Origin of the sequence: Pedobacter sp. Bi126, from assembly GCF_918698245.1 — a bacterium.
Lineage (GTDB): Bacteria > Bacteroidota > Bacteroidia > Sphingobacteriales > Sphingobacteriaceae > Pedobacter.
This window is the reverse complement of sequence record NZ_CAKKMS010000003.1, coordinates 749,730-1,097,689: the sequence shown is the minus strand read 5'-3', so window position 1 is coordinate 1,097,689 and position 347,960 is coordinate 749,730. Positions and strand designations below refer to the sequence as shown.

299 protein-coding genes, 1 tRNA gene and 1 riboswitch (1 of these 301 only partly in view) are annotated in these 347,960 nt (G+C 38.5%); of the genes, 132 read left to right on the top strand and 168 right to left on the bottom strand.

Going from position 1 to position 347,960, the window contains the following annotated elements; all coding sequences use genetic code 11:
• Nucleotides 1-727: 727 nt before the first annotated feature.
• Complete coding sequence (locus LQ201_RS14850) at nt 728-1,426, top strand: ComF family protein (RefSeq protein WP_230143441.1); 699 nt, start codon at nt 728-730, stop codon at nt 1,424-1,426.
• 60 nt (nt 1,427-1,486) lie between these two features.
• Entirely contained in the window at nt 1,487-2,860 is a 1,374-nt protein-coding gene (locus LQ201_RS14845; protein WP_230143439.1) for a hypothetical protein, read from the top strand.
• Between the two features lie 395 nt (nt 2,861-3,255).
• Here the strand turns inward: LQ201_RS14845 and glmS are convergent, their stop codons facing one another.
• From glmS to LQ201_RS14830, 3 genes are all read right to left on the bottom strand, one after another.
• Nucleotides 3,256-5,094 (bottom strand): glutamine--fructose-6-phosphate transaminase (isomerizing), encoded by a 1,839-nt coding sequence (gene glmS / locus LQ201_RS14840; protein WP_230143437.1) that lies wholly within the window; start codon nt 5,092-5,094, stop codon nt 3,256-3,258.
• A gap of 147 nt (nt 5,095-5,241) precedes the next feature.
• On the bottom strand, nt 5,242-6,513 hold the full coding sequence (gene glyA, locus LQ201_RS14835; RefSeq protein ID WP_230143467.1) for a serine hydroxymethyltransferase: 1,272 nt from the start codon (nt 6,511-6,513) through the stop codon (nt 5,242-5,244).
• Between the two features lie 62 nt (nt 6,514-6,575).
• Entirely contained in the window at nt 6,576-7,319 is a 744-nt protein-coding gene (locus LQ201_RS14830) for a ScpA family protein (RefSeq protein ID WP_230143435.1), read from the bottom strand.
• A 466-nt stretch (nt 7,320-7,785) separates the two neighbouring features.
• Between LQ201_RS14830 and dxs the strand changes: the two genes are divergently transcribed.
• On the top strand, nt 7,786-9,714 hold the full coding sequence (gene dxs / locus LQ201_RS14825; protein ID WP_230143434.1) for a 1-deoxy-D-xylulose-5-phosphate synthase: 1,929 nt from the start codon (nt 7,786-7,788) through the stop codon (nt 9,712-9,714).
• A 158-nt stretch (nt 9,715-9,872) separates the two neighbouring features.
• Here the strand turns inward: dxs and LQ201_RS14820 are convergent, their stop codons facing one another.
• From LQ201_RS14820 to LQ201_RS14665, 32 genes are all read right to left on the bottom strand, one after another.
• Entirely contained in the window at nt 9,873-11,501 is a 1,629-nt protein-coding gene (locus LQ201_RS14820) for a gliding motility protein RemB (protein WP_230143431.1), read from the bottom strand.
• A gap of 100 nt (nt 11,502-11,601) precedes the next feature.
• Nucleotides 11,602-12,537 carry a sugar phosphate nucleotidyltransferase gene (locus LQ201_RS14815; protein ID WP_230143430.1) on the bottom strand — a complete coding sequence of 312 codons (936 nt, stop codon included), beginning with the start codon at nt 12,535-12,537 and terminating at the stop codon, nt 11,602-11,604.
• Between the two features lie 11 nt (nt 12,538-12,548).
• On the bottom strand, nt 12,549-13,883 hold the full coding sequence (locus LQ201_RS14810) for an undecaprenyl-phosphate glucose phosphotransferase (RefSeq protein WP_230143428.1): 1,335 nt from the start codon (nt 13,881-13,883) through the stop codon (nt 12,549-12,551).
• 335 nt (nt 13,884-14,218) lie between these two features.
• Nucleotides 14,219-15,193, bottom strand: coding sequence for an NAD(P)-dependent oxidoreductase (locus LQ201_RS14805; RefSeq protein WP_230143427.1), 975 nt, complete (start codon nt 15,191-15,193; stop codon nt 14,219-14,221).
• Nucleotides 15,190-16,119: a glycosyltransferase family 2 protein gene (locus LQ201_RS14800; protein WP_230143425.1), complete on the bottom strand. Its 930-nt coding sequence runs from the start codon at nt 16,117-16,119 to the stop codon at nt 15,190-15,192. Before LQ201_RS14800 ends, LQ201_RS14805 begins: the two co-directional genes overlap by 4 nt.
• A gap of 2 nt (nt 16,120-16,121) precedes the next feature.
• Nucleotides 16,122-16,982: a glycosyltransferase gene (locus LQ201_RS14795; RefSeq protein ID WP_230143423.1), complete on the bottom strand. Its 861-nt coding sequence runs from the start codon at nt 16,980-16,982 to the stop codon at nt 16,122-16,124.
• Nucleotides 16,969-18,126, bottom strand: coding sequence for an O-antigen polymerase (locus LQ201_RS14790; RefSeq protein WP_230143422.1), 1,158 nt, complete (start codon nt 18,124-18,126; stop codon nt 16,969-16,971). Before LQ201_RS14790 ends, LQ201_RS14795 begins: the two co-directional genes overlap by 14 nt.
• A gap of 11 nt (nt 18,127-18,137) precedes the next feature.
• The gene (locus LQ201_RS14785; RefSeq protein WP_230143420.1) at nt 18,138-19,382 is read right to left on the bottom strand and encodes a hypothetical protein; all 1,245 of its coding nucleotides are present in this window, start codon (nt 19,380-19,382) and stop codon (nt 18,138-18,140) included.
• Nucleotides 19,375-20,628, bottom strand: a complete 1,254-nt coding sequence (locus LQ201_RS14780; RefSeq protein ID WP_230143418.1) for an O-antigen translocase — start codon at nt 20,626-20,628, stop codon at nt 19,375-19,377. Before LQ201_RS14780 ends, LQ201_RS14785 begins: the two co-directional genes overlap by 8 nt.
• A gap of 4 nt (nt 20,629-20,632) precedes the next feature.
• Entirely contained in the window at nt 20,633-21,733 is a 1,101-nt protein-coding gene (locus LQ201_RS14775; RefSeq protein ID WP_230143416.1) for a DegT/DnrJ/EryC1/StrS aminotransferase family protein, read from the bottom strand.
• Nucleotides 21,730-22,281, bottom strand: a complete 552-nt coding sequence (locus LQ201_RS14770) for an acyltransferase (protein ID WP_230143415.1) — start codon at nt 22,279-22,281, stop codon at nt 21,730-21,732. Before LQ201_RS14770 ends, LQ201_RS14775 begins: the two co-directional genes overlap by 4 nt.
• A complete protein-coding gene (locus LQ201_RS14765; protein WP_230143413.1) occupies nt 22,271-22,690 on the bottom strand; it encodes an FdtA/QdtA family cupin domain-containing protein in 420 nt (139 codons plus the stop codon). The genes LQ201_RS14770 and LQ201_RS14765 overlap by 11 nt, the downstream gene beginning before the upstream one ends.
• Complete coding sequence (locus LQ201_RS14760) at nt 22,683-23,093, bottom strand: FdtA/QdtA family cupin domain-containing protein (RefSeq protein ID WP_230143411.1); 411 nt, start codon at nt 23,091-23,093, stop codon at nt 22,683-22,685. Before LQ201_RS14760 ends, LQ201_RS14765 begins: the two co-directional genes overlap by 8 nt.
• 1 nt (nt 23,094) lies before the next feature.
• Entirely contained in the window at nt 23,095-25,446 is a 2,352-nt protein-coding gene (locus LQ201_RS14755; RefSeq protein WP_230143409.1) for a tyrosine-protein kinase, read from the bottom strand.
• A gap of 26 nt (nt 25,447-25,472) precedes the next feature.
• The gene (locus tag LQ201_RS14750; RefSeq protein ID WP_230143408.1) at nt 25,473-26,282 is read right to left on the bottom strand and encodes a polysaccharide biosynthesis/export family protein; all 810 of its coding nucleotides are present in this window, start codon (nt 26,280-26,282) and stop codon (nt 25,473-25,475) included.
• 161 nt (nt 26,283-26,443) lie between these two features.
• Nucleotides 26,444-27,184 (bottom strand): tyrosine-protein phosphatase, encoded by a 741-nt coding sequence (locus tag LQ201_RS14745; RefSeq protein WP_230143406.1) that lies wholly within the window; start codon nt 27,182-27,184, stop codon nt 26,444-26,446.
• Nucleotides 27,185-27,531: 347 nt separating this feature from the next.
• Entirely contained in the window at nt 27,532-28,668 is a 1,137-nt protein-coding gene (gmd, locus tag LQ201_RS14740) for a GDP-mannose 4,6-dehydratase (protein ID WP_230143404.1), read from the bottom strand.
• Between the two features lie 1,578 nt (nt 28,669-30,246).
• Nucleotides 30,247-31,524: a nucleotide sugar dehydrogenase gene (locus LQ201_RS14735; RefSeq protein WP_230143403.1), complete on the bottom strand. Its 1,278-nt coding sequence runs from the start codon at nt 31,522-31,524 to the stop codon at nt 30,247-30,249.
• A gap of 131 nt (nt 31,525-31,655) precedes the next feature.
• The gene (locus LQ201_RS14730; protein ID WP_230143402.1) at nt 31,656-32,657 is read right to left on the bottom strand and encodes a hypothetical protein; all 1,002 of its coding nucleotides are present in this window, start codon (nt 32,655-32,657) and stop codon (nt 31,656-31,658) included.
• A 2-nt stretch (nt 32,658-32,659) separates the two neighbouring features.
• Nucleotides 32,660-34,102, bottom strand: a complete 1,443-nt coding sequence (locus tag LQ201_RS14725) for an MBOAT family protein (protein WP_230146649.1) — start codon at nt 34,100-34,102, stop codon at nt 32,660-32,662.
• An 84-nt stretch (nt 34,103-34,186) separates the two neighbouring features.
• Nucleotides 34,187-35,047, bottom strand: a complete 861-nt coding sequence (gene rfbA, locus LQ201_RS14720) for a glucose-1-phosphate thymidylyltransferase RfbA (RefSeq protein ID WP_230143400.1) — start codon at nt 35,045-35,047, stop codon at nt 34,187-34,189.
• Between the two features lie 72 nt (nt 35,048-35,119).
• Nucleotides 35,120-35,977, bottom strand: coding sequence for a dTDP-4-dehydrorhamnose reductase (rfbD, locus tag LQ201_RS14715; protein ID WP_230143399.1), 858 nt, complete (start codon nt 35,975-35,977; stop codon nt 35,120-35,122).
• Nucleotides 35,974-36,522, bottom strand: a complete 549-nt coding sequence (gene rfbC, locus LQ201_RS14710; RefSeq protein WP_230143398.1) for a dTDP-4-dehydrorhamnose 3,5-epimerase — start codon at nt 36,520-36,522, stop codon at nt 35,974-35,976. Before rfbC ends, rfbD begins: the two co-directional genes overlap by 4 nt.
• Nucleotides 36,522-37,574 (bottom strand): dTDP-glucose 4,6-dehydratase, encoded by a 1,053-nt coding sequence (gene rfbB / locus LQ201_RS14705; protein ID WP_230143397.1) that lies wholly within the window; start codon nt 37,572-37,574, stop codon nt 36,522-36,524. The genes rfbC and rfbB overlap by 1 nt, the downstream gene beginning before the upstream one ends.
• 244 nt (nt 37,575-37,818) lie before the next feature.
• Nucleotides 37,819-38,382 carry a DUF3109 family protein gene (locus LQ201_RS14700; protein ID WP_131029599.1) on the bottom strand — a complete coding sequence of 188 codons (564 nt, stop codon included), beginning with the start codon at nt 38,380-38,382 and terminating at the stop codon, nt 37,819-37,821.
• A 2-nt stretch (nt 38,383-38,384) separates the two neighbouring features.
• Nucleotides 38,385-39,158 carry a DUF3108 domain-containing protein gene (locus LQ201_RS14695; protein WP_230143465.1) on the bottom strand — a complete coding sequence of 258 codons (774 nt, stop codon included), beginning with the start codon at nt 39,156-39,158 and terminating at the stop codon, nt 38,385-38,387.
• Nucleotides 39,159-39,261: 103 nt separating this feature from the next.
• Nucleotides 39,262-39,777, bottom strand: coding sequence for a DUF2480 family protein (locus LQ201_RS14690; RefSeq protein WP_230143396.1), 516 nt, complete (start codon nt 39,775-39,777; stop codon nt 39,262-39,264).
• 66 nt (nt 39,778-39,843) lie between these two features.
• Nucleotides 39,844-41,928, bottom strand: coding sequence for a SurA N-terminal domain-containing protein (locus tag LQ201_RS14685; protein WP_230143395.1), 2,085 nt, complete (start codon nt 41,926-41,928; stop codon nt 39,844-39,846).
• A 240-nt stretch (nt 41,929-42,168) separates the two neighbouring features.
• Complete coding sequence (locus tag LQ201_RS14680; RefSeq protein ID WP_230143393.1) at nt 42,169-42,741, bottom strand: hypothetical protein; 573 nt, start codon at nt 42,739-42,741, stop codon at nt 42,169-42,171.
• Nucleotides 42,741-44,054 carry an OmpP1/FadL family transporter gene (locus LQ201_RS14675; RefSeq protein ID WP_230146648.1) on the bottom strand — a complete coding sequence of 438 codons (1,314 nt, stop codon included), beginning with the start codon at nt 44,052-44,054 and terminating at the stop codon, nt 42,741-42,743. Before LQ201_RS14675 ends, LQ201_RS14680 begins: the two co-directional genes overlap by 1 nt.
• On the bottom strand, nt 44,035-44,769 hold the full coding sequence (locus tag LQ201_RS14670) for a type III pantothenate kinase (protein ID WP_230143390.1): 735 nt from the start codon (nt 44,767-44,769) through the stop codon (nt 44,035-44,037). The genes LQ201_RS14675 and LQ201_RS14670 overlap by 20 nt, the downstream gene beginning before the upstream one ends.
• A gap of 155 nt (nt 44,770-44,924) precedes the next feature.
• Entirely contained in the window at nt 44,925-45,860 is a 936-nt protein-coding gene (locus LQ201_RS14665) for a DUF6427 family protein (RefSeq protein ID WP_230146647.1), read from the bottom strand.
• 242 nt (nt 45,861-46,102) lie between these two features.
• On the opposite strand from LQ201_RS14665, the gene LQ201_RS14660 reads away from it, so the two are divergent.
• Nucleotides 46,103-52,390, top strand: a complete 6,288-nt coding sequence (locus LQ201_RS14660) for an IPT/TIG domain-containing protein (protein ID WP_230143388.1) — start codon at nt 46,103-46,105, stop codon at nt 52,388-52,390.
• Nucleotides 52,390-53,127, top strand: coding sequence for a hypothetical protein (locus tag LQ201_RS14655; RefSeq protein ID WP_230143387.1), 738 nt, complete (start codon nt 52,390-52,392; stop codon nt 53,125-53,127). The genes LQ201_RS14660 and LQ201_RS14655 overlap by 1 nt, the downstream gene beginning before the upstream one ends.
• 34 nt (nt 53,128-53,161) lie before the next feature.
• Here the strand turns inward: LQ201_RS14655 and LQ201_RS14650 are convergent, their stop codons facing one another.
• The 3 genes from LQ201_RS14650 to LQ201_RS14640 all read right to left on the bottom strand — a co-directional run bounded on the left by LQ201_RS14650 (nt 53,162) and on the right by LQ201_RS14640 (nt 58,473).
• Nucleotides 53,162-54,151, bottom strand: coding sequence for a glycosyltransferase family protein (locus LQ201_RS14650; protein ID WP_230143386.1), 990 nt, complete (start codon nt 54,149-54,151; stop codon nt 53,162-53,164).
• A gap of 20 nt (nt 54,152-54,171) precedes the next feature.
• A complete protein-coding gene (locus tag LQ201_RS14645; protein WP_230143385.1) occupies nt 54,172-55,026 on the bottom strand; it encodes a UDP-2,3-diacylglucosamine diphosphatase in 855 nt (284 codons plus the stop codon).
• Between the two features lie 951 nt (nt 55,027-55,977).
• On the bottom strand, nt 55,978-58,473 hold the full coding sequence (locus tag LQ201_RS14640; RefSeq protein WP_230143384.1) for a YfhO family protein: 2,496 nt from the start codon (nt 58,471-58,473) through the stop codon (nt 55,978-55,980).
• Nucleotides 58,474-58,602: 129 nt separating this feature from the next.
• Between LQ201_RS14640 and LQ201_RS14635 the strand changes: the two genes are divergently transcribed.
• From LQ201_RS14635 to LQ201_RS14620, 4 genes are all read left to right on the top strand, one after another.
• Complete coding sequence (locus LQ201_RS14635; RefSeq protein ID WP_230143383.1) at nt 58,603-59,688, top strand: alginate lyase family protein; 1,086 nt, start codon at nt 58,603-58,605, stop codon at nt 59,686-59,688.
• Between the two features lie 30 nt (nt 59,689-59,718).
• Entirely contained in the window at nt 59,719-60,225 is a 507-nt protein-coding gene (locus tag LQ201_RS14630; protein ID WP_230143381.1) for a GbsR/MarR family transcriptional regulator, read from the top strand.
• A 231-nt stretch (nt 60,226-60,456) separates the two neighbouring features.
• Complete coding sequence (locus tag LQ201_RS14625) at nt 60,457-60,654, top strand: hypothetical protein (protein ID WP_230143380.1); 198 nt, start codon at nt 60,457-60,459, stop codon at nt 60,652-60,654.
• A gap of 17 nt (nt 60,655-60,671) precedes the next feature.
• On the top strand, nt 60,672-60,905 hold the full coding sequence (locus tag LQ201_RS14620; protein ID WP_230143379.1) for a hypothetical protein: 234 nt from the start codon (nt 60,672-60,674) through the stop codon (nt 60,903-60,905).
• A gap of 6 nt (nt 60,906-60,911) precedes the next feature.
• On the opposite strand, the gene LQ201_RS14615 is transcribed toward LQ201_RS14620, so the two are convergent.
• The 7 genes from LQ201_RS14615 to LQ201_RS14585 form a co-directional block, all read right to left on the bottom strand.
• Nucleotides 60,912-61,361: a nuclear transport factor 2 family protein gene (locus LQ201_RS14615; RefSeq protein WP_230143378.1), complete on the bottom strand. Its 450-nt coding sequence runs from the start codon at nt 61,359-61,361 to the stop codon at nt 60,912-60,914.
• A gap of 425 nt (nt 61,362-61,786) precedes the next feature.
• Entirely contained in the window at nt 61,787-62,035 is a 249-nt protein-coding gene (locus LQ201_RS14610) for a DUF4834 family protein (protein WP_230143377.1), read from the bottom strand.
• Nucleotides 62,036-62,162: 127 nt separating this feature from the next.
• Nucleotides 62,163-62,360, bottom strand: coding sequence for a YwbE family protein (locus LQ201_RS14605; protein WP_086548157.1), 198 nt, complete (start codon nt 62,358-62,360; stop codon nt 62,163-62,165).
• Between the two features lie 55 nt (nt 62,361-62,415).
• Nucleotides 62,416-63,708 carry a DUF3472 domain-containing protein gene (locus LQ201_RS14600; protein ID WP_230143376.1) on the bottom strand — a complete coding sequence of 431 codons (1,293 nt, stop codon included), beginning with the start codon at nt 63,706-63,708 and terminating at the stop codon, nt 62,416-62,418.
• Nucleotides 63,709-63,784: 76 nt separating this feature from the next.
• A complete protein-coding gene (gene uvrB / locus LQ201_RS14595; RefSeq protein WP_305800048.1) occupies nt 63,785-65,827 on the bottom strand; it encodes an excinuclease ABC subunit UvrB in 2,043 nt (680 codons plus the stop codon).
• A 305-nt stretch (nt 65,828-66,132) separates the two neighbouring features.
• A complete protein-coding gene (locus LQ201_RS14590) occupies nt 66,133-68,505 on the bottom strand; it encodes a M1 family metallopeptidase (RefSeq protein WP_230143375.1) in 2,373 nt (790 codons plus the stop codon).
• An 11-nt stretch (nt 68,506-68,516) separates the two neighbouring features.
• Complete coding sequence (locus LQ201_RS14585) at nt 68,517-69,101, bottom strand: HupE/UreJ family protein (protein WP_230143373.1); 585 nt, start codon at nt 69,099-69,101, stop codon at nt 68,517-68,519.
• Between the two features lie 256 nt (nt 69,102-69,357).
• Between LQ201_RS14585 and LQ201_RS14580 the strand changes: the two genes are divergently transcribed.
• The 14 genes from LQ201_RS14580 (at nt 69,358) to LQ201_RS14515 (ending at nt 80,298) form a co-directional block, all read left to right on the top strand.
• Nucleotides 69,358-70,023, top strand: a complete 666-nt coding sequence (locus tag LQ201_RS14580) for a class I SAM-dependent methyltransferase (RefSeq protein ID WP_230143371.1) — start codon at nt 69,358-69,360, stop codon at nt 70,021-70,023.
• Between the two features lie 72 nt (nt 70,024-70,095).
• Nucleotides 70,096-70,578, top strand: a complete 483-nt coding sequence (locus tag LQ201_RS14575; protein ID WP_230146646.1) for a DUF6702 family protein — start codon at nt 70,096-70,098, stop codon at nt 70,576-70,578.
• A 135-nt stretch (nt 70,579-70,713) separates the two neighbouring features.
• Nucleotides 70,714-71,982, top strand: a complete 1,269-nt coding sequence (locus LQ201_RS14570) for a hypothetical protein (protein ID WP_230143367.1) — start codon at nt 70,714-70,716, stop codon at nt 71,980-71,982.
• 88 nt (nt 71,983-72,070) lie between these two features.
• A complete protein-coding gene (upp, locus tag LQ201_RS14565; RefSeq protein ID WP_230143461.1) occupies nt 72,071-72,715 on the top strand; it encodes a uracil phosphoribosyltransferase in 645 nt (214 codons plus the stop codon).
• 38 nt (nt 72,716-72,753) lie between these two features.
• On the top strand, nt 72,754-73,071 hold the full coding sequence (locus LQ201_RS14560; RefSeq protein ID WP_230143365.1) for a low molecular weight protein tyrosine phosphatase family protein: 318 nt from the start codon (nt 72,754-72,756) through the stop codon (nt 73,069-73,071).
• Nucleotides 73,072-73,195: 124 nt separating this feature from the next.
• Entirely contained in the window at nt 73,196-73,885 is a 690-nt protein-coding gene (locus tag LQ201_RS14555; protein WP_230143363.1) for a YjjG family noncanonical pyrimidine nucleotidase, read from the top strand.
• Nucleotides 73,886-73,962: 77 nt separating this feature from the next.
• Nucleotides 73,963-74,667, top strand: coding sequence for a DUF4476 domain-containing protein (locus tag LQ201_RS14550; RefSeq protein ID WP_230143361.1), 705 nt, complete (start codon nt 73,963-73,965; stop codon nt 74,665-74,667).
• Between the two features lie 19 nt (nt 74,668-74,686).
• Nucleotides 74,687-75,199, top strand: coding sequence for a DUF1569 domain-containing protein (locus tag LQ201_RS14545; protein ID WP_230143359.1), 513 nt, complete (start codon nt 74,687-74,689; stop codon nt 75,197-75,199).
• A gap of 45 nt (nt 75,200-75,244) precedes the next feature.
• On the top strand, nt 75,245-75,862 hold the full coding sequence (locus tag LQ201_RS14540) for a hypothetical protein (protein ID WP_230143357.1): 618 nt from the start codon (nt 75,245-75,247) through the stop codon (nt 75,860-75,862).
• Nucleotides 75,863-75,940: 78 nt separating this feature from the next.
• Nucleotides 75,941-77,266 (top strand): flippase, encoded by a 1,326-nt coding sequence (locus LQ201_RS14535; RefSeq protein WP_230143356.1) that lies wholly within the window; start codon nt 75,941-75,943, stop codon nt 77,264-77,266.
• A complete protein-coding gene (locus tag LQ201_RS14530; protein ID WP_230143355.1) occupies nt 77,263-77,910 on the top strand; it encodes a class I SAM-dependent methyltransferase in 648 nt (215 codons plus the stop codon). The genes LQ201_RS14535 and LQ201_RS14530 overlap by 4 nt, the downstream gene beginning before the upstream one ends.
• 13 nt (nt 77,911-77,923) lie before the next feature.
• Nucleotides 77,924-78,685: a class I SAM-dependent methyltransferase gene (locus tag LQ201_RS14525; RefSeq protein ID WP_230143353.1), complete on the top strand. Its 762-nt coding sequence runs from the start codon at nt 77,924-77,926 to the stop codon at nt 78,683-78,685.
• A gap of 135 nt (nt 78,686-78,820) precedes the next feature.
• Nucleotides 78,821-79,738: a glycosyltransferase gene (locus LQ201_RS14520; protein ID WP_230143351.1), complete on the top strand. Its 918-nt coding sequence runs from the start codon at nt 78,821-78,823 to the stop codon at nt 79,736-79,738.
• A gap of 104 nt (nt 79,739-79,842) precedes the next feature.
• A complete protein-coding gene (locus LQ201_RS14515) occupies nt 79,843-80,298 on the top strand; it encodes a PA2169 family four-helix-bundle protein (protein ID WP_131029501.1) in 456 nt (151 codons plus the stop codon).
• Nucleotides 80,299-80,500: 202 nt separating this feature from the next.
• Here the strand turns inward: LQ201_RS14515 and cphA are convergent, their stop codons facing one another.
• Nucleotides 80,501-83,116, bottom strand: coding sequence for a cyanophycin synthetase (gene cphA, locus LQ201_RS14510; RefSeq protein WP_230143350.1), 2,616 nt, complete (start codon nt 83,114-83,116; stop codon nt 80,501-80,503).
• A 293-nt stretch (nt 83,117-83,409) separates the two neighbouring features.
• On the opposite strand from cphA, the gene LQ201_RS14505 reads away from it, so the two are divergent.
• The 4 genes from LQ201_RS14505 (at nt 83,410) to LQ201_RS14490 (ending at nt 88,370) form a co-directional block, all read left to right on the top strand.
• Nucleotides 83,410-84,285: a cyanophycinase gene (locus LQ201_RS14505; RefSeq protein WP_131029499.1), complete on the top strand. Its 876-nt coding sequence runs from the start codon at nt 83,410-83,412 to the stop codon at nt 84,283-84,285.
• Between the two features lie 88 nt (nt 84,286-84,373).
• Nucleotides 84,374-85,216, top strand: coding sequence for an isoaspartyl peptidase/L-asparaginase (locus LQ201_RS14500; protein WP_230143349.1), 843 nt, complete (start codon nt 84,374-84,376; stop codon nt 85,214-85,216).
• 29 nt (nt 85,217-85,245) lie between these two features.
• Nucleotides 85,246-85,935: a hypothetical protein gene (locus tag LQ201_RS14495; RefSeq protein ID WP_230143348.1), complete on the top strand. Its 690-nt coding sequence runs from the start codon at nt 85,246-85,248 to the stop codon at nt 85,933-85,935.
• 269 nt (nt 85,936-86,204) lie between these two features.
• Nucleotides 86,205-88,370, top strand: a complete 2,166-nt coding sequence (locus LQ201_RS14490; RefSeq protein ID WP_230143347.1) for a carboxy terminal-processing peptidase — start codon at nt 86,205-86,207, stop codon at nt 88,368-88,370.
• A 234-nt stretch (nt 88,371-88,604) separates the two neighbouring features.
• Here the strand turns inward: LQ201_RS14490 and LQ201_RS14485 are convergent, their stop codons facing one another.
• On the bottom strand, nt 88,605-89,546 hold the full coding sequence (locus LQ201_RS14485) for an SPFH domain-containing protein (RefSeq protein WP_116252141.1): 942 nt from the start codon (nt 89,544-89,546) through the stop codon (nt 88,605-88,607).
• A gap of 89 nt (nt 89,547-89,635) precedes the next feature.
• Between LQ201_RS14485 and LQ201_RS14480 the strand changes: the two genes are divergently transcribed.
• Nucleotides 89,636-91,678 carry a M13 family metallopeptidase gene (locus tag LQ201_RS14480; protein WP_230143346.1) on the top strand — a complete coding sequence of 681 codons (2,043 nt, stop codon included), beginning with the start codon at nt 89,636-89,638 and terminating at the stop codon, nt 91,676-91,678.
• 113 nt (nt 91,679-91,791) lie between these two features.
• Nucleotides 91,792-91,977 carry a hypothetical protein gene (locus LQ201_RS14475; protein WP_029274977.1) on the top strand — a complete coding sequence of 62 codons (186 nt, stop codon included), beginning with the start codon at nt 91,792-91,794 and terminating at the stop codon, nt 91,975-91,977.
• A gap of 120 nt (nt 91,978-92,097) precedes the next feature.
• Here the strand turns inward: LQ201_RS14475 and LQ201_RS14470 are convergent, their stop codons facing one another.
• The 3 genes from LQ201_RS14470 to LQ201_RS14460 all read right to left on the bottom strand — a co-directional run bounded on the left by LQ201_RS14470 (nt 92,098) and on the right by LQ201_RS14460 (nt 94,138).
• Nucleotides 92,098-92,280 carry a hypothetical protein gene (locus LQ201_RS14470; protein ID WP_086548182.1) on the bottom strand — a complete coding sequence of 61 codons (183 nt, stop codon included), beginning with the start codon at nt 92,278-92,280 and terminating at the stop codon, nt 92,098-92,100.
• A gap of 106 nt (nt 92,281-92,386) precedes the next feature.
• A complete protein-coding gene (locus tag LQ201_RS14465; RefSeq protein WP_230143345.1) occupies nt 92,387-93,484 on the bottom strand; it encodes a CapA family protein in 1,098 nt (365 codons plus the stop codon).
• A 96-nt stretch (nt 93,485-93,580) separates the two neighbouring features.
• On the bottom strand, nt 93,581-94,138 hold the full coding sequence (locus tag LQ201_RS14460; RefSeq protein ID WP_131029491.1) for a C40 family peptidase: 558 nt from the start codon (nt 94,136-94,138) through the stop codon (nt 93,581-93,583).
• Between the two features lie 496 nt (nt 94,139-94,634).
• On the opposite strand from LQ201_RS14460, the gene pdhA reads away from it, so the two are divergent.
• From pdhA to LQ201_RS14420, 8 genes are all read left to right on the top strand, one after another.
• Complete coding sequence (gene pdhA / locus LQ201_RS14455) at nt 94,635-95,630, top strand: pyruvate dehydrogenase (acetyl-transferring) E1 component subunit alpha (protein ID WP_029274973.1); 996 nt, start codon at nt 94,635-94,637, stop codon at nt 95,628-95,630.
• 30 nt (nt 95,631-95,660) lie between these two features.
• Nucleotides 95,661-97,337, top strand: a complete 1,677-nt coding sequence (locus LQ201_RS14450) for a dihydrolipoamide acetyltransferase family protein (RefSeq protein ID WP_230143344.1) — start codon at nt 95,661-95,663, stop codon at nt 97,335-97,337.
• 146 nt (nt 97,338-97,483) lie between these two features.
• On the top strand, nt 97,484-99,262 hold the full coding sequence (locus LQ201_RS14445) for a DUF885 family protein (protein WP_230143343.1): 1,779 nt from the start codon (nt 97,484-97,486) through the stop codon (nt 99,260-99,262).
• A gap of 138 nt (nt 99,263-99,400) precedes the next feature.
• Complete coding sequence (locus tag LQ201_RS14440) at nt 99,401-99,952, top strand: cupin domain-containing protein (RefSeq protein WP_029274968.1); 552 nt, start codon at nt 99,401-99,403, stop codon at nt 99,950-99,952.
• Nucleotides 99,953-100,020: 68 nt separating this feature from the next.
• Nucleotides 100,021-101,253 carry a serine hydrolase gene (locus tag LQ201_RS14435; protein ID WP_230143341.1) on the top strand — a complete coding sequence of 411 codons (1,233 nt, stop codon included), beginning with the start codon at nt 100,021-100,023 and terminating at the stop codon, nt 101,251-101,253.
• A 5-nt stretch (nt 101,254-101,258) separates the two neighbouring features.
• Nucleotides 101,259-102,242, top strand: a complete 984-nt coding sequence (locus LQ201_RS14430) for a hypothetical protein (protein WP_230143339.1) — start codon at nt 101,259-101,261, stop codon at nt 102,240-102,242.
• 23 nt (nt 102,243-102,265) lie between these two features.
• Nucleotides 102,266-102,571: a YbaB/EbfC family nucleoid-associated protein gene (locus LQ201_RS14425; protein ID WP_230143337.1), complete on the top strand. Its 306-nt coding sequence runs from the start codon at nt 102,266-102,268 to the stop codon at nt 102,569-102,571.
• A gap of 78 nt (nt 102,572-102,649) precedes the next feature.
• On the top strand, nt 102,650-103,327 hold the full coding sequence (locus LQ201_RS14420) for a metal-dependent hydrolase (RefSeq protein WP_230143336.1): 678 nt from the start codon (nt 102,650-102,652) through the stop codon (nt 103,325-103,327).
• A 266-nt stretch (nt 103,328-103,593) separates the two neighbouring features.
• Here LQ201_RS14420 and LQ201_RS14415 read toward each other — a convergent pair whose 3' ends face one another.
• From LQ201_RS14415 to polA, 3 genes are all read right to left on the bottom strand, one after another.
• Complete coding sequence (locus tag LQ201_RS14415) at nt 103,594-103,938, bottom strand: hypothetical protein (RefSeq protein ID WP_230143334.1); 345 nt, start codon at nt 103,936-103,938, stop codon at nt 103,594-103,596.
• A gap of 104 nt (nt 103,939-104,042) precedes the next feature.
• Nucleotides 104,043-104,912 (bottom strand): energy transducer TonB, encoded by an 870-nt coding sequence (locus LQ201_RS14410; protein ID WP_230143332.1) that lies wholly within the window; start codon nt 104,910-104,912, stop codon nt 104,043-104,045.
• Between the two features lie 20 nt (nt 104,913-104,932).
• Nucleotides 104,933-107,740: a DNA polymerase I gene (gene polA, locus LQ201_RS14405; RefSeq protein WP_230143330.1), complete on the bottom strand. Its 2,808-nt coding sequence runs from the start codon at nt 107,738-107,740 to the stop codon at nt 104,933-104,935.
• A 158-nt stretch (nt 107,741-107,898) separates the two neighbouring features.
• Between polA and LQ201_RS14400 the strand changes: the two genes are divergently transcribed.
• Together LQ201_RS14400 and LQ201_RS14395 are read left to right on the top strand one after the other, a co-directional pair.
• Nucleotides 107,899-108,387: a hypothetical protein gene (locus LQ201_RS14400; RefSeq protein ID WP_230143329.1), complete on the top strand. Its 489-nt coding sequence runs from the start codon at nt 107,899-107,901 to the stop codon at nt 108,385-108,387.
• Between the two features lie 235 nt (nt 108,388-108,622).
• Nucleotides 108,623-109,303, top strand: a complete 681-nt coding sequence (locus LQ201_RS14395; protein ID WP_230143327.1) for a hypothetical protein — start codon at nt 108,623-108,625, stop codon at nt 109,301-109,303.
• 93 nt (nt 109,304-109,396) lie between these two features.
• Here LQ201_RS14395 and LQ201_RS14390 read toward each other — a convergent pair whose 3' ends face one another.
• From LQ201_RS14390 to LQ201_RS14380, 3 genes are all read right to left on the bottom strand, one after another.
• A complete protein-coding gene (locus LQ201_RS14390; protein ID WP_230143325.1) occupies nt 109,397-109,987 on the bottom strand; it encodes a DNA-3-methyladenine glycosylase I in 591 nt (196 codons plus the stop codon).
• Nucleotides 109,988-110,027: 40 nt separating this feature from the next.
• Nucleotides 110,028-110,402 carry a four helix bundle protein gene (locus LQ201_RS14385; RefSeq protein WP_230143324.1) on the bottom strand — a complete coding sequence of 125 codons (375 nt, stop codon included), beginning with the start codon at nt 110,400-110,402 and terminating at the stop codon, nt 110,028-110,030.
• Between the two features lie 105 nt (nt 110,403-110,507).
• Complete coding sequence (locus LQ201_RS14380) at nt 110,508-110,861, bottom strand: carboxymuconolactone decarboxylase family protein (protein WP_230143321.1); 354 nt, start codon at nt 110,859-110,861, stop codon at nt 110,508-110,510.
• 51 nt (nt 110,862-110,912) lie between these two features.
• Between LQ201_RS14380 and LQ201_RS14375 the strand changes: the two genes are divergently transcribed.
• Entirely contained in the window at nt 110,913-111,272 is a 360-nt protein-coding gene (locus tag LQ201_RS14375; protein WP_230143319.1) for a hypothetical protein, read from the top strand.
• On the opposite strand, the gene LQ201_RS14370 is transcribed toward LQ201_RS14375, so the two are convergent.
• Together LQ201_RS14370 and trmB are read right to left on the bottom strand one after the other, a co-directional pair.
• Nucleotides 111,262-111,594 carry an MGMT family protein gene (locus LQ201_RS14370; RefSeq protein WP_230143318.1) on the bottom strand — a complete coding sequence of 111 codons (333 nt, stop codon included), beginning with the start codon at nt 111,592-111,594 and terminating at the stop codon, nt 111,262-111,264. The two genes, LQ201_RS14375 and LQ201_RS14370, sit on opposite strands and share 11 nt — an antisense overlap.
• Nucleotides 111,594-112,244: a tRNA (guanosine(46)-N7)-methyltransferase TrmB gene (trmB, locus tag LQ201_RS14365; protein WP_230143459.1), complete on the bottom strand. Its 651-nt coding sequence runs from the start codon at nt 112,242-112,244 to the stop codon at nt 111,594-111,596. The genes LQ201_RS14370 and trmB overlap by 1 nt, the downstream gene beginning before the upstream one ends.
• A gap of 114 nt (nt 112,245-112,358) precedes the next feature.
• Here trmB and LQ201_RS14360 point away from each other — a divergent pair, with 114 nt between their 5' ends.
• A complete protein-coding gene (locus LQ201_RS14360; RefSeq protein ID WP_256449200.1) occupies nt 112,359-113,285 on the top strand; it encodes a GDP-L-fucose synthase in 927 nt (308 codons plus the stop codon).
• Between the two features lie 53 nt (nt 113,286-113,338).
• On the opposite strand, the gene LQ201_RS14355 is transcribed toward LQ201_RS14360, so the two are convergent.
• A complete protein-coding gene (locus LQ201_RS14355; protein WP_230143316.1) occupies nt 113,339-114,466 on the bottom strand; it encodes a glycoside hydrolase family 130 protein in 1,128 nt (375 codons plus the stop codon).
• 232 nt (nt 114,467-114,698) lie between these two features.
• Between LQ201_RS14355 and LQ201_RS14350 the strand changes: the two genes are divergently transcribed.
• A complete protein-coding gene (locus tag LQ201_RS14350) occupies nt 114,699-115,631 on the top strand; it encodes a hydrogen peroxide-inducible genes activator (protein WP_230143314.1) in 933 nt (310 codons plus the stop codon).
• 273 nt (nt 115,632-115,904) lie between these two features.
• Here the strand turns inward: LQ201_RS14350 and LQ201_RS14345 are convergent, their stop codons facing one another.
• The 5 genes from LQ201_RS14345 to LQ201_RS14325 all read right to left on the bottom strand — a co-directional run bounded on the left by LQ201_RS14345 (nt 115,905) and on the right by LQ201_RS14325 (nt 118,698).
• The gene (locus LQ201_RS14345; protein ID WP_230143312.1) at nt 115,905-116,144 is read right to left on the bottom strand and encodes a hypothetical protein; all 240 of its coding nucleotides are present in this window, start codon (nt 116,142-116,144) and stop codon (nt 115,905-115,907) included.
• Between the two features lie 39 nt (nt 116,145-116,183).
• Entirely contained in the window at nt 116,184-116,645 is a 462-nt protein-coding gene (locus LQ201_RS14340; protein WP_230143310.1) for a hypothetical protein, read from the bottom strand.
• Between the two features lie 97 nt (nt 116,646-116,742).
• Nucleotides 116,743-117,351 (bottom strand): superoxide dismutase, encoded by a 609-nt coding sequence (locus LQ201_RS14335; RefSeq protein WP_230143309.1) that lies wholly within the window; start codon nt 117,349-117,351, stop codon nt 116,743-116,745.
• A 251-nt stretch (nt 117,352-117,602) separates the two neighbouring features.
• On the bottom strand, nt 117,603-118,070 hold the full coding sequence (locus LQ201_RS14330) for a nucleoside deaminase (RefSeq protein ID WP_230143308.1): 468 nt from the start codon (nt 118,068-118,070) through the stop codon (nt 117,603-117,605).
• Between the two features lie 292 nt (nt 118,071-118,362).
• Nucleotides 118,363-118,698, bottom strand: coding sequence for a tRNA-binding protein (locus LQ201_RS14325; protein ID WP_057930747.1), 336 nt, complete (start codon nt 118,696-118,698; stop codon nt 118,363-118,365).
• 191 nt (nt 118,699-118,889) lie between these two features.
• On the opposite strand from LQ201_RS14325, the gene LQ201_RS14320 reads away from it, so the two are divergent.
• From LQ201_RS14320 to LQ201_RS14310, 3 genes are all read left to right on the top strand, one after another.
• Nucleotides 118,890-120,374, top strand: coding sequence for a xylulokinase (locus LQ201_RS14320; RefSeq protein ID WP_230143307.1), 1,485 nt, complete (start codon nt 118,890-118,892; stop codon nt 120,372-120,374).
• Nucleotides 120,375-120,445: 71 nt separating this feature from the next.
• Nucleotides 120,446-121,777: a xylose isomerase gene (gene xylA / locus LQ201_RS14315; RefSeq protein ID WP_230143305.1), complete on the top strand. Its 1,332-nt coding sequence runs from the start codon at nt 120,446-120,448 to the stop codon at nt 121,775-121,777.
• A gap of 285 nt (nt 121,778-122,062) precedes the next feature.
• On the top strand, nt 122,063-123,739 hold the full coding sequence (locus LQ201_RS14310; protein ID WP_230143303.1) for a sodium/sugar symporter: 1,677 nt from the start codon (nt 122,063-122,065) through the stop codon (nt 123,737-123,739).
• Nucleotides 123,740-124,288: 549 nt separating this feature from the next.
• Here the strand turns inward: LQ201_RS14310 and LQ201_RS14305 are convergent.
• From LQ201_RS14305 to LQ201_RS14275, 7 genes are all read right to left on the bottom strand, one after another.
• Nucleotides 124,289-124,669 (bottom strand): hypothetical protein, encoded by a 381-nt coding sequence (locus LQ201_RS14305; protein WP_131029427.1) that lies wholly within the window; start codon nt 124,667-124,669, stop codon nt 124,289-124,291.
• Nucleotide 124,670: 1 nt separating this feature from the next.
• On the bottom strand, nt 124,671-125,906 hold the full coding sequence (locus LQ201_RS14300) for an ABC transporter permease (RefSeq protein ID WP_230143302.1): 1,236 nt from the start codon (nt 125,904-125,906) through the stop codon (nt 124,671-124,673).
• An 88-nt stretch (nt 125,907-125,994) separates the two neighbouring features.
• A complete protein-coding gene (locus tag LQ201_RS14295; protein WP_230143301.1) occupies nt 125,995-126,633 on the bottom strand; it encodes an MBL fold metallo-hydrolase in 639 nt (212 codons plus the stop codon).
• Nucleotides 126,634-126,684: 51 nt separating this feature from the next.
• Nucleotides 126,685-127,272 carry a gliding motility lipoprotein GldD gene (locus LQ201_RS14290; protein ID WP_230143300.1) on the bottom strand — a complete coding sequence of 196 codons (588 nt, stop codon included), beginning with the start codon at nt 127,270-127,272 and terminating at the stop codon, nt 126,685-126,687.
• Nucleotides 127,273-127,326: 54 nt separating this feature from the next.
• Nucleotides 127,327-128,070 carry a shikimate dehydrogenase gene (locus tag LQ201_RS14285; RefSeq protein WP_230143299.1) on the bottom strand — a complete coding sequence of 248 codons (744 nt, stop codon included), beginning with the start codon at nt 128,068-128,070 and terminating at the stop codon, nt 127,327-127,329.
• Nucleotides 128,071-128,153: 83 nt separating this feature from the next.
• Nucleotides 128,154-128,921: a phosphosulfolactate synthase gene (locus tag LQ201_RS14280; RefSeq protein ID WP_230143298.1), complete on the bottom strand. Its 768-nt coding sequence runs from the start codon at nt 128,919-128,921 to the stop codon at nt 128,154-128,156.
• Between the two features lie 60 nt (nt 128,922-128,981).
• Nucleotides 128,982-130,385: a tetratricopeptide repeat protein gene (locus LQ201_RS14275; protein WP_116252178.1), complete on the bottom strand. Its 1,404-nt coding sequence runs from the start codon at nt 130,383-130,385 to the stop codon at nt 128,982-128,984.
• Between the two features lie 250 nt (nt 130,386-130,635).
• On the opposite strand from LQ201_RS14275, the gene LQ201_RS14270 reads away from it, so the two are divergent.
• Nucleotides 130,636-131,094, top strand: coding sequence for a nuclear transport factor 2 family protein (locus tag LQ201_RS14270; protein ID WP_230143297.1), 459 nt, complete (start codon nt 130,636-130,638; stop codon nt 131,092-131,094).
• Between the two features lie 95 nt (nt 131,095-131,189).
• On the opposite strand, the gene LQ201_RS14265 is transcribed toward LQ201_RS14270, so the two are convergent.
• Nucleotides 131,190-133,700 carry a M1 family metallopeptidase gene (locus tag LQ201_RS14265; RefSeq protein ID WP_230143296.1) on the bottom strand — a complete coding sequence of 837 codons (2,511 nt, stop codon included), beginning with the start codon at nt 133,698-133,700 and terminating at the stop codon, nt 131,190-131,192.
• Nucleotides 133,701-133,807: 107 nt separating this feature from the next.
• Entirely contained in the window at nt 133,808-134,686 is an 879-nt protein-coding gene (locus tag LQ201_RS14260; RefSeq protein ID WP_230143295.1) for a TraB/GumN family protein, read from the bottom strand.
• 212 nt (nt 134,687-134,898) lie between these two features.
• Between LQ201_RS14260 and LQ201_RS14255 the strand changes: the two genes are divergently transcribed.
• On the top strand, nt 134,899-136,440 hold the full coding sequence (locus LQ201_RS14255) for an aldehyde dehydrogenase family protein (RefSeq protein WP_230143294.1): 1,542 nt from the start codon (nt 134,899-134,901) through the stop codon (nt 136,438-136,440).
• 179 nt (nt 136,441-136,619) lie between these two features.
• Here the strand turns inward: LQ201_RS14255 and LQ201_RS14250 are convergent, their stop codons facing one another.
• The gene (locus LQ201_RS14250) at nt 136,620-137,261 is read right to left on the bottom strand and encodes a GIN domain-containing protein (protein ID WP_230143293.1); all 642 of its coding nucleotides are present in this window, start codon (nt 137,259-137,261) and stop codon (nt 136,620-136,622) included.
• Between the two features lie 294 nt (nt 137,262-137,555).
• Between LQ201_RS14250 and LQ201_RS14245 the strand changes: the two genes are divergently transcribed.
• The 4 genes from LQ201_RS14245 to LQ201_RS14230 all read left to right on the top strand — a co-directional run bounded on the left by LQ201_RS14245 (nt 137,556) and on the right by LQ201_RS14230 (nt 142,550).
• Nucleotides 137,556-140,360 carry an outer membrane beta-barrel family protein gene (locus LQ201_RS14245; RefSeq protein ID WP_230143292.1) on the top strand — a complete coding sequence of 935 codons (2,805 nt, stop codon included), beginning with the start codon at nt 137,556-137,558 and terminating at the stop codon, nt 140,358-140,360.
• A gap of 5 nt (nt 140,361-140,365) precedes the next feature.
• Entirely contained in the window at nt 140,366-141,148 is a 783-nt protein-coding gene (locus LQ201_RS14240) for a GLPGLI family protein (protein ID WP_230143291.1), read from the top strand.
• Between the two features lie 55 nt (nt 141,149-141,203).
• Nucleotides 141,204-141,773 (top strand): Crp/Fnr family transcriptional regulator, encoded by a 570-nt coding sequence (locus LQ201_RS14235; RefSeq protein ID WP_230143290.1) that lies wholly within the window; start codon nt 141,204-141,206, stop codon nt 141,771-141,773.
• Between the two features lie 342 nt (nt 141,774-142,115).
• Entirely contained in the window at nt 142,116-142,550 is a 435-nt protein-coding gene (locus tag LQ201_RS14230) for a carboxymuconolactone decarboxylase family protein (RefSeq protein ID WP_131029441.1), read from the top strand.
• Nucleotides 142,551-142,661: 111 nt separating this feature from the next.
• Here the strand turns inward: LQ201_RS14230 and LQ201_RS14225 are convergent, their stop codons facing one another.
• Nucleotides 142,662-143,846 carry a class I SAM-dependent rRNA methyltransferase gene (locus tag LQ201_RS14225; protein ID WP_230143289.1) on the bottom strand — a complete coding sequence of 395 codons (1,185 nt, stop codon included), beginning with the start codon at nt 143,844-143,846 and terminating at the stop codon, nt 142,662-142,664.
• A gap of 153 nt (nt 143,847-143,999) precedes the next feature.
• Nucleotides 144,000-145,010, bottom strand: coding sequence for a LacI family DNA-binding transcriptional regulator (locus LQ201_RS14220; protein ID WP_230143288.1), 1,011 nt, complete (start codon nt 145,008-145,010; stop codon nt 144,000-144,002).
• 268 nt (nt 145,011-145,278) lie between these two features.
• Between LQ201_RS14220 and LQ201_RS14215 the strand changes: the two genes are divergently transcribed.
• From LQ201_RS14215 to LQ201_RS14195, 5 genes are all read left to right on the top strand, one after another.
• Nucleotides 145,279-148,509, top strand: coding sequence for a TonB-dependent receptor (locus tag LQ201_RS14215; protein ID WP_230143287.1), 3,231 nt, complete (start codon nt 145,279-145,281; stop codon nt 148,507-148,509).
• A gap of 17 nt (nt 148,510-148,526) precedes the next feature.
• Entirely contained in the window at nt 148,527-150,371 is a 1,845-nt protein-coding gene (locus LQ201_RS14210; RefSeq protein WP_230143286.1) for a RagB/SusD family nutrient uptake outer membrane protein, read from the top strand.
• Nucleotides 150,372-150,384: 13 nt separating this feature from the next.
• Nucleotides 150,385-152,031: a DUF4957 domain-containing protein gene (locus LQ201_RS14205; protein WP_230143285.1), complete on the top strand. Its 1,647-nt coding sequence runs from the start codon at nt 150,385-150,387 to the stop codon at nt 152,029-152,031.
• 71 nt (nt 152,032-152,102) lie between these two features.
• Complete coding sequence (locus tag LQ201_RS14200; protein ID WP_230143284.1) at nt 152,103-153,122, top strand: pectinesterase family protein; 1,020 nt, start codon at nt 152,103-152,105, stop codon at nt 153,120-153,122.
• A 16-nt stretch (nt 153,123-153,138) separates the two neighbouring features.
• Nucleotides 153,139-153,879 (top strand): rhamnogalacturonan acetylesterase, encoded by a 741-nt coding sequence (locus tag LQ201_RS14195; RefSeq protein ID WP_230143282.1) that lies wholly within the window; start codon nt 153,139-153,141, stop codon nt 153,877-153,879.
• A gap of 376 nt (nt 153,880-154,255) precedes the next feature.
• On the opposite strand, the gene LQ201_RS14190 is transcribed toward LQ201_RS14195, so the two are convergent.
• The 11 genes from LQ201_RS14190 to LQ201_RS14140 form a co-directional block, all read right to left on the bottom strand.
• On the bottom strand, nt 154,256-155,881 hold the full coding sequence (locus tag LQ201_RS14190; protein ID WP_057930772.1) for an NADP-dependent glyceraldehyde-3-phosphate dehydrogenase: 1,626 nt from the start codon (nt 155,879-155,881) through the stop codon (nt 154,256-154,258).
• A 116-nt stretch (nt 155,882-155,997) separates the two neighbouring features.
• Nucleotides 155,998-157,437 (bottom strand): MFS transporter, encoded by a 1,440-nt coding sequence (locus tag LQ201_RS14185; protein ID WP_230143280.1) that lies wholly within the window; start codon nt 157,435-157,437, stop codon nt 155,998-156,000.
• A gap of 20 nt (nt 157,438-157,457) precedes the next feature.
• Entirely contained in the window at nt 157,458-158,120 is a 663-nt protein-coding gene (locus LQ201_RS14180; protein WP_230143278.1) for a bifunctional 4-hydroxy-2-oxoglutarate aldolase/2-dehydro-3-deoxy-phosphogluconate aldolase, read from the bottom strand.
• The gene (locus tag LQ201_RS14175; RefSeq protein ID WP_230143277.1) at nt 158,113-159,168 is read right to left on the bottom strand and encodes a sugar kinase; all 1,056 of its coding nucleotides are present in this window, start codon (nt 159,166-159,168) and stop codon (nt 158,113-158,115) included. The genes LQ201_RS14180 and LQ201_RS14175 overlap by 8 nt, the downstream gene beginning before the upstream one ends.
• 114 nt (nt 159,169-159,282) lie before the next feature.
• A complete protein-coding gene (gene uxaC / locus LQ201_RS14170) occupies nt 159,283-160,683 on the bottom strand; it encodes a glucuronate isomerase (protein ID WP_230143276.1) in 1,401 nt (466 codons plus the stop codon).
• Nucleotides 160,684-160,873: 190 nt separating this feature from the next.
• Nucleotides 160,874-162,520, bottom strand: a complete 1,647-nt coding sequence (locus tag LQ201_RS14165) for a UxaA family hydrolase (RefSeq protein WP_230143275.1) — start codon at nt 162,518-162,520, stop codon at nt 160,874-160,876.
• A gap of 1 nt (nt 162,521) precedes the next feature.
• Nucleotides 162,522-164,033 carry a tagaturonate reductase gene (locus LQ201_RS14160; protein ID WP_230143274.1) on the bottom strand — a complete coding sequence of 504 codons (1,512 nt, stop codon included), beginning with the start codon at nt 164,031-164,033 and terminating at the stop codon, nt 162,522-162,524.
• Between the two features lie 55 nt (nt 164,034-164,088).
• Nucleotides 164,089-165,102, bottom strand: a complete 1,014-nt coding sequence (gene pelA, locus LQ201_RS14155; protein ID WP_230143273.1) for a pectate lyase — start codon at nt 165,100-165,102, stop codon at nt 164,089-164,091.
• A 233-nt stretch (nt 165,103-165,335) separates the two neighbouring features.
• Entirely contained in the window at nt 165,336-167,267 is a 1,932-nt protein-coding gene (locus tag LQ201_RS14150) for a glycoside hydrolase family 88 protein (protein WP_230143272.1), read from the bottom strand.
• A gap of 5 nt (nt 167,268-167,272) precedes the next feature.
• Nucleotides 167,273-168,946, bottom strand: coding sequence for a glycoside hydrolase family 28 protein (locus tag LQ201_RS14145; protein ID WP_230143271.1), 1,674 nt, complete (start codon nt 168,944-168,946; stop codon nt 167,273-167,275).
• Between the two features lie 158 nt (nt 168,947-169,104).
• On the bottom strand, nt 169,105-170,061 hold the full coding sequence (locus tag LQ201_RS14140; protein ID WP_230143268.1) for a pectinesterase family protein: 957 nt from the start codon (nt 170,059-170,061) through the stop codon (nt 169,105-169,107).
• 360 nt (nt 170,062-170,421) lie between these two features.
• Here LQ201_RS14140 and LQ201_RS14135 point away from each other — a divergent pair, with 360 nt between their 5' ends.
• Nucleotides 170,422-172,062, top strand: coding sequence for a glycoside hydrolase 43 family protein (locus LQ201_RS14135; protein ID WP_230143267.1), 1,641 nt, complete (start codon nt 170,422-170,424; stop codon nt 172,060-172,062).
• Between the two features lie 4 nt (nt 172,063-172,066).
• A complete protein-coding gene (locus tag LQ201_RS14130) occupies nt 172,067-172,858 on the top strand; it encodes a rhamnogalacturonan acetylesterase (protein ID WP_230143264.1) in 792 nt (263 codons plus the stop codon).
• 31 nt (nt 172,859-172,889) lie between these two features.
• Here the strand turns inward: LQ201_RS14130 and LQ201_RS14125 are convergent, their stop codons facing one another.
• On the bottom strand, nt 172,890-173,141 hold the full coding sequence (locus LQ201_RS14125) for a DUF6814 family protein (RefSeq protein WP_215165650.1): 252 nt from the start codon (nt 173,139-173,141) through the stop codon (nt 172,890-172,892).
• Nucleotides 173,142-173,152: 11 nt separating this feature from the next.
• Nucleotides 173,153-174,676, bottom strand: a complete 1,524-nt coding sequence (locus tag LQ201_RS14120; protein ID WP_230143262.1) for an MFS transporter — start codon at nt 174,674-174,676, stop codon at nt 173,153-173,155.
• A 151-nt stretch (nt 174,677-174,827) separates the two neighbouring features.
• Between LQ201_RS14120 and LQ201_RS14115 the strand changes: the two genes are divergently transcribed.
• On the top strand, nt 174,828-175,718 hold the full coding sequence (locus tag LQ201_RS14115) for a bestrophin family protein (RefSeq protein ID WP_230143261.1): 891 nt from the start codon (nt 174,828-174,830) through the stop codon (nt 175,716-175,718).
• 173 nt (nt 175,719-175,891) lie between these two features.
• On the opposite strand, the gene LQ201_RS14110 is transcribed toward LQ201_RS14115, so the two are convergent.
• From LQ201_RS14110 to LQ201_RS14095, 4 genes are all read right to left on the bottom strand, one after another.
• Nucleotides 175,892-176,434, bottom strand: coding sequence for a TlpA disulfide reductase family protein (locus tag LQ201_RS14110; RefSeq protein WP_230143258.1), 543 nt, complete (start codon nt 176,432-176,434; stop codon nt 175,892-175,894).
• A gap of 68 nt (nt 176,435-176,502) precedes the next feature.
• A complete protein-coding gene (locus LQ201_RS14105) occupies nt 176,503-177,792 on the bottom strand; it encodes a hypothetical protein (protein WP_230143257.1) in 1,290 nt (429 codons plus the stop codon).
• A gap of 160 nt (nt 177,793-177,952) precedes the next feature.
• Nucleotides 177,953-178,480 carry a hypothetical protein gene (locus tag LQ201_RS14100; protein ID WP_230143255.1) on the bottom strand — a complete coding sequence of 176 codons (528 nt, stop codon included), beginning with the start codon at nt 178,478-178,480 and terminating at the stop codon, nt 177,953-177,955.
• Nucleotides 178,473-178,982 (bottom strand): RNA polymerase sigma factor, encoded by a 510-nt coding sequence (locus tag LQ201_RS14095; protein ID WP_051691810.1) that lies wholly within the window; start codon nt 178,980-178,982, stop codon nt 178,473-178,475. Before LQ201_RS14095 ends, LQ201_RS14100 begins: the two co-directional genes overlap by 8 nt.
• A 1,077-nt stretch (nt 178,983-180,059) precedes the next feature.
• Here LQ201_RS14095 and LQ201_RS14090 point away from each other — a divergent pair.
• The 7 genes from LQ201_RS14090 to aspS all read left to right on the top strand — a co-directional run bounded on the left by LQ201_RS14090 (nt 180,060) and on the right by aspS (nt 184,684).
• Nucleotides 180,060-180,464 (top strand): hypothetical protein, encoded by a 405-nt coding sequence (locus LQ201_RS14090; protein ID WP_230143253.1) that lies wholly within the window; start codon nt 180,060-180,062, stop codon nt 180,462-180,464.
• Nucleotides 180,464-180,931: a DUF4265 domain-containing protein gene (locus tag LQ201_RS14085; RefSeq protein WP_230143251.1), complete on the top strand. Its 468-nt coding sequence runs from the start codon at nt 180,464-180,466 to the stop codon at nt 180,929-180,931. Before LQ201_RS14090 ends, LQ201_RS14085 begins: the two co-directional genes overlap by 1 nt.
• Nucleotides 180,928-181,197, top strand: coding sequence for a hypothetical protein (locus tag LQ201_RS14080; RefSeq protein ID WP_230143249.1), 270 nt, complete (start codon nt 180,928-180,930; stop codon nt 181,195-181,197). The genes LQ201_RS14085 and LQ201_RS14080 overlap by 4 nt, the downstream gene beginning before the upstream one ends.
• 88 nt (nt 181,198-181,285) lie before the next feature.
• Entirely contained in the window at nt 181,286-181,510 is a 225-nt protein-coding gene (locus tag LQ201_RS14075) for a DUF2798 domain-containing protein (protein WP_057930794.1), read from the top strand.
• Nucleotides 181,511-181,541: 31 nt separating this feature from the next.
• Entirely contained in the window at nt 181,542-182,111 is a 570-nt protein-coding gene (locus LQ201_RS14070; protein ID WP_230143247.1) for a Crp/Fnr family transcriptional regulator, read from the top strand.
• A gap of 38 nt (nt 182,112-182,149) precedes the next feature.
• Nucleotides 182,150-182,785, top strand: a complete 636-nt coding sequence (locus LQ201_RS14065) for a DUF4272 domain-containing protein (RefSeq protein ID WP_230143244.1) — start codon at nt 182,150-182,152, stop codon at nt 182,783-182,785.
• Nucleotides 182,786-182,938: 153 nt separating this feature from the next.
• Nucleotides 182,939-184,684 carry an aspartate--tRNA ligase gene (gene aspS, locus LQ201_RS14060; RefSeq protein ID WP_230143242.1) on the top strand — a complete coding sequence of 582 codons (1,746 nt, stop codon included), beginning with the start codon at nt 182,939-182,941 and terminating at the stop codon, nt 184,682-184,684.
• Between the two features lie 185 nt (nt 184,685-184,869).
• Here aspS and LQ201_RS14055 read toward each other — a convergent pair whose 3' ends face one another.
• From LQ201_RS14055 to LQ201_RS14025, 7 genes are all read right to left on the bottom strand, one after another.
• Nucleotides 184,870-185,307 carry a hypothetical protein gene (locus LQ201_RS14055; RefSeq protein WP_230143240.1) on the bottom strand — a complete coding sequence of 146 codons (438 nt, stop codon included), beginning with the start codon at nt 185,305-185,307 and terminating at the stop codon, nt 184,870-184,872.
• A complete protein-coding gene (locus LQ201_RS14050) occupies nt 185,294-185,671 on the bottom strand; it encodes a phage holin family protein (RefSeq protein ID WP_215165634.1) in 378 nt (125 codons plus the stop codon). The genes LQ201_RS14055 and LQ201_RS14050 overlap by 14 nt, the downstream gene beginning before the upstream one ends.
• A gap of 52 nt (nt 185,672-185,723) precedes the next feature.
• Nucleotides 185,724-185,990 carry a YtxH domain-containing protein gene (locus LQ201_RS14045; protein WP_025142262.1) on the bottom strand — a complete coding sequence of 89 codons (267 nt, stop codon included), beginning with the start codon at nt 185,988-185,990 and terminating at the stop codon, nt 185,724-185,726.
• A 72-nt stretch (nt 185,991-186,062) separates the two neighbouring features.
• Nucleotides 186,063-187,112 (bottom strand): AI-2E family transporter, encoded by a 1,050-nt coding sequence (locus LQ201_RS14040; RefSeq protein ID WP_057930801.1) that lies wholly within the window; start codon nt 187,110-187,112, stop codon nt 186,063-186,065.
• Between the two features lie 65 nt (nt 187,113-187,177).
• Nucleotides 187,178-188,593, bottom strand: a complete 1,416-nt coding sequence (locus LQ201_RS14035; RefSeq protein WP_230143238.1) for a sigma-54 dependent transcriptional regulator — start codon at nt 188,591-188,593, stop codon at nt 187,178-187,180.
• Between the two features lie 150 nt (nt 188,594-188,743).
• Complete coding sequence (locus LQ201_RS14030; protein WP_230143236.1) at nt 188,744-189,523, bottom strand: enoyl-CoA hydratase/isomerase family protein; 780 nt, start codon at nt 189,521-189,523, stop codon at nt 188,744-188,746.
• 3 nt (nt 189,524-189,526) lie between these two features.
• Nucleotides 189,527-189,946 carry a cobalamin B12-binding domain-containing protein gene (locus LQ201_RS14025; protein ID WP_230143234.1) on the bottom strand — a complete coding sequence of 140 codons (420 nt, stop codon included), beginning with the start codon at nt 189,944-189,946 and terminating at the stop codon, nt 189,527-189,529.
• A 316-nt stretch (nt 189,947-190,262) separates the two neighbouring features.
• On the opposite strand from LQ201_RS14025, the gene LQ201_RS14020 reads away from it, so the two are divergent.
• Nucleotides 190,263-191,918, top strand: a complete 1,656-nt coding sequence (locus LQ201_RS14020; RefSeq protein WP_230143232.1) for a glutamine--tRNA ligase/YqeY domain fusion protein — start codon at nt 190,263-190,265, stop codon at nt 191,916-191,918.
• Nucleotides 191,919-192,136: 218 nt separating this feature from the next.
• On the opposite strand, the gene LQ201_RS14015 is transcribed toward LQ201_RS14020, so the two are convergent.
• Nucleotides 192,137-192,973 (bottom strand): N-acetylmuramoyl-L-alanine amidase, encoded by an 837-nt coding sequence (locus tag LQ201_RS14015; protein ID WP_230143231.1) that lies wholly within the window; start codon nt 192,971-192,973, stop codon nt 192,137-192,139.
• A gap of 113 nt (nt 192,974-193,086) precedes the next feature.
• On the opposite strand from LQ201_RS14015, the gene LQ201_RS14010 reads away from it, so the two are divergent.
• Nucleotides 193,087-194,766, top strand: coding sequence for a Zn-dependent hydrolase (locus LQ201_RS14010; protein WP_230143230.1), 1,680 nt, complete (start codon nt 193,087-193,089; stop codon nt 194,764-194,766).
• Nucleotides 194,767-194,891: 125 nt separating this feature from the next.
• On the opposite strand, the gene LQ201_RS14005 is transcribed toward LQ201_RS14010, so the two are convergent.
• Both LQ201_RS14005 and LQ201_RS14000 read right to left on the bottom strand, forming a co-directional pair.
• Nucleotides 194,892-195,638 carry a LytTR family DNA-binding domain-containing protein gene (locus LQ201_RS14005; protein ID WP_230143229.1) on the bottom strand — a complete coding sequence of 249 codons (747 nt, stop codon included), beginning with the start codon at nt 195,636-195,638 and terminating at the stop codon, nt 194,892-194,894.
• A 7-nt stretch (nt 195,639-195,645) separates the two neighbouring features.
• Nucleotides 195,646-197,265, bottom strand: a complete 1,620-nt coding sequence (locus LQ201_RS14000) for a sensor histidine kinase (protein WP_230143228.1) — start codon at nt 197,263-197,265, stop codon at nt 195,646-195,648.
• Nucleotides 197,266-197,586: 321 nt separating this feature from the next.
• Here LQ201_RS14000 and LQ201_RS13995 point away from each other — a divergent pair, with 321 nt between their 5' ends.
• Together LQ201_RS13995 and LQ201_RS13990 are read left to right on the top strand one after the other, a co-directional pair.
• Nucleotides 197,587-200,028, top strand: coding sequence for a TonB-dependent receptor (locus tag LQ201_RS13995; protein WP_230143227.1), 2,442 nt, complete (start codon nt 197,587-197,589; stop codon nt 200,026-200,028).
• Between the two features lie 90 nt (nt 200,029-200,118).
• Entirely contained in the window at nt 200,119-200,871 is a 753-nt protein-coding gene (locus LQ201_RS13990; RefSeq protein ID WP_230143226.1) for a DNA alkylation repair protein, read from the top strand.
• Here LQ201_RS13990 and LQ201_RS13985 read toward each other — a convergent pair.
• The 6 genes from LQ201_RS13985 to LQ201_RS13960 form a co-directional block, all read right to left on the bottom strand.
• Entirely contained in the window at nt 200,868-201,362 is a 495-nt protein-coding gene (locus LQ201_RS13985) for a GNAT family N-acetyltransferase (RefSeq protein WP_230143225.1), read from the bottom strand. The two genes, LQ201_RS13990 and LQ201_RS13985, sit on opposite strands and share 4 nt — an antisense overlap.
• Nucleotides 201,359-201,919: a thiamine pyrophosphokinase gene (locus LQ201_RS13980; RefSeq protein ID WP_230143223.1), complete on the bottom strand. Its 561-nt coding sequence runs from the start codon at nt 201,917-201,919 to the stop codon at nt 201,359-201,361. The genes LQ201_RS13985 and LQ201_RS13980 overlap by 4 nt, the downstream gene beginning before the upstream one ends.
• A 64-nt stretch (nt 201,920-201,983) precedes the next feature.
• Nucleotides 201,984-203,270, bottom strand: a complete 1,287-nt coding sequence (locus LQ201_RS13975; RefSeq protein ID WP_230143221.1) for a hypothetical protein — start codon at nt 203,268-203,270, stop codon at nt 201,984-201,986.
• 58 nt (nt 203,271-203,328) lie between these two features.
• Nucleotides 203,329-203,973, bottom strand: a complete 645-nt coding sequence (locus tag LQ201_RS13970; protein WP_230143219.1) for a thiamine phosphate synthase — start codon at nt 203,971-203,973, stop codon at nt 203,329-203,331.
• Between the two features lie 119 nt (nt 203,974-204,092).
• The gene (locus LQ201_RS13965; protein WP_371823049.1) at nt 204,093-206,537 is read right to left on the bottom strand and encodes a TonB-dependent receptor; all 2,445 of its coding nucleotides are present in this window, start codon (nt 206,535-206,537) and stop codon (nt 204,093-204,095) included.
• A gap of 899 nt (nt 206,538-207,436) precedes the next feature.
• Complete coding sequence (locus tag LQ201_RS13960; RefSeq protein WP_230143217.1) at nt 207,437-207,967, bottom strand: AAA family ATPase; 531 nt, start codon at nt 207,965-207,967, stop codon at nt 207,437-207,439.
• 435 nt (nt 207,968-208,402) lie between these two features.
• On the opposite strand from LQ201_RS13960, the gene LQ201_RS13955 reads away from it, so the two are divergent.
• Both LQ201_RS13955 and carB read left to right on the top strand, forming a co-directional pair.
• Nucleotides 208,403-208,720 (top strand): carboxypeptidase-like regulatory domain-containing protein, encoded by a 318-nt coding sequence (locus tag LQ201_RS13955; protein WP_230143215.1) that lies wholly within the window; start codon nt 208,403-208,405, stop codon nt 208,718-208,720.
• A gap of 210 nt (nt 208,721-208,930) precedes the next feature.
• A complete protein-coding gene (gene carB / locus LQ201_RS13950; RefSeq protein WP_230143214.1) occupies nt 208,931-211,768 on the top strand; it encodes a carbamoyl-phosphate synthase large subunit in 2,838 nt (945 codons plus the stop codon).
• A 172-nt stretch (nt 211,769-211,940) separates the two neighbouring features.
• Here the strand turns inward: carB and LQ201_RS13945 are convergent, their stop codons facing one another.
• From LQ201_RS13945 to LQ201_RS13935, 3 genes are all read right to left on the bottom strand, one after another.
• A complete protein-coding gene (locus tag LQ201_RS13945) occupies nt 211,941-213,248 on the bottom strand; it encodes a M20/M25/M40 family metallo-hydrolase (RefSeq protein WP_230143212.1) in 1,308 nt (435 codons plus the stop codon).
• 10 nt (nt 213,249-213,258) lie between these two features.
• The gene (locus LQ201_RS13940) at nt 213,259-215,100 is read right to left on the bottom strand and encodes a M61 family metallopeptidase (protein ID WP_230143210.1); all 1,842 of its coding nucleotides are present in this window, start codon (nt 215,098-215,100) and stop codon (nt 213,259-213,261) included.
• Nucleotides 215,101-215,290: 190 nt separating this feature from the next.
• Nucleotides 215,291-216,418, bottom strand: coding sequence for a DUF4407 domain-containing protein (locus LQ201_RS13935; protein WP_230143208.1), 1,128 nt, complete (start codon nt 216,416-216,418; stop codon nt 215,291-215,293).
• Between the two features lie 128 nt (nt 216,419-216,546).
• Between LQ201_RS13935 and LQ201_RS13930 the strand changes: the two genes are divergently transcribed.
• Both LQ201_RS13930 and LQ201_RS13925 read left to right on the top strand, forming a co-directional pair.
• Entirely contained in the window at nt 216,547-216,864 is a 318-nt protein-coding gene (locus LQ201_RS13930) for a rhodanese-like domain-containing protein (RefSeq protein WP_215165554.1), read from the top strand.
• Between the two features lie 136 nt (nt 216,865-217,000).
• A complete protein-coding gene (locus LQ201_RS13925) occupies nt 217,001-217,198 on the top strand; it encodes a DUF6358 family protein (RefSeq protein WP_230143207.1) in 198 nt (65 codons plus the stop codon).
• A 115-nt stretch (nt 217,199-217,313) separates the two neighbouring features.
• Here the strand turns inward: LQ201_RS13925 and LQ201_RS13920 are convergent, their stop codons facing one another.
• Complete coding sequence (locus LQ201_RS13920) at nt 217,314-218,345, bottom strand: dipeptide epimerase (RefSeq protein WP_230143205.1); 1,032 nt, start codon at nt 218,343-218,345, stop codon at nt 217,314-217,316.
• 80 nt (nt 218,346-218,425) lie between these two features.
• On the opposite strand from LQ201_RS13920, the gene LQ201_RS13915 reads away from it, so the two are divergent.
• A complete protein-coding gene (locus LQ201_RS13915) occupies nt 218,426-219,562 on the top strand; it encodes a hypothetical protein (protein WP_230143203.1) in 1,137 nt (378 codons plus the stop codon).
• A 161-nt stretch (nt 219,563-219,723) separates the two neighbouring features.
• Nucleotides 219,724-220,707, top strand: a complete 984-nt coding sequence (locus tag LQ201_RS13910) for a hypothetical protein (protein ID WP_230143201.1) — start codon at nt 219,724-219,726, stop codon at nt 220,705-220,707.
• Nucleotides 220,708-220,821: 114 nt separating this feature from the next.
• Here the strand turns inward: LQ201_RS13910 and LQ201_RS13905 are convergent, their stop codons facing one another.
• The 3 genes from LQ201_RS13905 to LQ201_RS13895 are packed head-to-tail and all read right to left on the bottom strand — an operon-like array spanning nt 220,822 to nt 223,943.
• Nucleotides 220,822-221,436, bottom strand: a complete 615-nt coding sequence (locus tag LQ201_RS13905) for a rhomboid family intramembrane serine protease (protein ID WP_230143199.1) — start codon at nt 221,434-221,436, stop codon at nt 220,822-220,824.
• Entirely contained in the window at nt 221,400-223,181 is a 1,782-nt protein-coding gene (locus LQ201_RS13900) for a M14 family zinc carboxypeptidase (RefSeq protein ID WP_230143197.1), read from the bottom strand. Before LQ201_RS13900 ends, LQ201_RS13905 begins: the two co-directional genes overlap by 37 nt.
• Before the next feature lie 30 nt (nt 223,182-223,211).
• Nucleotides 223,212-223,943 (bottom strand): hypothetical protein, encoded by a 732-nt coding sequence (locus tag LQ201_RS13895; RefSeq protein ID WP_230143195.1) that lies wholly within the window; start codon nt 223,941-223,943, stop codon nt 223,212-223,214.
• Nucleotides 223,944-224,002: 59 nt separating this feature from the next.
• Here LQ201_RS13895 and pepT point away from each other — a divergent pair, with 59 nt between their 5' ends.
• Nucleotides 224,003-225,256 (top strand): peptidase T, encoded by a 1,254-nt coding sequence (gene pepT, locus LQ201_RS13890; RefSeq protein ID WP_230143193.1) that lies wholly within the window; start codon nt 224,003-224,005, stop codon nt 225,254-225,256.
• Between the two features lie 76 nt (nt 225,257-225,332).
• Here the strand turns inward: pepT and LQ201_RS13885 are convergent, their stop codons facing one another.
• Nucleotides 225,333-225,662: a hypothetical protein gene (locus LQ201_RS13885; protein WP_029277971.1), complete on the bottom strand. Its 330-nt coding sequence runs from the start codon at nt 225,660-225,662 to the stop codon at nt 225,333-225,335.
• A 152-nt stretch (nt 225,663-225,814) separates the two neighbouring features.
• Between LQ201_RS13885 and LQ201_RS13880 the strand changes: the two genes are divergently transcribed.
• Together LQ201_RS13880 and LQ201_RS13875 are read left to right on the top strand one after the other, a co-directional pair.
• Nucleotides 225,815-226,681, top strand: coding sequence for an aldose 1-epimerase family protein (locus LQ201_RS13880; protein ID WP_230143191.1), 867 nt, complete (start codon nt 225,815-225,817; stop codon nt 226,679-226,681).
• Nucleotides 226,682-227,436: 755 nt separating this feature from the next.
• Nucleotides 227,437-227,862: a VOC family protein gene (locus LQ201_RS13875; RefSeq protein WP_230143189.1), complete on the top strand. Its 426-nt coding sequence runs from the start codon at nt 227,437-227,439 to the stop codon at nt 227,860-227,862.
• Nucleotides 227,863-227,895: 33 nt separating this feature from the next.
• Here LQ201_RS13875 and LQ201_RS13870 read toward each other — a convergent pair whose 3' ends face one another.
• Complete coding sequence (locus LQ201_RS13870; RefSeq protein ID WP_057934914.1) at nt 227,896-228,462, bottom strand: Crp/Fnr family transcriptional regulator; 567 nt, start codon at nt 228,460-228,462, stop codon at nt 227,896-227,898.
• 162 nt (nt 228,463-228,624) lie between these two features.
• On the opposite strand from LQ201_RS13870, the gene LQ201_RS13865 reads away from it, so the two are divergent.
• A complete protein-coding gene (locus LQ201_RS13865) occupies nt 228,625-229,287 on the top strand; it encodes a DUF1349 domain-containing protein (protein ID WP_230143186.1) in 663 nt (220 codons plus the stop codon).
• Nucleotides 229,288-229,458: 171 nt separating this feature from the next.
• On the opposite strand, the gene LQ201_RS13860 is transcribed toward LQ201_RS13865, so the two are convergent.
• Together LQ201_RS13860 and abc-f are read right to left on the bottom strand one after the other, a co-directional pair.
• Nucleotides 229,459-230,766: a leucine-rich repeat-containing protein kinase family protein gene (locus LQ201_RS13860; RefSeq protein ID WP_230143184.1), complete on the bottom strand. Its 1,308-nt coding sequence runs from the start codon at nt 230,764-230,766 to the stop codon at nt 229,459-229,461.
• 51 nt (nt 230,767-230,817) lie between these two features.
• Nucleotides 230,818-232,404 (bottom strand): ribosomal protection-like ABC-F family protein, encoded by a 1,587-nt coding sequence (gene abc-f / locus LQ201_RS13855; RefSeq protein ID WP_230143182.1) that lies wholly within the window; start codon nt 232,402-232,404, stop codon nt 230,818-230,820.
• A 406-nt stretch (nt 232,405-232,810) separates the two neighbouring features.
• A riboswitch (TPP riboswitch) is annotated at nt 232,811-232,899 on the top strand.
• Between the two features lie 64 nt (nt 232,900-232,963).
• Between abc-f and thiS the strand changes: the two genes are divergently transcribed.
• The 7 genes from thiS to moeB all read left to right on the top strand — a co-directional run bounded on the left by thiS (nt 232,964) and on the right by moeB (nt 239,368).
• Nucleotides 232,964-233,167: a sulfur carrier protein ThiS gene (gene thiS, locus LQ201_RS13850; protein WP_230143180.1), complete on the top strand. Its 204-nt coding sequence runs from the start codon at nt 232,964-232,966 to the stop codon at nt 233,165-233,167.
• 135 nt (nt 233,168-233,302) lie between these two features.
• Nucleotides 233,303-235,186 (top strand): phosphomethylpyrimidine synthase ThiC, encoded by a 1,884-nt coding sequence (thiC, locus tag LQ201_RS13845; protein ID WP_230143178.1) that lies wholly within the window; start codon nt 233,303-233,305, stop codon nt 235,184-235,186.
• Nucleotides 235,187-235,192: 6 nt separating this feature from the next.
• Nucleotides 235,193-235,798: a thiamine phosphate synthase gene (locus LQ201_RS13840; RefSeq protein WP_230143176.1), complete on the top strand. Its 606-nt coding sequence runs from the start codon at nt 235,193-235,195 to the stop codon at nt 235,796-235,798.
• A 10-nt stretch (nt 235,799-235,808) separates the two neighbouring features.
• Nucleotides 235,809-236,444: a thiamine phosphate synthase gene (locus tag LQ201_RS13835; protein WP_230143174.1), complete on the top strand. Its 636-nt coding sequence runs from the start codon at nt 235,809-235,811 to the stop codon at nt 236,442-236,444.
• A gap of 11 nt (nt 236,445-236,455) precedes the next feature.
• On the top strand, nt 236,456-237,226 hold the full coding sequence (locus LQ201_RS13830; RefSeq protein WP_230143172.1) for a thiazole synthase: 771 nt from the start codon (nt 236,456-236,458) through the stop codon (nt 237,224-237,226).
• Complete coding sequence (gene thiH, locus LQ201_RS13825; RefSeq protein WP_230143170.1) at nt 237,213-238,337, top strand: 2-iminoacetate synthase ThiH; 1,125 nt, start codon at nt 237,213-237,215, stop codon at nt 238,335-238,337. Before LQ201_RS13830 ends, thiH begins: the two co-directional genes overlap by 14 nt.
• Complete coding sequence (gene moeB / locus LQ201_RS13820) at nt 238,331-239,368, top strand: HesA/MoeB/ThiF family protein (RefSeq protein WP_230143168.1); 1,038 nt, start codon at nt 238,331-238,333, stop codon at nt 239,366-239,368. Before thiH ends, moeB begins: the two co-directional genes overlap by 7 nt.
• A gap of 317 nt (nt 239,369-239,685) precedes the next feature.
• Here the strand turns inward: moeB and LQ201_RS13815 are convergent, their stop codons facing one another.
• Nucleotides 239,686-240,708 (bottom strand): hypothetical protein, encoded by a 1,023-nt coding sequence (locus tag LQ201_RS13815; protein ID WP_230143166.1) that lies wholly within the window; start codon nt 240,706-240,708, stop codon nt 239,686-239,688.
• Nucleotides 240,705-241,061, bottom strand: a complete 357-nt coding sequence (locus tag LQ201_RS13810) for a hypothetical protein (protein WP_230143165.1) — start codon at nt 241,059-241,061, stop codon at nt 240,705-240,707. The genes LQ201_RS13815 and LQ201_RS13810 overlap by 4 nt, the downstream gene beginning before the upstream one ends.
• Before the next feature lie 614 nt (nt 241,062-241,675).
• Here LQ201_RS13810 and LQ201_RS13805 point away from each other — a divergent pair.
• Nucleotides 241,676-242,227 carry a hypothetical protein gene (locus tag LQ201_RS13805; RefSeq protein ID WP_230143162.1) on the top strand — a complete coding sequence of 184 codons (552 nt, stop codon included), beginning with the start codon at nt 241,676-241,678 and terminating at the stop codon, nt 242,225-242,227.
• A 91-nt stretch (nt 242,228-242,318) separates the two neighbouring features.
• Here the strand turns inward: LQ201_RS13805 and LQ201_RS13800 are convergent, their stop codons facing one another.
• Together LQ201_RS13800 and LQ201_RS13795 are read right to left on the bottom strand one after the other, a co-directional pair.
• Nucleotides 242,319-242,633, bottom strand: a complete 315-nt coding sequence (locus LQ201_RS13800; protein WP_230143160.1) for a hypothetical protein — start codon at nt 242,631-242,633, stop codon at nt 242,319-242,321.
• A gap of 27 nt (nt 242,634-242,660) precedes the next feature.
• Nucleotides 242,661-243,344 carry a hypothetical protein gene (locus LQ201_RS13795; protein ID WP_230143159.1) on the bottom strand — a complete coding sequence of 228 codons (684 nt, stop codon included), beginning with the start codon at nt 243,342-243,344 and terminating at the stop codon, nt 242,661-242,663.
• A gap of 365 nt (nt 243,345-243,709) precedes the next feature.
• On the opposite strand from LQ201_RS13795, the gene LQ201_RS13790 reads away from it, so the two are divergent.
• The 10 genes from LQ201_RS13790 to LQ201_RS13745 all read left to right on the top strand — a co-directional run bounded on the left by LQ201_RS13790 (nt 243,710) and on the right by LQ201_RS13745 (nt 253,539).
• Complete coding sequence (locus LQ201_RS13790) at nt 243,710-243,919, top strand: hypothetical protein (RefSeq protein WP_230143157.1); 210 nt, start codon at nt 243,710-243,712, stop codon at nt 243,917-243,919.
• A gap of 124 nt (nt 243,920-244,043) precedes the next feature.
• Nucleotides 244,044-245,711, top strand: a complete 1,668-nt coding sequence (locus LQ201_RS13785) for an ATP-binding protein (RefSeq protein ID WP_230143155.1) — start codon at nt 244,044-244,046, stop codon at nt 245,709-245,711.
• 10 nt (nt 245,712-245,721) lie between these two features.
• Complete coding sequence (locus LQ201_RS13780; RefSeq protein ID WP_230143153.1) at nt 245,722-246,387, top strand: response regulator; 666 nt, start codon at nt 245,722-245,724, stop codon at nt 246,385-246,387.
• Between the two features lie 224 nt (nt 246,388-246,611).
• Nucleotides 246,612-246,944: a YegP family protein gene (locus LQ201_RS13775; RefSeq protein ID WP_230143151.1), complete on the top strand. Its 333-nt coding sequence runs from the start codon at nt 246,612-246,614 to the stop codon at nt 246,942-246,944.
• A gap of 11 nt (nt 246,945-246,955) precedes the next feature.
• Nucleotides 246,956-248,020, top strand: coding sequence for a type I restriction endonuclease (locus LQ201_RS13770; protein ID WP_230143149.1), 1,065 nt, complete (start codon nt 246,956-246,958; stop codon nt 248,018-248,020).
• A 169-nt stretch (nt 248,021-248,189) separates the two neighbouring features.
• The gene (locus LQ201_RS13765; RefSeq protein WP_230143148.1) at nt 248,190-248,528 is read left to right on the top strand and encodes a hypothetical protein; all 339 of its coding nucleotides are present in this window, start codon (nt 248,190-248,192) and stop codon (nt 248,526-248,528) included.
• Nucleotides 248,529-248,700: 172 nt separating this feature from the next.
• On the top strand, nt 248,701-249,813 hold the full coding sequence (locus LQ201_RS13760) for a DUF4236 domain-containing protein (protein ID WP_230143146.1): 1,113 nt from the start codon (nt 248,701-248,703) through the stop codon (nt 249,811-249,813).
• 53 nt (nt 249,814-249,866) lie between these two features.
• Nucleotides 249,867-251,861, top strand: a complete 1,995-nt coding sequence (locus LQ201_RS13755; protein WP_230143144.1) for a phospholipase D-like domain-containing protein — start codon at nt 249,867-249,869, stop codon at nt 251,859-251,861.
• Nucleotides 251,861-252,799 (top strand): hypothetical protein, encoded by a 939-nt coding sequence (locus LQ201_RS13750; RefSeq protein ID WP_230143141.1) that lies wholly within the window; start codon nt 251,861-251,863, stop codon nt 252,797-252,799. The genes LQ201_RS13755 and LQ201_RS13750 overlap by 1 nt, the downstream gene beginning before the upstream one ends.
• A 212-nt stretch (nt 252,800-253,011) precedes the next feature.
• A complete protein-coding gene (locus LQ201_RS13745) occupies nt 253,012-253,539 on the top strand; it encodes a thermonuclease family protein (RefSeq protein WP_230143139.1) in 528 nt (175 codons plus the stop codon).
• Nucleotides 253,540-254,577: 1,038 nt separating this feature from the next.
• Here the strand turns inward: LQ201_RS13745 and LQ201_RS13740 are convergent.
• Nucleotides 254,578-255,189 carry a GIN domain-containing protein gene (locus LQ201_RS13740; RefSeq protein WP_230143138.1) on the bottom strand — a complete coding sequence of 204 codons (612 nt, stop codon included), beginning with the start codon at nt 255,187-255,189 and terminating at the stop codon, nt 254,578-254,580.
• A 372-nt stretch (nt 255,190-255,561) separates the two neighbouring features.
• On the opposite strand from LQ201_RS13740, the gene LQ201_RS13735 reads away from it, so the two are divergent.
• Genes LQ201_RS13735 through LQ201_RS13725 form a run of 3 tightly spaced genes read left to right on the top strand, consistent with a single transcriptional unit; the run spans nt 255,562 to nt 258,430 of the window.
• On the top strand, nt 255,562-256,419 hold the full coding sequence (locus LQ201_RS13735) for an NEW3 domain-containing protein (protein ID WP_230143137.1): 858 nt from the start codon (nt 255,562-255,564) through the stop codon (nt 256,417-256,419).
• A 24-nt stretch (nt 256,420-256,443) separates the two neighbouring features.
• Entirely contained in the window at nt 256,444-257,457 is a 1,014-nt protein-coding gene (locus LQ201_RS13730; protein ID WP_230143136.1) for an ABC transporter ATP-binding protein, read from the top strand.
• On the top strand, nt 257,402-258,430 hold the full coding sequence (locus LQ201_RS13725) for an ABC transporter permease (protein ID WP_230143135.1): 1,029 nt from the start codon (nt 257,402-257,404) through the stop codon (nt 258,428-258,430). The genes LQ201_RS13730 and LQ201_RS13725 overlap by 56 nt, the downstream gene beginning before the upstream one ends.
• A gap of 319 nt (nt 258,431-258,749) precedes the next feature.
• Here the strand turns inward: LQ201_RS13725 and LQ201_RS13720 are convergent, their stop codons facing one another.
• Complete coding sequence (locus tag LQ201_RS13720; protein ID WP_230143134.1) at nt 258,750-259,361, bottom strand: GIN domain-containing protein; 612 nt, start codon at nt 259,359-259,361, stop codon at nt 258,750-258,752.
• 140 nt (nt 259,362-259,501) lie between these two features.
• On the opposite strand from LQ201_RS13720, the gene LQ201_RS13715 reads away from it, so the two are divergent.
• Together LQ201_RS13715 and LQ201_RS13710 are read left to right on the top strand one after the other, a co-directional pair.
• Nucleotides 259,502-261,307, top strand: coding sequence for a sulfatase-like hydrolase/transferase (locus tag LQ201_RS13715; RefSeq protein ID WP_230143133.1), 1,806 nt, complete (start codon nt 259,502-259,504; stop codon nt 261,305-261,307).
• Nucleotides 261,308-261,638: 331 nt separating this feature from the next.
• Nucleotides 261,639-262,490 carry a hypothetical protein gene (locus LQ201_RS13710; protein WP_230143132.1) on the top strand — a complete coding sequence of 284 codons (852 nt, stop codon included), beginning with the start codon at nt 261,639-261,641 and terminating at the stop codon, nt 262,488-262,490.
• Between the two features lie 313 nt (nt 262,491-262,803).
• On the opposite strand, the gene LQ201_RS13705 is transcribed toward LQ201_RS13710, so the two are convergent.
• The 3 genes from LQ201_RS13705 to metG form a co-directional block, all read right to left on the bottom strand.
• On the bottom strand, nt 262,804-263,490 hold the full coding sequence (locus LQ201_RS13705) for a hypothetical protein (protein ID WP_230143131.1): 687 nt from the start codon (nt 263,488-263,490) through the stop codon (nt 262,804-262,806).
• Nucleotides 263,491-263,578: 88 nt separating this feature from the next.
• A tRNA-Arg gene (locus LQ201_RS13700) sits at nt 263,579-263,650 on the bottom strand.
• Between the two features lie 193 nt (nt 263,651-263,843).
• Entirely contained in the window at nt 263,844-265,952 is a 2,109-nt protein-coding gene (gene metG, locus LQ201_RS13695) for a methionine--tRNA ligase (RefSeq protein ID WP_230143129.1), read from the bottom strand.
• Nucleotides 265,953-265,992: 40 nt separating this feature from the next.
• Here metG and LQ201_RS13690 point away from each other — a divergent pair, with 40 nt between their 5' ends.
• Both LQ201_RS13690 and LQ201_RS13685 read left to right on the top strand, forming a co-directional pair.
• Nucleotides 265,993-266,892, top strand: coding sequence for an LD-carboxypeptidase (locus LQ201_RS13690; RefSeq protein WP_230143127.1), 900 nt, complete (start codon nt 265,993-265,995; stop codon nt 266,890-266,892).
• Nucleotides 266,893-267,300, top strand: coding sequence for a DoxX family protein (locus LQ201_RS13685; RefSeq protein ID WP_029274842.1), 408 nt, complete (start codon nt 266,893-266,895; stop codon nt 267,298-267,300).
• 66 nt (nt 267,301-267,366) lie between these two features.
• On the opposite strand, the gene LQ201_RS13680 is transcribed toward LQ201_RS13685, so the two are convergent.
• The 3 genes from LQ201_RS13680 to LQ201_RS13670 are packed head-to-tail and all read right to left on the bottom strand — an operon-like array spanning nt 267,367 to nt 272,447.
• A complete protein-coding gene (locus LQ201_RS13680; RefSeq protein WP_230143125.1) occupies nt 267,367-267,816 on the bottom strand; it encodes a hypothetical protein in 450 nt (149 codons plus the stop codon).
• Between the two features lie 8 nt (nt 267,817-267,824).
• Nucleotides 267,825-269,300 carry a SusD/RagB family nutrient-binding outer membrane lipoprotein gene (locus tag LQ201_RS13675; protein ID WP_230143123.1) on the bottom strand — a complete coding sequence of 492 codons (1,476 nt, stop codon included), beginning with the start codon at nt 269,298-269,300 and terminating at the stop codon, nt 267,825-267,827.
• 18 nt (nt 269,301-269,318) lie between these two features.
• Nucleotides 269,319-272,447, bottom strand: coding sequence for a SusC/RagA family TonB-linked outer membrane protein (locus tag LQ201_RS13670; protein ID WP_230143121.1), 3,129 nt, complete (start codon nt 272,445-272,447; stop codon nt 269,319-269,321).
• Between the two features lie 336 nt (nt 272,448-272,783).
• Here LQ201_RS13670 and LQ201_RS13665 point away from each other — a divergent pair, with 336 nt between their 5' ends.
• Entirely contained in the window at nt 272,784-273,461 is a 678-nt protein-coding gene (locus LQ201_RS13665) for a hypothetical protein (RefSeq protein ID WP_230143119.1), read from the top strand.
• Between the two features lie 90 nt (nt 273,462-273,551).
• Here the strand turns inward: LQ201_RS13665 and LQ201_RS13660 are convergent, their stop codons facing one another.
• The 10 genes from LQ201_RS13660 to LQ201_RS13615 all read right to left on the bottom strand — a co-directional run bounded on the left by LQ201_RS13660 (nt 273,552) and on the right by LQ201_RS13615 (nt 297,155).
• Nucleotides 273,552-275,048: a RagB/SusD family nutrient uptake outer membrane protein gene (locus LQ201_RS13660; RefSeq protein WP_230143118.1), complete on the bottom strand. Its 1,497-nt coding sequence runs from the start codon at nt 275,046-275,048 to the stop codon at nt 273,552-273,554.
• Nucleotides 275,049-275,066: 18 nt separating this feature from the next.
• Complete coding sequence (locus LQ201_RS13655) at nt 275,067-278,228, bottom strand: TonB-dependent receptor (RefSeq protein WP_230143116.1); 3,162 nt, start codon at nt 278,226-278,228, stop codon at nt 275,067-275,069.
• A gap of 633 nt (nt 278,229-278,861) precedes the next feature.
• Nucleotides 278,862-280,346, bottom strand: coding sequence for a RagB/SusD family nutrient uptake outer membrane protein (locus tag LQ201_RS13650; RefSeq protein WP_230143115.1), 1,485 nt, complete (start codon nt 280,344-280,346; stop codon nt 278,862-278,864).
• A 17-nt stretch (nt 280,347-280,363) separates the two neighbouring features.
• Complete coding sequence (locus tag LQ201_RS13645; protein ID WP_230143113.1) at nt 280,364-283,297, bottom strand: TonB-dependent receptor; 2,934 nt, start codon at nt 283,295-283,297, stop codon at nt 280,364-280,366.
• Nucleotides 283,298-283,875: 578 nt separating this feature from the next.
• Nucleotides 283,876-284,751 carry a hypothetical protein gene (locus LQ201_RS13640; protein WP_230143111.1) on the bottom strand — a complete coding sequence of 292 codons (876 nt, stop codon included), beginning with the start codon at nt 284,749-284,751 and terminating at the stop codon, nt 283,876-283,878.
• A 22-nt stretch (nt 284,752-284,773) separates the two neighbouring features.
• Nucleotides 284,774-286,444, bottom strand: a complete 1,671-nt coding sequence (locus LQ201_RS13635) for a SusD/RagB family nutrient-binding outer membrane lipoprotein (RefSeq protein WP_230143109.1) — start codon at nt 286,442-286,444, stop codon at nt 284,774-284,776.
• A 16-nt stretch (nt 286,445-286,460) separates the two neighbouring features.
• Nucleotides 286,461-289,631, bottom strand: a complete 3,171-nt coding sequence (locus LQ201_RS13630; protein WP_230143107.1) for a SusC/RagA family TonB-linked outer membrane protein — start codon at nt 289,629-289,631, stop codon at nt 286,461-286,463.
• A 359-nt stretch (nt 289,632-289,990) separates the two neighbouring features.
• Complete coding sequence (locus LQ201_RS13625) at nt 289,991-292,480, bottom strand: M14 family metallopeptidase (protein WP_230143105.1); 2,490 nt, start codon at nt 292,478-292,480, stop codon at nt 289,991-289,993.
• 185 nt (nt 292,481-292,665) lie between these two features.
• Nucleotides 292,666-294,096, bottom strand: coding sequence for a SusD/RagB family nutrient-binding outer membrane lipoprotein (locus tag LQ201_RS13620; RefSeq protein WP_230143103.1), 1,431 nt, complete (start codon nt 294,094-294,096; stop codon nt 292,666-292,668).
• An 11-nt stretch (nt 294,097-294,107) separates the two neighbouring features.
• On the bottom strand, nt 294,108-297,155 hold the full coding sequence (locus tag LQ201_RS13615) for a SusC/RagA family TonB-linked outer membrane protein (RefSeq protein ID WP_230143101.1): 3,048 nt from the start codon (nt 297,153-297,155) through the stop codon (nt 294,108-294,110).
• A 181-nt stretch (nt 297,156-297,336) separates the two neighbouring features.
• Between LQ201_RS13615 and murF the strand changes: the two genes are divergently transcribed.
• The gene (gene murF, locus LQ201_RS13610) at nt 297,337-298,638 is read left to right on the top strand and encodes a UDP-N-acetylmuramoyl-tripeptide--D-alanyl-D-alanine ligase (protein WP_230143099.1); all 1,302 of its coding nucleotides are present in this window, start codon (nt 297,337-297,339) and stop codon (nt 298,636-298,638) included.
• Between the two features lie 213 nt (nt 298,639-298,851).
• Here the strand turns inward: murF and LQ201_RS13605 are convergent, their stop codons facing one another.
• The 4 genes from LQ201_RS13605 to LQ201_RS13590 form a co-directional block, all read right to left on the bottom strand.
• The gene (locus tag LQ201_RS13605; RefSeq protein ID WP_230143097.1) at nt 298,852-301,710 is read right to left on the bottom strand and encodes a TonB-dependent receptor; all 2,859 of its coding nucleotides are present in this window, start codon (nt 301,708-301,710) and stop codon (nt 298,852-298,854) included.
• Nucleotides 301,711-301,865: 155 nt separating this feature from the next.
• Entirely contained in the window at nt 301,866-302,357 is a 492-nt protein-coding gene (locus LQ201_RS13600) for a gliding motility lipoprotein GldH (protein WP_230143095.1), read from the bottom strand.
• A complete protein-coding gene (locus tag LQ201_RS13595) occupies nt 302,326-303,846 on the bottom strand; it encodes a regulatory iron-sulfur-containing complex subunit RicT (RefSeq protein ID WP_230143093.1) in 1,521 nt (506 codons plus the stop codon). The genes LQ201_RS13600 and LQ201_RS13595 overlap by 32 nt, the downstream gene beginning before the upstream one ends.
• Before the next feature lies 1 nt (nt 303,847).
• Nucleotides 303,848-304,996: an ATP-binding protein gene (locus tag LQ201_RS13590; RefSeq protein WP_230143091.1), complete on the bottom strand. Its 1,149-nt coding sequence runs from the start codon at nt 304,994-304,996 to the stop codon at nt 303,848-303,850.
• 594 nt (nt 304,997-305,590) lie between these two features.
• On the opposite strand from LQ201_RS13590, the gene ruvX reads away from it, so the two are divergent.
• From ruvX to LQ201_RS13555, 7 genes are all read left to right on the top strand, one after another.
• Nucleotides 305,591-306,007, top strand: a complete 417-nt coding sequence (ruvX, locus tag LQ201_RS13585) for a Holliday junction resolvase RuvX (RefSeq protein WP_025141594.1) — start codon at nt 305,591-305,593, stop codon at nt 306,005-306,007.
• Between the two features lie 7 nt (nt 306,008-306,014).
• Nucleotides 306,015-306,650: an O-methyltransferase gene (locus LQ201_RS13580; RefSeq protein ID WP_230143090.1), complete on the top strand. Its 636-nt coding sequence runs from the start codon at nt 306,015-306,017 to the stop codon at nt 306,648-306,650.
• Nucleotides 306,651-306,732: 82 nt separating this feature from the next.
• Nucleotides 306,733-307,407, top strand: a complete 675-nt coding sequence (locus LQ201_RS13575) for a glucosaminidase domain-containing protein (RefSeq protein WP_230143088.1) — start codon at nt 306,733-306,735, stop codon at nt 307,405-307,407.
• Between the two features lie 84 nt (nt 307,408-307,491).
• On the top strand, nt 307,492-308,334 hold the full coding sequence (locus LQ201_RS13570; protein ID WP_230143086.1) for a glucosaminidase domain-containing protein: 843 nt from the start codon (nt 307,492-307,494) through the stop codon (nt 308,332-308,334).
• A 48-nt stretch (nt 308,335-308,382) separates the two neighbouring features.
• On the top strand, nt 308,383-309,135 hold the full coding sequence (locus LQ201_RS13565) for a hypothetical protein (RefSeq protein ID WP_230143084.1): 753 nt from the start codon (nt 308,383-308,385) through the stop codon (nt 309,133-309,135).
• A 41-nt stretch (nt 309,136-309,176) separates the two neighbouring features.
• Complete coding sequence (locus tag LQ201_RS13560) at nt 309,177-309,455, top strand: hypothetical protein (RefSeq protein ID WP_230143082.1); 279 nt, start codon at nt 309,177-309,179, stop codon at nt 309,453-309,455.
• Between the two features lie 94 nt (nt 309,456-309,549).
• Nucleotides 309,550-310,554: a DUF3078 domain-containing protein gene (locus tag LQ201_RS13555; protein WP_230143080.1), complete on the top strand. Its 1,005-nt coding sequence runs from the start codon at nt 309,550-309,552 to the stop codon at nt 310,552-310,554.
• 2 nt (nt 310,555-310,556) lie between these two features.
• On the opposite strand, the gene LQ201_RS13550 is transcribed toward LQ201_RS13555, so the two are convergent.
• Complete coding sequence (locus LQ201_RS13550; protein ID WP_230143078.1) at nt 310,557-311,288, bottom strand: hypothetical protein; 732 nt, start codon at nt 311,286-311,288, stop codon at nt 310,557-310,559.
• Nucleotides 311,289-311,384: 96 nt separating this feature from the next.
• Here LQ201_RS13550 and LQ201_RS13545 point away from each other — a divergent pair, with 96 nt between their 5' ends.
• Complete coding sequence (locus LQ201_RS13545) at nt 311,385-312,374, top strand: helix-turn-helix transcriptional regulator (protein ID WP_230143076.1); 990 nt, start codon at nt 311,385-311,387, stop codon at nt 312,372-312,374.
• Between the two features lie 64 nt (nt 312,375-312,438).
• Here the strand turns inward: LQ201_RS13545 and LQ201_RS13540 are convergent, their stop codons facing one another.
• Entirely contained in the window at nt 312,439-314,862 is a 2,424-nt protein-coding gene (locus tag LQ201_RS13540; RefSeq protein WP_230143075.1) for a DUF5916 domain-containing protein, read from the bottom strand.
• A gap of 192 nt (nt 314,863-315,054) precedes the next feature.
• Here LQ201_RS13540 and ffh point away from each other — a divergent pair, with 192 nt between their 5' ends.
• Nucleotides 315,055-316,392: a signal recognition particle protein gene (ffh, locus tag LQ201_RS13535; protein WP_230143074.1), complete on the top strand. Its 1,338-nt coding sequence runs from the start codon at nt 315,055-315,057 to the stop codon at nt 316,390-316,392.
• A 240-nt stretch (nt 316,393-316,632) separates the two neighbouring features.
• Here ffh and LQ201_RS13530 read toward each other — a convergent pair whose 3' ends face one another.
• Nucleotides 316,633-317,061, bottom strand: coding sequence for an energy transducer TonB (locus tag LQ201_RS13530; protein WP_230143073.1), 429 nt, complete (start codon nt 317,059-317,061; stop codon nt 316,633-316,635).
• 104 nt (nt 317,062-317,165) lie between these two features.
• Here LQ201_RS13530 and LQ201_RS13525 point away from each other — a divergent pair, with 104 nt between their 5' ends.
• The 6 genes from LQ201_RS13525 to LQ201_RS13500 all read left to right on the top strand — a co-directional run bounded on the left by LQ201_RS13525 (nt 317,166) and on the right by LQ201_RS13500 (nt 322,291).
• A complete protein-coding gene (locus tag LQ201_RS13525) occupies nt 317,166-318,704 on the top strand; it encodes a YifB family Mg chelatase-like AAA ATPase (RefSeq protein ID WP_230143072.1) in 1,539 nt (512 codons plus the stop codon).
• 118 nt (nt 318,705-318,822) lie between these two features.
• Nucleotides 318,823-319,464, top strand: a complete 642-nt coding sequence (locus tag LQ201_RS13520) for a hypothetical protein (RefSeq protein WP_230143071.1) — start codon at nt 318,823-318,825, stop codon at nt 319,462-319,464.
• Nucleotides 319,465-320,121, top strand: a complete 657-nt coding sequence (locus LQ201_RS13515; protein ID WP_230143070.1) for a vancomycin high temperature exclusion protein — start codon at nt 319,465-319,467, stop codon at nt 320,119-320,121. It begins immediately after the preceding gene.
• A 344-nt stretch (nt 320,122-320,465) separates the two neighbouring features.
• The gene (locus tag LQ201_RS13510) at nt 320,466-320,840 is read left to right on the top strand and encodes a hypothetical protein (RefSeq protein WP_230143069.1); all 375 of its coding nucleotides are present in this window, start codon (nt 320,466-320,468) and stop codon (nt 320,838-320,840) included.
• A 115-nt stretch (nt 320,841-320,955) separates the two neighbouring features.
• Nucleotides 320,956-321,525 carry a Crp/Fnr family transcriptional regulator gene (locus tag LQ201_RS13505; RefSeq protein ID WP_230143067.1) on the top strand — a complete coding sequence of 190 codons (570 nt, stop codon included), beginning with the start codon at nt 320,956-320,958 and terminating at the stop codon, nt 321,523-321,525.
• An 85-nt stretch (nt 321,526-321,610) separates the two neighbouring features.
• Nucleotides 321,611-322,291, top strand: coding sequence for a type 1 glutamine amidotransferase domain-containing protein (locus tag LQ201_RS13500; RefSeq protein ID WP_230143065.1), 681 nt, complete (start codon nt 321,611-321,613; stop codon nt 322,289-322,291).
• Between the two features lie 53 nt (nt 322,292-322,344).
• On the opposite strand, the gene LQ201_RS13495 is transcribed toward LQ201_RS13500, so the two are convergent.
• A complete protein-coding gene (locus tag LQ201_RS13495; RefSeq protein WP_230143063.1) occupies nt 322,345-322,596 on the bottom strand; it encodes a hypothetical protein in 252 nt (83 codons plus the stop codon).
• Between the two features lie 93 nt (nt 322,597-322,689).
• Here LQ201_RS13495 and LQ201_RS13490 point away from each other — a divergent pair, with 93 nt between their 5' ends.
• Entirely contained in the window at nt 322,690-323,037 is a 348-nt protein-coding gene (locus LQ201_RS13490) for a hypothetical protein (protein ID WP_230143062.1), read from the top strand.
• Between the two features lie 85 nt (nt 323,038-323,122).
• Nucleotides 323,123-324,505 (top strand): MBL fold metallo-hydrolase RNA specificity domain-containing protein, encoded by a 1,383-nt coding sequence (locus LQ201_RS13485; RefSeq protein ID WP_230143061.1) that lies wholly within the window; start codon nt 323,123-323,125, stop codon nt 324,503-324,505.
• A gap of 142 nt (nt 324,506-324,647) precedes the next feature.
• Here LQ201_RS13485 and LQ201_RS13480 read toward each other — a convergent pair whose 3' ends face one another.
• Nucleotides 324,648-325,895: a glutamate-5-semialdehyde dehydrogenase gene (locus tag LQ201_RS13480; protein WP_230143060.1), complete on the bottom strand. Its 1,248-nt coding sequence runs from the start codon at nt 325,893-325,895 to the stop codon at nt 324,648-324,650.
• Nucleotides 325,896-326,008: 113 nt separating this feature from the next.
• Nucleotides 326,009-327,088, bottom strand: coding sequence for a glutamate 5-kinase (gene proB / locus LQ201_RS13475; RefSeq protein ID WP_230143059.1), 1,080 nt, complete (start codon nt 327,086-327,088; stop codon nt 326,009-326,011).
• A gap of 353 nt (nt 327,089-327,441) precedes the next feature.
• On the opposite strand from proB, the gene LQ201_RS13470 reads away from it, so the two are divergent.
• The 5 genes from LQ201_RS13470 (at nt 327,442) to LQ201_RS13450 (ending at nt 332,751) form a co-directional block, all read left to right on the top strand.
• Nucleotides 327,442-329,592, top strand: coding sequence for a S9 family peptidase (locus LQ201_RS13470; RefSeq protein ID WP_230143058.1), 2,151 nt, complete (start codon nt 327,442-327,444; stop codon nt 329,590-329,592).
• A 182-nt stretch (nt 329,593-329,774) separates the two neighbouring features.
• Complete coding sequence (locus LQ201_RS13465; RefSeq protein WP_230143057.1) at nt 329,775-330,227, top strand: hypothetical protein; 453 nt, start codon at nt 329,775-329,777, stop codon at nt 330,225-330,227.
• 26 nt (nt 330,228-330,253) lie between these two features.
• Entirely contained in the window at nt 330,254-331,486 is a 1,233-nt protein-coding gene (locus LQ201_RS13460; RefSeq protein WP_230143056.1) for a pitrilysin family protein, read from the top strand.
• A 187-nt stretch (nt 331,487-331,673) separates the two neighbouring features.
• Entirely contained in the window at nt 331,674-332,234 is a 561-nt protein-coding gene (gene def, locus LQ201_RS13455; RefSeq protein ID WP_230143055.1) for a peptide deformylase, read from the top strand.
• 4 nt (nt 332,235-332,238) lie between these two features.
• Nucleotides 332,239-332,751, top strand: a complete 513-nt coding sequence (locus tag LQ201_RS13450) for a hypothetical protein (protein WP_230143053.1) — start codon at nt 332,239-332,241, stop codon at nt 332,749-332,751.
• Nucleotides 332,752-332,854: 103 nt separating this feature from the next.
• Here the strand turns inward: LQ201_RS13450 and LQ201_RS13445 are convergent, their stop codons facing one another.
• From LQ201_RS13445 to LQ201_RS13435, 3 genes are read right to left on the bottom strand one after another with little or no spacing between them, the layout of a single operon-like run.
• Nucleotides 332,855-333,490 (bottom strand): hypothetical protein, encoded by a 636-nt coding sequence (locus LQ201_RS13445; protein WP_230143051.1) that lies wholly within the window; start codon nt 333,488-333,490, stop codon nt 332,855-332,857.
• Nucleotides 333,491-333,543: 53 nt separating this feature from the next.
• Nucleotides 333,544-333,789, bottom strand: coding sequence for a NifU family protein (locus LQ201_RS13440; RefSeq protein WP_029274884.1), 246 nt, complete (start codon nt 333,787-333,789; stop codon nt 333,544-333,546).
• Between the two features lie 34 nt (nt 333,790-333,823).
• Nucleotides 333,824-334,900, bottom strand: coding sequence for an Mrp/NBP35 family ATP-binding protein (locus tag LQ201_RS13435; protein WP_230143049.1), 1,077 nt, complete (start codon nt 334,898-334,900; stop codon nt 333,824-333,826).
• A gap of 131 nt (nt 334,901-335,031) precedes the next feature.
• On the opposite strand from LQ201_RS13435, the gene LQ201_RS13430 reads away from it, so the two are divergent.
• The 3 genes from LQ201_RS13430 (at nt 335,032) to LQ201_RS13420 (ending at nt 338,662) form a co-directional block, all read left to right on the top strand.
• Complete coding sequence (locus LQ201_RS13430; protein WP_230143047.1) at nt 335,032-337,188, top strand: transglycosylase domain-containing protein; 2,157 nt, start codon at nt 335,032-335,034, stop codon at nt 337,186-337,188.
• A 216-nt stretch (nt 337,189-337,404) separates the two neighbouring features.
• Complete coding sequence (hpt, locus tag LQ201_RS13425) at nt 337,405-337,947, top strand: hypoxanthine phosphoribosyltransferase (protein ID WP_230143045.1); 543 nt, start codon at nt 337,405-337,407, stop codon at nt 337,945-337,947.
• A 55-nt stretch (nt 337,948-338,002) separates the two neighbouring features.
• Complete coding sequence (locus LQ201_RS13420; RefSeq protein WP_230143043.1) at nt 338,003-338,662, top strand: phosphatidylserine decarboxylase family protein; 660 nt, start codon at nt 338,003-338,005, stop codon at nt 338,660-338,662.
• A 101-nt stretch (nt 338,663-338,763) separates the two neighbouring features.
• Here LQ201_RS13420 and LQ201_RS13415 read toward each other — a convergent pair whose 3' ends face one another.
• The 13 genes from LQ201_RS13415 to LQ201_RS13355 all read right to left on the bottom strand — a co-directional run.
• On the bottom strand, nt 338,764-339,939 hold the full coding sequence (locus tag LQ201_RS13415) for a mechanosensitive ion channel family protein (RefSeq protein WP_230143041.1): 1,176 nt from the start codon (nt 339,937-339,939) through the stop codon (nt 338,764-338,766).
• A gap of 70 nt (nt 339,940-340,009) precedes the next feature.
• On the bottom strand, nt 340,010-340,357 hold the full coding sequence (gene rplS, locus LQ201_RS13410) for a 50S ribosomal protein L19 (RefSeq protein WP_029274890.1): 348 nt from the start codon (nt 340,355-340,357) through the stop codon (nt 340,010-340,012).
• A 232-nt stretch (nt 340,358-340,589) separates the two neighbouring features.
• Nucleotides 340,590-341,078, bottom strand: coding sequence for a hypothetical protein (locus LQ201_RS13405; protein ID WP_230143039.1), 489 nt, complete (start codon nt 341,076-341,078; stop codon nt 340,590-340,592).
• A gap of 39 nt (nt 341,079-341,117) precedes the next feature.
• A complete protein-coding gene (locus LQ201_RS13400; RefSeq protein WP_230143038.1) occupies nt 341,118-341,591 on the bottom strand; it encodes a hypothetical protein in 474 nt (157 codons plus the stop codon).
• 11 nt (nt 341,592-341,602) lie between these two features.
• Nucleotides 341,603-342,451 carry a WG repeat-containing protein gene (locus LQ201_RS13395; RefSeq protein WP_230143037.1) on the bottom strand — a complete coding sequence of 283 codons (849 nt, stop codon included), beginning with the start codon at nt 342,449-342,451 and terminating at the stop codon, nt 341,603-341,605.
• A gap of 121 nt (nt 342,452-342,572) precedes the next feature.
• Nucleotides 342,573-344,354 (bottom strand): 7TM diverse intracellular signaling domain-containing protein, encoded by a 1,782-nt coding sequence (locus LQ201_RS13390; RefSeq protein ID WP_230143035.1) that lies wholly within the window; start codon nt 344,352-344,354, stop codon nt 342,573-342,575.
• Nucleotides 344,332-344,967: a response regulator transcription factor gene (locus LQ201_RS13385; protein WP_230143033.1), complete on the bottom strand. Its 636-nt coding sequence runs from the start codon at nt 344,965-344,967 to the stop codon at nt 344,332-344,334. Before LQ201_RS13385 ends, LQ201_RS13390 begins: the two co-directional genes overlap by 23 nt.
• A 64-nt stretch (nt 344,968-345,031) precedes the next feature.
• Entirely contained in the window at nt 345,032-345,706 is a 675-nt protein-coding gene (trmD, locus tag LQ201_RS13380) for a tRNA (guanosine(37)-N1)-methyltransferase TrmD (protein ID WP_230143032.1), read from the bottom strand.
• Nucleotides 345,707-345,808: 102 nt separating this feature from the next.
• Entirely contained in the window at nt 345,809-346,243 is a 435-nt protein-coding gene (locus LQ201_RS13375; RefSeq protein WP_230143031.1) for a DUF4488 domain-containing protein, read from the bottom strand.
• A 59-nt stretch (nt 346,244-346,302) separates the two neighbouring features.
• Entirely contained in the window at nt 346,303-346,503 is a 201-nt protein-coding gene (locus LQ201_RS13370; protein ID WP_305800047.1) for a helix-turn-helix transcriptional regulator, read from the bottom strand.
• The gene (locus tag LQ201_RS13365) at nt 346,493-346,957 is read right to left on the bottom strand and encodes a hypothetical protein (protein WP_230143030.1); all 465 of its coding nucleotides are present in this window, start codon (nt 346,955-346,957) and stop codon (nt 346,493-346,495) included. The genes LQ201_RS13370 and LQ201_RS13365 overlap by 11 nt, the downstream gene beginning before the upstream one ends.
• A gap of 130 nt (nt 346,958-347,087) precedes the next feature.
• Complete coding sequence (gene rimM, locus LQ201_RS13360; RefSeq protein WP_121285403.1) at nt 347,088-347,615, bottom strand: ribosome maturation factor RimM; 528 nt, start codon at nt 347,613-347,615, stop codon at nt 347,088-347,090.
• Nucleotides 347,616-347,755: 140 nt separating this feature from the next.
• Nucleotides 347,756-347,960, bottom strand: the 3' end of a protein-coding gene (locus LQ201_RS13355; RefSeq protein ID WP_029274896.1) for a 30S ribosomal protein S16. Its footprint extends 368 nt past the window's final position; only the last 205 of its 573 coding nucleotides appear in the window; its start codon lies off the right edge, out of view; the stop codon is at nt 347,756-347,758.

The window sequence follows — 347,960 nt, the reverse complement described above, 5'->3', positions numbered from 1 at the left end:
AAAGGTAGCAATCTTTTCCGCTCCCGCAATATTTATTTTAAAATAAACATGCCCTCCATCTCGCTCTGCCATCTTTTCAATCAAACCCTTCCTCCGAAGCGGGATGCAAAAGTAAGGATTTTTAATGAATATCCAAAGGTTTTACCCCGAATATCTGAAGGTTTGGGATAACAACATGGTTTTCAGACAGAAAAAATACACCGCAGGGCAAAACTTTTTAGGGGAACAGCTGTTTGTAGCTGTCTAGTCTCTTCAGACTTACCGGGTTTTCTCCTCCGCCCGGCCGTTTAAAACTCCGGAAGACCCTGCCAGCTAAACCCGACAGCAGCGGCAGCCCCCGGTTTTTCTACCAGGGCTACAGCGTATGGCGGGAACATACCTGTATAGTAGCACCGAACCTGCTTTGCTAAAAAAACAAAGGCACTCTTAATATATAGTGTAGCATTAAACCCAGCGTGGCCTGAAGAGACTTCCGAAGTTTTCCCCTGCACACAGCCGTTTAAAACTTAGGAAGACCCTGCAGAATAAACCCGACAGAAGTGGAAAACCCGATGGTGAGGAACGAACCAAGGCTTTGTAACGGATGGCGGGACAACACCTACATAGTAACACTGAACCAGCTTTCCTAAAAATCATAAAGAATATATCACTAGGCAAACTTCCGAAGTTTTCCAACCTCTCTGCCTTTTAAACTTCGGAAGTCAAAAATATTTTATAAATTAGTTAAATGCATCTGGTAAAACAATGGACTTCGGACTTATTTGGATTGCTATTCCCAAATTTATGCAATGCATGCGGCAATTCTTTGTTTCGCCACGAACAGTTGATTTGTTTAAAATGCTTATACGATCTCCCTTTTACCGATTATCACCAACATGCAGATAATAGGGTTGCCAAGCAGTTATGGGGCCGCTTACCACTTAATGCTGCAATGGCCATGTTGTATTTTAGAAAAGGAGCGAAGGTTCAAAACTTAATCCACAACTTAAAATATAATGGCAGAACCGATGTTGGGGTATTATTAGGCAATATGCTAGGCGAGCGGCTAAAAAGCGGAATTCTTTACCAAGATATCAACATGGTTATCCCAGTTCCTTTGCATCGTAAAAAATATAAGATTAGGGGTTATAACCAAAGTAGCTTTATTGCAGAAGGAATTGCATCACAAATGGGAATAGATATTAGTGAAGATCACCTTATCCGGACTACTTCAACGGAGAGTCAAACTAAAAAAAGCAGGTATAACCGGTATGAAAACATGAAAGATGTTTTTCAGGTAAATTCTGCTGAAGAAATCATCGGTAAACATATTTTACTGGTTGACGATGTAATAACCACCGGGGCAACACTTGAAGCCTGTGCCAATACACTCTTAACTATTGGGGCGGCAAAAGTGAGCATTGCAGCCCTTGCCTTTGCAGAATAATTACGGTTACACGGTTTAAGCGCTATTGTAAGTGGCCAAACATTTTTCTAAGTTTGATTTATGCGTTTAAATATTGGTTTAGTGCTTTTAATTTTATTCTTTGGTTCAGCTTGCCGGAAAGGGGAGCGTATAACCACAGATCCGAACGCCAAACTAAACATCTCTAATAAAGAAGTATTATTTGATACCATTTTTACTTCAGTAGGATCAATAACCAAAAGAATAAAGATCGTTAACTGGAACAATGATGCGGTTAAAGTTTCCGAAATCAGATTATCAGGTGGCAATACTTCGGCTTTTAGCATTAACATTAACGGGGAGCAAACGCAGAGCAAAAATGATCTCATTATAAACGGCAGGGATTCTATAAACCTTTTTGTCAAAGTTTCGATCAACCCAAATTCAACTAACCTGCCCTTTCTTGTTCAAGATTCTATCATATTAAATACAAATGGGAATAAACAGGTGATTCAGCTTTTAGCTTATGGGCAGAATGCTGTATTTGTTAACGAATCGACGATTAATGCCAATACCATCTGGACAAAAGCTTTACCCTACATTATTAATGGATCGTTAACCGTTAAGAACGGAGGGTCACTAACCATCCAGCCTGGAACTAAAATTTATTTTCACAAGGATGCAAATTTAAATATAGAAGGGAATCTAGTGGTTAATGGCAGCCTTACTGAACCTGTACTATTTTGTAGCGACAGGCTGGAATACATATATAGCGATGAGCCCGGACAATGGAAAGGGATTTTCTTAAAACGAACCGGATGTGGGCTTATTAAAAATGCGATTATTAAAAATGCATCTGTTGGCATTACCTCCGATTCTTTGTCCGTGAACAACAACCCCAAATTAATTTTAAGCAATAGTACTATTAAAAATATGCAGGTGGCGGCTTACATTGGCTACCACTCGGAACTGCTTGCATTTAATAATGTAATGTATAACTGCGGCAATTACTTAATATATGCAGTAGGGGGAGGGAATTACAACTTAAAACAGAATACTTTTGCTGGTTACAACTCAAATTTCCCACGTAAAACTGCCGCTCTGAGTTTTTCGGATTATTTATCGGCAAATGCTTATAACAAACTTCAGGTAGATTTAACCAATAATATCATATGGGGGAATTTAACGAATGAACTGGATATCCAAAAGAAAACGGCTGCAATAGTGCAGTTCAATTTATGGAGCAATTTAATCCGGTCTAACAACAGTGCTTACAGTAACAATGGCAACATTTTAAATACCGATCCTCTTTTCATTAATCAAGATCTAGAAGATTTTCGGGTATCTTCCGGTAGCATCGTCAGAAAAAAGGGAACTGATTTAAGTACTGATCCGTATTTCTTTGATTACCTCAATCATGATGCTAAAGGAAATGCAAGAATTTCTCCCTCAACCTTAGGTAGTTACGAGAAATAACTTATTTTTTTCATTTTCTCAAAACAAAATGGCGATAATTTCCGTTTATATATTCGAGAGCGTTAATTTAGATGGTAAGGGTCGATATTTCTTCTAAAGAATATCGGCCCTTTACTTTTTACAAGATTAAGATTAGGATTGCCACTCCATTTTCAGGCTATTTTTTAATACCGCTTCAATCTCCAACAAGATTTATTTCTTTAGAATTTAGCATTTGTGCCTATGGCAGCCCGCTTTTCCTCCTGCCGTTTTAATTCATCAATATCAAAATATATAGATTAAAACGGCATCCGTTCAATCTGGCTTAGTTAACAAAGTCAGTATTTAAATACTCCCCTAACAAAAAAGCAGCTACAAATTAATGCAAAGTCCTATTTATTTGTTTTGTTATAAAATTATTCTACTGTTACAGATTTAGCTAAGTTTCTAGGCTGATCTACATTACAACCACGCATCACCGCAATATGATACGACAATAACTGAAGCGGAATAGTTGCTATAAGTGGTAAAAAGGCTTCATTGGCATCAGGAATTTCGATACAGTAATCGGCCATTTTCTTCACCTCCGAGTCTCCCTGGGTTACAATCGCAATCACTTTACCTTTTCTTGCTTTTACTTCTTGTATATTGCTGATTACTTTTTCGTATGATGAATTCTGCGTAGCAATAAAAACCACCGGCATTTCTTCATCAATTAAAGCGATAGGCCCATGTTTCATTTCCGCTGCAGGATAACCCTCTGCGTGGATATAAGAAATTTCCTTAAGTTTTAAGGCACCTTCTAAGGCCACAGGAAAACCACTACCTCTTCCCAAGAACAAACAGTTGGTAGAATCTTTGATCTTTTCTGCAACTTCTTTGATCAGATCGTTCGATTCTAAAGCAACCTGGATCTTTTCTGGGATATGATCCAGTTCGGTTAAAAGCTCGATTAATTTTGAGGTGGTAATGGTCCCTTTTTGTTGCGCCATATAAAAGGCCATCAAGGTTAGAACCGTTACCTGGGCAGTAAATGCTTTTGTTGAGGCTACGCCAATTTCTGGACCCGCATGGGTGTAAACCCCGGCATGGGTTAAACGCGGGATGGAAGCCCCAGCAACATTACAGATCCCAAAAATAGTTGCTCCACGTTCTTTAGCCATCTCGATGGCCGCCATGGTATCGGCAGTTTCGCCGGATTGTGAAATGGCAATTACTACATCTTTTTCGGTGATAATTGGATTTCTATACCTAAATTCTGAAGCATACTCCACCTCTACAGGTATACGGGCATATTCTTCGATCAGGTATTCGCCAACCAAACCTGCATGCCACGATGTTCCGCAGGCCACAATAATGATCCGGTCTATATTTTTTAATTTCTCTGCGAATTCTTTGATCCCGCCAAGCTGAACTTTTCCTTCTTCAGGATAAATCCGTCCACGCATACAATCTTTAATTGAACGTGGCTGCTCATAAATTTCTTTAAGCATAAAGTGATCAAAGCCACCTTTCTCCAGCATCTCAAGTTTTAACTGTAACTCTTGAATTAAGGGGGTTTGCACTACGTTATCCAATTGTTTAACTAAAAGGTCATTTTTGGTAATCAGGGCGATTTCGCCATCCTTTAAATAAATTACGGTTTTAGTATACTCAATAATCGGGGTCGCATCAGAGGCAATAAAATATTCTCCTGCTCCAACACCAATTACCATCGGACTTCCTTTCCTCGCCACAATTAAACGATCAGGGTGTTCTTTATCCATAATCACGATGGCGTAGGCACCGTTCACTTCCTGCAAAGCCAAACGAACTGCTTCTAAAAGATCAATATTTTCAATTTCCTGGATTTCTTCAATCAGGTGGATCAATACCTCTGTATCGGTGTCGCTTTTAAACTCGTGGCCACGACTAGTCAATTCTTCTTTTAAGGTGGCGTAGTTTTCGATAATTCCATTATGGATAATAGACAGCTTACCGCCATTTGATGTGTGGGGATGAGAGTTTCTATCGGAAGGCACGCCATGAGTTGCCCATCGCGTATGTCCCATACCAATTGTACCAGACTTATCTTTGTCTTCGGCATATTCTTCTAAAACAGCTACTTTTCCAGCCTTTTTATAAATATGCTGACCACTATCGTTCATCAGTGCAATACCAGCACTATCATAACCCCGGTATTCTAATCTTTTAAGACCTTTCAATACAATCGGCCAGGCTTCTCTGTAGCCAATATAGCCTACTATTCCACACATAAGTTACATCATTTTATTGGTCAAATATATAAAACAAACGTTTGTTTTACATCATTAAGGCGAAAAACTTACTTCACAAAAAAAAGCAGTTACAAATTAATGTAACTGCTTGTGTCATTGTCACTCTAGCCGAGTGAATGTATAATCTTATTTATATAGTGGGAAGGCACTTACCAACTTAATCACCTCAGCTTTTACACTATTCAGGTTAGCTTCATCTTCCGGATTGGTTAAAACCTGGTCGATTAAATCTACAATCTTCTGCATTTCAGTCTCTTTTAAACCTCGTGTAGTAATTGCGGCAGTACCTACACGGATACCTGAAGTTACAAACGGCGATTTATCATCGAAAGGAACCATGTTTTTGTTCACTGTAATTTCAGCTTTCTCTAAAGCATTTTCAGCTACTTTACCAGTAATATTTTTATTTCGAAGATCGATCAGCATCAAGTGGTTATCTGTACCTCCAGAAATAATGCCATATCCTTTAGCTACAAATGCTTTGGCCATTGCCTGTGCATTAGCGGCAACTTGTTTAATATATGTTCCGTACTCCTCGCTTAAAGCTTCGCCAAAAGCAATTGCTTTAGCTGCAATAATATGCTCTAACGGACCACCTTGTGTACCAGGGAAAACCGCCATATCGAGCAGGTTACTCATTAAACGGATTTCGCCTTTAGGTGTTTTTAATCCCCATGGATTTTCGAAATCCTGCCCCATCATAATCATACCTCCACGTGGACCACGTAAAGTTTTGTGGGTGGTAGTGGTTACAATATGGCAATGTGGAAGCGGATTGGCCAATAATCCTTTTGCGATTAAACCTGCAGGGTGAGAAATATCAGCTAAAACCAAAGCACCGATTTTATCAGCTACTGCACGGATAAAAGCGTAATCCCACTCGCGGGAATAAGCAGATGCACCGCAGATAATTAATTTAGGTTTTTCGGCTAAAGCAACTTCTTCTAATTTTTTATAGTCAATTAATCCTGTTTCTTTTACAACGCCATAAAATAAAGGCTGGTATAGTTTACCCGAAAAGTTAACAGGCGAGCCATGGGTTAAGTGGCCTCCATGAGAAAGATCAAATCCTAATATTTTATCGCCTGGCTGCAAAACGGCAAGCATTACTGCTGCGTTAGCTTGTGCGCCAGAGTGTGGCTGAACGTTTACCCATGCTGCGCCGAACAACTCTTTTGCCCTATCGATAGCAATCTGCTCTACTACATCCACTACCTGGCAACCGCCATAGTAACGTTTTCCTGGTAAGCCTTCAGCATATTTGTTGGTTAGTACCGATCCGGCAGCTTCCATCACTTGCTTGCTTACAAAGTTTTCTGATGCAATAAGCTCTAAACCATGCTCTTGGCGGTTTAACTCCTTATCAATAAGTTCAAAAATTTGGTTGTCGCGTGTCATCATTATATGAGGTTTGTATTTTTTTGGCAAAAGTAAGAAATTCAAATTTAATTTAGGCCGTATTAGGATAATGCTTTCACATTAAAGTTGTTAAAGCCGCTCCCAATGGTTATCTCTACGATTTGTTGCTGCAACATTTCTAAAATAGCCAGGAAATTATAAACGAAATGCACTTTATTCTCCGAATTTTTAAGCACTAAGGCAAAATCGATCTGTTTATTGATATCGAGCAGATTCGCAATAAAGTGTTTTTGTTGCTCGATAGTGTAAGGATATTGTACCACGGTGTGTTTAACCTCTTCGCTGCGCAGCTCATACTTCTGCATCGTTCGGTGGTAAACGGTTAAAAGTTTATAGAGATCCAATGATAAAAGTTCATCCTGGTGACTGGAAGATGCGGCGGCCAGGGTTAAATCATATGCAATATTACCCCGTTGATCTTGTTTAAGCCGTTCCTCTTCAAAAACTTTCATTTCTTCTGCTGCAGATTTAAACTGCTTATAGGCGATAAGCCTTGCGATCAGGTCTTGTTCAGCATTAATTTCATTTCCGGCTTCATCAACCTCAATCCTTGGCAAAAGCATTTTAGATTTAATGCGCATCAAGGTTGCGGCCACTAAGATAAATTCGCTGGCAACTTCTACATTTAAAGCAAGGAGCTGATGGATGTAGGCCAAAAAGTCGTTGGTGATTTTGGCAATCTCCACATCCTGGATATTGAGTTCATCCCGCTCTATAAAGAACAGCAACAAATCGAAGGGGCCTTCGAATACCGGAAGTTTAATTTCAAAATTCTCTGCCTGCATGTGAAGAGACAAACATAACGAAAAATTTTAGCCCTTAATAATATAAACCCTAGCCTATTAACCACTAAACCCTAAAGTTAATGTCATTAATTTTAGATTTTTACCACAGATAAACACAGATCTATATTTATAGCTGTGTTTATCTACGGTTAATTTTGTTTTTAAACCCAAAACGGTTTTCCTTAACCTTATCCGCTATCTCATAAACACAACTAAACGCCCATAACCCAATTGTCAATAACTAAAGCCATTTTACCACAAATACAAATAGAACTGAGGTTTATCTGTGTGTATCCATTTTATCTGTGGTTAATATTCCTTTTGACTTAAACCTAAACCCTTAATCTGCACCCGCTAAGCCCTCAACGCCAACCGCTTAACGCTCAATAATAAACCACTATTTTTCTCTTCTATATTAAAACAAATTTGCCTTACTTTGTATCTTGTTTTTTACCATAAATTTCGAATGCAAGTAAAAGCTGGCCCCCTATTATCTAAAATCAACTATCCCGCTGATTTAAAGCAATATAGCGAATCTGACTTAGAACAAATAAGCCAGGAATTACGACAGTATATCATTGATGTAGTTAGTGTTAACGGTGGCCATTTTGGAGCCAGTTTAGGTGTTGTTGAATTAACAGTGGCCTTACACTATGCATTAAATACCCCTTACGACAAGTTGGTTTGGGACGTAGGCCATCAGGCATACGGACATAAAATATTAACCGGGCGTAGGGATTTATTCCATACCAACCGTGTATACGGTGGTATTAGCGGTTTCCCGAAGATTTCAGAAAGTGAATATGATACCTTTGGTGTAGGCCATTCTTCTACTTCAATTTCGGCCGCTTTAGGGATGGCGGTGGCTTCGCAGTTAAAAGGTGAAACCGATCGGCAACACGTTGCCGTTATCGGCGATGGCGCCATGACAGCTGGTTTAGCATTTGAGGGATTAAACCATGCCGGGATCGAAAACAGTAATGTACTTGTGATCCTGAACGATAACTGCATGTCTATCGATCCGAATGTGGGTGCACTTAAGGAATATTTAACCAGCATCACCATTTCAAAATCGTACAACCGTTTCCGTGATGATATTTCTCATGTACTCACAGGGCTTTCTAAACTAGGCCCTAATGCACATAAGTATGTTAAGAAAATTGAGAAAAGCATTAAAGGAACCTTACTTAAACAAAGTAATTTATTCGAAGCCTTAAATTTTAGATACTTCGGCCCCGTTGACGGGCACGATGTAAAACGTTTAGCACAGACCATAAAAGATTTATCTGCTATTCCCGGTCCTAAACTTTTACACTGCGTTACTGTAAAAGGTAAAGGTTTTGCATTGGCAGAAAAAGATCAGACCAAGTGGCATGCACCAGGTCTTTTCGATAAGATTACCGGTGAAATCAAAAAAAGCACTCCCGATAAGCCGCAACCGCCAAAATACCAGGATGTTTTCGGGCATACCATGGTTGAGCTGGCAGAGGCGAATGATAAAATTGTAGGTATTACACCTGCTATGCCATCAGGATCATCGTTGAATATTATGATGAAAGCGATGCCAAAACGTGCATTCGATGTGGGTATTGCAGAGCAACATGCCGTGACTTTCTCGGCTGGTTTAGCGACACAAGGATTAGTTCCCTTTTGTAACATCTATTCAAGCTTTATGCAAAGGGCATACGATCAGGTGATCCATGATGTAGCCATTCAAAAGCTAAACGTAGTGTTTTGTTTGGATAGGGCGGGCTTAGCAGGTGCTGATGGTGCAACACACCATGGTGCATATGATATTGCTTACATGCGCTGTATCCCGAATTTAGTGATCTCTTCGCCAATGAACGAAGAAGAATTGCGTAACCTGATGTTTACTGCTCAACAAGAAAATGTGGGGCCATTTGTAATCCGTTACCCACGTGGTAATGGTGTTATGCCCGATTGGAAGCGACCATTCAAAGCATTAGAAATTGGCAAAGGACGTAAGATCTGTGATGGAGAGGATGTAGCCTTATTAACTATTGGCCACGTAGGTAACTTTGCCGTTGAGGCACGAGCCGAATTAAACAGCGAAGGTTTTTATCCAGCACATTACGATTTACGTTTTGTGAAGCCATTGGATGAGCAGCTACTACATGAAGTATTTGCTAAATATAAATATGTAATCACCGTAGAAGATGGCTCTTTGCCAGGTGGAGTGGGTTCAGCAGTACTGGAGTTTATGGCCGATCATGGTTATAGTGCCAATGTGATCCGTTTAGGTATTCCAGATCAGTTTATCGAACATGGAGAACAGGCCGAGCTTTGGGCCGAATGCGGTTATGATAAAAATGCAATTATAGCGGCAGTAAGAAAAGTGGCTGTAAAAAGAACAACAAATAGCATGGCAGGGTAGGCTACCATCATTCTTGTAATGATTGTCATTCTAAGCGCAGCGAAGAGTCTCAATTTTGCAAGTAAAGATCCTTCCTATCGTCAGGATGACGGATAATTAATAAAACATAAAGCCTCAGCTATATAAATAACTGAGGCTTTATCATATCATAAGCTTAACTAAAAATCAGAGTATAAATTTCTAAACGAACTCCGTAAGCCGAAAGTAATTAATCCGGTTGTATTTTTACCTAAATTGTTACTTTCTCTCCTAACCACACCGCCTAGTTCTAAGCGCAGGTTGTATTTCGGGTTAACCACGTATGCAACTTTTCCTTCAGCGTAAAAAAGATTGGTACGGATCCCTTGTGTAGTATAATTCCCTGTAGTTTGCACCGCATCAGTATAAGGCTCGAAAATGTTCTTACCATAGTTCTGTCCAGAGATATCAAGGCCGTACTTAGCATACATCAGTTCGCCGCTAAAATCAAAACGTTTATAAGAATAGTTTAACAAACCAATCAACTCTCTAAAGTTTGCACCCAGCGGATGTGCCAAAGGCTCCCCATATTGCGCATAATTTAGGATAGGTTTACGCGAAGAAAAAGTATAAGGTTTAGCCGTGTTGTATTCTAATAAATAATTTAGGCCTTCAACTTTAAAAACATCCGCACCTCTAAATCCCAGTTGCCATGCATATTTATTTCTTGAACTACCTTCTGAAGAGAAAAACTCCTTTGCCTGAAATTCATCTAAAGAAAACTGGCCGTATGCAACCAGTTCCTTTGCAAATTTATATTTTCCTGTAAACCCTATTAAGGCGTTGTCTGGAGAGCCGCTTGAAGCTTCAATTGGTCTTAAGAAAATAATTGGATTCGCATAACCCCAGTCAAAACCTCTTCTGTTCCCTGCGTCATCTGTTTGCGCCCATACAATTGAATCAAAGAATCCGATCGACAACCTATTATTCACGTTCCAATCTAAATAGTGGAATATCCCACCCTTTTTTCTAAAACCAGCTTCATAAGACAACCGTGGTGCACTTGGATCCTGCATCGCTGCCCACATCACCATATATTGTACATTACCTAAGTTCCCTGTTAATTTTAAGAATGGATAAGGAGATGCATAATCAGATAATAATAAGGACCGGTAACCATCTCCCACAAAGTTTTTATCATACCCAGCAGTAACATTCAAATATTTTATGGGCGTATATGATACGGTAGCGGTTACATAAGACCAATCTGCAGTTAAAGGATTAATGTCGGGATTATAACCCTGACCGTATTTACCACCAACACGGTTATAAGATTGGCCAGGAACAACTCCAGTTTGATCGATATAATTTCTATAATAATCTGCAAAGCGGCCCTGATTTTCGAACCCACTGGTATAAAAAGAAAATTTCTTTCCTATTGTACCGCCAACCTGGTAACCACGGGTATTTAAATAAGTATTTTTTTTTCCTGAAAAATCTCTCCCGATCTGGAAGTCAGGCAAAAAATCGGCATAAACCGTAAAATCTTCTTTTTGAATATCAAATAAATGCTCTTGAAACAACTTTCTGGCCGCCCATGATTTTCTCGTTGAATCTGCGCCAATACTTAACAATATGCTACTCTTATCGCGCAGCAAACTATCATCAATAAAAAAAGGCTTTAAAGAGCTGTGAATCCGTGTATTTGGATTATAAATCTCACTACTCAGTTTCTGGTAAAATTGATAAGAGTAAGGTTGATAAACAGCCTGGGCTTTAACCTCGTAAATGGAAACGACTAAAAATAGGAGGACTAAGATTTTCTTCATCTGATAAATTTTAATTCAAACGGCAAAGAACGTTATTAATTATCAATTTAACGCCTTCACCAAAGTTCAATAAAAGAAAAGCCCTTACGGGCTCCAAAAACTATAATTGTGTTATCGGAGTACTTACATCCCAAATATCAACAGGATAGGTTTGTGCGTTAGAAAGTTTTAAAAGTTCTTCTTTTACCATGGCTGCATCTTCCTTAAAGGTAACCCCAAACCACTTGGCATCCGTAGCAATAACTTTGATACGGGCTTCACCACTTTTGATCAATTGATCGGCAACTTCCGGTATAAGAAACTCCGCCTTAAGCTCGCCCTTATTTGCAGATAAGAATGCATAATACTTATCCTCCATCCAATCAATAAAAGCAGGTGTAAAACAAAAAAAGTTCATGCTCACCTGCGTATCCACAGCCAAGATCTGCTGTTGGTCTTTTTCAAAGCTAACAATTTGCCCATCTTTTAAAATAATCTCTCTTCGTTCATTAATCGAAACAATTTCATCTGCTGCATTGGTTTTGATTTCTCCCCTGGTAACTGCGCCAAACTCACTTACCGTATTCTTTAATTTATATCCAAGACAGGCAAATAAATCATCCTGAATCTCTCGGGTTAAAAATGTATAGGCTTTATTAAAGGCATCTAAACCATAAAAGTCATCGGCATTAATTACTGCAAAAGGCTCACTCACCTTACCCTTGCAACAAAGTAGCGCATGTGCAGTACCAAAAGGTTTTGTTCTTTCTTTCGAAAACTCAATATCATTGCTAAAGCTTTCCAGCGATTGATAAGCATAATCAATTTCAATTTTACCGCTTAATTTGTGCTCAATTTGCGCAGCAAAGGCTTCAGCAAATTCTTTTCGGATAATAAAAACCACCTTGCCAAAACCCGCCCTGATGGCGTCATAAATAGAATATTCCATGATGGTTTCACCACTAGGACCGAACGATTCTGTTTGTTTGTTCCCCCCATATCGGCTGGCCATTCCAGCCGCAAGGATAATTAAGGTAGGTTTCTTATTGTTATTCATTAATTACCAAATTAAAAAGCATTCTCCTCACCTTTAGCCATATTAATTACGGTCATAAAGATAATCTTCACATCCAGCATGGCACTCCAATTCTCTAAATACCAGATATCGTGTTCCACTCGTTTTACCATTTTATAATCTTCTTTAGTTTCGCCACGGTAGCCGTTTACCTGTGCCCAGCCAGTTATTCCCGGTTTTAAAAAATGGCGAACCATAAACTGATCTACGATACCTTTATATTGTTCGGTATGGCTTAACATATGCGGACGGGGACCGACTACACTCATGTGCCCCATGAACACATTAAAAAACTGAGGCAACTCATCTAAGCTTGACCTTCTAAGAAATTTACCTATCGGTGTAATCCGGTCATCATTTTTGCTCGCTTGTCTTTTATCACTATCGGCATTCATGCGCATGCTTCTAAATTTAAAACACCAGAAAGCTTCGTCATCACGTCCACTCCTTAATTGCTTGAACAGGACAGGACCTTTACTCTGCATTTTTATTAATAGCGCAATAATTGGATACAACCAGCTTAATACGAAAAGAATTACTAAACCACTAAATACAACGTCAATAGCGCGTTTTTTAAAGCGATTATGTATCTTCTCCAGTGGTTCAGAACGTAAAGAAATCACAGGGAATTCGTTTCCCAGATAACTCACTGTATAAGGGGACAATAAGGCCCCGCTAATATCGGGGATAAATTTCAAACGCACACATTGACGTTCTGCCTCTTCTGTAAGCAAGGTCATATCTGCCATCCGCTCTGGTGCAATGGTAACATAAATATCTTTAATCCCTTTGTCAACAGCCATTTTAAACTGGCGGCCAACCATATCGGAAATCTGACCATTGCGATCCAAATAATCCTCAGGTACATCGCCTATAAAACCATGAAATTCAATATAACGCTGCTTTTCAAAATAACTGGCCAATTGTAAACCAGTTGCGTTGTTACCCATAATAGCAACTGATTTAACGCCTCGTAAATGATTAAATAATAAAAACTGAAAAGAGGTACCAATAAAGCGGTTCACCAAAAACAAAATGGCCAACATGCCATAAAAAATCACCAGAAAAGATCTGGAGAAATCATTTTGTTTAGAGAAGAAAAGGTAAATTGAAAACAACACAGCATGTAAAACCACACTTTTCCAGGTCCCACGATAGATTCGCTCAATCCTACGCGACCCATATTCACTATAAAGTCCAAAGCTTGTAGTGCTCACAATCCAGATCAGATTACAAACTACAATGTAATGCCACTGCAATTCAGAACTCACCGCCTTACCCATATAAGCGGTAAATTCGTATGCAAAAAAGTACACAATATTGACCATGATTAGGTCAGTTATGGGTAGTATGTATTTAAGTATAAATAAGTAACGTGTTTGCATAGGCTTAAAGGGAAAACTTAAACATTTATTTCTTGTTTTTGTTTTGAATGAATCATAATGAACAAAATTGATGCCCAAATTCTGAATTCAAAGTTAAAAAATCATTATCAAAATAAAAATCGATAATAATGACGCAATATATAGGTAATATAACTTTCTATGAAAACGAGTATCTATGAAACCTAAAATAGTAGATAAATGCCTTAATTAGGTAGATACAAAAAAAGCCTACAACAGCTGTAAGCTTTTTTTGTATCTAAAGAAATAAAAATACTCTGCTAGTACAATCCTACACTTTCACAATCATTGTACCAATCAGTTAATGCTGCCATTAATGAAAATTGCAATTTATAGGGTGATTGACTAAGCTTTTCTCCTGAAATATTTGTCGATATCATTAACTTCTTTACTCGATCAGGATGAATACCACTAATATTTTTACCTAATACCCTGGCGCCAAAATAAGCCGAGCCTGCCGCGGTCTTTAATGCCCAACCTGGCACCAATATTTTCGGTGCTTTAATATGAGTAGCCTTTGCCATGGTGATACAGATTTCCTCAATTGTAGGCGCAGGAAAATATGTTAAATTAAAAGTAATGTGCCCCGGTTTTTCCTTTTGTCCTGCTTCATATAATATCCTTGCAACATCCTTTACATAAACACATGCTTTGATCGTATCCTTTCTCCCCGGGTAAAAGAAAAAGCCCTTCTTAAGTGAATTATATAATCTGGTAAAATTACCACCTTCTTCCTTACCGAAAACCACTCCAGGTCTAACGATTATAAGTTTTCGGTTTTCAGGGTCTTCTGATTGCCAAAGTTTATGAATATATTCTGCCGTTAGTTTAGAGATGCCATATGGCGTATTGGGCATTGGTAAAGTTTCTTCTGTCTTATAATCTTCAGAAGCGCCATAGGGAGCAATTGAACTGGTAAAAACAATGGTATTAATATTATTCTTTCTAGCGAAATCACATACATTCTGTGCTCCAAATATATTGGTCTCAAAATATTCATGGTCAGGATGACCTGGCGTGGTATGCACGGCAGCTAGATTATAAATTACACTATTATTAACACCATCTAATTTCAAATTTATACGTTGTCTAATATCTAGTATTGTAAAATCTTCGCTAACCTTTTTCTTAATATCATAGCTGTAGACAGGATCAGCAAGAGATAGCGTTTTGGAAATATAATCTTTTAGATGGGTCCCTATAAACCCAGAACCTCCGAATATTAAATGATTCATTTATTTTTTTCTAATTTATCCCAGTATTTACTATGCATTGAGAATATTTTCTTTTGCTTTAGCGACAATTTTTCGTGTAGCATACCTAATTTATAACCTAAAAATTTAGCTGCTATAGACATAGCCATTTTAGGCAAAACTAGAGGATTATTTTTAATTACGTACTTTAGTTCTGATTTTAAATATTTAAAACCCTCTCCACCTGCGGATCCAAATTCATTTAACAACCAAATGTTTGTTGAATGAAAAACTCCGATATCGAAATACCTTTTAAACTCCTCTTTTATAGTATAGTCATGTGAGTGATAAGCCTCAGAATCTGCTACATATGCAATTTGCCAGCCTTTAATTAAAATTTGCCCACCAACAATTACATCTTCAGCGAAAATTGTATGGCTTGGGAATCCGCCAACATCACGTAATGCTGTATTTCTATATGCGGCAAAAGAGTTTGAACATGATGCTGTTTTTATTCCAAATTTATCTTTATCTGAAAGTTTTTTAACGACAGAAGTAGATGGATAATTAAACAAGCGCGCATGAGATTCAAGTGTTTTAGCGCCTATATGAGGCAATTGTCTGCCATAAGCAATACCGACTTTCTGTTGTGCAAAAGCATCAACCAGATGCTTAATCGAAGCTTCATTCTTGAGAATACAATCTTGAGTAAGATAAATAAAAATATCACAGTCACTAGCTGCTTCTGAAAGCAATTGTCTAACATAGCCATGATCAAAATCAACTTGCTTTATGGTTAATGTTTCAAAACCATATTTTTTAGCAAGGCACACTGTCTCATCAGATGATTCTGAATCCATTATAATTTTTCGATCTACAGTTAAGCTCTGAATAGATATACTTTTCAAAACATTTTCAAACTCAGGTCCAGCGTTGTAAGTTGGAATTAATAATGATGTTCTAAACATATTTATTTAATAATATAGCCCTCTGAATGTGCTTTAGCAAATTTAAGAGAATCCTTAAATTCAAAAGAATTGATAAAGAGGCTTAAAAACAATTTCAAAAAAGAGAAATAATACTTATAAGCGGGAACGCCATTAGGATTTTTGGCTAAAACATTAATTTTTACCCTCTTTGTTATACTTTCAGGGCTTTCATTATGACTATGTTTAACATTTAAATCAGGGAAATAATAAATTCCATCAAACTTTGCACTTACTTCTTCCGCAAATATTTGATCTTCACTAGCCACAACATCTTCAAAACCAATTTCTTTCCATTGTTTTCTAGAAATTACAGACCCTGCATTGGAAAAATGAAATCCTTTCTTTAGCAAAACAGGAGACTGTCCATTATACCTCGGAAAATAATACTTTAAAAATGTACTGTCATAGATTGAATATCCTAAATATTCATTAACAATTTGTCTGAAGTAGCCAGAAAATTCGCCGATTTGTTCAAATAATTTAAAAATCCTTTGAAAAAAGCAATCCTCTTCTAGTATAACATGTCCTGAAAAAAAAACATTTAACTCTGAATCAGACAGACTCATCATAAGGTTGCAAGAATCACCGAATGAAAACTCGCTTGAATGTATAGAATATAAATCGCAGTTTAAATTTTGTAGTATTGATACAGTGTCATCGCTACTTCCGCTATCCAAGAATATTAAATGAATAGATTCAAACATTTTCTGTTTTTTTAATGAATCAATAAATCGAGGAAGTTCACTAGCTTCATTTTTTACCCGCACACACACTGCGATCCGTTCATCTCTGCTCAGCCCTGATTGCGACCTTAGCTTCAAAAGCGTTCTATAATTTTTCATCTTTAACTATTAGCGATATCCAAAATAACTGAAAAATTATAGGCAGGTAGAAAAAGTGATTATAAAATATGCTCAATATTAAACATTGCGCAATTACAGCACGAAAGAGTACTCGTTTATTTCCTTTTGACCACCATGCTAAAAAACTAATAATACCAATAGTGAATGAGAATATAGCAATACCATAGTATCCCATATCTAAATAAGGTGAGGTAAATGCAGAACTCACATTAAAAGCTTCGCTAATTAATGCTCCAGAGGTATTAGAAACTGTATTATCTCCATAGAAAAAATTCCTAATTAAACTAGGAAGTAAAAGACTTGTAGTATTAGGAAATGATGGGTCGTAATTTGTAATTGGAACACTAAAATTAAATAGTAAATTGTTAAATGGAGTAGCAAGATAAATATACACCCATAAAAACCCTGATGGCAACCAAGATATCCAATTTTGCGATGGCATAGCCAATTCGTAAAATTTATCCTGACCTGTCCTTAAATCGCCAACCACACCGAAAAGTATAATAAAGAACAAACCAAAAAAAGAAAGATTTCGAACTAACTTTAACTGAGATTTACTAAAAATAAAGTAAATATAGAATATCTCTATGATTTGTGTAACGATTAGCTGTCTGGAGATTACAACAATCTGCCATATAAACGTAAATAAACATATATATAAATATTTCTTTTTACCAGTTTTGATGTATAAAAAAAAACTAATAATCCCAAGCGAAGTCTGCAAGGCATTTAACAACCCGTGTAATGACGGTAAACCAAAGTCGAAGTACGTCTTTTCACTTCCTTGAATAATCCAAAGTAAAGGAACCCCTTTCGAGAAAATAACCTCAATAATTGTAAAAAAAATCCAAAACTTAAAAAACGGAATAATCCGTTTTTCTATATTTTTAATAGTTGAATCTGTATAAACAAATGGTTTTTCCACGACACGCCCTCTTAATAAAAAGACAAAGAAATAACCTAAACAAAATGAAAAAGTTGCTATAAAAAAGAACTTAAATCCAGCAGAGGCTTCAAACCAAATCAGCTCGCTCAATCTCATGCTATATAGGAAAAACACTAATAACCAAACCACTATAAAAATTAATATTGGCTTGAATAATGTAATTATTTTTGTGTTCATATTAACGAGAATTATTTTTTCTTGAAAACCTCATATAAGTTCCTTATTAAACTTTTTTTAAAAATTGACTTTGGGAAGTCTGTGATCTTCAAATTTGATTCCTCTGTTGCAAGAATCAATTTCTCGACAACCCCATCAATAGAGTGGTTATCTAGAAAATAATCTAATGTTTTGTTGGAAATATCACTATAATTATGAAACGATTCTAAAATAATCTGTTTTAGGCTATTCCCATCACGATCAAAGTCTTTCGATGATATATTATGTCCTAGATCAAAATCTTCTGTATTATAAAGCCACCGATATTTATAATTATCAACGATTTTAGCATATGAAAAGTCTAAAACAATAGTAGGTAGTGCGAATTTAGCTCCTTCTAAAGCTGATGTCCCCATCGCAGTTAGAATATCCACTTCATTTATCAAAATATCATCTAATTTTTCACTACTGACAGCTCCAAGCATCTCCAATTCAAAAAACTCGTTATTCAAATCCAATTTATCTATTTCAAATCGGAAAGGACCATCGCCAATTATCTTATACTTGATTTTGATTTTTAACTCTTTGGATATTATTGTGAGCCTATCAATTGTGTATAATAATATGTGGATTTTAAAATCACAAAGTCTACCAACCCAGCAAAATGTAAGGTCGCTATTATCTTTATGATTAATTCTTTTATCCGAATTTAAAGCAGGTACAGGTAAAAAATCGTTATTTAAAATATCCAAAAAAAGATATTGAGCTGTTTTATTCCTATTAACGCTGTCCATAAATAATAGCGCATTTTTTTGCAAACAAATTGAAGCAAAGGTTTTCACTTGCCCAATGGTTCTTTTAAAGAACATCTTCCCAATTTTTTCATATAAATTGAATGATGAAAATTGGATATTCCTTAAACCTGGAAATGGAATTAATACGGGCACCAGATTATCGGGATGAAGATTCCAAAACACAATTTTAGACGTTGCCGGAATTACCAATTCAGATGGGAATCTGTAAGGAAGCATAGCCTGAGTAATGAAGGTCACATCATCGGGTATATACACTGATTTTCCGAAATTAAATGGGATCAATTCTATTTTACTTTGCCCCTTAATACTTTCGGCAATGTACCCATCAACAAAATCAACTACATATACTTTTTTAACTGATGCCCTTCTGGATAAAGCTAAAGCTATTCTTGAGAAAAGAACTGGTACACCACTAACTCCACGGCTAGGAAAGTAAAAGCAAAATACACCTACATTATTCATTTTTCGAGAGTTTTTTTCTGAAAATGATTACCATAGCTAATAGGTATAAAAAATAATTTATTGCAAATGCGATACTCGTACCCAATATCCCCCATTTAATAACACAAAAATAGGTTATTATAATATAAGATAACCCAAAAATAATTTCTGTAATTACGAATAACTTAGTCATTGCTTTTGCTAACATCAAATAAGCTAAAACCCAAGCTAAGATTTTAAATATATCACCCAATAATTGCCAAATGAACAATTTTTCCATTGAAATGAAATCGGATGTATAAAGAATATTTATAATAAAAAATCGCAACAAAAAAATTAACAAACAGCTAGTTATTACAGCCGGTATTATTACTTTATAACCGTTATAAATTTCAGTCTTGAGCTCTCTATTTGTTTTTAGCGAAGAAAGTTTGGGCAAATAATATGTACTTAAAGATGTTGTTATTAGCATCAAATATCCATCTGATATTCTCATCATGCCTTGCCAATATCCAGAGTCATTAATTCCCAATTTAGAAATTAAAAAATTCCTTATTATAATCTGAGCTAATGGCATTGTTAAAGCACTAATTATTGCCATAAAGCTAAATTTACTCAAGTTAACTGCAATCTGTTTATCTATGGGCTCGATATTAAAAAAAAGCCTAAAAATATTTTTCTTTCTAAGAAGGAATACAGTAACAAGTAGTATAAGTGATTGTGAAAAAACCAAAGCATATAATGCTCCAATCACATTATAAAAAAACACAAGAATAATAGTAAAAATCAGACTTATTATACTTCCTGATGCATTCACAAAAGTATATAGTTTAATTTCGCCTAAGCCATTTAATACAGAAAGGATTAATGTATTAATCGAAGTTAAAACTATAGTTAGCCCTAATAATCTGATTGGATTTATATACAACTCATTCATAAATACTATGGAAGATATAAATCCACTAAAAAGGATCAGAAATATTCCACTTATTATTGAGCTATAAATTGTTATCTTAAGGGAGGTACTAATTAGGCTCTTTAATTTTATTGAATCATTGTTGTACTCTGATGCATACTTTATAACCCCATTATTTATTGCCCCATTCGCAAAAGTCTGCGATATTGTTATAAAATTCGTAAAGGCTCCTACAACAGCAACCCCAGCAGGTCCAGCACTTATTGCCACGATTTTACTTGCAACAAAGGTTGAAGCAATCTTGACAAAAGTTATAATTCCTGAAAAAATTGTTGTTTTTAATAGCTTCAAGATATTAGTAGTTATTTACAACCTCAATAACACGGCTAATTTCCTCATCTAACATAACCTGACTTATTGGCAAGCTTAGCACCTCCCGGTGAATTTTTTCCGAAATAGGTAAAGATACATCATTAAGCTCTTCGTACGCCTTCTGTTTGTGAGGAGGAATAGGATAATGTATCACTGTTTGTATACCTTGGCTAGTCAGATATTGTTGCAATTCGGTGCGATTTTCCGTTCTTATTACAAATAAGTGCCAAACATGGCTTTCTTGAAAATCAACAACAGGAAGATTAATCTTCGGATTCTTAATTTCTGTTAAATACCGATTTGCCACTTTTCTTCTTAATTCTGTTTCATCATCAAGGCTTGCCAGTTTTACCTCAAGTAAACTTGCTTGGAGTTCATCAAGCCTGCTGTTTACACCTTTATATATATTCTCATATTTTACCTGAGAGCCATAATTCAGTAATGCGCGAATAGTTTCTGCTAAATTGTCATCATTCGTAGTAATAGCGCCAGCATCTCCCAATGCTCCTAAATTTTTTCCTGGGTAAAAACTAAAGCCAGCGGCATCACCAAAATTTCCTGCAGAACGCCCATTTGGCGACTTTGCCCCATGAGATTGAGCACAATCTTCAATTACCTTGAGTCCGTACTTAGCACCTATAGCACAAATCTTGTCCATATCGCATAATTGGCCATATAAATGAACTGGTAAGATTGCAACAGTATTTTCCGTAATTTTTGATTCTATTAAACCATAGTCAAGATTATATGTTTCTAAAATAGGTTCAACAAGAATAGGCTTTAAATTATTAGCGGATATAGCCAATATACTGGCTATGTAAGTATTTGATGGAACAATAATTTCATCACCATCTTTAAAAATACCCAATTCTTTATAAGCTCTAATAATTAAGATTAAAGCATCTAATCCATTTGCCACACCGATTGTGTGTTTCGCGCCCGTATACTTACTGAATTTTTGTTCAAAATTTCTTAACTCAGATCCCATAATATACCATCCTGATTCTAATACGCGTTCAAATGCGTCTTGAAGATTCTTTTTATGAAGCTGATTAATCTTATATAAGTCTAAAAATTTTATCATAATTTAATTGGTTTAAACCCATCAAGCACAAACTGCTCTCCTGTTTCTTTATCCTGTAACTGAAGATCCAATATCTTCAGATCTTCTGTTAAATATCCCCTTAATTTTGCCGGATTTCCATACCAAAGAGTATGAGGTGGTACATTCTTTGTTAACACACTTCCAGCGCCAATTAAGCTGTACTCGCCAATTTCGATTCCGGCAACTATTGTAGAATTTGCTCCAATTGAACAACCTTTTTTTAGAATTGTTTTTTTAAATTCTGTTGGATATTGTTTTGAGCGTGGTAACAAATCATTAGTAAAAGTTACATTAGGTCCAATAAAAACGTCATTTTCAATTTTAATACCATCCCAGATTTGTACTCCAGACTTTACAGTTACATTATCACCTATAACAACATCATTTTCTATAAAACAATTCGCATTGATGTTACAATTTTTTCCTATCACTGCACCCGCTAATACTACGGTAAACTGCCAAATAAAGGTCAGTTCCCCAATAGAGTCGGTTTGAACATCAGCTAAATGATGTACACTAATTCCCATTTGAATAAATTAAGAAGTCATTATAGTCTCTAATATAATCCGATTCATTATAATGGCTTGATGCAAAAACCAAGCATATAGATCCTGATGAGAAATTGATTTCAGAAGCCCAGATTCCTGGTGGAATATGTAAACCAACATTAGGCCTATTTAATTGAACAATTCTTTTTGTCTTTCCATCATCCAAGAAAACTTCAAAGCTACCACTTGCAGCAACTAAAAATTGATGACATTCCCTGTGGGCGTGAGCGCCTCGTGATTCGCCACCTGGTATATCATATAAATAAAATATTCTTCTTATAGAAAAGGGTATTTCTATATCATTATGAACAGGCGTTATATTGCCAGCCCTATCTTTTATTTTTGGAAGTTCAAAAACAGAACAGTCATAGGTTGTAATTTTACGCATTGTTTTTGGACAGTTTAAATTTATCAAGATCTCTTTCATAATCAGTTTCATCATAATCGGTGGAAGAAACTATCAGCGCTACAGAGTTTGTAGAAAAATTTTCCATATGCCGCCATATACCACTTGGCACATACATCCCATAGTACGAGCGATTTAGTGAAAACGTTTTGCCCTCAATTCCATCATTAATTACAACATCAAAGCTTCCAGATAAAGCGATTATAAGCTCTTCATTTCTATAATAACTATGCCCCCCACGAATTTCACCTCCAGGTACATCGTAAATCCAATAAGTACGCTTAATATCAAAGGGCAACTGGTTTCCTTCTTCAAGAAAAGAAAGATTTCCACGCTCATCAAGTATTTTAGGTAGCTGTATAATTTTAACTTTATCAATTCCCATTTTATTTCATTCTTTTAAAAATACTAGAGTACCACTTTTGATTTTCACTCTGACCATAGTTACCGTAACCGTAACCATAACCGTAATATTTGCTACTAATATCATTAACCACAATCCCCATGTTCTTCATTTTGCCAGAGCTGTAAAGTTCCTCAACAATATTTAATTGATCCTTTTTGGTAAATTTCTGCCTCACAAGATATAATGTAACATCTGCATATTTCGCTAAAAGTTGTGCGTCTGCAATAATGCCTATTGGTGGTGCATCCATAATAATATAATCGAACTCTTTCTTTAGTTCAGCAATTAAGCCAGGGGTATATTCACTCATTATTGTTTCGGCAGGATTAGGAGGTAATGGGCCTGAAGAAACGATATACATATTTTTGTTAATTGTGAGTTGCTTAACAATATTGGCAGGCTTTAAAGAAGAATCAATGGTAAAATTACTAAAACCTATATCATTGGAGACACCTAGTTTTACAGAAAGACCAGGCTTTCTTAAATCTAATTCCATTAATAAAACTTTCTTACCAGCTAAGGCTAAAATATTACCCAAATTTATTGCAGTAAAAGATTTCCCTTCACCACTCATGCTTGAAGTGAGCAAAATAACTTTGTCGTTCTCGTTTTTCAAATAAAACGATAAATTAGTTCGCAAAGCTCTGAACTGTTCTGAAATGGCAGATCTTCCCTTATTCGCGACTATTAAATTATCATCCGACTCATTATGACTTATCTCCCCAATAACTGGCACAGAAGTACGGTTAGTTACATCATCCTTAGTTCCAATACCAGTATTCATTATATCAACAACAAAAACAACTGTTATAGGAACGATTAAACCGATAAATAAGCCTATTAAGTAAACTATATTTTTTTTGGGACTAACCGGCAGGACGGCAGCTTTGGGTGGGTCGATTGTTTTAGCAATAGAAATATTTGAAGTTTTAGAAATTGCTGTTTCTTCTGCCTTTTGCATTAAAAATATGTACAATTCTTGCTTTATCTGTTGATTTCTAGCAAGTTTTAAGTAGTCTTTTTCAATTTGAGGCACATTACTTATCTTACCTTCCGATTGATTCAATTGAGACATTAATTTATCTCTCGTTACAACAAATGTATTCTTCGTGCTTTGAATATTTGATAAAATCCCTTTCCTCATTTCAGAAATTTGAGTGTCCAAATTTTTAATAAATGGGCTTTCTTCGGTAACACTTAATAATTGTTTGTCTCTTTCGATAAGCAAAGTGTTATACTGATTCATTAGGCCAGAAAAAACCATATCTTGTGGCAATAAAGATGTAGGGAAAACCCTTTGATTTTTACCAGTATCTTTCAAATACTTTTCAAGGTCATTTAATATTGAAACTTGTGTTTCTGCTTTAGCGAGTTCAGAAGTAATTTCACCAGAGCTCTGAACCAATAATCTTCCCTGCTCGCTCATATCAGCAAGCTTATTATTAGTTTTAAAACTTTGAACTTTATTCTCAACATCACCTAATTCACTAGCAATTAAACTCAATCTTTTTTGAATAAATTTAGTTGTACTATCAGCAATTACGTTTTTATCATTCAGGTTAGATTGAGTATACTGTTTTATCAATGCATTCAGGATATCTTCTCCTTTTTTAGGCACAGGATATGAAAAGCCTAAATCAATAATAGTAACTTGTTTATTATAAACGCCTACACTAAGTTGCTTCATTAACGTAGCAACTCTTTCATCAATAGAACTAATCGACACATAGTAAATTCCTTTATTTGGTCCCACTAAATCTTCTTTTGATATCGAAAGCTTTCCAATCCCTTTTATTTCAAAGATTTGCCCCCAATTTACTTCTAAATCAATATCCTTACCGGAAATACTTATTTTATTGTTTTTTTCTAAATCAATCTTTAATTTCGTAAAACTAATTGTATCAACCTCTTGAATTAAATTAATCTTGAATGGTGATTCATATACCTCCCGATTAGTTAAACTTCCTTTCTTAGTGTAGACAATATTCAATTTCATTTGCCTAACAACCTGATCCATTAAAGATCTTGTTTTTAAAATTTCGGCTTCATTATCAACAGAATTTTTTCCACCAAGAATACCTCCCAAATCCATAAGTGCACCAGCTTGTTTGCCAATACCTCCTCCTTTTTCATCATCGTTTACTAATACTCTGGCATTAATTTGATAAATTGGGGGAGTATACCTTATGTATAAAAAAGATATAAATAAACAAAAAATGACACTGATAAAGAACCAAGACCATTTGTCTTTGATTTTTAGAAAAATTTGTTTTATATCAATGCTATCACCTTCTAAATTTTGAAGGTTTTTTTTCTCAGAATAGGTATTCATTTATAATTTCGCTAGTATATTTTGGTTTATTTAAAATTGCTTATAGCTAAAACTATAACAGATATAACAGAAGCAATTACACCAATCGTTTGAATTTGAGCTGAATTTGAGGCTGAAACTTTACGTTTATTTGGTTCAACATATACTACATCATTTTGCTTTAAATAGTAGTATGGACTATTAAAAATATCCGATGAATTGAGATCTAAACGGCCGAATTCTTTTTTCCCATTTGTCTCTCTAATTACCAAAACATTTTCTCTTTTGCCATAAATGGTCAAATCTCCAGCCAAACTTAAAGCATCTAAAACAGATACCTTCTCATTTGGTAAGGTATATGCAGAAGGGGCATTTACTTCACCTAGCACACTAACTTTGAAGTTAGCAAATCTTAGTTGAACATTTGGTTCTTTATATACTACAGCAGCCTTTTCGCGAATTAACTCACGTGCATTGTATGTTGTTAAACCACTAACTTTTACTTTTCCTATGAGTGACAATTCTACCTCACCGTTACGATCTACCAAAAAGCCATTTACTTGTTGGGAAGCAAGTGCCGTATTAGCCCCTCCTCCCAAAACAGTATTAGCTGCAGCTTGATTAACTATAGCACCACTTTGTGGATTTAAAGTAAATATATTGATACTCAAAATATCATCTGTTTGTATAATTGGCTCAATAAAGGCAATTGAATTTTCTAATTTGGCCTGATTAACAGTTTGAATGTCTTGAAAGTAAGCGATTTTCTTATTGCTAACACAGGAAGAACTTAAGGCGATTACGAATATTAGGCTAGTAATTTGTAGCCGTTTATACACATTTATTTTTTTATTCATAGTATAGATCCCATTTAAAATGAAATTTGACCATTTTAAACAGTTTGCAAACTTAAACATTTAATTGTAATATCTGAAAATCTTTAATTTCAGATTTAAACATTTCAGATTTTGATGGAAAATTGAACATTAGTTTATGGGAAAGATTAGTTGATTAAGTACTAAACCAAAATTGAGCTGAATAATTCTTGATTTTTGAAACTATAACTACCAATAATATCATAAAGCTTTCCAGAAAGAATAGATTCTTTTAAAACATTTAAGTGCTTATCATGGTGAAGATCTGTGCCTGCTAGGTCATACATTTTTTCCTTCAATAGAACTTCGGCTAATTGTTTGACATCTTTTCCATAGTACCCCAAAACTGATAATAAATTTAACTGTAATAAACATCCTTTTTCTTTAAATCTCTTTAACCTGGTTATGTCTCTGAAATAAAATGTATAACGTTCAGGGTGAGCTAAAATTGGCTTATATCCTTTTATTTCGATGTCAAATATTGTTTGGCTTATACTCGGGCTTTCATTCAAGTAAGACATTTCAATCAATAGATGCTTCTGATCTAAAGGACATAACTCATTTTGTAAACTAAAATCCTGATCAATCATGTACTCTGCACCAGCACCCAATTTAAATAATATATTTTCCTTGTCCAACGCTTCCTGAAGAGCTGCTTTAGCAGCAGAGATTGTTTCAACGGTATTCGGATAAAGTTCCCTATAAATATGAGGGGTGCAAATTAATTGATCAAAACCTAATTCTTGAAGACTTTTTACAAAGCGCAATGAAGTAGCTACATCAGGTGATCCATCATCAATCCCTGGTAATATATGCGAATGCATGTCCACTCCGAGCCAAGAGATATCCGTAACTTTATTTTTCCTATTAAAAAAGCTTAACATACAAACTTATATAATACTAAATGTTAAAATAAAAACTTAAACTGACAGCCCTTAAACAAGGCTAAACCATTAAGCGCAACAAATTTAATTTACAGTATAACCGTAAACTAATGTTTTTATTGCGCAATATGCAATAATCTATCTACATCACAAATAAAGATCGTAAGATACAGATCAAAAGTAGAGGAAATGAGACAAAAAGTAGATACTTTTGCAAACTTTTAACAAAAAAACAATTTCATAAGCCTGATAGGCATAAATTAGCAATGTTTTTTTTATTTTTTAACGTGCTCATAACAAATAGTTAACACATAAACATCAAATCTGTCAAAATTAAGACAGAGTCATTATTCAAAATAGTTAAGTGTCTTAAATCCGCCCGATTTTAAGTATTCATCCTTTTTCATTAAATGAAGGTCAGAAATGACCATATCTTTAACTAAAGCCGCTAAGTCATATTTAGGTTCCCAGCCCAATTGCGTTTTAGATTTTGTTGGATCTCCCAATAATAAATCTACTTCCGTTGGCCTGAAATATTTAGGATCTACTTTTACTACTGTGCTACCTAAAAACAGTTTTTCAGGATCTAGGCCTAAACGGCTAACCACCTCAACATCTAACCCTATAATTACACCTTTTTCATTTTCGTCTTTCCCCGAAAACTCGATATCTATGCCCAATTCGGCAAAACTCATGCGTACAAAATCGCGAACTGTTGTCGTAATACCGGTAGCAATCACGAAATCTTCTGGTTTTTCTTGCTGCAAAATTAACCACATGGCCTCGATGTAATCTTTGGCATGGCCCCAATCTCTTTGGGCAGAAAGATTACCTAAATAAAGGCATTTCTGCAAGCCTAATGCAATTTTAGCTGCAGCACGGGTAATTTTACGCGTAACGAAAGTTTCGCCCCTTAAAGGGCTCTCATGATTAAACAAAATGCCGTTACAGGCAAACATACTATAAGCCTCTCTGTAATTTACGGTGATCCAATAGGCATACATCTTGGCTACTGCATATGGTGACCGCGGGTAAAAGGGTGTAGTTTCACTTTGTGGAACAGCTTGAACTAAACCATATAACTCTGAAGTACTGGCTTGGTAGACTCTAGTTTTCTTCGTTAAACCCAAAATACGTACGGCCTCTAAAAGTCTCAGGGTCCCAATACCATCTGCATTGGCAGTATACTCAGGCATCTCAAAACTTACATGCACATGGCTCATTGCCGCGAGATTATAAATTTCATCAGGTTGTATTTCCTGAATAATACGGATCAGGTTGGTCGAATCAGTTAAATCGCCGTAATGCAATTTAAAATGTACATTCTGCTCATGTTGGTCCTGATAAAGGTGATCAATACGATCGGTATTAAATGATGACGAACGTCGCTTTAATCCATGAACAAAGTAATCCTTTTTCAGTAAAAATTCTGCTAAATAAGCACCATCCTGTCCTGTAACACCTGTAATTAAAGCAACTTTCATATCAATCAATAATTTGTAGGCTACAAACATACAGAATAATTTATTTGATTGATGAGTGTTTTTAAATGGTAATTTAATCTTATTTCCCTATCAAACACGATCAAATGACTGCTTATGTTCGTACTTTTGAAGCTTGCGCTCATCGAATTTTATGTCTTTTACTTGCAATGATAATGTACCTTGTTTACTTTTTAACCGGGATTCGTTAATCAGCATGCAAAATTTGATTTACGGATGCTTTTGGTAATTAATAGTCGGTTTTTAGGAAAGAATGAATAAGCAATCAAACCAACGATCATATTCGAAATGAAGTTGACAAACGACCTATACCTTGAATGTTCCACTGGAGTTTTACTAATCCATTGGTCTCGATACATAAATCCGTTACATCAGGCTATAACTGCTGTAGGGTATGCTGGTGTTAAATTCAAAACCTTTAAGCAAAATAGCCTTATCAATCAATTTTTTATCACCTGCATGTTCTGGCTGGACGATTTTAAAGATGCGAATAACAAGCTTATTTAGACGATTGGGAAATAGCCATAAGCATAAAGTTTACCGGCATGACAAATGCTTTTCTGATGTAAGCCGCATTTCTACTGACTGTACCAAATACGGACTACTTTCCCTACAGGTTCCTATTAGTGGGCGGCTTTTTTCTTACCATATCCTGATTACCGCATTTGTAAAAAAAGGCGGCCAAGTTGCCCGTTAATTTTGATTATTTCATTCCGGATCACTATAATTTAGTATATTAGGTTAAACAAAAGGGATGATCACCCAATTCAATAAATCTGATTAAAATCCAAAAAAAATATCCCGAATCCCACCTTTACGGCACGTTTACTCCGACTTCCGGCCAGGCTTGCCTATGCCTTGCTGTACACCTACTTGCCTTCTGCTTCGGACTTGCTTTGGTTGAAACAGAACCATGTTGAAGATCAGCGATATCAAAGATTTGCGTCGCTTTAGGTTAGCTGGTTAACAATAGCTAAATAAAAGGTGAAGGGAAACTTAGCTAGGATTATTTTGGGTCACAGCTGTGTCGGTATTGGGGATAGACAACGCGGGAAAAGCAAAATACAAAAAGCCCGAATATATTAGCCGCTCATGCGTTTAGTTCCCACCTGCGCGAGAATGAAGACTGTATAAATAATAGCCTAAAAAACAGCATTAATCACAAAGGCAACAAGAACACAAAGCTATTAATATTTATTAAGCGCTTCTTTAAGAAACTAAACCTGAATGAATGCTCGTGATTTTTTCTATCGGGGCAAAAGGAAAGCGGAACTAGCAGAACCGATGCACACAAAACCTGCTTTCCAAACCCTTGATAACACTAAAAATACCGGCTAACACAAGCAATCTTCGCATCTTTGTGACTTGGTGGTAAAAACATCAATGAACCTCTCTATGAAGATTACTTTACCGACAAAATGGGTACAGGCTAGCTCGCTCAATTCCGGCTTCCATCCAATAACCATCGGATTATTGCCATTAAGATTCCCGCCTGCGAGAGAATGACGCACGGTGTTAATGGTCCTACTCATGCCAATCAGCATGTTGGAAGCGAAGTGCCTATAACCTGGCATCCACCAAATTTCTGTCGATAAAAGATTTGGTATCAAAAATGAGTGCCCCTTTTTCTTTAATACTGCGATAATCAATGTCTAAAAACTGCTGGTGCGCCACAGCAAGGATAACAGCATCGTAATGTTTAAACTGACCATCATTAATCATTTCGATGCCATACTCCGCTTTCACTTCATCCCTATTAGCCCATGGATCATATATATCAACATCCATACTAAAAGCTTTCAGTTCCTTGTAAATATCAATTACCCTTGTATTCCTGATATCAGGGCAATTTTCTTTAAAAGCGAAACCTAAGATTAGGGCTTTAGCGCCATTAATTACTTTTTCTTTGGCCACCAGCATTTTGATCACTTTATTGGCCACAAACATCCCCATATTATCATTTACCCTTCTGCCGGAGAGGATTACTTCAGGTTTATAGCCCAAAGCCTCCGATTTATGCGCCAGGTAATATGGATCTACGCCAATACAATGGCCGCCAACCAGGCCGGGTTTATAGTTTAGAAAATTCCATTTGGTTGCAGCAGCCGCCAGCACATCAGCTGTGTCGATTCCCATGCGATCGAAAATTAATGCCAGTTCGTTTACAAAAGAAATATTCACATCACGTTGTGCATTTTCTATGGCTTTTGAAGCTTCTGCTACTTTAATGCTGGGTGCCAAATGCGTACCGGCAGTAATAATAGAAGCATAAAGTTCATCAATTTCAGCAGCAATCGCAGGCGTAGAGCCAGAGGTTACCTTTTTAATTTTGGTAAGGGTATTAATTTTATCTCCAGGATTAATCCGTTCTGGAGAATAGCCACAGAAAAAATCAATATTGTATTTTAACCCTGAAATTTTTTCTAGAACAGGTACGCAATCTTCTTCGGTACAGCCAGGGTAAACAGTCGATTCATAAATGACGATATCACCTGCTTTTAATACGATACCTAACATTTTGCTGGCTGCAAGTAAAGGTTGCAGATCTGGCCGTTTGAGTTGGTCGATAGGAGTAGGTACCGTAACGATATAGACGGTGCATGTGGCCAGGTCGGCTAAATTGGCGCTGAGGGTTAATCCCATCTCCGACGCAGCAATTACAGTTTTCAGATCTTCCAAATTTGCTTCATTTGTTCGATCCTTTAATTGATTTAACTCAGCTACCCGTTCCTCATTCGTGTCAAAACCAATTACTTTATATTTCTTAGCAAATTCGATAGCAAGTGGTAGTCCAACATAACCTAAACCAATAATGGCAATTTGCTTTTCTGTATTCATTTTTTCTGGTGGTTTTGCAAAGATATAATTATCAAAAGCGCTATTTCAAGTAAAAAGCTTGCTTTCCAAATGATAATCTCCTAGCTAATAATTTAAAATAAGCTATCGCTCCCATCCCAAATTAAAATAAATTATTTATAAATAATATTTAAGATACTATCGCCCACTATTGGCCTATAATGACTTATTTCATAATAATTTGTGACTTTTTCTGAGAAAATACTTTTCCCAGAAAAATCATACACATTTTCTCCAAATAAATTATGTAATTTTTTCAAATCTTTTGGATTAAACTTAATCTGCTCATAAAGGGGGCTCAATACTATTTTGTAATTAGTTTTATGTTTAACCAAAATCCTTTTAATTTCATTTAGCATGTAATCGAATTCTTTGTTAATTTCAACAACGCTGTCTACTTGTTCTTTGTCCCTTTTATAAAATAGTTTATTTCTAACCTCGTAGTATCTTTTAGTCTGATTTGTAATTTCCTCTTCTTGATCAATTATTGTTATTGCATTATTAACAGGATCAAACCTTATCCTTCTATTTTCTATATAGCCTGCCATAAATGGCTTATATTTTTTTGTATTCAAATAAACATAGTAACTAAAAAGAAATTTTGGATTGAGGTAGGCTTTAAAAAAAGTTGCCTGAAAATCAAATTCACTCTCTCCAGAAGTTAAAGGATCTTTGATAAATAAATGACCCTGATGATTAGTCTTATTTAAAAAAGAAACATCTCTACACAGAATAATTAAGGCATTTTTTATATTGATATTTCTAGAATCAAGAAACTTTAACTTAGTGTATATGCCATATATAGATTCTGCAGATGCATCAAACATAAAGACCTTATCCTTTTCATCTAATTTCTTCACCCAAGAATTTGGTCTATAAGCCAAAGTTCTTGAGCTGCCAAAAATAAATGAATTATAGTGATACTTAGGATAATTCTTCACAAGCATTTCTGTCGAGATAAAGTCTCTGTTAGGTATGACAAAAGGATAAGAATAATCGCTATACTTTTTAAGAACTTTGAATGGATCATTTATACAGTAGCTTAGTATAAATATTAGCATAACTCCAAATCCACAAAGTGCAAAAATAAATAATTGTTTTAAGAAAGATTTCATTGTTAGAATTGAAAGTAAATAAACTGCTGTTCGCCACCAGATGAATATAAAATTGCAAATACTAAAATATAATAAGCACTCCACCTTAAAGGCCTAGACCAACTTAATCCAATTTTTTCAATAGCATAATTTTGCTCTCTGCCAATCCATTCTATGATAAAAAAACACATGGTTACAAAAAGCACTCCCAATGCCGATGATATCCCGACAAATTTGGGCAAAGTAAAAAGCGAACTAGAAAATATCTTTACAAGATACTCAAAAGCAGAATGTATACTGGGCGACCTAAAGAAAATCCAAGCGATAACGGTTAGAAAAAAAGTGAGGCTTATAGATAAAACTTCCTTAAGGGTTGGGTAACGCTTGCCATGTGCAACAATATCCATGTTCACTCTATTTTTATTGAAAACAATTGATGGCATTATATAGAGTGCATTTAAAAATCCCCAAGCAATGAATGTCCAATTAGCTCCATGCCAAAATCCACTTACTAAAAATATTATGAACGTATTTCTTACTTTAACAAGCGTTCCACCTTTGCTACCTCCCAAAGGAATATATAAATAATCCTTAAACCATGAGGATAAAGAGATATGCCAACGTCTCCAAAATTCAGCTATATCTCTGGAGAAATATGGAAAGTTAAAGTTTTTGAGCAAATCAACGCCGAATAATCTTGCAGTACCAAGTGCTATATCTGAGTAGCCTGAAAAATCACCATATATTTGAAAGGTAAAGAATAAAGCTCCAAGCAATAAGGTGCTACCGGAATAATTTTCAGAATTATTAAATATTAAATTAGCATAATTAGCGCATTGGTCTGCAATAACAACCTTCTTAAATAGTCCCCATAAAATCTGCCTTAAACCATCTATGGCATTTGCATAGTCAAATTCCCTTTTTTTCTTTATCTGCGGTAAAAGGTGAGTTGCTCTTTCAATAGGCCCTGCAACAAGTAAGGGGAAAAAACTAACGAAAAGAGAATAGTCTACAAAATTTCGCTCAGCGGGAATTCTTTTTTTATAGATGTCTATTACGTAGGAAAGACCATGAAAAGTATAAAAGGAAATTCCAACGGGTAGGATAATAGTTAGTACCCATGGATTAACATGGTATCCCAAATGGGATACTGATTCGGCAAAAGAATCAGCAAAAAAATTAAAGTATTTAAATACAGCTAAAAACCCTAGGTTAATACCTATACTAAGCCAAAACCAGAATTTTCTAACCTTGTTATCTGTTTCAGCCATCTTGATTCCTGTGTAGTAATCCAATAATGTTGAGAAAACTAGCAAGAACAAAAACCTCCAATCCCAACAAGCATAAAAAAAATAACTTGCTACTAAAAGAAGGATATTTTGGGATTGCTTCTTCTTACAGAAAAACCAATGTAGAATAAAAACTACAGGCAAAAATATTGCAAAGCTCAGGGAATTAAAAAGCATCGAATAAAATTTGAAACTTAAAAATATGTACGTTTAGCTCATTTTTGGATCAATAGACCACAATAATCTCACATAGGAATTAAATTATTTAATTTGCTTCAACAGGTAACTGCCATAGCCACTTTTAACCAATGGCGTAGCAATAGCCTTAAGCTGTCCTGCATCGATAAAGCTCATACGGTAAGCGATTTCTTCAATGCAGCCTATCTTTAAGCCTTGTCTTTCTTCTATGATCTGAACAAATTGTCCGGCCTGCATTAATGAGGTGAATGTTCCTGTATCTAACCAGGCTGTACCGCGGCTCAATACGCCTACTTTTAATTTACCCCGTTCCAGATAGATTCGGTTTACATCGGTAATCTCATATTCACCTCGGGGAGAAGGTTTAATATTTTTGGCAATCTCGACAACCTCATTATCATAAAAATACAATCCTGGCACTGCATAATCAGATTTTGGGCTAACAGGCTTCTCTTCAATCGAAATAGCCTTTTTATTTTCATCAAATTCTACCACACCGTAACGTTCAGGATCTGAAACCTGATAAGCAAATACCACACCGCCATCGGGATCAGCACTGGCCTGTAAGAGTTTGGCCATACCATCACCATGGAAGATATTGTCGCCCAATACTAAGGCCACTTTATCTTTACCTATAAAGTCTTCACCAATCACAAAAGCCTGTGCTAAACCATTCGGCTCGGCCTGTACAGCATAGCTAAACTTACAGCCCAAAGAAGCACCATCGCCCAATAATTTCTCAAAATTTGGCAGATCGTGTGGCGTAGAAATAATTAGAATTTCTTTTATACCAGCCAACATTAAGGTCGATAGTGGATAATAGATCATCGGCTTATCGTAAACCGGCATCATCTGTTTACTACAAGCCAAAGTTAAAGGGTGCAAACGGGTTCCGCTGCCACCAGCTAAGATTATACCTTTCATATTAGGATTAGATTTGAGATTTGAGACATTAGATTTGAGACGAATGGCTCTATCTCAACATCTGTATTACTTCTATTTATTAATTTGTTTTATACACGCTACCAAACTATCTCTCCAGTAAGGAATTTCAATATTAAATGTTTCTTTGATTTTAGATTTATCCATCACCGAAAATGCTGGCCGGATTGCTTTAGTTGGGTAAGCAGAACCTGGAATAGGATTTACTTTTACCTTAGTTTGGCTGATATCAAAAATCGCATTTGCAAAATCGAACCATGAGGTTACGCCCTCATTGCTATAATGGTAAACGCCATAAGTGGCGGATGAAGAACTTATAATATCAAAAATGGCATTTGCCAGATCAATGGCATAGGTTGGTGTACCCACCTGATCGGCAATGATATTCAGTTCATCACGCTCGGCACCGAGTTTAAGCATGGTTTTTGCAAAGTTGTTGGCATACTCAGAATACAACCAGCTGGTGCGGATAATGAAGTGAGCAGGCAGTGTTGAAACAACTGCTTTTTCTCCATCTAATTTGGTTACACCATAAACATTGATCGGTTTAGCCTCGTCGTCTTCCTTTAGTAATTTTACTTCATTCCCTTCGAAAACGAAATCGGTAGAAACATGTATTAGTGTTGCCCCATTTACAAAACAAGCTGAGGCTAAGTATCCTGCACCTGTTTCATTAATGGCTTTAGCCAGCTCAACTTCATCCTCTGCTTTATCTACAGCAGTATAAGCGGCACAATTAATCACAAAAGCAGGTTTCTCTGCAGCTAGCAGATCATTCAAACCAAACTCATTCAGGATATTTGCATCCTGCTCGGCTGGAAAAACAATTTCTGTAATTGCTCTTCGCTCCGCAACCACCTTCAAACACTGGCCTAACTGTCCGCCGGCACCAATTACTAGTATTTTACTCATATGTGCTTTAAAGCTGAAAATGGTTTTAAAAGTAGATCTTTATCAGATACCGCCAGATCTTTCTCCGGAATTAACCAATCAATATTCAGGTCCGCATCATTATAAATTACCCCAGTTTCTGAAGCTTTATTAAAAAAATTATCACATTTATATAAAAATTCTGCCGTTTCGCTCAATACCGAAAAGCCATGTATAAAACCTCTTGGTATATAAAGCTGTAATTTATTCTCTGCACTTAAGCGTATGGCAAAATGTTTACCATAGGTTGGTGAGCTTGGACGTACATCTACCGCAACATCCAATACTTCTCCCTTGGTTACACGCACTAATTTGGCTTGCGCAAATTCTCCGGTTTGGGCATGTAAACCTCTAACTACACCGTAAGAAGAATAAGATTCGTTATCCTGAACAAACCTGCCTGATAAACCCGTTTTTTCTTCGAATGTATTTTGGTTAAAACTTTCAAAAAAATATCCTCTGGGATCTTCGAACACCCTTGGCTTAATAATCAGACAGTCTTTTAATCCCGTTTGTTCAATTTCCATTATTTACTGCTGTACTGTTGTTCGTAGTAAGACTGATAATTGCCTGAGGTTACGTTGTTTAACCATTCTTCGTTTTGTAAATACCAGTCTACCGTTTTGGCTAAACCTTCTTCAAATTGTAAGCTTGGTACCCAATCTAATTGATTTTGTAATTTACTCGAATCAATGGCATAACGTAAATCGTGCCCTGCGCGGTCGGTTACATAGGTAATCAGTTTAGCCGATTCTCCTGCTTCGCGACCTAATTTTTGATCCATAATTGTACAAAGCAAATTGATCAGATCAATATTTTTCCACTCATTATGTCCACCAATGTTGTACGTATCTCCTGTTTTCGAATTGTGGAAAATTACATCAATTGCTCTCGCATGGTCTTCTACCCATAACCAATCGCGTACATTTTCACCTTTACCATATACCGGTACAGGTTTGTTATTTTTGATATTATTAATGGCCAGTGGGATCAATTTCTCAGGGAAATGATGAGAACCATAGTTGTTAGAGCAATTAGAAATTACACAGTCCATGCCATAAGTATCGTGATAGGCCCTTACAAAGTGATCTGAACTCGCTTTTGATGCCGAATAAGGACTATGAGGGTCGTATGCCGTAGTTTCGGTAAACATACCTGTTTCACCTAAGGCGCCATAAACCTCATCGGTACTTACATGATAGAAACGTTTTTTGTCATAATCACCTTTCCAATATTCGCGGGCTGCATTTAATAAATTTACGGTGCCAATTACATTGGTAATGACGAAAGCTGTTGGATCAGAAATAGAACGATCTACATGGCTCTCTGCGGCTAAGTGAATAACTGCATCGAAGTTTTCTGTTTTAAACAGATCGAACATCGCGTTAGCATCGGTAATATCTTCCTTTATAAATCTATAATTTGGCTTATTTTCAATATCGGTTAAATTAGCCAGATTACCTGCATAGGTAAGTTTATCTAAATTTACGATCTCGTATTGAGGATAGTTGTTAACAAAACGGCGAACTACATGAGAGCCAATAAAGCCCGCACCACCAGTGATTAAGATTTTTTTCACAGTTATTATATGATTTTCAATTCTGCTAAAGTAAGATAGATTTCGGCAAAAAACAACTTAATTTTGACATAAGCTGAAAACCGAACGAAATAATTCAGAAGCAATTAGTCAATTTCTATGAGCATCTTCTGCATAAATAGATAAGCTTGCAGTTGCAATAGAGAAACGCAAGGAAACTATAGATGACGCTTACATTTGACTTTACTATTGCGCCAATAACCATGAAAAATTTAAGGAAGACAAACTACATCGCCGCCACAGAACTTTCCAATTCTTTATACCACTCTTCTCCATATTTACGGATAAGCGGTCCTTTTAAAAAGCTATAAACTGGAACCTTTAATTCACGGCCAAAGGTACAGGCATCGTGGCAGATGTGCCAGCGGTCGTAATTTAGCACTTCGAATTCTGGATATTTCGTTATCCGGATAGGATAAAGGTGACAAGAAATCGGCTTCTGCCAATCTACAATACCTTGCTCATACGCTTTTTCAATGGCACACTTCGTAATACCACCCTCAAAAAGCACGTAAGCGCATTCTTTATTTTTATCTACACAAGGGGTGGTTAAATCGCCATCTTCATCAACTACATAAACGCCTTGTTCCTCAATAGCTTTAATGCCCTTTTCATTCAACAGGTGTTTAATTTTCGGATATATCTCTTCCAAAATGGCTTTTTCGTCATTATCCAATGGTGCACCCGAATCGCCTTCTACACAACAGATTCCTTTACATTTGCTTAAATTACAAACAAAGTTTTCCTTCAATACATCCTCGTGCACTAGCACCTGTTCAACTTCTATCATCATTATTCTTTTGCTAAAGCATATTTCAGGCCACTGGCCGATTTTAATTCCATCGTAACTGCCCCCACCAATATCTCTACCTGGGCCTTTACCGGTACGCGGTTTCCATCATCGGTTACCCAAAGGTATAACCGGCTATCTTTTTTAAAGATCCTTCCCGGTTTAATGGATGGACTAAATTTTAAGCAGCGGATGTTCCCCAATTTACTTTTAATCGTTTCTTTTCCTATATATTCAACCTCTAAGGCTGAGATTTCATCACCCAAGAAATAGTTCAGTTTAAACTTATCACCAATTTTGATTTTACTGATATCCAGGCTCCGGGCAAAATAATAAGCCGAAACCAGATCAAAAGTCTGAGTAGTTGGCGTTGTAAAAGTTCCTCTGTTCGAAACTACTTTCTTTGCATCCTGCGTAAAACGTGCCTTATCCTGGCGTCTATAACTGGCCTCACGGATATTCTCCTGATAGAAGTAAGGTAAAAGGTCAGTTTTATCGATATACGAATCGTAGTGATCTCTTATCTTATAAAACACATCAAAAGTTCCGGAAGTCTGCGCATCAACCGTAAGTTTATAAGTAGGCCTGTTATCAAACTTTAAATCAGAATTGGCTACCTTAATCGTAGCTTCTGCCGCCGTTATAAATCCGTACCTTAATTTATATTGCAAAACTTCACCTTCCTGAAATACGGCCTCTTTCTTCAGGGGAAGTTGCTGCGCCGTTGCCAAAAGACTGCATAAGCCAGCCGTGACGGTTATAAATAATTTCTTCATTGCTTTTGTACTCATTTGTGTGTTGTTGGGAAAGAACTGTTTCCTAAAAAAAATGCGGTTAAATTCTTTCTCCCATGAAGATATACAAAAAGCAAACCAAAATTTAATCTTTTCTTTTATATACAGGAACTGTAGAGCAGGGTTCGCCAAACATAATGCTTTTAACTACTGGCGTAAGCAGGTTGGTTACCTCAACATAGGCTGAAACCGGAACATCGATATCGCCACATCCTTTTACCACCACACGCTCGTTGGCATAATCTTGGGGATTAATTTTAGCCAGTGCCTTGGTAAATAAAACAGCTTCCAATGTATTTAAATCGCCAAATACTACTTCATTGGCATAAGGTTTTAATCTATTCGCCAGCAGCATATAAGCCCAGGTAGGTACAATTGCATCGGCCGAGCAGATAATGGCTACATTCTTATCCTGATATTGCGCCCAGTCGTGATTTTTGATAAATTCTCTAAAATCCTTTTCTCTTAGTATTAAACCAGAAAAAAGATTGTCTACAATATCATAAACCACTCTTTCACCTTTATGATAAAAATCTTCGAGATTTAAAGTTATTAAACCGCTATTGGCTACTTTATTAATAATGTTTTCCTGAATTTCCATGGCCTTAAATAAAAAAAACCGTTCCGACTAATCATCGGAACGGTTACAAAATTACGTATTTTCTATTTAATAGAATTTCACACGATTGTCTTTTATCTTGGCATTTTCCTGTAAAGCCTGGAAAGCCGATCCTAATGAACGCTGTCCTAAACTTAACATCATGCTTTCTTTTTGTTTAAACATATTTGCAATTGGTGCAGGATTTGTAAATCCATCAACTGAAAATACATAAACACCACGTTCACCCTGAACAGGAGCAGATACTTTACCTGGCTGTGAACCAAAAACGCTTCCTACTAAAGCATTTTCCTGTGCTACACCCGGGATTACCGGATTGGCAAATACCACGTTCTGTACTGGATTAACCGGACGTGCAACTTTAGCTGCAACCTGGTCGATACTTCCTTTACCTGCGTTGGCCAATTTTTCTTTTAATTGTTTTGCTTTGACTGCATTAATTACCATTGGCTCAATTTCTTTCTTCACATCAGCTAATGATAAAATACCTTTAGGGCTGATTGTAGTTAAACGGGCCACAACATAAGCATTGCTCATGGTATAAATTTCTGGTAATACATCACCTTTGTCTGCTGCGTAAGCATCCTGAATTAATTTACGTGGGTTATCCAATCCAGCTGCAAATCCTTGTGTTGATGCAACCTTATCAGCAACAGTAACTTTTAATCCTTTTTGTGCAGCAAATTTGCTAAAGTCGTTACCTTTCACCTCAGTTAAGAAATTGCTTGCTGCTTTGTAGGCAGCCGCCTGGGTTTTGCTACTTGCATTTAATGCTTTTTCTACGTAAGCTAATTTAGCTACTTTAGATGACCCGATCTGTTTTTCGATTTTAAGCACATGGTAGCCAAATTGAGACTTTACTACTTTAAGATCTCCTGTCTTTCCATCAAAGGCTGCATTCTCAAACTCAGGAACCATAGCGCCACGGGCAAAAGCTGGCATTTCACCACCTTTATCTTTCGAACCGTCTACACTATAGTTTTTAGCCAGTTCTGCAAAATTAGCGCCTTTTAAAATTAATGCGTTTAATGAATCAGCTAACTTAAGTGCTTTATCTTCGCCACCAACTTTAGCCGGATCGATTAAGATGTGGCTTGCTTTTACTGAATCAGGAGAAATACGGGTAGATACTACCTTTACAATTTTGTATGAGTTACCTGTTAATTTTGGGCCGTAAAAACTACCTGCTGGTAAAGCGAATACTGCTGAATCAACCGCAGGATCCAATTTACCTTTTGTGATATAAGTAAACGGAACTTTTACGTCTGAATTGATTGCAGCGAAAAGTGAATCGTTTTTAGCCACCTGGAAATCAGCAGCAATTTTGTCTACCTGAGCTTTGATTGCCAATGAATCTGCTTTGGTTGGACTGATACTGAAACTGACGTACTCAAAAGCACGTGTTTCTTGTGGATTGTTGAAACGTGCTTTGTTCTGCTCATAATATTCTGAGTAGTCGTTGTCTGTTAATTTAACAGCAGCATCGGGAATAGAAGTATAATCTAAACTTACATATTTAAAATTAGCCAGTTTATTGCGGTTAGTATATTCATCAGTAGCTTCCAAAGAAGTTACATAAACCGAATTACGGATCAGGTTAGAATATTTTGTCTGCAGGGCCTGGTTTTTAATTTCTTCCTGTAACATATTAGATTGCTGCAAAGCCTGAGGTTCTTTCGATTTTAGAAAGTTCATCAAGGTAGCACGGTCTAACTGTCCTGTCTGAGGATTAGAGAAATATTGTTTAATTAGGGGGCTAGGGTTTTGACCTTGCAATAAATCTACCAGTTCATCTTCAGAAACTGTTAAACCTAAACGATCGTACTCTTTAGTTAACAAAACTTTTGCCAACTCTGCATTCCATGCCTGATCTACAGCCATAGCAGTCATCTGTGCATTTGCACTGCCGCCATATTGTTGTTTCATCTGGTTTACACCCTGATCAACCTTTGGTCCGAATTCATCAATACTGATATCCTTACCATCAATTGATCCTACAACTTTTTGATCTGCTGCCCAAAAAGGTTTACCCACGTTAATTGCATCACCTACTAAAAATGCAACAATTGCAAAACCGATGGCAAAAACTAGAATATAGCCTGCACGGTTACGCAAAAATGTCATTAATCCCATATTGTAATTATAAATTTATTTAGTTCTTTTTTAAGAGGGCGCAAGATACAAATTTGCCTCAAAAAAGAAAACACAAAATTTTATTTATCAAGTGTTTAATTTTTAAGCAAATACAGGCCCTGTTTTAATGATTGAAATGACAGAATTTTGAGTGATTGAATGATGGAGCTATCGAAGGATAATTTGAATAAATCCATTAACATTCAATAATTCACTCATTCCATCATTTGTACATTGCAACTAAGGCGCTACGCCTTCCTTCATGTTCAGCTCGCCGTTTCCACTATCCATTTCATAGGTACTAAAATCCTGCGGAGCTTTGAAGTTGATGCCTTCGCCTATGCTTCCATCTACTCCTTTCACATATACCCGTTGATTGGAATAAAAAATCTTTTTCGACTCATCCCAGATCAGTTCCTGTGAAGAGAAAGTATCGCCCTTACTGTTTTTTACGACTACATTTTTCCTAAATTCGGTTTTAAGCTCATTATCCTTCCTAATGGCGTAATCGCAAACCAGGTTTCCATCAATGGTTCCGTTAGGGTTATAAAAATCGATATTTACGCCCTTAATCATTTCCTGATAAGCGCTTCCGTTCGAAGGCGTAACCTTATCCATTATTGGGGCATAACCTTTAGCCTTAATTCTGGCCGAATCGCTGTAAGTGATATCGACACCAATGGTCCGATCCCTGGACAGGATTACTTTATTTGGTGAGACTGAATTGGCATTTTTTAGATCGTCGTCTCCACAGGAAGCCAGAAAAAAAGGCAACACCAGAAACAGACCGTATAAAAATGTCTTTAAATTCATTAGTCTACACGGTACTTACGGAACCAGGTATCGTTCAAGGTAAAGCCTAAGTGGAAATTAATAAACTTCTCTTTAACAAGATTATCGGTTAATGTTCCTCTTTGTCCGAACTCGGTTGTAAAGTTGATTTTATAAAATGCTGAACCACCGTTAGCAGTAGGCAACGGGAAGCCAAAACCCAACGATGCACCCATTTGTTTGATATCCTGATTACCGATTTTGATATAAGTTTTATCGTAATTAAAACCAAGACGGTAATCTACACGTTTCATATAACTATTGTAAGAAAATGCGTCTGGTGTCCACTGGCCACCCAAAGAAGCACCCCAGCTATCTTGCAAACCTTGATTTACATTATTGATACTTGTTGCAGACCATTTACTCATCCTAAAATCGGCACCGATCATCCACTTATCATTCTGCTGGATAGAGATCCCAAAATTATGCGTTAATGGCAAGGTAAGATTAGATTTCCCGTTATTCGCGATGTTTAATGTATCGGCAGCAGGGTTTTCATTACCGCTTTGATCTCTTGTGTAGAACGTAGCAAAGGAAGTTTGCGTCGAATTTATTTTTCCAGAAGTGCTTCCAGAATAACCCAGGGTCATAATTGTTTTCTTACCGATATTAAAATCGTACTGGATGCCATAAGAGTAATTTATACCACCAACACTATTTTTATTTTGAAGTTTAGCATTATAAGCCCCAACTGATTGGAATTCGGTAGCGCGGGTAGTTTGGAGGTTACCAAAAATATATTCTAAGTTACCGCCAATTCTTAAATGATCGCCAAAACGATAACCATAACCTATATAAGCCTTTGATAAGCCGCCTTCGCCTTCATAAAGCTGGTCTAAAGTGGTTGTATCAACTTTGGTCGTGTTTCTGTAAGAATAACCCAAATCTGAGTAAGGCAAAATACCAAAACTCAAGGCCGATCTTTTGGTAACCGGAGCGGCAAATGCCAAATGACTAAAAGTAGAATTGAAACTTGTTTCGCTTAAATTGTTTCGCGAAAGATTGGTTAAACCAGCACTCATTCCCACATCAATGGTGGTTAAAGTTATTCCGGCATAAGATGCAGGGTTTTGCATATTAATGTAATTGAACCCTGTTACTTTACCTACTGCGGTAGAAATTCCACCCATTGCTCTAAGCTGGGGCAACAAAGAGCCCTTTATATTTCCAAGTCCATATCTTGAATATGGTGATGAAGTGGTAACCTGTGCCTGAGCACTTAAACCACAAACTAGAACGAGTATGGCTGCAATATAATTTATTCTTTTGTACATTTTAATCTGCAATAGCTTCATTTAATCCTTTTAATACTAAGTAAGGATCTTTTATAATTTGAGGCGCAAAGATGCTGTTTTGTAATTGTTTATACAAAAAATTAGCATCACCCCCCGTTATAATTACCTTCAGAGCACTTTCTTTTTTATTATTTAGGGCAATAAAGCCTTCAATTTCGTTTATTATTCCTTGTAAAACGCCGTTCTTGATTGCCGATTGGGTATCAGTGCCTTCCACAATAGCCTCATTTGCATCCCACTCCACCAAAGGCAAACGGCCGGTAAATTCGTGTACAGCCTTAAAACGCATTTTAATACCTGGGCTTATACTTCCGCCAAAATATTCCTTCGTGCTACTTAAAACATCATAAGTAATACAGGTACCCGCATCAACCACTAAACTTGCGTTTGTTGGATGTAAGCCATTTGCACCCAAAATAGCAGCCCATCTATCTAATCCTAAAGTAACTGGCGTTTTATATCTATTTTGTACGCCGTTCGTCAACATGGTTGAAAAACGGATATACTCAGTATGCTTTTTTAAAAATACTTCTAATGGTCCAACTTCCTGATTAACACTACTGATGATGGATTTCGATGGCGAAAACTTCTCAATCAATTGAGCCAGATCAAGTATCCCAATTTTATTGAAACGCTGATGGTGAATAATTTCCTTATTTGCAAAAACAGCAACTTTCACAGCAGAATTTCCAATATCAATGCTTAGTCTACGCATTTAAAATCTCCCACTGCAAATAACATGTTCTTAGAAATTCCAATGACTCCATTTTTTATCTATCTTGATCAAAACTAAAAAAGCTTTAATTCTAAAATCATGCACAAAGCTATTAATCTTTGTCAAGTTTCGCTCTAGTTATTTGTTAAAAAAGGTTAAACAAACAGAAAATACTGTATCGAAAGCACAAATAAAACGAACAATGTTTCGTAAAACCAACGTTTTTTAGCATTGCTGAAATAATAGGCCAACAGTACCGATCCTGGCGGTACACAAAGCAAAAAATGCCAGGTCCTGAAATCCGGTTTGAGGTAAAAACTTGCTGCAGAAATAATAAACATGAAAAACAACAGCTGAAAACTTTTCCGTGTACTGATAAAACTCCTGAAGAAATTTTCCCGGAGCTGTAGTGATGCCAGTATGATAATTACCGTTACCGGGATTAGCACCAGGTAATCGTTATAGTTAATTTTAAAAACCGAAGGAAACTTATTGCCTAATGGTTTCCATATCTGATAGAACGAGCTTAAATTATCATTCCAATAATAAAATACGGCCAGAAAAAAGAAAACTGTAATAAAGCCAATCAAGCCAGCTACCCATTCGCGCCAATTAAATGATCTAAAAAGCAATAGTGCTAAAAAGATCATAAGCAACATGGCCATAAACGGAAAATAGATCAATGTTCCTACCCCAATAATCATCCCGATATCGAACACAGTGGTAATAGAGTTCGCACTTTTACCCAGTTTTAAAAATTTATCTATAATCCAAATCAACAGAAAGTTACACAACAATGCCGGACTTAGGATCATAAAAGGCATAAACAAACTTGTTCCTGTTATAAACATCAGCCCTGGCAGGAAACTGGGTTTGGCCAATAAATTATGATTGTTTACAACTCGATTGAAAATTAAAGCCTGTACATAAACCAAAAGTGCCGCGATAAAAATATTGGTATATGGCGTAAAGGCATTGTCTAAATCTATATTGATCAATAACCGGGCAAATGGTTCCAAAAAATCAAAATTCAGCTTATCGTGTGTTTCATGAAAAATGGCAATACGCAAAAAGAATGTGTATGCCAGCAAGAATACGAGGTTAATAGGATTTAGCTTTCTAAACTGATTAATCATACCTTTTTTAAGAGTAGGCAAAGTAAAGAAAATAATTTAAGAGTAGGGGAAGAAAGATAAAAGGGGAGAGACGAAAGGTTAAAGGGGAAACTTCTACTGTCTAACAAAATGTTGGTTTATATCCAAATCCAGCTTCAGCTTGGTAATGGATATCAATAATCCATTATTTTTTATATTTTTATTAAAATTATTGCTCCGTGAATATCAAATTACTTTTTATCCTATCTCTTTTTTTTTCAGTCTTATCATTCAATTCATATTCCCAATTAAAACAGGTATATAAGGATACTGATGAGGAAAATGAACTTCGTAAAATCTCCCTGTACAGTAAATCCGAAGGATACATTACCTTCAAGAACTGGATTGGCTATACCACTGATGGCGGGGCCAGTTACCAAAAAAGAGAAATAACTCCATCCAATGTAAATTTTAATGGTTTTCAGGCTAATCTGACATTTGGATTTGCACTTACTGGCACCATTGCATTTGATAAAAACAACCTGATCGTTTATGGCGACTACGGATTGGTCCCCTCAATATTATCTTCCAGCGATGGGGGAACAACCTTTAAACTTGTTTATCATGCTCAAGTATCCGATACCAAGTTTTCCTATATCGTGGATATGATTTTTCCTGAAAACGGTTCAACCGGCTATGCCATTGACAAGGACCGCATATTTAAGACAACAAATAAGGGACAAACCTGGACTACTGTTTACACAGCAATAGATAGCTATTTTAAGCGGATACAGTCTTCCGGCGCCTCTTTTTTAGCCGTTACCGGACAGAACGGAATCCTCAGATCTACCAATCTGGGCAATAATTGGGACCAGATGAACGTGCCTAATGGCCTGGCCAATAACTCTGTTCAGAGTTCGAGTTTTCTAAGTCCAACAAAGTGTTGGGTAAATTTCGCCGGAAGCATTTTCTCGACCAGCGATGCGGGTAATAATTGGACCCTCAAGAACAATCCTCAATATGATCCGACTAATTTCAGCAAAATGGAATTCTTGGATGATAATATTGGATTTGGACTGGGAGGCGCCTACAACGTATACAAAACGACCAATGGAGGGAAAATTTGGGAAGCGCTACCAAGAGAGACGGCTTTTACTTACCTGGGCTATCAGCACTATACCTTTAACTTTTGGAACAGCAACGAATTTTTAGTAGGTGGCGGCTATGGTCTCCTTGAATCTACCACTAATGGTGGCGGAACACCAATACCCAAAGCAGTTTTTAGTGTAGATAAATCGAAATTGCCAACCGCTGGCACGATAAACCTTACAAACTACTCCAGAACAGACTACAGTTATAAATGGTTTAAAAACGATGTCCTCTTTGCTACTACTTATAACGCTTCTTATCCAAGAACATCGAGTACAAAAGACATCATTAGGTTAGAAGTTAATAATGGCAACCGGAGCGAGAGTACTACTCAGGAGATTACCCTTTCGCCTCTTCCAAATATTAGCTCGTTTTTGCCTCAATCTGCTAGTATTGGAGGAAAGGTCACCTTAGAAGGAACAAACTTTTCTGGCGTAACAAAGGTAACCGTAGGTGGAGTCAGTTCCTCCTTTGTCATTAGCTCAGCAACCAAGTTAGTTATAACCATATCCAATGGGGCCTCCGGCGACATCTCGCTATTCACCGCTGACGGCATAGCCAGGGCAAGCGGTTTTACATTCATACCCCCACCAGTGATAACCTCCTTTAATCCACTTACAGCTCATCCAAATAGCGAAATCATTATTACAGGGAGTAATTTTGAGAATGTAAAAGAGGTTCGGTTTGGTGGTACATTGGCCAGCGCTTTCAGGGTAGACTCTCCCACAAGCATTACTGCAACAGTGGGTGCCGGAACCTCAGGAAAAGTATCAGTAACCGCAGCCGGTGGTAGCGCAGAATTAGTGGGGTTTATTCTTCAGCCGGTAATATCATCTTTCTTTCCAAAGAGTGGCACCATTAACGAAGTGCTTACCATTAATGGAGCCGGCTTTGAGGGAATAACAGCCGTTTCGATAGGCGGTACACCAGTAAAGTCCTTTCAAATCAAATCCCCAACATTAATCACTGCGGTAATCGGAGCATCAGCGAACGGAAACCTTATGGTATCCAAAGCAGGTGGTTCTTCTTCAATGGGTAGCTTTACCTTTTATTTTACACCCGTTATTACCTCTTTTTCTCCTCAACTAGCCTCCGTTGGAGGAGAGATTAAAATCAACGGAAACAACTTCAGTTTGGTTCCTGCAGAGAACATAGTCTACTTTGGAGGGGTAAAGGCGGTGGTTAATTCAAGTACTTCAACACAGCTTAGCGTAACCGTACCAGTAGGAGCTGGGTATGGAAGTATTTCAGTAAGCTACCATCAACTCACGGCCTATTCGGCTAAACCCTTTTCTCCTCTACTTTCAGGAAATAACGTTATTGCAAACACTCCCTTTAAAGAAAGCGATACCGAGTATGGAACTTATCTGAATTATGGCGTTGCCATTGGGGATTTTGACAGCGATGGAAAACTCGACTGCGCTATACCCAATATCACCAATTTAGGCAAATCGGGCTTTAGCATCCTTAAAGGTAATGGTACCCAGGGACAGATCAATTTTCAGGACAGCGAAATTTTCGGGATTGGCAGATTTTATCATTACATGGCGAGTGCTGATATGGATGGAGACGGAAAGCTAGATGTGATTGCAGGCGCACAGGATAACAGCGAGATATCCGTTTTTAGAAATACTTCGAACGTTGGTGGGGTAAGCTTTGACGCTCCAATCAAAATATCCGGCATCAGCGTATTATCCTTGATCATCAGCGACCTCGATAGTGATGGCAAGCCAGATATTATCAGCGGTAATACCATAATTAAGAATTCATCATCAGTGGGTGCCATTTCGTTTTTTGATAAAACAAATGTTTCAGCAGAGGGCAGCTGTACTAAGGTTGCGGATCTTGATAATGATGGTAAAATGGATCTTTGTTTCGTGAGTTTCTTTACTGGTAAGTTCGCCATTTTACGCAATATTAGTACAGTAGGAACGATTGCTTTTGAAGCAAAAAAGGAATTTTTAGAAAAAAATATAAGAACCATGAACTGCGGGGATATTGATAATGATGGCAAGTTAGATATCATCTCGGTATTGGCCGATAATAACGCGCTTATCTTTTACAAAAACAACTCCATTGCCGGACAGATCAATTTTAACAGGGAGGCCAGGGATTACTCTACTCGTTCCTTTCCTACAGAAATAGGCATTACCGATCTTGATGGGGATGGGAAAATCGATATTGTCGTCAACTCGAGAGAAAAAACGATCAGTGTTTTTAAGAATACTTCTAATGCCGGATCTATTAGCCTGGCTGACCGGATAGATCAGGTGTTATCAACAGATATCATTGGGTTGAGCATCGCAGATCTGGATGGCGATGGTAAAAGTGATATTATTGGAGGAGCATCGGCTCAAACCAAATACAAAACGCTCCGCAACCTAATTTCACCCTCTCCTTTTATAAATTCATTCTCGCCAACAGTAGCTGTAGAAGGCACCGAAGTAACCATTACTGGCTATAATTTCAGCGGTGTAGCTACTGTTCGTTTTGGAGATATTGATGCACAATCTTTCACTCTTAAAAGCCCTACCGAAATAGTGGCCAAGGTTGCCAAGGGATCTTCGGGTACCATTAGTGTAACCACATCCATCGGTACGGGCTCCAAACCTGGTTTTTCATTTGGCATTGCCCCGAAAATCACTTCTTTTAACCCTAAAAGCGGCCCATCGGGCACTGTGGTTAGCATCGCAGGGCTTAACTTTGACCCGGTTGCCGAAAATAACGTCGTTTACTTTGGCGATGTGCCTGCAAAGGTAATCAGTGCTACTGCACTGAGCCTGGTTGTTGAAGCACCAAAGGGTAGCAAACAGACCAATATCTCGGTTACATCAAATAACCTTACTGCTTATACGGCTATGCCCTACATTAATACCTACCCCGGAGCCGCTGCAAGCTTCGATAAAAATGCTTATGCAGAGTTACAGAAATTTACACAGTATGCTAACATTGCTTCGCTGACTGATGTTGACGGGGATGGGATACTCGATGTGGTAACCGAGCAGGATGCTAGCTTCAGTATTTTAAGAAATGCAGGGGTTAAGGGTTCGGTTAGCTTTGATCAGGTAAAGACATTTAAACACGATCAAGCATCGCAGAAAATAGCTATAGCAGATTTTGATGGGGATGGAAAGCAAGACTTTTTATTAAACAACTCCCTTTATAGCAATACCAGCAATAGTTTAACGATTTTTAGAAACACAAGTATCACCGGACAGGTTTCGCTGGCCGATAAAATAGAAGTGAATGCCAGCGGTATTTACTTCTTAACTTCGGACATAGACCTTGATGGAAGACCAGATATCGTGATCAGGGGTACCGAGCAGGTCGCAGTACTTAGGAACATCAGTAAACCCGGAGAGATTAAATTTGAAAAAGCCTTTTATTATTATGGTCCGGGTTCTCCATCAGGCTTTATTACAACCGATCTTGATAATGACGGCAGAATGGACCTTGTGATGATCTCTTCGGGTGGTGGTTTTATGACCCAGATGCGTAATACTTCACTTCCGGGCAATATCTCTTTTACCAAAGTAGCGGGAATTGCAATATCATCAACTACCCATCAGCTACGAGCGGAAGATTTGGATGGCGATGGAAATATAGATTTGGTTACCAGGGATCATGTTTTAAATACGTTCGATATTTTTAAGAATACGGGTGGATTGCTTGCTACATCACCAACTTTAAGCTTTAACACTGCAGAACGTTGGTACGATTTCACCATTGCAGATCTGGATGGTGATGGCAAAATGGATATTCTTGGCGAGGGAGTAGGTATTTTCAAGAATTCGAGTAGTAGTGGAACCATTTCCTTTCAACCAGAAGCAGCTTATCAGAATACCGAAGCAGGTTCATCAACGATCGGTGATCTGGACGGGGACGATAGGCCCGACATCTTGCTTTCTGGTTATCCAATGCGGATTTACACCAATCAGATTGGAAAACCCATCCCACAGATCACCTCATTTACACCTAAAAAAGCGACTTTGGATCAGACCATCACGATCTCTGGAAGTAATTTTACGGGAGCCACACATGTACAAATCGGTGATTTCCAAGCTAAATCATTCGTAATTAACTCTTCTAGCAGCATTACGGCAACTTTGGGAGATGGAGGATCAGGAAGAATTGCAGTTACTACCCCGAGTGGAATTGGCTCGGCAGAAGACTTTGAGTATATCCCTCAACCACTTATCAGTTATGTAGAGCCAATGATATCGTCAGAAAACTATTCCTTCACCATTAGGGGAGGTGATTTTACGGGAACTACTGCTGTAAAGTTTGGAGGTGTACCAGCGAAATCATTTAGTGTTACGAGTGCTAACGAGATTTACGGCATCATCGGAAAAGCCGCTTCCGGACTTGTTGAAGTAACCACACCAATTGGCACGGCTAAAAAAGAGGGGTACTTTTACGTACCAAAAGTAGTTATTGTGCCCGGTGGCTCTACTACACTTTCGCCGGGAGCTAGTGTAATGTTAAATATAAATACCATTAATGATGTTAAATACCAATGGTACCGTAATGGGATCTTAATAACCGGGGCAACCAGTGGTACTATCCAGGCTGGCGAAAGCGGCAATTATACCGTATCCAGCACCTATAATAATTTTGGCATTTGGTCTGATCCGATCATGATCACTGCCCTTGCCAGCTTACCCAATACCAACCTAAAAATAAAAGTAGTAAACGAATCGTGTAAAAAGAATGATGACGGCTTGATAGAGGTAATCGCAGTACAGGCTCTAAAATATACGGCTAGGCTTTATTCCAATGGCGACCTGATTAAAACAACTACATTCACCCAAAGTACAAACTTTAATAACCTTGGTTCTGGCAGTTATACTGTATGCGTAACCCATGAAGATGATGCCAACTACAACAAATGTTTTACTGTTGCCATTACCGAACCGAAAGACGTAGTGCTTACCTCTTCTACTATCAATCCCGACCAAAGCGTAACCCTTATGATGGCAGGGGCGGATTTATATTTCATTTCGTTAAACGGAAAGTCTTATCAAAGCAACACTGGTGAGATTACACTACCGCTTTCGGCAGGAAGCAATGATCTGAAGATATCAACGGCAACTGCTTGTCAGGGTATAATTGAAAAAAAGATCATACTCGAAGGAAACATCAAGGCGTACCCTAACCCTTTCGAAACCGAATTAAACATAGAGTTACCAATAGATCCCAAAGTGCCAAACATTACGATACAGGTGTACGATCAGGCTGGAAAAAAGGTGTACGAAAAAGTAGTAACGAATTCAGGTAGCTACTTACGCCTTAATCTGGCTTCGCTTCCTCCCGGAATATTTGTTTTGAGAACACTAAACGGACAGAATATTTTAAAAACCAAGATTATAAAGAAATAATGAAAATAAAAATAATATTGGGAATAGCTTTGTTGACTTTGGCTTTGGCCTGCGGAAAGAAGAGCCCCCCTGCTCCAGAACCAACACCACCTGCTCCTCCTGTTGTGCCTCCTCCTGCAAACGGAACAACTACCAAGGCAACCTTGCTGCTTCCCACCAAAAACGAGGTTTGTTATGCTGGCGTTGTGCAATCGTCTACTGCCAGTAAGGTAACCTTTAAATGGACTGAAGGACAGAGCGTGGAAAGTTATACAATCACAGTTAAAAATTTAAACACCGGCAATTCATTTATTCAAACACCATTAATCACTAACCAAACCGAAATGTCGCTTGAGAGAAATACGCCTTACTCCTGGTTTGTACAAACCAAATCAAAGAACAATAATGGCGAGGTATTCGAGAGTGAAGTATGGAAATTCTACAATGCGGGCGAAGGAATAACAAGGTATGCCCCTTATCCTGCAGAACTAATATCTCCAACAAAAAAACAATCTATTGCTTCATCAGCTGGCAAAATTACGCTATCCTGGAGAACGGACGACCCTGATGGAAACGTAGTGAATTACGATATATATCTGGGCACTACGACTACCCCAGCGCTTATACTATCTAAATCCGGATCAAACACCTACCCTGCAACAGTAAGTTCTGGGGTTAAATACTATTGGAAAATTGTATCTAGGGATTCATACGGTTATACTTCGGAATCAGACATGTATGAGTTTACGGTACTTTAATATAACTTTCTATTTTTAGCTAATTATCCTATGATTAAACCCTCGCGTATTTCTTCACCATATCGTCAATGATCTGGGCCGTTTCATCTGGGAAATTAAACTCATGCTGTTGAGGGTTTTCTATCCAGTTTTTGATAATCGGCAACCAGTTTCTGGTACTTCCCCAAATTACAGGCAAACCAAACTGTTTTAAGGCGTAGGCATTACATTGTTGTTCAAACTGGAAACGCATAGGCGCCACCAGCAGTTTTTTCTTTAGGTAAAGTGCTTCAGCAGGTCCTTCGAAACCACCACCGGTAAACAAGCCTTCGCAGGTGGCCAGGCTTTTATTAAATTTTTCATTGTTAACAGGTTCTACAAAAACATTCCCTTCCTGATAGGCAACTTTACTGTGTTTAGAAAAAACCTGCCATGTAACCTCAGGAAGCTGTGTAAAAAGCTTTACCAAACGTTTATCGTCAATGGCTGGAAGATATACCGTATAATGTCCTAAATTTTCACTTTTCAGATTTCGGATCTCTGCCCTGATTACCGGGGTATGGATAAAAGTATCGTAACGGTCGAAATGAAAGCCAATGTGGTATTTGGTGGGTGCATAACGGCTCAAAATCAGTTTCCCCCAATCTAAAGTTCTAGGACGCGGTACTTTTTTAGATTTAAATGCAGCCTGATGGCTCAATGATACACATTCTATGCCCTGCAGTTTACAGGCCCAGGCGCTTACAGGTTCAAAATCGTTAACAATTAAGTTGTACTCTTTCAGTGGCAGCTGCTTCATATCTTTTCTAAAACGGAAGAGATTCATGTTCAGCCATGTTTTAAAATGGTCTACACCACCTTTTTTTCCAAAGATAAAACTGAAGCCATGCAATTGATATTTTACAGGCTGACTGAGTTTTACATCCGCCTGTGTTCCACTTACTAAAATATCCAATTCGCCATACTGCTGAAGCAAAGGAATAATTTCCCTTGCCCTACTGATATGACCATTACCTGTTCCCTGTATTGCGTAAAGTATCTTCATTTATGCCCGAATATCTAAAATTATTGGGCAATTTCATATTTTATATTCTGTAAAAGAATATTTATGTCCAGTTTACTTTTTAAATCTTCGGCATCAGAAAGGATTCCTTCATCCAATTCGTCCTTCGTAAAATGTTGATGTTCGTACTTAAAAACCGTCCAGTTTTTATTTTCATACTCTAAAGCGGTTAAACTTTCTACCCAATCGCCACTGTTCAGGTAAAGCACTTTTCCATCTTCTGTGGCGATTTCGCGTTGCTCGGCCTGGTGGATATGACCACAAACTACATATTGATAACCTTTTTCGATAGCCAGTTCTGCCGCAGTTTGCTCAAAACTATTGATGAACTTAACGGCATCTTTAAATTTAGCTTTGATCTTTTTCGAAAAGCTCATCTTCTCCCGCCCAAATGCGGTAAGTACCCAGTTTACAAAACTATTAATGAGGATCAGTGTATCGTAGCCAACCGCACCAAGTTTAGCCAGCCATTTAGAGTGCTGCATGGTAACATCAAAAACATCACCATGAAAAAACCATGCCTTTTTACCGTCCAGCTCTAAAATTAATTTATTCTGGAGATGGAAAGTGCCCATTTCCATGCCATCAAATTTGCGGAGCATCTCATCATGATTTCCCGTCAGGTAGTGAACCTGAACACCCTCCGATACGAATTTCATCAGTTTACGGATTACCTTCATGTGCGATTCGGGCCAATAACTTTTGCTAAACTGCCAGATATCGATGATATCGCCATTTAAGATCAGTGTTTTGGGTTTTATGCTCTTAAGATATTTTAGAAGTTCTTTTGCATGGCAACCATAGGTACCTAAATGTACATCGGATATTACGACTACATCGACATTTCTTTTATCCATAAACGGGAAATTTTAGGGGGAAGAGTGTTATTACCGCTCGATTAAAGCAGTTCAGAGATAAATTAGCTGTGTTACCACTCTTCTTCCTCATCGAGTTTTACCTCAAAGGGGCTAAAGAAATAAAGTACAACAATTAATAAACATACGGCAAAGAATGATTCTAACATATCATCTGATTTACATTACAAAGGTAAGACTCTGTATATCAAACAAATGTTACGACATTGTTAAATTATTATTCTACTTGATAAAGATTGTTAAAATGACATCGGAAGGGGCTGTTTGGTTCAATATTTCATTAGTCGTTGGTTCATTACCCACCGTCATCATCGCTGGGATGATCCGCAAAGCGGAATACATTAAGATATTAGTGTATGTTAGCAAAAGGCCTAAAATGGTATTTCTTAAGCACAGTTGCTATTTCCATTCTTCATAGCCATCCCGTAAGGCCAAAGCACTGTTTTCCGTTTCGCTTTTAAACCGGCATGGTCAATTTTTTGGCAGGCACAGTTCAGGCCTACTCACTGGCTTTAATAAAAAAATTGCGAGCTGGTAGTTTTGTTTCTTTTGCTATCAAAAGAAAGAAGGCCCCGCGGCTAGCGGTTAAGCAAAATCCACCATCACCTATTTTACATTTTCTCTAATTAAAAGATCCTTCGAATACGCTCAGGATGACACGTGGTGTGAAATCGACTTTGGATTATTGAATAAAGACTCAAGGCTGATTGCATTTTATAGATCCTAAGTTCAGGAGGACGATCGCAAGTGTGAATACTCAGAATCTCAAGGTGTGCAATGAATTCATTTTAAATGCCCTTCGACTATGCTCACGTTGACAAACCGAGGGAGGTATCCTGTGTTTCCGTGGCAAGAAATCGTTGCAAAAATTCTGGCAACAAAAAACCCCGCAAGATTTTAATCTTACGGGGCATAAATGTATTTAAAGATATATTAAGCTTTAACTGCTTTCTTTTTCTTCTTTTCTTCTGAATAAAACCCAAAACCTAATCCGGCCAACAATAAGATAGATCCAGCTAAAGAGATTTTCTCTCCGGTATAATACGATGTTGGGTGGAAAATAAACTCAAGTTTATGGTTGCCTGCTTCTAATTGTGCCGCACGTAAAACATAATCAGCCCTGAAGTATGGCTTTTCAACACCATCGATATACATCTTCCAGCCCTTATCATAATAAATCTCTGAAAACACTGCAATTACATCTTTAGCGGTTGAGTACTCATAAGTTAAATGATCAGGGTTATAGTTGGTTAATTTAATAAAACCTTCCTGACCAGTTCCTAAACGTTTGGTATCAATCGAATTTTTGAAACTTTCATCAACAATGGCTTCTTTTTTAGCATCAAAACTGCTAATGGCCTTCATTTCTTCATCACCGTTTTTGGCAAACTGAACACTTTGTACAAACCAGGCATTACCCGCTGCCGTTGCGTTACGCTGCATTTTATACGATCCATTCTGAGGATCTTGTGTAATAATGTACTTGGTATTTAACATATCCAACACATCCTGGTTAACGCTTTTTGTTAATTGGTTATCCACCAACTCCTGAAAACGTTTTAACCTCGCGGAGTGGAAACCACCAACGGTTTTATGGAAATAAGAAGTTTCGGCACTTTTAAACGGATCGCCCAACGATAAATCGAAAACCCTAAAGTTTGGATCTTTATCAGCCGCTATAAAATTATCTACATCCCTGGGTTGATAATGGTTATCTAAATCGGATTTACTTACAAAATTCTGGTTGTTTAAATAACGGCGGTCTACCTGCCACAAATCAATTAAAACAAATAATGCCAATAAACCAAAAGCCAATTGCATGTTCAGTTTTTTGGTAATGAAGGCCCAGGTAATTCCAAAACCGATGGCTACGAACAATAAAGAACGTAAAGCATCAGCACGTGCTAAAGCCACACGGTCGGCAACAATGCCATTTAAAATTTCCATTGCAGCACCTCGGTTATTCTGCAAGGTTTGTGTTAAAGCATCTAAAACCTGTGCCTGGTTGGCCTGCGTAAAGCTGAAGAACACCGTAGGGATCACGGCAATAATTAAAGCAAAACCACCGGTAATACCTGCTGACCAGGTTAATCTCTGCACTAAATATTTTTGATCGTATTTTCCTTCTTGTGCTTCTTTAATGGCCAGTATAGCCAGCAAGGGTACCAATAAACCTACAACGGCCAATATCGATTCTACCGCCCTGAATTTATTATAGCCCGGCAAGTAATCGAAGAATATATCTGAAATAAACGGTAAGTTATTTCCAAAGGAAAGGAACAGCAATAAGATACTTGATCCTAAGATCCACCATTTCCAGCGGTGTTTTACTATAAACAGTCCGAAAACAAATAAGAAACAGATAATGGCTCCAAAATAATACGGCCCGGAAGTACCCGGTTTATTGCCCCAATACTGGTTGGTGCCCAAATTTTGCGCCACATAACCAATGGCCTGCTTTGGATCAACGCCCTGAAGATTTTTTTCAACTGCTTTATAAGTATTGCTTTCAGGCTTAATAATTTCGTCAATACTGCTTGCACCACCATAAATATTCGGAATCAGAAATGAGAAACTCTCTCCAACACCCTGGCTCCATTGGTAGGCATATTCTTTATCCAAACCATTTGCAGGCTCGGCTTTATCGGTAGTTAAATTCGATTTACCACGGATGGTTTCTTTGCCATACTCGTAGGTTGTCCACAGGGTACCTGCATTTACCAGAACCGACAGGAAAATACCCGCAGCTATATAAGCAACAGCTTTACCAAATGCCGGAAGCTGTTTTGCTTTAAAGGCATGGTAAAGTTCTATACAGCCTAGAATAAATAACGCTATAAATAAATAGTAGGTCATTTGGATGTGGTTCGAGCGGATCTCTAGCGCCATAAACAACGCCAGCAAACTGCCTCCTACCAGATACCTGCCCCTTAGAATGAGAATAATGGCAGCCAAAATAGGAGCAAAAAAGCCAATTGCTAATGCCTTATTGCTATGCCCCGCAGCAATAATGATAAAATTATACGAGGTAAATGCAAAAGCGATTGCCCCGGCAGCAGCAAGCCATGGGTTTATTTTTAATACACAAAATAATAGGTATGCGCCTAAAAGGTATAACAAAACTGTTCCAACAGGATCTGGGAAAATACCTTTTATTACATCGATACCATACGTTGTAATATTGAGGGGATACTGTACCCAAATTTGGTAAGCTGGCATACCACCGAACATCTGGTTGGTCCAAAGTGGGCCTTTACCATCTTTCGCCTTAATATCCATAATTTCTTTCTGCATGGCCTTAGCCTGCAAAACATCGCCCTGCTGTGGCGCTTTACCCTGCAAAACAGGACTGAAGTAGGCAAAAGTGATGACTACAAAAAACGCAATAATGGCTAAGTGAATGCCATTTTTATTAAACCAGTTATTCATTAAGGTTTGTTTAAGTTTAAACGAACGTCAAAAATAAAAAATTGAGCGGTATAAAAAAGTAATAAATTAAATGCATGCTGAATAAAAAATTAGATTTGTAGGAAAGAATAAAAATTCAACCTATTTATTATGAGAAAGTTTGTCGTTACAATCGCTCTTGCTTTATTATCTTTTTCTTCGTTTTCGCAAATTGTAAGTTTAAATAACAATGAAATTAAAAAGCTGAAAACCCAGATCAAAAATGATGAGGAAACCAAAAAACTATACCTGGGCTTTGAAAAATCGGCATTAAATTATCTAAGCGAAAACCCGAATCCAATAGATACCATCAGGACTGAAGGATTATTAAAGGGAAATCCCAAAAAAGAGAAAACCAGATTAGCCCTGGCAGATATGAACAAAATGTTTGCACTGGCCTTACAATATCGGATTACCAATGATCGAAAATATTTAAACAAATGTGTAGAATTTCTTAGTGCATGGGCCAAAATCAATAAACCAAATGGCGATCCTATTGACGATACCAACCTGGATAAAGCAATTGAAGCTTATGACCTGATTAAAAAAGATATCCCAACAGCTGATAAAAAACAGATTGAACAATGGCTTACTGAAACGGCTTTAGCAGAAATTAACAGTAAACGGATGAAAGCGGGCAGAGCTACCGCCATTAATAACTGGAATGCTCATCGGCTAAAAGAAGTTGGCGAAATCGGTTACACCTTAAACAATCAGCATTTTATTAAATGGACCATCGACAATTTAAAAAGCCACATCAATATCAATCTATATGCTGACGGAACAAGTTTGGATTTTAAGGAGCGCGATGCCATGCATTACCACATTTACGACCTGGAACCGATGTTAAAGTTGGCCATTATGATCGACAGGGCGAAAGGCACCAATTTTTATACTTATGAGTCGCCTAAAGGATCTTCGATCAAAAAATCTGTAGAATGGATGATCCCATACATTAATGGTGAAAAACAGCACGAAGAATATGTGAATACAACCGTTAAATTCGACCGTGACCGTGCAAAGAACAATGAACCTGGATTTGCTCCCGGGACGATGTTTAAACCAGATCTGGCTTTACCGGTATTAAAACTATCTGTTTATTTCGATAGGGCACAGGCTGATCTGTTAAAAAAAGTAAATAACAACGATACCAGCTGGCAGATGGTATTGGATAAACTACAACGGGAAAGCAAATAGCTTCCAAAACAAATAAATTTATATTTGTGCATGGAATTAGCAGCAGCAAAATTAAAATTTATAGAAGCTTGGGGCAAATTAGGCTCCGAATGGGGAATTAACCGGACCATGGCCCAGGTACATGCGTTATTACTCATTTCTCCTGAAGCGCTTACCACTGAAGAAATTATGGAGGCGTTGAGTATCTCCAGGGGAAACGCCAACATGACCCTGCGCGATTTAATTGGATGGGGTTTAATTGAAAAACAGCACAAAGCAGGCGAGCGCAAAGAATACTTTTTTGCCGATAAGGATGTTTGGAATATTTCTCGTCAGGTAGCTAAAGAGCGTAAAAAAAGAGAGCTAGAACCTGTTTTAAAAGTTTTAAATGAACTGTCAACGGTAGTGGGCGATGAAAAAGATCCTGAGTTTAAAACCTTTAAAAAATCGGTAAACGATATTAACAAACTTGCCCTCAATGTAGATAAAACTCTAGAAACAATGCTTAAAGCAGAAGAAAGTTGGTTCTGGGGCTCGGTATTGAAAGTTTTTAAATAGATATGAAGAGGAGATTTGAGATATGAGAGAAGTATCAAGTAGTAAGTATTGAGTAGCAAGACATATTCACCCTAAACGCTAACCACCAAGCGCTAAACCCTAACCCCTAAAAAGCCTTACCCTTAAGTTCGGCTTATTTCCCATCCAAAACTTTCATTTTTTACTAAGAACAATAGGGTTAATCGAACAGATTTAAGCAGAAAGCATAGAAAAACGACCAAAGTTAAGTGTATGCCCACAATTATCTTAAAAACATCGATTAATGCGCCGATTGAACGCTGTTTCGATCTGGCTATAAGTATCGACCTTCATGTACAGTCGATGCAAAGTTCTGGTGAGAAAGCCATCGCTGGGAAGAGAGCCGGATTGATCGGTTTACATGAATCCGTTATCTGGCGAGCCAGGCATTTGGCATTCTGTTCGAAATGACGAATAAGATTAGTACAATGGAATACCCAACACGCTTTGTCGATGAGATGGTTAAAGGCCCCTTTAAAAAACTCCACCACCAACACCTGTTTAAAATAATAGATTCTCAGACAGAAATGACTGATGTTTTTGATTTTCAGGCACCATTTGGCTTATTAGGCCGGCTTGTAGAAAAAATATTTCTTAAAAATTATATGCTTAAACTAATTGAGAAAAGAAATGAGGTAATCAAATTTCAAGCTGAATGGTAATATGCGCTATTTGTGCCTCGCACTATCATTAAATTGCCAGAGCACATTAATAATCTTCCAGACCCCATTCAATTTAACAAGGTGCATATAATCGATCCATTCATCTGCAATTAATTTAACTGAGGCAGTTTTCTCTGAAACATCAAGCATTTTAACTTCCTTTTTAGGAACAGCGGGGAATTTATCTTTTTTGCGGTTATAACTTTCAGCCAGGATAACCATTGATTCTGCAGAGGTTTCACGAACATAATCTTTGTTGGTTTCCTTATCCGTCCAAAATGTGCGTTTAACCAGCCTTGGGTGCAAAGCCTGCTCCATTTGTTTAGGATTTGGGGTATGCTGCGATTCTATATAATCAAGGACTGCACGTTTGATTGCTAAGCTATCCTGTTTTGTCTGGCTAAAGCATTTCGCACTTACCATCCACAAGGAGATAAAAACAATAAAATATTTCATAGTTGCCGGTATAGTTTTGGTTTTCGGGTTGAAGGTTAAAACATTAAACTTAAACTATATATTTTAAATTATTGCTTTTTGAATTCACACAAAAAAAAGTCTGTATCTAAATATAGGATTGTCATACTGAGGGGCCAGTTTTCTAGCAAAAAAACAAAGAAGTTAAGTAACAGGTAAGATAAATCGTCATCTCGACCGCAGTGGAGAACCCGAAGGCTCTGCGAAGCAAAATCTTTGAGATTTGATTTCAATAACTTGGTACAAAGATCTCTCTCCCGAAAGTTCGGGACTGCGCTACAGTCGAGATGACGCTAGTTTTTAAAATACGTCAATGGCAGCTTGTCGAAGGACCTGTTTTAAATGTCTTACAAGGCGTTTCGACAGGCTTTAAACAAAAAAACCCTGAACAAGTTCAGGGTTTAGTTTTATTTCACTTCTTCGTAATCTACGAAGTCGCCGAGTTTATCTGTTTTACTTTGATCAGGCTTTGGAGGCATATAATCTATCGAAATAGCGCCTTCAGGTTTTGACCGTTTTTGTTGTTGCTGTCCTGTAGCCTGACTCTGCATTTTGCTGGCCAGGTTATTAAACAGCATTGGCAGTATTAACCTAATCAACATTCTGATCAGCCAAAGTACCAATATTGTGATGAAAATGAATTTTACTAATGCCATTTTTTAAATTACTGTTGTTACAAATATAGACGTCATAAAATTTATTTTGTTACTTATTGTGCCTTTAATTGCATTTTGATTACAAATATAATACGTAAATAAGCCTATAAAGGTTTTAATATCCGCATTAATCTTCAATAATTTCAGCTACGCGGCCTACCTGACCATCTTCGAGCCTCACTTTTATCCCTCTGGAATGAAATGCCGATGACGTGAGCAGATCTTTCACCACGCCGTAAGTGATATTTCCCGACCGCTGATCTTTTTTCAAGATAATTCCGACTTCTAATCCCGGATAAATGTCTTTTCTGTTTTGCCCGTCCATTTGTGCTGTATATAATCATGATTAAAGCCTCAAAATTCCATAATTATTTTGAGTGTTACGGTAATTTACTGAAATCTATTTCAGGTTTTTTACCTGTAGTGCTTCTGGTAAATATTTTTCTTGGTGTGGTGTAATCGTTAAAAAAGCCCCCGTTCTTTAAATAAAAGGCACCATTATCTACTCCTCCCTGATAATCCATCCGATATCCTTTTGCTCCTGTGTTGTCAGTCGTAAAGCGGGCAGATTTTAATTCAGTCCATGTTCCCTTATCATCGCAGATCCATTGGTTATCAAACAAAACCTTCCGCGATAAGTCGCCCTGTACAGGTGAAAAGTTTTCTAAAAAGGAATGGAAGCGTTTTAAATAGGTTTTAGTCTGCGGCCTGGTAAAACTGGCTATCAATTGCCATTTATTGATTTCGGGAGCAAAGAAATAAGCAGTGTAAGTAGTTAGGCTATCTTTTCCAGGCACACCATGCAACAAAAATTTATAGGTATTTCCTGCTTTCCACATGTAGTTTAGGTAGCTCTGACCGCCAGCACCTTCATTACCAAATTCTCCCGTATGTACGTTTTCTCCTTTCTTTAGCATTTTTATTTTGTGCGATTCCGGGATACTTTTAGGATCGTCGGTATTGAAAGGGCTCCATACCGAAAATAAGATATGCCGTTCGGTTGGACTATTTACCTGCATCCCGAAATAGCCTTCACTAAATCCGTTAGCCATAAAATAAGAGCCTAAAATATCTTCACCCTTTGGCACAGTTACTTCGTTATAATACCACGCTGCATTTACATTTTCAGGTTGTTGATAGTTGAGGTGAACCGATGGCCCACGTCTGCCCCAATGAAAAAAGTTGCCTTCGTTGTTTTTAACATAAGCCGTTTTGCCTTCAGTTGCTGTTCCACTAATGGATAAGGCTTGTATTGAAGGAAATTTCGTTCCAGTTTTGCTTATTCCTTTAATGGTTAAGGCAACGTAGCCCGTATCTTTAATGGTCCACTCGCCAATCTTGCCGTCAAATGATTTGGTTTCATCGAAACCTACCTTTTTAGATTGATTGTTGATGGCGAATTCCAGAACTGATTGCCCATCTACAGTAGGTTTATCGCTTAATGATACCGTTATGGTACCAGGTTTAGAAACCCGAAAATAAGCTGTAAAATATTCTTTTGGGTTAGACCAGTTTACGATTCCCCTGTTGGATAATGTTCTTTCTGAATCCTGGTGTAAAGAACTGTAGGCATTACCTCCAAGTGGAAGGGAAATTGCTGTAGCATTTTGGGCATAACTTTTTAGCCCCATGACACCGAGTACGATCAGTGTTATTAGTTTAAAAGATTTCATTGAATGATTTTTAGATAACTTGTTTAAAGCAATTGTAGGCTAAATTATCTAAAAATCATGCTATAAAACCAAATCGTTACTTACCGAATTTTTCGTTAAACATTTTTTCTAGGGCAAACATTTCGTCACGCAGCTTTGCCGCCTGCAAAAAGTCCATATCTTTTGCTGCTTTCTGCATATCTTTACGCGTAGTATCAATTGCTCTTTGCAGTTCTGCTTTACCCATATATTGTACAATGGGATCGGCGGCAATGCTGATTTCGGCATTTTCTACATAAGCCCTGGCTTTGTTATCGCTTGCTTTCTGAGAGAAATCAAGGACAGATGTTTGCTCTAAAATTGCTTCCCTTGATTTACCAACAGTTTTAGGCGTAATGCCATGTTCAAGGTTATAAGCAATCTGTATATCCCTACGTCTGTTCGTTTCTGAGATGGTTTTCTCCATGCTATCCGTAATGTTATCAGCATACATAATTACACGGCCCTTATCGTTACGGGCCGCACGGCCTATGGTTTGGATCAGTGATTTTTCAGACCTTAAGAAACCTTCTTTATCCGCATCTAAAATAGCAACCAAAGTAACCTCTGGCAAATCCAAACCTTCACGCAAAAGGTTAATTCCAACCAACACATCAAATTCTCCTAAACGTAAACCACGAAGAATCTCTACACGTTCGAGGGTTTTAATTTCAGAATGAATGTACCTGGTCTTGATATTTAAGCGATCAAGATATTTAGTTAATTCTTCAGCCATACGTTTGGTTAATGTGGTAACCAAAATACGTCCCCCTTCTTTTATGGTAATATCTATTTCATCAAGAAGATCGTCGACCTGGTTAATGGCAGGTCTAATCTCAATAACAGGATCTAACAAACCTGTAGGTCGAATTACCTGCTCTACTACCACACCTTCTGATTTTTCCAATTCATATTCAGCCGGAGTTGCACTTACATAAATGGTTTGCGGGGCAAGCGCTTCGAATTCGTTAAAGTTTAAAGGTCTGTTATCCAGTGCAGCTGGCAAACGGAAACCATATTCAACTAAAGATAATTTCCTCGATCTATCGCCACCGTACATGGCTCTGATCTGCGGAACGGTAACATGGCTTTCATCAATTACCATTAAATAATCTTCAGGAAAATAATCCAACAGACAGAAAGGACGCATACCGGGCTGCCTTCCATCGAAGAAACGAGAGTAGTTTTCGATACCGGAACAATAACCCAATTCTTTCATCATTTCGATATCGAAATTGGTACGTTCTTCCAACCGTTTTGCTTCCAGCAAATGTCGATCTGCAATTAACTGGTTCTTACGGATTTCGAGCTCCTCCTGAATTCCCCAGATCGAAGAATTGAATCTATCTTTCGGAGTAACGAAAAGATTGGCCGGATAAATGGCCATGTCTTCTAATTTCTCTATAGTTTTCCCGGAAACCGGATCAATTGCAGAAAGTTCTTCAATATCATCACCGAAAAAAGAGATGCGGTAAGCATGATCAAGATAAGCTGGAAAAATATCAACGGTATCACCTTTAACCCTAAAGGTTCCGCGTTTAAAGTCTGTTGTAGTTCTGGAATATAAAATCTCAACCAAGCTATGTAAAAATGCATTCCTCGAAATCCTTAAGCCCACGCCAAAACGGAAAACCATTCGGGAAAAATCTTCGGGATTACCCATACCATAAATACAGGAGATGGATGATACCACGATAATATCTCGTCTGCCGCTCATTAACGAAGAGGTAGTGCGTAACCGGAGTTTTTCAATCTCTTCGTTTATACTCAGATCTTTTTCGATATAAGTATTGCTTGATGCGATAAAAGCTTCTGGCTGATAGTAATCGTAGTAAGAGACAAAATAATTCACCGAGTTTTCAGGGAAGAAATTTTTGAACTCGCCGTAAAGCTGCGCTGCCAAAGTTTTATTGTGACTCAAAATCAGTGTAGGTTTTTGCGTCTGCTCGATCACATTGGCTACCGTAAATGTTTTTCCCGATCCCGTAACGCCTAGTAAAGTTTGATAATGTTCATTGGCATTTACGCCATCTACCAATTGTTTTATCGCATTCGGTTGGTCTCCGGTGGGTTGATATTCTGAGGTGATTTTAAATTTCATGAGTATATCAAATATACGATTTCGGGACTAAAGAGTAAAACAGGCGAAAGTCAGGAAAATAAAATCCCTGTTGAAAAAATTCAACAGGGATTTCTCGCGTGCACAATCCTTTCGAAAAGCTACGATTGACAGATTCCAAGAGCGGTCGTCATTCTCGCGCAGGCGGGAATCTAATGCAACCTACAAACCCCACCAAGGCAGTACGATTATTCATAAGCTTTCTTCTCTTCAAAGGCATTCATGAGCACTATGTGGTTCCCAATCAAGTTGGGAATGACGATCTTCCGGCATGAAGGTTAGTATTACTATTTACCCGCTGCGGCCTGCATTGGGTTTTTACCAACCGATTGGCCTCTTACTGCTCCGCCAGCTTTGGTTTTATATACTTTAAATTTGCTTTCTTTTGCTCTGCCGCCCCAGGTATTGTTTGAGGTATCAATATCTGCAGTTTCGCGTAATGGATCCACTAAAATAGAGGCTACTTCTTTATTTTTAACATAAAATTTAGCTGTTTTCAATTCATTATGCCTCCAGATCTGAGCTGGAATACGGTCTATTTCTTTTGTTCCATCTTTATAAGTAAACTCAACAATGATAGGCATTACCAAGCCTCCTTTATTGCTAAAGCTCAGTTCGTAAAGAAATTTGTTACCATATTTGTCCTGCTCTGCTGAAGGAACAGCTTCTAGTGCTGCGGCGGTTTCTGTTTTAGTAGCAACAGTGGTATCAATAGTAACCATTCCTCTATCGTATTTATAGTAGAAATCTTGTGCTGCAGGAGTTTTATCTATATAAAAATTAATTTTCTTATCCTCACGGTTTCTGGTTTTCGAAATATCTTCAAAAGCATTAACGGCAGGCTTATCAATTTTAACCATTTTCGATTTGGCTTCTGGTAAATCTTTAGGGAAATCGGCTTTTGCAAATTTCACGCTATCTAAAGATATATCGCATGGATCGGTTCCATAAAACCAACCTCTCCAAAACCAATCTAAATCTTCGCCGCTGGCATCTTCCATGGTACGGAAAAGATCTGCAGGTTCAGGATGTTTAAAAGCCCATCTTCTCGAATATTCTTTAAATGCATAATCGAAAAGTTCCCGTCCCATGATGGTTTCGCGAAGGATATTTAAACCGGTAGCAGGTTTCGAATACGCATTCGGACCGAAACGGGTAATGTTTTCAGAGTTGGTCATAATTGGCTCCAGTTCATCCTTTGGTAGTTTCATGTAATCAACAATGGTATATGCCGGTCCTTTTTTACTTGGAAATTTGTTGTCCCAAAGCTCTTCTGTTAAATATTCAACAAAAGAATTTAGTCCTTCATCCATCCAGGTCCATTGGCGTTCATCACTATTTACAATCATTGGGAAGAAGTTGTGTCCAACCTCGTGAATAATTACACCTAACATCCCATTTTTAGTGCTTTCGCTGTATGTTCCGTCAGTATCTGTACGGCCATAGTTAAAACAGATCATTGGATATTCCATTCCATTTGCAGCTTCGATACTTTGTGCAACAGGGTAAGGATAAGGGATAGTAAAATCTGAATAGGTTTTAATGGTATGTGCTACTGCACGGGTAGAAAACTTACTGTATAGGTTATATGCTTCTTTCCCATAAAAACTCATACACATTACGGTATTGTTATTGGCCTGAATTTTTTGAGGCATGGCATCCCAGATAAACTTACGTGAAGATGTCCAGGCAAAATCGCGGACATTGTTCGCATTAAAAACCCAAGTTTTTTTTGCTGTAGATTTTTTGGTTTCTGCCAGTTTAGCTTCAGCCAAAGTTTGTATTTCTACAGGCGCAGCAGCAGTTTTAGCAGCATTATACCTACTTAATTGAGTTGGATTTAAAACAGCGCTATAATTGATACACTCTCCCGTTGAACCTACCAGGTGATCAGCCGGCACAGTCATCTGAACTTTAAAATCGCCAAAGGTTAAGGCAAACTCACCTCTGCCTGTAAACTGATGGTTCTGCCATCCCTGAAAATCGCTATATACACATAAGCGTGGGTACCACTGGGTCATGGTAAACAGGTAGTTTCCATCGGTTGGGAAAAACTCATACCCTCCACGGCCGCCAACACTCATCCGGTCAGAAATTTTATAGTTCCAATCAATATTGAAGATAAGTTTTTGTCCACTTCTCAACGCTACAGGCAAATCTATCCTCATCATGGTTTTATTAACCGTATAGGGCAAGTTTTTACCGGTTGCATCGGTTAATTTGGTAATATTTATTCCATAACCGTTGTTTCCTGTTGCGCTTAACTGATCTAAATTTTTAGTATTTCCTGTTGCAGGCATTTTAGTCGCATCCTGGTAATTCGCATTGCGATCCGTGCTATGCTCATTTTCATCAAGCTGCAACCAGATATAAGTTAGTGGATCAGGAGAATTATTGGTGTAAGTGATCGTTTCAGATCCGGTTAACAACAGATTTTTTTCATCCAGCTCGCATTTGATGTTATAATCGGCACGTTGCTGCCAGTATTTAACACCAGGCGCTCCGCTGGCTGTACGTTGTTCATTAGGTGTTGGTAAAATGGTGCCCAACTGCTCAAACTTATTCCCATGGTTACTCCCTGGGTTATTCTGCGTATTTTGGGCCATAGCCAGGCTACCAGAAAAGAATAACAGGCCGGTTAAAGTAAATAGTTTATTCATGATATGGTTTATTAAAAAGGAATTCGTTCTAAAGCCATTTTTAAAGCCAGGCTAAATACGGCTGCTGATATAAATAAAACCCAGTTCATACGCTTTATGCGGGTATAATTAAAAATTAAAAAGGTAATTAAAAGAATGATGATCACCATAAAAACCTGTCCGGCTTCCAAGCCTACATTAAAACCAAATAGGCCCCAGCCAATATTCTGATCTTTGGCCAGCATTATCCGGATGGAGTTTGCAAAGCCCATTCCATGAATAAGACCAAAACCAAGTGCCAAAAAATAATTGATCTTAATCGATTTTAAGGAGAAATTCTTTCTAAACAAATTGCTGATTGCGGTAATTACAATGGTACAGGGAATTAAAAATTCTACCCACTTGCTATCAAACCGGATAATATCCAATACGCTTAAAAGTAAGGTAAAGGAATGGCCAATGGTAAAAGCCGTAACCAATATGAGCACCTGTTTTAAATTGATATAACTGTAAATAGCAACCAGTGCCAAAATAAACAGCTGGTGGTCTAAAGCATCGGCACTGATGATATGCGCCCAACCCAATTTAAAATAAAAGATAAAATCTTGTAACGGCATGAATAATAAGCTAACTATTGAGAATGAAATAGTTTACAATAGCTAAAATTATATTTTTAATTACAAAAACCCCAAATATCTTGTAAACAAAAGCCTAAATACCAAATTTGTTACTATTCTTTAAGTGATTTAGTGCTTTTTTTCGAAGTTTTATCGCAAACAACTGGGTTTACAGTTGTAAACAAAACTGTTGTTTAATATACATAGCCAATACGGTACCTTGGTACTTATAACTATTAGTCTTCTATTCAACATTATGCTTTGGCTTAAATATCACTTACAAAAACCAGGAAAAGGTTTCGATCCTGTTCCAAAAGCTTTTGCAGAACAATATGCTGCAAACGAATACAAAAAAATAGACAGTAAAATTATAGATATTATAAAAAGTCACTTAGGCAGTTTCGAAAACAAAACTTTACTTGATCTGGGGGCCGGTCCGGGACAATATAGTATCGAATTTGCCAAAAGGGGCGCGAAAGTTACCTGGCACGATATCAGCCAGAATTATTTAACAATAGCAAGAACAAAAGCTAGCGACCAAAACATAACAGTAAATTTTTCATTGGGCTATTTAGAAGAAGCCCATGGTAAGTTCGATATTATTTTTAACCGCATATGCTGGTATTATTGCATTAACGATTACCGTTTTGCAAAATGTATCTACAACTTGATTGGAGAAAACGGCTACGGTTTTATTGTGGTTAACAATGAGAAATTTCTTCAGCAGGAACTTGCAAAAGAATCGGGTTTTAGAAAATTGGCCATTAAAATGAGCTATTGGCTCAATGAAAATTTTAATATTAAGCTTACACATGTTCATCCATCCCATAAGAAACTAAGTAAAATATTTGCCCGCTTAAATTTCAGGAACTTACATTTAGAACAATGTGGGCATAACACCTTAATTACATTTAACAAGTAGAAGATTATGTGTTAACTTTGCCCCTCTAAGGAAGGATTTAATATGTTGATGCATAAATTAAAATATAGTTTTTTGCTTTTATTTTTTGCTTTTTTTTCTGTTGGAGCAGGAATAAAACACCCTTTGCATGTAAGCACAACTGAAGTAAACTTTAATGCCAAGGACAAAACCTTAGAAGTAAGCTGTAAAATCTTTTCTGACGACTTTGAGGCAATTTTAGCCAGATTATACAAACAGAAAACCGATCTGAGCAATCCGAATATGAAGAAAGCAATGGATGAGTTGGTGAAAAAATATCTGCTTTCTCATTTACAGCTAAAAGCCAATGGCAAAGCGGCTTCAATGAACTACATCGGATTTGAGATCGATCATGAAGCTACTAATATTTATCTTGAGGTAGAGAAAATTCCGTCCGTAAAATCGGTTGAGGTGAGCAACACAATTTTATATGATATGTTTGATGATCAGATGAGCATTGTACATATTGTAAAAGGCCCTAACCGTAAAAGCACAAAAATCCTTTACCCTGAAAAAAAGTTCACAGCAAACTTTTAATTGTAATTTTTGTATTAAATTACGGCTCAATGTTAAATTACCGTTAATTTTAGAAGGCAATATTATTTAAGTTAATATCTGCTGAGAAATATTTCTTGTAATCTTTTTTTAAATACCGTGTTGTTAAAATAAGTTATGCATCTAATCATCTTCTCCAATATATTAACGCCTCGGATAAAATATATCTTTAATTTTATTTTTAAAGATATTCTTAAAACAGAATTGGAATTTACAGGCAATAGTCAATATTTTCTACAGAGCGAGCACGTCAAAATCAGTTATGGCGAAGAGCCATTGGGCGAGGAACTTTTTTTTAAGCGTACCACTTTACTCTTCTCCAACAAATTAGAAGAAATTAAGCCAAAAACTATTCCTTTTGGCGAATATCAGGCCCCTTTTCCGGTTGCACAATCTGCCTTGCCATTTGATGTTTTTGCTGCCTCATTTTTTATATTAAGCCGGTATGAGGAATATTTTTATCCCAAAAAAAATGAAGAAGAATTTAGGCCATCAAAAAGCCATCAGCATAAATGGAATATTTTAGATAAACCGGTTATTGATGAATGGGCATTGATCATTAAAAGTTTGATCAAAAAAAAACATCCACATTTTAAGTTCCACGAAAAGAATTTTCAGCACCAGCCAACCGTTCACTTCAATATTTTGCCCAACCTACCCGAGGGATTGTTAAATAGGACCAAATTTATTTTCAGTGCTATCTTTAAAAAAGATAACAATTACCTGAGCTCGAAATTTGATAGGTTAACAGGGGTAGGGATTAATAATGAGCAGGTTTTAGATGAGGTAAACCAGCTATTTTCTTCAAAAAAAAGTAATCCTCTTTATTTTGTCGATTTTCCTGACGTGCCCATAAATTACATTAGGATAAATGGCGTTTCAAAAATACTCAGCAATCAATCAGTTGGACTATTAAGGCCTTGTGCCAGCGATAAGCAAAAAATGCTCGAGATTAAAGAGGGCCTTGTTAAGCTCAAAAAAATCAATCCAAACCCTGCACCCGTAAGTAGTCAGCAGTTAGAAGTATTAAAATTCCCCATTTGCTATTTAAATATTCTTAATTCCGGTATTACTTCCGATTATTCTATGGGTTATAGCAATGTACCGGGCTTTAGGGCCGGAACCTGTACGCCATTTAACTGGTATGATCTTCAACTCGAAAAAGTAACCCCCTTAATCGTTAACTCTTACTGCCTCACAGATTATATTCTTCAGTTTTTAACACATGAGGCAGCCACTAAAACAATACACCAATATATAGGTGCGGTGAAGGTTGTAAACGGCACCTTTTATAGCAGCTGGAGCCTAAAAAGTCTGTCTTCAAATGCAAAATACAAAAAACTAAAATCGCTTTTTAAAGAACTGCTCGATTACGCGGGAAATTGATTTTAATTTAACTTATCCGGCTTAAAATTGCTAATTTCAGTAATTAAACGTCCCAAGGAATAAACCTGTAAGATACCGGAACATTATGATGATTTTTGATGTAAGCAAGACAAAATCTATCGCCAATACCTTTATTGCCGAACTTCGGGATGAGAACATCCAGAAAGATTCAATGCGTTTCCGCAAAAACATGGAAAGACTTGGTGAATTCTTTGCCTACGAAATCAGCAAATCATTGGAATATACCAGTCAAGAAATCGTAACCCCTTTGGGTGTATCGCCCTGTGAGGTTTTAACTCAGCAGCCTGTTTTAGCTACCATACTCCGAGCCGGGTTGCCACTTCAACAAGGTTTGCTTAACATCTTCGACAAAGCCGAATGCTGTTTTATTTCTGCTTACCGAAAAGTAAAGAAGAGCGGCGATTTTGTGATCCAGATGGATTATATTTCTACCCCGGATCTAGAAGGAAAAGTTTTGATTATGGCCGATCCGATGTTGGCAACCGGACAAAGCATGGTGATGTGCTGTAAAGAACTGATTAACCGCTACAAAATTGCAGAACTTCATATCGTTGCCGCAATAGCCAGTACAGAAGGTGTTGCACATGTACGCGCTAATCTGCCTAAAGCAAAACTTTGGCTGGGAGCAATCGACGAAGAAATGACCAGTAAATCTTATATCGTACCTGGACTTGGCGATGCAGGCGATCTGGCCTACGGAGAAAAGGTTTAGTTTTTAGTCCAAAGTCCTTAGTCTTAAGTCCAGAGCCAGTGAAGATTCTCTTTGTCTGCAGTAGAAACAAATGGCGTAGTGCCACTGCCGAAACCATATATCAAAATCATCCCGATCATCAGGTAAGGTCAGCGGGAACAGCGCCATCGGCCAGGATTAAAATCAATGAAAAACTTGTCATCTGGGCCGATCTCATCTTTGTGATGGAGAAAAAGCATAAGCAAAGAATTACTGAACGTTTCCCTGAAGAAACCTACGATAAGGAAATTATTACGCTTCATATCCCAGATGATTATCAGTATATGGATGAAGAACTTATTGAAGAGCTAGATGCAAAAGTTGCGGATTATTTATAAATCAAAAATCATTAGGCTACCTTTGTGAAAATCATTACTCATGAAACCATCATGATTTTTCAAATCACGTAGGGATTAGAAAAATCTGATAGCTTCATCACCGTTGCAGCTAATATATATACTCATGAAAAAGCACATTTTCTTCGACCTTGACCACACCATTTGGGATTTTGACCGTAATGCCGAAGAAACATTAAATGAGCTCTTCCAAACCTATAAACTAGAGGAGCTTGGCTTAAAATCGTGTGCCGACTTTATTACAACATATACCGAAAACAACCATCAGCTCTGGGCCGATTACCATTTGGGAAAAATTACCAAAGATTTTTTAAGATCGGAAAGGTTTAACAAAACATTCATTCAATTAGGTATTCACCCTGATGCGGTACCTCATCAATTTGAGGACGATTATGTAAGTATCTCACCCACCAAAACCAATTTGTTCGATGGGGCAGAAAATGTTTTGGGCTACCTACAGCAAAAATATACCCTACATATTATTTCTAATGGCTTTAAGGAAACAACCTTAACCAAAATGAACCTCTCTAATCTTAATCCTTATTTCGAAAACGTAATTATCTCAGAAGATGTGGGCGTAAACAAACCTAACCCTATTATTTTCGAATATGCATTGGATAAAGCAAAGGCTTTAAAAGAAGAAAGTATCATGATTGGCGATAGTCTGGAAGCTGATATTTATGGGGCTTTGAATTTTGGTATGGAGGCTATATTTTTCAACCCTTTACAGAAAGAAAAACCTGGTGATGTGCAGAAAGAAATTGCGCATCTCGAAGAATTATTGAAACTTTTTTAGTTTTACCTCTTTTTTGTTTGGTTTTGGCATTCGTTTGGCATTAGCTTAAACACACACAAATGAAAACCTTAATTTAAATGAAGAGAACCATCTTTTTAGGATTGGCAATGCTTTTTGCTACCCTAAGTTTCGCTCAAAACTACCACAGTGCAGCCGAAGTATTCTTACAAATCGTTAGCCCAGGCAAGTATAATGTATATTTAGATGAAGAACTAGTTGGATCGGCCAATGGCAGGTTCCGTTTTTACGATGTATACAATACCACACCAATGCTATCCATTATTCAGGGCAATACTGTAATCCTGAAACAGAGAATAAGGGTTATCCCACAACAACGGCTTGTTTTAAGTTTGGAGGATAAGCGACTAATTACCTTAAAACAGCTAACGATCTATCGGAATAGCCAGTACGCGCTAAACGATTTTGATGGTTATACGAGAGATTACGATACTGGCATTATTCCACCTCCACCGGCATTGCCCGAGTTGAACTATAGATTGTTATCTGATGAAGCTTTTCAGGCTTTTTTAACACAATATAGAAGGGAAAGTTTTGATGATGGCAGGTTGAGGATGATAAATGTGGTGAGCAAAAATTCGTCCTTACTGAGTGCTCAGGTAAGGGTACTCTTAAAATCTTTCTCCTTTGATGATGAGCGTTTGAAGGTAGCCCGGAACCTTTACAAAAACGTTGCCGATCCGCAGAACTATTTTACCTTATCCGATATTTTTGTTTTCCCATCTAACAAGGACGACTTCTTAAAATATTTGGAGAAACAGTAATTCAGCTTATCTTTATTAAATGACGGCTGCAAAAATAAAGGCATCGATAAATAAAATTGTCGATGCCTATAAATCGAAATTATCTCACTATTCTGAGGATATTTTTCAAACCACGCCACCCATTTCCGGATGGAGTTACAGCGAAGTATATTCGCATATTTTCGATTCAAGCCTGCTCTCGTTAATTGCGCTCGAACGTGCAGCAAGTGGTAAAGGCGAAAACAAACCCACACATTTTATTGTAAAACTGATTTTGGTTTTAGGCACTTTACCACCGGCAAAGCAGTATAAAGTTCCGAAAAGACTGGCCGAGCGTGTTAAAAAAATCAGCAAAACAGAAGCCCTCGATTTTATTTTAGAGTTTGAAAAAGGTCTTGATGATAATTATCCTGTAATTGCCCATGCAAAAGCCAATTGTAAAACAAAACACCCACGATTAGGTTATCTAAATGCCAAACAATGGCTAAGGTTTATCGAAATTCATTTAAAACATCACCTCAAGCAGCTAGAAAGAATAGAAAAGAGCTTTTAGACGTAAATTAATTTCGCCATATTTGAGTAAATTAATCTCAGTCCCATGAAAAACGCTTTTTACCTGTTAGCCATTGCTGTTCTTTGTGCATGCAATAGCGAAAAGAAAGAAACTACTCAAGCAGTTATCCCAACACCTACGGGAATACAAGGACTTCAAAAAAGCAATACTGCGCAGCCCGCAGCGCAAAGTGCCAAAACTAACCTAATTTTCAATCCGCCACATGGCGATGCCGGCCATACCTGTGCTTTAGCAGTTGGCGCACCATTACACCAAACAGCCGCCGTTCAACCACAAAAAAGCGCTACTCCACAACCGGTAACTGTTCCGGTGCCACCTATAGTAAATACATCAGGTAAAAAACTTAATCCTAAACACGGAGAGCCTGGTCATAGATGTGACATAGCTATTGGGGCACCGCTGGATAGTAAACCAACACAAGTAGTCACCACACAGCCTGCTGTAGTGAAACAAACTGTAGCAATAAAAACAGGAAAGGGTTTGAACCCACCTCACGGCCAGCCCAACCATCGCTGCGATATTGCTGTAGGTGCACCTTTAAACAGCAAACCTGCCCCGGTGGCAAATAGTGTTCCTGTATCAACACCTGAAACCAAAACAACCGAAACAAAGGCGCTGGAGACAAAAAGTGAAGGGAAATAATAGTAGATATATGGTGTACTTAATATTTTGAATTTTCAGCACCTAACTTAACGCACATTTTTTTACATCTTTGCGTTAATGAAATTACCCGCCATAAAAGGTTTTGACCAAGAAGCACTAATAAAGTATTTTAAAAATACAGGAATGCTTTTGATCGGGAAAGTTGGCAGTTTAGGAATAAAAATGCTAACAAATATCGCGGTTGCAAACTATTTGCTGTCGTATGGTAATGGTATTCTCACTACATCAATCGCTTATGTTTTTTTATTCGCAGCATTGGCGGGCCTCGGCTTAGATCAGTTTATTGTAAAAGAACTTCACCAGTTTCCGCAGAAAAGGGATCAGATCTTAGGCACAGCATTTGGGTTGAAAGCTTTTGCAGGTTTTATGTGCATTCCTTTAATTTCACTTGCATGGCTCATTTATCCACTTGAGGACATCCAATATCAATTCATATTATTGCTTTCGTTTGTCGGTGTATTTCAGTCTTTTACTGTAATTGATTCTTATTTCCAATCAGAAGTAAAATCCAAATACATTATGCAGGTGCAGATTATTGGGAATCTAGTTTCTGCTGCAATAAAAATTATTTTAATCTATACTCATTCGCCAATCAGCTATTTCTTTTTTGCTTTTCTTTTTGATACCATTTTACTTTCCATTGGCTATATTATTACTTATAGCAGAAAAAATAGAAGTATCCTGAAGTGGAGATTTGAAAAAACATTGGCTAAAAAACTCTTCTCGCTTTCATGGCCACTGATCATTTCCGGCATAATGGTTTCAGTTTATATGAAAATTGATCAGATTATGCTTAAACAGATTTTAGGCACCAAAGGGACAGCCGAAGCAGGTGCTTATGCAACCGTGGTCAACTTTAGCGAGGCCTTAAACTTCGTCCCTGTTGCTATCGTTTCATCACTCTTTCCTGCAATTTTAAATGCGAGGAGAGATGATAAGGAACGTTATCAGAAGAGACTTCAGAATTTATATGATTTAATGGTTTGGTTAAGCTTAAGTTTTGCCATTTTTATAACTTTTGCCTCCCCGCTCATTTATAGTTATTTTAACCCAGAATTTGCAGATGCCGCACCTGTTTTGTCTGTCCATGTTTGGGGTTCTGCTTTCATATTTCTTGGTGTAGCAAGCGGACAGTATTTAATAGCAGAAAATTTTGGCCGCCTAACTTTTATCCGAACAGGAATAGGGGCGGTTGTAAACATCATTTTAAACATTATCCTTATCCCAAGAATGGGAATGATGGGTACAGCAATAGCTACAGTAATAGCATACTTTGTTTCAGCCTTTTTTATACTATTTATCCCTAAACTTCGTCAACAAGGTATAATGATGTTAAAATCATTATTTTTGGTCACCGCATTTCAAAAAATATTTAAACGTTGAGTACTCTTAAAGCATTAACCACATTAATTGCAAAGCCAAGCAGGCTTAAGGCATTATTATCATACGGACATAAAGGCTACCTGAATAGCATTGGCTGGTTTACGGCTTTTGATAAAAAACAGGCCGTAGACGGGCAAGGAAAAGCATTGCCATGGGTAACCTATTCGTTTATCGATTTTATTAAAGAACGCATAAACAAAACACAGCATATTTTCGAATATGGCTCTGGCAGCTCTACTATTTTTTATGCCGAAAGAGCTGGCTCGGTAACTTCTGTGGAGCATGATAAAGGCTGGTTTGATAAAGTAAAAAATACAAGTCCGGCCAATGCTGAGATGATATTCTGCCATTTGGAAAAAGACGGGGAGTATGCCAAAAAAGCAACCTTGCTCGATAAAAAATTCGACATTATTATAGTTGATGGTCGCGACCGTGTAAACTGTTGTAAGTATAGCGTTGATGCACTATCAGAAAGCGGAGTATTAGTTTTGGATGACAGTGAACGTGAAGTATATCATCCTGCCCGTGTGCTTTTAAAGGCCTGGGGGTTCAAAGAAATCAGCTTCAGTGGGATTTCACCAGGCCTTTTTTACGAAAAAGCAACCTCAGTTTTTTATAAACAGGATAATTGTTTAGGTATTTAAAGCAGTAAGCATCATGTTAAGCGAAGAAGTAAAAACGGCCTACGATAATTTTTATACCAATAGCGATGTAGCATGGAGAATGCTTGGCGCAAAATATAAAGCACAGAACATTGTTGATGTTTGCAAAGGGTTAAAGCCTAAAAAAGTGCTCGAAGTTGGCGCCGGAGATGGTAGTATTTTACATTTTTTAAATGAATGGAACTTCGCACCAGAACTGTATGCTTTAGAAATTGCACAAAGTGGTGTCGACATTATAAAAGACCGTAACCTCGCTAGTTTAAAAGAAGCACAAACTTTTGATGGGTATAAAATCCCTTACGGGGATGATGCATTTGATCTGATTATTCTTGCGCACGTTTTAGAACACGTAGAACACGAAAGGATCCTGATCCGTGAATTGAAAAGGGTAGCAAAATATATTGTAGTTGAAGTACCTAAAGATTATCGCTTTGGTGTAGACCAAAGAATGAAACATTTTCTGGATTATGGGCACATTAACATGTACACCCCAACTTCCTTGAGGTTCTTGCTGCAGAGCGAAGGTTTAGAAATTCTAGAAGATAAAGTTTCTATGACTGCACCAGAAACGGTAAAGTTTAATGAGTTTATCAATAGAAAAGCACCTAAAACTTTTTCTAAAAACTTAAAAATCGAGTTAGAATACCGAATCAAAAAAACATTAGGTAACTTGTTCGGGAAGAAAAAGCAAGAACAGTTTGCCAATGCCTATACAGTGTTAACCAAAAAGTCTGACAATAATCTACATATATTTTAGGGGTCGGGCGATCGTCATTCGAGCGAAGTGCAACGAAGCCGAGAAATCTATTTCGATAGATCTCTCCATTCCACTGCGTTTCAGTCGAGATGACGGACCCTTCAATTGAAAATCGGTAATTGATAAAAAACAAAAATGCAAAACCTTGCCCCAATAGCGCTTTTCGTATACAATCGCCCGCAGCACACCGAGCGTACGTTACAATTCCTGCAACAAAATGAATTGGCAGCACAAAGCCATTTGTATATCTTTTCCGATGGTGCCAAAACAGATCAGGATAAAGAAAAAGTTGCTGAAGTAAGAAAAATCATCAAAAAAGCAGAAGGTTTTAAATCGGTTAAAGTAATCGAAAGCAAGGTAAATGCAGGTTTAGCCAATTCGGTAATTGCAGGTGTAACTCAATTAATAGTAGAATACGATCAGGTAATTGTTTTTGAAGATGACCTGGTTACCTCTCCCCATACTTTAGCCTATTTCAACAATGCTTTAAACCATTACCGCGAAGAGGAAAGAGTAATGCATATAGGAGCCTATATGTATCCCTTAAAATCAGATCAACTTTCGCAATCGTTTTTCTACAGGGCGGCCACAAGTTGGGGTTGGGCCACATGGGGAAGGGCATGGAAAAACTTCGAACCAGATATTAACATCCTTATAAAACAGTTTGATAAAAAGAAAAGAGCTGCATTTTCCATCGACAATAAAATGAACTTCTGGAAACAGATGTTGGAGTTTAAAAAAGGAAAAAACAACAGCTGGGCCATTAGATGGTATGCTTCAATCTTTTTAAAAGGAGGCATCACACTTAACCCATCGCAATCACTTGTTAACAATATTGGCCATGATGGCACTGGCGTGCACTCAGGAATAAACGATATTTATAACGTTATTATCAACCCTAAGCCCATTGTTGAGTTTCCGACCACAATAGCCGAAGACCCCATCGCATACAAAGCCATCAAAAGCTTTTTGATTAAACGGAAAGGCAATATGGTAACTCGTGTTAGGCGTTTTGTTAAAGAAAAGCTGGCACAATACTTTTCAAAGAAATAATTAAACTGATATAGCTCACTGTTGTAGACAATTAAAAAAAATGACAAACCTTTTTTTAATTGTTCATGTTGCTTTTATACATCGAAACTATAAAAATAAAAGATATGAAAACGACAACAGCAACAGCAGAGGTATTAAACGATCTGGTTCAAATTAATAACGATCGTATTGAAGGCTATGAAAAAGCACGTCAGGAATTAAAGGATGGAGATGCCGATCTGAAAACGCTATTTTTAAATATGATTGCCGAAAGTCAAAAATATAAAATGGCTTTGGCTGCAGAAGTAGCTGCATTGGGTGAGGATATCGAAACCGGAACAACAAACTCAGGAAAAATTTACAGGGCATGGATGGATGTTAAGGCATTATTTACCGGCCACGACCGTAAAACTGTTTTAAACAATTGTGAGTTTGGAGAGGATGCAGCACAAAATGCATATAAAATGGCATTAGAAGAAGAAGATCTTCCATCAAATATCAGAGATTTAATCTCTGACCAAAAAGCATCGTTAAGAGTATCGCATGATGAAATTAAAAGATTACGTGATGCTCAGGCATAAGTGACAGAGATAAAATAGAAAAACCTCCTTCGATTTATTATCGGAGGAGGTTTTTTTTTAACTTTCCGTCATGCTGAACTTGTTTTACAAATAGATTAGCATTTTTAATTGTCTTGTAGCTACTACGTGGTCAGCACCTTTTTTTAAAGACCCTGAAATAAATTCAGGGCGACGATCTTTTAGGAACTAAATCAGTTAAGAATTACGACTCTAATTCCCGATCTAAATGTTCGGTAACGCGTTGGATTGTATTGTCGATCGTGTTACTTAGAATCGTTAAATAAGAACCTTTTTTAGCAGTTTCGATCGCGATCTGCAAACATTCTGTGCTTTTATTGTTAATGATGATCTCTTTATCTGGATCAACTTCCTTGATGCCTTTTACCAGCAGGTCAACCAGTTCTTGTTGTTGTCTGCCACGGAGATATTTCTCCTGACAAACATAAATTTTATCAAACATCTGAGCCGAAATGCGGGCAGTTTCGATAATATCCTCATCTCTTCTATCACCTGTTGCCGAAATAATACCTACATGTTCGGTAGCCTCTACACCCTGCAAGAAACCTTTTATGCCGTTAAATCCGTCAGGATTATGCGCAAAATCGACCAGTACTTTAAATTCTTTGAACCTGAAAATATTCATCCTTCCTGGGGTATGCGCCGCAGAAGGAATAAATGTTTCCAGCGATAAACGGATATCTTCAGGTTTATAGCCCCATAAATAGGTTGCCAGTGTTGCTGCAAGCACATTCTGGATCATAAAATTCACGGAACCACCAAAAGTTAATGGAATGTGCGTGGCTTTATCTACCCTTAATTTCCAGTCGCCTGTTTTAATGGTAATGTATCCGTTTTCATAAATGGCGGCAATTCCACCTTTTCTACAATGTTCTTTAATCACCGGATTATTTTCATCCATGCTAAAATAAGCAACATTACAGCGCGCATCCTTGCCAATGCGAACGCAATAACCATTATCTGCATTTAATACTGCCCAACCTTTGCGACGCACTGCCCCGATCACAACCGCTTTGACACGTGTCAGATCGTCAAGATTATGGATATCAGAAATACCAAGGTGATCTTCCTGGATATTGGTTACTACGCCAATATCACATGCATTAAATCCCAGTCCAGCTCTTAAAATTCCCCCACGGGCGGTTTCTAGTACCGCAAATTCAACTGTTGGATCTTTTAAAATGAACTCAGCACTTACCGGTCCGGTGGTATCACCTTTCATTAGCATCGTGTTGTGCACATACACACCGTCACTGGTGGTAAAACCTACACGTTTACCATTACTTCTGATAATGTGCGCAATTAATCGTGTAGTAGTGGTTTTTCCGTTTGTTCCGGTTACAGCAATAATCGGAATCTGTGACAATTTTCCCTGTGGATACAGCATGTCAATAACCGATGCAGCCACATTTCTAGGCAAGCCTTCACTTGGTGCAAGGTGCATCCTGAATCCTGGTGCTGCATTAACTTCCAAAACCACACCTCCGTTTTCGTTTAATGGCCGGGTAAGGTCTTGCGCCATAATATCGATACCGCAGATATCCAATCCGATTACCCTCGAAATCCTTTCACATATAAAAATATTCTGTGGATGTACAATGTCAGTTACATCGATAGATGTCCCGCCTGTACTTAAATTTGCAGTAGATTTTAAATAAACCACTTCTCCCTTTTCGGGAATAGTTTCTAAGGTATATTCTTTTTTTGCCAGCAGATCCAAAGTATCCCGGTCAACAGCAATTTCAGTTAGCACATTTTCGTGACCATAACCACGGCGTGGATCTTCATTCTCCTTATCGATCAATTCTTGGATCGTATGAATTCCATTGCCCTTAACATGTGCCGGATCACGTTGTGCGGCAGCAATAACTTTGTGATCGATTACCAGTACCCTAAAATCGAAACCAGTAATAAATTTCTCTATAATTACCTTTCGCGAATACGTTTTGGCGTATTCGAAAGCGGCAACCGCATCTTCCATCGTTTTCACATTAATGGTTGCGCCCTTGCCATGGTTGCCATCAAGTGGTTTAAAAACGAGTGGAAACCCAACCTTTTTAACAGATGCTTCCAGATCATCAGGATTTGAAATGGTTACCCCCGATGCCACTGGAATGGCAGCTTCGGTAAGCAAACGTTTTGTCTCTTCCTTGTTGCTGGCAATATCTACAGCGATGCTACTGGTTTTTTCGGTCATGGTTGCCCTAAAACGAACCTGATTTTTACCATAGCCCAACTGCACCAACGAACTTTTATTCAGCCTGATCCAAGGAATACTTCTGCTCACCGCCTCTTCTACAATAGAACCTGTACTTGGTCCTAATGCTTCCAGCTCACGGATTTCCTTCATCCTACGGATGTCGTGCTCCAAATCGTACTCTTCGTTATTAATCAGGGCTTCGGCAATTTTAACTGCAGCTTCAGCCGCGTAAACACCAACCTTTTCTTCCAGATAACTGAATACCACATTATAAATGCCTTCAGTTTTAGTTTGGCGGGTTCTGCCGAAACCGGTTTCCATGCCTGCCAAAGTTTGAATTTCCAAGGCAATATGTTCAATTACATGCCCCATCCATGTCCCTTCTTTTACCCGGGTGAAAAAGCCACCTTCAACTCCCTTAGAACACCGGTGTGTAAACATGCTAGGCAAGAGTTTCTCAATCCTTTCGCTAAATCCTTCTATTACGTTGGTTGGTTTTTGCTCTAAATCTTCCAGATCTAAACGCATCTGGATCAATTTTTTTCGGCTAATTGACCATATGTTCGGCCCTCTTAATACTTGTATGTTTGATATCTTCATGTAATATTTTGTTCGTTTTTTATTTAAACAAGCGTTTGGGACAGCCTTTTTAACTCAATTTTTAGAATAAAATTGATGATGGTAAATTATGCATTTATTTTGAAATTAGACGTTCCATTAGCTAAATCAATTTTAAGGCGTATTTGTTTTATTTTCAAGCACAATCCTGTTAATTTTAGGTTATAATATTTTAACGTTTGTTAATAAATTGAATATTCTTGACAAAAAAAGTCGTGTTTTTTATCATAAGCCTATATATTTGGGTTTTTTGATACAATTATAATACACAAAGAATGGTTCCGAAAGGTAAACTCATCATCATTGGTGGCGCAATAAACACAGGTAGCTTCGCAGAAACGCAATTTGGACTGCCTGAGAATATGAATTTTTTTGAGCGTGGAATTTTAAAACGGATTACTACAGAATCATTAAGAGATACTCAATCTCGCTTCGAGATTATCACTACAGCATCATTAATGCCCGAAAAGGTTGGTGAAGAATATATCAAGGCTTATGCACAATTAGATGTGCACAATGTTGGTGTGCTTAATATTACCAACCGTGAAGAAGCCAATTCTGATGAAAATTATGAGCGTATCAAAGCAGCGGAGGTAATTATTTTTACCGGTGGCGATCAGCTCCGTCTTTCATCTATTTTTGGTGGAACAAAAATCCATCAAATCTTACTGGAGAAATACAGAAATGAACCTGTAGTAATTGCCGGTACTTCTGCAGGGGCGGCCGCAAGCTCTAAAAATATGATTTATCAGGGTAGCAGCAAAGATGCTTTACTTAAGGGAGAGGTTAAAATTACCGGCGGATTAGGCTTTATTGATGATGTTATTGTTGATACACATTTTGTTCAACGCGGAAGAATCGGCCGCTTGTTATATGCTGCTGCCAGCAATCCTGGTATATTAGGGATTGGTCTTGGTGAAGATACGGGGCTTTTCATCTCTGATGGTCATACGATGGAAGCAATCGGCTCTGGCATGGTAATTTTAGTAGATGGCCGCAATATGGCCGATACCAATTTAACAGATGTAGAGATGGGCCAGCCGGTTTCAATTAAAAACATGGTGGTACATGTAATGTGCGATGGCGACGTTTATGATTTAACAGACCATAGCTTGGTGATCCATCATCCAAAGGTTGTTCCTATAGGGTAATTCAGCTGGCAATAAACAGTAGGCGATTTTCAGTTAGGACTTGCCCAATCTTGATACTTGCTACTCAATACTCCAATACTCCAAAAAAATGAAATTAATCATACATGGCGGCTTCTTCAGCGAATCGTCTACCAATCAGGAAACGAAAAAGGCTAAACAAGATGCTTTGGCCTCGATTGTTACGCTCGGATACGAATATCTAAAAACACATACTGCTTTAGAAACCGTGGCTTATACTGTTGCACTATTAGAAGATAACGAGCTGTTTAACGCTGGTATCGGTTCGCAGATTCAAAGCGATGGAAAAGTGAGGTTGAGCGCAGCCCTAATGGATGGTAAAACAGAAAAATTTAGTGGTGTAATTAATGTAGAAGATGTTAAAAATCCTATACAGATTGCGCACAACCTATTAACATATGATGACCGGGTACTTAGTGGTGATGGTGCCCGGCAATTTGCCAGAACAAATGGATTTGAATATTTCAATCCGATTACCCCACAGCGCCAATCAGAATACGAGGCTAAGCTAAACCAAAAAGAAAATAAAGGAACGGTAGGCTGTGTAGCACTCGATGCAGATGGAAATTTAGCAGCAGCAACCTCCACTGGGGGAAAAGGATTCGAAATTCCTTGCCGTGTGAGTGACTCTGCAACCGTGGCAGGCAACTATGCCAATCAATATGCAGGTATTTCTTGTACCGGAGTAGGTGAAGATATTGTAAGCGGTGCCTTAGCCGCAAAAATTGTAACCCGTGTTACCGATGGTTTTTCTTTAAAGGAAGCATCAGATAAATCTTTTGCCGAACTTAAAGCTTTTGATGGCTTTGCGGGCGTTGTAGGCATTTCTGCAGCGGGTGAAGTGTACCATTGCGACTCGCATCCATATATGGTTTGGGCATCTTTTGATGTTAATTTACAGGTATTTAGCTGAAATTAGATTTAAAGTATTATTTTTGTTGCATGACCAAGATTGTATTGGCTTTATTAGGCCTTTTTGCATCATTACAACTACAAGCTCAAAATATAGATAAATCTGAGATCCAAGAACCTAACGGTAGTGCTATAAATATAGCAGTATCTAAATTTGACCTGGAAGACGGCAATTCTTTTTTTGAGGAAGCAGAAGATTTAGAGCGAAAAGGCGATTACAACGAAGCCCTCACCTTATTTGGCAAAGCCGCTTTCGAATATAATGCCGTAAAAAACTTCAACAGGTACGGACAGGCCGTTATCAAGATGAGCAGTATGCATTATCAACTTGGCCGTTTCACTGATGCTGAGCAGATTCTTTTAAATGTGGCGTTAAAAAATTATTCTAAAACCGGAAACAGAGCAGGAGTAATGAACACCTATAACCTTTTAGGCAAAGTTTATCTGGCAAATACCAAGTATACCCAATCAATGTGGTTTTACACCCAACAGGGTATATTGGCAAAACAGCTAAAAAGCAACAATTCATATATCGAATCTATTTTAGGCATTGTTCAGGTTAAAATCAAAAAGAAAGATTTTACGCTTGCACTGAGAGATCTGAAATCGGCCGAATGGCTTGCCAACTCGATCAAAACCACCCAGTACAAAACGCAAATCAAAGATGCCAGGGAAATGATCGCCAGCAAAACCACCAGTAAAAAGGTAAACCCAAGCTAGTTTGGATACTTATTTTTCTTTAAATCTTCCTACATCACAAACAATATAGCCCTTAAAGGTCTGTAATTGGTCAAATTTGAGTATCGATCAAAACAAAAAATAACGCTCAACGTTCTACATAAGAAATTGTTAAATAAAAAGCTTTTAGTTAGATTTGATAAAGTTTTAACAAGAGACGGTAATAATGCTGTCTCTTTTTTGTTTTTTTGCTAAAATGGTATCATATTGGCTATATAGAATTGGAAATGGATTTTAAATCATTTAAAGAGATGTTAAAGAGAATATTTTTTGTAATTTTTACTGCGGCAGTACTTGCTTGTCATGCTGCACCTAAAACTCAGCCAATGGTTGAGGGTGTTACCAATGTAAAACCTGATGAGCAGCAACAACTTGTTATAAAAGAGGTTGTAAATTTGATTGAGAGTTATAATTATAAAAAAATTCAGATCAACGATTCTATATCTTCAATCATTTTAGATAAGTATATCAAGTCTTTAGATCAGGGCAAAAATTACTTTTTGGCTTCGGATATTAAGGAATTTGAAAAATACAGATATACTTTGGATGATGATTTCAAAAATGGCGATCTAAGCGGCCCATTTTTCATCTATAACGTTTATGCCAAAAGGTTGAACGAATATTTTACCTATTCTTTAGCACAGATTAAAACCAAATACGATTTTAACCAAACCGACAGTTATGTATACGACAGGGAGAAGCAACCTTGGGCAACTTCTTCTGCAGCATTAAACGATACCTGGAAAAAACGTGTTAAATACGAACTGATCAATTTAAATTTAGCTGGAACAGCTGAAGCAAAAAATGTAGAAACATTAACTAAACGTTATCAGAACCTACAGTCTCAGACTTCAAAAACCAATAACCAGGATGTATTCCAGATTTTGATGGATGCTTTTACCGAATCTATTGATCCACATACCAATTATTTTAATCCAACCAACGCAGCAGCATTTAACGAAGATATGTCCCGTTCTTTCGAAGGTATTGGCGCCCGTTTACAATTAGAAAACGAGGTAGTTAAAATCTCCGAAATTATTGCTGGCGGACCTGCATTTAAAGGGAAACAACTAAGTGCTGGCGATCGTATTATTGCTGTAGCACAGGGTGATGGAGAATTTGTTGACGTAGTGGGTTGGAGATTGGACAACACCGTATCGAAAATTAAAGGTCCGAAAGGAACCAAGGTGCGTTTAAAAGTTATACCTGTTGGAAAAGAAATGTCTTCTAAACCGGTTATTATCGAATTGGTTCGCGATAAAATTGTTTTGGAAGAAACATCTGCCAAGAAAAAAGTTAAAACCATTAACAGTAATGGTAAAGATTATAAAATCGGGATTATTACCCTACCAGCGTTCTATGCTGATTTTAAAGCAGCAAATGCAGGTGATAAAAACTACAAAAGTACTACCCGCGATGTTAGAAAACTAATCGATTCGTTAAAAACATATGATAAGGTAAATGCAATCGTAATGGATTTACGTGGAAACGGTGGAGGCTCATTAGTTGAAGCCATCTCATTAACCGGTTTATTTATAGATAGAGGCCCTGTAGTTCAGGTGAAAGATTTACGCGGTAAAATTGAAGTGGATGAGGATGAAAATAGCGGTGTAACCTGGGATGGGCCTTTTGGTGTAATCGTAGACCGTTTAAGCGCATCTGCATCAGAAATTTTCGCTGGTGCAATACAGGATTACGGCCGTGGTATTATTATGGGTAGCCAAACTTATGGTAAAGGTACCGTTCAATCTTCTATCGATTTAAACAAATTGGTAAACCCAAGTATGTTGCAAAGGGTAGCGGGATTAATTTCTAAAGATAAAACCGTTGGCACATCGCCAAGCGGAGCAAGCCCGGCTGATATTAACTTAGGTCAGATTAACCTAACCATGGCTAAATTTTACCGTGTAGCAGGAAGCAGCACGCAGCATAAAGGCGTAACACCTGATGTTGTTTTCCCTTCAGTTTATCCGATGGATAAAATTGGAGAAGATACTGAATCATCTGCCTTACCATGGGACGTTATTCCAAGCTCTAGCTTTAAAGCAGTTGCGAATCTGACCCCTGTAAAAGCACAGTTGGTTAAAAACAGCGAGCAGCGTATCGCAAACTCATTGGATTTTAAATACCTGAAACAAGATATTGCCGATCTTAAAAAACGCGACAATGAAGTTTCTGTAACCTTAAATGAGGCTAAACTTAAAGCTGAGCGCGATGCACAAGAAGCTAAAACACTTGCCAGACAGAATGAATTAAGGGCATTAAGAGGATTACCTGCCATTAAAAAAGGAGATAAAATTACCAAGCAAGATGCTTTCGATTTTATTGAAGATGAATCGTTAAAAGTAATGGGCGATTTTATGCAACAATCTGGCAACTACGTGATGAACTTAGGCGTGATGCCAAAGAATAACTAACAAGAAATATATTTCAATGGAAAAGGCCACTTTAGTTTTGCTAAAGTGGCCTTTTTTGTAATTGGATTTCAGAGTTGTCAACTTTAATAACCAATTCGCAAGAAAGTTGACAACTCTAAAGGTATAATAGAGATTTGGAATTTATGGTGTCGGATATTCCTATCCGACACTAAACAATATTTATCTTTAATCTATTAACTGTCAGACGGTAACATCTGACAGCACTATAAATCGCTACCCTTTCTTCGCTGTTGGCTCAGTTTGTTTATTCAACTGCATCGCCATCATCTCTTTCATAGTTTTATTCATGCCATCGGCACTGCCATCAAGGAAAATAACGTTTCCGTCTCCGTTTTCTGCAAAATGTTTAATCGATTCAGTCCACATGGTAAATAAGATTACAGAAATATCCAGATTGGCCTGCTCCATTTCCTGAGCGGCTTTACTCATACCATGGGCCACTTCTGCACGGAATAAAGCGATACCCTGCCCGCGTAACTGTGCAGCCTCACGCTCGGCTGTAGCTGCAATTTTAATTGCATTACCATCGGCTTCAGCAGCTTTGGTTTTGGTAATTAATAATGCCTGCCCCTCATTCTCAGCCGCTGCTTTTAAGTTGTTTGACGCTACTACCCGACTCATTGACCGCATAATTTCCTCATCAAAGGTAATATCGTTCAATTGAAGATCCTGAAGATGATAACCCCATCCATCTAAAACCTGATCGATCTGTTCTTTAACATGAAGCACAATTTCATTGCGTTGGGCCAATACGTTTGCCTGCTTTTGCGTAGCCACGTAAGCCCTGATCGAACCTTCAATGGTCCTGATTAGCGCCTGCATTAAGTTGGTTGCATCTACAAACTTAAAAGCTACATTTTTGATCGTTTCTTCATCCTGGTTTACCACAGAATACAATAGCATCGCCTTAAAATATACATTGGCCTGATCTTGTGTTACCGCTTGAAACGACAGCTCTACAGAGCGGTTTTGAATGGAAATACGAGAATAAATCTGCTCTATTAATGGAATTTTAAAATTTAAGCCCGGCCTTAACTGGCGACGGTACTTGCCGAAAACGGTTACCACCGCAATGGTTCCCTGTTTAACGGTAACAAACGAGCTGAGTAGGATAATGAATGCTACGACGGCTACAATGTAAATGGTGTATTGCATAATTAGATTTTTTTATGAAGTTATAAAAAATTCATACAAACTACATGAGGCATTTTGTAGCTTTAAGTTTTCTAACTAACTTATATACGATGAAAATTAAATTAATTCTTCCGGCGGCCGGCGTATTGCTTTTTGCTGCCTGCCAGAATAAAAGCCATCAAGATGCCGATGTGGCGAATGCACGCACCGAATTTTTCGATAAAGCCGGCATGGATACCACTGTAAAACCTGGTGATAACTTTTTCCTGTATGCCAATGGGAAATGGATGAAAAACACCGAAATTCCAAAAACCGAAACAGGCTGGGGTTCTTTTTATACGCTATATAACGATAACCTGAAAAATCTGAACAGTATTCTTGAAAATGCTGCCAAAGCTAATGCAGCCAAAGGAAGCACCGAACAAAAAGTTGGCGATTTCTATACCAGTGGAATGGATACCCTTACCATCGAAAAGTTGGGCATCGAACCAATAAAGCCGCTCTTAAGTAAAATAGATGGGATTAAAAATGATAAGGATTTAATCAATTTTGTTGCCGACGGCTATAAAGATGGTGAGGGAGATTTATTGGGCTTTGGTGTAGAACCAGATGATAAATTAAGCACTAAAAATGCTTTATCATTTTCGCAGGCCGGCCTTACCCTGCCTGATCGCAGTTATTATTTAGAACAGGATGATAAGGCAAAAAAAATCAGAGCCGAGTACATCAAATACATCACAAAAATTTTTAGCCTGGCAGGCGATTCTGCTAATGCAGCTAAATATGCCGACAATATTTTAAAACTGGAAACGGCGATTGCGCAGTCGCATTCTACTCCTGTTCAACTGCGCGATCCACAGAAAAATTATAACAAAATGACCGTGGCCGACTTTCAAAAACAGACGCCAAACATTGAGTGGAAATCTGTTTTAAGTAAATTGGGGGCAAGTACGGATACCGTTATTGTGAGGCAGCCAAAATATTATCAAACCTTATCTGCCCTGGTAAAAAGCCAGCCTATCGAAATCTGGAAAGAGAAATTAAAATTTGATGCTTTAAACAGATCAGCTAACGCCTTTACCAAAAAATTCAGAGATGCTAAATTCGATTTTTTCTCGAAAACGCTATATGGTCAACAGGCACCAACAGAAAGATGGAAAGCCATTGTAAATGCTACCGATCGTAATTTAGGCGAGCTTTTAGGTCAGTTATATGCCGAAAAGTATTTTAAGCCTGAGGCTAAAGAGCGTATGTTAACCCTGGTAAACAATTTACAGAAAGTATATGCAGAAAGAATTCAGAAGGTAGATTGGATGACACCTGAAACCAAAAAGAAAGCTTTAGAAAAACTAAACGCATTTATCAAAAAAATCGGCTACCCTGATAAATGGAAAAAGTACGATGATGTTGAGGTTTCGAAAAACACCTATTATGCAAACCTTCAATCGGCGAGTAAACATGCCTACAAAGAAATGATGGATAAACTCGGCAAAAATGTTGATAAAACTGAGTGGGGAATGACTCCTCCGACGGTTAATGCCTATTACAATCCGTCTTTCAACGAAATTGTTTTCCCAGCAGGGATTTTACAGTTCCCGTTCTTTGATTTTGCTGCAGATGATGCCATTAACTATGGTGCAATAGGTGCTGTAATTGGTCACGAAATGACGCACGGTTTTGACGATCAAGGTCGCCAGTACGATGCAGTAGGCAATTTAAAAGAATGGTGGACAAAAGCCGATGCCGATCAATTTAAAGCCAAGGCGGGTAAAGTAGAAACATTTTACAACAACTTCTCGCTGTTGGATAATCAGCATGTAAACGGTTCTTTAACGCTGGGCGAAAACCTGGCCGATATTGGTGGATTAAACATTGCATACGATGCCTTTAAATTAACTGAGCAGGGGAAAGGCGATAAAAAGATTGATGGTTTTACCCCTGATCAACGTTTCTTTTTAAGCTTTGCCCAGGTGTGGAGAATCAAAACCCGCGATGAAAGTATGCGTGTAAGGTTAAAAACAGATCCGCATAGCCCGGAGATGTTCCGTGTAAACGGCCCCGTTTATAATATGGAAGCATTTTACAAGGCATTCAATATTCCTGCAACAGCAAAAATGTATATCGCTCCAACAAACCGGTTAGGCGTGTGGTAAACGATCCTTTCAGCTAATAAAAGAAGCCCATTTCAGTTCGTGAGATGGGCTTCTTTATTTGTTTAAAACAAAAACTGCAATATTTTGTCTTAATCTTATTAATAGATAACCATATGAATGTAAAACGCACTTTTGGAACCATATTGACCGTACTGGGCATAATTGGATTGATCTACGCTGGCTATGGCTTTGTAAGCCACAGTGAAAATACAAGGGGATTAATGGTTTATGGCATTATCGGACTTATATTTTTTGTATCGGGAATTGGCCTGGTAAAGAATACAAAGGACGAAAGCTAAACCAGGATTTTATCCTAAAACTTAACAATAGTACGACCGTTACGCAGATGGCTAACCAAGGTAGATTCGGTCTTAACAGCATTTAGTCCTAATAGCATGTTTTGCATAACAGCAACCATGCTATTGCTTCTTTTTGTGTTTAATGATCTGGTACTGGCTAAAAGCAACCAGGCAACCCGCCAGGATAATTATTCCAGCAGACAACAGGTTATCAGGATTTTGATTGATGTAGTAGGCTGCCGCCAATACTAAAATTGCAGCTGCAATACCTATGATATAGTGAAGTATTAATCCTTTTTTCATCGTATAATTATTATTTATTGCTCATAGTTTCCATATGGTTTGAAAACTGAAGGCGGTTTAATGCAACAAATATTCTGAAATAAATTGAGATTGATGTCGCAGAAGATTAATCTTTTAAACTGATCCTGTTATCAGCGAATTTTAGCTGATGGCCAATAAAATCAATATCTGTCAATTCTTTAATCCGTTTAAAGGCACCATGATTATCATCTAGGGTCAAACGGTTAATCTTATCCTGTTTAACTGATACAATATCTGCATATAGAAAATCGCCCTTCGCATTTATTTTTAGCTGAAGCAAGGGCGAAATACCATTATTGCCTTTTAAGCTAAACATACCATAAGTACAAAAATTACCTAAACTGTAAGCGATGAATTTATTTTTATAAACTTCAACAGCCCGGGTTACATGCGGGCCATGCCCCAGCACTACATCGGCACCGGCATCAATAACAGCATGTGCAAAGGCATAAACATTACCTCTGTTCTCTTTATAAAAAATTTCGTTTTTACGGGGAACATGTTCAAACCTTGCGCCTTCACCGCCACCATGAAAAGAAACAATCACAATATCGGCCATCAATTTTAAACGGGCAACCAAAGCCTTGGCACTGTCGATTTTATTAATCGATACCGTATTCTCGTTTGGCGCAAAGGCACAAAATGCATACTTTACACTATCTTTTTCAAAAACTTCAAAAGGTTTGTTTACCTGCCCGGCATAATGGATCTGCAGTGAATCTAAAATCCTTGCCGTATTTTTTCTTCCCCTGGCATCAAAATCACCAACATGGTTATTGGCGATGCTTAAAACATTAAATCCTGCATCCTTGTATATCCCGGCATAGCGCTCTGGCATTCTAAAAGCATAGCAGTTATTCGGGTTAATGCCGTTACATTTGTTCGAATTGCCTGAGTTGAGAAAACAGCCCTCCAAGTTCCCAAAAACAATATCTCCTTTTAATAAACTATCAACCGCCTGGAAACTGTTTACAGCATCATCGGGAGGGAGGTTGGTTTTAGATGGAAAAGCGGAGCCGAGCATAATATCGCCTACAGCAATAATGGAGATGGTATCCTTTATTTTTCTGATTAACGTATCTTGCCTGGCTACAGGCGTTGTAATCTGTGCATTGTTGCTCGTGCAGCTAATTAAAATAACTATTGCTACGAAAGAAAGGATTAAGGTATTGAAAAACTTCATTCTTGATTTTATGGTATAAAAAAATCCTCCAAAATTTCTTTAGGAGGATTGTATATCTTTTTACTGTCAACCGAAAATGGCTAACTGTTAACTGAACTATTCTACTGTAAATTCTTTCTTAAAAGATTCTAAAACGCGACCGCCTTTGTAAAAATAGCGGCTGTAATAAGGCTCATTCAGGTTGCTGATTACTACACCACGAGAACTTGATGCATGTGCAAATCTGTTATCGCCCAGGTAAATACCAACATGTGAAATACTTCTGCTTTTAATCTTAAAGAAAACTAAATCGCCCTCTTTTAAATCTTCTTTAGACAGTGGATCCACCATACTAAAAATATCGCGCGAATTTCTTCTGATGGTAGTGTTGAAAACTTTATCGTAAATCGCTTTAGTGAAAGCCGAACAATCGATCCCTCTTTTGGTGTTTCCACCATAACTATAAGGTGTTCCGATCCATTCGTAAATAAACTTGTACAGTTTTAAGTTCGAAGTTGCATCTACCGCAACACCCATAACCTGCGAAAAATATTGTGATGCAAGGTTGTCGGGATCATTTAATTCTTTACCAGATTCTTTTGTTTTTGTTTGCGCAAATGCGGCTGAGAGCGTACAAATAGCAATTAGAGTAGAAAACAAAATTTTTTTAATCATGTTATACAGTTATGTTTGGGTATTCACTTACACATTAACGTACACCACATGGGCTTATTGTTGGTTACCAAAAGTATTAATTATACAAATGTTATCCAAATGTTAGACGTTAAAAAACGAAAGTTATTAACATTTTTGTTTTCCATTCATCATTTTTTGTGATAAACGCCTCCTAAAAAATTCATCTTTTCTCAAAAAACGATTTACATCAGTACGCTAAACAGGAATAATTCGATTTTATTTTAAATTACGAGAATAAGCGTATATACAGAATTAAATTTCAGAATAAATTGATTCCATATTATGATAAAGGGTGTTGATTTAATTATAAGAAATCGCTGTTAAATCGATATCGGCGGCCGGGCTTTATATTTAATTGTAAAACAACTGTTAAATCTGATTACAACCCTAATACTATGATGTTTTTACACTAAAAAGTGCCAAAAATTACAATAAAAAAATTAGATTTGCTGTCGCAAAAAACAAATACCCTAAAATGAGTGCAGTAGAAATAAATAAAGATACCTGGTTAAAGTGGTTTGAGTCGATGTTGCTTATGCGCAAATTCGAAGAAAAAACTGGCCAGTTATACGGACAACAAAAAATACGTGGCTTTTGTCATTTATACATTGGACAAGAAGCTGTAGTTGCAGGTGCAATATCTGCAATGCAAAAAGGTGATTCAATGATTACAACATACCGTGATCATGCTCATGCCTTAGCTTTAGGAGTTAGTGCTGATAGTATTATGGCAGAAATGTACGGTAAAGCTACAGGTTGCTCTAAAGGTAAAGGTGGTTCAATGCACATGTTCAGTAAAGAGCATAACTTCTACGGTGGTCATGCAATTGTTGGCGGTCAGATTCCGTTAGGTGCTGGCGTTGCTTTTGCAGAAAAATACAAAGGAACTGACAATGTTAACATTTGTTATATGGGCGATGGTGCTGTGCGCCAGGGTGCACTAAACGAAACTTTTAACATGGCCATGCTTTGGAAATTGCCTGTTATTTTTGTTTGCGAAAACAACGGTTATGCAATGGGTACCTCAGTACAACGTACCACTAACATGACCGATATTTATAAAATAGGTTTAGGTTTTGATATGCCATGTGCGCCAGTTGATGGTATGGATCCGGTTGCTGTTCACAATGCAATGGACGAAGCGATCCAACGTGCACGTAAAGGTGAAGGACCTACTTTCTTGGAAATGAGAACTTATCGTTACCGTGGTCACTCGATGTCAGATCCGGCAAAATACCGTACCAAAGAAGAATTAGAAGATTATAAAGCAAAAGATCCAGTTGAGCATGCAAGAGAAACGATTCTTAAAGAAAAGTATGCAGACCAAGCCTGGATTGAAGAAGTAGAAGCTAAAGTAAAGGCAATTGTAGATCAGGCAGTAAAATTTGCCGAAGAATCTCCTTGGCCTGATGCATCTGAATTATACAAAGATGTATATATGCAACAGGACTACCCTTACGTAATGGACTAATATTAATAAGATTTCAATTAATTAGATATAATGGCTGATGTAATTAAAATGCCCAAAATGAGCGACACCATGACCGAAGGGGTTTTGGCGAAGTGGCATAAAAAAGTGGGCGATAAAGTGAAAAGCGGCGATGTTTTAGCAGAAGTAGAAACTGACAAAGCAACAATGGATATGGAATCTTATTGGGATGGGACTCTTTTATACGTAGGTGTAGAAGAAGGAACAGCTGTTCCCGTTGATGCAATCATGGCCGTTATTGGTAAAGAAGGCGAAGATTATAAAGCAGCATTAGAGGCAGAAAAAGGTGCAGAAGCCCCAAAAGTAGAAAGCACTGAAGCCCCAAAAGCTGAAGAGAAAAAAGAAGAGGCAGCACCAGCTCAGGGTGGCGGCTTAAGCGAAGAAGAATTAGCCGCAAAAGGTGTTACGGTTATCCGCATGCCTTTATTAAGCGATACCATGACTGAAGGCGTTATTGCTGAATGGCATAAAAAAGTTGGCGATAAAGTAAAAGATGATGATGTTCTTGCTGATGTAGAAACCGATAAGGCAACTATGGAAGTAATGGGCTATGCAACCGGAACTTTATTACACATTGGTGTAGAGAAAGGTGCTGCTGCAAAAGTGAACGGAATTATCGCTATCGTTGGTCCTGAAGGAACTGATGTGAGTGGAATTTTAGCGGGCGGCTCAGCTCCGGCTCCAAAAGCCGAAAGTGCTGAAGCACCTAAAGAAGAAAAATCTGCAAATGTTGCAGAAATTGAAACACCAAGAACCTCATCATGTGGTACAACTGCAGACAACGCCGATAGCCGCGTTAAAGCATCTCCTTTAGCTAAGAAAATTGCTAAAGATAAAGGGATCGATTTAGCACAGGTTGCGGGTAGTGCAGAAGGTGGACGTATCATTAAAAAAGATATCGAAAACTTTAAACCAAGTGCAGCGCCAGCAAAATCAGAATCTGCATCAGCTCCGGCTGCAGAGAAAGCTGCTGCACCAGCACCAGTTATTCCTCAATTTGTTGGTGAAGTTAAATTTACAGAAGCTCCGGTTTCGCAGATGCGTAAAGTAATTGCAAAGCGTTTGGCAGAAAGTTTATTTACTGCTCCACACTTCTACTTAACCATCAGCATTGATATGGACAATGCAATGGCTGCCCGTACGGCAATCAACGCTGTTGCTCCGGTTAAGGTTTCTTTCAACGATATCGTAATTAAAGCGGTTGCTGTTGCATTGAAAAAACACCCGGCTGTTAACTCATCATGGGGTGGCGATAAAATCAGATTTAACGAACATACCAACATTGGTGTAGCGATGGCTGTTGAAGATGGTTTATTGGTGCCAGTAGTGCGTTTTGCTGATGGCAAATCTTTATCACACATCTCTGCAGAAGTAAAAGATTTTGGTGGTAAAGCAAAAGCTAAAAAATTACAACCAGCAGATTGGGAAGGCTCTACTTTCACCGTATCTAACTTAGGTATGTTTGGTATTGATGAGTTTACTTCAATCATCAATTCTCCTGATGGTGCAATTTTATCAGTAGGTGCTATACAACAGGTTCCTGTTGTTAAAAACGGCGCTGTTGTTCCTGGTAACGTAATGAAATTGACTTTAGGTTGCGATCACCGTGTGGTGGATGGCGCAACCGGAGCACAGTTCTTACAAACATTAAAAGGTTTATTAGAAGAGCCAATCAGGTTATTAGCCTAATCAATTAGCAATTCGCAGTTTTCAGTTTAGTACTGATTATATATTAAAGCCATCCTTAAAAAGGGATGGCTTTTTTGCGTTAAGGGGAGCCACTCGTAAATGGCTAATAATTTGCTATTTTTGATTAGAACCTTAACCCAAAATAGATGAAAAAGATATTTCTTTTTGCTGCCTGTATTACAGTGTTTACTGCCTGTAAACAAAAAAGCAGTTCAGACAATACTACCGAAAACAAAGCTTTTGCAGCCCTGTGCGAACAATACTACCAGGAAGGATTAAAACTGAACCCCATTAACGCCACCTATATTGGCGACGAGCGTTATAACGACCTTTTAGCCAACGATGGGTCACAAGCCTATATAAAAGAATTTAAAAGCTATAGCGAACGTTATTTAGATAGCCTTGGCAAATACGATAGAGAAAGCCTAAGTGCAAACGACAAATTATCTTTCGATTATTTAAAAGATCAGTTGGATATCAATATCGAAGGACTTAAATATCACTTCGAATACCTGCCGTTTAACCAGATGTTTGCTTTGCCTTTAACCATTGGTCAGTTTGGCGCTGGTACGGGTATCCAGCCTTTTAAAACAGTAAAAAATTATGAAGATTGGTTAAAACGTATTGGTGCATTTTCGGTATGGGCCGATACTGCCATTGGCAATTTTAAAAAAGGTGCTGCCGCCGGCATTGTATTGCCAAAAGCATTGGTGATTAAAATGATCCCTCAAATGCAGAGTATGGTTGTAGCCACACCGGAAGAAAGTCTGTTTTACGGGCCAATCAAATTAATGCCTGCAAGTTTTTCTGCGGCAGATAAACAAAAGTTAACAGAAGCTTACCGCAATTCGATCACTAAAGTAATTATCCCTACCTATAAAAAACTGGGCGATTACCTGCAGAACGAATATCTACCAAAAACAAGAACTACCTCAGGCTATTCTGCCATGCCGGGTGGTTTGGCCTGGTACACTTACCTGGTTAAACAACAAACTACCACCAATAAAACGCCCGAGGAGATCTATCAAACGGGCTTAAAAGAAGTTGCCAGGATTAAAGGCCAAATGGATAGCATCAAAAACTTTGTTGGCTTTAAGGGCGATTTGAAAGCTTTTTTCGAGTACATGAAAACAGACAAAAAATTCATGCCTTATAAAACACCAAAAGAAGTTTTAGCTGCTTTTGAAAACATCCACCAGCGCATGAAACCCAATCTGAAAAAAATGTTTGATGTTGAACCTAAAACACCTTTCGAAATCCGCCAAACAGAGGCTTTCAGAGCAGCATCGGCCAGTGCAGAGTATAATCCAGGTTCGGCTGACGGGTCTCGTCCAGGGATCTTTTATGTACCAATTTTGGACGCTAAAACATTTAACACCACTTCGGGCATGGAATCTCTTTTTCTTCACGAGGCAATTCCAGGTCACCATTACCAGATTTCTTTAACACAAGAAAATAAATCACTTCCTAATTTCCGCCGTTTTGGTGGACATAATGCTTATGTAGAGGGTTGGGCATTGTATTGCGAATCGTTGGGTAAAGAACTAGGCTTGTATCAAGATCCTTACCAGCATATGGGCGCTTTGGGCGATGAAATGCATAGGGCAATCCGTTTAGTGGTTGATGTGGCCATCCATACCAAAAACATGAGCAGAGAAGAAGCTATAAAATACATGACAGACAATGAGGCCATCAGCACTGAAGGTGCAACAGCAGAAATTGAACGTTATATGGGCATACCTGCACAAGCTTTAGGCTATAAAACCGGAGCAATGAAAATAAGAGAGTTGAGAACCAAATATGAAAAAGAATTAGGTCCGAAATTTAAACTGGCAGCTTTCCATACTGCAGTTTTAAAAGATGGATCGTTCCCTTTATCTGTTTTTGAAGCGAAGATGGATAGCTGGGCAGAAAGCCAGAAGTAGAACAGTCTGTCATTGCAGGGAGGAACGAAAAAAGCCTTCTCGCAATGACGACCATTTATATAAATCTGCGGGAGAAAAGATCGCGATCTGTAAACCCTTTGCCCATTACTTTGTTAACTATTAAAACACCCCCAAATCATGGACAAAGAAAAATTGATACAAGAAGCCTACCTGGTTGCACATAAAATAGAGGAAAATGGCAATTTCCCGAACAATCCCACTTTACCGTTAATGATTTACAAAGGTACGTTCAGGTTGCATCCTGATGATACCGAAGAAGTAATCAAGAAAGTTTTCGCGCAGAACGGGTATACCAATGCCTGGGTTGATGGTATTTTTGATTACCACCACTACCATAGCAATACGCACGAAGTAATGGGTGTATTTTGTGGCAAGGCCGATGTACAGTTTGGAGGCGATCATGGTGTTTGTATAGAACTGGATAAAGGTGATGTAATTATTATTCCTGCAGGTGTAGCACATAAAAAACTGAACTCAACCGACGACTTCACTGTTGTTGGTGCATACCCGAATGGCTCAGACTACGATATTAAATATGGCAAAGCCGAAGAACGGCCCGAGGCAGATGAAACCATCGCCAAAGTGAAAAATCCAGACAGCGACCCCGTTTATGGAAGTAAAGGTCACTTATTTGAATGCTGGTACAATCAAAATTGCGAAAATGTGTAAAACTCTTTCGTTTTAACCGTCTAAAATTCTTTAATTTTCGGGTTTTAAATACACTATCCCTATTATAAATGAATTTTCGATATATATGTTCAGCATTAGCCCTCTCTGTAACTTTACTAACTGCATGTTCAAGCAAAAAATCTGAAGAGAAAAAGGCCGCTGAAAAAAAAATCCGCACCAAAGACGACGACAAAGCTGATAGCCTTCTATTGGTTTATAATCCACAAAAAGGTGATAAATGGGTAGCTGATTTTGTAGATAACCTACACCGGAAATTCAATTTTAACGGAAATATGCTGGTAGCCAAAGATGGAAAAATTCTTTACGAAAAAGCCGTTGGATGGGCCGACTATCTGCACCGCGATAGCTTAACCATCAACTCAGAGTTTGAGCTGGCTTCAATTACCAAAACCTTTACCGGCACAGCCATCATGCAATTGGTAGAAGCTGGAAAACTTTCATTGAACGATAATGTAAAAAAATTCTATCCTAATTTCCCATACGAGGGCATAACGGTGAAATTATTGCTTTCTCACCGCAGCGGCATGATGAACTATGTTTATTTCATTGACGATATCTGGCGCAAGGAAAAACGCAACATGAAAAAAGGCGTAACCAATCAGGAAGTAATGAATGTTATTGCCGAGCGGAAACCAAACCCTTATACTAAACCCGATAACCGTTTTCACTACAACAACTCAAACTTTATGGTTTTGGGTGCCATTATAGAAAAGGTTACCGGACAACGTTACTCGCAGTATATGATGGAACATGTGTTTAAACCAGCAGGATTAAAGCACACGCATGTGTACAGCACCACTGAATATGAAAAAATTCCGGTAGATGTGGTTGGTCATGATCGAAATAGTTTCAGATATTCTGTTGCGCAGAATTTTTTAGACGGTCCTGTTGGAGATAAAGGCATTTATAGCACGGTACACGATTTGGTATTATTTGATAAATACTTAAAAAACGGAAGATTACTAACCAAAAAGAGCCTGGATTCGGCGTATGTAGGTCGCAATAAACCTATTAACGGCCATTTTAACTATGGTTATGGCTGGAGAATATTCGATGGCGAGAAGATGGACAAAGTAGTTTATCATACGGGTTGGTGGCATGGTTTCCGTCATATTTATGTGCGAGATTTAGACAAAAACATTGTAATTATATTTTTAGGCAATCTTACTAACGGAAGTTTGATGCATCTTGACGAACTTTATAAACACTTCAATATGCCGGTTATCCGTAAAGGGGCTTACCATGGCAACGGAAGTTTGCCGGGTTCTGACGAAGATTAATTTTTATGGCAAAAACTAAATGGATTATTGAGCCAAGCAAGTTGATTATCTATCCGAAAAGAAATTTAAGGATAGTTGGGCTTATATTTTTTGTATTAATTGCGGCCATTATTTTCTTTTTATCGAGATCGGAAAAGGACTATTCTACCGGCCTCACGCTTGGATATTATGGCGTCCTGTTATTAATTCCGTTACTACTGATTTTTATTGCTGAAACAAAAGTAATTTTTGATGGCAACAGCAGGGTTCTATATAAGAAGATTGGTTTTTTGCCAACAGGTTCAATCCCCTTTGACGATATTGCTTCGGTACAGGCTTACGAAATCATGGGTAGTGGATATAATTACAGGCTGTTTAAAAAAAGTAACCGGCATGGCAAGGGTATAATCGTCTCCAGCGGTTATAGCAAAGCCACCAATCCGAATCTGATTCAATTTCAACAGGAAGTTCTTCCAAAAATCGATGAACTTGTTTTTGCAAATGCACCAGTAATTCCTAAACAAACTATTTACGACTTTCAGTTTTTTAAAGAAGAGGGTGGCGTGTACCTATTGCACGATAATAAGATAGGCAGCTTAATCATTGGATTGATTTTGATAGGAGTTACCGTTTCGATATTGCTTAACCCAGATTTTTTAACAAACGAAGGTTCTTTTCAAAAAATATTACTCACCTATTTTCCAGCGATTATTGGTTTAGCACTTCTTTTTGCAGCAACCTCCAACATCCGTTTTGATAAAAGCCAACGGAAAATTATCCGCTCCACTTTTGCTGGCCGTGTGTTAAAAGAATATCCATTTGATGACCTGATCCGTTTCCAGATTATCCGCAAAACAACCAATCTTATTTATTCTGGTACCGAAGTTAGGGCAGAGATTTTATTGCCTGCCAAAAACAAAACAACCACTTTAATCCTTAAAAGCTTTATAGGCACTAAAAAGATTGAGCGCTTTCTTGATGAAGCCAATACGATTTTAGGCCGGATTTAATTTTATAATAAAAACAACAAGTTATGTTCGATAAATTATTTGCGGCTCAACAAAAAGCCGAGGAAATTAAAAAACGCCTTGATACGATCTCAGTATTTGGCGAAGTTGAAAATGGTGCCATAAAAATCACCGCTACAGCAAACAAGACCATCACCGGAATTTCCATTGATGAGGCGTTTTTGAAAAATGCCGATAAGGAAGAATTAGAAGAACTTCTATTAACAGCTATTAATAAAGCTATGACAAGTGCTGAACAGGTTAGTGCAGCCGAAATGCAGGCGTCAGCGCAAGATATGCTTGGGGGCTTAGGCGGTATGTTTGGGCAATAAAACCATTAGTTAACTTAACTGTTTATCCTAAGAAGAATCGATCTTGCTACTTGAGACTCAAATCTTGATCCTATTATTATGAAATACACTTATTACGGCCAATCTTGCTTCCTATTAGAGGCAGCCGGCAAAAAATTACTATTCGATCCGTTTATATCACATAATCCGTTAGCTAAAAATATAGATATTAAAGCTATTGAGGCTGATTATATCCTGGTAAGTCATGGGCATAGCGATCACGTGGCTGATCTGATAACACTAGCAAAGCAAACGCAAGCGACCGTTATTGCCATGCCAGAAGTAGTAGATTGGGCAAGTAAACAAGGCGTAGAAAAAGTACACGGAATGAATTTTGGCAAATTCACTTTCGATTGGGGAACTGTACGCATGGTGCCTGCAACCCACTCATCGGGTTTGCCAGATGGAAGTTATGGAGGAAACCCGGCAGGCTTTGTACTTGAAGTAGATGGCAAACAGATTTACTTTGCAGGAGATACAGGTTTAACCATTGAGATGAAAGTTTTGGCTGATATTTACAACCTGGATTATGCCATTTTACCTATCGGCGGAAATTATACCATGGATGTTGATGATGCTTTGGTTGCGACTAAATATTTCGACTGTGACAATGTAATCGGCGTACACTACAATACCTTTCCGGTAATCGAAATTGATACTCAGGCTGCGTTAGATAAATTTAAACGCGAAAACAAAACTTTATTGTTGCCAGAAATTGGTGAGACGATAAACTTATAGTTTCAGCGAACCGTCATTTCGAGAGATAATTTATTTCACAAGATCAATATGAATGACAGGGGAATTTAAGAGAATATACCGTCATTTCGACTGAAGCTTACCGATTCTTCATCGGTAGCGTAATGGAGAAATCTTTAAACTTTTAGGTAACACAGTTCAAAGATCTCTCCACTTCGCTTTGCTTCGGTCGAGATGACGACTGAGCGCATAAAACAAAAAAGGGCCTCCGATTTTCATTGGAGACCCTTCAAATTATAAACCTGAACCTAATTCTTTTTAGCAGCAGCAGCTTTATTTGCTTTGTAACGCATATCAGCTGTTCCGTCTTTTTTAGTTGGACCGGCAACTTTAGTTACCACTTTTGCTTTATTTTCTTTAAAACGCATGTCTGGCGTACCATCTGCTTTTACTTTAGCAGCTGTAGTAGTTGTTTTAGTTTCTACTTTTTTAGCCTCTTGTTTTACGCCTGCTTTAACAGGTGCTGTCGTTGTTTTTACTTCTTTTTTAGCAACTGTTTTAGCTTTAGCTGCAGGAGCCGTAGCCGGCGTTTGAGCAAATGCTGTTGTTAAACCAAATGCTGCGATTGCGATTAAACTCAATAACTTTTTCATAATTTTCGATTTTTGTTTTACTCGTTTATTTGTTGATATAAAATTGATTAATCGGGATGAAGTTTTAATGAAGATAACGAATATTTTTATTTTTTGTAATACAACTACCTTAAAGTAAAATTAATATTGATGTTGTACGATACAGCTATGGGATTACCAAATAATGTACCTGGAATCCAATTTGGTGATTGCTGCGTAACCCTGATTGCCTCTTCACTTAAACTTGCACTAGGTGACGAAATAATTTTAATATCTTCTATTGTGCCAGTTTTATTTACTGTGAATGATAAATAAACTTTCCCTTGGGTTTTAACCCGATGATCTTCTACAGGATACCTGATATTTCTGCTCAGATATACATAAAATTGCTTCATGCCTCCCGGAAAAAACGGCTCCGTGCTAACATCGGCTTTGGCTACAGGTTTACCGTCGATAGCTAGATATGCACTATCGGTTACTTTATTTTTACTATCGTACGCTTCTTTAAGTGCCAGGTTGCCGTTCTCGTAAAGAATCTTCCATTCGCCCAATTTCTTTCCATTGCTATAATTGCCGCTTATTTTTGTAGCACCATTTTTCCAATAGGTGGTATATGCTCCATTGAGCTTATCTTCTTGATATACTTTCGATTCTTTTGGCTTACCATCAAGGTCAAAGCTCGTCCACAAACCTGTTTTTTTATTGTCGAGATAAAAACCCTTCAATGAAACTTTTTCATTGTTGTACTCTTCATATTCGCCGTTTAGCGTTTTAAGTTTTTTATCGGTGAAAGTTTCCGTTTTAACAATAGTGTGTTTGGCATTAAAGGTTGTTTTGATCCAAACACTATCCTTTCTGTAAACTTTATAAGTTTCACCTGTTTTGGCTACCGTTTTAGCATAATCACCAAAGCTATAGGTTATTAAGGTGTCGCTTTTCTGTGCAAATACATTAAGCGAAATAAAACTGAAAACGATGATTAAGGTTCTTTTCATCACATGTATTTCATTATCCCTTAATGCGCAGCCAGCCAATTATCTCCCTCACCAATTTCTACCACAATGGGTACCGTGAGTTTAATGGCATTGGCCATTTTATCCTGAATAATTGCTTTCATCGTTTCTTTTTCTGATCTCAGTACATCAAACACCAACTCATCATGTACCTGCATGGTCATGGTTGACTGTAAATTCTGTGCTTTCATTTCTTTATGGATATTGATCATGGCAATCTTAATCATATCGGCTGCAGAACCTTGAATGGGTGCATTAATGGCATTTCGTTCTGCAAAACCTCTTACGGTTTGGTTGGCAGAGTTAATATCTCTTAAATAACGTCTTCTGCCCATTATCGTTTCTACAAATCCGTTCTCGCGTGCAAAGTTCATGGTATCGCTCATGTAACGTTTAATACCTGGGTATTGCGCAAAATATTGTTCTATAATTTCTGCTGCTTCTTTGCGTGGAATACCTAAATTTTGTGATAAACCAAAAGCAGACTGACCATAAATAATTCCGAAGTTAACGGCTTTGGCATTTCTGCGCTGTGTTCCATCTACTTCTTCGATGCTTACGCCATACACTTTAGCTGCTGTTGCCGTGTGGATATCGATCCCCTTGTTAAACGCATCGAGCATATTCTCTTCCTTGCTGATTTCGGCTATAATGCGCAATTCTATCTGCGAATAATCGGCCGATAACAAAATGTGGTTTTCATCCCTTGCAATAAAGGCTTTGCGCACCTCTCTGCCACGCTCGGTACGGATCGGAATATTCTGTAAATTCGGGTTATTGGAGCTTAATCTTCCTGTTGCCGCAACAGCCTGATTGTAGGATGTATGCACTCTACCTGTTTTAGGGTTAACCATTAAAGGCAGTGCATCAACATAGGTAGATTTAAGTTTCTGTAACTGGCGGAAGTCTAAAATATCCTGTACAATATCACTTTTGCTGGCTAAGGCCATTAAAACGTCTTCTCCGGTTTGGTACTGACCGGTTTTCGTTTTTTTAGCTTTCGGATCTAACTGAAGTTTATCAAATAAAACCTCTCCCAATTGCTTTGGCGAAGCAAGATTAAATTTAATTCCTGCTTTATCGTAAACATTCTGTTCGAACTTGATAATTTCAGTTTCGAGCTCTTTGGAATAAGCTTTTAAGGTTTCGATATCAATGCGAACACCTTCTTTCTCTATGTCTGCCAGAACATAAACTAAAGGGTTCTCAATTTCTTCGGCTAGTTTGGCCGCATTTAGTTCTTTTAATTTTGGTTCGAAGATGTGCGCTAATTGTAAGGTCACATCGGCATCTTCGGCAGCGTAATCTACCACATCTATTACTGGCACATCACGCATGGTGCCTTGGTTTTTGCCTTTTGCACCAATCAATTTGGTAATAGAAATTGGTGAATAACCAAGGTAGTTTTCTGATAATACATCCATACCATGGCGGGTATCAGGGTCGATTAAATAGTGGGCAAGCATGGTATCAAAAAGTTTACCTTTCACCTGAACACCATACCATTTCAACACTAAAATATCGTATTTGGTATTCTGACCAATTTTTTCAATTTCTTCATTTTCCAATACGACTCTAAATTCGTCGACGATAACCTGAGCTTCTTCTCTCACTGCCGGAACCGGAATGTAATAACCTGTGCCTGGTTTTATGGAGAAAGATAAACCAACTAAATCGGCCATGTTTGCATCGGTACCGGTAGTTTCCGTATCAAATGAGATGCGTTTTTCGGCAAGCAATGACTTAATTAGATCTGCACGTTGCTCAGCAGTGTCAACCAACTGGTAATCGTGTTCTGTATTTTCTATGGTTTTAGCCGGAAGCTTTTCTACTGGTTCCTCTTCAAGTGTATTGGTATATTGAATGGCTTCACCTGCTTGGTTTCCAAATAAATCTGTCTGCGTACCTTCCTGAAAGCGTGCTGTCGTAACGGAAAATTCATCGCCAAATACCCTGCGACCTAAAGTTCTGAACTCTAATTCGGTAAATAGCGGTTCTAATAAATCGCGGCTCGGATCGCAGAGTTCCAAACTTGCTTCATCCAATTCAACAGGAACATCCAATAAAATAGTAGCCAGTTTTTTTGAGATTAAACCTTGCTCTGCAAAATTTTCTACGTTTTCGCGCTGTTTACCTTTTAGTTCGTGCGAATTTGCAATAATGTTCTCCATAGAGCCATATTGTTTGATCAAAGCTTTCGCTGTTTTCTCGCCTATGCCTGGGATGCCCGGGATATTATCTACCGCATCGCCCCATAAACCTAAAATATCGATTACCTGTAATACATTTTCGATCTCCCATTTGGCCAATACTTCCTTTACGCCCAATATTTCCATATCGTTACCCATACGGGAAGGTTTGTAAATAAAAATATTTTCAGAAACCAATTGTGCAAAATCCTTATCTGGCGTCATGCAGTAAACCTGATAGCCTTTTTGTTCTGCCTTTTTAGCCAGTGTACCAATAATATCATCGGCCTCGTAACCATCAGAGGTGATTACTGGAATATTAAAACCCGTAATTAATTTGATCACATAAGGCATTGCCGCAGCCAGATCTTCCGGCATAGCCTGACGATGTGCTTTATACGCTTCGAAAGAAGTATGCCTTTCAGTCGGCGCCTCGGTATCGAAAACAACTGCAATGTGTGTTGGTTTTTCTTTCTTCAAAACATCTAACAAAGTATTGGTAAAGCCCATTACTGCCGATGTATTAATGCCTGTTGAGGTGAAACGAGGGTTTTTACTTAATGCAAAATGCGCCCTGTACATCAGCGCCATACCATCTAGGAGAAAGAGTTTTTTATTCATGTGATTACACCTATTTTATGATTATACCGACAAACAGATTTATCGGATGATAAAAGTAACCAAAGTTAGTCATATCACTAAAATGCTTTATCAACAAAAAAAATAAATTATTTATTGAAATCTCTTACTTTAAGCATCATTTATAAAAAAACGCTTTTATGAAAACTTTCTTTACCTTAATTTTTTGCATGACGGCCTGCTTAACCAAGGCTCAGTTCCCATCCGATACCTTGATTACCTATATCACTTTCGAAAACCTAAAAGGACCCGATGATGGTTATGGCGCGTCAATCGATCGGCCAATAGGCAGTGGTGCCTTTAAAAACATATCCGATCGGGATAATTTAAGAGTAAGAATGGCCAAACTCGAAAATTCTTACCGCTGGCCTGATGGATCAAAAATCGACTTTACTAAAAGAAATAGTCAACATTCAAATACAGGTATTGTAGATCGTTATACTTTGATAAATCCAACTACAAAAGATACGCTATTTCTCTTTGTTGATCCCTATAAAACCGATTCTACATTTTATATTCCAAAGGGAATGGTTGTTGTTAACAAAGAAGTTTTGGCAAAAGAAATTGCCGTACAGCTAAAATCAATCGAGGATATTAACGCCGCTAAAGATGTTTTTGCCAATGAATAGGAAAACATTAATAAGATTGCCAACTATATTGCCATTAATATCGGACTGGTTAATTTTATTGATCGGGAAAGTCTGCGTAAAGTGATGACTGATACTCAAGCTGATCCAGAGCTAAAGAATCATTTATTAATTTTCAAAAAGAACATCCTGATGTAGCGACTGGAAATATCAAAATTAATCTGAATTAGTATGTTTTGGAATTAAGTTCCGTTATTTGTGAAAAGCAATTAAGCATATGAAATTTCTATTATCTGTTTTTCTTTTCTTACTTACGCTAAATCAACTTTCAGCCCAGGATTTTATTGTTAAAAACAACGATGATGTCATCCGTGGAACGATAAAGGGCACTGATTATTTTTCGGTTTTTATTAGCGCCAATGATGAAGCCGATGTGATTTTGCCTGCAAAGGATGTTAAGAACTTCTTTTGGAACGGTGATAGCTTTTTGAGCAAGGGTTTTGCAAATGGGCGCAATTTCGAATACCGTTTTGTTAAGATAATCGAAATGGGTACAGTTAATCTTTATTCTTTTGGCGGAGGTACCTTAGTTCCCGCAGTAAAAGAGAAAAAAGTAAAATTCAGACCGTCAATTGGTATTGGAACAGGAACCGGTGGTTATGGTGGCATGGGTATGGGTGGAGGCATTAGCATCGGCAGTGGCCGTAATGCTGCACCAGAGAGACCAGCATGTGCGCCTGTTGTTCGTTACTTTATTGAAAAACCAGGTGCTGGTCCTTTACAGGAAGTACCTATGAAGGCGATAACCGAAGACACTAAAAAAACTGAAATTAAAAATATTTTATTGCAAAAAATAGGCGACCAACCTACTTTAAAAGCTAAAGTTGAAGCTGGGACAGATTTTAATAGCAGAGATGTAATTGAATGGGTTAAGGAATATAACGCCACAAAGAAGTAGCGCTAGGATTCCGGGTTGATTATAGGATTGCAAGATCCTCTTGCATAAAATATTTAAACAAACTGGCTCCTGGTCGCTGCAAAAAAGTAAACATTATCTTGCACAACAGTTTAATAAATGGTCATTAACCATGCCGGTTGCCTGCATATGTGCATAACAGATGTTGGTGCCGAAAAATTTGAAGCCACGTTTTTTCATGTCTTTACTAATCTGATCGGAAAGTTCGGTTCTTGGCGGAACATCACTCATTTTTTCGATCTGATTTTGGATCGGTTTACCATCAGGAACAAAACTCCACATGTACTTAGAAAAGCTTCCAAATTCCTTCTGGATTTCGATGAACAATTTAGCGTTGGTAATGGCTCCTTTAACTTTTAAACGATTGCGGATAATACCTTCATCGTTCATCAGCCGCTCTACATCTTTTTCAGTAAAAGCCGCTACTTTGTTCACCTCAAAATCGGCGAAAGCTTTACGGTAGTTCTCCCGTCTTCTGAGAATAGTAATCCAGCTTAAGCCAGCCTGCGCACCTTCGAGGATCAGGAATTCGAATAAAATTTTATCATCATAAACAGGCTTTCCCCATTCTTCATCGTGATATTTGATATAGAGTGGATCGGAGCCTGCCCAGGCACAGCGGGTTATTGAGTTTGGAGTTTGGGGTTGGGAGTTTTGAGTCGGCATAGGGCTAAGATTGGAGCTTGGAGTCATCCAAAGCAACGTATTAAAACAATTTGATTAAGAACTTTTCCGGGTTTTTCATCATGTATACCAATAACTTTGCAACTTCTTCTGCTTGATTATTTAACATATTAAACTCATCCTCAAAAATGTAGCTACAGGCCAGAGCGAATTCCAGCCAGGTTTGAGTTTCACCGTTTTCAGTATCAGCATCAGAAAGCTTACTAACAAAATGGTTTGGGTATTTTCTTTTTCTATAAGCCTCTGCCAAGTTCGCGCAAACACTTCTTGAGCATCTTCTGATCTGATCTGTTAGACTATATTTTTCTTCTGATGGAAACCGTTTAGAGATATGGAATATTTCCATTGAAAGTTTAAATCCTTTTTGATAAGCCAATAAATCCTTAATTGTTCCCATAAACTAAATATAAAAATATTCAATGGCATTATTTAGTGCATTTTTAAGAACTCTACTCTAAAATCTAACAGCCCCAGTCTGGGACATGCAAGGAAACTCCCAACTCTAAACTCCTGACTCCAAACTTAGCTCATCCCAATACTCCACCGCTCTCCTGTAATGTGGAATTACAATACTGCCACCCACAAGATTGGCGATCATGAAAATTTCGTTCATCTCATCATGGTTTACACCAGCATCGAAACACTTGCCCAAATGGTATTTAATGCAATCATCACAACGCAAAACCATTGAGGCTACAAGGCCTAACATCTCTTTCGTTTTAACATCTAAGGCTCCATCAGCATAGGAGGTGGTATCGAGTGCAAAAAATCGTTTAATATTTGTATTCGCCGTCTCCATAATTCTATCGTTCATTTTTTCACGATAGCCATTAAATTCTTCTACAAGCTTTCCCATATTTTAAAATCTTTTTTAACTGTTATTTGTTAGGGATATAAACATTTGATTATGAAAATGATATCTCCAAAATTTCATGCCGTTTTAGATTACCTATTGGTAATGCTTTTGTTGGCTTCGCCAGATATTTTTGGCCTTTCTAAAACCGCTTCAACACTGGCTTACACATTGGGCGTCATTCATTTTTTATTAACGATAACCACCAATTTCAGCGGGGGTATTTTTAAAATCATTAATCTTAAACTCCACGGCCTTATCGAGTTTTTCGTTAGTATTGTTCTAGTAATTTTAGCATTTACGCTTTTTAAAGGAAATTTAACCGACGAAATCTTCTATGCCTGCTTAGGTTTATTGATTCTGATTATTTTTACCCTTACCGATTATAAACGAAGTTTGCCTGTTATACTGTAATTTCTTCGAGCGGATTCCAGAATACTTTTTTAAAGTTTACCACCTTATCGTCCTTCACTTCAACGCCTTCTTTCTTTAACAGTTCCTCCATTAGTTCGGGCGGTTTGAAATGAAACTTTCCGGTTAGCAAACCACTACTGTTTACCACCCTATGGGCAGGCACAACAGGATGGGCTGTTCCGGCATAAAGCATGGCATGTCCAACCATTCTTGATGATTTTGCTGCACCTAAACTTTTCGCGATAGCTCCATAAGATGTAACCCTCCCTTTCGGAATTAACCGGGCAATCTCATAAACCTGTTCGTAAAAGTTAGTATCCATTATTCAAAAGAAAATTGAATATAATTAATATTTTTATCGTGTAACAAGTATTTTTTCTCGTAATAGGTTTTGATCGACAATACTTCATCAACCAGTTCAGAAGTATACAGATGATCGGTATTTTTATGTACAGGCAATCCTAATTCTGCAACCTTTTCGCACGTATAAGCATACAATTGGTCGTTATCCGTTTTCAAATTAACATTGCCACCTGGTTTTAAAACAAGTTTATAGCGGTTCAGGAATGCGGGGAAAGTCAAACGTTTTTTTTCACGGCTATCTTGTAGTTGCGGATCGGGAAAGGTGATCCAGATCTCGTCAATTTCTCCTTCGTTGAAATAATCCAATAAATTTTCAATCTGGATTCTTAAAAAAGCAACGTTGTTAATTCCATCTTCAATAGCTGTTTTTGCGCCTCTCCAAATGCGGTTACCCTTATAATCAACACCTATAAAGTTTTTTTCAGGAAACAACCTGGCTAAGTTTACCGAATATTCGCCTTTTCCACATGCCAGTTCGAGCACAATGGGATTCGTATTTTTAAAATGTGCTGAAGCCCAGTTTCCCTTTAAAGTTTTTCCTTGTTCTAATTGATATACGTTTGCAAATGTTTCAATTTCTGCAAAACGCCTAAGTTTATCTTTACCCAAAAGTTTTTTTTTCTGCAAAAATACAATTAAATCAATAATCGAAGTTTCTTTTGCCAGAAAGATTAATGTCATTCTTATTTAGGAATCGTATTTTTGTAACCTATAAAAAATACCGTGGAAAAAAACGCTAAAATATATGTTGCAGGTCATCGTGGTATGGTGGGTTCGGCCATTTACCGCAAACTGCAAAAAGAGGGTTACGAGAATATTATAACCAAAACTTCGAGCGAGCTAGATTTACGCAACCAACAGGCGGTTACCGATTTCTTTGCAGCAGAAAAACCAGATTACGTATTTCTTGCCGCAGCAAAGGTAGGTGGCATTGTAGCTAACAATACATACAGGGCCGATTTTCTCTATGAGAATTTAGCCATACAAAATAATGTGATCCATAATGCTTATGTAAATGGCGTTAAGAAACTCATGTTTTTGGGGTCGAGCTGTATCTACCCTAAAATGGCCCCACAGCCTTTAAAAGAAGATTACCTTTTAACCGGAACTTTAGAGCACACCAATGAGCCTTATGCAATTGCAAAAATTGCAGGGATTAAAATGTGCGATGCCTACCGCGATCAATATGGCTGTAATTTCATCTCTGTAATGCCAACAAATTTATATGGCTTTAATGACAACTATCACCCTCAAAATTCACATGTTCTACCTGCTTTGATCCGTAAGGTACACGAGGCAAAAGCAAATAACGAAAAAGAGATTGTGGTTTGGGGATCCGGTTCGCCGATGCGCGAATTTTTGTTTGCAGATGATCTGGCAGACGCCTGTTATTTCCTGATGCAAAACTACAACGAACCGCATTTGATCAATGTTGGTACCGGGCACGACTTAACCATCAAAGACCTGGCTTTATTAATCAAAGACGTATTGGGCTTTGAAGGCGAATTGGTATTCGATGCAAGCAAACCCGATGGAACACCGCGTAAATTGATGGACGTAAGCAAACTTCATAATTTAGGCTGGAAACATCAAATAGAACTTCGCGAAGGTATTGCGCTGGCTTATCAGGATTTTGAAAGCCGTTACTAAATGAGTTTTACAAGGGTGCGCAGGATGTTATTCTGCGCAATTTTATTTATGGCTTATTTTTTAGCGGCAGGATCATAAATGGCTACTGCTACCCGGCTGTCGGCACAGCCATAATATAAAAACCATTTCTCTTTGAAATAAACCAGCCCCTCGATAAAAACTGTACCTGACGGGTATTGCCCGCTTTTTTCGAAAGGCGCAGTAGGTACGAAAAAAGGTTGATCAAGCCGCGCGATCACTTTTGAAGGATGCTTCAGGTCGAACAACACCTGCCCGGCCGAATAGGTATTGGCTACATAATTGGTATCTCTTTCTGTATCGCTCCTGTTTTTACCATTATATAAAACTAAAATACCCTTATCGGTTACAATTGCCGGCGGACCGCACTCGGTCAGGTCACTATCGAAATATTTTTTCCTGGGTTTCACAATTAAATCTAAATCTCCTTTTGCATTTAAAGCTGGCTCCCAATTGATAAGATCGACTGAGGTAGCAATATTCATGAAACGTTCACCCCAGTACATCGTATATTTGCCATTTATTTTGGCGATCACTTGTTTTCCATTTTCCACCTTGGTTACAATCGAACCAGATTTGCATTTGAGATTTTGAAATTTTCCATTGTAGGCCCTACTAAACGCAGGGCCGTGTTTGGTCCAGTGTTTTAAATCTTTGGAAGTGGCTACAGCCAGACGGAATATATTTCTGTTCCATTGGGTATACAGCATTACGTACATACCCTCTGCGGTAACCGCAATTCGCGGATCTTCGCAGCCACCCGGCCATTCGTACGCTTTTTGATTATCTTCATCAGGGTAGAGCACAGGCGCTGGATTGCGCTTCATTGTAATGCCATTGGTACTTTCAGCAATACCTATTCTGGAAGTACGCATGCCAATTCCATTACCTGACCTATCTTCTCCGCGATAGAGCAGATATACCTTATTTTTGTATACAGTAGCAGCAGGATTAAATACATCGCCCGCTTCCCACGCTATTTTTTGTTTACTCATCGGGTCGAAGAAAACACTTTCAGCTTTTGGCGAAATAATGGGATTAACATTTTCCGGGCGTATAAATGGCCCTAACGCCCAATCGGAAAATTGGTTTTGGGCATTTGCCGCAAAGGCCAGCGGAAGAGAAATAACAAGAAGGACAAAGCGTAAAGCAATTCTGTTCATAAAACTAAAATACCTAATTAATCTCGAAAACCGGTGATGATTTGGATTATCGCTAATTAAATCAATCCTACATAAATATTTTATTCAACCTTTTGTTTAAATGTCTCATTTTAACGGAGAATCTTATTCATCCAAATCATTCACAACTCAATTACCCATCCATCAGTGCCTCAAATATTTTTTATTATAGTCAAAATTGATATATTTGGAATTATAAATAAATTTTAACTATATGACTTTAGTTCAGCTAGAATATATTGTTGCTGTAGATACTTACAGAAGTTTTGTTACTGCAGCGGATAAATGTTTTGTAACGCAGCCTACCTTAAGTATGCAGGTACAAAAGCTGGAGGAACTGATCAGCGTTAAAATTTTCGACAGGAGCAAACAACCAGTAAGTCCGACCGAAATTGGTGCCCAGATTATTGCCCAGGCCAGGATTATTTTACAGGAAAGCGGAAAAATAAAAGAACTGATCAGCAGTCAGCAGCAGGATGTTCTAGGGGAATTAAGAATAGGTGTTATCCCAACTGTTGCACCGTACCTGCTTCCCGAAGTAATTTCTGCCATGCTGGATAAATATCCTGAATTAAAACTTTTAATCTGGGAATATACCACCGAAGATATTATTCACCACCTCAAAACAGGTGTACTGGATTGTGGTATTTTAGCCACGCCACTTACCGATCCAAACATTACCGAAATCCCGTTATACTACGAAAACTTTGTGAGCTATATCAGCAAAAATAGCAAGCTTTATAAAAAGAAGGCCGTTGATGCCGAAGATTTGAATGATGAAAACATCTGGCTTTTAAACGAAGGTCATTGTATGCGCAATCAGGTATTGAACATTTGTCGCTCTACAAAAAACAATAGATTACAGGGACTGGAATACAATACAGGCAGCGTAGAAACGCTGGTTAGAATGGTCGATTTAAACGGTGGCGCAACATTATTGCCCGAGCTGGCCATAGCAGAATTAAATGCAAAACAGACTAGTAAAATCCGTCATTTTAAATCGCCCGAACCTGTGCGGGAGATCAGCCTGGTAACCCATAAAAACTTTATTAAAAAACGGATGCTTAATGCTTTAAAAGATGAGATTTTAGAAATTATCCCAAAAGCCATGAAGCAAAAGAAGAAAAAAGATATTGTTGGGATTTAGTTCTTCTTGCGAAGTTTAAAAGGGCGAAGCGATGGAAAAGCTTCGAAAGCTTTTAAATGTGATCGTCATTGCGAGAAGGCTTTTTCAGCCGACGAAGCAATCTTACAACGATCGCTAGTAGCGTGTGCACTAAGATTATTCATTTTTGCAGCTGTTTTTAAAGGTATTCATGAACTCAATCGTTCGGTTATCTTCGTATCTCGCAATGACGGCTTTAGAGCTGTATTTTAATGATAATCATTAAGAGCCCTAAATCAATAAAAGAAGAATCATTTAAACTTCGTGAATTAGCTCACGGTCTTTATCTACATGATCGGCCAACTTATAGCCTGATGTAGCGGGGTTTTTATCCTCCAAAAAGATCAAAACAATTAATGAAACGATAGGAATTAAAAAGGAAATAAAAAACCAGAACCAGAAATTCCGGCCTGTGCGCTTAGCCAAAAAACCTGCAAGTAACTGTGGCGACAATAGTAGTCCGAGTACAATAGTGCCTACGATTATCTCTGGCATTTGTTATTGAATTAATCGATTGCAAAAGTGCTAGCTTGCTTAAAGATCTTGTTTTTGTGCCGGAGGTGCAGATAACAATCCTTTAATATCGCTCTCCACTTCTTCCTCTTCGCCTTTTTTCTTTTTCTTGTTTTTTGCTTTAAGCCCTTTACCGCTTAAACGCTCTTCGATAATTTTATCATATTCCGTTTGTTGCTCTGGCCTTAAAACATTGCGGATATTTTTTGAGGTTTCGTTCTGTAGCTTATAAAATTTATCTACATCCTCTTCACGTGAGTTGCCTGCCTGTTGCCTTTTGATTAAATCTGCCTGTTCTTTCGCTTGGTTATAGGTAAAGCTGTAAATTACGCTTTTTTGGGTTCCATTTAATTTTAATCGCTTATCCAGATCCTCCACATTCTTCTGTGCAATTTCCCCTGGAGTAGGTACTTTATTTTGCTGTGCACGCACCAATCCATTTACACCAACAATAACTAAAAATAAAATTACAAGCCTTTTCATTTCGAACATTTTATATCTGCGAAGTTACTTAATTATCTTAAAACAAGAAAGTCCCGATTTGCATCGGGACTTTCTTAAATTTTATTGAATGTTTAGCTTATAAAGCTTTTTTGTAAAGCTCAGCAACTGCATCCCAGTTAATTACATTCCAAATTGCCGCTAAATAATCAGGGCGTTTGTTCTGGTATTTTAAATAGTATGCATGCTCCCAAACATCGATACCTAAAATTGGTGCTCCTTTAACTTCAGCAACATCCATTAAAGGGTTATCCTGGTTTGGCGTAGAAGAAACCTGAAGTTTTTTATCAGCACCAACTGATAACCAAGCCCAGCCAGAACCAAAGCGGGTAGCACCAGCTTCTTGTAATTTAGTTTTAAGATCAGCAAACGAACCAAAAGTTTCGTTAATTGCTTTAGCTAAATCGCCAGCTGGCTCACCACCTTTATTTGGACCTAAAATGTTCCAGAACAAAGAGTGATTATAGTGACCTCCACCGTTGTTTCTCACAGCAGCTGGGAATTTTGAAATGTTTTTTACAATTTCCTCGATACTAGAAGTCGCTTCTGGCTTACCTTCTAAAGCTTTGTTTAGGTTGGTAACGTAAGCCTGATGGTGTTTATCATGGTGGATTTCCATGGTAGTTTTATCAATATGCGGTTCTAATGCATCGGTTGCGTAATGTAACGCAGGTAATTCAAAAGCCATAATGTTTTATGTTTAAAGATTTAAAAATGTTTCTTGTAGCAAATATAACATTAGAACGTTAAGATTTGTTCATGTTATTATCATCAAATCGTTTTCTGCGCTGTTGTTGTAAAGTTGGAAAGGTTTAAAAGCTGTAAGCTTCAGGACAATAGCCAACAGTTTTAATGAAAAATTAACTTTTTAGTCGATAGTTGATGGTCGATAGCAAAATAGCCCGTTTCCCTATGAACTACAAACCATGAGCCATTAACTCATCTTTTCTTTGCAAAAAAGTCCCTCATCAATATTGCACATTCCTCTGCCATTATCCCTCCTTTTAACACCGTTTTTGGATGGAGCAGATTCGCGTTTTTGGAGATAAAGCCTCTTTTTTCTTCTCTGGCACCATATACAATGCGGCCAATCTGTGTCCAATAACTTGCACCGGCACACATTACACAAGGCTCGATGGTTACATATAGGGTACAATCCCTTAAATATTTCCCGCCTATCGTTTGCGCTGCAGAGGTAAACGCCTGCATTTCTGCATGTGCAGTAACATCATTAAAGCGTTCGGTTAAATTGTAGCCACGGCCAATAATCCTGTTTTTACTAACCACTATTGCGCCGATTGGAATTTCATCTTCAGCTAAAGCTTTTTTTGCTTCTTCCAAAGCCAATTTCATGTAATGGATATCCTCTTTTTCAGGGTCGGTATTTTCGAAGTTGTAAAAACTCATGTGACAAATATAGGGTAAGACTTCCTAAGTTTCCAAAGGTAACAGTCAGGCGAAACTTTGGAAGTCTATAGGTAAACTTTTTCTGATTAGGTTTTTGGAGCGCAGTTACAGTGCTAATCCGTTACCTCAGTCCTGCTTTTCGTTACAAGTCCTCATTCGTACCTCACTCCGGTCTTTTCACTCCAATCAGGGCTATTGAACAAAAGCCTGTGCTAATAGTAAGCAAATAAAGTGCAGACTTCAGAAGTTCCCAAGGGCAGAGGGCCAGAAAAACTTCGGAAGTCTACAAGCGTTACACCAGTTTACTCCCATTAGGAACTTTACTTTGTACTGCAGTCAATACGATATCACCGTTTTCGTCGGCAAAACCGGTTACCAAAAATTCGGACATAAATTTTCCGATCTGTTTTTTAGGGAAGTTGATTACCCCTACAATCTGTTTCCCTGGTAATTCGTCTAAAGAATAATGTTTGGTAATCTGCGCACTACTCATTTTAATGCCGAATTCGCCAAAGTCTACCTTAACTTTATAGGCAGGCCGCCGGGCTTCAGGAAATTCGAAAGCCTCTAAAATGGTGCCTACCCTCAGTTCTACTTTTTCGAAATCATTCCAGGTAATCTCTTCCATAACTTAATTTTAATGTAACGGCAAAAATATAAATTATTAAAATAATTCGATTGCAGTTTAAATTAGGAAGAATGTTCAATTCAACCGATTGCACAAAATGGAATAAATGTTACAAAAATTTGCGTTTTATATTTTAAGCACTATCTTTATGCAACCGTTTGCATAGCCAAATATTAAAATAATTTAAAACCATGTATTTATTAGGGATTGATTTAGGAACCTCATCTATAAAAGTTGCAGTTGTTGATGTAGCTTCACAGAAAAACATTGCGACAGCACAATACCCGGAAGAGGAAACAGCAATTAAATCTTTGCAATCGGGCTGGGCAGAGCAATCGCCTAATGATTGGTGGCAAAATGTTCAGCAAGCAATTCTCAAATTAAATTCGACAGGCTTATTTAATCCTAAAGAAATTAAAGCAATTGGCATTGCGTACCAAATGCATGGTCTGGTTGTAGTAGATAAAGACCAAAACGTACTGCGTGATAGTATTATTTGGTGCGACAGCAGGGCAGTTGAGTTAGGCAATGGTGCTTTTGAGGCCATTGGAGAGGAAAAGTCGTTAAAACACCTCCTAAACTCTCCGGGAAACTTTACAGCTTCAAAGCTGGCCTGGGTAAAAGCAAATGAGCCAGAGATCTATAACCACATCGATAAAATAATGCTGCCGGGCGATTTCATCTCAATGAAATTAACAGGAGAAATTACAACAAGTATTTCTGCATTATCTGAAGGCATTTTCTGGGATTTTGAAAATCATGAAATTTCCAAAGATGTAATGGATTATTATGGAATCCCAGGCAACGTTATTCCGCAGGTGAAAGCTTTATTTTCCGAACACGGTTATTTAAAAGCTGATGTTGCAGCGTCTTTAGGCCTGTCAGCCGGTATCCCTGTAGCTTATAAATCCGGCGATCAGCCTAACAACGCGCTTTCTTTAAATGTATTGAAGCCTGGAGAAGTTGCTGCAACAGCAGGAACATCAGGTGTAATTTACGGGGTAAGCAACGATCTTACCTACGATAAACAATCGAGGGTAAATACCTTTGCCCACGTAACCTATTCGGAGGAGAAAAAACACACCGGCGTTTTACTTTGTATCAATGGCACTGGCAGCATGTACCGTTGGGCAAAATACAATTTCGCACCACAGTCTACATATGCTGAACTGAATAACCTGGCGTTAAAAGCACCAATAGGTAGCAATGGCTTAAAAGTACTTCCCTTTGGAAACGGTGCCGAGCGGATGTTAAACAACAAATATACTGGCGCCCAGCTGTTAGGTATCGACTTAAATCTCCACAATCAATCGGATATTTTTAGGGCAGTACAAGAAGGAATTGCCTTTTCTTTCCGCTATGGACTGGATATTATGAGAGAAAACGGCATGAAACCTAAAGTAATCCGTGCCGGGAGGGCCAACCTCTTTTTAAGTGACGTATTTGCACAAACTTTTGTTGACGTTACAGGCATTCCGGTAGAACTTTACGAAAACGACGGTAGTGTTGGCGCAGCCTTAGGTGCCGGGATAGGTGCGGGGATTTTTAAAAGCGCAGAAGAAGCTTTTAACAACCACGAAGTAATTAAAACTTTAATCCCACAACATTCGGCAACATACGAACCCATTTATCAGGATTGGAAAAAAATATTAGAGAAACAATTAGCAATTGGTTAATGATTGACAGTCCATAGCGAGACCGACTATGAACTATTGACCAACAGACCACAACCAAAAAACAAAATAACATGACAAAAGTAGTAACAGGAGCAAAAGAATTTTTTAAGGGCATTGAGCAGATCAAGTTTGAAGGCCTGGGCAGTGACAATCCATTAGCATTTAGATGGTATGATGCCAACAAAGTTGTAGCGGGCAAAACCATGAACGAGCATTTTAAATTTGCCTGCGCCTATTGGCATTCATTTAACGGCAATGGTGCAGATCCGTTTGGTGGCGCAACGCACATTTTCCCCTGGGATGAAAAAAAAGATGCAGTAGAAAGGGCAAAAGATAAAATGGATGCGGCATTTGAATTTATCACTAAAATGCAGATTCCTTATTACTGTTTCCATGATGTGGATGTGGTAGATTATAGCGACGATGTTGCCGAAAACGAGCGCAGATTACAGGCCCTTGTTGAGTATGCCAAGCAAAAACAAGCAGATAGCGGGGTAAAATTACTTTGGGGAACAGCGAATTTATTCAGCCATAAGCGCTACATGAATGGCGCATCTACCAATCCCGATTTCCATGTGCTGGCACACGGAGCTGCACAGGTTAAAGCAGCTTTAGATGCTACCATTGCGCTTGGTGGCGAAAATTATGTGTTCTGGGGAGGAAGAGAAGGCTATATGAGTTTATTGAATACCAACATGAAACGTGAGCAGGAACACTTGGCAAAATTCTTACATACCGCTAAAGATTATGCACGCAAACAGGGTTTTAAAGGAACATTCTTCATCGAACCGAAACCATGTGAGCCTTCTAAACATCAATATGATTACGATGCGGCTACAGTAAAAGGCTTTTTACAACAATACGATCTATTGGCCGATTTCAAATTAAATTTAGAAGTTAACCACGCTACCTTGGCCGGCCATACTTTCCAGCACGAATTACAAGTTGCAGTAGATAATGGCTTATTAGGTTCTATCGATGCAAACCGTGGAGATTATCAAAATGGCTGGGATACCGATCAGTTCCCGAACGATATTAATGAACTAACGGAAACCATGTTGATCATCTTAGAAGGTGGTGGCTTGCAGGGTGGAGGTGTAAACTTCGATGCGAAAATCCGCCGTAACTCTACAGATCCAAAAGACCTGTTCTATGCACACGTTGGTGGCATGGATATCTTTGCAAGGGCATTAATCACTGCAGATGCCATTCTTCAAAAATCTGATTACAAAAAAATAAGAACCGACCGCTACGCTTCATTTGATAGTGGAAAGGGTGCCGAATTTGAACAAGGTAAGCTAAGTTTAGAAGATTTGAGAAATTATGCTGCAGAAAACGGCGAACCAGAGGTACGCAGCGGAAAGCAAGAATACCTGGAAAACTTAATCAACAGGTATATTTAATTTATTTTATATAAAATATAATCTCCGTGGTCTGTGTCTTCACAGACCACGGGCATTTGATTTAATTAGCATGGTCTACGGAGACACAGACCATGGATGAGAAGCGGGACGACCTCCATTAATTTACCCATCCCAGTAGCGTGTGGAAAGTAGAATAGCTGTTGATTTTTAGCAGCCCAAATTAATAAACGTTACTTTAACATTTTTTAATTCAAAAAAAAGCAGAGATTAATTTATGATTTTACTACATTTAGATTTCTAAACCAAATAACCACTATTATATTAATGAAAAACAATTTATTGGACACGAAGGATTACATTGTATTTGCGGTGTACTTCGTTATTGTGGCTGCTTACGGTCTGTACATCTACAATAAGAAAAAATCCGCATCCACAGGCTCAAAAGATTATTTCTTAGCTGAAGGTTCACTTACATGGTGGGCAATCGGTGCATCATTAATTGCATCGAATATTTCTGCGGAACAATTTATCGGCATGAGCGGATCGGGCTTTAAGATGGGATTGGCAATTGCAACTTACGAGTGGATGGCTGCCCTTACCCTGGTTATTGTTGCTGTTTTTTTTATTCCGGTTTACCTGAAAAACAAGATCGCCACAATGCCGCAGTTTTTACACCAACGCTACAACGGAACCGTTGCCATGATTATGGCTGTGTTCTGGTTATTGTTGTACGTAGTGGTAAACTTAACATCAATTCTTTATTTAGGTGCTTTAGCTGTTAGCAGTATCTCTGGATTCGATTTAACTTTCTGTATGTACGCCATTGCGGCTTTTGCCATCGTAATTACACTTGGCGGAATGAAAGTAATCGGTTATACCGATGTTATCCAGGTATTTTTCTTAATTCTGGGTGGTTTGGCCACAACATACCTGGCATTAAACCTGGTTTCTACCCATTACGGAACCTCAGGCATTTTTGAAGGTTATAGCCTTATGACCTCAAAAGCATCAGAACACTTCCACATGATCTTAAAACCTGACAATGAGAATTACATTGATTTACCGGGATTAAGCGTATTGGTAGGTGGTATGTGGATTGTAAACCTTAACTATTGGGGCTGTAATCAATACATCACACAACGTGCTTTAGGTGCAGATTTAAAAACTGCGCGTGGAGGTATTTTATTTGCTGCATTCTTAAAGTTATTAATGCCAATTATTGTGGTATTGCCAGGTATTGCGGCTTACGTACTGTATAAAGACGGGGCTTTTCAATCGGAAATGCTGCAGGACGGAACTGTTAATCCAGACCGTGCTTATCCGGTATTGTTAAACTTATTACCTGCGGGATTAAAAGGTTTATCGTTTGCAGCATTAACTGCAGCCGTTGTAGCCTCATTAGCAGGTAAAGCAAACAGTATTGCAACCATTTTCACATTAGATATTTACAAAAAAGTATTAAAAACCGATGCTTCTGAAAAAAACCTTGTTTTTACAGGCAAAATTGCGGTAGTTGTAGCCATGGCATTGGGCGTTATTATTGCACCACACTTGGGTATCGATAAAAAAGGTGGATTCCAATATATCCAGGAGTATACAGGCTTTGTTTCTCCAGGTATATTTGCCATGTTCATTCTCGGTTTCTTCTGGAAAAGAGCCACTTCAAATGCAGCACTTTTTGCAACGATTGGTGGTTTCGGATTATCGTTATTGTTAAAGGTTCTTCCTACATGGACCGATCTTTCCTGGTTATCGGGAGTAGGCTTCTCGGTTAAAAATGCAACAGGTATTTATGAAATCCCTTTCTTAGATAGAATGGGTATTGTATTCGTATTCTGTATTATCGGTATGGTAATTATCAGCTTGTTTGAGAACAAAAACGGTGTTAATCCAAAAGGACTGGAAATTGATTCGAAAATGTTCAAAACCACAACAGGTTTCGCTGTTGGTTCACTAATTATTATCGGTTTATTGGTAGCCCTTTACAGTATCTACTGGTAGGAGATATTCTTTTATTATAATTTCTAAAGCTTTTCTGGAAACAGGAAAGCTTTTTTGTTTAGGCAAGTTTGGTTAGCGTGTGCATAAAATGGAAAATTGTTAGCTTTCTGGAAAGCAGGTGCAGCAGCATCAATTAATGACAGTCCTGCTCTCCGTTACTTCCGGAGAAAAACCGGAACCACTTCGATCAGGTTTAGGTGACAGAAAAGGTGCAACTATTTACGGTTGCAGGGCGTAGCGAATTGCGCCTATCCTACTAAACCATTAATAGCCGCAAAAGCGCTTAAAATTAGCCCTGATTGAAGTGTAAAGCCCGGAACCCGATCCTTCATCGGGTGAGGACTTGTAACGGAAAGCAGGAATGCCGTAACCGATTAGCATTGCAATTGCGCTTCAAGAAAAAAACTATCTTAAAACGCTAGGCTTTCAATCTAACAATTGTCTAAGCTATTTATCTATACCATTGGTTTAGTTCGTGGAGACACGAACCAAGGCGTTTGATCCCGAAGATCCGGATCAGCATGACGATCTCTGTTGGTTTTCGATGAATTACTGTGAACAAGGCCCGTCAGGGATTTCTTTACTGATTTTAAGCACTTTCATCACCACCAGGGTAGAATCGAAATCAGGTGAAACCGTAGCGGTATCAGACTTCGCGAAATAACCTTCTAATTCTACATATACTGGCTCGTAAGGCTTTTCGAACCCCAGGTTACTGTAAGAGAGCTCTAAATTTTTTACACTGTCTTTAACCCAATACTCACGCCCATCCTCACATAAGGTAAAAGACTTCATTTCAGGGCCAAAACTATACAAACCTTTAACCGTTTTCAGGTTACTTTTTTCTCCCTCGGCTTTATCGTTTCTACAAGCTGTAGCGGCTACGCCAAGGAGCACAACAAATACAATTGCTTGTTTAAATAACTTCATTTTATATAGTTTGATTAATTTGATCTATCTTTTTAACACTTAAATTGGATGACAAAGCAGATGCCAAAAATGAGAAGATGCCTACTGTAACAAAAACTAAAACAAAATCCTTCCATTTTAATCCGATTGGATAAGAACTTACCAGCGTTTTATTTACTTCATCACCCATTTTGATAAAACCATAAGTGTGCTGAAAATAATAAAATATGAGGCCGATAATTAAACCCAGCACACAGCCAGACATGGTGATCATCATTCCTTCAAATAAAAATATACGTTTGATTAATTTCTTGCCTGCGCCTAAACTGCTCAGAATGGCTACATCCTTCACTTTATCGATTACTAACATGGTTAACGACCCTATGATATTAAATATAGCAATAATCAGGATAAAAGTAAGAATAATATATACCGCCCATTTTTCGGTATTTAAAATGTGGTAGAGTGATTTATTTTGCTCGGCCTGATTTCTGACTTCATAATCCTTCCCAGCTTTTTCGATTACCTCTTTTTGAAAATCGTCTACATCAACACCGGGCTGGAGATTGATCTCTATTGCAGACACATTTTTCTCTTCGCCTAAAAGTTCGCGGGCAAAATTTAATGGTACAATAATGCCATTGTCGAAATCTTGTTGTACTTCAAAAACACCACTTACCCGAATGTTCTTTACCACAAAATCGTCGGCAGGGTTTAAGCTATTTGCAGCGATATCTTTCTTTGGCGAATAGATTTCCAGCTCTGTAAAGGGATCGACAGTATTTACGGCCAAATAACTCTGCAGGGCAGAACCAATTACCGCATTATCACCGCTTCTGTTGTGCAGTATAAAATGGCCTTCTTTTATGGTACTATCTAATTTAGTGTTCTTCAAATAATCTAAACTTACACCTTTAACCATTCCAACAGCTTGTTTGTTGTTGTATTTTAATAAAGCATTTTCTTGTAGCACCTCGGTAAAAGCGGCAACATCTTTATTTTTTCTGAGCTGATTGAAATAGCCTGTGTTCGGATCAAAAGTTTTCCCCTTAGCCGGTGTAATGGCAATTTGTGGGGTAATGGTATCGAACATATTCAATACTACTGTTTCTAAACCGTTAAATACCGAAAGGATAATAATCAATGCAGCGCTACCCACCATTACACCAACCATCGATATACCAGATATCAGGTTAATGGCATTGGTAGATTTTTTAGCAAAAAGATACCTTTTGGCAATATAAAACGATGTATTCACAGCGGCAAAGATAAATAAAAGGTTGAGGGTTTTAAGGTAAAAGGCTTCAGGTTATAAAGCCTTTAACAATTATGAACCTTTAATCCTGCTAAAAAAATGGGTTATGTTGTTTTTCAAAACCAATGTTTGTGGCTGGTCCATGACCAGGATAAACTTTGGTTTCATCAGGTAAGACAAAAAGTTTATCGGAAATGTTTTGGATTAATTGCTGATGATTACCTCCAGGCAGGTCGGTACGGCCAATACTCCCATAAAAAAGTACATCACCACCTATTAAAATATGATCGGGTGCACTGTAAAAACACAGGTGTGCCGGCGAATGCCCCGGAGCAAAAATTAAGGTCAGTGTACTGTTACCAAAAGAAATAGTCCCTGTTTCGGGCAAAAAGGTATCGGGCAGAGGAGATACATCATAACGGGTAAAACCCATTGATGGTGCATAACTAGGAACTGCATTTAAAATTGGCAGTTCGCCTGCATGAAACTGCGGTTTTAAGCCGTAGGTTTCGAACACAAATTTATTGCCGAAAACATGATCGAGATGACAATGTGTATTGAGTAATAAGACCGGTTTTAACCCTTCATTTTTAATGAAAGCCGCCAATTCATTTTGCTCAAAACCTTCGTACATGCCCGGATCGATAATGACACATTCTTTGGTTTCATCAAAAAGTACATAGGTATTTTCGCTGTAGGCATTAAATGCGAAGGTTTTTATTGTAATCATAAAAATTTTAAAAAAATCCTGTTTCCAAAAGCAGGATGACAAAATAATAAATCAATTTTTCCACCTAAAGGTAGAAATCAAGGTATCGATATCCTTTTTAATAAATTTAACAACGGGTTCAATAGAGTCGTATTGTGGGCGTTCATTAAAATATAAAGCTCCTCTGAAATAATGTTTGGCACTATCGGTTAAAAAAAACTGAACTGATGATGCGGTATTTCCCTCTATGGCGTAATAAATACCGTAAACTTTATGATCGGGATAATTGATGAGTTTTTGATCAATCGCACTGGCTTTTATGGTATGTTTAAAAGCCAGTTTTCGGGCATCTTCTACCATTTCATCATACTCGCCTTTACCCGAAATATCGTAATACGTTAAATGCAAAAAGCCGTTAAACTGCTTAAAGTGTAAATTGTACCAGTTTTTTTGGGCATCGCGGCTTTGATCTTGTTCTACCGCAGCATAAGTTGGGTATTTAAAAGTAAAAGGTACAGGCTTGGTAAATACAGTATAATCTTTTTTAGGGAATACGATCCTATAGTAAGCTTTCGGCTTTGGGCTATAATCGTGGTTCTGACAAGCTGTTAGAAACAAAAGCAGTACAAAGGGAAGGCAGATCAGTTGTTTTAGTTTCATAACATTTTATCAAAGATTGCGTCGTCGTTCCTCCTTGCTATGACGATAAATTAATTATTTATTCCAAATTGCCCAAGCTTTTTCGGCTTGTTTGTACAGCATTTCCAAACCGTTTTTAATCGCTGCACCGCGCGCTGCAGCTTTAGCCAAAAATGCTGTCTCCAGCGGATTGTATACTAAATCGTAAGCTAAATACCCTGGCCCAACTAAACTGTAATCAATTTCAGGAAAGGTATCCACATTTGGCGACATCCCTAGGGGTGTAGTATTGATCAATAACTGGTGTGAGGCTAAAATCTCTGGCGTAACTTCCGAATATAGAACAGCACCGGGAACAGCCGTTCGCACCACAACCTGATATTGGATATTTAATTTCTCTAACACGTACTTTACCGCTTTCGCCGCCCCACCATCGCCAAAAACCAGTGCTTTGGTATGTTGCGGCCCCAACAAGGGTTTTAGCGATTCTTCAAAGCCATATGCATCGGTGTTATAGCCTTTTAAATAGGTCGCACCTTCAAAACTTTTGATCGAAATACAATTTACGGCCCCAATTTTTTCCGCAGCTTCATCTACTTCGTTTAAATAGCAAAGCACGTTAACTTTATGCGGAATCGTAACATTAAGCCCACAAAGTGATGGATTTTCAGTCAGCAGATCGGGCAGTGATTTAATATCGGCAATAGGAAAAAGCTCATATTGATGATCGGCTATGCCCTCATTTTGAAATTTTTCTGTGAAATATTTTTTCGAGAAAGAATGAGAAAGTGGGTATCCGATTAAGCCGTATGTTTTCATTATTTATATAAAAAAGCAAACCTTACAGGTTTTTGAAACCTGCAAGGTTTATTTAACTATGCACTCCGCAACAGCGGGTTGAGTTATTTAGTTTGGTTCAGGAAATAATCAAAAGTATCTCCACGTAAACCTAAACGAATGGTTTCTAAAGGAATAACTTCTGCCGGGGCAATATTACCAAGGTTTACATTGCTACCAATTAATTTAATAAACCAAACTTGCTGTTCTTTTTGAGGTGCTTCCCAAATAATGGTTTCTTCAGGAATCTGGGTTAAAATTTCATCAACCAATCCTTCGCGTACTTCACCGCTTCCACGGTAAATACCTACATTACCACCTTCGCGGGCTTCGGCAATTACCTTCCACGATCCCGCCTCGATTTCGGCTTGCATTAATTTAATCCACTTATATGGGGCAAATATTTTAGCGGCATCTTTACTTCCAACCTCCGAAATTACGGTTACCTGTTTAGAAAGTTCGCGGATAAACTCACATTTTTTATCGTGCTCAATTTCAATAGAACCATCAGAAACTTCTGCAAATTCCATCCCGTACTGATCTAGAACACGTTGATAATCTGAAAACTGGTCGCGGATGATAAAGGCCTCAAATAACGTTCCTCCGAAATAGGTAGGAATGCCTGCACTTTTATATAAAGCTAATTTTTCTTTAAGGTTTGGTGTTACGTGTGATGTTGCCCAACCTAATTTTACGATATCTGTATGTACGCCGGCAACTTCAATAAAATCTTCAACCTGGCGTAGGCTCAATCCCTTATCCATAACCATTGTTAAGCCTTTTTGGCGTGGTTTAGCTGGACGTTCGGGAACGTTTAATAATGGATAATTCATATGCGTACAAAAGTGAAAAAAATTTTGAGATTTATTTGTTAAATTTTTCTCACAAGGTCGTTACCTAATATATCTGTTTATAACGTTCAAAATGGCACTATTATCCTGCAATTGTGGCAAATATTCAAATAAAATATAGTGTTTATCGGGGTCAGTTGTTAAAGCCGTTTCCAAATATCCCAGTGCATCGCTATAATTCCCCTGGGCAAAAAGATAGGCTACCATCCGGTAATACAGTTCTGCTGCTTCCGGATTATTTTTAATCGCCTCTGCCATCGTTTCCGATGCTTCCAGCAATTTCCCCTGCTCGTAAAGCACAGTACTAAAATCTAACCAAGCTTCGATATCCAAAGGATTAAACTCCAATACCTTTTCGTAAGCTTCGATTGATTCGTCAATCTGGCCTAATTTATAATAAGCATCGGCCATGGCAAACCAGAAATCAGGGTTTTCGGCCTCTAAATCGATTGCTTTTTTGTAAAAGTGAAGCGATTCGAAATAACGTTCTTCAAAATTCAGCGTAACACCGATCCCGAACCAGGCATCTGCCATTTTGGGATCCATTTTTACCGATTTTTTGTAGTAAGAACGGGCTTCGTCCATTTTCTCCAGTTTCTCGTAACATTCGCCAATGGCACAATAAGTATCGGCATTAGGCTGCTCGTATTCGAAAGTCTGTTTATAAACATCTATCGCCTCGTCATATTTATCGAGCTGAACCAGCGCATTACCTTTATTGAAATAGGCAGAGCTAAAATCTTCTTTGATCAGGATCGCGTAATCGTAAGCATCGATCGCTTTTTCGAAAAGATTCAACTTATGGAAACTGTTGCCCAAATTATACCATGCCGCATAAGAATACGGATCGGTATCGATGTATTGTTGATAAAACTTGATACTTTCTTCTTGTTTATCTAACACATCGTAACAGAAAGCCAGCTCATATAAACCATCCTGGTTCTCCATATTCTGCTCTAAACTAAGCTTAATATAGGTAATGGCGCTTTCATAATCACTCATGCTCTGATAAACATAAGCCATTTGTAATAAAATCTCATCAGTACTCTCGGCCAACCCTAAAGCTTTTTCATAATTTTCCAAAGCCTCGTCAAAACGTTCGGTATTTTGAAAAATATTACCGCGGAGCAAATAAATATCTGGTTCTGACGGTTCTAAAAGCTCGGCTTTTTGCAAGGCAATAAAAGCCTTTTCGTTGTTGTTGGTTAAAATGTAAAGATGGGCTTGTTTGATTAAAAACACTGTTGCATAAGGGTGCTGACTGATTGCAAAATCAACAACCTGCAAAGCTTTGACCGGATCATTTTTCTCAATGTAGAAATCTACAATGTATTCGAATGCCCCTGCATCGAAGAAATACTGATCCTGGTTGCGGAGCATTTCTTCGTAACGTTCTACCGAGCGTTGTGCATCTTCGTTGGATTCAAAAAAGAATTCTTCTTCCATATATTATACTATTAAAGAACCGTGCCAATTAGCAGAAAAACACATTATAAGTTTACAAGTTTTAATTATCCGTTTTTAAAATAATTATTAACATCAATCGGTTAAAACAGCGTAAATAGCTGACTACAAAGCGTATTGACTGTGATTAAGATGTGTGGATAATCTATAGATTCTTTGCAACATCGCGGTTCCTTTTCCCTTCTTTGACAAAAATACTATAAATTTATGGCATATACGTAATTAAGAAGTCATGAAAGGATTAGTCATTTTTGCCCTGTTTTTACTAGGTTTTGCTACAAATACCTTTGCGCAAAGCGATGAAGAAAGTGATATCAAAAAAACTATAAATAACCTTTTTACCGGTATGAAGACTGGAGACAGCACTTTAACCCGAACTGCGTTTGCACCAGCAGCAATTATGCAAACCATTACGAACAAAGAAGGTAAAACGGGTATACGTACAGAATCTGTTAACGACTTTATCAAATTTATCGGCACTCCACACCAGGAAAAATATGATGAGCGTATTGTGTTTACCAAAATATTAATCGATGGTCCTTTGGCTTCTGTTTGGACAGACTATAAATTTTACCTGGGCGAAAAATTTAGTCATTGTGGGGTTAATTCCTTTCAGTTGGTAAAAGGAGATAAGGGCTGGCAAATTGTTTATATTATCGATACAAGGAGAAAAGAGGGATGTAATCCTTAAAGGACAAATAGCCAGCTTTGGCAGATTGTGAAAAGAACGATCGTCATTCCCAACTTGATTGGGAATGACGCATCGACACCTAACTATGTTAATTATTATTCTTTTTCCAGATCAGCTGCGCCTTTTTTAAATAATTCGGCCTGTTTGCTCAGCTTTGTTTTAGCCTCTCCGCTTATTGCGGCAGCCTGTTGTGTTTTAGCCTGCGCAGCTGCAGTATAAGCACCCGCAAGTTGCTTGTTTAAATAGGTCTGTAATTTTAATCTTTCAATGGCGCCACCAATGTTCGCAATACCTTTTTCGGTAACTACAGGATTATTGTTGGCCCTCAGGTACTGAAAATACTGGCCAACTACTGCAAAAACACTATTCCTGTCGCCTGTAAGCATAATGTTATCATAAAATGCCTGATACTCATCTTTTGGTTCATTGATATATAATGTTGCAATAGAAGGTGCTATATGTGCTTTCGTATCTTCATCTAACGATGCTAAAGCTGTGATACTTTCTTGTGGAGCCAGTTTGGCCAAACCATCAATACCGGCAGCAATTACCTTGTACGACCTATCCTTTAAGCTTTCTAACACTAAAGTTTTATAAGCCTGATCGCCAGTTTCAGCTAATTTCACAATTGCAGCTGATCTTGCTTCGGTATTTTTATCTGTTTTGGCAATCTGAAGTAAAACCGGTAAAACTGCTGCTTTAATCTGAGCATCTTCTAAGTTAATCCCATCAATGCTTAAAGCGCGTAAATCTGCAGATTTATCCTTTAAACCTTCTAGCAACACCAGCTGGCCGCTTTTGGCTTTGCTCTGCATAATAAATTGCAGGGCTTCGATTCTATTGGCATAACTAGGCGCATTTTTGTATTGGAAATAATAGTTTTCAGCGGTTTTATTGTCGTTGGTTTCTCCAACTAAAATTTTATCTACATCAAAATCGATTAAATCGGGTTTAGTACTTACGTCGAAACTAAAGTTCTGCTCACGGCTATTGATCAGGATTTCTTTTCTGATTTTTTTACCTCCTGCATAAATGTCAATCTTGATCGGCAATGTAAAGGTCTGCACGCTTGCATCTTGTGTTTGTTTAACTTTAATTGTTGCCTTGCCGTTTTCGTAACCATAATCGATACTTAAAACCGGATGGCCACCATTGTAATACCACTGATTAAAATAAGGGCTCCAGTCTTTTCCGGTAATCTCTTCCATAGCCAAACGCAATTGATGTGTTTCGCCATTTTTAAAGGCATTGGTGGTGAGGTAGCGGTTAAGTGATTTGTAAAAAGCGGCATCGCCCATTTGATTTTTTAGGGCATATAAAATAATCGATCCTTTAGCATAGCTGATGTTATCGAACATATCTTCCTTGTCGCCATAATAAAAGCGGGCCAAAACAGGGCTTTCTCCTTTTTTGGTCGATCCTAAGTAAGATTGTAATTTATCGTAACGTGATTTGTCTTCTGCATCTTGCCCGGCATCATGTCCATGCCAGATCACTTCGCCAAAGGTGGCAAAAGATTCGTTCATGGTTAAGTTAGACCACGACTCTGCGGTCACATAATCGCCAAACCATTGGTGAAAAAGTTCATGTGCAATGGTTCCTTCTTCATTTTCATCCAATAACTCGCGATCTGTTTTTTGTACCTGCTCGCCATGTAAAGTAGCCGTAGTATTTTCCATTGCGCCCGAAACGTAATCTCTGGCTACCACCTGCGCATATTTGTTCCATGGATAATCTACCCCTAACAAATTGCTGTAAAACTGGATCATATTAGGTGTTTTACCAAAAATCTGCTTGGCATAGGGCGCAAATTTCGGTTCGAGGTAATAACTTACTTCCTTCCCTTTATAGGTATCTTTTGTGATTTTGAATTCGCCCACCGCCATCATAAATAAATATGGCGAATGTGGCAGATCCATCTTCCAGGTATCGGTCCTTGTTCCATCTGCATTGGCTTTCTGGCTCATCAATTTTCCGTTAGAAAGTGTTGTGTATTTCGATTTTACCGTCATCGAAATCTCTTCGGTAGTTTTCTGATCAGGTTTATCGATAGTTGGAAACCATGCCGAAGACGATTCTGTTTCACCCTGGGTCCAGATCTGTGTTGGTTTATTTTTATCGGCACCATCTGGGTTAATAAAATATAAACCTTTAGCATCGGTTATGGCCGCACTTCCCTTTACTTTCAATTCATCGGGTTTAGCGGTGTAAGCAATATACACCGTGTACTTTTCGCTATTGGTGTACTTTTTATTCAGGGTGATATAAAGCTTATTATCTTTATAAACATATTTAAGCGGGGTATTTCCTTTTGCGCCAACCAATGCAATGGTTTTAATATCCATTCCCTGCGCATCAAGGGTTAAAGAATCGGTAGGATAAAAATGAGGCTTTAAAGTAACCCATTCTTTACCGTATAGGTATCGCTTTGCATAATCAAAAGATACATCAAGTTTGGTATGCACCAGATCGTTAACTTTAGTTGCAGTTACACGGTAAACATTTAAGTTGTTCGATTTTTCTACAGGCTGTTCCTGTGCAAAAAGTGGATTAGCCAAAAAAGCAGAAACCAGCATCACACCACAGGCAATAATTTTTTTATTCATTTTTATGTTTTTACAAATTAGTTTTACTTTAAACACAGCTATTAGTGCTAAAGTAAAAACGCAAATGTAGCTCCCTTTCTTTTGTTTTTCACAAACACATTGAAATATTAATTAGTTGCTACGGGCTTTAAAATGTATCCTTTTACCTGCAACCCTTTTATCAAGCCTTCGGCACCCAGTAAATGCCCCGCTCCAACCGCAATAAATAACGATTGCTTCTGCATTAGAGCCGGCAGCTGATCTAACCATCTTTTATTTCGGTTTTTTAAGAGCTCAGTCATAAATTCTTTTGATTCTTCGTCCTGATTTTTAAAGAGTTCAGTTAATTTATCCATATCCTGAGTGATGTAATAAGTTTTCAGTTCTTCCATTTTTTGTTTGCTTTTATCCACTTCCCGGATCGATTTTAGCAATGCATTCTTTTGTTTTTGCAGATCACTGTCAAATAAAAGTGCACCCTGATATTCGGCTGTTTCCAAACCATATAATGATTTTCCATTTTTTTTGGCATACTTCTGAAAGCTATCATCCATACCTTCACCTATATCTTTTAACATATCTGGGCTTTCAAAAAGCATCATCATTATTGCTACCATTGCGGGCTTGAAATTGTTCAGTTGCTTTAATTCAAAACCTGGTTGTTTGCTTTTAAAATAATCTTTTACTTCCTTGTATTCTGATTTTGTTAATAAACTATCCAGCGTATTATTTTTCATTACTAAAAACGGGGCCATTTTAGTTTGCGTAGTACTGTCCATTACAATCTCGCCCACTACTGCATCGGTAGATTTAAACTTTTCCTGCAGAACCTTCATCGTATCTACAAATTTAGCCCCTATTAAATGATGGGTGCCAAATAGATAGGAAGGCTTTTTTAATCCATTACCAGAAATTTCCCACAACAGCGAGTTAGTTGCCTTTTTTGTTTGTGCCGAAAGGGAAATACTGAACCCTAAAAAAGCAATGAGCAATAATTTTATTTTCATTTTTCTATTTATAACGACTGAAGTCTAATTTGATATCATTATTCTTTTGGCAAACTACGCTATTTATATTGCAAAGCAAAAAGCACAATTTATAGCCTTATTTACACCTGATTATGCTTAAAGGGAGATATTGATTATGGAAATAATTTAAAGACCAGAATTTGACCTCCGTTCTGTTAATTTTTTGTTTTTTTGTGTAAATCGTTAGATATATGACTACAGATATTCAATCCATTTTAAATAAACTGGGCATTAATGCAAGTAATGCCGCTTATAGTACGGGCAGCAATTGGGGCGGTGAACTTAATACAAATACATTAGAAAGTTTTTCTCCCGTTGATGGCAAACTGATTGCTTCGGCAAAAGTTGCAAGTGCTGCTGATTATGATGCTGTTGTACATCAAGCGCAGGAAGCATTTACAGCATGGCGTACGGTTCCGGCTCCAAAAAGAGGAGAAATTGTGCGCCAGTTTGGTGATGCCTTACGTGAAAACAAAGATGCGTTAGGCACCCTGGTTTCTTACGAGATGGGGAAAAGTTTGCAGGAGGGTTTTGGTGAAGTGCAGGAAATGATCGATATCTGCGATTTTGCAGTAGGTTTATCCAGGCAGCTTTACGGTTTAACCATGCACAGCGAACGCCCAAGCCACCGCATGTACGAACAATGGCATCCGTTAGGGATTGTAGGTATTATTTCTGCATTTAATTTTCCTGTAGCGGTTTGGAGCTGGAATACCGCTTTGGCATTGGTTTGTGGTAATGTTTGCATCTGGAAACCATCAGAAAAAACACCGCTAACCGCAATCGCCTGTCAACAAATTATTGCAAAGGTTTTTAAAGATAACAATATCGCTGAAGGGGTTTGCAACTTGGTTTTAGGCGATAGGGAAGTTGGCGAACTCATGACAAATGATGGCCGCATTCCTTTAATTTCTGCTACCGGATCGACGCGCATGGGTAAGGCAGTCGGTGCTGCAGTAGGCGCAAGGTTAGGAAAAAGCTTACTTGAACTTGGTGGTAATAATGCCATTATCATTTCAGAACATGCTGATTTAGATATGAGTTTAATCGGTGCGGTATTCGGTGCTGTTGGTACCGCGGGGCAGCGTTGTACCTCTACCAGGAGGCTAATTATCCACGAAAGTGTATATGATGCTTTTACCGCTAAACTGGTTAAAGCTTACGGACAGTTGCGTATTGGAGATCCCTTAGATCAAAATAACCATGTGGGACCACTGATTGATACCGAAGCGGTTGCAGCATACTTAGATTCGATTGCAAAATGCAAGGAAGAGGGCGGCAATTTTGTGGTAGATGGCGGCGTTTTATCGGGCGATGCCTATACAAGCGGGTGTTACGTAAAACCATGTATTGCCGAAGTTCAGAATGATTTTAAGATTGTTCAGCACGAAACATTTGCGCCGATTTTATACCTGATTAAGTATAAAACATTAGACGAGGCCATTGCTTTGCAAAACGCCGTTCCTCAAGGATTATCATCGGCCATTATGACTTTGAATTTAAGAGAGGCAGAGCAATTCTTATCGGCTAAAGGCTCTGACTGTGGCATAGCCAATGTAAATATTGGTACTTCAGGCGCAGAAATTGGCGGTGCTTTTGGCGGTGAAAAAGAAACAGGCGGTGGCAGGGAAAGCGGGTCTGATGCCTGGAGGGCTTATATGCGCAGACAAACCAATACCATCAATTATTCGAACACGCTGCCTTTAGCACAGGGGATAAAATTTGATTTGTAAAATTGTCCCCGTTTGTAACGAGGATGCAGGAGAAAAGCGATTTTATCGCAATCAGATTTCTTACCTGCATTACAAATGCAGACCTCGTAGATCCTCGTTACAAACGAGGACCATCTTTTAAAATAAAAAAGGCGCTGAACTTAAATTCAGCGCCTTTTTGGTAAAATATATGATGGGGATTAGAATAGCCTTTCTAATAAATCTACCTGAAGATCATCATAGCGTGATTTATTGTTGTTTGCTAAAATTGGTTTATCTGCTACTTTAATTGTGCTTTCCTGGGCAGTAAAATCGTCCATTTTAATTTCAGAACCCGATCCAATTAATGCTGAATGTATTTCAGAAGAACCTGTTAACTTTAATGATGCAGTATCTTTAACCGTAGTAGATAGGTTAACAATATTGGCTGTTATATCTGCTGATGCTTTGTCGTTTAAAACAACATTTAAGTTTATCAGGTAAAAGTTCCCTGCTGTATTTACCGTTGCTGTGTTCGATGCTTCAATAACAGTTAAATTATTTACGTGGGCAATTACAATTAAGGTCTTTTTATCAAAAGAGGTGATTCTAAGTTCATCTCCCTGCTGTTGTACCAAAGCATTTTTGGTATAATATTGATCATAAACTTCAACGCTTTCTTTGGCATCCTGAACAAGGATCAATTTAACATTTCCGGATACTACAATTTTACCGATATTTTTAACCTGAGTTATAGCGGTATAATTTGCGTTGTTTTCTGTAGCGTTTGCTACTACTGTTGCGCTACTAAAAGTAACCGTTACTAATGCAGCTGCGAATAAATTTTTAATAAAAGTTCTCATGACTTTAATATTTTTATGTTGTGATAAATACTTTGTTTTAAACACCTAACTATCAGGTGGTTTTGTAATTAAGACTGCGGTTTATCAAAAACGTTTCAGCGAGTTACCGGCTATTATACCATGAGCTTGTATTTATAGACGAACGGCTAATTAACCTATATGAAAAACGATTTGTTGTAAAACCTGAAAGATTAAAATGAATTGAATATTAGGCAATAATGTTAAAAAAGGTTAAAGCATTATGCACAACTAACATATTAGTTTATATTCGGCAAACAAAACCAAATCTTATCTATGAAACGCCTATTACTCTCGTTGTGCCTTTTCGTTTTTATCTCCACTTATTCGAAAGCACAAAGCCTCCATACCATTAAAGGCCGAACGATTGATACTGCATCGACAACGCTTTTATCTGGAACCTCCATCGCAGTTTTAAATGCAAAAGATTCTACATTGGTAAAATATACAAGGGCAGCAGAAAATGGCTCATTCGAGCTTAGCGGAATTAAAAACGGGAAGTTTATCTTATTGGTTTCTTACCCTAAGTATGCAGATTTTGTAGATCATTTTACGCTCGATTCTACCACTCAGGTTAAGGATTATGGAAAAATTAATCTTACAGGGATGGCCAAAATTCTTGCCGATGTAATTATTAAAGGAAACAGAACAGCCATAAAAATTAAAGGTGATACTACAGAGTTTGATCCCAAAGCATATAATATCGAACCGAATTCAAAGGTTGAGGACCTCATAAAACAGTTTCCTGGCTTTCAGGTAGATAAAGATGGAAAAATTACGGCCCAGGGCAAAACAGTACCGAAGGTGTTGGTAGATGGTGAAGAATTTTTTGGCGACGACCCAACACTGGTAACCAAAAACCTGAGGGCAGATATGGTAGAGTCTGTTCAACTTTATGATAAAGCCAGCGATCAGGCTAGCTTTACAGGTATTGATGATGGCGAAAAAACCAAAACACTTAACATTAAACTTAAAGAAGATAAAAAGAACGGCTACTTTGGCAAAGTGCAGGGTGGTTATGGAACAAAAGATTTTTATCAGGGGCAGGGAATGTTTAATAAATTCTGGGGCAAAAAGAAATTTTCTGCCTATGGCATTTTAGGCAACAACGGAACGGTAGGTTTAGGCTGGGATGACCGGGATAAATACGGCGCTTCAGGTGGGCTGACGATGACTGATGACGGTGGAATGTATTTTAGTAGTGGGGGCGATGATTTTGATAGTTATGACGGGCGATATAATGGCCAGGGTTTACCCGTAGCGAGAACTGGCGGTTTGCATTTCGATAACAAATGGAATAAAGATAAAGAATCGTTAAACACAAATTATAAAATTGGATCAATCAGGGTTCAGGGTGATAAAAATTCAATAAATCAAAACAATTTAGAATCGGGAGTACAGAATAACACCTCTGATGAATCTTTCGATAATGACATGTTCAGACAAAAACTGGATGCCATGTATGAGCTTAAAATCGACACCACCCTGACCATGAAAGTTAATGTTGATGGGGCATTGAAAAAAAGCAATACCTCAAACCATTTTATTACCTCAACTTATGGTGAAAATGATAAATTCCTAAATTCATCCGACAGATTGTTAACTAACGAGGTTGATGATCAAAGTTTTAACATGAACGTTTTATTCACTAAAAAATTAAAAAAGAAAGGTCGTACATTATCATTAAACTTAAATCAATCGATCAACAAAAGCAATAGTGAAGGGTACTTAAACTCGCTTAACAAGCGGTCAAATGAGGCTGGAACAGGAACAATAGATAGTCTTACCAACCAATTAAAGACCAACAATATTACTAATAGTGCCTTTAAGTTAAATGCCGCATATACCGAGCCTCTTTCAAAAACATTGACCGTAATTATTAACTATGGACTGACTTTAATGAATGGAAAATCGGATCGGTTATCCTTTAATCAATCCGGAAGTGGCAGATATGATATTTTGGATACCCTTTACAGTAACAACTTTGAACTGAACCAGACCATTAATCAGGCTGGTGCAATTTTCAACTATAAAAAAGGTAAAACCGTTATCAATTTTGGATCGAAGTTTAGTGGTGTAAATTTTAAGCAGGATGATATTTATCACAATAAAACCTATGTAAGAAACTTTATTAATTACATGCCACAAGCATCTTATCAATATCGTTTTTCTCAGCAAAAATCATTACGGATCAACTATAATGGTAATACCAACCAGCCCTCACTCGATCAACTCCAGCCAGTTAGGATAAATAATGATCCATTTAATGTTGTGGAGGGAAATCAAGATTTAAGACCGTCGTTTAGGAGCAATGTCAGCGCTAGTTATAATTCTTACAAAGTTTTAACCAACCAATCGGTTTGGTTAAGTGGTTCCTACAGCTTTACGGCAAATCCAATTATTAGTGATGTAACCACCAATAGTGTTGGTAAAAGCACCTACCGCTACATTAATTACAATGATAAAATGCAGACCAATTTTTATTTATACGGGCAGATAAGCAGAAAAATAAATGCTCTTGGCGAAATAAACGTAGGTTTAAATGTAGACGCAGATGGAAATTCTTCTTATAATTTTATTACCACTGATTTAGGCAGGACCTTAAATAATACTAAAAACTATAGCTACGGCGGTGGTATTAATATCTCGAAATACAAGGATAAAAGTTATAGTTTTTATACCCGATTTGGTCCCTCCTATAATATGGCAAGGGCAAGTATTGGCAGGAATAGTGATGGGTGGGGATGGACTGGTTATGCATCTGGCAATGTGCAATTACCAGGAAAATTTGAAATATCAACTGATGCAGAATACCAGTATAATGGAAAAACCCAGGTGTTAACCGAAAGCTTTGAACGTCTGATCTGGAATGCATCGGTAAGCAAAAAATTCTTTAAAGCAGAAAACTTAAGATTCTCAGCAACTGTAAATGATATTCTAAATCAGAATATAGGTTTTAATCGTTCGGCATCTAATACCACGATTAGCCAGAGCAGTTATACAACCATTAGAAGATATTTAATGTTCTCTGTATCGTGGGATTTCAATAAAATGGGCGGCGGTATTAAAACACAAAAATAATAATCATGAAAACTCAACTACAATATATCATCCTATTTGCTGTTATTTTCATCAGCAATGGTCTTTTTGCCCAGAACATACACTTCGTACAAAATGGCATGATCGAATTTGAGAAAAGATCTAATATGTATGCTTTGATTAAAAAGAAAATCAATAAGGATAATGAAAGCTATATGACTCCTGCTTTTGAACAGTATAAAAAGAACAATCCTCAATTTAAGGTTGCTAAAAGTACCTTAAGCTTTACTAAGGATAAAAGCTTATATAAATGGCCAGCGGTAGAAGAAACGGCAAATTCAAACTGGGCCGCAAGGGATGCCCTTGTTGATCTAAAAAATACGATAGCTACTGATTATAATAGCCAGGCAAGTATTTCTCAGAAGTCGGTTTACGAAGATACTTATCTTGTTAAGGATACGCTGCGTAAGATCAATTGGAAAATTACCGACGAAACAAGGGAAATTGCGGGTTACGAATGCCGTAGAGCCAACGCCATCATTATGGATTCGATTTACGTAGTGGCTTATTATTCAAACCAGATTGCCGTTTCGGGTGGCCCGGAATCTTTTACAGGATTGCCTGGAATGATTTTAGGTTTAGCCCTACCCCACGAAAATATAACCTGGTTTGCCACTAAAGTAACAGAAGTAAACGTTCCTGAAAAAGACTTAACCCCACCAACCAAAGGAAAACCAACCGATAATAAAGGATTAACGGATAAAATAACTTCAGCACTAAAAAACTACGGTACTGAAGCGCTGTCAGAACTAAAAGCCTTTTCGCTTTAAGCTATTGATTTCATTTTTATAATTATACCTATTTTAGCTAATCATTAGTATAGCTATGTATAGTGCACTTTATAACCACATTAATAGATTTATAGATTTGAGTAGCGATGAGCAGGAAACCCTTGCATCGCTACTCAAATCTTTTTCCGTTAAAAAGAAAGCTTTTTTATTAGAAGAAGGGCAAACCTGCAGGGCGAATTATTTTGTAGTAAAAGGCTGCCTGAGGCTCTATTTCATTGATATAAAGGGTGCTGAGCAAACCACACAGTTTGCCATCGAAAACTGGTGGATTACCGATCTAACCAGCTTTCTATTTCATGAGCAATCTGAATTTTATATCCAGGCAGCAGAAACCACCGAGGTGATAGCCATCGAACATCACCATTATGATGAAATGTTCCATAAACTCCCCAAGCTGGAAAGGTACTTCAGATTGATCTTGCAAAAAAACCATCAGGCTTCACAACGGAGGATAAAATTCCTGTACAGCCAAACAGCAGAGGAAAGATACCGTCATTTCAATCAATTATTCCCCGAATTTGTACAGCGTGTACCACAGTATATGCTGGCTTCTTACCTCGGCTTTACTCCAGAATTTCTGAGTAAAATCAGGGCTAAGAAATAATCGTTTGTTAACCGCAAAGCACGCAGAGTTGGGCTTATTGAATTTCGTCATTTCGACTGGAGCGAAGCGGAAAGGAGAAATCTGTAAGTTCTGTTATGAAATAAATTACCCATAGATTTCTCCTCCGAAGGAGTTCCTTTGGAACACTGCGGTCGAAATGACGAATCGCATACATTTATCGAGTAATATTAAATGGCGAACTAACAGGACTTTAACGCTACTTAGCGCACTTTGCAAAAGCCTTTGTGCCCTTTGCGGTTAGAAAATTCATTTCTTAAACTACATTAAGTTTTTTGCTCGATAAGTTGCAGAACTTTACATCGTAATCAAAAAACAAATAAAATGGAAAGTAGAATTGATATCCCAAAAGTAGAACCCGCAGCTTACCAAGCCATGTACGGTTTAGAGAAATATTTATCAACCAGCAAACTAGATCCAATTCTTTTAGAACTGATTAAAATGCGTGCATCGCAAATTAACGGCTGTGCATTTTGCTTAAATATGCACTCAACCGATGCCCGCAAAATAGGAGAAACCGAACAACGTTTGTACTTATTAAATGCCTGGAGGGAAACAACCTTATTTACGGCACAAGAAGAAGCTGTTTTGGCTTTAACAGAAGAAGTAACGTTAATTAGCCACCATGTTTCTGATGCAACTTATCAGAAAGCTGCAAGCTTTTTTAATGAGCAGGAATTAGCACAGATTATTATGGCTATAGTTACCATTAATGCCTGGAACAGACTGGCTATTACAGCTAAAGTAATGGTTGGCTAACCAGATGCTGATTTCAGCCTAGCACAAGGACACAATAACACTTGGTTAATTTTCAAAATACCTTGGTGCTTTGTGTCTTTGTACTTTATTGTAGATCGGTAAGGGATAAATTTATAGCACCCTTAACAACAATCCCTTTAAGTATTCTCCTTCCGGAAAAGAAATCCGGACCGGATGGTCTTCTGGCTGGCAGAATTGTTTAATAATCTGAACTTCTTTGCCAGCATCAAGTGCCGCCCAGGCAATAATCTGTTTAAAGGTTTCGATATCAACCGCTCCCGAGCAAGAGAAAGTAGCCAATAAGCCCGCTTTTTCTAGCAATAACATGCCTAAACGGTTTAAATCTTTATAAGCTCTTGCCGCACGGTCTAATGCCGAACGCGATGGCGCGTATTTAGGTGGATCGAGCACAATTACATCAAATAATTCGCCCGATTCTTTGAAAGCCCGCAGTTGTTTATTTACATCCGATTGTATGGCTGTTACTTTATCCGCATCGAATTGGTTTAGGGCTACGTTTTGTTTTAATGTTTCTATAGCCAAAGCCGAACTATCAACACTGGTAATGCTTGCAGCACCATTAGCTAAACTATTTAAGCTAAATCCACCGCTGTAACTAAAACAGTCTAAAACTTTTTTACCTTTTGTATAACTGGCTAAAATGTGTCTATTATCTCGCTGATCGCAGTAAAATCCTGATTTTTGTCCTTCTGCAATATTGATGTGGTAAATAATTCCATTTTCTTTTACCTCCAAAAATTCTGGTGGGTTTTCGCCCCAGAGTAATCCGTTTTCGATGGGTAAACCTTCGTGGGTACGCGCAGTAGCGTCACTTTTATCAAAGATTCCTTTTGGATTTAGTTCAGTTTTTAAAATTTCTACGATTTCTGCTTTCACTTTTTCGATTCCAGAACTTAAAATCTGAAGAGAAAGAAAATCAGCATATTGATCAACAATTAAACCTGGAAGGAAATCAGCTTCGCTAAAAACCAGTCGGCAGGTATTGGTCTGTTCGCCTAACATAAACTGACGTGAAGCAATAGCCTGCCTTAAGCGGTTCTGGTACCAGCTGTTATCAATGGTTTGAGTTTCATCCCATTCCAAAAGACGAACGGCAACACGCGAATTGCTGTTGTAATAACCATAAGCTAGAAATTCATTGTCGAAAGCAAAAACTTTTACTACATCACCATCTTCAGGTTTTCCCTTAACTTTTTCCAATGCTCCGGAAAATACCCATGGATGTCTTTGTAATGCCGCTTTTTCTTTGCCCTTTTTTAATGTGATTTCTACCATGCTGCAAAGGTAATAATTTGTAGGGAGTTTGGTGTAGCGCGTTTGGCGCTAACGATGGATGATAAGTTTGGAGTTGAGGGTTGGAAGTTTAGCGTGCCGTGCATCAGCCGTATACCGCTAAACACCTTGCACAAATCGCCAACCGCCTGGCGCTCACCGCTTCTTCACCAATTCGGTATCCAAAACCTTTGTTTCGAATTCAGTTACGGGCCTTTTGGCTTCGATCATCGAGATTAACAGTTCGGTGGCTACCTGCCCCATTTCGAATGCGGGCTGTTTAACCGAGGTTAGAGATGGTGAAAATAATTCGACCAGGTTAGAATTAGTAAAACCTGCAATCGCAATTTTATGTGCCACTTCAGGATTGGTTTTCTTCAGCGCCATAATGCAGCCGGTAGTTAAGCGGTCGCTCGAAATAAAAATCCCATCTGGCTGTAACGGCAAAAGTTCTTTAACCGCCTGTTCCAGCTCTGCACTGTGCATACCGCCATGCTGGCAATATTTAACCAGCTCAGGTCTAAATTCGATATGGTATTTAACCAAGGCTGCCTTGTAACCTTCGAGTCTTTCTTTAGTTATCGAAAGGTTTTCGGAATTGGTTAAATGGGCAATGGTTCTTTTTCCAGATAAAATAAGATGTTCTGTGGCATCAAAAGAACCTTTAAAATTATTCGCGATTACCTTATGGGTTTCAAAATCTTTAGGCACACGGTCGAAAAAAACAATTGGTAAGCCCTTGGCATATAAACTCCGCAGGTAATCGATATCCTGCGTTTCAGAGGATAGCGCGATCAACAAGCCATCAATAGAACGTGACGCAAGGTGCTCAACATTCAGTTTCTCCTGCTTATAAGATTCGTGACTTTGAGAGATGATAACGTGATAATCTTTATCATAAGCGATGGATTCAATACCATTTATCACCTGAGAAAAAAAGTTGTTGGCAATTTCGCTCACAATAATGCCGATAGAATAGCTACGGCGCTCCTTTAAACTTCTGGCGATAGGATTAGCGCGGTAATTAACCTTTTCAGCATAAGCCAAAACCAGTTTTTTAGTTTCCTCACTAATTTCGTAACGGTCTCTTAAAGCCCTGGAGACTGTTGAAGTTGACAATCCCAACGCTTTAGCAATATCCTTTATGGTAGATGTTTCAAATCTCATTTTCGTAATGCGTACAAGTTACAAAAAATATCTCTTTAAGGGGATTGGATAAGCAACATTAATAAACGTCATATCTACGTTTTTGGGAACGTTTGCACAGTTTTTTAGTTAAATCTGGTTTCAATTGCTTTTTAGTTTGTAAAATTGTTACATCAACGTAACCAAATATAAACTAACTATAACATCCCGAAATAGAATTATATTCTATCTGCAAGCGATTGCAGCATCATAAAAAACCAAATTACTTCAAATAAATAAATAAATAACTATGAGCAGAGTTTTACTCTTTTTAGCACTTCTCTCTTTTTTTGGATTATCTGTCGCTCAAGCACAAAACAGACAATTAACAGGAACTGTAAAGGATAAATCTGATGGGCAGCCACTAATAGGCGTGAGTGTATCGATAAAGGATTCGAAAATTGGAGCCAGTACTGATGCGAATGGAGTTTACAAAATTTCCATTCCGGCCAAAGGCACTACCCTAATTTTTACCTATGTAGGTTATAAAACAAAAAGTGTTGCTGTAGGCGAGCAAAACAAGATAGACGTAACACTTGAAGAAGATGCCAACACTTTACAAGAGGTTACCGTAAACATCGGTTACGGATCTGTGCGTAAAGAAGCCTTAACGGGCTCAGTATCTTCCATTACCGGAAAAGATATTGATCAGTTCCCGGTAAGCACCGCAGCCCAGGCTTTAGCGGGTAAACTGGCAGGTGTATCGGTTACCACAACAGAAGGAAGCCCGGGCGCCGAAATTGTAATTAAAGTACGTGGTGGCAGTTCACTTACGGGTGATAATTCTCCATTGTACATTGTAGATGGAATCCAGGTTGAAAATGCATTATCCATTTTATCGCCGAACGAAATCCAGTCTATCGATGTTTTAAAAGATGTGGCATCAACATCAATTTATGGTAGTAGAGGCGCTAATGGAGTAGTGATCATTACCACAAAAAGTGGAAAGAAAGGAAGGCCGATTGTCTCGTTTGATGCTTATGCGGGTGCGCGGCAGATTGTAAACGAGCTGGATGTAATGAATCCTTATGAGTTTATCAAATATCAATATGAACTCTATAACAACAACACCAACCAGGAGGTAAAAGATACTTTTACCAAAAAGTATGGCACGTTCGAAGATCTTGACATTTACAAAAATATTCCAAATATCGATTGGCAGGACAAAGTTTTCGGCCGTCAGGCATGGAGCAATACCGAAGTTTTAAATCTGTCAGGCGGTACTTCTAAAACCACTTACAATGTTTCGGTAAACAATACCAAGGAAGACGGTATTATGCTTAACTCTGGCTATAGAAGAACTTTTGCTTCGATGCGTTTAGACCATAAATTTTCTGATAAATTCAGGGTTGGCCTAAATGCCCGTTACAGCGGTCAGCGTATTGATGGGGTTGGAACAACCTCTACAGGTTCGCAAGGTACGAACCGTTTAAGAAATTCTGTACGTTACCAGCCTTATTCGGGTGGTGGCGATTCTGGCGATTTATTCGACGCAGACTATTTAACTACCGGATTAACCAATCCAATTACTTTGGCCAACCAGGAATTGAAATATGATTATCGCAACGATTTAATTTCGAGCGGTTATGTACAATATTCGATTCTTAAAAACTTAACGATAAAGAGTACAGTTGGTTACAACCGAACCAACAGACATGTTAATACCTTTAATGGCCCGGTAAGTAACGTAGCCAGGAACAATGCGGGTTTACCTGCCATCCAACTGGACACGGTAGCCCAAAAATCTTTTATCAATACCAACACCATTAACTATAAACCAAATCTGGGTAAAGACCATAGTTTAGATTTATTGGTTGGCCAGGAAATCAACATGGTCGATATAGATTCGAGAACAACGGTACTTAAATTTTTACCCGTAAATATCTCTCCCGATGATGCTTTTGTGAGCAGCGCTCCGGCAAATACCATTCAGGACAGGCCAACTTCACTAATTTCTGGCACCAGGCAGTTTTCGGTGTTTAGCAGGGCCTCTTACGGTTTTAAAAATAAATACCTGGCCACTGTAAATTTTAGAACAGATGCTTCTTCGTTATTTGCGGAAGGGAAACAATGGGGTTATTTCCCATCTGCGCAAGTAGCCTGGAGGGTAACGGAAGAGAAATTTGTAAAAGATCTGAACCTCGATTGGTTAGATAACTTTAAAGTTAGGTTTAGTTATGGTGCAGCAGGGAACAACCGCATCGGTCAGGATTTATTTAGAACATTGTTTTACCTAAGTTCTACCACCGGTGGTTATGCCGATACAGATGGCTCAGTATCAACCGGTTTAATTTCAGGTACTGCTACAGGAAATATTTTATCTAACCCTAACATCACCTGGGAAACCAATATCTCTAAAAACCTGGGTATTGATATCGATTTATTTAAAAACAAGTTATCGCTTAATTTAGATTATTACGATAATAGAACAAAAAACCTACTTTTAAATGCAAATGTGCCACAAACTACGGGGTATGCTACACAACAGCAAAACGTGGGTAAAACGCAAAATAGAGGTTTCGAACTGCAATTAAACTATCAGGCCGTTAAAACCAAAAACTTCAGCTACAATACCAGTTTCAACATTTCATTCAACAAGAACAAAATTGTCGAATTGCAAAATGGCGTAAATTCATACATCACACAATCAGGCTGGGTAAACAGCTTAGGCGATTTTAAAGTTGAAGTAGGCCAACCGGTTGGCCAGTTTTACGGTTTCGTTTCGGATGGGCGATATACTGTTGATGATTTCACCTATGTCCAAAACGCAACTACTGGTGCCTATACCTATACACTTAAGCCAACAGTTGCAAATAGCAGGGTATTATTGGGCAACCGTGATCCTCAGCCAGGCGACATGAAGGTTCAAAAGCTATCGTCTTCATCAAGTATGATGATCGGGGATGACGACAGAACGGTTTTAGGTACAGCGCAGCCGAAATTCACCGGTGGTTTTAACAACCAGTTTGCCTATAAAAACTTCGATTTGACCGTATTTGTAAACTTTAGCTACGGAAGCAAGGTGTACAACGCCAACAAAATAGAGTTTACCTCGCAATACAACGTAAAAGACAACAATTTACTTGCGGTGATGAACGATCGCTGGCAGAATTTTGATGCCAATGGTGTAAAGTTAACAGATCCGGCATTATTGACTGCCATGAATGCCAATACTTCCTTATGGACACCAACAGGAGGGAACTATGCCTTAACCTCTTACGCTATTGAAAGTGGCTCATTTTTAAGAATCAGCAACCTGACATTAGGTTATTCCTTACCACAGGCTTTGATCAGAAAAACAGGTTTCATTTCAAAATTAAGGGTATATGGAACAGTTAATAACTTATATACGATAACGGGCTATACTGGTTATGATCCTGAAGCAAACACCCGCCGATCGAATCCACTTACGCCAGGTATAGATTATGCTGCTTATCCGCGCAGCAGATATATCCTTGCTGGTATTAACATGGTATTTTAACCTCAACATTAAAGAAAATGAACAATAAATTTATAAAATCGGCTTTAATGGTAATTGCTGTTGGAGCATTGAGCATAACTACTTCCTGTAAAAAATATTTAGATGTACAATCGCCATCTACTTCCAGTCCGGATGTTGTTTTTGAAAGTACAGCAAACACCAATGCGGCAATTATTGCGGTTTACAACCGCCTTTGCGGTGATAATGGTTACGGAAGCCGCATATCTACACTATTCGGTTTAACCGCCGATGATTTTAAAACCTCGGGAAGTTACAGTTCTTCCGATCGCAGGGGGATTAGCATGTATGGTGCGAGTTCAGACAATACCGATCTGATCAACCCATTTTTACAATTATATGCAGGCGTAGAGCGGGCAAACATCTGCATCAAATTTATCCCGGCCTCTAGTCTTTATACCAATGGTTCTGAGGCCGACAAAACGATTATGAAGCGCTATTATGGTGAAGCTTTAACATTAAGAGCACAGTTTCTTTATGAATTGATCCGTAACTGGGGTGATGTTCCTGCGTCTTTCGTGCCTTCTGCAGATGCCGAAACATTGTACGGTCCTAATGTAGACCGCAATAAAACCTATGATCGGATCATCGCGGATTTAAAAATGGCTGAGGACCTGGTGCCATGGAGAAGTGGAATTACCGAATATGGCAGTTTCCGTTATACAAAAGGGGCAATTAAAGGTTTAAGGGCCCGTATCGCCTTAGCCAGAGGTGGTTATTCTTTAAGATCGGCCAACCATACTATGGAACGCAGTGCTGATTATTTAACTTATTATAAAATTGCTTTTGATGAGTGTTTGGACATTATGAACCACCGTTCGGAGCATAACCTGAATCCTGTTTATGAAAATGTGTTTAAGACCTTGCATACCACAACCCGCTACGATGATGCCCACGAGCTGATGTTTGAAGTGGCTGCTTTTGGTGGCAATGCTTCTACCGATAGCAAATTAGGTTATTATAACGGTATCCGCTTTAACTCTGCATCTACTTTTGGTTCAGGCGGCGGCGGGATGAATGCTATCCCTACTTACTTTTACGAATTTGATGTAACAAAAGACTGCCGCAGGGATGTAACCATCGGCGTTTTCGAAATTACCGCAACATCAAAAAAAATCATCAATACCCTGTCTAACATGACCGATGGAAAATTCCGCAAATCATGGACAACTTTTAACAACTCTTCTGCTGCTCAAACTTTCGGGGTAAACTGGCCAATGTTACGTTTTGCCGATATACTGTTAATGTATGCAGAGGCTGATAATGAAATTAACGGAGCACCATCAGCCACAGCAGTTAATGCCTTGCAGGAAGTACAAAAACGTGCCTATGCTGGTTTTGAAGGCCAGATCCCGGTAACACCAATGGATAAAAACGGCTTTTTTACTGCTATCGTGAAAGAAAGGTTGTTGGAATTTGGAGGGGAGGGCATCCGTAAATATGATTTAATCCGTTGGAATTTATTAGGCAGTAAATTTGATGAAACACGCACTAAAATACGTGCTTTGATTGCAGGAACAGGCGATTATACCAGTGTACCGAATTATGTTTATGCCAAAGAGGGGAATTACCTGTTGGGAACAAGCGTAAACGAAGTAGCTACACTCGATCTCTATGGTGGTGTACCAAATAATGTGTTTGCCTCACCAGGATTAAACACTTCAACAGCCCCGAGCGGATATACCACTAAAAACTGGAGAAAGGCTGTTACAGAAGAAAACGCCATAACCAGCACTTCTACGGGAATTGCTTTTTACTTCGAAGCAAATAAAAAGGAACTTTTCCCATATCCTAAAACAACATTGATCGAAAATCCGAGTATGGCTCAAAACTTTGGTTATTAATTAGATATTAATTATGAAAACATTTATAAATCAATTACGGTTTAAATTCGCCATTTTATTATTGATGGTTGCGGCAATTTCTTCTTGTAAAAAGGAAGACGATGTTCCGACAGACCCAGCACGGATATTCAAGCCAAGCGATGTAAAAATTACCGCTGGCGAAACCTCGGCTAAATTAACCTGGACAGTTCCTTTAATGTCGACTGGAAAAACCTTTAAATACAGTATCGATTTCTCTACGGATTCGCTATTTGCTACAGTAAATTACACCACGACAGCTGATACAGCCGGTGTAACGGTAACTGAAGAGAATTTAGCGGTAAGAACCAAGTATTATGCAAGGGTTAAAGCCAACGCAACTGAAAGCCAGCCAGAATCGAAATATATACGTAGCAGTGCTTTTCAGTTAACCGGGATTCAACTTTTTGCAGCCATCAGAGATAATGAAATTAAAGAAAATAACATTACACTGCGTTATACCCCAACTGTTGGTTTAACATCCATCGTTTTAACCCCTGAAAGCGGAACGGCAACCACGATCACCCTGAGTACCACTGATGCCTCGGCAGGATTAAAAGCCATAACAGGATTAACAGCAGGGACAAAATATACCGCCGAACTATTTGCAGGAACGAAAAGCAAAGGAATTGCCACTTTTACTACCCTTGCGCCAACTACATATACGGTAAAATTAAATCCTGGTGATGACCTGGCTGCTGCGATTGCCAGTGCGACAAATGGTGCAATTATTGGTTTAAACCCAGGCACTTATACCTTGTCGGCAACCACTTTCATCACCCAAAAAACCATTACCATAAAATCAACATCGGGCAACCCAACCGATACAAAGATAAATTATAGGGAAATTGATTTAGAGGGTACTGGGGCAGGTGTAACGCTTTCGGGTATTGAATTTGATGGAACAGCAAGTGCATCGCTTTATTTCCTTAATTTTATTGGTACACAGGCAGCCAATGGCGCAGCAGCAACTTTTACCAATGTAGTGGTAGATAACTGTATTGCACATGGCTCTGTAACGTCGTTTTTAAGAGGTGATAGAGGCACGGCCGCCCGCGATTTTAAAATCACAGGCATTACGGTTAATAACTCGATTGTTTACGACATGGGCTTAAATGGTGCATCCGCATATTATACTTTTCACCTAAATAAAATGCAGTTCAATACCCTTACGATATCTAAATCTACTTTTTACAATGCAGGCCCTGGCCTGGTTACAGCAAGCACCACTTATACAGGGGATGTTATCCCGACAGTTGCGATCACCAATTCGACCTTTAATGGTTTTGGTGGCAATGCCAAGTACGCCCTGTTAGATGCAAATGCAAACCCGATCAATTTTACCATTTTGAACAGCATTTTTGCAAATACACCAAAATCGGGTACGGTTAACGCTGCTGCCATTAGGGGCACAGGTGCAGGAAGTACATTGAAGATTTCGAACAGTAATTACTTCAACCTGTTCAGCGCCCTAACCGGCGGAACATCACTAACCTTTGGAACAGCAACTTTAGCAAGTAATCAATCTATCAATACCGGCTGGACAGCCACAACAACTGATTTTACTATAGCTGTTGGTTCGCCTTTAAGAAGTGCTGGAAGCAACGGAGGTCCGATCGGCGATCCGAGGTGGACATACTAATAAAAATTATAGGGCAGGTTTTAATCTGCCCTTTTTTAATGAACTTTATCCTGTAGATTTAATCGAAGAGAATGACAAGAATAGCCTATCAGAAATTTATTGCAATACTTGTTTTAATTACCGCTCCCTTTCTTTATCTCCATGCCCAGGATCCCAAATATCCTTCAGAAATAATTGTTGCGCAGGACGGCAGTGGAAATTACAAAACCATTCAGGAGGCTGTTAATTCGGTGAGGGATTTAGGCGAGAAAGCAGTTAAAATTCATGTTAAAAACGGAACCTATAAGGAGAAGCTGATTATTCCGTCCTGGAAGATCAAAATCTCTATAATTGGAGAGGATATTGAAAATACCATCATCACCTTTGATGATTATTCAGGGAAATCCAATGCATCAGGTAAGGATGTTTTTGGCAATGCTAAATTCAGCACTTATACCTCATTCACTGTACTGGTTCAGGGAAATGATACCCAGCTGGAAAATTTAACCATTATCAATTCATCTGGAAGAGTTGGACAGGCGGTAGCCTTACATGTAGAAGGCGATCGTTTTAAAGCAAAAAACTGCAGATTTTTGGGCAATCAGGATACGCTGTATGCCGCGATCGAAAATAGCCGGCAATACTATCAGGAGTGTTATATTGAAGGCACAACCGATTTTATTTTCGGCAAGGCTACGGCAGTCTTTCAAAATTGTACAATCAAAAATCTAAGCGATTCTTATATTACCGCAGCTTCAACTTCAGCGACGCAAAAGTTTGGATTTGTTTTTATAAATTGTATGCTTATTGCAGATGATACTGTAACGAAAGCTTATCTCGGCAGACCATGGAGGCCTTATGCAAAAACAGTATTCATCAGCTGCGATCTGGGGAAACATATTTTACCCGAAGGTTGGAATCCATGGAAAGGTGATCTGATGTTCCCTAACAAGGAATTGACCGTTTTTTATGCAGAATATAAAAGTAAGGGCGATGGTGCGTCACCTAAAACGAGGTTGGCCTGGACAAAACAGTTAACAGATAAAGAGGCAAAAAACTACACTTTAAAAAATATACTAGGTGGAACGGATCAGTGGAATCCAGCTAAATAAAATAACTGATAAAAACATGAACAAGAATTTCTTTAAAATTTTGGCGGCAGGAACAATAGCCGTTTTATTTTCTTTTACATTCATCCCAAAGAAAACAAAACTCTATATCATTGGCGACTCTACCGCAGCAAATAAAGAAGAAAAAGCGTATCCGGAAACAGGCTGGGGCATGGCATTACAGTCTTATTTTAAGGCTGATGTTACCGTTGATAACCGGGCTTTAAACGGAAGGAGTACAAAATCTTTCAGGGCAGAGAAACGCTGGGACCCGATATTGGCCGAGTTAAACCCAGGCGATTATGTTTTTATCGAATTCGGGCATAACGATGAGAAAGTTGATAAACCAGCTGTCGGTGTATCCTTAGCAGATTTCAAGATCAATCTGGTTAATTATGTAAAAGAAACCAGAAGTAAAAAAGCTTTCCCTGTTTTATTGACGCCAATCTCCCGCAGAAGTTTCAAGAATGGGGTTTTACTAGATTCTCATGGAGATTACCCTCGCATAACCCGCCAGGTTGCCGATTCTTTAGGTGTTCCTTTAATTGATATGCTGGTTAAGACCGAAAGTTTACTAAACCGCCTAGGTGAAGAGCCATCCATTAAATTATTTAACTATGTTGATTCGGGCAATGTGAACTACCCCAATGGCAAGAAAGACAATACACATTTAAGTCCTGAGGGGGCTAAACAAATTGCCGGTTTAGTGGTGAAAGGGATTAAAGAGTTAAAGCTAAGTTTGGTAAAGAGCTTGAAGTAAATAATCGTTTTCAAATGAATTTTACCACAGATGCACACTGATAAACACAGATGTTTTATTGTACACGCTTTTTGCCACGGAAACACAGAACACACGGAATTGGGTGTTTTAAAAATCGTCCTCGTTTGTAACGAGGATGCATGAGAAAGGCGATTGTATCGCCGATAAATAGCGCATTACCCGCATTACAAATGCGGATCTCGCAAATCCTCGTTACAAACGAGGACTATATAAAACTATTTAAAATGTCATTGCGAAAAGGCTTTTCAGCCGAGAGCCTGACCAGACCTTTCGGGGAAGCAATCTTCTAGAATCGACAATTAATTCTTCGTGTTAAGATTGCTTAGTCGTTCCTCTTCGCAATGACGATTATCCTTTAAAAAATATACTTCGTACTTAAAAAGTTCGAATCATCTCCTTTAACAATTTCGTTCAACAACTTTTTATTATCGTCTGTAAATTTGGTTGCTACCAAAGAACGGATCGAGAACGAACGCAATGCATCCACTACAGAAAGCGTTCCTTCAGCACTGTCTTTACGACCGGTAAAAGGGAAAGCATCTGGTCCGCGTTGACATTGGCAGTTGATATTTACACGACTTACCTGGTTAACCAAAGGATCGATCAACGAAGAAATTACCGCAGCGTTGTTGCTAAAAATACTCACCTGCTGGCCATGTGGCGAACCAATTAAATATTCGATAGGTTCTTCCAGATCATCAAACGGAACAACTGGAACGATCGGACCAAACTGCTCTTCGCGGTATAGTTTCATATTGCTGTTTACCGGATACATAATAGCTGGATAAACGAAAGTTTCTAAAGTTTGTCCGCCATTTTTATTGATCACTTTAGCGCCGTGCGAAACTGCATCATCAATACATTCTTTTAAGTATTCAGGTTTGTTCAGCTCGGGCAGCGGTGTGAGGTTTACGCCTTTCTCCCATGGCATACCAAATTTCAGTTTCTCTACTTCTGCAGATAAACGTTTTAAAAACTCCTGTGCTAAACTGCGGTGAACATAAACGATTTTAATCGCGGTACAACGCTGTCCGTTAAAAGAAAGCGAACCCAGAACCGTTTCAGAAACCGCTAAATCCAGATTGGCATCTTTAGTAATGATTGCAGCGTTTTTAGCATCCAAACCTAAAATTGCCCTTAAACGGTTTACTTTAGGATGCAGTTTTTTCAGTTCGTTGGCTACTTTACTCGATCCGATTAAGGTAAGTACATTAATTTTTCCAGATTTCATTAGTCCTGGCACAATGGTATTGCCACGGCCATAAATGGTATTTACAACACCTTTAGGGAAGCTGGAACGGAAAGCCTCTAATAAAGGATAGTGCAATAAGGTCCCATGCTTAGGTGGTTTGAATAAAAGCGTATTGCCCATAATCAAAGCTGGAATAAGCGTCGTAAAAGTCTCGTTTAACGGATAGTTGAACGGCCCCATACAAAGCACCACACCCAGTGGAGAACGACGAACCTGTGCCACAATTCCCTGCTCTATTTCGAAACGTGACGATTGCCTGTCGATATCTTTCAGTGCATCAATGGTGGCATAGATGTACTCAACCGTGCGGTCGAATTCTTTAACCGAATCGGCGTAGGATTTACCGATCTCCCACATAATCAATTTCGCAACTATTTCTTTTTGCTCAATCATTTTATGAGTGAAGTTTTCTACGCAGCTAATCCGATCAGCAACGCTCATGGTTGGCCATTGTCCGCGGCCATTATCATAAGCGGCTACAGCTGCATCTAAAGCTTCTGTCGACTCTTTTTCTGTACAAACAGGAAAACTACCTATACGCTTTCGTTTTAAGCCTTCGGGGGTTTTTACGCATACCGGAGAAAACACTTCATTAAATGGTCCATTCCATGGTTTCATCTCTCCATTTGAAAGAAACTCTTTTTGATTGATTTCTTCCTTGAGCCTAAATTCATCTGGAATCTGGCTCTCTTCAACGAAAATACTTTCGAGGTTTAGCGATGTACTCAATTTGGGTTGTTGTTAGGGTTAAATTAATGTTAAGTCTATAGTTTAAGTATAGATTTATTGTTGTAAAAAGGCCGGGTATCAGGATTCTTTATGCTCCTTAAGCCCCAGCCTTTAAATTATTTTAGTTCGATTACTTTATATTTTGGGACTAAGGTTTTCATTACAGTCCAACCGATAAGATAACATACCGCACAGATAGAGAAAATAATAAAATAACCTGCTTCCTCACCTTTAAAACCCATAAAAACAATCTGATTTTTGCCTGTATAATCAAACAATAAACCAGAGCCTTTATTGATAATGAAAGAGCCTAATCCGCCTGCCATACCGCCAATACCCGTAATGGTGGCAATTGCCTTTTTAGGAAACATATCGCCTACGGTTGAAAATATATTTGCCGACCATGCCTGGTGAGCCGCACCTGCAATGCCAATAATGATTACCGGAATCCAATAGGTAATGTGCCCAAGAGGTTGTGCCGCTAAGGCTAAAAGCGGGAAAAATGCAAAAATCAGCATTGCCCTCATTCTACCTTCATACGGGTTCATGCCTTTTTTATCAACGAAATAGGTTGGTAACCATCCGCCGATAATAGACAGTAAGGTAATCATATAAAGTACAAATAAAGGAAGTGCACTTTGCGTAGAATCCATTCCATAAACAGATTTTAAATAGGCAGGTGTCCAGAATAAAAAGAACCACCACACCCCATCTGTCATAAATTTACCAAAAGCAAAAGCCCAGGTTTGTTTATATTTAAAACAGTCGATAAACGAAACTTTTTCTTTAGTCTCTTCTACATAATCAGCCATTTTACGATCATTGATCACATCCTGCTGAATATAAGCCAACTCTTCAGGACTAACTCTTTTATGCAACTCTGGTTTGTTATATACAAACACCCATAGCCCCATCCATACAAAACCAAGTGCACCGATAATAATGAACGACATTTCCCATCCGTAAGCTTTTGCAATAAAAGGGATGGTAATCGGTGCAGCTAACGCACCTACCGTAGCTCCTGCATTAAAAATACTGGTAGCAAACGCCCTGTCTTTTTTAGGAAAGTACTCTGCAGTAGCTTTAATCGCAGCAGGAAAATTTCCCGCCTCTCCAACAGCCAATACAAAACGGGCAAAAATAAACAGGGTAACACTTACCGAAACAATTAATCCGGTATCGTTAACACGTGCAATAACTTCTTTAGCACCCTCAAATCCTACAAACCAGTTTCCATTGATGATCCCGGCAGTTGCAATGCCACAGAAGGCATGTAGACAGGCTCCAACAGACCAAACGCCTATTGCCCATAAAAAGCCTTTTTTGGTATCCAGTTTATCAACCAAACGACCTGCAAAAAGCATCGATATTGCATAGAAAATAGAGAACAGTGCAGTTATATTTCCATAATCATTATTATCCCAATGAAATTCTGGTTTAATAAAATCTGTCCAGGTTAACGAAAGTACCTGCCTGTCTAAATAATTTATGGTTGTAGCTAGAAATAACAGCAAACATATGGTCCATCTGTATTTGCTTGTTTTGGATTGGTTCATTTGGTTAGGGTGTGTTAAATTTATTTACTCTGCTGAATTAAGTCAAGCGCTAATTTTGTATTGTCGAATAACTCCTCATAAAGACCTTTGCTCATCACATCTTTACTGATTAATTTGCTGCCCATACCTACGGCACAAACGCCTGATTTAAACCAGGTTTTTAGGTTGTCGGCATTAATTTCTACGCCACCAGTTGGCATAAACAGCTGTCCGGCGAAAAGATCTTTAATTGATGAAATAAATTCAGGGCCTAAAATATTGGCAGGGAAAATTTTGATCAGCATGGCTTTGTGCTCTTGAGCGACACTGATTTCAGTCGGCGTCATACATCCAGGGATCCAAAGCATACCAATTTTGTTTGCAATTTCGGCAACTGCCGGATTTACGATTGGTGCCACAATAAAATCTGTTCCGGCTTCGATAAATGCATTTGCATCTGCAGGCGTTTTAACGGTTCCGATACCCAAATAAAGATCAGGCATTTCGGCATCCCGGATTTCTTTTAACTTTTTAAAGTTCGGCAGGGCCGATTTACCCCGGTTGGTATATTCGAAAACACGAACGCCAGCTTTATACAAAGTGCGTAATATTTCTACGCTACCCGATTCGCTATCCTGGTAAAAAAGGGGTAACATGCCCTGCTCTAAAATGGCATCTAAAATTTTGTGCTTGTTGCTAATCATTGCGTATTATTCTTTTTTCTATATCGGCTACAGTACTGGTTGTAGCATCGCTTGGAATGTATAATTTATCGTATGCCGCTGCGGTGGCAAAATTCAAGGTTTCTTTGGCCGACAACTGGTTGTAAAAGCCATAAATCAGGCCCGCCATAAAACAATCGCCACTACCCACCTTATCTAAAATTTCTTCTGAAACATATTCTTCAGAAACCGTTAATTCATCAGCGGTATAAATGGAAGTATAATACCGGATGCCTTTACCATGATCGAACCTGAATGTATTTGCAACGGCCTTGCAAGCCGGAAACAAACTTAATATTTCTTTAGAAGTATCTGTTGCCTGTTGCAGTAACGTTTCCTTTGCATAACCCTCTGTTGGTGTTAAATCTTCGTGAAGTGCAGTGCCCAACATTTTATTGGCGGCCCACACATTGCCCATAATCAGGGTGCAATATTGAGCCAGTTCTGGTAACACATCAATCGGATCTTTACCATACTTCCAAAGCTTGGCGCGATAGTTTAAATCGAGTGAAATGGTAATATTTTTCCCACTGGCCGCTTTTAAAGCTTCTAAGCAAACATCAGCAATAGATTGATTTATCGCCGGACATATTGCGCTGAAATGAAACCAGCTCACACCTTCAAAAACTTCATCCCAGTTAATCTGGCCAACTTTTAAATCTGCATAGGCAGAATTTGCCCTGTCGTAAATTACACCTGCATTTTTAAGGTCTTTCCCTTTTGGAAGATAGTATAAGCCCAAACGTTCGCCATGGTAAACCATTGGTGTGGTATCAATGTTCCGTGCATCCAGATAATCTACAATCTCTCTGGTTACCGAATTATCAGGCACAGCCGATAAGTAAGTTGAAGGAACATTCCAAAGTGCCAGCGCTGTTGCTACATTGAGCTCCGCACCGCCCACATAAAATGGTAGTTTATTTTCTTTTAACCACTGGCCGTCCATATCGGGACAGATGCGCAAAAGTATTTCACCAAAGCTTAAAACTTTTTCTCCTTTTTTTGATGAAGCGAATATTTGGGTGCTCATTTTTGTATCTAATCGGCGTATTTCATGCTGTTTTCTGCAACGCTATGAAAATGGAAGGAAAACGATTGAAATGATTTGATTCCAACGAAATACCTCTTTAAAGCCCTATTTTGGTTAAAATTTAAAGTAATTTTTTGCGTTAAAGTACGAAATATCCTGAACAATTTTGCCAACCCACTCCAAGTCGTTAGGTAATTCGCCGTTCTCAATGTCTTCTCCAAAGAGGTTACAAACGATCCTTCTGAAATATTCGTGACGGGGAAAAGAGAGGAAACTGCGCGAATCGGTAAGCATACCCACCAAACGGCTTAGCAGACCCATGTTTGATAATGCATTTAATTGTTTGATCATGCCATCTTTCTGATCCAAAAACCACCATGCCGAACCAAATTGCACTTTACCCGCAACCGAACCATCGTTAAAGTTTCCGATCATCGTTGCAATTAATTCATTATCAGCTGGATTAAGATTATAAATAATGGTTTTTGCCAGTTTATCCTGGTTATCTAAACGGTTTAAGAATTTAGAAAGCATTCGGGCCTGACTAAAATCGCCAATAGAATCCCAGCCGGTATCAGGTCCTAATTGCCTTAACATCCGGGCATTATTGTTTCGCAATGCACCCAGGTGATATTGTTGCACCCAGCCTTTTTCGTGATCCCATTCTGCAAAATAAATCAGCATGGCCGATTTAAATTTAAGGTTCTCCTCGTAAGAAATATGTTGTTTACTGCGGATTTTATCAAAGATTGCTGAAATTTCTGCTTCTGTATAATCTTCAGCATAAATCTGCTCTAAACCATGGTCAGAAACTGAACAGCCATTTGCCGCAAAGTAATCGTGACGGCTTTTCAACGCATCGATATAATCCTGAAAGCTACTGATTGTTTTATCTACAACACTTTCCAGTTTGTCAATATATTCATTTAAACCTTCAATATCGTCGCTGTTCATCGCTTTATCCGGGCGGAAGGCCGGCAACATTTTAAGGTTTGCGCCTTCTCTTGCCAATTGCTGGTGGTAGTTTAAACTATCCAAAGGATCATCGGTAGTACAAACGGCTTCTACATTCATTTTGGCCAGCAAACCGCGTACAGAATATTCAGGTGTTTGTAATTTTGCAGAACATTCGTCGAAAATTTTCTGTGCCGTTTTACCAGAAAGTAAATCAGTTATACCAAAATAGCGTTGAAGTTCCAGATGTGTCCAGTGGTATAAAGGATTGCGTAAAGTATAGGGAACGGTTTCTGCCCATTTCTCAAATTTTTCATAATCTGATCCTACACCTGTAATGTATTTTTCATCAACACCGTTGGCACGCATGGCTCTCCATTTGTAATGATCGCCGGCAAGCCAAACCTGACTGATGTTGGCAAACTGAGTGTTATTGGCAATCTGCTCTGGAATAAGGTGATTATGGTAGTCGATAATCGGCAATGATTTTGCAAAATTGTGATAAAGCTTTTCAGCAGTTTTGCTTTGCAAAAGAAAATTTTCGTCTAAAAAAGGTTTCATGCTATGTGATTTGAGATAAGAGATTTGAGATGATCAAACCGCTTATCTATTCATTTTTTATTTATCCCCGGTCTGTGTCCTCACAGATCAGAACTCAATTTATGTTTTATTCCCTTGGTGGTCTGTGAGGACACAGACCACGGAATATGGTTCCAAGACTCACGACTTGGGACTTATGACTCCAGACTCACTAAAGACTAACTCCCCGTTTCCATGGAATAAAATCATCCTGATTAAGCAATACCGCTTTAGGAATTACTTCGCCGCTGGCTGCTTTAATGCAATACTCCAGTATATCTTCTCCCATTTGTTCGATGGTTTTTTCGCCTTCGATTACCGGGCCGCAGTTGATATCGATAATATCGCCCATACGTTTGGTTAATGCATTATTGGTTGAAACCTTAATGGTTGGACAAACCGGGTTTCCGGTTGGTGTGCCCAAACCTGTAGTAAACAAGATTAATGTTGCTCCAGATGCTGCTTTTCCAGTAGTAGCCTCCACATCATTTCCAGGAGTACAAACTAAATTTAATCCTGGTTTTGTAGCAGGCTCAGTATAATCTAAAACATCTTCCACTGGCGATGTTCCGCCTTTTTTGGCTGCACCGGTACTCTTAATCGCATCGGTAATCAAACCATCTTTTATATTTCCAGGCGATGGATTCATGAAAAATCCTGAGCCTACATTTTCTGCAGATTGATTGTAAGCAGTCATCAATTGGATGAATTTACGTGCTGCGGTTTCATCTTTTGTACGGTCGATTAACTGTTGTTCTGCGCCGCAAAGTTCAGGGAACTCGGCAAGAAGTACAGTGCCACCTAAAGCCACCAGCAAATCAGACGTATAACCTACTGCCGGATTAGCGCTAATTCCGCTAAAACCGTCGCTACCGCCACATTTAACACCTAAAACCAGTTTGCTTAAAGGCGCTGGCTGACGTTCGATTTTATTAATTTCAGTTAAACCAATAAAAGTTTTTCTAATGGCTTCTTTAACCAGTTGTTCTTCGCTTTGCGATTGCTGTTGTTCAAAAATGAATAAAGGTTTATCGAAATTTGGACTACGGTGTTTTAAATCGTCCATAAAATCTTTAACCTGTAGGTTCTGGCACCCTAAGCTCAATACGGTAACGCCCGCAACGTTAGGATGATCGGCATAAGCAGCCAATAATTTACTTAATACAGCAGCATCCTGACGGGTACCACCGCAACCACCCTGGTGATTTAAGAATTTAATGCCATCAACATTTTTAAAAACACGGTTGGCTGATGGATTTGCAATTCCAATTGAACTTGGATCAGCTTCTTCCAGGATTTCGCCGTTTTTATAAGCCTCAACCAGTTCATGGGCATAAGATTTGTATTTATCGGTTACGGCATAACCCAATTCATTGTGCAAGGCTTCACGGATCACATCCAGGTTGCGGTTTTCGCAGAAAACGGTCGGAATAAACAACCAATAATTTGCAGTTCCCACGCGGCCATCACTACGAATATAACCATTAAAGGTTCTGCCTTCAAATTTAGAAACATCAGGTGCATGCCATTCGTAATGATACGGGCGAAACTCGTAAGGATCTGATGCGTGTTTAGTGTTTTCAGTATCCATTAAGCCGCCTTTTAGGATGAAATGCTGCGCTTTCCCCACCAGTACGCCATACATAATAATGTGATCACCTGCATTCATATCCTGCATAAAAAACTTATGCTTTGCCTGGATATCATCCTGTAAAATATATTCCTGTCCATCGTAAATAACGGTTTCGCCTTTTGCCAGGTTTTGCAGGGCAACAAGTACGTTATCGTTGGGATGGATTTTTAAAATTCTAGTAACCATTTTAAATTGTTCTTTCTGAATGCAAGTTACTTAAAGTTTCTTTTGCACCCTTGTTCTGTAATAAATCAACGTAAGATTTTACGGCCGCGTTAAAGCCAGGATAGTTATTCAAGTTTTTATCCCAAAGACGTCTGTCGCCAAGGGTATTATCTACAACCGTTTCAGGGTTTTTCCAGTATTCGTATAAAATTTCTGCAAATTCATCCTGTATCGGAAAGGTTTTTCCGTTTGCGCTGGCCGTGTAAGTATCACCATCTTTATTCACATTCATAAAAAGGATATATGCTGCCACACCTAAAGCGGTAAGTTGAGGTACTTCATTTTTTAAAGCGTAATACCTTCTGATTAACGGCATGTTACGCATCTGCATTTTTGAGGTGAAGTTTAGCGTTATGGCTTGCCACTGGTGTTCTAAGGACGGATTGCTAAAACGGTCGATTACGCTTTCTGCAAAGGCAATCGCTTCGTCATAGGTAATATCTTCATTTACTACAACAGGGGCAATTTCATCTTTCATCAGTTTTAACACATTGGCTGAAAAATCTTCATTCGCCATAGCCTCTTTTACGGTATTAAAGCCAGCTAAAATGGCCAATCCACAGCTAATGGTGTGCGTACCGTTAAGTAAACGGAGTTTTAGCTCTTTAAATTTATCGATCGATGGAACAATAAAAACCCCCTTATCAGCCTTTTCAAAAGATAAAATTTCCTTCACTTTTTCGCTTGACGATTCGATGGCCCAAAGCCTGAAAGGTTCGGCCATAATCATGAGTTCATCTTCATAACCCAGTTCACGTTCAATCGCTTTTTGTTCGGCTTCAGGAAGTTTTCCCGGAACAATCCGATCAACCAAAGTTTTGCAGAAATGATTGGCCGTTTTTAACCAGTTTTCGAAATCCCATCCCAATTTATTCTGGATGGCCAGATCTAATAAAATTTCTTTCAATTTATCAGCATTATCACTGATTAATTCCGTTGGAACAATCACCATTCCACTTTCGGCCGAACCATTAAAAGCAGTGTATCTCTCGTGCAGGAATGCAAGTAATTTTCCTGGATAAGATTGTGGTGGATTATCAGTTATTTTATCTTCGCTTTTAACAATCCCAACTTCAGTTGTATTCGAAATTACAACCTGCATTTCTGGCTGGTGGGCCGCTTTTAAAATTTCGGCCCAATCTTGCGAAGCCGACAGCACTCGGCTAATAGAAGAGTTGATTGAATTTTCTTCAACATTAACACCATCTTCGATACCCTTTACACAAAGCGTGTATAAATTATCCTGTTTCGAAAATGCATCTGCCCCGCCTTTTGAAGTAGATTTAACCACTAAAATACGTCCGTTAAAAATACCTTTCTGGTTGGCCTTATCAATAAAATAATCAGGCAGACCACGTAATAAAACGCCTGTTCCAAACTGAATTACTTTTTCCGGTAAAGCCAAAATTTCGGCGCTTGGTTTAGTAACCTTGTCGCCGTTAATGTTTGCTAAATTTTCTTTGTTTAAAATCATATCCTTGCGATTTCCGTCATTGCTTTATTCCTAGCAATCACGATTTATATTTTATTTATTTCCCATTCGTGCTTAACCACTTCGGGTATTCCTTTTCAATTAATTTTTGCCCCCAGTTGCCATACCAGGCATAACCGTTTCGCCGCTCAGGACTTAACTCTTCCAATTTTGTTTTAATCGTATTGTCGCGGTCGCCGAAAATCGGGGTGTTTTTCTCTATATCGTAAAAACGGGCCCAAGCCATGCTGGTGTTATCGGCAACCAAAGCCGAAATATTTTTGTTCCGATCAAAACGGTAGCCGGCAATTTTATAGGTATCGAACCATTTCACCGCTGCTGCAACTGCATTTTTCACTTCTGGTGAAGGGTTTTTAAGCCTCATCAGGAAACGGACAATGCCTGCCGATTCACTTGTGCTTAACGAAGCCGGCTCAAATGCTCTTGCTTTTGCAGGTAACATCGAGTCTTTATCGTATTGCGCAGCCCAAATGGTTAGCACTCCGTTCTGCTTTACTTGTGTTTTAATAATGCAATCGATACCTTTTATAATGGCTTTTTCGGCTTTTTTGATGTAAGCTGGATTCACGACCTCAAAATCATTTTTCTGTGTAACAATATCTTGTAGGATATTTAACACATTGATCATTGCATCATCATTATACGTAATTTCCGAACGGTACAAAGTTTTATCCGGATAATACTGAGGCCAGCCGCCATTTGCATATTGGGCAGCTAAAATATAATCCAATCCTTTTTCAGCTGCAGTTAAATAAGCCTTATTCTGCGTTTTTTTATAGGCTTGAACGAGGTATACCACTTCTCTGCTGGTGGCCCTATTATCGAATGTAGCATGCAGATCTTTTGTGGCTTTTATCCTGGCCAAAAGCTCAGGTGTTAAGGTTGCACCATAGTTAACCACACTTTTATCTTCCAACTGCTTAGGCCAACCGCCATTGCCGAGTTGATATACAAGCATTTTTTCTGCGGTAGAATCGGTAGGCTGCTGCGCATAACACGATAGTATTAAGCTTGTACAGATCAGGGTTAACAATATTTTTATTTTCATCATTTTGTTTGTTAGTTTTTTGCAAGTGCAAACACTGATTATCTTATTTTTTGCCACGGAAGCACGGACTAACACGAAGTATTTTTCTCTCTTTTATCCATGGTCTGTGTCCCCACAGACCATTAGCTATTTCTGTGTCTCTGTGTTTTGTGACCAATATTATTTATCTGTGCTAATCCTGCTTATCTGTGGTTAAATTCTTTTCCGTGCTGTGGCTAACATTAATTTATGTATGCCTACTTTTTACTCGGCACCTGTTTAATCAACCAGTTTACTAGATCGTTCGTTGCCTTAAAGTTTTCAAAATCTGCGGGCAATTTTCTGCCATCGATATATTCATTATAAAACCACGGATCACCTACCGCGAAAACGGTTCCCTTACCATATTTTGCTGTTGCAATAAGCACATCACCATTATCTTTTAAAGCCGAAACGGCAGGGCTTTTTGCCACAATAGTGGAAATCTCTTTGATATAAACTTTCTTAGCTGTTTTAAAAATTGAATTTCCGTCGGGGATTTTCACTGCGCCCTGTTCAAAGTTCGAACCTTGAACCTTGTTGCGGCTATCCTCGTTAAAATGAATACCAAATGTTTCTGGTAATACGTTAAATTTCGAAATTTCACAATTGCCAGCATCGTTTAATAGCAATACCAATACGCCACCCGCTTTAACCCATTCGCTAACCTGCTTGGCATGTGCGGTATTCATAAAATTTGGGTTTGCAGTTTCTTTTTCCGTATCAGGATCTACAATAATGTAAATGTTACTTCCTTTCAAGTTTGCTGTTGTTGGTGCAGTTTTAAGGGTAGCGGTTTTAACGCCTGCATCATTAAATACTTTACCAAATAATGAAAAACCGTTATTATCATCTTCTTCCCATATGTAATGGAAAGGGATTTTATCTCCGGTTGGGCCGGTCATATACTCGTTATTGAAAAAACTATCAACTGTAACGGTTAAACCTTTACCTGTTTTAGGGAGTGCAGCAATTTCCATTTCTGAAGCGGCGCAGATAAACGCCCCTACACCTTTCGGATCGTTGGTGATTACTTTTTCGCTAATGTAATAGTCGAAACTTCCATCGCGGTATTTTGGTTTTCCGCCCAATCCCGATACCGAAACGGTTTTGGTCAGATTAATTCTTTCTGCTCCTGCTTGTTCAACAAATTCTTTCTTTAAGCCTGCGTAACCTTTATTTGCAGCAGCCATAAATGATGGTGCCAACCAACCTTTGCGCACCCCTTTGGCCAAGCCATATACAAACATGCTCGATGCCGAGCTTTCCAGGTAATTTCCTTTTCTGGTTGGCATATCTAAAATATCGAACCAAACACCCGATTTCGCATCCTGGTATTTTACGGTAGCAGTTGCTGTACGGTTTAAAATGGCGATTAATTCTTTCCGTTGTGGATGATTGGCCGGAAAATTATCCAGCACATCTACCAATGCCATAATGTACCAACCCATTGCCCTTCCCCAGAAATTTGCTGAGCGACCTGTTTTTTTATCGGCCCATTGCTCTGCTCTGCTCTCATCATATCCGTGATAAAGTAATCCTGTTTTAGCATCTCGGGCATTTTTCTCCATCAGGATAAACTGCTTTGCAATGTCGTCGAAAGCGGCATCTTTTTTCATCAGCTTGGCATACTCCGCGTAAAACGGTTCGCCCATGTATAAACCATCCAACCACATTTGATTGGGATAAATTTTCTTGTGCCAAAAGCCACCTTCTTGGGTACGCGGCTGTTTTTGTAGCTGATCGTATAATTTGGTTGCCGCTAACAGGTATTTCTGTTGTCCGGTAACTTTGTATAACAATAATAACGAACGTCCATTTTTAATGTTGTCGATATTAAAATCATCAGGTTTATACGTATTGATATTTCCTTCCTTATCCAAATAGGCATCCATTGAGCTTTGGATGTACTTGAAATATTTCCCATCGCCGGTATTCCGCCAAACCGCTGCAGCACCTTCCAGTACCACACCCATGTCGTAGGTCCATTTAGGGCCTTTGGCACCTTTTAACAGTGTAGTATCCTGAAACAGTTTTTCCATCGCTGTTAGGGTTAACTGTTCTGACAATTTCTTTTGGGCAAATCCACTTTGTGTTAAAATAGAAAAACCGATGAGCGCAGCTGCTGTATATAGAATTGATCTCTTCATGTTTGTTATTTTGAAATTTCCAGTGCTTTTTTATCTACCTCTATACCTAAAAGTGAAGCCATTTTTGCTTTAGAAACATCTGTTCCGCTAATTTTTACACCTTTTGTTTTTTCTCCCGACACGTCAAACAAAACCTTGCTGTTATCAGGGTATTTTAAGTTACTGATATTGATGTTCGAACTGTTCTGGATCATTACAACCGGACTGGTGTCTTTGGTAATTACGTTTATGTTTTTCAGAAAAATTCCAGAAGCTTCAATAATTTCAATGCCTTTTTTCGCTTTTATGGTTACGTTTTCCAGGTGGATATCTTTGATGTTCATTTCTGGCAATCCCCTGAAAAATATGGCTTTCTCAGCGCCATTGGCTACCACATCTTTAATGTAAAAGTTTCTGAACTGAGGGGTAGCTTCGGTTACCGGAACCGTTACCGTTTTAATGGCTTCGCGTTTTTCGCCTGCCAAAGGAACCGGATCAACCGCAGCATAATACATATCGAACAGAATCGCTTCACCCGGAATATCGATCATGTTGATGTTGTTGATATAAATATTTTCTACAACGCCGCCTCGGCCACGGGTAGTTTTAAAACGCAGGCCAATATCGGTGCCAATAAAAGAACAGTCGTATACCCAGATATTTTTCGCACCACCACTCATCTCGCTCCCGATTACAAAACCGCCATGGGCATGGTAAACCACATTATTCCGAACAATTACATTTTCTGTAGGTACGCCACGTTTGCGGCCCGCTTCGTCTCTTCCCGATTTAATACAGATCCCATCATCACCCACATCAAAAGTGCTGCCTTCAATCAATACGTTTTTGCACGATTCTACGTCAACTCCATCACCATTTTGTGCAAACCAGGGGTTTTTTACCTGTAGGTTTCTTAGGGTTAAATCCTCGCAAAGCAAAGGGTGTAAATTCCATGCCGGTGAATTTTGAAAGGTAACACCTTCTAAAAGAATTTTTTTACAACCCGTTAACACCAGCAGATTCGGGCGAAGGAAATCTTTGATATCTTCATAATCGGCTGCTGTTTTACCAGCCTCAATTACGCCGGCATTTTTGGTATTCGAACCTTTAACGGTTTTCTCAGATGGGTACCACATTTTTCCATCGGCCCTCACTACGCCGCCAGATGCCACCAAGGTTTTCCACTGTGTTTCGGTCAGTTTATCTTTTTTAACCATACGCCAGGCTCCACCGTTCCCGTCGATAATCCCGGTTCCGGTAATGGCTATATTTTCGAGGTTGACACCAGAAATCGGACTCTGGTTTCTCCACGCTGGCTGGCCTTCCCAATTTCCCTGTACCAATCTGTATTGGTTAAAGTCGTCGGTAAACTGAAGAATTGCATCGCGTTTAAGGTGTAGGTTTACATTACTTTTTAACTCAATAGGACCAGTTAACCACAAGCCTGATGGAATTAAAACCACACCACCACCTTTTTGGCTTACACTGGCTATGGTTTTATTGATGCTTTGCGTATTTAAGGTAATCCCATCGCCCTTTGCGCCAAAACTGATAATACTTGTGGTATCTTTTTTAAATTTAACCTGCTGAATAACGGGTAGGCTTTGCTGTTGTTGCGCTATGGCAGCACTTGCAGAAGATAAAATTAAGCATGCCAGCGCTATTTTAATACGGCATAAACGACCAGAAATATGTTTCATTATTTGTGCTGTTAAATTATACTTGGTTATTGTAATAACAAGTGTACGTTGTTTGCACTTAAAATAGAAGAGAAATCTATGCAATCGTTACCGGAAAACGACACAAAAAATAGTTTTCAAACAGCTTATTAACATCTGTATATCAATTATTTAACAACTTATTTTGCCTCCGGATTCCAACCACGGAAAACGTTTTCCAAAATGTAACTTTTATACGCTTCGTCTGTTAATTGATGCGACCAATTTACCCGGCTTTTTGGATCGGCTCCTTTTCCAGTGCTTTTATATTCAGCGTAATAGGCTGTTTTCTCGTTGCTTTCCTTGCCCCAGTTGTTCCAACCCTCAGGGCGGATAAAATCTGGCAGTTCGCAGTTGAGGTAGGCAACCTTTGCGTAAGGCCTCCATGGGCGACCCAAATAAAAGCTATTGGCCGGTGCATCTCCCTTGATTTTGCATTTATTAATTACATAACCAAATTTTGTAGTATCAGCAGTTGATGCCGCGGTGATATAACCCGCCTTTTTGCAGAAAATGGTGCAGCTTTCAAACCACGCTGTAGAAGCGCCGAAAATAAAATCGACCGTCCCTTCGATGTAACAGTTTTTATAATACTGGCGGTTGTTGCCTCCGTAAGTATAAAGTGTATCCTGAAAGCCTAAAAACCTACAGTTGGTAAAAATTAATTTATCACCGCCTGCCCAAACCGCAACGGCTTGCCCCACCGGACCTGATGAATTTTCGAAGGTGATGTTTTCTGCAGAAAAGCCTTCGCCATAAATATAAAAGCTGGAAGAACCTGAAGTGCCTTTTTCTTCTCCAAAAGCATTCTTCTTTTGCGCATAATCATCATACGTTAAAATGGTTTCGTTAAGACTTTCCCCAATAAATTTCACATTCTTTTTAGAGGCCGCCAAGATTAGCTTTTCTTTGTAAATACCTTTTTTGATAAAAATTATGGTTGTTTTGTTCCTGAAATCGGGCACAGCGTGTATCGCTTCCTGTACCGTTTTAAAGTTTCCGCTTCCATCGGCAGCTACCACAAAATCTGGCTTAATGTCTAGAGCATAAACTACTGATGAAACGGTTATCAGAAAAAATAGGATGATTGCTTTCATATCAATTTGGTTAGACTTAAATTAAAATCGGCCACGTAAAAGTATAAACTTTGTAACGCAGCCGTGTTTTTAAAATATATGATGAACAATTTTAAACATTAATATTCATCAGAAAGAAGTTTTTTCAAGATTAAACACTGCAAACGATGTCGGGAACGATTGCACAATAACAACTTGCCTAAAAATAAAAAAAGACTTAACCTTGTTAGTAGGCTAATTTGATAAAATAGACTCGTCGTCATTCCCAACTTGATTGGGAATCTTAATGCCAATCACAAGCCGCATTAAGATCCCCGCCTGTGCGGGAATGACGTAACGCTAGATAAATAACTGACCAAATATTAAAAACATCATTGTATAATGAAACATCTATTTAGTTTAATCCTTGTTTTGAGCTTTAGCATAAATACCTTTGCCCAACCTGCTCCAAAAAGTGGGTACATATCTAAAGTTTGGGTTTCTGATCTAGGTAACGGAACCTATAAAAATCCGGTTATCAACGCCGATTATTCTGATCCCGATGCTATCCGGGTGGGAGATGACTTTTATATGATCGCCTCCAGTTTTGACGCCATCCCGGGCTTGCCGATCCTGCACTCGAGAGATTTGGTGAATTGGAAAATAATCGGCCATGCCTTAAAACGCCAGCCTCCATTTGAGCATTTCGAAAAAACACAGCATGGCAATGGTGTTTGGGCACCTTCCATCCGCTACCGCAATGGCGAATTTTATATTTATTATCCTGATCCTGACTTTGGGATTTATTTAACCAAAGCTAAAACCATAACCGGCGCCTGGTCTGTGCCAAAATTGGTCGCCGCAGGTAAAGGATTGATTGATCCCTGTCCGTTTTGGGATGAAGATGGCAAGGCCTACCTCGCTTACGCCTACGCAGGCAGCCGTGCGGGCATAAAAAGTGTTTTGGCCATTATGCCATTAAGCAGCGACGGATCAGCAGCTACAGAAACCGGCAGAATTGTATACGATGGCCACGAACTCGACCCTACCATTGAGGGTCCAAAAGTTTATAAACGCAACGGCTATTATTATTTGTTCGCACCAGCAGGGGGCGTTTCTACAGGCTGGCAATTAATTTTGAGAAGTAAAAACATCTTCGGCCCATATGAAAGGAAAGTAGCCATAGATCAAGGGAAATCTTCGGTAAATGGTCCTCATCAGGGCGCCTGGGTAAATACGCAAACAGGCGAAGATTGGTTTCTTCATTTTCAGGATAAAGATGCTTATGGTCGCGTTGTTCACCTGCAGCCTATGAAATGGATCAATAACTGGCCTGTTATCGGGCTTGACGCAGATGGCGACGGCAAAGGCGAACCGGTTATCACCTATAAAAAACCAAATGTGGGCAAGGTTTATCCGGTTGAAACACCTGAAGAAAGTGATGAATTTACCACACCAAAACTAGGCCTACAATGGCAATGGCAGGCCAATCCGCAACCAACCTGGTTATTTACTGATGCAGGCAGTGGTTTATTAAAGTTATATACTTCGAAAATTCCTGATGATGCCAAAAACCTTTGGGATGTTCCGAACCTGTTGATGCAGAAATTTCCTGCTGATGAATTTATGGCAACAACAAAACTCTTATTTAAACCTAACCCAAAATTGGAAAACGAAAAAACAGGTTTGGTAGTAATGGGGAGAAGTTATGCGCAGATTAGCATTAAAAGCAAAAAAGACGGATTATATCTTATATACGGTGTTTGTCAAAGTGCCGACAAGGGAAAAGCCGAAAATGAAAAGGAAATTACCAAACTAAAATCGGGCTTGGTATATTTCAGGGTTAAAGTTACTAATGGTGCAAAATGCCGGTTTAGTTACAGTGAAGATGGAACCCGTTTTACGGATGTAGGAGATGAGTTCCAGGCCACGGCGGGCCAATGGATCGGCGCAAAAATGGGAATATTTGCCGCCAGAGATACCCAAACCAATGATTCAGGAATTGCCGAATACGATTGGTTCCGTGTACAAGCATTAAAATAACAAGATGAAAAAACATAAATACCTTATCGCAGCTCTTGGCACCGTTTTCTTAATGTCTTTCATTGTAAAACCCAAACCTGTTAAGGTTTATTTAATCGGCGATTCTACCGTGGCAGATTATACCCTAGATGAAGGTTATCTGCAGAAAAAGTATCCCATTACAGGCTGGGGGCAGGTTTTTCAGCAATTCTTAAAAAAAGACAGTTTAAAAAAATTAAACAGACTAATTAAAAGCGACAGCGCTTTGGTTATTGATAAAGCAAAAGGGGGAAGAAGTACCAGAAGTTTTTTTGAAGAGGGAAGGTGGAAAGAAGTTTTATCAACCCTGGAAAAGAACGACCTGGTGTTGATCCAGTTTGGGCATAATGATGCCGCTAAAGATAAACCTGAACGTTATGTTGATATTCCGGGCTATAAAGATTTTTTAAGGATGTACGTGAAAGAAACAAGAGCAAAAGGTGCTTTACCGATCCTGATCACACCGGTTACCCGCAATTACCCCTGGAAAGATGGTAAACTGGGTAGTGCACATGGCGAATATCCACAAGCAGTGAAAGATGTGGCCAAAGAGTTAAATACACCCGTTATAGATCTAACCTCACTTTCAGCGAGTTTTTTCACAACAAAAGGCAATGAATTTGTAAGCAAACATTACTTTATGAATTTAGACTCAGCCAAATATGAGGCTTATCCAAAAGGACAAAAAGATAATACGCACTTCCAGCCAGGAGGAGCCAAAGCAGTTGCGCAGTTGGTTTATAATGAATTAAAAAACATCAACCGCAAGACCAATTAAGGAAAAGATATTAACGAACAGCGTATATAAATTACAATTCCTCCGAACTTTCCGGCAAGCGATCATACTCTCCCTTCCAGGCATAAAAGCCAAATATCATCAATCCCAAACTGATCGGGAGGAAAATAAACAGGATAATTGCCCATTGCAGAATGGTATTGGTACGTTCGATATCCGAATGGGTCAAGCCCACTTTGTCTATTGCCTGGATAAACAAAAATGTCATTGTTAATGGCCCTAAAACCATCCAAACCAAGCCTAAAAATTTCTTTAACGTATTCATCTTCTTCGTATCTAGTCGTTAATATTTTCGTCTCTTTTATTCGATAAATAAATTGTGCCAATAACCAGGCTCAATGCTGCTATACCTATCGGATACCATAGACCTGATAATGGCGTAGAACCTGAAAAGCTTGCAATTAGTGTTGCTATAAATGGCACAAGCCCTCCAAAAACACCGTTGCCGATATGATAAGGCAGCGACATAGAGGTGTACCTGATTTTAGTAGGGAATAGCTCGACAAGGAAAGCCGCAATTGGCCCATAAACCATCGTTACCAGCAAAATCTGGAAGAAGATTAAACCGACAAATTTCCAGAATATTGGCGTAGGCAAAACTTTATCTTTTATTACTTCTTTACCTAAGAGAATCCCTTTGGTTGCAGAAACCGTATCGGTTTGCACCTTATTAAAGGATGCACCATTTTTAAGCATTATTTTAGTAGAAACCGTTCGCAAGCTATCAGTTGAGTTCGCAATTAAAACAGAAGTTACCGGAGCTGGGCTGGCAGATAAAATATCAGTCTGTTCAATTTTTGTATAGTCGGTATCATCTAAAAACATTTGATAGATTGGGCGATAGAAAAGAATACCCAAAAGCATACCGCTCAGCATAATCCATTTCCGGCCAACCTTATCACTCCAGGCACCAAAAACCACAAAGAATGGCGTGGCAAAAGCGATTCCCCAAAGTAAAATATACCTCGAGTCGTTAAAATCTAATCTACAGGTATTCTCTAAAAATGATTGTGCATAAAATTGACCTGTATACCAGATTACCCCTTGTCCCATGGTAGCACCAAATAAAGCCAGCAGTACCATTTTAAAATTCGCTTTGTTGTTAAAACTTTCTTTTAAAGGGTTTTTTGAAATATTTCCTTCAGCTTTCAATTTAGAAAACATTGGCGATTCGTGCATTTTCATGCGAATATAAATCGACACCACAACAAGCACAATGGATAGCAGGAAAGGAATTCTCCAGCCCCAATCGCCAAAAGTTTCGGCACCTAAAATGTTTTTCGTGATTACGATAATCCCTAATGAAAGGAACAGTCCTAAGGTTGCTGTAGTTTGAATCCAGCTGGTAAAAAAGCCCCGTTTATCTTTAGGTGCGTGTTCTGCAACGTAAGTTGCAGCTCCACCATACTCTCCGCCAAGGGCTAATCCCTGAATCAGCCTTAGTATTAAAACCAAAATTGGTGCGGCATAACCAATGCTTTTGTAGGATGGGATTAAGCCGATAAAAAATGTCGACCCACCCATCAGCACCAACGTGAGCAAAAAAGTATATTTTCTGCCGATTAAATCGCCAAGCCTGCCAAAAACCAATGCGCCAAAGGGACGAACGATAAAGCCTGCCGCGAAAATTGCCAAAGTGTTGATCAGGGCAGATGCCCCTGCATCTTCTGGAAACAATTGATGGCCAATGATAACTGCAAGGCTACCAAAAATGTAAAAATCGTACCATTCAATCAGCGTACCTAAAGAAGATGCGCCGATTACTTTAAAAATATTGTTCTTGGGTAAAGTGTCGCTCATAAGAAATAAGAATATTTGGTTTCCCAAGATAAACATTTGCATGACAATCGGCAACCTGTACTGTCTGTCATTTAATTTGTTACATTGCCAAACATTTTGGCTTTAGTTTTGTATTTTCATCCGTAACGAATTTATTTCCCATTCAGATTATATGCTTTTAATACAAAACATCAGGTTAAGTAGAATTTTAAGAAATACGTGGCACGTTGATCTGATCATGATTGCCTCCTGCACTGCGGCTTACTTTGTACGCGAGTATTTAATTGCGCATCATTTTTCCATTCCATCCATTATTCCAACGGTTTTAGGTACTGCTATCGCCTTTTTTATCGGTTTTAACAACAACCAGGCTTACGATAGGTGGTGGGAAGCCCGAAAAATATGGGGTGCTTTGGTAAACGATTCCCGCTCTTTTGCAAGGGCATTGATTAATTATGTTGATGAGGATGAGAAAAGCGTAAAACGGATGATTTGCAGGCACATTGCGTTTTTATATGCTTTAAAGGCAAGTTTGAGGGGAACGGTAGACGAAATTTACACCAAATATTTATCCGAAGCTGATTTAAATGAAATAAAAAAACATAACAATGTGCATAATGCGCTTTTAAATATACAATCAAGAGATTTACAGAAATTATCAAAAGCCAATGCCATTGATGGTTTCCGTTTTATTGAGATCAATGAGATGCTTACACGATTTTCCGATTCTATGGGCATGAGTGAACGCATTAAAAACACCATATTTCCTACTACCTATTCCTACCTTACTAAAGTATTTATCTGGTTATTTGTGGTAACATTTACTTTGGTAATCAGTCAGGATGCAGGGCCTGCAGCCATATTTTTGGGTTGGTTAATAGGTTTCGTATTTGTATCTACACAGATTAATGGAATGAGCCTGGTTAATCCTTTCGAGAACAATTCAGCAGGTGTTCCGCTTAACCAGATTACGAGAACGATAGAGATTAATCTATTGCAGATGCTCGAAGAAGACGAGATCCCGGAACCAGTTAAGCCGATTAATGACGAATATGTGCTCTAAGCTGTTAACAGCTTGAGGGAATCCGTCATTTCGACCGTAGTGGAGAAATCTTTGAACTTTTATATCGAAGAGGGCAAAGATCTCTCCATTCCGTTGCACTTCAGTCGAGATGACGACCGCTCTAGAATATTGCACTCCCTTCAACCCACGATTTGTAACCTTACATATTCTGACTAATTGTTTAATGCAAATTTTAACTTCTCCTCAAAAAGTACCGATTTTGCTTTAAACTGTGGGTCAGAAAAGGAAATATTAGCAGTAGCATAAATAATCTTTCCATCTTTTCCCACCAAAATATTTGAAGGAAAGCCGTGATTAATATTCAGTTTTCGGATCTCATCTTTGCTTAATGATACAATTTCATATTTGTAACCGTTCCGTTTCTGAAATCGCCTGGCACTGGCGGGGCTATCATGGGTAATCCCGATAAACCTTACAGCTTTTTTGCCATATTTAGCCACCAGATTATTTAATTCTGGCATTTCGGCTATACAAGGCGGGCATTTTTCGAACCAAAAGTTAATTACCACTACCTCGTTTTTTAAATCGGTATTGGAAAGTTGTTTTTTATTGATGGTTAAACCGTTAAAGGGAGGTAAATTTTTACCTATTAAATCTTCGAAGAAAGTTTCCTGCGTAGCCCATTTAACAGGAGCATCTTGAGCTAATGTTGTGAAAGAAAAAAAAGAGATCAGTAGAATAAGGTAAATTTTCATCAGCGCTAAATATAAAAAAAGTCCTACCAATATGGCAGGACTTCAAGATTTGTTTGGTTTAGAAAATCTTATTTAAAGGTAACCGAACCGTATTCTGTTTTAATGGAAACGTTTGCAGCACCGCCACTACCAATTTTACCAGCATATTTTTTGGTTTCATCATCTTTACTTACCAGGTTTGATGTTACATTTGAGCCATATTTAAAGCCGGCATACGAAGTAGAAACATTAAAATTGGCATTATAACGGTCGGCAAAGCCCAATCCAACGCTTACATATTCACCACCAAAGCTGAAGTTTTTACAAGCTGGAGTAATTTCGTTTACGCTAAGGCGGTTGTAATCCATGTTGATGTTGGCATCACCATTTAACGCACCCAAAGTAACGTTGGAATATTCTGCATTTACTGCAATTTTACCAGCTGATGCAATATTTAAATCACCATAAGCCTGTTTAACAACCGTATTACCTTTAACCGTATTGATGTTTACTTTGGCATATTCTGCATTTAAAAGTAGATTGCCGCCAATAGTGCCGATGGTTAAACCTTTACCATATTCTACCTTAATATCGGCTGATCTCCTGATGGTATTGATGTTTACCGCAACATACTCGGCATCAAGTTGTAAAGTACCCACAGCCCCAATGGTTACCGGGCCATTATATTCATGTTTTACCACTGCAGCATTCAGATCCTGGATATCGCATTTACCATATTGAACATTGATGTAGTTATTTACATTGCTTAAATTGCCAGCAACCAGATTGCCATATTCTACCTTTAAAGAAGTTGGACCAGAAAAATTACCCAATTCTACGTTGCCATATTCTTGTGAAACCGTTAATGGGTTTACTGCTGGCATATACACCACGTAATTTACTTTCACTTCCCTCCGCCAGGTGGTTACTCCATTTTTCATCCCACGGCCATAACGTCCGTTTCTATCGCCCATGTTCGTTCTGAAAGTAACTACATCACCGTTTTTATTCGCATCAATACTTATCCCATCAATCAGTTTTTGCGCATCATTATCCGAACTGCTATAAGCTTTAATATCTACATCAACACGTACTTCTTTTTTATCCCAGGTTTTAATGGTCATCGATCCATATTGATTGTTTAAATTAATTTTGTCGTTATTATCTACACTAAAACTCTTGCTAAAAGATTTAGAACGTTCGGCATCACTTCCTGTTTGATTGTGTTTTACGTGATTTACGACCATCGCCAGTGTTGAAGATTTCGCTGCACTTTCGACAATTACCTGCTCTGATGGACTATTTACCGCAACTTCTTGCGCATTGGTTTTTACGGCGATTAAAGCCATAAAGGCTAAAAATATTTTTATTGTTTTCATGTTGTTAATTGTTAAACATTTAATAGCTCAAAACCTGCCGGCCGGCAATAAGCAATTTAATGTGGTGAGCGTTCCCTAATTTGTATAAAGTATGTTGAATCAGGTATCAAGACCGATTGACTACTATTTATTGTGCTTTTAGGCGTTAATTTCTCCTAAATTAAATCTGGTTAACCCTTTTGTAATCGTCAACCTGGTTAATAATTAATAATTGTTGTTTTAATAACTGCAGTTGTATTTCGCGGTTTTTAACCATGGCCTTTACCACAAAAGTTTGGTTGGGCGAGGTTGGCAGCTCTGCTTTTAATCTTTCGTAATCTTCATCAAGCTTTTTCAGATCGGCCGTAAATTTTTTATACAACTCTGGATTCGCAGAAGCGAAAATGGCCAAACTATCTTTTTTTTCGGTAATCAAACCTGCGAAGTGGACTTCTTTTTTGGCATATGAAGCACTAACGTCGGCTATTTCTAAATCTTTGTTTTGTAATTTTCCTACGTATAACCAGGCTAAACCGAAAACCACCACGATAGCTGCTGCTGCACTCATCCATAAATACAGCTTTACCGGCTTTTTTTTCTTCTTGTTATCTAATTCTTGTTCAATCTTTGCCCAAAGTCCTGCCGATGGCTCCATTACATCGAAAGCTTTACGGTTTTCCTTTACAAAGGTTTCTAATCTGTTATTCATCTCTCATCCCTTTCTGTTCTAAAATACTTTTTAACTTCTTTTTCGCCCTCATGTACTGTGTGCGGCTTGTATTTTCACTTATTTTTAAAATGTGTGCAATTTCCTCATGGTCGTAACCCTCTAAAAGGTATAAACTCAATACCACTCTATAGCCATCTGGCAATTCGGTAATGGCTGTTCTAATTTCATCAGCTTGCAACCGTACTTCACTGTCATCAAAACTATCCTCATCAGGCACTTCCGATAGCTCATCGGTACTTACAAACTCCATTTTACGTTTACGTAAATAATTGATGGATTTGTTGATCACGATCTGCTTTAACCAAAGTCCGAAAGTGGTTTCCTGCCTAAAATCTACAATTCTGGTAAAAGCATCTAAAAATGCTTCCTGTAAAACATCTTCTGCCTCTTCTTCGTAATTTAAAATGCGCAGCGCCACATTATACATGGCCTTTGCATACAGCTTGTACAATTCAAACTGTGCTGCGCGGCTGCCCTGCATGCATTTTTTTACTAGCTCTAGGTTCTTATCGATGTATACGGCTTCCAAAATTTCGAATATTCTGATTATAAGACATAAGGGATTTTAAAACGTTGCATCAAGGTAGAAAAAAAGTTTAGAAATATGTTAATACAGTATTAAGATAGAATTAAATGCACTGTTATGCTCAGGAGCAAAGCACAAAATGACTTCTTCATTCCGGTAAAAAATGTTTTATATTTAATAGGAAACGGTTGGTTCTGTGCTTTTGGCATTTTCAGTCCCGCTTTTTGGTACGAGTTCCGATGAAGGATCGGAAGCTCTTCCCGACAATCGGGTTTATTTAACAAAGTTTGGCGCCCAGAAGCAAACCACTGTACCTAAACCCGACAGCAGCGAACACGCAGTGCAACGAAGTAAAGCGGATGGCGGGGCTACAGCACCCAATGAAATGCTGCCCTTTCGTTTCCAAAATGTAAAAGTCTTGAATAATATTAGGAAATGAGCGGTTCTGTGCTTTTGGCATTTTCAGTCCCGCTTTCTGGTACGAGTTCCGATGAAGGATCAGAAGCTCTTCCTGGCAATCGGGTTTACTTCACTTAGGCCGGTGCCTGGAAAACAAACCGCTGTTAACTAAACCCGACAGCAGCGAACACGTAGTGCAACGAAGTAAAGCGAATGGCGGGGCTACAGCACCTATGAAATGCTAACCTTTCATTTTCTAAAAAGAAAAAACATTTATAATTAATGGGAAATGAGCAGCTCTGAGCTTTTTGCAATTTCAGTACCGCTTTCTGGTACGAGTTCCGATGAAGGATCGGAAGCTCTTCCCGACAATCGGGTTTATTTCACTTAGGCCAGTGCTTGAAAAACAAACCGCTGTACCTAAACCCGACAGCAGCGAACACGTAGTGCAACGAAGTAAAGCGAATGGCGGGGCTACAGTACCTATGGAATACTAACCTTTCATTTCCAAAACCTAAAAGCCTTTTATAAACATTAGGAAATGATTACTTCTATACCCTTGGTATTGTGGAAAATCATTTATAGAATCATCATAAATTTGAAATCCCTGATACAAACAATTAACTTCATGCCATGGAAACCGATTTGATCATTTCAGCAATAAACGAGATACACAAAAAAGCAGATCAGGCTTTAGAAAGTAAGGATGTAACTGCCTATACTGCGATGTTTGATGATAGCTTAACTTATACCCCTGCAGAAGGTATAGCGCTTAATAAACGCGATTATACAATCGATTTAAAAGAGTATTTTGGTCATATTAAAGAAATCCATACCAGTTATTACCGCATTAAATCTTCTTTTGAAAACGAAGTTTTTACCGAAAAAATAGCCCGAAAATCAGTCATTTTAAAGCCGAATTTGCTTATTTTTTCTAAAAAACAAACTATCCAAACTGAGGAAATTTACCATTGGAAAAACATTAAAGGCGGATGGAAAGTAATCGCTATTGAAATTGTGCTAGAAGAGAAATACTAATGACTGAAGATAAACTGGTAAAAGTCCTCTTTGCTTTTCATAGCGATGCCCTGGAGGAATGGACAATAGAAACCATGTGGTGCGAAACTGTAGATCAGGAAAAAGGCCATTATAAGCTCGAAAACATTCCTTTTTATGCACCCTTTGCCTATAACGACCTCGTATTTGCAGAATATGATGAAGATGAAGGGATGTTAACCTATCGCGAAACTATTGCTTATTCCGGCCATTCTACTATCCAGGTGGTGTTAATGGACAGCGCAAATTCAACAAATGAAATTATTACCATGCTCGAAACTTTAGGGGTTAAAATCGAAAAATTTAAGGATGGTTATTTCGTAATCGATATCCCGCCCAGCCTAAATTACAAACCCATAAATAATGAATTAAAGAATTTGGCAGAAAAAGAGATTATTGATTACGCCGAAAGCTGCTTAGACGATAAGCATCAATTTCAAATAACATGAAATTAAAAAGAATAGCATATTACATCATTTTAATGATGGCAATAACCGGTATCTTCTTATTTCCTTATGGAATACTAAATACCATGGTAAGCCTGAAATATGAAACGGACAAGGCTGGCGACTGTATTTCAGTAATTTCGGGAGATAATCTTTGTGAAAGTATCAGCAATATGAAAGTTTACTTTATTATTGCTGTAATCCTTATGGCAATTCTCATAATTTTTAAAAGAAGAATATTGATACAAAAAACACCATCTCCTAAATAATTAGCCTCATTCCTTTTTGACCTACATCAAAGTTTAAGATTTTTAATGGCTGCACCTTTGTAACATTATAAATTAAACAGATCAAAAAATGAAAAAAGAACATTTCAAATACATCAACACACTTTTCGTGGTTATCCCTATGACATTAATTATGGCCTTTGTGGGGTTAATGCGCAACTATGGTTTTGGCGAAGATTGGTTTATCAAATTCTTAAAAGCATGGAGTATTATGTTACCTGTAGCCTATTTTGCGGCTTTTATCATTATTCCCAACGCACGGAAACTGGCCGAAAAGATCACGTCTAAAGCCTAAACATTATTACATTTGGTTAAGACTAAATTAAATGCACGAACAGCTTTCCAGTTATATCAGAGAAAAAATTACCATCAGTGATGAGGATCTGGCGCAGGTATTGTCTTTTTTCAAGGCGATGCAGGTAAAGAAAAACGAATTCATGATCAGCCCTGGCGAAACGAGTCAACGCATTTATTTTGTTGACAAAGGCTGCTTACGGATTTTTTTCCTAACAGAAGGTGGGACTGAAGCTACCAGGCATTTTGCTTTCGAAAAGCAGTTCGCCACGGCTTTGGTCAGTTTTATTACCAACGAAATTTCAAAGGAGTTTGTGCAGGCTATAGAAGATACCGACCTGTATTACATTTCGCAAAAGGACTTCTATCATCTGCTTAAAATCATCCCCCAGTGGGAGAAACTTTACCGCCATTATTTGGAATATGCCTACGTAACCAATACCAATCGCTTGATGTCGTTTATAACGCTTGATGCCACAGAGCGTTACCGCCAGTTGCTTGCGCAAAATCCAGGCGTGGTCATGCGCATGCCGAACAAAATGGTTGCCTCTTATTTAAATATCTCACAAGAAACTTTAAGCAGATTAAAGTCAAAAGCATAAATTTAGGATGTAATTCTAAATTATATTATCATTAAAATATGACCGCTCAACAACGTAAGGACCAAACTGAAATAATTTTAAAGGAAAATAACATCCCCATAAATCTATATTTGCCACTAATAGAAGAGGAACGTGAAGCTGTAATTAGAACTGCGGCAGATATTGCTAAACGTATATTGATTCTTGCCTATTTATATACAACAATTCATAATGACGATGATAAGCAGGACATCATCGCTTATCTTAAAACAGAAAAATTATGGGGCCATGTTTCTAGAAGAGAGCAGGCTCTTTTTAATAAAGAGACATTAAGTGAGAAAGAAGCAAGGAATCTCTCCTGGCGTGTTGAATGTATCAAGGTTTTGCTATGGTCAATAAACAAAATAGATGATCTGGGGCTACCTATTGATGAAGCTTCTGAAATATTCAATTTGATCCCCGGATATATGGAGTCAAGTGAAGAGTTTATAAATGGAGCGGTGATCAGGGATACTACCGAAATCCTTGATGCTTCTGATTTAATTTATAGAATACATTGGGCAGTAAAACAAGCCAGAATAGATAATACAGAAATTCCAAATATTAATCCTGATGTTGTTCAGGAATGGCATCAGGCAATTAATTGGATTACATTTTACGAAGATAGGTGGGACGACATCACAACAGACACCTAAGAAGGTCTAAGGGTGTCCATCATTTCTCTTTGTGTGCTTAGCGTATTTGTGGTCTAAAACAACAAATTAGGAAGCACAAAATTTCCTTAAATCTACTACGCTAAACTTTAAAACAAAATCGGTATTTTTGCCGCTCAATTTAGATTACAATATATGTTAAGAACAGTAACTTGTGGTGCATTAAACCTAAATAACTTAGGCGAAAGTGTTACGCTATGTGGTTGGGTACAAAAATCAAGAGATTTAGGCGGTATGACTTTTATCGACATCCGAGATCGTTATGGTATTACTCAGTTGGTTTTTAACATGGACGATAATCGTGAACTTTGCGAAGCAGCACGTTCATTAGGCCGCGAATTTGTAATTAAAGCAATTGGTACCGTTGTAGAAAGAAGCAACAAAAACCCAAAAATGGCAACTGGTGATGTGGAGATTAAAATTTCTGCTTTGGAAATTTTAAATGCAGCAAAATTACCTCCATTCATGATCGATGACGAAACTGATGGTGGCGATGAGTTGCGCATGAAATACCGCTATTTAGATTTACGCCGTAATCCGGTTCGTAATAACCTGGTTTTGCGTCATAAAATGGCACAATCGGTTCGCCGTTATTTAGATGCTTTAGATTTTATCGAGGTAGAAACACCTGTTTTAATTAAATCTACACCAGAAGGTGCAAGAGATTTCGTGGTGCCTAGCCGCATGAACGAAGGCGAGTTTTATGCTTTGCCTCAATCGCCGCAAACCTTCAAACAATTGTTGATGGTTTCGGGCTTCGACCGTTATTTCCAGATTGTAAAATGTTTTAGAGATGAAGATTTAAGAGCCGACCGTCAGCCTGAGTTTACCCAGATTGATTGCGAAATGTCTTTCATCGAACAAGAAGATATATTAAATACTTTTGAAGGTCTGATCCGTACTTTATTTAAAGAAGTACGCAATTACGACTTACCGGAAGTACCGCGTATGCAATATGCAGATGCGATGCGTTTATACGGTTCTGATAAACCTGACACCCGTTTTGCGATGCAGTTTGTAGAGCTTAACCACTTGGTAAAAGGTAAGGGCTTCCCGGTTTTTGATAATGCAGAATTGGTAGTAGGTATCAATGCAAAAGGCGCAGCAGGCTATACACGTAAGCAGTTAGATGAATTAACAGATTTTATCAAACGCCCGCAGATTGGTGCTACAGGTTTGATTTATGCGCGTCATAACGAAGATGGAACCATTAAATCTTCAGTAGATAAATTCTTCAACGAAGAAGACCTTAAACAATGGAGCGAGGTTTTTGAAACAGAAAAAGGCGATTTATTATTGATTTTAGCTGGCTCTACCGATAAAGTGCGCAAACAGTTAAATGAGCTTCGTTTAGAAATGGGTAACCGCTTAGGTTTACGCGATAAAAACACATTTTCTGCCCTATGGGTATTGGATTTTCCATTGTTGGAGTGGGATGAGGAAACAGAGCGTTACCACGCCATGCACCACCCCTTCACTTCGCCGAAACCTGAAGATATTGCCTTATTGGATACCGATCCTAAAAACGTACGTGCCAATGCTTACGATATGGTAATCAACGGAACTGAAGTTGGTGGCGGATCGATCCGTATTCACGACAGAGCATTACAGGCTTTAATGTTCAAACATTTAGGTTTTAGTGCAGAAGAAGCACAAAAACAATTTGGTTTCTTAATGGATGCCTTCGAGTTTGGCGCACCACCTCATGGCGGTATTGCCTTTGGTTTCGATCGTTTAACTTCAATTTTCGCAGGTTTAGATTCAATCCGTGATGTGATTGCTTTCCCTAAAAATAACTCAGGCAGAGATGTAATGATCGATAGTCCAAGCACTATTGACGAGAAGCAATTGAAAGAATTAAAGATTAAAACAGATTTATAGGTTCATTAGTTCACTGGTCATTGGTTCATTGGGCTGGGAGCAGAAATAGCATCGTCATAAAACAAGGCTTACAACGGCTGAGTTTTTAATCAAGAAAGCCTCAGAATTTAGCATCCTGAGGCTTTCGATTTAATATCATTTTGGCAATTGCACACTAATGAACAAATGACTGATGACCCATTTAACTAGTAAGTTTCGCTATCGGGCGGGATGCCGTAGTCCACAAATTTCTTTTCTTTTTTCTCTTTCTTTTTTCCCAACCAGCTCTTCACAGAATTAAAAATTGCCGACAAATGTTCCGCATCAAGCGATTTACCGATTTTTCCTGAAACCAGACCTACAGCCGCTTTGGTTAAAAAACCAGCACCTCTAAATAGGGTTTTATTCATAAACATCGGCAAAAGCAACGACATGGCGGTTCCACTAATATTTAATTTTTCGTCAGCTTTAAACAGGTTACTTGGTGTAGCGTACCGCTTTATTAGCGCGCCTAAGGTAAATTGTTTAAAATAAGCTCTCGTATCCGATTTAAGCATATTCTGCTTAAGGGTGTACTCAACCTTAAGTTCTAATTTTCTAGCCTGCAGGTCTTCTAGGTTACGGATGTCTTTATACCTTTTCATCTTCCTCCTTATCTGCAAGTTTATCAAAGTATCTTCTGATGGCTACATTAATAATTGCCTTTTCGATATACTTATCTTTAGTTAAATAAACACCCAGTGCCAATAGAATATAGAACAAGGAAACGCAACCAAAGCCTCCGGCATAGCTACCCAAAAGATCAGACAGATAAAGCGCCAAAGTTACCGAGCCAAATAAAAAGGCCAATATAAAACAAACAATAACTACCGTACTGGTTACTAAATCGGCAAAAACTTTAGAGACTTTTTCTACCAGGTAAAGTCTTGTATACTCAACCCTGGCCTCTAAAAACCCTTTGGCATCGTCTACAAGATCTTCAATGCTTTTATCTTTATTTTCCTGCATAATTCAGATTGATATTTAACCGGGCTTTGCCCGGCTATGCAATATTTATTTATTACGCGTGCTCTACGTCGTCACTATATTCTTCTTCTACGCTTCTTAATTTCGTTTTGATGGAGCTTACCACTTTATCCTTTAAGCTGGCAAGGTTGTTAATTTCATCAGCAGCTTTATCTTTGATAGAATCGCCGAGGTCTTTTAGAGACTGGCTTAATTTATCGCGGGTTTCATCACCTTTATCTGGTGCGAATAAAATTCCTAGCGCCGCACCAGCAGCTAATCCTGCTAAAAGCGCAACTACAACTTTTGAGTTATCATTCATAATTAATGTATTTAAGGGTTTAACAATTATGTACAATATAAAACTACTACATTATTTATTGTTAAGCTATATTTATAACTCCGTATGCTCGTTATTTGTTTTAATTCTTTCCAATCTTTCTGATGCAAGCGTACTGGTTTCGTAAATCTTAACGAGCAATATAAAATAAGATAACAGTAGCGGGCCAAAAACAAGGCCCAATATTCCAAATAAAGGGATACCAATAATTACGCCAATTACTGTAATTATGGGGTGAATATTGCCAACTTTTTTTGCAATGATAAACCTCAGCACATTATCGATATTGATAATGACTACAAAACCAAAAATAAGCATGGCCCAGCCAGCAAAATTATTCCCGTTCGCAATCTGCAAAATCGCAGCTGGAACAAAAACAACTGGTGGCCCCAAAACGGGCACAAAAGAAATAAATGTTGTAATTACCCCCCAAAATACAGGATCTTTATAACCCAAAACATAAAAAGAAAGACTTAAAAGCGAACCTTGAACGAGGCAGATCAGCCCTTGTCCTAATACATTTGCATAGGTTGTATTTCGCATTTCATCTCCAAAACGAAGTGCATTCTGTTCTCTGAAAGGTGCATATTTAATCAATGAAAATTCGAATTTTCTTCGCTCTATTAACATAAAGTAGAGTAAAAAGTACATCACCAATAAACTTAATATAATATTTACTGCACTCGATATTAAGGATGGGAAAAGCTGAGTGGCCCAATTCCCTAAGCGGTTTAATCCTTCCTGGATAAGATCCTGATTAATTTTAACCGGAATAAGATGCTGTAATTTAACCAGCAGATTCCTGAAAAACACTTCATTGTTCTTCAATTCCGAAATTTTACTGATAACCATACTACTTAATGCATAAAAAGGCATTACAATGAGTATGATGCTGATGGTGATCAGGAAAATAGCCGTTACTCTTTTATTCCAGCCCTTATTTTCTGCCAAATGAATATACGCCGGCCGCATTATCGTGTAAAGCACCAAAGTACTTAAAATAGCACTAAAAATACTTTGTAAAGAATACGCAATTAACACCCCAAGCGCAATAATAATGACCAGGTTAATGTTATTGCGTTGCTTATAAGAGAATACTGACATATTTAGATCATAAGGGTATTCTTTAAATGCTAAAATGGCTGATTTTGTTTTTCTAGATTTAAAATTTATATCTCATCATCAACCTCAATGAATTTGATTTTATTGTAAAGTGTTTTTCTGTCGATATTTAATATTTTTGCCGCCTTGGTCTTGTTGAAATTAACCGCTTTTAGCACTTCTAAAATAGCCGTATATTCGGCTTCCTTAGCAGTATTTCGCAAATTAAGTGATTTATCATCATTTAATTTTAGCGGCAAAAGAAGCGCTTTTTTTTCGTGCTGTGTCTTAGGATAATCAGTCATTCTAAGCTCCAATGGTAAAACATGAGTTTCTATGCGATCACCATCGGTTAATAAAGCAATCCGCCTGATAACATTCTTCAGCTCACGTACATTACCTGGCCAATTGTATGCTAATAAACATTTCATCACTTCATCAGAAAAGCCTTTAATCTTTTTGTTCAATTCTTTGTTTACTGCGGCCAGAAAACGTTCAGCAAAGATAAGGATATCATTGTCCCGGTGTTTCAATGATGGAACATGTATCGAAAATTCATTAAAGCGGTGATATAAATCTTCCCTGAATACCCCCTTTTGAATCCCTTCTAGTAAATTTTCATTTGTAGCTACAATAAGCCGCACATCCAGATCAATCTCCTTCGTACTTCCAATCCGCTTAATTTTCCGTTCTTGAACGGCCCTGAGTAAAGTTGCCTGGATCTCATAGGATAAATTACCAATCTCATCAAGAAATAATGTACCGCCATTAGCTTGCTCAAAGTGACCGATTTTAGTGAAGGCTGCTCCAGTAAATGCCCCTTTCTCGTGTCCAAAAAATTCACTGGCGGCTAATTCTTTTGTTAAAGAACCACAATCCATGGCGATGAAAGGTTCTCTGCTACGCGAACTATTTTGGTGAATGGTTTTAGCAACACATTCTTTCCCTGTTCCACTTTGCCCCGTTAAAATGACGGTGTACCCTGTTCGTGCTATGAGTTGGATTTGTTTCAGTAAAAGTGCTGAAGCATCGCTTTCCCCATTTATATATTCCGGATCATTTAGAAAACCGGAAATAACATTATGATCAGCGCGTTCAAAATTTTTAGGTGATTTTAAAGCCTCTTGCGTTTCAAGGGCTTTATTTATGGTATTTAAAATTTCATCTGGGTAGAGCGGTTTAACAATATAATCGTAAGCCCCTAGTTTTATCAATTCTACGGCAAGCTTAATATCCGAATAACCTGTAATAATAATCACACTGGTAGCCGGATAGTTTTCCTTAACGTGAATTAAAATCTCCTTCCCATCTGTATCATCCAAACGATAATCGCATAATACCAAATCGAATCTCTCTTTTTCAAGAATTTGTAAAACCGTTCTACCAGTTGTTACATTCGAAACTTCAAATCCATTTTTAGTTAAAAACTTGCAGAGCAATAAACCGATGCTAATTTCATCGTCAACAATGAGTATCTTTTTCATGAGTAGCGTTATTATTATAAAAACCCATATGTAGTGTTAAACACACGAGGGTTAATAATTAATTAACATAATTACTCAAAATAAATTGCATTGAAAATTTTTGCAACACTTTCGTTACACCATACATCAGATTAATACTACACAGTCATGCTATTTTCCAGAAAAATTTGCTTTTCTCTTTTCAACAAATGCAGTCACTCCCTCTTTAAAATCGGCAGTTTCGAAACATTTGCCAAATTCTTCAATTTCGATAGCGTAGCCATTGCTGTTATTTACGGCTGCAATTACAGATTTTATTGCTGCCGAAACAGCTAGCGGTGCGCGTTGCTTAATAACATTCAGCAGCTCTTCAGCCTTGCTAATTAGATCTGGCTGTGGAACAACATAGTTTACTAGTCCTATTTTTTCTGCATCCGAAGCTGTAATCATATTAGCAGTAGTAATCATTTCTATTGCTTTACCTTTTCCAACCAACTGTGTAAGGCGCTGGGTACCGCCATAACCGGGAATTAAACCTAACGTAACTTCAGGTAAACCTAATTTCGCATGATCTGATGCGATGCGTATGTGGCAGGCCATGGCCAACTCCAGTCCTCCACCCAAAGCAAATCCATTAATTGCTGCAATAAATGGCTTTGAAGAATTTTCAATGGCATTAAAGACCAGATCATGACCACGTTTTGCTAATTCTTCTCCCTGTTTACCACTATAATCAGAAAACTCTTTAATGTCAGCTCCTGCAACAAAGGCTTTTTCGCCTGCTCCTGTTAAGATAACACCTCTTACTTCATCGGTTTTGCCTGCGAAAGCAATTACATCCGCTAGTTCAGCCAAAGTATCTTTGTTTAAAGCATTCAGCGCTTTTTCACGGTTGATGGTAACGTATAAAATGTTTTCTTTTATCTCTGAGATTAAATTCTGGTATGCCATAACTTAAAAATTTCTATTTTCTGTAACCCAATTCTGAATATATTCTACAATACTTGCCATTGTTGTACCTGGAGGAAATAGCTCCCCAACACCCATATCTGCTAGTTTTAACCGATCAGCTTCCGGGATAATCCCTCCGCCGGTTAATAACACATCATCTAACTGTTTTTCTTTCATAAAATGAATAACCTTTGGAAAAACCGTCATGTGTGCGCCCGATAGGATGGAAATTCCGATGGCATCAACATCCTCCTGGAGCGCTGTGTTTACCACCATTTCTGGTGTTTGGCGTAAGCCGGTATAAATTACTTCCATGCCAGCATCCCGTAAGGAAGTTGCGATTACTTTGGCCCCTCTGTCGTGGCCATCCAATCCAACTTTAGCTACTAAAACGCGGATAGGCCGATTTAATACTTTGCTCATAAATGAATATTAAGTTGACGTAAATGTATAGAATTTATTAAGTAATGTAAGTAATAGTTGATGGAACATGTAATGAGCCTGCCTTTGCTAATTAATGCAAAGTATTGATATTAGCCACAGCTATTTTTACTGAATGAGCCAATTCTTCCATTCAATAATTCAGTCATTTTACTATTCAATCACTGTTTATCTGTATTTTAATCGTAATTAATGCAGGCTTAAGCTATCGGCTATCAACTATGGGCTAATAAACCTATAATCATTGTATAAATCCGCTCAATCTTTTTACATTTGCATTCCTAATTTACAGGTTTTTATGAGTGAAGAGAAGTCATTGAACTTTATTGAAGAAATTGTTGAGAACGACTTAAATAGTGGTAAGTATGAAACTTTGGTTACGCGTTTCCCGCCCGAACCTAATGGTTATTTACACATCGGCCACGCGAAAGCAATATGCTTAAATTTCGGACTAACACAAAAATACGGCGGCTATACCAATCTGCGTTTTGATGATACCAATCCGGTAACAGAAAAAACAGAATATGTAAACAGTCAGCAAGAAGATATCAGATGGTTGGGTTTTAACTGGAAAAATGAATTATATGCCTCAGATTATTTTGATGAGCTGTATGGTTTTGCTGTTAAACTGATCGAAAAAGGTTTGGCTTATGTTGACGAGAGCTCTGCAGATGAAATTGCAGCTTTAAAAGGCACGCCAACAGAACCAGGACAGGATAGCCCATACCGTAACCGCAGCATTGAAGAAAATTTAGACATTTTCACGAAAATGAAAAATGGCGAATTTGCCGATGGCGCTTATATTTTGAGAGCAAAAATCGACATGGCCAGTCCGAATATGTTAATGCGCGATCCGATTATCTATCGCATCAAACATGCCGAACATCACCGTACCGGTAACAAATGGTGCATTTATCCGATGTACGATTTTGCTCACGGCCAAAGCGACAGTATCGAAAACATCACGCACTCTATCTGTACATTGGAATATGTTTCGCACCGTGAACTGTACGATTGGTTTATCGAAAAACTAGAGATTTTTCCTTCGAAACAATATGAATTTGCCCGTTTAAACCTTACCAGTACGGTAATGAGTAAACGTAAGTTACTTCAACTGGTTAACGAAAACTTAGTAAATGGATGGGACGATCCGCGCATGCCTACAATTAGTGGTTTGCGTAGGAGAGGTTTTACACCGAAGAGCGTACGCGAATTTTGCGAACGTATTGGTATTGCCAAACGCGAAAATTTAATTGAGCTAAGTTTATTGGAATTTTGCATCCGCGAAGATTTAAATAAAACGGCTAACCGTGTAATGGCGGTTTTAGATCCGATTAAACTGGTGATTACTAATTACGAAAAAGGAACAGAAGATTTAACCGGCGAAAACAATCCAGAGGCTGAAGATGGTGGTGGCACACGTGTGATCCCTTTCAGCAACGAACTTTGGATAGAACGTGACGATTTTATGGAAGTACCCGCAAAAAAATGGTTCCGCCTGGCGCCCGGTGCAATGGTACGCTTAAAATTCGCTTACATTGTTAAATGCGAAGATTTTGTGAAAGATGAAAATGGAAACGTTACTGAAATTCATTGTACTTACATCCCGGAATCGAAAAGTGGAAATGATACCAGCGGCATAAATGTTAAAGGAACTATCCATTGGGTAAGTGCTCCGCATGCCAAAACTGCAGAAATCCGTTTGTACGACCGGTTGTTTACTTCTGAAACACCAGATGCTGAGGAAGGAGATTTTAAAGATTACCTAAACCCTGAAAGCCTAACGGTGTTACCTAATGTTTATATCGAGCCAGCCCTGGCAGATGCAGATCTTGAAAGCCGTTATCAGTTTATCCGTAAAGGTTATTTCTGTTTAGATAGAGATTCTACTGCAGATAAATTGGTTTTTAACCGTACAGTTACACTAAAAGATACGTTTAAGAAGCCAAATTAATTAGCTTTTTTAAACCACAGATAAACACGGATGAACACAGATTTATCCGTGTTTTTTTTGCTAGAATTTGGATTCCAATGCCTGGCGGAGAGAATATGGGCTAGCAAATATTAGCATTTGTTTTTTGCGCCATAAACTTCGGGCTTATTCCACTTTTAAAGATCCTGAAACCAGTTCAGGATGACGGCATGAGTGTAATCTACGCCAAATCCCTTCACTTAATACTTCGTATACACATTATACAGAACCAATATGTCTACCGGTGTTAAAGTTGGTGTAATATCACTCTGAATAAAATGGATTTTAAAAGCGGTGATTGCTGCAGGGAGGTTACTGGTATCGTAACCAATATATTTTAAGGCCATTTCGGTATTAAAATCTACGGGAGGGTTTTTCAGCACATCATCATACCAATAGCCAAAGCCTTTATCTGCCAGTTTTTTCCAGGGGAAATTTTTAGGGTCATTTTTCCGTTTAGGTGCTATATCGGCATGACCGATAAAATTCGCTGTCGGGATTCCATAGGTTTTCTTTAGAGTGGCCAACAGCTTTAGCAAGCTATTCATCTGAGCATCAGGCCATGGATCAGTTAGTCCATTGTTATCCAATTCAATTCCTATCGATGAAGAGTTTAAGTCGGTATCTTTTCCCCATTTACTCACACCAGCATGGTTTGCGCGTAAATAGTCATTTACCATATGTACTACTTTACCATCGCGGCCGATCACATAATGGGCACTTGTACCTGCCTTAGTGGAGAAAAATGTTTTTATGGTCTGTGCCAAACTATCTTGTGCAGTATGATGGATCACCACAAAATTTGGTTTACGTATCCCAAAATTTACAGAACCAATCCATTCCTGGTTTGTTGCTCCTAATGAATCGTAAAGTTGACCAACAGGTGGCGTGGTATTGATTATTTTCGAAAAATCCTTTGCCTTTTCCTTATAGATTTTTTCTGTTGCAGCATATTTGCTGCTTCCGCAGGCAGATAAAATAAGTACAAGAGAAAAAGCGGAAATAGATAATGATTTTGATGACTTTGAAAATAACATGGTATGAATTGTTAGCAGGTTGAAGTTACAAAGTTATCTTAAACTTCACCCAATGCATCAAACTTTATACAAAGCTTTTAAAATTTACTAATTTAGCAGCCATATACTTTAATATGAAGAATTTATACAAATCAACCCTGTTTTTATCGGCAGTAGCTGTTTCTATAGGCGCCTTATCGTCTTGTACCGGCAATAATAAATCTAAAGATGAAAAGGCTGTGGTAGTACAAAAAGATAGCCTGACCAATTATGTTGCACAACGGCTGCCTATTTACGAAAGGGTAAAATTAACCACCAATATAAATGAGTTAAGTGTTAACGACCGTAAAATTTTGCCTTTATTAATTCAGGCAGCAGAAATTATGGATCAATTATATTGGAAACAAGCCTATCCACAAAGAGATAGCTTGCTGGCAACTATTAAAGATGAAAAAACACGCGATTTTGTTAACATCAATTATGGCCCTTGGGACAGATTAAATAATGATAAACCTTTTGTTGAAGGTGTTGGTACCAAACCAGAGGGCGCATCTTTTTATCCATACGGTATTACAAAAGAAGCCATCGAGAAATCGGATCTTGCTGATAAGTTTGGTGCATATTCGGTTATTCAAAAAGATAGTACAGGCAAATTATCAACTGTACCTTATCATGTGTTATTTGCTTCAGAATTACAAAAAGCAAGTTCGTTACTAAAACAGGCCGCTTTAATTGCTGAAGATGCCGGTTTAAAAAAATATTTAAACTTAAGGGCCGATGCTTTGGTAACGGATAATTTTACCGCAAGTGATTATGCCTGGTTAGATATGAAAACCAATGGTTTGGATATTATTATCGGCCCGATCGAAAATTACGAGGATAAACTGTTTAATGCCCGTACCAGTTACGAAGCTTATGTTTTAATCAAAGATAAAGAGTGGAGCAAGCGTTTGGCGAAGTACGTAAAAATGCTTCCTGAATTACAGAAAAACTTACCTGTTGCGGCGAAATACAAAACCGAAACACCTGGAACCGACTCTGAGTTAAATGCATATGATGTGGTTTATTATGCAGGAGACTGTAATGCCGGATCTAAAACCATTGCGGTTAATCTTCCGAACGATGAAAAAATCCAACAGGAAAAAGGAACACGCCGTTCGCAGCTGAAAAATGCAATGCAAGCGAAATTTGATAGGATTCTGGTACCGATTTCAAAAGAATTAATTGAAGCCGATCAGCAACAATACATTAAGTTTGATGCTTTTTTTGCAAACGTCATGTTTCACGAGGTAGCTCATGGTTTAGGCATAAAAAAAACCATTACCGGAAAAGGCTTTGTACGCGCAGCATTGAAAGAACAGTATAGCTGGTTAGAAGAAGGCAAAGCCGATATTTTAGGCTTGTATATGGTAACAGGCTTACTTAAAAAAGGTGAGCTGAAAGGTGACATAAAAGATTATTACACCACATTTATGGCTGGTATTTTACGTTCTGTTCGCTTCGGCGTTTCTGAGGCGCATGGAAAAGCCAATATGCAATGCTTTAATTATTTTCAGGAGAAAGGTGCTTTTGAGCGTACCGCTAAAGGAACTTATAAAGTAAACTTCGAAAAATTTGCAACTGCCATGAACGATTTAAGCGCATTCATTCTCACCCTTCAGGGTAACGGCGACAAAGCTGCAGTAGAAAAAGCACAAAAAGATAAAGCGATTATCCATACCGAACTTCAAACAGATCTGGATCGATTAACCAAAAAGAATATTCCGGTTGATGTTGTTTTTGAACAAGGTGTTGACGTACTTGGGGTAAAATAAAAGATTTCTTTACCCAGGAATTAAAGGCCATAGATATGCAGGCGTAAGCTTGTCTGTCTGTGGCCTTTTTGTTTATAAATTAGGTTTACTATTGAAACTGGTTAATAATAAAGGCTTTTATTCTCCTAGAGCTGTTGCAAGGCTTGTTTTACAGTGTCTTTGTTGGGCTTAGAAACGGGTATCTTTTCTCCAGAGGTTAAGAGTAAGATACCGCCGTCTTCCTTTAACCAGCTTTTTACATATTTTGGATTTACTAAATGGCTTTGGTGAGTTCTTAAAAATCCGCTGGGGCGCAGTAAATCTGCATATTCTTTAAGTGATTTAGAAACCAATATTTTTTCATTACTTGAAAGGAAGAACCGGGTATAAGTATTGTCTGCCTCGCAACGTATAATTTCTGATAAAGCTACATACCTTATTTCGCTTTGCATCTGTAGGGCAATCTTGCTAATATTGGTTTCGGGCTTTTTTAGTTGCTGCAGTAAAAAATCAAGCTGTAGATTTTGTATTTGTGTTGCCAGTTTATGTTCGGCTTTATTTACTGCGTTTATTAATTCTTCAATATCAATGGGTTTTAAAAGATAATCTAAGGCTGCAAATTTTACTGCTTGTATCCCATATTGATCGTATGCGGTAACAAAAATAACTTCGAAATTACGAGTTGGAAGCAGCTTTAGTACATCGAAACCTGTTTGCTCGCCCATTTGAATATCCAGAAACACTAAATCAGGTGAATATTTTTCAATAATATCAACCGCATCATTAATATTTTGCGCTGTTGCCATTATACTTACCTGCGGACAGTGCTTTTCTAACAAAGTCCGCAGGTTTTCTAAGTTGGAAATTTCGTCATCTATTAAAATTGCCTTCATTATAATATTATAGCCAATCGGTTAATGTTAAGCTTATTTTTGTGCCGTTAGTACTTGGTTGTATGGCTAAAGTAAAGCGATTTTCTTTATAAATACTATTTAAGAGTGCTATTCTACTGGCACTTAATTGAAGACCTAAGCCATTGTTCTTTTTTTCTGTGTCAAATCCGTTTCCATTATCGCTAATAGTTAACACTAAATCATTTGCCTGCTTAGTAAATGTGATTACAATTTTTCCGTTAGTAGCTTTTTTCGATATGCCGTGCTTCACCGCATTTTCTACAAAAGGTTGTAGCAGCATGCTGGGTATTTCTACGTTATCCAAATCTAAGTTTTCGGAACGGTTAATCTCGTACTTAAATCCAAACCGCAATTGCTCCATTTGCAGGTAATCGTCTAGTAAAGTTTTTTCTTGCGATAAACTAATCAGTTCTTTATCATCAAGCACATTACGGGTTAAGCGGGCAAACTTAGACAGGTATTTATTGGCATTGTCTATTTCGTTTTTGTTCATTAAATTTTGAATGCCAGAGAGTGCATTAAATAGAAAATGAGGGTTTAATTGCGCACGGATGGAGTTAAGTTGAAGCTTTGCCGTGTTTTTTTGCTGCTCTTGTTCTACAACCTTTTTTTTATTTCTTTTTTTTATAGCGTGAAGTATAAGCAAAAAATTTAAACCAATAACAAATGCTGCCATTAAAGCATAACTGTAAAGTTCTTTTTTGGTGTAGCTTTCTTCGGCTAAAGTGATAACAAGCGTATGTCTGGTTATGTATTTTTCGGTTTCTTTTGGTGAAATATCACAATCAAGGCAATTGGTCCATTTAATCGAGGGCTGAATAATAATTTCATACTCCCCCGACTTTTTGAAAATATTTTTATCAATATTTATACTAGGTAAAGCCTCGTGATCCTCACTTATTATGCCGCCATAATCCCAAGTAGTTGATTTGAAGATTATTTTATTCGTTTTTTTGTCTTTTATTGATGTATAGTAGAGATAATCAATATCTGATTTGTCTTTCACAATGGTTAGCTCATCTTCTTTTTCAGTTAAAGCAATTCTTGTTCTGTCTTTTATATCGGTAATCCACTTGTAATCAACACCTTGATTAGTTTTGAAACGCTTTCTAAAAGATAAGATCTTTGCTCTTGGAATAGGCTTTACGTAAAAAACAGCCTTATCGATATCTTGCGGTTTGTCTATGCTATAAATAAGTGTTGTAATGATTTTGCCTTTTACAGGAAAAATGCCAAGTGTTGTCGAACTGAATATTTCTTCATCCCCTCCTGCATGGGTATCTTTCAGTTGCGTCATGTCGATCGGCTTATTTAGCACGATTGGTTTACTATCTATTAAAATAGTGTACCGATAGTGCCGTATATTGATATTCTTTCTAAAATTAATCGAGATACTTAAATTGTTTACTTCAGGTAAATAACTTAGGGTTGTGCGGGGCTGATTGGGAAAGCCAATTGCATAAAAAACATTTTTAGCTGAACTATCTACACACATGAGCAGTTTTCCTCCCGCAGCATATATGTGATTAAAATTGATGCCTTTTTGTGCATTAACGGTAGATACTGCAACAATGAGACTGAGAAATATAAAGATGATCTTTTTCATAAGGTTAAGTTTAATTTTCATCAAACTTGTAGCAATAATAGCAAAACTAAAACCATAAAACAGGAAAGGTAGTGTTTGAAATAGTAGATGTATTGTTTTGTGCAGTATTCGAATGTTCACAGTGGAGAATAACCCGACTCGGAACTTTTTCACTTTCCCTGTAACCTTTTTAAAAAACGGTCGTCTTACCTATAACTAAACAAGCGGAAACCTTTCGTTTCCGGGCTAAACTTTAAAATAAGCAAGCAATTAAATTGAAAGCGCATGCACATGCGGTATAGAAATCTTTTTGCCTATTTTTTTAAGAATAAATACCTAAAAATGAAAACATTATACAGAATATCACTTATCGTTACTTTCCTTTTTACCGTTACAGTTGCTTTTGCGCAAACAAATCCAAAACCGAACATTAGCGGGGTAATTTTAGATGAAACCAAAAAACCTGCAGATTATATTACTGTTGTGCTCTTTAAAGCATCCGATTCGAGTGTGGTTAAAACGGCATTTACTGATCCAAACGGAGCATTTAATTTTAATGTTTCGGGCAAGGGGAGTTATTTTTATAAAGCCAGTAACATGGGTTACAAAACACTTAAAAGTAAAACCATCGTTTTAACAGAAGATAATCAAAAGGTAGATTTCGGAACGGCGCAGCTCACCGCAAACGCTCAAAACTTAAAAGAAGTGAATGTAGCTGTAACTAAACCATTAATTGAAAGAAAAATGGATAAGATTGTGATGAATGTTTCCAATAGCTCGGTTATGACAGGTTCTACTGCGCTGGAGGTTTTGCAAAAAGCACCAGGCGTAACGGTAGATCAGAATGATAAGATCTCGATGATGGGGAAACAAGGTGTACTGATTCAACTGGATGGAAAACAGACCTACATGAGCAGTGCTGATGTGGCGAACCTACTGCGTAACATGCAGAGCTCGGAGATTGAGAGCATTGAACTGATTACCAATCCGTCTTCAAAATACGATGCCTCCGGCAACTCGGGAATTATCAACATCAAAACGAAGAAAAACAAAAATGGCGGAAGCAATGGCAGTGTAAGCGGAACAGCCGGTTATGGCAAAAACTTTAGGGGAAATGCCGGTTTAAACCTAAACCATAGAACACAAAAACTGAACCTTTTCGGAAACTACAATTATGGAAGAAATGAGCGCGACAACCTTATTGCCATCGACCGTATTTCGAACGGAACACCAGATACTTATTTTATGCAGGTGGGTACCAGTCATAGAAAGCAACAGAACAATAACTTTAAAGCAGGTATAGATTACTTTATTGATAAGAAGAATACGATTGGTTTATTGGTAAACGGCTACTTTAACCATGGAAATGAAACTGCGGTAAACAATACTTTAATTGGCCCATCTTTTAACCAGGTAGATTCTAGCCTGATAACCAACTCATTGCAGGCAAACAAATACAATAATGTTTCTTATAACTTAAATTATAAATCTGTTCTGGATACCGCGGGTTCAGAAATCTCTGCAGATGTGGATTATTCCAAGTACAAAGGAAACGATGGTTCTAATTATGAGAACGATTACCGGTTCCAAAATGGAGATAGAATCCGTCCTATCAGGTATACCCGGAACAATACTCCATCGATAATTGATATTAAAGCATTTAAAGTCGACTATAATGTTTCACTAAACAAAACCGTTAAACTCGAAGCCGGGGTTAAAAGCAGCTGGGTTAAAACCGACAATGATTTGCAGGCAGAAATGTTGGTGAACAATACCTGGCAGAACGATGTTAAACGAAGCAATCAATTTGTATACGATGAAAATGTAAATGCGGCTTATACCAATATAAACAAGCAGTTTAAAAATACCAGTGTACAGATCGGCTTAAGGGTTGAGCAAACCAATTCGAAAGGAAATCTGATTACCAAAAATACTGTTGTAGAACGAAATTACTGGGATTTTTTTCCAACGTTATTTGTTCAGCAAACGCTTTCAAAAAACAATCAGTTAGGTTTTTCTTATAGCAGAAGAATAGACCGCCCAAGTTACGATGCTTTAAATCCCTTTATTTATTACTTAGACGAATTTACCTATAGCAAAGGAAATCCATTTTTAAATCCACAGTATACACACAATTTTGAGCTTAGTTATACACTATTGCAAAAATATATGCTCTCAATTGGCTATAGCAGGGTTAACGATGTAATTGCAGAGGTAATTTTGCCAGATGCAGCGAATCAATCGTTATATCAAACGAATGCAAATATTGCCACCAACATTAGCTACAATGCCAATTTAAACGTACCTGTTCAAATTACGAAATGGTGGCAGACCAATAATAACTTAAATGTTTTTTACCTCAGTTTCAAATCGCCAGATTTAGCCGGGAGCGCTTTAAAAACCGGAAAAACATCTTTCCAGTTTAAATCGCAACAAACCTTTACCATTACGGATGGTTTTACAGCAGAAATAAATGGCAGTTACGAATCTCCGCTTGATTATGGAACCCTAAGTTTAAAAGCCCGTTATTATGTCGATGCTGGTTTGAGCAAATCACTGTTCAACAAAAAAGCAAGTTTGAAGCTCGCCTTATCAGATGTATTTAATATATCTGAAAACAATTTATCAAGTGCATATCCTGGTTTAACTTACTCCGTACATCAAAAAAATGAAACTCAAATTGGTAGAATCAGTTTTACCTACCGCTTCGGTAAAAACGAAATTAAACCCGCCCGCCGCCGTGCAACGGGTACCGAAGCAGAACAAGGCCGTATGAAAAATTAACACTCACCCATTCAATTGTGAAAACCCGATCAACGTTATGCTGGTCGGGTTTTCTGTTTTTTGTATATTTAAACTGGAAACCTGAACAAAATGTCTGTCGAGAAAATCTCTAAACGAACCACAAATTTAACAGCTGCTGCTTTTATTGAAAAATTAGGCACCTACCAATCTAACGCAGAACTGGAAAAGATTACCCGTTATTTTAAAACTGAGGAAGGTGATTACGGGGCGGGAGACCGCTTTGTTGGCGTTCGGATGGGGCAGGTTTTCGAAGTGGCCAAGGCTTTTGTGGCCATGCCTGTTCAGGAAATAGAAAAGCTTTTAGAAAGTCCGGTTCATGAACACCGGGCAGGCGCGGTAAGCATAATGGATTTTAGGGCAAGGGATAAAAAAACACCTGAAGATGTAAAGAAAGCCCTTTTTGAACTTTACCTTAACCGGCACGACCGGATTAACAATTGGGACCTGGTAGACCGTGCCGCATGTTTTGTAGTGGGCAGTTATTTATTTGATAAACCAAGGGATATTTTATATCAATTAGCCGTTTCTGAAAATATGTGGCAGCGCCGGACATCAATAGTGAGCACCTCTTATTTTATCCGTAAAGGCGATTTGACCGACACTTTTGGCATTGCACAAATCCTTTTAAATGATCGAGAAGACTTGATCCATAAAGCAGTTGGCGGCTGGATCAGGCAGGCAGGTACAAAAAATAAACCTCAGCTAATGGCTTTCTTGGCAAAACATGCTGCAACAATGCCCCGTACCATGCTGCGCTACGCCATAGAACATTTTGAAAAGAACGAACGCGAATATTATTTGAACCTTAAAAGAATAGATTAGAATTTATATTCCATTACATAATCGTCCATAAAGTAACCTTCACCTATATCAAGTTTTACCGATTCTTTAATGGTAAAACCTCCTTTTAAGTAAAAATCTTTGGCTTTATTATGTTTGTTCACATTCAATTGTAAAGCACTTCCCCCGGCATCTTTTACCTGGTTAAAAACCTCATTAATTAAGATTTTCCCAACACCTTTGCCATGTGCAGAGGGCAGCACATAAAGCTTGTGCAGTTTGTAAATACGCGCTTCGTGTCCAACAATAGAATATCCTGCAAAACCGAACTGATTTTCGCCTTCCTCTGCAATCAGGAAAATATGCCCTTCCATAAATTGCTTCAGGAGTTCTCCTTTATTGTACATTTTATCCAACATGTAATCAATCTGTTCCTGCCCGATAATATCGAGGTACGTTGATGGCCAGGTTGCCGCGGCAATAGCCCTGATAATTTCTATATCTTCTTCTTTTGCTTTTCTGAGGGTAATCATATTGGTTCGCTAATAAAAATTGGTTGTCCTGAAAAAGTAAATTCTACAAAGCCATCTTTAACTACAGTAAAAATTTCTTCTTCATTCTGCACCAGGTTAGTTACTTCGATATATCGGTTGCCATGAATCAGGAATTCACCTCCTGCAGGTTTCCAAACAGAAAAACCTGATTTTATTGCATAATGTTTTGCCCTTTCGGTAAATACCACCAGATTAATTTTGTCTTCAAATCCGGCAAACTTCTCCAGATCAAATTTCTTCGCAATTACATTTACCGCGGGATATTTCTCTTCGTACAGATAATTTACCGCCACCATTAAAGCATCAACAGGGCCTTGAATAACTTTTGTATCCTCTTGTGTTTCCTGTCCACTCCCGTTTACAAGCACATCTACCTTTAAACCTAAAGAAAAAATTTTATCGTAATTTTCTCCGTTAACCAAAAGCGTAGGGCTCCATTCGAGCAGTTGCCCCAAAAGCTCTTCATTAAAATTCCCAAGCTCATCGATGTATAAAGCCGGCTCTTGTTTTTCTTTTACAATATGGTGTGAAGACATATTGCGAATATAGAAATTTCGCTTTAAGTACGGTATAGGAAGAATCAGTTAGGGGTAAAAATGATTAACGATTGTACGGATATTCACTCACCCAATGGAAGCCCCTGTTGATGAGCTTAAAATCTTTAAGATCTTTTCGCTTAAAACTTACCGATATGGAATCTTTGTCTGTTAAGCCTGAAAGAATCAGTCTATCTTTTCCAATAACATTATAGTTTAAAACATATTTAGTGGAGTCTTTATCTGTTGATTTTAGCAACAATTCTTTTTTCTTCTGATCAAAAGCAGTAGTGAAATTAGCGGAACTATCGTTCATCTTCTTTATCCTTACATACCCTGAATAATTAATAATCATCTGTTTCCATCGCGTACTATCGGTAGTTAAAGGTGCTAAGGTTTCACCTTTAACTTTCATACTTTCAACATTATAAATACCATACATAAATGGTTTGGGTGCACCATCGCCGTAAGTTTTATATCGCGTCATTAATGACGGGAATAAGAAAAGCATTGAAGCAGCTATATACAGATATTTACATATATATACCAAAATAAAGTGCCATCGTTTTTTATACCTTGGACGATACATTCTTTCGAGCTGCTGGCTTTCATATTTAACAAAAAATTTATATAACTTAAAAAAATGGGGGGCTAAAATAAACAGGCACATCACCACCAGTGCTGTAGACAGCAGTTTTACCGGAACATCGAAAAAATAGTTCATTGACATTACGTGTGCTGTCGCAGCCAGCGCCAGAAATGCGCCAACAATTACCGTTCTGCGGAATAACAATAAAATTGCAGAAATTTCGATAACCCCCATAAAAATATTGTAACCTTTAGAAAATCCGAGAAATCTCCAGGCCAGCCCCATTGGCGAGGCATCACCAAAAGGAGTGAGCAACCTATCTAAAGATGAATCGTAAAACTGGAGCTTAATCACTTTAATAGCCCCATACATTACAAGCGTAAAAGCCAGATAAAAGCGTACCAGAACGATAAGCCAGTAATAGGCAGCATTGTAACTCTTGCGTTTACGGTCGAAAACCGACCAAAGGATGCAGCCCACTACCGATACCAAAAACATAAAGAGCAACAACGCCCATTTATAGGAAGTATCGCCACTTCCGCTCGCATGAATTTTTAAATCGCTTTGAAAAATATGCTCAGATAACCATGGGATTAAACTTTCTAGCATCATGGCTGGGTAATGCATTACATAGTAGAAAAATGGAAAAGCGCCATTGTTATACAGGATGATGAAAAGAGACAGGAAGAGGAAAAAGAACCTGAAAGAGATTTTTTTATAAATGTTCCAAGATGCATTGGTTTGAAGAGCGTTTTCAGACATATTAGCTGGGTTTTATCCAAAACTAAAAATTATCCTATGGGCTTCAAATTATAAAATGTTAATTAACAGCGCTTTCTTTAACAACTGTGTAAAAATCCTGATAGGCTTCAATAAAATCATCTGCAAAATTAATAGCGCCGGAGACGGCTATACCATAAATACCGGTTTGCATTAAAGCTTCTACATCGTAGGTTTTTATTCCACCCACAGCCAATACCGGAATGTTGACGGATTGAGTCTTTAATTCTTTTATTATCTGTTGATAGCCTTCTGTACCTAGAAGTGCATAATTATTGGGCTTGGTTTCAGTTTCTGCAAATGGACCATAACCAACATAATCGGCTCCTTCCTGGGCAAGTCTGATTAAATTTTCTATTGTATTTGCCGATCCCCCAAGGGTAATATCATTGCCAACCAATTTGCGCAGGGCAATAAAATTGGCATCCATATTTTCTATATGAAAACCCTGTATATCGGCCTTTCCATTTAAATGAACATGATCGGTAACGATTAAGGTGGTGCCCCAATCATCACAGATTTCGGCTATCGCATTAATATCCTGTAAGAGTTCTTCATCACTTTTGCTCAGGCAACGGTATTGGACCCATTTTGCCCCGGCCTCACAAGCCTGTTGCACCTGTTCGATATGGCTTAAATGGGGAATATCGTGCGTAATATAATGAAGCTTCTCTATGTATTTCATACTTGGTGAACAGGATTTTAAGCTGATTTGATTTTAAGATCAGGAGGGCAATATAAACAAAATCGCCATTGCAAGTATATTCCGCAATGACGATCCTGTTTTTTGAATGTTAAGCTTTTCTAAAACTTAACGTTCAGGCTTAACAAAAAGTTAGTTCCCGCTTGTGGGTAAAAGAAGTTTTCGGTTACCCTGCTACCACCTGCCTGGTAGCCATAGGTATAACCATTGCTTTCATATTTCTTATCGAAAATATTGTTAACCAATAAACCAAGGTTTACGTTTTTAACACCTGCAAATTTAAAGTCGTAGCCCAAACGTGCATTGCTTACCCAATAACCGTTAATGGTCCTATCGTTGTTTTGCGTGTTATCCAGGTATTGTTTGCTTACATATTTGCTCTGTAAGGCTACAGCAAAACCACTAACAGGTTTGTAAACCAACTCCCCAAAAAGAACAGCATTTGGAGAATAGGAGATGTCGGTTAATTTGTAGTTGTTTACCACCTGTCCACCGTTATCATAGTCATCATAATATTCGGTAAAGTTCTTGATTTTGTTTCTGCTCAATGCGGCATTGGCGTTTAATACAAATTGGGAAGAGATGTTATATGAACCGTCTACCTCAATCCCTAAACGGTAGCTTCTATCTACATTCTGACGGAAATTTCCGCCAACATCATTTATTTTCCCAGTAACTACCAGTTGGTTTTTATAAAACATGCCATAAGCATTTGCACCGACATTAAATTTATCGTTTTTAAAACGGTAACCTAACTCTACGTCATTCAAACGCTCAGGTTTTGGAGAAATACCTACAGCAGCATCTGTATAGTCATCACGGTTGGGCTCTTTGTTGGCCACACTAAATGAGACATAAACATTGCTCTGTGGATTGATAAAATAAGTTGCACCAAATTTCGGGTTAAAGAAATTCAAGGTTTCGTTAACGGCCAAAGTGTTTAGTTTGTTTTCCGTTCCGGCAACATCGAAATATACCCGGCGGTACTGTAAGTCGGCAAATAAGCTTAACGATTCTACCGGGCTATAATTTACTTTACCATAAACGTTAAAATCGGTTTTGAAACCATCGTTATCATAATAATGCCTGTCTATATTTCCATTTGAAGCATATTGGGCCCAAATTACCTGCCCGAAGTGGGCGCCTTTATATTCATTATATGCACCGCCCAAAGTAAAATTTAAATTCTTTTGAGGCACGTAGTTAAAGGCATAGGTAACGCCATAAAAATCGTTATCTAACCACCGTCTACGGATTAAGTCCGTTTCGGTAACTGGTGCTCCTCCCGGAATAACAACCGGATTTAATCCATAATTTTTAAGTTCATCCTGTGCCCTGTATTCTTCATAATAGCCTTCGCCTTTAGTGTAGTGTAAAGCGCCGTTAAAAGAAAACTGATCAGAAAACTGTCTGGCATAAATTAACTGATAATGGTTCTGTGTATAGTTATCCGTTTGGTTATTGTACAAGAAACTGTTATAAGTTCTTCCAGAGTTTAAAAGATTAGCGGCGTCATCTGCACCCAATCCGTTTCTGTCAATATAGGCATTCATTCCAACCACATCATTTTCTAAGCGTGATTGTGGAATACCGTTCCATGATTGATAGGTTTTCTCATTCCCTGAAAAAACATTTACGCGCAACAGGTCTTTATTGCCGTGGTAAGCACCTGAGAGAAAATATGATTTAAGCAGTGATGAACCACGGTCTACATAACCATCAGAACTGATTCTTGATAAACGGCCATCAAAGCTAAAGCGGTTATTAATCAAACCAGTTCCAACCTTAACAGTGTTTTTCCAGGTGTTGAAACTACCATAAGTGCTGTTTACTTCCGCATAGGGCTCCGTTTCGCTGGCAGTTGTCTGGATATTTAAACTCGCACCGAATGCACCTGCACCATTGGTTGAAGTACCTACACCGCGCTGAATCTGTATGTTATCTACCGAAGAAGCAAAATCGGGCATGTTTACATAAAACGTGCCTTGGCTTTCGCTATCGTTTATCGGAATACCGTTAACTGTTACGTTGATCCTGCTATTATCGCTACCGCGGATACGGATACCTGTGTAGCCTACGCCGGCACCAGCATCAGAATTAACCACAACTCCCGGTGTGTTCTGAAGGATAAAAGGCAGATCTTGTCCGAAGTTATTCTGTTGGATTTCTTCCTTGCTAATGTTCTTATAAGTAGTGGCTGATTTTTCTGTCGCCCGTATAGCGCGGACAATCACCTCATCTGCCAGGAAATTTTGTGGTGAGAGACTAAAATCCAGCGTAGCATGCTGTTTAAGTTCTACAGCTTTTTCGATTGTTTTATAGCCTACATAACTTACCACAATAGTGTATTTTCCGTTAACGAGGTTAGTGATGCTGTAATTTCCGGAGGCATCACTAACAACTGCCGTTTTTTGACTTCTTAATTTAACTGTAGCGCCGGGAAGTGGCTGCTGGTTTTGATCTGTTACTTTACCGGTAACAGTAATTTGTGCCGATGCAAAGAAAGGCAACATTGCAACAAGCGCTGCAAAAAGTAAATTTTTCAATTTTATTGTTTTTAGTTAAACCCATCGGAAAAGGGGCATTGCCGATTTTCAGTTAAACTTCCATAACTCCAATCCCTACGCCGGCATTACCCGGATCAGGTGCATTCGAGGTTGATGGCTGGAGGGTTTTAGGTTGATGGCATTACCCCTCTACCTTTTTACCTTCTACCTTTCACCTCAAAATGGGTATGATCTCAGCCTGTTTTTGTGTTTATTTAAACAAGGCACCCCTAATGATGGTGCAAATGTAGAAAATATTTAACAATAACCGTATTTTTTGATGCTTTCTAGGTTAATTGAACAAAAATTGACAGTACAATGGAAAGATCTGTTATTTTTAGATCGAGGAAATGAGTGGTTCTCTGTGCTAGGGGATTTCAGTCCCGCTTCTGCTTCCGATGAAACCTGTGAAACAAGCAAGCTTACCAAAATATAATACAAAACTGGTGCTTAAATTGGCAGCATCCCGCATTGATTGGGTTTAAATGGCCAGGCAGGTATAAATATTAATGGATGACCACCAAACGTTCCTACGGAACGAAAACGCCAATTATACAATCGGCTACCAGGCAATCGTCCCGATGGGACGGCCTGTGGTTATTTTACCTTTCCCGTCCCATCGGGACGACTCCTAGGTAGAAAAAAAATGTTTTATTTTTCGTTCCGTAGGAACGTTTTGTGTTTTAGGCACCACGGTAGCAAACCCCTGTTCAATAAACCCGACAGCAGCGGTTCCGATCCTTCATCGGAATTAGCGAATGGCGGGACTACAGTACCTATGAAATACTAACCTTTCATTTCCTAAAAAAAATCATTTATATTAATGGGAAATGAGCGCCCTGAGCTTTTGGCAAATTTCAAAACAAAGTCATGAATTTAGTCAAGAAACATCTATTTTCTTATACACCAAGAAAATCGTTTACTGCCTTAATTGCATTTTCGAACCTTTCATCACCCAATCCACCAATTACCTTATAATTCGCATTTAGTGCTTTCAGTTCCTTATGCCAAACCTGCATAAAATATTCGCGCTTATCGGGGAAATCGCGCAGCGGATCATCTTGCCAGGGCAAATCGATGTCCATTAACAGATACAGGTCGTACGGTCGCTCAGGCAGTGCATCCAGCACTACCTGTGGTGTTTCGCCTAATACTTCATCGCTCCAGATCTTTACCGTAATAAAAGTCGTATCACAAATAATAAAATCGCTTTCGGTAGTTACTAAAATAGCATCCTCTAAAGCTACCTGCCCGTAATACATGTTCACTTCATCTTGCAGCGTATAATCGGCAACCAGGTTTTCGCAGTAATAGCGGGCGTATTCTGGCACCCACGAAACTTTATAATATTTTGCCAGCAATTGAGATATAGTAGATTTTCCCGTACTTTCCGGGCCAACAATAGCGATCTTTTTAATATTTTTATTCACGATATGTTTTCTGAATAGGGTCAAATGTAATGGAAAAAGCCTTAAAAGAAAAAATCCGGTTGAGGAGGGCTCCTCTAACCGGATAATAAACCAAACAAACTATTTATGAAGAAATCCTCATGGCGGGTAACTAATCCGCGGAGGAAGCTTTAGATCATTGTCTAAAGTATATACAAAACGCATATATGTTCTGCTTATTACAACATTATTGCCAATATTTCCAATATCACAACTTCGTGACTTAATTCTGACGTGTAGCGCCACTTTTACGAAATTCTTTTAACACTAATTAACATTTGCAATAAAACCGTACATTTGATTTTGACAGCCATGTATAATTTATAGTACAATCTAAAAATTAGTGTTCATTATTTAAAACTATTTGTACTAAATGGTGTTATTTATTTAAGACATCAACAACTAAAACGTTATACCATGAAAAAGTTATGTGTTGTATTATCTCTGCTTATTATATTTGCTTTAGGTTCAATTGCCTTTACAAATATTAAATTGGGTGGAATAATCGGAAAAATTACACCGGGTGATGCGGCTTCTGCTGTTTCGCTTGTAGCGGCGACAGACACGCTAAAAGCGCAGATTAGTCAAGGTGTTTTTACTTTCACTAACCTCAAAGAAGGCGTTTACACTGTCGTTGTAAAAGCCAATGCACCATACAAAGATGCTGTTATAGAAAAGGTTGCCGTGAAAGATAGCGCCACTACAGATTTAGGCGAAATTAAATTACAGCAATAGTTCATTTTGCAAAAGAAAAATCTAAAAAGAGCACTTAAATAGTGCTCTTTTTTATTTTAAAAAAAACGCCTAAAAATCATGCTAAAGATGTATCTTTGCATCCCGACAGAACAGTTGGGATTTTTCTTCTTACAAGCACAAAATCTCGTTGCTTTCAGGGTTTCAAAAGAACCAATACTTTAGAATTTTAATTATTGTTTAAGCTTTATCATGCCTAAAGACACTTCCATACGCTCAGTACTGATTATCGGATCTGGACCAATTATTATTGGCCAAGCCTGTGAATTTGATTACTCGGGTTCGCAAGCGGCTCTTTCTTTAAAAGAAGAAGGGATTACCGTTTCCATTATCAACTCTAATCCGGCTACAATTATGACGGACAAGGTTATCGGCGACCATGTTTATTTGCGCCCGTTAACTGTTGATTCAATAGAGGTTATTTTACAAGAGCACATCGACTCTGCAGATTTACCTAGAATTGATGCGGTACTTCCTACCATGGGAGGCCAAACTGCATTAAACCTCTGTAAGGAAGCTGAAGAACGTGGTGTTTGGGAAAAATATGGTGTAAAAGTAGTTGGTGTAGATGTTGCTGCAATCGAAAAAACCGAAAACCGCGAAGCTTTCCGCCAGTTAATGGTTGATATCGGTGTAGGTGTTGCAGAATCGAGAATTGCCAACTCATTTTTAGAAGGTAAAGAAGCAGCACAAGAAATCGGTTACCCATTGGTAATCCGCCCTTCATACACCTTAGGTGGCTCAGGTGGTGGCTTCGTACACAAAAAAGAAGAGTTCGATGCTGCTTTAAAACGTGGTTTAGAGGCTTCGCCAACACATGAAGTATTAGTAGAGAAAGCTGTTTTAGGCTGGAAAGAATATGAGTTAGAGTTGTTAAGAGACAGCAATGATAACGTAATCATTATCTGTTCGATCGAAAACTTCGATCCGATGGGTATCCACACAGGAGATTCGATCACTGTTGCTCCGGCAATGACCTTATCTGATCGTTGTTACCAGGATATGCGTAACCAGGCGATCAAAATGATGCGTGCAATCGGCAACTTCGCTGGTGGCTGTAATGTTCAGTTTTCGGTTAACCCGGCAAACGATGAAATTATCGCCATCGAAATTAACCCACGTGTATCACGTTCATCAGCTTTGGCAAGTAAAGCAACTGGTTATCCAATTGCAAAAATTGCAGCAAAACTGGCAATCGGTTACAACCTGGATGAAATTGAAAATCAGATTACCAAAACCACTTCAGCATATTTCGAACCTACTTTAGATTACGTAATCGTTAAGATACCCCGCTGGAACTTCGATAAATTTAAAGGCGCTAATAAAGAGCTTGGCCTACAGATGAAATCGGTTGGAGAGGTAATGGCAATTGGTCGTACTTTTATCGAAGCACTACAAAAAGCTTGTCAGAGTTTAGAGATCAACCGCGCTGGTTTAGGTGCAGATGGCAGACAGGTGCGCAATATTGAAGAAATTATGGACGGTTTGGAGCACGCTTCATGGAACCGTCTGTTCTTAATAAAAGATGCCATGGCAATGGGCGTACCTTTGGAGTCGATCCGTAAGGTAACCAAAATCGACAAATGGTTCTTAAACCAGATTCAGGAGCTTGTATTGCTTGAAACTGAACTGAAGAGATATTCACTAAACAATATCCCTCAAGATTTCTTCGTAACACTTAAACAAAAAGGGTTCTCTGATATCCAGATCGCCTGGTTGTTAGGCAATGTTACAGAAGATGAAGTTTACGATCGCCGTAAAGCTTTAGGTATAAACAGGGTATATAAAATGGTTGATACCTGCGCTGCAGAATTCCCGGCCAAAACACCATACTACTACTCTACTTTCGAAGAGGAAAACGAATCTGTTCCATCCGATAAGAAAAAGGTAATTGTATTGGGTTCAGGCCCTAACCGTATCGGTCAGGGTATCGAATTCGATTACTCTTGTGTGCACGGATTATTGGCAGCAAAAGAATCAGGTTTTGAGGCCATCATGATTAACTGTAACCCTGAAACGGTTTCAACAGACTTTAACATGGCCGATAAATTATATTTCGAGCCGGTTTTCTGGGAACATGTTCGCGAAATTATCGAGCTGGAAAAACCAGTGGGCGTTATCGTTCAATTGGGTGGACAAACAGCTTTGAAAATGGCTGAGAAATTAACCGAAAGAGGCATCAAGATTATCGGAACATCTTTTGAGAATATGGATATCGCTGAAGACCGTGGCCGTTTCTCAGACCTGTTGAAAGAATTAGATATTCCTTATCCAAAATATGGTGTTGCAGAGAATGCTGAAGAAGCAATCGTTGTAGCAAACGAAGTAGGTTATCCTGTATTGGTTCGTCCGAGTTATGTACTGGGTGGACAAGGCATGAGCATCGTAATCAACGATGAAGACCTAGAAAAAGCAGTAGTAAAATTATTGGGCGATTTACCAGGCAACCGTGTATTGATCGATCACTTTTTAGACAGGGCAGAAGAGGCAGAATCTGATTCAATCTCTGACGGCGAGGATGTACACATTGTGGGTATGATGGAGCACATCGAGCCTGCAGGTATCCACTCAGGAGATTCATTTGCCGTATTACCTACATTCAGCTTATCAGAAACGGTAACTAAAGCGATGGAAGAATACTCGATCAAAATTGCAAAAGCATTAGATGTACGTGGTCTATTAAACATTCAGTTCGCCATTAAGGATGAGAAGGTTTATGTAATCGAGGCAAACCCAAGGGCATCACGTACGGTTCCTTTCATCGCAAAAGCTTACGATGTTCCATACATTAACATCGCAGCTAAAATTATGCTGGGTGTAGCGAAGCTGAAAGATTTTACGATTGTTCGTAAACTTAAAGGTTACGCCATTAAAGAACCCGTTTTCTCTTACGAGAAATTCCCTGAGGTAGCGAAAGAGTTAGGTCCTGAAATGAAATCTACAGGTGAGGCGATCCGTTTCATCAAGGATTTGGAAGATCCTTACTTCCGCAAGCTTTACAAAGACAAATCAATGTATTTGAGTAAGTAATTCGCTTACGAATACTTATAAAATAGCAATGGCCAGTGATGATTTCACTGGCCATTTTTTTTGTAGTTGTATTGGGCGGCTCGTCATTCCCAACTTGATTGGGAATCTTAAAGCCTACTGCATTACGATTCCCGCCTGCGCGGGAATGACGACCGTTTTATAACTGCCGCTATTATTGCTTCAACTTCGGAATCCTCGTTGGTGTATCCGTTCCGTTTACAATGGTAATTGCGCTCTTTGCGATCGCTTTGATGGTAGAAAGGATATTTTCTACATCCAAAGAACTATATTCGTCTTTCACACTATGGTACAATTTATCGATATCAATTTTATCGGTACTAATGGTATGTGCCGGAACGCCCAAAGCAGCTAAAGTTGCATTATCACTTCTATAGAATAAGTTTTGATCTGGGTATGGGTCTGGATGGAAAGTAAATTCAGTCCCAGCTAAATTTTTCTGCAAAATCTTCCCAAAATCAGATCTCTCATAACCGGTAATAAATGCGGTATTCTTGCCAAATTTCGAATCCTTACCAATCATCTCAATATTGAACATGGCTACTACATCATCAGGATTTAGTTTTTCTGAGAAATATTTTGCGCCGAAACCACCGATTTCTTCGGCAGTAAAGGCAACAAAGATTAAAGTACGTTCATTGTTTTTCTGCGCTTTGTAATATTTGGCAAGGGCAATCATAGCCGTCGTGCCTGAAGCATCATCATCTGCACCATTGGCAATACTATCGCCATCAACACTTTTTAAAAAGCCTAAATGATCATAATGGCCAGAGAAAACCACAATTTCTTTTGCTTTTGATTTACCTGGAATTACCCCTGCAACATTAAATAAAGGCATTTTATCTACCTTACTTTTAAATGTTGCCGAAAAATCTGTTGCGGCATCTTTACCCAAAACAAAAACCTGCACAGCGCTTGTAGTTGCTTTAACGTCTTTCTCATCAACGGTTGCCGGTTTACCGAAGTAACTTCTATAACGGTTAAACAGATCAGCAAATTTATTGTCAACCAGAATAATCTGATTTTTTTGAGCACCCATCATTGCCCTTAGCTGAGGCACAAATGCTTTTTCTGGATCTAATTTAACAACAGTAGTGTTCGACTTATCTAGTGTAACACTTTCTGAAGTTACGCCTGAAACGATTAAATTTTCTGCGGCAACTTCCTGTCCATCAATCTTAACACTTGTGCTTAGGTTGGTAACCTGGTATTTGTTAAAGGTTTGGCGGAAAGTTTTCTCACCTGTTAAAGGCTTTAAACCGATCTTTTTAAATTCAGATTCGATAAAAGTAGCCGCTTTATCAATACCAGGCGTAAAGGTTGCACGCCCTTGCATATCATCGGCACTTAAGGTTTTAATCAGGTGATCGGTGTATTCGCGGGTGATGATTTTATCTATGTTTTGCGCTTTAAGCTGCAGGCTTGCCATCCCGACAAGCGTAAAAAAGAATATTTTCTTCATATAATAAGTATTAGTTTTGCGATTTAGATTTTACCTGTGATGTTAACCATTTATCTCTAAAAGTTTGCATGGCCGGTATTAAATCTCCTCCTGTTTTTTCAATGGGAACAATCTCTAAAGCCGGATCTTCAATCAAGGTTAATTGTGTCGTTTTCTGCGCCCCACGATAAAGATAAGTAACCTTCAGCACATCGCCGGGTTTGTGGGCATCAGTAATGGCCGCAACCGCAGCTACATCTTTTACCGTCACACCATCGATGGCCAACAATGCATTATCAACATCTAAACCTGCCTCATATGCAGGCGTACACATTAGCGTTTGCCCTAAAATTAATTTTCCATCCAACTCATTAATCTTGCCAAAGCCAGCAAAAGCTTTAGCAGGATTTGCTTTGCGCAAAACAAGGCCTGCATTTAAAAGCAGCTTGGCATAATCGTTCTTTTCGGTGCCGTAAATATAATTTTTAAAGAAACCGGCAGCGAAAGCAGGATCTTTAGTCAGCGTCGCGAGGGTTTTCTCTAAATCAGGTACAGTGTATGCAATTTCTGGCTTGCCATAGGCTTTCCAAAGCGCACGCATATAATCATCAAGGCTGAGCTTAAATTCGGTTCTTAAACGAAGATCTAAAGCCAGGGCAGTTGCAGCACCATAGGTGTAATACGAGGTGAATATGTTGCCTTTATTGGTCTGATCGATAGCCACACCAGCATCGGCAAACACCGCATACCTACTGGCCTCAATTGGCGAAAAGTTTTTTGCACCCGGCGAGAGTAAAACAGCATTTACCAAGCCATTAAAAGTTTGTATGGCATTGTCGGTAGTTTTTAAACCCGCCCTGGTTAATAGCAGATTGCCATAATATTGGGTAAAGCCTTCAGCCAGCCAAAGTTCATCACTCATATTGGCATGCTCGAAATTGAAGGGTTCTAAGGTTTTTGGCCTTAAACGTTCTACATTCCAGCTGTGAAAATATTCGTGCGAAAAAGTACCCAGGAGGTTTGATTCATAACCCGCAATTTTTGGTGTGCGCTGCACAATCGAAGTGGAGTTTCTATGCTCCATTCCATCGCCCGCATTCTCCGGATACACATCATCCAGAAAATAATAATTACCGTAATCGTAAGTGGGGAATTCGCCCCAAACGGCAAAATGTTCAACAACCATTTTTTTAAGCATTTCAGCATAATTATTGATGGTTTTCTGATCGTCGTTAGCGTGCGTAATTAAATGGATGGTCTGTACTTTACCATCGGTATTTTTAACCTGCCAGCTTGCCGTTTTATAATTGGCAATTTCGATAGGACTATCCATAAAATATTGAAGATTTGGCGCGAAATAAGTCCCATTGGCCATTGGCTTAAGCTGTGTAGCTACTTTCCAGTCCGGTTTTTCGGCATAATTAAATTTCACCAGTCGCGGCCTGGTATCCATGCCTACCGGAAAAGCAAAAGTTGCCGGCATATTCATGTGTGCATGGGTTTCGTCAAAACCAGCATAGGTTCCGTCAATCCAGTTTCCAAAAAGTGTATAGTTTACTTTTACGCTGGAACCATGATTGGGAATTTCATAAACATCGCCTGCTGTTTGTTTAATGGCCAGCTGTTTTCCTGATGCATCGAAAGCTTTCAGGTGATATATATTTTTTCCAAACTCATGTGTAGCGTAACGGCCCGGAGATGACCTGCTCATTCTAACCTTTAGCGTACCCGCAGGAACATTTGGGATAACCATGCTGATTTCAGCTTCATGATGGATAACATTTGGAAAGGAAACCGTATAACTGATCTCATTTTGGGCAAAAGCCTGAAACGATAATAGACCAAATACCGCAGCACCTAAAAATTTCTTCATAAAATCGGGATTATAAGGGCAATTTAATAAAAATGGAAGATGTTTGAGGTAAAATGTACGATGGATAATAGTTGATGGTCTGATAGTCAATAACTGATAGCCTATTGTTCACAGTAGATTTTTTTCGGTTTAATAGTTTAAGCCATGATCTATGAACCATCCGCTCCCAACTCCCTTCTTACATTTTCCCTTAGCCCTCGCTATCCCAATCGTGTTTTTCGAGATCGCGGTAAGCTTTTCCTTTTATAATTTCCTTCTTTTTAGATGATTCGGAATCGACCCTAGTTTCATGAATATTATCGGCTACTTCAAAATGGAAATCCTTATCTTTTTTAGAATGATAAATCGATACTTCATCCCCATCCGCTATAGCATAATCATAAGGTCCTCTTGCACTCATCAGTTTTACAAACACCGGCAAACATTCAAAAAAGATAAACAGCAGCCCGATAAAAGTAACAGCAATTGCCGTATTGTTATCCCGTGTGCCATCAACATTAAATTTAAGTTGCCCTAATGCCCAGTTGCGGTCGGCAAAACCAGCAATATCCGATAAACTGTCTAACTGTTTTTTAGTGTACAGCTTTTCGGTAAACAGCCCATCAAATTCTTTGCGTTTATCTACAAAACCTTCCGATTTATTGATGGCGGCTTTTAGTGAATCTAATTCAGCTGTGCGTTGTACTATTTCAGCTTCCTTACGCTTGGCATACGGCCCGTAGCCCATTACGCCGGATGTTTCGGTGGTTTTGTTTCCAAAAATCTCGAAATTAAGCTTTTGTCTATCCGTTTTAATTCCTTTTTCAAGCGAATCGCGTGTGGCCTTCTGTTGATTTAACCTACCGAATTCTACCTGATATTTTTTCTCAAAAGCTTTGTTCAGGGTATCAATTTTAGAACGCTGGCCGTTTAGGTAACTTACCTTTAGGCGTTCTTTAATTTCCTTGTCGAAAATTTTAAGTTCTATTGGTCTCGAAATTACCATACCAATCATAATGGCCAACAGAATACGCGGTGTAGCCTGTAACAACTGTTTATTGGTACTGGCGCTTTTGTTAATGCTCGATACGATATAGCGGTCCATATTAAAGATGGCCGCCCCCCATAAAAAGCCGAAAACAATGGCAAAAATTACGGCCAGATCATCCCCCTTAAAAACAAAATACATGGCATAGCCCCCAGAAAGGGCAGCAAATAAGCCGGTAAAAAAGATGGTGGCGCCAATGCCAGTATATTTATTTTGTTCTGAAGGATACTTTTCCAGTGTCGGGATATGAGCGCCAGAGCAAAACCAAAAGAAACGGTTCAGTTTGTCCATTTGTAACTATTTATAATTAAACGCCTAAGGGTTAAAGTTGTTACAGTTTCACACAAAATTTTATGGCATTTTTTTGATGGGGAGCGTAAAGTTGATTTTCCTATATTTGCATAAATACATTTAATAAAATGAAAGAAATATCGGTACAAGAACTAAAAGAGAAAATCGATAACAAAGAAGATTTTCAATTGATTGATGTTCGTGAAACATTCGAATATGAGGTTTCCAATCTTGAAGGCGAGAATATCCCTTTAGGTGGAATTTTAATTGAGGCTGATAAGGTTGCGAAAGATAAGCCGGTAATTATTCAGTGCCGCAGTGGAAAAAGAAGCGCAGCAGCAGTAATGCAGTTGGAGCAACAATACGGATTTGATAATCTTTATAACTTAAAAGGCGGTATTTTAGCTTGGCAAGAAGCTTTTGATCCGAACATGCCGGTTTACTAATGATAGAATGAGTGAGTTTTGAATGAGTGAATGTTATTATCGCTTATTCAAAATTCATTCTTTCATTCAATAATCTAATCATTCTAAATTCTCTAACTCAATCACTCTCTAATTTCGTCATTCAATCATTTCTACCGTGGCTAAAAAATTTGCTTTAAATATCTTCTATAACCTGGCCATTATCCTTTCTATTTTCGGATTGGTTTGGTGTTATAACAATGCTAAATATCTTCCAGCTGGCTTTTTGGTAGGCACAACGGCTTGTTTGTTCTACTTTAAGTATCAACTTACCAAAGACATCAAAAAGAGCTTTAAAGAAAAAGATCAGAAGTAGCAATTTAATGTTAGAATTAGTGAGTCTTGAATGAGTGAATATGATGATATAACGCTTATTCAAAATGCTACTATCATTGCCTCGCTCAGACTCTTCAAATCATTCCTACTCTACTTTAAAGAAAAAGATCAGAAGTAATGCCTGTTAAGCCTAAACCAGGCAGATCTTTTAAAATATACTTACCATTTTCGAAAGCTGGATCAGTAAAGGGGTTATTCTTGGTGAGCCATGGCCCATCCAAATCGGCCCAGTTACATAGAGGAGCCAAAGCAGCTGCAGCCAAAGTGGCACAACTGGTTTCGCTCATACAGCCAATCAGCACTTTCATTCCAAAAGAACGGGCTTTCAAAATCATCTGATGCCCTTCGTACATGCCACAGCTTTTCATCAGTTTTACGTTAATGCCATGGTAAGCGCCTTTCAGGTCGTCCATGTCGGCTAAACGCTGTACGGCTTCATCAGCCAACAAAGGAATTGGACTGCGCTCGGTTAGCCAGGCATTCCCATCGAGGTTATTTTTATCCATAGGCTGTTCGATTAACACCACGCCCTGGTTATGCAGCCAATAAATTAAATCAATTGCTTTAATTTTATCTGCCCAGCCCTGGTTCGCATCCACATATAAGGGTACATTGGTCATGCTCCTGATCGTTTCGATAATTTCCTGATCGTTATCCCTCCCCAGTTTAACTTTGATCACTTTAAAAGCTTCAGCATCTTTCAGTTTTTCGCGGATTACTTCAGGTGTATCAATCCCAATGGTATAAGAAGTTACCGGCATATTAGCAGGATCTGCGCCGTAAATTTCATAACAGGGTTTATTTAACAGCTTTCCATTAATATCGTTAAGGGCAATATCAATAGCTGCTTTAATGGCTGGCTGGCCTGGAGCAAGGCTATCCAGATAGCTAATCATTTCTTTGAAATCGAATGGATACTGGATTTTATCCCAATCTACAAGGCTAAGAAAAGCCGCTGCGCTTTCGTAGCTCTCGCCCATATAAGGTACCATAGAAGCCTCACCATAACCTGTAACACCTTCATGTTCGATCTTTAACAGCATTAAGGGGGTGCTGGTACGGGTAAATTTCGAGATCGAAAAAGGATGTTTTAATTCTAATTCAAATTGTCTGCAACTAATCTTCATTATCAATCGTCTTCTAAATAAATAAGGTAATTATCGATTTGCAAATTATCTTTGTTTTTATTAACGCAACTACCACTGCCATGAAAAACATTTCAAGATTACGGTATTTTATTTATTTATCCTTAATAATTATTGGGGGATGTACCACAGGAAAAAAAGCCTTACAAAAAGGTGATTACGATGCTTCGGTTGCCAAAGCAGTAAGCAGGCTGCAAAACTCGCCAAAAAATAGTGAGGCTATGGAAGTGCTAAAAACAGCATACGATTTAGCGCTGCAGGACCATCTGCGAAAAATTGAAGAAGCTAAAATGTCTAACGATTTATTCAGGTGGGAATCGGTGATGTACGATTATCAAAAAATCAATCAATTGGCCGATGATATTAACAGTTGCCCAGCTTGCTTAACCATTGTTCCAGGTCCGAAAAAATACATCAATGAACTTGCTGATAGTAAATACAATGCAGCTGCCGCAAGGTATAACTCAGGCTTAGGCTATTTGAGAGAAAACAACCGCCAATCGGCTAAAAAGGCATATTACGAATTTGAGAAAACACAGAATCTTCAGCCAAATTATAAAGATGCCAAAGCCAAAATGGAGGATGCTTATTGGGCAGCGGTAACCAGGGTTGTTGTTCAGCCGATTATTGTTAACAGCGGCATGTACAAATTAAGCGCTGATTATTTTCAGCAGCAGATCGATCAGTTTATTGGAAATTACTCGAGAAATAAGTTTGTGATTTTTTATGGCGAAACACAGGCAACAGATCAAAAAATTGTTCCGGATCAGGTATTGAGTTTAAACTTTGACGATTTCGTGGTAGGCCAGACCTATGTAAAAGAAAGGGTAGAAAAGTTGAAACGCGACAGTGTGGTAATTGGCGAAACCCGTGAGAAAAAACCAATTTACGGTACAGTAAAAGCCACCTTAAGTATTTTCGAAAAGAACATCTCTTCATCGGGATTATTGGATATGAGCATTACCGATTGGAGTACAAAAAAACTGGTACGCCAGCAGAAATTTCCTGGAACTTATGTATGGAGAGATAATTGGGCAGCCTATAAAGGCGATGATAGGGCGCTGAGTAAACAGCAATTGGCCATTACCAGAAGGAGGGAGCAACTGCCTCCACCACCAAGTGCTTTGTTTTTAGAATTTACCAAACCCATTTACAGCCAACTGGTTGATGATATCAGTTATTATTATAATAATTACTAAACCTCACCCTATTTGAGGAACTGCTTTACGCACTACCTGTGCATCCCTCTCCTGCAGGAGAGGGAAACGATGGACATTGCTATACTACCACTGCTAACATGGTGAGGTGGTTGTAATCCCTGCGTTAAAATAAAATATCGTTGCAAAGCCCTAAAAATATAATGGCTAATATTGCAGTGATGAATACCGGCTTATACAATCCTTTCCAAAACTTCGATTTTTTATACAAAATCTGCTTCCTAAGTGGCAAAACTTTTAATTCGCCTGTTGTTCAGGTGCCGTTAATCCCCAAATGGTTATTAGCACAGGCTGGTTTAAGTGGCGAAGAGCAGATCCAGTTTTTGGATGAGAGTATCCGTTCCTACAACACCTTGGTTATCCCGGTGAACAGTGAGGTAAACGAGCAGTTTTTAAGCCCGCTTGAACACAAAATCGAAGCAGCATTTGCAACAGGGTACGATGCCATTTCCGCATTGCCCGAACTGGATCTTTTTAACTGGATCGGCAAGTTTTTATATGGCTTTGTATACATCGAAATGCATTCGGCTTTACGCAAGGAAATGACTGCAGATGGCTTAAATATGTCGCAATCGTTAATGATGAAATTTGCCAATCTGAATTTCATGATGCAGAACCTGTATACCAGCCTGGAGTTTGAAGATTTTTCACCATGGTCTATCACAGTAGTGAAATTAGAAAACGGAGAAACCCCGTTCAGTTTCCGTGATGAGATAAACACTTTAACCTTCTCGTTAAAAATGAAAGATTTTGGGATTATCGCCTGTTTACAGGATAATGGTACCAATAAACGCTATCATCAGGATATCATTAATGAAATAAAAGGAAAAGCACTAACAGCCGAACAGTTTGAAGAGCTAAGTGCGCGTTTTTATTATTCTGCCTATCTGTTTAACCGCTTGCCAGAATATACTTTTATGCCAGTAGAAGGCACCACCTATATCGAAGCCATGCCTTTACGCGGCAACATGACCAAACCGCTTTTTGATGTTTGGCAAAATAAAGTATATGCCCAGGTATTGGAAAACTTCTGGAAACCCTGGGGTTATGTGGTATTCGAGATTATTAAAAACCCTGATGAACCGATGAGTTTCTTCGAGAAACCCTATTTGCCAACGGCGGGGTAGTTTTTGGTGTTTCGTCATACCCCGCTTGACTGGGTATCTTAAAGCCAAAAAACATATAACTTCTTGCATTAGGATTCCCGTTTTCACGGGAAAGACGATTCTTCCCAAAGGATACTATCTCCCACCTGTTAACATGGTAATAAAGTTCTGCAAAATGCCAGGAACAAAAATGATCGTAAAAATCAATCCGGTTAAGGCACCAAAAAAGTGAGCGTCATGATTGATGTGGTCTCTCGAATTGCGGGAAGCATAAGCACAATAAATTAAATACAAAATCCCAAAAACTACAGCAGGAATTCCAATCGGGATAAACATGATGTAAATTTTAGACATTGGATTGAATAAAATATAGCTAAAAAGCACTGCACTAATCGCTCCGGATGCACCAAGGCTATTGTAGTTAAAATGGTCTTTATGTTTAATAACGGTGGGTAGATCACTCAGCACCAGTCCTAAAAAATAAAGTAATCCAAACTGCCAGCTCCCCATTAATCTTTCCAGCGTAAAGGCAAAAGCATAAAAGGTAAACATATTAAAAAACAGGTGCATCCAATCTGCATGTACAAGCCCGCTGGTAATCAAAGTATATACATTCTGTCCTTTCGAAACACTATACGGATGCAGCATAAACTTTCCGTAAATGGAGTGATCGTAAAAAGCATATAAGCTGGTAATAATGGTAAAAACGAAAATTACGGAGGCAACTGGTGCAATATTGAAGTATTCCATGGGGGTTGTTTTAAATCAAGTTTTACGTCTGTAACCAAACGGGCTACCGGATATCGATTGTGTGTTTTTTCGTAATAATCAGAATTTTTATATACAAAATCAAGTTGTGCGGCCGCATTCTTCGCAAATTCGGCATCTGAAGCTTTTTTCGCCTCCAGTTTATGCTGTAGTTCTGGATTATTTTTTAGCAATGCTGTTGCGGTATCTTCAAAAACATATGCAGAATAATGTTCTTTCATATCCAGAATTGAATCGAAAAAGTTCCAGTTGAAATAAGAATCAGTAGCCTGTGGCTCCAGTGTTTCTACAATATACCGGTTAACAGGCTGGTTAACATAAACCACAAAATCGCCTGCATAATACTGGAGGTTCTGTTTTATCGTATTCAATTTTACGGCTGAGTGCAGATAGTGCCCTTCATAGGGCCTTGTTCCGGTTTTAAAATCGCCGATATAATAACTTTCTACTTCAATTTTCTGATCGTTTTTTAGCTCCCTGATTTTAACATTATTCAGTTTAAGCAGGGCAATTACGCGGTCCCAGGCTTTCGGAATAATGTAGGCAACCGGTTTTTGAATAGACACCGCGGGTTCGAACTTATTCCATTCTTTAATGGTTTTGGTGTAAGGTTTACTGCGGTCGTAATATAAACGATCGGCACCGCTTACCATACTGGGTTTTTGGCCAGCCTCAAAGCCTTTAAAGGTCAGATCGTTTACCTCGGTTTTGTTCAGTTTCCATTCTAAAGGAAATTCCTGTTGTGCAGCAACAAGTTCATCGGCCCTCCGCTTATTCCCTCCAATAACCTTGGCATCGCGTTCTACAAGCTGAATATAGGTTTGCAAAAGCTTGTAAGTAGCATCCACACGCAAATCGTATGCCTTTAGCATATGCGTTTCGGGCATAAAACCGATGGTGTTGTGCAGCGTGGTATATCCGGTAGAATAACGTGGGGGATCTATAAATCCGGTTATTCCGCTTTCAGGCGTTTCGCCTATCGAATTTACATAGGGAATCATCGGGTAACCCATCTTCTCCATTCCCTTATATAGATCAGGTACCAATGTTTTAGTTAAATAACCCGAAAGAATCGGGTTCAGCTTATCTTTTTGTGTAGGGATAAGCGTTATTACATATTGATAATCGGCACCATTGCTGGTGTGCGTATCTACAAATATTTCGGGCTGCCAGGTATTAAAAATGAGTTGAAACGCTGCTGAATTTTTCGAATCGGTTTTAATGAAATCACGGTTCAGATCGAGGTTCTTGCTATTGCCCCTAAAACCATAAGCAACCGGTCCGTTCTGGTTGGCCCTTGATGTTCCGCTACGGTTAAAACTGCCATCTATATTGTACAGGGGAATAATGCAGATCACCACATCTTTTGGCAGTTTACCTGCCTTAAGCAGATCGCGGGCAAGCATCATCGATGCATCCACCCCCTCTGGTTCGCCCGGATGAATGCCGTTGTTGATCAACAAAATCCTTTTATTCTGTTTTCTAATCTCAGAAGGATCAAAAACCCGATCGCGCGACAAAACCAATACATGTAAAGGCTTACCAAAATCTGTACGTCCATAGGTGAACAATTTGGCCTGTGGATAGGTCTTAGTTAGGTTTTCGTAATAGGTTATAGCAGCATTGTAAGTTGAGGTTTCAATTTTTCCGCTCAGCTCGAAAGGTGTTTTTTGTGCCGCAGCTTTTAATCTCATCGAAAGCAAACAAAACACAAAGAATTTTTTCATGCCTTAAATCTAAGAAATGAAATGATGTTATTAAAGGGTTTTACGATAAGATTTAATCGTTCCAAACATATATCTAAAACCTATGGTGTAAACGTTGTAAACATCCGGCGAATAGTTCTCAAACTTGGCGCTCGAATCGTTATAACCATCCAAACCTTCACCAAAAGTATAGTTCGATTGTGCATTAATATTGATAACATACCTCATGTAGCCATAACCATCGTTAATGTAATAGTTAAAACCGAAGTTTAAAGGTACCGCCATATTAAGGCTTTTATCTTTTCCAGGGAAAGGGCCATAGCCAGGATCGTATGCAGCCCAACTTGGTTTATACCGCACAATATCGGTAATCTTGTTGTTAATTACCCCAATACCCAAACCCACATACAAACCCCTCAAATTGTATAAAAACTCGCTTTTATCGTAGTTCGCCACCTCACCAAGCATTAACTTTACATTGGCTGTAATGGCGGTATATTGATTTATAAACTGACGGTTGTGCGGATCGGTTTCAATGTCTCCACCTTGAATCCTACCATACTGCCCTTCTAAACCCAGGGTTACAAACGGCGTGATATGATAATCGATTACGCCATAGGCCGTGTAACCAAAACTTCCTTTGTATACATCGGTATAAGATTTGTTTATTCCTCCACCAAAACCATACGACATCTTAAAGTAATTAGATTGGGCAAAAGAAAAACTTCCTATAAAAACAAGCAGAAGGGTTATGTAAGTAGCTTTCAGCAAATTAAAAATCATATCGTTTTTTTACAAAAATAATATGTTTATCGAATATCTATAACTTTTACCTTTGAATTATGAGCACATACACCAACTTTAACAAATCTCTGGAGCAGCGGTTTATAAAATATGCGAAGATTGATACCCAATCTGATCCAAATTCTCCAACTTGCCCATCAACCTTAAAACAAAAAAACTTAGGTAAAGAATTGGTTCAGGAACTGTTAGAAATTGGCGTTATTGATGCCGAAATGGATGATAATGGCTATGTGTATGGCACAATCCCATCCACTACAAACAAGCAGTTGCCCGTAATTTTCTTCTGTTCGCACATGGATACCTCGCCCGATTGTAGCGGTGAAAATGTTAAACCGATTATTCATGACAATTATCAAGGACAAGACTTAATTCTGCCAGATGACAACAATATTATCATAAAATTGTCTGAGCACAAAGACTTAAAGCACCAGATTGGCAACATTATTATCACCGCAAGCGGAACAACTTTATTAGGTGCCGATAATAAAGCAGGGTTAGCAGAAATTATGGAAGCGGCTGCCTTTTTAATGCGCAATCCTGATGTAAAACACGGAACCATAAAGCTACTTTTCACCCCTGATGAAGAAATAGGCCGTGGCGTAGATAAAGCCGATTTAAAGAAACTGGGTGCCGATTTTGGCTATACCATAGATGGGGAAACGTTGGGTTCAATCGAAGATGAAACTTTTTCTGCCGATGGCGCCACCCTTAAAATTTATGGCGTAAGCACTCATCCGGGCTTTGCCAAAGGAAAAATGGAAAGCGCCATTAAGATCCTTGCTGAAATTTTAGATTCGCTGCCAAAAGATACACTCACACCAGAAGCTACACATCAAAAAGAAGGATTTATCCACCCGGTGAGTATGAACGGACAGGTAGAAGAAGCAGAAGCACAGTTTATCATCAGAGATTTTACCGATGAAAAACTAGCCGCACATGGGCAGTTTTTAGAAGAAACCGTAAAAAATGTGATGGCTAAATACCCAAAGTCTACCTATAAAATTAATATTAAAGCACAGTACCGCAACATGAAACAGGTGTTGGATCAGCATCCTAAAATTGTACAATACGGAATTGAAGCCATTGAACGGGCAGGTGTGGTGGCAAAACAACAAAGTATCCGTGGTGGAACCGATGGCTCACGACTTTCTTACATGGGCTTACCTTGCCCCAATATTTTTGCCGGAGAACACGCTTTTCATAGCAAACAAGAATGGGTAAGTGTGCAGGACATGGAAAAAGCGGTACAAACCATTATTAACATTGCCTGTATTTGGGAAGAGCGTGGGTAGTTGAAACAGTTCGGAGTTGGCAGTTTTGAGTTCGGAGCCGTATCCAACTCCAAACGCCCAACTCCAGCCCCCAAACTCAATAGGAGGCTTGCCCAATATCCAATCTTGCTATTTTCCCCTCTTTGTTTACCTTAAATTTAAAGCAGGTTTTAAAATCACCCCATTGGTCGGAGTGGAAATGGCCATACACCTCCAATCCGTTGTTTTCAACTTTATCTATACTGGTAAAACGCTCATGTCCCAGCGCTTTCTTAAAGAAGTTATTAAATTTCATCTGGTTTCCGTCGTCGTAAAAGGCAACATCGATAGCAAATAAAGGAAACCACGTTTTTTCATCGCCTTTTTGCAATGCGGTAATAGCGGCCTTCACTTTTGCATTTGATAATTTTGTTAAATCTATCGCCATGGGTTTCTGATTTTATTTTAAGCGAAAGTAAATGCGCGGGTAATAAAATAAACAGTGCTTTTAGCTTTTCATTTGCTTAAGCTTTAAGTAGTAATCAAAATTAATAAAAAAGATATTTTTAAAGTACATCTTTTTGTTAATTTAGATTGCAAATGATAACTCTCGAGAACGACTATATAAAAGTTAGCCTGGCGGCTAAAGGCGCAGAACTTCAAGGCTTATTTAGTAAAGAAACCAAGTTGGAATATTTATGGAATGCCAATCCTAAATATTGGGCAAAACACAGTCCTGTTTTATTTCCTATTGTTGGCTCATTAAAAAACAACCGTTTTACTTACCAAGGTAAAAGCTATGAGCTACCACGCCATGGTTTCGCCCGTGATCATGTTTTTAATTTCGAAAAAATAAGTGAAACTGAAGCTGTTTTTACTTTAACCCAAAATGAATATACCTTAAAAGTATATCCTTTTTATTTCGAACTGAAACTGAGGTATCAATTAATAGATAGAAAGCTGAGCTTAACTTACGAGGTAGAGAACACCGGTACTGCCGAGCTTTTATTTTCAATTGGTGCGCACCCGGCATTTGCGGTACCCAATACCCCCAATACCGTTTACGAAGATTATTATCTTGCTTTTAATAGCGATGAGAAATTAACTTTCTGGAAACTGGAAGATGGCTTAGTAGCCGACGAAACGGAGCTCATTGAACTGGGTGGCCACAGGTTAAACCTTAAACATGATTTGTTTTATAACGATGCGCTGGTTTTTAAAACCCTTCAAAGCAACTGCATCAGCTTGCTCAACAACAAAAACGATTATGGATTACATTTCCATTTCGATGATTTCCCTTTCTTTGGCATTTGGGCTGCTACGGATGCCCCTTTTATTTGTTTAGAGCCATGGTGCGGAGTGGCCGATGGCGTTAACCACGATCAGGAATTAACACGCAAAGAGGGTATAGTAAAACTTAGTGTAGGCGAAAACTGGTCGCGGTTTTGGGAAGTAGAGTGTTTCTAGATGGGTTATTGCTTATTGCTGGATGCATAATTAAGTTGGCTACCGGCAGTTTTTTGCTAACATTTGCCTTTGGCCTCTTTATGTTCGTCTTTGCAAATTACAGGGCCTTTAATTATTCTGTTTTCGTGGTATTGCCTCCAGCTTGTTGTTGGCAACGTTACCTCATATAAATAGAGTATAGAAGCAGGCAATAATTTTCCACATTAAATCCCTGTTATTGTGGTGTAGTGAAAACCACTACCCAGAAAGGGGTATTTTTACCTTTTAATTTGATGTTAACATGTTGATAACTATATTTATAATGTTAAAATTAAATCAACGGGACGATTTAGATTAAAACGCGAAACCTTTCAGCAATGAAAGGTTTTTTTTTGCAAAAAAAAACACACCCTCAAAAAGAGGACGTGTTTACTCAAATCTAAAATTATTTTGGGACGATCGAGAATTATTTCATTAAATGTTTAATACCCTGATACAAATATGAAAAAGATAAAGGATTTATTTCCGTTCAGTTTTATTCATCTGTTAAAGAATAACTTATCCAGAAGTTATTGTAAAATGAATAAAACATTTTAGTCGATGTAAAAACAATTTTTTATCAAGCTTGGCACCCGAGTTAAGGTCATCGCAACAAGGTGGAACCGCACAAGTTATTAATTTGACGATGTCAAAAACGCCCTTACATTTGTCTCAAGTACACCCATTTTATCATTAAAAGGTGCAGTAACTTAGTTGTAAACAAAATAAATAAGATTATGGCAACCATGCACCCTTACTTAAACTTCGACGGCAAGGCCGAAGAAGCTTTTAATTTTTATAAATCAGTTTTTGGCGGAGAATTTACCTTCTTTGCAAAAATGGGCGATGCACCCGAATGTGATAAATTAACCGACGAGGAAAAAAACCGTGTAATGCACGTAGCCCTACCCATTAATGAGCACACGGTTTTAATGGCGTCTGACTGTGTACCTTCGGCAGGGCACGCACTTAAAGAAGGCAACAACATGTACATTAACCTCAATGCCGAAAGCCGCGAAGATGCCGATCGCCTATTTAACGGCCTTTCAGCAGGCGGTAATATCGAAATGCCAATGGATGATATGTTCTGGGGCGATTACTTCGGTAGCTTTAAAGACAGGTTCGGTATCCAATGGATGGTTAATTTTAGCAGCCACAAATAAAACAAAGCCCTTATTGTTTTCACATTACCATAACTAGAGCGATAAACGGCTTAAAGTTTCCCTGGTAACACCCAAATAGGACGCAATAAGGGTTTTCGAAATCCTCTTTTGTAAAGATGGGTATTGATTGCGCCATTGTTTGTAACGCTCGCCCGCATTATTACTCAATAGCGCCAATACCCGTTTTTGCAAAGCCATGTTGCCTGTGGTGTATTTTTTCCTAAAAAAGTATTCCATTTTCCGGGAAGAGGCACAAAGTTTTTCCTTGTTCTCAAAAGAGATAGAAAGGGTTTCGGTATCTTCAATACAATCTACATTTAAGGTTGCCGGCATTCCGGTGTTAAAAGCGTTCGGGTCTGAGAACCACCATTCTTCCATGGCAAGCTGTAAAATGTATTCTTTGCCTTCATGGTCGGTATAAGAAGACTTCACAATTCCTTTTAGTACAAAATGTTCGCAACTGGCTGCATCACCGGCCTGAATAATATATTGATGTTTTTTATATTTCCGCTTGGTAAAAAAAGATTCGGCATATTGAAATTCTTCATCTGTTAAACAAACAATCTGATCAATATGCGCCCTTAAAAAATTTGTTTCCATGTTTCTGATACAACAGTACAAATGTACTCTTTATTGAAGATTTATATACCTGAGGCAATTGCCCTTATCCGGTAAACGTGACAATAATCACATTAAAATAGTGATCTATGTCCTTTCCAAAAGTTGATGCTTGCTTTAAGTTTGCAATACACAAACACACAAATGAAACTTAAATTATTAACCGTCATCGCCTTACTGGCGATATTAAACACACAAAAATCAGCTGCCCAGAGCCTTGCCAAAATGAACTGGTTTAACGAACCTGAAAAGTGGGAAATCAAAGATAAAAATACATTTAGCCTCTTTGTTCCTGCCAAAACAGATTACTGGCGGATTTCACATTATGGCTTTACCGTGGATGATGCCCCTTTTTATTATGCCACCTATGGTGGTGAATTTGAGGTAAAAGTAAAAATTACCGGCAACTATGTAACCACCTTCGATCAGATGGGTATTATGCTCCGAATTAATGAAGACGAATGGATTAAGGCAGGAGTAGAATTTGTAAATGGCAAACAAAATGTAAGTGCGGTGGTTACGCATAAAACAAGTGACTGGAGCGTAGTTGAATTAGCACAGGCACCAGCATCTATCTGGATGAAAGCCGTTAGAAAACTTGATGCGGTAGAGATTTTTTACTCATTGGATGATAAAAAATATACCATGATCCGTACGTGTTATTTTAAGGATAATGCGCCTGTAATGGTGGGACTTGTGGCTGCCTGTCCTGATGGCAAGGGTTTTAACGCCACATTTGAAAATTTCAAGGTTACACCAACGCCAGATCAGCGCAGGTTGGATTGGGCAAAAAAACAGCAGAATTAATATTTTTTTATAAAGTGGTCGTCACTTCGACCGTAGCGGAGAAATCTATGATTAAGTGTAGCGCACAGCTCTCTCCTCCGAAGGAGTTCCTTTGGAACATTTCGCTTTGCTCCATCCGATAGCTTTAGGATCGAGATGACGATTTTTCCAGGGACTCAGATTAACAACTTGTTATAATGAAATCTTCGCTAAAGCTTCAACTAAATCCTGAAAACCAGGCCTGTTTAATGGCGATGCAACTAAACAGGCATTTCTTAGGGCAGTCAATGTATTCATACATGCGCTGCTTACCGTTTCATTTTTTAAAGAAAGTAAATCATCGAGCAGGTAACCATAAGCACTAACTTCTATCCGCTCTAGCGCAAAGGCGAGCGGAGCATCAGCCTGATCATAAAAACTTGCGGCACCAAAATCGCCGAACAAAGTACTGCCCTCATCATCAATTAGGATATTGTGTGCATATAAATCGCCATGCATAATCCCGGCCTCGTGCAATTGCGCGGCTAAGGAGGCAATGGTTTTGGCAATACTCAGCAACTGTTTTTCCGACAGATGCATCCCTTCAGGGAAAACATCCCTGGTGCAGCTTTCTAAACTTGGCGGATTACCCAAGTTATAAAAATGATGAGGAATGAGGTCCATCACCAGTCCTTTTTTATCTTCCGGATGCAGGGCAATCTGTCCGATTAAATTAACCAAACCAGGGTGGTAACCCGCAGCAATGTAGGCCGTCATTTCATCTTCCGGCAAGCCATCGCTGGTTACATTGCCCTTAAATATTTTAACGGCTACCTCCTGGGTTTCATCGCCAATAGTCCGGTTTGCTTTTGAGATAATGCCCGAAGCGCCTTCACCCAATAAATGGTTAATCTCCAAATCGTGCCAGTTAATTAACGAAAGTGTTTCTACAGCCGGTGTTTTACTAAAGTTATTCCCCGAAAATGCGATCCACGAAAGTTTAGGCATCATGGCAATCCAATGTGGCAGCTCATGCAGTTTATTAGCAGCAATCCGCAGTAACGATAAATTCTGGCAATTACTTAATTCATCGGGTAATTGCACCAAACGGTTACCCGATAACATCAGCTTTTGCATCCGCGTACACTGCCCAATCTCTTTTGGTAATTCGGCAATGTTGTTGTTTGTTAAAATCAGCCAGCGAAGATTAGGATTCAGCGATTTCGCAGGCACCGTTGTAATCTGGTTAGATTTAAAACCAACAATATCCAGCGAAGGGCAGTCGGCCAATTGCTCAGGCATCACCGTGAAAAGGTTTTCTGAACAGAAGAAAATCTTCAATTTCTTTAAACGGCCAAAATCTGCCGGTAATGCACTTAATTTATTAAAAGATAAATCCAGCACCTCCAAAGTATCGGCCAACTCGAATATTTCGTTTGGAAACTCGGTTAGGTTTTCAGAAAGTTTTAACGATACTGCTCCTTTAAGTTCGCCGCTTTGTAATGCTAACAGGTTTTGCATAGGGATACTGGCTTTAATAATTTAAAACGAAGATAAGGCTATATATTTATTTTAAAGATCAATGCTGTGTTCCACATAGATTTGGTCAAGAAAATATTCATCGTGCGATATGACCAGAAGCGTTCCCTGGTATTCGTTAATGGCTGCAGTTAAAATTTCTACATTCTGAATATCGAGGTTATTGGTAGGTTCATCCAATATCATCAGGTCGGGCGATTGGTTGCTGATGGTTAACGAACAAAGGATCAACCGCATTTTCTCTCCGCCACTTAAGGCCGAACAAGGTTTGTCCCAATCGGCTTTACCAAACAAAAACCGGTTTAAACGGATTTTTATTTCATGCTCCTGCAATGCACCCGAGTTGTATTGCTGGGCCTGTTCGTAAACTGTAAGTTGATTATCGATCAACGAATAATCCTGATCAATATACATGGAGCTAATGTCTGCTTGGTTTAAACTTCCTGTCGAGGGCTGGAACTGCCCCAAAATAAGCTTGATCAAGGTGGTTTTGCCCGATCCGTTCCTGCCCTTTATCACGTAACGCTCAGCACTAAAAATCTGAAAACTAAGCGGCTCCTTCCAAAGTAGCTGATCGTGAAAAGCAAAATTGACCTCCTTAGCTTCAACAATACTTTTCCCTTTGTGCAGCCTGGCTTGGTTAAAACCGATCTTCATTTTGTCTGCATCAGGCAGCGCAGAACGGAGCTGGCTTAATTCAGCAGAAATATGATCGAGCTTTTCGGTATGAACAGCCTTTAATTTTGCCGTACTTTTTTCCGCATTATTTTTTAACGTATTCATCGAAATGGTCGGCAATCCGGCTTTTTCCTGTTTTTTCTTCCCTTTGGCATCAAGCTTCTGCTGCCGCTCTATCGATTCCCGCTCCACTTCTTTAGCCTTGCGCAGTGCTTTTTCCTTTGCTTTTAAATCATTGTTCAAAGCAGTATTTTCAATTTTCTTTTGCGCAGCATAGAAATCGTAGTTTCCGCCATAAATGGTTATTCCCCGCTTACTTAGCTCGCAAACTTTCTCAATCTGGTTCAATAAAGTACGGTCGTGACTCACCACCACCAAAGTATTCCTGGTCAATCGGATATAATCGTACAACCTGTTTCTGCCTTCGAGATCTAAATGATTGGTCGGTTCATCCATCAAAACAATATCCGGATGGTGTATCGTGATGCCAGCCAAAAATACGCTGGTTTTTTGTCCCCCGCTTAAACTTTCCATTTTTTGGTTCAAGTCTAAACCCTCCAATCGCCAATAACTCAAAGCTTCCACGCAACGTTCCTCAATGGTCCAGTCATCGTTGAGTATAGTCAAATTTTCGTCTGTTACTTCTCCGTTGAGGATTTCGTTCAGCGCTTTTAGTTTATCTTCAATCCCGAGGGCCTGCGCAACGGTAAAATCATTAAATTGACCGAAAAGCTGTGGCACATAATAAGGCACCGATTCCGTTTTAACATATCCGGCAGTTGGCCTGAGTTTACCCGACAAAATTTTTAAAAGTGTCGATTTCCCTGCCCCATTATGGCCAATGAGTGCAATTTTTTCGTATTTGTTGATGGTAAGATTTAAATCTGAAAACAGTAAATCTCCATTGGGATGGATATAGTTAGCCCCTTGTAGAATAAGCATAAATTTCTTTTTTTATGGTAAATAATTGCAGGAACGGAACCGCTCTGCTGGTTATCTATTTTCTGAAAAGAAATGAATCTTACATGTATGGGGTGATTTGGTAATGCTGCAAAGGTAAGGAATTTTTGCGTTTTGCGAAAGGCGGTTGGCGTGGATTGGTTAATTAGTTCATTAGTCTTTAGTCCGAAGTCTGAGTCTTGGTGAGCAAAAGTTAGGCATTCACTTCTCTTAATCTGTCATCCTGGGTGTAAGGAAGGATCTTTATTGAACAGATTTTGGTTCTGTGTTGCATCGGTTAAAGGTTCTTCACTGCGTTCAGAATGACATCAATACCACTAGCGATAAAGTATAGATTTTATCTATATCATTTTCTATTTGCATTAGAAATTTAATCACATATATTTACAAAAAACTTTAGGGGTGCCTACGTGCTGAGAAATACCCTTTGAACCTGATGCAGTTAGTACTGCCGAAGGGAAAAGTGAAAGCAATCTTACATTGCTGTCTTTTCGATCTCCATTTTGGGGCAATCTCTATAGTTTTTCCAATTTTTTAAAATATGGAAGTAACTATAAACAATCAAAACTATCTGCTCAACGAAGCCTGTTCCATCGAACAGATGCTTGCTGTTGTCATTTCAACCGAAACAAACGGCCTTGCCATTGCCGTAAACCAAACTATTATTCCCAAAGCAGACTGGGCAACCCATGTATTAAATCCGGCCGATCAGGTTATACTCATAAAAGCCACGCAGGGAGGGTAAAAATGAATGAATTTTGAATGATTGAATGTAAAGTATAGCCCATTCACTCCTGCTGCCATTCAGTCATTCTCTCATTATGTCATTCAATAACTCAATCCCCCTCTCATCAATCACTCAATAATTGATTCTACTCATATGAAACAAGAAAAAACACCGAACCAAGAGGTCATCAGCCGCAGTCCTTTTCCGGCCTCACGCAAAATCTTTGTACCTGGAAAAATCCACAATATCCAGGTGGCCATGCGCGAAATCAGTTTATCGGAAACCAAAATCCATAACGGATTTGGCTTAACCGAGCCTAATCCGCCTGTTACGGTTTACGATACCAGCGGACCCTATACCGATCCTAACGCTGTTATTGATGTAAAAAAAGGCTTGCCACGCCTAAGGGAACAATGGATTAAAGACAGGCTTGATGTGGTAGAGCTTCCTGAACCATCTTCTGCTTACGGACAACAGCGCCTGGCCGATGAGAAGCTTGATGCCCTACGCTTTAACTTCACCAACAAACCTTATAAAGCACAGGCCGGTGCCAATGTATCTCAAATGCATTATGCAAAAAAAGGCATCATTACGGCCGAGATGGAATATATTGCCATTAGGGAAAACCAACAGATCGAGCTGTTAAATGCGCAATTGGGCGATCAGCACGATGTAATGAACCACCAGCACCAGGGCAATAGCTTTGGCGCAAATACACCAAAAGGCTACATCACACCCGAATTTGTAAGGGCAGAGGTGGCAGCTGGCAGGGCGGTAATTCCCTGCAATATCAATCACCCCGAACTCGAGCCCATGATTATTGGCCGAAACTTTCTGGTAAAAATTAACGCCAATATCGGTAACTCGGCCGTAACCTCTACCATCGAAGAGGAAGTAGAAAAAGCCGTTTGGGCCTGCCGTTGGGGAGCCGATACCATTATGGATTTATCAACAGGGAAAAATATCCACGAAACCCGCGAATGGATTATCCGCAATTCACCTGTGCCCATTGGTACCGTTCCTATTTATCAGGCTTTAGAAAAAGTAAACGGAAAAGCCGAAGACCTCACCTGGGAAATTTTCCGCGATACTTTAATTGAGCAGGCCGAACAGGGCGTAGATTATTTTACCATCCATGCCGGTGTACTGCTCCGTTACGTGCCTTTAACCGCTAAAAGGATTACAGGCATAGTTTCGCGTGGCGGATCCATTATGGCCAAATGGTGCCTGGCCCATCACAAAGAAAACTTTCTGTACACCCATTTTGAGGAGATCTGCGAAATTATGAAAGCATATGATGTGGCCTTTTCGTTAGGCGATGGTTTGAGGCCTGGCTGTATTGCTGATGCAAATGATGCCGCACAGTTTTCGGAGCTCGAAACGCTTGGCGAACTCACTAAAATAGCCTGGAAACATGATATACAAACGATTATAGAAGGTCCTGGGCATGTACCCATGCACCTGATTAAAGCCAATATGGAAAAACAGCTCGACCATTGCGGTGAAGCGCCATTTTACACTTTAGGCCCGTTAACGATCGATATTGCGCCAGGTTACGACCACATTACCTCAGCCATTGGCGCTGCCATGATCGGCTGGTTTGGCACAGCGATGCTCTGTTATGTAACCCCGAAAGAACACCTGGGCCTGCCAAACAAAAAAGATGTTAAAGACGGTGTAATTACCTATAAAATTGCCGCCCATGCCGCCGATTTGGCCAAAGGCCATCCAGGTGCGCAATACCGTGACAATGCTTTAAGCAAGGCCAGGTTCGAATTTAGATGGGAAGATCAGTTTAACCTCTCACTCGATCCAGATACCGCAAAAGAATTTCATGATGAAACCCTACCTGCAGAGGGCGCCAAAATTGCACATTTCTGTTCCATGTGCGGCCCGAATTTCTGCTCGATGAAAATTACGCAGGATGTGAGGGAATATGCCGCAAAACAAGGTGTGGAAGCAGAGGCAGCTTTAGCACAGGGCATGCTGGAAAAATCGAAAGAGTTTACCCAAAAAGGAAGCGAAATTTATTCTTAAACCGCTATGGAACTGATTGTAATTGCCAAGCCAACCTGTTTTAAGGAAGAATGCCATCTTGTAAATCAGCTTTTCGAAGCCGGTTTACAGGTATTTCATTTGCGCAAGGAAAATGCCGATGAGGCCGGTTACCGTAAAATTGTTGAAGGGATTTTACCGGAATACCATCCCCGCATTGCTTTACACCATTTCCATACATTGGCCAACGATTATAACATTCATAGAATCCACCATACTGAAAGCTTTAGAAAAAGTATTACGCCCAATACCCTGCCACCGCAAAAGCATATATGGAGCACATCTATTCATCAGTTATCAGATATAGATCGCATTAGGCCATACCATTACAGTTTTTATGGCCCGGTATTCAACAGCCTTTCCAAACCAGGTTACATGGGGATTATTCCTGCTGGTTTTCATTTAAACAAACCTAACAGCAATACAAAATTAATCGCTTTGGGTGGCATTGGCCTCAACCAGATCGATCAGGTAAAACAAATGAATTTCGATGGTATTGCACTGTTGGGCTGTATCTGGAACGATCCCGCTCAAGCTTTAATCAATTTTAAAAAAGCACAGCAACATTGCCTTGCTTACCATCAACCGTTTTAAAAACATCAATATGATTCACCCATTACAATATATTTCGCAAGCACCCCGAACAGGCACCCATATCGATGCCATTGAGCAGGTGCTCCAGGCTGGCGGAAAATGGATCCAGCTGCGCATTAAAAACCAGGCCGAAGCCGAAATCCTGCCTTTTGCAAAAGCTGCACAGGCTTTATGCGAAAAGTATGGCGCCAGGCTTATCGTAAACGATTTTCCGCACCTGGCAAAAGCCGTAAATAGTTATGGCGTACACTTGGGCCTGCAGGATATGCCCATTTCCGAAGCCAGGAAAATTATCGGCAAACACCAGATCGCCGGAGGCACAGCAAATACCTTCGAACACATTTTGCAAAGGGTGGCAGAGGGTGCCGATTACATTGGCCTTGGCCCCTTTAGGTTTACCCAGACCAAAGAAAACCTGAGCCCGATTGTGGGCTTAGCGGGCTACCACAAACTAATGGAAAAAGTGCGAAAAGCTGGCATTAATACCCCCATTATCGCCATAGGTGGCATTGAAGCAGCTGATATTCCAGCTATCCTCGAAACCGGAATTTACGGAATTGCCATCTCGGCAGCGCTCACCAACCAAACACAAACGGCTGCAGTTATTGAAGAAATCAACAGCAAGTTCAGTATTCATTCGATTTAAAAATTACAGATATGTTAACCATAGCAGATCAAACCTTTAGCTCTCGCCTCTTTACCGGCACCGGAAAATTCAGCTCTGCCAAAGAGATGGAAAGTGCCTTAATTGCCTCGGCCTCCGAACTGGTTACCGTAGCACTCAAACGTGTAGATTTAAAAGGTAAGGACGACGATATCCTTCATCACCTTAAATATCCGCACATCAATTTATTGCCCAATACTTCTGGTGTGCGCAATGCAAAAGAAGCTGTTTTTGCCGCTCAGCTGGCACGCGAAGCCTTGGAAACCAACTGGATCAAACTGGAAATCCACCCAGATCCGAAATACCTCATGCCCGATCCGATCGAAACCTTAAAAGCCACTGAAGAACTGGTTAAACTCGGTTTTGTGGTTTTGCCATATATCCATGCCGACCCGGTTTTATGTAAACGTTTGGAAGATGTGGGCACGGCAGCAGTAATGCCGCTAGGTGCTCCAATTGGCAGTAACAAGGGATTAAGAACGATCGATTTTTTAGAGATTATCATCAGCCAGAGCAGGGTTCCCGTAATTATTGATGCCGGCATAGGTGCACCATCTGATGCAGCCAAAGCCATGGAAATTGGTGCCGATGCCGTTCTGGTAAACACAGCCATTGCCATAGCCAAAGATCCAACTAATATGGCTATTGCCTTTAAAATGGCTGTAGAAGCCGGCCGAATGGCTTTCGAGTCTAAACTAGGTGCCCAAACACACTATGCTGCAGCAAGCAGTCCACTAACCGCATTTTTAGATGAAGAGTTTTAACGAGGTATTCGAATCCCACAATTGGGACGATACCAAGGCCAGTATTTACGATAAAACAGCTGCAGATGTAGAACGGGCATTGCGCAATACACAGCGCGATCTGGAAGATTTTAAAGCGCTTATTTCTCCCGCAGCGCTGCCTTATCTCGAAGACATGGCGCAGATTAGCCAGCGATTAACTTTAGACCGTTTCGGTCGGGTAATCCAGATGTACATCCCGCTTTACCTCTCCAACGAATGCAATAATATCTGTACCTATTGTGGTTTCAGTTATGACAATAAAGTAAGACGGAGAACGCTCAACCCAATGGAAATTATGCAAGAAGTTGCGGTAATTAAAGGAATGGGTTACGACCATGTTTTACTCGTTACCGGCGAAGCCAACCAAAGTGTGCACACGGATTACTTTAAAAAAGTGTTAGACCTCATCAGTCCACATTTTGCCCATATATCCATGGAGGTGCAGCCTTTGGATGTAGCCGACTACGAAACCCTTATTCCGCACGGGCTAAATACGGTATTGGTTTATCAGGAAACCTACCATCAGGATGACTACCGAAAGCACCATCCAAAAGGCAAAAAATCGAACTTTCTTTACCGCTTAGAAACGCCTGACCGTTTGGGGCAGGCCGGGATCCATAAAATGGGACTTGGCGTATTAATCGGCTTGGAAGACTGGCGTACAGATTCATTTTTTACGGCCCTGCACCTCTCTTACCTCGAAAAACAATATTGGCAAAGTAAATTCAGCATTTCTTTCCCCAGGTTACGCCCCTTTAGCGGCGGTCTAGAACCCAAAGTAGTGATGAACGATAAAGAATTGGTGCAACTGATCTGTGCTTACCGCTTATTCAACAGTGAAGTAGAGCTGTCTATTTCTACCCGTGAAACGGTAGCTTTCAGAAACCAGGTAATTAAGTTGGGTATTACCGCCATTAGTGCGGGCTCTAAAACCAATCCCGGTGGTTACGAAGTGGAACCTCAATCGCTTGAACAGTTCGAAATATCTGATGAACGTTCGGCACAGGAAATTGCGGCCATGATCAGAAAACAGGGCTATGAGCCCATTTGGAAAGATTGGGATATGAGTTTGATCCAAAAATCATGTTAGTAAAAGAAGAACTAAACCGCTACAACCGGCAGATGATCGTGCCCGAACTGGGCCCCGCCGGACAGGAAAAGCTAAAAGCCGCCAAAGTATTGGTTATCGGCGCAGGTGGTTTGGGTTGCCCGGTATTGCAGTATTTGGCCGCAGCTGGTATAGGAACAATCGGCATTGTAGATGATGATGTGGTAGAATTGAGCAACCTGCACCGGCAAATTTTGTATAACCATACCGATATTGGGCAACCTAAAGCAAAAATTGCCGCTGCAAAACTCCAATTGCTTAATCCGCATGTGGGCTTCAGTACCTATCACGAACGTTTTAGGGCTAATAATGCGGTGAATATTTGCAAGGATTATGATCTGGTAGTCGATTGCTCGGATAATTTTACCACCCGCTACCTGGTGAACGATACCTGTGTGGCTTTAGGCAAAACACTTATTTTCGGTTCTATTTTACAGTTCGAAGGTCAGGTTGCGGTATTTAGCCACCAGGGTAGCGCAAACTATAGAGACCTCTATCCAGCACCACCAACTGAAAATAATAACTGTGTAGAAGGAGGGGTAATTGGCATTTTACCTGGCCTAATAGGCTTGTACATGGCCAATGAAGCCCTAAAATTAATCTGCGGCATTGGCGAAACACTTTCGGGCAAACTGATGACCGTTAATGCATTGAACAATGCCGTATTGGTATTTAAAATTGCCTCAAAAAAACCAACCGATACCCCAAAACCAGCACCTGCCAAAACCGATAAAGCCATATCAGAAATCGATAGCACAACATTAGATCGCTGGCTGGAAACCAATGCTGATGAAGTTTTTTTAATTGATGTACGCGAAAGCTACGAACACGAAGACGGCAATATTGGAGGCATCAACCTTCCACTGTACGAACTCAGGGAGTCGCTTGCAGTTATCCCAAAAAACAAAAAAGTGGTGTGTTATTGCCAAACCGGGCAAAGAAGCAAAATGGCAGTGCAGTTGTTGAATGGAGTTTATGAAGGAAAAGTATATAGTTTGAAGGAGGGGATGTAGTCCAGTTGTTCCTCAGTCATTGGGTCATTTGGCTTCAGATTTCGGCCTAAAAATTCCATCCATCATCATTTTCCATATTTTTAACCACAGAGGGCACAAAGAAAAGACACAGAGGCCGCAGAGCTGAGAGTAAAGTTTTTTAATATATAAGTCTCTTCTATTACACTACCATTGCCAGGTTCCAATAGAAAAGTCGTCATCTCCGAAGCAACGCGGAGCGGAGAGATCTTTAAACTAGAACTAATTTTTAACCGCAGAGGGAAAAGAGAAGGCACAAAGGAGACAGAACTGGCGCATAGCTCTTTTAAGGCATTTCACTAAAAATCGATAGAGAAACCTCCGCCAAGAACAAAACCTTTATCGAAATTTGGTGGAAGCTCACCTGCAGTATACTTGATCGCAACCCTGGTTTTGGTGCCCGGACCTAAATTAATTTTAAGCAGCTTTTCTATCCTGATCATGTAAAAGTAATTCCAGTCTTTACCTGCGTCTTTCAACAATAAATTACGGTCGAGGTCGTAATACGAATCGAATAAAAAAGCGATCCGCTCATTTCCAGAAAGTATACCCGTTTCCCATTCAGCTTTAAGGTTTAACCTGTTCATAAATTTCGAATCTTCAAGCAAAGGAGCAAGGCTGGTTTTATTCGCGCCGGTTACATAATCATAACCAACAGATAAATCCAACTGCCTGGGGTTGTTATTTTTTGCCGCCCTTAACAAACCAAACGGAAAATCGAGGATCGAACTCAGGTAAGAAGTAGAAACAGAAAGCTGCGGGCCAAATGCAAAATCGTAATTCCTGAAATCCTGCGTGGTTTCATGTTTCGCATGCAGGTTAAACGATAGCCACAAGGGCGAAGCTACCTGTGCAGCCTGATCACGTATCTGTTGAACAAGAGGGTCTTTTCCGGGAGGTAGCTCCGGGTCATCATCTGCCAGCGCATCTATAGTGCTACGCGGCCCAAGGTCTTTGCCTTTTACATGGAACAGGGGTTGCCCCTCCAATTTAATTTCCGAAATCAGGCTGCTGTTTTTGTTTTTATCCTCAGCAACGGTTACAAAACCCCTACTGCCTAATGATAGGTTAAGTTTATTGATTTTAGCCGGATCCTTGCCCAATAGTTTTTTATCCAGTTGAAACTGATAATCGATCCCGAATGATCCTTTTTCCGGATCGATAAATTTAAGGTCAACCTTTAGCCCGTATTTATCGAACACTTTAAACGAAGCCGACGCTTCCACCATACTTTTTTTTGCTGTGGTATCGGCACCAGTTGTTTGGGCAGCTGCCAGGCTTCCAAAACCCAGGCAAGAGATCAATAATAGCGCCCTTTTCATTTTCCTATCGCTTTAGTGCCAGTCTTATCACTGGGAAAAACGGCCTTATCAGCCCAGGTGTTTATCATCGCTTCGTTGGTCTGTGTATCCTTATCCAGGTCGACCAGGATATCTTCAAGCGCCAGCGAAACATTATAATACGTTAAAATCTGGTTAAAATTATAGGCAAACCTGATTTTTGACCTTTTAATGGCATCAGGATCTATCCCCCAATTCATATCCTTTACCTTGGCCGCTAAAAATTCATCCCAGGCATCAAATGGATTTACATCATCAAGCGGATTGTCTGATACACCGAAATAAGTGCGCTTAATAAAACGCCTTTTCTTTTCCGTTAATGCTGATTCTTTCATAATGGGTCTTTTGGTTTTAACTCAATAACAAGAATATTGATGTAAGCTAAAGCAGGTCATAAAATAAAACTAAATCTACATATTAAGTATTTCATTATCAATACCATGTTGGTTATATTATGGTTGGTTTATTCGGTCAATTGTAGACCAAACCGAGTATCCCATTCTATATTATTTGGCCATATAGCTTCAGCATTTTTTAATCAGCGCTAACCGCTCCCCGCCAAACGCCCGACTGTTTTCATAATCCATCTTACATTTTCCATATTTTTAACCACAAAGCGCACAGAGAGAAGGCGCAAAGGCCGCAAAGTTGGGGGTGTAAAGTTTTCACCATAAGACATTGAAGAACATGTAAGGCTATTGTGCTTATATGAACCTTTTATGTCTTATGTGGTTCAAATTAAACGATTTTCACTTCCCTCCCAATTCAGTACAAGTTCGCTCAAAGATTCCGTGCCTTCCATGTTTCCGTGGCAAAAAAAGCCCACTGATTTCGTTAATTCATGATGATGCGTTGAGCGACTCCGGACTCACGACTTTGGACTAAAAAACTCGGCTCAATCTTTGCTCCTCCCCAAAACAAATTTGACAAGGAAACCCTATATTAGATCATGAACAAATTACCAGCGCTATCGTCAAAACCATTCGTATCCCTTTTAATCCTGCTTAGCCTTTTGCTCTCGGCCTGTTCTGAAACACCAGCACATTTTTTCGACATTACGATCTTAAACACCAACATGATCAACGATTTTGCCAGCGCCGATCTGGCCCGCCACATCAACGATGAAACCAAAGAATATTCCGATATCCCATCCAATAAAAAGAAAGGCAATGAAGCCGCCACCAACCTCAACAACAAAATATTATACCTCGAGCAATCGCTCGAAAAGGTAAAAAAGCTTTCCACCTCTGGCGATGAAGAAAAAGAAATTAAGGCCCTTTCGCAGCAATTATACGAACTGGTCATCCCCGTTTATAAAAACGAATACCTGGCTTACGCCAAACTGTGCGACAGCAAAGGCAGCCAAAGTGCCAAAGATGAAATCATTAACAGCATCGACCAGAAATATGGCGCTCGCTTTGAGCAAAACTTTAATGCCTTAATGGAAAAAGGTAAAGCTTACGCCCAAAAAAATAACATTCAGGTAAACTGGGGCCAATAAAATAAGTAATGGGTTAATCCAGGTGCGATGCATTTGGGTTAAAACATTGCTTAGTCGCTAAATGCATCTAATAGTCCAATAATAGATTAAGCTATTGTTGGGCGAATTGGGCTTCGGAAAAATTTGCAGCATTACCAGTCTCCCCTTCATCCACGGGCTGTTTAACTTCTTTCTTTAACGTGCTTGCTCCATAACCACAAAGTCCTACAAAAAACGCTGCACATATAAACCATACTAATCGGGTAAGCATATACCTGTAATTAGAAGTATGGTACTTTAATATATCAGGCGAAAGTTTTTTTAATGTTCTAAGCGTATCTGGTGGATACGAGCCGGCCGCAGTAAAATATTCGTGGTTGTCTTTATAGCCCTTATACCACACTTTACCTAAGGAATAAGTAGTCATGGTATCAGGCAGATTAATTTTTCTTTGCTATTTCAGTATTTTAAGATTTAATGGGATGATCGTAACACCAGCTTTTTGTTCACCATCTTTAACGGGCTCGTAATGATCGCCATCCCAATACATAAAGGTTTCACCTGCTTTAGGCATCCTAACACTTGTAGCCATGCGCTCCCAGGCCAGAAAAGAGATGCTGCCGATAGAGAGCAAAAGAATACATGTAATCACAATATAGGTGTGGGGGATTAGTCTTGTTCCAGATCGACCAATCTTAGGGCCTGTCGTTTTACCTCCACCAGTTTTTCTAGTTATTTTCTTTTTCCTCGTTGCATCCTCAAAGACACGTTTTTTTTCCTCATCACTAAGTTCTCTCCATTCTTCATTAGCAGGAAAATCTATTAACCATGCAAAAAGCTTAACGAGTTTATCGTCTCTAATCGTTTTTACTTTTTCTGTTAAAAAACTTATTAAAGGCCTAAACTTATCCAAGTCAAATTTTTCAATGCTTCTCATTTGATCCTCATATTCATTTGTAGGATCAAACACTGATCGGACAAAATCTTTATCCTTTTGAGTATTTTTTAGTCTAAATATCCTAATACATTCTTTCTTTAATTTTTCCCGCCCAAGAGATTCCAAATTCTCAGCAAGAAGATGATTTTCTTTCTTGATCTGAAAGAATTTTAATAGGTCTTTTTTATACTCCTCAAACATTTCTATAAAAATTTAGCGTAAAAATAGGGTGGAATTTCCGGAATTTTTACGGTTAACCGGAATTCTAACGGAATGACAGGAACGAACGGAATCTTTTGATAACTAGCGATTTGAAGCCCCCATATTTGTATCGTTGATCAGCACAGGCGGCGATTCATTATCAAAGCTAATTTAAAAAACTGATTAATAAAAGAGTAGAAATCGCGGTTGTGAATAGCCGGTTTGGGAAGCAGTTATTGGCTCCCGCGACAGACACTCATCACTTCCCAAAAATTTCAGAAGGCCTTCTGATACAAACCGTAGAAAGGCCCGCGAATGGTTCGCGGGTACTCTGCCTAGTATTCGATTTCTAAATTTTTGACAAAATGTTCATTCCTTTATTTATTGCGATCCTATTGGGATTGGCAACGCCTGCAAATACAAATAACAATTGTAACCCTAACAGCGGTACAACCGTAAATACTGCCGATACTGATCCGACCAATCCTGGTACCCCAGGCGACGGCACAGGAGAAACTGGTGGAGATACGGGTGGCGAAAATGGCCACTTGCCACCACCCAAAATAGGTGATTAGTACAGTTGATAAAAAGGCGGCAGCAATGCCGTCTTTTTTCTTTTAACACCGCCATCTTGATTGTTTATCTCAAATTCAGAATAATCATGATTATTTTCATAATTTAGGGTAAAAAACAAAAACCTTGAAATATTACTATTTTACGCTCTTCTCAATATTGTTTTTTCTCTCTTGTTCGGAACAGAAAGCAACAAAAGAAAAAAAAACAATCAATCCAGATTATGATAAGGCATTCGAATTTAGGGAAAAGAAAGTACCTGATAGTTCCTTTATATATTTTAACAAGGCTAAAGACGTTTTCTTAAAACAAAAAGATAGTTTAGGTGTCGCAAAGTGCCTGGTAAATATGGCCATAACCTCTATTGACAAAGGAGATTATTTTGGCGGTCAGGAAATTTCGACCGAAGCATTAACTTATTTCAATAAGGACAAAAAAGAGCAGTTTGTATATTTAGAATCTACCTTTCACGAGCTTGGCGTAGCGTCTTCCAACTTAAAAAACTATTCGCAAGCCATTATATTCTATAACCAATCAATAACTTATGCACAAGATAGCATATCAGTACTCGTAACTAAGAATAGCATTGCAAATGCCTATGGTAAAATTGGTGCCTATCAAAAAGCATTGGCACTCTTTAGCAGCATTTTAAAAAAGAAGATGAGCGATGAAAATTTCGCAAGAACATTATCCAATTATGCCTTTAACAAATGGAAGCAAAATCCTCACTATAATGCCAAACCCGAACTTTTAGCAGCATTACATATTCGCCTAAGAGATCATGATCTTTGGGGACAGAACGCCAGTTTCGCGCATTTAGCCGACTACCACACCCTAAGCCAACCAGATACAGCCTTATTTTATGCACACAAAATGTATGAAGGTGCTAAAAAACTAAAAAGCCCTGATGATCAATTGCAAGCGTTACTAAAAATTATAAAATTAAGCCCAGTAAAAGAAACAAAACAATATTTCAATATTTATAAAAACCTAGACGACAGCTTGCAAACGGCCCGCAACGCCGCCAAAAATCAATTTGCCCTCATCCGTTACGAAACGGAAAAAAGCAAGGCCGATTTTCTGAAGGCTAAAGCAGAGAATATCCAAAAACAAAAAGATATACTCCTAAGAAATATAGGGATTGGCACTTTGGCACTCTGTTTAATACTGGGTTATTTCTTATACCAAAGAAGGCAGAAAAACCTAAGGCAGGAAAAAGAAATAGAAGTTAAAAAAACAGAGCTCAAATATGTAAAAAAAATTCACGACCGTGTAGCCAATAGGGTATACCAGGTAATGTCGGAGGTAGAGAACACAGCCGAAATAGATAAGAATGATCTTGCCGACAAACTTGATGTAATCTATAAAATATCGAGAGATCTTTCTTACGATAGCAAAGACATTAACAACGAAGAAAGCTTTTCGATTGACCTGTCGAAAATGTTATACGCTTATGCCTCGGCGGAAACTAACATAACCCTTGAAGGTGGCGGCGAAAAACTTTGGGAAGCTATTAATGATGATACTAAAGCCGAAGTGTTTTGCATTTTGCAGGAACTGATGACCAATATGAAAAAACATAGTGGGGCAGATACCGTTACCATAAATTTTAAGCGTGAAAATGATCGTATAACTATTTTATATGTAGATAATGGAAAAGGAATGGAGTTTTTAACACCTAAAAATGGATTAAGGAATACGGAAACCCGTATAGAAAGTATTTCGGGCCATATTACTTTTGATACCAAGCCTGATGAAGGGCTTCGTGTTGAATTTTCATTTCCAACCTTATAAAAATATAAATATGTTCAAAAACGTACTCATCGCCGAAGATCATGAAATTGTTAGCAAATCGCTCCGTAGCGCCCTTACAGATCTTGGCATTACCATAGCAGATAAAGATTATGTGTTTTATTGTGATGATGCATTTACACGCGTACAGAAAGCACTGCGCGATGGCGATCCTTATGAACTGATCATTACCGACCTTTCTTTTGATGAAGACTATCCGAAACAAAAAATAGCAGGAGGTAGAGAACTGATCAAAGCTTTAAAAGAAATACAGCCAGATTTAAAAGTGCTGGTATTTTCGATAGAAAACAGGGCACTAATCGCGAATACACTGTTTAAAGAATTAAATATCGATGCTTATGTACCTAAAGCCCGCCATGATGCAAAAGATCTTAAACTGGCTTTAGAAAGCATTTATAAAAACAAGAAATACCATTCGCCCAACCTGAGGCAAAAAGAAGAATACCTGCACGATTTTACGCCCTATGATAAAACAATCGTTTCGCTCATTTTAGATGGAAAAACCCAAAAAGAAATGTCGGGCATTTTGAAACAAAAAAATATGGAACCGTCTGGCTTGAGCAGCATCGAAAAACGGATAAATTATATTAAAACCGCGCTCAATATTTCAAATAATGGTCAGCTAATTGCTTATTGCATCGCAAATAAGGTGATTTAGCTTAGGTTAGTCTTCAGTCCATAGTCGGGAGTCGATTGATCTCCGCACCGCTAAGCACCCAGCTCTGCAACCTTTGTGCCTTCTCTCTGTGCGCTTTGTGGTTAAAAACGGGCGATTGTATAGAGTGATTAACCTTGAACCAATTGACTAATGAACCAACCTACGGTTTCCCGTAAGGATGCACCATATCCCTCCCATACTTTTGAACAGCTTAAAAAACAACTATGGGAAAATTTATCATTACCAAAAGAACAAACGGCGAATACCAGTTTAATCTCGAAGCAGCAAACGGCAGGGTTATCCTCACCAGCGAGGGCTACGCCACAAAAGCTGGCTGCAACAAAGGTATCGAATCGGTAAAAACCAATGCGCCAACAGATGCCAGGTACGACAGAAAAATTGCCAAAAACGGAGCCTACTATTTCAATTTAAAAGCTGCCAACGGCGAAATTATCGGTACCAGCCAAATGTATACTACTGCTGATGCCAGAGATAGCGGCATCGAATCGGTCAAAGAAAATGCGCCTGATGCATCAGTAAAAGATGAAACCATTTAATGCGATAAGTTATGGATCTTAAACTAAAGTTAGAACAACTTCATCAGCGCGTGGTGGGCTTAAAAGAGCAGATCAATACCGAAGAGGCTACGAAAAATGCATTTGTAATGCCTTTTATTCAAATCCTCGGTTACGATATTTTTAACCCTACAGAAGTTATACCCGAACACATTTGCGATATCGGCACCAAAAAAGGCGAAAAGGTAGATTATGTGATCCGTAAAAACAACGAACCCATCCTCATTTTCGAATGTAAACACTGGAAGGAAAGTGCCGATGCGCATAATTCTCAATTGCACCGCTATTACCATGTTTCTAAAGCGCGGTTTGGGGTATTAACCAACGGTACAGTTTACAATTTTTACGCCGATTTGGAAAAGCCGAACATTATGGATGAAAAACCATTTTTAACCATCGATATCGAAGACCTGAAAGATAATGCCATTAAAATCCTCGAAAGTTTCACCAAAAACGAATATAATTTAGAAACGATCCTCGATTCGGCCGAAGGGTTAAAATACATTAAAGCCATCAGAAAGGAATTTGAAAAAGAAATAGACAGCCCTTCCGATGAAATGGTGAAGCTCTTAGTAAACCGTTTTTTCGACAAACCCTTAACGGCAAACCGGATGATTGCCTTTAAAGATTATACCAAAAAAGCCCTTACCATTTCGATCAATGAATCTATCAGCGACCGCTTAAAATCGGCATTGAATATTAACGAGAAAATTGAGAAAAAGGAGGAAGGCAAAGTGATTCCTGTTAATGAAGATCCCGATGCTTCTAAAATCGTAACTACTGAAGAAGAATTAGAAGCTTTCCAGATTGTAAAAGCCATCTTGCGCGAGAAGATTCCATCTGCCAGGATCGCTGCGCGTGATACCCAATCTTACTTTGGCGTATTGCTGGACGACAATAACCGTAAACCAATTTGCAGATTCCATTTTAATACCATTAACAAGTACATCGAAACTTTCGAGAAAGGAAAAGATGCTGGCGAGAAAAAGCAGCTGTTTAACCTTGATGAGCTTTACGATTACAGAAACCAGTTGCATCAAACTATAGAAAACTACTAATTATCCGCTCATCTCTCAAAAAATGTAGAGGTTGTTTTCGAATCAGGCAGGGCAACCTCTCATTTTTGCATTAACTATATTCACTCATTCCATCACCCTTTCTATTAAGTTATCATTCCCTTACTGTTAGCCGTAAGGAATATATTTTTTGCCGAAATACCTTAGTGGCATGAAACATCTAGTTACACTGCTATTATTAACAGTCATAATAGGCAATGCCCATGCACAAAAAAAGAAAGTGATCACCTATCAGTTAATGGAACCCGGTTTCAACAACAAAACAATTAAGGGCACCATAAGCGAAGTGTACACCACAAAACGTTATGGCAAAACTTTCTGGTGGGTACGTATAGGCACCGACACCCTAATCCACGTATGGCGCAGGCACCTCGATACAGCAACCATGAAACCAGGTGTAAACCGCGCTTTTTTTTCCATTAAACGCCTCGATAATAGCTGGTGGAAGAAAGAAAAATCAGAGGATTATGTGAAGCCAAAGAATGATTAGTGCGTTAACTTATTCAAAATATGCTACATTTTTCCAGCTTTGTAAACAGCTGTTAATGAATCCATTTTTGCTGAAAATTAATTATGAAAATAGTTTTGGCTTTACGGTTTCCCGTAATGTAAGCCCCTTCAAGCAACTTATTTTTGTAGTATCAAAATTAAAAAATACTAAAATGGCTTGGAGCTTTCACAAACGAATAAAAATTATCCCTGGTGTTCATTTAAACTTAAGTAAAAGTGGTATAGCCACTTCTATAGGAGTTAAAGGGGCAAGCCTGACTTTCGGAAAATCAGGAACCTATCTTAACACCTCTGTTCCACTTTTAGGCATTAACAGCAGGTATAAACTTTCAGGCTCAAGTACTCAGCCTCAGGTATACCTGCCAAACGAGCCGGTAGAAGTTTTAGACAATATTTTCAGTGCTGACATTCATGAAATAACCAGCCAAAACATGCTTGGTGTTAAAGAGGCTATTCTATTGGCCCAACAGCAAAGGAAAGAACTCAAAAGCGATTTATTAAAAATCCAGGCTACTTTAGGTTTTTCGAAAACTAAACTCGTGCTAAGTTATATATTCCTCTATGGCCTAATAAAAAAGACTATTCCCGCAAGCTTAAAAATAAATATTACGGCACAAAAAGAAGCCATCAAACAAACATCAATTCAAATAGACAACTGTTATGTCAAGCTTGATATAGAATTTGAACCCGAAATCAGGGAAAAGTACGATTGCTTAGTGAAAGCATTCGGGAACTTAACAACCTCCCATAAAATTTGGGATGTAACCAGTGCCCATTTTCAAGATCGCGTGGCAGCGCGATCATCTGCCAGCACCATTGTAAATAAACGAGATGTAAAGTTTGCATTTAAATCACTTATCGATATCAGATCAAACTTTGAAGCACTATACTTCGAAAATGCAAATGGCGCGGATTTATATTTCTATCCCAGCTTCATCATCATGTATTCCAATAACACAAATTTTGCCATCATCGGGCTTGATGAACTTAACCTGCAGCAAAGTTATGTTCGTTTTACCGAAACCGGTACGGTACCCCGCGATTCGAAAATAATCGACAGGACTTGGGCCAAAGTAAATAAAAATGGTACACCAGATAAAAGATTTAAAGGTAACTACCAGATTCCAATAGCCAAATATGGCCAGATCAATTTACGTACGAATACAGGCTTAAACGAAGAATACGAATTTAGCAATTACGAGTTTACAGAAGCATTCGGACAGAGCTTTAGAGATTACCAAACAACGATTAAACAACTAAAATAATTTTTAAATTAAGTACGGATACAGCAATGTGTTCATTCCTAAATGAAAAACTCATGCTCACAGAAAATACCCAACTCGATCAGCAAGTGTTGCAAGACAACAAAGAGATTTTTGCCCGGATAGTTAAAGAGCTAGAAGGAGCAGATTTCGAAATTCTAATTGCCAGTGCATGGTTTACTGACGAGGAATTATTCGCTATCGTTAAAAGTAAAGCCGCTCAAAATGTAAAGGTTGAGCTAATCATCGCCGATAATCAAGAGAATCTGAAGTTAGATTTTGATGAACTCGTTTCATTGGGAGCTTCAGTAACTAAGATAAAGAATGTTGGTTATGGTATCATGAATCAAAAATTTTGTGTAATTGATAAACGGATTGCACTGCATGGTTCTTATAATTGGTCGGTAAATGCAAGGAAAAATAATCACGAAAGTATAATTGTAACAAATCATGCCGAAACTGTAGCTCATTTAATCACTAATTTTAACGACATTAACCATAAGGCAGCCCTGCAGCGGGGTGAAGTGGTTGATGTTCCTTTTGTACCTTTAAAAGTTGAGGCAAAAACCGAAACCCACACAGCTAAGGAACATGCTATTTCTGAGTTTACTAAGGTACTCGATTCGATGATTGCTGCAGAGATTGGTAATTTTGATCGATCTATGTTAAGGGGGCAAGGTTATGAGCGTTCCAAATATAATAATGGCGATCATCAGGTACTTACTAAATCATTAGATACAGTTTATTCGGTTTTTATAAACGATATTGATGTAGTTGAAGACAAAAAGAAACGTTTAAAAACCAAGATTGATGAGCAGGAAGTAAAGAGCCTTAATACATTTGAAGAAAATCTCAATTTGCAGTTACAAACGTCTGAGGCAGAAGCAGAAAACGAAACGTCAAATGCCAAGAACCAGCTCATCAACCTAAAAGCTGAGACCGAAAAAAATAAACAGGAAATCCAGAGCCTTAAAGAAAATAAAATTGGTTTTCATGAAAAAAATATTGCAGAGATAAAGAATAAGATACGCATTGCGCAAACAGATTTTGTCAGCCCAAAGTTTAAATGGTATGAGTTTATTCCAGTATTGTTCGCAAATATCTGCTTAATCACTTACCTTTTTATCTTCTACTCTTCAGCATGTTACATTTTATTGTTTGCTGTTGAAGACTCGAAGGCTGCCAAGGCCGCGGGATTCGATGCTATTCCGATGGAAATATTTAATCCTAAAGCTTTGTCTTTAACTTTATCAAAAGGCGGGGCAGGTATCATTTTTATCTTGCTCTTCGTAAGCATCCCACTTTTTTGCGCACTCATCAAACTTTTTACAAAGAAAACATGGATTATCATATCCATGTTCCTCGTTGGAATTGTATTAGTTGATACAGCAATCGCTTACAAAGTTTCGGCAGCCATTTATCAAATGAAATATGATATAGGAGACGCTACTGAGGCTTGGCGAATATCAATGGCTTTTACAGATCCTAATTTCTATTTGGTATTTTTATTAGGTGCCTTTGGTTTGCTTATGTTAAAGTTTGCATTTGAGAAACTCATGTTAATCTTTGAAGAAAGAAACCCTGATGTTGCTACATTAAAAAACAACTTGCTCATCAAACAAATGGATGAAGATCTAAAATTAGAAGGAGAAAAAATTTTACTATTTAAGGGGGAAATTTACGCAATAGAGGCACAAAATATTAGTTTAGATGCTCAATATAAAATTGTTGAGGCTAGGCTCACTTCCATTCCCAATAAACTAAACCTTTTAAAGGAAGTTAAAAAGACAGATCTAATTACGGGGAAACAACACATTATAGATATTGCGACCATATATAAAAGTCATGTCGAAAATGACAATCTTCCAATTTCTATTGATTCGCTAAATGATAGGATCAATATCTTTTTAGAGGGCTGGAACGATTACCTACATGAAGAATATGCGGTACTAAAGGCCACAGAAAAATCTCGGGAGGCGTTTGATACTGCTGTAAATTGGCAAAACGAAAAGGTAAAAAGTTCACAAATAGATAAACGGGTTGTAATCTGATGAAAAAATATTTCTTAATAAGCATTTTGATATGTTCTGCCTGTATGTATGCGGCGGCTCAAAGAACAAAAGAGGTTACTGACTATAATATAGTTTTTGCACCTGATTTATCAAATCGATTAAATCCTAAGTTGTATCCAAAAGCAGTTAACGATGTGGATATTGTTCAAGGGGCATTGAAGAAGATATGGCCAGACATACTCCGGTTAAAACGAACGGATGGCCAATTTGATCATTATAGTGTCGATTTTATCAATAAAGGACTAATAGGATTGTATAAAATCAATACGAACCTGTTAACCGTCGATCTCCAGCAATTTGATAAACAGGTTGACAGAATTAATTATATCCTTGGAAGAAATAAAGTTGTCTCCTGTCTGCCAAAAGACATTAATAACTTTATTTCAGAATATAAGAAATTTAACGACAAAGCCGCAATCTCTAAAAATGGAGCAGATATTTGGACCTATTTTCAATCAGGTATTGATGATCGGATTATTTTGCCAGACTTACCTCTTGGCAAAATAACCCACAAATTTCGTAACATCATGGTATTAATGACTGATGGTTATATTGAGGCAGGAATTTATGATAAGGGCTACGATTTGAGTGCAAAAAAGGTTGCGGATTTTCGCAATGCCTTTTTAAAATCAAAGGGAAGCGATATGGCTTTTTTTTTATCCAAAAACACTAAATTTAAGATTAACCCTGCAAAAAATCCATTTTTAAAAAGCCTAGAAGTTATTGTGATCGAAATGTATGATCGATCGCTTTCCAAAACAGGAGCAGCAACACAGCATCCAACAGATATGGAAATCATGCGGCTAATCTGGACAGATTGGATGAAAAGCTCTGGTGTAAAAAGGTTTGAGCTTAAACCTGCGGCAAGCAACCAGGCCGAAGCTGTTAAATACATTCTAGATTTTATTAAGAAATAAACAAGCAAATATCCCACAATCATGAAAATGCTCTCCTTACTCCTCTTTTTCTTTATCAACATTACTTGTAAAGAAAATACAACCGTGTACATTTGCAACAGTGGTAACGCCAAAAAATATCATTATAGCACCAGTTGCCGTGGTTTAAGCAACTGCACATATAAAATTGTACAAAGCACAATAGATAAAGCAAAAAAAGACGGAAAAACATTATGCGGTTGGGAAAAGTAAGTTTGTTGGTTTTATTGTTAACGCTCCAGGCTTGTTTCATCCCGCCAAGCGAAAGCAAATCACTAATAAACTACAATCAGCTTGTTTTTACCGCCAAAGTAATCCGCATTATGGATGGCGATACCATGGAGGTATTATACCAAAACCAGCCTATTAAAATCCGCTTAGCGCATATTGATTGTCCTGAGAAACGCGGCTCGCAACCTTTTGGAAATTATGCTAAAAAAGCACTCTCCGATTTGTGTTTCGGGCAAATGGTGAGTGTACAAGGCCAGAAATACGACCGGTATAAAAGATTAATTGCTGTAGTAATTAACCGCAAAAAACAGGTGGTGAACCAGGAAATGATTAAACAGGGCATGGCCTGGCATTATAAAAAATACTCCAGCGATTTACTTTATTCACAACTGGAAATAACCGCCAGGAAAAATAAAGTAGGCTTGTGGCAAGAGAAAGATGCTGTAGCACCATGGGCATGGCGGGAAACGAAGCATAGTTTGGCGAGGTAGATAGTAGCGCGACATATCCAGTTGATCCGTACAAAACTTACCGGATGCGCCTAATATTGTTTTTTCAACATGCTTATGGCAGCTACAGACAATGTTAATGCAAAATACACAATGTAATCGTCTATAGGGCAGTTTACTATCGTGATTGTTGTGATAATTCCACATCTGCCTCCTGTTACACAATTCCGATATAGCGCAGGCGAAGCATTACTTAAAGTTGGGGTGTAACAAAAGCTAGAGAGTGCACCAGTTGTTGGGGTTGAAGAATAATTTTGAACAGTATAACCATTACAACTGGAAGTGCTTCCTAAAGAAGTTGTATAAATGCCGTCGGAAAGACGTGGATCTCCTGATGCTTCGTATATTACACAGCCGGTATAGGTTTGGGATTGAACTGTTAATGATAATAAAATCATTATGCTAAAAAATGATAGACTTATTTTGAACTTTAATCTGTTCATGGATTCTTGATACTTTCTACTTAATTCTTATAATAACAGTTGAAAGCATTAATATTAAGAACAACGCCGCTCATAAATTTGTTTACAATTACCAGATTTTTTTTGCGGATTCTAATAAGAATTTCGTGAAAGATTCAAAATATTACAGCTTCCCGTTAAGGAGAATCTTTTTCTCTCGGTTATCAACTTGGGTAGGATAGGTTCAACTCCTATGGCTAAATAACTAGTGCTATTTACATCCTACAACATATACTCAAACCCATTATTTCCTGCAATCGTAATTAAGTGCTCAAGGGTTGTTTTAAATTTAAGCTTATATTCAGCTGGTAATTCCTAAACACTTTCCAGGTCAGGAAAAATGCTCAAAGAAAAGCTACTGGAAGATTATATGAGCATTTTTCCTATCTAGTTGGGTGAAAACGGCTCTTCGCCCGAATGTTAAAATGCCGCCCGTAGGTTAGGCGGCATTTATTAAAGATAAGATGTTATTTATCCACAGCCAATTATTAATTTTAGTGTGGTTTTGACTCTGGATTTATGAGGAATACGCTCCCCCTTTACTATATTAACCTATTTGTTATTTCGCTAAATTCATTGCGTTTTGTTCCGCTTCCATGATCGCTTGAGAAGCATACGATGCAGATTTAAGACTGGCAAAGTTTGCTAATTTTACATTTTTCATGTTGCTTGCAATCATTTTGCTTTCACCAGCGGTACCATTTAATTTTAATACCGCATCATCTTTAACAATGGTGTATAAACTGCCTGTTGTAGTTTTAATTTTCGCTGTAGCACTTTGGCCCAAAAATAACTGAAGGTATTTTACATCGAAATTATTGCTGGTAAGCACAACCGATTGTCCGTAAGCTTCTATTCTTTCTAAATCTTTTACGGTAATATTTAACGTTACCTGGCTTGTTTCTAATGAATTGATAAATAAGGTTTTCCCATCAGTTGATACAGAGGTTTTTGTAGCATCGTAATTGCTGGTACCTTCTACATTTTGTTTATCACCTTGTGTTAAGATAAGCTTCACGTTACCACTTACCCAGATCCTGCTGAATTTTGATAATGAAGCAGTTTTGGTTTCTGCTTTAACAGGCTCAGCTGCAAAAGTTGCCATGGCTGATGAAGTAAATACTACTGCTGTTAATGCTGCTGCGAATATTGTTTTTGCTAAAGTTTTCATATCTTTTATATTTAGGTTTTTGCTATTGTTTTGTTATTAAGACGCAGCTGCCCATTAAACGTTTCAGGCAAAAACTTGGTATTATACCAGTGTTGGTAACCGCTAGACCAACGCCTGTAATTCCTAGACAAACGGTTATTGATCATCAACGGTTTGATGCAATAGTTTTCGGGAAAACCGTGTAAACTTAAAGCGCAGCTTTTGTAACCTGTGTAATGCCGAAAAGCGCCAGCCTGCCTTAATCCTCCAATTGTTAAAAAATGTTAAAGGAATTTGAAAATATTATTTTGTTGTTTTTTTTTGATCCTCCAATCAGATAAACAAACAGGAAAGCATTTTTTAGAGCAATTATTTATTTTTTGATTTTAGATCATGTTATCAGCATTACCATTTAACCGTTTTCGCTTATCAGGAAGATTTGCGTTTTTTTTCATCATCTTTTTTGCGCCATCCGTGGCCACTATTGCCCAACCCTTAAACGAAGCCAAGGCTGGCCCATCGGCTTTTACGGCAAAGCTGATTAATATCGAGGCGGCCACGAATGAGGTTTTCAGGTACAGCACTACCCTTCACAATGGCACCAACAAGCAGGCCATTTACGAGCTGAAGGCAACGCTGCCAGCGGGCTGGGTGGTGAGTTACAAAGTAGAGGGCAGCCAGGTTACCTCGCTCAATATGGATGCAGGCAAAAGCCAGGAAATTGCAGTGGAGATTAATGCCAGTGCAAATGCATCACCTAAAAAATACAATATCCCACTTAAAGCCGTTTCGGCCGATGATACCCTTTTACTTAACCTCGAAGCAGTAGTAAAAGGCTCGTATGGCGTAGCCATGAATACACCGAGTGGAAGGCTGAGTGAGGAGGTAAGCTCGGGCGGGCATAAAGATATCCAGCTGGAGGTTAAAAACACCGGAACGCTGGCCCTGAACGATCTGGAGTTGAGCAGTCAGCTGCCGAGCGGCTGGGAAGTCCGTTTTGAGCCGGCCAAGATCAGTAAACTTGAGGCAGGAAAAAGCGTTTCCGTTACCGCCTTTTTAAAAGTTCCCGATAAAACAATAGCCGGAGATTATGCCGCAACCTTTAGCCTTTCTGGTGCCAATGCTAACACACAGCTGGCGTTCCGCATGTTTGTTAAAACTTCATTGCTTTCTGGCTGGATCGGGATTTTGGTGATTGTGCTTGCCATTGGCAGTGTATACTACCTTATACGCAAGTACGGCAGAAGATAATCCATCCTTTAACAGCACAATAAGATGGAACCTATTATACAACTCAGGAACCTAAGCAAAAGCTATGGAACCTTTAAAGCGGTTGATGAGCTGAACCTGGAAGTATACCGCGGTGAGATTTTTGGATTGCTCGGGCCAAACGGCGCGGGCAAAACCACCTCCATATTGATGATGCTTGGGCTAACCGAACCCAACAGCGGCACTGCGCATGTTTGCGGCTATGATGCCACCAAAAACCCCATTGCAGTAAAGCAAAAGGTGGGCTATATGCCAGATAGCGTGGGCTTTTATAACCAGATGACGGCCCTCGAAAATTTAATTTATTTGGGCAGGCTGAACAACCTGGACGAAAGCACATTAAAAGACCAGGCCGAAGAAGTACTTAATATAGTGGGGCTTGCCGGCAGCATGGATAAAAAAGCCGGCATTTTTTCGCGTGGCATGAAACAGCGGCTGGGTTTGGCTGATGTATTGATCAAAGACCCAGAGGTAATTATTCTCGATGAGCCAACACTGGGCATAGACCCTGCAGGGGTAAAGGAATTTTTAAGCTTGATTAAAACCCTGAGCCAGCAGCAGGGCTTAACCGTTTTGCTCTCTTCGCACCACCTGCACCATGTACAACAGGTATGCGACCGGGTGGGCATATTTGTTGGCGGTAAACTGTTGGCCCAGGGCGATATTGCCTCGCTTTCTGCCCATCTTTTTGGCAAAGAAGGAGCGGTTACCACAATTAAAACAGCACACTTAATTGAGCAGCCCTGGCCATTGGAGACCGAAATGAGACAATGGGGAGAAGTTACAGACATTGGCATTTTGGGCGATACGCTGGAGTTTACCACCCAGCATGATATTACCCCCCTCATTGTTCGCCATTTGGTAGAAAAGGGTTACAGCATTTTACAGGTAAGCCGTAAGGAGTACGGCCTGGATGAGATCTATCAGAAATATTTTGAAAGTAGTTTTAATGAAAATCTAAATCATGGAAAATCAAGCGGTATCTTCAAGCGGGCTTTCTTTGGGCAGCACAAAAGATAAAAAATATACAGCCTCACCTCAGCCAAACAGGGCATTTGGCGTAATCATCCGAAAAGAGATTGCCGATCACATTAGGAGCTGGCGCTTTTTGGTATTGGTTGCTTTGGTGCTGTTAACCTTTGTGGCTTCTTTATATGTTTCGGTAAGCAATATCAGAGCAGCCTTTACCAATACAAACGATCCCGACCATGCTTTTATGTACCTAAAGCTGCTTACATCAACAGATAATTCGATGCCGCCTTTCCATGTGCTGCTCAGTTTTCTTGCACCGCTGCTTGGCATTAGCATGGGTTTTGATGCCATTAATTCGGAGCAGAACAACGGAACTTTAACCCGGCTTTTGGCACAGCCGATTTACAGGGACAACCTGCTGCTGGCTAAATTTAGCAGTGCAATACTGATAGTAGGCATGCTTTTTCTTTCGCTTACCTTACTTATGATTGGTGGGGGACTGGTGTTAACAGGCGTTAGGTTAGAAGCACAGGAACTGATCAGAATAATGGGTTTTGTTTTTGTAACGCTTCTTTACGTTGCATTCTATTTAAGTTTATCGATCCTGCTTTCTATTGTTTTTCGCCAACCGGCAACTGCAGCGCTGAGCGCACTGGGGCTGTGGCTGTTTTTTACCGTTTTTTATCCGATTATCGTTAACCTGGTTATAAGGGCCTTTTTACCCGACCCGGCCTACCTTACGCAGGCACAGGTAATGGGTTACAATGAATTTATCTTAGCTATTATGCGGATTGCACCTAACCAGCTTTATACCGATGCGGCCACCACACTATTGATGCCATCGATACGGAGCCTCGGCCCGATGAGTATGGAGCAAATGGCAGGTGCCATTCCCAGCCCGCTGCCGGTAAAAGAGAGCCTGATGATTGTATGGCCCCAGTTAAGCGGCATGATTGCCGCCAGTACAGGTTGTTTTGCCATTGCTTATTACCTTTTTATGCGCAGGGAAATTAGAAGTTAAAGCGGATAACTGCTTTGCATACTCCCGTCATCCGGTTTTTATGTTGCTCATTTGGAAAAAAAATACCCTGATGCATGGAAATTTTTAAATTATTATACCAGTAGGGCAATAATTTATCTCAATACACGTATTATATACCGAGAGCGTTAATTTAGATTAAAACGGGGACCGTCTATTAGATGGTTCCCGTTTTTCTTTTAAAGATCAAAGTTGAAGGCCAAGACAGAACAGAATCATTATTGCCCAATACCACTTTCGCTAAATAAATAAAAAAAGCCACCCAAATGGGCAGCTCTGATCCATCTTAAAAACAGATTTTTTATTTTGCTAAAACCATTGCGTTTTGTTCAGCTTCCATGATCGTTTCAGAAGCATATGATGCAGATTTAAGACTGGCAAAGTCTGCTAATTTTACATTTTTCATGTTGCTGGCAATCATTGTACTTTGATTAGCGGTACCATTTAATTTTAATACCGCATCATCCTTAACGGTTGTATATAAACTGCCTGTTGTAGTTTTGATCTTCGCTGTAGCACTTTGGCCCAAAAATAACTGAAGGTATTTTACATCAAAATTATTGCTGGTTACCACAACCGATTGACCATAAGCTTCAATTCTTTCTAAATCTTTTACAGTAATATTCAGCGTTACCTGACTTGTTTCCAATGAATTGATAAACAAGGTTTGTCCATCAGTTGATACGGAGGTTTTTGCAGCATCGTAGTTGCCGGCACCTTCTACATTTTGCTTGTCACCTTGTGTTAAGATGATTTTAACGTTCCCGCTCACCCAGATCCTGTTGAATTTTGATAATGAAGAAGTTTTTGTTTCTGCTTTAACTGGCTCAGCGGCAAAAGTTGCCATTGCTGATGAAGTAAATACTACTGCTGTTAATGCTGCTGCGAATAATGTTTTTGCCAAGGTTTTCATATCTTTTATATTTTAGGTTTTTGCTATTGTTTGTTATTAAGACGCAGCCATACACCAAACGTTGCAGGCAAAAACCCTGTATTATACCAGCGTTGGTAATCACTAGACCAACGCCTGTAATTTCTAGACGAAAGTTGCAGATGCTCCAGCCAGATTTACGTAAATCTAAATATCCTGCTTGCCACAGAGATGATGTTTATGGTGAACATACTAGAGGAATTATTCGCGGTAGCGACGCCTACGCCATGAGATCGGTAAGAAGTGCGTATTTTCTTTATATCGAAAACCTAAATTACGATGGGGTTTTCAAGAACACCGTAACCAATGGAGCATTGGTTAAAACTTGGATGGAGAAAAATTCAACCCGGGCAAATGCATATCAAAAGAGGCCAAAAGAAGAATTGTATGATGTGATCAAAGATCCATTTAATCTCCAAAACCTGATTGCAGATCCTAAGTTTAAAAAAGTAAAAAGCGAACTTTCATCTAAACTGCCTACTTTTATGAAACAACAAAACGATAAAGGCCTGGCCACGGAGCTGGATGTCATAAGCCGTCAGCCGAACATCAACCAAAAGATTAATATGAAATATTTAAAGTTATTATTTGCCTTTTTCCTGCTTGCATTTAGCTATTCGGCTTTCCCTCAAAACAACAAGCCAAACATCATTATTATTCTTGTTGATGATATGGGTTTTAGCGATGTAAGTACCTTCGGCGGAAATTTTGTGCCTACACCCAACATAGATCGTTTGGCGAAAAATGGGTTAATGCTTAACCAATATTATAGTGGCGCACCAATCTGTTCGCCATCAAGAACCAGCTTGCTTACGGGTATGTACCCCGGAAGGTGGAATTTTAATACTTATCTGGATAATAAAAAGCACAATAAAAATGCAGAACAAGCAGATTACTTAAATCCCCAGGCGCCATCTATCGCCCGAATTTTCCAGTCTGCCGGATATGCAACTGGTCATTTTGGTAAGTGGCACATGGGCGGAGGAAGAGATGTGAAAGATGCACCGGTTTTTGAAAAATATGGTTACGATGCCCACGCCAGTACTTACGAAAGTCCCGAGCCAGACCCACTGCTTACTGCTACAAATTGGATATGGTCGGATAAAGACAGCATAAAGCGCTGGAACAGAACCAAATATTTTGTTGATAAAACACTCGAGTTTTTTAAAGAAAATAAAAATAAACCATGTTTTGTAAATCTTTGGCCAGATGATGTACATACGCCATGGGTACCCAATGTTGGAGATGAATATATAGGTAAGTTCCCTCTGGGACAAGAATCTGAGCAGGCCTTTAAACTAGTGCTGAAGGAACTTGATCTGCAGGTGGGAAGATTAATGGACGGTTTGAAAACAATGGGTGAAGACAAAAATACCATCATTATCTTTACCAGCGACAATGGCCCTTTACCGAGTTTTAAAGGGAGCCGGACTGGTGGTTTAAGAGGTACTAAACTTTCTTTATACGAGGGTGGCACCAGAATGCCATTTTTAATTAGCTGGCCAGGGCATATTCCCCAGGGAAAAATAGATGCGGGCTCGGAAGTAAATGCGATAGATTTATTGCCATCATTAGCCGGTATGGCCGGGGTAAAGTTACCGGCAAATTATCAGGGAGATGGGTTAGACCGGAGTAAGGTTTTCGCTGGAAAATCATCACTGAGGAAAAAAAACATGTTTTGGGAGTATGGCAGAAATGATATTGCCTTTAAATATCCTGCCAAACCCAATAGAAGTCCAAACCTGGCGGTGCGCGCTGGAGAATGGAAATTGCTTATGAATAGTGATGGCTCTGATGTGCAGCTTTATAACATTGTGAAAGATAAAAATGAAACTACCGAGCTAAGCGCCAAACAGGTTAAAATAACCAATCAATTAAAAACCGAACTGCTTGCCTGGTGGGAATCTCTGCCTAAACTCAAAAATTAATTAGAAGATATGAAATCATACCTGCAAGTTCTCAGTTTTTCGAATTAATTATTTAAGCGTTCGGTGGTGAAGATCTGCTCAAAACTAATAAATAAGATAAACCAATTAGTTGCCATCATTGGTGTAGCATTCTAGTTTAATTGGTGTGAATTTGGAAAGTGCGCAGTGTACACTTATTGATCATTTTTTAAACCAACAGGAAGATTAAACTCATAGAAAATCAACCTATTATCCTTTCTGTATAAAAAAACAGTTTATTTACAATTGTAAACAACTTCACAACAACCTGCTTTACAGCAATATACAATTAAATTAACCATACATTCGCAGTATGAGAAAGTTATTTTTGCTATTGGCATTGTCGCAGTTGATTTTACTAATGAGCTGTAAAATGGATCTTATTGATTTAATAAATAATGGTCCAAATCAAAAAAAATATACTGTCAATTTTCGTATTGGTGGGCTAAATCACACTGTCGGGGAGCCTAATGTTGGATTCCAAAACGAACCGATAAAAAACTATATTACACAACTCAGCATTATTGTTTACGATGCCGGTAGCGGTGAAGAAGTAGCAAGGCAAACGCAAAGTTCAACTGATTTAAATTTTGGACAAATTGCCTTTAACCTGCCATCAACAAATTACATTTTTGTTGCGGCAGGCTCCAATACACCTTTTGGCATTAATCTTTTTTACCAAACACCTGCTACAGTACCAGTAAAACTACAAATTGCACAGGCTTATATGCAGTATCTTTATCCAGATCCTTACGAGGGCGAAAAAAATTATAGAACCACTGATACATTCCTCGCAAAAGACACCGTTAGCATTACGGGAAACAAAACCGTGGATCTGATGATGCAACGTGTAATCGGAGAAGTCGAGATTTCTTTTTCTGATGTTCATGTTTTTATTGCGGAGCTATTCCGTGAATCTACCGCCATAAGTTTTGATACATATAATCCTTTTAATGGCGTAACCAAAAGGCCCCATTTTCAGGTCAATACAGCAGCCAATGGGCCATTCAAACTTAAGCTGCTAACAACTGGAAGAACTCTTTTTATAGATATTGATCCCCCGGGCTCACTTCCGATCCCCGTCTTCATTCCAATTGAAAGAAATAAGACAACAAAAGTTTCAGGAAATGTTCTAAGCGGGGAAATTAACATTACCATCCAATAATATTAACAATCCAAGTATTTTGAAATAAATAAGCTGTGCAACAACCATTAGAATTTTTCTGGCCTTAGTGCTTTACAAAAATTGGCAAGTTTTCGCCTCACTAAAACCAGCCATTCAGAATGAACAATGATGAGTCTTAATGTGTTATAAAAACCAAAACAAAGCCTTGAAAATCAACGATTTGCGCGACAATGTTCTGGTTTGAATCTAAGGAAGTGGTCTCAAAGAGGTCGGTTTTAAATATCTTAACGAAACGAATTTTAAACTTTTACTCCCTTTGGCATTAACTTTAAAAAAAGCACACTTACTTAACCTATCTGATTTTTAATAAATCTATCGCAAATATCTTTTGATCTACTTTTTGTTCTTTAACAGAAATAACTTCATAAGTTTTACTTGATAAAATATTTTTGTGTGAACTATCAAAATGAACTGATTTAGATTTTAAATAGTAAGCTCCAGATTCATCTATTATTTTATTAAAAAACCCCAAATTCCAGTTTTTAAAATGCTCTTTCTTTATTTTTAAATAACCTCTTGAAAATATAATCGTATTATCGGTATAACTTGTAGAACCGTTTTCGTCAAAACTAATGGTAAGTTCGATGGCTTCGCAATTACGTGAAAATATTTTTTCTTCCGCTTTTTTTATTTTAAAGCTTTCAAGTTTCCCAAATGAGGAATTTAACTTTAACGACCGAAGAGTATCAGAAGTATTATCAACAAACAACCTTAAGGGATAAGCACCATTAAAATAATAATCTTTAACTATATGGAATTTTGAACTTCTCTCTGAGTGAAAGGCAGCATAATTTCCGTTAGCATAATAGACCGTAACCGTATCATCCACATTCATTCCTTCGATACTTTTATCCATTTCATGATATGTGATTACTCCTTCAAATTCTTTAACCTCTTTATGCTCAGATCCTCGACCAGATTTACATCCAAATTGTGAAATAAGAATTGCTATAAATAAAAAGGTAAAGTTTTTGACCATGCTGAAGTTATTGTTTAGAAACTTAATTAATAATAATCCTAAAATAACAAAAAGCCTTCGGATTTAAATCCAAAGGCTTTTTGTTTTGTGGTCCCGACGAGAATCGAACTCATATCTAAAGTTTAGGAAACTTCTATTCTATCCGTTGAACTACGGGACCATTTGTTGCGCAAATATAACAAAAGTTTTGTCGCAAGAGAATTCATTTTAACAAGCATTTACCTAAGGAAATTGTCTTTAAAAAATAAGTTATAACAAACGGCATTTAGGATTATTGCATAAGGATAAGCAATAAAAAAAAGCCGTTTGAAATTAATCAAACGGCTTTATATCTTAATTACGGCAGGCAAACACTATCTAATTACACTACCCTCTGGGAATTTTTCTACAGGTGCCACAAAAGTGAGTTTGCCTTCGGCATTTTCGGCCATCAGGATCATTCCCTGCGATAAAATCCCTTTGATTTCGCGTGGAGCAAGATTTACGATCATACTTACCTGTTTACCAACAATATCTTCAGGTTTATAATATTCGGCTATGCCCGAAACCACTGTTCTTTCGTCGATACCGGTATTTACGGTTAATTTTAATAGTTTTTTTGTTTTCTCTACTTTTTCGGCAGCAACAATGGTGGCCACACGGATATCCATTGCCGAAAAATCATCAAACTGGATATTCTCTTTTGCCGGAACAGCAACTATATTACTGGCTGCATTACTGGCCTTGCTTTGGTTTAGTTTCTCAATCTGGAAGTCGATCTCTGCATCTTCAATTTTATCAAACAAGAGCACAGCTTCGCCAATTTCGTGGCCACGTTTTAACAGGCTCACCGTACCTGCATCATCCCAATCATGACCGCCGTTTTGAAGCATCTTCATTAACTTTTCTGCTGTAAATGGCAAGAAAGGTTCGATCAGGATCTGAATATTGGCGGCAATTTGAAGCGCAATATTCAATATCGTTCTTACACGGTCTTCATCCGTTTTAATCAATTTCCACGGCTCGGTTTCGGCCAGGTATTTATTTCCTAAACGGGCAACATTCATTACTTCTGATAAGGCCTCTCTAAAGCGATAATTCTCGATAGACGCAGAGACTTTAGCAGGGTACCCAGCCAGTTCATCAATAACAGCCTGATCTACATCCGTAATTTCCATACAGGTAGGTACTGAACCACCGAAGTATTTATGCGTAAGTACCACAACCCGGTTTACAAAGTTCCCTAGAATAGCCACCAATTCATTATTGTTTCTCGCCTGAAAATCTTTCCAGGTAAAATCATTATCCTTAGTCTCGGGGGCTGTTGCGGTTAATACATAACGCAATACATCTTGTTTACCTTCAAACTCTCTTAAATATTCGTTCAGCCAAACTGCCCAGTTTTTAGAAGTCGATATTTTTTGTCCTTCTAAGTTTAAAAATTCGTTTGCCGGCACATTATCGGCCAGGGTATATTCGCCATGCGCCATTAACATTGCAGGGAAAATAATGCAGTGGAAAACGATGTTATCTTTACCGATAAAGTGAACCAGTTTGGTTTCGTCGCTTTTCCAGTATTCTTCCCAGCCACATTTATCGTTTTCGTAACTGCTGATGTAATATTCTTCAGCTTTGGGGTTCCAAACATCGAGTTTGGCATAGTTACAAAGCTCTTTGGTTGCAGAAATATATCCAATAGGGGCATCGAACCAAACATAAAGCACTTTACCTTCGGCATCGCGAAGCGGAACACGAACACCCCAATCTAAATCTCTGGTCATGGCCCTTGGCTGCAAACCTGCATTTAACCAGCTTTGGCATTGGCCGTACACATTTGGACGCCATTCCTTATGGCTTTCGATATAGGTGCGTAAACGGTCTTCGTATTTATCTAGTGGCAGAAACCAGTTTTTAGTTTCCTTTAAAATTGGTTTATCGCCAGACAGGGTAGATTTTGGATTGATTAAATCGGTCGCATTAAGTGTAGAGCCACAGTTTTCGCACTGATCGCCATAAGCATTTTCGTTACCACATTTAGGACAGGTACCGGTAATATAACGATCGGCTAAAAATTGTTTCGCAGTGGCATCGTAATATTGCTCGGTAACCTCTTCGGTAAAAACACCTTTATTGTAAAGCGTTTCGAAGAAATCGGCAGCAGTTTGGTGATGGGTAAGCGATGAGGTACGGTGATAGATATCGAAAGATACGCCGAATTCTTTAAAAGAATCGCCAATAATCTTATGATACTTATCTACCACTTCCTGAGGCGTAATACCTTCTCTTTTGGCTTTTAAAGTAATGGGCACACCATTTTCGTCAGATCCACAGATAAACTTTACATCACGTTTATTCGACCTTAAATAACGGGCATAAATATCTGCAGGGATGTAAACACCCGCCAGGTGTCCAATATGAACTGGTCCATTGGTATATGGAAGCGCTGCAGTTACGGTATATCTTTTAATTTTACTATTATCCAAAACAATTTTTATTAATTTGGCAAAGATAAGTGTTTTGAAGATGATTAAGCAGCCCCCGTATTTAAAAAAAGGAGATAAGATTGCCCTGGTATGTCCGGCAAAGAAATTACCTAAACCTATAGACCATGCCATAGCACGATTAGAAAGCTGGGGCTTGGAGGTTATTGTTGGCGAAAGTGTATACGCCAGTCATCACCAGTTTGCAGGAACTGATGCGTTAAGAACTAAAGATATTCAGCGTTTTTTAGACGATCCATCTATAAAAGCGATTATTTCGGGCCGTGGCGGTTATGGTACCATCAGGATTATTGATGACCTTGACTTTACTGAATTTAACAAGAACCCTAAATGGTTTGTGGGTTTCAGCGATATTACCATACTATTGTCGCACCTTATTGCGCAATGTAATACCCAGTGCATGCACGCGCAAATGCCCTATACTTTTGACGAATCTACCACAGAAGCTTTAATTTCTTTACAGCAGACTTTATTTGGTGAGAAACCGACCTATTCTTACCAAAGTGCCTTTGAAAATCGGGCAGGAGAGGCAACCGGGGTTTTGATTGGAGGCAATTTAACTTTGCTTACCATGTTACAGGGCTCGGTTTCGGAAATGGATTTTACAGATAAAATTCTCTTTTTGGAAGATGTTGGCGAGCAAGAATACAGTATAGACCGCATGTTGCGGATGCTGAAAAGGGCGGGTAAACTAAAAGTCTTAAAGGGTTTGATTATTGGTACCTTTAATGAAATAGAAGAAGAAAAGATTTCTTTCGGGCAAACGGCCGATGAGGTAATTTGGGATATTGTTAAGGACTATGATTTTCCAGTCTGCTTTAATTTCCCAACGGGACATATCGATAACAACCTCAGTATGGTTTTAGGTGCTGAGGTGAACTTAAAAATAGAAACAAATAACGTTCAATTTAAATATTTATAGATGGCAATTTTAGATAATTTAGGAAAATACCGCAATACGGGCTTGTTGCTGCTACGCATTGGTTTAGGCACCATGTTTATTATTCATGGTTTCCCGAAACTTGCAGGGGGCCCAAATGGCTGGACTGGACTGGGAGGAAGTATGAAAGTAATCGGCATAGACTTTTTACCTATATTTTGGGGCTTTATGGCCGCCGCTACCGAAACCTTTGGTGGTTTCTTGCTAATTGTAGGATTGTTTTTCCGTCCGGCGCTAATTTTATTAATCTTTACGATGATTATAGCAGCACTGGTTCATTTTGGTAAAGGAGATGGATTAGGCGGTGCCAGTCATGCAATAGAGTTAGGCATTGTATTTTTCGGACTGATTTTTATTGGTCCGGGCAAGTATAGTGTGGATAAGAAATAAGCTTAAATTCTTTTCAATTTAAAAAAGAAAGGCCTGGAAAATTTCCAAGCCTTTCTTTCGAACAAATTATCCGGTAATGTTAATGGTAAAAAAGCGTTTTACCGTTTGTCCATTCCCGAGGGTAGCGGTAACCGTTAAAACAACTGCTCCACTTGTGCCAGAGGTTGGGAGTGGGGCATCAGCCGCACCACGTAAATCTTTTACGAGTTTGGTAAAAGTGTAAGAACCGCCACTTACTGTAGCTGTACCCAGGTTGTTAATAACTGTGCCTGTTGGTGTAGTAAACGAAAGTGTTTTTACATCTCCACTATAGGTAATTACAATACTTACTGTTCCTGTTCCTTTTGTGGAAGGAGTAGCACTAGCATAGCTTGAATATGTACCGGATACCGTATTTAAGTTGCCATCAAATGTAATTGTAGCGGGTGTATCAAGCGTTTCAGGTTGCTTTGGGTCTTTTTTGCATGAGGCCAAGCCTAAAATTGATGCAAATAGTATGATTAAAATTCTTTTCATAGTTATAATTATTTATCCCAAAATACAGATTTTACAAATACTGAAGGTCGGGCTGGTGTGTTAGGATTGTAGCTTCTTTCGTTGAATGAGTATGGTAATATACGCGGAATGGCTGTTGCAGGAGACACTGGTGATAGTACAGGAAAGCCTGTTCTTCTCCAGTCCGTCCAGGGCTCTATAGCAACCCCAAAGTTGGATACAAACTTTTCTTCGATAATTTTTTGCAGGGCATTGCCTGTTGCCAATGTTCCATTAGTTGAAGCCAGATAAGTAGCTAAACCGGCGGTTACGGCCGCAGCTTCCGTCCCATCTGAAAATTCAACTGCACTTGCAAATGAAGCGGTTATACCTGCTTTATAATAGGTATCTGCTGTGGTTAAATCATTACCTCCGTTTGTTCTGGCAAAATATTCAGCTAAAATCTGATTTTGCTCAGCAAAAGTTAACATTCTTATCGGTGCCTCACCAGAATATGCGCCTGCTGAAAGTTTCCCTCTGAGATAAGTGCTCATGCGCGAAAAAGCAGTACTTACCACTACATCACCATTGCCATTCGTTGCGCCAACATATGCAGTTCCCTGTAAGGTGAAAAATGAATTTCTTCTACTATCGCTCTTGGCATTCATGATATCAACCAATGTTTTACTCGGGAAAAACTGGTTTGGTCTTGATCCTTCAAATTGGTGAATTGGGTTGGTTTGATTGGCAGAAGTTAAAAAGCGCATCTGAAAATTGTCGGTATTTGCTCTTAACAGTTTATTCGCAGCCAATATAGCAGTTATGCCTGTTTTAGCTCTTGTTGCATCTGCAGCTGTTCCATTGGTAGAAAAGTAGTGGATAAACATTCTTAGTTTTAAAGCATTTCCAAAACGTTCCCATTTATCCATGTCACCACCATAAAATAGGTCATCGGTTGTAGGTGCCAGTAAAGATGCCTTTTTGATATCTGCAATTCCCTCATCAATTAAACCAAACAGATTATCATATATAGCTGAAGATCCATCAAACTTGGGTTTTAAATTCGCTTCATAACCAATGGCTTCTGAATAGGGAAGATCTCCAAATGCATCAACATGGGTTTGATAAACATAAGCCTTTACCAACTCTGCAACACCCGCATATTTTGGGCTTGTTGCTTTGGTTTTTTCGATCACTTTCTGCAAATCTGCCAATGTTCCCGAAAAAGTAGCTGCCCATGTATTATTGACGTCGCTTTCACCTACTGCATATTTATCATATTGAGTAGGTTGAGCCGCGCCACCACCTTGTGCCGCAAACTGTTGTACCCATAAGGATGTAAACCGATGAATATCAGAGCCCATTGTAAAGCCCACTCTGCCCTGTGCTGCAGGTAAAACCAAACTGGCATCAGGATCTTTTAATCGTGTAGGATCATCATTAATGTCTACAAATTTCTTGCACGAGCTCAGTCCTGTCATGGCTAATGCCAGTCCAAAAACTATTTTCTTTATATTAATTTTCATATTTAAACTCTCCTAATACTAAAATGATAATTTTAAAAATCCACCATAGGTTCTAGTTTGAGGCTGGCCATTATACTCTATACCTTGCCCATTACCAACACCTAAAAGGTTATTCTCTGGATCTAAGTGAGGGAAATTAGGTGCATACATCAAAAGATTTCTTCCCGTTAACCCAACATTAATTCCTTTTATAAAGCTCAGTTTGTTTAATAATTTGCTTGGGATACGATAAGATAATGTAGCTTCACGTAACCTGATCCAGGAACCATCAAAAACCGCATACTGTTGCGCTGCCGAAGAGTATAAATCACTATAATATTGTTCGGCTGTAATTAATGTATTATTTGGCGTACCATCAGCATATACTGCATTGTGCGTATATAAACGATCTCTATTTCCTGTTTCTTCAGCAACACCATATCTTCTTAAGTCGGTAATTGTTCTCGAATAAATATCACCACCATAGCGGATATCTGCAAATAAACTTAATGATAAACCTTTATAAGAGAATGTAGTATTTACACCACCTGTCCATTTTGGATTTGGATCCCCAATTGGCTGCAATTCTGTGGTATTGATCTGGCCAGAACTCAACCTACCGTTCGCATCCACAACATCCATCCCATTAAGTTTCTTAAATACCTGTCCGAATAACGTTCCATATTGATAACCAGTAACAATACGGCCCTGGGGATTGGTAAAACCACCGTTACCGATAAAAGGTACACCCGGCGCTAATTCTACTACTTCGTTTCTTCCTTTAGTAAAGTTTACAGATAAATCCCAGATAAAGTCAGTAGATTTTACCGGTGTTCCACTGATCAACAACTCAATACCATGGGCTTTTAAGGTTCCGGCATTAAGTAAAGTACTGCTAAAACCAGAAGAAGGCGCACTGGGAACAGAAAATATAATGTCGGTACTTTTTGTACTATAGTAGGCAACATCGATGCTCAACCTGTCTTTTAAAAACTTGGCCTCTAAACCAACTTCTCTTGAAGCCGTAAATTCGGGCTTGATATTAATGTTACCAGCAGCATCCGAATACGTTTGCCCATTTACACCATTAAACGGGAAAATTAAATTTGGACCAAAGCCATCAGATGGGCCTGCAGTACCAAAATAGGTGCCGGTACTATAAACTGGTGCCTCTCTACCAACTTTCGCATAGTTGGCCCTGATTTTTAAATAGGTTAAAATGTCATTTTTCTTTAATTCAGGGAAAGCCTCTGTAGCAATGAAACTGGCATCAACCTTAGGATAAAAATAACTTCTTTTATCAGGAGCAAAAGTTGAAGAAACATCTCTACGGCCTGTAAAAGACAGGTATGCAAAAGATTTATAATCTAAACTAATATCGGCATATACCCCAACCAGGCTTTGTTCTGTTATGGCTTGAAACGGAACATACGTTAAGGTATTAGAAATATTGTAGTTATGGGCAGCCTGTATACCGTTACCAGTGACCTGTAATTGATCTGTTCTTCTATAGTTAATCTCGTTACCCAATAAAAATCTGGCACCAAAATCTTTTAAAAACCTTTTGTTGGCCACTAAATTGAAATACGAGCTTACCTCACGTCTATTGGTGGTATTATCAATAATAGAACCAGCCCTGCTTGCCGATTGGTTATTGTTAGATGATTTCTCATTAATTGTTTTCGATACATTTGTATATTGATCTATACCAATTTTATAATTAGCACTTAACCAGTCTGCTATTTTATAATCTAAACCAACATTACCAATGGCACGGTCTATTTTTTGTTTAAAAAGAACATATTTGATAGACCATAATGGATTATCTGATCCTAAAATATTGTAATAAGTATAGCCTGCATTGGGAACACGACTTGTTGGTATATTATTTAAACCTGCTGCTGTTTCAAATGGATAATTTGCGAGGTTGTATGTTCTGGGCAAAGTCATACCATCAAATAAAGGATTAGACCTTGCATTACCCGTAGGAGTACCCACAGAATTATTGTGGATGTACTGAATTGAAGAACTAATGGTTAAATTTTTACTCAATTGTGTACTTGCATTAACAGTAAAGTTATTTTTAGCCAAAGTGTTATTATCCATATATCCACTTTCTTTAAAATTTCCATAATTAAAGTAGTAGGCTGTTTTTTCGGTACCACCAGAAAAAGTAACATTGTTCTGTAAATTATAACCTCCTTTAAATATATCCTTAACATTATCTGGATATGCGGTAAGGGTTTCAGCATTACCAAGGTAATTGGTAACTGTTTGCCCGGTTACCTTTGTTCCCCACGACATTTGAGAGAAAGGATCGTATAACCCATTGGTTCCTTGTGAGTATCCGTTCTGATAATCTGGTAAACGGTTAACCTCTATGTAATTGTAGTTACTGCTTAATTCTACTCTTCCTGCCTGGCCTTTGCTTCCCTTTTTAGTGGTTACAATTACCGCACCAGCAACGGCTCTTGAACCATACAGCACCGCAGCAGCAGGTCCTTTTAAAATGGTTACAGATTCAATGTCATCCTGGTTTAGATCAATACCTCTGTTTGAATTTGTACTACCAGTATTAACACCTTGTGCACCCCCACCATTATCAATCGGAATACCATCTAATACCCATAGCGGTTGGTTCGATCCGGTAAAAGTTGTGGCTTGCCTGATATTAATGTTTGATGATGCTCCTGTTGCACCGCCTGTTGATAGAATTTTTACACCTGCTACTTTACCTGCCAATGCATTAACCACATTGGTTGAACGGCCAGCCGTTAAATCGCTATTCTTAACTGTTGTAGCAGCATAACCTAACGATTTGGCTTCTCTTTTTTGGCCCAATGCCGTTACCACAACTTCTGACAGAGACTTTGAATCTGTTTCTAAAGATGCATTTACGACACTACCTCTAATGGCAATTTCTTGTGTGGAATAGCCAACCGAAGAAAAAATTAGCACCTTGGCTTCTGCACTTACCTTGATGGAAAATTTACCTGCGGCATTTGTAGAGACGCCAGAGTTTGATGCGTCTTTAATTCTTACACTTACACCAGGGAGGGGTAATCCATCTTCCTGGGCCGTAACTGTTCCAGTGATTGTTCGATCTTGCGCTATTGCTGAAGTGGCAATAAATAGCAATATGAACAAACTTTGTAGAAGTTTTTTCATAAAAATAATTTAGTTTAGTTAATAATAATCCAAGATATGGTTTAGTATTCTGTAATGCAAATTTTACACTCCTAAATTTGCAACCATTTATATATTATTAAAGCGCTTATAGCAAGCAAGTTCGCTTTTAGAAGCCCCCCCTTGGTTTTAAAGAAAATGATTGCTGCTATTTGGATGTATATAAAAAGATGATAACCTGGAAATGAATTAGGCATTGTATTTTCCGGATTGTTCTTTATCCAGCTAGCGAAATATAGTGGAGCTAAGAAATAAACATATCTACTTTGATAATCAGAAAGATATTCTTAAATTATACACATATAACCCGTACTTAAAATGAACAAAGGATTTTTTTTAGCTTCATTGCTTAGCATTTCTGTTTATACTGCACAGGCACAATTTAAAATCTCGCAAGATATTGTAGGAACTCCTATCGGTACCAAGCAAGAAAGGACGTTTGTTGGTACCGAATACCTTTACGACAGCTTTATTAAAGGTCATGTTCTTCAGGCCGATGAAAAATACTTTAACAACATGGATCTCAATTATGACGTAATGTCTGATAGATTAGTTTTTTTAAGCGGGGGGCAAGAGATGGCCTTTAAAAACCCAGTTAAAGAATTCCAGCTTATTAAGCCTAAAACATCACCTATATATCTCGAAGTTTTTAGAAATGGGTTTCCACCCTATGGCACTTATACAGAGAAAAGCTATTACATGGTTTTAAATTCAGGAAAGGCTATTGCTTTAAAAAAACCTGTAAAAGCTATTGTTGAAGTTACACCCTATGGATCTGCAAGAAGTCAAAAAACGGTTGTTAACAGTGAGTTATATTTCATTTACAACAACGGACAGCTGCTTAAGGTGAAAAAAGACAAGAAAAGTTTGCTGAATGCGTTGAATGATAAAAAGGAGCCATTGACTAAATTTATCGTCGACAAAAAGTTAAGTTTCAAATCGGATGAGGATATTCAAATGTTGCTTGAGTATTACAATTCTCTCTCTGCTACTTAATCATTTCAAGGAGTCCCTATAATAAAAACAGCCTTTCAAATTTAATTTGAAAGGCTGTTTTTCGTTTAAAATACTTTATACTGTGTTACCTTACCATTCAGCTGCAGGGTTACTAATAATCTCCTGGGCAGGAATAGGTAATGAATATCTAACATCTGCTACAGGAATAGTAGCGTTGGCTCCATATGATTTCAGTGGTAAGTTCTTTCTGGCGATATCATTGTATCTGAATCCTTCCATTAACAACTCAATTCTTCTTTCCTTAAGGATCACATCAGCAAGTTGGGCACCAGTTGCCAAAACACCAAAGTCATAAGTGGCATCCGAACGCTTACGAACAGCATCAAGCAAAGCTCTTGAACGAACCAGGTTACCTCCTGCGCGTAAAGCTTCTGCTTCAGCAACATTCAACAACACTTCTGCGTATCTGATCATGGTTACATAATCTACAAAAGGACTTACAGCACTATGTTTTGTTGGGTAAGTATATAACGTACCACTAATAGTAGCTGTAGAGATTAAAGCTGATGTTTTTCTTGCATCAGTAGCAGGCCAAATTGGATCAGTATATATACCAGAATAAGTACCTGTAGTGGTGTTTAGGGCATAATCTAAGTTACCTCCACCGTCCCAGCTGAAGTAGTAGCCAATCTGATTTTGAGTGCCTGGGGCATTTGTATCAGCAAAAGGAAAAGAGAAGATAGATTCTGATGTTGTATATGGTGCAGTAAACACCGCTCTAACTGAAGCTGCTAAAGCATGTGGCGCACGGGCAGAGGTAGAGAAAGGGGCCGCTGCGGGAACAATTTTATCGCCCTCTTCAACAACTTTAGCATAGTTGCCCATCGTTAAATATACTCTGGTTTTTAATGCAATAGCTGTGTTTTTATGCGCTCTTGTTGTGCGAAGCAAAGCTGTTGAATACGTATTCGGAAGACCGGTTTCTGCAGCATCGAGATCTTTAAGAATCTGAGTATAGATTTCAGCAACACTACTGCTTTTTAATATGTTATTCGCTGTACCAATTTCAGGAAGCAAGCGTAGTGGCAACCCTCTTGAAGCACCAGCGTTTGAAATATAAGGCTTGGCAAAGATTTGAACTAAGCTGAAGTAGGTCAAACCACGCAAAAACTTGGCCTCAGATGCAAATTGATCGTATTGCGCCTGCGTTACTTTACTTTTATTAGCCTCAAGTCCATCAAGGAAAACATTTACCCTGTTAATTAGTAAATATCCCTGGTTCCAAAAGTTAGCAACATAAGTATCGCCGTTGTTGTTGGTCGAATTATAAACAGTTGAGCCGGTTACACCATTAGAAGTACGATTTATAAATTCTTCAGCTCTAATGTCATTATAAATCTGATAACGTCCGCCAAATAAAGATCCGCTTTTTGCGGTTGAATATAATCCCGTCACCAAAGCTTCTATACGTGCTGGGGTTTCGTAAGCATTTACATCAGATAATGATAACTCTGGTGCAATTTGCAATGTTTCTTTTTTACAAGATGTGATGCCTGTAATTAGAGGAATAGCTACAATAGCCGCTTTGACCAATTGTAACCTATATGATTTTAAGTATTTTTTCATGTAGTTAATATTTAATTGTTACAAACCTAAGCTAAGACCAAAAGTGAACTGTCTACCCTGTGGAATACTGTTACGCTCAACACCTGCAGCTAAGTTTGAGTTACCATTCGTCGAGATTTCAGGGTCAACACCAGAGTATCCTGTAATAATGAAAGCATTATTTACAGATGCATATACTCTTAAGCTTGTGATTCCTGTTTTTCCAAAAACACTGGTAGGGACTTTATAACCTAAAGTAGCAGCCTGTAAGCGTAAGAAATCTCCCTTTTCAACATTTTCAGAAATCGGGAATGACGATCCGTTCGAAATGTTATCTCCGTAAACCACTCTTGGAATATTGGTTTGTTGGCCGGCTGTTGTCCAGGCATTTAACACATCTGTCGAGTTATTCCAAAAACGCTGATCACGTAAACCCGCCTTAGAACCATTGTAGATATAATTTCCGCCAGAGTAAGTGAACATGAAATTAAAGTCAAAGTTTTTGTAGGTAAATGTATTGTTAAAGCCCCCATACCAGGTTGGAAGTGTGTTGCCAATGTATTTTTGATCATTTGCATTAACTGGATTAGCAGCAGTACCATCTAGGTAAGTCCAGGCATTTACACCACCTTGATGTAAGTATTGAACTTCTCTGCCATCTTTATTAACAAAGATTCTTCTTCCATTTGCTGGATTCACACCTCTAGTCTCAACGGCATAGATTCCTCCGATCGACTTGCCTTCTACGGTTATACTTGCTGTTTCAAGTCCTCCTGTAGATTCAGTTAACTTAGGAAGTGATGGATCAAGTGCCGTAACCTTATTTTTGATTGTTGTAAAGTTAAGGCTCGAAGTCCATGTAAAATTGCTGTCTTTAATTGGCGAACCACTCAAAGCAAACTCAAATCCACGGTTGTACATTGAACCTACGTTGGTATTGATTACACCTCCCGGAATACCTTTCGATGGTGCTTGAGTAACACCTAAAATCAGGTTATCGATATCTTTGTAGAAATAATCCATCTCAAAGGTAATGCGGCTATTTAATAAGCCAACATTTAAACCTATATCTGTTTGTTTACTGGTTTCCCATTTAAGTTCTTTGTTTGCCGCACCAGTAAATGACCACGCCAATACTCCAGCGCCGTAGATACTAGATCCATAAGTGGTGTAGCCTTGGTAAGCAGCAACATTAGCATTACCAACTTTACCGTAACTTGCACGTAAACGTAAAGAATTAATGGTTGACCCTAGTGATGAGTTTTTGAAAAAGTCTTCTTGCCCTATTTCCCATCCAATAGATCCACCTCCGAAGGTTCCCCATTGGTTATCGATATAGAATGCCGAGTTACCATCTCTTCTGATGTTACCACTTAAGAAATATCGTCCTTTATAGTTGTAGTTAGCACTTCCAATATATGCTTGCCACGATTGCTCATTAATTCCGTTACCACCAGCTACGTTTGTAGTGAAAGTACCTTGGTATTGGGTAAAGAATGAAGGATCTGCCAACCCTTGTCTAACAGAACCCCAGTTTACCGTTCTTGTGTTTTGGATATCGGAACTTACGTTCAAACTTAAGTTGTGGCCTTCGCCAAAAGTTTTGTTATATGATAAAGTACTAATCCAGTTCCAGTTGTTTCTTCTTGCCGAATTGTTGTATGCATAACCTGGATAAGAAAAACCGTCACCATTAATAGGATTCCAAAACTGAATATTTTCGGTGTTACTTCTATCCCAAGAATAAGTACTTTTTGCCGTTAATCCTTCTGCAATCTTAATTTCTGCACCTAGATTAGTAAGAAACCTGTTTGATTCTGATGTATTAAGATCTTTATCAATAATAACCTGAGGGTTAACATAGGTAATAGGCACTAAGTTGGCGCCGCTACCAATATTATTACCAGACACGCTATAACTACCATCGTTGTTAAACGGCTTAATGTTCGGAGCCATTACAACTGCGATCCGACCTAAGCCAGATGAGTTAAAGGCAGCTCCCGGTATAGAACCGCTATTGGGCGAACTATTTAAACTATTGTTATAGTTGATGTTTGCGTTTAATTTTAACCAACTTGTTGCCTGGTGGGTAAGATTTGCCCGGGCTGAATATCTTTTAAATGAGTTTGCCTTTAAGAAACCGTCTTGATCAGAAAGACCTCCTGAGAGATAATAAGTTGTTTTATCTGTTCCTCCAGAAACGGTTACAGCATGGTTCTGAGAATAGGCGGTACGATAAATTACATCATACCACTTTGTATCAACAATCGATCCATCAGCATTTAATGTTGGAAAGAAACTCTCGCCGTTTGCATTTCTCTGAGACGCAGGAACTGTATTTGGGTTCAAAGCCAAAGCATTTTTCATCGCTGTATTTTTCGACTGGATATATTGCTCTGCATTTAATAACTCAGGTAATCTAACAGCATTGTTAACACCTACCCATCCATCATAACTTACTTTTGCTGATCCTGATTTACCTTTCTTAGTGGTAATCACCAATACACCGGCAGCAGCTCTTGATCCATATAATGCGGTTGAAGCTGCATCTTTAAGGATGTCGATAGTCTCAATATCAGCAGGATTGATGTCGCCCAACGGGTTATTTGCTGAAGAGTTGGCAGAAACATCGCCTGTCGGGAAAGGAATTCCGTCAACAATAACCAATGGGAATGAACTTAAGGAGATTGAACTCACACCCCTCACACGAATAACAGGAGGATTATTCAATAAACCATTTGGTTGCACAATACTAACACCAGCCGCCTGGCCAGTTAGTCCTTGCGTAAAGCTTTGTACTGGTTTGTTTTTCAGATCGTCACCTTTAACTGTCGAAACAGAACCTGTGAAGTCTTTCTTCTTTACAATACCATAACCAGTTACCACAACATCTGTTAATGTTTTAGAGTCGCTCTCTAAAGCAACATTAATTGTTGATCCTCCTCCAATTGATCTTGAATGAGTAATATAACCAATGTAAGAAAATTCTAAAGCTGTTGCTTTTGAAGTTACACGAACCGTGTATTTACCATCGGCGCCAGTTGTGGTTCCGCCTGTTGTACCTTTAATTTTAACACTTACGCCTGGAAGTGGCATCCCATCTTCCTTACCCGTAACTGTTCCAGTGATTGTTCTTTCTTGCGCTATTGCCGAAGTTGCAATAAATAGCAATATGAACAAACTTTGTAGAAGTTTTTTCATAAAAAATAATTTAGTTTAGTTAATAATAATCCAATATAGGACTAAGTGGTTTGTAATGCAAATTTTACAATAAAAAATAATACTTTTTATTGTATCCTGATTAAATCGAGCTAAACAACTGATATTAGGAACAATGAGTACCCCCCCATAATATACCTCAATATGCAACTAATGTAGTTTTCGAAAGCTACATTTTTAGATTGGTATTTATCTGGAACTGGTTATGAGCATTTAGAGCCCATGATTATTCGATGTTGATTACTGCTCCGGTTGCAATAAACAGCAAAGAAGAACAATCTCTACACGAGTTTTTTCATACAAGTTTGTCTAGTTTCGGTTAATATCACAATATACAGGTATTCATTCTATAATGCAAATACTATGAGATCAAACTAATAGATTTCCTATTGATTTTTATTTAAAAAAAGTTGCCATATCAAAAAAAAACGAACTTTTTTATCCAGGAAATAGTTATTTGATTCCTAAATTAATTTTTTATTTATCAAACATGATACATGTAGATTAAAAAGGCATTAGAATAGCCACGAAACTTTAGAATCTAATTGCTTAATAATAAAAAAAGCCTGAATGTATGAATACATTCAGGCTTTTCATAGAGAAAAATTCAATTAATTAGTTTGCATATCCAGGATTTTGCTCTGCTGCTTTATTCGATTCTCTCTCAGCCTGAGGAATAGGCCATTGGAAACGATAATTCGTTGCAGGAACATCACCGATAGCATTTTCGGTTGCCATATAAGTGCCATCCTTAGGACGTGAAAAGCCTAATCCCCATCTCTTAAGGTCGAAAAACTCGTGTCCTTCAAATGCTAGCTCCCTTCTTCTTTCGATCCTAATTTCATTTAGTAAGGTTGCATCATCATAGGCATCTACCAAAGCGGTATTATATCCGGTTATACGCGCCGATCTTAGTGCTTTTAGAAGCGTTTTCGCAGTTGTTTTACTCAAATAGTATTGCGCTTCCATTTTATTAAGAGCAACTTCTGCATACCTTAATAACTTAGGGGCATTAGCTTTATCGGAATAAGACTTATAGCTAGGGTTACCTGGGTATTTCTGCACCAATGTAAGAGGGGTAGCAAATTGCCTTACCGTATAGCTCTTCAAATATTGAGCTGTTCTCAGATCCGTAGCAGAAAATAGATCAATAACAGATTTAGATGGAATAAAATCAGGATTTGGTAACAAAGAGCCTCCGTTATCATTGATAAAGAACACTCCATAATTAACTGCACCAGATTCCTGAACCGCTTCGATACCAATTTTGAAGATAATCTCTTTGGTACTCACGTCATTTGTCCAAAGGCTTGTTAATCCAGCGGCTGTGGTTTCATAGCCAAAGCTGCCAGCCATTACTTTATCTGCTGCGTCAGAAGCCTTTTGGTAATCTTTATAGTATAGATAAACCCTTGACTGAAGTGCTGCAATAAAGTATTTATTTACCTTAATCTGTGAAGTTACATTTGTTTCTCCGATTAAACTTTCCGCCTGATTAAGGTCGCTGATGATCTGATCGTAATTTTGCTTAACCGTTTGACGAGGGATCTGGATTTCCGTTGTTGGCTCTAATACCATAGGTACACCAAGTCGGTCATTCAGATCAATTTTAGAGTAAGTACGCAACAAGTCGAAAAGATAAAGTGCCCTCAAAGCGTAAGCCTGCGCTTTGAATGACTGCTTTGATGCCGCAACTGTAGTTGCATTTTCGCCAGCAATCGGACTTACATTATCGACATTTTTCAAAAATGTGTTAACCCTATGGATAGCATTATATAAAGTTGACCAGAAATCCCTTGTTTCGTATGTCGATGAATTGTAAGTGTTTCTTTGCCAATCTGAATAGTTATTGCTAAACCAAGATGTTGCGATAAGGTTATCAGTAGTAATATCGTTCATCACAACAAAGTTACGTCCATAGTAATTACCTGATCTTAAAGGCGCATAAGTGCCATTTAATACGGATTCAGCAGCCGTAATGTTAGTAAACACCAAATCTGATGTTAGTGCCTGAGGGGGCAACTGGTTCAGTTGTTTCTTGCAGCTAGATAAAGTTAATGCAACTGCTAGCGTACATATAATTGTCTTATTTAATTTCATTTGAATTTTCTCCTTTCTTAAAATGTTACATCAACACCAAAAGTGAATTTTTGAGAAACAGGATAAATACCCAGCTCAAGGTTGTTGAAATACTCTGGATCGTAACCGCTATATTTTGTGATGGTTACTAAGTTATTGGCTCTAGCATAAACTCTTGCTTTATTTAAGAACTTGGTTTTGCTCAACAAAGATTTATTAAAGTTGTAGTAAACAGTAAGATCGCGCAGCCTTAAATAAGAAGCATTTTCAATATAGCGATCGTCGAAGTTTGTACCTGTACCATACTTACCGTATTTGGCATCGTTATCACCAGGTTTTTTCCACATTCTTTCATAAAGATCTGCAACCCTGTTGTAGTTACTCCAAGAAGCGTTGTTCCACTCCATCCATGCCCTGGTATTGTTGATCGTATATTTACCTACTACGTAGTTCCATTGCATAAATAGACCAAAGCCTTTATAAGAAAAATCTACAGAAGCTGCGCCATTATATGGTGCATAGAAACCTTTTCCGTCCAATACTACAGCGTCGCCACCGTCGAAATTTGTTGTTTGATTACCGTTTTTATCCAAATAGACCTCATTACCTGTTTGTCCATCGATATGTGAGAATCTGTTATATTTTAACTGACCATACATGTAGCCTACAGCAGTATAAACACCTGTACCAGTTCCTAACAGCTCATCCCTGAAACCATAAAGTTCAGTAACCCGGTTCTTATTATACGTAAAGTTTGTATTAAAGTTTAAAGTAAAGTCTTTAGATTTAACGATCTGTGCACCTAAGCCCAATTCAATACCCCTGTTATACATTCTTCCCATATTTTGATAGATTGAAGAATAACCTGTAAGGTACGAAACCGGCACATTAAGTACCATATTATATGTTACGTCATTATAAAAATCAGCAGTGAATGTTAATCTGTTTTTAAAGAATGCCGCATCGAAACCAACGTTAAATTTACGTTTGATTTCCCATGATAGATCTGGGTTTCCTGCTTGGGTTGGAGTTAAACCCGCAGCGCCGTTATAAGTTGTTGAGCCGAAAAGATCGTAGGAAGGATAATAACCGATACCATCATTACCAGTTGTTCCGATCGATCCACGGATTTTTGCAAGCGATAACCAGCTAACATCTTCCAAGAATGCCTCTTTTTTGATGTTCCACCCTAAACCTGTTGACCAAAAAGTACCCCAGCGGTTATTTCTTCCGAATTTAGATGAACCATCCCGTCTGATACTCAAATCTACATAATACTTATCTTTATAGCCATAGTTTACGTTTGCCAATGCAGAGAACATTCTGTATTTATTTAAAGAACCGCTCGTTGCTGACGGGGTTTGAAAAGAACCGAATTCCAACAATAGTGGTGACGAGGTGTTCTTTGCAGTTGCACTAAACACAATATCGTTATGGAAATTGTACTCGGACCCAATTACGGCTGCGATTGAATGATCTCCAAAAGTATGGTTATAGTTTAAGGTATTCCTTTGAATACCATCCATCCATGATGAATAATACCTGTTGGCATTACCATTATCAGCTGCAGCAATTAGAGGTGCATTATATCCACCACCATAATAACTGGTGTAGTTTGCCCCATAACTAGACCTCAATTTGATATCCTTTGTTACATCAGCTTCTAGGTAAGTATTTCCAAGCAATTTTAAGTTTTGATAATCAGTATGCTGATAATCATTCGCGCGAACCCAAAGATTATTATAAGCACCCGCATATCCACCATACTGTAGCCTTTGTTTAAAGTTACCTTCAGCATCACGGATATTTTCATAAGGCAGTAACAGATAAGCCATCATACCAGTGTTCGCAGTACTATTCCTGGTCTCATTTGGCTGACGCTCGTTGGTATTACCAGCATATAATGAGATACCCATCTTCAACCAGCTTTTTGCTTTGTGGTCAACAGTCACACGGGCACCGTACCTTTCCCATTTAGAATCGAAATAGATACCATTCTGTTGCGCATACTCTCCAGAGAAAAACGCCTGTGTTTTTTCGTTACCTGTTCTGATACTTAAAGAATGTGATTGTGTTTGAGGTTTTTGGAAAACTTCATCGACCTGGTTAAAATCCGACTTTAACAGTTCAGGAATAGCAGGATCGTTGGCTGCACGACGACCAATCGCAACTTCATAATCCAATCTTTGCTGCGTGTTCATCATCTTAAATTTTTGGTTATTAATTTGTTCATAACCATAATAAGCTTGATAATTGATATCAGTACCAGACTTTATACCTCTTTTGGTTGTTACCAAAATTACACCGTTTGCACCACGCGAACCATAAATTGCTGTTGCAGATGCATCCTTCAATACATTGAAAGAGTCCATATCCTCAGGATTAAGCTGTGCAAAATCGCTGGCATCAACAGGCTGTCCATCAACAACATAAAGCGGAGCCAATGAAGAGTTGATCGATCCCTGACCACGGATAAAAATTTGAGGAGCCGCACCTGGTCTACCGCTTCCTGCTGCTACTACAACACCCGGAACCTGACCTTGTAAGTTGTGGAGCATATTTCCTGAAGGCCTTGATGCTACTTTATCTCCATCAACTAAAGATACAGAACCAGTTTCAGCACCTTTCCTTTTAGTGATATAGTTATTACTGATTACGACCTCATTAAGCAGGGTTGCATCTGGACTCATCGATACATTAATATCATTTGAGCCTGTAATCTGTCTGGTTGCGGTATTATAACCGATAAAAGTAAATACCAATACGTTTTGTCCTGATGGGACTGTGATTTTAAAGGTTCCTTTGCTATCTGTTGAAACACCAGCATTGGAGCCCTTGATTTTAACACTTACACCGGGAAGAGGTTGGCGATCTTCAGACGATGTAACTGTTCCTGAAATTGTTCTGTTCTGTGCCATTGCGCTAACCGCGACAAACAAGAACATGAACAAACTTTGTAGAAGTTTTTTCATGAAATTTAAGTTAGATAATGATATAGTTATTTGAAGCGCTAAATATAAAATAGTTTGGTAAGAGTTTAACAAAATTTAACAAAATTAACCCTCATAATGACGCTATTTTGACAATGATCCTGTCTGATTAAAAAGGCGTTTTTGGGGAGTTTTTCCGCAAAACGTAGAATATTATGGGCGATTATAATCGTATTTTATCCCCAAATAGGCGAAAACTGCCCATTTATGTCCATATATTATATAATAATAATCCAAAAAAACTGTGCCAAAAAATCAAATTTTATGTGCACGCACTTTACACGCTAAATTAGGCTTTAAACACAAATAGGATTTTCATCTTAAGAAAATCCTATTTGTTGTAGTTCTAAATGCTTAGTGAGGTTAGCTCAGATTGGTAAACAGATAGAAACAATTATCAAATTCGTTTATGAAAATTTATAGCAATTTTCTATACAATTTATAAAAGATCAATATAAAAAAGCGCCGCTCTAAAATGATTAGCCTTTGAAAGGAATCATTTTAGAGCGGCGCAAAGGTAAGCTTATGTAAGCTGCTAAAGGATTAGCTACTTATTGTTATTATTTCTTTTTAAGTTTTATTGTAAAATCACCATAACTTCCCAAAGGAGAGGTATGTGATAATCTTACACCAACTGTTAAATCACACGGCGCTACAGCATTTGCTGCACTACCAGCCACACTAACAGCAGTGAATATTGGCGGGCCACCATAGCCACCATACGCTACACTTGCTGCTGATGTAGTATTATCTGTAGGATTTATCGTAATTACAATAGGCTTAACACTCACATCAGTTCCATAAAAGAAAGATAGGTGTGTAGCATCAATAATGGTTACAGGAACCGTTTGTCCAGCTGAATAATCAGCCCATTCATCGGTTACCACTGTATAAGGCACAATTGTACCAACAGCACCATAATCGCTCATTTTAAACTGACAAACTGCAGCAAAGGTAATTTGAGGTGTAGAGCCTGCAACTGAAGATAAGCCACCATTATTGGTCTCTCCTAAAGTTGAGAAGGCAGGATAAAATTTCCCACTTTCTGTCGTGATATTAGCACCAATGGTATAAGAATCACCAAGAACTGAAGATACGCCAAAGAGCGATTTAATCTGGGCACCAGTAAGTGTAATGTTTGTCGGATAAGAGGTAACACCAGCCTGTATAGTTTTAACAACTGCAGCATTACCATTTTTAATTACAACAATATCCAATTTAGAAGGCTTTACATCTTCTGGATAAAACAATGAAACCGAAAATTTTCCAACAAAAGCATCTGGAGCTAATGCAGAAATTGTAGCATCACCCGTTTTATCAACCGTTAACTGTGGAAGAGGTACCCTTTCAAGTGCCGGCAATTTAGGGTTATCTTCTTTACGGCATGCCGCGATAAAGAACGATGACATTAATAGATATATGACTAATTTTTTCATATTAAGTTAATTTAATAATGTTTTATGGTAACCAGAATGGCTTAAAAGTAGATGGATCTGATTTCTGTGCAGGAGCACTACCATTTGCAGATAATTCTGTATTAGACCAAGGTAAAGTTAATGGGTACTTTTTAGATACCTGAACATCTACTGCTGGTTGAATGGCCTGAGATGGATCTCCATTTATTGGCGGTTGAACTTTTCCTCCTGGCGCTTGGGCAGGGTTAGAAGGATCAAACAGCACAGGGAATTTAGTTCTTCTATAATCTGTATATGCATCTACTGCACTACCATAACTTGAGATCCATTTTTGTGTCATAATAGATTCTAATTGTTGCGCAGGCTTTGCATCATACTGAGCCATAACTGCTGCAATGTAAGCCGTTGCCGCTGGCGTACCTGCAACAGCAGGAACTGTTTGAGCAGGTTTTACATAGGTGGTGACCACATAATCAACTTGGGCGAATGCCTCGGTAATGGCGGCCTGTAAAGTTGCCTTTGCATCACCGGCAATCACACCTGCTTTCATTAGCTCTGCTTTCATAAACAATACATCAGCATAAGTAATAAAACGGTAAGGAGCTGCTCCAGTACCACTTGCCGCACTCGCTGTACCACCTGCACCATCATCATAACGACCACCAACTGGATATATACCAAACAGTGTCATAAAGTTTTGTTGCGACTGTGCAGCGTTTGGTCCTGTTGAACCAAAATAGATAGATAGAAAACCACCATCTCTATATTCCGTTGGATTTGTTGCTGAAGCTGTTGCTTTTATCTGATTGTAAAAATAATAAGGAAGACGTGGGTCTTTAATTCCTGTATAAATGTTGGGATTATATCCTTTTAAAATTTCATAAAACCAAGGACTTTGATATTGTGATCTTTGCGCGGCAAAATAATCACCAAAACCTGGATTTCGATCATCCGTTGCACCGTTAGGGCCAAATGGCAATAAGAAACTCTCAGCCGTTGTACTAATTAAATTGTTAGCTGCAATTAATGCATTTACATCAGCCGTCACATTTTTGGTTAAACGCTGTTGCAGCAATAGCTTCAATTTAATGGTATTTGCAGCCTTAATCCATCTAGAGATGTTGCCTTTATAGATTACATCATCATTACCGGGCACAATAAGATTTGATGCTGTCGCATTCAGATCAGCAATACCTTTATCTAATAAAGCAATTAATTGAGGATAGATCTCAGACCCTTTGTCGAATTTTGCACCAAATTTATTTTCAGAGACTAACTTGTTCACATCACTAAATGGAACATCTCCATAAATATCAACCATTTGGCTGTAACCATAGGCCTTCAATATCTCTGCAATCCCAACATACTTCAAGTTACCTTTTGCAGTACCTTCCGAAATGATGAAATCCAAATTGGTAAAAACAGCAGTGTACATGCCCGTCCAACTATTCACAATATTGAAATTCGCTCCTGTAGCATTGTACTGATTCGGATCTTCTCTAACTACCAGACGGTGCATATACACTTCCAGCACTTGGGAGATCCCACTTGAAGTAGCCAAATTTACACCTAGGTTTAATTGAGCTGCAGGCAGTAATTTATTTACACTTACAGAAGTAGGACTATAAGGGTCTGTATTAATATCCAGTGATTTTTTGCAAGAGGTCGCTAACAAAATCACCGCGGGTATAAAGTATTTTAATTTACGTATCATTATCGTATGTTTTTTGTTAGAAAGTTATGTTAACATTAAAACCATAGCGCTTAACTGTAGGTGCAGTAGAAAGTTCAATTCCCTGGATATTGGTTGCTCCAAAACTGTTGGTTTCTGGATCAAAATTGGTTCCTTTTGGAATATTAGGAGCATAAAACCATAAATTTCTACCTGTTGCGCTTACGCGGATCGAGCCAATTGGCGTTTTCTTAAACCAAGCTTTTGGAAGATTATAACCTAAGCTTATTTCCCTTAACCGGTACACTGTTCCATCATACACACTCCACTCATTTGCTCCGTTTGTAGCGAAAGTAGGTGCTCCACCTCCATTAAAATAAAGATCGTTAGTAGTTAATCTGGTAATGTTTTGGATCTTGTTCCCGTTAGCATCTAAAATTGGCTGAAATGTATTGGCATCTCCATAAACACCTGGAATTACCCATGTCGTTTCTCTATCATCAGTTAGCTTTCCTGTACCACGACCCAACTCATTTTGGATAGTTGTAGAGTAAATACTTCCACCTTTAGTATAGTCTAACAAAGCGGTTAACACAATCCCCTTATAAGTAAAGGTATTGGTAAAGCCTAATTTAAATTTAGGGTTAGGATCACCGATAAAACTCGGCTCAATATTATCAATCAACGTACCTGTATTGGGATCAATCAATAGATTACCTTCATTATCACGTGCACTTGTAGTACCTCTTAAATAACCATATGGCATCCCAGCTTCTGCATAAGCAGAATAACCTGTTGAAGCTGCGAAACCAGCTAAATCGATTCTAGTTACGCCATCCTTCAACTTATCAACCATATTTTTATTACGGGTGAAGGCTAAAGTAAGATTCCAGTTAAAATCTTTAGTTCTAACAGGCACTCCTGTTAATTGTACCTCAAAACCTTTATTACTGATTTGTCCAATATTGGTATTGTAAAATTGATACCCAGAACTTGCAGGTGCATCTATTGCCTGAATTAAATTGGTTGAGATTTTGTTATAGTAAGTGAAGTCAAAGTTAATTCTTTGAGAAAAGAAACTTAATTCTGTACCCACCTCAAACTCTTTGGTAAACTCTGGTTTTAAATTAGGATCGTTTGCTGTAATATTTGAGCTTGCATTAGGTACACCTAAGAAATTTGTGTTAAAACTAAAACCATTGGTTATTCCATATGGGTTCGCATCACGTCCTACCTTTGCATAACTTGCTCTTAACTTTCCATAATCAAGCACTTTACTTTTCAACTGAAAAGCGTCAGTAAAGATGAATGTTCCTGAAATTGCCGGATAGAAATAACTTCTGTTATCTGTTGGTAGGGTTGAAGACCAATCATTACGTCCGGTGGCAGTAATGAAGGCGTAGTTTTTATAGCCAAATGTTGCTTCAGCAAAGACACCAAAAATCCTTCTTCTGCCGTACGAATCTACTAAGAACGACTGCTGAACCGTATTGTTTAGATTATGTATCCCTCGCTCAATAAATTGATTTCCTCTATTAGCCTGTCTAGTGGTCGTTCTCTGATTAAAGTTAAAACCAAGTAAACCGTTGAAAGTAAAATCCTCGTTAATTTTTGGTTTTAAGTTTAATAAAGCAGTTGATTCGATTTCTTGTTTCCGATAATTGTCTAGTGTTAATCTACCCAATCCTTCAGCAGCTCTAGAGCTTACTTCGATCACCTCACGTCTACCAAGTGTATTTACGTTTGTTCCTACAGCAACAGAAAAATTAGCCCATTTGGTAATATCATAATCTGCTTTTAAGTTTGCAATAAAACGCTCTTCCGCAGTATTCGTAGTATTATATTTAGCAGACCACAATGGGTTATCAAACTGCCCAGCACCAGCGTAAATAATACTGTTTCCGTTTTTATCCTCAAAAGGAAGACTTAAATCCCAGTTACGTCCTAAAAATAATGTTCTTGAAAACAATGAAGGCGCACCATTCTGGGTTTCACCGAAATAGCCCCCATTTTGTACAGAGCGGCTATAACTTAAGTTTCCACGGATATTTAAACCATTATCCAATTTAGAACTACCACCAACCGCAATATTTGTACGATTGTAATCTGAGTTGGTAACATATCCCTTTTGATCTAATTGCGACGCCGTAATTACGAACGCACTTTTTTCATTACCACCATTTAGGTTGATGGAATTCTCTAAAACATAACCATCTTTAAACAAGCTGCTCACGTTATCCGGATAAGCCTGATAAGGAACCTTACCCGTAGGGAATAATTCTGGATAGGCGGCTAAATAGGCAGGCCAAGCTGGAATTTCTTTTAGCGCTCCACCAAATTTAGGGCCCCATGAACCGTTGGAAGCAGAATAGTTGCCATAAGAACCCGTACCATAATTGTTTTGAAGCTCAGGCAATTTGGCGATTTGCTCCAATGAAGCTGAACTCTTTAAATTGATTTCCAGTCCTTTTTTTCCCGCTGTTGCACTACCCGATTTTGTGGTAATCAACAATACACCATTTGAGGCTCTGGAACCGTATAAAGCTGCAGCACCAGATCCTTTAAGTACCTGAATGGAAGCAATATCATTTGGATCGATGTTCGCAAAACCACTTCCGTAAGCACCACCACCACCTAATTGGCTTGATGTAGTTACCTGATCATTGCTATACGGTACCCCATCAACAACAATTAATGGTTGTGCATCACCAGTAAAAGAGGTATTACCACGAATCTGTATACGCGTAGCCGATCCAGGTGTACCTTGAGACGCACGAATATCAACACCCGCTACCTTCCCTTGAAGTGTTTTTAATACATCGGGCTCAGAAACCTGGGTAATTTGTTCGTTGTTTACTTTTCCAACACTTGCACCAAGAGATCTTGATTGACGCACAACACCGAAAGAAGTAACTACTACCTCATTTAATTGTTTTGCATCTGGCGCTAATGAAATATTAATCGAATTTGATGCGCCTACAGTTGATTCTGATGCGGCATATCCGATGTAAGAAAAGACCAAAACTGATCCGTTTTTTGCAGTAATTGAAAATTTACCGCTGGCATCTGTCGTAGTGCCATTCTGTGTTCCTTTTACCCTTACACTTACCCCAGGAATCGGAAGTTTATCATCCTGAGAAGTAACAGTACCAGTAACCGTTCGATCTTGTGCAATTGCATTTACAGCAAAAAACATAAGAATGAACAAACTTTGTAGAAGTTTTTTCATAATTAGAAAATAGGTTAGTTAATGATGGGCCTAATTTAAGGGATGAAAAGGATGTTAGAAAATTTTTTTTAACAATTTTTAACAAAAGCAACAAAACAAAAACTAACAGCCTTTAATACAATACATTACGAAATGTTAAATATTATTTTAGCGACAAAAAATGTTAATATAATATTAATTAATGGCGATTTCATGTCCTCCTTAACCTTAAATTCCACCGTTCAAACTAGAGATTCAGGAGCTAAATGTAATTTTTAGCTCAACTATTCTAATAAAATCTACAAAAATTCATCTAATTGGGCGTACGCTTTGCCTAACGATTTAGAAATCAAAAGGTATGTATGATAGAATTTATAACTTTAATAATTACAAAAAATTATATTCCCGAATAAGGTTTTCCCACCCTCCCAGAAGTTTCTAAACAGCGGATCGTTAGCCAAATAAACGACCTGGCCACGCCCGAAATCTTGTACGCCGATAAGGAGCCCGGTTTTAAGCTCTTCCCTTGCTTTTTTACCAACTACACCTGCCATTAAGCTTTTTTCGTTAATTAAACCCACATTCCAACCTTTAACAAAAGGCTCATAAATCTTCCGGTCTGTTTTTAAACTGTAGTAAGTTTTACCCAAACCATAGGAGAACGGGTGACTAGCATCAAGATTGATCCGATAAATGGCACCGGGTATGGTGGTTTCGAAATCATCTCTATCCTTATCCTTGAAAAGAAGTTTGTTTGCCTCTGGCTTTTCATCTTTTTTTACAACGGACTCCTTCTTTTTAATATCAAATCCCTTTTTCTCGAATACACTTTCGATGGCATCTTCCATCAAAATCAATCTGCCTCCTTTATTCAGCCACGCAGTTAAACCATCACCAATAAAAGCACTGTAACTTCCATCCGGTAAAATCAAGGTGTTTACCTTATTAATATCCAGGTTATTCAGATCCTTAGCATTAATAATGCTTGGTGAAAGATTTAGATCATGTTCAAGAAAAAACCAAGCTTCGCCGAAAGCGAGAGAAGAAACCTCCATACCAGATACAATGGCAATTTTAGGCTGTTTTAACAATGGATAAACATTAGAGCCAAAATCCTTTCCCTTTTCTACAAAACCACTGCTAATTGCCTGAATTGGTCTGTTCAAGGTTTTGGCGATCGACGCAACCTTATCTTTCGTTCCTTTGATCAGTTTTTCGTTTTCTGCCCTCAACACAATTAGGGTTCCGGCAGGATAGTCTTTACCATTTACGGAAAAGGGCTGATCGGCCTGTCTAACTTTTATATTTTCTTTTTGCAGTGCCGTTAAAACCTGAACATCTTCGCTTGTTCCCCAACTAAACAACCAGGCTAGGGGCTTCTCAAGTTCATTACTGATTATCTTTGGCTCTTCAATCACTGAGAATTTTCCTTTTATGCTTTCCTTGCTGGCATAGCCCTTTAATCCGTACACATAAGGTAGGGCCCAAGCTGTAATATCATAGGTATTAGAGTCGGTTACAAGGGTTTGGGGCTCTAATAAAACGTTAGCCAAAACTGCCCGTGGCTGCTGAATATTAACAATTAAATCGTTACGGGCGATGCTAAAATTTTCTTCCTTCTGGGTATCATAGTCATAACCTCTTCCTGTTTTATCACCACCAAAAGCAAATTCGATTTTATTTTTGGTTAGCAGTTCAGCCAGTTTTTTTAAGCGCGACAAATTAGTCGCTTTGATGATATAGCTTTTATAAATGCCAGGACTATTGGCCAATTCTTGCTGGAAATATTTTTTATACTCCTCTAATAATTTATTATGGTTTAAAGAGGTTACTTCAAGGGTCGACATCCCTGTTGTAAAGTGATGGGCTATTCGGTCTTTTAAAGTTAACGTATCGCCATCATTCGTTACTACAGATAATCCGGCCCTGATTCCCCCCTGCTCATAGGTCATACCAATTGATCCATTATACAAAGGATAAGTATCGCCATAAGATGGGTATAACAAATCAAACCGTTCTTTGGTGAAGTATTGCCATCCTTCTGCATCAAAATACTTGGCATTATTTTTACCGACTACCACCTGGAAACTTTTTTGCCAAGGCGTAATGTCCTGATGAACCGGTTCTGCCGCCGGTGCAAAATAGTAAGGTTCATTATAGCTCTGCTCATGAAAATCGACATGTACCTGAGGCATCCATTGGTTATACAACGCTAACCTTTGCACGCTTTCAACCTGCGTTTGCCAGGCCCAGTCGCGGTTTAAATCGAAATAATAATGATTTGGCCTACCACCTGGCCATGGCTCTATGTGTTCTCTTGATAATGGATCAGAATTGGGAGTTTTCCCCACTACACTATTAAAATAATTCACATAACGGTCTCTTCCATCGGGGTTTAAACAAGGGTCAATCACTACAACTGTATTTTTTAACCATTCTGTTGCAGGTTTATTATTACCCGAAACCAAGGTATAAAGCATCTTCATTGAAGTTTCAGTTGAGTTTGCCTCATTACCATGCACATTATAACTTAACCAAAGTATGGCAGGCTGATTTGCTAAATCGACACTATTAGTGGTGCCCGTTGCTAAAACTAAATTGTTGTTCCTGATCTGTTCAAGTTTGCTTATGTTTTCTGGTGAAGAAACAACTGCAACCATTAACGGTCTACCTTCATTGGTTTTACCATATTCTATCAGTTTCATGTTTTTAGCAGAAGCCGCAGCGGTTTGCCTAAAATAATCGGCTACTTTATGGTGCGGGGTGAAGTGCGAACCTAACTGGTAGCCCAAAAAATCATCGGGACTTTGTATTTGGCTATAAACGTTTAGATTAATGAATAAAGCAAGGCAGAACAGAACGTATCTCATGAAAAAATAATTGTTTAACCAATAATACATAAAATAAATATGATTTGAACACCCACATTCATATCATTTTTGTGGTCAAGTACTTCTTCTGAATAAAAGTAAAGCCCCCATTACTGGAGGCTTTACTTTTATTATAAAATCAGATCATAAAGCAATGCCATTCGAACTGCCATATGAAAACCAATCTAATTGGCCCACCAAACCTTTGTTGAAGTAGCGATACTTTGTTGTGGCTGTGGGTTCGAGGTAATTTCTTGCGAAGGGTAAGGAAAGCGTTGTGGAATATAAGGTTTAAATGCATTTTGAACCACAGATAAGGCAGGATACCCTGTTCTCCGCCAGTCGTTATAGACTTCAAGAGATAAAAAATCGGCAATATATTTTTCGTCAATTATTGTTTTTAAAGGGACTGAAGGATCAAGTGTTGCATGGGCAGCAAGATAAGTAGCCTTATCTGCAGCAGATACATTCAACATATCCATGTGTGCAGCAATGGCACTGTTATATATCGGCGTAGCGGCTGCCGCTCCTGATTTATAAAGTGTAGCCTCTGCCTTAATAAATAATGCTTCTGCATAAGTAGCCAGATATACTGGGGCTGCCTGCGCTATTTTTTGTTTGTTCTCATCTCCATCAACATCCCCTCCATAAACGATACCTACTGTAGCATAAGTGGCCGGATCTGTTGCTGCAGCCGTACCGCTTGTTCTTCCAACATAATCATTATCCGAACCTGGGTTTGCCATTATAGGCAGCCGAGGATCGTTATTTAATTTTAACATATCGACAAAATTTGAAGATAAAACAACCCCACCAGCTCCTGGCAGCGTATTCTGATACCAAGGATTTTCAGCCTTTGCACCACCAGCATAGGTTATCATTGCATTATCAGCATTTGAAGTAAAACCATTTTGAAGTGCAGTAAGCGCCAAATCTGCTTGAGTAGCTGCATTATAGCCTGCCGCTTTGCTTAAACGTAAATAATATCGTGCCTTCAGGGTATAAGCAAATTTCTTCCAGGCAGCTAATTTTCCTTCGTAAATAAGATCATCACCCCCCATCGCTTTATTTGTATTTGGTGTATTTAGCTTTACAATAGCGTCATCGAGCGTTGTTTGAATAACCTTATATATACTTTCTTGCGAATCGTAAACTGGCTTAAGTCCATTTAAAGAATTAAACGCCTGTGTGTAAGGTATATCACCCCACAAATCGGTACAAACGGCTAAATTATAAGCCAATAAAATTTTACCAACGCCCGAATAACTGGTATTACTTTTCTTATCCGCATCGCTGATCATATTACGCAGGTTATAAAAAATAGCGGGATAAAGATCAAAGCTCCAGGTATTGTTTACATCTGTTGGAGTAATGCGATACGTATCGATATTTGGCGATTCTTGATTTAGCGCCAGCTGTTGTGTCCAATAAGCCGTCGTTATTGAAGGGTACCCCCCAACAATCTGCGTAGTGGTATAAAGCTCAACAGGGGTTAAAATTAACGACTCTTGTACTTTTAATGGATTATTGGGATCTTGATTGATATCAAGAAATTTCTTACAACTACTAAAAGAAAGCAGTAATAAAGTGGCTATTGAATAATATATAACTTTCATGTTTGCTTAGATTAAAAGGTTGCTTTTATTGCAAAATTATAACTCCTGTTTGTTGGGGTAACAAAATTGGTAAAACTTGCGCCATTACCTGTTCCATACAAACTCACCTCTGGATCTGAACCCGTATAATGGGGGGCATAGATCCATAAGTTTCTGCCAGTGGCAGCTATACTCAATCCTTTAAATGGAGTTCTCTTTAAAAGCGATGGATTAAAACTATAGGATAAGGTTACCTGTCTTAATTTATAATAAGTGCCATCCTCTACACCTGTTTCATCTACCACGCTCTCATTATTTTGGTAGTATCCCTGATCCAGTTTTGCAACGGTTGTATTTACCTTCCCGTCACTTTCTCTGATTCCATCGAAAACTGTTGTTGCCGTTCTATCTTCAGTCTTTTTGGTTGTCCCGTAAAAATCTAAATAATGGCCATCTAAATTATAAACATCACCGCCATACCTCATGTCGAATACGGCTGATAAACTAAAACCTTTATAAGCGAAACTTGTAGTTAAGCCGGCATTCCATTTTGGTGTTGTGTTTCCGATTACGCCAAGTTGATCATCAATAATCGGATAGCCCTCATCATCGATTAATAACTTACCATCGCCATTTCTTTTATACCTGGAACCATATATTACACCATAAGGTTGGTTTTTGTAGGCAAAAATACCTGGGTTTGTAAATCCGGCAAATTGGATATTATCCAAATCTTTACCCAGTTCTGTAACTTCATTTTTAATTTTTGAGAAGTTAAGTCCAATATTCCAGGTAATATCCTTTGTTTTAATCGGTGTGCCGTTAAGGATTAATTCTATCCCCCTATTGTACATGCTGGCGGCATTAATTGTTGCAGCATTAAAACCTGATGACGGCGTAATTGGAGTAGTGGTAATCAGATCAATACTTTTTTTGTCGAAATAAGTAGCTTCAATACTTAATCTACTTTTAAACATCTTTAATTCGATTCCAGTTTCGAACTCTTTTAATCCTTCATTTTTAAGATTAGGATCACCATAGGTATTGGTCATTAAAAACCCGTTGTTTTTATCGTAAGGGAATTCGATGTTCGAAATTACAGGATGAAGATAAGGTGTAGTTAGTGCATATGGGCCTACGTTATCGTTTCCTACATAAGAGTACGACAGTCTGATCTTACCAAAATTTAATATGTCATTATCCTCTAAATGAAGTGGCTCGGTAAAAATAAAAGCTGCCGATGCTGAACCATATGGATAATAATTTTTATCCTGACTCAGAACCGAAGTTCCGTCATAACGCCCGGTTAATGAAAAGGATAACATTCTTTTATATTCGGTTGTTAATTGTGCATAGTACCCAACTTTTCTTCTGGTGTAATTATTTATGGAAGATATTTGAGTAGAGGCATTGTTAATATTGTAAAAATCGGCCGCAGATAAGCCCACTCCTTTATCAAACACAATCCTTTGCGAGTTGCTTAGAATGTTGTTACCTATTAATATGCTACCAAACCAATCTTCATTAAAGTTCTTCTTGGCCTCAACAATAATGTCATTATTAAATTGCTTATAATTTATTTCACGGTTATACATCTTACCATCTTCAGATTCTCCACCTACTATTCCTGGTGATTCATGGTAGTTACTGTTATCATTGTAAATGTCAGCACCACCACGTTCGGTTATGGTTAACCATGGTAAAGGATTGTAGCTCACTGTAAGTACAGGTAAAAAACGGTTAACTGCAGATACAAACTTAGTGTTATCTACCAACCAATACGGATTGTTTCTGGCCGCTCTGTATACACGTTGTGAACCATCAGGGTTTGTGGTTGGGAATGGATCCCATGAGATAGGGGCAGCATAGACAGTCCAATAAGGACTGGCCAATCCATTTCCTTCTGCTAAACGGTTATTTACAGAATTAACATAATTAAACTGTCCGTTAACAGTGATATCTTTTGTGATTTTATTGGAAAATTTCGTGAATAGCGAATGTCTTCCAAAATCTGTTGATGGCACTGTTCCGTTCGTTTTTAAATAGGAATAAGAAACCAGATAAGTTGAGTTATCTGTTGAACCATTTACTGCTAAAGTATTATCAGTTGTAAAACCTGTTTTAAAGAACTCCTTTCTAGGGTCGTGCTTTTGCACTGGCTGTCCATTTACCGTTAAACCATCAATAAGTGGGCCCCATGATGATGAACTGAGTTGGCCATTATTCCCATCAACATAAACGCCATTACTGCCTTGGGCATACTTATCTTGAAACTCAGGAAAAATAGGGTTATCAAATGTTATTCCAGAGCTTAAGGTCACAGAAGGTTTTCCTTTTCCTGTTTTGGTGGTAATAATGACTACGCCTCTAGCGGCAGCAGCACCGTACAAGGCACTCGCGGCGGCTCCTTTTAAGATGGTTACACTTTCAATAATATTTGGATCAATATCTATGGCACGGTTCGATGTTCCGCCAGCACTTAATGCTCCATCAGGATTACCTGCTTCGGAGTTATCAATTGGCACTCCGTCTAAAATAAAAAGCGCGCCGTTTTCTCCTGTTAATGAAGTATTTCCCCGGATTACGATTTTTGAGGAGCCTCCGGCAGCACCACTTGAATTGGTAATCTGCACACCAGCAACCTTACCTGCCAGGGCATTAACCAGGTTATTTTCTTTTGCATCTACCAAGGCGCTTCCACTAACCTCTTGTGTAGAGTAGGTAAGCGTACGTTTCTCCCTTTTTATACCTAAGGCTGTTACTACTACTTCTCCTAAAATTTTCGAATCTGGAAGCAACACCACGTTGATTACATTAGAAGAGCCTATGTTTATTGTTTGCATCAAGAATCCCAAGGAAGAGAATTGTAAACTTTTTGCACCCGACGAAATTTTTAGAGAGAATTTCCCATCTGCTCCGGATGACATGCCTATATTGGTACCGACTACCTTAATACTTACTCCGGGAATTGGCGTTCCATCTTCCTTAGCGGTAACCGTACCCGTGATGGTTCTTTCTTGTGCCATTGCGATGGATGCAAATAGCAGCAGAACGAACAAACTTTGTAATAGTTTCTTCATGATTTAAATTAGTTTAGTTAATAATGATCGAAAAACAATGCTTAAAAACTGCCGCAATTCGTTTATTCAGCAATGAATGTAGAGTCTTTCTGAAGGAAATTGATGAAGAAATAGTGAAGATTGGAAAAAGAGTGTTTTATTTGGGCTTGATTCGTAATTTTACCTTCGCAATCTATTTAAAATGACAAATACAGAAACCCTTTATCAGCATTACTTACAGCATAATATTATTTCTACCGATACCAGAAACATTAGCCCGGGTTGTATCTTTTTTGCCCTTAAAGGAGATCTTTTTAATGCCAACGAATTTGCTGCTCAAGCTATTGAAAAAGGCGCAGCTTATGCAGTTGTAGATGAAGAAAAGTATGCCGAAAATAGTCAATGCCTCTTGGTTGAAGATGTATTAAGCACTTTGCAGGATCTGGCACGCTATCACCGCAAACAATTAAATATTCCGGTAATCGGTTTAACAGGTAGTAACGGCAAAACAACCAGCAAAGAATTGGTAAATGCTGTTTTAGCAGAACGATACAAAACCTTTGCCACATTCGGTAATTTAAACAATCACATTGGTGTTCCGTTATCTATCTTGTCCATCACTGGTGAAGTGCAGATTGCGGTAATCGAAATGGGAGCAAACCATCAGAAGGAAATAGAGCTGCTTTGTACCATTGCTCAGCCCACACATGGCATTATTACCAATGTTGGCATGGCACATTTAGATGGATTCGGCGGATTTGAAGGGGTAAAAAAGGGCAAAGCAGAACTTTATGCCTATTTAAAAGAAACCCATGGTTATACTTTTATCAATAGAGACAATCCATACTTGCTTGAAATGAGCACTGCCGCAGGTTTAAATAAACTGATTTATTATGGAACAGAAAACGGCAATACCATTAAAGGTAAATTAAAAAGCAGCGACCCTTTTATCGAGGTGGATTGGACCAACCATGAGGTTTCTTCTTCTGTTAAAACCAATTTAACCGGTAGCTATAATTTCGAAAACATTCTTGCTGCAATCTGTATTGGCGATTTCTTTGATATGACTCCGGATGAAATCAATTCCGGTTTATCTAATTATCAGCCAAAAAATAACCGTTCTCAATTAACCAAAACAGAAAAGAATACCGTAATCTGCGATTTTTATAATGCAAACCCAAGCAGCATGACCGCTGCACTGAAAAATATTGCAGTATTATCGGCTGATAAAAAGACTGCTATTTTGGGTGATATGTTTGAGCTTGGGCCAGAATCACTCGGACAGCATGAACTCATTGCGAAACAGGCTAATGAAAGCGGCTTGGATCAAATTATTTTTATCGGGAAGGATTTCTATTCATTTAAAGACAATTTTAAGGGCGCATTTTTCGAAAGTCCGGCCGAAGCAGCGGCATATTTACAGGAAAACCCGGTTCAGGGTCATTTGGTATTGTTAAAAGGATCGAGGGGAATGAAACTGGAGAGTTTGCTTCAGTATTTGTAGGTCTTCGATATAAAAAAAAGCTGTCTCGAACTGAATCGTATTCTTATCGAAACTCTATTCACCTTACGTCATTCTCGCGAATGCGGGAATCTTAATGCGTGTTTCCATTGGCATTAAGATTCCCAATCAGGTTGGGAATGACGAAAAATCTAAATATAATTTTTCACTAGAACAATTAAATTTATTCGAGACAGCTGATTAATTTAAATATTGTTAAAAAGTACAGGCAATTTTACCATACACATACCTACCACTAAAACCAAACTGGCTAACGGCTCTTGAGTACAAAAACCTACCATTCGAGGTATTGTCTAATCCCCCAGAATAATTACTCGCAGCGCTTCCGCTCAAATTATTTTCATTATTACGCGGATCGATATATAATTTATCAGGATAAACATCAAAAATATTATTGGCTCCCACAGTAGCAGACCAGGTTTTATTTGCTGTATAACTTACTGAGAAATCAGTTATCCATTTTGGTGCAAAAGTCTGATCCAATTGCATAGGCAAACCATTGGCAGCAACATTGGGATCGATAGCATTTAAATAGGTAACCTCGCCAAAACGGACTGTTCTTGCCACAAACGATAGTTTATTTACATTATAGGTTGCGGTAATATTTAGTTTGTTTTTAGGCACAGAACTTTCAAAACGGGAGCGTTCCAAACGATCGAAAAGTTTAGCCTTTAATGTTGGATCACTTTCAATTTTATCAGACCCCTGAATACTTCTCACCACGGTTTTGTTTACATTTCCGGCAACACTTAAAATTAAGCTGCTTTTTGCGCCCAAATTGAATCTATTGGTTAAAACCACATCAATACCTGCGGTATTGGTGGTAATGGCGTTGGTAAAAAACTGTACACTGTTAATTTGTGCTGATGGATCTACCGTATTTAAAATCTGATTCACTACGCCAGTTGGCACTAAAACACCACCAGCACGTTCGCGGGCATACTGACTGGAGAAAACAATCCGGTCGCTGATATCAATGTTATAAGCATCGACGGTAAAAGTAAAGGTTTTGGCGATTTTGCCTGCTAAACCTAAACTTCCCGATTTTGAAATTTCAGGTTTTAATGCGCCTACACCAAATTGTGCCACAATAGGATTTGCATTATTTACAGTTAAAACCTGCGTTGCATTGGTGCCTACAAACTGTGTACTCTCATTATTAAAATATTGTTGGTGTAAAGATGGTGCCCTAAATCCTGTGGAATAAGCTCCCCGCAGCGAAACATCACCAAAAAGCTTAACCTTGCCCGTAAATTTATACGAGAAGTTAGAACCAAAATCACTGTAATTTTCATAACGGCCCGCGGCCCCTAAAGTTACCAGGGGTCCAAATTCAGCTTCAAGATCGGCATAAGCACCAACGTTGTGCCTCGATTTATCCAATGCATTGCTGGGCTTAAAGCCTGGGAATACCTGCGCTCCTGATGCCGTAGGGGATGTTCCGATCAATCTTCCACCATTTGAATAGGACAAAAGCTCACCTTCTTTGATCTGGTAATTATCTATCCTGAATTCAGCACCAAATGCCGTATTTAATGAAGTTAAAAATCCACCATCAATAATGTGCTTTTTGCTTAAATCAAGATTACTGGTGTTTTGTCTGAACAGCAATTCTCCTGCATAAAACGAAGTAGGGCTAGTGCCTGTTGGTAATGAGGCATTTACAGTGTTGTCAATATTAAACTCAATGGTATTTTCTCCACTTGTATTACTTAGGTCGTAATCCCAAGTGCCTATTTTTCCCCTCAATCCGGCTGAGAATGAATAATCATTAATCTTGGTATCGATGAAAGGCAAAAATCCATTAGGATAGATGGATAAATCAATCTGTGTTGTTTGTGTTGGCAGGCGATAAAACCCAGCCGCACTTCCGGTTTTATGGGTAAAGCCAGCTGCATAGTACAATTGAGTGGTTTTACCAAAATTAAACTGTCCGTTTAAAAAACCTCCTCCATTTTTCGAATCGGAGTTACCCACGCGCATGTTATTTCTATCCAAGCCGTTTGCTCTTGCCCTTGCATCATCAGCAGCCTTTAAGCTTGCAAAACGGGCTTGAAAATCAGCTTCGGTTTCTGTTGAACCTTTAGTTGGGCTTGCAGAATATAATAGCGGACGGGTATCTAAGCCGCCCCTGTTGGTATAGCCTCTTTGGAGGTATTGTGCCGCAAAATTGATGAAACCTTTATCATTTTTAAATGCCCATCCTTTGCTAAAATCAACCTGAAAGGTTCTGCCATCGCTAAAGTCGCGCCCTAAAGCACTTGATGAAGACTGACCGAAAGAGGTAGAAAAACTATACGGTGTTACCTTTTTTAACACAATGTTGATTACCCCTGCAATGGCATCCGAACCGTACTGCGCCGCAGCACCATCACGTAACACTTCAATGCGTTCTATTGCCGAAACCGGGATGGAGTTTAAATCGGTTCCGACAGAACCCCGCCCGAAAGTACCGTTAATGTTTACCAATGCTGTAGTATGCCTACGTTTTCCGTTTACCAGCACCAAAACCTGATCTGGTCCTAAACCGCGTAAAGATGCAGGATCGATGTGATCGGTTCCATCAGCAACGGTTTGCCGGTTAGAGCTAAAAGATGGCGCTACAAAGTTTAAAATCTGCGTTAAATCTGTTTGGGCAAATACTTTAACGTCTTTAGTAGAAATCAGATCAACAGGAACCACGCTTTCGATGTTCGTTCTTGGCGTTGATCTTGATCCAACCACAACTACATCACTTAACAGTTCTTTCGCATCCTGCAATGCAAAATCCATCGTTTTTACGGTATTGTCGATCTGAACAGCTACTTCGGATGTTTGATAGCCTGTAAAAGAAATCCTCACTTTATAAGGGCCGGGTGAAGGAAATTTTAAGGCATAAAACCCATTTCCATCAGATGATGTTCCAATTTTTGAGCCAACTACCTGAACTGTAGCCCCTGGAATAGCTAAGCCTGCAGAGTCTGTTACCTTACCCTTTAAGCCTTGGGCAAATAATTGAGTAGAAATTAAAATGAGAAGAAGGGGTAGGATGTTTTTGAGTAAAATTCGTATCATAGTTCATAGGTTTATAAACAATAATAACAATTTTATTACAAAGATTTAGTGCGAGACCTAATTTTTCCAAATAAAATTTCGAAAAACGCACTCAAATACAAATAAACAATGAGAATGGGTTAAATAATCAATAAGATGTTAAATGAAAACAAAACTTATTTTGCCTCTTCAACTAATAAACCAACATCACTTATCTCTAAAAGTGGGTTATCACGCATATTCTGCTCGATTTCGATCTCAAACTTACCATTTTGGGGAAAATGATAGTTAGTTAACATCGGCAGGATATAACTAAATACATTCCCGGAACCACTGCCCAACCATTCGCCATCATTTTTGGCGAGTTTGTATTGATAACGCCGGGTGATCATCTTTTTGCCATCTTTAAAATGCGCAAGGATAAAAATATTGGCATATTTATAATCGGCGGTATGTCTGAGCTTAAAATAAATGTTGTAGGCCTTAGTATTATCCTTAACCTCAAACGGTGTCGAAATATGGTTACGGTAGGTCCACCTGCGGTTGGCGATTTCTACGTTACTATCAATTACGCTGGGTGTACAGCCAACAAATAGCGAAGTAACGAATAAAAAGCCAAGCAAAATTATTTGCTTTTTATTCAGCAGCAGGTTTATTTTCTGAGCCATTATTATTGTTTCGGCGGTTATTGTTTTTCCTACGGTTATTTCTGTTTTTATTTTTGCTCTGTTCTGGTTTAACACCTTCGGCCGCTACATTTCCTTCAGCTTTTACTACAGGCTTTTGTGCTTGTGGCTGCTGTTGTTTTGGCTTATTGTTTTGAGGTTTTGGCCCATTAACATGCTGTGGTTTAGGCACTGCCTGTTGTGGCTTTGGTCCATTAGGCTGTTGTTTGCCGCCTTGTTGAGCTTTCTGCACACCCTGTTGAGGTTGCTGAGTTCTATTATTAGGGCCTGCATTTTTCTCTCCGACAGGGACTCTTTCTCTTTTATTTTGGTTGTTGCTGCGGCTGTTTTTCTGATTATTGTTTTTGTTCTGGTTGTTTTTACCCCTCGAGCGTTCATCTAAACGGGTTAAACTATCCTGACCAACTACATTTTCATAATCGAACGGTTTTTCTACTACAACTGGCGCAGCAATCTGAACGGCCTCTTCTTTTAAGTTAGGCGCTTTTTTGCCCGCCTTGTTCATTGCCATGATCTCTTTTACACGCGCAGCTTTAACAGGAATCCAGTTTTCATCACCCTGGTAACTGAACCACATGATTTTTTTGAAGATATCGGTTTTTTGATGACGGGCATAACCAGCTTCAGTATCAAGATTTTCAATTCTATCGGGAATGTCTTTTAAAGCATCCAAATAGGTATCCAGCTCATAGTTTAAACAGCATTTTAATTTACCGCATTGCCCTGCAAGCTTTAAAGTATTTAGTGATAAGTTTTGATAACGCGCCGCAGCCGTAGATACGGTTTTGAAGTTGGTTAACCATGTTGAGCAGCATAGCTCTCTACCGCAGGAGCCAATTCCACCTAGCCGGCCAGCTTCCTGACGCATCCCGATCTGGCGCATTTCAATCCTGATACGGAAACTCTCCGCCATTTTTTTAATGAGCTCACGAAAATCCACACGTCCATCTGCTGTATAAAAGAAAGTGGCTTTGGTTTTGTCGGCCTGATAATCTACATCACTGATTTTCATCTGTAAACGAAGATCTAAGGCTAGTTTACGGGCTTTGTGCATCGTTTCCCACTCCATCCCTTTAGCGGCATTCCATTTTTCTACATCAGCTTCTGTAGCCTTACGGTAGATTTTTTTGGTTACCTGATCAAGCGACGTTTTACGGCGTTTCATCTGGATCCTTACCAGTTCGCCCGTAAGCGAAACGTGCCCCACGTCAAAACCACCAGTTGGCCCTTCAACGGCAACCAGTTCCCCAATTTCGAGGTAAATGTTATCGTTATTAAGGAAAAACTCTTTGCGTGAGCCTTTAAATTTGATTTCTGTAACCTGAAAAGGTTTATAATTAGAAGGCATATCCAAATTAGATAGCCAATCGTGAACTTCCATTGTTTGGCAACCACCGGTGCCACATGAGCCATTACTTTTGCATCCATTAGGGGTGCAACCACCACCTGTTGAACAACTTCCACATCCCATATTAATTGTATATATATTGAGTCCCCGCAGGGAGCGTTTTAAACTTGATAATTTTTACCAATTGTAAAGATACATCTAAAAACAGAATTTTCGGGTTTGCGTTTCTTTCAATGTGGTAATGTGCCTTTTCCAGTTCGCCGATTATAGCCTCTGCCATAGGCAAGGTAAGTACGTGTGTACTGAGTTTTTTAGCCGTTTCGAAGGTTAGGGGAGGTAATTTCACCAATTCTTCAGCACCACTTAAAATTAAACAGCACTCGCGTAAATAATTTACGCCATATTTTAAAAAATTCTTCTGGTTTTCTCTTCCCCACTTGGCGGCCTCGTCAGTAAACTCGATCAGATCGGGCACTTTGTTGCCAAAACCCATTCTCAACCAGGCCGTAAATGTACCAGAACTATCACTTTGCGTATCGGCAGCCAGTGCTTTTGCTTCAATTAAATTTCCATCGGCCAAAAATGAGTAATCCATAGCCTGGCGCTCGCTTAATCCCCTCGAATTCAATAAATACCCGGTTACTTCTTCCGACGAAAGTTTTGGGATTTTCACAATTTGCGTTCTGGATAAAATGGTGGTTAAAATCTGATCCTGGCTTTGTGCAATTAAAATAAATAAAGTATTTGCGGGTGGCTCTTCAATTAATTTAAGCAGCGCATTTCCGGCTTTATCCAAATATTCGGGCAGCCACATAATTAAAACCTTGGTTTCGGCTTCGAAGGCTTTATAACTTAGTTTTTTAATAATATCGTGGCATTCGGCAATATTAATATTAGCCTGTTTATTAGCTGCATCGAGTTTAGAACGCCAGATATCCATATCGAAATAAGGGTCATGCATTAACATACCCCGCCATTCTTCCAGCACATCTACAGCGGTTTTTACACTCGCAGAAGCAAAAAAAGGATAGGAGAAATGGAGATCGGGATGAATTAAACGTTCGTATTTTCTACAGCTCGAGCATTCGCCACAACTATCATTTTCGCCTTTGTTAAGGCAATTAATGTATTGTGCGTAGGCAATAGCCAGCGGTACAGCGCCAGAACCAGCAGGCGACAAAAACAGTTGCGCATGGCTAATGCGGTTTTCCTTAACCGTTTGCACCAATTGTTGCTTCACTCTTTCCTGTCCGATGATTTCTTTAAACTGCATTTGGTGCAAAATAAGAAATAGATATGAGATTCACGGCCTCGTCATTCTGAACTTGCTTCAGAATCTGTATTTTTTAGATTAAAACGACATTTTATTTTTTAGAAAAGCAGGCTCCGGTAATGCTTTTGTTCAGTTCAGTCCCTCTTTCCGCTATATCCCAAATTGAACTAATTTGGGGATGCCGCTGCAATAGAGTTTAGATGGGGGCTGAAGAAGCCTTTTTGCTAAAAAACCCATTTCCTAAAACCTTATCATTGATTTTTATTTTTAAACAATATTTATACCCTGTTATAATACGCCCTCCAACTTCACCCAAACCGTACAGGCCTGAATCAAAAAACCTGATGGAAGCGGCAGCCCCGAAGCATGAGGGCTAAAGCATACAGCAGGGCCCTACACTCCCAAGTACTACAGATTTTGCTTTTCAAAAAATGGGACAAATCATTTTTTTTAGCCACAAACACCAATAACATACACGTTACCAAAGCATTACCGCTTAGGTTTACCTATTATTCCAAAAACCTTACCTTTGGCTTTATTTTTTTAAACGGGGCTAAACGCTTTACGCCGAACACCCAACGCTTAACTATTTTTATGGCACGGATCCTCGCATTTGATTACGGAACAAAACGCATCGGTATCGCGGTAACCGATCCCTTGCAGATTATCGCGACAGGACTGGATACGGTGCATCCGAAAGATGTGATTGAATATGTTAAAAAGTATATGCTAACCGAGCAGGTGGAGGCTTTTGTATTAGGCGATCCTAAACAGATGGATGGTTCTCCGTCTGATTCGGCACAACATGTAAAGGGTTTTGCTACACTGTTAAAAAAATCATTCCCCGATATCCCAAGACATTGGGTTGATGAACGCTTTACCTCTAAACTTGCCCATCAGGCCATTATGCAGAGTGGCCTAAAAAAAATGGACAGAAGAGATAAAGATCGGGTTGATACCATTGCCGCAACCATCATTTTACAATATTTTATGGAAAGTAACCGTTTATAACCAACAAATGAGCCTAATAAACGACGATTTGCAGGATTTACTAATTGCCTATTGCGAGCCTGAAAGCGAATTGCTTCAACAGATAGACCGCGAAACCAATCTTAAAGTTTTAATGCCCCGCATGTTATCTGGCCACTATCAGGGCCGGGTTTTGAGCATGCTGAGCAAAATGATTTCCCCTAAAAGGATTTTAGAAATCGGCACTTTTACCGGTTATGCTACTTTATGCCTTGCTGAAGGTTTAACCAAAGATGGCCTGTTGTATACGCTGGATATTAATGAGGAATTGGAAGATATGGTGCGCCACAACTTTGCGCAATCTGCATTTAATGATCAGATCAACTATATCTTAGGCGATGCCACCACCACAATAGCGGGTTTAGACGAAGTTTTCGACATTGTTTTTATCGATGCCGACAAGAAAAACAATGGCACTTATTACGATCTGATTTTTGATCGCGTTCGTCCGGGCGGGATTATCATTGTGGATAATGTACTATGGAGTGGAAAAGTACTGCAGGAGAAACAGGATAAAGACACCAGAAATATTACTAGTTTTAATGATAAAATAGCTGCAGATGAACGGGTTGAGAAACTGATATTACCTGTTCGCGATGGTTTGTTTGTGATTAGGAAGAACTGATAATGGCATATAGTTAATGGCTCATGGCTTATAAGCCAAGGCTATCAACCATTTAAACCATGGTCTATTAACCAAAAAAGAAATGAAGAAAATCTTTACTTTTTGTCTGCTCCTTTTAACAGGGATTGTTGCAAGCGCGCAAGATACGGAAGAATATATTGCAGAGCATGTAGAATATGCACAGGGTTTAATGCACGATCATAAAATTCCAGCCAGTGTTATTTTAGCTGTTGCCATACACGAATCGGCTGCAGGAAACAGTAAAATTGCACAACACCTTAATAATCATTTTGGAGTAAAAGGCCCGAATAACAATGCCGAAATCCGTTCATCCTATCGCGATTATTTAAATGCGGATGAATCTTACAGCCATTTTGTAGAAATTATGGAAACCCGCAAGCCTTTTAATAATCTTTTCGAAAAATACGATCAATACGATTACAAAGGCTGGGCTTACGGAATCCGCCGTTGCGGTTATGCCAGCAGTAGAAGCTGGGCCAGCCAGGTAATTGGCTTAATTAAAAAATACGAACTCTACCAATATGATGAAAGGCCAGAGGGATATGAAGAACCTGTTTATGCAGCACCGGTTCACCGCCGCAGCAAAAGCAGAAGAACAGCTAAAACTTATACCGTAAAACCTGGAGACAACCTAAGTATAATTGCAAAAAAGAAAGGCACCACCGTTAAAGCCCTCATGCAGAAAAACGGCATAAAAAAAGTGAACTTAAAACCAGGACAGAAGTTGAAGTTTTGAGTCTAGGGTCATTAATCCAAAGTCGATAAAGCCATACAGTTAACCAATTCCAACAATTAACCGATTAAACAAATCATAACATCAATGCGTTCATACAGCCATTACATCATCATAGCAGCAATCCTCCTATTTTTTAGTTCTTGCGGTACACGGAAATTTTCTAAAAACAATAAACAGATAGAAAAAGCAGCCAACAAAGCCAACAACAATTCGTACAAAAGTTACAATACTTTAAGTTACATTGATGAGTTTAAAGGAGTGGCAGTTGAAGAAATGAATGCAAACGGGATCCCTGCAAGTATTACATTGGCGCAGGGAATTTTAGAATCGGGCAGTGGAAATAGCGACCTGGCCAAATACGCAAACAATCATTTTGGCATTAAATGTACATCAGATTGGAAGGGAAAAAACTACTTCCGGGACGATGATCAAAAAAACGACTGTTTCAGGGTATATAAAGATGCCCGCGAATCTTTCAGGGATCACTCTGAGTTTTTAAAGCGCAAACGCTACAGCTTTCTCTTCCAGTTGGACAAAAATGACTACAAAAGTTGGGCGCAGGGATTAAAAACAGCCGGATATGCCACCAATCCAAAATATCCGGATTTATTGATCAATACCATCGAAAAATACCAGCTTTACCAATACGATCAACCAGAAAGCGAAAAGCAAAAGATTGCCAGGGAGGATCGTGTCTTTTCAGAAATCAACCAGAATATTCCGCAGGAAAAGGCTAAATTTACGCCAGTGGAAACCCCACCTGCCGGAGCTAAACCCATTCTTGCCGATGGTACTTATACCGTTGTTAAAGGAGATACACTCTATAATATTGCAAAACGTTTTAATTTAACGGTTGATCAGTTAAAAATGCTGAACGAAATGAGTACCGACGCCATTAAACTGGGTCAGATACTGAAGGTTAAATAATGTTAAGTACAAGCATAGCCTGCCAGATATTTGTAGTTTTGTAGCTTAATGAAATTTTTTCTTCCCTTTATACTTGTTTTCGGCTTCTCTATGTTGCTTCATGCACAGAATAAACCTGTGCAGGGGATTGTTATTGATAAAGAAACCAAGCAGCGTTTGGCCAAGGTTTATATTTATAACATCCGCACAGGTGATGGTTTATACAACAATACGAAGGGCGAGTTTAGCACCTTTGCGCTGCCGGGTGATACCTTAGTTGCGGCTTTATCGGGCTATGGAGTAGATACTATTGTTTTTAAGGGGCAAACTGCCGCATACTTTCAACTCAGATCGTTGGGCATAAGACTGCGCGATGTACTTATTCAACAAAAAAGATTAAGTCCGCAGCAGCAATACGAAAAAAATGTTCAGGAATATCGTTACCAAACCATGAAAGGAAGTAGTAAAGATTTATTGAATTTAGGTAACGGCGGTGTAGGTTTAGGTATCGATGCGATCTATAATCTGTTAAGCAGACAAGGAAGAAATGCCCGCCACCTTCAAAAAATTCTTGAAAAAGACTATCGTGAAGACTTGATCGATTATCGTTTCAGTGCCAGTCTGGTTAGCCAGGTATTAGGCATAAAAGATGCTGAACTCATTGATTTTATGCAGCAATACCGCCCAACTTATCAGTTTGTGCTCGATGCTACTGATTATTCTTTTAACCAGTTTATCAGAAATGCCTACAAAAGCTACAGGTTAAACCCGAAAGCACTGCAATTGCCTCCATTGCCTAAAATAACCATCGATAAGCTGTGAGGGTGCCAATTATAATCGTTAAAAAACTTCCGGCAGCGGGCATGGCAATCTTTCCATTTATCTTGTTAAAATCGCCGCGGTTTAAAAGTGATCCGATCATTATTAACCACGAAAAAATCCACTTACGCCAGCAATTAGAATTGCTTATTTTCCCTTTTTATATTTTATATCTGGTTAACTACCTGGTTAATCTTATTAAATGCCGAAACCATGATTTAGCCTACCGTAACATCGTTTTTGAGCAGGAAGCCTATGAAAATGAAAATGATTTAAATTACCTAAAAAGGGGAAATTGGTACGGCTGGTTTAAAAAGATCTGAAACAATAGTTTTCACCTCCAATTCAATTGTCAATCTGACAATCATTTTGTTAAATGCTTTTTATCTCTAAAATTTTTCGTTTTCTTTGTAGGTAATGAAGAACTGTTTAGCTGCCATAATCCTGATTCTAAGTTTCTGCTCTACCAAATTATATGCACAGGAAATTGATACTATTCCGATCAATACAAAAGACCTGAATATAAAGTTAAAACGTAGTCCTTTGCCGAGCAGACAAGGACCATTAAACTTTGAACCGGTAAAAATTAAGCCTTTGGTGGTAAACGCCAAGATTAATTATTGGAAAACAAGAACCAACATCGGTATCAATGTTAACCAGGCCCAGTTTAGTAACAACTGGAAAGGTGGGGGTACCAACTCTGTGGCTGTTGGTGGCTTACTAAACTGGAAAGCAGAATATAATAAAAACAGCTATAGCTATATCAGTGAACTTGTTTTGCAATATGGTAAAATCAAAAATAAAGATCAGCTGCAAAAGAAAACCAACGACCGTATTTTTTGGGACAATAAAGCCTCTTTCCAACTCTCTAAAAGCTGGTTCTTTTTCGGATCGATAAGTTTTGAATCTCAGTTTGATAAAGGATTCAGATACTTTAGGGATGGGAATGGAGATGAACAACAGGTTTTGATTTCTAAATTTATGGCACCAGGTTATTTAACCGAATCAATCGGTTTTGAGTATAAACCCGTTAAATATTTCTCAACCCGGATTGGTACAGGTACAGCCAGACAGACTTTTGTACTCGACACTGCGGTTTATGACAATAAAAATGAGGTTTATGCAGTTGAAAAAGGAAAAAACTTTAAAAACGAACTGGCTTTTCAAATTGTAAGTGCTTTCGATAAGGATATTTTTACCAATACAAATCTAAAAGCGCGATATGCCATGTTCATTCCATATAAAGATTTTAAGGCAAGTAAAATCGACCACAGGTTAGACATTGCTTTAACAGCAAAAATTAACCGTTTTATGAACACCAGTTTAACAGGGGTACTTTTATTTGATGATGATACGGGAACAAACAAAATACAGGCGAACCAAACTTTAGCGCTGGGTTTTGGCTTTACCTTCCCCAGATAGGTTTAGGCGCCACCAACCTTACCTATTTCCCAATACGGCATTGTTATAATCTGCCTGAAACTTACGCCTCTTTGCTTTAGGTATTTTTTAAACTGTTGTACCGATTTGGCCCTGCCAGTTAAATAAAAAGTAGCATTTTGCCACATTTCCCAGCATAATGGATGCATATTTTCCATCCAGTTAATGGCATTTATTGCTGGGGCATTTACATCAGAAGGCACGGTATCGATCAATAACTTAAGGTGATCAACAGAACTCAGGTTTTCTTCCTGAAGCTCCAAAACTCCAAAGTATTCAACATCTTCGTCGATCACTTTTTTTCCAAGAGATTCGTACAGGCCCAGGCTGGTTTCGTCGCCAAAAAAGAAATGCTGATTGGATTCTTCATTGTATTTTACCTTCGCGCGATCTACAATAAGTTTCAAATGGTCTCCTTTTTGGATGTTCACAGCCAAGCTATGGCCCGGCCCTTGTCTGTTTAAGTAAAAAATAACTTCGCAGGTTTCGTGCGCTTCATCAAAGCTAGATAAAGTATAATGCCTATATTCATTGGCATTAACCCTAAACAGCACTTCCATTCCAGGAATAAATTTAGCATCGAAAAAATCGCCTTTAAAGGTAACGCACTTTAAGTTGCTGCTTAACATTTTAGTTTCTACAACTTCTACCTGATATATTTTATTGCTGATCACTTTTTCCATTGTGTTGGCCAGCCATGATGGTAATTTTGGCATCGTATTCTTTTGTTTAGTAACTTTGAACAAAAGTAGTTGTCTAACAAACGCATCTTTTTATACCAAAAGGATTAAAGTTTATATCAAAAGGATTTTATGGCTTTAAACATTTACGATGGTGACGATAAATACTATATTGTTGGTAACAAGTTCGACAATAACGAATTTAATCAGGCACTGGTAACCGAAAGAAGAGACAAATACAGCTTTCCCTTTGGCGATGCAGAGATTGTGGAGATCGCTTTTTCGGGTATTTACATTGTTTACGGCGATATGCTTGTGAAAAAGAGCCGCCTGCGCATTAAATCTTTTGATGAGCCCGATATGGTTGAGCTTCATTTTTCAATTACAGGCGGTGGCATTATGGAAAATTACCTCACCAACAAACGCCTGGATATTAAAGCCAATCAGCACAATATTATTTACAGCCCTGATTTTGATGGGATGGCAGAATTTTCGGTCGGGGGTCCGCATAAATTTTTCGAGGTAAATTTCGAAAGATCACGTTTTGTTGATTTAACTGGCGAAAGCAGCACTTTGCTAAAAAACTTTGCCGACAAAATCATGAACAACCGTTCGGTAGAGCTTTCATCAGAAAACCTGCCCATCAGCTTAGCCATGCACAGTTGTATAAATGATATTATGAACTGCCAGTTTACCGGTGGATTAAAGCTCTTGTTTCTGCAGTCTAAATGCCTCGAACTTTTGGCATTACAAGCCCAGGCTTTTGAACTTGCAGCAAAAAAAACCAACACTTCTACTATTAAATCCACCTACGATAAAGACCGCATTTATTATGCACGCGAATATTTGTTAGCCAATGCCAATCATCCGCCATGTTTAACCGAATTGGCAAAGGTTGCAGGCATAAATGAATTTAAACTGAAACAAGGCTTTAAAGAGGTTTTCCAGAATACCGTTTTTGGCTATTTAAGCGATTATAAATTGATGCGGGCCAAAGAACTTCTGGCCGATAGCAGCAAAAATATCAAGAATATTTCCGACGAACTGGGCTATTCTTCGGTACAGCATTTCAGCAGTGCTTTTAGTAAAAAATTCGGCGTAAGCCCTGGTAAAGCAAGGTAAGGTTAGTCCTTAGTGCACATTTCCTAGCCTTGAGTTTAGACCCAAGTTTAAAACGACCCAAAACTTAAACCTTTTTTCTTTTTTTCTTCAGATCGAGATAATCAACATAATATAAAACCTTTACAGAGAGGCTGTTATTCTGAGGGGCATTTAAAATTCCGCTCAGATTTTTATTATAACGTTGCGTATAAAAAGTATCATAAGTTTCGGCCGCATCCTTGTACGAAACAGAAAGGGTGCTACCGGGTGCAAACTGCCAGGTATAAATCAAATCAATATTAAACACATTATAGTTTCTATCCACCGCGGTTAATGTTGGCCCCTGATAATCGGTTAAATGGCCATCAGGCTGTAGCAGGTAAAATTCTTTATTTCTTCTATCACTCCAGTAATGTCTTAGTACAACGGTTAGCCCCATTAAGTTGGTAAAGGTATATTTAGCATCAAATGAGTTTTCTACCGTTCTGCGGTCATATTTAGAGAAAATAGCTTGATCACCTTGTGCGGTTACCCAGTTTACATAATCGTAGTTCGGGTTAAAGTTCAGGTCTAAACCAAAAGCAATCTTATCATTTAACCTCAGGTTCTGGAAAAAGTAAAAGTTATACTGTTTACCGCCAAAAAGATGCTGTTCAAAATAGCGTACATTTCCACCGAAATTATAAGCTTTAGCGCGGTTTGGATTTATATACAAAGCAACACCAAAATTTCCCGGCGCCTGATACATTTGTCCATTTCGGGCTTCGTAAAAGTCGTTCCCCTTTCTATCTACACTTAAATCAAACTCTGCCGACCATTGATTTTTAAATTGAACCCAATACCCCGCATTTGTACCAATTTTTTGGTAAGCGCTCGGTATTGCCCTGCGAGAATAGGTTAAATTAAGCCAACTTTCAAATTGATTATACCATTTGCTTGGCTTGTATACATTATAACCAACGCCTATCCGCTGATCTAAAAAGTTGTTATTGGTAAAGAAACCCATATCTGATGGATCAAATTTATCATCTGCATATACCTGATTGTAGCTCCAGGTAAAATTGCCGCTCTGTTTTCCAAACCTTAAGGTGTAGCTATAACCCGTGCTCGATTCCTCACCCCGTAAATAGCTCATTTTGCCCCCGCCATTTACAAAATATTTATTGCCTTTATTGTTTAAATTGAAAAGCAGCGCACTTACATTGGCATCGTAAGCAGAACCTTGCCTAAGTACATTTGTGTTGATTAACGTAGCCGAACTGTTGTTTTTTAACGACTGATCGAAAACCAGAATATTATAATTGGTGAGCGGCTGTGTTTCTACCATACGAAGGTTACCCTGAACATCCTCTACCTCAGTTTCCATGCTATTGGTAATGGCATTAAATATCCCAATCCCCAGGCCTTTTGCTGTCCGTCCTGAAATTTTTGTGGCGTTTAATACCTTAGCTTCAGTTTGATCTTTCACAATTTTATCACTGCTGCCTACCCCACTGTAATTATAATAGGATGGAATAGAACCGATTCGCTTCGAATAAAACAGATCACCTTTGTTAAACAATTCAGTTCCTTCGGTAAAAAACTGTCGGTTTTCATTAAATTTCACTTCAAAAGGAGTGAGGTTCAGTATCCGGTTATCAGATTGCACTTGCCCAAAATCAGGCACTAAAGTCATGTCCAGCGTAAAGCTATTGTTGATTCCGTATTTAACATCCATCCCCCCATTAAACCGTGAGGTTGTGTTTTTTACCCCAGGCAAATTAACCGGATAATGATTTACATAAGCTGAAATATATGGCGAAAAAGATAATCTTAACGGAGGTTTAACATCTTTTATGCCCATCCACAACCCTTCCTGATTGATAAAACCGTTTACTTTAGGGTCTACAAAATTCCAAAAGGTTTGAAGGTTTTTCCGTTGCATCCTGCGGCTAAAATTCAAACCCCAGTTCTGGACATCCTTACCAGAGAAACGCAAGGCCGAATAAGGGATCTTCATTTCGCAGGTCCAGCCTTTATCATCAATTTTAACAGCACTTTCCCACACAGCGTTCCAGTTTGCATCTTCATCACCCACCTGCGAGTATTTGGCATCAAACTGAACACCGGCAGCGGTAACGAAAAAGCCATTTCCGTTCATCTTATCATAAAAGGGATCGACAATAATTGAAATGAAATCGGCATTGCCAATATTATCCCTCGAAACCAACTCGTGCGAAACACTGTCAGGATGATCGTACATCCGGGCATAAACATAAATCGCAACGTCGTCGTAAAGCACCTTCATTTCTGTACGCCGATCGTGAGTTTCTATCTTTCCCGGATTTGGCCTGATCTGAATAAAATCAGTAGCTATTGGAACATTATTCCAACACTCATCATCTAAAATACCATCTATTTTGGGGCTTTGCAGCGTTCTTTTTGCTTCCAGTTGGCGCTGTTTCGAAATATCCTGTGCTTGGGAAAAAGCACAAATAAATATAAAAAAAAGGAGGATGCAGCGTTTCATTCGTTTAGGTTAGTTAGGTATAAGACCACGCCTTAAACAAAATGTTGCACCAAAAGAAAAATTTAATATTCATCTTCCTAAAGTTTTGACTTTGAGTTGCTAAGATTTACAAGCAAAATTTGATACATTTGCCTTTTATTAAAAACAACCAGCTTTTTGCCTTTCGGCATAAAGCTTTTAGCTTAAAAAAAGATGTTTGATAATTTACAGGACAAGCTAGACAGAGCATTTAAAGTACTAAAAGGACAAGGCAGCATTACGGAAATCAACGTGGCAGAAACCATGAAAGAAATTCGTAAAGCATTATTAGATGCCGATGTTAACTATAAAACAGCAAAAGCATTTACTGATGATGTGAGACAAAAAGCTTTGGGGCAAAATGTGCTTACCGCCGTTTCTCCAGGTCAATTGCTTACCAAAATAATGAACGATGAACTTGCAGCCTTAATGGGTGGCGAAGTTACAGAGTTAGATACTAAAGCAAACCCTACCATTATCTTAATTGCTGGTTTAAACGGTGCGGGTAAAACTACTTTCGCGGGTAAACTGGCTTTGCATTTAAAAGGCAAAGGTAAAAAACCTTTATTGGTTGCTGGCGATATGTACCGCCCGGCGGCTGTAGATCAATTGGAGGTTTTAGGAACCTCGGTTGGTGTTTCAGTTTACGCTAACCGTGCCTCAAACGATCCTGTTGGCATTGCTTTAGAAGGTATTGCACATGGTAAAGAAAATGGAAATAATGTAATCATTATTGATACCGCAGGTCGTTTAGCGATCGACGAATCTTTAATGAACGAAATATCTGAAGTTAAGGCCAAAACTCAACCGCACGAGATTTTATTCGTGGTAGATTCGATGACTGGTCAGGATGCCGTAAATACAGCCAAAGTATTTAATGACAGACTTGATTTTACGGGTGTTGTTTTAACCAAATTAGATGGCGATACCCGCGGTGGGGCAGCGCTTTCAATTAAATCGGTGGTAAACAAGCCAATTAAATTTATCGGTACCGGCGAGAAAATGGAAGCACTTGATGTTTTCTATCCAGACCGTATGGCATCGCGTATTTTGGGTATGGGTGATGTGGTTTCGCTTGTTGAACGTGCACAGATGCAGTTCGATGAGAAAGAGGCAGCAGAACTTCAGAAAAAAATCCGCAAGAATAAATTCGATTTCAACGATTTCTACAACCAGATTCAGCAGATTAAGAAAATGGGTAACATGAAAGATTTGATGGGTATGATACCGGGTGTAGGCAAAATGATGAAGAATGTAGATATTCAGGACGATGCCTTTAAATCAATCGAAGCCATTATCAATTCAATGACTCCATTTGAAAAAGAAAACCCTGATGCTATCCAGCAAAGCCGCCGTTTACGTATTGCAAAAGGTTCGGGCAGCAAGGTAGAAGAAGTTACTAAGCTGATTAAGCAGTTTGAAGATATGCGTAAAATGATGAAGCAGTTTTCTAACCCGGCAGCCGCAGCAGCAATGATGAAGGGTATGCCTAAAATGCCATTTGGCAGATAGTTTAAAGGTTTAGGGCAGAGGGTTTAGGGCGTAAGCCTTAGTAGGCGCGTCATGCTAAACTTGTTTCAGCATCTTTCAAAATAATACAAATCCCGATCAGTAATGGTTGGGATTTTTTGTTTATTGGTTTTGGAAATGGGGGTTCAGTATTCCATAGAGGTTATAGCCTTGCTTTTCCTGTCCCTACATAAAGTCGGGATCGTCCAATCAGGTTTATTTAACAAAGACAGTTTAATCAACCTAATTCAAACCAAAACTGATACTGAGACTTCCCTTTGAACGCACTTTTCTAGATTTTAAAGTTGCTGGAATCCACTTTTCAGAAGTTCTCAGTAACCGCAATGCTTCTTGATCGCACTTTAAATTTAACCCTAGTGTAACTACTGCATCCGTTATTCTACCATCCTTTTCAATTACAAATAACAAATACACCTTTCCAATAGCCCTATCCGTTTTAGGCATTTCAGCATATTTTGAATTAGTTAAAAGATATCTTCTCCATGCGGTTTCTCCATTAGGAAAGTGAGCGGGTGCATCTACTTCATTTGAGGAGTAAACATAGTTTTCCTTTGCTTTTTTCAGATCTATTTTAACGGTATCACCCCTCCCTTGTGAATAAAGTTGTTGGCTCGGAATTAGAAAAAATATAATCAATAAAATTTTCAGCATTGTTAGTATTTTAACATTTAACTAAAATTAAAGATTATTAATTATATTAGCCTATAATATTCATCCCGAATAATTTACATCCGAATTTATTTTAATTAAAATCAATGCTTGTAAAAACATACGGGAGTGCTGTTTATGGCGTAAATGCACTAACCATAACCATCGAAGTGAATATTAGCGCAGGTACAAAATACTATATGGTAGGCCTGCCAGATAATGCGGTAAAAGAAAGTCTTCAACGTGTGGCCAGCGCCATTAATATTTCGGGGTTCCGTATGCCGAAGCAGAAAATTGTAGTCAATTTAGCACCTGCAGATATCAAAAAAGAAGGTTCATCCTACGATCTTCCAATAGCCATAGGTATTTTAGCAGCATCAGGGCAAATTCCCGCCGACGAACTGGACGACTATTTCATCATGGGCGAACTCTCTTTAGACGGTACCATTCAACCCATTAAAGGCGCTTTACCCATCGCAATCCAAGCACAGCAAGATGGCTTTAAAGGTTTCATTTTACCGAAACAAAATGTTCGCGAGGCTGGCATTGTAAACGATTTAATTGCCTATGGCGTAGAAAACCTGGCTCAGGTAATTGCTTTCTTTAATAAGAGTGAAACATTGGAACAGGTTAAAATCAATACGAAAGAAGAATTCTTAAAAAACATCAATAATTACGAGCACGATTTTGCCGATGTTAAAGGCCAGGAAAATATTAAAAGAGCATTGGAAATTGCTGCAGCAGGTGGTCACAATGTTATTTTAATCGGTCCGCCTGGGGCAGGCAAAACCATGTTAGCCAAACGCTTGCCAACTATCTTACCCCCACTAAATTTAAACGAAGCTTTAGAAACTACAAAAATCCACTCCGTTGCTGGAAAACTTTCTGCTGCCGATGCTTTAATGACCATCCGTCCGTACCGCTCCCCGCACCATACCATTAGTGATGTTGCTTTAGTAGGCGGGGGAATGAACCCACAGCCTGGAGAAATATCGCTGGCCCATAACGGCGTTTTGTTTTTAGATGAGCTACCCGAATTTAAGCGTACCGTTTTAGAGGTAATGCGCCAACCGTTAGAAGACCGTAAAGTGGCCATAGCAAGGGCAAGATTTTCGGTAGAGTATCCGGCCAGCTTTATGCTGGTGGCCTCAATGAATCCCTGCCCATGCGGTTTTTACAACCATCCGGAGAAAGATTGTGTTTGCGCACCGGGGGTGGTTCAAAAGTACCTGAGTAAAATATCTGGACCGCTTCTAGACAGGATTGATCTTCATGTAGAAGTAACGCCGGTTAATTTTACAGAATTAGCCTCCACCGCCGACACAGAAAGAAGCAACCACATTAGGGAACGTGTAATTAAAGCCCGGGAAGTTCAGGACAAACGTTTTCTTGATAAAGAGGAGCTGCACTGTAACGCCCAAATGAGCCCGAAAATGGTTCGCAAGGTATGTCAGATCAGCGAGGCTGGCACTATTTTATTAAAAACAGCAATGGAAAGGTTAGGCTTATCAGCCCGCGCTTACGATAGGATTTTAAAAGTCGCCCGAACCATTGCAGATTTAGCCGGAAGTGAAAATGTAGAGCTCGAGCATTTGGCCGAATCGATTAATTACAGGAGTTTGGATAGGGATGGCTGGGCAGGGTAAACATTTGGGAAGAACCTATTTACTTATTTGCTATCTTGACAAAGTTTGATTTTTTTGGCACCAATGCTTTCTATTAAAAAATTTATTGCTAACATTAATGCGGCTCCTTACATTCTCCATGAAACTAATCCTCCTTTTATGCTTTATAAGTATTACCAATTATTCATTTGCCCAAAAAATATTTCACCAACAAAAAGCAAAAGGTAAATGGCAATATATTTACCCGTTTGTAGATAAAAGTTATATACTGGCTATACAACACTTAATAATTGAAAGAAAACCATTTGCAGAAATATACAACGCCAACATTTACTTTGGTAAAAGTGAGCCAAAAGCCAATAAGATTTTTTGGAAAGAAAACATTGACATGCGTCAAATCACACACAATATCACTTACGAAGATTATAACAATGATGGAATAAAAGATCTGCTAATTTTCGAAGATACAGGTGCCAGGGGAGGAAATTCTTTCTACAATCTTTACCTTGTTAATCCCAAAAACCATACCTTAACCAAGGTGAAAGATTTCGATAAAATTGTTAACCCCAGCTACAATAAAAAACATAAGGTAATTGTTAGTTATGGTTTAACGGGTACCAATTATTATCAGTTGTATAGGTTTGGTAAGAAATACAAGCCATATGAAATTGGCAAGCCTTTCGATGATACTGACAATTTAGATCTGGATAAAAAGATTGCCGCGATCTTAAAGATAACCAAAACCACAGAGCAAAAAAACAAACAATTAACGCATCAATAAATGATCATCAAAAAAATTATTAAACTACTATTCTATGCCTTCATTTTAGGGGTTATTGTGGTATTGAGTATCAACTTGCTCGTAAAGCACCAGACTGATCCGGCGATTTACCCGAACGAACAAGATGCACCAAAAACTAAAGTGGCCATTATTTTCGGAGCAGGCATTAACAATAATAAACCTAGCAAATACTTAAAAGATAGGCTCGATGCTGGTATCGAACTTTATAAAAACAATAAAATTGATAAAATTTTGCTGTCAGGAGATAACGGTAGTGATGCACACGATGAATTAACGGTGATGAAACTTTATTGTTACGAACATGGTGTTGATACCAATAAGATCTATCTTGATTATGCTGGCTTTGATAGCTACTCTACCTTATATAGATCTAAATATATCTTTAAGGTTGATACCGCCATTCTGGTTTCACAAAAATATCATTTAAACCGATGTATCAATATCGGGAATAAATTAGGCGTTAAATCATATGGCTTTGCTGCCGATCAAGGAACTTATCAGGGTTACAAATATGCTTCTTTTAGAGAATATTTTGCCGTTGTAAAATCTACAATTGATATTTTAATTGGCAGAAAACCACATTTTTTAGGCAAAACAGTAGACATTAACGGACCTTCAAATTATACCAAAGAATAACGTGAAGTATATCATTTTTTGATTACTCTAAGCGGCGAAAATTTTTTTTCTTCAGGTATTGGTCTACATGAATTTCAATAAACTGGCCCGCGTTCTTCTAAACTGAACAGTTTTATTTGTTGGTGAACGCTAGCAGCCGTAAAAAATCTGCTATAGGCAGCGTGAATGAAAACCGCGACCACAAACACTCATAAAAACCTATTAAACAGCTTTTTAACACTCATTTTTTTATAATTTTTATTTTATTCTCTCACTATTTTTAAGGCATGAATGACTCGTTTGGCATAGTCATTGTCATAGCCATGTTACATTTATTACCTATTTAAAATTAAAAAGTGAAAGAGATGAAAAAGACAGTTCAAATTTTCAGCATGCTTTTAATAGCATTAACCGTAATGGTATCATGTAAAAAAGATACCGATCCTGCAGATAGGGATTTCTTCGTGGGTACTTACAAAGGAACCGTTTCTTATCGTAGTGGTGAGACTACCATTAACAGTACCGATGGTAAAGTAACAGTAAGCAAAGTTGGCGAAACGTATAATTTTTACTTTGGCAACGGAATTCCTGATATTACAGGTGTAAAGTTTGAAAAAACCGGCGACAACAGTTATGTAAGTATTGGCTCAGGTTTAACAGGTATTAGTATTGATGCCAGTACCCTTAAAATTTTGGTTTCAAAAGATGGGCAAACCTGGACTGCAAATTGCACAAGGTAAACCATTTAAAAGACAGAAGGCCCGATCAGTAAAAAATCGGGCCTTATTATTTTCACCTTACCTCATTCCCAAATCAAAAAATGAGTTTCATGCTTAATTTAGTTAAATTTATAGCATGAGTTTTGAATTAAAAACACACCTCGAAGAAATCATTTCCCTCACCGATCAGGAGTTTGAGCATATAGCAGCACATTTCAAACCTAAAACGCTTAAAAAACACCAGTACCTCATCCAGGAAGACGAATTTGTTAATCACATTTATTTTGTAGTTAAAGGTTTGTTAAAGGCTACGTTTACAGATGCCAATGGTAAAGAGTATATCATTCAGTTTGCAATGGAAAACTGGTGGCTTTCCGATTTTAGGGCTTTTTATGGGCATGTTAAATCGATTACCAACATCAGTTGCTTAGAAAACTCCGAACTACTCTCCATTAGCAAGGATAGTTTAGATCAGCTATGCAGCGAAAGCCATAAAATGGAGCATTTTTTCAGGATAAAGAACAGTTTAGGCTACGTAGCGTTACAGCAAAGAGTTTTATCACTTTTGACCACAAGCCCGAAAGAGCGTTTTGAACAAGTCGCTCAACAGTATCCGCAATTGATGCAACGGGTTTCTAAAACAATAATCGCAGCATACTTGGGCATTTCTAGAGAAACCTTAAGCAGGCTTTCCGCAAAAGTGTGATTTTGCGCACATTAAATTTGTGATTGAAGTCCTTTGCTGCCCTATTCAAGAGCACTAATTTTGTGATACACTTAGCATTAAAAATATGAATAAGAAAGTTTTATTCGTGCTTACAAGCCACGACGAATTAGGAAATACAGGTTTAAAAACAGGTTTTTGGTCAGAAGAATTGGCAGCGCCATATTATGCCTTAGCCGACAGAGGTATCGATATTGTATTGGCCTCACCAAAGGGTGGTCAACCACCAATTGACCCTAAAAGTGAAGACCCTTCTTTTCAAACCGAAACGACGAAAAGAATGGACAAAGACACTGTTCTTTTGACCAAATTAAAAAACACCATTCCATTGGCCGATATAATGATGGCTGATTATGATGCCGTTTTTTATCCTGGTGGCCACGGACCACTTTGGGATTTAGCAGAAAGCGCAACTTCACAACAGCTCATTGCCGAATTCTATAACGCCAACAAGCCTGTTGCTTTTGTATGTCATGCTCCGGGAGTGCTTAAGGATGTAAAGATAAATGGTGAATATCTGGTTAGCGGAAAAAATGTAACCGGGTTTACCAATACCGAAGAAGAAGCTGTACAATTAACAAACGTTGTGCCTTTCTTAGTAGAGGATATGTTGATAAAAAATGGTGGACATTACAGCAAGATAGCTGATTGGAATCCCTATGCCATAGTTGATGGCTTATTGATTACCGGACAAAATCCCGCTTCATCAGAAAAAGTTGCAGAAGAATTATTAAAGCTTCTTGCTTAAATTTAAATCCTCAACAAGGCTTGGCTAAGCCAAACCTTGTTGAGGATTACTTATTATAGCTCGTCTTCTTCCTCATCTTCTTCAGGCACATACTTTTCAATGGCCTGCCCAATTGCATTCACTTCTTCGTCCTCTTCAAAAATTGGAAGTTCAGTTTTGTAGTCCATTTTTAACCAGATAGATGAAGTATCCTTTTGAATCTGAATGTATTCTCTTCCATCTTTAAAAATGGTATACGAATCATTTCCCTCCGGAAAAACTGAATAATTAATTGGCCCTATTTCTATATCAAAAGGTTCTTGCATGGCTAATATTTTTTCTTCAAAGATAAAAATCTTTTCTTTGGACTAAGCCGGTTATCTAATGACATTCTTATCTTTATGACATAAATTTACATAATGGATTTTTCTAAAGCAGACAACAAAGTTGCCAGAAAGTTATTCGAGGTAGCTTTACAACGGGAACTAAAAAAAGAAATGCAGGTATTCTCCGAAATTTTAGACCAATGGAAAAAACAACAGCCTGAAGATAATAGAGATGATTATTATAAAATTTTTACCGCTGTAAAAGATTTCGATAAACACATCGCCAGGAGATACGATGGTATGAGAAATTCGTGGTTTTTTGATACGATCATCGCTATGCTATTAGACAAAACGATCTTACTATCAGATTTAGAAGATTTTTCGGAAGAGGCAAAAAGTGAAATATTAAGGGCACTAAAATTTAGACAACAAGACGAATAATAATTAAAATATTACGCTTGATTGTTTAAAAATCCCTTCAATTATATTACTTTACGGCTAAAGATTTTACGCGATAGACAAGAAGATGAAGTTAACGTTTTGGGGCGCAGCACAACAAGTAACAGGAAGTATGCACCTGCTAGAAGTTGGACACTATAAAATACTGATAGATTGCGGATTAGATTATGAGAAGGAAACCTACCAAGAAGAAAACCAGCAATTCCCTTTCGATCCGGCAAGCATCAATCTGGTTATTCTAACTCACGCCCATATCGATCACTCTGGTAATTTACCTACACTGGTTCGATTGGGTTTTGACGGCCAGGTACTCTGTACACCACCAACAGCCGATCTTACATCGATACTATTATTCGATTCTGTAGAACTTTTCTTAAGGAAAGCAGGCCGAAAGCCCAGAACTAAACGCGGCAATTTTAGCGGACCAAAACCTTTGTACCTGCACAAACATGTAATGGATACGATCGATCGTTTTGTAACCATTGCTTTTAACAAGCCTTTCAAAATAAACGGAGATATTAGTCTAACCTTTGTGCCAGTTGGCCATTTGCTTGGCGCTGCTGCAGCTATTTTAACCATAAACGATAATGGCGTAGAGAAGAAAATTGCTTTTACAGGCGATATTGGCAGAGAGAACTATCCGGTATTGGTTAACCCTGAGCCGCTGCCAGAGGTTGACTACCTGGTAAGCGAAGCAACCTATGGCGGGAGGGTGCATACCAAAGATCAGACCTTAGAGGAAAGATTAGTCCAGGAGATTACCGAAGCCTGCATTAAAAGCCCTGGGCGATTGATTATTCCTGCGTTTAGCATTGGCCGTACGCAATCCTTGGTATTTGCCTTAAACCAGATTTTCACCAAAAAACTATTGCCACCTATTCAGATTTTTGTAGATAGTCCCATGGCTATCCAAGCTACTGAGGTTTACCGCAAACACCATAACCTGGTAAATCAGGAAGCGAAAGATTTTTACCAAACCATGGGTGATGAGTTTGAATTTGAGCATCTTGCTTACGTTCAAACGATGAAAGAAAGTAAAGATGTTTCCAATTATTTTGATCCTTGTATTATCATTTCATCGGCAGGCATGTTAGAAGGCGGGCGGATTCAGGATCACCTGTATTACAACATTCAGAACTATTATTGCACCATTCTTTTTATTGGCTACTGTGCAAAAGGAACTCTCGGTTACAAGCTATTGAGCGGAGCACCTATTGTCCGCATTAAAGACCGGGAAATGATGGTTTACGCCACGATACACCAAACCGATCTGCTCAGTGGCCACGGCGATCATAACGATTTAGTGAAGACAATTAAACAAACTGGCCAACCCAAAAAAGTTTTCTTGGTTCATGGTGAAGATAAAAGTCTGCAAAGTCTTTCTTTAGCTTTGCAAGAAGATGGTTTTAACGTAGCCGTACCTGAAAGAGGAGAGGTTTTTGAATTATAATATTATGCTGTCATTCTGAGCCCGGCGAAGAATCTTTATTTAGTTGCATTGCGCTAACATTTATACTGAAGGCAACAAATCTAATGACTGTTTTCCATCGTATGCAGATTCTTCATTGCATTCAGAATGACAATAAAACCAATCAGTCCCTTACTTGTCCGTCACCCCTTACCACCCACTTATAACTGGTTAATTCTTCCAGCCCCATTGGTCCGCGGGCATGGAGTTTTTGTGTGCTGATACCAATTTCGGCACCAAGGCCAAACTGTGCACCATCCGTAAATCCGGTAGAGGCATTGGCATAAACCGCAGCAGCATCTACTTCGTTTAAAAATTGGGCAATATTAGCGGCATCTTCAGAAATAATGGCTTCACTATGTTTAGAGCTATAATCGGCAATATGATTCAAAGCTTCAGCTAAATCAGCCACTACTTTAACCGCTAGCTTTAAAGATAAAAACTCTGTTCCAAAATGTTCAGGCTTAGCCTGATTTAACAACTGTGCAGGATAAGAAGCTTTTAATAGCTCAAAACTTTTTTCATCAGCATATAACTCAACATCGCCATCAGCCAGGGGAGATAAAAGCGCAGCCAGATCATCAAGCCGATTTTGATTAATCAGTACACAGTCAAGCGAATTACAAACGCTTACCCTTCTGGTTTTTGCATTAAAAATGATCGCTTTGCCTTTCTCCAAATCACCGGTCTTGTCAAAATAAGTATGTACAATCCCAGCACCAGTTTCAATAACAGGGATTTTACTGTTTTCGCGAACGTAATTAATTAACGATTGACTTCCCCTCGGGATTAAAACATCTACAAACCCCCTTGCATTCAATAAAGCTTCGGTTGCGGCTCTTTCGGCTGGCAATAAGGTTAAAACATCGCGATTGATTTTATGCTTATCCAAAACCTCGTGTATCACCTTTGCAATAGCCAGATTCGAAAACTCAGCATCACTACCTCCTTTTAGCACAGCAACGTTTCCTGTTTTAAAACAGAGTGAAAATACATCAGCAGTAACATTTGGACGAGCCTCGTAAATTACACCCACAACACCTAAAGGCACACTAACTTTTTGTATATGAAGCTTGTTTTCCAGCGTTTTATCTGAAATAATTTTACCCAACGGGCTACTTAAGCCAGCAACATTTTTAAGGTCATTCGCAATATCAGCAATACGCGCTGCGCTTAACTTTAACCTGTCGTATTTGGGATCTTCGATGGGCATTTTTGCTAAATCCTTAGCGTTTTCAACAAGAATTTCGTCCGTATTTGCCACTAAAGCAGCAGCCAGATCTGTTAGAATAGCATCTGTCGTTTCTTTGCCAAGGATAACCAAGGTACGGCTTGCCTGCCTTGCTTTTTCGAAGTATTGTTTATAATCCATTGTTTTCTTTTTTTACCACAGAGGTTACCGAGTTTCACACGGAGGAAAAATAGGAAATTTGCTTAACGCTGAGTCTCTCCGTGATTTTCTCTGTGTGCGCTGTGGTTAAACCTTTAAATAGCCGAGTAAAAATAATCGTAATGTACCAGCGCTTTCTGTTTCTTCTGTCCGATTCTTTCCCTGGCTTTGTCCGATCCATATTCTGCTATTCCGAGCCCGATGAGGTTGTTTTTTTCGTCAATAATTTTAATAATATCGCCTTTTAAAAAGTCTGTTTGTATTTCGATAATCCCTATGGGCAATAAACTGGTGGCTTTCCCAGAAGTCAATACTGTTTTTGCGCCATCGTTTAATTTCACAATGCCCGTGGCAGCAGTTTCAGAATGGGCAATCCATTTTTTCTTGCCTGATTTACTTTTTTCGGGAACAAAGCGTGTATGCACCAGTTCATTGTTTAGCAAAGAAGAGAGCACATCATCTTGCGTTCCGTTGGCAATATGAACTGTTATGCCCAATTTAGCTACTTTTTGCGCCATGGTCGATTTAGTGATCATTCCGCCACGGCCAAATTGCGATTTACCCGTTTGTATAAAGGAAGCCAGGTTAGCTACCGAACCATTAATTTCCTCAATAACGGCCGATCCTTCAATTTTCGGATCGCCGTTGTAGATGCCGTTTACATTCGACAGGATAATCAAGGCATCGGCATTTAACATAGAAGCAATTAACCCAGCCAACTCATCATTGTCGGTAAACATCAGTTCAGTAACCGAAACTACATCGTTTTCATTCACCACAGGGATTACCTCATTTTGAAGCAAAATCTGTAAGCAGTTTTTCATGTTTAAATAATGTGCCCGGTCGCGGAAATCTTCTTTGGTAACCAAAACCTGTGCACACTGAATTTCATGTGCTGCAAAAAAATTAGCGTAGGTATTAATCAGTTTAACCTGACCAATGGCAGCCAATAGTTGGCGGGTAGTTACGGCGTCTTGTTTTTCAGATACCTTGATCAAACTTCTGCCTGATGCTACCGCACCCGAAGAAACCAAAATAACCTCAATACCAAGTTTTTTTATATCGGCCAGTTGATTCACAAGATGTTTAATCCTTGCTTCATCAGGCAAACCATTCGCTTGTGTAATTACATTCGAACCAACTTTAACAACTATTTTTTTGTACCCTAATTTCATTATTATTTTCAAGCAATTTGATGTGGCAATTTACCATCAATTTTTCTAATTCAGATGATTATCTATGGGCATAATGGATTTTTACAAAAATGGTAATTAGTTTGGGGTTGGGAGTTTGGCGTTTGGAGTCGATTAACCGATTTAAACAATTAATCTCCATGCCACTAACCAATCACAAATGAACTATTTTATACGTCCGAAGTCAGGTAACGGAGGTCAGAAGTACCGCTTGCTTATTACAAGTTAACCGATTTAAACCATTAACCAGTTAATCTCCATGTCACTAATGAACCAATGACAAATGAACTATTGAACTAAATTATTAAATTGCATTCAACCTAATCCAAACCACTATGAAACGTATCTTACCAAGCATAATGTTGCTCAGTGCAATTACGGCTTGTAACAACCCTCAAAAGAAAGAAATGAAAGCAATTAAATGGCCCGATGCCAAGGCCCCTATAGCAGAGATTATTCCGCATAAAAGAACAATACATGGCGATACCGTGGTAGATAACTACTATTGGATGATTGATTACTTTAAAAAAGGTCCTGATAGTACAAAAGTTGTCGATTATTTAAAAGCCGAAAATACTTATCTCAACACGATGATGAAAAGTACAGATCAATTCCAGGCTGATCTGTTTAAAGAAATGAAAGGCAGGATTAAAGAAAAAGACGAATCTGTTCCTGTTTTCAAGAATGGCTATTTCTATTACACCAGAACCGAAGACGGACAGCAATATTTTAAATATTGTCGTAAAAAAGGGAGTTTATCGGCCACTGAGGAAATACTGTTAGATGTAGATCAACTGGCAAAAGGCCATGCCTATTACAGCGCAACCGGATTTAGTGTTAGTCCCGACAATAAACTTTTAGCTTTTGGCGTAGATCAGGTTTCGCGCCGCCAATACACCATCAATGTTAAAAATTTAGAAACCGGCGAAATTTTAAAAGATGTTATTACCAATACTCAAGGTGCAGTGGCATGGGCAAATGACAACAAAACGTTTTTTTATACCTCAAAAAACCCCATAACGTTATTAAGTGAAAAAATTAAAAGACACACACTAGGCTCCGATGCTAAGACAGATGCAGTTGTTTACAATGAAAAAGATAACAGCAACTATATTGGCGTGATGAAATCGAAAAACGGACGTTATATTTTTATTGGCTCGCAAGGGACATTGACTGCTGAATATAGAATGATTGATGCCGATCATCCAGAGGCAGCGTTTAAAGTATTTTCGCCACGCTCAAAAGATGTTTTATATGATATTTTAACCGTAGATGATAAGTTTTACATCATAACCAACTGGAATGCTAAAAATTTCCGTTTGATGCAATGCCCGCTGGATAAAACAGAAAAAGAGAACTGGAAAGAGGTTATTCCAAACCGCAAAGATGTTTTACTCGAATATGGAGAAGAATTTAAAGACCATCTGGTATTATCAGAACGTAAAAATGGCTTAACCGAGCTACACGTACTGAAGAAGGATGGTAGCGATTATTATATCAAGTTTGATGAACCTGTTTACGCTGCCGGTGTTGGTGCAAATCCAGAATATAACAGCAAAACATTACGTTATTCGTACACCTCTTTAACCACACCAAATTCAGTTTACGATTACGACCTCGAGAAAAAAGATAAAAAACTAATGAAACAGCAGGAAGTTGTTGGTGGTTACGATCCTAAAGATTACGCAACGGAACGAGTTTTCGCAACAGCAAAAGATGGCACAAAAATTCCAATTGCTTTGGTTTACAAAAAAGGCTTTGAAAAGAACGGACATGCGCCATTGCTGCTTTATGCATATGGATCTTATGGATCGAGTACAGACGCAAACTTCTCTTCGCCAAGATTAAGTCTGTTAAACCGCGGCTTTGTTTTCGCCATTGCCAACATTCGTGGTGGACAGGAAATGGGACGCCAATGGTATGAAGACGGTAAATTGATGAAAAAGAAAAATACTTTTACCGATTTTATTGCAGCGGGCGAGTACCTGGTTGATCAGAAATACACTTCAAAAGGCCATTTGTATGCACATGGAGGTAGCGCAGGTGGTTTATTGATGGGCGCGGTGGCTAATATGGCCCCCGATTTATGGAACGGTATTATTGCCGATGTTCCTTTTGTTGATGTGATTAACACCATGTTGGATGAAAGCATTCCATTAACCACCAATGAGTTCGACGAGTGGGGAAATCCTAAACAAAAAGCTGCATACGATTATATAAAAAGCTACTCACCTTATGAAAATGTAGAGAAAAAGGCCTATCCTAACATGTTGGTTACTACAGGCCTGCACGATAGCCAGGTGCAGTATTTCGAACCTGCTAAATGGGTAGCCAAATTAAGGGCAACTAAAACTGATAAGAATGTATTATTGCTTAAAACCAATATGGAATTTGGCCATGGTGGCGCATCTGGCCGTTTCGATTATTTAAAAGATGTTTCGTTACGCTGGGCGTTTTTATTCTCGTTGGAGGGAATAACGAAATAATTTTCAACAAATTCGTCATTGCGAGGTACGAAGCAATCTTAATGCGCACGCCAGTAGCGATCGTTGTAAGATTGCTTCGTACCTCGCAATGACGATACTTTTATTTAAATCTATATACAGATCTCCCCACTGCGGGAATGACGACCATCCTTTTTAAAATTTAAATCAAGCTACATCCCACAATGAACACTAAACTAAAAACACTTCAGATTATCCACCTTGCTTTGTGCACTGGCGTTTTCCTCTTTGCATTGGTAACCATCTTTCTTAACCGCGAAATCATGTTTTTTGATGCCAACCCCAAAACCACTTCGCCTTTTAACCCAATATTTCCAATTATGGGATTGATTACCATCTCGGCGAGCATATTTTTTTACAGAAACTTAATGGCAAAAATCGACAAAAAAGCCCCTGCCGACACCAAGATTAACATGTATCAAAGTGCGTTTATCATTAGCTCGGCAATGCTGGAAGGAGGTGCTCTTTTCAACATTGTTGGTTTTTTTATGACACATAATTCATTCTTTTTGATATTCGGTGCAGCTAATTTTATTTTTTTGATACTCAAAAGGCCTACCAGGAATAAATTGATTTCCGCTTTACAATTGCAATACCCAGATACAGAGGCTTTGTAAGCAATTAGCCTTATCTTTGCCCCCCAATGGAATACAATGTTCACACTTTGCCAAACGGCATACGCTTACTGCATGTGCCCTCGGCCTCTGCCATATCTCATGCATGCATCATCGTTAACACAGGATCGCGCGATGAGCCTGAAAACAAAGCGGGTTTAGCACACTTTATTGAGCATCTGATTTTTAAGCGCACCGAAAAACGGAGTACCAACCAGATTTTAAACCGCTTGGAGAGTGTTGGGGCAGATTTAAATGCTTATACCACGAAAGAATACACCTGCGTTCACGCTTCTTTTTTAAATCCATATTTAGATAGAACATTAGATCTTTTCAACGATATTCTGTTCCACTCCACCTTTCCTGAAGAGGAAATGGATAAAGAAAAAAGTGTAATCCTGGATGAAATCTCTTCTTATTTAGATCAACCGGAAGAGGCCATAAACGATGATTTTGAAGATATGCTTTTCGCTGGCCATGCATTGGGCAACAACATTTTGGGCACAACCGAATCCGTTCAGCATTTTACCCGTGAGGATGTAATCAATTTCAGAAAAGCTAATTACCGCACAAACGAAATTGTGGTGGCCGTTTTGGGCAATTATACCTTAAATAGTGTTGTAAATAAAGGGAGCAAACATTTTGCTGATGTTGAAGAGAATAATCCAAACAAAGAAAGGGTTAAACCTGGTATAATCGCACAAAACAATACCACGATCTACAAGCCGATTATGCAGGCACACTGTATTTTAGGCAGGCAGGCATATTCTACTCATGAATCGCAAAAGGTACCTTTAATGCTGTTGAATAATTACTTTGGTGGCAATGGAATGAGTTCGGTATTAAATCTACAGATCAGAGAAAAATATGGGATTGCCTATACCATTGAGTCCAATTTTTCTCCATTAAGCGATACCGGTATTTTTTCTATTTATTTCGGAACAGATAAGGAAAAACAGGCCAAAGCACTCTCTTTAATCTTTAAGGAGATCAAAAAGCTCAGAGAACATCCTTTAAATGAATTGCAGTTACAAAAAGCCAAAAACAAATTTATCGGACAGATTGCTTTGGGGGAGGAAAACAGGATCGGTTTAATTATTTCAATGGCTAAAAGCCTGATCGACCATAACAAAATCGATTCTCTGGAAACTGTTTTTGAGAAAATAAATGCCGTTACCACCAAGCAAATAGCAGATGTTGCCAACGAGATTTTAGATATTGAGCAACTGAATATCTTTACCTTCTGCCCAATAGAGGAATAATTCTTATTTTTGTACAGAACTTGCTGTCATACTGAGGCACGAAGTATCTCAAACCGATGAGCAGTTCAATTAAACATAGTAGCAACTTGTTTGGACAGCAATTAAGATGTTAGAGATTCTTCATTGCATTCAGAATGACAATTTGCGATTAACAAGCTCAGATTGAGGTCTGAAAAAATATAATACAATGAAATTACCAATAGTAGCTTACGGCGATCCTGTTTTAAAAACGGTAGGAACCGATATCGATAAAGATTATCCAGGATTAAAACAATTAATCAGCGACATGTTCGACACCATGTATTATGCAAATGGCGTAGGCTTAGCTGCCCCTCAAATTGGTTTGCCTATCCGTTTGTTTATTGTTGATACAGGCGAAGATGAAGATGGCACACCTGGCTACAAAAAAGTATTTATCAATGCCGAAATTTTGGAAGAAACGGGAGAGGCCTGGAGTTTTAACGAAGGCTGCTTAAGTATTCCTGATATCCGTGAAAACATTATGCGCAAGCCGAATGTCAAAATCACCTATTTTGATGAAAACTGGGTAGAACATACTGAAGATGTAGACGGAATGCCTGCACGCGTAATCCAACATGAATACGATCATATTGAAGGAAAATTATTTACCGATAAAGTAAGTGTTCTTCGCAAAACCATGCTTAAAAGCAAACTGGATGCGATTTCGAAAGGAAATATCAAAACAGATTACAAAATGAAGTTTCCGAATAAGAGTAAGAAAAGATAATGCCATGAAAAGTTGTTGGCAGTTATTAAGCAAAGGTTGCTTCGTTATCTTTACGATCGTCAGCCTGATTAGCTGCCAGCAAACAAATTCGCCCAACCCCGAATACAGCTATGATAATGGGCCAGAAATCGACACTTCGTACATTGCAATAATTCCCTTCGAAAAAAACGCTGCTTTTAGAAAACCGGCTCAGTTGACCTCAACTGATCTAAAAGAAATAGATAAAATTCTATTAAAATTTGCTGAAGATTATAATAAGCATATCCTAAGTCTACTTTCTCCTAGTGACGACAAAAAGAACCATCTAATAAATCTTAAAGATTACAAACGCCAATACACACCAACAACCAATAGCAAAGGAGAAAAGGAAGTTGTAATTTATTGCATGTGCCACACTTTCAATGTTGACTGGAAAAAAGAAAGAATAGATGTTGCAGATGGAGGTAAATGCTACTTTATGTTAAAAGTAAATCTTAAAACAAAGGATTTCGAGAGTTCCGTTAATGGGGAGGCTTAGTGGATGGATCGTGGTCCGAAGGATTTTATATGTGACATTTACCCTTTCGCTTATACATCTCTCCATTTCGCTTCGCTCCAGTCGAGATGACGACCCCATTAGACTAATTCGTCCTACTCTTATCCCCATCAAAAATCTGCTGCATCAGCTTACCCCAGGCGAAAGGATTAAGTAGGGGATTGGTTTGCACCATGTTTTTATTGACCATCCTATCGAAATTATACCGGTAATTCTGACTTCCAATTTCCTGTCCGTCACGCGGTAAAGTTTGGATTAAACCATCAATTGAGGAACGCGAAAGGTTCTTTTTGGCTATGGCCATATCATCATCCGCCAGTTTCATCGACAAAAACTCGCGGGTAAATTCTTCTGTTGTTGCCCATGGAAAAACACGCACCGATGGTAAATCGATCACATTGGCCTTCAACTTAACCATAATGGTGTATTTGCTATCGGGTGTGCCTTCAGGAATTACAGTCGAAAACTTCTTATAACCAATGGCCGTAAACAAGATGGTATCGCCAGGATTAACAATGAAGGTAAAATACCCTCTATAATCAGCACCAACCCTTTTACTCTTCGCAGAAAGATTGGTGATAGTAACGTAAGGAATCACGTTTGAGCTATCGATATCGGTAATAATCCCTGAAAATTGGATGAGTTTATCCTGTGCCGGCTTTTGTTGTGCAAAAGCGGTTACAGAAAAAATAAGGCAAATTAGGGCAACACAATATCTCATTAAGACAAAAGTAATTTTATTAATAAAACTTCCTTGTTAAATAGTGTTAAAGCTTAATCTTGCTCTGCCATGTTTACGGCAACTACCGAAGTGATCTGAGGAACAGCTTTCATAATGGCTTGTTCGATACCAGATTTCATAGTCATGAAACTCATCGGGCAAGAACCGCAGTTGCCTAAAAGCTTAAGCTTTACTGTTCCTTCAGATGTAATTTCTTCAACAGAAACATCACCTCCATCAGCCTTTAAATACGGCCTGATAGTTTCCAATGCCTGTTCTACTTGTTCTGTTAAATTCATTATATATATTTTAATTTATAAAAATAGTAATTTTTTAGCAATTCACCATTTGCGCGTTGTTGATGGATATCTGTTGAGCAATTTTACTTGCAATATCTCCAAATATAACATCAAGCTGAGGGTTCTGGTTTAGCGCTACCGGTTTCCCTTTATCTCCAGCTTCCGAAATGCTCTGGATAATTGGAATTTCGCCTAAAAACGGCACATCAAAACGTGCTGCAAGCTCGGTACCGCCACCTTTTCCGAAGATATAATATTTATTCTCCGGCAATTCTGCTGGTGTAAAATACGACATGTTTTCTATAACGCCTAAAATCGGAATATTAATTCCCGGCATCCTGAACATAGCCAAACCTTTGTGCGTATCGGCCAAAGCAACCTGTTGAGGTGTCGTAACCACCACTGCCCCCGAAATCGGGAAGCTTTGTGTAATGGTGATGTGGATATCGCCGGTTCCCGGTGGAAGATCTACGATCAAATAATCCAGTTCCCCCCAGTTGGTATCGTTAAACAATTGTTTTACTGCATTCGATGCCATTGGTCCGCGCCATGGCACTGGTTGTCCCGGATCTGCAAAAAAGCCTAAAGACAATAACTTGATCCCATATTTCTCAATCGGTAAAATTTTGGTTTTACCATCAGCCGTTTCTTCTGCACCCGGCTTGGCATCAACCAGATCGAACATGGTGGGTACCGATGGCCCATAAATATCGGCATCAATAAGGCCAACTTTTGCACCATCTTTAGCCAATACAACTGCCAGATTACTCGCAACAGTAGATTTGCCAACGCCTCCTTTTCCTGATGAAACCAAAATGATGTTTTTGATGTTATCTAACGATGAGGAATTGCTTGGCTGAGTTACCCTCGAAGTTACATTGATTGCTACCTCGGCTGTTGGTGATACAAAATGCTTGATGGCATTTGTACAGGCATTTTTCAGCATTTCCTTCATCGGACATGCCGGTGTTGTAAGCTCTAATGTAAAATTGACCTGGTTATCTGTTATCTGTAAATCTTTAATCATGTTTAAAGTAACCAGATCTTTTTTAAGATCGGGATCTTCAACATTTTTAAGCGCATCTAAAACTTGTTGCGGGCTAATCTGCATGGTATTAATTTAAATTCAAAATTAACAAAACATAGCCACAAATACTTTTATTTAGGCTTTTTAACTGTAATTTTAACACGAAATAAACATTTAATTGTTACGTTTAAGCAATTAACCATTTTAACGACTATATGCGAATACCAAAAATTAAGATCCCCAAAAAATATTTAAAAATCGGAGCCTGGATTTTAGGTGTTTTTTTAGTTGTTTGTATTGCTTTGGGTGCGGTAGCCTATAGCAAAAGGGAAGCGCTTCTTAAAAAAATGGTGGCCAAAGCAATTGCCAAGGCCGACAAGGATTATGGTTTGGAGGTAAAAATAGGATCGGCCGGTTTTACAGGACTTAGCACCGTAAAAATGACCAATATTTCTGTTGTTCCTAAAGATAGGGATACGCTTTCTAATATTGGCGAACTTAGTGTTGGTGTAAAACTTTTCCCGCTCATTTTTGGCAAAGTAAAACTCTCAGAAGTAAAGCTGAACAATGGCTTTGTAAGTGTTGTACTTAAAGATTCGACCACAAATATCGATTTCATCTTAAAACGTAAGAAAAAAGACAGCACCCAAACCAATGGAAAAGCCAACTTACCAGAAATAGCCAGCAACATCTTAAATCAGGTTTTATACAAAATCCCTGACGATATGGATGTGAAGAACATGGTATTTAAATTAAACGACCACGATACAGCCAAGTTGACTTTTGCAACAACGGCTACAATTGACGGCGGCGATTTAAAATCAACCATTGATGTAAACAATAACGAATCTACCTGGCATGTAAACGGTTATGTAAACCCAGGCAGTAAAGAATTGAGCTTTACCGCTTATGCCGATGGCAAAAAACTGGAATTACCTTATTTAAACAATAAGCTACACGCAAAAATCAGTTTTGACACCTTACAAACCGAACTTAAAAATGCAAAATACAGTGGCGATGATTATAAAATTTCTGGCTCATGGTCGGTAAAAAACATGCTGATTAACCAGCCACGCATTGCTTCAAACGATATCATTGTACAAAGTGCAAAACTGGATGCCGATATTTTAGTTGGGCCTAATTTCATTGCCTTAGACAGCACCTCAACCGCATACCTAAAAAATGCACAGATCCATCCTTTTGTTAAATATACTTTAGGAAAGAACAAAATATATGAGTTAAAGCTAAATGCCGAAGAACAGGATGCGCAAGGGGTTTTAGATGCTTTTCCGCAAGGACTGTTCGAATCGCTGGAAGGATTAAAAGTACAGGGTAAGGTGAAGTATAACCTAAATTTTTATTTAGATACCAAAGTACCGGACAGTGTGCGCTTTAGTTCCACCTTAACACCTGTTGATTTCAAAATTGTACAATGGGGTAAAACCAATCTGCAAAAAATCAACAGCCCATTTGTTTATACGCCTTATGAGTATGGCAAACCGATGCGAGATATTACCATAGGCCCATCAAACCCAAATTTTACGCCTTTATCATCAATATCGAAAAACTTTATTAATGCGGTTTTAACTGCAGAAGATCCATCATTTTTTACACACAACGGCTTTGTTGAAGAATCGATCCGTAAATCAATCGCCGTAAACTTTAAAGAAAAGAAATTTAAACGCGGTGGCAGTACCATCAGTATGCAGCTGGTTAAAAATGTTTATTTAAGCCGTCAAAAAACCTTGGCCCGTAAAGCCGAGGAGATATTAATTGTTTGGCTTATTGAGCATAACCACCTGGTAAGCAAACAACGGATGCTCGAAGTGTATTTCAACATTATGGAACTAGGCCAGAATATTTATGGAATAGGTGAGGCTTCGCGCTATTATTTTGGGAAACAACCTGCTGATTTAACCATCGGTGATGGATTGTTTCTGGCGAGTATTGTTCCTAAACCAAAGGCATCGATGTATAAATTCATGGCTGATGGCAGCTTGAAACCTTACATGTTCAACTATTTTAGGTTTATGGGAAATATTATGGCAAGAAGGGGGCTAGTGCCGAGCGATACTTCTGGGTATGGTTTCTATAACGTCCGTTTAAGAGAGGGCCTCCGCCAGTATTTAGCCCCTGATACCGCTGTTATTGATACTACAGCATTTGATGATGATGGAGACGGCTTACCGGTTGTAATTGTACACGATAAAAATAAAAGTTTCTTCGAACGCCTTTTTGGTGGAGGATCTAAAAAAGATACCTCAAGCAAACAGATAACCACGCCAGCCGACACCACTAAAACCAAAAAACAATTGAGGCAGGAGCGTAGGGAAGAACGAAGACGACAAAAGGAATTGGAAAAAACTCAGTAGTAGCCAGTTTGCAGTTGCCAATTGGCAGTCACCAGTTGAGCCAAATGATTAAACAATTAACCAAAATTAGTTTGGGGTTTAGCGTTGGGCGTTTAGAGATGATTAGCAGATTTAAACAATTAACCATGACCAAGTTTGCAATTGGTAGTTTACAGTTCTTAGATTAACCAGTTAACCGATTTATACAATTAAACAACAATAACCTTTCAACATAGCATGCACAAAATAAAAGTAGAGGATAAAGCGTTCGAGATATTTTTAGAGAACGATACCTTAAACAAACGGATCCGTTTACTGGGCATCCAGATCAATGTTGATTACGAGGGTAAATGCCCGCTATTTATTGGTGTATTAAATGGTAGTTTTTTGTTTATGGCCGATTTAATCAAAGAAATAAACGTACCCTGCGAAGTTGCTTTTATGCGTGTGGCCTCATACGAAGGAACAGCAAGTTCGGGAAATGTAAAAGAATTAATCGGACTGCCTGATAACATCGAAGGCAGAGATATTATCATTGTGGAAGATATTGTTGATACAGGCTTAACCTTAACGCATATTTTAAAAACAATAAAAGAAAAAAAACCTGCTTCAATTAAAGTAGCATCTCTTTTGCTTAAACCAAGTGCTTTAAAATATGAAATTGAAGAATTGGAATACGTTGGTTTTGAAATACCTAACGAGTTTGTTGTAGGTTACGGATTAGATTATAATGGCCTTGGTAGAAACCTGACTGATATTTACAGAGCAACCGAGGCATAATTTTTAGATTGGATTAATTTATTTTTCGCACCTTTGCCCAATAATTTCTAAAACAATGACCATACATAAAGAAGGCTACACTACCATTGCCTTAAGCATATTGTTTATCTTCGTAATCAATGCGGTAGTTGATTATAAATATCACGATATAACCTGGCTGCGCTGGTTCATTTATATCTTTTCAGCTGCATTATTTATTATTGTACTACAGTTTTTTCGTAACCCGAGCCGCAGCTTTTCTTCGGGCGAAAACCTGGTTATCTGCCCAGCTGATGGCAAAGTAGTCGTAATCGAAGAAACAGAAGAAGGAGAATATTTTAAAGATAAACGTTTACAGGTTTCGATTTTTATGTCGCCGGTAAATGTTCACATTAACCGTAATCCAATTTCTGGAGTGGTAAAGTTCTTCAAATATCACCCAGGAAAATACCTTGCTGCGTGGAATCCAAAATCATCAACAGAGAATGAACGTACAACAACTGTTGTGGAGCATAAAAATGGCACCCCTGTATTGTTCCGTCAAATTGCTGGTGCTTTAGCCCGCAGAATTGTATGGTATGTTAAAGAAGGCGATCAGGTAGTACAGGCTGAGCAATTTGGTTTCATCAAATTCGGCTCAAGGGTTGATGTGTTTTTACCCATAGGCACAAAAGTGAACGTAGAACTTAACCAGGTTGTAAAAGGCGGCATTACTACACTAGCTACTTTAAGCTAAGCCACATAGCAGATATAAAAAAGCCCTCCCGATATAAAATCGGGAGGGCTTTTTGTTTTATACGAGTCTTAAAAGAAGTCAAGTTTTTTTCTAACCATTATTTAATCCATAGCATCATTACCTACTTCTTCATTATTACCTGCCGGAGCTGGCCTGTCGCTGATTAAGCGTTGTGTAGGGTAGGCAAAATCCGACTTATTACGGATAACGATATCCATAATTTCAAGATTGATCTCTTGTCTGATTTTAAGGAATTCGGCATAATCTAATACGGTTACGAAATAGTTAACCTCTACATTTAAACCCGAATCGCCAAAGCTCTTAAAGGAAGCATTTCCATCATCACTGGTACCTTGATGATTATTGATGTAACTTTCTATCTCGGTAATAATTTTTCTAAGTGACTCCGAATTGGTTTCGTAAGTAAGCCCGATAATAAAAGAGACCTTGCGCGAATTCCTGAGCGAAAGGTTCTCTAAAACACCATCAATCATACCCCTATTAGGTATGGTAGCCATCGTTTTTTCAGAAGTTCTGATCCTTGTACTCCTAAAACCTACTTTTTCAACCGTTCCTTCCACACCGTCAACCTTTACCAGATCGCCAACCGTAAATGGCTTATCTAAAAAGATGGTGAATGAGCCTATCAAGTTCTCTAAGCTCTCTTTAGCCGCCAAAGCAATGGCGATACCACCAATACCCAATCCGGTAATCAGCGTTAATACATTAACCTCGAAAACAAAACCCAGCAGGGTGAAAAAACCTATAAAGATTACGATCGTTTTAAACAGCTCCTTCAAGAAAGGAACCAATTGATCATCTGACTTATTATCTGTAAGCGAAGCTTTATAAAGAAGCACATGGCTAATGAAGTCGATTATCCTTAAAATAATCCAAAAAACAGACAGGATGATCCCAAACAAAAATATCCGGTCAATACAATCACCTATTGTTACAGGTATTAACTCTTTAACCTTACCAATTAATTTGCTGTAATGGAATACGGCTACCTCCAGCGGGTGTTTTAACTGGTTGATGGATAGATAAAGTGTGGTTAACAGAATAAAAACCTCAATGGGTTTTACCAATAAGGCAACAAAAGCATCGTTATGCGATTGATTTGAAAAGTTTCTGAAAAGCTTAAACAGCAACCTGCTTAACAGCTTAGAAACAATGTTTTTAAAAACTAAGCCTAAAAAAAGTATGCCTCCGAAAAGGAAATAGGCTTTTACGGTATTGCCCCAAAACACTTGGTCGAAAAAAGCAGAATCTAACATTTAACAAAGGTACAAACAAAAAAACCTCCACGAAATTAATCGTGAAGGCTATATCTTATAATAAGGAGTATTATTTTCTCAAAGATTTGATACGAGCAGCTTTACCAGTTAAAGCACGTAAATAGAACAATTTCGCTCTACGAACTTTACCATAGCTATTCACTTCTACTTTCTCAATGTTTGGAGAACTAAAAGGGAAAATACGCTCAACACCAACACCGTTGCTCATTTTACGAACTGTGAAAGTTTCGTTAGCACCAGCACTGTTACGTTGTATTACAACACCTTGGTAAATTTGGATACGTTCCTTATTACCTTCGCGAATTTTATAGTGTACGCTCACTGTATCGCCAGACTTGAACGCAGGAAAATCTTTTTTTGCGATGGCCTGCTCTTCAACAAATTTTACTAAATCCATGATTTTAAGCTATTAAATCGATATTTCATCCCGTGAAAATCGGATTGCAATATTAGGGATTTTTTTTGAGAAAAAAAAACCTATTTTAATTTTTTCCACATTCTTTATGAATTCCACATTCGATTGTGTTAAATGCTTCTGTTCCAAAAGATCAAGAGGGCACTTATTCGCGAATATATGGCGAAATTTAGTTCAAATATTCTGAGGTAAAATATTTACCTATTGATAGATATCAAGTGTGAATAATACAATTAGGCAAGGTTTCTTCCGCTTTTATTATCTTTTCTAAAATGGTGTCCCAACTTTCTTCCACCCCTTCGTCATGAGGCGATATATGCAGTTCTTTAAGGTTTTTTAAATCTTTTAAAACCGTTATATCTTCTAAGCGGATTTTCGTCCTCCAGATATCGAGGTATTCCAGATCGGTCAGTTTGTTCAGATAAGGCAAACACGCTTTAGTAATATTTTCATGTTTCATCAGGGTTAAATCTTTAAGCTGCTTAACATTGCTGATCAATTTAACCCCCTCATCTGTCACCCTCGTTTCTTTTAAATAAATGCTGCCCATAACCGAAACTTTCGCCAAAAGCATGGCTAAATACTCATCATCAACCAAAGAATCAATGCTGGCAAAACCAGGCAGTTCTGTAGGGATGTTTTTAGCTTCGGTAATCTGTCCAAAATGCCACCAGAACTGTTTTTCTGCGCCTTTAAGTTTCATTTTTATTACAGTTAGCAGGCCAGTGTTTTAGCAACCATTCTAATATACACCATAGCCTAAAACGCCTATTTTTTCTTTCTCATCAGCATAAGTAACAAAATTGTACTTCGTTCCAGATTTGCTCCAGATATTTTTATTAACCGGCTGTCCATCTATAGATTGTTTAACCATTTTAGCTGTATATCCTTTCTTCTTTAGCTCCATGTCGATAAATGCCACATTAATTGCGCCTGAAAAAATGCAAACTATAGTCGAAATTTTATCATTTTTCGCGTAAGACACCTCCATCATATCGAATTTGGAGTCGAAGGCCAATATTTCTTTAACATCGCCTTCTCCTTCTTCAACATCCCCTTTTTCAAAACCTTTATCCTTCATAAAGGAGTTAATGTTTTGCCTGGTGCTTTTATAAAAAACATCGTTAATAAGCGCTAATTTCTTGTTCTCGTAAGTCTCCTGGCCAAAGGCGAAAGATCCATAAAGCAAAAAAAATAATACCGTTAATTTTTTCATGTCCATATTGTTTATCGTGTAATTTCTTTACCTGTTTTATCCATTGCGCCCCATCTGCCGTTTAATCTAAACCTGGCTACTCCATTTTCAAAACTGCCAACCGCATCGTATTTAATCGGGATCACTTCTTCACCTGTTGTGTTTATAAAACCCTCTCTGCCATTAAGCCCAACTTTAGCCAAACCACCCTCAAAATCAGCGATGAACCTATACTTGAAAGGGATGATTTCGTTTCCGTTTTTATCAATGGCGCCATAGAGTTTATTCTTTTCAACAGGAGCAACCCCATCATTAAAATCTTTTGCATAGTCGTATTTAAACTTTGTAAATTCTTTGCCCGTTTTATCGATAAAACCCCATTTGTTTTTTAGTTTCACACTTGCATAACCGTTTTTAAAGTTATTCCCATCTTCGTACTTTAACGGCGTAATTTCTCTACCTGTAGCGTCAATAAAACCATACTGCTCATTTAGCCTCACCTTGGCGATACCTTCATAAAAATCAAAGGCAACATCGTATTTTAGGGCGGTGATTTCCTTACCTTTTTTATCGATATAACCCGATTTCCCATTTAACTCAACCTGCGCAAAACCATCTTTAAAGTAAATGGCATCATCATATTTGAATGGGATAACTACCTTCCCTGTTTCATCTATAAATCCATATTTCCCATCTAGTTTAACCGCAATTAATCCTTCGTGGAAGCTGTATCCGGCCTTTTCATATTTAAAAGGGATCACTTCTTTTCCCGCCTTGTCTACAAATCCGTATTTTCCACTTTCGTTCTTTTTTGGACTTAATTCTTGCGCATAACCCGCAATAGCCAGCACACTTAGTACTGCCGTAAGTAATTGTTTCATTTTGCATTAATTTAAAGAGTGTATTGCTTTTATTAAGCTAAAGTATGCTAAAGATACCCGGGCAGAAATACCCAATAAAGGGTATATTTACATATACAGAATTCAGGAAAAAAGTTACAGACTAGCGATTGGACGGGATGTTGATCTGAATAATAGTGCCTTCGTTTCTAACACTACTGATTTCGAAATTACCTTTGTAGTAATTTACTCTCTTTTCGATATTTTCGAGCCCAAAGCCCCTGCTTGTTTTCTGCAGATCAAAGCCGAGCCCATCATCCGTAAATTGAAAATGGTAATTTTTGGGATATTTATAAAGTTCGATGGTGATTAACTCAGCGTTACCATGCTTAATGGCATTATTTATAACTTCCAGTGCGATAAGATATAAATCGTAAATCCATTTTTCATCAATTTTATCAGGAAAATCATAACAGAAAAGCTCAATTTTTGCATCAGTTAAACCGGCGTTCAGGCTTGAGATCTGGCTTTGTAAGCTAGATATCAAAGCACCTTCATCAAGTGCTTTCGGCAGTATTTTATGAGATATTTCCCTGATATCTTCGGCCAGTTCGTTTATTGTTTGTTTGGCAAGCTCGGCATTCTTCATGTCAAAGAGATGAATAATATGCGCAATCTTGCTCCCTACATTATCGTGAATAATGTTAGCGATGTTTCTCCGCTCACGTAGCTGAACCTCATTAATAGCCCTCAACGAACTTTCTTTTTCGAAAATAACCTGTTGCATCAGCTCGTTGTTCTTCAAAAAAATATCGATGTAATTTCTTGATAAAACATAGCCGAACAAAAACACTTCATAAAGACCGATAAACAACATCCAATTATCTCCCAGCGATTTTGGAATAATTTCAAAGGTCTTTAAAATTAAGCAAGCGCCCCATACAAACTGTGGAGCAAAAGCAAGAAGCGCATAAATAGCCTGGGTTTTTTCAATTTTTAGATGCGTTAATGCCGCCCAAAAAAGTACGACGATAGAAGCCAGGAATATGATGTAGCCTAACACAAAAAAGTAACGAAATTCAAAGCCCTTGTAAAACACCAATAAGGAAATAGAGATTAAAATCAACAAAAAGTTTATGCCGCCAAGCACTATGATTAACTTATGCTTAATGGGCTGGTTTTCTTTTAACTTTAAAAAATATCCAAGAAAAATACTCAGGGCAATATACCAAAGTGCTCCAGTGTAAACCCGGCCCTCGCTAAAAAACCTAAACCCGGGAAATAAAACGTGCTTGGCGAAATTGGTTGTGATTGCCGTGTAAAACACCGTTAATATTGAATAGCCAATGTAATAACCATATAACTTGTTGTTAGTCATGAAAAACAATATCCCATTGATCATGAGCAGCAAAAACACCATGCCGATAAAAAAAGATGTCAGTGCTGTTTTTTGAGATGATTTGCTTTCTAAATAAGCCTGATCTTCCAAACTATAAGAAAAATCTAAATAGGAAGTCTCTTTTTTAACCCGTACCCAAAGTAATTTTTCTTCACCTGGCTTCAGATTAAGCTCAAATGCCAGAGTTTCAATAAAGGGACTCTGGCCAACCGTTCTATCGCCAATGGTTTTAATTAATCTACCATCGTAAAGGCTAAGGCTATCGATATGGTTATTGTTAAAACACAACCATGTTTTAGTGCTTTCTGAAGTGTTTATATTTTTTACAATAAATCTGCACCATACCGCCGCATCTTTGTTGTAGCCGATATTAACCTTGCTATTCTGCTTAAACGGCTGAAATTTTTGTTTTTGGAGCATCCCGCTCGTCCACGATGAATTTTGGTCTACAGCGTAACTGGATACTACCGATATTGATTTGTTTGCGATTTGTGCAAAAGAGAGTAGCGGGAATAGCAGAAAGCTAATCAAGTAGATTATTCTCATGAGCAAATTTAATGAGCGAACTGCTGTTATTGATTTCCAACTTCCGGTGGATGTTCTTCCGATGGGTAGTTACGGTTGTTATGCTGATAAATAGGACTTCAGCAATTTCCTTACTGGTTAATCCTTTAATGATTAATTTAATAATCTCTTTTTCCTGTCTGGATATCCGGAATTTATTGACAATTGAACCATCAATGGCACTATACACACTCTCGCCTTTTTTATAACTCTTATTGGTATAAAACGTTGCGTCTTTATTTGATTCGATAATACTGATAAGCTCTTCGGCAGGTGTTTCCTTTTTCAGGAAAGCATTCACACCTAGTTTCTTTGCTTTTTGAATCAGAAAATCTTCGTAATAAGCAGTGAGAACAATTATTTTGGTGTTTTTTAGTTGGGATCTGAGTTCTTCAATCAATACGAACCCATCAAAGTGGTTAATATTTAAATCACAGATAAAAACATCAGCAATGTTATGCATGAAATGGTTCCTGCAGGAATGTGCATCGCTGAATTTAAAAATGCCATAGTTGTTCCCGGTATTTTTAAGCAATTCGGAAATGCCGTTTAAAAAAAGTAGATGGTCATCACAAATAACGATTTGTTTGGGCATATTATCGGGAACTAGAAGCGTTTCTCCTAAAATAGAATTTACCTTTATAATTTACAAGGAAATTTTATTCCAAAAGGTCAGGACGGCGGGTTTTAGTCCGCTCCAATGCCTGCTCATGCCTCCATTCGTTCACCTTAGCTTCATGGCCGCTTAATAAAACATCGGGCACTTTATGTCCACGCCAGTCTGCCGGGCGGGTATAAACAGGAGCATCAAGCAGTTCTCCCTGAAAACTATCAGATAGGGCAGAGGTCTCATCGTTTAAAACACCGGGGATTAAACGCACAACAGCATCTACTACAATTGCAGCAGGCAGCTCTCCTCCGCTTAAAACATAATCACCAACTGATATCTCCCTGGTAACAAAGATATCGCGTATACGCTGATCTATGCCTTTGTAGTGGCCACACAAAATAATGATATTCCTTTTAATGGATAATTCATTGGCCGTGCTCTGGTTTAAAGTAACACCATCGGGACTCATGAAAATAATTTCATCATATTCTCTTTCTGCCTGAAGTTTTTCGATACAGGCTGCAAAAGGCTCAATACTCATTACCATACCGCTGCCTCCGCCATATTGGTAATCGTCTACACTTTTTTGTTTGTTGGTTGCATAATCCCTCAGGTTATGAACAACAATTTCGGCTATGCCTTTTTTTTGTGCACGTTGCAAAATAGAATGGGCAAACGGACTTTCTAGTAAAGCGGGCAAAACTGTTATAATATCGAAACGCATGGTGCAAAGGTAAGCCTTTAGTCTGAAGTCTTTAGTCTGAAGGCAAATTTTGCTATACTCAGTATCAATTTTGGCTATTATTGAAACTCATTGTGGTAAATATTAATCCAGCGTATTAACCTTTATCAGATCGCTCGCCCATTGCAAGGGCTTTCTACCGTTCCGTCCGTCAACAACACCGCTTACTTTCATTGTTTTTTTGTCATTGCTTAAGGTGTAATAGTTTGCATATTGCCTGCCTTTAAGATCGTAAGTAGCATCAGCCCTTGCATCCGAAATATTCAGCACATACATGTTGTTTGATAAAATTTTAAATGTGCCACTATGCGTGATGATCTGTACACCACCTTCATTGGTCATATTGTAAAAACTTCCATCCGCTTTAAAAACGATCTTACTCCCGGGGTTGGTAGTGTCGTTCCAGATGCCAACAAATGGTTTGATTTCTTTTAAATTAGCCTGTTGTACGGTTTTACAAGAAAAGGTGGTTAACACTGTAAGGAAAACTACGGCAATTTTTGATATTCTTTTGAGCATGTTAATTTTGGTTAGTATGAGACCTAAATTAACAATTTTTCCTTAAAAAACATTAGCTGTTAATCGCCGCCCTCCAGCTCAAATATTTCCTCAACGGGCTTATCAAAAACCCGGGCCATTTTTAGCGCCAACACGGTTGATGGGACATATTTCCCCGATTCGATGGTATTTATCGTTTGCCTCGAAACCTGGATCAGGTCTGCCAGTTCTGCCTGTGTAATGTTTTTAATGGCACGTTGTACACGGATATTATTTTTCATCAGAAAACCTTTCCTTTCTTAATCGCTGCAAACTATAATTAAATTTTGCTAAAAAAACTATGGGTATTGTCCATATATTATACACCAAAATCATCAAAAATGAAAGCCCGTAAAAACAAAAATTTATGGCTAACAGTATAACATAACTTACCAAAACGGCCCACTGCAAACTCTTTAGCCTAAGTACAGCAATATATTCGTCATCAATTCTTTCTTTAGAAAAGACTATCATTAGTAATCCTATGGTAATACCTAAAATCGCAAACTCATTGGTTAAATTATAATCAGCGAAAGTAATTGGTGAGTTTTCATTTATATTCTTTAATGAATAAATTTCAAAACCAGGGATTCTAAATTCTTTAGTTAAACAGAAGAATCCCAAGATGCAAAAACCTAAAAAAATTATCCAGCCAATTACCTTGTACTTGCTTGGAATTAAAAGCGAATTTTTCATATATCAAATATTTTTTACCAAATGTAAAGTATTCTTGATATTAATGTCAAGTATTTTTTACTAAAAGAATGTTTTATTTTACAAAACAGGCTTAACAATGGTAAAAAACAAGAAAATATTTTTGATTTTTTTAGCTTTCCAGATAAATATCCAGTAACCCTTCAGGTAAATCGAGGGTTAATGTTTTTTCATCTTCGTCGTATTCTACAATAAAATCTTCATTTAGCGGAAACAGGATTTCGGTTTCTTTATACATCACAGTAGCCACAAATTGTTGCGGATATTCGTTTACTTCCAAAATTTCGCCCAATTCGCCCAAGGTTTCATCTATTGCTAAATAGCCTTTAAAATCGGTATAGAAAAATTCTCCTTCTTCGCGTTCGGGCATTTGCGATAGGGGCAGGTATAATTTCTTTTTTAATAGCGGCTGCACTTTATCAATATGATCAGCATCATCAAAATTAAAATAGCCTGTTTTATTGGCCTGCAGTTTTGCCGAAGCTACAAAATACGGAACAAGCTTGCCGTTCATATCGGCAAATACCACATCAAATTCGAGCTGTTCGTATTCATCAAATTCGAAAAATACCTGAACTTCTCCCTTTAAACCCCTCGTTTTAGTAACGTAACCAATATAAAATGCTTCTTCGTGTTTCATATAATTGTAGTTGTCATCCTAAGGCACGAAGGATCTACTAATGATGGGACAGATCCTTCGTGCCTCAGGATGACATTTTTAGTTAAAAAAATAGCGTTCCGAAATTCGGAACGCTATTTTATGAGACAAAATAATTAAAATTATTCTGCTCCTTCTTCTTTAGTAGCTTCTGCTGCAGGAGCCTCTTCAGTTGCTTCAGCTTCAACAGCTGGTGCTTCTTCAGTAACCTCTTCTTCAACAACTTCTTCTGCAACTGGTGCATTTTTAGCTGCGATAGCTGCTGCTTTATCTTCTTTTTTCTTAGCTTCTGCTGCTAATGCCGCTTTACGCGCATCTGCTTTAGAA

Excerpts from the sequence above, each read along its gene's own strand:
- LQ201_RS14070 (WP_230143247.1), top strand. The coding sequence starts at position 181,542 with ATGCACGAACAGCTTTCCAGTTATATCAGAGAAAAAATTACCATCAGT.
- LQ201_RS14140 (WP_230143268.1), bottom strand. The coding sequence starts at position 170,061 with ATGAAAGCAATCATCCTATTTTTTCTGATAACCGTTTCATCAGTAGTT.
- LQ201_RS14350 (WP_230143314.1), top strand. The coding sequence starts at position 114,699 with ATGACTTTAGTTCAGCTAGAATATATTGTTGCTGTAGATACTTACAGA.
- LQ201_RS14760 (WP_230143411.1), bottom strand. The coding sequence starts at position 23,093 with ATGGGAATTGATAAAGTTAAAATTATACAGCTACCTAAAATACTTGAT.
- LQ201_RS14525 (WP_230143353.1), top strand. The coding sequence starts at position 77,924 with ATGTTAAGCGAAGAAGTAAAAACGGCCTACGATAATTTTTATACCAAT.
- LQ201_RS14005 (WP_230143229.1), bottom strand. The coding sequence starts at position 195,638 with ATGAAGGCAATTTTAATAGATGACGAAATTTCCAACTTAGAAAACCTG.
- LQ201_RS14305 (WP_131029427.1), bottom strand. The coding sequence starts at position 124,669 with ATGAAGTTATTTAAACAAGCAATTGTATTTGTTGTGCTCCTTGGCGTA.
- LQ201_RS14380 (WP_230143321.1), bottom strand. The coding sequence starts at position 110,861 with ATGGGAAAGCTTGTAGAAGAATTTAATGGCTATCGTGAAAAAATGAAC.
- ffh (WP_230143074.1), top strand. The coding sequence starts at position 315,055 with ATGTTTGATAATTTACAGGACAAGCTAGACAGAGCATTTAAAGTACTA.
- LQ201_RS14545 (WP_230143359.1), top strand. The coding sequence starts at position 74,687 with ATGACGGCTGCAAAAATAAAGGCATCGATAAATAAAATTGTCGATGCC.
- LQ201_RS13775 (WP_230143151.1), top strand. The coding sequence starts at position 246,612 with ATGGGAAAATTTATCATTACCAAAAGAACAAACGGCGAATACCAGTTT.
- LQ201_RS14505 (WP_131029499.1), top strand. The coding sequence starts at position 83,410 with ATGGTTCCGAAAGGTAAACTCATCATCATTGGTGGCGCAATAAACACA.
- LQ201_RS14165 (WP_230143275.1), bottom strand. The coding sequence starts at position 162,520 with ATGGTTACTAGAATTTTAAAAATCCATCCCAACGATAACGTACTTGTT.
- LQ201_RS13560 (WP_230143082.1), top strand. The coding sequence starts at position 309,177 with ATGGCAATCTTTCCATTTATCTTGTTAAAATCGCCGCGGTTTAAAAGT.
- LQ201_RS14590 (WP_230143375.1), bottom strand. The coding sequence starts at position 68,505 with ATGAATAAACTATTTACTTTAACCGGCCTGTTATTCTTTTCTGGTAGC.
- polA (WP_230143330.1), bottom strand. The coding sequence starts at position 107,740 with ATGAATAAAAAACTCTTTCTCCTAGATGGTATGGCGCTGATGTACAGG.
- LQ201_RS14640 (WP_230143384.1), bottom strand. The coding sequence starts at position 58,473 with ATGAATAACTGGTTTAATAAAAATGGCATTCACTTAGCCATTATTGCG.
- LQ201_RS14090 (WP_230143253.1), top strand. The coding sequence starts at position 180,060 with ATGGAAACCGATTTGATCATTTCAGCAATAAACGAGATACACAAAAAA.
- LQ201_RS14845 (WP_230143439.1), top strand. The coding sequence starts at position 1,487 with ATGCGTTTAAATATTGGTTTAGTGCTTTTAATTTTATTCTTTGGTTCA.
- LQ201_RS13550 (WP_230143078.1), bottom strand. The coding sequence starts at position 311,288 with ATGCCAAAATTACCATCATGGCTGGCCAACACAATGGAAAAAGTGATC.
- LQ201_RS14240 (WP_230143291.1), top strand. The coding sequence starts at position 140,366 with ATGAAAACTCAACTACAATATATCATCCTATTTGCTGTTATTTTCATC.
- LQ201_RS13605 (WP_230143097.1), bottom strand. The coding sequence starts at position 301,710 with ATGATACGAATTTTACTCAAAAACATCCTACCCCTTCTTCTCATTTTA.
- LQ201_RS14430 (WP_230143339.1), top strand. The coding sequence starts at position 101,259 with ATGGCAAAAACTAAATGGATTATTGAGCCAAGCAAGTTGATTATCTAT.
- aspS (WP_230143242.1), top strand. The coding sequence starts at position 182,939 with ATGTTAAGAACAGTAACTTGTGGTGCATTAAACCTAAATAACTTAGGC.
- cphA (WP_230143350.1), bottom strand. The coding sequence starts at position 83,116 with ATGAAGATATCAAACATACAAGTATTAAGAGGGCCGAACATATGGTCA.
- rimM (WP_121285403.1), bottom strand. The coding sequence starts at position 347,615 with ATGAAACACGAAGAAGCATTTTATATTGGTTACGTTACTAAAACGAGG.
- LQ201_RS14000 (WP_230143228.1), bottom strand. The coding sequence starts at position 197,265 with ATGAAAAAGATCATCTTTATATTTCTCAGTCTCATTGTTGCAGTATCT.
- LQ201_RS14020 (WP_230143232.1), top strand. The coding sequence starts at position 190,263 with ATGAGTGAAGAGAAGTCATTGAACTTTATTGAAGAAATTGTTGAGAAC.
- LQ201_RS14580 (WP_230143371.1), top strand. The coding sequence starts at position 69,358 with ATGCTTTGGCTTAAATATCACTTACAAAAACCAGGAAAAGGTTTCGAT.
- LQ201_RS13615 (WP_230143101.1), bottom strand. The coding sequence starts at position 297,155 with ATGAAGAAACTATTACAAAGTTTGTTCGTTCTGCTGCTATTTGCATCC.
- LQ201_RS13765 (WP_230143148.1), top strand. The coding sequence starts at position 248,190 with ATGAAACATCTAGTTACACTGCTATTATTAACAGTCATAATAGGCAAT.
- LQ201_RS13600 (WP_230143095.1), bottom strand. The coding sequence starts at position 302,357 with ATGGCTCAGAAAATAAACCTGCTGCTGAATAAAAAGCAAATAATTTTG.
- LQ201_RS14570 (WP_230143367.1), top strand. The coding sequence starts at position 70,714 with ATGCATCTAATCATCTTCTCCAATATATTAACGCCTCGGATAAAATAT.
- LQ201_RS14795 (WP_230143423.1), bottom strand. The coding sequence starts at position 16,982 with ATGAAAAATTATAGAACGCTTTTGAAGCTAAGGTCGCAATCAGGGCTG.
- hpt (WP_230143045.1), top strand. The coding sequence starts at position 337,405 with ATGCACAAAATAAAAGTAGAGGATAAAGCGTTCGAGATATTTTTAGAG.
- LQ201_RS14015 (WP_230143231.1), bottom strand. The coding sequence starts at position 192,973 with ATGTTATTTTCAAAGTCATCAAAATCATTATCTATTTCCGCTTTTTCT.
- LQ201_RS13895 (WP_230143195.1), bottom strand. The coding sequence starts at position 223,943 with ATGATTTTTAATTTGCTGAAAGCTACTTACATAACCCTTCTGCTTGTT.
- LQ201_RS14490 (WP_230143347.1), top strand. The coding sequence starts at position 86,205 with ATGTTAAAGAGAATATTTTTTGTAATTTTTACTGCGGCAGTACTTGCT.
- LQ201_RS13780 (WP_230143153.1), top strand. The coding sequence starts at position 245,722 with ATGTTCAAAAACGTACTCATCGCCGAAGATCATGAAATTGTTAGCAAA.
- LQ201_RS14685 (WP_230143395.1), bottom strand. The coding sequence starts at position 41,928 with ATGGGATTAATGACATTTTTGCGTAACCGTGCAGGCTATATTCTAGTT.
- LQ201_RS13655 (WP_230143116.1), bottom strand. The coding sequence starts at position 278,228 with ATGAAAAAACTTCTACAAAGTTTGTTCATATTGCTATTTATTGCAACT.
- LQ201_RS14475 (WP_029274977.1), top strand. The coding sequence starts at position 91,792 with ATGAATGTAAAACGCACTTTTGGAACCATATTGACCGTACTGGGCATA.
- LQ201_RS14080 (WP_230143249.1), top strand. The coding sequence starts at position 180,928 with ATGAAATTAAAAAGAATAGCATATTACATCATTTTAATGATGGCAATA.
- LQ201_RS14075 (WP_057930794.1), top strand. The coding sequence starts at position 181,286 with ATGAAAAAAGAACATTTCAAATACATCAACACACTTTTCGTGGTTATC.
- LQ201_RS13840 (WP_230143176.1), top strand. The coding sequence starts at position 235,193 with ATGGAACTGATTGTAATTGCCAAGCCAACCTGTTTTAAGGAAGAATGC.
- LQ201_RS14735 (WP_230143403.1), bottom strand. The coding sequence starts at position 31,524 with ATGAATACAGAAAAGCAAATTGCCATTATTGGTTTAGGTTATGTTGGA.
- uxaC (WP_230143276.1), bottom strand. The coding sequence starts at position 160,683 with ATGAAACCTTTTTTAGACGAAAATTTTCTTTTGCAAAGCAAAACTGCT.
- LQ201_RS14045 (WP_025142262.1), bottom strand. The coding sequence starts at position 185,990 with ATGAATGATAACTCAAAAGTTGTAGTTGCGCTTTTAGCAGGATTAGCT.
- LQ201_RS13865 (WP_230143186.1), top strand. The coding sequence starts at position 228,625 with ATGAAACTTAAATTATTAACCGTCATCGCCTTACTGGCGATATTAAAC.
- LQ201_RS13595 (WP_230143093.1), bottom strand. The coding sequence starts at position 303,846 with ATGGGATGTGGAAGTTGTTCAACAGGTGGTGGTTGCACCCCTAATGGA.
- LQ201_RS14435 (WP_230143341.1), top strand. The coding sequence starts at position 100,021 with ATGAATTTTCGATATATATGTTCAGCATTAGCCCTCTCTGTAACTTTA.
- LQ201_RS14400 (WP_230143329.1), top strand. The coding sequence starts at position 107,899 with ATGAAAACTTTCTTTACCTTAATTTTTTGCATGACGGCCTGCTTAACC.
- LQ201_RS13385 (WP_230143033.1), bottom strand. The coding sequence starts at position 344,967 with ATGCCCAAACAAATCGTTATTTGTGATGACCATCTACTTTTTTTAAAC.
- LQ201_RS13675 (WP_230143123.1), bottom strand. The coding sequence starts at position 269,300 with ATGAAAATTAATATAAAGAAAATAGTTTTTGGACTGGCATTAGCCATG.
- LQ201_RS14225 (WP_230143289.1), bottom strand. The coding sequence starts at position 143,846 with ATGGTAGAAATCACATTAAAAAAGGGCAAAGAAAAAGCGGCATTACAA.
- LQ201_RS13440 (WP_029274884.1), bottom strand. The coding sequence starts at position 333,789 with ATGAATTTAACAGAACAAGTAGAACAGGCATTGGAAACTATCAGGCCG.
- LQ201_RS14260 (WP_230143295.1), bottom strand. The coding sequence starts at position 134,686 with ATGAAAATAAAATTATTGCTCATTGCTTTTTTAGGGTTCAGTATTTCC.
- LQ201_RS13900 (WP_230143197.1), bottom strand. The coding sequence starts at position 223,181 with ATGAAAAAATTCTTTGTGTTTTGTTTGCTTTCGATGAGATTAAAAGCT.
- LQ201_RS14250 (WP_230143293.1), bottom strand. The coding sequence starts at position 137,261 with ATGAGAACTTTTATTAAAAATTTATTCGCAGCTGCATTAGTAACGGTT.
- LQ201_RS14450 (WP_230143344.1), top strand. The coding sequence starts at position 95,661 with ATGGCTGATGTAATTAAAATGCCCAAAATGAGCGACACCATGACCGAA.
- thiH (WP_230143170.1), top strand. The coding sequence starts at position 237,213 with ATGAAGAGTTTTAACGAGGTATTCGAATCCCACAATTGGGACGATACC.
- thiC (WP_230143178.1), top strand. The coding sequence starts at position 233,303 with ATGAAACAAGAAAAAACACCGAACCAAGAGGTCATCAGCCGCAGTCCT.
- LQ201_RS13830 (WP_230143172.1), top strand. The coding sequence starts at position 236,456 with ATGTTAACCATAGCAGATCAAACCTTTAGCTCTCGCCTCTTTACCGGC.
- LQ201_RS13680 (WP_230143125.1), bottom strand. The coding sequence starts at position 267,816 with ATGAAAAGAATTTTAATCATACTATTTGCATCAATTTTAGGCTTGGCC.
- LQ201_RS14815 (WP_230143430.1), bottom strand. The coding sequence starts at position 12,537 with ATGAATAACAATAAGAAACCTACCTTAATTATCCTTGCGGCTGGAATG.
- LQ201_RS13685 (WP_029274842.1), top strand. The coding sequence starts at position 266,893 with ATGGCAATTTTAGATAATTTAGGAAAATACCGCAATACGGGCTTGTTG.
- LQ201_RS14245 (WP_230143292.1), top strand. The coding sequence starts at position 137,556 with ATGAAACGCCTATTACTCTCGTTGTGCCTTTTCGTTTTTATCTCCACT.
- LQ201_RS14375 (WP_230143319.1), top strand. The coding sequence starts at position 110,913 with ATGAAAATGATATCTCCAAAATTTCATGCCGTTTTAGATTACCTATTG.
- LQ201_RS14670 (WP_230143390.1), bottom strand. The coding sequence starts at position 44,769 with ATGCGTAGACTAAGCATTGATATTGGAAATTCTGCTGTGAAAGTTGCT.
- LQ201_RS13420 (WP_230143043.1), top strand. The coding sequence starts at position 338,003 with ATGACCATACATAAAGAAGGCTACACTACCATTGCCTTAAGCATATTG.
- LQ201_RS13885 (WP_029277971.1), bottom strand. The coding sequence starts at position 225,662 with ATGGCGATAGATTTAACAAAATTATCAAATGCAAAAGTGAAGGCCGCT.
- moeB (WP_230143168.1), top strand. The coding sequence starts at position 238,331 with ATGTTAGTAAAAGAAGAACTAAACCGCTACAACCGGCAGATGATCGTG.
- LQ201_RS13660 (WP_230143118.1), bottom strand. The coding sequence starts at position 275,048 with ATGAAAAAATACTTAAAATCATATAGGTTACAATTGGTCAAAGCGGCT.
- LQ201_RS13730 (WP_230143136.1), top strand. The coding sequence starts at position 256,444 with ATGGAACCTATTATACAACTCAGGAACCTAAGCAAAAGCTATGGAACC.
- LQ201_RS13445 (WP_230143051.1), bottom strand. The coding sequence starts at position 333,490 with ATGAGATATTGTGTTGCCCTAATTTGCCTTATTTTTTCTGTAACCGCT.
- LQ201_RS14215 (WP_230143287.1), top strand. The coding sequence starts at position 145,279 with ATGAGCAGAGTTTTACTCTTTTTAGCACTTCTCTCTTTTTTTGGATTA.
- LQ201_RS13690 (WP_230143127.1), top strand. The coding sequence starts at position 265,993 with ATGATTAAGCAGCCCCCGTATTTAAAAAAAGGAGATAAGATTGCCCTG.
- LQ201_RS14765 (WP_230143413.1), bottom strand. The coding sequence starts at position 22,690 with ATGCGTAAAATTACAACCTATGACTGTTCTGTTTTTGAACTTCCAAAA.
- LQ201_RS13460 (WP_230143056.1), top strand. The coding sequence starts at position 330,254 with ATGGAATACAATGTTCACACTTTGCCAAACGGCATACGCTTACTGCAT.
- LQ201_RS14295 (WP_230143301.1), bottom strand. The coding sequence starts at position 126,633 with ATGATTACAATAAAAACCTTCGCATTTAATGCCTACAGCGAAAATACC.
- rfbC (WP_230143398.1), bottom strand. The coding sequence starts at position 36,522 with ATGGAAATTGAACAAACGGGATTAAAAGACTGTCTGATTATTAAGCCA.
- LQ201_RS13910 (WP_230143201.1), top strand. The coding sequence starts at position 219,724 with ATGGCTAATATTGCAGTGATGAATACCGGCTTATACAATCCTTTCCAA.
- LQ201_RS13755 (WP_230143144.1), top strand. The coding sequence starts at position 249,867 with ATGCTCACAGAAAATACCCAACTCGATCAGCAAGTGTTGCAAGACAAC.
- LQ201_RS14010 (WP_230143230.1), top strand. The coding sequence starts at position 193,087 with ATGAAGAATTTATACAAATCAACCCTGTTTTTATCGGCAGTAGCTGTT.
- LQ201_RS14550 (WP_230143361.1), top strand. The coding sequence starts at position 73,963 with ATGAAGAGAACCATCTTTTTAGGATTGGCAATGCTTTTTGCTACCCTA.
- proB (WP_230143059.1), bottom strand. The coding sequence starts at position 327,088 with ATGAAATTAGGGTACAAAAAAATAGTTGTTAAAGTTGGTTCGAATGTA.
- LQ201_RS13490 (WP_230143062.1), top strand. The coding sequence starts at position 322,690 with ATGGATTTTTCTAAAGCAGACAACAAAGTTGCCAGAAAGTTATTCGAG.
- LQ201_RS13365 (WP_230143030.1), bottom strand. The coding sequence starts at position 346,957 with ATGAAAAATTCGCTTTTAATTCCAAGCAAGTACAAGGTAATTGGCTGG.
- LQ201_RS14630 (WP_230143381.1), top strand. The coding sequence starts at position 59,719 with ATGGAATTAGCAGCAGCAAAATTAAAATTTATAGAAGCTTGGGGCAAA.
- LQ201_RS14085 (WP_230143251.1), top strand. The coding sequence starts at position 180,464 with ATGACTGAAGATAAACTGGTAAAAGTCCTCTTTGCTTTTCATAGCGAT.
- LQ201_RS14160 (WP_230143274.1), bottom strand. The coding sequence starts at position 164,033 with ATGATTTTAAACAAAGAAAATTTAGCAAACATTAACGGCGACAAGGTT.
- LQ201_RS14355 (WP_230143316.1), bottom strand. The coding sequence starts at position 114,466 with ATGAACAGAATTGCTTTACGCTTTGTCCTTCTTGTTATTTCTCTTCCG.
- LQ201_RS14185 (WP_230143280.1), bottom strand. The coding sequence starts at position 157,437 with ATGAACCAATCCAAAACAAGCAAATACAGATGGACCATATGTTTGCTG.
- LQ201_RS13710 (WP_230143132.1), top strand. The coding sequence starts at position 261,639 with ATGAGAAAGTTATTTTTGCTATTGGCATTGTCGCAGTTGATTTTACTA.
- LQ201_RS14205 (WP_230143285.1), top strand. The coding sequence starts at position 150,385 with ATGAAAACATTTATAAATCAATTACGGTTTAAATTCGCCATTTTATTA.
- rfbA (WP_230143400.1), bottom strand. The coding sequence starts at position 35,047 with ATGAAAGGTATAATCTTAGCTGGTGGCAGCGGAACCCGTTTGCACCCT.
- LQ201_RS13580 (WP_230143090.1), top strand. The coding sequence starts at position 306,015 with ATGAGCCTAATAAACGACGATTTGCAGGATTTACTAATTGCCTATTGC.
- LQ201_RS14025 (WP_230143234.1), bottom strand. The coding sequence starts at position 189,946 with ATGAGCAAAGTATTAAATCGGCCTATCCGCGTTTTAGTAGCTAAAGTT.
- LQ201_RS13390 (WP_230143035.1), bottom strand. The coding sequence starts at position 344,354 with ATGAGAATAATCTACTTGATTAGCTTTCTGCTATTCCCGCTACTCTCT.
- rfbD (WP_230143399.1), bottom strand. The coding sequence starts at position 35,977 with ATGAGTAAAATACTAGTAATTGGTGCCGGCGGACAGTTAGGCCAGTGT.
- LQ201_RS14470 (WP_086548182.1), bottom strand. The coding sequence starts at position 92,280 with ATGAAAAAAGGATTAATACTTCACTATATCATAGGTATTGCAGCTGCA.
- LQ201_RS14130 (WP_230143264.1), top strand. The coding sequence starts at position 172,067 with ATGAAAAAACATAAATACCTTATCGCAGCTCTTGGCACCGTTTTCTTA.
- LQ201_RS14270 (WP_230143297.1), top strand. The coding sequence starts at position 130,636 with ATGAAAGGATTAGTCATTTTTGCCCTGTTTTTACTAGGTTTTGCTACA.
- LQ201_RS13920 (WP_230143205.1), bottom strand. The coding sequence starts at position 218,345 with ATGAAGATTAGTTGCAGACAATTTGAATTAGAATTAAAACATCCTTTT.
- LQ201_RS13395 (WP_230143037.1), bottom strand. The coding sequence starts at position 342,451 with ATGAAACAATTACTTACGGCAGTACTAAGTGTGCTGGCTATTGCGGGT.
- LQ201_RS14730 (WP_230143402.1), bottom strand. The coding sequence starts at position 32,657 with ATGAAATCTTTCTTAAAACAATTATTTATTTTTGCACTTTGTGGATTT.
- LQ201_RS13485 (WP_230143061.1), top strand. The coding sequence starts at position 323,123 with ATGAAGTTAACGTTTTGGGGCGCAGCACAACAAGTAACAGGAAGTATG.
- murF (WP_230143099.1), top strand. The coding sequence starts at position 297,337 with ATGACAAATACAGAAACCCTTTATCAGCATTACTTACAGCATAATATT.
- LQ201_RS14115 (WP_230143261.1), top strand. The coding sequence starts at position 174,828 with ATGCTTTTAATACAAAACATCAGGTTAAGTAGAATTTTAAGAAATACG.
- LQ201_RS13405 (WP_230143039.1), bottom strand. The coding sequence starts at position 341,078 with ATGAAACTTAAAGGCGCAGAAAAACAGTTCTGGTGGCATTTTGGACAG.
- LQ201_RS14175 (WP_230143277.1), bottom strand. The coding sequence starts at position 159,168 with ATGAGCACCCAAATATTCGCTTCATCAAAAAAAGGAGAAAAAGTTTTA.
- LQ201_RS13835 (WP_230143174.1), top strand. The coding sequence starts at position 235,809 with ATGATTCACCCATTACAATATATTTCGCAAGCACCCCGAACAGGCACC.
- LQ201_RS14230 (WP_131029441.1), top strand. The coding sequence starts at position 142,116 with ATGGAAAGTAGAATTGATATCCCAAAAGTAGAACCCGCAGCTTACCAA.
- LQ201_RS14820 (WP_230143431.1), bottom strand. The coding sequence starts at position 11,501 with ATGAAGAAAATCTTAGTCCTCCTATTTTTAGTCGTTTCCATTTACGAG.
- LQ201_RS13400 (WP_230143038.1), bottom strand. The coding sequence starts at position 341,591 with ATGAAAAAATTAACGGTATTATTTTTTTTGCTTTATGGATCTTTCGCC.
- LQ201_RS14700 (WP_131029599.1), bottom strand. The coding sequence starts at position 38,382 with ATGATAGAAGTTGAACAGGTGCTAGTGCACGAGGATGTATTGAAGGAA.
- LQ201_RS13510 (WP_230143069.1), top strand. The coding sequence starts at position 320,466 with ATGAAAAAGACAGTTCAAATTTTCAGCATGCTTTTAATAGCATTAACC.
- LQ201_RS13985 (WP_230143225.1), bottom strand. The coding sequence starts at position 201,362 with ATGATTACCCTCAGAAAAGCAAAAGAAGAAGATATAGAAATTATCAGG.
- LQ201_RS13945 (WP_230143212.1), bottom strand. The coding sequence starts at position 213,248 with ATGAAGAAAATATTCTTTTTTACGCTTGTCGGGATGGCAAGCCTGCAG.
- LQ201_RS14750 (WP_230143408.1), bottom strand. The coding sequence starts at position 26,282 with ATGAATAAAAAAATAAATGTGTATAAACGGCTACAAATTACTAGCCTA.
- LQ201_RS14330 (WP_230143308.1), bottom strand. The coding sequence starts at position 118,070 with ATGAGTTTTTACAACTTCGAAAATACCGACCCTGAAAAAGAGGATATC.
- LQ201_RS13555 (WP_230143080.1), top strand. The coding sequence starts at position 309,550 with ATGAAGAACTGTTTAGCTGCCATAATCCTGATTCTAAGTTTCTGCTCT.
- LQ201_RS13530 (WP_230143073.1), bottom strand. The coding sequence starts at position 317,061 with ATGCTGAAAATTTTATTGATTATATTTTTTCTAATTCCGAGCCAACAA.
- LQ201_RS14495 (WP_230143348.1), top strand. The coding sequence starts at position 85,246 with ATGACCAAGATTGTATTGGCTTTATTAGGCCTTTTTGCATCATTACAA.
- LQ201_RS14385 (WP_230143324.1), bottom strand. The coding sequence starts at position 110,402 with ATGGGAACAATTAAGGATTTATTGGCTTATCAAAAAGGATTTAAACTT.
- LQ201_RS13415 (WP_230143041.1), bottom strand. The coding sequence starts at position 339,939 with ATGTTAGATTCTGCTTTTTTCGACCAAGTGTTTTGGGGCAATACCGTA.
- LQ201_RS14675 (WP_230146648.1), bottom strand. The coding sequence starts at position 44,054 with ATGAAGCTATTGCAGATTAAAATGTACAAAAGAATAAATTATATTGCA.
- LQ201_RS13570 (WP_230143086.1), top strand. The coding sequence starts at position 307,492 with ATGCGTTCATACAGCCATTACATCATCATAGCAGCAATCCTCCTATTT.
- LQ201_RS13375 (WP_230143031.1), bottom strand. The coding sequence starts at position 346,243 with ATGCTCAAAAGAATATCAAAAATTGCCGTAGTTTTCCTTACAGTGTTA.
- dxs (WP_230143434.1), top strand. The coding sequence starts at position 7,786 with ATGCAAGTAAAAGCTGGCCCCCTATTATCTAAAATCAACTATCCCGCT.
- LQ201_RS13740 (WP_230143138.1), bottom strand. The coding sequence starts at position 255,189 with ATGAAAACTTTAGCAAAAACAATATTCGCAGCAGCATTAACAGCAGTA.
- LQ201_RS14340 (WP_230143310.1), bottom strand. The coding sequence starts at position 116,645 with ATGAAAAGGCTTGTAATTTTATTTTTAGTTATTGTTGGTGTAAATGGA.
- LQ201_RS13565 (WP_230143084.1), top strand. The coding sequence starts at position 308,383 with ATGAAATTTTTTCTTCCCTTTATACTTGTTTTCGGCTTCTCTATGTTG.
- LQ201_RS14745 (WP_230143406.1), bottom strand. The coding sequence starts at position 27,184 with ATGTTAAGCTTTTTTAATAGGAAAAATAAAGTTACGGATATCTCTTGG.
- LQ201_RS13760 (WP_230143146.1), top strand. The coding sequence starts at position 248,701 with ATGGCTTGGAGCTTTCACAAACGAATAAAAATTATCCCTGGTGTTCAT.
- LQ201_RS14645 (WP_230143385.1), bottom strand. The coding sequence starts at position 55,026 with ATGGATAAAAGAAATGTCGATGTAGTCGTAATATCCGATGTACATTTA.
- LQ201_RS13620 (WP_230143103.1), bottom strand. The coding sequence starts at position 294,096 with ATGAAAGTTATATATTATTCAATAGCCACTTTATTACTGCTTTCTTTT.
- LQ201_RS13735 (WP_230143137.1), top strand. The coding sequence starts at position 255,562 with ATGTTATCAGCATTACCATTTAACCGTTTTCGCTTATCAGGAAGATTT.
- LQ201_RS13725 (WP_230143135.1), top strand. The coding sequence starts at position 257,402 with ATGGAAAATCAAGCGGTATCTTCAAGCGGGCTTTCTTTGGGCAGCACA.
- LQ201_RS14035 (WP_230143238.1), bottom strand. The coding sequence starts at position 188,593 with ATGAAAAAGATACTCATTGTTGACGATGAAATTAGCATCGGTTTATTG.
- LQ201_RS13665 (WP_230143119.1), top strand. The coding sequence starts at position 272,784 with ATGAACAAAGGATTTTTTTTAGCTTCATTGCTTAGCATTTCTGTTTAT.
- LQ201_RS14755 (WP_230143409.1), bottom strand. The coding sequence starts at position 25,446 with ATGAATACCTATTCTGAGAAAAAAAACCTTCAAAATTTAGAAGGTGAT.
- LQ201_RS14235 (WP_230143290.1), top strand. The coding sequence starts at position 141,204 with ATGTATAGTGCACTTTATAACCACATTAATAGATTTATAGATTTGAGT.
- LQ201_RS13435 (WP_230143049.1), bottom strand. The coding sequence starts at position 334,900 with ATGCAGATTAGCCCGCAACAAGTTTTAGATGCGCTTAAAAATGTTGAA.
- LQ201_RS13575 (WP_230143088.1), top strand. The coding sequence starts at position 306,733 with ATGAAGAAAATCTTTACTTTTTGTCTGCTCCTTTTAACAGGGATTGTT.
- LQ201_RS14625 (WP_230143380.1), top strand. The coding sequence starts at position 60,457 with ATGCCCACAATTATCTTAAAAACATCGATTAATGCGCCGATTGAACGC.
- LQ201_RS13545 (WP_230143076.1), top strand. The coding sequence starts at position 311,385 with ATGGCTTTAAACATTTACGATGGTGACGATAAATACTATATTGTTGGT.
- LQ201_RS13525 (WP_230143072.1), top strand. The coding sequence starts at position 317,166 with ATGCTTGTAAAAACATACGGGAGTGCTGTTTATGGCGTAAATGCACTA.
- pepT (WP_230143193.1), top strand. The coding sequence starts at position 224,003 with ATGAGCACATACACCAACTTTAACAAATCTCTGGAGCAGCGGTTTATA.
- abc-f (WP_230143182.1), bottom strand. The coding sequence starts at position 232,404 with ATGCTTATTCTACAAGGGGCTAACTATATCCATCCCAATGGAGATTTA.
- LQ201_RS13795 (WP_230143159.1), bottom strand. The coding sequence starts at position 243,344 with ATGTTTGAGGAGTATAAAAAAGACCTATTAAAATTCTTTCAGATCAAG.
- LQ201_RS14800 (WP_230143425.1), bottom strand. The coding sequence starts at position 16,119 with ATGTTTAGAACATCATTATTAATTCCAACTTACAACGCTGGACCTGAG.
- LQ201_RS14390 (WP_230143325.1), bottom strand. The coding sequence starts at position 109,987 with ATGCCGACTCAAAACTCCCAACCCCAAACTCCAAACTCAATAACCCGC.
- LQ201_RS13870 (WP_057934914.1), bottom strand. The coding sequence starts at position 228,462 with ATGGAAACAAATTTTTTAAGGGCGCATATTGATCAGATTGTTTGTTTA.
- LQ201_RS14110 (WP_230143258.1), bottom strand. The coding sequence starts at position 176,434 with ATGAAAATTTACCTTATTCTACTGATCTCTTTTTTTTCTTTCACAACA.
- carB (WP_230143214.1), top strand. The coding sequence starts at position 208,931 with ATGCCTAAAGACACTTCCATACGCTCAGTACTGATTATCGGATCTGGA.
- LQ201_RS14150 (WP_230143272.1), bottom strand. The coding sequence starts at position 167,267 with ATGAAGAGATCAATTCTATATACAGCAGCTGCGCTCATCGGTTTTTCT.
- LQ201_RS14055 (WP_230143240.1), bottom strand. The coding sequence starts at position 185,307 with ATGAAAAGGTATAAAGACATCCGTAACCTAGAAGACCTGCAGGCTAGA.
- LQ201_RS14325 (WP_057930747.1), bottom strand. The coding sequence starts at position 118,698 with ATGGAAGAGATTACCTGGAATGATTTCGAAAAAGTAGAACTGAGGGTA.
- LQ201_RS14195 (WP_230143282.1), top strand. The coding sequence starts at position 153,139 with ATGAACAAGAATTTCTTTAAAATTTTGGCGGCAGGAACAATAGCCGTT.
- pdhA (WP_029274973.1), top strand. The coding sequence starts at position 94,635 with ATGAGTGCAGTAGAAATAAATAAAGATACCTGGTTAAAGTGGTTTGAG.
- LQ201_RS13370 (WP_305800047.1), bottom strand. The coding sequence starts at position 346,503 with ATGAAAAATAATATCCGTGTACAACGTGCCATTAAAAACATTACACAG.
- LQ201_RS13790 (WP_230143157.1), top strand. The coding sequence starts at position 243,710 with ATGTTCATTCCTTTATTTATTGCGATCCTATTGGGATTGGCAACGCCT.
- LQ201_RS14680 (WP_230143393.1), bottom strand. The coding sequence starts at position 42,741 with ATGAATTTAAAGACATTTTTATACGGTCTGTTTCTGGTGTTGCCTTTT.
- LQ201_RS14125 (WP_215165650.1), bottom strand. The coding sequence starts at position 173,141 with ATGAATACGTTAAAGAAATTTTTAGGCTTGGTTTGGATGGTTTTAGGG.
- LQ201_RS13970 (WP_230143219.1), bottom strand. The coding sequence starts at position 203,973 with ATGAAATACATAGAGAAGCTTCATTATATTACGCACGATATTCCCCAT.
- LQ201_RS14650 (WP_230143386.1), bottom strand. The coding sequence starts at position 54,151 with ATGAAGATACTTTACGCAATACAGGGAACAGGTAATGGTCATATCAGT.
- LQ201_RS14540 (WP_230143357.1), top strand. The coding sequence starts at position 75,245 with ATGAAAAACGCTTTTTACCTGTTAGCCATTGCTGTTCTTTGTGCATGC.
- LQ201_RS14135 (WP_230143267.1), top strand. The coding sequence starts at position 170,422 with ATGAAACATCTATTTAGTTTAATCCTTGTTTTGAGCTTTAGCATAAAT.
- LQ201_RS14320 (WP_230143307.1), top strand. The coding sequence starts at position 118,890 with ATGTATTTATTAGGGATTGATTTAGGAACCTCATCTATAAAAGTTGCA.
- LQ201_RS14535 (WP_230143356.1), top strand. The coding sequence starts at position 75,941 with ATGAAATTACCCGCCATAAAAGGTTTTGACCAAGAAGCACTAATAAAG.
- LQ201_RS13805 (WP_230143162.1), top strand. The coding sequence starts at position 241,676 with ATGAACAAATTACCAGCGCTATCGTCAAAACCATTCGTATCCCTTTTA.
- LQ201_RS13705 (WP_230143131.1), bottom strand. The coding sequence starts at position 263,490 with ATGGTCAAAAACTTTACCTTTTTATTTATAGCAATTCTTATTTCACAA.
- LQ201_RS14600 (WP_230143376.1), bottom strand. The coding sequence starts at position 63,708 with ATGAAATCTTTTAAACTAATAACACTGATCGTACTCGGTGTCATGGGG.
- LQ201_RS14770 (WP_230143415.1), bottom strand. The coding sequence starts at position 22,281 with ATGGGAATTAGTGTACATCATTTAGCTGATGTTCAAACCGACTCTATT.
- LQ201_RS14445 (WP_230143343.1), top strand. The coding sequence starts at position 97,484 with ATGAAAAAGATATTTCTTTTTGCTGCCTGTATTACAGTGTTTACTGCC.
- LQ201_RS13810 (WP_230143165.1), bottom strand. The coding sequence starts at position 241,061 with ATGAAAGAATCAGCATTAACGGAAAAGAAAAGGCGTTTTATTAAGCGC.
- LQ201_RS13720 (WP_230143134.1), bottom strand. The coding sequence starts at position 259,361 with ATGAAAACCTTGGCAAAAACATTATTCGCAGCAGCATTAACAGCAGTA.
- upp (WP_230143461.1), top strand. The coding sequence starts at position 72,071 with ATGATTTTTGATGTAAGCAAGACAAAATCTATCGCCAATACCTTTATT.
- LQ201_RS13480 (WP_230143060.1), bottom strand. The coding sequence starts at position 325,895 with ATGGATTATAAACAATACTTCGAAAAAGCAAGGCAGGCAAGCCGTACC.
- LQ201_RS14285 (WP_230143299.1), bottom strand. The coding sequence starts at position 128,070 with ATGAAAACATACGGCTTAATCGGATACCCACTTTCTCATTCTTTCTCG.
- LQ201_RS13930 (WP_215165554.1), top strand. The coding sequence starts at position 216,547 with ATGAAAGAAATATCGGTACAAGAACTAAAAGAGAAAATCGATAACAAA.
- LQ201_RS13640 (WP_230143111.1), bottom strand. The coding sequence starts at position 284,751 with ATGAAAAAATTAGTCATATATCTATTAATGTCATCGTTCTTTATCGCG.
- LQ201_RS14265 (WP_230143296.1), bottom strand. The coding sequence starts at position 133,700 with ATGAATAAAAAAATTATTGCCTGTGGTGTGATGCTGGTTTCTGCTTTT.
- LQ201_RS13995 (WP_230143227.1), top strand. The coding sequence starts at position 197,587 with ATGAAAACATTATACAGAATATCACTTATCGTTACTTTCCTTTTTACC.
- LQ201_RS14370 (WP_230143318.1), bottom strand. The coding sequence starts at position 111,594 with ATGGATACTAACTTTTACGAACAGGTTTATGAGATTGCCCGGTTAATT.
- LQ201_RS14610 (WP_230143377.1), bottom strand. The coding sequence starts at position 62,035 with ATGGCATTAGTAAAATTCATTTTCATCACAATATTGGTACTTTGGCTG.
- LQ201_RS13990 (WP_230143226.1), top strand. The coding sequence starts at position 200,119 with ATGTCTGTCGAGAAAATCTCTAAACGAACCACAAATTTAACAGCTGCT.
- LQ201_RS14775 (WP_230143416.1), bottom strand. The coding sequence starts at position 21,733 with ATGATAAAATTTTTAGACTTATATAAGATTAATCAGCTTCATAAAAAG.
- LQ201_RS13940 (WP_230143210.1), bottom strand. The coding sequence starts at position 215,100 with ATGAAGAAATTTTTAGGTGCTGCGGTATTTGGTCTATTATCGTTTCAG.
- LQ201_RS13495 (WP_230143063.1), bottom strand. The coding sequence starts at position 322,596 with ATGCAAGAACCTTTTGATATAGAAATAGGGCCAATTAATTATTCAGTT.
- LQ201_RS14095 (WP_051691810.1), bottom strand. The coding sequence starts at position 178,982 with ATGCAGGGCAGCCGCGCAGCACAGTTTGAATTGTACAAGCTGTATGCA.
- LQ201_RS13955 (WP_230143215.1), top strand. The coding sequence starts at position 208,403 with ATGAAAAAGTTATGTGTTGTATTATCTCTGCTTATTATATTTGCTTTA.
- LQ201_RS14790 (WP_230143422.1), bottom strand. The coding sequence starts at position 18,126 with ATGAACACAAAAATAATTACATTATTCAAGCCAATATTAATTTTTATA.
- LQ201_RS14515 (WP_131029501.1), top strand. The coding sequence starts at position 79,843 with ATGAAAACGACAACAGCAACAGCAGAGGTATTAAACGATCTGGTTCAA.
- LQ201_RS13815 (WP_230143166.1), bottom strand. The coding sequence starts at position 240,708 with ATGAAAAGGGCGCTATTATTGATCTCTTGCCTGGGTTTTGGAAGCCTG.
- LQ201_RS14585 (WP_230143373.1), bottom strand. The coding sequence starts at position 69,101 with ATGCCGTTACAAGATTTTATCTTTTATTTTAAATTGGGTTGGGCGCAT.
- LQ201_RS14105 (WP_230143257.1), bottom strand. The coding sequence starts at position 177,792 with ATGAAAACAATAAAAATATTTTTAGCCTTTATGGCTTTAATCGCCGTA.
- LQ201_RS14280 (WP_230143298.1), bottom strand. The coding sequence starts at position 128,921 with ATGAATTATCCATTATTAAACGTTCCCGAACGTCCAGCTAAACCACGC.
- LQ201_RS14555 (WP_230143363.1), top strand. The coding sequence starts at position 73,196 with ATGAAAAAGCACATTTTCTTCGACCTTGACCACACCATTTGGGATTTT.
- LQ201_RS13590 (WP_230143091.1), bottom strand. The coding sequence starts at position 304,996 with ATGCAGTTTAAAGAAATCATCGGACAGGAAAGAGTGAAGCAACAATTG.
- LQ201_RS13715 (WP_230143133.1), top strand. The coding sequence starts at position 259,502 with ATGCTCCAGCCAGATTTACGTAAATCTAAATATCCTGCTTGCCACAGA.
- LQ201_RS13450 (WP_230143053.1), top strand. The coding sequence starts at position 332,239 with ATGAAAAGTTGTTGGCAGTTATTAAGCAAAGGTTGCTTCGTTATCTTT.
- LQ201_RS14210 (WP_230143286.1), top strand. The coding sequence starts at position 148,527 with ATGAACAATAAATTTATAAAATCGGCTTTAATGGTAATTGCTGTTGGA.
- trmD (WP_230143032.1), bottom strand. The coding sequence starts at position 345,706 with ATGCGTTTCGATATTATAACAGTTTTGCCCGCTTTACTAGAAAGTCCG.
- LQ201_RS13465 (WP_230143057.1), top strand. The coding sequence starts at position 329,775 with ATGAACACTAAACTAAAAACACTTCAGATTATCCACCTTGCTTTGTGC.
- LQ201_RS14500 (WP_230143349.1), top strand. The coding sequence starts at position 84,374 with ATGAAATTAATCATACATGGCGGCTTCTTCAGCGAATCGTCTACCAAT.
- pelA (WP_230143273.1), bottom strand. The coding sequence starts at position 165,102 with ATGATGAAAATAAAAATATTGTTAACCCTGATCTGTACAAGCTTAATA.
- ruvX (WP_025141594.1), top strand. The coding sequence starts at position 305,591 with ATGGCACGGATCCTCGCATTTGATTACGGAACAAAACGCATCGGTATC.
- LQ201_RS13470 (WP_230143058.1), top strand. The coding sequence starts at position 327,442 with ATGAAACGTATCTTACCAAGCATAATGTTGCTCAGTGCAATTACGGCT.
- LQ201_RS13875 (WP_230143189.1), top strand. The coding sequence starts at position 227,437 with ATGGCAACCATGCACCCTTACTTAAACTTCGACGGCAAGGCCGAAGAA.
- LQ201_RS14335 (WP_230143309.1), bottom strand. The coding sequence starts at position 117,351 with ATGGCTTTTGAATTACCTGCGTTACATTACGCAACCGATGCATTAGAA.
- LQ201_RS14465 (WP_230143345.1), bottom strand. The coding sequence starts at position 93,484 with ATGAAGTTTTTCAATACCTTAATCCTTTCTTTCGTAGCAATAGTTATT.
- LQ201_RS13670 (WP_230143121.1), bottom strand. The coding sequence starts at position 272,447 with ATGAAAAAACTTCTACAAAGTTTGTTCATATTGCTATTTATTGCCACT.
- LQ201_RS13505 (WP_230143067.1), top strand. The coding sequence starts at position 320,956 with ATGAGTTTTGAATTAAAAACACACCTCGAAGAAATCATTTCCCTCACC.
- LQ201_RS13630 (WP_230143107.1), bottom strand. The coding sequence starts at position 289,631 with ATGAAAAAACTTCTACAAAGTTTGTTCATTCTTATGTTTTTTGCTGTA.
- LQ201_RS14620 (WP_230143379.1), top strand. The coding sequence starts at position 60,672 with ATGGAATACCCAACACGCTTTGTCGATGAGATGGTTAAAGGCCCCTTT.
- LQ201_RS14050 (WP_215165634.1), bottom strand. The coding sequence starts at position 185,671 with ATGCAGGAAAATAAAGATAAAAGCATTGAAGATCTTGTAGACGATGCC.
- LQ201_RS13645 (WP_230143113.1), bottom strand. The coding sequence starts at position 283,297 with ATGAAAAAACTTCTACAAAGTTTGTTCATGTTCTTGTTTGTCGCGGTT.
- rplS (WP_029274890.1), bottom strand. The coding sequence starts at position 340,357 with ATGGATTTAGTAAAATTTGTTGAAGAGCAGGCCATCGCAAAAAAAGAT.
- uvrB (WP_305800048.1), bottom strand. The coding sequence starts at position 65,827 with ATGAAATTTAAAATCACCTCAGAATATCAACCCACCGGAGACCAACCG.
- LQ201_RS14785 (WP_230143420.1), bottom strand. The coding sequence starts at position 19,382 with ATGAATAATGTAGGTGTATTTTGCTTTTACTTTCCTAGCCGTGGAGTT.
- LQ201_RS14310 (WP_230143303.1), top strand. The coding sequence starts at position 122,063 with ATGAAAAACAATTTATTGGACACGAAGGATTACATTGTATTTGCGGTG.
- LQ201_RS14145 (WP_230143271.1), bottom strand. The coding sequence starts at position 168,946 with ATGAAACATATTTCTGGTCGTTTATGCCGTATTAAAATAGCGCTGGCA.
- LQ201_RS14695 (WP_230143465.1), bottom strand. The coding sequence starts at position 39,158 with ATGAAGAAATTATTTATAACCGTCACGGCTGGCTTATGCAGTCTTTTG.
- glyA (WP_230143467.1), bottom strand. The coding sequence starts at position 6,513 with ATGACACGCGACAACCAAATTTTTGAACTTATTGATAAGGAGTTAAAC.
- LQ201_RS14605 (WP_086548157.1), bottom strand. The coding sequence starts at position 62,360 with ATGGACGGGCAAAACAGAAAAGACATTTATCCGGGATTAGAAGTCGGA.
- LQ201_RS13515 (WP_230143070.1), top strand. The coding sequence starts at position 319,465 with ATGATCATCAAAAAAATTATTAAACTACTATTCTATGCCTTCATTTTA.
- LQ201_RS13650 (WP_230143115.1), bottom strand. The coding sequence starts at position 280,346 with ATGAAATTAAATAAGACAATTATATGTACGCTAGCAGTTGCATTAACT.
- LQ201_RS14220 (WP_230143288.1), bottom strand. The coding sequence starts at position 145,010 with ATGAGATTTGAAACATCTACCATAAAGGATATTGCTAAAGCGTTGGGA.
- gmd (WP_230143404.1), bottom strand. The coding sequence starts at position 28,668 with ATGAAAGTTGCTTTAATTACAGGTGTTACAGGACAGGATGGTGCTTAT.
- LQ201_RS14100 (WP_230143255.1), bottom strand. The coding sequence starts at position 178,480 with ATGAATAACAGATTAGAAACCTTTGTAAAGGAAAACCGTAAAGCTTTC.
- LQ201_RS14290 (WP_230143300.1), bottom strand. The coding sequence starts at position 127,272 with ATGAAACTAAAACAACTGATCTGCCTTCCCTTTGTACTGCTTTTGTTT.
- LQ201_RS14635 (WP_230143383.1), top strand. The coding sequence starts at position 58,603 with ATGAGAAAGTTTGTCGTTACAATCGCTCTTGCTTTATTATCTTTTTCT.
- xylA (WP_230143305.1), top strand. The coding sequence starts at position 120,446 with ATGACAAAAGTAGTAACAGGAGCAAAAGAATTTTTTAAGGGCATTGAG.
- LQ201_RS13770 (WP_230143149.1), top strand. The coding sequence starts at position 246,956 with ATGGATCTTAAACTAAAGTTAGAACAACTTCATCAGCGCGTGGTGGGC.
- LQ201_RS14805 (WP_230143427.1), bottom strand. The coding sequence starts at position 15,193 with ATGAATCATTTAATATTCGGAGGTTCTGGGTTTATAGGGACCCATCTA.
- LQ201_RS13800 (WP_230143160.1), bottom strand. The coding sequence starts at position 242,633 with ATGACTACTTATTCCTTAGGTAAAGTGTGGTATAAGGGCTATAAAGAC.
- LQ201_RS13540 (WP_230143075.1), bottom strand. The coding sequence starts at position 314,862 with ATGAAACGCTGCATCCTCCTTTTTTTTATATTTATTTGTGCTTTTTCC.
- LQ201_RS14520 (WP_230143351.1), top strand. The coding sequence starts at position 78,821 with ATGCAAAACCTTGCCCCAATAGCGCTTTTCGTATACAATCGCCCGCAG.
- LQ201_RS13520 (WP_230143071.1), top strand. The coding sequence starts at position 318,823 with ATGAAACTAATCCTCCTTTTATGCTTTATAAGTATTACCAATTATTCA.
- glmS (WP_230143437.1), bottom strand. The coding sequence starts at position 5,094 with ATGTGTGGAATAGTAGGCTATATTGGCTACAGAGAAGCCTGGCCGATT.
- LQ201_RS13935 (WP_230143208.1), bottom strand. The coding sequence starts at position 216,418 with ATGGACAAACTGAACCGTTTCTTTTGGTTTTGCTCTGGCGCTCATATC.
- LQ201_RS13430 (WP_230143047.1), top strand. The coding sequence starts at position 335,032 with ATGCGAATACCAAAAATTAAGATCCCCAAAAAATATTTAAAAATCGGA.
- LQ201_RS14415 (WP_230143334.1), bottom strand. The coding sequence starts at position 103,938 with ATGAAAAAGTTATTGAGTTTAATCGCAATCGCAGCATTTGGTTTAACA.
- LQ201_RS13905 (WP_230143199.1), bottom strand. The coding sequence starts at position 221,436 with ATGGAATACTTCAATATTGCACCAGTTGCCTCCGTAATTTTCGTTTTT.
- LQ201_RS14485 (WP_116252141.1), bottom strand. The coding sequence starts at position 89,546 with ATGCAATACACCATTTACATTGTAGCCGTCGTAGCATTCATTATCCTA.
- LQ201_RS14420 (WP_230143336.1), top strand. The coding sequence starts at position 102,650 with ATGAAATACACTTATTACGGCCAATCTTGCTTCCTATTAGAGGCAGCC.
- LQ201_RS14180 (WP_230143278.1), bottom strand. The coding sequence starts at position 158,120 with ATGATTAGCAACAAGCACAAAATTTTAGATGCCATTTTAGAGCAGGGC.
- LQ201_RS14200 (WP_230143284.1), top strand. The coding sequence starts at position 152,103 with ATGACAAGAATAGCCTATCAGAAATTTATTGCAATACTTGTTTTAATT.
- LQ201_RS14410 (WP_230143332.1), bottom strand. The coding sequence starts at position 104,912 with ATGAAAAGAACCTTAATCATCGTTTTCAGTTTTATTTCGCTTAATGTA.
- LQ201_RS13860 (WP_230143184.1), bottom strand. The coding sequence starts at position 230,766 with ATGCAAAACCTGTTAGCATTACAAAGCGGCGAACTTAAAGGAGCAGTA.
- LQ201_RS14030 (WP_230143236.1), bottom strand. The coding sequence starts at position 189,523 with ATGGCATACCAGAATTTAATCTCAGAGATAAAAGAAAACATTTTATAC.
- def (WP_230143055.1), top strand. The coding sequence starts at position 331,674 with ATGAAATTACCAATAGTAGCTTACGGCGATCCTGTTTTAAAAACGGTA.
- LQ201_RS14440 (WP_029274968.1), top strand. The coding sequence starts at position 99,401 with ATGGACAAAGAAAAATTGATACAAGAAGCCTACCTGGTTGCACATAAA.
- LQ201_RS14460 (WP_131029491.1), bottom strand. The coding sequence starts at position 94,138 with ATGATTAAAAAAATTTTGTTTTCTACTCTAATTGCTATTTGTACGCTC.
- LQ201_RS13750 (WP_230143141.1), top strand. The coding sequence starts at position 251,861 with ATGAAAAAATATTTCTTAATAAGCATTTTGATATGTTCTGCCTGTATG.
- LQ201_RS14345 (WP_230143312.1), bottom strand. The coding sequence starts at position 116,144 with ATGCCAGAGATAATCGTAGGCACTATTGTACTCGGACTACTATTGTCG.
- thiS (WP_230143180.1), top strand. The coding sequence starts at position 232,964 with ATGGAAGTAACTATAAACAATCAAAACTATCTGCTCAACGAAGCCTGT.
- LQ201_RS14655 (WP_230143387.1), top strand. The coding sequence starts at position 52,390 with ATGAAAATAAAAATAATATTGGGAATAGCTTTGTTGACTTTGGCTTTG.
- LQ201_RS14810 (WP_230143428.1), bottom strand. The coding sequence starts at position 13,883 with ATGGTCAATATTGTGTACTTTTTTGCATACGAATTTACCGCTTATATG.
- LQ201_RS13880 (WP_230143191.1), top strand. The coding sequence starts at position 225,815 with ATGATAACTCTCGAGAACGACTATATAAAAGTTAGCCTGGCGGCTAAA.
- LQ201_RS14065 (WP_230143244.1), top strand. The coding sequence starts at position 182,150 with ATGACCGCTCAACAACGTAAGGACCAAACTGAAATAATTTTAAAGGAA.
- LQ201_RS14480 (WP_230143346.1), top strand. The coding sequence starts at position 89,636 with ATGAAAATTAAATTAATTCTTCCGGCGGCCGGCGTATTGCTTTTTGCT.
- LQ201_RS13635 (WP_230143109.1), bottom strand. The coding sequence starts at position 286,444 with ATGATACGTAAATTAAAATACTTTATACCCGCGGTGATTTTGTTAGCG.
- LQ201_RS14850 (WP_230143441.1), top strand. The coding sequence starts at position 728 with ATGCATCTGGTAAAACAATGGACTTCGGACTTATTTGGATTGCTATTC.
- LQ201_RS13915 (WP_230143203.1), top strand. The coding sequence starts at position 218,426 with ATGAAAAACATTTCAAGATTACGGTATTTTATTTATTTATCCTTAATA.
- LQ201_RS13975 (WP_230143221.1), bottom strand. The coding sequence starts at position 203,270 with ATGTCTGAAAACGCTCTTCAAACCAATGCATCTTGGAACATTTATAAA.
- LQ201_RS13745 (WP_230143139.1), top strand. The coding sequence starts at position 253,012 with ATGCGGTTGGGAAAAGTAAGTTTGTTGGTTTTATTGTTAACGCTCCAG.
- LQ201_RS14040 (WP_057930801.1), bottom strand. The coding sequence starts at position 187,112 with ATGTCAGTATTCTCTTATAAGCAACGCAATAACATTAACCTGGTCATT.
- LQ201_RS14425 (WP_230143337.1), top strand. The coding sequence starts at position 102,266 with ATGTTCGATAAATTATTTGCGGCTCAACAAAAAGCCGAGGAAATTAAA.
- LQ201_RS14725 (WP_230146649.1), bottom strand. The coding sequence starts at position 34,102 with ATGCTTTTTAATTCCCTGAGCTTTGCAATATTTTTGCCTGTAGTTTTT.
- LQ201_RS14690 (WP_230143396.1), bottom strand. The coding sequence starts at position 39,777 with ATGGAAATTCAGGAAAACATTATTAATAAAGTAGCCAATAGCGGTTTA.
- LQ201_RS14255 (WP_230143294.1), top strand. The coding sequence starts at position 134,899 with ATGACTACAGATATTCAATCCATTTTAAATAAACTGGGCATTAATGCA.
- LQ201_RS13500 (WP_230143065.1), top strand. The coding sequence starts at position 321,611 with ATGAATAAGAAAGTTTTATTCGTGCTTACAAGCCACGACGAATTAGGA.
- LQ201_RS14120 (WP_230143262.1), bottom strand. The coding sequence starts at position 174,676 with ATGAGCGACACTTTACCCAAGAACAATATTTTTAAAGTAATCGGCGCA.
- LQ201_RS14395 (WP_230143327.1), top strand. The coding sequence starts at position 108,623 with ATGAAATTTCTATTATCTGTTTTTCTTTTCTTACTTACGCTAAATCAA.
- LQ201_RS14830 (WP_230143435.1), bottom strand. The coding sequence starts at position 7,319 with ATGCAGGCAGAGAATTTTGAAATTAAACTTCCGGTATTCGAAGGCCCC.
- LQ201_RS13625 (WP_230143105.1), bottom strand. The coding sequence starts at position 292,480 with ATGAGATACGTTCTGTTCTGCCTTGCTTTATTCATTAATCTAAACGTT.
- LQ201_RS14275 (WP_116252178.1), bottom strand. The coding sequence starts at position 130,385 with ATGGAAGAAGAATTCTTTTTTGAATCCAACGAAGATGCACAACGCTCG.
- LQ201_RS13980 (WP_230143223.1), bottom strand. The coding sequence starts at position 201,919 with ATGTCTTCACACCATATTGTAAAAGAAAAACAAGAGCCGGCTTTATAC.
- LQ201_RS14615 (WP_230143378.1), bottom strand. The coding sequence starts at position 61,361 with ATGAAATATTTTATTGTTTTTATCTCCTTGTGGATGGTAAGTGCGAAA.